Below are 461,373 nucleotides of genomic sequence, written 5' to 3' on the forward strand. Positions count from 1 at the left end.
CCTTGGCAATTTGCTCATTGGACACAAATTGGTTGTGCTTGTTTTGTCATTGATAATCGAGGTCAAGGGGGATTAACCAAAGATCGTGTGCCATATCAAACAATTTGGCATGAAGCACCAATGGGACGAGGATTTCTAGACAAAGAAGATTGGTACCAACGCCGCTTGTTTGCCGACCATTTACGTAGCGTAGAAGTGGTGCGGACCTTTACTGAAATTAATCAGGACCAAATCATTCTTCGTGGTGGTTCCCAAGGGGGTGGCGTAGTGTTAATGGTGAACAGTTTAGTCGACTTCCCGATTTTAGCTACTTTTGCAGATGTTCCAAGTCATTCTTGTTTAGAAAATAGAGTAGCAGAAGGAACGGGTTCGTATCAAATTATTCATCAGTACTTACAAGAGCATCCTCAAGCGCATGAAAAAATTGCCGCAGTTCTTCCTTATTTTGATAGTCGTCACTTTGTTTCGCAAATTAAAAATCCAGTCTTTGCTTCTGTTGGGAGTCACGATCCGATATGTCCGATGAAAGATTTTTTCCCTTCTTATCATCAGATAAAGGCAAGAAAAGCAGTCAGAGTATATTGGAAAAAAGGTCATGGTGGCGGTGAAACAACCCAGATCCGTCGTGAAATGCGTCAAATTCAACAACTATTGCAGGAGGTTAAAAATGAAAATAGCTACGTATAATGTCCGGGTAGATACAGAGTATGACCAAGATTGGCAATGGTCTTTTCGTAAAGAGGCTGTTTGTCAGTTAATCAATTTTCATGATTGGAGCCTTTGTTGTATTCAAGAAGTACGACCGAATCAAGTCAGGGATTTAAAGGCGTATACAACATTCACCTGTCTTTCTGCGGAAAGAGAAGGGGATGGTCAAGGAGAAGGACTAGCGATTCTCTATAACGAACAAAAAGTTCAGGCTATTGATACAGGGTATTTTTGGTTATCTGAAACACCTCAGCAGCCAAGTATCCATCCTGAAGCTGGCTGTCCAAGAATTGCTTTGTGGGGACTATTTAAGGAAACGACTCAAAATACGCCTTTTTTAGTCATCAATGTTCATTTGGATCATATTTCAGCTCATGCTCGTTTAGCAGGAATGACCGTTATCTTAGAGGAGTTACATGACAAAATTGCACAGTATCCAACTTTATTAATGGGCGATTTTAATGCAGAGTCGGGGGAAGCGGTGCATCAACTTGTTCAAAAAAAATTTCAAGATAGCAAAAATTTAGCTACTCATTATGGCCCAAGAGGAACATTTCAAAATTTTACTTACACAAAACCTTGGGCGGAATTAGAAGAAATTGATTATATTTATGTAAAAGGTTGGCAAGTACAGCAAACCGCAAGTTTAACAGATAGTATCGATGGACGTTTTCCCTCCGACCATTTTCCTTTAGAAGCAGAAGTATGTATTGAAGAAAGGTGAGAGTATGAAAGAAAATCAACTGATTCAATTAGTCGAAGAAATGACAATTGATGAGAAAATTAATCAATTATTACAATTAGCAGCAGCGTTTTATTCAGATAAAGCAGAAGAAAAGACCGGCCCTATGTCAGAGCTAGGACTAAGTCAAGAAACGATTGATACGGCGGGGACAACACTAGGTGTTTCCGGTGCAAACGAAGCAAAACGTGTTCAAAAAGAATATATGCAAAATCATCGATTAAATATTCCAACACTTTTAATGGCGGATATTATTCATGGTTTCAGAACCATCTTTCCGATTCCTTTGGCTTTAGGAAGCACTTGGGATGAAGCAGCGGTTGAAAAAATGGCGGAGATTTCAGCAAAAGAAGCTGCTGTTTCAGGATTACATGTAACCTTTTCACCAATGGTTGATTTAGTGCGCGATCCACGTTGGGGACGTGTCATGGAGTCAACAGGTGAAGATCCATTACTCAACAGCCGCTTAGCTGCTGCAATGGTTAGAGGTTACCAAGGAGAAAATTTAAAAGAGGACAATTGGCGAGTAGCCGCGTGCGTGAAGCACTTTGCGGCATATGGTGGTGCCTTAGCTGGTCGGGATTATAATACGGTAGATATGTCTGAACGGCAGCTAAGAGAAATGTATTTACCTGGCTATAAAGCTGGATTAGATGCGGGTGCAAAACTTGTCATGACGTCCTTTAATACAGTGGATGGGATTCCTGCTACAGGCAACCAATGGCTGTTTAGAGACGTATTACGAAATGAATTTGGCTTTGAAGGGGTTGTGATTTCAGACTGGGGAGCGATTAAAGAATTAATTCCTCATGGCGTTGCCAAAGATGAAAAACAAGCGGCAGAATTGGCTATCAAAGCTGGTGTAGATATTGAAATGATGACCACGTGTTATCCAGATTATTTAAAAGAATTACTTGAAGAAGGCCGGATTGCTGAAACACTTATTGATGAAGCAGTTATGCGAATTTTAAAACTAAAAAATGAGCTAGGCTTATTTGAAAATCCCTATCGTGGTGCGGATGAACAAGCGGAAGCAGAAGTGATTTTAAGCAAAGAACATCGAGAAATAGCTAAAAAGATTGCTCAAAAATCAATGGTTCTTTTAAAAAATGAAAATATTTTGCCTTTTACACCGCAAGAAAAAATCGCGCTTGTCGGCCCAGGGGCCCAATCACAAGATATTTTAGGGGCTTGGTCATGGCAAGGAAAGAAAGAAGAAGCCATTTCCCTCATGGCTGGGGCCAAAAAATTAACCACAAATCTTCTAGTTGCCCAAGAACCCTTTGATTACTTTGAACCGACCGCGGCGGCCATTGAAGAGGCTCTAACGTTAGCTAGTCAAGCAGATAAAGTAGTAGTGGCACTAGGCGAAACAGATTGGATGAGTGGGGAAGCTGCCAGTCGCAGTGATATTCGTCTACCCGAAAAACAATTAGCAGTAGTGGCACAAATTATTGAGAAAAATCCCAATGTTGTTGTCACGGTCTACAGTGGCCGGCCCTTAGATTTACAAGGGATAGATGTTGCAAAAGGAATTGTGCAAGCTTGGCAACCTGGAACAGAAGGGGGCAATGCGCTAGCAGAAATTTTGTGGGGACAGTACAATCCAAGTGGTCGTTTAAGTATGTCGTTTCCAGAAACGGTTGGTCAAGTGCCAATTTTTTACAATGTCGACAATACTGGGCGTCCTTATGAGTCAGCACCAGAAGAAAAATATGTTTCTAAATATTTAGATGTCTCTAATTACGCTAAATATCCCTTTGGATTTGGCTTAAGTTATAGTCATTTCTCTTATCAACCAATTCAACTAAGTGCATTAACATTTACCAAAGAACAACCAATCACGGTCTCTGTTTTAGTAAGAAATGACAGTCCAATCGCTGGAGAGGAAACCGTGCAATTTTATGTACGTGATTTGGTGGGACAAGTGGTTCGCCCAATTAAAGAGTTAAAAGATTTCCAAAAAGTTTGGCTGGAACCAAAGGAAGAAAAAGAAGTTCAGTTTCTTCTTTCAGAGGATATGGTGCGCTATGTTCATTCAGATAATCAGGTAACCAGTGATGCAGGTGAATTTATCGTAATGATTGGTGGAAATAGTCGCGATGTACAAACCGCAACAGTCACGTTAAATGAATAAGATGGGAAGGATAAGTTATGCAGATAAAGAAGCTTAAGCAAGCAGACACAGTTGCTACATTTCTAGAGACAGGTGATTTAAAAGAATTGAATAGCTGTGGCATGATGATTAATCAATTAGAAGGTAATCCTTTAGACGGCAGTATGAACCAACTCTATTTGCGGATAATTACAGGGGACACAATTAATTATCGACCAATGATTGGTTCCAACAGTCAAAGTGAGTTTTATCTTTCAGATAATCAATTGACATGGCGGGGTGAATTTGAAGCGGTTCGTTACCAAGTTGACTTTCGTTTGGGGCCAAGCAATCAATGGTTCTGGCGGGTTAATGTCACTGGAACTGGCTTAGTAGATATTGTTTATGGTCAAGATATTGGCTTAGCGACAAAAGGAGCCGTTCAGTCAAATGAAGCGTATGTGTCGCAGTATCTTGATCATCACATTTGGCAAGAGGGCGAAGAGCTTGTTGTTTTATCAAGACAAAATCAACCGCAAAATGAGAAGTTTCCAGCCCTTATTCAAGGGAGTTTTCAAAAATTAGTAGGCTACTCAACGGACGGCTATCAATTTTTCGGACGTTCATTTAAACAAACAAACACACCAGAAGCATTGGGGAAAAGATATTTAGCAAATGAAGTCTATCAATATGAATTTGCTTACACCGCTTTACAAACGGAAGCCGTCCAATTAACGAATGAAAGTAAGGAATTTGTTTTTTATGGTGCGGTAACAGAAACACATCCGCAAGCATTAGCTGAACCTTTTTTATCGAAAGAAGACTTACAAGCTATTTATGAAACTGTGACATTCGATTCATTAGAAGAAACACAGGACTTTCCTCCGAAACTTTTAGGAGAACCTATCACAGGAAATCCATTAACAGAAGAAGAGTTGTCTGCACTTTATCCCATTCAGACACAAATTGAAAAAGTAGCAGGTCAGACGTATTCCTTTTTCACGGAAAATTACCATCATGTTGTTCTTCAAGAAAAAGAAATTGCCATGGAAAGAGCGCATGGCCACATTTTATTAAGTGGTAAAGGCTTAACGGTTGATGAACCTTTGCTTAGTACGACAGTGTATATGTATGGCATTTTCAATTCACAAGTAGTTTTAGGAAATACGACCATGAACAAATTAATGAGTAATAGCCGAAACGCTTTAAACGTTATGAAACGCTCTGGTCAACGAATCTACATTTTAGAGAATGGCTTATGGCGCTTACTAACAATGCCTTCTGCTTTTGAAATGGGGTTGAACTCTGCTACTTGGTATTATAAGTTGCCAAAGGATACAATTCGTGTACGCACCTTCACTTCGCCTGATTCAAGAGTGATTCAATTGGAAGTGACCAGTCAAAAGGATGCATATATGTGGGCTGTTTCTAACCATTTGTTATTAGGACCGGAAGAAGTACCAACCTATCAATTAGAACAAACTGGCAAAACGCTTCGAGTGACGGGAAATCATTCTGCTACAGAAAATTATTACCCAGAACTAACCTATACATTGACAGTTGATAAATCATTTCAAGTAACCGATAGCACATTATTTGGTGGAGCTGAAGCGGACTTATTAGTCTTGGCAATCGAAAAGACCCAAAAATTTTCACTACTTATTACGGGCAGTATAGAGGACCAAGCATTAGTTAATACACCATTAGATTTTGAAAAAGCAGAAAGTCAATATTTAGCATTCATTAATGGCTTGTTGCATCATTTTGAGTTAACACACACAGACTCAAGTGTGCAGCAAATGAATCAATTAACTCGTTGGTATACTCATAATATGCTCGTTCATTATTTGTCGCCACATGGCTTAGAACAGTATGGTGGAGCAGCTTGGGGCACACGAGATGTGTCGCAAGGACCGACAGAATTTTTCTTTGCGACGCAACAGCCTAAGATCGTGGCCTCCATTATTCAGCATCTATTTGAAAATCAATTTGAGGACGATGGCAACTGGCCGCAATGGTTTATGTTTGACCGATACGAAGAACAAAAAGCCAGTGAAAGCCATGGCGATATTATCGTCTGGCCATTGAAAGTAGTGACTGATTATTTGGAACAAACCGCAGATTATTCAATCTTAGCTACGGAAATCCCTTATACAAGTCGCAAAGATAATCACAAAACAAAAGAAACAGCATCTTTATTTGAACATTTGAAAAAAGAAATAAATTATATTGAACAACATTTTTTACCAGAAACTTTTCTATCCTGTTACGGTGACGGCGATTGGGATGACACGTTACAACCTTATGATAATCGTCTTAAAGAGCAAATGGCTAGTAGTTGGACCGTTGCCTTAACGTATCAAGTGTTGAAAAAATTTGCGGCTTTAATTACGGAAATCGATGCTACTTATAGTCAGCACTTAACAATTTTAGTCGCAGGAATAAAGAACGATTTTCAAAAATATATGTTGGCGGATGAAACGATTCCAGGGTTTATTTATATGGAAACGCCAGAAACTTTTGAACAAATGATTCACCCAAATGACCAAAAAACAGGGATTCAATATCGATTATTGCCAATGACTCGTAGTATGTTAGCTGAATTATTAACACCGGAACAAGTAAGTCATCATTTAGAAATTATTGAAAAAGAATTAACGTTTCCTGATGGCGTGCGTTTAATGAACAAACCAGCGAACTATCGAGGCGGTGTGAGCACTAATTTTAAACGAGCAGAACAGGCGGCTAATTTTGGTCGCGAAATTGGTTTACAGTATGTTCATGCGCACATTCGCTATACAGAAGCGATGGCGAAAATTGGTCAGCGAGACAAAACCTGGCAAGCATTAATGCAAATCAATCCAGTTCAATTAAAAGAAGTGGTTCACAATGCAGAGTTACGCCAAGCCAATGCCTATTTTAGTAGTTCCGATGGCGATTTTAAAACAAGGTATGAATCACAAGAAAATTTTGGTAAACTAAAAGATGGAAGTATTGGGGTAAAAGGTGGCTGGCGAATTTATTCAAGCGGGCCGGGAATTTATTTAAATCAATTAATTACAGCTGTTTTAGGGATTCGGCAAAAGGCCCAAAGTGTAGTTTTTGATCCCATGTTACCAGAAAAATTGTCTGGTTTAACACTAACTTACCAATTGTTTGATAAACCTGTCACATATAAATTTTATCCAAATCAGTCAGCGAAAATAGTTATCGATGGTCAAGAGGTTCCGTTTAAGTTTGAAGAAAACCCTTATCGAGAAGGGGGAATGGAAGTTCAAAAAGACGAGGTGCTTTCATTATTAAATGAAGCAAGTGTTATTGAAATTTACCATTAGAAAGGAGAGTAGTCCATGGTAGGAATTAAAGATATTGCAAAAAAAGCAGGCGTATCAATCTCGACCGTTTCTTACGCATTGAATGGTAGTTCAAAGGTAACTGAAGAAACACGAACGCGCATCCAAGCAATTGCTGAAGAGCTAAACTATGTTCCTAACATGGCCGCTCGCACATTAAAACGTCGTCAAACCAATATTATTGGTGTCTATTTGGCCGATTATGGCGGTAGTTTTTATGGTGAATTGTTGGAGGGAATTAAGAAAGGCTTAGCACTGTTTGATTATGAGATGATTGTCTGCAGCGGTAAAAAGTCACATCTTTTCATTCCTGAAAAAATGGTGGATGGGGCAATTATTTTAGATTGGACATTTCCAACAAAAGAAATTGAAAAGTTTGCTGAACGAGGCCATTCAATCGTTGTCCTTGATCGAACCACTGAGCATAGGAATATTCGGCAAGTTCTCTTGGATAATCGTGGCGGTGCCACGCAGGCAATTGAGCAATTTGTCAATGTGGGTTCAAAAAAAGTTCTTCTGCTTTCTGGACCAGAAAAAGGTTATGATAGCCAAGAAAGATTGGCTGTTAGTACACGAGAATTAACTCGTTTTGGGATACCTTATGAAATTATCCAAGGCGATTTTACCGAACCTTCTGGCTATGCGGCTGCTAAAAAAATTTTGAGTCAACCACAGACAGAACCAGTCGATGTTTTTGCTTTTAATGATGAAATGGCGATCGGTGTCTATAAATATGTTGCAGAAACAAATTACCAAATGGGGAAAGACATTCGGATTATTGGTTTTGATAATTCTGAACTAGGTGCGTTTGTGCAACCGCGATTAGCAACAATTGCCTATTCTAAACATCGATGGGGCATGGTGGCTGCAGAGAAAATTATTCATTTAATGCGGGGAGAAGCTGCTGAGAGCGAACACATTTACACACGTTTTATAGAAGGAGAATCTTTTCCGTCTGAATAATAAATAAAAAGTTTGGTCCAATGCTAGCTAAGCTAGCGGACCAAACTTTTTTCTGTAATGGTAATTTCTTCTGATGCAATGGGTTCATCCAGACTGAGAAGGCGATCTCTAAATTTAAAATGGACCGGCTTGTTCTCATTAATAAATTCATACGGGTAAGCACCTTGGATTGTTTCACCAGGATTGATTTCATCTGCTAAACGATCTAATTTGTCTTGGAAAGGTGAATCTGTTAAGACTGCATATTGTAAATTTTGGGCTTTTCCGTGGACAGTTTGACTAACTTCCATAAAACTTTGAATCATTAGCTGAATATTTTGTGTTTTTTCGGTTGTATTGGTTAATTCAAACAGGACATAAAACATTGGTTTGCCTTGATAATCTTTTCCTTTATGCAAGGCAGTTAAGGCTAAACGACCATCTGGAACCAACAATGTTCGATTTTCATACGTCCCAATACTTGTCGCCAACACTTCATCAGGTGCGGGCGCACTTTGACTTGCTGGGCTGCCACTTACAGTTGAACAAGCACTTAATAAGGTACTTAGAACGAGTAAGCTCATTAAAATGTAGGGTTTCCTCATATAAAGTCCTCACTTTGGTTGATTGACTATGTAAAAAACAAATTGCTTGTATCTATATAAAAAAGAGTGCTACAAGCAATATTTTAATCGTAGTTCTAGTAAATAGCAATACTTTTATCAAAATTCATGTTTGGAAATATAATTTGAAAAATATTTTTAACTAACAGAAAAACATTTCTAACAAAAAGTATTGGCTCAAAGTAAAGAGATCGTTTTGTTAGAAATGAGAAATGGCAACATAAAAGTTTTCTATTTTTCTGCAATTAAGACAGTTTCAAAAGTGAATTCACTAGGAATATGATTCGCAATTGAGTATTCAAAAATATGTCCATTGCCTAGGTAAGCAATTTGTTCTGCACGCATCAGGAAATCATTATCGGTTAAGTTTAAATATTTTTTTTCCAACGCAGAAGGACGGATCCCAGAAATGCTGACCCGCGCACTTTGAATTTTTTGATGCAATTGTTCCGAAATATATTGATAAATGGAGACTTTCAATTCTTTCATTGTCAAGTTCGGAATTAAAGCAACGGGCATCCAAGTGTATTCAATAATTGAGGGCACATCTTCGATAATCCGTAAACGAATAATTTTGTAGACTAACTCTTCTTCTGTAATACTTAATTTTTCAGTCACCCAAGGCTCAGGTACTTCTGTTGCAAAGCCTAAAACCACGGATTCAACTTTTCCATCGTAGGTTGAGTAAGTGCCGGTTAACGGAGAAAATTTAGTAATGGTTCGATTTTGAAAGTCTTGAACAAAGCTGCCCGAGCCACGTCGTCTGACAACATAACCTTCTTGCACAAGCAAATGTAAGGCTTTTGTAATGGTTAGTTCGCTGACCTGATATTTTTCTGCAAGAAGACGACCTTGGGGTAACTTTTGATTAATGGGATAAACACCTGCTTCAATATCCTGTTTTATAGCTGCATAAATTTCTTTATAACGTGTATTTGTCCGCATCAGAGTCCTCCTTTATCACCAGTATTTCTCTCATTATACCATGAATTTAACATGTTAAAACTATATATTTATTTTTAACGTAACCACTTAATAATCAAGTACTTAAATAAAAGTAGTTGACTTATCCTTTTTAAAACTATATAGTTTTAAAAGTAAACAGAAGAACTTATTGATCTGATTGGTACTTTTTGTGAAAACCTTTTACAATAAAAGGGTAGCACAGAAAAGAGGGAGGTATGACAATGGAACATCACCAACTAAAAGCATTTCCGCAAGATTTTTTATGGGGCTCTGCTTCGGCAGCTTATCAAGTAGAAGGTGCTTGGAATGAAGACGGCAAAGGCGCCTCTGTTTGGGATGAATTTGTTCGGCTACCAGGAAAAACGTTCAAAGAGACAACTGGTGATTTAGCCGTCGATCATTATCATCGTTTCAAAGAAGATGTGGCTTTAATGAAACAACAAGGTTTAAAAGCATATCGTTTCTCGATTGCATGGACACGAATTTTACCTGAAGGACGTGGTCAAGTAAATCAAGCGGGACTGAAATTTTATTCAGATTTAATTGATGAGTTATTAGCGGCAGGAATTGAACCAATGGTAACTTTGTATCATTGGGATTTGCCAGCTGTTTTGCAAAAAGAATATGGTGGCTGGGAATCAAGAAAAATTATTGATGATTTTGTGGCCTATGCGAAGATTTTATTTGACGCTTTCCGTGGCAAAGTTCGCTATTGGATTAGTTTAAATGAACAAAATGTGTTTACTTCGTTAGGTTATCAATTAGCCGTGCATCCTCCCGGCGTAACAGATAATAAACGGATGTATGAGGCCAATCATATTGCTAATTTAGCCAATGCAGCAGTGATTAATGCGTTTCATGAATTAGAAATGCCTGGCAAAATTGGCCCTAGCTTTGCTTATACGCCTGTTTATGCCGTTGATGCGCATCCTGCCAATGTTTTGGCGGCAGAAAATGCAGAAGATTTGTTGTCGCATTTTTGGTTGGATGTCTATCTTTGGGGAGAATACCCAATTGCCGCATTAAATTACTTACAGGAGCAAGATGTGGCCCCAACGATAAAAGAGGGCGATTTAGCGTTACTACGTTCAGCCAAGCCTGATTTTCTAGGTATTAATTATTATCGGACGGATACGGTTGCTGCTAATCCATTAGATGGTGTTGGAATAGGGAAGATGAATACAACGGGTGAAAAGGGTTCTGAAACGGAATCTGGGGTACCGGGTCTATTTAAAAAAGTAAATAATCCATATGTTGAACGAACGAACTGGGATTGGGCCATTGACCCGCAAGGTTTGAGAATTGCCTTACGACGATTAGCTAGTCGCTATCAAGTGCCTATTTTAATTACTGAAAATGGGTTAGGCGAATATGATACCTTAACAGAAGATAAACAAATTCATGATACGTATCGCATTGATTATTTGCGAAGCCATATCCAAGCGATTCAAGAGGCGATTACGGATGGCGTTTCAGTTATTGGTTATTGTACATGGAGTTACACCGATTTACTGTCGTGGCTTAACGGCTATCAAAAGCGTTATGGTTTTGTCTATGTGGATCAAGATGAAACACAAAAAGGTTCCTTAGAAAGAATCCCGAAAGACAGTTATTATTGGTATCAAAAAGTCATTGAAACAAATGGACTTATCTAATTATAAGAAAAGAGTGTGGAAAATATGACAGTAAAAATGGGGTTTATTGGATTTGGTAAAAGTGCCAATCGTTACCATTTACCTTACGTAATGATTCGAGAAACACTAGAAGTGAAAACAATTTTCGATTTACATGTTAATGAAAAAGCAGCGGCGCCCTTTAAAGAAAAAGGCGTAAATTTTACCACTGACCTTAATGAATTATTGACGGATCTAGAAATTGAATTGATCACAATCTGTACGCCTGCGCATACACATTATGATTTAGCCAAACAAGCCATTTTAGCTGGTAAATCAGTGATTGTGGAAAAACCATTTTGTGATACGTTAGAACACGCAGAGGAATTATTTGCATTAGGGCAAGAAAAAGGGGTAGTAGTGATGCCTTATCAAAATCGACGTTTCGACGGCGATTACCTAGCGATGAAGCAAGTAGTAGAGCAAGGCTTTTTAGGAGAAATCAATGAAGTGGAAACGCATATTGATTATTATCGACCAGGAAGTATCACGGAACAAGGACCTAAAGAAAATGGTTCGTTTTACGGACTAGGCATTCATTTAATGGATCGCATGATTGCTCTTTTCGGGCGTCCAGATCAAGTCACTTATGATATTCGTAATAATGAAGTGAGCGAGGCAGTCGATAATTATTTTGACGTTGATTTACATTATGGTTCAAAATTAAAAGTAAAAGTTAAAACGAATCATTCTGTCGCTAGTCCGTATCCACGTTTTATTGTTCATGGCAGCAATGGCTCGTTCATCAAATATGGCGAAGATCAACAAGAAAATGATTTAAAAGCCGGAATCATGCCGGATGCACCAGGCTTTGGAGAAGATTCACCAATGTATTATGGAGAAGTGACCTACCGTAATGGCAATGGCGACTGGATTAAAAAACAAATTAAAACGCCTGTAGGTGATTACGGTCGTTATTATGATGCCGTCTATGAAACGTTGAAAAATGGTGCACCGCAACTAGTAACTAAAGAGCAAGCATTAACTAACATCGAAATTTTAGAAGCAGGTTTTCTTAACCCAAGTCCAAGTGTTTATCGTTTGAAAGAAAACTAAAGCGTGTTTAAATGACTTGAAAAGCGCCTGCCCCACAGTCCAGACAACTGTGGGACAGGCGCTTTTATTTATAAAGAGTTGTGAATTTTAATATAAGAAACGTATATTGTTAGTAAAAATAAAAAAAGGAAAGACATCTTAGTAGCACTACTTCCCCAAGAATTGCTACTAAAATGTCTTTTGTGATGCTCGCTCAATTGAAGAGCCTTAAATAGGATATCGAATATCCAGTATAAATGCAAGTAAACTACTTTATAGTTAATATTAGTATACTTCATAAAATAATTTTTCAAAGAGAAAAAGGCTTGTTATGAGAAAAAATTAATTTTTAACTCGTTTTTTCTAAGCAAGATTCGGGTGAAAAAGACAATAATTACTGAAGCTGAATGGTAATTAAAGAGGTTCTTTGCTAAAATAGGAAAGACAAGAAAGTTTGGTTAACGAAAGAACCAAATCAGAAAGGAGGACAACCAGTGGAAAGTTGGCTTTTTTTACTACTGATTGCCTTGATTGCGTTTGTTGCAAAAAATCAAAGTTTATTAATTGCGTCAGTTGTTGTGCTTGCTTTAAAAGCTTTACCAAATAGTGCGAAAATCATGTCGTGGTTGTCAGATAAAGGCATTAATTTAGGCGTCACAATTATTTCAATTACCATTTTAGTCCCGATTGCTACAGGACAAATTGGCTTAAAGGATTTAATTCAATCATTCAAAACACCGATGGGATGGCTGGGGATACTTTGTGGAATTCTGGTGGCTGTTTTATCCTCAAAAGGAGTAGGTTTAATTAATCAATCGCCTGAGATTACGGTGGCCTTAGTTTTTGGAACGATTCTTGGCGTCGTTTTTTTAAAAGGAATTGCAGCTGGTCCGATTATTGCATCGGGCATGATGTACGTAATCATTACTACCTTTCAAGCCTTTCAACACTAAAAAAGCAAACAAAACGCGTAAACGTTTTGTTTGCTTTTTTAGTGTTGATAAATGTCCACATTACTATCTAATATGCCACTTTCATTTTTTAAAGTAATGGTTCCCGCATTCGGATGAATCACTAGCTGTAAATGCCCTGTTAAAAACATTTGGTCATACGTTGAAGTATAGACGTGAAAAGAATCATTAGCAATTGTTTCGGTATAAGGCGCTTCTGCTTGATCAACAGGAACGATAATGAAACGATCGCCAATCATACAACAACCTTCTGCGGAAGAATAAGGATTAGAGCCGTCATTTGCTACCAACAAGAAGGTGTTCGTTTCAGTTAAGAAAGGGGCTAAACGTTGTTTTACTTCTTCAGAAATAGTCAGAGACATTTGCCTCACTCCTTTAAATAGTATGTAAAAGGAAGAGGGTAGCTTGTCGCTATGCCGCTCTTCAAAGGTTTTGTTATTTGCTTGTTTCTTTACTGCTTTTTTTGAAAAGAGCAATAGAAAAGGCGACAACTAAGACAACTGTTGCAGCTAAAACAAATGGATTTTTTGTTGCTGATGTGAACCCTAGGACTGTTGAACCAATCGCACCTACGTAAGATAAAATAATCGCTGCTTTCTTTGGTGTTGAAAGTTCTGTAAAGCTATCGCGGAAGGCGACACCTAAACCTAAAGCGCCAATAAAGGCAAACATCCCAAAAATAATGTGTAAAAAGACCATGAATTTCACCTCCAACAGTCAGTATAGAGAGAAATAGCTAGTTTGTAAACTAATTGAGCTTACTTGTGTTATTTATCACTTGATAAATGTTTTTGCCAATGCAAAAAAAACAACGCACGATCAATCAGCAGTACGTTGTTTTTTAGTTTAATATAATTAGGAAGCAGAAGCCTTATTTTGCTGGATTTTTTTGATTGATTCTTCTGTTGGCGTCACATATAACGTTCGTTGGTTTTCATAAATCACATAACCTGGTTTTGCTCCATTGGGTTTATGCACATGTTTTACTTGGACATAGTCAACAGGCACTTGTGAAGAAAGTCGATATTTTGAAAAATAAGCTGCTAGAAGTGCGGCTTCAGTAAGGGTTTCTTCGCTAGGATGTGCGTCACGAATAATTACATGAGATCCAGGAATATCTTTGGCATGGAGCCAATAATCAGTTTTTTTAGCGGTTCGTAAAGTTAATTGATCATTTTGCAAATTGTTTTTTCCAACGAGAATAGGTGTGCCATCTGTGGCATAAAAAAGATCGGGTTGGCTTTTTTTCGGCTGTTTTTGTTTTTTATTTTTTTTACGTTTTAAATAGCCTTGCTCAATCAGTTCTTCACGAATCACTTCAATGTCCATTGGTGTCGCAATTTCAAGTTGTGCCACAACTGACTCTAAATAAGAAATTTCTTGTTGCGTTTGCTGAATTTGTGTCTTAACAACTCGGACAGCATTTTTCAATTTTTGGTATTTTTGAAAATATTTTTGTGCATTTTGATTAGGTGAAAGTGCAGGATTTAGCGAGATACGCAACGGTGCATTTTCTTCATAATAATTTGGTAATTCCACCTCGGTGGCTCCTTTTGGGACTTGTGCCATGAAGGTTGTTAATAGTTCTCCGTCGCGACGGTAATTTTCAGCGTTTTCTGTATCGGCTAAGGTTTGTTGTAATTTTTTAAGTTTCTTTTGATTTCTTTTTAGTTCATTTTCAATTTTGCGAATTAGTTCGCCGCCTTGTTGTTTGACACGGTCTTTCTCTGCTTTACCAGAATAAAAGGCATCTAGTAATTCACTGAGTGTCGGATACGTTGTTTGTTCACCAACTAATGATTGATAAGGAATGGGCGTAAAATATTCTTTTTTTTCAGTGACGGTTAATGTCGGTACAACAGCTTCAGTGACTGAGGACCAAAATTCCGTCCAGATGGCCATTTTTTCATTTGGTTGTGCAAGTAAACGGGCACTTAATTCGTCTGCTGTATCTTTGCCTAGACCTTGGAAATGTTGTTGTAAATAGCGTCCGTTTAATTCAGGAGCTGTAGAAAGAAGCGCAAAGACTTCTTCTTTTGAGGCCGTGAGCGGATTAAGTCCCATTGGTTTTGGCGGTTCAATATAAGTTGCTCCAGGAAGCAACGAACGATAACTATTTTGGCTCATTCCAATGTGTTTTATCGCATCTAAGATTTTTCCAGAAGATTGGTTAACTAAAACGATTGTACTGTGACGTCCCATTAATTCAACAATCAAAACAATATTTTGTAAGTCACCTAGTTCATCTCTTTTTGAAAAGGTGAAGTGAATCACGCGATCATTTTCTATTTGTTGAATCGTTTCTAAAATGGCACCGTCCAGAAATTTTCGTAACATCATCACAAAATTAGGAGGTGTTTCTGGATTGCTATAGGTAATTGTAGATAGTTGTATGCGCGCATAACTAGGATGTGCTGATAATAATAATTTATGGTTTTTACCTTTCGCACGAATGACTAAAACGACTTCGTTTTCATAAGGTTGATGGATTTTTGAAATCCGGCCACTTACGAGTGTTTCTGTCAACTCATGAACCATGCTATGAGTAAATACGCCATCAAATGACATAATAAATCCCTCGTTTCTTTCCGACTAATAGCTTTATTATAGCGGAGTTTTTGAATTTAAGAAAGAAGCTTGTTAAAAAGGAGTTGGGTTTTCCTTAGAAAGCTGGGGAAGTTTGCTAGTTTTTTTAGTAATTAAAGCGCAAGGGTAGGCAAGAAAGAAAATGATTAGTATAATAGATAAGAACTAAAAGCGAGGAGCGATTAGAAGTTGAATAATTTTATGGAAGAACTAAAAGAGGCACTTTATGAATTAAGACAAAGAAAACTGTTAATGATTACCGCTATTGTAGCATTAGTATTAATAATTGGCTCAATCATTTTTATTCCAACGATGCAAAAAAATATTCGAGCTGCTCAAGTTGAATCGTTAGTCGCAGGACCCATCAAATCAGAGAAAGTCAGTGTCTTAGATTACAAAACAGCAGACAAGAAAATCCAAGAAACAGGAGCCATGTCAGTCATGTTTGCTAAACCATCTGGCAAGCAATACGATCAAATGGTGAAGCTGTTTAATTCAGATAAAATGAATGAATTTCATCGTTCGCTGTATATCTATCCGTTAATTTATAATGCTGGCAAAGCACAAGAGCAATACAATGTTAGCGGCGATGAGATCACGCTTGTTTTCTTTGAAAACGGCAAAGAAAAGACACGGACGGTTGTCGAAAAATCTATGGATTTAAAAACACAATTAATACCAGAATTAAATCGATTACCAATGGCTGGCGTTTTGAAAGACCAGCAAAAAGCGGCGCAAGAAGCTGAAAAAGAAGCAGCAAAGACCGCTGAAACACAGACGACGACCAGCACGACTGGCGTTGCTCAATCTACTGAAACGACGACAGAAAGCACTGATACAGTACCAGAAACTGGTGAATAATAGCTAGCTATGTTAAACTTAGATTGTAGAAAGTTTTAAGGAATTAGAAAGAGGGGATTTTCGATGGCATTAGTAATTTCAATGACGATTTTAGTAAGTTTATGGCTGATTCAATCGCAAAAACAAGCAGTTAAAGTTCCCGTGAAAATTGAAAGAAACCGAAACAATTAAGTGGTAAATATGCTGAAATAAAGAAAAACGAGCCTCTCATAAGAGTGGCTCGTTTTTTAGAAGTAAAAGAAATGCAAGAAAATAAAAACTTTTTCTTGACGAACAAAATCAATATAGTGTAGACTACCTTTAACAACATAACTAGGAGGGAAAATACATGACACAATTATCTAACGTAAAAGAAATGCACCAATCATGGCAAAACTGGCGTAGATAGTTGTATGTATGATTCTTTCATAGATACAACTTTAGAAGACTTATTCTAAAAAGTGTATCTATGCTGGTTATATTCAAGAAGAAAAAACGACCACATAGAGGACCCGTCTATGTGGTTTTTGTTTTGCATAAAAACAACGACCACTCCTAAACACTTAGGATAAGTCGTTGTTTTTTTGCTACGAATCACTACGATTGGTACGAAGTGACAGAGTAGATGCAGGCTGCGTATACTCGCCGCAGTTTGGCCTTTAAGAGTGATGAGTAGCACAAGGTGAACGAAGAGAACGTTGTCACAATCGTAGAAAAGTGCTCCTGCGATTCTCACCAAAGTTGCGATCCTCGTCGCAGTTAAATCCTGACAAGCACTACGATTGGCACGAAGTGACAGAGTAGATGCAGGCTGCGTATACTCGCCGCAGTTTGGCCTTTAAGAGTGATGAGTAGTACAAGGTGAACGAAGAGAACGTTGTCCCATTCGTAGAAAAAGTACTCCTGCGATTCTCACAAAGTTGCGATTCTCGTCGCAGTTAAATCCTGACATTTGTAAAAAAGTGTTCCTAGGATTTTGACTAAGTAGAGGATTACGAATCTCAGTTTCACTTTCAACGGAAGAAACGCCCTATAGATAATGGTTTTATTATTAAAAAGAAAAAGTTGCCAAACAAAAGGGCAGTTAGGAGAATGCAAAATGAAAAATAAACGTTTAACGTTTGTCGTGTCTTTATTAGCTATTTATTTAATTGGTGCTTTTTTTGTGAATCAAAAAGTGACGAATTCAAAGAAAGAAACAGTTACTGTAGGGGTTTTGCAGTTTGTCAGTCACCCCGCATTGGACGAAATTTATAAAGGTGTCGAAGAAGGATTAAAGGAAAATGGTTATGACAAAGGCAAAAACTTAGAAATTATTTTTCAAAATGGTCAAGCCGACCAGAGTAAGTTAGCAATCATGAGTCAACAATTAGTACAAAAAAAGGCAGACGTTTTAATTGGTATCGCCACGCCAGCTGCGCAAGCGTTAGCCAACACTACCCAAGAAATCCCGATCATTTTAGGCGCCATTACGGACCCTGTTAGTGCTGGATTGGTGAAAGACAATCAAAAGCCAGGCGGTAACATTACGGGTGTTAGTGATCAATCACCTTTGTCAGCCCAGATGGATTTACTAAAAGAATTGATACCAGCTGCCAAAAAAATAGGTATTCTCTATGCTTCCTCAGAAGAAAACTCTCGATACCAAGTAGCTGAAGCGCAGAAAGCAGCTGAAGCCAAAGGATTGACAGTGAAAACATATGCTGTGCCATCAAGTAATGAAATAGCACAAACGGTTCAAGTGATGACTAAGGAAACAGATGTGATTTATATACCAACTGATAATACGATTGCTAATGCTATGCAAACGGTAGTCGGAGAAGCAAATCGAACCAAGACGCCGATTATTCCTTCGGTGGATACAATGGTAGAACAAGGCGGTTTAGCAACTGTTGGGATTAATCAACATGCGTTGGGGGTACAAGCCGGCAAAATGGCAGCAGAGGTTCTGTCTGGGAAAAGTCAACCAGCAACTACACCCATTTATACCTTTAATACAGGCGACACAATTATCAATGAAAAACAAGCTCAAAAGTTAGGAATTACGATTCCCGCAGAGTTAGCAAAAAAATCGAAATTGATTAACTAATTATCAAAGAAAGTAGGAGAAGCGATGATTGTTTCAGCAATTGGACAAGGAATGTTATGGGCCTTGTTAGGACTAGGTATCTTTATGACTTATCGTATTTTAAATTTTCCAGATATGACCACAGAAGGTTCATTTCCGTTAGGAGGGGCGGTTTGTGTAACTGCCATTACAACAGGGGTTTCACCATTTGTAGCGACTCTTTTAGGGGTCGGAGCAGGAATGATTGCCGGTTTAGTGACTGGTTTACTATTTACAAAAGGAAAAATTCCAATTATTTTAGCAGGAATTTTAGTGATGTCTGGTTTAAATTCCGTGATTTTATTTGTGATGAAATCGCCAAATAAGTCTTTATTAAACCAACCGAAGATTCAAGATGTTTTTCAAAAAATGGCCTTACCAGATTATTATGATACTATTTTTTTAGGGATTAGTGTTTTGGCTGTGGTAATGATTTTACTGTTATTTTTCTTTAATACTAGTTTAGGACAAGCCTATATTGCGACAGGTGACAATGAAGAAATGGCTCGCTCGATTGGCATTCAAACGGATCGCATGAAAATTTTAGGATTGGTTTTATCGAATGGCTTGATTGGCTTATCTGGCGCTTTGATTGCCCAAAATGATGGATATGCGGATGTAAGTAAAGGAACAGGTGTCATTGTGATTGGCTTGGCTTCACTCATTATTGGTGAAGTACTGTTTGGAGAATTAACGTTTGGTGAACGGCTGATGGCGATTGTTGTAGGGAGTATTATTTATCAACTATTGATTTTATTAGTGATTAAATTAGGCTTTGATACGACGTATTTGAAAATCTTCTCAGCAGTGATTTTAGCAATCTGTTTAATGATCCCACAATTGAAAAAAGCATTACGACTACACGGCTTTTCTGATAAGGGGGGAACGAAATGAAACCAGTTGTTGAATTAAAAAATGCGACAAAAATCATTGATAATGGGATGAATGAAAAAAAAGTGATTTTGGATCATGTGAACTTAGCCATTTATCCTGGGGACTTCATTACTGTTTTAGGTGGAAATGGCGCAGGCAAGAGTACGCTGTTCAATAGTTTAGCAGGAACTTTGACACTAACAGAAGGACAATTTTTAATTGAAGGAGTCAATCGCACCAATCTTTCTGAAGTCAAACGGGCCAAATCTCTAGCGCGTGTTTTTCAAGATCCTAAAATGGGGACAGCACCAAGAATGACTGTGGCAGAAAATTTATTGCTTGCCATGAAACGCGGACAAAAACGTCCCTTAACATTACGGAAGATAAATGAGCAACGCGCCTTGTTTACAAAAATCTGTCAAGAAGTTGGCAATGGCTTGGAAAATCATCTGGATACACCGACAGGTAACCTTTCTGGCGGTCAACGCCAAGCCTTAAGTTTATTAATGGCCACTATCACAAAACCAGAATTATTACTTTTAGATGAACATACTGCTGCCTTAGATCCCAAAACATCCAAGCAGTTGATGCACTTAACGGAACAACGGATTGAAGAAGGGAACTTAACTTGTTTGATGATTACCCATCGAATGGAAGATGCTTTACGATATGGCAATCGTTTAATTGTTTTACAAAAAGGTAAAATTGTTCAAGATTTAAACGCTGCTGAAAAAGCACAATTAACGCTACAAGATTTGTTGCTGTTCTTTGAAGAAGTAGAATAAAAAAACAAGCTCAGAAAATGAGCTTGTTTTTTTATTTTTTGACCAATCGGAAGAGTCGCTTGGGGAAAAAACGTTTGACAATTCGTTCCAGTAACGAGGTCACCATAAAGCCCGCTGCGATAGCTGCAGCAGTAAAGACAACTTTTAAAATCAACTGCAACCCGTCATCAATATTTCCTAACAAAATGCTCCGAACTGCTTGATAGGCAGGGCCTCCTGGTACTAAAGGAACCAAACTTGGAATATAAAAAATAATCATCGGCATTTTTTTGTAACGGGAAAAAAAGATACTAGCGATCCCTAACCCGACCGTTCCTAAAAAGTTTGCAAAGGTTTGACTAGCATCAAAAGTTTGCGTTAAGACATAATAAATCATCCAGCCTGTCATGCCAGTAATGCCACAAGCCACCAGTGCTTTACGAGGAATGTTCGTGATAATACCAAACGTCACAGTCGCTAAAAAACTAAAGAGAAGATGAAAAATTAGTTCCATTTGAACACTCCTTACATAAATAATTTAAAAATCAAGGCAATTCCCAGGCCAACAGACCCAGCAATAAAAATAGCTTCTGTTCCTCGCGCCGTCCCGCTGATGAGGTGGCCCGCTAAAATGTCGCGAAAAGAGTTCGTAATCGCCACACCTGGAACTAACGGCATTACCGCACCAATAATAATATTATCGATGTTGACTGCTAAGCGAAAATGCACAGCCAAATAGGCCAACAAACCAATGACAAAAGCGGCTGCGAATGAATCGAGGTAAGGAACTTGGAATAACTTTTGGGTAAAAAGATAACTGGCATACCCAATCACGCCAACAAAAAAAGTTGCAATAAAATCTTGCCAAGTGCCACCAAAAATGTACATTAACGTACAACTAACAATTCCGGCTGCTAACAAGCGTAACGAAATTGAAAAAGTGGGGGTATCCGTTTCTAATAGAGTTAAGCGCTGATAAAGCTCTGGTAGAGTAATCTCTTTTTGCGCAAATTCTCTTGATAATTGATTGACAAGGCTAACTTTTTCCAAATTAATCGAGCGCTGGGGGATGTTTTCTAATTGCGTATAATTACTGGAACGAAAGCCCACGAAAATCCCTGTAGCCGTCGTGTAACAAACGCTCTCTGACTCGCCAGCATTTGCTGCAATCCGAGTAATTGTATCTTCGGTTCTATATACTTCAGATCCGCTTTCCAGCATAATTTTTCCAGCTAAAATGCATGTATCAATAATTAATTGTTTTCTTTTTTCGCTATTAACCAAAGGAATGGCTCCTTTCATTTCGAGTTCACTTTTAGTGTATCATTTTTTTTAAGAACTGTACGCAATTTAAAACAGAGATAGAAAAAAAGTGTGATTTTTTACAAAAATGAAACGAATCTTAAGAATAAATGAAAACAAATAAGGAATTAGTAAAAATTATGGGTTAGTTGTAAGAATCTAGGATCTTTCCTTGCATTTTAGTAGGAAACATCCTATCCTAAACATAGAAAAACAAAGGGGTCAATAAAAATGGACAACCAATGGTTACTCTACGGAATTAGCAGTGTCGTATTAATTATTTTAATCAGAAGAACAATCCTATCAGGAAACATCGTATTAAGTTGTTTGTTGGGAGCGATTTTGCTGATTCAAGTAGTGGGAGTAGCTCTCTGTGCTCAGCAGAAAAAGAAAAATGAACATACAAAAGAACTACCTTCTTCTAAAGTACATCAATAGAAGAAGGTAGTTTTCTCTTATAGTAAATCAAATTTTTTCAAGCCATTAACAATGCCATTCTCAGTATTTTTAGTTGAAATAAAGGTGGCTTTTTCTTTTAGTTCTTCTCGCGCATTACCCATGGCAATTCCATAATCACAGGCCTCAAACAGCGCCAAATCATTGATGCCATCACCAAAGGCATAAGTGGGAATGCCGTTTAATCCCAAGGTGTTAAAAAGATTTTTGACACCAGAGCCTTTAGAGACCCCTTTACGAACAATATCAATTGAAAAAGGACCATTGCGATAAAAGGTTAATTCAGGAAATCGCTCATAGTAATATTCATCATCATCGCCATGTTGACTTAAGACCAACATCATGTTGACGGCATCATTCTCATAACCTGTGGGATCAATTTCTGGAACAGCTGAATGAATATAGTCATAGGCTTGTTTCACTGTGCCAGTATGCCCTGTACAAAAAATACGGCGCTCATTGTAAAAAGCCAATTCATGACCACGCTGTTTGACATGCTCATGCAGTGAAACACATTCCTCTGTTGTAAATTCATCTGAATAAATCGTTTTTCCTTCATAATGAATAAATTGCCCGTTCATTACAATCGCTGAGTCAATGCCACTGGCTTTCATAATTGGCTGAATCTCACACAAGGTCCGTCCTGTCGCAATTAAAGGTAAAATTTGATTGTCTTTCAAGGCCGCCACTGCTGCGGTAATCTCAGGAGTAATTTGCGATGTTCCATCTAACAAAGTTCCATCTAAATCAAAAAAAGTAATAGCTTTCATTTTATCCATACCCTAACATCCTCTCTACGCTTGTTATTTTAACAAACTTTTCTGAAAAGACAATGGGTTCCCTTCGTTTTCTTTAAAAGAGCAGGAAAAAAAGTAATTTTTGATGGTTCTGTAAAGGATTTTTGAAGAAATATAGAATCGGTTGGTACAAATTCAATTTTAGAGTATACTACAATAGAGCAGTTTTATGAAAAGTGAATAAGGAGTGAATGAAATGAATATATTAATGATTGAAGACAATGAGTCCGTCTCAGAAATGATGCAAATGTTTTTCTTAAATGAGGGGTGGGAAGCTACCTTTAAAGATGATGGCAAAGAAGGATTGGCGACTTTTCTTGCTTCGCCAGAAAAATGGGACATGATTACGTTAGACTTAAACTTACCTAGTATGGATGGGATGGCTGTTTGTCGTGAAATTCGCAAAGTTTCAGCCAATGTTCCCATTATTATGTTGACCGCTCGTGATTCTGAAAGTGACCAAGTAATTGGCCTTGAAATGGGTGCGGATGATTATGTGACAAAACCATTTAGTCCATTAACTTTGATTGCACGGATGAAAGCTCTACATCGTCGTGCCGAGGTGGCAGAGGCTGCGCATGATACGTCTGAGAATACAGATGAAACGTTTGATGTGATTACGGATCATTTTAAAATGAATACGAAAACACGAGAAACATATTTAGATAATCAATTAATTGAAGGCTTAACACCTAAAGAATTTGATTTGCTATACACTTTAGCAAAAAAACCACGCCAAGTCTTTTCACGCGAACAACTACTAGAATTGGTTTGGGACTATCAATACTTTGGCGATGAACGGACAGTTGATGCCCATATCAAAAAATTACGACAAAAAATTGAAAAAGTGGGTCCTCAAGTCATCCAAACGGTTTGGGGCGTAGGGTATAAATTCGACGATTCAGGTGTTGCTTAATGAAGTATTTGTATCAACAATTACTTGCTTTTATAGGTGTGATTGCTCTGATTATTCTCATTGTTGGAACGTCTTTCACACAATTGACCAAGCGCACAATGCAAGAAAATAACTATGAACAGCTATATGGTTATGCAGAATCGGCTTTAGAAACACGTGACTTTTTTATTAATGTCGCAGGCGTTTCGGATCGAGATGTTTTATCCTATTCATTTCAGTTGACTGAACGTGTACTCCAGAAGCAAGATGTGCAATTTGTGTTTATTAACAAGGACCGCGAAGTGCAGTACCCACCAGTTGATAGCACAAAAAAATTAGACTTTTCCTTAATCGATAAAAATTGGGATCAAATCATGAAAGGCAATCGTGTTTATGCAACAGAAAACATTGATATTTACGGGGCCCGAAATACTTCGTCCTATGTAATGTTACCGGTGTATGCATCAAATCAGTCTTCTGATAAAAAAGTGATTATTGGTTCACTCGTTATTACACAACCTGCCAAAAACGTTGACCGAAGTGTTCAGTCCGTGACACAAAACTTGATTAAAGGCTTTATTTTTTCTGGTGTGATTGCCTTGTTACTAAGTTATCTATTTGCGACTTTCCAAGTGAAACGAATTAATCGGATGCGTAAAGCCACCAAAGAAATTACTAGTGGAAATTTTGATATTCAATTACCGGTCCATGACAAAGATGAATTTGATGACCTAGCAGAAGATTTTAATAAAATGGCCGCGTCTTTAAAAGAATCACAAGAAGAAATCAATCGGCAAGAAGAGCGCCGTCGTCAATTTATGGCGGATGCTTCTCATGAAATGCGGACGCCTTTAACAACTATTAATGGCTTGTTAGAGGGATTGCAGTATAATGCTATTCCTGAAAATCAAAAAGAGAATGCGATTAAACTGATGCAAAATGAGACCGCTCGCTTGATTCGCTTAGTCAATGAAAATCTTGATTATGAAAAAATTCGGACCAACCAGATTCAAATTGTTGTGAAGAAGTTCAACGGAACAGAAGCTTTAGAAAATATTGTGACTCAACTAACGGCCAAAGCTGAAGCCGCCGGTAATCAATTGTATTTAGACACCACTGAACCAATTGATGTGTATGCCGATTATGATCGTTTCGTTCAAGTAGTTGTCAATATTGTTCAAAATGCCATCCAATTTACTGAAAATGGCGAAATTCATATTGCTTTAGAAAAAGGCTATTTAGAAACCATTGTCCGTATTTCTGATACAGGAATCGGCATGACGGAAGAGCAAATTCTGAATATCTGGGATCGTTATTACAAAGTAGATCCATCCCGTAAAAATACGAAATATGGAGAATCAGGATTAGGCTTACCAATCGTTCAACAATTGGTCCGCTTGCATAAAGGAAAAATCAATGTTGAAAGTGAACCTGGTAAAGGCACCACATTTATTATTTCATTTCCTGATGTTGAAATCACTGAAAACTAAAGAAAACGTCTGGTCACAATCAGTGCCAGACGTTTTTTTAGTTTAATAACGCATGTAGAGACAGGGGGTGCACATAGGGACTATCAATAATTTGTGGATCTTTTGTCAGAAATAGCAAGCGCTTGTTTCTTTTTTGAACTGCTATTTTTAATTGAGGTAAAATTTCTTGACGTTGTCCAATCGTTAATGAAGAAAAGATGTCATCAATCACTAACGTACTTGTTTTTGAAAACAAAAGTTGTATTATGCGCATTTTAATTTTTTCAAAAGTCGTAAAAGAAGTAAAGGAACGACCAAGTAAGGCAGGTTCTAATTGGAACACCTGGAAAGCTTCGGCTAGAACTATTTTTCGATCCCGTTCTTTGATCGTACTAGCGATAAATAAATTTTCTTCTAATGGCAAGTAAGGCAGAAAGGTTTCACTAGAAGAAAGCCTAGTAATGGTTAATTGGTTTGTTTGGAAAAAATCGGCCAATGCGAGTTCTTGTTCTGGAGCAGAATAAATGATTCCATAAACTTCTCGCAAAGCTAACGCGTCGAATGAGGATTTTTTTTCGGTTGTTTTTTTGAATGATGGTGTGACATTCATAGAAAATCCCTCCCTTATTTCTGATGTGTACGTAAATAAATCAATGTGAAAGGAGTCCCGCAAACAAGAGGAATGCCAAGCAAGATTAAGCAGTTAACAAAGCAATTACGGATTGTATAAAGCGACTGCATACTTTTAAAATCAAAAGAAAACGCTTGGATCGTTTGAATCCCTAAATGCTGGATATTTGTAATCGTGACATCCTGGTCGGTACTTTTAGCTAAAAATGCTGGAGTTTCCAAATGAGACCACTGTAAAATAGCATCACGAGCAGCCCAAAGAACAGTATTATACGTTTCTTGAAACATTAAAGTGAAAAGTAAAAAACTGAAAATTCCTAATAGAGCCGGTAAACATAACTCTAGTAAGAGCTGTTTGGTGACATACATATTTGAAAAGTGCATGTGATACCATGTATGTATTTCTTCCTTTTTTATGCGTAATGTCACATACATCAACAGAAGAAAAGTAACACCAAAGAAAATGACACTACCTAGATAGAGGTGCCAATAGTATTGAATCAGTTGGTAATGGTAACTAGTTTGTTTTTCAATATCGACAAAGTCTGGCATCGTTCGTAAAAACTCTTTTTCAAAATCAATTAAGTTAAACAGCCCAGTCAATAAGAAAGCGAACAGGAAGAAGAAGAGTGCAGTGATTAACGTGATTTTTTTATGATAAAAACTACTAGCTGTAGCGTAACGGACACTTCTCATCAACTTTCACCTCTCTAAACTATCTTTAGTATAGTGAAATAATATGAATTAATTATGAAAAAGTAGCAAAAAAGCTTGAGCAAATTGCTCAAGCTTTTTGAAGATTTATTTACCCGTTTTTTGATAGCCTTGATAACTGTCAGTGTGATATTCATCAACGGTTGATTTATTATTGTTTTTACTGTAAACACTCGTTGATTTTTCACCTTTTTCTTTTTCAATTGCTTCCAGTTGTTGCAATTGGTTCTTGTAATCATAGTCTTCTGGGTTAACTGGTTTTAAGCCGCTATTGGTATAGAAACGAAGCAAGTCACCGTTAGTAATTTGGTCAGACGTTTCTAATTGTTTCGTCGCTTTGGCTTTTAAATCAGCGACTTCTTTCTTAACTTCTTCGGTTGGCTCTGTAATTAAAGTGCCTGTTTTAGTATCGTAAATGCTAGAACCTAAAATAGTATATTTAGGTGTTACAACATTGCCGTTGCGGAAAGCAACGATTTGATTGTGTTGTTTAGAGAATAAATCTTGGCCTAACTGAATGTAGTTTTTCGTATCGACACCAAGCAAGTGTAGAAGGGTTGGTAAGGCATCAACTTGGCCGCCATACGTATGGTTCACACCGCCATTTTCTTGACCAGGAACGTGAATCATATAAGGAACACGTTGCATATTGGCGTTGTCAAAATCGTTCCAATCTGCTTTGGTTTTACCTACTAACTCTGCTAAGTTTTGGTTTCTTGAATTAGAAACCCCATAGTGATCGCCATAAAGAACAATGACTGAGTTTTCATAGAGACCTGAAGATTTCAAGTAGTTAAAGAATTCTTCGACCGCTTTATCTAAATAATTCGCTGTTGCAAAGTAACCATTAATTGTTTCGTCAGAGGTTTTTGCAATTGGGAATCCTGCTTCATCGTTTGTAAATTGAGAATAAGGATAATGATTGGATACAGCAATAAATTTAGAATAGAACGGTTGTTGTAAATGTTCTAAATATTGAACGGATTGATTAAAGAATGGTTTATCGTGTAACCCATATTGGAATGAGTTATCTGAATTAACATCATAATAACTAGCATCAAAGAAATAGTCATAGCCTAAACGTTTATAGGTTTCATTCCGATTCCAGAAGTTACCGGCATTTCCGTGGAAAGCAGCGCTAGTGTAACCTTGCGTTTGTTTTAAAATATCGGGTGCTGCTTCAAACGTATTTTTCCCACCAACTTGTGTAAAGAGTGAACCTTGGTCTAAACCAAATAGTGAATTTTCAAGTAACGTTTCGGCATCACTTGTTTTTCCTTGACCAACTTGGTGGAAGAAGTTATCAAAGCTAAAGGTACTTTTACTATTGTAAAGACTATTGATAAATGGTGTGACTTCGTGTTCTACGCCATTTTCATCTTTTAATTTGTAATTAACTAAAAATTGTTGGAAACTTTCTAAATGGATATAAATTACATTTTTGCCTTTTGCAATACCAAACTTACTATCATCGGGTGCCGCATATTGTTGTTTCACGTAATCTTCAACTTGTTTCATATCGTTAGCACTAGCTTCGGCACGGACTTGGTTTGTTTGGTAAGTTGTAATGCCATCGTACACGGTAAAGGCATTTAAGCCTAAGAATTTCACGATATAGTCACGAGAGAATTGACGTCCTAATAATTGGGGACGTTCTGTTTCAGCCATAAATAGATTGAATAAGAAAAAGACAACAGAAAGGAGTGTGACAGAGACTGCTACACGTGCGCGGACTGGACGCGCATCTGTTTTAATTTTTTTCGTTAATAATAATACGCCAATAATAATGAAGTCTAAGAAATAAATGACGTCATAAGGTCTAAAGAGACGTAAGGCACTTTCGCCAAGACCGCTAGCTACTTTGCCAGCACCAAGCATCGTATTAACTGTGATGAAGTCAGTAAATTCTCGATAATACACGACATTTGAGAAGAGCAGTAAACTCATCAAGAAGTAAATAATCATCATTGTGATATAAGAAGCTTTTTTACGGCGAACATACAAAGCGATGGCTAATAAAAAGACCGTTGTGGCAATTGGATTAATTAAGAGTATGAAATACTCGTTAATATTTTCCAAACGTAAATGGAAATCAACGGCGTACGCAAAGAGGTTTTTTAGCCACAGTAAGATGGCGATTAGCGAGAATAACCCCAGTCGCGTGTTCAAAATATTTGTTTTAAATAATTTTTTCAAAATAAACGTCCTTTCTAAACGATGATTCTATAAAAGTAAAATTAGGTAAATTTCGTATTTTACAATATCGCTTTAATTTTACTCTTTCACAAATTTTATGTCAATTCTTACCGAAGTGAGGAATGGTGATGTTAAAGAAAACTTACTATTTCCTTAAACTTTTTAGTTCGTTAAATGACGTGAAGCTTGAATCCTTTAAAGACAGATGGGCCTTTTTTTGCTATACTAGATAGGACTTTGAAAAGTAGGTGTACAGAATGAAACTTCAAGTAACTAAAAAAGCAGAACATAAATTTAAAAAAGGATATCCTTTAATTCAGAAAGAAGATTTGCAACAAGTGCCAGCGCAGTTACCAACAGATTGGCTTACTTTGATTGATAGTAAAGGCCAGCGCTTAGCTGAAGGATATTTAGGCGAACAAAATAAAGGAATTGGTTGGTTGCTGTCATGGCATGGACCAATTAATCAATCTTTTTTTCAACAACTCTTTGAAATAAGTCGTGAGAAGCGGACGTCTTTTGAAAAGGATTCGCTGACAACCGCTTATCGATTATTTAATGGAGAAGGAGATGGCATTGGGGGTCTAATCATCGATCGCTATGCAGATTACGCCGTTTTTTCATGGTATAATGAAACCCTTTATCAGAAAAAAGCCGAACTTTTGACGGCGTTTCGCACAGTTTACCCTGATATTATTGGTGCCTACGAAAAGATTCGCTTTTCCACAAAAGATTTACCCGAATCACAGTTTTTGTATGGCGAACAAGCACCCGAGCCATTACTTGTCACTGAAAATGGCGTTCAATTTGCTACCTATTTAAACGAAGGATTAATGACAGGCATCTTTTTAGATCAAAAAGAAGTTCGTGGTCGATTAGTAGATGGTTTTGCAGTAGGTAAAACAGTCTTAAATATGTTTAGTTATACAGGTGCTTTTTCAGTAGCTGCCGCTATGGGGGGTGCCGTGGCCACCACTAGTGTGGATTTAGCTAAACGAAGCTTACCGAAAACGACTGAGCAATTTGAAGTCAATCATTTAAATCTTGCCGCGCAAAAGATTATTGTCATGGATGTTTTTGACTACTTTAAATATGCTTCACGTAAAGGCTTGAGCTATGACATGATCATTTTGGATCCGCCAAGTTTTGCTCGTAACAAAAAGAAAGTTTTTTCCGTTGCTAAAAATTATGGGGAGCTAGTGAAAGATTCTATTGATATTTTAACGGATAAGGGAACGCTTATTGCCTCAACCAATGCGGCAAATTTATCCTTAGCCAAATATCAAAAAATGGTAATTACTGCCTTGCAAGAGAAAAATGTCCGTTACAAGATTACAGACACGTATCAATTACCAGCAGACTTTCAAGTGAATCCTAATTTTCCAGAAGGTGATTACTTAAAAGTCCTGTTTATCGAAATTGAAAAATAATTTTTTACACCAAGCAAAAGTCCCAGCGCCGCTAATCGGTATTGGGACTTTTGCTTGGTTTTTATTTTATAGTAACTTTTGGGCTTTTTGGGTGTTTGCAAAATGCAGCTTCGCGTAGTTCGCTAATAAGTCTAGGCCGCCTTTTTTCAAAATACGGGCGGCTACTTGGTCTGATTTGCTGCCAGCACCAGAGGGCACAGAGAAACCCAATTCTGCAGATTCTTTGTCTAACTCTTCTAAAAAAGCAGCGCGGCTAATAATAGAGGCGGCAGCAACGGCAACATGATACTGCTCTCCTTTAGTGACGAAGAACAATTTTTCAGTGACTTGATTTTTTTCATTACGAACATATTTCCGATAATTATTTTCAGGGGTGAATTGGTCAATCAAAATCCCTTCTGGCTTTGTGGGAGCCAACTCTTGTAGCAACAGATAAATCGCTTGGTTATGCAAAGCGACTTTCATGTGTACAGCATTGTAGTTTGGTTGGATCTCATTGTATTTTTTTGGTTCAACGATTAATAACTTGTAAGGAATCAGTTCTTTAATGACATGTGACAATTGAATAATTTGTGGGTCGGTTAATTCTTTGGAGTCACGAACACCCAATGCTTTTAGTTTGCTAATCATGCTTTTGTCAACATAGGCAGCACAGACAGTTACTGGACCAAAATAGCTACCATTACCGACTTCATCGGAACCTATCACAGACCAGTTGCCAAAATCAGCAGGCAGTGTAGTAGTCTGGGGAGAAATTTTTTTCTTTGGTGTGGTACTCGTTCCTTCCCAACGAGCGGCCTCTTTTTCAGCTTGAGGTCCCTGAAACATGACTTTACCTGATTGATAAGCAGTGATAGTAGTGGTGCCAACCTTGGCCACAAAGACAGTATAAGGGACCGTTTTATTTAAACGATTGGGTTGATAAACAGTGGTCATCTCTGCTAATGTTTTTTTACTAACTTTAATTACGTGATTCTGTGCCATCAATTGTTCCTCATTTCTTGATATTTCTTCTTTACTATAGTAAAGGAAAAACAAGTAAATGAAAAGGTTTTGCGTTAGCTTATTCCTGAAAATGACAATGTTTAGGAAATGTATAATTTTTTTCTATAGTTGGGCGCTAGTTGTTATCTAAATTTTTATTCAGTGCTATACTGTGGGAGAGAAGGAGACGATGAAAGAGTCGACTAGAACAAGGGGTGATGTGTTTGAGAAGAAAAAAAGAAATGCAAGAAAATGAACCAATAGCAGTGACTGCTAACGCGGAACGCTATTATCCAGAAGATAAACAAGGCTTGACGGCCGCACAAGTTGAAGAAAGAAAGCGAAAAGGCTTAGTCAATGCCGCCGTCGATACAGAGTTTATCACAACGAAACAGATTGTTATTAATAACGTATTTACGTATTTCAACTTAATTTTTGTGGTACTAGGCGTGTTATTAATGATGGTACAATCTTATAAAAATATGACCTTTTTGCCAGTAGTAATCATTAATACGGTCATTGGAATTTACCAAGAAATTAAGTCGAAGAAAGTATTAGATAGCTTAAATATTCTAAACGCTACAAAAGTAACCGTTGTGAGGGATGGCCAAGAACAAGAAATTTCGCCAGATGAGCTGGTTTTGGATGATGTGGTGCTCTTTAAATCGGGTGAACAGATTTCTGGGGATGCAATTGTCTTATCTGGTGAAGTCCGTGTGAATGAATCCTTGTTAACTGGGGAATCTGATGAGATTACCAAAGTAGCAGATAGCCAACTTTTGTCAGGTAGCTTTATTGTGTCAGGTTCTTGTTATGCAAGAATTGATAAAATTGGCGCTGAGGCCTATGTTCATCAATTGACGCTTGAAGCGAAATCAATTAAAAAAGGGGAACAATCAGAGATGGTCGGTTCCATTAACCGTTTGGTGAAATGGGTAGGGATTATTATTATCCCGATCGGCTGTGTTCTATTTTTCCAAAGTTATTTCATCAACCATCAAGGGCTTCATGACAGCATTGTCTCCATGGAAGCTGCTTTGATTGGGATGATCCCGGAAGGGTTATACCTTTTAACAACCGTTGCATTAGCTGCCAGCACAATGCGCTTAGCGAAGCGCGGCGTTTTATTGCACAACATGAAAAGTATCGAATCTTTAGCGCGTGTTGATGTGTTATGTGTAGATAAAACAGGAACAATTACTGAAAACACGATGGAAGTCCAAGAGTTGGTTCCTGTGGTGAGCATCGAAAATGATGGTACAGACTTAACCAATGTCGAAAAATTAATTGGCGATTTTTGCCGAACAATGTCAGCAGACAATGATACGATGAAAGCGATGAAAGAATTTTTTGTTACTAATAATCAGAGGGAAGCCGTTAGCTATACCTCGTTTTCGTCTGTCGAAAAATTTAGTAGCGTGACTTTCCCAGAAGCGACGTATATTCTTGGGGCGCCAGAGATGATTTTGAGAGACAATTATGAAATGTATCAATCTGAAGTGGAACATTATACAAGTCAAGGCTATCGCTTATTGGTGTTCGGAAAGTATTTAGGAGAATTTCAGGAAACGTTGGCAGCAGAGGTTCAACCTCTAGGCTACATTCTTCTTTGGAATCCGATTCGTAAAGAAGCCAAAGCAACTTTTGAATATTTCGCTGAACAAAATGTGGCCATTAAGGTCATTTCTGGCGATAATCCTTTAACAGTATCCAATGTAGCACAAGCGGCAGGCATTATTGGTGCTGAAAATTATGTGGACGCGCGAACATTAACTACAATGGAAGCCCAGACAGAAGCTTTAGAAAAATACACCGTTTTTGGTCGTGTCACGCCAGAACAAAAGAAACAATTTGTACTATTGTTGAAAAAATTAGATCATACAGTGGCGATGACAGGGGATGGAGTCAATGATATTTTAGCCATGAAAGAAGCAGATTGTAGTATTGCCATGGCTTCAGGAAATCAAGCTACAGCACAAGCCTCGCAAGTTGTGTTGTTAGATTCTGATTTTTCAACAATGCCGGAGGTTGTCTTTGAAGGTCGCCAAGTAGTTAATAACATTGAACGTTCTTCAAGTTTATTCCTTGTAAAAAATATTTTCTCCTTGCTGATGTCTGTCTTTGCTATGATTTTTGCCGTGACATATCCTTTACAACCGACACAAGTCACATTGATTAGTTTATTTACAATTGGTATTCCTTCGACATTTCTAGCTTTGGAACCAAATCATCGTCGCATTGAAGGGAAATTTCTTTTCAATGTGTTATCAAAAGCAATTCCTGGTGGGTTAACGGATATGTTAGTAGTCGGTGCTTTACTAATTTGTGGTGATATTCTTGCACTTCAAAAAACGGACATTTCAACGACTGCAACATTGTTGCTAGTTTCAGTCGGCTTTATGGTTCTTTATAAAATTAGTTCACCAATGAATCGTTACCGCAAGCGCGTAATGATTGGCTGTTTAATCGGAATGGTTATTACAAGTATTTCCATGAAAAACTTGTTCTCGTTAACTTCGGTATCGCCAACAGCCTTGTTACTTTTAGCCATTCTTTTCTTTGCAGCAGACTCAACTTTCCAACATTTATCAACCATTTCTGAAAAAGTTCAATTATGGTTTTATAAGAAAAGACATTAGGAGCAAAACACCGAGCCAAAATTATTTTGGTTCGGTGTTTTTTGTTTTTTATTGTTGGGAAAAATAAAAACACTTGTACCTAGTTAATCCTTGATAGTATAAACCTAACCAATTATTTTAGATAGGAAGGATTGAATAAAAATGAAAAAAAGAAGTTTTGTCTATTGGGGAATGTTTTTCATTCTTTTGTCGACGCTGATAACGCCTTTTCTGAAACTTGAAACAGGATATGCGCAAACGGAACCAACTAGTACCAGTGAAACCAATCAAATTTCTGCTACGCCAAACGTAATACCGCGTAAACAAGTGGGCAACATTGTGACAGCGATTCAACTAACGGACAAAGAGGGGAACCCACTTGGGACCATTAATCAATATACAGACATCTACCTCCGAATTGAGTTCAACTTACCGGATAATACCGTTAATAGTGGGGATACGAGTGTGATCACTTTACCCGAAGAGCTACGTCTCGAGAAAAATATGACCTTTAATGTAGTAGATGATACAGGTGCTGTGGTTGCAATCGCACAGACCGATGTAGCAAATAAAACGGTCACGTTAACGTATACAGATTACGTAGAAAACCATGCCAATATTAGTGGGTCTTTATATTTTACAAGTTTGATTGATTTCGAAAATGTCGAAAATGAATCCAAGATTCCTATTTACGTCACGGTGGAAGGGGAAAAAATATTTGCTGGCGATCTTGATTACCAAGGTGAAGGCGATGATGTTAACGAAAAATTTAGCAAGTATTCGTGGTTTATCGAAGACGATCCAACCGAAATTTACAATGTACTACGGATTAATCCAACAGGGCAAACGTATACTGATTTAGAAGTGGAAGATGTGCTAAAAACAGCAAGTTTAAGTTATATCAAAGACACTATGAAAATTGAACGAGGACAATGGACACTGGATGGAAATGCTATTTGGCAGTTCACGTCAGAGGAAGATATAACTGGTCAGTTGTCTGTCCAGTATGGTCCTGGTGACCGCAATTTTTCGGTGCATTTTGGCAATATTGGGACTAATGAATATCGTATCACCTATAAAACCAAAATCGATCATCTTCCCGAAAAAGGTGAAACCTTCACAAATTATGCAAAATTAACAGAAAATCAAACGGTGGTGGAAGAAGTCGAAGTGAGTCGTGTCTCACAAACGGGTGGTGGAGAAGCTAATGGTGAGCAATATGTTGTTGAAATCCATAAAGAAGATGAAGCGGGCCAGCGTTTAGCAGGTGCAGAGTTTGAACTCATTCGTAACTCAACCAATCAAACAGTGGCCAAAATCACAACAGATCAAAACGGAACAGCGATTGTTAAAGGCTTGTTAAAAGATAACTATACTTTAGTAGAAACCAAAGCACCTACCGGTTACCAACTTTCGCAAAACAAGATTTCAATAACACCTGAAGACTTTGGTAAAAACTTAGTTGCACTGAAAACTGTTGTGAATCATAAGATTTCATATCAACCAGTCGCTGCTTCATTTTTAGCTGGAAAAGTTCTTTTAGGAAAACCACTGAAGGATGCTGAATTTCAATTTGAATTGTTAGATGAGAAAGGTACAGTACTAGAAACGGTTAGTAACGATACTTTAGGGAAAATTCAATTTTCACCATTAACCTTTGAAACTCCCGGAAACTATCAATACACCATTCGGGAAGTAAACACGCAACAGGCAGGTGTTTCCTACGATACGCACAACCTTCAAGTTCAAGTAACCGTCGAGGCGCTTTTAGGAAATCTTGTGGCGACTACTCAGTATGATGGAGGTCAAGTATTTACTAATCACTATACGCCAGAAGAACCTATAGAAAGTACCACACCACCAACGAGTGGGACAACAGATACTACCACGAATTCAACCACAGAAACTACTTCAATAACCATTGAAAAACAGGCGGTTCATAATAAGGAATTGCCAAAAACAGGAGAAACAAAAGAAAACGCGTTTCTTTTCTTAGGTAGCCTTCTTTTGATTCAAGGATTATTTATCTATTTTAAAACGAAAAAATAATCGCTTAGATAGTTTCAGTAATCGAGACAAAATGTGCAAATTTCGAGAGATTTAGCTTGTTCATTTGAGTTTGGAGTGGTTCTGTGCTATACTATCTTTAGCGTAATGATACTAGTTGGGAGTGAGCGGATTTCTGCTCACTCTTTTTGATGGAAAAGTCATCAGGACACGGTTCGTTACATCAATCTCGAAGGAGGCGAAAATTTTGAGTAGTGCTGTGGAAACTGTAACAAAGTTAGTCACACCAATCTTAGAAGAACAAAATTTTGAACTTGTGGAAGTAGAGTTTGTTAAGGAAGGAAAAAATTGGTTTTTACGAGTATTTATCGATAAAGAAGGTGGCATTGATATTGAGGAATGTGCCTTTGTCAGCGAAAAATTAAGTGAAAAACTAGATGCAATGGATCCAGATCCAATTCCGCAAGCGTACTTTCTGGAAGTTTCTTCTCCGGGAGCAGAACGTCCGTTAAAGAAAGAAAGCGATTATGAACAAGCGGTAGGCAAGTACATTCATATTTCTCTTTATCAAGCAGTTGATGGAGAAAAACAGATTGAAGGTACCTTAGTCCATCTTGATTCAGAACAATTAACATTAAGTGTAAAAATTAAAACCAGAGTGAAGGAAATGACTTTTGAACGTAAAAATATCGCAAAAGCTCGTTTAGCCATTCAATTTTAATCAACAGACTCGAATGTAAAAAAGGGTCCACTAAAAGTTTTACTTTTAGCTAGGCCTGTGACAAGTTTTAACGAGAAGTTTTTCCCTTGGAAGAAGAACCACTCGTTCAGCTTTAACGAATCCATAGGAGGAAAAGAAAAACAATGAGCAAAGAAATGTTAAATGCATTAGACGTATTAGAAGCTGAAAAAGGGATTCCTAAAGATACGGTGATTGAAGCGTTACAAGCAGCTTTAGTTTCTGCATATAAAAGACATTATGGACAAGCAAGCAACGTCGAAGTTGAATTTGAACCAAAAAAAGGCAATATTCACGTATATGCTGTCAAAGAAGTAACAGAAGAAGTATTTGATTCACAACTGGAAGTTTCATTAAAAGATGCCGTTGCATTAAATGGGGCATATGAAATCGGCGACAAAATTCGTTTTGAGGTTACGCCAAAAGACTTTGGCCGCATTGCTGCCCAAACAGCAAAGCAAGTAATTTTACAACGTGTCCGTGAAGCAGAAAGAACAATTATTTATAATGAATTTAGCGAATACGAAAATGACATCATGCAAGGAATTGTTGAACGTCAAGATCGTCGTTATATTTATGTAAACTTAGGCAAAATCGAAGCAGTCTTATCAAAACAAGATCAAATGCCAAATGAATTTTACCAACCGCATGATCGGATTAAAGTTTACGTATCACGTGTTGAAAACACATCAAAAGGCCCACAAGTTTTTGTAAGCCGTAGTCATCCAGATTTACTAAAACGTCTTTTTGAACAAGAAATTCCAGAAGTTTATGATGGAATTGTTGAAATCGTAAGCGTCGCTCGTGAAGCTGGCGATCGTTCAAAAGTAGCCGTTCGTTCAACAGATCCTAATATTGATCCAGTGGGTACCTGTGTCGGTCCAAAAGGCCAACGTGTCCAAGCGATTGTGAATGAATTAAAAGGCGAAAATATGGATATTGTGGAATGGAACGAAGATCCAGCTATTTATATTAGTAATGCCTTGAATCCAGCTCAAGTATTAGATGTTATTTTTGATCCAGAAAATAGCAAAGCATGTACAGTCGTTGTACCTGATTATCAATTGTCATTAGCAATTGGTAAACGTGGTCAAAATGCGCGCTTAGCTGCTAAATTAACGGGCCATAAAATTGATATCAAATCAGAATCTGATATGGCTGAATTTTATGAACAACAAGCCAATCAAGAAGTTGCCGAAGTTGCAGAAGAAATGGATGAAGCAATTATCCATTCAGATATGACGGCAGATGATTACGAAAACTTGGCTGCTGAAGAAGCAGTTGTTGAAGCAGAAATTACAGAAGAATTACCTGAACAAGAATAACGTTTTTGGAGGGTGAAAAAATGAAAAAGAGAAAAATTCCAATGCGTAAATCGGTTGTTTCAGGCGAAATGAAACCGAAAAAAGAATTAGTCAGAATTACTCGCTCCAAAGAAGGTGAAGTGGCCTTAGATCCAACTGGTAAATTACCTGGACGTGGCGCTTACGTTGATTTGGATCCTGCGGAAGTCCAAAAAGCTTGGGATAAAAAAATTCTTGATCGTGTCTTAGAAACAAAATTAAGTGATGAATTTTATCAAGAACTATTGGATTATGTAACGCACCAAAAAGCCCGCAAAGAGTTGTTTGGCGATGGAAAATAAAACCAAAATTTTGAACCTTTTAGGTTTAGCAATGCGCGCCGGTAAATTAGTCACAGGCGAGGAATTAACCCTTAAAGATATTCGTGCAAACAAAGCGAAATTTGTGTTTGTTGCGCAAGATGCCAGTGAGAATACTAGAAAGAAAATCAAGGACAAAAGTTCTTATTATAATGTTCCTGTTAGCGAACTGTTCAGTCAATTCGAGCTCAGCCAAGCGATTGGGCGACCACGAATGGTTATCGGAGTAACTGATGCAGGATTTGCCACCAAAATCAAGGAATTACTAAAAGGTTAGGAAGGTGATTGCATGGGAAAAAAAAGAATTTATGAACTAGCAAAAGAAATGAATAAAGCAAGCAAAGACGTTGTCGATAAAGCGCATCAATTAGGTATGGATGTTAAAAACCATATGGGCGCAATTAGTTCCGAGCAAGAAACAAAGCTTCGTCAAGCATTCGGAGGAGGAAGTACCGTAAATACTCAATCAAAAGCAACAAACAACCAAAAGCAACAAACAACACAAAATAAACCAGCCAATAAGAAACCAATGAACAATAAACCTGGTGAACAAAGAAATAACCAAAATCGTCCAAACAATCAATCAACGAATGGACAACAAAGAAATAACAACAACCAAAATCGTCACGGCCAAAGCAACACACAAAACCGTAGCAATCAAACAAATACAAACAATCAAAACCGCAATACCCAAAACAATAACGGTTCTACAACGAATCAAAACCGCAATACCCAAAACAATAACGGTTCTACAACGAATCAAAATCGGACCAGCCAAAATAACAATGGCGGGAACAACCAAAACCGTGGCGGCCAAAACCGTAACAACAATTTTGGTGGCGGTCAAAATCGTAATAACCGGAATAACTTTAATAACCAAAACCGCAATCGTTTCAATAAAAAAGGGAAAAAAGGCAAACATCAACAAGAATCAGCGAAGCCAGCAGTACCAGCACGTAAATTCCGTGAATTACCAGATGTTTTAGAATATACAGAAGGTATGAACGTGGCGGATATTGCGAAAAAAATCCACCGCGAACCAGCGGAAATCATCAAAAAATTATTTATGATGGGTGTCATGGTTAACCAAAACCAAGCCTTAGATAAAGATACAATTGAATTATTAGCTGTGGACTATGGCATGGAACCGCAAGAAAAAGTTCAAGTTGATATTGCGGACATTGATAAATTCTTCGAACCAGAAGCAGTTGTTGAAGAAAACTTAACCACACGTCCCCCTGTTGTCACAATCATGGGACACGTAGACCACGGGAAAACAACATTATTAGATACATTGCGCCATTCTCGTGTGACTTCAGGTGAAGCGGGCGGAATCACGCAGCATATTGGTGCCTATCAGTTAGATATTGATGGCAAACCAATTACGTTCTTAGATACACCAGGACATGCGGCCTTTACAAGTATGCGCGCGCGTGGTGCCAGCATCACTGATATTACCATCTTAGTTGTTGCAGCGGACGATGGAGTAATGCCACAAACAATCGAGGCGATTAACCATGCCAAAGCGGCAAAAGTACCGATTATTGTAGCAGTTAACAAAATTGATAAGCCTGGTGCGAACCCTGATCATGTGAAACAAGAATTAAGTGAACATGAATTAATTCCTGAAGAATGGGGCGGAGATACGATTTTCGTCAATATTTCAGCGAAATTCAATCAAAACATTGATGAGCTATTGGAAAATATTTTATTGATTGCTGAAGTAGAAGACTTAAAAGCTGATCCAACGCAAAAAGCAATTGGAACAGTGATTGAAGCACGCTTAGATAAAGGTAAAGGTCCGGTTGCGACATTACTCGTTCAACAAGGAACTTTACATGTTGGTGATCCAATCGTTGTTGGTAATACTTATGGACGTGTTCGTGTGATGACCAATGACATGGGCCGCCGTGATAAAGAAGCAGGACCAGCAACTCCTGTGGAAATTACCGGATTAAATGATGTTCCTCAAGCGGGTGATCGTTTTGTGGTCTTTGAAGATGAAAAAACAGCACGTCAAGCAGGGGAAGAACGGGCTAAACGTGCGTTGCTTGAACAACGTTCAGCAAGTAGCCGTGTGACATTGGATAACTTATTTGAAAGTCTAAAAGAAGGCGAATTAAAAGAAGTTAATATCATTGTCAAAGCAGACGTACAAGGATCTGCCGAAGCCGTTTCAGCAAGTTTACAAAAAATTGATGTAGAAGGCGTTCGTGTGAAAATTGTTCACGCGGCAGTTGGGGCCATCAATGAAAGCGACGTAACTTTAGCTGCAGCAAGTAATGCGATTATTATCGGCTTTAACGTTCGCCCAACACCACAAGCGAAACAACAAGCAGAACAAGAAGAAGTTGATATTCGTTTACACCGTATTATCTATAAAGCCCTAGAAGAAATCGAAACAGCGATGAAAGGGTTATTAGATCCAGAATTTGAAGAAAAAATTACGGGTCAAATGACGGTTCGTGAATTGTACAAAGTATCTAAAGTTGGCACAATCGCTGGCTGTTATGTTACAGAAGGCTTTATTCGCCGCGATAGTGGCGTGCGTGTCATTCGTGATGGTATTGTTATTTATGAAGGTAAATTAGCAAGCTTGAAACGTTTTAAAGATGACGTGAAAGAAGTCAAACTTGGTTTTGAATGTGGCGCTATGATTGAAAACTTCAATGATTTACGTGTAGATGATGCGATTGAAGGCTTCATTATGGAAGAAATCAAACAATAATTTTAGTAATTGGAGGAAGACACTATGGCAAATTATCGTGACCGTCGTGTAGGTCAAGAAATCATGCGTGAAGTGAATGATATCTTGAACAAACGCATCAGAGATCCACGCGTCCAAGGCATCACTATTACAGATGTTCGTGTGACCGGTGATTTACAACAAGCAACGATTTATTACAGCTTGTTATCTGATTTAGCTTCCGAACAACAAAAAGCTCAACAAGGCTTAGACAAAGCCAAAGGACTGATTCGTAAAGAATTAGGACAACGGTTAACCTTGTATAAAACACCAGAGTTGATTTTTGAAAGAGACGAATCTGTCCAATACGGAAATCACATTGATGAGTTGATTCGTAAGTTGAATCAAGGTGAATAATTAAAAAGAAAAAGCACACCAGACGAATGGTGTGCTTTTTCTTTTCATGATTTTCTTGATAAAATAGTCATGGAGGTGCAAAAATGAAAAGAATTGTTGGTTTCTATAAAAATGGAGATCGTTATTTAAAAGAAATGGGTTCAGGCAAGAGTTCCCTGTACTTTTTTCTTTTCTTCTTTGTACTACATAGTATGCGGAAACATATTATTCAGTTCATCGGATTTTGGCCGTCATTTATATTCGTCCTTATACTTGTCCCCAATCTTATGCTTGGCGTTGGACATATTAACCATTGGTACAAAAACCGCTCTTGAATTTTCCAGAATACTTTTAAGCATGGAACAAAATCCTTATTGATTTTGTTCCATGCTTTTTAAGTTAACCCAGTATTTAATACCATCACAGAATAATCCCTAAATTCAAAAATCCGTCCTTTATAAAGATAAGTGGCGCCATACTTTTGTCGATAGTACGTAATCACATTTTTTAATGTTTCAACATCGATTTCCAAAAATTCAGCACAAGAATAATGGTTGCTTAAGCCAGCTTCAGAGCAACGAATTAAATCGTCTAATGTAACTAATTGCTCTAAGGCCACATTACGGGCTTTCAACTCTTGCTTCCGATTTTCTGTACAATTTTGATTTAAAATAGTGCCAACGGATGTTTGATAATGCCCGTATTCCTCGGCTAAAATGTTCTTCTTTTGACGGGTACTCAATGTTTTTTCAATATAAATTTTGCCATTTCGATACAACCCATAACAACCTGTTTGATTGTATAAATCAATTTCTAAAACCGTCACATCCTTTTGAATGGAACTGACGAGTTTTTCATAATCATTCACTTTACCATTCACCTGCCATTACTTAATAAAAAGAGTAGATGGGAAGTTAATCCTCTTTTTTGTCAGAAGAAATCGATTGTTGATATTTGGCATCAATTTCATCCAAGTAATCGTGAATTTTCTCGATTTCTTCTTTTGAAAATATCTTTTCTGGATCCCCAGCGTGGGCAGCCAGTGTCATTTCGTCACGGCGAGGGAATGAGAGAATTTCTGCTTGCGTTTGTTGTTCGTGTAATTGTTGTTCGGCAAATTGATAAACGATGGCTTGTCGTTGGGGTTCTAATTTTTTATAAATGCGGTCGATAGTTGAGGCATTTTTTTCCATGGGAACCTCTTGTCCCATCAACCAGGCCTCATTAATATCTAATGCATCTGCAATGCGATAAACTTTGTCTTGTTTTGCTTCGTAACGACCAGCTAGCCAATCGCTGATCGAAGATTTACCGATGCCAGTTTTTTTCGCTAATTCACTAGGTTTGATGTTCTTGGCTGTTAAAGCCTCTTTTAAACGGATAGCAAAAATGTTCATATTTCCGAACCTCCTATTGCCTCAAAGTATACTATACCTGTTTAGAGAAGGCAAGTAACAATCGCAATTAAATTTAGCAGTTCATAAAACCGAACTTATGAGTTGACAGTGAAAATATTTGATGCTAAGATAGAGCCATTCAAATGTTCGGTTAACTGAACTATTTTTTTTGAACACTTTGTTCGGAAAACCGTATTTTGGTGGAAAGGGTGAAGAAATGAGTCGGAATTATAAAAAAACGTTGTCGGATATGTTACTTTTAGCAATTATTTTATTAATAAGCAGTGTCTCAATAAAAATTGGGGCCATCGTGATTGGTATGATTGGCCTCATGGAATTACTAACAGAGTAACAATAATTTAGTCAAAAGGAGAGAAGCGGATTGGCAGAACGACGCATGTTTGCAAAAACGATTATTGATAGTGATGCGTTTTTAGATATGCCCTTATCAAGTCAGGCCCTGTATTTTCATTTAGCGATGCGTGCCGATGATGATGGATTTATCAATAATCCCAAAAAATTGCAGCGAATGGTTGGTTGTGGGGAAGACGATCTAAAATTGCTAATGGTTAAAAAATTTATTCTAGTATTTGAAAGTGGTGTGATCGTTATCAAACATTGGAAAATTCATAATTATATTCGCAGTGATCGTTACAAACCAACCTTGTATCAAGAAGAGAAAAATCAGATTGTTGAAAAAAATAGCAAAGCTTATACGTTTAAAGCAGAATCGTCTGTCAGTGGTCAACCAGCTGACTACCAACGGTTACCACAGGAAAGCATAGTCCAGTCTAAGTTAGGTCAGAGTCAAGGTAGTAGTTCAGAAAACGATTGTTTAAAGACGATTTATCATTTTTATGAGGAAAACGGCTTTGGTACACTGGCCTCAAAAACAAGCCAAGATTTTAAGTATTGGTTGCAAGATTTTATACAAAAAGGGGCTAGCCAAGAGGAAGCATGCCAATTAATCTTGCATGCTTTAGGAATTGCCGTCGATCGAAATAAACGGAATTACGGCTATGTAAATGCTATTTTGAAAAGTTGGGAGCAACAAAATTATTTATCCGTACATGAAGTTCTGGTAAATGATAAAAAACAAGTGTCGGGGCATGCGCCGCAAATGACAGAAGAATATCAAGAGTTAGGTTTTTAAAGAAAGGAGGAAATCAGTATGCATGCGACAGATCAAACTTTTCAAATACTATTGAGTCAATTGTTAGAAAAAGTTGAAGACCGTTGTCCTGAATGTGGCAGTGAACAATATGTTTGGCAACAAAAAAATAAAGATGGCACAGAACGTTGTGCCCCAACTTGTTGGTCGTGTGGGTATAAAATGCTAAAAAAACATGAACAACAAGCCAATCAACAACGTTCTCAAGAGAGTTTTATGGCACGTACACAAAAATTTTTTCATCAAGGGTCCTTAATTGCTGATGATGCGCTACGGCAATGTCGTTTAACCAATTACCAAACCACTGAATTAGAAACAAGACAAGCAAAAGAACGGGCCTTAGCAGCAGTTTCAGCGATTATTGAAGGAAAGCCAATCCACGTTATTTTTTCAGGGAAACCTGGTGTCGGTAAAAGTCATTTGGCTATCAGTATTTTAGTTGAAGTCTTAGAACGCTCTGCATATCAAAAGTATTGTTTATTTGTCAGCTACTCTGAGTTATTAGAAAAACTAAAAATGTCCATGAATGAGTCGACCAAAAGCCAAGCAAAGGCTCAAGCGTATATTACTAGAATGAAAAAAGCAGACGTTTTGGTCTTAGATGATTTAGGTGCTGAATTAGGAATTAAAAATAAAGTTAGTACGGATTTTAATAATGACATCTTAAATCGAATTTTAGAAGCTAGACAGAATAAAGCAACTATTTTTACTACTAATTTTTCTGGAAAACAACTGGTGGAGGCCTATGGAACACGCATTATTTCTCGTCTAATGAAGCACGCCAGTGGCTATGTTTTCCAATATAAAGACACAACAGACAAACGAATGAGGAGTGTGAAATAAATATGTTAACAATTATTATTGGGTTTATCTTTTGGACAATGACACTAATGTTAGGTTATCTAATTGGTGAAAGAGAAGGCCGTAAACATGAGTAATTTAACAAAACGTAAAAAAGATTTATTTGAAATGAAAAGCGTTGTATTTAAAGATATTTCAAAGCAACAAAGCGAAAAAGCACAAAAAAGAAAACGACTCTTACAACTAATGAATCAATATCCCGATTGGGCAAGTCAAAAAAATAAACTTATTATGCAGGAAATTCAAGAATTAGGACAAGCAATCGGTAATTGGTCGATGGATCAATCAAGACCCATCCAATCCATTAAGGCCGCAACGTTTACAAAAAGCGAGTATCTCTATTTAATTTGGCTCGGTTATTCAGATGAAGCGATTCGTCACGGCTTAGAAATGTCGAAAGAGTGTTATTTTATTTATCGATTAACACTTTTAAATGAATAAAAGTAAAGGAGATTAACCAATGCGTACGTCAACATTTAATTATATCAAAGATATTTTAGCAGACTTTTATAAAACAGATGAGTATATCCGGCAACGGGAAGAAGAATTACGGCACCCTTATCAAGAAGCAGATTTAAATGCTGGTATTAGAGGACAAGGACTTCACTCTGTAGTGACCGAACGAATGGCGATTACGATAGCTATGGATCGTCGTCTGTGGAACTTAGAGAGAAATCGAGACATTATCAAAAATTGTTTAGCTGAAGCGGATGAACAAACGCGCGTGATTATTGAAGAACTATATATGAAAAAACGGCCCTCTTTAACATTAATTGGACTTGCCCAGCAATTATTTATTAGTAAAAGCCAAGCCTATAAATTAAGAAATCATTTCTTTGAAGCGGTGGCGGATGAACTAGGGATGTAAACATGGAAAAAACGTGGAATTTTTTCAGGTGTCAACATGGTAAATTAATAGTGTCGAAAGAGATAGATAAACGTGAGGCAACCAAAAAAATGAAGACACGGAATTCTATAATTTTGACTGCTTTCTTGTGTCAGCTATGAAGGAGCAGAAAATGCCGGCTACTTTCAAGATCCTTCATTTTGACTAGAAGAGAGCCAATTTGTTAACCAATCCTGAATTTTTTGAATGGAAAGGTGGCGCTAAAAATGAATGAAGCGGAACAAGAGTTATATGAAGCCCTTGTTGCAATCTGCCAGACGTCAGGATTTTTGTTGCTAGAGGAACTGCCGACAGATTTACCAGATCAGCCATTTGTTTACTTAGGTGATAGTAAAGAATTACCTAAGCCAACTAAATCAGCTATTTTGGGTGAAATTGAATTAATAATGCATGTTTATGGTGCGTTATCTGAACGACAACAAATTTCTACAATTAAAGGAACGATTTTACGGCAGGCAACCAGTAACTTAAAACGAACGGCTCATTTTAATTGGGGTATCAAACATCAAGAAGTCAAAGCACAAATGGTAAAAGATACCAAACAAATGAAAAAAACAATTTGGCATGCTGTACTACCATTACACATGCAATTTTACTAGGAGGAATTATCAATGGGAGAAGTTATGCAAGGAAAAGACCGTATTTTATTAGTTCGTCGCTTGGATGAAGCAGCGACAAAGAAAGCAATGAAACCCTTATTTCAAATTGAACATGAATGGGAATTCTCACGTGAATCGAGCGGTACGCAAACAAAAGATGGCGTTGCGAATGCTGTTTCTGGTTTAGAAGTTACGTTATCGTTAAGCGGTTTAGCCTCTCGAAATGATGAAAATTTATACATGAAAGACGCAGTTGAAGATGGCATCTTAATGGAATTTTGGGATGTTGATTTAAAAGGTGAAAAAAATGCGGAAGGTAAATATCCAGCAATTTATGCCCAAGGTTATGTAAATTCATGGAGTTTACCAGCCAATGTAGAAGAATTAGTAGAAATCGAAACAGAAGCCTCTATTAATGGCAAACCACAAGATGGTTTTGCAACAGTAGAAGCAGATATTATTGCAGAAGCACAATATGCGTTCCAAGATACCGTTCCAGATAAAGCACCACAACCTGGCGAATAATCAAAAAGTGTTGAATTTTAGGAGGATAAAAAATGAATTTAGAGATTAACGGAAAAACAATTGAAGTGAAATTTACGATTGGCGCGATTCGCGAATTAGATAAACGTTACCAAATTGAAAATGGCGCTGCCAAATTCGGCATGGGCATCAGTTCAGCAATGATTTATTTACGCCAATACAATCCAGTAATCTTAGTTGACATCATGGAAGCTTTACAAAGTGGGCAATTAAAAATAGGTAAGTCGGAAATTGAAGCATGGTTAATGACCCAAGATGTCAAAAAACTTTCAGATGATTTGCTTAAAGAAATGGGAAAGCAACCTCTTACAAAACCAATGATCGATCAGTTCAGCAAAGAAGCGAAGAAAGCAGAAGCGCAAGCGACCAACTAATTAAAACGAGCGATGACGTGTATCACGACATCGCTCTTTCTGCTTTTCGCTACTTGGGCTGTCGTTCATTTGAAGAAGTGGATCGGATGACCATGTCTGAATTTGAATTACGAATGATTGCTTTTAATTTAGCAGAAGTAGATGAAGAGCGGAAAAGGCACGAGCTTGCCTACTTAAATGTTAAAGCGCAAGCGACAAACAAAAAAGGAAAACCCGTTTTTGAAAACTTTAAAAGTTTTTATGATTATGAAAAACGAGTTGCTGAAGTTCTGGCAGCTAACCAGCCACAACGAACGAAATTAAATGAGCGGAAAAAAACGCAACTTGCCACTGTGGCAGAGCGTCTACGCCGCTATCGAGAAGGGAGGAGAGTAGATGGAGAATGACAAAGAAAAAACGCCGTTATCGGAGGCAAAGAAAAGCCTTGCAGGCGTCCAACAAGCATTAAAAAGTATGAGCGGTGAGTATGCCTTATTAAGTGGATATTTAGGGAAAATTAGTGCGGGTGTCAATCAGTCAGCCACGGTCATGAACACATTTAAAACCGTCATGCAACAATCTGGAGAAACAGTGAAAAAAACAGGAGACGAAACAGCAAAGGCAGCAGATCAAATGAACACAGCGTTAACAGATTCTGCTGAACAAGCCGGTGAAGCAGCTAAAAAAGCGGGGAAAGAAACCTCTGATGGCTTTACTAATGCACAAAATAATATGCTGAGCTTTGGGACGGCCATGACTAGTGCCGTTTCCTTACCTATGCTGAACGTTTTAAAAACAGCTATGGGCGTCGGTGCTGGGGTCAGTGGCGAATTTCAAGGAATGCAAGGACTGATTATGGCTAGTGCAGGAGGGATTTCTGATTCATTGCAAGGCGAGTTGCAAGGGGCATTGACTCAGATGAATCAATCATTTGAAGCGGCGGCACAAGTGATTCAAAGCGTGATGGCTCCAGGAATGGAAATTTTGGTTCAAGTGGTTATCACAGTCGTCAAAGGCATTACAGCTTTGGTGAATTTATTTATCAAATTACCAAAACCCGTCCAAGTTTTTATTGTTGCCATTATGGGCATTTTAGCCGCCATTGGGCCCATGCTGATTATGGTAACGATGGCTCAGCAAAAATTTCAACAGTTTAGTGATGGTTTGGTTCTTGTAAAAGGAAACATTGGGAAGTTAGGTGGTGGCTTATCAAAACTAAGTGCTAGTTTTAGTGCCTTAAGTGGAGGACCGTTAATTTTAATTGTAGCAGCCGTTTTAGCAGCGGTAGCAGCGTTTATTTATTTCTATAAAACCAATGAAACATTTAGAAATAGTATCAATAGCTTAGCTAGTGCCATTCAAGGAGCTGTTTCAGCGGCGTTTGGCAAATTGGTAGGATTGCTACAACAGATCCAGCCGGCCTTTCAGCAAGTAATGGCAGTTTTTAAACAATTTTTTGCAGTAGGCTTAGAGAAAATGGCGACTATTTTTTCAACAATTGGTCGTGTGCTAACAGGCGTTTTTGCCAGCGGTTTGCAATTAGGTAGTAACTTATTAGGGCAATTTGGTGGCACCTTTGACAAAGCTGGTTTAGCGGTTGGTCTTTTGGTAAAAGTTCTGACAAAAGTTGCACTGGCTGCATTAGGAATTTCTGGGCCGTTTGGTCTAATTATTTCCTTGATTGTTTCATTCGTGACGGCCTGGATGAAAACCGGTGATTTGAGTGCGGGTGGTATTACCCAAGTCTTTGATAATTTAGGTAACACGATTACATCTGTTACAACAATGTTGGCAGCTAATCTACCGAAAGTTATACAACTTTTTACAACCGTCTTAACCAGTATTCTCGGGAAAATAACAGAAGCTATTCCAAGCATCGTAACCGCGTTATCTAGTTTAATTACGTTAATTGTTGGTGCGATCGTTGCCAATTTGCCAGTCTTAATTGAAGCGGCAACGCAAATTATTACTACGTTGATTCAGGGGATTACAACAGTCTTACCAATGTTGATAGAAGTTGGTTTGAGCTTATTAATGACTTTAGTTAATGCGATTGTCACCGCCTTGCCAACAATTACAACTGCAGCGATTAATATCATCACTACATTAGTGACAGCTTTTGTCACAGCGTTACCAATGCTAGTTACAGCAGGTGTTTCAATTATCACAGCCTTAGTCAATGCATTTGTTACTATGTTACCGTTGATTTTGACTGCTGGTTTACAAATTTTGATGGCATTAATCACTGGGATTATGACGATTTTACCTCAGTTAATTCAATCAGCGCTGACGATTATTCTAGCGTTAGTGACTGCGTTGGTAGGTGCCTTGCCACAGATTATCAGCGCAGGTGTCAAATTGTTAATGGCGTTAATTCAAGGAATTATTTCGATTTTACCAACCTTAGTTGCGGCAGCTATTACCTTAATTTTGACATTGGTAAATGCCTTAATTGGTGCCTTGCCACAAATCATCAGCGCAGGCGTCAAATTGCTAATGGCTTTGATCCAAGGGATTATTTCAATTTTACCGCAACTGGTTACTGCAGCAATTACGCTAATTACCGCTTTAATGGGTGCGTTAATCAATGCGTTGCCACAGTTGTTAAGTGCTGGGATTCAACTGATTCAAGCCTTAATTAATGGTGTACTCAGTCTATTGGGTGCCTTGCTGTCCGCAGCAGGAACATTAATCTCACAAATGATCACGAAGATTGGTTCTTATTTTGGTCAACTGTTAGCTTCGGGCGGACAGTTAGTTGAAAATATCAAAAATGGGGTTACCAATGCAGCCGATCAGGTAAAAAATGCCATTGGTTCTGTAATTGAAGGTGCTTGGCAAGCAATCCAAGGTTGGTTTTCAAAATTCACCGATGCCGGTGCGAATATTGTCGGTATGATTGCTGATGGAATTACAGGCGCAATTGGAAAAGCCAAAGAAGCAATCGATGGGGTCGTCAGTAAAATTCGTAACTTTTTACCATTTTCACCAGCAAAAGAAGGTCCCTTATCTGATTTGCATAAATTGAATTTCGGCGGCACGATTGCCACGGGGATTTATGCAGGCGAAACAGCCGTTAGTAGAGCAATGGCTTCTATTTTAGACTTACCGCTGTTAAATGATTTTGCCTTGGACTTAGCTGGTCGAGGAAACTTCACAGCAACGATTGACCATCGTTTAGAAAATGATGCATACAATCGACCATTATTTGTGACAGTAGAGTCAACGTTAGATGGGAAAGTTGTCGCAGCAACTACGGCGCCTTATTTAGCAACAGAGTTACAACGACAACAAGTGAAACAAAATAACCGCTTAGGAAGGAGAGGATAACATGTATAAATTTGTTGATACCAATCAAGCAACTCATTCAACGCCTCTTCCTTCAGAAGCGTTGAATTTTAACGGTCAATTTTTAGAAAAAGTCATCCCTGGCTATCAAACATTATCAGTTTCAGGACGAGAATTAGTTCCAAGCGAAATTGAAAGCTATCAATTAGGGATTCGTGATGGCAAACGCCACGTTTATGCGCGGATTCCAGAACGAGAATTAACAGTCAAATATCGACTTTCAGCTGTGAATAATGAAGCGTTTCGAGATGCATTTAATCATTTAAATGTTGCTTTGTTTACGGAAAAAGACGTTTCTATTTGGTTTAACGATGAACCGGAAATGCTGTGGTTTGGTAGTAAGTCTTCAGTGAGTGATGTACCCGAAGGCGTTAACCAAGTAACAGGCACTTTTACTTTATTGCTTTCTGATCCGTATAAATACACACGGAGTGATGCGACTAGTGTGATGTGGGGTTCGCCAACCATTACATTTCAAGCGAATTACTTAATGGGGAATACAGGCTCAGGTGCAGTTGATTTTCCAATTTTAATTGAAGGTGGAGCCTATTGGGGATCAACCATGATTACCTTTCAAAATCGGGCTTACACGATGGGGGATTTAGGCAAAGAAGTTCGGCCAATTGAAATTTATCCTACGGTCGAAGGGTTAAAAGTCAAACCGACCATTATTTTAGCAGGAACCGGACGTGGTGTTTGGATTAAAACAAGGAACGATACAATTAACTTAGGTGACTTTGATCGTTCGGAAATTATCATTGATACTGAAAATTTTTATCTGACAAAAAATGGTGCACCGATGATTCGACCAATGAACGATTTTTATCTATATCCCAATGAACCGCTGTATATTCAAGCCAAAGATAGCGACTTCCGCTTGACGATTCGCTATCCTAACCGATTTGTGTAGGAGGGTGATTAAATGTTAATGGCGCTGGATTTGAAAAGAACATATACGGCAATTTTGGACAATGCCTATCAAGTCAGTTATGAAAAAATAGAGAACAAAATTGGCAGTTTAGATTTTACCATGCCACTAGATGATCCTAAAAATGAATTTATTGAAGAAATGCAATGGGTGGAACTGACCGACAATGAGAATGAATATATTGGTTTATATCGCGTGATGCCAACCACAATTAAGAAAGATGCGAACAATAATCAAATTCACTACTCTGCCACAGAAGCATTATGTACCTTAGGCGATACTGTCCTATTTGGTTGTCACGAAATTAAAAACAAAACAACGAAAGAGGCCATTCAATTTCTATTGAATAAACAAAAAACAAAGCATTGGGTCCTGAAAAAATGTGATTTTTCAAGGAAATTAACCTATAAATGGGAGAATGAAAACGGGCTAGTCGAGCCTTTATTTAGCATCCCAGCCGATTTCGAAGAGGAATATCTTTGGCAATGGAATACAGAGGTCTATCCTTTTGAACTTTCATTAGTCAAACCACCAACAGAACCAGTTGCGCGAATTCAAGAAGGTTACAATATGCAAGGATTCGAAATAGAACGTAATCCCAAGATGCTAATCAATCGGATTTATCCATTAGGTTCAGGCGAAGGTGTTAACAAAGTCAATATTCGCTCGGTCAATCAAGGGGTTCCGTATTTAGAGAACAAGGCCGCAATTGACCGCTATGGTTTATTGGAGTCAATTTGGGTGGAACAGCGTTTTTCTGATCCCAAGGCATTAAAGGAAAATGCTTTGCGAATGTTAGAAGAATGGACCAAACCACAAGTTTCTTGGGTAGTGACTGCAGCTGATTTAATTAAATTAACAGATCAACCTTTGGCAATCGATCGTTTGCGGTTGGGTACGGTTATCATGATTAATACGAATGAGTTTGGGAGTGTCAACCTTCGTATCAAAAAAGAAAGTAAAAAAGATGTCTTTGGTGCCCCCCAAGACATTCAGCTAGAGTTGGGAAATCTGCAAGAAACAATTCATAGTACCATGACAGCTTTCAGTCGGAAACAAGAGATTAGCGAAACTTACGCACAAGGGGCGACGACACTTTTAAATCGTTCAATACAAGGAGAACTTAGCAAGACACAGCCAGTGGAGCTGAATTTATACTTTGACGAGGACATTCTTTATATAAACACCGCAGAATTAACGTTCAAGGCAACTGCTAAAGGACCTTCGCATTCTGTAACGAACATTGATTTGGTAGTGGATGGCAAAAAATTACCCCAACTATCATTGCAACAACAACGGCTAAACATTTTGAGTTATTTACGAAAAACAACAGATGGAAAAATCGAACGCGGCAATCACACGCTTCAATTTTTCTCTCATCAGCCACTATGGTTGGATGCTTCGGTCATCTGTCGTGTGTATATTCAATCCCAATTGGGTGGCCAGTTTTAATAAAATAATGAAAACTAGAGGAGTGTGACGAAATGTCAGTAGAACATATTGAAGAATTAGATACCCTGAATCAAGGTCGCCTTAAAATCAATGCAATCTTGGATCAGTCGAATGCATCAGCTGAGAAAGTAGATGCTTACCAAGTCCAGTTAACGAATGGAATTTCTGAAGCGAAAAACATCGCAGATGAAGCTGGCAAAGAAGCCGTACAAATTGCCACCGATGCAGGCAATCAAGCAAATGAAACAGCCAACCAAGCGATGAACAATGCCAAAACAGCCATCACGATTGCAGGAAATGCAGTTTCAACGGCAAATAATAATAAACAAGAATTTGATACTTTGCGAAATGATTTCGATCAATTAGTAGCAGAAGCAGGTGATAGTAATCCAGAAATTGTCCAAGCACGCACAGATACACAAGGCATCAAACAAGCTACTCTAGCGAATCGTCTTCAAATTGATTTGAATGACCGCATGACAAAAGCAGATGGCATTTCTTTATTGGCTAAGCCAACTACTGTCAAAATGAAGTTAGACTTTAACGGTAAAACGGCCGGCAATACAGCCACCAATGCAAACAGTTATTCCACTGATTTTACGGCTAAAATTCTTAAAAAGCCAACAGACGTTTGGGAGGAAGTTTCCCAAGCGGACTACAATAAAATGGCCAGCCGTGATGATGAGGGTGTGAAAACAGGTTCCACCCAAAGTGGTGTAATTCCACAACAGTTAGCGGCCTTCAATCTCGTTGAAGCCGCAAAAAAATTAATTCCACAAATGTTTGAAACATTCACAACTGACGAGGCGGTGGCATTTGTTCGCCAGAACGTTCAATTTTTTACGATTAATCAACGTGTGAAAGCCGCTGCGCCCAATAATCAAACGATTAAAATCGCTGCGTATTTACCAACTACGGATAATTGGGTAACTCAAATCCAAGAATCAGCAAAAGAGTTCAGCGATTTTTCAATTCAAATCAATGATCAGAATTTTATCACAGATGAAGGGTTCATTTATTTAATGAGCTATACAGATTCATCGAATGGGGTGACGCCAGCCAGCGTAGAAGTTGATTACGTGGGACTTCATATTGGTCTGTCTGTTGATGCCCAAGCGGTTTTAGCGAAGAGTGGTTTTGTTCAGGCAGAGCAACTCAATACCCATGTGGAAAATCAGGATAATCCACACCAAGTAACCGCTGAACAAGTTGGGCTGGGCAATGTAGAAAATTATGGCTTCGCATCAGACAGCGAAGCAGTCGCGGGAACTTTAACGAGTAAATATATGCACCCGAAAAACGTTGCGGAAGCGATTAAAGGTCAAGCTGTGACACAAACAGGTGACCAAGAGATTGCTGGGATGAAGAATTTTGTAACTATGCCAACCGTCAATGGTGTGCCTTTGGAATCCTCTAAAATGGCCATTTATGAAGCTAGTGGAGTCGGTGAAGTCGAGGCAAAATATCAGGCGGCCTTTAATAAAGTGAATATGAAATTTGTATTAATCAGAGTTGGAAATCGTGTCGATGCATTTGTAAGATGTAATTTGAGTGATCCAACGAAATTGAACAGTCAGGTGATCAAAGTTTTTAATGTTCCCACAGGTTATAGTATAAATTCTGTTCTCAAAAGAAATATTTGGAATATTCCTTTAACGGCAGTTCAATACAACTTTCCTCAACCAATTTGTACAGCCTTGTACGAAATAGATAATAAGGGAATTATATTCTGTTCTAACCGTGCTGGAAATATTTACCTCCAAGGAAGTTGGTACACAGACGATCCGTTTCCAACAAAATAACAAGCTAGTTTAGGAGTCTTTTTATGGAACGTTATCTCAACACAATAACAATGCTTTTAAGCATTTTCGGTGGGATTGTCGTACGTTTATTAGGTGGATTAGATCAATTGTTGGATGTCTTCCTCTTTTTAATTATTGTCGATTTCATCACAGGTTGGATTAAGGCAATCGCCACAAAAGAATTGTCCAGTCGGATTGGTATGCTCGGAATTGCGAAAAAAGTTACGATGTTATTTGTGGTTGCCGTAGCGGTTCGTGTTGAAAAAGTTGTGGGGAACAATTTGCCAATTCGGGAAATGGTTCTGATTTTTTACATTGCGAACGAAGGACTTTCTTTTTTTGAAAATATTGCGACCTTTATTCCTATGCCGAAAAAGTTAAAAGAGTTATTTATTCAGTTAAAAAATAAAGATGATTAAGTAGAAGTGGTCGGGACAAACGTAGAACTTTCGGCTGATTGCCGAAGAAATTACTTCTGTCCCGCCATTTATCTGCAGGTTTAAGCCGTGGAAGGGAAGTTGTTTTGACTTTCCTTTCATGGCTTTTTTAAGAAAGGAGTATGCTATGTTTAAAAAATTAATGATTCAACTTGCTTTAGTGATTGGCTTAAGTTTAACGATTCCGATGACGGCTTGCGCTTACACCATCGAAGCGGATCCAATCAACTTTACTTATTTTCCAGGCTCTGCAAGCAATGAATTAATTGTTTTACATGAATCAGGAAACGAGCGGAACCTAGGACCACACAGTTTAGACAATGAAGTGGCCTATATGAAACGAAATTGGTCAAATGCTTATGTCTCATATTTTGTCGGATCTGGTGGACGAGTGAAACAATTAGCTCCTGCTGGTCAAATTCAATATGGCGCAGGTTCTTTAGCTAATCAAAAAGCCTATGCGCAAATCGAATTGGCTCGAACGAATAATGCGGCGACGTTTAAAAAAGATTATGCTGCCTATGTTAATTTGGCCCGTGATTTGGCTCAGAACATTGGTGCTGATTTTTCGCTGGACGATGGAACAGGTTATGGCATAGTCACTCATGATTGGATTACAAAAAATTGGTGGGGAGATCATACAGATCCTTATGGTTATTTAGCGCGTTGGGGGATTAGTAAAGCGCAGTTGGCACAAGATTTACAAACGGGCGTTTCTGAAACAGGTGAGACTGTCATTGTTCAGCCAGGTAAACCTAATGCACCAAAATATCAAGTAGGACAAGCAATTCGTTTCACTTCAATCTATACAACACCAGATGCTTTAATCAATGAACATCTATCAGCAGAGGCACTTTGTACACAGGTAGGAACAATTACAGCGAAATTACCCGACCGACAAAACCTTTACCGTATTGAAAATAGCGGACATTTGTTAGGTTATGTGAACGACGGCGACATTGCTGAACTTTGGCGCCCGCAAACGAAGAAATCATTTCTAATTGGTGTGGACGAAGGCATTGTTTTAAGAGCAGGACAACCTAGTTTGTCAGCACCTATTTATGGTATCTGGCCCAAAAATACTCGCTTTTATTACGATGCGTTTTATATTGCAGATGGGTATGTTTTTATTGGTGGAACAGATACGACAGGCGCGAGAATTTATTTGCCAATCGGACCAAACGATGGCAACGCACAGAATACATGGGGATCATTTACTAGCTAAAAAAAGCCACAAACTCTGCTTTTATCAGAGTTTGTGGCTTTTTTTGCATTTAGCAGAGATTTTGCCAAAGGGAATAAGCAATGGAGACTGCGAAGCTAGGTACTTTTATGCTATAATGACAAAGTTAGTATTATCGGAACTGGAGGAACTATAATGGACGGCATTTTACCGTTATGGAAGGAACGTGGCATGACAAGTCATGACTGCGTATTTAAATTGAGAAAAATTTTACATACCAAAAAAATTGGTCATGGTGGTACGCTAGATCCAGATGTCGAAGGGGTCTTACCCATCTGCGTTGGCAAAGGAACGAAAGTGATCGAATACATGGTAGATTCTGGCAAAACCTATGAAGGTGAAATTACACTTGGATTTGCTACGACAACCGAAGATGTTAGTGGCGAAATTGTTGAAAAAAAACCAGTTACAACACCTCTGTCAACTGAACAAATTGATCAAGCAATGGCCGAAATGACAGGTGAAATCACACAAATCCCACCGATGTTTTCTGCGGTGAAAGTCAATGGTAAACGTTTATATGAATATGCGCGGAACGGGGAAGAAGTTGAACGGCCCCAACGAAAAGCTATGATTTATTCATTTGAACGTACTAGTGAACCAATTTTTAATGAATCCGCTCAAACACAAAGTTGGCGGTTTAAAGTGGTCTGTGGCAAAGGAACCTATGTGCGGACACTATCCGTGGATACTGGCAAAAAATTAGGCTATCCTGCCCATATGTCGGATTTAACGAGAACGGCAAGTGGCGGTTTGCAAGCTGCGCAATGCTTAACGTTAGAAGAAGTAGCCAAACAAATGGCTGCTGAAACAATCGATCAATGCCTGTTGCCCATTGAGACAGCAGTAGAACAATTCCCACGAATTGATTTATCAGATGAATTGTATCAAAAAGTAAAAAATGGCATGCGTTTGCACAAAAAAGAACTAGGAATAAAGGCAATGCCAGAATCCTTAGTTGCCTTATTTTACCAAAATCAAGTGGTTAGTTTATACATGCCACACCCAACGCATGATAAATTATTGAAACCAAGTAAAGTTCTACGGAACAATTAAATAAAAAAGAAGGAAGTTTTTGCACATGCAAGTTATTCAACTACATCATCCCTATGAACCCACTCAAATTCCTAATGAAGAAGTCGTGATGGTCCTAGGCTTTTTTGACGGTGTTCACAAAGGCCACCAAAAAGTAATTGAAACAGGCAAAAAGATTGCTGAGGAAAAAGGCTTGAAGTTAGCTGTGATGACCTTCAACCAACACCCATCAATCGTTTTTCAAAAAGTTTTACCAGAAAATATGAAATATTTAACTAGCTTGGAACAAAAAGAACGCCTAATGGCCAACTTGGGCGTTGATATTTTATATATTGTCGAATTTACTTCAGCGTTTGCTCAATTAAAACCGCAAGATTTTGTCGATCAGTATATCGTTAATTTAAATAGTGCAGTGGCAGTCTCTGGGTTTGATTATACGTATGGTCCTAAAGAAATCGCTGGAGTCAAACAGTTACCAACTTATGCGCAAGGCCGTTTTGAAGTGGTGACAGTACCAAAAGAAGAAATGACTGGTGCCAAAATTAGCTCAACAAGAATTCGCGAAAAAATGGAAGCCGGCGAAATGGAGGAGGTCACGGAGTTGTTAGGATATATTTATGAAACAGAAGGAACAGTTGTCCATGGCGATGCTCGTGGCCGTTTATTGGGTTTCCCGACCGCTAATGTCAAAGTGAAAAGCACCGTGCGCTTACCAAGAATTGGTGTCTATGCTGTGCAAATCGAAGTAGGTGGCAAATGGTATGTCGGCATGGGCTCAATTGGTCATAATGACACCTTTGGAGAAGGACGCGATCTAACCGTGGAAGTCTATATTTTGGACTTCCATCAAGACATCTATGGTGAGCAAGTGGTGGTTCGTTGGAATCATTATTTACGTGACCAAGTGAAATTCAATGGGGCTGAAGCCTTGATCGACCAATTAAAACAAGATGAACGAGATACGGCTGACTATTTCCAACAATCTGAGGACAAATAATGAAGATTCGTCAAGAAAAACCTGCAGAGTATCAAGCTGTAGAGCGTTTAACGTATCAAGCGTTCAAGGAATTAAACTTGACCGAAAACTGGCGTCCCACAGAGCATTTTATCGTGCATTTATTAAGAGAAAGTGCCGACTTTATTCCGGAGTTGTCCTTAGTTTCAGAAACTGATCAAGGAAAATTAACGGGTCATATTATGTCTTCAAAAGCCAAACTACGATTACCTGATCATACAGAAAAGGCTGTTTTGACCGTTGGGCCGCTAAGTGTCCATCCAGAAGCACAGAACACGGGCGTAGGCTCAGCGTTAATTAAGCATTCTGTGCAGAAGGCCAAAGAATTAGGCATCGGCGGATTGATTATCCTGGGCCATCCAACTTACTATACGAAGTTCGGTTTTGTTCCAGCGACTACTTTTCAGATTACGTTACCGGAAAAAGAAACATCAGAAGCATTATTGGCTTTGGAATTACTGCCAGGTTATTTTGGTACAAGTGGTGGGGAGTGGCATTTTTCAACATGCTTTGCTTATCCAGAAACACACCTTGCAGAATTAGAAGCCTTTGAAGCAGACCTCGGAATAAATGAATAAAGAATAATAAGACACGACAACCACTAGTTAAGTACTGGTAGTTGTCGTGTCTTTACTACTTTTTACTACAAAGTAGTTGACAGAACCGGTACTCAGTATTATTATGTAGTGGTACATAGTAATAAAGAGTAGTTCAGGGAGGAAAAGCAGTGAAGCAGACAGAGTTGCTAAAAGGCATTTTAGAAGGTTTAGTTTTAGCCATCATCCAAAGGAAAGAAACATATGGTTATGAAATTACAAAAATTTTAAATGACCAAGGGTTTACTGAAATTGTTGAAGGAACCATTTATACGATTTTACTGCGTTTAGAAAAAAATCAATGGGTTATAGCTGAAAAAAAGCCTTCAGAAAAAGGGCCAATGCGGAAGTTCTATCGCTTAACCTCATCAGGAGAAGCAGAACTCGCTGATTTTTGGCAGCGGTGGACGTTGCTTTCAAAACAAGTAAACAAGATGAAAAAAATGGAGGGATAGAGCATGTCAAATTTTAAAGCGTTGATCAAAAAAGTTGTTGGGGATAAAAAAGAGTACAAAGAATATAAACGACGTATTGCAGCATTACCAGCAGAGTATCGACAAGTATTTCAAGAAATTGAAAAATATGCATGGCATTTTTCAGATCATAGCGGAGCCAATATGTTCAATGCGTTGACTGATTTACTTGATTTGTTTGAAGAAGGAGCTGCTAACGGAACACCTATCAAAAATATTACGGGAGAAAAAGTAGGCGATTTTGCTGAAACAATTGTCAATGAAGTCGCTGGCAAATGGACTGATAAACAGAAAGAAAAACTGAATCATCAATTTTCTAAACAATAGTCAAAACAAAAAAAGGAGAATAAACATGGTTGAAAATTTCTTTAAAGAAGGAAAGTTGCTGGTTATTCCCAAGAAAAATGCGAAAAAAGTCCAAGTGTTTCAACGTGTGGCCAACCAATTTGAATTTGGGAAAGAATATACGGAAAAAGAAGTCAATCAGCGACTTAGAGAAATCTATGAAGATTATGCACTTTTGAGACGGTATTTAGTAGATTATCAGTATTTAGAAAGAGATAAGTTTGGAAAAATTTATCAGAAATGTGAGCAACACACAAAAATTATATAAATGGCTTTTTTTAAAAGTAGCGAAACTAGGTGAAATGAACCAAGTCTAGCTACTTTTTGTTATGTAAGCTTAGTAATAGTTCTATAAAAAACTCTCTATTTGTTTTCTAACTCAGACTGGTAAGATTGATTTAATTAGAAAAAGATAGAGGTGAGAGAATGAATCTACGTACTTTAGGTCTAACAAAAATTCTTTTGACCTTTATTATATTAAGTATTATTGGCGCGTTAATGATTTATAGCGCCAGTAGCTATGACTTGTTGATGCAAGGCGTGAAGCCCACTGCTGTGTTTATTAAACAAGGCATTATTATGTGTCTCAGCTGGGTGCTAATGTTCGTGATCTACAAAGTTCGACTAGAAGTGTTATTTAATAAGAAAATTGCGATTGGACTGCTTTTAGTTTCGGTACTATTACTGCTAATGGTTCGACTACCTTTTTTTGGTGTAGCAGCGAATGGCGCACAACGTTGGATTTCTCTCTTTGGAATCCAATTTCAGCCATCAGAACTTTGTAATTTTGCGATTATTTATTACTTGAGCTGTTATTTAGGTGAAAAAGAAAATGGCTTGACAACGAAGCAGTTAAGGAAACAATGGCTGTTTGTTTTGGTCGTTGCATTTTTAGTTTTGATTCAACCCAAAGTTGGCGGGGCTATTCTTATTTTAGTTATTGGCAGTGTCTTGATTTTCTCAGCAAGTATTCATGCAAAATTTAGTGTAATTGCTGCGGGGATTGTCGTTGCTAGCGCGGCGCTTCTTTCTAAAATAATTATTTTTCTAGGCGATCACCGCTACTTACCACATTTTTTTGCGCATGTGTATGACCGCTTAGTTGTTTTGAAAAATCCGTTTTTATCCTTTCATGATCGCGGATTTCAGCCTTCAATGGCCTATTTAGCAATGTATAATGGTGGATTTTGGGGCACTGGATTAGCCAATGGTATGGTAAAAAAAGGTGGCTTGCCAGAAGGTCAAACCGATTTTATTTTTGCGGTGATTGTGGAAGAACTTGGTTTGATTGGCGGCTTACTATTACTATTTCTTTTGTTATTTTTAGCGGCCTCGATTTTGCGAAGTAGTTGTGTAATAAAGAATCATTGTTACGGCTTGTTTTTGTTAGGGGTCGGGACCTTGATTTTAGCTCAAACGGCGATTAACATTGGTGGCGTTTTGGGTTTGATTCCAATGACGGGAATTCCTTTACCGTTTGTTAGTTACGGTGGGACAAGTTATTTAATCTTTTCAGTGGCATTAGGAATCGTCATTAAAATTATTGCAAACGAAAGGCGGCAGTTAAATGGTCAATACAAAAAAATTCAACTTACATCTTAATTATGATTTATTATTGCCCATTTTTTTACTCACACTTTTATCTTCTGGTGTGCAATATTGGATTGCCGTTAATGAAGGAAAAGATGGAACTGTGCCAGCATTAAAACAACTTTTCTTTATTTTTGTTGGCTATGCAGGCATGTTTTTAGCTAGTCGGCTGTCACAGAAATTTATTTGGAAAGTAGCTCCTTTTTTCTATGGGTTTTCATTAATCTTAATGAGTGCTTTGTATTTTTCCTATGACAAAGGAATGTATTTATTGACGGGCACAAAGCGCTGGTTAGATTTAGGGTTTATTAAATTTCAGCCATCAGAAATTGCGAAAATTGCGTTTATTTTAATGTTGGCAAAAATTATTGTCCAACATGAGCAACAAGACTGGTCTGATAAATGGCGTTCAGACAAGCAACTTCTAAAAAAAATCGTTGCGGTTAGTGTCCCTGTTTTTTTCTTGATGGCGGTACAAAAAGATTTTGGGACATCCCTTGTTTTCGTAACGATTATCCTATCTCTTTTAGTTATTTCAGGAATTGATTGCAAAATTTTAATCATTATTTTCAGTGCTTTAGCAACGTTAGGCATGGTCTTGATTCTGTTAGTCTTTACAGAGTGGGGGCACAAAGTACTCTTCTTTTTACATTTTAAACAATATCAATTGGATCGAATTTTAGCATGGATTCATCCCTATGATTATGTCGATAAAATCTCCTATCAACAAGTACAAGGTTTATTGGCAATTGGTTCGGGTGGTTTATTTGGCAAGGGTGTGCATGGGATTGAAGTGTATGTCCCTGTTCGTGAGTCTGATATGGTTTTTACTTTTATCGGGGAAGCCTGGGGCTTTGTGGGCAGTGCCACCGTTGTTTTTCTCTATTTTTACTTGTTTTATCAAGTTTTAGTAGCTGGCTTGCGGAGCAATTCGCGTTTTTGTATGTACATCTGTGTCGCCCTCATTTTTTCGCTGGTTTTTCAAACGGTGGAGAATATCGGTGCGGTGATTGGACTGTTGCCGTTAAAAGGTATTCCGCTTCCGTTTTTAAGTCAAGGAGGCACTTCGTTAGTGATGGCTATCACTTCTTTAGGATTTGTCAAAGGAAGAGAAGCCGCTACCTGAAAACACAAATAAAAACCAAGACTGGAACTCGCTTGCCGACAAGCTCTAGTCTTGGTTTTTACTATTGAAATTGTTTTTGGCATTCAGCCAAAAGTTGTTGAAGTTGTCGACTCATGTAACGTTCTTTTAAATAATAAACTGCCATGTTTCGTTTAGGTAGTTCTTGGTAAGTCAGTGTATGGATCGAATTGTCTAAAAGTTGAATATTTGTGTATTCGGGGACAATAGCGAAACTATCGGAATGAGACACCAAGTGAGTAATAAGTGAAAGAGTATCCACTTGAATGACTTTCTCTGGAGAAAAATTAGAAAACGTAGTATCTAGCCAATTGGTTAATTTGTTTTGCTCGGAAAATTCGGTATTTAAACGGACGAAGGGGTACATTGTTAGTTCTTTTAAAATTTCTTCCGTCGTGGCTTTGGCCAAAGCTGGATGATCATTTCTTAAAATGAATTGATAATTTGCTGTAAATAAATCAATTTTACCAATATGTTCAGGTAATGGTAAGTCAGCAAAGGAAATACCAAAATCTGCATCCATTGTTTCCAAGGATTGAAGAATATTTTCTGTAATAATAGTGTGGACTTGTAAGTTGGATGAACGATCCGTTAATGTTGTCATTAGTAAGTCATTCAATTTATATTCTAAATCACAGAGATAAGTGGCTACATAAATATGATTGGAAGAATGATTAATTTCTTTTAGCTCTTCTTCAATTGAGACCAACTCATTGGTGATGCGCCAACAATATTTTTCTAAAATTAATCCAGCTGGTGTTAAGGTGGTAGTTTGACCTTGGCGATTAAAAAGTTCCGCGCCTAACGTTGCTTCAAGAATTTTTATTTGCTTACTTAGGGCAGCTTGAGAAATTGCTAAATTTTCGGCTGCTTTAGTAAATTGTTTCACTTTGCATAACTCTAAAAAATAATGTAAACGAAATAGTTCCATGGGAATTCCTCCTTTTTCTATTCCTAGAATAAATAACGTAATTGTTCGAATAAATAACGGTGTGCTTCACAATGTCCGTGATGATTATTCTGAACTAAATAGATGGCTCGTTCTGGACTATCTTCCAGAGGAATACCAACTAAGTTACGTCTGTTTAGTTCATCAGTGAGTGAATAGGGAAGGATGCTACAGGCTTTTTCTCGTTGGACCATGTCTAAGACTAAATGAAGAGAAGGAAGTTCGATGACGATTTGCCGATTTTCCCAATTGATTTTACGTTCCCAACGTTTAAACACTTTTTTTTCATATACTTGATCGGAATATGCAGCAAAAGGTAAAGAACGAATTTCGTCAATCGTTACGCTATCGGCATGGGCTAAAGGATGATTTTTATTGACACAAAGGAGATAGCTTTCTGTATAAATTAATTCTTTCTCTAATGGAATCGAGGTATCCAAAAATATCCCAATCCCAATGTCAATTAAATCTGTTTCCAAGGCTGTTTCAAGATCGTAATAATACTTAAAATCAATACTTACATACGGATAGGATTGATTAAATAACAACAAGACTTCTCCAAATGCTTTATCTATATCAATTAAGTTTGTTCCAATCCGAATGGTCGTTGTCGATCCTTGGGTCACTAATTCATTAATCTCTTCTTGCGCTTCCTTAATGAGTGCAAAAATCATCTCTGTTCGCTTGGCGACGACTTCGCCTGCTGGAGAAAGCCGACAATGTTTCTTGTCTCTTAAAATTAATGAAGCACCTAATTCACGTTCCAACTCCTTGAGCTGGGTACTTAAATAAGGTTGACTCGTATGGAGCTTTTGAGAAGCTAAAGTAAAACTCGCATACTTTGAAACTGCCATAAAATATTCTAGTTGTTGTAATTTCATTTTCCTCACCGCCGTTTCTTTAACTATACAAAAAATAGCAGAAGAAAAGCTTCTCGACAAGGCTATCTGACGGTCTTTAGATTAATTTAACCAGTTATGATTCTATGAATAAATACGAATCATACCAGAAAACCATAGTAAATAAGCGGATTATTTTTCTTTTTGTTACTGAATGGACAAAAAGTTATCTGCTAAAAACTTTTTCTATATCGTTATTTTTTCAAGGAAGAATTATACTTGCTGTTGTAATTAAATAAGATTTGTTAGGTGAGGCTCCTATACAAACATAGGCTACTGCCCAAAAATGTCGAGAGACGCCAATGGGTAGAACAGGAACTGTCGAATGAAGGCTTTTCTTAAGGTAGCTAAAAGCAATCGCTTTTTACGTTGTATAGTGCTAAAGCTCAACGATAAGAACGATTATTCTTTGACACGTTGAGTTTTCAGCGTGTCTTTTTTTGTGGAAAGGGTGAGGAAAATGGAAGATGAACCGATCGTCAATTCAAGTCAACAACAGATAAATGAGGTGAAAGAAAATGGAAAAGAAAATGCGTCACTTGGGCCATGACTATAGTTACAAAAAGTTTGCCCACTCAGAAGCAGAAAAAGTTTTACAACGTTTCGGCTCAACTTGGGATGGCATTAAACACCAAGATATTGAAGAATTACAAGAACGTTATGGCCGCAACAAAATTATGAATGAAAAAAAAGCTTCACGGCTGCGACTTTTTATAAAATCGTATATCACGCCGTTTACTTTGGTGTTACTAGCACTAGCCACGATTTCATTTTTTACAGAATATGTCTATGCTGCGCCAGAGGAAAAAGATGTGACTGGCGTGTTAATTATGTTAGCGATGGTCATCTTAAGCGGCACGATGAGTTTTGTACAATCAGTCAAATCAAGCAATGCAGTTGAAAAATTACAAAATATGATTAAAGTTACAGCGACAGTCATTCGTGACAAGAAGCAAATGGAAATTCCTATTGAGGAAGTTGTGTGTGGCGACTTAGTCCAACTATCCGCTGGCGATATGATTCCAGCCGATTTACGTTTAATCCAATCTAAGGACTTATTTGTTTCCCAATCATCCCTGACTGGAGAGAGTTTTCCCATTGAAAAACACGCGACTCATCAAAAAGATAGTGATCAAATTGATACAGAATACGACAATCTTTTGTTTTTAGGAACAAATGTAATTAGTGGCACTGGTTTGGGCATTGTCATTAAAGTTGGTAATCAAACTTTATTCGGACGGATGGCTTCTGATAACGGAGAAGAGCAGCAGCAGACGAGTTTTGAAACAGGAATTAATAAAACAACGTGGGTGCTGATTCGCTTTATGTTGGTCATTACGCCAACTGTTTTTCTAATTAATGGGTTAACAAAAGGCGATTGGGTGGAAGCGTTAATGTTTGCGATTGCCACAGCTGTTGGCTTGACACCAGAAATGTTACCCATGATTGTAACAACCAATTTAGTCAAAGGTTCTCGAGAAATGGCTAAAGAAGGCACGATTATGAAAAATGTCAATGCCATTCAAAATTTTGGCGGGATGGATGTACTTTGTACGGATAAAACAGGTACCTTAACACAAGATAAAGTAATTTTAGAATACCACTATAATATTGGGTGCCAAGAAGATCAAAAAGTCTTGGATTTAGCATTTCTAAACAGTTATTTTCAAACAGGTTTGCGTAATTTAATGGATAACGCCGTTATTCAAGCGGCGACACAAGAAAGTGATATACAATCAGATGATTTTTATAAAGTAGATGAAATTCCTTTCGATTTCAATCGACGTCGAATGAGCGTGATTATCAAAGAGTTTAAAACGCGAGAAACACGCTTAATTACCAAAGGTGCGGTTGAAGAAATGCTCTTGGTCTGCACACAGGTGCTTTTAGATGGCGAAATTGTGCCCTTAACAGAGACACTGCGTCAAAAAATTACCAAAGACGTTGAAGCTTTAAATCGAGATGGTTTGCGCGTTCTAGCAATTGCCGATAAAAAAGTCGAAGCGGCTGAATGGGAGTATACAACTAAAGATGAATCAGAGTTGATTTTACAAGGCTATCTTGCTTTCTTAGATCCACCAAAAGAAACAGCGGCGGCAGCTATTCACGCCTTGCATCAACATAATGTAGCTGTGAAAGTATTAACGGGGGACAATCAGTATGTGACGCATTCTGTTTGTAAAGAAGTTGGTCTGGCTGGCGAAAAAATTATTACAGGAAATGAACTTCAACAATTAAACCAAGAAGAATTAAGAAAAACCGTTCAAGCGTATAATATTTTCGCCAAAATTACGCCTGACCAAAAAGTTCGTATTGTAAATGCGTTAACTGAAAATGGTCAAACTGTTGGCTTTTTAGGTGATGGAATAAATGATGCTGGAGCAATGCGTGCTGCTGATGTAGGAATCTCTGTTGATACAGCTGTCGATGTAGCGAAAGAATCGGCGGATGTAATTTTATTGAGAAAAGATTTAATGGTTTTGGAAAAAGGAATTTTATCTGGACGGCGCGTGTTTACGAACACGATGAAGTACGTCAAATTAACAGCAAGTTCTAATTTTGGCAATGTGTTTTCCGTGATCCCAGCAAGTATCTTTTTACCATTTTTACCGATTGCTCCGATTCAATCGCTATTATTAAATCTAATTTACGATACTTCGTGTATGTCAGTTCCTTGGGACAAAGTAGATGAAGAATACGTAGAAAAACCAAAAAAATGGGAACCAAAATCAATTGGTAATTTTATGCGTTGGTTTGGCCCAACGAGTTCTATTTTTGATATTGTTACCTATTTATTTATGTATTTCATTGTGTGTCCGGCTATCCTAGGTGGCTCATTCTTTGAATTAAATGGAGCAGATCAATTGCTCTTTATCGGTATTTTCCATGCAGGGTGGTTCATTGAGTCCTTATGGTCCCAAATGCTCGTCTTGCATTTCCTACGAACAGAAAAAATGCCTTTCCTTCAAAGTAGTGCTTCTGGAATTATGACGTTAGTCACTACAGCAGGGATTGTTCTCGGAACTGTTTTACCCTTTACCGCTTTCGGTGCAGAACTAGGATTTGTCGGTTTATCACCAAGCTATTTCTTGTATTTAATCCCGACAATTGTTGCTTATTTAGCACTGGTTGCGTTCATTAAAGTTTTATACGTCAAACGTTACGGTCAATTACTGTAACTGATTTGTACTATTATATATAGAAAAATTTTTTTACTTTTCTTTCAAGGTTGAGGAGGTGTCGGTTTTTATGACAGCTCCTCGTTGTTGTTTTAAGTGACTGTGCGAATTTTTTTATGGATTTATTTGTCATTTACAGTTAGTATGGCTAGTAGAGACTTTCCAAAAAGAACGAGCTTTTTGGTAATAAGGAGATAAAACGAGCTAATGACCAAAACAAACCAACTTTCAACTTCAACGCCGATGTTCGATCGGTCGGCCTATATTCATATTCCATTTTGTGAGCATATTTGTTATTATTGCGATTTTAACAAGGTCTTTTTAGAAGGACAACCAGTTGATGAATATATTCAGAGTTTATTAAAAGAAATTCAACTTACGCAAGCATTGTATCCAGAACAAGAAATGAAAACCATCTATATTGGCGGAGGCACGCCAACTTCATTATCAGCGAAACAGTTAGATGTGCTACTAAAAGGGGTTCGCGAACAGCTAACGTTTGATGACCGAAATGAATTTACGGTGGAAGCAAACCCTGGGGATTTAACCCAAGAAAAATTACAAGTCATGAAAAACTATGGCGTCAATCGTCTTTCGATGGGCGTTCAGACATTTGATGATCGCTTGCTCAAAAAAATCGGTCGCAAGCACACCGCCGCAGATGTTTATGAAACAATGAAATTTTTAGAAAAAGAAAATTTTACCAATGTCAGTATTGACTTAATCTATGCTTTACCTGGACAAACATTGGAAAGTTTTCGCGATACTTTGACAAGAGCCTTAGCATTGGACTTGCCACACTATTCGCTTTATTCATTAATTCTTGAAAATAAAACAATGTTCATGAACTGGGTTCGTCAAGGACGGTTACAGCTGCCTGAAGAAGAAATCGAAGCACAAATGTTTGACGAAACGATTGAAGCAATGGAGAAAAAAGGACGTCACCAATATGAAGTCAGTAATTTTGCTTTAACAGGAAAAGAAAGCCAGCATAATCTGGCTTATTGGAATAATGACCACTACTATGGATTTGGCGCAGGTGCCAGCGGCTATCTTGGGCAAACTCGTTACAAAAATCACGGTCCAATCCAACATTATTTGAAACCCTTGCGAGAAAATCAATTGCCAATTGTGGAGACTGAAGAATTAACTCGTCTAAATCAAATAGAAGAGGAGCTATTTTTAGGCTTACGTAAAAAAGTAGGTATTTCTAAACAAAAATTCCAACAAAAATTTCAGGAACCAATTGAAGCGATTTATGGAGAGGTCATTCAACGCTTAATCAAAGAAGAATTATTAATTGAAGAAGCAGATATCTTACGTTTAACGAAAAAAGGACTATTTGTGGGGAATAATGTTTTTGAAGCATTTTTGTTAAGTGAAAAAGAGTAAAAAAATAAAAAAATCATCGAAGTGTGACAAAGCATTTCGATGATTTTTTTATTACAAAAGTTGGTATTGATGGTTTTTGAAGGTGGTTTGCAGTGATTAGCACTCTTGCGTGAAGAGTGCTAAAAAGTTGCGTATTTCCCTTGACAAAAAGGTAAGGACTTGTTATATTAGTATATGTAGTTAGCACTTAGATGTTAAGAGTGCTAATGAAGGGTGGTAATAACGATGATTACAGAAAGACAACAAAATATCTTGAGACTTATCATCCAAAATTACACGAACACGGGCTTACCTGTCGGTTCTAAGAAATTGATGGAGGATGGCATTGCCTCTAGTTCTGCCACAATTCGTAATGATATGAAAGCATTAGAAGAATACGGCTTATTAGCTAAGACCCATTCTTCTTCAGGGCGAATCCCCTCAATGGCTGGTTATCGTTACTACGTGGATCATCTTTTACAACCAACACAAGTAGAAGAGAACGAACTTAGAAGGATCCGTCAATCTTTTGGAAAAGAATTTCATGAGATTAATGATATTATTCGACAATCAGCTGAAATTCTATCAGAATTGACAAGTTATACTGCTTTTTCATTAGGACCTGAAGTGAAAGAACGGAAATTAACCGGCTTTCGAATGGTTCCTTTGAATGATCGGCAAGTCCTTGCTATTATAGTGACAGATAAAGGCAATGTTGAAAACCAAGTATTTGCCATTCCTGCCGCTGTTTCTAGCCAAGATCTTGAAAAAATGACACAAATCATCAATGATAAGTTGGTTGGACAACCTTTGTTGACCGTTTATCATCGTTTGCGGACGGAGATTCCGATGATTTTACATCGCTATTTCCAAACGCCAGAAGGAATGATGAACTTATTCGATGAGATGTTAGGACATGCCTTTGAAGAAAAAGTCTTTGTCGGTGGTCGCATGAATTTGTTAGATTTTGGCATCAAACAAGATATTGAACAATTGAAATCTGTCTATTCCTTTATGCAAAATTCTGATGAGCTGACGCATTTATTAAATGGTTCTGCAACAACAGAAAATCCAATTGTTTTTCGTATCGGCTCAGAAATTGGCAACAATCTCTTAGAAGATATGAGCATGATCACTGCTACGTATGAAGTATCAGGACATGGCAAAGGAACAATTGCCCTGCTAGGACCAACCAGTATGCCGTATTCAAAAATATTCGGTTTGGTAGACACGTTTCGACATGAGCTAGCTTCACAACTAGGTGACTATTACCGTTTTTTAGGTAATTAAGCAAACCTTGTTAGGATAAGAAGTAGATGCATAAAGAGAAAGGAAGTTGCTGAAGTGAGTAAAAAAGAAGAGAAGCAAGAAGAATTACAAGAAGAAATGGAAGCTGTTGATGCTGCTGGCGTTTCTGAAGTAGAAGTTGAAGCAACAGAGATTGAAAATCTTAAAGCAGAGCTTTCCGAAATGGAAGACAAGTTCTTGCGGGCAAGAGCCGAAATTGCTAATATGAGCAATCGAAATAAAAACGAACGAGAATTATTAGTTCGTTACCGCTCACAAGATTTAGGTAAAAAGATTTTACCATCTATTGATAATTTAGAACGAGCAATGGCTATTGAAGTATCAGATGAACAAGGCGAAAGCTTGAAAAAAGGTATTTCGATGGTGCTAGAAAGTATTACTGTGGCTTTAAAAGAAGAAGGAATTGAAGAAATCCCAGCAATGGGTGAAACCTTTGATCCAAATTTACATCAAGCCGTTCAAACAGTCCCTGCTTCTGAAGAAACCCCAGCAGATACCATTGTTGAAGTTCTACAAAAAGGGTACAAATTACAAGATCGTGTGTTACGACCATCCATGGTCATTGTTGCACAATAACAAACGTTAATTAAAAATATATTATTATAGAAAACTAATACAGATTGGAGATATTCACTATGAGTAAAATTATTGGTATTGACTTAGGAACAACAAACTCAGCTGTCGCAGTACTAGAAGGCGGCGAAGCAAAAATTATTGCAAACCCAGAAGGTAACCGCACAACTCCTTCGGTCGTTTCATTCAAAAACGGCGAAATTCAAGTGGGCGAAGTAGCAAAACGTCAAGCTGTTACAAATCCTAACACGATTTCATCTATTAAACGTCACATGGGTGAAGCTGGCTACAAAGTTGATGTTGAAGGAAAATCATATACACCACAAGAAGTTTCTGCAATGATCTTACAATATTTAAAAGGTTTTGCTGAAGACTATTTAGGTGAAAAAGTTGAAAAAGCAGTTATTACAGTTCCTGCATATTTCAACGATGCGCAACGTCAAGCAACAAAAGATGCTGGTAAAATTGCTGGTTTAGAAGTAGAACGGATCGTTAACGAACCAACAGCAGCAGCTTTAGCTTATGGTTTAGATAAAACAGACAAAGATGAAAAAATTCTTGTCTTTGACCTTGGTGGTGGTACATTCGACGTGTCAATCCTTGAATTAGGCGATGGCGTTTTCGATGTATTATCAACAGCCGGTGATAACAACCTAGGTGGGGATGACTTTGATAATAAGATCATTGACTACATGGTTGCAGAATTTAAAAAAGAAAATGGCATTGACTTAGCTAACGATAAAATGGCATTACAACGTTTGAAAGATGCTGCTGAAAAAGCGAAAAAAGACTTATCAGGTGTAACAAGCACACAAATCAGCTTGCCATTTATTACTGCTGGCGAAGCAGGACCATTGCACTTAGAAATGAACTTAACTCGTGCAAAATTTGATGAATTAACAAGTGATTTAGTTGAACGTACAAAAGTACCAGTACGTCAAGCCTTGAAAGATGCTGGATTAAATCCTTCTGAAATCGACGAAGTTATCCTAGTTGGTGGTTCAACACGTATTCCAGCTGTAGTTGAAGCTGTTCGCAAAGAAACAAACAAAGAACCAAACAAATCAGTTAACCCTGACGAAGTAGTAGCAATGGGTGCTGCAATCCAAGGTGGCGTAATCACTGGTGATGTTAAAGACGTTGTCTTATTAGACGTAACACCGTTGTCATTAGGGATTGAAACTATGGGTGGCGTATTTACAAAATTAATTGATCGTAACACTACGATTCCAACAAGTAAATCACAAGTCTTCTCAACTGCTGCTGACAATCAACCAGCTGTTGATATTCACGTTTTACAAGGTGAACGTCCAATGGCCGCTGATAATAAAACATTAGGTCGTTTCCAATTAACAGATATTCCTGCGGCTCCTCGTGGTGTGCCACAAATTGAAGTAAGCTTTGACATTGATAAAAACGGGATTGTAAATGTTCGTGCGAAAGACTTAGGCACTCAAAAAGAACAAACAATCACGATTAAATCTTCTTCAGGTTTATCTGATGATGAAATCGAACGTATGGTGAAAGATGCTGAAGCAAACGCTGAAGCAGATAAACAACGTAAAGAAGAAGTTGACTTACGTAACGATGCGGATGCTTTATTATTCACTGTTGATAAAACATTGAAAGAATTAGAAGGAAAAGTAGACGCTGAAGAAGTGAAAAAAGCAGAAGATGCGCGTGATGAATTAAAAGCAGCCATCGAAGCAAACGATATCGAACAAATGAAAGCAAAACGTGATTCATTGAATGAAATCGTCCAAAACTTAACAGTAAAACTTTACGAACAAGCTGCGCAACAACAAGCACAAGAAAATCCTGAAGCTGCCCAAGGTGGCGCTGATGATGTTGTTGATGCTGATTTTGAAGAAGTAAATGGTGATGACAAATAATCAATAACAATTGATTTTAGGGACTGGATCATTAGTACAATGACTAATGTCCCAGTCCCTTGTCTTTTGTGAGAAAATCAACCACAATCAAGTTAGCAAGAAACTATTTAGGTTTTGAAAGAACTGTGGTATGATTACAACGATGTTAAACAAGCTGAAAATACCTATTCACAGCTAGTAACACTGATTCAAGGTGTGACAGATAATCCAACCAGAGAGACCGAAAGCAATCGATGAATTTGGCTGGTTCTAAACACATTGTAAAGTTTGAAGAAAGTTGGAGGGAAGTCAATGGCGACGAAACGAGATTATTATGAAGTGCTAGGATTAGCAAAAGGTGCTTCAGATGATGAAATTAAAAAAGCATACCGCAAACTTTCCAAAAAGTACCATCCAGATATTAACAAAGAAGCCGATGCGGAAGAAAAATTTAAAGAAGTTTCTGAAGCGTATGAAGTATTAAGTGATCCACAGAAAAAAGCGGCCTATGACCAATATGGCCATGCAGGAACTGATCCTAATTACGGTGGCGGCGCTGGTGGCTTTGGCGGTTTCGGTGGCGGCGGATTTAGCAGTAGTGGTTTTGGTGGATTCGAAGATATTTTCGATTCATTCTTTGGCGGCGGCGGTGGCCGTTCTGTTGATCCAAATGCACCAAGACAAGGCGCCGATTTACAATATACAATTCAATTGAAATTTGAAGAAGCTATTTTCGGTGTCGAAAAAGAGATTAAGTACAATCGAGAAGATACTTGTGCAACCTGTGGCGGTAATGGCGCCAAACCAGGCACACACCCAGAAACTTGTCATAAATGTCATGGCTCTGGAACAATCAATGTTGAACGTCAAACGCCATTAGGTCGTATGATGAGTCGTCAAACTTGTGATGTGTGTCATGGCACAGGGAAAGAAATCAAAGAACCATGTCCAACTTGTCATGGCACAGGTCATGAGAAAAAAGCACATACTGTCAAAGTAAATGTGCCTGCTGGAGTAGAAGACGGCCAACAAATGCGCTTAGCTAACCAAGGAGAAGCGGGTACCAATGGTGGACCATATGGTGATTTATATGTAGTCTTTCGTGTTGAAGATAGTGATATTTTCGATCGAGATGGCGCAGAAATCTACTACGATTTACCAGTAAGTTTCGTCCAAGCGGCTCTAGGGGACGAAGTAACTGTCCCAACTGTTCATGGTGACGTGAAATTAAAAATTCCGGCTGGTACACAAACTGGCACAAACTTCCGCTTAAGAGGCAAAGGTGCGCCACGTTTACGTGGTGGGGGCAATGGTGATCAACACGTGAAAGTGAAATTAATAACACCAAAAAATCTTAATGAAGAACAAAAGGATGCCCTACGAGCTTTTGCAAAAGCTGGCGGACAAAATGTAACTGAACAACAAGAAGAAGGCTTCTTTGATAAAATGAAAGATGCGTTTGGCGGTAAGAAGAAAAAATAAAAGAGACAACCCAGTAAGTCATGAATATTTCGTGGCTTGCTGGGTTTATTTTTCCTTTACATTTGAATAAAGTTATATTACGATGAGAAAAAAGGGTGAATATTATGGTGCTAGATATTGGTAAAAATATCCAGATGTTGAGGTGTAAAAAAGGATTATCTAGAGAATCCCTCTGTGAAGATGAAAGTAAACTTTCTGTCAGGCAATTAACTAGAATAGAAAATGAAAACGCAAACACTACGATTAGTGTACTAAACTTTATAGCGAAGCAATTTTAGGATGTAGCATGTTTCAAAAAAAAATAATTTTATTCATGCATAGAAGCAGTAGGTTTAAAACAATTTCAACAAGTACATGTAAGAGAATATGGTGAATTCATGTTTGATTTTATCCGTTCGCAAGAGATTAATAAAAATGAATCTTTAGAGGACTGTATAGAATGTAAGTTTTTACCTGTTTGTGATGGGGGTTGCTATTATAAGAGATTCAGTAAAACGTTTAAATGCCCCAAAAATTCATTTGAGAGTAATTCTATCCCTCTAGTGCATGAATTTTCAGAAAGGATGTATCTTAATGGAAGAAGTGATTAAATGTCAGAACCTCACTAAAAAATTTGGACAAGAACTCATTTTTGAAGATTTATCTTTTGCAATTAATAAAGGAGAAATTTTTGTGATTCTTGGTAAGAATGGCGCAGGTAAATCAACCTTGATTAAAATTCTGTTGGGAATGATCTATGCGACCAAGGGAGAAGTAAAATATGCTGGAATTAAAAAAAATAATTCTGCTCAGCTATATAGCAAAATGGGAGCAGTTTTGGAATCAGTAGATAATATCTACCCTTTTTTATCCGGGATAGAAAATATTCGTTATTTTCTAAGTTTATCTGGAAAATCATACAAGAAGGAAAAACAAAAAGTTCATCAATGGGTCCAACGCTTTCAGTTGCAACAAGCTATTCACAAACCGGCAGGAGCTTATTCACGAGGTATGCAACAAAAATTAGCCATTATTTGTGCGTTAGTTAAAGAAACAGATATTTTATTTTTAGATGAACCAACCTTAGGTTTAGATTTTCAGTCAAATAAAGAAATTATGGCAATTATTGAAGAATTAGCGCACCAAGAGCAAAAAACAATTGTCTTAACCTCCCATCAAGCGGATGTTTTAGAAACCTTGTCAGATCGAGTCTTGTTGTTAAATAACGGTAAGCAATTATATTATGGTAGCTATTCGACCTTTATAAAACAATTTGAATCTGATATGTATGAAATAGTTTTTAATTTTTTAGGAGAACCCTCAAAAGAAATAATTCTTGAAGGAGAGGAAACAGCACAGCTAGAACTACAAAATTTAATCAAACAAGGGTACCAAATTAATAGATTTGAAAAACGTAAGAAAAACATTGAAGAAATTTTAAGGGAGGTTTATCATGAAAATTCTACAAGCATTCGTTGGTGAACTTCGTAAATATTTATTTGAAATTAAAATGTATTACCCTGACCAAATTGTGAGTACAGTGGTTACGATTTTTATTTTTATTGGTATGGGATTAATGAGCGGAAACACGTCGGAAAGCTCTTTTTATATTGGATTTGTCTATTGGTTTTTATTAAGTAGTTTAATTGGCGAAGCCTCAGTTTCAACTTCTAGTGAAAAACAAATGGGTGTTTTGGAACAATTAATGATTCAACCAATCGGTTTGAAAAAACTAATTTTAATTCGTTCGAGTATTTGGGGTGTCGTTAATTTAGTGAAAGTTCTTGTAGCACTTATTATTTTAAAAGTGATTTTAAATTTAACTTTAGGCTTCCATATGCTCTTGGTTCCTATTTTTTTTATTGCAAGTCTCGGAATTCTTGGGTTTACGATGCTTTTGTGTGGCCTAACGTTAAAGTTTACTAAAACAGCTTCTTTTGAGTCGATTATTTCATATGGAATAATGATTTTATCAGGTGCGATTTTTCCTCTGGGATTATTACCTAATTGGCTTCAAAAAATAGGTCAATTACTACCTATTACTAAAGGAATCAAAATTAGTCAAACCTTGATTCAAGGTGAAGCAATTTCTAGTGGAGAATATCTATTATTTATTATTATTTCTGTTAGTTATCTGACTTTAGGAATTTTAGCGTTTGATAGTATTTATGACAAGAGTAAATCTGCAGGTGTAGATCGTAGATATTAACAGAATAAGCTGACTCTCTTAAAAGTTTATTGAAAAGTAAACTTTTAAGAGCTTTTTTATTTCCAAACATTTTACGAGAATATTTTAAAATTTAGCGTATACTTAATATAAGCAAGTTAGGAGGGCATATTTATGAAACCATATGTTTATGTAATCAGTGATATTCATGGACAAGCAGATTTGTTTGATGCCTTACTCACAGACTATGACCCAGTCGAGCATCAGCTAGTTTTAATTGGTGATTTAAACGACCGTGGTTCGCATTCTAAAGCCTGTTTTCTCAAAGGAAAAGAACTTGTCGAGCAACACGGCGCTGTTTATTTACGAGGCAATCATGAAGAATATTTTTTGCAGTTTCTTCAAAATCCAGAGGACTGGTTTGCAGGATATGTTCGCAATGGTGGCAAGGAAACAATTGAAAGTCTCTTGCATCCAGGAGCTACTGCAGAATACTCACCAACAGAAATGGCCTTAATGATCCGTAGTCGCTATCCAGAGTTAATTGATTTTTTAACAAAACGACCGCTTTATTTTGAATGGCAGCATTACTTATTTGTGCATGCTGGGGTTGATTTAACGATGGAAGATTGGCGGCAAACAGCACCTAAGGATTTTTTGTGGATTCGCGAACCCTTTCATCAAGGGAAAAATAATACAGGCAAGACCATTGTTTTTGGTCATACCATTACTCCGATGTTACATGGTGATATGCAGACCACGGACCTTTGGCAAAGTGATGGAAAAATTGGGATAGATGGTGGTGCTATTTTTGGTGGCTCTGTGCATGGTGTGATTTTTAATGAAAAAGGCATTGTCCAAGATATCGAATATCAAAAACGCACCCCTGCATGGCAACCAGAATTTTGATTCCTTAATCGCACGAATCAGTTACCTCACTTCTATATTTAGAAGCAAAAATATGCTAAAATAGATAAGTATGCATAAGAAAAGAGGTATCTAGTTAATGGCAGAAGCTTATAACGAAGAAGTAGTAGCGCTACTTCAAAAAGAATTGACAACGTATCGTTCAAAACAAATAACAACGGTTTTAACTTTATTAAATGAAGGAAATACAGTTCCTTTTATTGCCCGTTACCGGAAAGAAATGACTGGAAGTTTAGATGAAGTCCAAATCCGTGAAATAGAAGAACGTTATCATTATTTACAAAACTTGAAAAAGCGGAAAGAAGAAGTTCTCCGTTTAATTGAAGAGCAAGGAAAACTAACAAAAGAACTCAAAACAGATATTCAAAAAGCAGTAAAAATGCAACAAGTGGAAGATTTATATCGACCATATAAACAAAAACGTCGGACTAAAGCGACTATCGCGAAAGAAAAAGGGTTGGAACCATTAGCAGATTGGTTGCTCTCTTTACCTGAAAACGCGGATATCTTAGCCAAAGCGGCTACTTTTATTAATGAAGAAAAAGAAGTTGCAACCGCCGAGATAGCCTTGCAAGGTGCTCATGAAATTTTAGCAGAACGTATTAGCGATGAACCAAAATACCGAACATGGTTACGTGATTATATGGTTAAACATGCGCAATACGTTAGCGTAGTTAAGGATGAAGAAAAAGACGAAAAGCGGACCTATGAAATGTATTACGATTTTGCAGAACCAGTTAGCAAAATGGTGCCGCACCGTGTCTTAGCAACGAATCGTGGTGAAAAAGAAGACATTTTAAAGGTTTCACTTGTCGCTGATGAAACAAAAATTAATGATTATTTCCAACGTCAACTAATCGGCAAACAAGCAACAAGTTTTGCTGCTCCATACATTGAGGCTGCTTATTTAGATAGCTATAAACGATTTATTGGACCAGCGATTGAACGGGAGATCCGCAATGAATTAACAGAAAAAGCTGATGAACAAGCGATTGCAATTTTCGGTGAAAATTTACGTAATTTATTATTACAGTCACCACTTAAAGGAAAAGTTGTTCTAGGATTTGACCCGGCTTATCGGACAGGTTGTAAATTAGCAGTTGTCGATGAAACTGGTAAAGTTTTAGCAATTCAAGTGATTTATCCACATAAACCAGCGACTGCTGCGAAACGTGAAGCCGCTGGTCCAGCCTTTAAAAAGATCATTGAAGACTATCAAGTGGACATGGTAGCTATTGGAAACGGAACGGCAAGTCGTGAATCTGAATTGTTTGTGGCAGAGCAATTAAAAGCGGTGAAACGGGACGTCTTTTACGTGATTGTTAATGAAGCAGGGGCTTCCGTTTACTCTGCGAGTGAAGTGGCTCGTAAAGAGTTTCCTGATTTACAAGTCGAAGAACGAAGTGCGGTCAGCATTGCACGTCGTTTACAAGATCCGTTGGCAGAATTAGTAAAAATTGATCCCAAAGCAGTCGGGGTCGGTCAATATCAGCATGACGTATCACAAAAACGTCTTGCCGAGCAATTGGATTTTGTTGTAGAAACTGCGGTAAACCAAGTTGGTGTTGATGTGAATACAGCGAGTGCTCAACTTTTACAACATATTTCTGGCTTAAATAAAACAACGGCGCAAAACTTAGTCACTTATCGTGATGAAAATGGTGTCTTTACAGCACGAAATCAAGTCAAAAAAGTACCTCGTTTAGGACCAAAAGCATTTGAACAAGCAATTGGCTTTTTACGAATTCCTAATGGCAAAAATGTGTTAGATAACACTGGCATTCACCCAGAAAGTTATCCAGTAGCACAAGCAATTTTAGAAAAAGCAGAGATTGCTTCTAAAGAATTAGGGACAGCAGAAGCTATCGAAAAATTGAAACAGTTACCAGTGAATCAATTAGCTACTGAGTTAGAAGTAGGTTCAGAAACACTCACAGATATTATTGCTAGTTTAATCCAACCAGGTCGTGATATGCGCGATGAGATGTCCGCGCCGCTTTTACGTAAAGACGTGTTGACGATGGAAGATTTGAAACCAGGAATGGAAATGCAAGGGACTGTTCGAAACGTAATTGACTTTGGTGCGTTTGTCGATATTGGTGTGAAGCAAGATGGCTTAGTCCACATTTCTAAGTTAAGTACTAAATTTGTTAAGCACCCAACGGATGTTGTTGCGGTGGGTGATGTAGTCACAGTTTGGGTAGAAGATGTTGACTTGAAAAAGGGGCGTATTAGTTTAACCATGTTGCCTCGGGCTGATAGAAAAGAGTAACAATGAAAGAGTCTCAACCAGTCTTGATGACAGATCAAGCGCTTCAAACGCTAGTGGAAAAAATTTCAATCGTATTTTTTCAGAAACCTTTTCTGCATCAAGCTACATTTAATCGGCGGTTAAAAACTACGGGCGGTCGCTATCATTTAGCTTCGCATCACCTGGATTTTAATCCAACTGTCTTTTTAAAGTATGGACAAGAGGAACTGGAAAAAGTCATTAAGCATGAGTTATGTCACTATCATTTACATTTAGCTGGCAAAGGCTATCAGCATAAAGATAAGGACTTTAAAGAGTTATTGGCTAAGACTGGCGGTGCCCGTTATGCACCGCCTTTAGTAGAACGGAAAAAAGCAGTTTTCCATCAGTACCAATGTCAGTCTTGTGGAGAAGTCATCCTCAGAAAACGACGAATTGATACGACACGATATGTCTGCGGAAAATGTCATGGGCGTTTGTCCTGGCAAGCGAAAAAAGAACAAATCTAACGATTCTGGTCTTTGTTATCTTGACAAAGACCAGTAATTATTTTAGGATAAATAAGTGCTCTTAAAATGCAGATGTGTTGGAATTGGCAGACAAGCATGATTGAGGGTCATGTGGACAGATGTCCGTGTGGGTTCGAGTCCCATCATCTGCATCAACTAGTATAACAAGAGGTCGGGACAGAAGTGTTTAACTCCGAGAAATAAGAAGGAGTTGCTTCTGTTCCCGCCGTTTATCAGTTTTTGAGCGTGGAGCAAAAATCCAAAGTGATTTTTGTCCCACGCTCTTGTTTATTACGGAAAAACCATCAATTTTTTATTAAATTCTGATATTTATTATTGCTTTTTCATTATAGTTGGCGTAACTTTAGAGTATAAATTTGTGAAGCGAGGGAGTCCGTGTGAGAAATTTTAAAAAATCCGATAAATTAAATAACGTAAGTTACGATGTCCGTGGTCCTGTTTTAGAAGAAGCAGAACGCATGCAAGAAGAGGGCATACGTATTTTGAAATTAAATACAGGGAATCCAGCGCCATTTGGTTTTGATGCCCCAAATGAAATTGTTCGCGACATGATTGTAAATGTTCGCGATTCAGAAGGTTATTCCGATTCAAAAGGTATTTTTTCTGCAAGAAAAGCGATTGAACAATATTGCCAATTAAAAAAATTTCCTAATGTAACGATTAATGATATTTACACTGGTAATGGCGTGAGTGAACTAATTACCATGTGTATGCAAGGCTTGTTAAATAACGGCGATGAAGTACTTGTGCCAATGCCAGACTATCCTTTATGGACTGCATCTGTTTCTTTGGCGGGCGGTACGCCCGTTCATTATATTTGTGATGAGCAAGCAGAATGGTATCCAGACATTGATGATATAAAATCAAAAATAACTTCGAATACAAAAGCAATCGTTATTATAAATCCAAATAATCCGACTGGTGCTTTATATCCGAAAGAGTTATTACTAGAAATTGTCGAAGTGGCACGTCAAAATGATTTAATTATTTACTCTGATGAAATTTATGATCGTTTGGTCATGGATGGTTTGGTTCATGTACCGATTGCTACATTAGCACCTGATTTATTTGTCGTAACATTGAATGGTTTGTCAAAATCACATCGAGTGGCAGGCTTCCGATGCGGTTGGATGGTGTTAAGTGGAGATAAATCACGAGTAAAAGGGTATATCGAAGGGCTAAATATGCTTGCTTCCATGCGGTTATGCTCGAATGTGTTGTCACAACAAATCATTCAAACCGCATTAGGCGGCTATCAAAGTGTCGATGATTTACTTTTACCAGGTGGCAGAATTTACGAACAACGAGAATTTATTTACAATGCGATAAATGATATTCCTGGTTTATCAGCCGTGAAGCCTAAAGCAGCTTTCTATATTTTCCCGAAAATTGATACGGCCAAATTTGACATTTATGATGATGAAAAATTTGTTTTAGATTTCTTACACAAACATCATATTTTATTAGTCCATGGTGGTGGGTTCAACTGGCAACAACCCGATCACTTCCGTATTGTTTATTTACCGAAGATGGAAGACTTAAAAACTACAGCAGATAAAATGCGTGAATTTTTAAGTACCTACAAACAAAAATAAAAGAACTACCAAAAAATAGCCTCTAACGAAGCTATTTTTTGGTAGTTCTTGTTTTATCAACAATACTATTCTGCGGTTTCACATGCTTTTTTACTAATAATCATTCGGTTGGTATATTTTTCTTCCATATCAGGACTAGGATTTGCTACTACGATGAGATAAGAATTTTCATACTCCTTCTCCACAAAGCCTGAATAATTTGTTTTTTCCCAAATGAAGTGAACCTTTTTCTCTTCGGCCATACAATAACACTCCTTTTTAATAAAAATGAACCTATTTATTTTCTAAGAAAACCTTAGATAATGTTCTTGCAGTATATTATGCAATAAAGTACAATAAAAGCATAATGCGAATTCGCATATTTTGACAAAATCCCCATTTTGCAAGGAAAATGGCCGATATAAATAGGAGCTATTGTGATGAATTCTTTAGGTGCAGTTATTAAAGAAATTAGAAAAAATAGAAAATTGACACAGAAAATGTTATCAGAAGACATCTGTTCGCAAAGTGTTTTAAGTCGCATTGAAAACAATGAAGAGTTGCCAAACGTTCTCGTAATGCAACAACTTTGTGATCGTTTAGGTGTGACTGTTGACCAGATTATGCGTTATAAATCTGGTGATGTGCATGTTGTTACGTATTCATTTGAAAAAATGGCTGAATATTTTCGCCATAAAAAATATCAATTATTATTAAATTATTTAAAGGAAAATCGTATTGAAGAACAATTGTATTTAGATACGGACTGGCAAAAATATTATTATTATTTAGGTAGTTGTGAATTGTTTGTTCTAAATGATTATGAAAAAGCTATTGCTAGCTTGCGTAAAGGGTTATCTTTCACCTATAAAGCCGATAAGTTAAATGTTTCTGATTTAGAGATTCAATTAATTAGTTGTCTAGGTGCCACTTATGGTTACATGGGCAATCGAGTAGAAGCAGAACGATTTTTAAGTTTGAGTATTCATTATTTTAATCAATTGCCAAATGAACGCAGTAATGCAGAGTTAACGAAAATATTTTTTAATTATGCTGATTTCTTATTTAAAAATTATACAGAAAAAGATGCCGAAATTTATGTGGATCAAGGAATTACTTGGGCCCGCAAAAAAAATAGTTATTATTATTTAAGTGAATTATTAAATCTAAAATATTTAGTTTTAATGAGAAAGAATAAACACGAAGAAGCAGAACGTTATCTGAACTTAGCGCAACAAATGAAAAATGTGGAAAGTGGCAATCTTTAAAAAATCCTCAGAATTGCTTAAAAGGTCTACACCATTTCTTGACTTTTGTACTGATTAAGAGTACTTTTGAAGTAAGTAAAATAAAGAAAGAAGGATGAAGATGAAAACATTTATCTTTGCAGACAAGTTCTTTTTAAAAAGCGATGTTAAAGGACCTGGTTATTTAGAAATCACGGATGGTATCTTTGGTAATTATACAAAAGATGAACCGCAAGGGGACGTAAAAATTATTCGTGAGGAAGGCAAATGGATTGCCCCAGGTTTAGTCGATACTCATATTCATGGTTACATGAATCATGACGTAATGGATAACGATGCAGAAGGCATTAAAGTGATGTCTGAAGGCTTGTTATCTTGTGGTGTAACTTCATTTTTACCAACAACATTAACTTCAAGTAAAGAACGTTTAACAGACGTTGCACGTACGATTGGTCAAGTCTACCAAGAAGTACCTGGTGCAAAAATTCAAGGGATTTACTTTGAAGGACCTTTCTTTACTGAAGAACATAAAGGCGCACAAAATCCAAGTTATTTTGGAGATCCAGACCTTGATACATTCCACGAATGGCAAGAAGCTTCAGGCGGAATTATTAAGAAAATTGCGTTGGCTCCAGAACGTAATGGTGTGAAAGAATTTGTTGAAACCGTTACAGATGAAGGTGTCGTTGTTGCTTTAGGCCATAGTAATGCGACCTTAGAAGAAGCTGATGTGGCAGTTGAAGCAGGCGCTAGCGTTTTTGTTCATGCATATAATGGGATGCGCGGCTTAAATCACCGTGAACCAGGGATGGTTGGTGCATTGTTAACGTTACAACACGTTTTCTCTGAATTAATTTGTGATGGACACCATGTACATCCGCAAGCGGCTGAAGTATTGATGGAAAAAGCGGGCCATGATCACGTTGCGTTAATTACAGACTGCATGATGGCTGGCGGTATGCCAGATGGCAACTACAATTTAGGTGAATTTCCTGTTGTGGTAGCAGAAGGAACGGCTCGTTTGGATACTGGGAACTTAGCAGGTAGTATTTTAAAACTAAAAGAAGCAATTAAAAATGTAGTTGATTGGGGTATTGCAACACCTGCACAAGCAATTATGATGGCTTCATTAGTTCCTGCGATTAGCTGTAAAATTGATGATCAATGTGGCATGATTGCAAATGGTCGCGATGCTGACTTTATCGTATTAGAACCAACCATGGAATTAGCAGCCACTTATTTAGATGGCGTTGAACGTTATCGAGCATAAGACACAAGAAAAAGCTTGCGGAAATTTATCCGCAAGCTTTTTTTATAATTCTTTTGGTAAAATCGCAGAAGTGATTTCTTTGTTCTCGTAGGCAATAAAAAAATCGATTAATTGCTTGTCAAATTGCTCAATATCCTCTTTGTAAAGGGAGCTAGGAATCACAAAGGTTTGCTCTAGGGTGCCTGCTAGATAATCGCCATCTAAACTTTGGGCGACAACTAAAAATTCTTGTTTGCGCCAATGTTCCACATCTGTTTCAGAAATGGTTTCTGGAGAGGCTAAAAATTTACAATTTTCGACAAACTGTTCATCAATTTCTTCACTGAAAGTTAATTCAGCATCCTCTTCTTGAGGTTGAGAGAGGATTGCTTGCAAAAATGTTTGTGGTTTTGCATCGGGTAATGTTTCTTTTAGCTGTTCAAAATCCAATGAAAGTTCCTCCTTATTGTTTGTTTAAAATAGTTACTGAAAAATCAATGGGTGAATTTGTTTTAAGGCTTTTGGCTTCTAAGATGATTTTTTCAGCCAACAAATCGTTTCCGTTATATACAGGTGTCACGCGATAACGAACGGTTTCGCCGCGATCAAGAGCTGCCCGAATCTGATTTTCATATTTCGTCATATAAGGAGTGTTGACAGGATTCTGATACAAGGTGGTTAAGTTACGTGGATCATCACCACTGCCTCCCATTTGACGGCCGATTAGGTGGCCACGCGAATGATTAGCTTTTCCTGAAATGAAACCAGCTGGTCGAATATCTTTATTAGCGGAAGTTCCTGTATTGACCATTGCGGGTTTTAATAGCGCATCAGCGCCTGTCGCTCGTTTTAGACGATCTAGAGAATGATAAGTAATCCAGCCGTTTGAGTTATCCTTTAATTCCTCTGCTGAAAATGTGGCTTTACCATTTTCAATTGGTCCGGGATTATCTCCTTTAGGTGCTGGTGTGCTTGAGGGGGTGGTTGTTTGTGGTTGAACATTAAATAAATCTTGTAAAGCATCAGGAACTTTAACGCCAACCGCGCCTAAAATTAAAATGATTAATGCGCCAATCAGCATGATGGTTGAATTAAATGGTGGTTTCTTCTTTCTGTTTGCCATAACGTGCTCCTCTAATTTTATACTTGCAATAGTCCAAATTTAAGTGGACCATCTTTTCTATTATACGTAAATTTGCTAAAAAATCAAAAAAGGCTTTTCTTTGAAAGACTTGTTTTCTCAGATATGTTACTATTTTAATGTAGAAGGGAAGGGATAGTGGATGGCCTATATTGAAGTCAAAAATGAATACAAGCGTTACCAAATGGGAGAGACAACTATTACTGCGAATGACGGCATTTCTTTTGAAGTGGAAAAAGGAGAAGTGGCGGTTATTTTAGGCCCCAGCGGTGCTGGAAAATCAACTGTTTTAAATATTCTTGGTGGAATGGACAGCTGTGATGAAGGGGAAATTATTATTGATGGCACAGATATCGCTCAGTTTTCAGAGAAACAATTAACCACTTATCGACGCAATGATGTCGGGTTTGTTTTCCAATTTTACAATTTAGTCCCAAATTTAACGGCAAAAGAAAATGTCGAATTGGCTTCGCAAATCGTTGCGGATGCATTGGATTCGACCAATGTTTTACAATCGGTGGGTTTAGGGGAACGTTTAGATAATTTTCCAGCGCAACTTTCTGGTGGTGAACAACAACGAGTAACCATCGCCCGTGCGATTGCTAAAAAGCCCAAGTTACTTTTATGTGATGAACCGACAGGAGCACTGGATTATGAAACAGGGAAACAAATTTTAACTATTTTGCAAAACACTGCTCGTGAAACTGGAACGACCGTCTTAATTATTACCCACAATTCAGCCATTGCAGAAATGGCCGATCGGGTAATTCGAATTAATGATGCAAAAGTTCGCGAAATGACTGTGAATGATCAGCCTAAATTGGTTGCTGAAATTGAATGGTAGGTGCCTAAAATGAAGAAAACAGCGCTAATTAAAACAAGCTTACGTGAAATTAGACAATCTACTACACGATTTTTATCGATTATGGGGATTATTTTCCTTGGTGTAATGGTTTTTGTTGGTTTGAAAGCTACTGGACCAGATATGATTAAAACCGCGAATAATTATTACCAGAAAGAGCAGCTTCCAGATGCGCGAATAATTTCTACAATGGGACTGGAAAAGAAAGATTTAACAACTCTACAGTCTTTAAAAGATGTCGAAACAGTTGTGCCGCGGTATACAATAGATGCCACGATTGGGCCGCAAAATAATGCAGTAAAATTGTTTGGCTATCGAAAAAATCAAGCAGGATCGGTTAACTATCAAGTAGTTGACGGTCGGTTACCTAAACAAACAAATGAAATTGCATTAGATACATTAGCGAAAACTAGATATGACTATAAAATGGGTGATAAAATCACTTTAAACGATGTAGCGATTAAAGAAAAAGGACTGACGCAAACTCATTTTACTGTTGTTGGATTTATCAATTCAGCAGAATATATTGATAATACATCCAGGGGAACCACAACGGTCGGTTCTGGAACGTTAAACTTTTTTGGCGTGGTTTCGGAAAAAGCCTTTGACAGTCAACGATATCCAGAATTGCTAATCTCATTTCGTTCATTAAAACATCAAAATACGTATTTCTCTGATTATGAAAAGAAAAGAGAGCAGGCCTTAAATCAGGTAAAAGAGGCACTGAAAAATCGGCCAGAAGAACAGATTGCGGCTCTGCGTGATTCGGCTCAGCCGGACATTAACCAAGGTCGGCAAGCGCTGGAAACGGGAAAACAAGCGCTTGCGCAGTTGGAGCAACAACCAGGAATTCCAGCTGAGATGCTTGAAAAGCAAAAAGACGAATTGGCTAAACAGGAACAACTGTTGGCTGAAAAAGAAACAGAGCTAGCCAATTTGAAAGCCCCAACGTATTATTATTTTACCAGGGAAGACAATCCAGGATTTTCTGAATATCAAGATAACGCTGATCGGATTTCTTCTTTAGCCACGCTATTCCCGTTGTTCTTTTTCCTAATTGCGGCATTAGTCAGCTTAACTACCATGACACGTATGGTGGAAGAAAAAAGAATGGAAATTGGTAGTTTGAAAGCTTTAGGTTATCGTAATCGTGAAATTGCTTCGATTTTTATTACCTATGCAACGGTTGCTAGCCTAACAGGTGCATTATTAGGATTGGCAGTTGGCTATTATCTATTCCCTAAAATAATTTTTGATGCCTACGGTCAAATGTACAATATTCCTGATTTAGTTACACCGTGGTACTTAAATTACAGTTTATGGGGCATCATTGTAGCCTTAGCTTGTACTGTGGGAGCGGCCTTAGTGACATTAAGAATCGATTTATTAAGTACCCCAGCTACCTTGCTAAGACCCAAAGCGCCGAAAGCAGGCCAACGGATTTTACTAGAACGAATCCGCCCTTTATGGCAACGCATGAGCTTTATTCAAAAAGTGACCGCTAGAAATCTGTTCCGCTATAAACGACGGATGCTGATGACCGTTATCGGAATAGCTGGTTGTATGGGGCTGTTAATTGTTGGTTTTGGTTTACGCGATTCAATTGTGGATGTCGCTGCAATTCAATTTAATAAAATCTGGCATTACCAAGCAGTCGTGACTTTTAAAGAGCAAACGACACCTGAAGAGACAAAAGAGTATCAAGAAACGTTGCGCAAACTGGATGGTTTGAATAAAACAATTCCGTTATATTCAGAAATCTTTAAAACGAAGGGCCAAGGTGCACCAACTCAAAATATTACTCTTTATGTGCCACAAGATCCTTCGAAAATGGCTGATTTTCAATTATTTAATGATCGAGTCACTGGAGAAAAATATTCCCTCAACGATGACGGTGTAATCATTAATGAAAAATTAGCTAAATTATTTGGCTATAAAGTCGGAGATCAATTAAATTTAGAAAATAGTGATAATCAAACCTATCACGTGAAAATTGCCGCGATTGCAGAAAACTACACGGGTCATTTTGTCTATATGACGCCGAAACTCTACCAGACGATGACGAAACAGAAGCCGGAGTATAATACAGAATTCCTACTTTTTGACAAAAAGTTATCCTCAAAACAAGAAACCTCAATCGGAGAGGCGTTGACAAAACAGCCGAAAGTGTTGAACATTACGTTTTTAACTGCGATGAAAGGTTCGTTTGATGATATGCTGAAAAGCCTTGATATTGTCATTTGGGTACTAATTGCTGTTTCTGGTTCTTTAGCGTTAATTGTGTTATATAATTTAACCAACATTAATGTTTCTGAACGGATTCGAGAACTTTCCACGATTAAGGTTTTAGGGTTTTACGATCGTGAAGTCACCACCTATGTTTACCGTGAAAACATTATTTTAACGTTCATTGGTATTATTGTTGGCTGCTTCTTTGGGAAAATTTTGCATCAGTATATTTTAGCAACCGTTGAAGTTGATTTAATTATGTTTTCGCCAATTATTCATTGGCCAAGTTATCTATATTCCGCAGTCATCACCATGTGTTTCACGTTGTTTGTGATGGTCATTATGCATCGGAAATTGAAGAAAATCAATATGATTGAAGCGTTAAAATCAAATGAATAGCACATTTTAAAAAACGAGGAGTCCGTAGAAGTTCGATAATTCTAGGACTGCTCGTTTATTGCTGCTTCTTTTATTAAGAAAAAATAGGTCTTAAGATGTATCTTTTGAGATTTATTTGGAAATTACTACTCTTTTTATTTAAAAATTGGTACACTATTACTAGGTTATAGCACAGAAAGGAGTGTGGGAAAAGTGTTAGAAGGTCTACCATTGGAAACGGTTTATTTTTATGCATTAGTGGGGAGCGCGGTCCTCGCTTTTTTACTAATTATTTTTGGGGATGTTTTTAATTTTGATGGACCGGTTGACCCAATGCTGATTATTCCATGGATTGCTTTTACCTCGCTGTTTGGGTACCTTGGGGAAGAATTAACAGCGGTGAATAGTTGGCTTATTTTAATTGTCAGTGGTATTCTTTCAACCATTATTGTTTTCTTCCTAAATTTTTATGTGTTGGTCCCTTTGAAAAATTCGGAGGCCACAATTTCTATTTCGGAAAAAGACATGGAGGGTCGTGTTGCTACTGTGATTACCCCAATTCCTGTCCAGGGAATGGGCGAGATTCAATTGAAGAGTGTCACAGGTTCGTTAAGTCGACCAGCAGCATTTTATGTGCCACAAGAAGTGGCTGCGCCAAGAGGTAGTGAGGTATTGATTATTGAATTGAAAGAACGGGTTTGTTATGTCATTCCTTACGAAGGCAGTCTAAAAATATAGAGTAGGAGAGAAGAAAATGGGGATTTTGTTACCGATTATTATTGCAGTTTTAGTATTATTAATGTTATTAATTGTGTTTGTTTCTAAATATCAGACAGCCAAACCTGATGAAGCGTTAATTATCAGCGGGAGCTATCTAGGGTCTAAAAATGTTCATGTAGACGAAGGTGGCAACAAAATTAAAATCGTTCGTGGCGGTGGTGCGTTTGTCTTACCAGTGTTCCAACGTTCAAATCGAATTAGTTTGCTTTCAAGTAAATTAGATGTTTCCACACCGGAAGTGTACACAGAACAAGGGGTTCCTGTGATGTGTGATGGGACATCAATCATTAAAATTGGTTCGTCAGTTGAAGAAATTGCGACAGCAGCGGAACAATTTTTAGGAAAAACAACGGAAGAATTAGAAAATGAAGCACGTGAAGTATTAGAAGGACATTTACGTTCGATTTTAGGTTCAATGACAGTGGAAGAAATTTACCAAAATCGTGATAAATTTAGCCAAAGTGTACAAGAAGTTGCCAGTGTTGACTTAGCTAAAATGGGCTTAGTTATTGTGTCGTTCACAATTAAAGAAGTTCGTGATAAAAATGGATACTTGGATTCATTAGGGAAACCAAGAATCGCTCAAGTTAAACGTGATGCAGATATTGCAGAAGCAGAAGCCTTGAAAGAAACTCGCATCAAAAAAGCGGAAGCAGAAAAAGAATCACAACAAGCGGAATTGCAACGTCAAACAGAAATTGCAGAAGCTTCAAAAGAAAAAGAATTGAAATTAGCGTTATACAAACAAGAACAAGACATTGCCAAAGCCAAAGCAGACCAAGCCTATAACTTGGAAAGCGCGCGTGCACAACAACACGTGGTGGAACAAGAAATGGAAGTCAAAGTCGTTGAACGTCAAAAACAAATTGAGTTAGAAGAAAAAGAAATTACGCGTCGTGAAAAACAATACGACTCAGAAGTGAAGAAAAAAGCCGATGCAGATCGTTACGCACGCGAACAAGAAGCTCTTGCTCAAAAGGCACGCGAAGTGGCAGAAGCCGAAGCAGAACGCTTCAAAGTTGAAGCATTAGCCGAAGCGGAAGCCAATAAAACGCGTTTAACAGGTCAAGCGCAAGCCGAAGCTATTTTAGCTCGTGGTGCAGCGGAAGCCGAAGCCAAACAAAAGATTGCTGATGCCTTCAAAGAATATGGTGAAGCAGCTGTGTTAAGTATGGTGATGGAAATGTTGCCACAATTAATGAAAGAAGCAGCACAACCATTGGGCAACATCGACAAGATTTCAGTGGTAGATACAGGCGCAGGTGGCGAAAATTCTGGCGCCAACCGTATTACCAATTATGCAACAAACTTGTTGGCTGGTACACAAGAAACACTAAAAGAAACAACGGGCCTCGACGTGAAAGAGCTAATTGAAAACTTTTCTAAAAAAGGTACCTCAAATAGCGTGAACTATCATGCAACAGAAGGTTCAGAAAAAGAATAGAAATCAGTCTTTGAGGAGTAGCGAATCGCATTTCGTTACTCCTTAATGCTGCATTGAAACGATAAACGAACAATCTGACAGAGAAATAGCGAGTGCTTGTTTTGTTTTAAAGATTCTGATAACATAGAGTTCTTGGAGGGATAGAGATGTCAAAAAAGAATAAAGATATTGAAGTACGTGTTGAAGAAGAAAAAGCCCAATACAATGGAGCAAATGTTTTAATGAACAAATTATTTATTGGTAAAAAAGAAATCGGTCGTGTCATTCCGCAAAATGATAAAAAATTCATCATTGAAATTGATGGCAAGCAAGAAGGTACAGCAAAAAATCTGGACGAAGCCTTTGAAACAATTATTCGTCAATGGAATTTAAGTGAATAAAAAATAAATAACAATTTTTTTAAAAAAAGGGTTGCTTTTTTCTGGAAAAGATTGTATTATAACTAAGTCAGGTCGTTACAGCGACAATGACTTTTTGGAGGAATAGCGAAGTGGCTAAACGCGACGGACTGTAAATCCGTTCCTTAGGGTTCAGTGGTTCGAATCCACTTTCCTCCATTTTATTTTTGGGGTATAGCCAAGCGGTAAGGCAACGGACTTTGACTCCGTCATGCGTTGGTTCGAATCCAGCTACCCCAGTTTTCAGAACATTTCTGGTAGAGAGATGTTCTTTTTTTGTATAATTATATAACAAAAATGAGGTAAGATTTTCCTCATGTACAGGCTAGAAAAGTTTTCATTTATATAAGAATATGCTAAAGTATTAAGAAAGAATAGTCTGGAGTTGATAAGAATGAACTTTAAAGAAAAAATTACAGAAATGGTTGAAAATGTTTACGATTTAGCACGCGATGGTAAGTATGATGTCAAAGTTGACTTAATTCCTCGTAAAAAAGGCAACATCAAAAGTGGTGTTAAAGTCACTTCTTCAAGAAATACAGCCCACAATATCAAATGGCGTTCAAAAAACTAACTCGTCTTTAACAGAAATACCGGAGCAGACAACATTATTGTCTACTCCGGTGTTTTTATTTTTCTAATTCGATGCCTAAGACAGTTAAATGCCCATTACCAACTAATTTGATAACTAATTGGGCTAAGTGGTTGGGTGTCATATCCGTCTCGCTAGTAATCCACCAATGAAGGGTACCGATGAAGATAGAGGTCATGTATTCAATAACAAAATCTATCGGTACATCAATATCATTTTCGGTAATACGCAACTGCGAAAAAATCGTCGCATATTTTTCTTCGATAATTTCAGCTAAGCGTTTTCGAAAGTGTTCGTTGAAATTATTGTCCATGATAGTTAAGAAGAAAGATTTGTTCTCTTGAATGTTGATGTAGAGTTGCGTCAGAAGTTCTTCAATGTGCTTCACGCGGACACGGTTGCCATTAACCAGTTGTTGCGAATCAAGAATAGCGGTAAAAGCACTAAGCGTAAAGGTGAAGATTGCATCATATAAATGCTGTTTGTCTTTAAAATGAGCATAAAAAGTCGCACGATTAATCATAGCTTCATCAGCAATATCCTGAATCGTCACCGCTTCGTAGCCTTTCGTTTCTACAAGTTTAAAAAAAGCTTCAATAATCATTTTTCTGGTTCGTTGTACTCTAAGGTCTGTTTTCTTTGCCATCATAAATTCCTTTCGAGATAGTCAACATTCGCGGAAACTTTGTTGTTTATCTCACAAAATAGGGTAAATTGCTTGTTGCAAATCATTTAGAACCTTTCTAAAATAGGTATATCTATTATAACAAACAGTTTGTATAATAATCAACAAACTGTTGGGAAATGAAGGGGTATTTTAATTGATGGTTATGAGAGCAGGGATTGATGTTGGGTCAACGACAGTAAAATTAGTATTTTTAAATAAACAAAATCAGCCTATTTTTACAAAATATGAACGCCATTTTTCAGATGTCAAAGCAGCAACGGAACGCATTTTAAAAGAAGGACTATCAAGGATCGGTGCAGACCAACCTTTGACAATGAGCATAACTGGCTCTGGTGGTATGGGGCTGGCTGAGGTATTAGGGATTCCCTTTGTTCAAGAGGTTATCGCGTGTACACGAACTGTTGAAACAATAATCCCAGAAACGGATGTTGCTATTGAACTTGGCGGAGAAGATGCAAAAATCACTTTTTTTGATGGTGCTTTAGAGCAACGAATGAATGGTAGTTGTGCAGGTGGGACAGGCGCCTTCATCGATCAAATGGCTGTTTTACTTAAAACGGATGCCAATGGAGTGAATGAATTGGCGAAGAATTATCAAACTATTTATCCGATTGCTTCCCGCTGTGGGGTTTTTGCCAAAACGGATGTTCAACCTTTAATCAATGAAGGAGCAGCGAAAGAAGATATCGCGGCGAGTATTTTTCAAGCGGTAGTTAATCAAACAATCGCCGGGTTAGCTGCTGGTCGCAAAATTAAAGGTAAAGTAGCATTTTTAGGGGGACCTTTATTTTTCATGTCAGAATTGAGAAAACGGTTTGTTGAAACCTTAGCAATTCAGCCAGAAGATGTTATTTTTCCAGAACAACCGCAACTGTTTGTAGCAATGGGAGCAGCACTTTATTCAGAAGATTCAGCCGAATGTACATTGGAAGAATTAATTCAGCGCTTAGTGAACAGCCAGGCTACTGATTTACAGCCGAGCGACACGTTACCACCGTTATTTAACAGCGCAGAAGATTTAGCAGATTTTCGAGAAAGACACGCGCAAGCCCAAGCAACGGAGAAACCTTTATCTCAACATACTGGCGTGGCCTTTTTAGGGATTGATGCAGGCTCAACAACGACAAAAGTCACATTGATTGATGAAGATGGTCATTTGTTGTTTTCTTTTTATGGTAATAACCAAGGGCAACCTTTAGAAACCACCATGACAGTACTGAAATCACTTTATCAACAACTGCCTGAAGAAGTTTTTATCGGAAAAGCGGCTGTTACAGGATATGGAGAACAGCTAATAAAAAATGCGTTAAAAGTCGATATTGGTGAAGTTGAAACGATGGCCCATTACAAAGCAGCCAACCATTTTCAGCCAGGTGTGGATTTTATTTTGGATATCGGAGGACAAGATATGAAAGCGATGACCATTAAAAATGGCGTGCTTTCCTCCATTCAATTAAATGAGGCTTGTTCTTCTGGGTGCGGTTCTTTTATTGAAACCTTTGCGCAATCCTTAAACTATAACGTGAAGGATTTTGCTTTGGCGGCTTTAGAATCGCAAGCGCCGGTTGATTTAGGTTCTCGGTGTACTGTTTTTATGAACTCAAAAGTGAAACAGGTTCAAAAAGAAGGGGCCTCTGTCGGCGATATTTCTGCTGGACTATCTTATTCAGTCATCAAAAATGCCATTTATAAAGTTATTAAGGTTCGCCGACCTGAAGAGTTGGGAGAAAAGATTGTCTGCCAGGGAGGAACATTTTACAATGAAGCGGTCTTGAGAGCTTTTGAAAAAATTAGCGGTCGTGAAGTGGTTCGTCCTTCTATTGCTGGTTTGATGGGGGCCTATGGGGCAGCGCTGATTGCTTTGGACGCTTATGAAATTGGGGAAGAAACCACGCTTCTTTCTTTAGAAGAGTTAGCGGCATTTACCTCTGAAAAGGAATTTACTCATTGCGGCTTGTGTGAAAACAATTGTCAATTAACGGTCACAGTGTTTTCAGATGGGCGCCAATTTATTACGGGAAATCGCTGTGAACGTGGTGCGCGAATTAAAATTAAACGAGAAGAACGCAAAGTGAATTTGGTTGATTATAAGTACCGCAAGTTATTTAAGTACCGACCTTTGCGGGAAAATAAAGCGTTTCGTGGGCGCTTGGGTATCCCTAGAGTCCTAAACATGTATGAAAATTATCCTTTGTGGCATACATTTTTTACTGACTTAGGCTTTCGGGTTGAATTATCGCCACGTTCTAATAAACAAATCTATGAACAAGGCCTTGAAACGATTCCCAGTGATACGGTTTGTTACCCAGCGAAAATGGCGCATGGACATATTCAAGCATTAATTGATGCGCAAGTGCCAATTATCTTTTATCCTGGTGTCGTTTTTGAACAGCAAGAAACAGTGGAAGCGGATAATCATTTTAATTGTCCAATTGTGCAAAGCTACCCAGATGTCATTCGAAATAATGTGGATGCCATCAGAGAGGGCCAAGTGGATTATCGAAATCCCTATCTTAATTTAGCGAATGAAGCAGCAGTTGCCAAAGTTTTAGCTGAAAATTTTGCTGATTTAGGGATTTCCTTAGAAGAAATTCAAACAGCGCTGCATCATGGTTATCAAGAATTAGCAGCCTTTAAAAAAGAAATTCAAGAAAAAGGCGAAGAAACGTTAGCCATGTTAACTGAAAAAGGCCAGAGAGGAATTGTCTTATCGGGACGACCGTATCACTTGGATCCAGAGATTAATCACGGCATTGCCGAAGTCATTACACAGGAAGGATTCCACGTCTTGACAGAAGACAGTATCTCGCATCTTGGAAACGTGCAGAATTTACGTGTGGTGAATCAATGGGTCTATCATTCTCGCTTATATGCCGCGGCTAAAGTAGTGGCTAAGACGAAAAATTTAGAACTTGTCCAACTGAATTCCTTTGGTTGCGGCTTAGATGCTGTGACAACCGATCAAGTAGAAGAAATCATGGATCGGTCTGGCAAAATTTATACAGTCCTCAAAATCGATGAAGGCGCGAATTTGGGTGCAATTCGTATTCGATTGCGCTCCTTGAAAGCAGCTGTCAATGAGCGGGAGAAGCAACAGTTTGTTCCGCATATGCAAATGGAAGAGCCAGAGAAAATTGTGTTTACAAAACAAATGAAAAAAACACATACTTTACTGTTACCAATGCTTAGCCCGATTCATCAATCTGGATTAGTCGATGTAGCATTACAAGCTTCTGGTTATCATGTCGTCTGTTTGCCTGCGCAAGACAAAGAAGCTGTGAATGTCGGGTTAAAATATGTCAATAATGATGCGTGTTACCCAGCAATTATTTCTATCGGACAACTAGTCGAAGCTTTGGAAAGTGGTCAATATGATTTGGATAATGTCAGTGTCTTAATGACGCAAACGGGGGGCGGTTGTCGCGCAACGAATTACATTCCATTATTACGAAAAGCCTTAAATGACGCTGGTTTTTCTCAAGTTCCTGTAGTTTCAGTTTCGATGGGCAATAAAGGAGTCGAATCTAATCCAGGATTTAAATTTACGTTGCCAATGATCAAACGCTTAGTAGTTGCCTTTTTATATGGTGACTTATTCGAACGAGTAGTTTATCGAACAAGACCTTATGAAACAGAAAAAGGAATGGTGGATCAACTACACCAAGATTGGCTAAAAAGAGTGGAAGCCAATGTCCGGAATGGTTCGCTGACACAATTTAATCACTTCATGAAAAAAATTATTCGGACGTTTGATGAAATTCCTTTACAGGAGATAAAAAAACCAAAAGTCGGTGTGGTCGGGGAAATTTTAGTGAAATATTCGCCGACAGCGAATAATGATATTGTGCGTTTGCTAGAAGAAGAAGGTGCTGAAGCAGTTGTGCCAGATATTGTTGGCTTTATGAACTATTCTTTGTACAATCAAATTTGGAAATACGAAAATATGGGCATGTCAAAACAAAGCAAACGTTTAGCAGAATTTGCGATAAAAATCATTGAATTGGTAGAAAAACCAATGGATAAGGCATTGAGAAAGTCGGTCCGTTTTGATGGCATTCATTCCATTTATGATATGGCAGCAGACGCAAGTAAAATTTTATCAATTGGCAATCATACGGGTGAAGGTTGGTTTTTAACAGCTGAAATGATTGAGCTCTTAAAACATGAGGTGAATAACATCGTTTGTATGCAGCCGTTTGGATGTTTACCAAACCATATTGTTGGAAAAGGGGTCGTGAAAGAGCTACGACGTCAATATCCGCAAGCAAACATTGCAGCGGTGGATTATGATCCAGGGGTATCTTTGGTTAATCAGTTGAACCGAATCCGTTTGATGATGGCCACAGCGAACAAGTTGTTGAAAGAAGAAAATGTAAAAAGATAATAACTAATAGCAATTCGTTTAAAAACATTTGGCTTGGTCACTTTTTACTGACTAAGCCAAATGTTTTTGTTATAAAAAGAAAGCATGCAACTAGACCAACTTTGATAAAAATTCCAATTCCTCTTTTATTTATCATTTTTTGGTTGTTTACACGGTCTATACCAGTTATAATAGAAGAGGAGATGAACGAAGAGGAGGAAGCGTAAATGGTTCAAAATATACCAATTTATATTCAAATTCACGATAAAATCAAAGAAGATATTGAAAAAGGTGTCTGGAGTATCGGGGATCGTTTGCCCTCTGAGCGAGAATTAGCCTTGAAATTTGATGTTAGTCGAATGACCTTACGCCAAGCCATTCAGACTTTAGCAGACGAAGGGATTTTAGAACGAAAAATTGGTTCAGGAACATATGTAGCACGTAAGAAAGTTCAAGAAACAATGACAGGTACCACTAGTTTTACAGAAATTACCTTGTCTCAAAATCGCGTTCCTTCTAGTCGGACGGTGTCTTATTTTGTAGCGAAACCTAGTTCTAGTGAGATGGAAAAATTACAACTAGGTCCAGAAGATTCAATTTTACGAATGGAAAGAATTCGTTTTGCGGATGACATTCCGATTTGTTTTGAGGTGGCGAGCATTCCTTATTCATTGGTCTCGCAATATGGCAAATCTGAAATCACGAACTCTTTTTATAAAACACTTGAAGCTAAATCTGGCCACAAAATTGGCCACTCTAACCAAACAATCTCTGCTGTTCAAGCATCGGAACAGATCGCAGAATATTTAGAGATTAAACGCGGCGATGCGATTCTGCGTGTGCGCCAAGTATCCTATTTTGAAAACGGACTACCTTTTGAATATGTTCGTACGCAGTATGCAGGAAGTCGATTTGAGTTTTATTTAGAGAAGTAGAGAAATGATAAGTATGGAAAAATGCCAAGAAATAGGCTGAGGTAAGATATTTTAACCCCCAAAAGTTGTATCTGAAAAATACAATTTTTGGAGGTTATTTTTATGAACTTATAAGGTAGAATTCAAATTAAAATTAGTGAAAGCATCTCAATTCAAATAAATATTGAATAGAGTAGCAAGTCTGAATACCAGAAAAGTGAGATGGTTTGTCCCGCTATAAATATTGTTAAAAATAAACTTATAATAGCTGCTAGTTTATTTGCTTCTGTTCTTTTTTTGGCTGTAGTTCGTTCTTGTCCATTTTTTACATTTCTTTTTTAAACTGTAACCTAATATAAGATATACCCGTTCAACGCTTTAATCAAATAGTTGCAAAATCAGCAGTTGTTTTGCAAATTGTTACATTGAAATTGTTAGTTATTACCAATCAATAATACTTATGATTGTCAAAGTTATTATATAGATATACTGAAAGAGAAATTTATTTTCTTTTTCAATAAAAAGTTTAGCGGAAGGAGTGATGCGGAATGAAAAAAATTAACGTACGTAAAGCCGATACAGTTGATGCAACAGCATGGTGGATTATTATCTAATTTGATAACCAAATAACGGTTAGACGAGATAGAAATATCTCGTCATTTTTTAATAAGGAGTGAAAAAAATGAAGTATAAATATCCCAGAATAAAACCAATCTAGCCATTATATCAATTAAATAAAGAGAGATTTAGAGTTGGGGCCCAATTAGGAATCACTATTGAATTTGATGATGATGAAGGTCAATTTTGGACATTATCTAATTTACTCGATGGAGTTAGATCGTTTGATGAAGTTGTCACAGAAATGAAGAGGAAATATCCGGAATTAACAGTAAAAGATATCGAAGAAGGGATAGATTTTTTAAATGATGAAGGTCTAATCGAGGAGACGTTTCCTGGTAGAATGATTGAAGATAGATACTTAGCTAATGTGAATTACTTTAGTAGGTACTGTAAAGCTGATGATGATAGATTTGAAATACAGGAAAAGATAAATAACTTGAAAATACTATTATTAGGTCTTGGTGGAGGAGGATCAAATATTCTAACGTTACTAGCGGGTCTTGGCCCCAAGATGATCAGAATGGTGGACTATGACCGAGTTGAAGCAAGTAATTTAGGTCGTCAATTACTATATAGAGAAGCAGATATTGGTGAGAAGAAAACTGTAGTTGCTAAAAGAGCCATTAATGAAATGAACTCAAATATTAACGTTGAAACTGTAGATAAAAAAATAATAGATGTGAATGATGTTGTTGAATTGACAGAAGGAATAGATATCATTGTTTGCGCTATTGATGAACCCCCTTTCCTTATACATAGAATTGTGAATGAAGCTATTGTAAAAGTTGGTTTGCCGTGCGTGTTTGGTGCCTCACAGGTTAGCCGAGGAAGAGTATACACTGTAATACCCCAGAAAACAGGATGCTTTGATTGCATGAAATTGAACTTCAGTAAAAATGACCCTAAATTTGTTGAACAATTTGTAGGTTTTAGAAATATTCAATTTGCTCCCCCATCCATAGCTTATGGTCCTGGTATCTTTCAATTAACAGCATCAATTGTAGATGAGTTAATAAGAGTGGTAACAAGATATGCTGAGCCAAAAAGTTTGGGAACGCAATATGAAATTAACTATGAGGACGGAAACTCGTTCACGCATAAAACTTGGCCAAGGTTTGAGAGTGAATGTCCAACTTGTGGTAAAGGAGATGTCTCCCAATGGGAAATATTTCAATATTATCAAGAGAAGAAATAGGCCGAGACTATACCGAAGCTCGTACGTTAAAACGTAAGCTAAACAATGGCGATTGGGTTTATGTATCAGAAGAAAATCAACTATTAGTGTTGAGTGATGAAGTGGCGAGACAAATTAATTCATCCGAACTAATCGAAGAAGAGGTACTTAATGAATTAGTTGAAAATAAAATTATGATAAAAAAAGCCGATCAGAGAGATGATTATAAGCCGCTATTTGTCGAGCCTAAGAATATCTTATTTAAAAGCTCCTCTTTCCTGATTGATGTTAACGGTATTGTTGCGTTTACGATTAGCATATTTTTATTCGTAATCAAGGGGTCTCCTTTTGGAAGTGCAGTAAATGTTTTGTTTACAAATCCTTTAAAATTTTTTCTAATTGCTATTCTTGTCTCAATCGTATCTACAACTTTTCATGAATTTATGCACATTATATTTTCAAGGAATTCAAGGAAAATCAATTTAAACATAGTTAAAGCCGTTGCTACGATACCTATGACTCATGTATGGACGTGGAGTAGGTTTGGTAGAATCACGGCGATCACTTCTGGAATGTCGTCGGATGCAATATTCTTGTTAGTTTTTTTGATTATGAATAATAAAAGTGTTGGAGTTAATTCTATTGCGGCATCAATACTTATAACAAGGATATTGTGGCAATTTATCATTATACAAAAAACAGATATTAACATTTTGATTTCTTTTGTGGTTGATAATCCTTTCTACTTTGAAGAGGTCGCAATTATGAAATTAATCATTATTAAAGTAATAAGCATAAGTGTGCTAGCAATGATAATTTGGTTATGGTTCCAACCTGTTATCAATCAATTTAATTAAGTCTAAATATAGGAGGTTTGCTTTGAATCAACAGTTAGAATTACATTCGCTAAGTAAAAAGTACAAGAAATCAGAGAGCTATGCAAATGATAATATAAATTTGCGCTTTAATAAAGGTGAAATAACTGCCATAGCTGGACATAACGGCGCTGGTAAAACAACAATGTTGAATCAGATTATAGGTATAACGAAATCAACAAAGGGCTCTATAACATTTAATGGTCTATCATTTGCGAGAGATAGTAAAATTGCAAGAGAATATGTCTCTATGATGCCTCAACTACATGCTCCCTTGGCAGGTATAACGATGGCTCAATCTGTCGAGTCAATAATAAGAATAAGAGGAGGCAGTCAGAAAATAGCTGAAGAAGAGTGTATTAAAATTTTAAAAGAATTAAAAATAGATGGATGGAAAGATATACCAGGACAGAAACTTTCAGGCGGACTTAGAAGGCTCACTTCATTTGCAATGGCCGTTGTATATCCTTCTCCAATAATAGTCCTTGACGAACCTACCAATGATGTGGATCCTATTAGACGGCAAAAAATATGGAGATATCTGAAAGAATTATCTAATAAGGGGCATATAATCATCGTGGTCACACACAATATTTTAGAAGTTGAAAAATATGCTGATAGATATATTTTAATGAATCATGGAAAGGTTCTTGAGGATAAGAACTTAAAAAAACAGTCTATAAAAATAAACGATCGAAATTATATGACTGTTAACTTTCTTAATCTAAGTGATTTGAAGAGTGTAATAGTACCGAGTGCAATTCAGACTAACATAAACGATGAGGAATTAATGATAGAAATGGAATTAGAGAACAGTCAAGTGTTAGAAGCAGTTGACTGGGTCATGAAATTAGTAATAGAAAGAAAAGTTCAAAATTATAAAGTTTCCCCAAAATCCTTAAATGAAACCTATGGAGAGTTAATAGATGAAAATGATAAAAAATTATAGAAGAAAATCAATGATTAAGGAATTATTTGCTTTAGTAGGGTGGAGTTTATTAAGACATAAATACTTATTGCCTGTTTTTACATTAACTCAAGTATTTCTATCATTAGCAATTGTCTACGGGTTAGCACTTCTAATACCAGATGTGAATAATCAGACAGCTATCTATCTGTCATCTGGAGCAACTACTCTTGGGATTATTGCGGTAGGGTGCGTTCTTGCTGCTCAAATAGTAAGTACAGCAAAACAGGAGGGCATTGTGGACTATCAAAGGACATTGCCAGTTTCTCGGTTGAACATATTAATTTCCGACTTTATAATTTGGGGAATGGCCTCACTACCTGGGGTGTTTATGTCATTTTTAGCGGCATATTTAAGATTCGATGTCCAAATTAGATTCTCAATGAAGGCCCTAGCTATTCTTAGTCTAATTCAATTATGTATGATCTCTATAGGTTTTGCTTTGGCATATTGGCTAACACCTAATGTAGTAGGAATAGCAACTCAGATAATTATGATAGGTGGACTTTTATTCTCGCCTATTACTTATCCAACAGATAGATTGCCTTCTGCTTTAGTGAACTTTTTTGAATTTTTACCATTTGTTCCATCGAGTAATTTGATAAGATCACTGTTTTATGAACAGAATACTGTTAATGTTTCTAATATTATTGTAGTTTGTTTTTGGTTCGTGTTAACTACATTACTTTCACTTATTTCATTGTCAAGAAGGGACTGAATTGCAAAATGCAAACAATAAATATAAATAATTTATATAAAAAAGTAAGTGATACATTCAATTTAAAGGTTGATCAATTAGATTTAGAAGTAGGGAAAATTTATGGATTAGTTGGTCCGAATGGTGCAGGTAAAACAACTTTGATGAAATGTCTATGTAGTTTGCTTAGACCTGATAGTGGAATACTTAAAATAGACAATCGGCAAGTAGAAATAGCAGACCCTAAAATATTATTGCAGGTGGGTACTAACTTTGTTAACTCAGATAGTTTAAATGGATTTATGCTTGAAGATATATACAATGACCATGCTTTTTATTACAAGTTAAAAAATTTGTTAATGATAGAGACTCTATTAATGGATGTTGGTCTAAATGTAAATAAAAAAAGAAAGTTTAATACAATGTCTTTAGGAATGAAACAAAGGTTTTTGCTAGGTCTTGCTACAGCTCACAACCCTTCATTAGTATTATTAGATGAGCCATTTAACGGTTTAGATCCTGATGGTGTAGAGTTATTTATTGAGAATGTTAAGACCTTGTCCGAAAATAGAGTGTTGATAATTAGTAGTCATATATTGAGAGATATGGAAACATTTCTTGATGACGTTATATTTATAGAGAAAGGCAATGTACAAGAACCAAAATCAATGGTTGAGATTCGAGAAGAGTATAGAGAGGGGTTGAAAGAGTATTATGATGAACAAAAGAGAAAACATGATTAGTGACTCAAAATTGAATGTTTATAGATATGAATTAGATAAAATTAAAAATGTTTGGTTTAAAGTTTTCTTAATTACACTGGTAATCCAAATGTTATTTTTTATGTTTTTCTCATTTGTGGGAATATTTGATGAAAGTGCTGATACGATCTCGTCATTTCAAGGAATTATAGCATTATCGAACACTGTTTCTATGTGCGGCATATCAATTTATGGAGCTGTATTACTAAGGAAAGAGCTTGTACGATTTTATGTTGGCAATCACCGGAATAGAACGTTTCTTTTTCCGATTGATCGAAAAGAGCTTCTCGTAAAAAAAACAAGTTCTTTTTACGTGATAATCTTATCTAGCTTTGGAAGTGCGCTTCTTATTTCATTTGTGACTGAGGTTTTGCTTAACTTAATTTTGAAGTTTCATAGTTCAAATTTATTTTTTGAAATTTACCTTGGTCTTATTACCATAGTTACAAGTTGTAGTCTACTATTCGTAATTTTGATATTGTCAGAAATAATTTCAATTTGGAAACAATCGGAAATTGCTTCAATAATAACGTCAGTGGTACTAATGCTAATATATTCGAATTTTTCTGCTATGGGCCTTATGAATTTTCCAACTATAACGTTCCTATTTTCAACGATTATGGGATTGATGCTTGTTTGGTTATTTTTGAAATTTTCTGATAAATTATGCGACATGGAAGTATACTAAAAAATGCGGTGATTTACTTGATTAGTTATCACCGCATTTGTTTCCTTTGTATACATTAAATATAACTATAGTTACAAAATATCTACGTTCTTTCGTCCAGTGACGTTGAATACCACCTAATTGTTGTAAGAGATCACCAATGTTTTTCATTCCTAAACCTTTATCTTTTCTATGTTTTCTTGTAAAAATTTCTTCAGAATTATAGTTATTCGATACTTCAATAAATAAATCATTATTGACTTGCTTGATAATTATATTGACATATCTGTCAATCGGCTTGATTCTCTTCGATGCTTGTATGGCGTTATCAATTATATTTCCAATTACAATAGTTAGAACGTCATTATTAATTTTTATATTTTTAGAGACAAATATCTGATGATCAACATTAATTTGATTCTTTCTTGCTTCAGCAAGCTTTTCATTCAATAGGTAGTTTAATACTCCATCGGCAGCATAAGTTTTTGTTGGTGGTTCTAAAATATCAAAACTACTCTTAATATAATCGATAGCTTCATTAACTTCTTCATTTTCGATAAGTCCGAGGATTGTTAAGTATTGATTCTTCAAATCATGTTTTAATTTTAAAACGTTAGTTCTGTTTCTCTTTATTTCATTTAAAATTCTATACTCCACTTCGATATTTTTTTTTCTCAAAGTAAGATCATATTGATTTTTTTGATATTCTATAGTAATTTTATAAAGAAAAATTACACAGATGTTTAAAAATATGACACTAATCGTAATAGTAATCTCAGAAATTTTGTCATTGTTGTTTCCTATTAAAAGCCCAAATAAAATGATTATTGATAGTATGGGAATAGGTAATAAAATCACAATAAATGATAAGTTTGTCGATAATTCAGACTTTGCTTCTTTAACTATTGAAAATTTAAGTATGACTATCCAGGCTACCCCAATCAAAGTTGTAATTGTTATTGAAGTTATGAAAAAAGTAGGGCTACCATAGGATGTTAATTCTGCATTTAAAATTATTTTCGTAAAGTGTAACGACAATACTTCACAGATTAAATTTATTGATATAAGTGTCATTGTCCATACGGCCGAGTCGAGATAAGGGACCGAGTGTAGCATAGCAATAGTGTAAGTTAAAATGAAACTTAGTAATAAGTTAAGATACGGTAAATAAATGTTCGGTATGTAAGCATTGGATAATATAATCGTAACCATGGCTGATATGATTATAACAATCCAGATGACATTATAAAATTCTCTATGATTTTTAATAGCTGTTGACCAATTAGAAAAAAAATAAGAGATAAGAAATAAATAAACTAACAAACTTAGGCTTCGTAATGTTATATCAAGCATTATATCTTTCCTCTCATGGACATAACTATACTTTTATGAGCGGCGGCTTTGAAGCGCCTACTTATTGGTATTTCAATACATTTTTCTTTAGAATCCATTAATAGGAAATTTTTTCCTAACTCTTTTATATAAGCGCAATTTATTATGAAAGAAGAGTGGACTTGCACAAAATTCGTATCAAGTTGTTCGTTTATCTGATTCGTTGACATATAGGGTTTGTAGATTTCTCCAACTGTATGAATCAATACTTGTCTTTTATCTTTTTCGAAATAAATGATATCTTTGGTTGGTATTTTATAAGTAACTTTGTTACTAGAAAATACAAAGTAATTTCTTTTTTTTTCTAGCTGTTGTTTCAGTTTTTCCAAAACTTGGTGCAACCGATCTTCCGTAGGCGGTTTCAATAAATAATCAAAAGTTTGTACTTGGAAGACTTCTTCCATGTATTCTTTGTAACTCGTCAAAAAAACGATAGGTGATAAAATATCACGTTCTCGGATTTTTTTTGCCAAGTCTATTCCGCTCATTTCACTCATTTCTATATCTAAAATAAAAAAGTCAAAATTTTCTTGGTCAAGTTGATTGACTAACTTGAGAGGATTGTAGTAGGTATAGGTTTCAAATATATTTGGGTTATAATTAAATAGCATCGTGTTTATTTTTTCGGTTAACGTTGGATTGTCATCACAAATAGCAACTTTCAACAATAAAACCTCCTTTTTTTTCATTCTATATATATTATGAATTAAATTATCTTTAAAAACAATCATTTTTTGTTAGCACAACTGATAAACCGACATAAGTAATCTGGATAAAAATATCAAAAATTCAGCTTACTGACAAACATTTAATTAGCATCTAAAAAATAATCATGTAAATTAAATGAACGGCGAAAACATCTGTTAGGGTGCTATCAATTTTTTTAAAATCTACATATGATTAAAACTTGATGCTATAATGTTACTAGTAAGGTTAATGTATACCATAGCGGTACTTGAGAAGAGTAGAAGTGTTTCTGATGAACAGATGGATTAGTGGAGATTGATACTGAACAGTCAATTGTTTAAAAAAGTGATTTTCAAACGGTAACAAAAGTATATTTAAAGGAACTCGAATTTTCAGAAAGTAGCTTCAAACTTAGTTTGAAAGAATAGCTTTCGGCTATAAAAAAGTTAAAAGGAGCCTGCCATGTTACAGAAATACATAGAAATTTTAACAAGAGACGAGGCCATCTTTCGTAAAAATCCAGATGGAACAGAAGTAAATTATTTTCTATTTCCAGAGTTTGAAATACATATAAATAGCTTGCCAGGAAAAACTGTGCAAGGTTGGCATAAGCATCACGAAATCGAAGAAGTTTTACTTGTGCAGTCGGGAAAAGTGAAAATAGAAGAGGTAGAAAATCAGCAAATTGTTTCAAGAATTTGTGCAGAAGGAGAACTTATTCGGATGCATAATAGTCTTCATCGGATTAGTAATCCTGATACGTTATCTGCATCATTTACAGTATTTCGTTTTGTTCCACAAGGGCAAAATCAACAAGAATGCATAAAAAATGATAAAGAAGAATTCTCTGATGCGGCAGTACAACGGCTTCTAAAAATCAATGATTCGTTGTGATCGTTATTTTTAAACTTTTCTTTTCCCCCTCCTAGAAAACACAAAACCGTGGTACAATAACTTACGTAATAGACACACCTACTCCGAATGTCAAAAAAGGGCAGAAAAGTAGACAAGAAATTGTTTAAGGAGTAAAGTAAACTTACTTAAAATTTTGGGGGAAATAAAATGTATGATGTAATTATCATTGGTGCCGGTCCTGCTGGGATGACGGCAGCACTTTATGCATCACGGTCTAATCTTTCTGTATTGATGATTGAACGCGGTGCGCCTGGTGGGCAAATGAACAACACTGCTGAGGTAGAGAATTACCCAGGCTTTGATTCTATTATGGGTCCAGAATTGGCCTATAAAATGTATGAAAATGTAGAAAAATTTGGTACGGAAAATGCGTATGGCATTGTGATGGGCATTGAAGACCACGGATCTTATAAAGAAGTGATTTGTGATGACAAATCTTATGAAGCTAAAGCGGTAATTATTGCAACAGGCTGTGAACACCGAAAATTGGGTGTAAAAGGCGAAGAAGAATTTGCTGGCCGTGGTGTTTCTTATTGTGCCGTTTGTGACGGTGCTTTCTTTAAAAATAAACGCTTAGTAGTCGTTGGCGGCGGCGATTCTGCAGTTGAAGAAGCAATCTATTTAACGCAATTTGCTTCTGAAGTAGTGATTGTTCACCGTCGTGATGAATTGCGTGCGCAAAAAATCATTCAAGATCGTGCCTTTGCAAATGAAAAGATTTCCTTTGTTTGGGATACAGTTGTCGAAGAAATTGTTGGCAATGAAATGGTCGTGACAGGTGTGAAAGCACGGAATGTCAAAACAGATGAAGTTTCTGAAATTGAAGCAAACGGCGTGTTCATTTACGTGGGGCTAGATCCATTAACAGAACCATTTAAAAAAGCTGGTATTACGAATGAGGCTGGTTGGATTGAAACAGACCAAGAAATGAGAACAAAAATTCCTGGTGTTTATGCCATTGGTGATGTCCGTGAAAAAACATTGCGTCAAATCACGACAGCGGTCGGTGAAGGCGGTATTGCTGGACAACAAGTATTTAACTATATTGAAGAATTAAAATAAAAAAATGCTTTTGCCTTTAAGAATAAGGGCAAAAGCATTTTTTTAATAGGTTCCTTTAATGACAAAATAAGAGCCGCGAATGGTTCCAGCTAATTTTGATTTTTGACGAGCAAATTTGAATTTTCCTTCAAATTCTGCAGGGATTGCCATACTATCTGAAAGTTTAAACCCAACGGCGCGTTTGCCTTCATCAGCTAATGTGTACATCACGTTAACTGCTAAGCCGTTTTCATAAAATACATAGGCCATTTTTATGCCATCTAAAGTGAAAGAAGAAATTTCAAGTGGCTTGTAAGGGAAATGTAACGCTCGTTCCAATAAAATTTTTTCAATCCAGGCCAATGTTTCTGGAGCTTCAGAGGCAGGGACGGTCGTAAAGCGATGTTTGTATTTATTCCAAAAATAGCGAGCTTCATTCGCTCTTAGTCCAGCAAGGGCAGGTGCCACTGGTGAACTTTCTAAACCAATAGTGGCTACTTCTTTAAAATCAACTGTATAAACCATGAATTGATACTCCCATCTTTTCTTTTAAACTAAGTATAACGGTAGCAGGGGTAACGAACAATTATTATTACTTAAAAGAATGAAATTGGGACAGAACGATCGGCTTCAGAAAATGTTAAGATTTCCGAATGCGTAGGTTCTGTCCCAAAGAGTATTTTAAGATTTGGTTATTTCGTGATAAGTTATACGCTTGTACTTATTTATTGGCATCTAAGGTAACTTTTTCATCTGCCGTAGTCGTTTTAACATCTACTGTATAAACAAGTTTATTGTTATTTTTGGTTAACTTCCAAGTCAAAATACGTGGAGAAAGTCCTCCAACTTCTTTTTTTGCTTTGGCTAAAACGTCGTTAACAGCGCCTAATTCTTTGACTTCAGCAGCTGAAAAGGCTGTCTCGTTTTCGCCAAGTTGATTTGCTTCAGTATTTTTGGTGACTTTTCCTGTTTCAGGATTCACGTAAAGTGTTTCTGTATCGTTGGTAAAGATATAGCTGTAGTCACTTTCTGGTTTTGTATCAAATTGGACATTTACTATTGGTTTGCTGTCGCCGGCTTCTTTTTCGTAGATTTCAGCAGCTTGCTGCAAACTAACTTTGTACTTTGTATCCGTGACGGCATCTTTTCCTACGCCGCAACTAGCTAAAATAAAAATAGCTCCTAAAAGTGAAAAAAATAGTAAAAATGGTTTTTTTAACATGAAATTACCTCGTTTCTTTTTATTAAGCATTCACAATCACTTAGTATACGGAGGTTTTATAAGAAATACAAATAAAAAACAATCCTTTAAGAGAAATTAAAGGATTGTTTTTTTGTTATTTATTCTGCACGTAAAGCAACTGCCGCATCTTTTTTCGCTGCCATTCGGGCAGGAATATGGCCACCAATCATGGTTAAGATTGTGCTAATTACAATCAAAATAATCCCGTGAATTGGATTTAAGGTGGCAACATTTTCTAAATCAGTCAGGTTATAGAGCACTGCATTGATCGGAAATGTTGCGAGAAAGGCAATCACAACACCAAGAATACCAGAGGCAACGCCTAAAATAGCAGTCTCGGCATCGAACACCCGGGTAATATCTTTTTTACGAGCTCCTAACGCTTTCAGAATACCGATTTCTTTGGTCCGCTCAATGACAGAAGTATAGGTGATAATCCCAATCATAATCATACTTGTAACAAGGGAAATCCCAGCAAATGCAATCAGCACATAGGTGATGGCATCCATTAAACCACCTGTTAAGCGGGTCATTGTTCCAGCTAAATCAGAATAGATGATTTGGTCTTTTTTATCTTTTCCTTTGTTATAAGCATCTAAATAATCAAGAATTTTATCTTTTGATTTGAAGTCGTTTGGATAAATCATAATACTTGAAGGGATTTCGTTCGCTCCTAAATAAGACAATAGGTTTTCTTTCGCGGAAGCATCTAATGTTTCGTTAGTCATAACGTTAGTGTTGCTGGCTTCTTGCGCTTTAACAATATCAGAGGTTTTGTTTTTGGCAATCATATTAGTTGAAAGTGCATCGCTATAAGCAATTCCAGGTGCTAATAGATTCATTGTTGAAGAATCTTTAATTCGCAAAATCCCTGAAATTGTTAATTCGGTATTTTCTGGGTTATCGTAAACAGCTTGCAAATCTTGGTTAGGAATGAAGTTGCCTGGCGGTAATTTGGTGTAAAATGCATTATTATTGGCTAATTTCATTTTTGTGCCAACAATGTCTGAAAAGGCAATCTTTTGATTATCTTTCACGTCAAAGCCAAGATTTTTTAAAGCATTAATATTGGTGGTATTGTTACTATCGACGATTAAAACGACATCGGTTTCTTTTTCTGGATAATTTCCTTCGAGTAACGAGTAATTGTCTTTTAAGAAATTGTTTTTTCCATTTTCTAGTTGTTTAGGAAAAGCAGAAACGCCGACGCCAGTTTGGGCAGCCATCATAGAAGCCATCGCGTTTGATTGGCCGTCGGGTGCATCGTTTGAAAATTTGACAGCTTGTGCTTTCCTGTTGATTTCTCTTAATAAGTTCATATTGACTAGACGAGTATAGCCGATATTATTACTTAATTCAGGATCAATGTGATTGACATAGTCAATAAACTTTTGATCAATTAAATTCGTGTGTTGCGCACGGTCCGCATCGCTAATTTTAGCAGTCACTTCTTTTTCTTTCGGGAAGGTGCCTTTTTTGTCCTGGTTATTGAAACTTTCTGGATCTTGATCGGTCGCTATTTTAGAAATGGTAATCGGAAATTGCGCTAACGTTTCCGACTGAGTTTTATCAATTTGTTTCTGGAATCCTGTTGAAAGAGAAAGGACAATCGCGATACTGATAATTCCGATACTTGAAGCAAAGGCGGTTAAAAAAGTTCGCCCTTTTTTAGTGCGGATATTATTAAAAGATAAACGCAACGCAGTCGTGAATTTCATTTTGGTGCGTTTCAATTCGAAAGGTTCTTTTTTTTCATGTTCAATATGAGGACGCGAGTCATGACGAATTTGGCCATCTGAAAATTCAATAATTCGATCAGCGTATTCATGAGCTAATTCAGGGTTGTGGGTCACCATAATAACTAATTTTTCTTTCGAAAGTTCTTGGATAAGTGCCATAATTTGCAGACTGGTTTCTGAATCCAATGCACCAGTTGGTTCATCACAAAGTAAAATATCGGGATCGTTAGCTAAAGCACGAGCAATGGCAACCCGTTGCATTTGACCGCCAGATAATTGGGAAGGTTTTTTATGGATATGGTCCTTCAAACCGACACGGATGAGTGCATCTTCGGCTTTTTGGCGTCTTTCTGCTTTTGAAATACCACTCAGTGTCATACCAAGCTCGACATTATCCAAAATCCCTTGATGACTAATTAAGTTGTAACTTTGAAAAATAAAACCAATTGAGTTATTCCGATAAGCATCCCAGTCGGCTTCTTTAAAATTTTTTGTTGATTTGCCGTTAATGATTAAGTCACCAGAATCGTAATTGTCCAATCCGCCAATCACATTCAACATCGTCGTTTTACCAGAGCCGCTGGGACCCAGAATGGCTACAAATTCTTGTTTTCGAAAAGCGACAGAGACGCCATCTAAAGCTTTAGTGGTCGTTCCGCCGACAGTATAATATTTTTTTATCTCTTTGAGTTCTAGCATATTTTTCGCATCCTTCTTCCAATTTATCAACAACACAACCTTAAGTTAGTGTATAACGTAACATAATAGTTAACAAAAATCAATCATTACCATTTGATAATCAAGTGAATTTAGTATACACTAGGTGGGAAACGAGGGAGAACATATGGATAAAGAGAAGCATTCATCAAATTTAGATATTAGTGTCTTTACTGAAATTTTTTCATATATGAGCCAATTGCTTTTTAAAGACCTAGACTTGGAGGATCTAAAATTAACAAAGTTAGACATGTTAATTTTATTAATTGTGGCAACGAATGAAGGAATCAGTATGACAGAGTTAGCCAACCAAGTAGGAACGTCGAAAGTTCAAGTGAGTCGCTCTATTGCGGGGTTAGAAGAACGAGCGATTGTTCAACGTCGCCATAATCAAGAAAATCGCCGCGTGGTTAATGTTTATACGACAAAAGAAGGCGAGAAGCTCTTTAAGCAAAAAGAAAATCAAGTAAAACAGCAACTATCTGAAACGCTTAGTGTTCTTTCCTTAGAGGATTATCAAGAGGTCAATCAACACTTTTTGGCGGTCATGAAAATTTTGTCCAATTATCAAGCGCTACGAAGAAAAACGTGTAAGGAAAACAACGCCAAAAAATAAAAAACATCGTTTGGCTATAAACCAAACGATGTTTTTTCTAGCCTTTGACAGAGCCAGAAGTCACGCCTTCTACATAGAAACGTTGCATTAATATAAATAAAATAGTAATTGGAATGGCAATTAGCACACATCCAGCTGTAAAAGCCATGAATAGTGAATTGGCTGTTGATTTGGTCATCATCGAAAAGAGACCAATCGCAACGGTGTAATTTTCAACTTTATCACCCATAATAACTTTTGCGAAAATAAAATCCATCCAAGGGCCCATGAAGGCGGTTAAAGAAGTATAGACAATAATTGGTTTCGACAATGGCAACGTAATTTTTGTGAAAATTTGCCACTTGTTGGCACCGTCAATCATAGCCGACTCGTCTAAAGCCATCGGAATGGTATCGAAGAACCCTTTGGCGATGTAAAAACCTAGCGCCGAGCCTGCAGAGTAAACCAGAATTAAAGCGAATAAACTTTCAGTTAAATTTAAGGCTTTTAAAATATAGTAAACGGCAATCATGCTCATAAAACCAGGGAACATATTTAAAACGAGCGCCACTTTTAAAAAGGGTTTTCTTAAGCGGAAACGCAACCGGGACAGCGCATAAGCCATTGCGATTGTAATGAAAGTTGATAACAGACAGCTTGCGATGGAAACGAACAAGGTGTTCAAAAACCAACGGACAAAGGGGAAGTTGCCAGTCTGATTTGTTAATAATACTTTATAATTTTCTAAAGTGAATGTTTTGGGAATGATATAGGGAACAAATGCACCGCCTTCGCCACGAAAACTTGTTAAGATAATCCACACAATGGGGAACATCCAAAAAACTGCTAAAATGGTTAGAATGATGTAAACGCTGGTAAGTGCAGTGCGTTGTTTTTTCTGGTAACTTTTTGCTTTAGCCATAAGTTACGCCTCCTTAAATGAATTCGTCCGTGTATAGGCAATTAAACTGAAGACTGCGGAAAGAATGAAGATTAAAATACCAATCACAGAGGCTAAATTGTAATCCATTGTATCGACAGTCAATTTGTATAACCAGGTAACTAAAAGGTCAGTTGAGCCTGCACCGTAGAAGTTAGAATTGGCTGGACCGCCGCCTGTTAATAGATAAATGACATTGAAGTTATTGATGTTGCCAATAAACTGTTGAATCAGCGCCGGGGTCATCACAAATAGAATTTGTGGAAACGTAATACTTTTAAAAATTTGCCATTTATTGGCACCGTCAATTCTAGCTGCTTCGATTTGATCTTCAGGAAGGTTTTGGATAATCCCTGTAGAGATTAACATCGTAGCAGGAATACCAATCCACATATTGACAACAATAATGGTTAATTTTGCCCAATTCGGATCTGTTAAGAAGGGGATAGAAGAATCGATTAAGCCCCAGTTTAACAACAGAGCATTGATAGGTCCGGAACCATTTAAGAGGTTTCGCATAATTAAAAGTGAAACAAACGGAGGTACGGCCATCGTGATGACAAAAATAGTCCGCCAAAACGCTTTATATTTTAAGCCTTTTGTATTGATAAGCAAGGCTAAAATGATTCCAAAAAAGAAACAAGTTGCGGTTGCGAAAACAGCCCAAATCAAGGTCCAGCCAAGTACTGGAAAGAACGTTGAAGCCATATCGCCTGTGATTACATTGCCTAGATTTGCCAATCCAACCCAAGTAAAAAGGTTTTTCGGTGGCAAATGGTTATGGTCGTAGTTGGTAAAGGCAATGGAAATCATATATAACAACGGCAAGATGGTAAAGAAAAGAACGCCTAGTAAGGGAATCGTCATTAAAGTTGCATGGAAACGTTCGTTTAACAAGCTACGTAAATCATCCATAGTTGTTGGAATTTTTTTGCCGGCTGTCTTTAATTCATATAGGTGACGGGCGCTTTTTAAATTGATTACATATAAAATGATTAGCGATAAACAGACTAAAATTGCTGCAATTCCGAATAATAATAAGAGCATTGAATTATCGCCTTCTTTTAGAACTTCAATCCCTAAAGAATCATCATATACTAATCCTTGCTGTTGGGTCCCTAGTGTTCCTAGCATCATTAATGCGTGGAAACCATTACGGATTAACCAATAGATAAAGCCAATTTCAGCTGTTAAAAAGATGATTCCCTTTAACCACTGCTTGTTGGCGAAGTTTGCAGCACCCATAACTAAAAAAGATAGTTTTGTAGCGAAGTCGCCTTTTTTAAAGACCTCTCGAAATGACGTCTGGGCTTTCTTTTTCTTGAACATCTTCGTTCACTCACTTTCTACTTAAATAAAAAAGATAGAGGAAATGGGACAGCAGATTGAAGCTCGTCCCATTTCTTTACTCTTTTTATTCTTTTGCTTCTTTTGATGTGTCTTGGACTAATTTATCTAATTTTGCTTGATAATCTGCAGGTTTGATATTGCCTTTGTACGTATCATTGATCACTGCATCCATCGCAGGCCAGAATGAAACGATTTCTGGGATTTTTGGCATTACCACAGAGTGGGTTGGTTGTGCCATTTCTAAGATAGCTTTTGCAACAGTATCTTGTGTAATTTCTTCGTTTGTTTGTAATTTTTTGTTTGAAGGGACAAAGCCGATTTCTTTAAAGTAAGTCATTTGTGCTTTTTCGCTGGTTAAATAGTTTGCTAATGTCATTGCGGCCAATGGTGCTTGTGTTTGTTGGTTGACAGCAAAACTACGAACGCCCAAGAAAGCTTTCATTTGTTTTTCTCCATTGCCAAAATCAATGGTTGGATAGGCAGCAGCCCCCATTTTGTCGCCAAGAGCTTTTTCTACATCGTTTTTAGACCAAGGGCCAGAAAGGAAGGCATCCGTTTTGCCAGAACCTAGATTAGACAATGCTTCTGTATTTGATTGGATCACACCAGGATTATTTTTTTGATCGGCAATCCATTGTAATACTTCTATACCTTGTTGGTTATTAAAGTTGGTACCTTTTGGATCTTCGCCATTTTCACCATATAAGTAATCGCCGTTACTCATAAATAGAGGACCGAAGATATAATTTGCGCCATCTTCGCCAAAATTGGTACCGATTTTGCCTTTTTCAGTTAAAGACTTCCAAGTTTTGATTTCCTCTGGAGAATACGTATCTTTGTTATAATAAAGAACTTGTGACTCTACGGCATAAGGGTAGGCATAGACTTTGTCTTTCCAAGTGACTCCTGCGACTGCCGAGTCGATATTGTTTTCTTTGACTTCTTTTTCATATTTTGTGTTAGGGTAAATCAGACCAGCTTCTGCCATTTGACCAATTTGATCATGTGGCATCATGAAAACATCTGCGGCAGCTTTAGGATCTTTTGCAATGTCTTTTTTAGCATCTGCCGAATTTCCAGCAGTTAAGTTAACTTTAATATCGGGGTTTTCTTTTTCAAAATCGGCGACAACTTTTTTAAAGACGCCCATATATTCAGTATCAACCCATAATTTTACGTCACCAGCTGCTTTATTTGCTGAACCGCTTTCATTTTCAGCTTTCGTTTTTTCTGCGCCACCACAGGCAGTAAGTAAAACCGCGGAAGCACTTAAAAGGATACCGCCCATTAAAATCTTTTTCCAATTCGCTTTCATTTTTGAACCCTCCAAAAATTATTTTTTACAAGTCTTATTATGCAACCGATTGCGGAAATAATCAAGTGTTTTTCATCGAGAAAGTTAAAAAAGTTTTTTTGTTATAAATAACATACTGTTTATTTAAAGTGGTGTATACCACTAATTAAGCATTTTAAATAAAAAAATAAAAAAGGGTATACAAATGCAATCGTTTGCGCTAAAATGTGTTCGAGTATTAGAAAATACACGAAAAGCGACAATTAAAGGAGAGAATTAAATGAACACTGCTGCAATCTACCATCGTCCAGAAAGTGAATTTGCTTATCTTTATACAGAAGAAACCATGCATATTCGTTTGCGTACGGCAAAAGGCGACATTGCCTCTGTCCAATTAGTGCAAGGAGATCCTTATCTTTTAGGAAAAGAAAAGTGGTACCAACAGTCGTTAACCATGGAGAAGTTAGTATCTACGGAGTTATATGATTACTGGTTTATTGCATTAAGTGCAAAATTTAAACGCCTTTCATATGCTTTTACTTTAGTAGGGACGGATGGTTTGACGGCGTTTTATGGCGAACACGGCATTTATCCTTTAGAAGAAAAGTATTTAGAGATGGCGAATAATTATTTTCGGATGCCGTATTTTCATGAAGTCGATCGTTTTAAAGCACCTGAATGGGTCAAAGAAACGGTTTGGTATCAAATATTTCCAGAGCGTTTTGCAAATGGTGATCCCGCCAATGATCCTGAAGGGACGTTACCGTGGGGATCTAAAAGACCAGATCGACAAGATTTTTTTGGTGGGGATTTACAAGGGGTGCTAGATCATCTTGATTACATTGAAGATTTAGGTGTTAACGGCTTATATTTTTGCCCAATTTTTGAAGCGTTTTCTAATCACAAATATGATACGATTGATTATTTAAAAATTGACCCAGCTTTTGGTGATGGTGCTACCTTTAAGCGTTTAGTCGAAGAGTGTCATCGACGGGGCATTAAGATTATGTTGGACGCCGTTTTTAATCATATGGGGGACACTTCGCCTCAATGGCAAGATGTGTTAAAAAATGGCCAGGACTCAATTTATGCCGATTGGTTCCACGTAAATGAGTTTCCAGCTAGCTATGAAGAAAGTGCTGATTTTGAAGAAGCAAGCAACATTACCTATGATACTTTTGCATTCACTCCGCATATGCCTAAATTAAATACAGCAAATCCAGAGGTGCAAGCCTATCTTTTAGAAATTGCTCGTTATTGGATTGAGGAATATGATATTGATGCCTGGCGTTTAGATGTGGCAAACGAAGTGGATCATGCGTTCTGGAAAAAATTCCGGCAAACATGTGATGACGCAAAAGAAGATTTTTATATTTTAGGAGAAATTTGGCACTCGTCGCAAAGCTGGCTCCAAGGAGACGAATTTCATGCAGTGATGAATTATGCATACACAGATGCGATTATGGGCTACTTTGTCAAGCAAGAACTGTCCTTGGAAAAGATGCTTTCTGAAATGAACAACCAGTTAATGCTCTATCGACAACAAACGAATCAAATGCAGTTTAATGTTTTAGATTCCCACGATACACCACGCTTATTGCATGAAACGAAAGAGGATAAAGAGTTGATGCGCCAAGTATTAGCGTTTACGTATATTCAACCAGGCGTCCCTTGTCTTTACTATGGTGATGAAATTGGTATGACAGGTGATATGGATCCTGATTGTCGTCGTTGTATGGTTTGGGAGGAAAATCAGCAAGATTTGGATTTGAAGGAATTTGTAAAATCATTGATTGCCCTTCGCAAAAAGTATGCGGCTGTTTTTTCTGGTGGAACAATCGATTGGACAGGAACTTCTTTTGAAACGGGGTTGATTAGATTCGCTTGTCGTTTGGAGGAACAAACGATCTATGGGATTTTTAATACTGGCCAAGAGACACAATTTGTTGATAGAACTGATCGAGAAGTTTTGCTAAGTTCTTCTATCGAAACTGCTTCAGAACAGATAATGGTTTTACCAAAAGGTTTTCTTTTATATCAAGCATAATAATTAAGCAAAGGAATGTGAAGAAGAATGGAAAAACATTGGTGGCAAGAAGTCGTGGTTTATCAGATTTATCCTCGCAGTTTTAAGGATAGCAATGGAGATGGCATTGGAGATTTACCAGGAATTATTGAAAAATTGGATTATTTGGAAACGTTAGGCATTGGGGCTATTTGGTTATCACCAGTTTATCAATCACCCAATGATGACAATGGTTATGACATTTCTGATTATGAAGCGATTATGACAGAGTTTGGGACGATGGCGGATATGGATCGTCTAATTGAGGAAGCGAAAAAGCGAAAGATTGAAATTATTATGGACTTAGTGGTTAACCATACGTCAGATGAACATCGTTGGTTTATTGAAGCGAAAAAAAGTAAGGAGAACCCCTACCGAGACTATTATGTATGGGCTGATCCTGCTTCAGATGGCGGTGTGCCTAACCGACTGAAATCTGCCTTTTCGGGTTCGGCGTGGACGTTTGATGAAGCGAGTGGGCAATACTATTTGCATTTGTTTAGTAAAAAACAACCAGATTTAAATTGGGAAAACCAACAAATGCGTCAGTCGGTTTACGAGATGATGAATTTTTGGATTGATAAAGGAATTGGCGGTTTCCGTTTAGATGTAATTGACTTAGTGGGTAAAATTCCAGGAGAAGAGATCACCGCGAATGGACCTCATTTACATCGTTATTTACAAGAAATGAACGCCGCAACATTTGGCGGCAAAGAGCTGTTAACTGTAGGTGAAACATGGGGGGCCACACCTGAAATTGCAAAAATGTACTCTAGTCCAGAGCGTCATGAATTATCTATGATTTTTCAGTTTGAACATATGAGCCTGGATCAACAACCAGGTAAAGAAAAATGGGACCTTCAGCCAATGGAAGTTGCCAAGTTGAAACAGGTTTTTGCAAAATGGCAAACAGAATTAGGAAATGATGGCTGGAATTCTTTATTTTGGAATAACCATGATTTACCGAGAATGATTTCACGTTGGGGAAATGATCAGGAACATTGGTTGGAAAGTAGTAAGTTATTCGCTATTTTACTGCACATGATGAAAGGCACACCTTATATTTATCAAGGGGAAGAAATTGGTATGACCAATACGCCGATTACAGATATTCGTGAAGCGCGGGACATCGAAACGATTAACATGTACCATGAGTATCTAGAAAAAGGATATTCTAAAGAAGAAATTTTGCTGAAAATTAATACTAAAGGTCGCGACAATGCACGCCGGCCTATGCAGTGGACCGCTGAAAAAAATGCGGGCTTTACGACGGGTACACCTTGGATTGATGTTAATCCCAATTATCAAACGATTAACGTCGCTGCTGCTTTGGCAGATAAAAATTCACTATTCTATACGTACCAAGAAATGATTCGTTTGAGAAAAGAACATCCTTTAATTGTTTGGGGCGACTTTGAATTGCTGGAAACAGTGGACGAAGTGATTAGTTTTTATCGTACCTATGGTGAGGAACGCTGGCTTGTTGTAACGAACTTTTCTGACAAAGTTCGGCCATTTTCTGCAGACGTTCATGTAGAACAAGTAATGATTGAAAATATGCCGACAGATGTCACTGCTTTAGCAGACTATTCGTTAGCGCCTTGGCAAGCATTTGTTGTGAAAGTGAGTCAATAAGATGGAACAATGGTGGAAAAATGCTGTCGGTTATCAAATTTATCCTCGGAGTTTTAAAGATAGCAACGGGGATGGCATTGGTGATTTGCAGGGAATTATTGAGAAATTACCGTATTTAAAAGAACTAGGGGTCGATTTTTTATGGTTAAATCCGATTTACACTTCGCCAAACGTTGACAATGGTTATGATATTGCGGATTATCAAGGGGTTCAGCCAGAATTTGGTACGATGGAAGATTTTCAAGAACTTTTGGATCAAGCGCATCAATTAGATTTGAAGATTATTCTTGATCTGGTAGTCAATCATACAAGTGATCAACATCCGTGGTTTGTTGAAGCGAAAAAAAGTTTAGATAATCCGTATCGTGAGTATTATTTATGGGCCGATGCGACACCAGATCGTATGCCGAATGAATGGAAAAGTTTTTTTGGTGGCTCGACTTGGACGTATGACGAGGGTACAAAGCAAGCATATTTTCATGTGTTTGCAAAAGAGCAACCTGATTTGAACTGGAAAAATCCTAAAGTTCGTGAAGAGATTTATGCGTTGATTCGCTGGTGGTTAGATTTGGGAATTGATGGTTTCCGATTGGATGCGATTAGTCATATCCAAAAAGAACCTTGGGATTTTAAAATTACCACGAATCCGTGGGCTCCATTTATGAATGTAAAAGGCATTGAAGACTATATGCTAGATTTGAAAGCTATTTTTGCTGAGTATGACATCATGACAGTGGGGGAAGCTAGTGGCGTTTCAAGTAAAAAAGCGGTGGAATGGACCAATGATGCGGGCTATCTGAATATGATTTTTGAATTGGAGCACAATGTTCGAGAAGGAAAGCCAGGAGAAGAACGGTTAAATATTTTAGGCTATAAAAAAGTAATGGCTCGCTGGCAAAAGCATTTAGGGACAGAAGGCTGGAATGCATTATATGTAGAAAATCATGATAATCCCAGAATCAATTCAATTTTAGGCAATGAAACCTCTCATTCTGCTAAGGCGATTGGAACAATCGCCTTGCTCTTGCGAGGAACGCCGTTTATTTATCAAGGACAGGAAATCGGCATGGTTAATTATCCGTTTCAACAGATTGACGAGTTAGATGCTAAAGATTCCCATAACCATTATCGTTTGCTTATAGAAAATGGCTACGATGCGAAACAAGCATTAAAAGAAGTGGCGCATTGGACGCGGGACCATTCGCGTACGCCTATGCAGTGGACGAATCAAGAGGCAAGTTCATTCACCTCGGGGCATCCGTGGTTAGCAATTCATCCCAATTTCAAAGAAATAAATGTGGCTGACCAAGAAACGGATGCGCAATCCGTGTTGAATTATTATAAAAAGTTAATTGCGCTGCGGAAAGAAAATCCAGTCTTTACAGATGGACAGTTTGAACTATTAGCGCCCAATCATCCGTCTGTTTTTGCTTTTTTAAGAAAAACAACTGAGGCAACAGCGTTAGTGATTGTCAATTTAAGTGGAGAAAAGTGCCAATTTGACTTGCCGAATAAATTACTGGGCAGAAAGTGGCAACAATTGTTAGGGAATCAAGATTTTACGGTGAAGAAACGGATGCAGTTAGCACCTTATCAAGCGGGGGTCTTCCAATAACTGATTTGTTCTATAACGAGTGCAAGAGGCTTACTTCTAAGTAGGGCTCTTGCACTCGTTTTTAGGAACTTCAACAACCGAGAGACTTCATAAATAATTGAATTTTTACAGAAATGCGTTATACTTACTTTGGGTAAGTTATTTAATTTTATGAAAGTAGGGGGAAATGATGCCGAAAACACGTGTAGAAGCATTTACAGATGCAGTCATTGCGATTATTTTAACGTTATTAATTTTAGAATTAAAAATTCCTGAAAAAGCAGATTGGTCTGCTCTGACTCAATCTGGACACAAAATCATTATTTATTTAATTAGTTTTGTTACTTTATTGATTTATTGGAACAATCATCATCATTTATTTCAAAGTGTCCGTAAAATTGATGGACGTGTCCTTTGGATGAATAATTTTTTAATTTTGACGTTGACGTTTTTCCCGTTTGTTACTGGTTGGGTAGGTGAACATCCATTTTCTTGGCCGCCACAAGCTTTGTATGGCTTAGTAGTATTAGGAGCTGATGTTGCTTATTATCTAGTGGTGCGGGCATTGATTCAGGCAAATGGGCCCAAATCCGAAGTACAACGTTTGTTTGGCCACTATCCAAAATTAACGCTTTCGATTGTGTTGAATATTATTGCGTTGATTGTGGGTAAACTGGTAGCGCCAATCGCTGTTCTGATTATTGATACGATTGTTTTAGTTATGTGGTTTATTCCTGAGCGAAAAGCAGAAATAAAGGAAATTTTAAAGTAGTCATTTTTTATTTATAACAAAAAAGTCATAAATCTTTTGACAAGAATGTCAAACTCCTCTATTATAAGAAGTGGATAAAAACTGAATAATTGTTAGGTGAGGCTCCTATTTGGACAAATGCTGCTGCCGCGAAAGGATCGAGAGACCCTTAGTTGGTTGAACAGGAATAATCGTGAAGGTTATTCATAATGTAGCTGATACATGTTATCTACGCCCTATAGTGCTAAAGCTCAACGATAGAGAATCTTATTTAAAGATGGTATTTTGGGACGTACTCTATTGTTGAGTAGGTCCTTTTTTGTGTGTTTGGCAAAAAAGCAATTATTCACTGGAAGTATAAATAAGAAAAAGAAAGGATGACTGTCATGGAAGACCCTGGAAGTGAACAGAGAAACAAAATACAGTCACCAACGAAAGGAGAAGATTTTAGCACTCTTTTCGGCAGGTGACCACAACCTTGGAGGAAAAGAAAATGATGAACAAAAAAACAATGGATATGAGAAAAGCAACCAAAGATCAAGAATTACGTAAATTGGCGTTGCTTTCTGAACGGGAATTAATGATGGAATTACGGACATCTGAAAAAGGACTCTCGAATGAAGATGCCGAAAAAAGATTAGAGGAATTTGGACCAAACGAAGTTTCTGCACAAAAGCCAACCCCAGCAATTATTTTATTTTTAAGTGCATTCAAAGATCCATTTGTCTATGTCTTAGCCTTATTGATGGTCGTTTCAACTTTAACGAAAGATTTCGAAGCCGCTATCGTGATGGGCGTGATGATTTTAGCCAGTGTCTTGATTGCTTTTATACAAGAATATCGTTCTCAAAAAGCGAGTTTGGATTTAAAAGAATTAATTGAAAACACCGCTGCAGTGACACGGGAAGGAATTACGAAAGAAATTCCAATGGACGAAATTGTTCCAGGAGACATTGTAACTTTAGCTACAGGAGACATGATTCCTGCAGATGCCGTGTTGATTTGGACCAAAGATTTATTCGTTAATCAATCGTCGCTAACAGGCGAATCCATGCCTGTCGAAAAATTTGTGGATGCAGGTGTGGATCGTCAACAAACAGAGGTTTCTGCATTAGATATGCAAGACCTAGTGTTTATGGGCACAGATGTCTTGAGTGGACAAGGAAAAGCGATTATTTTAAAAACTGGGCAACATACATTTTTTGGTGATATTGCTAAAAATGCTACAACACAACGAGGAAAAACTAGTTTTGACTTAGGCTTAGCAAAAGTCAGTAAGTTTTTATTACGAATGGTAATGATTTTGTTTCCAATCGTTTTCTTGATTAATGGTTTAACTAAAGGTGCTTGGGGCGAAGCGTTTTTCTTCGCGATTGCCGTTGCAGTTGGTTTGACACCAGAAATGTTGCCAATGATTGTTACGAGTAACTTAGCCAAGGGTGCATTATCCTTATCGAAACATAAAGTCATTGTTAAAGAATTAGCGGCTATCCAAAATTTGGGTGGTATGGATGTGCTCTGTACAGATAAGACTGGAACGATTACCGAAGATCGTGTAGTTTTGGTTCAACATTTGAATCCATTAGGTGATTTGAGTGACGAGGTTCTAAATTTAGCCTACTTAAATTCTTCTTATCAAACAGGTTGGAAAAATTTAATGGATATTGCCGTTATTAATTTTTATGAAGAGCATCAATGGAAAACGCCGTTTAAAAATGTCACTAAAATTGATGAAATTCCTTTTGATTTTTCCAGACGCCGCTTAACGGTTGTCGTAAATGCAGATGATCATCAATTGATGATTACGAAAGGCGCCGTGGAAGAAATGGAAGAAGTGTGCACGCATGCGCAAATTAATGGCGAAATTGTACCATTAAGCAGTGCTGTACGAGAAGAACTACGCCGAGTAAATGTTCAAATGAACAAACAAGGGATGCGTGTGTTAGCGGTAGCTGTAAAAAAAGATGTCCATAAAGAAGCAGTTTATTCAGTTGAAGATGAAAAAGAGATGACATTGATTGGGTTTATGGGGTTTCTTGATCCAGCAAAAGAGTCAGCCGTCAGCGCTATCCGCTCCTTACATGAACATGGTGTCAACGTGAAAGTGCTAACGGGCGATAATGACATTGTCGCCAAAAAAGTCTGTAAAGATGTAGGTATTGAAGTTTCCCATGTGTTATTAGGTTCTCAAATTGAAGCAATGACAGATGAAGAGTTGCGGGCGCAAGTGGAAGAAACTAATTTATTTGCCAAATTAAATCCGATGCAAAAATCTAAAATTATTGAATTGCTACAAGCAAAAGGTCATACGGTTGGTTTTATGGGGGATGGCATTAATGATGCACCGGCATTACGAAAAGCTGATGTGGGCATTTCAGTAGATACTGCAGCTGATATTACTAAAGATGCTAGCTCGATTATTTTACTGGAAAAAAGTTTAAATGTACTGGAATCTGGTGTGATTGAAGGACGAAAAGTATTTAGCAATATGATGAAATATATTAAAATTACCATCAGTTCTAATTTTGGGAATGTCTTTTCAATTTTAGTAGCCAGTGCCTTTTTACCATTTCTACCAATGCTTTCCTTACAACTCTTGATTCAAAATTTGATTTATGATGTGGCTCAGTTGACAATTCCTTGGGATAATGTCGATGAAGAAGAGTTATTAAGCCCTGTTCGGTGGGAAACGAACGGACTAGCGAAATTTACGGTATGTATTGGCCCGGTAAGTAGTATTTTCGATATTCTAACGTATCTTGTCATGTGGTTTGTGTTTAGCGCCAATAGTTTGGCCACTCAACATTTATTCCAAACAGGTTGGTTTATGGTGGGACTTGTTAGTCAAACGTTAGTTGTTCATATGGTCCGGACGCGGAAAATACCATTCATTCAAAGTCGTGCGTCAATGCCTGTGATGTTAAGTAGTTTAGGCGCGATTTTACTCGGTTTCTTGATTGTAGCAACGCCTATAAGAGAGGTTTTTGACTTTGTGAAACTTCCGGCTAACTACTGGCCATGGTTCTTTGGAATCATCATTGCTTACATGTTAACTGTTGAAGTAGCTAAACGTTTATATATTAAAATTACCAAGGAATGGATTTAGTAAAATCTACTGAAAGAGAAAAGAATTTGCTAAGCTGTATTACTCGTTTTGCGAAAATTTGGTGATTTTAAGCAATGAATGTTCGTGATAAAACCTAAGGTAAAGTATTTAGCAAAAAAACGAGCCAAAAAAAATAAAAATTAACGAAAAAAACTTTGTTCTCTAAAAAATAAAAAACCGCATGCTGAGTAGGTTACTCGGCTGACGGTTTTTATTTTTTGGTTTTTTCAAGATAATTTTCATGAAAACGCAAAGTTCGGAAATCAGATTACTAGCCAGTTCGGGGATAAGGGGGCTCAAATTAATAGAACTGTTATATAATATTTTCAAAATAGAATATAACAGTTGGGAGAAAAATAGTACAGAAGAAGTGTGGAACAGAAACCGTTTTCTTGTTTGTGAAAATTATCACTAAACCGCAAAAACATGCGGTTTTGCTCTTTTGTGAAAAAATGAAGAAATTAGAGTTTTTTTCTTGCGCTTTTTCGAATTTAGTGATAATTTGTTAAGTGTAGTCGATAAAAAGTAATACAGTTTCGCACTCTGTTTTACTTTTGTCGAAATTAAAGAAACGTAATAGAGAGGATTGTGTGACAAAATGGCAAAGGCTAAGAAACAAAAACCTATTGACTTTAAAGAGCTAATGGCTAAAGTCGACGCTGATTTCCCAACTTTCCAAATCTTGGATCAAGATGGAAAAATTGTGAATGAAGATTTAGTACCTGATTTATCGGATGAGGAATTAGTTGAATTAATGACACGCATGGTTTGGTCTCGTGTGTTAGACCAACGTTCTACTGCATTAAATCGTCAAGGACGCTTAGGATTCTTCGCGCCAACAGCTGGACAAGAAGCAAGCCAATTGGCAAGTCAATTTGCAATGGAAAAAGAAGACTACTTATTACCAGGTTACCGTGATGTACCTCAATTAGTACAACATGGTTTACCATTAAGAGAAGCTTTCTTATGGTCTCGTGGTCACGTAGCAGGGAACTACTACGCGGAAGATTTAAATGCATTACCACCACAAATTATCATTGGTGCTCAATACATCCAAGCAGCTGGTGTTGCTTTAGGATTGAAAAAACGTGGAAAAGAAAATGTTGTCTTCACTTATACTGGTGACGGCGGTTCTTCACAAGGAGACTTCTATGAAGCAATTAACTTTGCTGGTGCTTACCAAGCAAACGGTGTCTTCATTATCCAAAACAATGGTTTTGCGATTTCTACACCTCGTGAAAAACAAACAGCGGCTAAAACTTTAGCTCAAAAAGCTGTTGCAGCAGGAATTCCTGGTATTCAAGTTGATGGTATGGATCCATTAGCAGTTTACGCAATTGCAAAAGAAGCACGCGATTGGTCAGCTGCAGGAAACGGTCCAGTTTTAATTGAAACATTAACTTATCGTTATGGTCCACATACTTTATCTGGAGACGATCCAACACGTTACCGTTCAAAAGAAATGGATGACGAATGGGTACAAAAAGATCCATTGACTCGTTTCCGTAAATATCTAACAGATAAAGGCTTATGGTCTGAAGCAAAAGAAGAAGAAATTATTGAAAAAACAAAAGAAGAAATCAAAGTAGCGATTGCAGAAGCGGATAAAGCGCCAAAACAAAAAGTTTCTGATTTCTTGAAAAATATGTTTGAAGTTCAACCTCAAACAATTAAAGAACAAATTGCATTTTATGAAGCGAAGGAGTCGAAATAAAAATGGCACAAAAAACTATGATCCAAGCAATTACAGATGCCTTAGCTCTTGAATTAGAGAAAGACGAAAATGTCTTAATCTTCGGTGAAGACGTTGGTAACAACGGTGGGGTTTTCCGTGCAACTGAAGGTTTACAAGAAAAATTTGGTGAAGACCGCGTCTTCGATACACCTTTAGCTGAATCTGGTATCGGTGGATTGGCTTTCGGTCTTGCCTTGCAAGGTTACCGTCCAGTTCCTGAAATCCAATTCTTTGGTTTCGTTTTTGAAGTATTTGACGAAATCGTTGGTCAAATGGCTCGTACGCGTTACCGTATGGGTGGAACTCGTAATATGCCAATTACTGTTCGTGCCCCATTTGGTGGTGGTGTTCATACACCAGAACTTCACTCAGATAACTTAGAAGGATTAATCGCACAATCACCAGGTGTTCGTGTTGTTATTCCATCAAACCCTTACGATGCAAAAGGACTATTAATTTCATCTATTCGTAGCAACGATCCAGTTGTCTACTTAGAGCACATGAAATTATACCGTTCATTCCGTGAGGAAGTGCCAGACGAAGCTTATGAAGTGCCTTTAGATAAAGCGGCTGTAACTCGTGAAGGAACAGACGTATCAATCATCACTTACGGCGCTATGGTTCGTGAAGCGATTAAAGCAGCTGATAGCTTAGCGAAAGACAATATTTCAGCAGAAATCATTGACTTACGTACAGTGGCTCCTTTAGATGTGGAAACAATTATTAACTCTGTTGAAAAAACTGGCCGTGTGGTTGTCGTTCAAGAAGCACAAAAACAAGCTGGCGTTGGCGCTATGGTTGTTTCTGAAATTTCTGAACGTGCCGTATTATCATTAGAAGCACCAATCGGACGTGTATCTGCTCCAGATACAATCTTCCCATTCGGACAAGCAGAAAATATCTGGTTACCAAATGCGAAAGATATCGAAGCAAAAGCTAGAGAAATCGTCGAATTTTAATAGTTATTCGAAGTAGATAAACGAAGAATTAAACAGGTGGAATACGGCTATAGGCATGAAATGTTCAGCTACTATAGTCGTTTCCCCGCGTTTTGCTCCTAAGAAAATAGACAGATCCAACGAAGAAGGGAAGACTTAAAAAATGGCTTATCAGTTTAAATTACCGGATATCGGTGAAGGGATTGCCGAAGGCGAAATCGTTAAATGGTTTGTAAAACCTGGCGATACAATCAACGAAGACGATACGTTATTAGAAGTACAAAATGACAAATCAGTGGAAGAAATTCCATCACCAGTAACAGGTACTGTAAAAAATATCGTTGTACCAGAAGGAACAGTTGCAAACGTTGGTGACGTGTTAATCGAAATCGACGCACCTGGTCACGAAGATAACGATGCAGCACCAGCAGCTCCTGCACAAGAACAAACACCAGCACAACCTGCTGCTGTACCAACAACCGAAGCAGCTGGCGGATTTTTCCAATTCAAATTACCAGACATCGGTGAAGGAATTGCCGAAGGCGAAATCGTTAAATGGTTCGTTAAAGCTGGCGACACAATTAATGAAGATGATTCATTATTAGAAGTACAAAATGACAAATCAGTAGAAGAAATTCCATCACCAGTAACAGGTACTGTAAAAAATATCGTTGTACCAGAAGGAACAGTTGCCAATGTTGGTGACGTGTTAGTTGAAATTGACGCACCTGGTCATAATTCAGCAGCACCGGCAGCCGCAGCACCAGCTACTGACGCTCCTAAAGCGGAAGCATCAGCTCCAGCCGCTTCAACAGGCGTAGTTGCAGCCGCTGATCCAAACAAACGCGTTTTAGCAATGCCATCTGTTCGTCAGTATGCGCGTGAAAAAGACGTTGATATTACACAAGTAACTGCAACTGGTAAAGGTGGCCGTGTCATTAAAGCGGATATTGATGCCTTTGTCTCTGGTGGTTCTCAAGCAGCACCAGCTACTGAAGCTGCCGCAACAGAAGCAGCACCTAAAGCGGAAGCAGCTGCACCTAAAGCAGCGCCAAAAGCCTTTACTTCTGATTTAGGCGAAATGGAAACACGTGAAAAAATGACACCAACACGTAAAGCAATTGCTAAAGCAATGGTTAACAGCAAACACACTGCTCCTCACGTAACATTACATGATGAAGTAGAAGTTTCTAAATTATGGGATCACCGTAAGAAATTTAAAGATGTTGCTGCTGCAAATGGTACAAAATTAACATTCTTACCATACGTTGTAAAAGCATTGACTTCAACTGTTCAAAAATTCCCAATCTTGAATGCATCAATCGATGACGCAGAACAAGAAATTGTTTACAAAAATTACTTTAACATTGGTATCGCTACTGATACAGATCATGGCTTATATGTACCAAATGTTAAAAATGCTAATACGAAGAGCATGTTTGCTATCGCTGATGAAATCAACGAAAAAGCAGCATTGGCTATCGAAGGCAAATTAACTGCACAAGATATGCGTGATGGTACAATCACAATTAGTAACATTGGTTCAGTCGGTGGCGGCTGGTTTACACCAGTAATCAACTACCCTGAAGTTGCTATTTTAGGCGTTGGTACAATTGCACAAGAACCAGTTGTTAATGCAGACGGCGAAATCGTTGTGGGACGCATGATGAAATTATCATTAAGCTTTGACCACCGTATCGTTGACGGCGCAACTGCTCAAAAAGCAATGAACAACATTAAACGCTTATTAGCTGATCCAGAATTACTATTAATGGAAGGATGATTAACAAATGGTAGTAGGAGATTTCGCCATTGAACTAGATACAGTCGTAATCGGAGCTGGTCCTGGAGGATACGTTGCCGCAATTCGTGCCGCAGAAATGGGTCAAAAAGTTGCGATTATCGAACGTGAATACATCGGAGGCGTTTGTTTAAACGTTGGATGTATTCCTTCAAAAGCTTTAATTGCTGCTGGACATCATTACCAAGAAGCACAAGATTCTTCAACTTTTGGTGTAACAGCTAAAGGAGTCGAATTAGACTTTGCAAAAACACAAGACTGGAAAGATAACACAGTTGTTAAATCATTAACAGGCGGCGTTGGCATGTTATTGAAAAAACACAAAGTGGAAATTATTGAAGGCGAAGCATTCTTCGTTGACGAAAATACATTGCGTGTTATTCACCCAGACTCAGCACAAACTTACTCATTCAATAATGCTATTGTAGCAACAGGTTCTCGTCCAATTGAAATCCCAGGATTCAAATTTGGCGGACGCGTGTTAGATTCTACAGGCGGTTTAAACTTAAAAGAAGTTCCTAAAAAATTCGTTATTATCGGTGGCGGTGTCATCGGTGCTGAATTAGGTGGCGCTTATGCTAACTTAGGTTCAGAAGTAACAATTTTAGAAGGTAGCCCATCAATTTTACCAACTTATGAAAAAGATATGGTTAAAGTTGTCACAGACGACTTCAAGAAGAAAAACGTAACAATCGTGACTTCTGCAATGGCTAAAGAAGCTGTTGACAATGGCGATAGCGTCACTGTTAAATATGAAGTTAACGGAAAAGAAGAAAGTGTTGAAGCAGATTACGTAATGGTCACTGTTGGACGTCGTCCAAACACAGACGACTTAGGCTTAGAACAAGCGGGCGTTGAAATTGGCGAACGTGGTTTAATCCCAGTTGACAACCAAGGACGTACTAACGTGAAAAACATCTTCGCAATCGGCGACATCGTACCAGGTGCTGCGTTAGCGCATAAAGCAAGCTACGAAGCAAAAATTGCTGCTGAAGCAATTTCTGGTAAGAAAGTTGCAGTTGATTACAAAGCAATGCCAGCTGTTGCCTTTACTGATCCAGAATTGGCAAGCGTTGGTATGACTGTTGCAGAAGCAAAAGAAGCGGGAATCGAAGCAAAAGGCTACAAATTCCCATTTGCTGGTAACGGCCGTGCAATCTCTTTAGATAAAACTGAAGGATTCATGCGTTTAGTTACAACTGTAGAAGACAATGTCATCATCGGTGCACAAATTGCCGGTGTCGGTGCAAGTGACATGATTTCTGAATTAGCTTTAGCTATTGAATCTGGCATGAATGCAGAAGACATTGCTTTAACAATCCACCCACACCCATCATTGGGCGAAATCACTATGGATACAGCTGAATTGGCTTTAGGTTTACCAATTCATATTTAATAGTATCACTTTGTCGCACGACAGATATAATGCGCCTTTTGCACTTGTTGCATTAGCCACAGCAAGAGCAAAAGGTGTAAAAAAACAACGACTTCTAGGAGTCGTTGTTTTTTTATGCTCTGTTCTTTCTTTTACGGTATTTAAGGGGTGTTTCACCCGTTTCTTGTTTAAAGATCCGGACAAAATAGCTATCTTCAACAAACCCTAAATCTTCACTGATTTGGGCAATTGTTTTATCTGTCTCCAAAAGAAGCTGTTTAGCCCATGTGATTTTTAATTGTCGATAAAATTGACTAAAGGGAATACCAAACTCCTCTTTTAATAAACGACTTAAATACGTCGGTGTCAAATGAACAAGGTCTGCCAGTTCTTGTAAATTTAAACGCAGCGATTTGTTTTCCCAAAGGGCATCTAAAACCGGTTGTAATTGCTTATTTTTAGTTTGATAGGCACTTGAAGGAGTTAATTGAGCAGTTAATAAAGTTTGTTGAATATCTTTTTGGATCATATTCAATGGCTCCAGCTCTTCTTTTCGCGAACTAATCTGTAAGGATTGTTTGTACGTATTGATTAAATAATCTTTTTTGATGGCTTCAGAAATAATATATTGGCTTAGATCAGCGATTAATGTCGCGCTCTTTTCTAAGTCTGCTAGTTCTAAAACAGGGTATTGTTGATACAGCTCTTGGTGTGTTACTAAAAATTCTTGAATGAAGGCATCATTCATGGTTAAAACCTGTTCTAACTCTTCTTGGTGATCTTCGAGCAAAACTTCACCAGCCATAATGGCTCCTACATACTGGTCATCAACAATAATGGGGATGGCCATATCAACGATGTTAAAGTGACAACGGTAGATAAAAGGCTGACCAGTGCGAACAGCTTCCAAGCCACCACGAGCATCACATTTTTCACAAAGTTTCGAGAGCTCAGGGGAGTGACGTACCAGTTGGCAAAAGGGTTGAACTTGACTATGTTTCGTCACAGGTCGACCTTTATAATCGACTAAAATAATGGCTAAACGAGTGCTTAAGGCCAATGATTCTTGCAATTTTTCCCACTTTTCTAAATCTAAAATATTTTTTAATTCTACAGTCATAAGGCAATCCTTCAATCTAAAGTTTAAAAATCATAATATTTTATTATTTCACAAAATAATTCTATCATTTTTTGCAAGAAAACGATACCAAAAGTTCAATGCTTTTTTGATGAAAGCGTTTTATACTATGTATGTAAACAAAATATAGGAGGCTATCAACATGAGAAAAGCATTGATTTTACCAACGAAATATGTTCAAGGGGAAGATGAATTACTAAACTTAGGTTACTTCGTTTCAACTTTTGGAAAAAAAGCGTTACTAATTGCAAATCCTGCTGACGTTGATCGTGTACGTCCACAATTGGAAGAAACAGCGAAAAAGTTTGACATTACATTCGTAGAGGGTGGCTTTAGTGGAGAAGTAACGCGTGAAGAAACAAAGCGCTTGCAAAACGTTGGACAAAAAGAACAAGCAGACTGTATCATTGGTTTAGGTGGCGGTAAAGCAATCGATGCTTCAAAAGTCGTAGCAGAAGGTGAAAACTTAATTATTGTACCAACGATTGCGGCTCAAGATGCACCAACTTCGCATTCAGCTGTACTATATCATGAAGATGGCTCATTTGATGATTATGCTTACTTTAAACAAAGTCCAAGCGTCGTTATGGTTGATACAAAAGTGGTTGCCAAAGCGCCAACTAGATTTTTAGTTGCTGGAATGGGGGATGCCTTATCCACATATTTTGAAGCACGCGCAACACACAATTCATATTCTCGGGTTAATGCTAGTTTGCCAATGGGTTCAAGAGAAGGCTTAACGCCTGCTGCTAGCGGCACATATGCAGCTTTGGCCATGGCAAAACTTTGCTGGGAAAACCTCCAGGAAGATGGGTTAAAAGCGAAATTAGCTTGTGATGCAAATGTGGTTACTGAATCATTGAATAAGATTATCGAAACAAATATCTTACTTTCAGGCTTAGGTTTTGAAAGTGGCGGTTTAGCTGCAGCGCATGCGATTCATAACGGTATGACAGTCTTACCTGGTGCGCACAGTTATTTACATGGTGAAAAAGTAGCCTTTGCAACGATTGCACAACTTGTATTAGAAGATGCAGCAAAAGACGAATTAGAAGCTGTTTTAGACTTTAGCGCTTCTGTAGGTTTACCATTAACGCTTTCAGACATTGGTGTCGATGAAATCACTTATGAAGAAGCATTGGAAGTAGCCAAAATTGCTTGCATTCCAGAAGAATCAATTCATTCAATGCCATTCCCAATTGTCGTTGAAGAAGTAGCGAATGCAATCATTGTTGCAGATAAAGTCGGACAAGAATATAAAACAAGACATAAATTAGATTAAGGAAGTGTCCACATGAAAGCAGATATTTTACTCGTTTCACATAGCAAAATGATTACAGATGGTATTAAAGAGATGATTGAACAGATGAATGCCAGTGAAGAAATTACGATTCATTCACTTGGTGGCACATCAGATGGTTCATTAGGTTCAGATCCAATGAAAATCATTGACACGATTAACGAAGCGGACTCTGACCGAGAATTTTTAATTTTTGCCGATTTAGGCAGTGCCGTTTTAAGTTCAGAATTAGCTTTTGATATGCTAGAAGAAGACCAACAGAAACATTATCATTTAGTCGATGCACCATTGGTTGAAGGTGCCTTTGCGGCAGCAATTACTGCAGGTGTCTCAGATGATTTGACGCAAATTTTAGCAGAAGCTCAAAATGCTGGTAAGAAAGGGTGGAACTAAATGAAAAAAATTATTAATGAACCTGGTAAAATTGTCGAAGAAATGCTCCAAGGAATTGTGAAAAGCTATGGAAACCTTGTTCATCAAGTCGAAGATTCTCGCGTGATTGCTCGCAACGACTCAAACAAACAAGTTGGGTTAGTATCTGGTGGCGGAAGTGGTCATGAGCCTGCACATGCTGGGTTTGTTGGTGATGGAATGTTAAATGCCGCAGTTTTAGGTGATGTCTTTACTTCACCAACACCAGATCAAATTTTAACAGGAATCCAAGCGGCAGACCAAGGGGCCGGTGTTCTGTTAATCGTAAAAAATTATACAGGCGATATTTTGAACTTTGAAATGGCCAAAGATATGGCTGATATGGAAGACATTCATGTAGAAATGGTCGTTGTCGATGACGATATAGCTGTCGAAGATAGCACCTATACCGCTGGAAAACGAGGCGTTGCCGGGACTGTTCTTGTCCATAAAATTTTAGGACATCATGCCCGCCAAGGTGCTTCTTTAGAAGAGCTCGTTTCTTTAGGAGAAAAGATTGTATCAGCCACGAAAACAATTGGAGTGGCTTTAAAAGCAGCCACTGTGCCTGAAGTTGGCAAACCAGGTTTTACTTTACCAGAAGATGAAATTGAATTTGGCGTAGGGATTCACGGAGAACCAGGCTATCGTCGTGAAAAAATCCAACCATCGAAAGAGTTAGCGAAAGAATTAGTTGAAAAAACATTAAGTAGCTATGAACAACAACCACAAACAGTGGGGGTACTTGTCAATGGCATGGGCGGCACGCCATTAATGGAACAATTTGTATTTATGAACGACGTGCTAACATTATTAGAAGATAAAGGTGTTCAAGTGACCTTCCATAAAGTGGGTAACTATATGACGTCTATTGACATGCAAGGATTATCTTTAACGATGATTGACTTGGCGACAAAAGACTGGCAAACAGCGCTAGAAAGCAATGTAACAACAATTTCTTGGTAAGGGTGATAAAAGATGGAATTAACAGTACAAGACATTCAAACATGGTTAGACAATTATTCAAAAGTTATCGAAGAAAAAAAAGACTATCTAAGTGAATTAGACACGCCGATTGGTGATGGGGATCACGGTAACAACATGGCTCGTGGTATGGCTGAATACAAAATTGCGTTTGACAAAAAAGTACCAACAACAATCACGGAGACATTTAAAGTCCTATCCATGGCCTTGATTTCAAAAGTTGGCGGAGCTTCTGGTCCTTTATATGGTACTGCGTTTATGAATATGACTAAAGCGACAAAAGATTTGGAAACCATCAGTTCGCCAGAACAATTAAAAGAAATTGTTCAGCAAGGTCTAGCTGGGATTCAGATGCGCGGCAAAGCTGAACCAGGAGATAAAACGATGGTTGATGTCTGGGCACCTGTTGCTGAAGTAATTGGAACGGAACAATTTAATGAAGAAAAAATTGAACAATTTGCTGAAGCAACAAAAGATTGGGTGGCGAAAAAAGGACGTGCCTCTTATTTAGGGGAACGAGCAATTGGTCATATTGATCCAGGAGCAGCATCTAGTGCATTATTATTTGAAGAACTAGTCAAAGTAATCAATCAATAACAGTGAGAAAAAAGTTTAGCAAGTGCCTCTCTTGAAGCGCTTGTTAAACTTTTTTATAAATAATGGTTTCTTTTGTTTATCTATGGGATAATTTAAGTAACAAAAAATAACAAAAAATAACAAAAAATAACAAAGATAGACAAATGGGGGATTTAAAGATGAAAAAGCATGTGATTGTGGGATGTTTATTAATCGTTAGCTCAATGTTTGTAAGTGCTTGTGGAAATTCGTCAGACGTGACCACGGAAAAAACCAGTGTCACAAAACAAGTCGAAGCTACGGAACAAAGCACAACCTCTTCCGTAGACCAAACCAAGTATGATGCCATTATTACAGAAGCTAAAAAGTTAACAGCAGAGGGGCAATATAAAGAATCAGAAGAAAAATTAGCTACGATCCCTGTTAGCGATTTAGGGAAACCACACTATTCGATCGTTAAAGAAACGGTTGATAAACTAAATAATCAAAATAATGAAGGCTTAAAAAGACAAGAAGAAGTTGCGGTTGAAAAGCAAACGAAGTCGAGTCCGGCACCAACGGAATCACTTAAACCAATTCCAGATGAATTTGCTAAATGGGCAACCACGTATCTTTTTTATTATCCACGAGGAGATCAAAAGCAAGCGGGTTTAATCATTGAAGCGAATGGAGCAGTCACGCAGACGAATACGAATGGCGAAATTTACACAGGAAAAGCCGAAATAAGTGGAGCTTCGGGCACTATTTTAAGTTATGATACGACTAGTTATCGCCCGACGACCCAACCAGCTACAAAATCGATTACTCCAAATGTTAAAATCACTGTTACTTGGAACAATGGCGGCGGTGTTGATGTTTATTATGGCTACGTTTCTTATTCACAACGTTTAGCTTTGACAGATGGTATCGCCGTGACAGACGGGGTCAAAGAAGTTTGGCTTTCATAAAAAGAGCTAGACATTCAAGCAAAAACTTGAATGTCTAGCTCTTTTGTTGATTGAATAGGGGGATTTAAATACTTAGTTTCGATAAGAACGAACGGTATTATTAATAGCAGAAATACTATATTTTAATTCATCTTCTAACGTTTGATCAATGTCTGTGTCTAAAGTTTCTGCAAACATGGCTTCATATTCAGCGATAGAAAGTTCTGTCCGATTATCCAGCAGTGCTAAATGAGTTTCTTTTTGTAAATGATTTTGATAACCAGCTACTAATTCACCAGTGAAAAATTCAGCGACAGCACCAGAACCATAACTGAATAAACCAATTTGATTACCTGCGGTTAAAGTCGTTGCATTTTCTAAAAGGGAAATGAGTCCCAGATAAAGTGAACCCGTATACAAGTTTCCTACGCGACGACTATAGATGATACTTTCTTCATAACGAGCTAAAATTCGTTCCTGTTCTGCTTCAGTTTGGTCGGAGATTTTTGCTAATAAGGCTTTTTTGCCCATTTTTGTGTAAGGAATATGGAACGCTAAAGCATCATAATCTGCAAAATCAAGACCGGTCCGTTTTTTATGTTCATCCCAGACTTGGGCAAAAGATTGGATGTAGGTTTCGTTTGACAAAGGACCATCGACCATAGGATACGGATGGCCTGTTGGACGCCAAAAGTCATAGATATCTTGCGTCAGCATCACATTATCCTCTTTTAAAGCCAAGATGCGCGGTTCACTAGTAACTAACATCGCAACCGCCCCAGCTCCTTGTGTAGGCTCACCGCCAGAATTTAAGCCATATTTTGCAATATCTGCTGCTACAACCAAAACTTTTTTATCTGGATGTAAGGCGACGTGATTCTTAGCTAACTGTAAGCCTGCTGTTGCTCCGTAACAAGCTTCCTTGATTTCGAAAGAGCGAGCGAAAGGTTGAATCCCCATTAAACGATGTAAGACAACTGCGGCCGCTTTTGACTCATCGATACTGGACTCAGTCCCGACAATCACCATATCAATGGCCTCTTTATCTTCTTTGGTCAAAATCGCTTCTGCGGCATTGGCTGCAAATGTCACAATATCTTGGCTGATTGGGTTCACCGCCATTTGGTCTTGCCCAATACCAATATGAAATTTTCCAGGGTCTACATTTCTGGCTTCAGCCAGTGCCGTCATATCAATATAATAAGGGGGCACAAAAAAACTAATTTTATCAATCCCAATTGTCATTTCTTTAACTCCTTTACGATAAATAGATTCATTATATAAAATAGCACGAAATGAACCAAAATGGGGAATTTTTGTATTAACTTCATAGATTATTAAAAAATATCTTATAAGTCTGTTAACATTCAGTAATTGGCACTTGTGATTCTGGGATTTTATGATATATTTCAAGATGGAGGTGCATTTAGTTGAAAACAGTAGTTATTATTGATGCATTACGAACACCAATTGGAAAATATAAAGGCAGCTTAAGTCAAGTAAGTGCCGTAGACTTAGGAACACATGTTACAACACAACTTTTAAAAAGACATTCCACTATTTCTGAAGAAATTGATCAAGTAATCTTTGGAAATGTTTTACAAGCTGGAAATGGCCAAAATCCCGCACGACAAATAGCAATAAACAGCGGTTTGTCTCATGAAATTCCCGCAATGACGGTTAATGAGGTCTGCGGATCAGGAATGAAGGCCGTTATTTTGGCGAAACAATTGATTCAATTAGGAGAAGCGGAAGTTTTAATTGCTGGCGGGATTGAGAATATGTCCCAAGCACCTAAATTACAACGATTTAATTACGAAACAGAAAGCTACGATGCGCCTTTTTCTAGTATGATGTATGATGGGTTAACGGATGCCTTTAGTGGTCAGGCAATGGGCTTAACTGCTGAAAATGTGGCCGAAAAGTATCATGTAACTAGAGAAGAGCAAGATCAATTTTCTGTACATTCACAATTAAAAGCAGCTCAAGCACAAGCAGAAGGGATATTCGCTGACGAAATAGCCCCCTTAGAAGTATCAGGAACGCTTGTGGAGAAAGATGAAGGGATTCGCCCTAATTCGAGCGTTGAGAAGCTAGGAACGCTTAAAACAGTTTTTAAAGAAGACGGTACTGTAACAGCAGGGAATGCATCAACCATTAATGATGGGGCTTCTGCTTTGATTATTGCTTCACAAGAATATGCCGAAGCACACGGTCTTCCTTATTTAGCTATTATTCGAGACAGTGTGGAAGTCGGTATTGATCCAGCCTATATGGGAATTTCGCCGATTAAAGCCATTCAAAAACTGTTAGCGCGCAATCAACTTACTACGGAAGAAATTGATCTGTATGAAATCAACGAAGCATTTGCAGCAACTTCAATCGTGGTCCAAAGAGAACTGGCTTTACCAGAGGAAAAGGTCAACATTTATGGTGGCGGTATTTCATTAGGTCATGCGATTGGTGCCACAGGTGCTCGTTTATTAACGAGTTTAAGTTATCAATTAAATCAAAAAGAAAAGAAATATGGAGTGGCTTCTTTATGTATCGGCGGTGGCTTAGGACTCGCTATGCTACTAGAGAGACCTCAGCAAAAAAAAAACAGCCGATTTTATCAAATGAGTCCTGAGGAACGCCTGGCTTCTCTTCTTAATGAAGGCCAGATTTCTGCTGATACAAAAAAAGAATTTGAAAATACGGCTTTATCTTCGCAGATTGCTAATCATATGATTGAAAATCAAATCAGTGAAACAGAAGTGCCGATGGGCGTTGGCTTACATTTAACAGTGGACGAAACTGATTATTTGGTACCAATGGCGACAGAAGAGCCCTCAGTGATTGCGGCTTTGAGTAATGGTGCAAAAATAGCACAAGGATTTAAAACAGTGAGTCAACAACGCTTAATGCGTGGACAAATCGTTTTTTATGATATTGCAGACCCCGAGTCATTGATTGATAAACTACAAGTAAGAGAAGCGGAAATTTTTCAACAAGCAGAGTTAAGTTATCCATCTATCGTTAAACGGGGCGGCGGCTTAAGAGATTTGCAGTATCGTGCTTTTGATGAATCATTTATATCTGTCGACTTTTTAGTAGATGTTAAGGATGCAATGGGGGCAAATATCGTTAACGCTATGTTGGAAGGTGTGGCCGAGTTGTTCCGTGAATGGTTTGCGGAGCAAAAGATTCTATTCAGTATTTTAAGCAATTACGCAACGGAGTCGGTTGTTACGATGAAAACGGCTATTCCAGTTTCACGTTTAAGTAAGGGGAGCAATGGCCGGGAAATTGCTGAAAAAATTGTTTTAGCTTCACGCTATGCTTCATTAGATCCTTATCGGGCAGTCACGCATAACAAAGGGATCATGAATGGCATTGAAGCTGTCGTTTTAGCTACAGGAAATGATACACGCGCTGTTAGCGCTTCTTGTCATGCTTTTGCGGTGAAGGAAGGTCGCTACCAAGGTTTGACTAGTTGGACGCTGGATGGCGAACAACTAATTGGTGAAATTTCAGTTCCGCTTGCTTTAGCCACGGTTGGCGGTGCCACAAAAGTCTTACCTAAATCTCAAGCAGCCGCTGATTTGTTAGCAGTGACGGATGCAAAAGAACTAAGTCGAGTAGTAGCGGCTGTTGGTTTGGCACAAAATTTAGCGGCGTTACGGGCCTTAGTCTCTGAAGGAATTCAAAAAGGACACATGGCTCTACAAGCACGTTCTTTAGCGATGACGGTCGGAGCTACTGGTAAAGAAGTTGAGGCAGTCGCTCAACAATTAAAACGTCAAAAAACGATGAACCAAGACCGAGCCTTGGCTATTTTAAATGATTTAAGAAAACAATAAAAAAACAGTTCAGCAGAAATTATTCTGCTGAACTATTTTTTTTCACATTAGGTAGACGTTTCAGGCCACGAATTGGTTTTACTTTTAAGACATCTAAGAAGAAAGTGAACACAGGGATTCCTACAATAAGTCCCCATACACCAAAGAGACGCTCACTAACTAATAAAATGACAAACGTATAAAAGATTGGTAACTCTGTTTTACTAGACATGAATTTAGGATTTAGCACGTAAGATTCAAATAAATGGACGATTGTAATTAAAGCTAAGATATAAATCACATCGTTCAAGCCACCTTGGGAATAAGCGATGAAACTTAGCGGAATGCAGGAAATAATCACACCAGCAACTGGGACTAAGCTCAAAATGAAGATCATAATGGCTAAACTAGGTAACTGAGTAAAGCCGATTATCGCCAAGGCCAAGGTAGTAATGACTGTATTCACCACAGCAATGAAAAACTGAGCTTCCATTACGACACCAAATGTGTTAACGAACTTGTTGGCGAAATAATAGATATCCTGAAAAAACCAATCAAAATCACTTTTTAAAAATAACTTAGAAAAATCAGCCATTTGCTTCTTCTCAATCATAAAGAAGAAACTTAAAATAAAGGACATGACAAATGATAAACCGACAGCACCAATATCTTGAATGTAGCGTAAAATCATTGAAGCACCATTCTGGAGTTGAGAGAGTAAGTTAGATTTTTCCAAGTATTGATCAATAAATTGCAATACTTGATTTGTATCTGTATGTGGACTTTGATAAAAATCAACTACAGAATTAATCATTTGAGTCGTTTGGTTAACTAGAACGGGAACATATTTAGTAATCGCTAAATAGATTAGAAAAACAACCAATGCATAGGTTAAGAGAACGATGACAATCGTCGGGATTTTCATATAGCGTTGAACAAAATGGACCAAACGAACAGCTAAATAGGTAAAGATAAATGTTAAAAGAATTGTTGTAATCATGCTTCTGGATAAATAAAGCACAAAAATAATCAAAGCAAGGACGCAAAAACGTCGCAAACGTTCATTTTGAATAAATTTTTGATACAAACTCATAGGGGAAACTCCTTCTTTACTGAATAATCAATCCTGTTAAGAATAACATAACCATACCGATGGCAGCTAGGCCGCAAACAATAATATGGCGGCGTTTGTACATCACTACAATGGCGATGAACTCTCGAATAAACGCGTTAGGTAAAAAATAAAAAGCGGTTTTTGCACCAATGCCGTCAGCTTTTAAGCCAGCCATTCGAGCGAAAAGACCCGCTCGGAAAAGGTGATAATTGTTTGTAGTAAAAATGGCTTGGAAATTAGCATTTCCAAAATCCTCAATCATTGTTTCTTTGGAAAAACGCATATTTTCTAGTGTGTTTTTTGAATGAGCTTCTACTAAAATATCATCATCAGGAATACCTTGTGTCAAAGCATACATTTTCATCGCGACACTTTCAGGAAGTAATTCATCGGGACCTTGGCCACCAGACATGACGATTTTTGGTGGATTTAACGTTGCGCGATTTTGAGCCTTGTAAAATTGAATGGCTTTGTTGATGCGGGCTTGCAATAACGGCGGCACAATCTCACCATTGATTAACCCCGAACCTAACACAACAATATAATCCTGTGTATATTTTGGCTGATTAAATTGATACAACGTAGAAACAGTTAAAAAATTATAAAAAACAAACGCGAAATAAGTCAAAATAAATGGCGCAATAGTTAATGGTAAGGAGAGCCAAGTTGGTAACAACGATTGAAAAAAGAAATTATAAATTAATAGTAATGTTAAGCCAATTGCTAGCAACAACGTCAACAAGTTCCCTAGAGACCGACCTTCTTTTCTCATAACAACGACCGCATTCCAATAGAGGAAAATAATTAAGGCATAGAGTCCTAAAGCCAAAGCGATAAAAATCGCCAGCAGGGCAATAATTGCTAAGGTGATTAGAAAGTAGTTGTTTGTACGAATCGCAGTAATCCCTAAATAAGTCGCTAGAACCACAAGAAAAATATTAAATAATGTTCCATTCAGTAAACGCCTTTTTTCTTTGAAGTAGAAGAGCGCAAACAAGCCAAAAAAAGCAATGGGAATTAAAAAGAAGGCTGTGCCACGAATGATTTCTAAATATAAAACATATGAGAAGAACATAAAGACGGTCCAGCCAAACATCCACGGCAACCAATCGTGTTCTTTTTTCTTTTTCCGCCACGAGGGAATGAAAAAGAGACCCAATAAATAAACACCTAAAAAGGTTAAATCACCATAAAATTGCATAAATAAACTCCTTTAAAACATTTTTCCTCTTCAGTATAACGAAAACTCTTCAAAAAAAATAGAGGAAGCACTTAGTTTCAGAAAGTTTTCTTGTTCTTTTTTTTATAAAAAAAAACCTGACGATTAACGTCAGGTTTTTGAGTCAGTATTGTTTAATTAAGCTTTAGTAACGTTAGTTGCTTGAGGGCCACGTTGACCTTCTTCGATTTCGAAAGTTACTGCTTGACCTTCTTCTAAAGTTTTGAAGCCGTCACCTTGGATAGCTGAGAAATGTACGAATACATCGTTTCCGTTTTCTGCAGTGATGAAGCCAAAGCCTTTGTCTGAGTTAAACCATTTTACTGTACCTGTTTCCATAATAAATATCCTCCTAGATGTGTGTTATAACACATTCATATTTTGCAATTACTTGAAAGGTGAAAAATGTGGAAGATGTTTATTTGAAACAGCTACCCATATTACCGAACAAAAACTACATCTATTACTATAGCATACTAACTGGTTTTTGTATAGCGATAACCTTATTTTCTTTTTTATCGGATGTTTTTTAAAAACTAGAAAGTGAAGATAAGGCTGTTATAGTGCTGTTTCAATAAGACTCAGAAAAAAAGCCCATTGTAAGGCGCTTTCTTACAATGGGCTTTTTGCCTGTTTTTAATAACGGAGGATAGCCGCTAAAGATTTTTCATCTGGTGCAGCTTTTTGGTCTAAAACAAAAACTTGACCGCCATTTTGAATAACTTGGTAAGCAATGGTGTTTAAAAGTTTGCGGCGATCGTACTCTTCAGATGACATTTCATTGTTTTCAGTAACAAAGAGTGACGTTGCAATAAAAAGATGGGAAATTTTGCCGTCAGCTGCCGCTGGCGAAATATCTGTAAATTGATCTAAGAATTTACGATCTAGTAATTTGTTATAAGAAGCTGTTTCTTTTTCTGTTAACTCTGCAGCTATTTTTTCACTAGCGCTGCGGATATCTTGAATGGTTGCTTGTGCAGGTGAAGCAGCAACTGAAATTGAGCAATCATAATAAGGGTTTTTAGCAATCTTTTTAAAGAGTGTTTGGTTTTCTGGTAAAGCATAAAGATAAAGCGGTAATTTTTCAGGATTATCCAGTTGATCTTTTAAGAAAGTATCGACTGCTTGATAGTAGTTCACCCAATCAATTTCAACTTCTTTATCTTTAGTATTGATGCTATGATAAGCGACACCTTCTTTAGAACCGTTAGAACTACCTTGAGTTGAAAAGTTTAAATTACCACCCGTTAATTCATCACCTAAAGCTGTGACCACGTCTGTTGGCGCGTCTTTAGGCAATTCAACAGGAGTCACAGTCGTATGATCAACCTTGTAAAGTTTCATTGAATCACGATTTAGAGCAAGTAGGTAATAATGGTAGTTAAATTGTTTGTCTTTGACTAGTCCAAGTAAATAAGGAATCGTGTCCACGTAATATTGATCGTCAACGGGCACATCTAATCGTTGAACAAAGGTGTTCTCTGGAGATAAGATGATTGAAACACTTGCTGTGCCGTTGCGCCAGAAGAAAGCATCAGCTAGAAGTGCGTCAATTTTTTCTTGGAAAACAGCCCATTTTTCCTCAGGAAATTTTTTTTCAAAGCGTGTTTTTGCCGCTTTTGCAAAATTTTTCAAAACAAGCGAATCTTTTTCTACGTTTTGATGAGCGACATGGGTGTTAAACAAGAAAGTAACAAACGGTCCATGAACTTCTTCAGAAAATAATGTTGATAAGCTATCTTTTTTTTGATTTGCCATAATAAAATCCCCCTTCTAAAAGTAAGTGTAGCACAGGAAATCGAATGTTTAAAACAATATGTTCAATAAAAGAAAACGCTTTAAAGAATCTAAATAAAGGACTGTTAATGGTGTTCTAATAAAAGTTTTATAAAAAATATAGCTGAAACTCATGATAAAAAAGGCACAAACCACTATACTTACGTTATGCCAATTATCCCGAATTGGTTTTTTCATACTTACTCCTACCAAGAGTAAATAACAACCTTCATTTCCACCACAGACGACGGTCGTGGTGGTTTTTTTATTTAGGTTCTAGTTTTTGCTATTAATTGACTAGGAGAAGTGAACGCTCTTTAAGAATTTGTCATTTCAAATTTACGGAACCGCAAGAAACGATTTGCTTCTTCCTCTAACTGAGTAATTTCTTCTTCTGTTAACTCTTCCGTAGTAATGTGAATATGTAACTCTTTTTGTGTGCTTGTCATAGGTGCCTGATGATTGATCTCTGTTTGTTGGGTGCGGCCCATTAAATAGTCCAAGGAAACAGAAAAATAGTCTGCTATTTTTAAAAGATTCTCTACTTTAGGCGAAGAGGTATCCCAACGACGAATTTGTCCATTGGAAATGCCGACGTTTCTTTCTAATTGGGCGAGGGTTAATTGCTTTGACTGAGCTAGTTGTTTAATGCGAGAAATTAAGGTCATTTCAAGTCCTCCTTGTGTTTTCCGTTTGCTAATTTTAAATTAGCGTAAAAGCGAATGGTTGTCAATTGCGAGCGTGTAATAAGAAGGTGAACATCTCATGAGTGATTTTTTAGAAAATTTCCGATGAAAAAAAGAAGAAATAGAGTTATTATTAGTAAGTAAACTGTTTTGGAGCGAGAGGGGATGAATCAATGGAGAAAATTAAAAGTTACCAAGAGGATTCTGAAGTGCAGAAAAATCGTTGGTGGATCTTAGTTTCTGTGGCTATGTTTACCTTCATGTCTACATTAGATTCCAGCATTGTAAATATTGCTTTACCGACTATTTCAAAAGAAATGTCCGTACCCATGAATCAAGCGGAATGGGTCGTATCTATTTATTTAATGGTTGTCTGTGCTTGTTTATTATTATTTGGAAAAATTGGCGACAGTTTTGGAAAAATAAAAGTTTATCGAATTGGCACGGTTATTTTTACGATTGGTTCGTTACTTTGTGGCTTTAATCAATCGCTGAGCTTTCTATTATTTGCGCGAGTCGTTCAAAGTATTGGTGCTAGCATGACCATGGCGACCAATTCAGGAATTATTACGGAAGTATTCCCTTTAAATGAAAGAGGGCGGGCGCTTGGTGCAGTAGGTGCCTTTGTCTCTTTAGGCGCGATTGCTGGTCCTGGGATTGGTGGATTGATCTTATCAAACTTTTCTTGGTCGTATATTTTTTGGATTAATGTTCCTGTGGGGCTAGTTACAATTTTAATTGGCGAAAAGTTTCTACCAAAAGATATTACAAAAACAAAAGAAAAAATCGATTTTTCAGGATTTGCTTGTATTGCCATTGCGATTATGACGTTCTTCGGCGGGATTTTCCTCGGACAAGAGAGCGGGTTTGGCTCGTTACAATCCTATTTATTGTTCATTATTGCAGTAATCGCATTAGGATTATTTATAATGGTTGAACGAAAAAGAAAAAGCCCACTTATTAAGTTCGCAATTTTTAAAAACAAAATTTTTACATTAAGTTTATTGTCCGCCGTTTTAATTTTTGCCTCAAACTTTTTTGTAAATGTTGTCATTCCATTTTATTTGCAGGATGCACGCAAACTAAGTGCTAGTTATGCTGGTCTATTAATGATGGTATTTCCGTTATTAATGGTGGTTGGGGCTCCTCTGAGTGGCTATTTGACGGATAAAATTGGCCCAGCTATTTTAACGTTTGGCGGATTGTTGCTCTTGTGCTGTACGTCGTTAATGTATATGTTTTTAGATATGAACTCGCCCATCTGGTATTATGTGATTGCAACGGCCATTATGGGCTTGGGAAATGCACTTTTCCAGTCTCCAAACAATACAATGGTTATGAGCAGTGTTGAAAAGCAAGATTTAGGTGTAGCAGGAAGTATGAATTCTTTTGCTAGAAACTTAGGGATGGTCATTGGGATTGCATTGTCAACGACCATTTTATATCGTGGTATGAGCGAAGCCTATGGTGAACGAGTAACCACGTATCTGGCTAATCGCCCAGATATATTTATTGTGGGAATGCGTGAAACCTTTTTTGTCGCCTTTCTATTATGTGTGGCGGCCTTTATATTAACGATTTTACGTTTTCGGAAAACAACCAAATAAGTAAAAAGAAGCAGACGAGAAAGATTCATGATTTTTCTCGTCTGTTTCTTTACTAGCTAAGAAAATAAGCAAATGCGATTGTATATTTCTAATTCTCTGTTACAATAAAGAAAGTAAACTGTACTAAACTGTACTACTTTTAAGAATGAATTTGACGATTAATTATCATAAGAGTGTGTAGAAAATACCGTAGGAGGAATACAAATGGAACTGATAGGACATGGACATTCATGTATTGAAATTCGTCTAAACGACGGCACGAACCTTTTATTTGATCCTTTTATTAATGGCAACCCTTTAGCGGACGTTTCACTTGAAGATTTACACCCTGATTACATCTTAATCACTCACGGACACAGCGATCATATTGGCGATATGCTAGCAATTGCTCAAGCCAACAAGGCAACAATTATTGCGATAGCTGAAGTGGCTACGTATGCACAGTCGCAAGGGGTAAAAGCGCATGGAATGAATCTAGGTGGGCGTTATGTCTTTCCTTTTGGTTCGGTTAAATTTGTGCCAACTTTGCATAGTTCCGGTTATGAAATAGACGGCGTAATGACCTACATGGGCGAAGCAAGTGGGATTATTTTAGAAGCAGAAGATAAAAAAATTTATCACGCTGGTGATACGGCGTTGTTTTCAGATATGCGCCTTTTTGCAAAAGACAAATCCATTGATGTAGCGTTCTTACCAATTGGCGATAATTACACGATGGGACCAGAGGATGCGCTAGAAGCAGTCTCTTACTTAAATCCCGAAATAACCATTCCAATTCATTACAATACCTTTCCTGTTATCCAACAAAATCCAGCAATATTCGTAGAGCAAGTAGTTGGCGGGAAAGTATTAAACCCAGGAGAGACGATCCTAGTTTAGGAGGAAATTATGGCGACGAAACATGATCAAATTTTAAAACATATTGAAGAATTACCAATTGGCGATCGAATCTCTGTTCGAAGCATTGCCAAAAGTTTAAGTGTTAGTGAAGGAACAGCGTATCGGGCCATCAAAGATGCAGAAAATATTGGGCTTGTTTCCACCATTCAACGTGTTGGTACGATACGAATTGAGCGGAAGTTAAAAAAACATATTGAAAAATTAACATTTGGTGAAGTGGTCCGGATTATTGAAGGGGATGTGTTAGGCGGTAGCTCTGGTCTAGACAAAGTCCTTAATAAATTTGTAATTGGTGCGATGACAGAAACCGCGATGACGCGATATATTACTCCAGGCTCCTTAATGATTGTTGGTAACCGCCAAGGTGTGCAAAAGCTTGCTTTAGAAAATGGGGCAGCCGTTTTAATTACAGGTGGATTTGAAACATCTGAAGAGATTGCGCAGTTAGCAGATCGTCTGGGTATGCCTGTCTTGAGAACCACATATGATACATTTACTGTGGCTACTATGATTAACCGTGCTTTAAGTGATCAGCTGATTAAAAAAGACATTTTACTCGTCAGTGATATTTATACAGCGCTTGAAAAAACCAATTATTTATTGACAACTCAGACGATTGCAGATTATCAGGCATTATCTGAAAGTACCCATCATTCTCGTTTCCCAGTAGTAAATAAGAAATTACGTTTAGTGGGGATTGTCACAGCCAAAGATGTCATTGGTAAAAGTGAACATTTAACCGTGGATAAAGTCATGACAAAGGATCCCAATGTTGTGAAAAAGATGATGAGTGTAGCGAGTGTCAGTCATCAAATGATTTGGGATGGTCTAGAAGTCATGCCGGTGGTGGAAGATGATTTAGCGCTTGTTGGGATTGTTTCTCGCCAAGATGTGATGAAAGCTATGCAATTGGTGCAACGACAACCACAAATTGCAGATACAATTTCAGATCAAATTTCCGGGGAAGTGATGCCTGTTGAAGAAAATGGCAAAGAAACAACCCGTTTTCGTTTTTCGGTTGCGCCCCAAATGGTTAACAGTGTTGGTACCATCTCGTTCGGTGTCCTAAGTGAAATTATTTCTAACGTGACACAACGAACAATGTTGATGAATCAAAAAAGAAATGTACTAATTGAACAAGTGAATCTACATTATTTGCGGCTAATCCAGTTGGAAAGTGAATTGGACATTCGTCCACGGATTTTAGAAATTGGTCGTCGCTCTGCAAAATTAGATATTGAAGTTTATTTAGAAAATGTCATTGTGGCAAAAGCAATTGTTGTTTGCCAAGTGATGGAGAGAACGTAGGAGGCTACAAAGAATGGACGTAGTAAAAGAAATTATGGCAGCAATTAAACAATATGAAACAATTATTATTCATAGACATCAAAGGCCCGACCCAGATGCAATTGGCTCACAGGTTGGGTTAGCAGAACTCTTAAGAGCGAGCTTTCCTGAAAAAAATATTTATCAAGTAGGCGGACCAGTGGAAGGCTTAGAGTTTTTAGCTGAAATGGACGTTATTACTGACGATGTCTATCGAGGTGCATTAGTCATTGTAACAGATACTGCAAATGCTCCAAGAATTAGTGATGCGCGTTTTTCTTTAGGCGATCAATTAATTAAAATCGATCATCATCCGAATGATGAACCTTATGGAGATTTAGTTTGGGTGAATACAAATGCAAGTAGTTGTAGTGAAATTATTGTTGATTTTTGGCAACAGCATTTAGCAGAATTAACGATGACAGATAATGCAGCTCGTTTATTGTATGCTGGGATTGTGGGGGATACAGGACGTTTTCTTTATCCTTCCACTTCGGCGCATACACTCGCTGTCGCTGCGCAATTGCGTACGTTTAACTTTAATGCCGCAGACTTAAATCGTGAGTTAGACCAAATGCCTTTAAAGGTTGCTAAATTAGCGGGTTATATTTATCAAAATTTAGAAATCGACGCAAATGGCGCTGCTCGTGTCGTTTTACCACAAAGTATTTTAAACAGTTATGATATTGTCGATTCTGAAACGGCAGCCATTGTTTCAATGCCAGGAAAAATTGAAGATGTTCTCTCATGGGCAATCTTTGTTGAACAGCCGGAAGGTTATTATCGCGTTCGGTTACGTTCCAAAGGACCAATCATTAATACAATTGCTAAAAAACATCATGGCGGCGGCCATCCTTTGGCAAGTGGCGCTAATGCCCGTGATGCGGCTGAAATTGAAGTGATTTACCAAGAAATCCAAGCAGCTTGCCAAGAGTGGGCTCAAAAATAAATAAGTAATTAGAAAGTAGTTATCGGACGTTGATAAATCATTAGGACTACTTTTCATTCACTAGAAAATAAGGTAAAATGAAAAAGAATTATTTTTTACAAAGGAGAACGTTAATGACAGAGCAATTACCAAACTGCCCTGAATGTGGGTCGGCATATGCCTATGAAGATCGCGGATTATTTATTTGTCCAGAATGCGGTCATGAATGGTCACCAACAGAAGAAGTTGCAGAAGAAGGCTTAGTAGTCAAGGACTCAAATGGCAATCTTTTAGCGGATGGTGACAGTGTTACTGTAATCAAAGATTTGAAAGTTAAAGGTGCCAGTGGCGCAATTAAACAAGGCACAAAAGTGAAAAACATTCGTTTAGTGGAAGGTGATCATAACATCGACTGTAAGGTAGATGGCTTTGGTCCAATGAAGTTAAAATCAGAGTTTGTTAAGAAAAATTAAATTTCATTTGAATGATGAGACAGTAAGAGTCTAGGACACAACCATCGTCCTAGACTCTTACTAATGTTTATCGGTCTTGTATTTTATCATTGTACGAAGGCCGTGCCAAGCGTTGTAAAGTGTGAGGATTAACCCGATACCTAAAGGAATCCATAACCATTGCGGAGAATAAGCGGCATCTTTTAACGTTTCAGGGTTGATGGTCCATGATTCTTGCAATACTTGGAAACTAAAAACCATGAGAAATGTTGAAATAAGTAACAAAATAAACCGTAAATAATGAATCGTTGTTTGACGGTGAATCAGTGCAAAGAGTAAGTAGAGCACAAGTAAAAATAGCGGCACTCCAAACGCAAAATATGGCTGTAACATGAGAACGTCCTCCTTTTTCTTAATGATACTGCAAAGGAGAGGATTTGCAAAATAAAATTTATTGTTGGTACATTTTTTTAGAAACAAGTATAGTGTTATTGAGGCATTCATACTTGAAATTGTTTATCTTGGAGGAATTTTTATGGCAGTATATAGCGAACCAATTAAATGGGCAATCATTATTTTCCCGTTTCTAGCATTTTTTATTTCTGGGGCATTATTAATCTATGAATACCGCAAATATGGTTCCTTTGTTTGGACACGAGCAATGATTTTGTATTCATTTGTTTTTTATTTATTATGTGCCTATTTCTTGGTGATTTTACCTTTGCCATCTCGGGCAGAAGTGGCTCAATACACAGGACCAACAATGGAACTGCGGCCTTTTCATTTTATTTCAGGGATTTTAAACGAAACTGTTTTTTCGCTCAAAGATCCAAGTACGTATTTGCCAGCATTAAAACAGCATGCCGTTTTAGAACCACTGTTTAATGTTTTATTAGTTTTACCTTTTGGTGTGTATTTACGGTATTATTTCAAATGTTCATTTTTAAAAACAGTTCTTGCGAGTTTTTTATTGTCATTATTTTTTGAATTAACACAGTTATCTGGCCTTTATTTTATTTATCCACGTTCGTATCGCTTGGCGGATGTCAATGATTTAATTAATAATACCGTCGGAGGCATAGTTGGTTATTGGTTGACGCCACTCTTTACCTTTTTATTGCCAACAAGAGAAGAAATTGATGCCACCTCTTATGAAAAAGGGCAGACAGTTAGCCTGTTAAGACGTTTCTTTGCATGGGGAATTGATTGGTTGGTGATTGGCTTTGTGCAAGGCCTGCTCGTTTTTGGACTAAATTTCATTCCAGCTTATAAAAATTGGGCAACCAATTATCCGATTTTTTCAGATCGGATGTGGTTCTTTATCATGGTGTTTGCGGTCTTTATCGTCATGATGAAACTGACAAATGGTCAAACGTTAGGGAAAAAAGTTGTTCGCATTCGGGTGGTTGAAACAGGACATGAAAAAATTCGTTTAAAAGCCTTGTTTGTTCGCTATGGTTATTTGTATTTTGTGTATGGCTTAATTAGTATTTATCTAGCTAATGCCACTGATTTATTGAATTCTTCTAATCGGATGTTGCAAATGGTGTCACTGCTTCTGTATTTGTTCTGTTTAATTTTATATTTACTGTTTTTGATCAACGTTTTGTTAACCTTGATTCGTAAAAAACGGCGTTTGTTTTATGAAAAAGCCAGCCATACTTATACAGTCAGTACATTAGAAGTTGCGAAAACAAAGGAATCAGCAGGTGAGTAAAAGTTGTTTTTGTGTTATAATGCCAAAGTGCATAAAGAATTTAACGAGAAGAGGTGAGGCAAGTGCCTTCATTTAAACAATTTCAATTTCAACCTTTTATCAACGAAGCACTCGCAGAAAAAGGGTTTGAAGAACCAACAGAAGTCCAAGAAAAATTAATCCCAATCATTAAGAAAGGGAAAAGTGTCATTGGACAATCGCAAACAGGAAGTGGAAAGACGCATACTTTTTTACTTCCATTAATGGATAAAGTTAAGCCAACTATCGACGAAGTACAAATTGTGATTACTGCGCCTAGTCGTGAATTAGCCAATCAAATTTATCAAGAAGCGCAGCAACTGGCTCGTTTCAGTCAACCAGAAATTCGCGTGTCAAATTTTGTTGGCGGAACAGATAAACAACGTCAATTAAATAAATTAAAGCATCAGCAACCTCATGTGGTGATTGGTACACCAGGGCGTATTTTAGATATGATGAATGAACAAGCCTTGAAAGTGCATACGGCTTTTGCCTTTGTTGTCGATGAAGCAGACATGACATTAGATATGGGCTTTTTAGCAGAAGTCGATCAAATTGCTGGCCGTTTGCCAGAAAAATTACAAATGCTCGTTTTTTCTGCAACCATTCCAGAAAAATTACGACCATTCTTAAAAAAATATTTAGAAAATCCAGTGATTGAACATATCAAACCAAAAGCAGTTATTTCAGAAACAATTGACAATTGGTTGATTTCCACCAAAGGAAAAAACAGCAATCAAATAATTTATCAATTATTGACTATCGGGCATCCTTATTTAGCGATTGTTTTTGCAAATACTAAACAAAGAGTTGATGAAATCACCGATTACTTAAAAGATCAGGGCCTAAAAGTTGCCAAAATTCATGGAGACATTACACCACGCGAAAGAAAACGTGTGATGCGTCAAGTTCAAAATCTTGACTACCAATATGTGGTAGCTACTGATTTAGCCGCACGTGGGATTGATATTGAAGGGGTTTCACATGTCATCAATGCAGAAGTTCCACATGAATTGGACTTCTTTATCCATCGGGTTGGCCGCACAGGACGTAATGGATTGAATGGGACTGCCATAACATTATATTCACCAGCAGATGATGAAGCGATTACTCAGATTGAGCAATTAGGTGTTTCTTTCAAACCAAAAGAAATTAAAAATGGTGAGATTGTAGAGACGTATGATCGCAACCGTCGAACAAAACGAGAAAAATCTCGAGAAGAATTAGACCCAACGTTAATTGGTTTAGTGAAAAAGAAAAAGAAAAAAATTAAACCAGGATACAAGAAAAAAATTAATTGGGCAATTGAAGACAGCAATAAGAAAAAACGTAAAATTGAACGTCGTCAAAAAGATCGTTCTGCTAGAAAAGCAAAAAAGAATTCTTCTAACTAAAAACGTTGTGGATTATAGAAAGTAAGGGACGAGAATCGTAAAGATTCTCGTCCCTTACTTTTTTATATGATAAATATTTAAGTCACTTTTAAAATAACTCTTTTTTTAAAGTGACTATTGCTAAAAGTAGAGAAATTTACCAATTAATTGTAAAGATTTTTGTCGAAAACATCAAAATGTTAGTGTTAAAGATCAACATTTTGATGTTTTCTCAAGAAAAAAATAATAAAATTACAGAATTTTTGGCGTGTTTTAGCAAAAAGTAGGAAGTTTCGGCTCTTTTTTTGTTAAAAAATCGGCTTTATTAGCTGATATTAAAGGAAATTCATTTTTTTTTACGGAGGATAAAAAAATTTTACACACAAAAAAATTCATTTTCTAATATAATATAAATAACCACCAAAATAAAGAATAAAGGAGCTAAGAGAGATGAAGATAAAAAGGTGTTTATTAATCAATCGCTGGAGGAAACACGCAATTTGGTAACGTAGTTTGGTTGGTGCGTTTAGTTATTGGTAGCAGAGAGAATTTTTAGGAGGAAAGAAGAAATGAGAAGGATTTTGGTATTAACAAAGAACATTTTAGTTGAGCAAACATTTCAGCAGCAATTACAACATTTAAATTATGAAGTCTTTTGTACGAACTGCTTTGAAGAAACTATAGAACATGAGTTAACTTTTTTTAATTATTTTGATGCAATTGTATTAAGCGAAACACTTTCTCAGAACGATTGCTTGAGATTATTAGGAAGTCTTTCATCGTTAGAGAAGCCGATTTATCGACGTTCACAATCGATGTGTAATAAACGTGAAGCGGAGATTTGGCAGGAAAGAGGTATTATCCGGTGGTTAGGCCTCAAAGATTCATTGGAAGATATTCGTGAAAAAATTGACACTGTCGATCAAAGTTTTGCCGAAGTCACAGCCGAGCTACTTGATGACCAAGTAAAAAAGATTCGCTTTACAAAAAACGAGCAACGCTTTTTAAAAATCTTGTATCAGCATGCCCACGAAGGGTTGGATCGTGATCAAATTTGTCGCTTGCTTTGGCAGAAAGAACCAGATGCTTCTACAAAATCGCAGCTGTCTTTCGTATGTAAACGAGTGAAACAAAAATTTAGTGATGCAGGTATGAACGAAGAGATTATTACAACCTCTTGGGGAAAAGGGTATCAAATAAATGAACAAATTTTGCCTTATTTAGAGCAAACGTTATTTGAAACAGCTCAGTAAGGAAAGATTCCTACGAAAACAATTGACTTTTTAGCAGATCTTTCTTATACTTTTGACTATAAGCTAAAGGATATGAGGAATCTTATTTTGATCACAGAAAGCCGTTCATTGCTGAGAGAAGGGCATCAGATAAATTTACTTGCTCCCTTTAGATGGACTTGATAGAAATATCAACGCGACTCTGCGTTATAGAGCTTAAGAGGTAATGATCCAACATCATTGCAATCAAGGTGGTACCGCGAGCAATCGTCCTTGACTGCAATGGTGTTTTTTGTGTTCACAATCTTCCACTTAAGAGGGTACAAAATATAAATAGTTAATTATTAATAGAAAGTAGGAAAATCAATGAAAGAATTAACAAGTAGTCAAGTTCGCCAAATGTATTTAGACTTCTTTAAGTCTAAAGGACATTCAGTAGAACCAAGCGCTTCTTTAGTACCAGTAAACGATCCAACATTATTATGGATTAACTCTGGTGTTGCGACCTTGAAAAAATATTTTGATGGCTCTGTTGTGCCAGAAAATCCAAGAATTACGAATGCTCAAAAATCTATTCGTACAAATGATATTGAGAATGTTGGGAAAACGGCTCGTCATCATACAATGTTTGAAATGTTAGGGAACTTCTCAATTGGAGATTATTTTAAAAATGAAGCGATTCACTGGGCCTGGGAATTTTTAACTGGTGCTGAATGGCTTGCTTTTGACCCAGAAAAATTATATGTGACTGTTTATCCGAAAGATACAGAAGCAAAACGCATTTGGCGTGATGAAGTTGGTTTATCTGAAGATCATATTATTGATGTAGAAGATAACTTCTGGGATATCGGTGCTGGTCCAAGTGGTCCGGATACGGAAATCTTTTATGATCGCGGCGAAGAATTTTTAGATATTCCAGAAGATGATCCAGAAAATTATCCTGGTGGCGAAAATGAACGCTATTTAGAAATTTGGAACTTAGTGTTCTCTGAATTTAACCATACACCAGAAGATACGTATGAACCATTACCACATAAAAACATTGATACGGGCATGGGCTTGGAACGTGTTGTATCTATCATTCAAGATGCACCAACAAATTTTGAAACTGATTTATTTATGCCAATTATTCATGCGGTAGAAGCTTTAGGAACTAACGTGAAATATGGAGATGCACCACAAACGGATGTTTCCTTTAAAGTGATTGCTGACCATATTCGTGCTTTATCCTTTGCAATTGGTGATGGTGCGCTTCCTTCAAATGAAGGTCGTGGCTATGTGTTACGTCGTTTATTACGTCGTGCGGTAATGCACGGGAAAAAATTAGGCATTAATGAAGCCTTTTTATACAAATTAGTGCCTGTTGTTGGCGAAATCATGGTAAGCTACTATCCAGAAGTATTACAACAAAAAGACTTCATCGAAAAAGTGGTTCGGACAGAGGAAGAACGTTTCCATGAAACCATCAATGAAGGTTTAAGCATGTTAAATGAGGTTATTAAAGAAGTTAAAGATGCAAAAGGCGATACATTAGATGGAAAAATTATCTTCAAACTTTATGATACTTTTGGCTTCCCCGTAGAATTAACGGAAGAAGTTGCAGAAGATGAAGGCTTGAAAGTCGACCATGCTGGGTTTGAAACAGAAATGGAAGCACAGCGTGAACGTGCTCGTTCTGCCCGCAGTAAAGAAACTTCAATGGGTGTTCAATCTGCTTTATTAACAGATATTAAAGTAGAAAGTAAATTTGTTGGCTATACAGAATTAACACATGATAGTGAATTATTTGTTATTATTCAAGGTGACGCACTAGTAAATGAAGCATCTGCAGGAACAGCCGAATTAATTTTTGCTGAAACACCATTTTATGCTGAAATGGGTGGACAAATTGCTGACCGCGGCTATGTAAAAAATACCGCAGGGGAAGTCGTTGCCAACGTGGTGGATGTGAAAAAAGCACCAAACGGTCAATTTTTACACAAAGTAGAAGTTTTGGCGCCATTAGCAGAAGGTCAAATTTATCAATTGCAAGTGGACGAACGGATGCGGACACGTATTTTGAAAAACCATACGGCAACCCATTTATTGCATCGTGCTTTAAAAGATGTGTTAGGGGAGCATGCCAACCAAGCAGGCTCATTAGTTGCACCAGGACATCTACGTTTTGACTTTACTCATTTTGGGCAAGTTACATCAGAAGAACTAGCGCGGATGGAAGCCATCGTTAACGAAAAAATCTGGGAAGCTATTCCTGTTGTCACAATTGAAACAGATATTGATACAGCGAAAAACATGGGCGCAATGGCGTTATTTGGCGAAAAATATGGCAAAGAAGTCCGTGTAGTTAATATTGGGGATTACTCTATCGAATTATGTGGTGGAACACATGTTGCTAATACAGAAGATATCGGGATTTTCAAAATTGTTTCTGAATCTGGGATTGGTGCAGGAGTACGCCGTATTGAGGCAGTGACGAGTAAAGAAGCGTATCAACTTTTACAAGAAGAAGAACGTCAATTGAAAGAGATTGCTACACTAGTTAAATCACCTCAATTAAAAGAAGTGGTTACGAAAACAGAGCAATTGCAACAACAATTACGTGATCTACAAAAAGAAAACGAACAATTGGCAGGCAAATTAGCGAACCAACAAGCTGGTGACATTTTTAAAGATGTCAAAGACATCAATGGTGTTCGTTATATTGCCGCTCAAGTCAATGTTAAAGACATGAATCAATTACGCCAATTGGCTGACCAATGGAAACAAAAAGAATTGTCTGATGTACTAGTTCTGGCAACTGCACAAGATGAAAAAGTAAGCTTGTTAGCGGCTATGACAAAAGACATGAACGGAAAAGGCTTAAAAGCCGGTGACTTAATCAAAGCAATTGCGCCAAAAGTTGGCGGTGGCGGCGGTGGTCGTCCTGATATGGCTCAAGCTGGTGGGAAAAATCCAGCAGGGATTGCGGATGCCTTAGCAGAAGTTGAAAACTGGTTGGCAAATGCCTAATTAAAAATGTTTTCCCTATTATTAATATAAGGAGAATGCTCTTTATAGCAATAATGACAGCCCTCTTCAAAGTTATGAAATTGATTTTGAAGGGGGTTCTTTTTGATAAGTGATTACGGAGAGAAAACAGTAGATTGCACGAATGTGTAAGTTTTCATCTTCAATTGACAATGGTATAATAAGCAACGGAGGAATCAAAAATATGAATGAAAATCAATTATCAAAACGTCTCGCAACGGTTGGTGATTTAATCCCTAGAGGAAGTCGCTTAGCAGACATTGGTTCAGACCATGCTTATTTACCAGTTGCTTTAATGTTAGAAAATAAACTGTCTTTTGCTGTGGCTGGGGAAGTGGTGGAAGGCCCCTATCAATCTGCCAAAACCCAAGTCAGTAAATCCAATTTGACGGATAAAATTATCGTACGTTTAGCGAACGGGCTAGATGCAATTGAACCTGAAGATCAAATAGACGTCATTAGTATTTGTGGAATGGGCGGCACATTAATCCGAGATATTTTAGAAGCTGGACGCAAAAAAAATCGTTTAACAGGGAAGGAACGCCTTGTTTTACAACCGAATATTGGTGAACCAACTTTACGCCGCTGGTTAATGGTAAACGACTACAGTATTATTGATGAAACAATCGTGGAAGAAAACCGTAAATTGTATGAAATTATCGTAGCCGAAAAAACAGAGCAATCCGTTTCTTATACGGACCAAGAATTACTATTTGGGCCAGTTTTAATTAAAAAACAAGGACCGGTTTTTACTAAAAAATGGCAACGAGAATTAAAACAGCGCAAAACTGTTCTTGCACAACTAGCAAAAGCAAGTGGAGAACATATTGAAAAACAAGCGAAACTACAGCAAGACCAACAATTAATTGAGGAGGTACTGACCAATGGCTGTGAACGGTAAGACATTGATTCGACGCTTCAATGACTATTGTCCCGAGTGGCTAGCAGAAACGGGAGATCCTGTGGGCTTGCACATTGGTACGTTAGATAAACCAATTGAAAATGTGATGGTTACCTTAGATGTTCGTCCTGAGGTCGTTGCAGAAGCAATTGAGAAGCAGGTTGATTTGATTATTGCGAAACACCCACCTATTTTCCGCCCAGTTAAGCGATTAACCACAGATAATTTTCAAGAAAAAATGTACGCTGATTTATTAAAACACGATATTGCTGTTTACGCAGCGCATACTAACATGGATATTATTGACAATGGCTTAAACGATTGGTTTTGTGAATTATTGGGAATTAAACAGACCACCTTTTTAACTAAAACACATACTGTTCCTTATAAAAAATTAGCCGTTTTTGTGCCAATTGATGAAGCTCCGCAAATGAGAGAAGCTTTAGGTCTAGCTGGCGCCGGGTCTCAAGGTGATTATTCTAAAACAAGTTACTCTTTAATTGGAACAGGACGTTTTACACCAACACAAGGAGCAAATCCAACGATTGGCGAAATTGGTCAAGAAAGTGTCGTCCAAGAAGCAAAAATCGAAGTGATTTTCCCTGAAACTAAACAAGAACAAGTTCTTGCAGCTATGTTACAGGCGCATCCTTATGAAGAACCGGCGTATGATGTTTATACCATTGAAAATCAATCAAAAGAATTTGGTTTAGGTCGGGTTGGAGTATTAGACAAGCCTGTGAGATTCTCTGATTTTGTACAGCAAGTTAAGGAAGCTTTCCAATTGGATGGCTTGCGGGTCATTGCAAAAGATGATACTAAAATGATTCAACGGGTAGCCATTTGTGGTGGAAGTGGTGAAAAATTCTATCATGATGCATTACGTAAACAAGCCGATGTCTATATTACTGGTGATGTGTATTATCATACGGCACATGACATGATTGCTGAAGATTTACCAGTTATCGATCCTGGTCATTACATTGAAGCGCTTTGTAAGCCAAAACTTGTGGAATTAATGAATCAATGGAAACAAGAAAATGAGTGGGCTGTATCCATTTTTGAATCAGAAGCGAATACCAACCCATTTCGTTTTAAATAAAAAAATGAAGATTAAAGGAGTGTTCTTTTATGTATGAAAATCTATTACCTCGTTTTTTACGCTATGTGAAAACAGAAACACGCTCAGATGCAACTAGCACAACGACACCATCAACACAAACACAAGTAGCCTTTGCACAAACCTTAAAAAAAGAATTAGAAGAATTAGGGATGAGCGATGTTATTTATAACGAAACAAATGGTTTTGTGATTGCTACGTTACCTAGTAACGTGGAGAAAGACGTTCGTTCAATCGGCTTTATTGCCCATATGGATACGGCTGATTTTAATGCAGTGAATGTTTCTCCGCAAATTGTTGAGAACTATGACGGAGAATCAACGATTCCTTTAGATAAAGAAGGCAAATTCACTTTAAATACGAAAGACTTTCCTAACTTAAAAAATTATCGTGGTGAAACACTTATCACAACCGATGGTACCACTTTATTAGGGGCTGATGATAAATCAGGTATTGCGGAAATAATGACAGCCATGGAATATTTAATTAATCACCCAGAAATTAAGCATGGCACCATTCGTGTGGCTTTCGGTCCTGACGAAGAAATTGGTGTAGGTGCCGACAAATTTGATGTCGCTCAATTTAACGTGGATTTTGCTTATACAATGGATGGTGGGCCAGTAGGTGAATTACAATTTGAAACGTTTAATGCGGCGCAAGCAGAAATTACAATTCAAGGGAAAAACGTTCATCCAGGAACGGCGAAAAATACAATGATTAATGCGTTACAACTAGGAATTGATTTCCATAATGCCTTACCTGCTGACGAAGTTCCAGAAAAAACAGCAGGTGAAGAAGGCTTTTATCATTTAGCAGCGTTTGCTGGAACGCCAGAAGAAGCTACAATGACGTATATTATTCGCGATCACAATCGCGAGATTTTTGAAGCACGTAAAGCTAAAATTAAAGAAATTCAGCAAACATTGAATGCACCATTTGATGAAGAACGAATCAAAGTTGATTTATTTGATCAATACTATAATATGCGAGAAGTGATTGAAAAAGATATGTCCATTGTCGAAATTGCTAAACAAGCAATGGAAGAATTGTCAATTCAACCAATTATTGAACCTGTTCGCGGTGGAACGGATGGCTCAAAAATTTCTTATTTAGGGATTCCAACACCAAATATCTTTGCTGGTGGCGAAAATATGCATGGCCGTTTTGAATTTGTTTCATTACAAGCCATGGAAAAAGCGACCAATGTGATTATTAAAATTGCTGAATTAAATGCAAAATAAATGAGGTACTCAATAGGAAAGTAAGAAAACGGGCAACCGAGAGCTTACTTTCCTGTTGTAGTTTCATGAGTCATTGAAAATTTTTTTGCAATTAGAATCAGAACAAGGTATCCTAGTACAGTAACTAGTTAGGAGGCCAGAAAGAATGCTTCAGTGGATAGTAATCATTTATTTCCTCGTCATTAATTTAGTATTGTTTAGTATGATGGGTTATGATAAAAAACAAGCAAAACGTGGGGACTGGCGTATTCCAGAACGCCGCTTATTGACGATAGGACTTGTCGGTGGCGGTCTAGGTGGGCTAATGGGACAAAAGAAATTTCATCATAAAACCCAAAAACCAGTTTTTGCATTGTGTTATTCAATTGGCGTAATCGCGATGATTAGTTGCATCTATCTAACGTTTAAGTAAGAACAAAAAAGGAGAAGCGATGAAAGGAAAAGTAAAAATTGGCTTAAATATGTTGTTAATGATTATCGTTTTAGGCGTAATCTTTTATGTCATGGATAATTCATTAAGTGATATTTTTGCTCAACTGATGGAAACGAGTTGGCTGGTGCTGATTGCTGTTATTTTTTTTGGAGTAGTTTATCAATTTGCAGAAGGGCGCTCAATCAAGGAAATAGCTCGTTATTTTAACAAAGACTTTACAACAGTGGATGGTTTTTTTACTTCTTGTTATGTAGCATTTTATCGGATTATTTCATTTGGCACGGGAACCTTGCTTTCAGAAATTTATTTTTATAAGAAAAAGGGAATTCCTGTTTCTAAAAGTGTGGGGATAACGGCATTACATATGATTATGTACAAAGCAGCCGTGATTTTTTTAGCAATTATTGGTTTGATTATTCAATTTTCCCTGTTTTATGAAAATGCGCCTAAGATGATTCCATTCATTTTAGCAGGTGTTATTTTAACATTAGTAATAATTGCAGCATTACTTATTTTATCTAGTAGCTTAAAGTTGCAAGTTTTATTGGTTAAGTTTGCCAATCGTTGGTTTAAACGACCAAAACTAAGAGATTGGGTGGATAATTGTAATTTACAAATCTATTCCTTGCGGGCGGCTGTCCAAACAATTACACAAGATCGCTCAGCGTTGCTTCGAATCTTTTCATGGAATGTATTTAAATTATTATTTTGGTACATTATTCCTTACATTGTTTTAGTAGAAAATCACCCGAATATTGATTTATTATTAGTGATGTCCTTTACCAGTTTTGCTGTTATTCTTTCAGGAGTTATTCCAACACCTGCTGGCATTGGTCCATTTGAATTTGTTTACTTATTGTTGTTTAAACCATTGGTCGGCAATGTTGATGCTGTAGCATCTGTTTTACTGTATCGATTTGGTAGCTTTGTGTTACCCTTTTTGATTGGCTTGGTTTATGTCGCCATTGAGAAACGAAAATCATTACGCATTGAGATTGAAGAAATAAAACGTCAAACAGATGAATAAGGTAGAACGAGAAAAAGAGTCGCTCTTTTTCTCGTTCTTTTTTTTTAAAAGGAATTGACTTGTACGAGGGATGTCTTATAATAGACTTAATACATGACTAAAAAATATTTTTTTGAACTAATAAAAATTATGGTAAAGGGGTGGCGAAAATTATTGCTGATTGTACAGCAGTGCTGTTATGCGGCGGGAAAAGTTCACGGATGGGATTTGATAAAGCATTATTGAAAATTCAAGGCCAATACGTGATCTTGCAAACAGCTGAAAAGTTAATGGAACTGTTCGAAGAGGTTATTTTAGTAACGAATGATAGTCAAAAATTTCCTAAGGCGTTTAGAAAATGCACAATCATTCAAGATATGTATCTTGGAAAGGGGCCATTAGGTGGGATTGTGACAGCAATGAACTATACTCAGAAAGCTGAAGTGTTTGTAATTGCCTGTGATATACCAACTTTTTCTCCTAAACTTGTGTATCAGTTAGCCTCTAAGCGTGGACAAAATCAAGTAACAATCTTTGACTTTGAAGGTCGTCAAGAACCATTATTTGGCTTTTATCGATGTTCTTGTTTACCAACATTTCAAAAACAGCTTGCGCAAAATAACTATCAGATTCGGCAAGAATTTGAGCATCTATCTGTAAAAACGGTGCAACTATCAAAAGAGAATCAACTTAAAAATGTCAATCGAAAAGAAGAATTGTCTCAGTGGTATCGATAAAAAGGAGGAATCGTAATGGATTTTTTCAGTAGTGAAGAAATAGTTGCAAGCTTAGGTGATAAGGCAAAAATGAAAGGGAAATTATCGTTTGTTCGACTCTGTATTTTAGGCATCATGGCTGGTTTTTGTATTGCACTGGGTTACTTGGCGTTTATTCGTATCACTGGAACCGCCCCCACAGAATGGGGAAGTTTTAACAACTTTCTGGGTGGAGCTTTATTTCCAGTTGGATTGATAGCGCTTACTTTTGTTGGTGGTGAGTTAGCAACAGGCAATATGATGGTAATGACATTAGGCGTATTACAGAAAAAGGTTCGAGTGGGCACTCTTTGTTATAACTGGCTAGTTGTTTTATTGACCAATTGTCTAGGCGGATTTCTTGTGGCGTATTTATTTGGCCATATTGTTGGGTTAACTGAAGGTGCGTTTCTGGATAAAACAGTCGCAGTTGCTCAGGCGAAAATTGCTGATCCACCGCTAGTTGCTTTTGTTTCAGGGATTGGCTGTAATATTTTTGTTTGTTTAGCGGTTTATCTCGGAGCGTTGGCAAAATCATATTTAGGTAAAATGTTTGGCTTGTGGTTTCCTGTCATGGTTTTCGTTGTTTGTGGGTTTCAACACGTGGTCGCCAATGCGTTTATTATTCCAGCGGCAATTTTTTCACAAAGCACCACAATCAGTTGGTGGGATTATTTGCAAAATACACTATGGGTATTTTTAGGCAATGCAGTAGGTGGCAGTCTTTTTATGGCCGTACCATTGATCTTTATGACAAAACCAGCAACTGTCAAACCAAGAGTTGAGAAAACGATTCAGACGGAGGAGCTCTATGGCAATTGAGATACCAAACATGATTCAAATTGGTTCTACTGGTCGGAATAGTGGCAAAACGACATTAGCCGAAGCCCTTATTAAACAGTACCAAGAAGTCTATCCAATTTATGGCTTGAAGATTATTACGATTAGTGGTCAACGAGGGGTGTGTCAACGAGGCACAAAAGGATGCGGAATTTGTACCAGTATTACAGCTGGTTATGAATTAGTAGAAGAGCAAGAGACGATTGGCAATAAAGATACCATGAAATTATTAGCTGCAGGTTGTCAAAAAGTTTTTCTATTGAAAGTTTTTCAAGAAAATTTGGCGGAAGCCATTCAGCAATTTCTGAAAGCTGTGCCGGCCCAAGCATTAATCATTTGTGAATCAAATTCATTACGTAATGTTGTACAGCCAGGACTATTTCTTATGATGAATAACCAGAATCGCCAAAAAGAATCAGCAAAAAATGTTATAGATAAAGCCGATTTTTGTTTACTATCTGCTGAAATACCAAAAGAATTGCGTATCTATTATCAAGGAGAACAACTTCAAGTTTCACTAAAAAGGGGGAATAAAAAGGAATGTGTGCATTAAGCTTAATTGAAAAAGAAGCGATTATTCTAGCAAACGATGCTGATCCACAACGAATTTTAAATATTTTAATTGAATTACAATTTGCTTCAGAGGAAGGGTATATCGATCAGGAAACAGCTCAATTAGTTGCAGAGCATCTACATTTAACGGAAGCGCGAGTCTATGAAATCGTCAGTTTTTATGCCATTTTAAAGACGGAACCGCAAGCGAAGTATGTCTTGAAGATTTGTAACAGCACACCGTGTCATTATACTGGTGGGGCGATGGTTGCAGAGGTATTAGAAACCATTTTAGAAGTGCCAGAGAATCAGCCGACCCCAGATGGCTTATTTATGTATCACAGTATTCCTTGTATCGGGGCTTGTGATTTAGGTCCAGTAATTAAAATTAAGGACACCGTTTTTAGTCAACTAACAGAAGAGAAAATTTATCAATTAATTCAACATTTACAAAATGATTGCTATGAAGGACTGTAGGAGGTGAGTCAATGCTTAAGAGAAACCAACCAATGTTATTAGAGAGAATGGGGAAAATGCAATCTGCGACCGATGTTTCTGAATATTGTAAATACGATGGATTTGATGGTTTAAAAAGAGCAATTTCACTATCGGATGAAGAAATTTTAAACGAACTGGATATTGCGCACTTAAGAGGTCGCGGTGGAGCAGCCTATCCTTTAGGAAAAAAATGGCGCCATCTTTATCATGCAAAAGGAACCACAAAGTACATTGTTTGTAATGCTGATGAAGGCGAACCAGGGACCTTTAAGGATAAAGTACTTTTATCTGAAGATCCATTGAGTGTGATTGAAGGAATGATCATTGCTGGCTATTTATTTTCAGCAAAAGCAGGTTATATTTATATGCGAGGAGAATATCGCAGAATCCAAAAAACATTTCAAGAAGCACTGGATAATGCACGACAAGCTGGCTTTTTAGGGGAAAACATTTTAGGAATTGAAGGATTTAATTATGATATTACGATTATTTCTGGTGCTGGCGCCTATATTTGTGGGGAAAATTCAGCACTTTTAAATTCAATTGAAGGAAAAACGGGGCGGCCGCGTGTCAAACCACCACACTTAGCAGATGTTGGTTTATATTTGCAACCAACATTAGTAAATAATGTTGAATCATTTGCAAGTGTTCCTGTAATTTTACGAGAAGGTGGACAAGCCTTTTTAGAGATGGGTACTGCCGATGGTGGCGGAACAAAGCTAATTTGTTTGTCTGGACATATTAAAAATCGGGGCTTATACGAGGTCAACCTTGGAACACCATTAGAAGAAATAATTTATGGCGAGCAATACGGCGGAGGCTCTGCAACTGGTCGAGCATTAAAATTTATTCATTTCGGTGGACAATCCGGTCCAATTGGTGCTGTCTCAACGTTAACGGATTGTTTGTATTCTTACGAAGATTTATGGGCCCATGACTTATCTGTCGGCTCTGGTGCAATTGTAGTAATGGATGATTCAGTCAATGTTGTGGACTATTTAGTACACGTAGCGGCCTTTTTTGCTCATGAGTCCTGTGGTAAATGCACCCCTTGTCGATTGGGAACAACTAGGATTTTGGAATTATTGAGTAAATTCAATCGGAAAGAGGCAACAGCTAGTGATTTGCCACGATTGGAAAAGATGCTCACGCATGTCACGCGATTATCAGCTTGTGGTTTGGGCCAATCCGTCGCAACTTCAATGAAGAGTGCATTGGCTTTGTTTCCAGAAGAATTTGAAACGACTGCTGAAACAGAAATCTATGCCACCAGCAAAGGAGGTTGGTAAAAATGAAAACAAAGTTGCATACGCAAACAGTTACGTTGTCTATTGATAACCAAGAAGTAACTGTGCCTAAAGGGACTACTATTCTCGAAGCAGCGAAAACGCTAGGTGTTGAAATTCCAACGCTCTGTCATTTAAAGGAATTAGCACCTGATGGTTCTTGTCGGATGTGCGTGGTTGAGGTGGAAGGCGGCCGACGTGGTGGCTTAACAACTGCTTGTACGGCACATTGTCAAGAGGACATGGTTGTGTCAACACATTCTGAAAAAGTTGTTGATTCCAGACGTTTTATTCTTGATTTATTATTGAGTAATCATAAATTAGAATGTTTTTCTTGTGGAAAAAACGGGGATTGTCAATTACAACAGTATGCGCTAGATTATGGGATTGATGCCACTAGCTTTACCGAGGGAAAAAGAATGCCTTGCCATCAAGAAGATACCAGTAATCCATTTTTCTCTTATGATCCAGAAAAGTGTATCATGTGTCGTCGTTGTGCTCGTGTCTGTCAATTGCGGCAGGGAAGAGATGTACTTAGTATTGCTAATCGTGGCTTTGAAACAAAAATGATGCCAAGTTATGGGCAGGCGTTTGATCAATCTATCTGTGAATCATGTGGCAATTGTGTCTCTTCCTGTCCTACAGGAGCGTTAACAGCAAAAGATACGAAAGAGTACCGCAAATGGGAAACCCAGAAAATTCCTACAACTTGTCCACATTGTGGGACAGGCTGTCAGATGAATTTACTCGTTAAAAATAATCGTTTGGTGGGTGTTGAACCCCTGGATGGACCAGCTAATAAAAATTTACTTTGTGTGAAAGGAAAATTTGCTTCATATAAATTTGTTGGGTCAGGAGATCGCTTAACGGAGCCATTAATTAAACGGAATGGGATTTTTGAACCTGCTTCTTGGGAAGAAGCCTTAACGCTTGTTTCGTCAAAATTTAACGAAATTAAAGCAGAAAACGGTCCGGATGCTCTTGCTGGTTTTTCGTGCTCTAGAGCGACAAATGAAGATAATTATGTCTTTCAAAAAATGGTGCGTGCTGCTTTTGGGACCAATAATGTTGATAACTGTGCCCGTGTTTGTCATTCGGCTTCGGTCCATGGTTTAGCCCAAACCTTAGTCTCTGGTGCGATGACTAATCCTATTGCTGATATCACTGAAGATGTCGACATGATTTTATTAGTAGGTTCCAATCCAGAAGAAGCTCATCCAGTTATTGGTGCGCAAATTCGCCAAGCCATCCAAAGAGGAACGCAAGTTGTTGTTGTTGATCCGCGGAAAATTAACTTAGTGAAGGATAGTGCGCTGCATTTACAAGTTCAGGCGGGAACGAATGTCGCATTTGCTAATGGCATGATGCATGTGATTTTGAAAGAAGGTTTAGCAGATCACCATTTTATTGAAGAACGGACAGAAGGATTTTTAGATTTAGAAAAAATGGTGGCTGATTATACGCCGGAAAAAGTCGCAGAAATTTGTCATATTCATCCAGAAGATTTAATTCAAGCAGCACGCATGTATGCAAAAGCAGAGAAAGCACCAATCATTTATTGTTTAGGCGTAACGGAACATTCGACAGGAACTGAGGGTGTTATGAGTATGTCTAATTTGGCAATGTTGGTTGGTAAAGTTGGAAAACCAGGCTGTGGTGTCAATCCTTTGCGAGGTCAAAATAATGTTCAAGGTGCTTGCGATATGGGCTGTATGCCTTATGATTTCCCAGGCTATCAAAAAGTCAATAATCCAGAAGTAATCGACAAATTTGAAAAAGCTTGGCATGTGCCGTTAAATCGAAACACAGGTTTAACTTCTACTAAAGTCTTGCCAGCAGCAACGGCAGGAAACGTCAAAGGCCTTTATATTTTTGGAGAAGATCCAATTGTTACGGATCCAGACACAGGACATGTTCGTCAAGCTTTAGAAAGTTTAGACTTTTTAGTTGTTCAAGAATTATTTATGACCGAAACGGCTGCTTATGCAGATGTCGTTTTACCAGGCATCAGTTATGCAGAAAAAGACGGGACATTTACAAATACAGAACGGCGCGTGCAAAGAGTCCGTAAAGCTGTTGAACCAAGAGGACAAGCGCGAGAAGACTATGAAATTTTTTGTGAAGTCATGACACGAATGGGCTATCCTTGTGCGTATGAATCTGCAAAAGAAATTATGAAAGAAATTTCAGCTGTGACGCCTTCGTTTGGTGGAATTAATTATGAACGATTAGAGAAGGAGAGCTTACAATGGCCTTGTCGTAGCTTGACAGATCCAGGTACGCCGATTATGCATGTGGGCAGTTTTGCTCGTGGGAAAGGTTTATTTAAAGCAATTCCGTATAAGCAAGCACAAGAATTACCAGATGAAGAGTACCCGTATTTAATGTCGACAGGCCGAATGCTTTACCATTACAATACCCGAGCAATGACAGGACGAACGGAAGGGATTAACCAAATAGCGAATCACTCTTATATTGAGATAAATGCAGTCGATGCACAAGCTCTGGGAATCCAAGAAGGTGACAAAGTTGAAGTTCATTCTCGACGTGGCAAAATTGAAACCTATGCGGCTGTCGGAAATCGAGTATTTCCGCAAGAAGTCTTTATGACATTCCATTTTCCAGATGGAAATGTTAACGAAATCACCAATGCTGTATTTGATGATATCGCCACAATTCCTGAATATAAAGTTTGTGCCGTTGCGATTAAACCAGTGAATAAATAAAAAAGGATGGTTAAAACATGATCGAGTTGGAAGAAGCACGAGAGAAAATGACCCAACATATGAAGAGTCAATGTGAAACAGAAGAAGTGGCGCTGCTTGATTCCTTGGGGCGGATTAGCGGAGAAACCATTTTTGCAGAGACAGCGATTCCTCATTTTCCTCGTGCCGGGATGGATGGGTATGCCGTTCGTGCAGTAGAAACACGAGGTGCGACTGCTGAAAGCCCAAGTTGTTTAAAAGTCGTTGGTTCTTTAGTGGCAGGGGATTCCATGTTTTATTGTAATCAGACGAATAACTGTGCGATTAAAATAACGACAGGTGCTTTTATTCCAACCGATTTTGATGCTGTAGTGCCACAAGAATGGACGGATTTTGGGCAGGACCATGTTAAAATTTTTCGCTCTGTCACTGCGGGCCAAAACTATGCGGAAATTGGAGAAGATATTGCTTTTCAGCAAAAAATTTTAGCAAAACATCAACAGATTAATAGTCGCATGATTGGTTTGTTGGCAATGCAAGGGATTGATAAAGTTGTTGTTTTGAAGCGCATGAAGGTGGGGATTTTAGCGACCGGTAGTGAGTTAGTTTCTTTGGAAGAACCACTGTCAGTTGGGAAAATTTATAATAGTAATCTCTACATGTTAGCAGCTTTTGTCAAAGCGAGTGGCAATGAAGTAATCCACCTAGACCATTGTTCAGATGACCCTGAAGAATTAGCGAAGAGGCTGATTGAGATTTCACCGAAACTTGATGTATTAATTACTTGTGGTGGTGTTTCGGTAGGTGAAAAGGACAATTTACCTTTAGCGATTAAACGTATCGGAGGAACAGAGTTGTTTCATTTTGTAAATATGAAACCTGGAACCCCAGTTATGGGAAGTAAATTTCAAGAAACACTCATTTTAAGCGTTTCAGGCAATCCGTTTGCGGCAATGGTTAATTTACATCTTTTTTACTGGACATTATTAGCTACTTTTTTTAATTGTGTCGAGTTAAATCTCAAGGAACGAACAGTAATTTTAGCGCATGAATTAGCCCCCAGTAGACTACGTCGATTTTACCGAGCGAAAGAAATAGATGGCAAAGTAAATTTAGTGACAAAAAGTCATCTTTCATCCAATTTATCAAATACTTTAGAAACAAATTGCCTACTAGAACAACCAGCTGGTGTACTACTCAAAAAAGGCGCGCTTGTAAAAGTCTATTATTGGCAAACTTGATGACAACCTGACCTAAGATTAGTATGAAAGTAAAAGCCTGGAACAAAAATCACTTTGGATTTTTGTTCCAGGCTTAAAAATTGATAAACGGCGGGAACAGAAGCAACACTACGCGTTGCTCCGATCTCAACAACTTCTAAGGTGTTTTCTCGACATGCGTCTCGTCACAGTACAGCCTTCAAAAGAGCTACAGCTCTAAGAGTTGCGATGTTTCACTGTGAAGCATGAACAGATGAAATCATCGTACCTACTTGGTGAAGGTCCTTCGGAAATAAGCACTTCTGTCCCGACCTCTTATTGCTTATCAAGTTTTAAGACTTAGACAAAAGTCTGGTCAGGCTAAGCGAAGCACGTAATTTTTGTCGCTTAACTTTTTTAACTTCGATTTCTCGCTAAAAAAAATTGTGGATGCCAGATTGTTTTTTTGATGCAAGAGTGATACACTTGAAAAAGAAGTATTGTGTAAACGTTAACAAATGTCAAATGTGAGGTGGAGAGATGGTTCAAAGTAAGGAATTTACGCACTTGAATACACAAGGAGAAGTGCATATGGTTGATATTTCGGAAAAAAATGACACTCAAAGAACAGCCCTCGCTTATGGAGAAATTCACATGTTGGAAGCGACAGCAGAAGCGATCCAGACCCAAATGATTAAAAAAGGTGAAGTATTACAGGTAGCAAGAGTAGCTGGGATTACCGCCGCAAAACGAACGTTTGAATGGATTCCTTTGTGTCATTTGGTTGCTTTGACAAAGTGTGAAATTCAGTTTAATTGGCGCAATCAAACTTGTTTAGAAGTACGTTGCTTTACAAAAACAGTGGGTTCAACTGGCGTTGAAATGGAAGCGCTAACAGGTGTGCAGACAGCACTCTTAACAATTTATGACATGTGTAAAGCAATTGATCGCGGAATGACAATGACAAACATTGGTTTATTAGAGAAAAATGGTGGACGCAGTGGTCATTTCATTCGTTCTTCAATTAAATCAAAGGAAAGTGATGAGTGAACAGCATGAAAGATGCATTTAACCGTGAAATTGATTATGTTCGTTTGTCTTTAACAGATCGTTGTGACTTACGTTGCACGTATTGCATGCCAGCAACAGGTCTTTGCTTTTTAAAAAAAGAGCAGCTTCTAACAGATGATGAGATTATTTTTTTACTGAGGATATTAGCGAAAGAAGGCATCAAAAAAGTTAAATTAACAGGTGGTGAACCGCTTGTTAGACCAAATTTACTCTCTTTAATTAAAAGGATAAAGCAAATCTCAGGAATCGAAAAAGTAACCCTAACGACTAATGGCATGAAGTTAGCTCGTGAGGCTCAAGGGTTAAAAGAGGTGGGCTTGGACGGCATTAATATTAGCTTAGACACTTTGGATCCAGAAGAATTTCGAGAAATAACAAGAGTTGGTCAGTTAAGGAATGTTCTGGCGGGCTTAGAACAAGCGATTGATGTGGGATTACCTAATATCAAAATTAATACTGTAGCTAGGAAAGAGCTAAGTGAAGCAACAATTGTAGAACTGGCTGAAATCGCTAAGAAAGAGACTGTGCATCTTCGTTTCATTGAAATGATGCCAATTGGATTAGGGAAGGAGCATCCAGGTAAGCAACAAGAAGAAGTAGAAGACATTTTAACCAAACATTATGGAACGTTACAACCATACCAAAAACCATTGGGCAATGGCCCTGCTAGTTATTACGCCTTAAAAGATTTTAAAGGAAAAATAGGTTTTATTAGTGCATTAGGGCATTGTTTTTGCGAGACGTGCAATCGAATTCGAATTACTGCAGACGGCCATTTAAAAACGTGCCTGCATTCTGCAGACGGCTACTCGTTAAAGGAAGCTTTAGCTAAGGAACAAACAGCAGAATTGTTAGGGATTATCAAGAGTGGCATTGCCTGTAAGCCTGAAAAACATCTTTTCTTGGAACAACAAGGAGAACAACGATTTATGTCACAAATAGGAGGGTAAGTATGAAAACAGGAGAAATTATTGCAATAAATATTAGCCCACGAAGAGGCACACAGAAAAAGGAAATTCCTGAAGTCAACTTAATTAAAGGTTTCGGATTAGAAAATGATGCGCACGGCGGGAATTGGCATCGACAAGTCAGTTTGTTATCTTTTGAAGAAATAACGGCTTTCAATGAAAAAGGAGCTCGGGTTGGCAATGGTGCTTTCGGGGAAAACATAATCGTCTCAGGGATTGATTTACGTCAATTACCTGTTGGAACGAAAATGAAAATAGGCGATTCCGAATTGGTGGTTACTCAAATTGGGAAAGAGTGCCATAAACACTGTCAGATTTATGCGCGAGTGGGCGATTGCATCATGCCTAGAGAAGGAATCTTTGCAGTTGTTGTGACAGAAGGTCATATTAAAAAAGGAGACCAGTTAGACGTTGTTTAAAGTGGGCATTGTAACATTAAGTGATCGTTGCTTTCAAGGACTTGCTGTCGACCAATCGGGTTCCTTGATTCGTGAACAGTTACCTGCGCTCTACCAGGTAACCAAACAAACCATTTTACCAGATGAAGAAAATCAATTAGTAGAGCTATTGCAAGAGTGGTCTAAGACCTGTGATTTGATTTTAACGACAGGCGGCACAGGGTTGAGTGAACGGGATCGGACCCCAGAAGCTACCTTACGTGTAGCAGAGCGAATCATTCCTGGGATCAGTGAGGGCTTGCGTCAACTTAGCTTGGAAAAAACACCATTTGCTATGTTAAGTCGAGGCGTTTCTGTTCAAAGAGGACGCACGCTCATTGTTAATTTGCCTGGTAGTCCAAAAAGTGTAACAGAACATTTGCATTTTTTGTTGCCTGTTTTGCCCCACGCTTTGGATTTAATCACAAATAAAAAAATCATACATGATGAGGAATAAACCATGAAAACAATTCGAACAGAAGAGGCAGTTGGCCTTCCGTTGAGTCATGATATTACGCGAATTGACTATGGAAAGACCAAGGAAGTGTGTTTTAAAAAAGGACATATAGTTGTTCAAGAAGATATTCCAATTCTTTTATCATTAGGGAAAAAACATCTGTTTGTTTCCTTGGATCCAGCAGAAATACATGAAGAAGAGGCAGCGACATTTTTGTATAACCTGTTAACAGATGACTCATGTCAGCCGAGTGAAGTCCATGAAGGAAAAATTGTTGCTAAAGCTAGCACGAGAGGTCTTTTAAAAGTCAATCGAGAAAAATTAATTGCTTTAAATGAAATTGAAGGTCTTGCCTTGTCAACTAAAATTACCAATATAGAAGTTCAGAAAGATGAAAAAGTTGCAGCCTTTCGAGTGATTCCACTAACAATTTCTAAAAGCCAATTAGAAAAGGCATGCCAGTTCAGCACGTCTGAGCCACTAATCTCTGTGAAACCTTTCAAAAAAATACGGGTCGGGATTGTAACTACTGGCAGTGAAGTTTACACAGGATTGGTTGAGGATGCTTTTTACCCTGTGTTAAAAGCCAAGTTCTCCGCGTATCCTTTAGTTACGATTGTCAAGCAAGAAATTGTCGATGATCAGCCGCAAAAAATTACTGTTGCGATCAAAAAGATGTTAGCACAAGGGCTTGATCTGATTGTTTGTACAGGTGGTATGAGTGTAGATCCTGATGATTTGACACCGTTAGCAATTAAGCAGACAGGTGCTGAAATCGTAACCCATGGGACACCAGTCTTACCAGGCTCAATGTTTTTGCTGGCTTATAAAGGAGAGCAAACGATCATTGGCTTACCAGGTGGTGTTTTATTTTCAGAAAAAACGGTTTTTGATTTGTTGTTACCAAGATTAATGGCCAAAGAAGTGATTAAAAAATCTGAAATTATTGACTTGAGTTATGGCGGGTATTTATAAAAGAAAAGAGGCGTTCAAATGTCTAAACAAAAAAAGACTGTGTTCTTGCTTAGTTTATTCAGTTTAGTTGCCCTAATTGCTGCATGTACAAATCAGCCGCAAAAAGAAACAGTTTCAACAAAAAAAGAAGAAATAACCCTTGCGGCAGCAGCTAGCTTAGAATCAGTCATGGAGAAGAAAATTATTCCAGCCTTTGAAAAAGAGCATCCAGATATTCAGGTAACTGGAACCTATGATAGTTCTGGAAAATTACAGATGCAAATTGAAAAAGGCCTAAAAGCCGATGTATTTTTCTCGGCTTCGACAAAACAAATGAATGCATTGGTTGCAGAAAAACTAATTAATAAGAAAAGTGTCGTTCCTTTATTGGAAAACCAGCTTGTTCTTATTGTGCCTAACCAAGATCAAGCAAAGTGGCATGATTTTTCTGATTTAAAAAAAGCCCAAATGATAGCAATTGGTGATCCTGCAAGTGTTCCAGCTGGTCAATATGCCGAAGAAGGCTTAAAAGCTTTAGGCGCTTGGTCTTATGTAGAAAAACACGCAAGCTTTGGCACGAATGTAACAGAAGTCCTTGAATGGGTAGCTAATGCAAGTGCAGAAGCTGGCTTAGTTTATGCGACAGATGCAGCAACCAATTCAAAAGTAGCGATTGTTGTGGCCATGCCTGAAGCTGCTTTGAAGAAGCCAATCATCTATCCAGTTGGTAAAGTTGCCGCCTCTAAGAAACAAAAATCAGCGGATGCTTTTTTAAATTTTTTACAGAGTCAACAATGCAGAAAATATTTTGAAAATATTGGCTTTAAGTTAACAAAGTAGGTGGGAAAATGGATGTTCGACCAATTCTTTTATCTTTTCAGACAGCAATAATCGCCATTTTATTTACTTTTATTTTAGGAACAGGCGTTGCATATATTGTTTTTCGTTTGAAAAATCGTAAATTAAAAATTCTTTTGAATAGTTTATTTACGTTGCCATTAGTTTTACCGCCGACTGTTTTTGGTTTTTTTCTCTTAACTATTTTTGGTGTTCAGCAACCAGTCGGCCAGTTTTTACTTGATTTTTTTGCCATTCAAGTTGTTTTTTCATGGCCAGCTACGGTTATTGCTGCCGTTGCTGTTTCATTTCCTTTAATGTATCGTTCAGCCTTAACGGCGTTTGAACAAATGGATAGTGAGTTGTTGGCGGTGGCCCAGACACTCGGGTTTTCGGAAAGTCGATATTTTAGAAAAATTGCGTTACCTTTGTCGATGAACGGTCTCTTGGCCGGTGGCGTGTTAGCCTTTGCCCGCGGGTTAGGCGAATTTGGAGCGACGACAATGTTAGCAGGGAATATTGCTGGCAAAACAAGAACGCTTCCTTTAGCTATCTACTCTGCTGTAGCAAGTGGGGATTGGCGTTTAGCCAATCAATATGTTGTGATTATGTTATTACTTTGCCTGATTATTTTATTTTTTACGGAATTTTTTAGTCAGCGCGCTTGGAGAAGATCGGAATGAGATTAATTGTTGATATTCAAAAAGAATTGAAAAGTCATACTTTGCAAATTCAGTTTGAAACAAAGACTCAAACAACAGGAATTTTAGGTGCTTCTGGTTGTGGCAAGAGTATGTTATTAAAATGTATTGCGGGTGTTGAGACTGCGGATAAAGGTCAGATTGTTTTAAATGATCAAGTCTTATTCGATGCTGAACAAAAGATCAATTTGTCGCCGCAACAACGAAAAATTGGTCTTTTGTTTCAACAGTATGCGTTGTTTCCTCATTTATCGGTAGTAGAAAATCTGACGTGCGTGACAAAAGATTTACAATTGGTCACTCAATTGCTTGCGTCTTTTCACTTAACTAAAGTCCAACAACAATATCCTAGTCAACTTTCTGGAGGACAAAGACAACGAGTGGCTTTTGCGCGAATGCTAGCGGCTCAGCCGGCTTACCTATTATTAGATGAGCCATTTTCCGCATTAGATGCACCCTTAAAGGAAGAGCTGCAAATTGAACTTCAACAGCGATTAAGTAATTTAAATCAACATGCCTTAATTGTGAGTCATAGTTTAGATGAACTGTATAAGTTATGTCAGAGTTTAGTGATAATCACAAAAAACCAAACACTTTTTGGTGCAACAAATCAATTATTTAACCAACCTCAAACGATTGAAGCAGCTAAACTCACTGGTTGTAAAAATATTTGGCCTGTCAAACGCATAGATGCGCACAGAGTCCAAGTGATTGGCTGGCAACAAACACTAACGGTTACACAAGAAGTTCCTATTTCTTGTCATTCTATTGGTATTCGGGCCCATGATTTCACAACAGAACCGCAGGCAACCAATCAAATCGAAGTGCATCACTTACAAACATTGTCAGCACCTTTTGAACAAAGTGCTTGGTTTCAACACCAACAAACCAAAATTTGGTGGAAAGGCAGCAATAGACTCAATCCGAAAGTTATTACTCAGTTATCCATTCCACCTACAGCAATTATGCCATTATGTCTATAAAATAGAAAAAGATTACGTGAAGCAGTTGACATATGATCGCATCTTCATTTATAATAGATTCATGAAAGGTTATTCATGTAAACGGAATAATCGCTATTATATAGGGAGTGAAGGTGTTTAAATGCAAAAGAGTTATAAACTAGAAGGACTTGATTGTGCAAGTTGTGCAGACAAAATTGAAAAATCTGTCCAAAAAATTCACGGAGTAGAAAAAGCGCGTGTAGACTTCATGGCTGAAAAAATGACACTGGAAGTTGAATCAGGACATGATTTAGAAGTCGAAAATGAAGCGCGTGCAGTGATTGGTAAGTTAGAACCAGATGTCAAAGTTATTTCTTTAAAAGATGTCAAAGAAGAAGAGGGACGTAATCCAAATAAGAATCGCTTAATTCGTATCATTATTGCATTTGTTTTATTTTTAGCACTTATTATCATTAAGCCAAGTAATAATTGGGTTGCTTTGGCATCTTATTTAGTCGTTTATGTCTTAATTGGTGGCGACATTGTCAAACGAGCGGTAACGAATATTTTTCGTGGGGAAGTGTTTGATGAAAATTTCTTAATGTCTGTGGCAACGATTGGGGCATTCTTTATTGGGGAATATCCCGAAGCTGTGGCAGTAATGTTGTTCTACCAAGTCGGCGAATGGTTCCAAAGTGCTGCGGTTGATCAATCCAGAAAATCAATTGCCAAATTAATGGATATTCGTCCAGATTCAGCAAATCTTTTAGTAAATGGACAAATAAAAGCGGTCGCTCCAGATACAATTGAAATTGGGCAACAAATATTAGTGAAACCAGGTGAAAAAGTTCCATTAGATGGTCAAATTATTGATGGATCAAGTATGGTAGATACCTCTGCGTTGACTGGTGAATCCGTTCCAAGAACGGTCAAAGTCGGCGATGAAATCTTAGGTGGTTTTATCAATAAAAATGGGGCCTTGACCATTAATGTTACGAAAAAATTTGGGGATTCAACAGTTAGCAAAATTTTAGATTTAGTTGAAAATGCTAGCAGTAAAAAAGCCCCTGCAGAAAACTTTATTTCTAAATTTGCTCGTTACTATACACCAGTTGTCGTTGTTTTAGCTGTCTTATTGGCAGTGATTCCACCATTTATTTTCCCTGATACTTCTATTAATGAATGGGTTTATCGGGCATTAACGTTCTTGGTTATTTCTTGTCCATGTGCCTTAGTCATTTCTGTTCCTTTAAGTTTCTTCGGTGGAATTGGCGGAGCCAGCAAACTAGGTGTTTTAATTAAAGGAAGCAACTATTTAGAAATTTTAGCGAATACGGAAACGATTGTTTTTGATAAAACTGGTACGCTAACAAAAGGAAATTTTGTGGTTCAAAACATAACTAGTGTTGTTTTACCTGAAGAAGAGTTGTTGCGTTTAACAGCAACAGCAGAACAGTTATCCACTCATCCAATTGCTATTTCTATTAAAGAAAGCTATGGCAAAGAAACTGTTCCAGCAACAGCAATTGAAGAGGTTGCCGGACACGGTATCAAAGCCACAATTGAAGGTAAAACAGTTTTAGTCGGTAATGCGAAGTTAATGAAACAATTTGGTATCGAAGCACCAGAAGTGAAGGAAGCGGGAACTTTAATTTTTGTCGCTATTGATAATCAATTTGCAGGCTACTTAGTGATTGCGGATCAATTGAAACCAGATGCCATTTCAGCCATAAAAGAATTAAAAGCTGAAGGGGTCAAACAAACTGTTATGCTGACTGGAGACAATCAACAAGTTGCAGAAGCTATTGCAAAAGAAGTTGGTGTTGACAAAGTTTATGCAGAACTTTTACCAGATGGCAAAGTGGATCGTTTAGAAGAGTTGTTAAAAGCATCTTCACCTAAAAACAAAGTTGCCTTTGTTGGTGATGGTATGAATGATGCACCTGTTTTAGCCCGGGCTGATGTTGGGATTGCCATGGGTGGTTTAGGAAGTGACGCGGCAATTGAAGCTGCTGATGTGGTGATTATGAATGATGAACCAAGTCGTATCGCCTCTGCGATTAAATTATCAAGAAAAACATTGAGAATTGTTAAACAAAACATTATCTTTGCGATTGCTGTTAAAATCATTGTTTTGGTACTAGGTGCATTAGGCTTGGCTTCAATGCAAGCAGCAGTCTTTGCTGATGTTGGTGTAACTATTATCGCTGTTTTAAATGCTATGCGTTGTTTACGTGTAGAAAAGATGAAAGATAATAACTAAGCCTTAAAAAGTACAGCTGAAACAAACATTTTTAGCTGATTATCAGAGTTTGAGCGTGGGACAAAAATCACTTTGACTTTTTGTTCCACGCTTTTTCTCCTACACAATTTCTATTCGTTCTTAAATTGCCAGAGTTCTTGTAAAGAAATCTTTAAATTTTTCGCTTTGTGGCATATAATAAGAGAGAATTTGTACGAAAATTGCGCTTCGCTTTTTTTTCATGGTACAATAAGCAAGAATGGATTGATTTACAGGAGGGAACCTCAACATGGCATCAAATGAAAAAACACGATATAAAGCAATCATTGCAGACCATACGTATACAATTATTGGCCAAGAGTCAAAACAACATATGGATTTAGTCACAAAAATTGTCAACGAACAACTGGCGGAAATTAAACATCTTTCTCCGCAAACTGATACGGAACAAGCTTCTGTTTTATTAGCAATTAATGCAATTTCAGATCAACTAAAAAAACAAGAATATGCTTTAAAATTGGAAAAACAAGTAGCAGATTTAAAACAGAAAACCATTCGTTTGGCTGAATTAGAGAATCGTGTGCGCCGAATGGAAATTATCGAAGAAGAAGCACGGGATGTTTTGAAAAAGAATGGACAAGAAGATGTAGAAATTCATAATCATGTGGAAGCCCAACAAATTTTGAATGAAAATCGAAAACAGCAGATTCAAAATAAAGGTGTTTCGGAGTAGTTCCTGAAAGGATGACAAGATGTTAACAATACTTATTTTATTACTTTTAGCCTTTGGATTTTATACAGGAGCTAAACGAGGCTTGATTTTACAAGTGCTCTATTCGGTAGGTTACTTAATTTCATATTTTGTTGCTCGAACCTATTACAAAGAGGTCGCCTCTCATTTAGAATTGTATATTCCATATCCATCGGTTACGCCAACGTCAAAGCTTGTCTTTTTTAATCAAGAGATTTCTTTAGACTTGGACAAAGCCTTTTATTCAGCGGTTGCGTTTTTATTATTGCTGTTTGCAGGCTGGTTGGTCGTTCGTTTTTTAGCTATCTTTTTACATGGATTAACATTTATTCCAGTTTTGAAACAGGTAAATGGACTATTAGGTGGCGTATTAAGTGTTCTTGTGTTATACGTGGGTCTTTTTCTAGTGTTAGCTACGGCGTCAATGATTCCGTCAGATATTGTCCAAAATCAGTTTCGGTCAAGTGGCTTGGCACGAGGCATTGTAAAAAATACCCCAATTCTAACAAAACAAGCATATGAATTATGGGTTGAACCAATTACGAAATAAAGCTGAATGGGACTGAGATAGAGATAAGAAGTAAGTGAGCAAAGCGAAACTTCTTATGTTATGTCTCAGTCTTTTCAACAAATGAAAAAGTTAGAAAAGTAGGTGGAAAAATGAATCAGCGTATTCTATCAACATTAGGGTTTGATAAAGTAAAACAACAGTTGTTGCAATTTATTGTGACAGCTCAGGGGACAAACGAAGTTTCGGAATTATTACCGATTGCTGATGAAAATAAAATTCAATCATGGCTAAATGAAACACAGGATGGTTTAAAAGTTCAACGATTACGTGGTGGAATCCCCATTCCTAAATTAGAAAATATCCAACCACACATGAAACGGATTGAAATTGGTGCGGATTTAAATGGTGTAGAATTAGCACAAGTAGGTCGTGTCTTATCGACTACTTCAGAACTGACTCGTTTTTTTGATGAGTTAAATGAAAATGAAGTGGATTTTGAACGTTTATATATGTGGCGAGAGCAACTAGAAGTTTTGCCTGAATTAAATCGCCAACTCAAACAAGCCATTGATGATGATGGCTACGTCACAGATGAAGCTTCGCCAGCCTTAAAGGCAATTCGGCAAAATATTCGACGTAGTGAGCAGACCATTCGAGAAGAACTAGATAGTATTATTCGTGGGAAAAACGCACGTTATCTGAGTGATGCCCTTGTTACTATGCGAAATGAACGCTACGTGATTCCAGTCAAACAAGAATATAAAAATATTTTTGGTGGCGTGGTTCACGATCAAAGTGCTTCAGGACAAACCTTATTTATTGAACCTAAACAAATTTTAGAAATGAATAATCGTTTGCGACAACAACAAATTGCCGAAAGAAATGAGATTACTCGCATCTTGGCAGAACTGTCGGCTGAGTTGGTTCCTTATCGCCGAGAAATTACGCATAATGCTTATGTCATCGGTAAACTTGATTTTATTAATGCTAAGGCGCGACTAGGAAAAGAACTAAAAGCAGTTGTTCCAGAAGTTAGTCAAGCAAATCATGTAGTTTTTAAACAAGCCCGGCACCCACTATTAAATCCAGAAAAAGCTGTAGCCAATGACATTGTGATTGGAGAAGAATATCAAGCAATTGTGATTACAGGGCCTAATACCGGCGGGAAAACCATTACTCTGAAAACGTTAGGTCTTTTACAATTAATGGGTCAAGCTGGATTACCTATTCCAGTTGAAGAAGAGAGTAAAATGGGTATTTTTACAGAAGTATTTGCGGATATCGGGGATGAACAATCGATTGAACAAAGTTTAAGTACTTTCTCTTCACATATGACGAATATCGTGTCTGTCTTAAAGAAAGTCGATCATCAAAGTTTAGTACTATTTGATGAATTAGGTGCTGGGACAGATCCGCAAGAAGGGGCCGCTTTAGCGATTGCCATTTTAGATTCATTGGGCGCTAAAGGAGCCTATGTGATGGCAACAACCCATTATCCTGAATTAAAAGTGTATGGCTATAATCGAGCTGGAACAATCAATGCCAGTATGGAATTTGATGTAGATACTTTGAGTCCAACCTATCGTTTATTAATTGGCGTGCCTGGCCGAAGTAATGCTTTTGAAATTTCGAAACGTCTTGGATTAGACAACAGTATTATTGAAGCTGCAAAACAAATAATGGACGGTGAAAGTCAAGATTTAAACGAAATGATTGAAGACCTGGAAAACCGTCGCAAAATGGCCGAAACTGAATATTTAGAAGCTCGCCACTATGTCGATGAATCGGCCGCTTTGCATAAAGAACTGAAAGAAGCCTATCAAGTATTTTTTGAAGAACGAGAAAAAGAATTACAAAAAGCGCGGAAAGAAGCGAATAAAATTATTGCAGAAGCGGAAGAAAACGCAGAAACCATTATTTCTGATATTCGCAAAATGCAATTGGAAAGTGGCCAACAAGGTGGTGTCAAAGAACATCAGTTAATTGATGCGAAAACACAGCTTTCTCAATTACACCATGAAGAAACCAAGCTTGCTAAAAACAAAGTGCTGAAGAAGGCGAAAGAACAGAAAAAATTAAAAGCTGGCGATGAAGTAATTGTCAATACTTACGGCCAACGAGGGACCTTATTAAAAGACAACGGCAAAGGACAATGGCAAGTCCAATTGGGCATTTTAAAAATGAACGTATCTGAAGAGGATATGACGCCTGTCGCTCCACAAAAAGAAGCAAAACCAAGAGTTACAACGGTTCGTTCTGCAGAAAGCAGTCATGTTGGCACACAACTAGACTTACGTGGCAAACGCTACGAAGAAGCATTGGCAGAAGTTGACCAATACATTGATGCTGCGATTCTAGCGGGCTATCCACAAGTAACCATTGTTCACGGCAAAGGAACAGGTGCATTAAGAACCGGAATAACGGAATTTTTAAAAAATCACCGCAGTGTGAAAAGCTATGAATTTGCGCCACAAAACCAAGGTGGTAATGGTGCGACTGTCGTAAAATTCCAATAAATAAGGACTTACAATAAGTAAGCAGAACACTCGCTATCTTAGAGATGACGTGTTATACTAAGCATGTAATAAGAGTAAAGAGTAGGAGGTTTGTGAAATGACACAAGCAATTACCGATAAAGATTTTGCAACAGAAACAGATGAAGGATTAGTCTTAATCGACTTTTGGGCAACTTGGTGTGGCCCTTGTCGTATGCAAGCACCCATCTTAGAACAATTATCTGAAGAATATGATGAAGACGAAGTAAAAATCGTCAAAATGGATGTGGATGAAAATCCTGCAACACCAGCAAGTTTTGGAATCATGAGCATCCCAACATTGCTATTGAAAAAAGATGGCGAAGTTGTTGAAAAAGCAGTCGGTGTTCATACAAAAGACCAATTGCAAGCAATGATTGCCAAACACTTATAAACGTTGATTAGTCATTACGAATAGTCTGATTCAGTCTGAAGAGAAATCATTAGCGATTGTCTTTTCAGGCTGTTTCTTTCGTACATAAAGTAGCGGCTTTTTTTGTTTAATTACAAAAAGAGGTGTATAATAGATGAAGCATTTTGTTAGAAAGGAAGTATCGTATGAACGAACGAATAAAAAATAAATTAGCACTGCTTCCTGATCAACCTGGTTGTTATTTAATGAAAGATAAAAACGGCACGATTATCTATGTTGGGAAAGCCAAAATTTTGAAAAACCGTGTCCGGTCTTATTTTCGTGGTAGCCATGATACTAAGACAGAACGATTAGTCAGTGAAATCGATGATTTTGAATATATTGTGACAGAATCGAATATTGAAGCACTTTTATTAGAAATTAATTTAATCCATAAAAATAATCCCAAATATAACATCATGTTAAAAGACGATAAAACCTATCCTTTTATCAAAATCACAAACGAAAAATATCCTCGTTTAATGATTACTCGAAAGGTTTTAAAAGATAAAGCGTTATATTTCGGGCCATATCCAGATGTAAATGCAGCGAATGAAACAAAGAAACTGTTAGATCGGCTTTTTCCTTTGCGAAAATGTAATCCATCGCAAAAAACACCTTGTTTGTATTATCATTTAGGACAATGTCTGTGTCCCTATGCTTTTGATGTGGATCCGCAAGTCTACAAAGATATGGTGGAAGAGATTAAAGGGTTTCTCTCTGGTGGACATACAGAAATTCAGGACCGCTTACAAGAAAAAATGGCTTATGCAGCTGCACATATGGAATTTGAAAAAGCTGCAGAATTTCGCGATCAAATTAAAGCGATTGAAACAGTTATGACCCGCCAAAAAATGACGAATGTGGATTTAATTGATCGTGATGTGTTTGGTTATGCTGTTGATAAAGGCTGGATGTGTGTCCAAGTATTCTTTGTCAGACAAGGAAAATTAATCGAACGTGATGTATCGATTTTTCCATTTTATGATGATGCCAGTGAAGCATTTTTAACTTTTATTGGACAATTTTATCAAGAGAATGAGCATTTTGTGCCAAAAGAAGTCTTGATTCCTGATGACATTGATAAAGAAAGCGTCGAAGCTTTATTAGTTACGAAAGTCTTGCAGCCGCAACGGGGAGAAAAGAAAAAACTGGTTAAATTAGCCAGTAAAAATGCTGCAGTTGCTTTAAATGAAAAATTTGATTTGATTGTACGGAAACAAGAACGAACAATTGGCGCAGTTGAAAAATTAGGCAATGCGATGAACATACCTGCGCCCATTCGAATTGAAGCATTTGATAATTCAAATATTATGGGAACAAACCCTGTTTCTGCGATGGTTGTGTTTATTGACGGACGGCCAGCTAAAAATGAGTATCGAAAATATAAAATAAAAACCGTCCAAGGTCCTGATGATTACGCTTCTATGAGAGAAGTCATTTATCGCAGATATTCACGAGTTTTAAAAGAAGGCTTGCCTTTTCCTGATTTAATTTTAATCGATGGTGGTAAAGGCCAAGTCGATGTTGCTAAAGATGTGTTAGCCAATCAACTAGGAGTCGATATTCCTGTAGCTGGATTAGCCAAGAACGACAAGCACAAAACGAGTGAACTTTTATTTGGTCCAAACTTAGAAGTTGTACCATTGGAAAGAAACTCACAAGAATTTTTCTTGTTGCAACGAATCCAAGATGAAGTCCATCGTTTCGCCATCACATTCCATCGTCAATTACGTAGTAAAAATAGTTTTGCTTCCAAATTAGATAACATTGAAGGCTTGGGACCGAAACGCAAAAAAAATCTTTTAAAAGAATTTAAATCGCTTAAAAATATTACGTCAGCCAGTGTTGAAGAATTAAGAAAAGCTGGGTTACCTGAAACTGTCGCAAAGAATGTGTATCGTCATTTGCGTCAAGAAACAACCTCTGAGATAGAAAAATAAATGAAAATGAACCAGACAAATTAGGTGCTTTTCCTAATTTGTCTGTTTTTTTTTATTCAATTTTTTCATGAAAAGTTGAACTTTCAAGAAAATATGATAACGATTTCTTTCGTGATATACTAAAACTAACTTAAAAGAGAGGACGTCTGATCATGAAAATACTAACACCCGTTTATCAAATAAAATTTAAAAAAGTACCAAATCAATTACTGATTGATGAGCGTTTAATAAATGAATTGGGTACGTGGCTGAATCGTACAGGTCGAATTTGGGCCTGCCAATCATCAAAATCGGCAAAGGAATTTAAAAATACATTTTATGAAAGTACAGGCTTGTCCGCAAATGAAGTGCATATTTCTGCCGAGACGGATGGTCTTTTTCGTTTAGCAGAAAATAAAGCGTCTGATTAAAGTGCAGCATCTTTCCATAACAATTGTCATTGACAAGCCAACACAGTAAAGATACGATATGAGTAACTAAACAGCGGTTTAGAAAAAGTGAAGGGGGCGTTTATGTGTTAGAGGTAAAAGAGTTAGTCAAAACCTTTGGGGATTTTAAAGCAGTTGATCATGTATCCTTTACGATACCGGACGGGAAAATTTTAGGATTAATTGGCCAAAATGGTGCCGGGAAAACAACTACATTTCGCTTGATTTTAAATTTTTTAACACAAGATAGCGGGTCGGTTTTATGGAATGGTCAACCATTAAACGAAAAAGAATACAATATTATTGGTTATTTACCAGAAGAACGGGGGTTATATCCTAAAATTACGATTGAAGACCAACTAATTTATTTCGCTTCATTGCGGGGAAAAACTAAAAAAGAAATTGAACCTAAAATTGACTTTTGGATGGAAAAATTTCAAGTTAAAGGCAAAAAAACGGATAAAGTTAAATCTTTATCAAAAGGCAATCAACAAAAAGTTCAATTGATTGCGACACTTATTCATGAACCGAAGTTAATTATTTTAGACGAACCATTCAGTGGCTTGGATCCAGTTAATGCAGAATTATTAAAAGACGGCATTATTGAATTGAAAAATCAAGGTTCTTGTGTCATTTTTTCCAGTCATAATATGGACAATGTGGAGAAAATCTGTGACCATTTAGTCATGTTAAAAAATGGACGCATGGTTTTAGATGGTCAGGTTCATGAAATTCGACAACAATTTGGTCGAACAAAATTATTTTTAGAATCACCGTTATCTGTTGAGGAAGTTGCTGCTACAGCAGGTGTGAAAGAAGCACACTTGCGACAAGATGGCGTCTTAGAAGCGACATTAGAAAACGCTGAAGTGGGCAAAGTGTTGTTTGATAAAGCGACAGCCAACGGCTACATTCCAATGTTTAATCAACAACCACCAACATTGGAAGAAATTTTCAAAATGAAAGTAGGTGGGCAAGATGAGTAAATTTTGGATTATTGCGACTGATGTCTATAAGAAAAATGTGAAGTCGCTGTCTTTCTTAATCATGATTTTAGCGCCATTTCTTCTTGTAGGAATTGTTTACTTAGCGGGCTCTCTAGCTAGCGGTTTTTCAGGAGATACTACCATTGGTCTGGTTTCGGAAAATCAAGCGCTCGTTAAAGAGTTGACAAAGAATAAAACAGAGGACTTTTCTTTCAAAGCTGTTTCTTCTGAGAAAAAGGCCCAAGAACAATTAAAAGACGAGAAAATTGATGCCTATTTACTTTTGGACACTACAGATAATCAGATTTCTGGTCAGCTTTACTCTGAACGCTCTTTAGGAAATGCAACCGAGATGCTAATTCCTCAAATGTTAAACCAATTACAAACAATGGCGAATGCCAATCGTTTAAACCTAACAGCTGAGCAAGTTGCCATGTTGAATCAACAAGCAACATTTAAAAAAGCCAAAATTAGTTTTGATGAAAATGGCAAAATAAAAACAGGAGAAGATAACACAGGGATTCAAATGGCGTTAGCAATGGGGATAACAATTTTGTTATTTGTCTTCATCAGCAGTTATTCTTCAATTATTGCCCAAGAGATTGCTTCTGAAAAAGGCACTAGAATCATGGAAGTTATTCTCTCTAGTACAAAAGCGCAAACCCATTTTTATGGCAAACTAACTGGGGTTATTCTAGTAGCTTTAACACAAATTTTTATTTACGGAGTGGCGTTTGTTCTCGGCTATTCTCAATTGAAAAATCTTGATTTTATGAAAAGTCTATTAAGTGGTATTTCACCACAAAGTATTTTTTCATCAACCTTTATTTTTACATTAGGCTTTTTCATTATTGGTATTCTCGTTTTTGCTGTTTTGGCAGCACTTTGTGGTTCTCTTGTTTCCAAACCAGAGGATACAGCAAAAGCAGTTCAGCCCATCATGTATATTGGTTTAATCGGTTATATGATTGGCATTACGTTTGGGACGAATGATCCACAAAATATCGTGGTGAAAGTGACTTCCTTTATTCCGCTGATTTCGTCATACATTATGCCAGTACGCTTGGCGACCGAAACGGCATCAACAATGGAAGCAATTGTCTCATTAGTGATTTTGGCAGTTTTTGGAATTATTTTAACAATCTTCTCTGCTCGTTTATACAAATCAAACGTTCTTGTATACAGCGAAGGCGGCATGATTCAATCCTTAAAACAGTCAATTTCTATTTTAAAAAATGAACAAAAGCATAAATAATTTTTGTTTAACTCTAAAAGGACCCGGTAAATCAGTCAAAGTGACTGATCTGCCGGGTCTTTTTTAGGCACCGTTCGTCGTTCAACTAGACGAACGGTTAATTTTTTTTCAGGAATGTTCGTCTGATTTAATTGGTTGTATAGGTAAATAAATGAGTTTTCGGCTTGATACTGAATGGCATAATCAACAGTCGTAATATGCATCAATTCACTGACATAACTATTATCAAAGCCAATGACAGCGACATCGCGAGGAACGGCATAATTTAGATTTTCAAGTTCTGAAATAAACTCAGCTGCTACGTGATCATTATAAAAGGCCAAAGCTTCTGGCTTTTCGGTTAATTGTTGCCAGTAATGGGCAATTTTGCGACCAGAATGGTTAGTATACTGATCATTAATCAGCCACTCAGCTTGCCAAGGTGCCTGAGTGTTTTCATAAAAATCTTTCATTGCACGTTTTCGTGCGTGCGTGTTTAAATTTTCGGGATTACCGAGGACATGACCAATTTTTTGGTATCCTTGTTGTTGTAAATATTCTAAGGAACGATAATAACCAGAGTAATGATCAATGTAGGAAGAGTATATATTAGGTGAATCGATACGATGCCAGGTTGCTAAAGGACCATACGCGCTGTATGGCTCAATCACCGACCATTCATTTGTTCGTGTCAATAAAAACAAGCCATCTAATTGTTTGTATTTTAATTGGTTCAAGGCATCAATTTCTTTCTGCTGATCGCCATCTGTAAAAAATAAGGTTACGGAATAATTGTATTTTTTTGCAATTGAAATAAAGCGATTCAAGAAAATACCTAAGGAACCTAAATAGCTAGGGGCTAAAAAGCCAATGGTTTTTGTGGCACCTGCTCGTAAATTCCGCGCCACATAATTCGGGGTATAATTTAATTCTTTCATTGCTTTGAGAATTTTTTCTTGACTATCGGCACTTACATATCCTTTTCCAGAAATTAAGCGAGAAACAGTCGATTTCGAGACACCGGCAACTTTTGCTACATCAATGATAGACGTCATTTTTTACCTCCAAAGTGGAATGTATTCTTATAAGAAGTATAGCATACATTTTTTTGAAAATAGTGCTTGACATGGGAACATTCCCATAATTTATCCTAAATATGTAAACGATAACAATTTAATCAAGGAGGAAGAAGACGGATGACAAGAGGAGCATTAAAAATTGCAACAATTGGTGGCGGTTCTAGTTATACACCTGAATTAATTGAAGGATACATTAAAAGAAAAGATGAACTGCCAATTAAGGAAATTTGGTTAGTCGATATTGAAGCTGGTAAAGAAAAATTGGAAATCGTAGGTGCAATGGCGAAGCGCATGATTAAAGCTGCTGGTTTAGATTGGGAAGTTCATTTAACATTGGACCGTGAAGCAGCCTTAAAAGGGGCGGATTTTGTTTCAACACAGTTCCGTGTAGGATTATTAGATGCTCGCATTAAAGATGAACGGATTCCTTTGTCCCATGGAGTATTAGGCCAAGAAACAAATGGCGCGGGAGGAATGTTTAAAGCATTTCGAACAATTCCTGTCATTTTAGCTATTATTGACGATATGAAACGCCTTTGCCCAGATGCTTGGTTAGTGAATTTTACTAATCCAGCTGGAATGGTTACGGAAGCTGCAATTAAACATGGCGGTTGGAAAAAAACAGTTGGCTTATGTAATGTGCCGATTGGTCATAGAAAACAAGCGGCCGAAATGCTGGGAATTCCAGAAGAAGACTTATTCTTTAAATTTGCTGGAATTAATCATTTCCATTGGCACCGCGTTTGGGACAAAGAAGGACAAGAGCGAACACAAGAACTCATTGATTTAATTTACGGACCTAAGCAAGAGCAAGAAAGTCATTTGAAAAATATTTTTGATGCGCCGTTCCATTATGAACAGTTAAAAGATTTAGGAATGTTACCATGTGGTTATCATCGCTATTATTATATTGAAGATGAGATGTTGAAGCATTCCATCGAAGAGTATGAACGGGGCGAAACAAGAGCACAAGTGGTTAAAGAAACGGAAAGTCGTCTGTTTGAATTGTATAAAGATACCAAACTAGATTACAAACCAAAAGAATTAGAAGAACGGGGCGGCACACACTATAGCGATGCAGCTTGTGAAATGATTGCATCAATTTATAATGATAAACGAACGGATATGGTTGTTTCTACTGAAAATAATGGGACAATTACTGATTTACCGTATGATTGTGTTGTAGAAGTATCTGGACCTGTGACAGCACATGGCCATGAACCTTACAACTGGGGGGCCTTTCCGCCAGCAGCACGAGGAATTATTCAAAATATGAAAGCTATGGAAGAAACGGTTATTCGAGCAGCCATCAATGGTGATTACGGCGCAGCATTGCATGCTTTCACTATTAATCCATTAGTTCCTGGCGGCGTCATGGCGAAGACCTTGTTGGACGAATTATTAATTGCCCACAAAGCGCATTTACCGAATTTTGCAGATGCGATTAATAAAATTGAAGAAACACAACCAGAAACAGTCACATATGTGGCCGAATTAATGAAAAGTAATTAAAAAATATCGCACGCTAAAGATTCGTTTAGTGTGCGATACTTTTTTTAGAATAGGAAGCAAAGGATTCCGTTTTTTTCTTGACAGTAAAATGATAGGTTTGTTGCCGGAACAGCCACTGAATACCAGAGTAAATTAAAATTTCAGCAATAATAAACGTCGAAAGTTTCTGTGCGGAAAGGAATAATAGCGTTAAAATTAAAAATAAGACGACACAGGTATAAAAAACATGTTGCAATTTTTTAGAATTGATAATCGTGATTTCTTTGGTATCTTCAGTAACTTCAATGCGCCGATAAAATTGGAACCAGCCTTCATAGAACGTTAAAACATCCCCAGGATCAGCCTCAATTTCAATAGGTACATTAGTAAAAAGTTTCCCTTGATGCACACCATTTTTATAAAATGTAAAATAGCGTAACGCGCCCCAAGCTGATGTTTTTCGTGTCAATGTAATCTTCATGGTTTTCACCTCCGTCTTTATTTTGCCATAGTTTCGGTAAAATTGTATCCTACTAAAGTCCGATTCTCTGATTTTAGGGTCAGAATTGACAAAAGGAAGCAGAGGTGTTAATGTGGGAGTAATTAAACGAGGAGGTATAATTGTATGTTGGCATCTATCAGAATTTGGATTGACTTTTTGACAAAATAAATTGAATAAATCTTATCAAAAAGTCTGAAATTAAAATTCATGGGTGACGTGTGTACTTTTATACGAAACTACAAGGATAGCGATTAGGCTGTCCTTTTTTGCGTACCCAAGATTCTTTCGTTTCAGAAATGAAAGAAGAAGGCAAAATGAAAAAATTAAGTATTCATCTGAAAGAAGTAAGTATTCACTTTTCGGGAAAACCAATTCTAGAAATTGATGAATTATTTGTATATGAAAATGAAAAAATTGGGATTATTGGTAAAAACGGTGCAGGAAAATCAACACTGCTCAATTTAATTATGGGTAAGATTCAATCAGACAAAGGAAAAGTTCAAAGATTGAACGACTTTCATTACTTGGCACAAGTAGCTGAAGAAATAACGAATGAATCAGAGAAAGCTGACAAAAACTGTTTGCTAAATCAGAAAAATCAAAAACTAAGTGGTGGCGAAAAAGTCCAAAAACGCTTAGCAACATTATTTTCAGAGTATCCAACCGGGGTTATTTTAGATGAACCAACCACACATTTAGATAAAGAACATCGTCATTTGTTAGTGGCAGATTTAACGTATTATTATGGGACCGTTTTGTTTGTTAGTCATGATCGCTTTTTCTTGAATCAATTAGCAGAGAAAATTTGGGAAGTTTCGGATGGACATGTCAAAGAATATTTAGGAAACTACGATGCCTATTGTCGTCAAAAAGAATTGGAACAGCAAACACGATATAATGTCTATCATCAGTATCAAAAGGAAAAGAAAAAATTACAGGAATCTTACACAAAGAAACAAGCACAAGCGCAAAAATCTAGTCATGTTTCAAAAAAACAAAAACAAAAGCAAATTAAACCTAGTCGTTTAGCTGGTTCTAAACAAAAAGATACCGTACAAAAAGCACTCCAAAAACAAGCGAAAGCGATTAATGCCAGAATTGACAGATTACCCGATGTTGCGCAAGCAAAACAAAAGCGAAAAATTATTTTTCCTACTAATAATCAGTTCTCTTTATACAATCCATATCCAATTAGAATTGAAAATTTAACTTTCGCTTATGAGAATCGAACAATTCTTAACCAAGTGAACGTTCAAATTCCTTTAAACGAAAAAATAGCACTTTGTGGAAAAAATGGTGCTGGGAAGAGTACCTTCCTTCAACAAATTAAAGCTCGTCACCCGGCCATTTACTTTTCTCCCAAAGTCCGGTTAGGAACGTATCATCAATTAGATTATCGATTAAAAAATGATGAACCACTGTTGACTTATTTATTGAAGCGGACAAATTATTCTGAAAAGATTGTGCGTTCACTTTTATATCGTCTAGGTTTTCAACAAGAAAATTTACAGACAAAGATATCTTCTCTAAGTGGTGGCGAAGCCATAAAAATTACTTTGGCGCAATTATTTATAGAACCAAATAATATCATCTTATTGGATGAACCCACCAATTTTCTTGATTTAGAGACAATCCAAGCACTTGAAGAATTTATAAGTGCCTATCAAGGAACAGTAATTTTCACCTCGCATGATGAAACGTTTGTGGAAAAAGTAGCCACCCGCACTATTTATTTAGAAAACGGGAAAATTATTGATAAATAAAAAAAGTAGACAAAAAGTCGCTATTTTAGCGACTTTTTGTTTAGACTTCTTCAATTGGTAAATAGGTGTATTCTGCAATTTCTGCGGCATGGGAGCCAGCAACATATCCAGTGACAAATGCAGCTGTAACATTGTAGCCTCCAGTATAGCCATTAATATCTAAAAGTTCACCAGCAAAAAATAAACCATTGACTAATTTGCTCTCCATTGTTTTAGGGGTCACTTCTTTGAGGGAAATCCCACCGCCTGTGACAAAAGATTTTTCCAAGGGCAATGTTTTCGTAACAGTGAACTGAAAGTCTTTCAGTAGTTCCACAAAGGAAAGACGTTGCTTTTCTGTCAGTTGTTTGGCAGGCACTTCTTCAATTGCTAGTTTCTCTAGATAAAAAGTAAGCAGACGTTCTGGTATTAAAGAATGAAAGGCATTTTTTGCCACTTTATTTGGCTGTTCCTCAATCATGTAATCAACATTTTTCAGCACTTCTTCAAAAGATTTTGTCGGAAACACATCCAAGGCTACCGTGACAGGTTGATTGCCGTTGCGAGTTAATTCTTGGTTAATAAAACTAGAACAGCGGAGCGCGGCAGGTCCTGAAATGCCAAAATGTGTAAACAGCATATCCATTTGATGATTAACTAAAGGTTTTCCTTTTTGGTTCAAAACAGTTAAATTAATATCTTGTAAAGAGAGACCTTGCAACGTTTTATCAAGGATAAAAGGTTCTTCAGAAATAATAGGCGATTCGGTAGGGTAGAGAGGGCTGATGGTATGCCCCATTTTTTTGGCTAGTTTATAGCCATCACCAGTTGCTCCTGTGGAAGGATAAGTGCGGCCGCCAGTTGTTAATACAACACATGGTGCATAAATTTTTTCCAGTTCGGTTTCAACGCCAATTATTTGATCGTCTTTTCGTAGTAATTTTGTGACCTGTGTTTTTGTAAAAACAGTGACTCCTAATTCGTTAATGCGGTTAAATAGCGCATCAACAATTGACTTCGATTTATCTGTAACAGGGAACATGCGTCCGTGATCTTCTTCTTTTAAGTGAATACCATTGGATTCAAAAAAGTTCATGATATCATAGTTATCAAATTGTGAAAATGCGCTGTACAAAAATTTTCCATTCCCAGGAATAAATGAAATGATTTCTTCTGCGGGCCGATTATTGGTTACATTACAGCGACCGCCACCAGTCATTAATAATTTTTTCCCAACACGGCGATTTTTTTCAATCAATAATACTTGAGCACCAGCTTCTGCGGCCGCAATCGTGGCCATCATACCACTCGTCCCAGCACCGACAATAATTACATCAAATTTCTTCATAGTTCTCCTCCAATTCAATAGGTAGTGTACCATAATTACAGGATTTTTTCTGGATTTAAGGAAAAAATAAACGTTTGACTATGGTAATTTTTGAATTTTCAGTTAAAATAAACCTATAACAATGAGAGGATGATTAAATGGACGCAGAACAATATGTTAAAAATATTCAAGAAAAGATTCACCAATTAGACCAAGGTCAAACAGAATATTTACAAGCAGTCGATGAGTTTTTACCAACCGTAGAAGGTTTTTTAGAAAAAAATCCTCAATACATTGAAGCAAATGTTTTAGGTGTCTTGATTGAACCTGAACGTATTTTTCAATTTCGTGTGCCGTGGCAAGATGACCAGGGCAATTGGCATGTGAACAGAGGCTATCGTGTCCAATATAATTCAGCGATTGGACCATACAAAGGTGGTTTGCGGTTTCATCCAAGTGTGAATTTAAGTGTGATGAAGTTTTTGGCCTTTGAACAAATTTTTAAAAATAGTTTAACTGGTTTGCCAATCGGTGGCGGCAAAGGCGGTAGTGATTTTGATCCAAAAGGTAAGTCAGATGCTGAAGTGATGCGCTTTTGTCAAAGTTTCATGACCGAACTTCAAAAACATATTGGTCCAAGTACAGATGTTCCAGCAGGCGATATTGGCGTAGGCGCTCGTGAAATTGGTTATTTGTTTGGCATGTATAAACGCTTGCGCAACTATGATGCAGGAGTGTTGACTGGAAAACCTTTAGGATACTGGGGAAGCCAAGCAAGAACAGAAGCGACGGGTTATGGAACGGTTTATTTTGTTAAACATTTATTAGCAGATAAAAACGATACGTTTGAAGGCAAAAAAGTCGCTGTTTCTGGTAGCGGGAATGTCGCAATTTATGCCATGGAAAAAGCAATTGAGCTAGGCGCTACAGTAATCACATGTTCCGATTCGTCTGGTTTTGTTTATGATCCAGAAGGAATTGATGTGGCGTTAGTAAAAGAACTAAAAGAAAAAAATCGTGAACGCATTTCAAAATATGTTGAAACACGTAAAGGCGCAACTTATTATGACAAAGAATCTGTTTGGGATTTCGAAACAGCGTATGATATTGCGTTACCATGTGCAACACAAAATGAAATCAACAAAAAGCAAGCCGCTATTTTAGTGAAAAATGGAGTGAAAGTCGTGGCAGAAGGCGCAAATATGCCTTGTACACTAGAAGCAGTCGCCGTTTTTGCTAAATCAGCTGTAATTTATTGTCCAGGTAAAGCCGCTAATGCAGGTGGTGTTGCGGTTTCTGCATTAGAGATGAGCCAAAATGCTGAACGTTTAGCTTGGTCCTTTGAAAAAGTTGACGGTATGCTAGATCAAATTATGCAAAACATTTATGAGACTTGTCGTGATACAGCTAACGAATATCAGGCACGAGATAACTTTGTTTTAGGTGCGAATATTGCTGGCTTTGAAAAAGTAGCGGCAGCGATGCTGAGTCAAGGACTTGTTTAATAACAAAAAATGCTAGGATTTCCTAGCATTTTTTATTGGTTTGTTTGATTAAGAGAATAAATATCTCTAATTAAATAGTTAAAATTAAACAATTGGTCTATCCAAAAGAATTTGCTTGAAAAAATGTCTAAAAACACGTAAAGTATACATGTAGTAAGTTTACTTTCGAGGAGGAAAAGGAATGTCACACATTCAATTAGATTATTCCAAATTAGCACCATTTGTTGCTGACCATGAATTGGAATACATGCAAACACAAGTCACTGCAGTGGACAAAGCATTACGTGAAGGTACAGGAGCTGGTAATGATTTTACTGGCTGGATTGATTTACCAGAAAACTATGACAAAGAAGAATTCGCGCGCATTAAAAAAGCAGCAGCAAAAATTCAATCTGACTCTGAGGTATTAGTAGTCATTGGTATCGGTGGTTCATATTTAGGTGCCCGTGCAGCAATTGAATTTTTGACACATTCATTTAATAATCTATTATCAAAAGAAGAACGGAAAGCGCCACAAATCTTCTTTGCTGGAAATAGCATCAGCTCAACTTATTTAGCTGATTTAATCAATGTGATTGGTGATCGTGATTTTTCTGTCAACGTTATTTCAAAATCTGGAACGACGACAGAACCAGCGATTGCTTTCCGCGTCTTTAAAGAGTTACTAATTAATAAATATGGCAAAGAAGAAGCCAATAAACGTATTTATGCGACAACTGACCGTGCTAAAGGAGCAGTAAAAGTTGAAGCTGATGCGGAAGGTTGGGAAACATTTGTGATTCCTGATGATGTGGGCGGCCGTTTCACTGTTTTAACGCCAGTAGGTCTTTTACCAATCGCTGTTAGCGGTGCTGATATTGATCGTTTAATGGAAGGTGCAAATGATGCACGTAAAGAATACGGCGCAACGAGCGACTTAAAAGAAAACCAAGCCTATCAATATGCTGCGTTACGTAACATTTTATATCGTAAAGGTAAAACAACTGAAATGTTAATTAACTATGAGCCTGGCATGCACTATTTCTCTGAATGGTGGAAACAATTATACGGTGAATCAGAAGGAAAAGATGGCAAAGGTATTTTCCCAGCAGCCGCAGACTTTTCAACTGACTTACATTCCATGGGTCAATATGTTCAAGAAGGTATGCGTAACTTATTTGAAACAGTAGTTAAAATTGAAAATCCACGCCATAGCATTTCAATTCCAGAACAAAATGAAGACTTAGATGGCCTAGGCTATTTACAAGGAAAAGAAATTGACTTCGTCAATACAAAAGCGTTCGAAGGTACGTTGCTTGCTCACACAGATGGTGGTGTGCCAAACATGATCGTTAAAGTGCCAACAATGGATGCTTATTCATTAGGTTATGTTATGTACTTCTTCGAAATTGCAGTGGGCATCTCAGGTTACTTAAATGGGGTTAATCCATTTGACCAACCAGGTGTTGAAGCTTACAAACGCAACATGTTCGCTTTATTAGGTAAACCAGGTTTTGAAGAATTAGCAAAAGATTTAAATGCACGTCTATAATTTGTAAATAACAGAAGAAAAGAGCCAGAAACACTTACGTTTCTGGCTCTTTTCTTCTGTTTAAATTATTTTTCCAAAGGTTCGTTCCATTTTTTAGGACTCCAAATAGTTCCTTCCAATGCAACTTGAAGACTTTCATTATCATCTTCTAATTGTTCAATATATTTGATGGTTTCCTCGATAATAAAAGAATTGGGTTCTTCACTGATTGACTGAAGTTGTTCTGCTAACCATGTATTTCTCATTTTTCTTCACCTCAAAATGTAGTCTATCATAGGTGAGCTTTTTAGTAATGAAACTTGCTTATTGGTTTTCCTTTAAAATAGCATAAATTCGTTCAATATCCGCTTGGGTGCCTCTTAATTCATAGTCAGCTAAGAAGGGAAAGTTAAATTGTTCCGCATACTGTTTAGCTGTCAGGCAGTATTGGTGATTAAAGTTTTTATTGCCGCTGCCCACCACGCCAGAGCAATAACGATAATTATTTTCAAAAGCAAGATATTCTCGCATGACTTCTGTTAAAATTTCGGTATTGCCGTTGTTGATGCCATCGCCACCATCTAAATAGGTAGGCACAAAGGTAAAAAATGGTTCTGTTTCTACTTCTAACGGAGAATTTTCCGAAATTTCTTTGAAAGTAATCGTAGGATTTTTTTCGTTTTGCTGATGTTGCTCTTCAGCATAAGTTGTTAAACGTTGAACAAATGAGCGCGTATTACCAGAGATTGAAATATATCGTATATTCATCAGAGATCCCTCCAAATAAATTTAATTGTTTACGTAAGTATAGCACATCTATGTGAAAAAAATTCAAGATCAATAATTATAAAGCGAAAAAAATAATGCCTTTTTATTACCTATTATAAAAGTGAAAATTTGTTATTTTAATTCATTTGGGTAAGTATTGAATTTTGCGAAAAACTTTGCTAAGATGGTAGAGTATTGAATAAAGAATGGTTGGGCGAAAGCTTCAAGGATTCAGTTCTTCAAGGGGTGAGAAGAACAATTTTTGAGTTTGCGCCTTTTTGCATACCTAAAACAAAAGGGCTGAGCGTATCTCTATTTCGCTAGTCCTTTTTCTTATATGCTAAAGGTGTAAAAACTAAGGAGGTGGAGACAATGGTACAAGAAGTACTAGAGCAAATCAAAGCAGCGGAAGATGCGGTGGAAGAGCATCGGCAACAAGCTAAGATGAATTGTCGTTTATATGAAGAACAGAAGCAAGAACGTTTAGCTGAACTACGTCAAGAGAGTGAAGAAGCTGTTGAAAAAGTGCTGACGGATTCACTAGCAACGCAAGAAAAGATGTTACAACTTGAAAAAGAACAACTTTTAGATGAAACAAAGCGCACTGAACAAGCGCTTCACGAACGTTACGAAGCGAACAAAGAACAAGTCATTGATTCAATTATTGAGAGGGTGAAAGACGTTTATGGCAGTTAGTAAAATGGAAAAAATGACAATAATTGCCGCTGCCGAAAAAGAAGCAGCAATTCTACAAGCCATTCAAGGCTTGCAAATTGTCGAAGTAAAACGGATTTTTCATTCGCCTGAAGAAGAACAAGCCTTAAAGAGTCAATATTCTTTTTTACAAGCAGAACAGTCAACTGAACAGCTACGTAAATATGAAACGATGCTACAACAATTGCAAGAGCTTCTTTTATTTTTGACACGCTCTTCAGGAAAAGGGTTAAAGATAAAAAGAAAAGTCTATACCTTAGAAGAGTTGGAACAAACCTTTGATGAAAAAACATTACAAAGCTATTTGACGGAATTAAAGAATATTCAAGAATCTTTGAAACAAATTCAAACGGATCGTCAAGGATTAGAAGCCGAAGAAGAATTATTAGGCCGCTGGCAATATCTGGATGTTCTACCGCACAAACAACAGTTAAAAAGTAGTTATGTCGTTCATGGTTCGATAAATCTAGCCAATAAAGCCAGTTTCTTGAGCGCTTTGTCTCAATGGCCAACGGTTTATTTTGAAGAAATTTATCAAAGTATGCATCATAGTTACTTTACACTCGTTTACCTGAAGGAACATCAGCAGAGTGTAACCGAGTTATTAAACCAATATAGCTTTGAACCACTCCAATACCGTTATGATGTTCCGCCTAAAGAGGCATATCAACAAGTCAAAGAACGATATGAAATTTTACAAAAAGAAGAAAAAGCCTTAAAGCAACAACTGGCTTCTTATCATGATTTTTATGAAACGTTTTGCTTGGCTGAAGAAGTCTTGTTGGCGGTTATCCAAAGAGAACAAGCACGTCAACATTTGTTAAATGCTTCATCATTTTTCATCTTGCAAACGTGGATTCCAGTCGAAGAAAAAGCCGAGATTTTGACAGCGATTGAAGAAAAAGTTCCTAAGGACGAAATAGCTCTTACTTTTGAAAATCCTACGAAGGCGGAAATTGAGACGGATATACCAGTTAAACTAGCGAATAATAAATTGGTGCAGCCGTTTGAAATGTTAACAGAGATGTATAGCTTACCAAAATATGAAGAAGTTGATCCGACACCTGCGATGATGCCGTTTTATCTAGTCTTTTTTGGCATGATGGTAGCGGATATTGGCTATGGCTTACTGATGCTACTCTTGTCTATTATTGCTTTGAAAGCATTTGTTTTACCGAGAGGCATGAAACGTTTTGCCGACTTTTTCTTGATTTTATCATTTCCAACAATTATTTGGGGCTTCATTTACGGTTCGTTTTTCGGTGCAGCATTACCGCCAATAATGTTTGGAATCAAATCACCATTTCCGATTTTATCAACGACCGAAGATGTAAATACGATTCTTATTTTATCGGTTATTTTTGGGTTTATCCAATTGGTTGTCGGTTTAATGATTAATGGGATTCAGTTATCAAAACAAAAGCGCTATTTAGATAGTATTAACGAAAGTTACGCTTGGTTAGGGATTTTGTTTGGTTTAGCATTGTTAGTCGTTGGTAAATTAGTGGTTAAAAATGAAGGCTTATTTACAGCAGGTGCGATTTTAGCTAGTCTTTCTGCCATTGCAATTATTGTGATTCCAATGATTCAATCGAAGGCCAAATTAAAAGGTTTAGCCAAAGGACTGTATGGACTATACGGCGTGACAGGTTATGTCGGTGACTTAGTTAGTTATACACGTTTGATGGCGTTAGGAATTGCTGGGGGAAGTATTGCTTCAGCGTTTAATATGCTCGTAGAGTTCATGCCGCCAGTTGCCCGTTTTAGTGTGGGCATCTTGCTGTTAATTGTTTTACATGCGTTAAACATATTCTTATCGTTATTAGGTGCTTATGTTCATGGCGCACGTTTGCAATATGTTGAGTTCTTTGGAAAATTTTACACAGGCGGTGGCCGGGCGTTTAATCCGCTAAAAACAAAAGAAAAGTATGTCAATGTTGAGAAAAAATAGAAAATTATTTATTGGAGGAAAATAGAGATGATGGATTACTTAATTAATAATAATGGTGGAATTGTTTTTGCAGTATTAGGAATGGCGATGGCGACAATTTTTGCTGGGATTGGATCAGCCAAAGGGGTTGGCTTTACTGGGGAAGCAGCAGCAGCTTTAACGACGGAGCAGCCAGAAAAATTTGGTCAAGCGTTAATTTTACAGTTATTACCAGGTACACAAGGACTATACGGTTTCGTTATTGCTTTCTTAATTTATATTAACTTAGGAAACGATATGAGTATGGTTCAAGGGTTGAACTATTTTGTAGCAGCTTTACCAATTGCTTTTGCAGGATTGTTCTCTGGGATTGCCCAAGGTCGTGTGGCCGCTGCGGGGATTCAAATTTTAGCGAAGAAACCAGAACATGCAACAAAAGGAATTATCTATGCTGCCATGGTTGAAACTTATGCCATCTTAGGGTTCGTAATTTCCTTCTTACTTGTATTGAACGTCAAATAATTGAGGAGGCAGATGGATGGATGCCATTGAAAAAATCATCAGTGAAATTAAGCAGCAAGGAAAGCAAGAAGTCGAAGCCTATGTCACCAGTGAACAAACGCGCATCGATCAAGAATTCCAAGCAGCACAACAAGAAATTTTGCTGAAGCAAGAACATGAAATAGAAAAACGACAACAACAATTATTAAAAGAATTTAAACAACGCCAACAACGGCAAACACTAGAAATTCGTCAGGATGCATTAAATAAAAAACAAGCATATCTTAACCAATTATTTGATGAAGTGGTCTTAAAGATGAGTGAATGGTCAGCGGAAGAATTTCAACAATTTATGAAAGCACAATTAGGTTCACTTGAATTAACAGGAAAAGCGACCATTCTTTTAGGAGAGTATTCTCAAACGAAAGTGACGCAAGAATGGCTGACCGCCCTTTCTGATGCTACTGTTCAATGGGAGCTTTCAGAGGAAGTTGTTCCAAAAGAAAGTGGCTTTATCGTTGCAAAAGACGGTTTGGATTATAATTTTCTCTTTTCAGCATTAGTTGAAGAGATTCAAAAAACAGAAGGCTTTAAAGTAGCAGAAAAACTTTTCAGTTAAGAAGGGAGGACGTAGCATGAGAAAACCAACGTATCATCAAATTAATCCGCTGATTCGTTTAAAAGAAACGGAGCTGCTTTCTGAGCAACAGTTTCAACAACTTTTAGAAGCGGAAACAGTTGAAGACGTTAAAAATATGTTAAAAAGTACGGTTTATCAACCTTATTTAACCGAAACTTTTGAAGAAAAATTTGACTACCATTCTTCTGAAGCGCTGGGAAATCTTTATCGCTGGTTATATGAAATGGCTCCAGAACCAGCTGTAGTAACGTTGTATACGATGCGTTTTACCTTCCATAACTTGAAAATTTTGACGAAAGCTGAGCAAACAGGTAAAGATTTTGATTATCTTTATTTAGAGGATGGTCGTTATTCTCTAAACACAGTCAAAAGTGCCATTCATACAAAAAACTCTTCCGAACTTGAGCCAGCATTATTAGAAGTGATCCGTGATGTTTTTGCCTATCTGGAAGAAGGCGGTTTGCCACAAGCAATTGATATCCTTTATGATCGAGCATTTTTACAGCAACAACGAAAATTGGCGGATGAATTGGGCTATGAAGAGTTAACGAAGGAAGTCATCGCTTTTATTGATTTAACCAATCTATCAACGATGGCTAGAGGGATTGTTCAACATCAAAACAGTAACTTTTTATCAACCGTGCTTTCTAGTGCTGGCAGTATCTCAAAGAAAGAGCTGTTGACCTATGCGGAAAAGTCACTTGTAGAATTTACAGCATTTGTCAGAACAACGAATTACGGACAACTATTAGAAAAGATTATCAATAAAGAAACCAATGAATTAAATTTATTGGCTTTTGAAAAACTCAAAGATGATTACCTGACCTCAATGTATGAAAACGGTCGAACGGTCGCTTTTGGGCCGCTCCCATTACTAGCCTTTTTGAATGCGAAAGAAGTTGAATGGAAAAATTTGCGTTTAATTTTGGTCGGAAAACATAGTGGGTTTTCAAATGAAAAAATTCGAGAAAGGATGCGAAAAGTCAATGGGGTATAAAATTGGTGTCATTGGAGACAAAAATTCAATCTTACCATTTAAACTGTTTGGCTTTGAGGTCCATCATGCCATTTCAGAAATGCAAGTTAGAGAAGCCATTGAAACTATGGCAAAAAATAAGTTTGGGGTCATTTTCATAACGGAAGAAGCCTCTACTTTAGCAGAAGAAACGATTGAACGATACAAAGAACAAGTGACACCAGCGATTATTTTAATCCCAAGTCATAATGGTACAATCGGAATCGGTTTAAGTGAGATTGAAAAAAATGTTGAAAAAGCAATTGGACAAAATATTTTATAATGCAAAGGAGAATGAGCGTGCAAATTGGAAAAATTGTCAAAGTTTCAGGTCCTTTGATTTTAGCTGAAAACATGTCAGATGCTAGTATCCAAGACATTTGTCATGTAGGAGATTTAGGCGTTATCGGAGAGATTATTGAAATGCGAGGCGACGTCGCTTCGATTCAAGTATATGAAGAAACAACAGGCATTGGACCAGGAGAACCAGTTATTTCAACAGGAGAACCATTATCTGTTGAATTAGCCCCAGGTTTAATTGCCGAAATGTTTGATGGTATTCAACGACCATTGGATACATTTCAAGAAGTAACCCACAGTAACTTTTTAGGCCGTGGCGTTAAAATTGATGCGTTAGATCGTGAGAAAAAATGGACGTTTGAACCGACTGTGGCAGTTGGTGAAGAAGTGTCGGCAGGTGACATCGTCGGTGTGGTTCAAGAAACACCGATTATTCAACATAAAATTATGGTGCCTTTCGGCGTTTCAGGAACGATTGCCGAAATTAAAGCAGGGGACTTTGCCATTGATGAAACAGTTTATTCAGTGGAAACGGCTAAAGGAACAAAAAGTTTTAGCATGATGCAAAAATGGCCCGTTCGGCGGGGACGTCCCATTTTAGAAAAACTAAGTCCCAAAGTACCGATGGTGACCGGACAACGCGTAATTGATACCTTTTTCCCAATTACGAAAGGCGGAGCGGCAGCAGTTCCAGGACCATTTGGCGCTGGAAAAACAGTCGTTCAGCACCAAATTGCTAAGTGGGCCGATGTCGACTTAGTCGTTTACGTTGGTTGTGGAGAACGCGGGAATGAAATGACAGATGTTTTAAATGAATTTCCAGAATTAATTGATCCAACAACTGGTGAGTCTTTGATGAATCGGACGATTTTAATTGCGAATACGTCAAATATGCCGGTAGCGGCACGGGAAGCCTCGATTTATACAGGGATTACCATTGCAGAATATTTCCGTGATATGGGTTACTCAGTCGCAATTATGGCGGATTCTACTTCTCGTTGGGCAGAAGCGTTACGAGAAATGAGTGGCCGGTTAGAAGAAATGCCTGGTGATGAAGGCTATCCAGCCTATTTAGGTAGCCGTTTAGCTGAATATTATGAACGAGCAGGACAAGTCATCGCGTTAGGAAAAGATCATCGTGAAGGAAGCATTACAGCGATTAGTGCGGTTTCGCCATCTGGTGGGGACATATCAGAACCTGTCACCCAAAATACGTTACGCGTGGTTAAAGTATTCTGGGGCTTAGATTCTCAATTAGCACAAAAGCGTCATTTTCCTTCTATTAACTGGTTGCAAAGTTATTCTCTTTACTCCACAGAAGTAGGGCAATATTTAGACTTGGAATTGCAAGGAAACTGGGCCGCTATGGTAGCTGAAGGGATGCGGATTTTACAAGAGGAATCTCAACTGGAAGAAATTGTTCGCTTGGTTGGGATTGATTCCTTGTCGGATAAAGACCGTTTAACGTTGGAAACAGCCAAATCATTACGGGAAGACTATTTGCAACAAAATGCTTTTGATGACGTGGATACGTTCACTTCTCGAACCAAACAAGCGAAAATGTTGCAATTGATTCTAACTTTTGGTGAAGAAGGTCAAAAAGCCTTAAGTTTAGGCACTTATTTCTCTGAGTTAATGGCGGGAACAGTTGAAATCCGCGATCGCATTGCTCGTAGCAAGTATTTACCAGAAGAAGAATTAGAAAAATTGGATCGTTTACAAGCAGAAATTAAAACAACGATAAAAGAAATCATTGCTGAAGGAGGAATGACGAATGATTAAAGAATATCGTACAATCAATGAAGTCGTTGGTCCTCTGATGATTGTTGAAAAAGTGGCAGGCGTAAAGTACGAAGAATTAATTGAAGTACGCATGCAAAATGGCGAAATTCGCCAAGGGCAAGTTTTAGAAATCAATGGAGATAAAGCGATGGTCCAAATTTTTGAAGGAACGAGTAACATCAATATTCGTGATTCAAAAGTTCGCTTTCTGGGACATCCTTTAGAATTAGGGGTTTCGCCAGATATGATGGGGCGCGTTTTTGACGGCTTAGGTCGCTTAAAAGATAATGGACCAGAATTATTACCTGAGAAAAAATTAGATATTAACGGCGAAGTTATCAATCCAGTTGCTCGTGATTATCCCGATGAGTTCATCCAAACAGGAATTTCAGCGATTGACCATTTAAACACCTTAGTTCGTGGTCAAAAATTACCTGTTTTTTCAGCATCTGGCTTACCTCATAAAGAATTAGCGGCACAAATTGCCAGACAAGCCAACGTGTTAAATAGTGAAGAAGAATTTGCCGTAGTTTTTGCGGCCATTGGGATTACCTTTGAAGAAGCGGAATATTTTATGGAAGATTTCCGTCAAACAGGCGCAATTGATCGTTCAGTCTTGTTTATGAACTTAGCGAATGATCCAGCCATTGAACGGATTGCAACACCTAGAATGGCTTTGACAGCCGCTGAATATTTAGCTTATGAAAAGGGCATGCATGTCTTAGTTATCATGACGGATATGACCAATTATTGCGAAGCGTTGCGAGAAATTTCAGCAGCACGCCGTGAAGTTCCAGGACGTCGTGGTTACCCAGGTTATCTTTACACGAACTTAGCAACGTTGTATGAACGGGCAGGCCGAATTCGTGGCTCAAAAGGTTCCGTAACACAGATTCCTATTTTAACAATGCCAGAGGAGGATAAAACACATCCAATTCCCGATTTAACTGGCTATATTACAGAAGGGCAAATTATCTTGTCCCGGGAACTATATAAGAGCGGTATCCAACCACCAATTGATGTCTTGCCATCACTTTCCCGTCTTAAAGACAAAGGAACTGGCGAAGGCAAAACGCGCGGGGATCATGCAGCGACGATGAATCAATTGTTCTCAGCCTATGCACAAGGGAAACAAGCCAAAGAATTAGCTGTCATTTTAGGAGAATCAGCTCTTTCCGATGTCGATAAAATTTACGCAGCTTTTGCCCAACGTTTTGAAGAAGAATATGTCAATCAAGGATTCGATACAAACCGTTCGATTGAAGAAACGTTAGATCTTGGGTGGGAACTATTAAGTATGCTACCGAGAACAGAACTAAAACGAATTAAAGAGGATATGCTCGATCAATATTTAACTGAAGGGAAGTAGAAAAATGGCTCGATTAAATGTTAATCCAACCCGTATGGAACTTTCCCGATTGAAAAAACAGTTAACTACGGCCACGAGAGGTCATAAGTTGCTGAAAGACAAACAAGATGAATTGATGCGACGGTTTATTGCGCTAGTCAAAGAAAACAATGAGTTACGTATTCAGGTTGAACAAGAAGTGACGGATGCGTTATCAAATTTTGTATTGGCAAACGCAACGTTGAACGAAGCCTTTATTGAAGAGTTAGTGGCAATTCCAGCCGAAAAAGTTGAATTAGAAATTATTGAACAGAACATCTTAAGTGTGCCAGTTCCTAAAATGATTTTTGATTACGATGAATCTGTTCAAGAAGCACCCTTAGATTATGGCTATGTGAATTCAAACAGCGAGCTTGATCAAGCTTTTGCTAAAATTTCAAGCATTTTACCGAAATTATTAGCACTTGCAAATGTTGAAAAGACGTGCCAATTATTATCAAAAGAAATTGAAAAAACGCGTCGTCGTGTCAACGCCTTAGAGTATATGACGATTCCACAATTAGAAGAAACAATTTACTACATTCAAATGAAATTAGAAGAAAATGAACGTGGCGAAATTACACGTCTAATTAAAATTAAAAGCATGAACAAAGAAAATTAATGGTTAGAAAGAACGAGTGCGAAGCCAGTTGGTAGCTTTCGTGCTCGTTTTTAATAAAAAAGGGAGTGGAAAAAATGAAAAATGAAGAACGCCGCAAAGCGATTGCACTGAATTGTCAAAAGTACGAAAGTGACTATGCTCACTTGGTGGAACCAATCAATGAGCTACTGTTAAACTTGGGAGCGGCTATTTCAGAAGAAGCCGCGAAGCAAATTATTCTGAATGTAAAACGATATCATCACGGCGTGAAATATCTTCCTGAGTGTCATTTAGATGAAAGTAACCAATTTATCGAAGATGGGCTTGAAGCTCTTAAAAAGGGAGATTTAGGCAACGGTGCGTTACAACTATTTGGGGCCGGCTTAAACTTTGCTAGTTTTGCAGCAAAAGCACAAGGAACCAAAAAAATTGATGCCCACCAAATGTTGGCAGAACGTTTTACGAAGTTGTTGTCTGTACAAACGGATAATGATAACAAACAATAAAAAAATACCCTTGGTTTATTAAGTCGTCTTAATAAACCAAGGGTATTTTCTTAACTGTTATCATTAGGATATTCAGACACCTGTAATTGCCATAACTTATCTGTCACTGAAGCAATAAACGCAGCACTCTTAGCATTATCAGGTCCTTTAGTAAAAATTGCTAAAGCAAAGGGGTGAGGTGTTTCTAAAATCCCCATATCATGAATAAATTCATCATAGGAACCAATTTTATGAGCAACTTTTCCTTGGGTTGTGGGAGTTTCCATTCTTTCATGGAAAACACTTTGTTTCATAGAATCATAAATCGCTTGGTAATCTGGTTTCGTTGCTTTTTCAGTATATAATTTTTGTAGAATAACAAGCGCATCTTCAGAAGAAAATTCTGGCTCTTCAATCGAAGGTGTCTTGTGCAAATAACGCTGATACATTTCTCGTTTTGCTTTTGCATCACCACCCAATGTGTCATAGAGCATATTTTTAGCGATATTATCAGAATAGGTGATGGCATATTCTTGTAAAGTTTTTAATGGATATTCTGGTTGGATATTATAGGCAATGATCCCAGTTCCTTCTTCATAATCTTCTTCGGCGTTATAGGGAATCAGGTCTGTCCATTTTTTTTGACCAGAAGCAACCGTGTCGGCGACTAGCATCGTCAGTGGCACTTTAATAGTACTAGCTGTATAAAATTCATGTTGGCCATTCACGGAACGTTGTTCGCCAGTTTCTAAATCCAAATAACTAATCCCGACCGTTCCTTCAAATTCTTTGACAGAAGCGACGAGCAGGTCATTTATTTTATCAAAAAATACTGTATTTGCTGAATTGTTTTCTTCCTTGTCTTTCGTATGTTTCTCATGTTTGGCGGAATCAATTGTAACTTTTTGTTCAGATTCTTTGGCATAATCTTCGCCACGACTTGAGAAGAAGAAGCCCACAATTAGGAAAAAGCAAAGAAAGAAAATGGTGCTGTAAAGTGAGAGTTGCTGTTTGTTCAATGTAAAACCCTTTCCGTTTCTCTAATAGATATTTTTCTCAACTCCTCCATTTAATCATTTTTCGGATAAGAGTGCAAGCGTCTTTTTAACGGCACTACTGGTTTTGTTTCATTTGTTTTTGGAGTGCTTGCGATTGCTTTAATAGCTCTTTACCGATAGTGGTATCTTTCACCAATAGCCGCTGTAAGGGGCGATCGATGACTTGTTTGATGGAATGAATGTCTTGATTATTTAAAATGGCTGTTTCTTTACTAGAAAAAGATTTATGCGCGGTCAGTTGTAACCCGAACGAGTTGTACAACAATGTATAACCAGCAATTCCAGTAATTGTCTGATAAGATTTTGAAAAGCCGCCGTCAATTACGAGAAGCGTGCCATTTGCTTTGATTGGCGATTCGCCTTTTGTTCGTTTAACTGGTGTATGGCCATTAATGATATGTCGATTTTCACCAGTCACTTCAAATTCATCTAGGATTCTTTCACAAACTTCAACCGTATCACGCAAAGAGTAGTAAGGATTCTTTTCTTCGTAATGTGTTTCTTTTTCAGCGAGAAAATAACGCTCAAAGGTTTTCATAGCTCGTTTGCCAAATAATGAGGAACCTTCGCCACACCAAAGATACCATAAACAATCTGTCGCATAGTCATCTGTAATAGCAGGCTGAGCGTAAGCTTCTTCTAACATATCCTGAAAGAAGTCAACTAAAGCTTTTCCTGAATAGGAGTGGCCTTTAAATGTATAAGCTTGAAAAGTACCGTCCGCATTCAGAGGCAGACAGCCATGAATCAATAAATTTTGATTATACACAAGGTAAAGAGAAGCTTTTTCCATTAGAAAGCGCATGTGTTTTGTTAACCGCGGCGAAGACTGAAATTGCGTTAATAAATCATCAATTATCTGTTTTTCCTCACGTGTTAATTGGTAAGGCTGCTCTTCAGAAACGGTTTGGAAACAGCTGTTAATTAATGTATAACGACATTCGTCAAAAGTAATAGTTTCCCCTTGAATCTTATCTAAGCGTAGCCGATGTGCCAAGTTAAAATCAGGGCGTCGACCAATAATTTGCCCTTCTAGTTTTTCTTGAATAATGGCAATGGCTTGTTGCACACGCATCGCTACTTGTTTTTCAGCTTCAGTTAACGCACGATAGGGATTTTTCTTGGGTGCAAAAGCAGGATTATCTTTATATGTTTCTAAACTAAATTTTTTTAAGGCGGTTAAATCGATAGCATAACGTTCTTCTAACAAATCTAAATTTCCATAGCGAGCACAAATACGTACTACATTGGCTAAACAAGCCAGTGAACCACTATAAGCAGCCAGCCAAATCATATCGTGATTGCCTAGTTGAATATCCAAGGAGTGATAGGACATTAATCGGTCCATAATTTTATCTGGTGCTGGCCCCCGGTCATAGATATCCCCAATAACATGTAGGTGATCGATAATCAGACGTTGGATTAGATAAGCTAATTCTGTCACGAAACGTTTGGCTTCACCTAGTAAAATAATTTTTTCAATAATTTGTTGATAGTAACCGTTTTTGGTTGTTGTTTCATCATATTGATAAATCAATTCTTCGAGAATATACCCATAGGTTTCAGGAAGGGCTTTGCGAACTTTAGAACGTGTGTACTTCATCGAAGAAGAACGGACGATTTCAACCAGACGGCGAATCGTTAATAGCCACCATTCATAAGAGAGGGCGCTTTCATTTTCTAAAAGTGTTAATTTTTCTTCTGGATAGTAGATAATAAAACAAAGCTCGTCCATCTGATGGGCATTTAATTCTTGTTTAAATAAAAATTGAACTTTTTCTCGGATTCGCCCAGAACCATTTCTTAAAATATGGTCAAAAGCTTCAAATTCACCATGTAAATCACTGACAAAATGTTCTGTTCCTTTCGGTAAATTCAAAATTGCTTCCAAATTAATAATTTCTTCAATTTGTTGATCGCGGTTCAGTGTAGCCAAGTCATCTGCCTTCTTTCTTTTTCGTATATACCAATTTTGATTTAAAAGATTAAAGTCTTGATAATAAAGGTTTTTTATTCGTATGCCAATTATTGTAGGCTATTTGGCGAAAAAAAGCAACAGGAGAAAGTCAGAGAAAAATGTGGAAAATTATAGGAAGCTACTGGGTTTTATGCTATGATTTTTAATAAAACAAAATGAAGGGGCGGGAAAACATGTTATTTGGTACAGCAAAAATGAATCGGGAAAATCATTTAGAAATCGGTGGTTGTGACACCGTAAAGTTGGCGCAAAAATTCGGGACGCCGTTATTTGTCTATGATGTCGCTCATATTCGCGCGCAGGCACGTGGTTTTAAACAAACGTTAAATCAATTAGGTATCAAAAATAAAGTGGTTTATGCAAGTAAAGCATTTAGTTGTTTAGCTATTTATCAAGTGTTAAAGGAAGAAGATATTGCTTGCGATGTTGTCTCTGGTGGAGAACTATTCACAGCTTTAAAAGGGGGCATGGAGCCAGCGGAAATTGAGTTCCATGGAAATAACAAAACCCCTGAAGAATTACGTTACGCCTTGGATAACAAAATAGGTACAATTGTCATTGATAATTTTTACGAAATTGACTTGTTGGAAGAATTATTAGCTACACGAAACCAAACACAAAAAGTTCTTTTTCGGGTGAGTCCTGGCGTGGATGCAGAAACACATGATTACATTTTGACAGGCCAAGAAGATTCAAAATTTGGTTTTGATGTTGCAAGTGGCCAGGCAACAGAAGCGCTCGTTCGCCTTTTATCAAATCCCTCTTTTGATGTGCAAGGGGTCCATTGCCATATTGGCTCGCAAATTTTTGCTGTGGAAGGCTTTTTAGCTGCTGTTGAAAAAATGTTCACTATTTTAGAAGACTGGCGGCAAGTCCATCAATTTACAGCACGTGTTTTAAATATGGGTGGTGGTTTTGGTGTGCAGTACACGCAGCAAGATGAGCCATTAGCACCAGCAACATTTGTTGAAAAAATTGTTTATTCCTTGAAAGGTCATTGTGAACAATTAGGGTATCCACTGCCTGAGCTTTGGATTGAACCAGGCCGCAGTTTAATTGCCGAAGCGGGCACAACGATATATACAGTTGGCGCGCAAAAAGAGGTTCCTGGTGTTCGTCATTTTGTTTCCGTAGATGGTGGCATGGGTGATAATATACGGCCTGCTTTGTATCAAGCAGTTTATGATGGTTTTCTAGCGAATCGTGATGGGCATGATTCAATCAAGAAAGTCACAGTGGTTGGTAAATATTGCGAATCAGGAGATGTCTTACTTCGAGATATTTTATTGCCAGAAGTTAAAGCAGGGGATTTATTGGCCATTAGTAGTACGGGGGCTTACGGTTATTCAATGGCAAGTAATTACAACCGAAATCCTCGACCAGCGGTGGTTTTTGTCGAAGATGGACAAGCAAAATTAGTTGCTCGCCGTGAGACATATGAAGATATGACAACGTTGGATTGTTGATAGATTAAAAGTAGCCGCCTCTTTTTGAGACGGCTGCTTTTTTTTTCAAAAAATAACAAAATGTAAGGGTGATTTCTTTCAGAAATGAAAAATCCATAGTATATTAAATGAAGAAGGAAATACTTTAGAAGAGGGTGTGATTTGCAGATGAAATGGCTCCTCGGGTTACTGATCATTTTTGCAATAATTGGCGTTGTTTTTTCTTTTTACATTGCCAATTATTTTTTGAAAATTGCGTTGCTTAAAGACAACCCTTGGTATCATAAAAAAGGGCATCGGTTATTAAATCCTGATAATTTTCAAGAACGTGAAACAAGATATACAAAAATAGAAGAACAACAAAAACAAGAAGGCGAAGCTTTTTGGACAGAGTCTTTTGCTGAAGATCGTTGGTTGAAAATTAAAGATGAAACATTGTATGCACGGTGCTTTATTCCTTATCCAGATAACCATCGTTGGGCGATTTGTGTGCATGGTTATCGTTCAAACGGAAAACGCGATATGGCATATACTGCATTACGTTTTGCAGAAGAAGGCTACAATGTTTTAGTTCCCGATTTGCGTGCGCACGGGAAAAGTTCAGGGAATAAAATTGGGATGGGATGGCTGGATCGGTTAGATTTATTAAGTTGGCTTAGTGAAGTTCTTGCCATTGATATGGAAGCAGAAATTATTTTAGTGGGCGGTTCCATGGGAGCGGCTACTGTCATGATGGCAAGTGGTGAAAAGTTACCAACGAATGTCCGCGGATTAATAGTGGATTGTGGCTATACTTCTGTTTATGATGAATTTAAATATGTCCTACATGAATCTTTTCATTTACCCGCTTTTCCTATTTTAACGATTGCTAATCAATTAGCATTAAATAACTATGGCTTTCAATTGAAAACCGCTTCTTCCGTGAGACAATTACACAAAAATACGTTGCCGACATTTTTTATTCACGGTACAGGTGATCGCTTTGTTCCAATGACAATGTTTGAAGAAAATTTAGCGGCAACTCAGGGGATAAAAAAAGGTCTCATTGTTGCTAAAGCACCACATTTATCTTCAAGTGTCTACGAACCTGAAAATTATTACAGTAGTATTTTTGAATTTTTGGAAGAAAACTGTCCTGCAGTAAAAACAACATCCGACTAAAAAAGACATGGATTTTCATGATTCCATGTCTTTTTTTTGTCTGACTCGTTTAGCTAAATTTAAAGTGCTTAAAAAGAAAAATAACGGCGCCAAACTACCAAGGCAAAGAAACCATTTCATTGAATAAGTTAACTCTTGCTGTAAAAGAGATTCTCGTATATAGCTGAAACCTTCGCCATGGACCCGCAAATAAATATAAATGTAAGCAAAAAGAATCACTAAAGGCAAAATACAGACTTCTAATATTTCCAAAAGATAAGGAAAGGTTTTATTTAATAATTTGAGGCGTGTCTTATTCAATAGATAAGCAAAAATGAAAATTGACCATAAAAAACCAAAAAAACTAATCAAATAAAAAATCAGATTCGCACTTCCTGCGTTCATAAAAGCTTTCGGGAAAAGTAGTCTGCCGATGAATGTATTTTTAATTGTAAAAGGAACATCAAAAATGGAAATATAAAGACAAAAAAGTACTAATGTTAACAAGGCATGCCAAATCTTTTTCTCCATTTCATTTAAAAAATATCTAATTACTTGGTACATTTCCATAAACTGTCGCTCCGTGTTTGAAATAATCGTAGTTTTGACTATACCATAGCTGTTCTCAATTTTCTTGAAAAAAATACACGCAACCAGCCTCGACTATACGAAACACACAGAGTGTCTAAAAAATAAGTTGCCGATCGCATTTTTTCGCATGCTAGTGTTGCACTTCTGTTTCGTTGGTGTTTTCTAATTGATGATTTGTTGATTAAAAAAGGGCAGGAGGGAGCGTTTTTCTAGTATAATAATATAAAAGAATATAGAGAAAATCGTAGGATGGGAGTTATTCAAAGTGGCGGAGATTACAGTTAAGACAATTTCAGCGAAAGATGATTTAAAGAAGTTGCTTTTGGGTCAAGAGTATGACCAACAGCAGCCAGTTAAAAATATTTTAAAAGCTAGAACATCGAATGTCCATATTGAAAAGTACGAGGTTGTGGAGGATGTTTTTTTAAAGTTAACTGGGAAGGCGACCGTGCACAAAGATATTATGAACTCATTTTGGACAACGTATAAAATTATGTTACAACTTGTTTATCCCGATTTCTTTAGACCAGCGGAAGTAATTGGGGAAAATCAAGAAAGCTATTTAGAAAAACCTTCTGAACAGAATTTGCTTGCAGTAAATAGCAAGTATCCGCCTCATGATTCCGGGGCATCGGCTGTGATTTCGGACCGATATTTAACTTATTTTGACCAAGCTTTTCCTGACTATTTACCAAATCATGTACCCAAAAAATATACATGGAATGAATTCCTTCTCGACAATTTTACTAAATTTGATCGAGTCCATCAGGACCCACAATTAAAGCGTTTTGCCGAACTTACCCATTCAATTGGAAACATTACAGTAGTTCCACTAGGATTTAACAGTGGAAGAAGCTTATCGTTTAAAGATTATTGGGATTATTCTTTAGAACAACTTTCGATATTTTTAGCTTCGTTTCATTCATGGGAAAGCTACGTTCATACGTATGAGATGCAACCATTTTTAAATGAACAGTATCAACCAATAGCGCTATGGAAAAATCATTTGAAAAAAGACTCGTTTATCTTACCTCAGAATATAGAGGAGATAAATGAATATTTAGTTCAAGTAAATCAACGAATAGAAAAAAGAGGGCAGCGAATAGTGAATCGGTTGTAATGAAATAAGAATCGACTTTTCACTAAACGTTGAAAGTCTCGAATCGTGTGCTCTTTTATTGACTCAGGAACAGAGAACGATTAAACTACTAGATTAGTATCAAAAAATAATTGCGTATAGGGCTAACCAGTCGCATGTTTAAATAATTTTTAGGTCTTATGTACGTAACAAAAGTTATTAGTACGAAGCAATCATTTTAGAAAGGAGCTTTTATGCAATTCACATTATTAAATCAAGGAAATCAAGCCTATTGGGAAGCAACCTACATAGAAGCTTTTCCAGAAGAAGAGAGACTGCCGTTTGATCAATTATTGACGTCTTCTCAAGCAGGAAAATTTCATTTGTTTGTTATTCAAGAGGCGGATGAGAACGTGGGGATTTTGTTAAATAGTCCAATTGCACCTGAATCAACTTATGTCTTTTTCTTTGCAATTGATCAGCACCACCGAAACCAACGATTAGGTTCAACCGTGTTAGCGTTATTGAAGACACGTTATCCTAAGGGGGTTCTTTTGGAGAGTGAAGAAATTGGCAAAAATGCAGCGAATGAAGCCCAAAGAGAAAAACGTTATCAGTTTTATGAAAGAAATGGCGTGCTGGATACAGGGTATCTGATTATGGATAGAGGGCTCACTTTTCATATCATGTTTGCTGGAGCGTCAGGCTTCGGTGGAACGCAGCTACAGTTTTTATTAGACTTCCATCCAGTAGCAAAAATTTGGAAAAGGCCAAGTATTGATGGTATCAGGTAGTTTTTTTCAAATAAGTAAATTAAACAAACAAAAAAACATATGAAAGAACGGACCAATCGGTTCTTTCATATGTTTTTTATCATTAGTCTCGAAATAACTAGCGAATACCCAAAGCAATTCGTGCGTAACGGCTCATTTTATCCGTTGTCCAAGCAGGGTACCAGACTAATTTTACTTCGATATTATTCACTTCAGGAATATCTTTTAAAACACCATGGATTTGTTCTGTTAAAACATCTGCTAACGGACAACCCATTGTGGTTAAGGTCATTTTGATGACAGTATCACCAGTTTCTTCTGCAAATTCAACTTCATAAATTAGTCCTAAATTAACAATATCGATGCCTAATTCAGGGTCAATCACTGTTTCTAATGCAGTTAAAATATCTTCTTTAATTGCTTCAACTTCTTCGGTTGAACGTTGTTGAGGTTGTTCACTCATTCGTCTTCTACTCCTTTGCAAGTTGCCTCTTTACTATCATACCTTTTTTAAGAATGTTTGTAAATGAGAAGTATCTCACATGTCATGTAATTTACTGATTTATTAAAAAAGCTCATAAAATTCGAAATTCATTTTATTTTAATTGAAATCTCATTATTTTATTGACATTAGAAAACAATGAGTTTAGAATGATCGATAACAATCTAAATTTAATTTTTGGATATTTTTAAAAAACTGAATTTTCAGTCAATTGGAAATATCAAAGGGAGGATTTTATGAAAATTAAGCAGGTACATGTTAGGGCATCGAAAATTAAACTGAAAGAAACTTTTACGATCGCTTTGGGGACGATAGAATCAGCGGATAGTGCAATTGTGGAAATTGAAACAGAAGAGGGATTAGTTGGATATGGAGAAGGAGGGCCAGGCATTTTTATTACCGGTGAAACGTTGGCTGGCACGCTTGAAACGATCGAATTATTTGGCCAAGCAATCATTGGCTTAAACCCCTTTAATATTGAGAAAATTCATGAAGTGATGGATAAAATATCTGCTTTCGCTCCAGCGGCAAAAGCAGCAATCGATATTGCTTGTTATGATTTGATGGGTCAGAAAGCTCAACTGCCTCTTTATCAATTGTTAGGCGGCTATGATAACCAAGTAATAACGGATATTACACTAGGTATTGATGAACCAAATGTGATGGCACAAAAAGCCGTCGAAAAAGTCAAACTAGGTTTTGATACATTAAAAATTAAAGTCGGAACAGGAATTGAAGCTGATATCGCAAGAGTAAAAGCGATTCGTGAAGCAGTTGGCTTTGATATCAAGCTCCGCTTAGATGCGAATCAGGCTTGGACGCCCAAAGATGCAGTTAAAGCGATTCAAGAATTAGCAGATTATCAAATTGAATTAGTGGAACAGCCAGTTAAAAGACGCGATTTAGAAGGTCTAAAATACGTTACTTCACAAGTTAATACGACAATTATGGCTGATGAAAGCTGTTTTGATGCTCAAGATGCGTTGGAATTAGTTAAAAAAGGCACAGTCGATGTTATCAATATAAAATTAATGAAGTGTGGCGGCATTCATGAAGCGCTGAAAATTAATCAGATTTGTGAAACAGCAGGCATCGAATGCATGATTGGTTGCATGGCGGAAGAAACAACCATTGGCATCACGGCTGCTGCCCATTTAGCTGCTGCTCAAAAGAATATCACACGAGCAGATTTAGATGCGACATTCGGTTTAGAAACTGCGCCCGTAACTGGGGGCGTATCCTTAGAAGCAAAACCATTATTGGAATTAGGAGAAGCAGCTGGATTAGGCATTTCTCATTAAAAAAGGAGTAAAGCAAATGAAGTATGATTTAAAGTATCTTAGTGTTCCTTTGCCTGAGGAAATTCAAAGGGTGAAAGAATTTGGCGATTTTGCAAGTGCGGATATTGCCATTGATTTTTGGTTGACAAAAGAACTTCCGCAGGCATTAAAAGAACGTTTGATAATTGAAAAAGATGTCATTAAAATGATGCGTATGAATGAGTATCCTCATAGCTTTGCAAAAGCTGATCAAATGATGAGAGACACTTTTCAGGATTATCAAACAGAGGAATTAATTCGTTTAAAAGAAACGGGATTAGTGGACTGGGTTTATATTGACGGTGAACCGTATTTCCAACTTCGATTTTTGGCCAATTTAATTAAAACAAATGCGGCATATGTTGCACGTTTGCGGGAAGCAGAAAGCAATCAATTAGAAATTCTCCGCAAAAAAGAACTAAAAGAGAACATCGAACAAATGCAAAAAAACGGTGGTAGAAAAGTGAGAACAACAATTAAAGCCACCATTCAGGTGAAAAAAGAATTTGAGCGTCCAGGTGAGCGTGTTCGTGTCCATTTGCCGCTGCCCAAAGCGTGTCAACAACAATCAGAAATTGAAATCCTAGCTACGTCACCTGAAGCAACCTATATTGCGGCAGAAGATGCGCCTCAACGAACACTGTGTTTTGAAACAATCTTAAAAGAAAATCAAACGTTTACAGTTGAATATTGTTATGTTAATCGGATGGTTTACCAACAGTTAGAAGAAAATAACGTAGACAAAATGCAACCAAGCTTTGATTTAGAGGAACAGTTACCGCATATTCGATTCACGCCTTATTTAAGAAATTTAGCAGATGAGATTGTGGGCGATGAAAGTAATCCCTTAAAAAAGGCACGCTTGATTTATGACTTTGTGACGACAAAGATTCATTATTCTTTCATGCGTGAATATTTTACAATTTCCAATATTTCAGAGTATGCTGCAACTAATTTAAAAGGTGACTGCGGCGTGCAAGCGATTTTGTTTATCACGCTTTGTCGGATTGCAGGGATACCAGCCAAATGGCAATCGGGATTATATGTTTCTACACATTATACAGGCTGTCATGATTGGGCACAATTTTATATAGAACCGTACGGCTGGCTCTTTGCGGATTTATCTTTTGGCGGAGGTGCTTACCGAGACGGGGATAGACAGCGGTGGAATCATTATTTCGGCAATTTAGATGTTTTTAGAATGGTCGCAAATAGTGAGATCCAGGCAGATTTTCAGCCGGCAAAAATGCAATTGCGTGCAGACCCAATTGACAACCAGCGGGGAGAATTTGAGTACGAAAATGAGGGCTTGCCCTACGCATGCTTGATAGTTTCGCAAGAACGGCTTTCCATGGAAGAGTTGCCGTTTGATTGACACATAGGGGGAATAGTATGAAAAAGTTAAAAATGATGGGGATTATGTTATTTGTTAGTACGGTCTTGGTAGGTTGTGGCACAACAGCAGAAACAAAAATAGACGAGAAAGCAACTGAGAAAACCAGTGTCTCGAAAAAAGTTTTAAATTTAATGGAGAACTCGGAAATCGGTTCAATGGATTCTATTTTTACACAAGATGAAGCCAGTATTAACGCACAGTCCAATGTCTTTGAAGGGTTATATCAATTGGATGAAAAAGATCAACTAATACCAGCTGCTGCTAAAGAGATGCCAGAAATTTCTGAGGATGGCAAACGATATACCATTAAACTAAGAGAAGATGGCAAGTGGTCCAATGGTGATGCTGTAACAGCCAATGATTTCGTTTTTGCTTGGCGTAAATTAGCGAATCCCAAAAACCAAGCCAATTACTTTTTCTTGTTAGAAGGAACGATTCTGAACGGAACAGCTATTACAAAAGAGGAAAAAGCACCAGAGGAATTGGGTGTCAAAGCGCTTGATGATTATACTTTGGAGGTTACTTTAGAAAAGCCTGTACCATATTTTACGTCGTTATTGGCATTTTCTCCATTTTTCCCACAAAACGAAGCATTCGTGAAAGAAAAAGGACAAGCCTATGGCACTTCTAGTGAAATGATTGTATCTAATGGTCCGTTTTTAATGAAAAATTGGGATCAGTCAGCGATGTCGTGGGATTTTGTGCGTAATCCCGACTATTACGATAAAGAAAAAGTAAAATCAGAAACGATTCATTTTGAAGTTCTTAAAGAAACCAATACCGTTTATAATTTGTACGAATCAGGTGAATTAGATGTGGCTGTCTTAACAGGAGATTTTGCTAAACAAAATCGAGACAACCCAGACTATGAAGCAATCGAACGGTCAAAAGTCTATTCCTTACGTTTAAACCAAAAAAGAAACGAAAAACCATCCATTTTTGCAAATGAGAATGTCCGCAAAGCTTTAGCTTATGCTTTGGATAAAAAAAGTTTAGTCGATAATATTTTAGCAGATGGTTCAAAAGAAATTTATGGGTACATTCCAGAAAAATTTGTATATAACCCAGAAACGAATGAAGATTTTCGTCAAGAAGCAGGCTCCCTTGTCAAAACAGACGCCAAAAAAGCCAAAGAGTATTTAGATAAAGCAAAAGCAGAGCTAAACGGAGATGTAGCCATTGAACTTCTTTCAAGAGATGGTGATAGTGACCGAAAAGTTGCTGAATTTATTCAAGGCCAGTTACAAGAAACGTTGCCAGGTCTCACTATTAATGTCAAAACAGTTCCTTTAAATAATGCGATTGAATTAATGAGAAAAGGGGATTATGAATTGTCTGTTGGCATGTGGGGACCCGATTATCAGGATCCAATGACTTTCTTAGAAAGCTCAGTTAGTGGTAACCGTATGAACTATTCTAGCCCAACGTTTGATCAACTAATTGAAGAAGCAACAACTAAATACGCAAATGATCCTGAAACTCGTTGGCAAACATTAATTAAAGCTGAAAAAGTATTGGTGGAAGAAGATGCCGCTTTAATTCCTTTATACCAAGAGGCTCGTAGTCAGCTTATACGACCAGGTGTCAAAGGTATTCAGTATCATAACTTCGGTGCAACGAGCACATATAAGTATGCCTATAAAGAATAAATTAGTGAACAAAAGTACCTTTAGCTGAAGGTACTTTTTTTCCGATAAGAGCTTCTTTTTTGTTAATAGTCAACAATTAATAAAAAAATAATTGAAAAAGGTTGACAAAAATAATGATACTCGTTAGAATAAGCACTGTTAACAAATGAATAGCGTTTTCATGTGACTAGATAATACTAGGCATGGAAGAATTTCGTAATACAATGTGGTGTACAATGGTTACGCAACATGTTTAACGGGATTGTTCTATGCTTTTTTTGTTGTTTTCACTGAAAATGTTAGAATTACTTCTGCAGAAGAGGGTCATTTATGAAAATTAAAAAGGTGCTAAATCAAAATGCTGTACTTGTTCTTGACGAAGGACAGGAGAAAGTAGCTGTCGGTAAAGGCGTCGGGTTTAATAAGACTAAAAATGATGTCTTATCTCGACAATTGGTGGAGCGGATGTTTGTGATGGAGCCAGAAGGACTGAAAAAACTTCAAGTATTGCTATCACAAATCGAAGACAAATACTTTTTAGCGAGTGAAGAAATTATCCAACATGCTGAAACGGTATTGGGTGAAAAGTTGAATGAACATATTAATATTGGGTTGAGTGATCACATTGCTTTTGCAGCTGAAAATATTCAAAATAATATTATTGTTCGGAACAAGCTTTTAAGTGAAATTGAGATTTTATATAGTGAAGAATTTGCTATTGCTCAATGGGCTGTAGAATATTTAACACAAACCTTAGAGATTCCATTTAGTTATGATGAAGCGGGGTATATTGCAATTCATATCCATAGTGCTCGCAGCGGGCGTACTGATAATAGTAAAAGTATCCGTGAAGTTACAATCGTTTCTGAAATTATTCATTTAATCGAGCAGGAATTGGCTATTGATATTCATGATGATAAAAATAGTCTCAGTTATTCACGTTTGGTGAATCATTTACGTTTGTTTATTCATCGCTTCCAACAAAATCAATACGCTGTTTTAGATGAAGAAATTTTGGAAGTCGTAAAGAAAAAGTATGCTGAAAGCTATGAAATCTCAAAAAAAGTACAAGTCTTATTAATGAGAAATTTTCATTATCAAGTACCAAATGAAGAACTTGGTTATTTATCGATTCACATTGAACGATTAAGAATGACCAAATAATAAAAATTAAATAGTTTATGTGAGGAGTTACGTATAATGAAAGCGTATATGCAAAGAATGGGACGTTCGTTAATGTTACCAGTTGCTGTATTACCGGCGGCTTCTTTATTAGTCGGTATTGCCAACTGGATCGTGGGAACAATCGGCGCTAGTCCAGCCACAACTTTTCTAATGAATGGTGGTTTGGCTATCTTAAACAACTTAGCATTATTATTTGCAGTTGGTTTAGCGTTAGGAATGTCAAAAGATAAAGATGGATCAGCAGCATTAGCTGGTTTAGTTGCTTATTTAGTGCCAAAAACTGTTTTAGCGCCTGCTTCTATCCAAGCCATTAAAGGCTTCAAGGATATTGCTGAAGTAAACCCAGCCTTCAACAGCATGGACAACAATGTCTTTGTCGGGATTGTCGCTGGTTTAGTTGCTGCGGCAATGTATAATCGTTTCTCTGGTGTGAAATTGCCAATGGCTTTATCATTCTTTAGTGGAAAACGTTTAGTTCCTATTATGTCAGCTATTTCGATGTTAGCAATCTCAGCTGTCTTATTCTTCTTCTGGCCAGTTGTTTATAACGGATTAGTTGCTTTTGGTAAAGGAATCTCTAGCTTAGGTTTCGTAGGAGCTGGCTTGTATGGTTTCTTTAACCGACTATTAATTCCAACAGGGTTACACCATGCCTTGAATTCTGTTTTCTGGTTTGATGTTGCTGGTATCAATGATATTGGGAACTTTTTAGCTGGTCAACAAGCGTTAGATACTGGTAAAGCAATTGTAGGACAAACAGGGATGTACCAAGCTGGTTTCTTCCCAGTAATGATGTTTGGTTTACCAGCAGGCGCGTTTGCAATTTATCAATGTGCACGTCCTGAGAAGAAAAAAGTTACAGCTTCATTAATGTTAGCTGCTGGTTTTGCGGCTTTCTTTACAGGCGTAACTGAACCTTTAGAATTCTCATTTATGTTCGTTGCTTGGCCTTTATATGTTTTACATGCGGTCTTTACAGGTATTTCTTTAGCATTCGCTGCGTTTATGCATTGGACAGCTGGCTTTGCCTTTAGTGCAGGTTTTGTAGACTTCTTCTTAAGTTTGAAAAACCCAGTCGCGAATCATCCAATGATGTTGGTGGTTCAAGGACTTGTCTTTGCAGCAATTTACTACTTCGGTTTCCGTTTTGCAATCACTAAGTTTAACTTAATGACACCAGGACGTGAAGAAGGCGATGGCGAAGAAACGCCAGATGTTGCAGAAGGCGACAACAAATTTGCTTCTCTAGCTCGTCGTATTTATGATGGTTTAGGCGCTGATGCTAATGTAACTTCTATTGATAACTGTACAACTCGTTTACGCTTAACAGTGAAAGATACAGGCAAAGTGGATCAAGCAAAAATTAAAGCAACTGGAGTTCCTGGTGTGAAAGTCATTGATGACACCAATATCCAAGTGATCGTTGGTACAGAAGTACAATTTGTTGCTGACGAAATGCAACGATTATATAACCACCAAGCGCCAGCAACACCAGTCAAAGAAACACCTGTTTCTAAACCAGTTGTTGAAGAAAAAGCACCAGTTTCAACAAAAGAAACTGAATTATATTCTGTAGCGAATGGGAAAGTTATTCCTATTTCTGAAGTACCAGATGATGTTTTCTCAGCAAAAATGATGGGTGACGGTTTTGCTGTCGTTCCAACAGACGGCGAAGTTTCAACACCCGTTGCTGGTAAAATTACTAGCATTTTCCCAACAAAACATGCGTTAGGTATCCAAACAGATTCAGGCATTGAAGTATTATTACACATGGGTCTAGATACTGTTGAGTTACAAGGTGGACCATTTACATTACATGTTGAAGAAGGCCAAGTTGTAAAACAAGGCGATAAAATTGCAACTATTGATTTAGCCGCATTAGAACAAGCTGGCAAAAAATCAGATTTAATTGTTGTTTTCACAAATCAAGATATCGTTGCTCAATACGATTTACAAAAAGCAGGTCAAACGACTTCAATGAATGATGTAATCGGGAATGTTACCGTAAAATAAAAGTAAAAAAGGGCTAGCCGTAAGGCAGCCCTTTTTTTGATGAAATTCGATAAAATTACTTGTTATTCTATTCTAGGTGAAAACGTTCAATCTTGCGAAGTTACGGTTTGTTCACAAAAAAGTTACTTTTATTAAATAAAACTAAAGAAGTAACAAAAACTTCGCTTTTTTCAGTTATTTCAAGTAACATAGAACGTATCTTAAAAGAAAAAGTTTGGATGATTCGATGCGTAGAGTAAGAAAAATAATTTATAAAATCATGCTACTTTTGTTTGTTGGTTTAGTTGCTGGTCTTGGCTATCTTGGCTATAAAATACATCAAAATGTTGAAACGGTAATGACCTTTGAAAAACAAGTAGAAGCAGAAGTCAAAAAAAATAAAATACCTGAATACAAAACATTAGCTTTAGCGATTATCTATACAGAATCTAAAGGAAAATCTGGCGATATTATGCAGAGCAGTGAAAGTGTTTATGGACAACAAGAAGTGATTGAAACACCAGAAGAAAGTATCGCACATGGCGTCAAATTTCTCGCGGAAGCGTTAGCGAAAGCAAAAGAAGCTGGCTGTGATGAATGGACAGGCGTACAAGCATATAATTATGGACTGGATTATATTCAGTTTGTTAAAGAACGTGGCGGGAAACACACGACAGAGTTAGCAGAAGAATATTCAAGAGAAGTCCTTTCACCGTTGCTAGGGAATGACCAAAATACGAAATATCGTTATTATCGTTGGCAAGCGTTAGTTTACAATGGTGGTTACCTTTATCAAAATGGTGGCAATATGTTCTATGCGGAAATTGTCAAAATGAATCGTTGGTTTATTGAAAAGTTAAATTAAAACGAGAAAAGTCTAAAGAATTCTTTCAACTTACAGGAATTTTTTAGGCTTTTCTTGCAGTTTCATGAAAATGCAAGTAAACTAGAAGGGATGTAACTGATTAATTGAAAAGGTAGGGAAAGAGCTGGATGTTGAATAAAGTCGACCTGAAAAAAGGGTTAAGTACAGAAGAAGTTGCCAAGCAGAAAGAGTTAGGCCTTCAAAATAATTATGAGGAAAATGTAGCGAAATCTACAAAAGATATTATTTTTGATAACGTCATGACGTTATTCAACTTTTTAAACTTTGCAATCGCTGTTTGTTTACTATTTGTCGGAGCGTATTCCAATCTGGCTTTCTTAGCGATTATTATTGTGAACATGTCAATCGGGATTTTCCAAGAAATTCATGCCCGTAATTTAGTTCAAAAATTATCTATTGTGGCAAAAGAAAATGTTCATGTTGTTCGAAATGGCGTACAACAAGAAATTGATACAAAAGAACTAGTTATGGAAGATATTGTTATTATCTCTGCAGGGGAACAAGTTCCTTCTGATATGGAAGTTATTGACGGTAAAGTCGAAGCGAATGAAGCGTTGTTAACAGGTGAATCAGATTTAATTGAAAAGGAAATCGGCGATACCTTGCTTTCTGGAAGTTTCATTGTTAGCGGACAAGCCTATGCCCGTGTTATCCACGTTGGTGCCGAAAACTATGCTGTGAAAATCACCCAAGAAGCCAAAGTGCATAAACCAATTCAATCAGAGTTAGTCAATTCGATTCGTAAAGTCTCTAAATTTACAAGTTGGGTGATTATTCCTCTAGGGATTATTTTATTTGTTGAAGCTTTTTGGTTAAGAGATGCTGGCATTAAAACATCTGTTGTTGCTTCTGCAGCTGCTTTGTTAGGGATGTTACCAAAAGGATTAGTACTATTAATTAGTATTGCGCTGACAACAGGTGTCATTAAGTTAGCCAAAAAACGTATTCTAGTACAAGATATGTACTCAATTGAAACATTGGCCCATGTGGACACTTTGTGTTTAGATAAAACTGGAACGATTACAGAAGGTAAAATGAAAGTGCAAAAGGCGATTATCTTGCATGACAAATATGAAGAACTCTTCCCACAGATTATCGGAAGCTACCTATCTGAAAGTACGGATAATAATATTACAATGCAAGCAATTCGTGATCATTATGAAGTATCCAATCGATTTGGCGCAAAAGAAGTCTTGGCTTTTTCTTCTGAACGAAAATGGGGAGCTATTGAATTTCCAGAAATTGGGACAGTTTATTTAGGGGCTCCTGAGCGTTTGGTAGACGATAGTCGGTTGCCAGAAGCTGTTTTTACAGCACAAGAGAATGGTTATCGCGTCTTGATGTTAGCTATTGCGGAGCAACAACCGTTAAACGAAACCAAAATGCCTTATTTAGAGCCATTAGCAATTCTAGAAATTGATGATCCAATTCGCCAAAATGCCAAAGAAACACTGGCTTATCTAAAAAAAGAAGGAATCGACTTAAAAGTAATTTCTGGTGATAATCCGGTGACTGTTTCAAATATTGCTCGTCGTGCTGGGCTACCCGGTTATGAGTCTTATATTGATTTGTCGACCAAAACGACAGAAGCAGAAGTGCGTGAAGCGGTTCAGCAATACACAGTGTTCGGACGTGTATCGCCTCAGCAAAAACGAACCATTGTACGTGAGTTGAAAGACACAGAGCATGTGGTGGCGATGACCGGCGATGGGGTCAACGATGTTTTAGCGTTACGAGAAGCGGATTGTAGTATCGCTATGGCAGAAGGAGATGGCGCTACTCGGCAAATTTCTAATCTAGTTTTGCTAGATTCTGATTTTACAACGTTACCAGATGTCTTGTTTGAAGGACGGCGTGTGGTAAATAATGTAACCCGAGTTTCCAGCGTTTTCTTCATTAAAACGATTTATTCGTTTATTCTCTCAATCATTTGTGCTTTAACGGCCATTGCGTTCCCGTTCATTCCGATTCAAGTGACCTTGATTGATTTAGCAATTGAAGGATATCCAGCCTTCTTCTTATCTTTCGAAGGGGACAAACGAAAAGTTGTCGGGAAGTTTTTACCAACGGCTTTGAAAAATGCGTCTGTTAATGCGCTTTTAGTTGTAGCGAATATTATTGCTGTTTATCTGATTGGACAAAATCAAGGATTTTCTTCTTTAGACACCACGACGTTAATGTATTATTTATTAGTTGGAATTAGTTGTATGGCTGTTGTTCGAGCATGTCTGCCTTTAAATCCATTACGCATTTTCTTGGTTTTCAGTACCATTATTGGTATTTATGTAGCAGCTATGTTATTCCACAACATTTTAGAAATTGGTTTCTTAACTTCGCAAACAATGGGTCTCTTCTTTATTATGATGGCCATTAATATTGTGGTGCGTGTAGCAATTGGTTTCGTACAAATGAAACGTGCTGGAAAAACAATTAAAGATTTATAAAAAACAGAGGTTGAGCTAAAAGTATTCGTCTCCAGAAATGCAGTTCTTCTTTAAATCTTGAAGGAAGTCGGAGCAAGCTTGATGTTTAACTGATTATTTTAAGAGTTAGTGTCTGGGGCAGGAGTCAGGATGACTTTTGTCCTAGATACTTTCTTTTTTTGTTGAGTTGAAACAAGATACTTGAAAAACAGCGATTATGTGATACAATAAATCATGTGTAAATGTGTCCATTGGAATTCGCACTGAAATGACAGTGCGTTTTTTAAACGGTCAATCACATGAGTTAGCACAATGCTATTCTTAGGAGGTGAGGACAATGGCACAACGCATTCCTCAGGAAGTCATTGAGGAAGTTCGTCACCGAACGAATATAGTAGATATTATTGGGCAGTATGTCCAGTTAAAAAAATCCGGTAAAAATTATATGGGTTTATGTCCGTTTCACGAAGAACGTTCCCCTTCATTTTCAGTAGCAGAAGACAAACAAATTTTTCACTGTTTTGGCTGCGGGAAAGGTGGAACTGTTTTTAATTTCTTGCAAGAAATTGAAGGCATTAGTTTTCCAGAATCCGTGAAACGTGTTGCAGATTTGGAACATTTATCTGTGGACTTTGATTGGTCAGAGCCGCGTGAAGTAGCGGATACCCCAGAAAACCAACAAAGACGGAGTTTGTTACAACTGCATAGTAAAGCCGCAGAACTTTACCATCATATTTTAGTGAATACTAAAATTGGCGAACCCGCATTAAACTATTTATTAGAGCGGGGGTTAACACAAGAACTAATTGAGACCTTTCAAATTGGATTTGCGCCGCAAAAACGTGATTTCTTAAGTCAAGTTTTTAAAAACGAACAACTGGATGAAACGCTTTTTGAGCCTTCTGGGCTGTTTGTCCAAAGAGATAACGGTACGTTTTTGGATCGTTTCTATCAACGAATCATGTTTCCAATTAATGATCCCCAAGGCAATGTCATCGCCTTTTCTGGTCGCTTGTTAAAAACAGCTGATTTTCCAGGGGATGAGATGCCTAAATACTTGAATAGTCCTGAAACAACACTTTTTAATAAGCGAGAAACGCTGTTTAACTTTGATAAAGCCAGAAAAGAAATTCGTAAAGAAAATACGGTCTTGCTTTTTGAAGGATTCATGGATGTTATCGCTGCTTGGCAATCAGGCGTAAAAAGTGGCGTGGCTTCAATGGGGACTAGTTTGACCAATGAACAAATTCGGCGTTTGGAACGGGTCGCTAAGGAAGTAGTTATTTGTTACGATGGCGATAATGCCGGTGTTCAAGCCACAAACCGTGCGATTCAATTATTGCAAGAAAACAGTCATTTTGACTTGAGTATTGTCAGCATCCCTGAAAAGCTGGATCCTGATGAATATGTGCGGAAATATGGCGCAGAAGCTTTTCAAAATTTGGCCAATCATGGCCGAGAAACAGTTTTTAGTTTTAAAATGAATTATCATCGGTTAACTAGAAACATGAATAACGAAAAAGAACAATTGGATTATGTGAACGAATTGTTACGGGAGTTAACCAATGTTCAATCTCCCTTGGAACGTGATCGTTATTTAAACCAAATTGCTCAGGAATTTCAACTTTCTGTTCATAGTTTAGAAGAACAATTCAATCAATTGAAGCAAGAGCAACGTTCAGTCCAACGGCAAGAAAGGCAACAATTTTATCAAGATGAAATGATGCCACCACCAATGGAAGAACCTGTTTTTGAAGAGAATCACGTCCAGAACAAGTTACCGTTAACCCAAGTTCAAAAAGCAGAACGTTCTTTATTATTTCGTTTAATGAATGAACAAGGAGTACGGCAAACCATTCAACAATTGCCAGATTTTTCGTTCGCTCATGATGAATACCAAGAATTATATTTCTTGCTAGAAAGTTATGCGACACTGCATCAAAGTTTCGACATTGCCGATTTTATTAATTTCTTGCAAGATAATCAAACCAAACAATTAGCAATTGAAATTGCGTATCAGAATTTATCGGAAGAAAGCTCTGAGCGAGAAGTTGCCGATTTATTACATGTAATTGCCTTATCAAGTATTGCAGAGGCAATTGAGCAGAAAAAGATTCAACAGCAAGAAGCAAAACGAGTGGGCAACCAACAGCTTGAAGCCGAATTAACAATGGAGATTATCCAATTGGCTCGACAGCTTAAAGCTCAACGAACATTTACTTAAGCAATATAATGAATAGAACTAAGCGTTTTGTTCATTTTATTTTGATAAGTCCCAGTGATTTATCAGTTATTTCAAGCGTGAACCGAAAAATGAAGGGGGCCTTCTTTCATGGAAAAAGAAACAAGTAAAAAATATGAAGCTGCAGTGGCAGCATTTATCAAAGAAAACAAGCCTAAAGGAACAGTGGTTTATGATGATTTAGCGAATCAATTAGCCACACCGTATACTTTGGATGCAGAAGCTATGGAAAAATTGATCCAAAAAGTTGAAGATGCTGGTATCAGCGTGGTCGATGAAAATGGAGACCCAAGTGAACATAGCTTGAAAAAAGATGAAAAAGAAGCGGAAAAGGCCCAAGCAGAAGACTTATCTGCGCCAACAGGTGTTAAAATTAATGATCCCGTGCGTATGTACCTAAAAGAAATTGGGCGCGTTCAATTGTTAACTGCCGCAGAAGAAGTTGAATTGGCACTTAAAATTGAAGAAGGCGATCAAGAAGCAAAACAACGTTTAGCAGAAGCCAACTTACGTTTGGTTGTTTCAATTGCCAAACGATATGTAGGTCGTGGTATGCAATTCTTGGATTTAATTCAAGAAGGTAATATGGGCTTAATGAAAGCTGTTGAAAAATTTGACTACCGTAAAGGGTTCAAATTCTCTACGTATGCTACTTGGTGGATTCGTCAAGCGATTACGCGGGCAATTGCGGACCAAGCTAGAACGATTCGAATTCCTGTTCACATGGTTGAAACAATCAATAAATTGATTCGGATTCAACGCCAACTATTGCAAGATTTAGGTAGAGAACCAACGCCAGAAGAAATTGGTGCGGAAATGGATTTACCAACAGAAAAAGTTCGTGAAATCCTAAAAATCGCACAAGAGCCAGTCTCTTTAGAAACACCAATTGGTGAAGAAGATGATTCACATTTAGGTGATTTCATTGAAGACCAAGATGCTACAAGTCCTGCTGAACATGCAGCTTACGAATTGTTAAAAGAACAACTAGAAGATGTTCTGGATACTTTAACAGACCGTGAAGAAAATGTTTTACGTTTACGTTTTGGTTTAGATGATGGTCGGACACGTACGCTAGAAGAAGTCGGAAAAGTTTTCGGTGTCACTCGCGAACGTATTCGTCAAATTGAAGCAAAAGCGTTAAGAAAACTAAGACATCCTTCTCGTTCAAAACAATTAAAAGACTTTTTAGAATAAACATACCGTTTAGCGGCTCTTTTCGTGCATGCGAGAAGAGCCGCTTTTGATTTTTAAAAAGTCTCTAAATGTCATTGCTAGTTATTGGAAGAAGGCGCAAGTTGTGGTAAATTAGAAGTAATGGAATATTAGCAGAATGTGAGGCGGAAGAATGACAAAGAAATGTCCGAAGTGCGGGAACGAATTCGATGCAGAATTAACGACCTGCCCAACATGTGGCTATTCACTAACTGACACAACAGTTGATAAAAAAGAAGCGGAAACGACTTCAACAAATATAGATTTTAAAACACAGGAAAATGAACAACATGAAGATCAATTAAATGAGAATATTGAATGGTCTGAGTTAAAAGATATGAGCTTAGGCCATGTGATGGAACTGTTTGGCGAATCACCTGAAGAAGAAAGTAATGATGACAAAAAAGAAGAGTCGATAGAAGATAACTTAATAGTCTCTGATTCAGAGGATGTTTCTGATTCAGAAGCAGTGCTTCAAGAAGGGGCTAGTGAGGAGACTCATGATTCGGTGGAGGAAACGATACCAGCGACAGAAGCGATGCCTACTCATTCAACAGAAGAAAAATTAGCAACGGACGAAGCAGTTAATTTAGAAGAAACAACAGAAGAAACAACGGAAGAAACAACTACTGTTGAAGCAGAAACAGCTGAGGTATCTGAGACGGTGAAGTCAGAAGAGGAAGCTTTAACAGAGATTTCAGGAACTGAAGTTATCTCTACCACTTCTGAAGAAGAAATTTTTTCACAACCACCGATAGAAGATCAAGATGTCACACCAAACGAAACTTTGCAAGCTTATATTCAAGCGCATCGAGCAGATACAGAAATGTCTGAAAATCCATCAGAAGAAACAGCAGAGACTCAAGAGTTAGAAAACAGCGGTGAGGCAGTATTAACCCAAGCCGAAACACCAACTGAATCCATTTCAGATTCTGAAGAAGGGTTAACAAGTGCAGCGTCGCTAGAAGCACCGAGTGAAGCTGACGCAACCGAGGAAAAAGTTTCAAATTCAGGTGTGATACCACCGATGAATGAAACCGGGAATGCTCAACCAGCGCCTGCTCCGAAGAAACCATCAAAAAAAGTGGCTTTCGTTGCGCTTGCGGTTGTTTTATTAGCTGGAGGTAGTGCTTGGGCGTATCATGATCAAACGCAAAAAGCTGCCGCGCAAGAGGCGGCGGCACTAACCAAGAAAACAGATACGCTGAAAGATGAACTAGCAGCCTTTTATACCACGAAGGAGCAAGTTTTTATTAAACCCGATATGGTGACTGTTAGTCCAGAAAAACTCTCAAAACAAGTCGCGGAAATTAAAGATTCAGAAGAGTATTCTCAATTAAATAAACAAATTCAAACATTGAAAGAGAAGCAACAAACCATTCAACAAATCAACCAATTATTTGAGGCGCCGATTGTCAATGGCAATGAGTTGAAACCGGCGATTTTAGCGGCTGATCAACCAATTTCCGTAAAGAAATTAACAGGAAATGATCCATTTGACCAATTGATGAACCAAGCAATCGATCAAGCGAACCAACAATACAACCAATTACAAAAAGCTAAAAAAGCGGTTGAGGTCATTTATAAAGATGGAAAAACTACCAATCAGCTGAATCGAGACACGTATCAAGCTGCTAAGGCAGAAGTAGATAAAGTAACAAGTGATAAGCTGAAAAAAGAACTGGTCAAACAAGTCACGACAGCTGACCAAGCGTTAACCAAGGTTGAAGAAGAACAGAAAAGAATTGCAGAAGAACAAGCTGCCGCAGAGCAAGCAAAACAAGCAGAAGAACAAGCGAAACAAGCTGCTGCCGCGAAAAAAGAGAACGCTAAGAAGGAAGAAACAGCAAAAACAGAAGCGAATGGCTACACGGCGCCGGACAGTGACGGGGTTTACACTAGTCCGCTTTATGCGCCAGATGCTGCCGATATCGCTGATAGTAGCAATCCAGCGTGGACATGGGCACCAGGTGTGAAAGAAAAAGTCTTAGACACAGTGATTGCTCGTGGCTATGTGGTTCCTGGTGGATATTCTTTAGAACCTGCCAAAATTGTGAATGGCGAAGGTTACTACAATCTTTATGCAACAAACAATCAATCAAAATTATTAGAAGGCACTACAGAGAAAAATGTTCACATGTATTTAGTTACAATCAATGCTAAAACAGGTTGGTTCAAAGGGAACGCTTCTCGTAATGCAGGGCAATAAAAGAAAATAGAAACAATCGAACAAAAGCGGAAATCTTTTGTTCGATTGATTTTCCTTGAGGAGTTAATGATAAATGAGAGAATTACTAGCAACAACATTTACCGGCATTGTGGTCGATGAAAATGAACAATTTTATTTTGTTCAAAAAAATGGCATCACATTCCGTTTAAAAAAAGAAGAAGGTACGCATGCTATAGGGGAGGCTGTAGAAGGGTTTGGTTATTTAAATCAAAAACAAGAACCAGCACTGACAACTACAATTCCTACTGTGCGCATTGGTAGCTATGGCTTTGGTACTGTCACAGGAACGAGACGTGATTTAGGTGTCTTTGTGGATGTTGGCTTACCAGATAAAGATGTCGTTATTTCGTTGGATGAATTACCAACCATGCGGGAACTTTGGCCTAAAAAAGAAGACCGAGTAATGGTTACTTTAAAAGTGGACAGTAAAGACCGCATTTGGGGCGAATTAGCAGATGAAAAAGTCTTTAAAGCCATGGCAAAACGCGGGAATGCTGAAATGCAAAACCAAAACTTAACTGGGCATGTGTATCGTCTGAAACTTGCAGGAACGTATATTTTAACTGATGATTTATACATTGGATTTATCCATCCTTCTGAACGATTCCAGGAACCACGTTTAGGTGAAAAAGTAGTGGGACGTGTGATTGGCGTGCGGCCGGACGGCGTATTGAATCTTTCATTAAAACCAAGAAGTCATGAAGTAATCAGCGATGATGCGTTAATGATTCTAACTTTCTTAGAAAGAGCAAACGATCATCAAATTCCTTTCACTGATAAATCAAGTCCTGATGAAATTAAACAAACCTTTGGCATTAGTAAAGCTCAATTTAAACGCGCCTTAGGCCATTTAATGAAACAAAAATTAATTAAACAAGAAGATGGTAAAACAATTCTAATTGGCTCGTTGGAACAATCAAAAGAAAAAAATTAAGGTAGCTAATTGAGAATATCTTGCAAATTACAGTTGTTTCTTTTATAATTATTTTAATTTGATTGATAAATTAAGTTTCTTAATTTGTAATCATTCTAAACAAGGAGCTGTAATAATGGATTCGACTGCTGCTTTAAAAAAGACAAAAAAACAATTACATGAATCAGGCTTTAAATTAACACCACAACGGGAAGCAACCGTACTTGTATTATTGGAAAATGAAAAAGATCATTTATCAGCAGAAGAAATTTACTTCTTGGTAAAACAAAAAAGTCCGGAAATTGGTCTAGCAACAGTCTATCGAACGCTAGAAATTTTAACAGACTTAAAAGTCGTTGATAAAGTGAGCTTTAACGATGGTTTAGCTCGCTATGATTTAAGAAAAGAAGGCGCCAAACACTTTCACCACCATTTGTTATGCTTAGAATGTGGCACAATTGAGGAAGTGGAAGAAGACTTGCTTGGTGAAGTAGAGCAAATTGTTGAAAGTCGGTATCATTTTTTAGTCAAAGATCATCGCTTAACTTTTCATGGTATTTGTCAAAGTTGTCAAAGTAAACATTAAAAAAACTGCCTTGCATTAATTTATGCAAGGCAGTTTTTTATTCATTGGAATTATAAATTAGCGAATTTTTCCAATAAGCGAATCATTTGGCAAGTAAAACCATATTCATTGTCATACCAAGCCACAGTTTTCACTAATTGGAAATCGCCAGCTGTCGTTACTTCTGTTTGCGTTGGGTCAAAAATCGAACCTTCTGTCGTGCCGATTATGTCTCCAGAAACAATTTCACGATCATCATAACCGAAAGAAGGGTTATCAATGGTGTGTTTTTTCATTGCTTCATTTACTTGATCAGCTGTTACTTTTGTTTTTAAAATGCTAACTAATTCTGTTAAGGATCCATCCACAACGGGAACACGTTGGGCATGGCCTTGTAATTTTCCATTAAGTTCTGGAATAACTAAGCCAATTGCTTTAGCAGCACCAGTTGAATGGGGAATAGTATTGTCTGCAGCAGAGCGTGCCGCACGAAGATTTCCGCCACGAACAGGGCCATCTAATAGCATTTGTGTTGATGTGTAGGCATGAACAGTTGTCATGGTACCAACTTCAATACCAAATTCATTATTTAAAAAGTAAGCCATCGGTGCTAGACAGTTTGTCGTACATGAGCCGGCAGAAATGATTTTATCGTTGGCATCAAGTGTATCATCATTGACGTTATAAACGATTGTTTTCATTGCGCCTGCAGGAGCAGAGATAACCACACGTTTCACACCTGCATCTAAATGAGCTTGTGCTTTTTCTTCAGAGGTATAAAAACCTGTACATTCAAGGACAATGTCTACTCCGTTTTCTTTAACCCAAGGGATTTTACTTGCATCTGGTTCTGCGTAGACACGGGTTTCTTCGCCGTCAACCACAATGCCATTTTCAGTGGCTGTCACGGTGCCAGGATAGGTGCCATGCGTAGAGTCAAATTGTAATAAGTGAGCCAACATTGTTGGGCTAGTCAAATCATTGATAGCCACAACTTCAATATCATCAGAAACTTCTTTTATTCGGCGAAAGGCTAAACGACCAATTCTTCCAAAACCGTTAATTCCTACTTTGACTGTCATAACAAAAATTCCTCCTTTAGATGTTTGTGTTTCTTTGGACCCTTGCTGAAAAAGTGATTTTCTTCAACTATCTATAGTATGAACCTCTAAAATTTTTTTGTCAAAAGACTGATAGCGAAGCGACAAAAAGAAAGCGAAAGATTCATGAGAAATTTTGCTTTTTCCAACGATAACTAACTAGAATTGCTAGACAAACGGTTGTTTTCCCGATACAATAATAAAGACTTTCGAATCACGCTTTTTGAGGTGATTAAAGATAGTAGAAGTAGAATAGGAGGACAAATTATATGTCCATGTTTTTAGATCAAGTGACGATTGATGTCAAAGCTGGTAAAGGCGGCGACGGAATGGTTGCTTTCCGTAGAGAAAAATATGTACCAGACGGGGGTCCCGCTGGTGGTGATGGCGGTCGCGGTGGCGACGTTGTTTTAGTTGTTGAAGAAGGATTACGCACATTAATGGATTTCCGGTTTAATCGTCATTTTAAGGCGACACCTGGAGAAAATGGTATGAGTAAAGGAATGCACGGTCGTGGTTCAGAAGATTTACTTGTCAAAGTTCCACCAGGTACAACAGTTCGTGATGCAGAAACTGGAGCCTTAATTGGGGATTTAATTGAGAATGGTCAGACCTTAGTAGTAGCAAAAGGCGGACGCGGTGGTCGCGGGAATATTCGCTTTGCTTCCCCAAGAAATCCTGCACCAGAAATTGCCGAAAACGGCGAACCGGGTCAAGAACGTAAAATCGAATTAGAATTAAAAGTTTTAGCAGATGTTGGCTTAGTTGGGTTTCCTTCTGTAGGGAAATCAACGTTACTCTCTGTTATCTCGTCCGCTCGTCCGAAAATTGGTGCCTATCATTTTACGACGTTAGTTCCAAACTTAGGGATGGTGACTACTAGTGATGGTCGAAGCTTTGCTGCAGCAGATTTGCCAGGCTTAATTGAAGGAGCTTCTCAAGGTGTCGGCTTAGGAACACAGTTCTTACGCCACATTGAACGGACGCGTGTTATTTTACATGTCATTGATATGAGTGGCATGGAAGGACGCGATCCTTACGAAGATTATTTGGCAATCAATAAAGAATTGGCTTCACACAATTTACGCTTGATGGAACGACCTCAAATTATTGTTGCCAATAAAATGGACATGCCTGAAGCAGAAGAGAATTTAGCGAAATTTAAAGAGCAACTTGCGAAGGAACGCACCGATGAGTATGCCGATGAGCTACCTATTTTCCCAATCTCTGGGGTTACTCGTAAAGGTATTGAACCTTTATTAAATGCAACAGCTGACTTGTTGGAAGTAACGCCTGAATTCCCATTATATGAAGATGAAGTGGTAGAGGAAGAAACCGTTCGTTATGGCTTCCAACCAGAAGGTCCAGAATTTACGATTGATCGTGAACCAGATGCTTCATGGGTTTTATCTGGTGAAAAATTAGAAAAATTATTTGAAATGACGAATTTCGATCATGATGAAACAGTAATGCGTTTTGCACGTCAATTACGTGGTATGGGTGTCGATGAGGCATTACGAGCACGTGGCGCGAAAGATGGCGACATTGTTCGGATTGGTAATTTTGAATTTGAATTTGTCGAATAAGCATAAAACCAGTTCACTCAGTGAACTGGTTTTTTATTTTAAAATTAGTATTAAATCACTGAATAGATTGAAATAATATTTTTAATAGCTTATAATTTTAAATGTAACAAAATAACAAACGAAAGGAGCGAAATTGAAATGGAAAACAATCAAGCAATGGTTCCTAAGTTTTCAGTTAAAAGTGCCGGTTTTCTTTTTAGTATGGGGCTCTTATGTGGTGTCCTGTTGCCGAGTGTTTTATTATGGACTTTCAATCTGCCGTTTAATATTGGTGCCATGATTTTTTTGCCTGTTGGGATTGCTTTTGCGTTAGCGTATAGTCATTATTTTATTGAAACGAAAACAGGTTTTTGTAAGCGTTTTATTTGGTTGTTTTTAATTTCTCTTATTTTATTAGAGCTTATCTCTTATTTATGGCTGATTAAAGGAGTTATTTTTTAAGAGAAAAACAGAGGAGAGTGTTATTTATGTTAGATAAACTGACTGTTTGGATTGAAAATCATCTAGCTGGACCAATGGCTAAAATTGCCAATCAGCGCCATTTACGTGCGGTGCGGGATGGGATTATTGCGACATTACCTTTAATTATTGTCGGTTCTTTTTTTCTAATTATTGCGTTTCCGCCGTTACCAGAATCTTGGGGCATTACTCAATTTTTAACAAGTAATGCTGCTACAATCTTATTGCCTTACCGAATGACAATGTACATTATGGCGTTATATGCGACTTTTGGCATTGGCGCTAGTTTAGCGAAATCATATAATCTTGATCAAGTCTCTGGAGGGATTTTGGCTACGATTGCTTTTTTATTAACATTAGTACCTGTAGCGATTCCTGAAGAAGCCAGTAAAGCAGCTGGCGTTTCGGGGTTTGTTTTACCAATGGCTAATTTGGGTGGTGCAGGGATGTTTGTCGGGATTGTGACGTCAATTATTGCTGTCGAAATCTATCGAGTGACAGATAAGTCTAAGTTCAAAATTACAATGCCTGATAACGTTCCACCTGCTGTTGCTCGTTCATTTGAATCATTGACTCCGACGTTAATTGTCATGTTATTGATTGGTTCAATTACTTATTATTTAGGCTTTGATTGGCACACATTTGTAGGGAACTTAGTAGGACCACTAGTTCAAGCAGCAGACTCTTTATTGAGTGTCTTGCTGTTAGTCTTTTTAACAACATTTTTCTGGTTCTTTGGGATTCACGGCGCTTCAATCGTAGGATCGTTGGCGCGTCCTCTATGGCTACAACTATTAGAGGAAAACACGACTGCTAAAGCAGCTGGCGAAGCATTACCTCGGATTGCGGCAGAACCTTTTTACCAATGGTTCATTTGGATTGGTGGTGCCGGAGCCACAATTGGTTTAGCCATATTATTAGCCTTTCGGGCAAAATCAGAATATGGTTCAAAACTAGGAAAAGCTATTTTAGCACCGTCTATTTTTAATATTAATGAGCCAGTTATTTTCGGTGTACCGATTGTCTTAAATCCTATTTTAATGATTCCTTTTATCTTTGCACCAATGGTTTTAGCAACGATTGCTTGGTTTGCCACAAAATTAGGTTTAGTAAGTGAAGTTGTCTTTACCGCTCCTTGGACCTTACCAGGACCAATTGGCGCCTTTATGGCGACAGGCGGCGATTGGCGTGCTGCTGTTTTGAATATTGTTTTAATTCTAGTGGCCATCTTGATTTACTATCCGTTCTTTGTAGCTTATGATAAAAATGAGCTTGCCAAAGAACAAGGCAAACAAATAGAAGAATAAAGAGTGTAGCCGTTTAGTGTCCAGAACAAAAGGTGATGACCTTTTGTTCTGGACCTATTTGTTTATAGGCGATGAAAATTCTCAATTTTTTTGAAATGTATAGAAAATTTTGAGAAAAGAAACGCATAAAAAAGTGTAAAATATTATATATATAATGAAAATGGTTTTCTTTTGTGTGAACATAATAAAGTTATTGTTAACTAAAAGAGAAAAGGGGTATGAAAATGGTTAGAACGAAGGTATATACAAAGGAAAAAATCTTAAACGTAGCTGAAAAAATTTTAGTAGATAAAGGTTTTTCTAATTTAACTGCTAGAAATATTGCAGATACTATGGGGATTTCTACGCAGCCAATTTATTTAGAATTTGTCAACATGGACGATTTAAAACGAACCTTAATTAAATCGTTATTTCATCGTATGCAATTATTTTATAAAGCAGATGTCGGTGCCTCAGACCCAGTGATTGCATTGGGTCTGAACTTTATATTATTTGCCCAAAAACATCAAAAAATCTATACGGCGTTATTTATGAAAGCACATGGTTATGAAGAAGAATTGCAGCAAATGCTTCAAACTTTTTTTGAAGAGCGTTTATTATTGGATAAAAAATATGTACAAATGGACAAAGGAAAATTTGTCGAATTATTTCCTAAAATGGTGGTAATCTATTTAGGTTTAGCCACAGCGGTTACAATGAAAACAATTGACTTAACTAAGAATCAAGAAATTCAATTATTAAGTCAATTATTGATAGAAGAGTAGTGTTTTGTTATTTATTCAAAATAACAAAAATACGACATAAGTCTGAGAAAAAACTGGTCGTTGCGCCCGAGGAAGGATTGTTTAAAACTTGCTATACTTTGGAAGAAGTAACAGAGAATAATTACTCGGGAGGATTTATGTGATGAAATTTATTAAATTTTTAGTGGTGACAGCAATTGTTATTGGTGGTGGTTTATTCGGGGCCAAGTTTTACGCAGAGAAGAACTCTGGCGAATTAGCTGGTGTGTTAGATCAATTAAATCCATTGGTTAAAGAAGGAAATGTGTATGTTAAAACAAAGAAAGCCGATAGCGTTAATGGCTATGGAATTGCTAGTTATACGCAAGTAGCCGCAGATGAGGAAGGCAAAACGCGAGAAATAACTTTCACAGCGGACCATGAATTAAAAACAGATCATTATCTAAAAGTCTCAAATAAAGGGGCCCACATCAATACGTATGAAGAGGTCAATCAAGACCAAGTACCAGAAAAGGCATTACAAGCGATTCAAAAATAACAAAAAGTCAGAACGTATCTTCAGCGTACGTTCTGACTTTTTGTTATTTTTTTGCTTCTTGAAGAATATTGATTTTTTCAATTTTAACATCAGTTTTTGGTTTATCGTTGGCACCAACTTCGACTTTGGCAATTTTATCGACAATATCCATTCCTTTGGTTACTTGACCGAAAACAGTATGTTTTTTATCAAGAGAAGGATAGCCGCCTTTTTTGTAAGCATCAATGATTGCTTTTGGATAATCATCATATAAAAGACCATCAGATTGATCATCTGTATTTTGGACAATAAAGAACTGACTGCCGTTAGTATTAGGTCCTGCATTCGCCATTGATAACGCGCCACGAATGTTATATAACTGGTTTGAAAATTCATCTTCAAATGGTTTATTCCAGATGCTGTTTCCGCCAGTTCCGTCACCGCTAGGATCGCCACCTTGGATCATAAAGTTATTGATGACACGGTGGAAAGTCAAGCCATCATAATAGCCATCTTTAGCATGTTTCATAAAGTTCTCGACAGTTTTTGGAGCCTGTTTAGGAAATAGTTTGATTTCAATATTTCCCATTGAAGTAACCATTTGGACTAAGTCTTGATCTTCGGCAACTTTGTCATCTAGTTGTGGTAAATCTAGTGAATTTAAGTCGACCGAATCCTTTGTTTTACTTTCACTGGATTTAGCGACAGAATCACTCGTTGCGGTCGTGCCTTTATTATTGGTTGTGTTACAGCCTGCTAAAAGCAAGGTGAATGCTGCAACTGAAGCAACAGCAAGCATTTTCTTATGTTTCATCTGTTTTCCTCTTCCTTTCACACTGACAATTAGGTTCTTTTTTATCATAACAAAAGAGAAGATAACAAACCAGTGGAATTTTTATAAGATTTCCTATAGGAAAGGTGTAGACCACTTTTGTTTTTTTTGTTACAATGTAAGCAGATACATTATTATGTTTTACAATTTAGGAGGCAATCACATGGGAAAATTAGGTATTTCAATTTATCCAGAACGTTCAACATTTGAAAAGGACAAAGCATATTTGGATTTGGCTCATAAATACGGCTTTAAGCGTGTCTTTACTAGTTTATTGCAAATCAATGATGATCGGGAAAAGGTATTAGCAGAGTTTAAAAAAGTCGTAGATTACGCCAACCAATTAGGTATGGAAGTGATGGTCGATATTAATCCTGCATTGTTCGAACAATTAGGCATCTCTTATGATGATTTATCATTTTTCCATGATATGGGCGCTTACGGTATTCGTTTAGATCTTGGCTTTACTGGGCAAGAAGAGGCGAATATGACAAGAAACCCTTATGGCATTAAAATTGAAATTAATATGAGTTCAGGGACAAGTTATGTAGATAATATTATGGCCTACTCACCAAACACAGAAAATTTACTAGGCTCACATAATTTCTATCCACATCGTTATACAGGCTTAGGCTATGAGCATTTTGTTTATTGTTCAGAAAAATTTAGAAAATATAATTTAAATACGATGGCGTTTGTGAACTCACACGATGCTACATTTGGACCATGGCCGACACAAGATGGATTATGTTCTTTGGAAGACCACCGCGATTTAGAAATTGCAACGCAAGTTAAGCATTTAGTTTTAACAGGATTAATCGATGATATTTCTGTCGGAAATGCTTATGCCTCAGAAGCAGAATTAGCAGCAATGGCAGAAGCCTTTCATGCACCGTATCCTTCGATCAAAGTGGATACAGAACCAGAAATCACAGAAGATGAAAGAATTGCATTGTTCGATAACTTACACAGTTATCGTGGAGATCGTTCTGATTACGTTTTGCGTTCAACAATGACACGTGTTTACTATAAAAATCGTCCTTTCCCAGCTCATACAACGAGAGATATTGTTCGAGGCGATGTCTTGATTGACAACGTTGGCTATGGACAATACAAAGGGGAAACACAAATTGCTTTAAAAGAAATGAAAAATGATGGCCGTGTAAATGTGGTTGGTCGTATTTCTGATGACGAACGTTTCTTATTAGAATTTTTGAAACCATGGTCAAGTTTTAAACTTATTGAAAATAAATAATTTTTAGTTTCCTATAAATAGATAAGTGGAGCATAGCGTAAAAGGTAATATTTTTGTGCTATGCTTTTTTGTCGCAACAAAATTGTCCCATTGTAGTGGTAAAGAAAGATGGTTGAATCTTTGAATGGTGGTTGTCAAAAAAAGGGCGACAACTTATAATGAATCATACAATTTAAATAAAAGGAGTACGTAGATGAATCGATGGTTAAAAATTTTGATTGCGCTTATTGTAGTAATTGCAATTGGTTTAATTGCGGCAGGCTTATATTTTTATAATTATGCAGTAGTTCCAGGAAAGAAAGACTTTATAAATGAGAATACCCCAGGGTCAAAAGTGGTCCAGACACCTGAAGGCGCGTGGTTTAAAGATGACAAAAATCGACAAGAATGGTCAATTACTTCGGAAGATGGGCTACGTCTAAAGGCTATTTATTTACCAGCCGACAAAAAAAGTAATCGTACCGTTATTATGGCGCATGGTTATATGGGTTCGGCAGAAACGATGTCTGTCTTTGCGAAAATGTATCATGATTGGGGCTACAATGTGTTAGCGCCAGATGCGCGTGGTCACGGGAAAAGTCAAGGAGATTATATTGGGTTCGGCTGGCCCGATCGTAAAGATTATGTCCAATGGATTGAGAAAGTTTTAACCGAAAATGGTCAGCAAGAACAAATCACTTTATACGGTGTCAGTATGGGTGCTGCTACAGTCATGATGACGAGCGGGGAAAAATTACCAGATAACGTGAAAGCCATTGTGGAAGATTGTGGCTATTCTACAGTCAATCAGGAGTTGCAATATCAATTGAAAGAGCTTTTCAATTTACCAAGTTTCCCATTAGTTAATGTTACTAGCGGGATTACGAAACTTAGAGCTGGCTATTTCTTTGGGGAAGCAAGCGCTGTTAAGCAATTGCAAAAGAATCATTTACCAATGCTCTTTATTCATGGTGAAAATGATACGTTTGTGCCGTTTAGTATGTTAGACGAAGTTTATAATGCAACCCAAGGACCTAAAGAGAAATATGTCGTGCCTGGAGCAGAGCATGCGAAAGCTTATAATAAAAACCCAGAAAAATATAAGGAAACAGTAGCTGCTTTTCTAGATAAATATATAAAATAACAAATTTATTCTTTACTAATAGTAGCAAAAACAAAAGACTTGTTCTTAAGTTAACGACTTAGTGAACAAGTCTTTTGCTGTCAGTTGATTTTTTTTAATAAGTTGGAATTTACCCATGCAATCTAGGGCATAATCTGATAGGATAGTACTAGAAATGAGGGAAGGATAATGGAAGAACAATTAGTCGATTATTTACACTATTTACAAATAGAGCGGGGCTTATCAAATAACACACGACGGAGTTACGAACGAGATTTAAAAAAATACGTAGCCTTTTTACAAGAACAAGGCCTGCATTCTTGGGACGAAGTTGACCGTTACATGATTACAGAATTTTTGCAATCCCTTCACGAAGAACAGCAAGCTTCAGCAAGTGTGATTCGGATGATTTCTAGTTTGAGAGGATTTCATCAATTTTTACGTCAAGAACGCTTAAGCGAACATAATCCGATGCAACATATTGACTCCCCCAAGAAAGTTCAAAAATTGCCAAGTACATTATCTGTTGACGAAGTGACTCGATTAATTGAAACGCCTGATACAAGTAAACCACTAGGTATGCGGAATCGTGCTATTTTAGAAGTGATGTATGCAACGGGCCTGCGAGTTAGTGAGCTAATTGAAATAAAATTAGGGGATCTGCATTTATCCATTGGTTTATTGCAAACAATCGGAAAAGGGGACAAAGAACGAATTATTCCTTTAGGCGATTATGCGATTCAATGGATTGAGCGCTATATGAACGAAGCCAGACCTCAATTGATTAAAAACCATCCGAATGAAACACACCTGTTCGTTAACCATCATGGCGAACCGTTATCTAGACAGGGCATTTGGAAAAATTTAAAACAGATTGTTCGAGAAGCCCAGATAGAGAAAAATATTACCCCGCATACATTACGGCATAGCTTTGCGACACATTTGTTGGAAAATGGCGCAGACCTTAGAATCGTGCAAGAATTATTAGGACATGCAGATATCTCCACGACACAAATTTATACACATATTACCAAACAACGAATGGCAGATGTTTATAAGGAACATTTTCCTCGGGCTTAATTTGCGAGAATGCCCACAAACGAATAAATTTATGGTAAACTAGGAAGTCGAGAAAAGAAAGTAGGTGTCGTTTTTGCAAGAAATTAATTTAAAACTAGATGTCTTTGAAGGACCACTGGATCTTCTACTACATTTAATTCAAAAATTAGAAATCGATATCTATGACATTCCCATTACAGCAGTAACTGAACAATACATGTCTTATATTCATGCGATGCAAACCTTAGAGTTAGAAGTCGCTGGAGAATATCTAGTCATGGCTGCCACCTTAATGGCTATTAAAAGTCAGATGTTGCTTCCAAAACAAGAGCTTGAAATCATTGATGATGAAGATTTTTTTGAAGAGGAAGACCCACGGGAAGCTTTAGTAGCTCAGTTATTGGAGTATCGGAAATTTAAATATGCAGCGACTGTTTTACATGAAAAAGAAGAAGAACGTAAACTCTATTATACAAAAGAACCAATGGATATGGATGATTATAAAGAGGAAGATACAACACTACCGCCTAATCAAATTAATACAATTGATTTATTTCTAGCCTTTCATGCCATGTTAGAAAAGAAAAAAAATCGCCAGCCTGTTGAAACAACTGTTGCCAGTGACGATGTTTCCATCGAAGAAAAAATCACCGTTATTTCAGAGCGTATGCGTCAAGTACAGAAAGGGAAGGCAGTGTCGTTTGATTCTTTCTTCGATTCTTATTCCAAACAAGAAATTGTGACAACGTTCATGGCTCTTTTAGAATTAATGAAAACGGGCGCGATTTATGCTGAACAAGAAAATAATTATAGTGAAATTTTGTTATTTAATACAGAAACCCAGCAGGAAGATACAACAGAGGTGGAGGAAACACAGTGACATTAGTTAGTCAAATTGAAGCAATTTTATTTGTGGTTGGCGAAGAAGGAATTGGCTTGGAAGAGCTTGCGTACTTATTAGAGAAGTCAACAGCAAAAACCTATGAAGAATTAACGAAATTGAAAGAACATTATGCTTCTGACAATAAATCGGCATTGAATATTTTAGAAGTCGGCAATCATTTTGTCTTAACAACGAAGAAAAAATATGCCTCATTACTAAAAAAATATGCGCAATCGCCTATGTCGAACGCTTTATCACAAGCGGCGCTAGAAACATTATCCATTATTGCTTATAAGCAACCAATTTCGCGTATTGAAATTGATGAAATTCGTGGCGTACAGACTTCTGGCTCTATCCAAAAGTTAGTTGCCCGTCAGTTGATAGAAGAAAAAGGCCGCGTCGATGGTCCTGGTAGAGCAATTTTGTATGGCACAACGAAGTATTTTATGGATTACTTTGGGTTGAAAAGTTTAGATGAATTACCAGATATCCAACAAATGGAAGATGAATTAGAAGAAGAACTACCAATGGATCTATTTTTTGATCGTTATCAAGAAACGAACCCAATGTCTGAAACAACAGAAGGCGAGGAAGCTTAAACAATGGAAAGATTACAAAAAGCAATTGCTCATGCTGGGGTGACTTCGCGTCGCAAAGCAGAAGAATTAATTGTCAAAGGTCGCGTAAAAGTCAATGGCCAAGTGGTCAAAGAATTAGGAACACAAGTAAGTAAACAAGATACCGTTGAAGTTGATGGTGTACCAATTTATCAAGAAGAATATGGTTATTATTTATTCTATAAACCAAGAGGGGTTATTTCTGCGGTGTCTGACGATAAAGGCCGTAAAGTAGTAACGGATTATTTTACAGATGTTACTGAGCGAATTTATCCAGTCGGCCGTCTGGATTATGATACTTCTGGGTTGTTACTTTTAACGAATGATGGAAGTTTTTCACAAAAATTAACCCATCCTAAACATGAAGTAGATAAAGTCTACGTAGCAAAAATTAAAGGTGTACCAACTAAACGGGATCTATTGCCATTAGCCAAAGGCATTCGCATTGATGGCAAACGCACAGCACCAGCCAATTTTCAAATTCTTTCAGCGGACATTAAAACAGGTAGCAGTGTCGTGGAATTAACGATTCATGAAGGACGTAATCATCAAGTGAAGAAAATGTTTCAAGCTGTTGGTTTCCCAGTTCAAAAATTAAAACGTGAACGTTACGGTGAGTTGACCTTACAAGGATTGCGACCAGGGCAATATCGTGATTTAACTAAAAAAGAAATCAGTCAATTATTAAATCAAGCCAAATAAGATAAAATGACTCGATCTCTTCGCGCTTATGGCGGAGGGATTGTTTTTTTTTGAGAAACGAAACAATCAATGAAATTTAATAAAAAGCTTAGTTAGTTGCATTCATTGTTCAAATCGGTTACACTAAGTAAGTAAAAAAATATAATACAAGGTTCGTCTTCAGGGGCAGGGTGTAATTCCCGACCGGTGGTTATAGTCCACGACTCGTTTTTAACGATTGAATTGGTGTAATTCCAATACCGACAGTATAGTCTGGATAAAGAAGATAGGGCTTATTTGAGACGCTTTTTCATCAGATAATCCTACTCTATTTTTCCCTGCAGAAAAATAGGGTTTTTTTGTATGACAAAGAAGCGAATCAAAAAGTTCGTTGAAGATGGGTCCTTAATTGGAGGATTTCAGATGAACAACAAGGTACAAAAAATGGTCAGCATTGCAATGTTGGCTGCAATCGGTACAGTATTACAATTTGTGGCATTTCCGATTATGCCAGCGTTTAGTTTTTTGAAAATCGATTTTAGTGATATTCCGATTCTACTCGGAATGTTCTTGTACGGACCGTTAGCAGGAGTAATTACTGCTTTTGTTCGTTCGTTGCTACACCTGTTCTTAACCGGACTAGCACCGCAAAATATGGTGGGAGATTTCGCTAGCTTTTTAGCAAGTAGTATCTTCACCTTGCCAATTTTTTATTTCTTTGGTAAAAAGAAAAATATCCGTACAAATCGTATAGTGGGCTTAGTAAGTGGGATTTTAGCCTTGACAATTTTCATGAGTATTGCGAATTATTTTGTCATTACACCCATTTACTTACAATTATATGGTGTGACCACACAACAATTTTTAGGAACATCTTTAGCAAGCTACGTGGCGATTGGTATTGTGCCATTCAACCTTATTAAAGGCCTCTTAGTCAGTGGTGTTTTTCTAGTACTACATGCGAAGTTATTGCCATGGCTATCAAAAAAACAACATACTATTCAGAAAAAAACACCGTTAACAAAATAAATGATAAAAAACCTGCTGTTGAACAATGTTTGACAGTGGGTTTTTAAAATTTACGCCTAAAAGAAAAGAGGTTGTCATAATCTGTCATCATTCTGTTAAAAAATACTAAACCATCTGCATTGTAATTTTAACTTTCCCTTGGTATGATAGAAATCATCAAAGAAAGAGGAGTTTTCCTGAGTGAAAAAGTGTAAAAATTGTCGTCATGTGAATCGTGATACGGAGTCCTTTTGTGAAGAATGCGGCGCTCCGCTAATGAATGAATCAATGCATCAAGAGGAAAACCAAGCACAACCATCAATGAATAAAGGGAACGAATCTACTCCTCTCAGATCAAAAAGAAGCTGGATCTGGGTGTTTCTTTTTGTGTTCATCGTTCTTGGAGCGGGTAGCTATTTTCTCGGGACGCATTATTTTTCTAAGGAACAACAAATTTCTCATTTTATTGAAGCGATTGAGAATGGTGATGCCCAAGAATTAAGTAAAAAAATGAGGACGAACGAGTCTGAATTTCAAGTGAATCCGCAAAGCATTAAGCCTTTAATCACTTATTATCAAAAAAATCCAACTGAGCTAAAAAAATTAGAAAAAGCGCTATTAAAGGATAAAAAGCTACATGGTTTAACTATTCGTGAAACAAGTCAAACAGCATTTTTCTTTCACCGTTATCAATTCATTTTAACGCCTGTTTCTGTTCAGTTAACGACGAATCAGCGCGGTGTGACGCTGGCAATGAACGGGCGGGAAGTGGGCACTTCCGACTCAACCACTTATCAAAAGGAATTGGGACCCTTAGCGCCAGGACAATATACTTTTACAGCCACAGTGAAAGATAGCACCGGCGAACCTGTTATCACAGAAGAGTATCGTTTATTAGAAGAGGAAAATTATATTTCTAGTATACCTTTAGATTTTAAACGAATGAATTTTGTTGTGGAGAGCAATCTGCCAGACGCAGATATTTATATTAATGATCGGAAAGTTGGTACGCTAACGAATGGAAGCAAAACGATTGGCCCTTTGTTCTGGTCCAAAGGGATGACGATTCAACTTAAAAAGACGATTAATGGAGAAGAAATTCAAACATCAAAAGAAACGATTGGTGAAAATGATTTTGTCGAAGCGCTCTCCGATAATCCAACGCTACAATTGAATTTTCCGTTAGCTAGCGACTATGATGCCCGCAAAGCGCTAGAAACCTTTTATCAAGCATTTGCCAAACAAGTGAAAAGTCATACGGATAGTACAGAATTTGCTAAAAAATATCTCGTTGGTGGGGAAAATAATCCTCAATTTCCTTCTTTTATAGAAGCACTTGAACGATTACGTGAAAAGAAATCGACCGATGTTTCACCAGATTTTGAAGTGACCATTAATACGCTACAATTGGATGGTAAAGAAAATTACCATGTCAATTATTATTTAGAAGCCAAAAATTCTAAAGCAAAAGAAAATGGTCTTCGTTATGAATGGATCAATGGCCTAAATGATCAAATTCATTTAGTCAAAGAACCGCTAAAAGAAGGACAATTACAGTTTGTTTCGATAGATGAGCAAACACTTGCTTGGCTCGAAAAAATACTCTAAGCAAAAATGAGTGCTAAATTATTTAGCACTCATTTTTGCTTATTTCTATTGCACGCGTGGGACATTTGCGGTACGCTTTTAACACATTCTCGCGTTCGTTTTCTGGAATAAATTGTTGTCGAGCATGCGGCTCGTCTTTAAAAAGGACAATCCCATGATCATCATAATCAAATATATTGGGCGCATAAACTTGACAAAGTCCACAAGCAATACATTTTTCAGGAACTAAACGTGATTGCATAAACAGTGACACATCCTATCTAAAAGAGGTTTACTATGGAAGCAACTTTTATTTTAGCGTTATTATCTCATGGATACAAGGTACGTGCATCAACTTTGTATCATCTTTTAAAAGGCAAACGGACTAGCTCTGTTTTGATTTATGGTTTTTTATATGATTGTTTACGGTTCATTGGCTGGTGGCCAACGATTTCCGAACAAGCCTATTTTCAATTTCTTGAAAAACTTTCAAAGGCGAAACAAATTCAGTATCACAAAGAGACAAATGAGATTCAACTAACAAAAGAAGGGCAACTATTTTTAAAGGAGCACCATTTTTCGTTGCTGGATTATCCTGCAATTGATCTTTATCGTTTTGGCAGAAGTGATCGAGAAAGTTGGCAACTCATTCAATTTGCCGTGCAAGTGACTTCGTATTTATCATTTGAGGAAAAACAGTATATTCCACTTTTATCAACACCGATTCCGCAACTATATTTGAAACGATGGTTACAACAAGACAAGAAAGAGCAGCGCATTCAATCAATCAAAGAAGAACTGTTGCGAGGGTTTGAGTTACTACCTGAAGCAGAAAGCGACTATTTGGTTGCGCAACTTTCTGGTTATCAGCAAACTGGCAAAGTTCCTCAGCAATTAACAAGCCATAAGACAGCTCTTGAACAGCGTTTATGGCATACGCAAGCGGTTCATCATTTACTGCAGTTGATAATGTACGGAGGAAACTATCCTGCTTTACGAACGCTTGTATGGCCGTATCTAGAAAAAAATCTAAACCAAAGTATGCAAGAAACCCAACGATTGTTAACGGAAGGCAAGACGCTTCAAGAAATTGCTGAGCAGCGAAAAATAAAACCGAGTACCATTCATGACCATCTATTAGAGTTGGCTATTCAAGGGCAGCTGCAGGCGTCTGTTTATCTTGAAAAGGAGGCAATACTCCAAAACTTGGCTCAAACAGAACAAGATCCGCGGTTGTGGGTGTATCGGGATTGGCGAGCGCAAGAAGATACGCTTTCTTATTTAGATTTCCGGTTATATCAAATCCAACAAATTTGGCAAGAAAAGGAGTGAGTATTGTTGACATTAGAACAAGAATTATTCACTCGATTTGGTTATGCAGCGTTTAAGCCTGGTCAAAAAGAAGTGATTACAAACTTACTTGACGGTATGAATACATTGGCTGTTTTGCCAACAGGCACTGGCAAATCATTGTGTTATCAATTTGTGGGCCAGAAGTTAGAGGGACTAACGGTAATTGTTTCTCCTTTACTTTCGTTAATGGAAGATCAGGTGCATCAATTACAAAGACAAGGAATTAAAGGTGCGGTTGCCTTAAACAGTACGTTACAATATTCAGAAAAGCGTTATATTTTAGCGAAAATGTTCCAATACGATTATCTGTTTTTAAGCCCAGAAATGCTTTTGCAGCAAGAAGTACTTAGTGTGTTACAACGCCAAAAAATTGCATTATTTGTGGTGGATGAAGCCCATTGTGTTTATCAGTGGGGCGTCGATTTTCGCCCTGAATATAGTAAATTAGATCTAGTCCAAAAACAGCTAGACTTTCCTTTGACCTTGGCGTTAACTGCCACAGCGACACCCGTTGTACAGCACGCAATTATAAAACAATTATTTTCTCATGGCAGCTATCAAGAAGTTCTTTCTTCAGTGAATCGAAAAAATATTGGCTTGTTCGTGAAGGAAACGTCAGAAAAAGAAGAAGTGTTACTAGATTACTTATCTAAAACGGCTGGTAAAATCATTATCTATTGCGCCACGCGCAACAAAACAGAACAAATTAGTCAACTTATTCAGGCGAAAACCAGTTTTAAGGTAGCCTATTATCATGGGGGCTTGGAGGCTAGTGAACGTAGTCGCTTGCAAGAACAATTTATTGATAATCAAATCGATATTCTTTGTGCAACGAATGCTTTTGGGATGGGAATCGACAAACCTGATGTTCGTGGAGTGATTCATTTTGATTTGCCTGATAGCTTAGAAAATTACCTGCAGGAAATCGGGCGAGCTGGACGTGATGGTCAAAAAAGTTGGGCGCTATTATTGTATAAAAAAGGGGATGAATTTATTCATCGGTTTTTCTTAGAAGAGACAAGAGCGAATCGAGCGACCTTAAAATCGCTGATTGAAGGAGAAGAACAAGCAGGTTTGTTAGAAAATGCCACCGAGTTACAACAAAAATGGGTCCAAGGCTATTTAGCCAAGGATTATTCTTTTGAAGAGCTAGAGCATCGTTTAGAGGAGAAAGAAAAAGATCGTCAAGCGCAATTAAGAGGGATGCTGACGTATATTGAAACCACAACCTGTCGAAGAACGTTGATTCAAACTTATTTTCAAGAATCGATTGTCAAACAATCACCGGAAACTTGTTGTGATAATTGTGCGTTATTCTTTGACATTTACCAAGATTCAATAGTAAAATCGAACAAGACCAGCAATCAAAATGAAGAAGATTGGCGTTCTAAATTTCTAAAATTATTTAAAGAACGTGATTAATTCATTTTTTTAGTCGGCAGTTGGCAAAAGCTATGATATAATAACAAGCGAGAGAAGTTTAGGAGGAAATTAGCAGTGAGTAAAAAGGACAAAAAGAAAAACCAAGCTCGTGAGCCATGGGAACAATCAATTTATGAACCTGATCAAAATGGTGGTGGTTCTCGTTTAGCAAAACGCCAACAGCAACGAGGAAATTCATTATTTCTAACTGTTTTAGTTATTTTGCTATTATTAATTATTGCCATTCCAATTGGGACTTTCTTATGGATGATGCAAGACAAGAAACCGAACGAAAGTGCTAGCAAAAATAGCCAGCCATCTTCTTCATTAGTCCAATCATCATCAAAAGAGAAGAAAAAAGAAAGTACGTCAAAATCAGTGGAAAGCTCAGAACCAGCAAGCAGCCAACCAGCTGAAAATACAACACCTTCAAGTTCAGATGCTGCTGCACAGCAACAACAGCAACAACAGGACCAACAAGCACAACAACAACAGCAACAACAAGAGCAGCAACAACAAGAAGCTCAAAATCAACAACAGCAACAAGCGCAGAACCAACAACCTGTTTATGATACCGTTCAAAGTGGCGAAGGGGCACGTCAAGTTGCCGAACGTAACGGAATGACATTAGAACAAATTTTAGCGTTAAATCCTGGGATTGATACATCTGTGTTTTATCCAGGACAACCATTACGTATTAAATAATCCAGAAAAAGAGGTTTGGACAGCACTTTCAAGGGCTAAATCGCGACGAATGATTACATGAGAATGCCAATAAGCAGAAATTTCCGAAAGATGGTTTGCGTCTTTCGAGGGATTTCGGCTTATTGCTTTTTCGTTAGAGACTCGTCATCAGTTTAAATCCAAGTTCTTTTCTTCTGATTTTAATATAAAAGAAGAAGCGCATTTTAAAGGATGCATATCAGTTAAGGAGTTTTTTCATGGGGAAAATCAGTATTGCTATTGACGGACCAGCTTCGTCAGGCAAAAGTACAGTTGCAAAAATTTTAGCAAAACAATTGAATTATGTGTATTGTGACACGGGGGCCATGTACCGAGCGATTACGTATCTGGCCTTGCAAAATCAAATCGACATTCAAGCGGAAGAGCCATTAGTAGCGCTTTGTGTCAACCACACTATTTCTTTTCAGCAAGCAAAGAATGGCCAACGTGTTTTTATCGACGGTCATGAAGTGACCGAAGCGATTCGCCAGCCAGATGTAACGAATGCTGTTTCAGCTGTTTCAAAACATGCAAAAGTTAGAGAAGAAATGGTGGCGTTACAACAGAAAATTGGTCAAGCCGGCGGAGTTGTCATGGATGGTCGAGATATTGGTACTGCAGTTTTACCAAAGGCCGAAGTAAAGATATTCTTGGTGGCTAGCGTTGAAGAACGTGCAGAACGTCGTTTTAAAGAAAATCAAGAAAAAGGGATTGAGACGGATTTTGAAACCTTGAAGGCGGAGATTGAACGTCGGGATTATTTAGATTCAACGAGAGAAGTATCACCCCTTGTCCAAGCAAGTGATGCTGTGAAAATCGATACAACAGGGTTGACGATTGAAGAAGTCGTCGCCGCCATACAAAATGTGATTAAACAAAAAGGTTTTGAACTTTTTTAAAGAATTTTAAGAAAAATAGAAGAAATCGCTTTATTTTTTTACAAAAATCTCGTACTATGTAAGTATATATAGCTAAGTTTTGGAATTTTTGTTGGCATAGGAGGATAAGAGGCATGACAGATTTTGAAGACAAACAAGTAGCAAACAACGAAACAATGGAAGATGCAATGAACAGCGTTCAAGAAGTCAGTGTTGGCGATATTGTTAAAGGCGAAGTTTTAGCCATTGAAGACAAACAAGTTGTTGTCGGCATTGAAGGAGCGGGCGTTGAAGGCGTTGTTCCTGCAAAGGAATTATCGACTTTACCAGTTGAAGATGTACACGAACTTGTGAAAGTCGGTGATGTGTTAGATTTAGTTGTTATCACATCAATTGGCAAAGATAAAGAAAACGGCAGTTATTTACTGTCAAAACGCCGTTTAGATGCTAAAAAAGTTTGGGAAGAAATTGAACAAGATTTCCAAGCGGGCAAAGTAATCGAAGCACCTGTTACAAATGTTGTTAAAGGTGGTTTGGTTGTTGATGTCGGTGTTCGCGGATTTGTTCCTGCCTCAATGGTTGAAGATCATTTTGTTGCAGATTTTTCTGAATATAAAGGTCAAACACTAGCATTTAAAATTATTGAAATCGAACCTTCAGAAAACCGCTTAATTCTTTCACATAAAGCAGTTGTTGAAGCTGAAAAAGAATCGAAAAAAGAAGAATTACTTTCTTCTTTACATGACGGAGACGTTGTTGAAGGGAAAGTAGCTCGTTTAACAGATTTCGGTGCATTCATTGATTTAGGTGGCGTGGATGGTTTAGTTCATGTTTCTGAAATTGCTCATCAGCATGTGGGCAAACCAAGTGATGCGTTAACTGTTGGCGAAGACGTTCAAGTAAAAATTCTTTCAATTAATCCAGAAGAAGGACGTATTTCTTTATCTATCAAAGAAACATTGCCTGGACCATGGACAGATATCGAAACAAAAGCAGCCGCTGGGACTGTTTTAGATGGCACAGTAAAACGCCTAACAAGCTTCGGTGCCTTTGTGGAAGTTTTCCCTGGCGTGGAAGGATTAGTGCATATTTCTCAAATTTCTCACAAGCATATTGCAACGCCTCATGAAGTTCTTCATGAAGGGGATCAAGTACAAGTGAAAGTTTTAGAAGTTAATCCAGAGGAACATCGTATTGCTTTAAGTATCAAAGCGTTAGAACCAAAACCTGAGTCTCAAGAAGAACCAAAAGAAGAACAGGAATATGAATTGCCTGAAGAAAATACTGGTTTTACCATGGGCGATATTTTAGGTGACGCTTTATCTGATGCGAAAGAAGAGGAATAACACGTTACTTTCTTGAAATTTATGAGTTTGACATAGCCGTAAACAGATCGGCTATGTCAAACTCATTTTTTCTTGAATTAGTTAGAAAATCAGCAGAAACTAAAACTTTTCTTGCACTTTAAGGTTTGATTAGGTAAACTAGTAAGGATTGAAATTCTCAAGGAGGGAATCAAATGGCAAATCCAACTATTGCGATTGTCGGTAGACCGAATGTCGGTAAATCGACTATTTTTAACCGCATTGCCGGTGAGCGTATCTCGATTGTAGAAGATACTCCCGGCGTAACACGCGACCGTATTTATACAACTGGAGAATGGTTAGGGCGTGAATTTAGTATTATTGATACAGGTGGGATTGATTTAGGTGACGAACCATTTATGGATCAAATCAAACACCAAGCAGAAATTGCGATTGATGAAGCAGATGTGATTATCTTTGTTGCTAGTGGCCGTGAAGGAATTACTGATGCAGATGAGTTAGTAGCAAAAATTTTATATCGTAGTAATAAACCAGTGATCTTAGCTGTTAATAAAGTTGACAATCCTGAAATGCGTAATGATATTTATGAATTTTATGCTTTAGGACTAGGGGATCCTTTCCCAGTTTCTGGTAGTCATGGTTTAGGCATTGGCGATGTGTTAGACGAAGCAGTTAAACATTTTCCTAACACTTCAGAAGAAGAGGACGAAGATACAATTAAATTTAGTTTAATCGGGCGTCCAAATGTCGGTAAATCATCATTGATTAATGCTATTCTTGGTGAAGATCGTGTGATTGTTTCAGATATTGAAGGAACAACGCGAGATGCAATCGATACGTATTTTGAATCTGAAGAAGGTCAAAAGTTCTTAATGATTGATACGGCTGGTATGCGTAAACGTGGGAAAGTATACGAATCAACTGAAAAATATAGCGTCATGCGCGCAATGCGGGCGATTGAACGCTCAGACATTGTTTTAATGGTCTTGAATGCAGAAGAAGGTATTCGTGAGCAAGACAAGCGTGTGGCGGGCTATGCCCATGAAGCAGGTCGCGGTATTATTATCGTGGTCAACAAATGGGATACAGTCAAAAAAGATACAAATACAATGCGTGATTTTGAAGCGGAAATTCGTGATGAATTCCAATATTTAGATTATGCACCCATTATTTTTGTGTCTGCATTAACCAAACAACGTTTAAACAAACTGCCTGAACTAATTGAAACAGTAAGTATGAATCAAAACTTACGGATTCCTTCAGCGTTGTTAAATGACGTTGTAATGGATGCTGTAGCAATTAATCCGACACCAACCGATAAAGGAAAACGTTTGAAGATTTTTTATGCAACACAAGTGGCAGTCAAACCACCTACATTTGTTATTTTTGTCAACGAAGAAGAACTAATGCACTTTTCTTATGCCCGGTTTTTAGAAAATCAAATCAGAAAAGCATTTACGTTTGAGGGCACGCCGATTAAAATCATTCCGCGACGCCGAAAATAGTGCATTCTACCATACTTTTTTTAGATATTCAAATAAATTTATCAACTTTGAGAAAAAATGATTATTTTTTGAAAAAACTGGTTAAAATACACTAAAAACCTTGCTATTACAACTTTCTTATGCTATCTTGTTAACAGAATATTGAACCAGATCAATATTTGCTGTCTGTTTTTGGACCACTCAAAAATAGACGGAACTTTAGGTGTGTAAAAACATCGTATCTCTTATAGAGGAGGTGAAATGATCCATGGCAAATAAAGCAGAATTAATCGAAAACGTTGCATCTTCAACTGGTTTAACTAAAAAAGATGCTACTGCAGCAGTAGACGCTGTCTTTTCAACAATTCAAGAAACTCTTGCTAAAGGTGAAAAAGTTCAATTAATCGGTTTTGGTAACTTTGAAGTTCGCGAACGCGCAGCTCGTAAAGGACGTAACCCACAAACTGGACAAGAAATTCAAATCGCTGCAAGCAAAGTACCTGCATTCAAACCAGGTAAAGCATTGAAAGATGCAGTGAAATAAGACAGACAATTAGAACCCTTGGTTTCCAAGGGTTCTTTTTTGAATCATACATAAAAAATGTTATTTTAAGAGGTGGTCGAAACAGTACGCTAAAAGGCTAAATTGTAACGAACCTTGGGTGAGAAAAACGTGCTTCGCTCCGAGAATCAAGCGGGAACGGTTCGACACTCGCTCCTTGCTTTTTTGATAAAAAGAGAAAGATTTATGAATGAAGGACAAAAATAAGTTGTTGCCAGTAGCTGTTTTTTAGTGGTTATGCTAGACTTGGGGTGAAGGAAGAGGAAACAGTCTTAAGGTGGTGAATCAATGAAATACAACTATTCTAGAGGGGAAAACAAGGTCACTATTATTTATGGAGAAACATTTGCTTCCGTCCTAAAAAAACGACCAGTAACGACGGAGTCAATCGTTGTTTTGGCGAATCAGCGTTACTATGATCTTTTTTCTGAGAAGATTAATTATGCCTTTGGGGAACAGTTGGGATTAAACTGGTATATTTGTCGCAATGATGTTCATTGCAATGACTTATCAGAATTAGAAAGTGTGTTACGTTTCTTAGCTGATTGGCCAGAAAATCAGGATGTTTTATTGATTGGTTTGGGTAATGAAGGGGTACTACAATTAACCGCATTTCTGCACCAAGTAAGTAAGTGTTCCTCCAAATGTTGGCTGATGCCTGTGTCTGTTCAAGCGTTACGGCAAGGACTTTTACCAAGTGTCACAATTCAGCAAGCACAGCATGCAACTATGCATATAGAAAATCATTCAGAAGAAATTTTGTTTGATAGTACCTTGACCAATAAAAAAGGTGCTGCCCCTTTAATTGATTTGCTCGTTTTTATTCGAGCGGGTCTTGTCTGTGATTATACTTATTTACAAATGCTATACCAAACGTATCCAGATAAAAAACGGTTGAATCAAACGTCATTTAATGGTATTTTAGACGAGTTGTTATCTTTGTATGAACAAGCAGGGGAAAAAGTGGATCAATTTGGCCGAGTTTTTGAAGCGGCCTTTGCTACAACCGAAAATGGCCATTTGTTATCAGGTCCCATGAAACGATTATTGGGATTGTTGTTACAAGTTTTATGGAGCCAGCAAGTCAATCACTTTGACTTTCAATTTAAAAATTTTATCGTTTGGTTTATTCGCTTAGGTTTTCCGGTGGCGTTTCCAAAAGAAATTTTAAGTGCTGATTACGCAGAACAAGTCTTGGCTCACACAGAAACACTAGGTCCTCCTATGGTGTTGGAAAAAATCGGTCAACTAGGAGTAGCTTTAAAGCCAACGCCCGATCAACTGTTAACAACGATTGAAAGATACCAAGAAATTTTAAAAGAGATTTGAGGGGAAATTATGTCATATAGTGAAAAAATGGTTCAAGCATTACAAGCTGAAAATTTAGCAGAAGCACAGTTAATGTTTGAAGAAGCATTAAAGAAAGATGATGAAAATACCTTAGCTGATTTAGGGGAAACGTTATTATCTTTAGGTTTTCTAGAAGAAGCCAAACAAATTTTCCAACAATTGTTGGAACAATTTCCCGATGCAGATGGCTTAAACATTCCATTAGCAGAAATCGCCATTGAAAATAATGAAATAGATGACGCATTCATCTATTTAGAAAAAATTCCAGAAACTAGTGACAGTTATGTCCAAAGTCTCTTAGTCACTGCGGATTTGTACCAAGTTTTAGGGATTCCAGAAGTCAGTGAAGCGAAATTAAAAGAAGCAGCCAATCTTATGCCAGAAGAGCCGTTAATTCAATTTGCTTTGGGAGAACTATATTTTACAAATGGTCAATTTGTCGAGGCTATCACTCGTTATCAAAGCATTGTAGAAAGTGGGACAGCGCAAATCTCTGCTATTTCCTTGAATGAACGCTTAGGGAGTAGTTACAGCATGTTAGGTGATTTTGAAGAAGCAGTTCCTTATTTGGAAGCCGCAGTCAAAGAAGAACAAACAGACGATCGTTTATTCCAGTTAGCTTTCACTTATTTACAGTTACATGAGAATCAAAAAGCCATTGCATTGTTCCAGCAATTAAAAACACTAAACCCACATTATCAATCACTTTATCTATATTTAGCGGAAGCGCTCCAAGAAGAAGAGCAATTAGAGGAAGCAAAAGCGGTGATCGAAGAAGGAATTGCGGAAAACCCCTTCCAAGTAGAGTTATACCAATTTGCCTCTGAAAATGCCTATCGCTTACACGATATTGCTGGTGCTGAAAACTGGTTGTTAAAAGCTTTGGAATTAGGTGAGAAAACAGATGAAAGTCGTTTGACCTTAAGTAATCTCTACCTCACGGAAGAGCGTTTTGAGGAAGTAATTACTATTTTAAATGATTTAGAGGAAACGGATCATCCTTATGCTGAATGGAACTTAGCAAAAGCGTACAACGAATTAGAAGACTTTGCCGTCGCTAAAGTTCATTACGAACAAGCAGCGCAAGAATTGTCTCACGAACCAGAATTTCTAAAAGAATACGCATTGTTCTTACGAGAAGAAGGCGAACTTGAAAAAGCAAAACACTTGTTACACCATTATTTGGAACATGAACCTGGTGATGTCGACATGCAATCTGTGCTAGCAGATATGGAAGAAAGATAGGAAACGACGATGTTTGTTAGTTTATCAGAAAAGAAAAAATTTTTAACTTGGTTAGTGAATACCGTGCCTTTTGGAAGAAGAGAAGTACTGTGGATTTTAAATTACTTATTAACGCACGATGCGATTTTAAATAATGTTCATTTTGTTGAGAACGTAGAGAAGACTGATCGAGGGATCCGCGTGGTAGCAGATGGTTTAGGTAAGGAGCCGTTATTGCTTTTTATCCAAGCACAAGAATTTACAGATCCGGAACAAATTTTTCATGAGATTCGGATGAATTGGCGGAAAGCTCTTTATTTAGAATGTGTATTTCCAGAGGCTTGGCAAACGAGCCAGTATTTATCTGTTTTAGAAGATAATCCGTTTGCGCCATGGAATGAACAAGTGGATCAGGAAGTTGCCAGAGCGATTGATCAATATTTTAAGCAAGAAGAACAAACGCAGCGAATGGCATTAATTAAAGCTCAAATTGATGATGCTTTAGAAACAGGCAACAAAGAAGCGTTTTTAGAATTATCCGATGAATTAAATCGTTTGAAACAACAATAAATAAAATCCAGCATTTTCAATAAATGCTGGGTTTTATTTATTGTTTTAATTTAAAGCGCCGTTGTTTGCTAGGTTTTGCATAAGTAAAGCCTTCGCCAATTGCTTCATGTACGTTAATGATGGACACAAAGGCTTTTTCATCTATTTCATTAGCAATCCGTTTGACTTCCATTATTTCTCGAGGACTGACTACCGTGTAGAGAACCCGTTTTTCCACTTGTGAATAAGCACCTTCACCATTTAAATATGTTACCCCACGTTCTAAAGAAGCCATTAAACTTTGACCGATTTCTTCGGAATGATTGGAAACAATTAAAATTCCTTTCGCAGCATAGGCTCCATCGAGTACAGAATCGACAACACGACTGAAAACAAAGGACACAATTAAAGTATACATCATTCGTTTGACATCAATATAGGTCAACGAGAGGAGTAAGACTGCAACATCAAAAAGTAACAACGAGCGGCCCATGCTAATCCCAAAGTATTTTTCGAAAATGCGGGCAATGACGTCGGTCCCACCAGTGGTTCCGCCTACGCGGTAAACAAGGCCACTCCCAAATCCTGCGGCCAAACCAGCTAAGAGAGCAGCAATCAATAAATCATGATCTAAATTAATTTCAACAGGAAATTTTTGCCAAAACCACAAAAATACTGATAACGACACGGTGCCAATTAGCGTATAATAGAGGGAGCGTTTGCCTAAAATTTTCCCACCAATTAATAAGAGCGGAATATTGATTAATAATGTCGTATATGCTGGGTTAAAATGAAATAAGGCTCTTAAAATCAAAGTAATCCCCGTGACACCACCTTCGGCCAGGTCATTGGCAATATTGAAAGTAACCAAACCAAAGGCATAGATACAGCTTCCTAATACAATAAATAACACATCTTTAAAATAAAATCTTTGTTCTTCCATTTAATCACGTCCTTTTACAGTATAAACTGTATCATTCTCTATATAAAACAACAAGTAGAACCTTTCCAGATAGCCGAGTTTTTGATAAGATGTAGGAGGTAGAGTAAGAAAGGTTGGGGTAAAATGTCAGAATCAGAACAACGTAGTTTGCAATCGATGCAAACAGAAGTTGATGATTATATTCAACAGTTTAAAACAGGCTATTTTTCACCATTAGGACAAATGGCTCGTTTGACGGAAGAGGTCGGAGAATTAGCCCGTGAAGTCAATCATTATTATGGTGAAAAACAGAAAAAAGCAGACGAAAAACCAAAGACAGTATCAGAGGAACTTGGAGATGTCTTTTTTGTATTGATTAGCATGGCAAATTCTTTAGAGATTGATTTAACCGAAGTTTTTGAAGAAAATATGGCCAAATTTAACAAGCGGGATCGCTATCGCTTTGAAAGAAAGGATGGGAAAACACATGATTAAAATAATTGTCGCTGGGTTTAAAGGACGGATGGGCAGTACTGCTACACAAATGGTCATAGAAACCGCAGACTTTGAATTAGTAGGTGTGTATGATCCTCATGAAGCACAAGAAACTGTTTCTTTCAATGATGAAACAGCAATTCCCGTTTTTCAGCGCTTAGAAGAAGTCCTAGCTGTCAAACCAGATGTTTGGATTGATTTTACGGTTCCTGAAGCCGCCTATCCAAATACACGTTTTGCGTTGGAACATGGTATGGCGCCAGTTGTTGGGACGACAGGCTTTACGGAGGAACAAATCAACGAATTGACAAACCTATCTCGAGAAAAAGCCATCGGCGGCTTAATTGCGCCAAATTTTGCAATTGGGGCAGTTTTAATGATGCAATTTGCCCAAAAAGCGGCACAGTATTTTCCGGATGTGGAAATCATTGAATTACATCATGATAACAAATTAGATGCACCAAGTGGAACGGCTATAAAAACTGCAGAAATGATTCAAGAAGTTCGGCCAGCAAAAAAACAAGGGAATCCGCAAGAGGTAGAATCAATACCAGGGGCACGCGGGGCTGATTTCGAAGGTCTGCGAATCCATAGTGTCCGCTTACCTGGTTTAGTGGCACACCAACAAGTCCAATTTGGCAGTGTAGGTGAAGGGCTCACTATTCGGCATGATTCTTATGATCGGCGTTCATTCATGACAGGAGTAGCGTTAGCTTGTCGGCAAGTGGTACAGAGAACAGAACTACTTTACGGATTGGAACAGATGCTATGAAATTGACAACTATTCCAAACGAATTTAAAGAAGCCGCTCCCGTTATTCGTGAAATCAATGCACAGGGCTTTGAAGCGTATTTTGTCGGGGGCAGTGTGCGTGATGCTTTATTAAATAAACCAATCCATGATGTCGATATTGCGACAAGTGCCTATCCAGAAGAAATTAAGCAAATTTTTAAACGAACCGTTGATGTGGGCATCGAACATGGCACAGTCCTTGTATTGATGGAAGACCAACAGTATGAAGTAACAACCTTTCGTACCGAGTCAACTTATCAAGACTTTCGCCGACCAGATGAAGTCACCTTTGTTCGCTCCTTGAAAGAAGACTTAAAACGGCGAGATTTTACGATTAATGCCTTGGCGCTTGACAGCACAGGCGAAATCATTGATTTATTTGATGGTATCGAAGATTTAACTAATCAAACCATTCGTGCAGTCGGCAATCCCCATGAGCGGTTTCATGAAGATGCTCTGCGGATGATGCGGGGCTTACGCTTTGCTAGCCAATTAGATTTTAAAATTGAAGAAAAAACCTTAGCTGCTATCGCTGAATTTCATCCTTTATTGGAAAAAATTTCAGTAGAACGCATTACAATTGAATTTGTAAAAATGCTTTTAGGGGTTAATCGACAAGGTGGCTTAGCTCCGTTTATTGAAACAGAATGCTATCAATATTGTCCCAAATTACGAGAACAAGGGGCTGGACTTTTTCGTTTAATGGACTTGCCTGCTCGTCAAATTGAAACAGAAGCAGAAGCGTGGACGTTACTTATCCAATCGTTGAATTTACCAGAAGCAGAAATTCGCTCCTTCTTAAAGGCTTGGAAACTTTCAAATCAATTAATCCAAAACGTTTCACAATTAGTACGCGGTTTGCGTTTTCGCTTGAGTAACGACTGGCAGCCAATGATGCTTTATGAATTAGGCGAAGAATCAGCAGTACTTGTTGAAAGGCTTTTATATTATTACCAACAAGAGAGTCAAGTACAAGTAACAAAAGAGTTAGTTAAGGCATTACCCATCCATCAAAGACATGAATTGGCCATCACAGGAAAAGACCTTTTAGCCGTCTTAGAAGAAACACCAGGCAAATGGTTAGGGGAACTGATTGCTGAAATCGAGCAACACGTTGTTGAAGGTAGCTTAGAGAATAAACAAGAAGTTCTGCTTTCGTTTGCCAAAAAACAACGTTCAAAAGGAGAGAAAGCATAATGCCAACAGAAATGTTTACAAAAGAATTCTTGGTGAAAGAATCACAAACGGCTAAAATGCTCGGTTCTGGTGACTTAGAAGTTTTAGGAACCCCTGCTTTAGCTGCCATGATTGAACAAACAGCCAAAGAAGCTGTGAAGGACCAATTATCAGTTGGGGAAACAACTGTCGGAACGGTGTTAGAATTGCGCCACTTATTTCCATCCGCGGTAGGGGCGACAATCGTTGTTACGATGACCAGCATTGAACAGACTGCACACAAAATACGCTATGAATTTGTTGCTTATGAAGGAGAACGACAAATTGCCAAAGGTTCTCACCAACGTGCAGTAGTTGAGATTGATTCTTTTTTAAAAAGAATAACAAAAGATTAAGAATCTACAGCGAAAGTTTGTGACCGTTTATCAAAAGTATGGTAAACTAATAATGTAAGAAATTATTTTTAAGTAAGGAGATTTGTGCTATGGCTAGAGAAATGACAGGACTTAAATTTTATTTCAGAAATGGTGAAACTTGGACGATTGATCGTCGTTTTATTGGTGATTTATGGATCAAACATATTACAACAAGTTTTGGCCGTATCCATGGTAGTGAATTTGTTGAAATTCATCCATGTGAAGGGTTCAAAATTGAAATTTTCCAAGAAGGAGATCATGTTCAAACCCACGATATTAACTTAGGTGGCTTAGAATTAGGGATGTTCTCTCGTGCTTTAAAATATGAAGATATCGAACGTATGGAAATTCTTTACAAAAATGGCACACCAGATTTAGTTTATTTCCCTTACAAAGATAAAACAGATGAGGGCTTGGATAACATCTATCAATCTACAAAAGTCAGCGAAAAAACTAAAAACTTATACATTGTTATCGACCCAACACAAACAGTTGACGATGTATACGCTGAAGAATTAAAATAATTTTTGCTCCACAGGAATCAGTGAAATGACTGGTTCCTGTGGCTTTTTTCAGTCTTTTGACGAATAAAATAACATTGGTTTTAATAGAATAGTCGAAAAAATAAGCGAATAAGTGTTGACACATGTTTTTTCTAGCGGTATACTGTTAACAATTCTTAATTAAATCAGTTTTGGAGTGATTCTTATGACAACAACGAAGAAAAACCATACACAACTGAATAACTTTTACTTTAGCTATTTTAGATAGGTTTGTATTCATAACATTATGGGTACAGACAACAAACGTTTGTATCTATAATGGCTAGGGAAATTTAAGATGACTTTCAGCCATGTAGATTTAAGAAAATCTATAGTGGCTTTTATATTGCTTTTTTGTAGGGTATTCACTGTAGATTTTTCTTAAAATTTACTGTGAATATCCTTTTTGTTTGGCCAAAAATTAGGATTTCAGAAACTTACTAAAAAAATTTCGTAAAGGAGCACACAGGATGAAAGAAATAACTGGAGCCACTCGTTTAGCTGGGCTATTCGCGAAACCCAGCCAACACAGTATTTCACCGTTGATTCATAATACAGCATTTCAAAATTTAGGAGTTGATGCTCGGTATCTGGCGTTTGACGTTGGACAAGAGACATTGCCACAAGCAATTGAAGCGATTCGAACGTTTCACATGTTAGGGGCCAACTTATCAATGCCCAATAAAGTGGCGGCTGTAAGTTATATGGATGAACTAAGTCCTACCGCTCAACTGGTTGGCGCAATTAATACGATTGTCAACAAAGATGGAAAACTTTACGGAGACAGCACGGATGGTACTGGTTTTATGTGGAGTTTGAAAGAGAAAAAGGTTGACGTTTTTCAGAATAAAATGACCATCTTAGGAACAGGTGGTGCAGCCTTATCAATCATTGCCCAAGCTGCTTTAGATGGCGTGAAAGAAATCGCCGTTTACAACAGGAAAAGCGCGGGGTTTAACGACAGTCAAAAAAAACTGGCAAATTTCACTGAACGAACCAACTGTGTAATCCATTTAAACGATTTAGCGGATACTGAAAAACTAGCAAAAGATGTTGCTGAAAGCGTCTTGTTAGTTAATGCAACGAGTGTGGGTATGCATCCACATGCGCATAGTAGTCCTATAGAAAATTATGCAATGATTCAACCGAAGTTATTCGTGTATGATGCTATTTATAATCCCAGAGAAACACAGTTATTAAAAGAAGCCCGTTTACGTGGCGCAGAAACAAGCAACGGCTTGGACATGCTACTTTATCAAGGAGCTGCTGCTTTTGAACAATGGACAGGACAAAAAATGCCTGTATCAGTCGTAAAACGTAAAATTGAAAATAGATAAAAAGAGCGCCGTTTAAAGGCATGAGGAGAGAATATAATGATCGTAATTATGAAAGAAAATGCAACCGAAAAGCAAATGAAACAAGTCATTGATTTAGTAACAGGTGCAGGCTTAACTACTCAAACAAGTCAAGATAATGGAAAAACAGTGATAGGCTTGATTGGTGATACAGAAAAATTAGTTGAAGCAGAGTTAACAGCATTAGAAGGCGTGGAGAAAAGTGTCCGCATTTCGTTGTCATACAAACTAACGAGTCGTTTATTTCATCCAGAGAATACAGTGGTTGATGTGAACGGTGTTAAAATCGGTGACGGCAGTATGACCATGATGGCGGGCCCTTGTTCAATCGAAAGCTTAGATCAGATTCGTGAATGTGCGCGAATTGCTAAAGCTGGCGGTGCAACAATTTTACGAGGTGGTGCATTCAAACCTAGAACGTCGCCATACGCTTTCCAAGGACTAGAAGAAGAAGGACTAAAATACATTCGCCAAGCGGCTGATGAATTAGATATGCAAGTCATTACAGAAGTAATGGATGAAGCGAATTTAGAACTTGTCGCAAAATACAGTGACATTTTACAAATCGGTGCGCGCAACATGCAAAATTTCAAGTTATTACAAGCGGTTGGTAAAACTGGAAAACCTATTGGCTTAAAACGCGGGATTGCTGGTACGATTGATGAATGGCTAAACGCAGCTGAATACATTGCTGCGCAAGGGAATTTCAATGTGATCTTCATTGAACGTGGGATTCGTACGTACGAAACCGCTACGCGCAATACACTTGATTTAAGTGCGGTGCCTTTAATTAAAAAATTAAGTCATTTTCCAATTATTGTTGATCCGAGTCATGGTGTTGGTATCTGGGATTTAGTACCGCCAATGGCCCGAGCAGGTGTTGCTTCAGGTGCGGACGGCTTGATTGTAGAAATTCACCCAGATCCAGCGAATGCGTGGTCAGATGGGCCACAATCCTTGAATGAAAAAACTTACCTACGTATGATGAAAGAAGTTCATATCATCGAAAAAGCAATGAAAGAAATTAATGCTTTAGAAGATTAGTAAAGACAGAGGAGTAGAGGACATGAAATTAACCGTAACGTTACCTACACATTCATATGATTTAACCATCGAAACAGGTGCCTTAGATAAAATTGGCACCTGGGTACGTAGCCTGTGGCAGCCACAACGGGTAGCGATTATTACCGATGAAACGGTGAATAAATTATATGGCGCAGCCGTTGAGAAAGAATTGCAAGCTGCTGGTTTTGAAACATCATTGATTGCTGTAGCGGCAGGTGAACAAAGTAAGAGCCTCGAAACAGCTCAGCTGCTTTATGATTTTTTAGCGGAACAGCAATTGACTCGAAGTGATGGTCTAATTGCTCTAGGTGGAGGTGTTGTGGGAGATCTAGCTGGATTTGTCGCTTCAACCTATATGCGCGGTATTCACTTTTTGCAAGTACCAACAACCTTACTGGCACAAGTAGATAGTAGCATTGGAGGTAAAACAGCGGTTAACACTAAAAAAGCCAAAAATCTTGTCGGTACTTTTGCCCAACCAGATGGGGTTTTAATTGATCCTAATACACTTAAAACATTAGAACCTAGACGTGTGCGTGAAGGAATTGCAGAAATTGTAAAATCAGCAGCTATCGCTGATGTTGAATTGTGGCACCGTTTATCCTCTTTGGAAAATGAACAAGATTTAGTGGCACATGCAGAAGAAATTATCACGGCCTGTTGCAAGATTAAACGTGATGTCGTCGAAGAAGATGAATTAGATTTGGGCTTACGTTTGATTCTGAATTTTGGGCATACGATTGGCCACGCATTAGAAAATACAGCTGGTTACGGGGTGATTGCTCACGGTGAAGGCGTTTCTTTAGGAATGATTCAAATAACTCAAGTCGCAGAACAACGAGGGCTTTCCCCACTTGGGACTACCCAAGAGTTGGTCACCATGCTAGAAAAGTTCGATTTACCAGTAACGACAGATCGTTGGCCAGAAGAACGTCTCTATCAAGCAATTACACATGATAAAAAAACACGTGGGGGACAGATTAAAATCATTGTCTTAGAAAAAATTGGTCAAGCGAAAATTGTCTCTTTACCAACGGAAGAAATTCGAGCATTTTTAAATAGAGAAGGAGGAATTTAAGATGCGCTTTATTACAGCAGGCGAATCACATGGACCTGAATTAACTGCTATTATTGAAGGCTTACCAGCCGGCTTGCCTTTAAGTAGCGAAGAGATTAACCGAGAATTAGCAAGACGTCAAGGCGGTTACGGTCGTGGGGGACGGATGAAAATTGAAAAAGACCAAGTACGTATTACTTCGGGTATTCGGCATGGTAAAACACTTGGCTCACCAGTAACGTTGATTGTCGAAAACAAAGACTGGAAAAATTGGACCTCCGTGATGTCAGTAGAGCCAGTTCCTGAAAAACAAAAGAAAATCCGCCGCGTCAGCAAACCACGTCCAGGACATGCTGATTTAGTCGGTGGAATGAAATATCAACATGATGATTTACGGAATGTTTTAGAACGGTCTTCGGCACGAGAAACAACGATGCGTGTGGCGATTGGTGCGGTTGCTAAAAAACTCTTAGCTGAATTGGATATCCAAGTTGCTGGGCATGTCGCGGTATTAGGTGGGATTGAAGCTACGATTCCTGAAAATTTAACGATTCGTGAAATTCAAGAACGATCTGAACAATCTGCCGTTCGCGTATTAGATCCTTCCGTAGAAGAAAAAATGAAAGAACTAATTGACCAAACCAAGAAAAATGGCGATACAATTGGTGGGGTAGTAGAAGTACTTGTGGGTGGCGTTCCAGCTGGCTTAGGTAGCTATGTTCAATGGGATCGTAAACTAGATGCCAAAATTGCGCAAGCTGTTGTAAGCATCAATGCTTTTAAAGGTGCTGAGTTTGGCATTGGATTTGAAATGGCGCAACGCCCTGGTAGTCAAGTGATGGACGAGATTGTTTGGGACGAAAGTACTGGTTATACCAGAACTTCCAACAATTTAGGCGGTTTTGAAGGAGGAATGACCAACGGAATGCCAATCATCGTTCGTGGTGTCATGAAACCTATTCCAACCCTTTATAAACCATTACAAAGCGTGAATATTGATACAAAAGAGCCTTATAAGGCCAGTGTTGAGCGCTCTGATAGCACGGCGGTACCGGCCGCTAGCGTTGTTTGTGAAGCCGTTGTTGCAACGGAAGTAGCGAAGGCTATGCTCGAAAAATTTGATAGTGACTCATTTGAACAAATGAAAGAAGCAGTGAAACGTTATCGTCTATATACTCAAAACTTTTAATGGAAGAAAGTCGCAAGTATATGGAGGGAAAAAATGAAGAAACGTATTTTAATCGTAGGATTAGGGCTAATCGGGAGTTCACTGGCTTTGTGTATCAAAAAAGGACATCCCAACAGTGAGATTATCGGTTTCGATAATCAAGCGGAGTCAACTGAATTTGCTAAGAAAACGGGTCTAATTGATGAGATAGCTGAATCTTTAACAAGTGGGGCAAGACGAGCAGAGATTATTTTTCTTTGTTCCCCAGTTAAAGCAACTTTAGTACAACTAGAAGAATTAAACCAATTGTCACTAGAAACTGCTCTGATCACAGATGTGGGTAGTACCAAGGTGGAAATTAATCAGTTAGCAACAAAGCTTAACATGAAAAATTTTATTGGTGGTCATCCAATGGCTGGTTCACATAAATCCGGCGTAACAGCCGCTGATGAACGTTTGTTTGAAAATGCCTACTATATTTTTACCGATGACCATGGCGAAAAAAACAAACAGATTCAGGAGTTACAAACGTTACTAAAAGGAACGCATGCGAAGTTTATTACGATGCCTGCACAGGAACATGATGAAATTACTGGTGCTCTAAGTCACTTGCCACATATTGTTGCCGCAGCGTTAGTGAACGAAAGTCAGCAACTGAATACCACTTACCCTAGAGCGCAGCAGCTAGCGGCTGGAGGATTCAGAGATATTACTCGAATTGCTTCCTCTGATGCAACGATGTGGACGGATATTTTATTAAGCAATCGCTTAGTATTATTGGACTTACTAGAAAATTGGCAAAAAGAGATGACTACTGTTTGCCAATGGTTAACAGAAAAAAATGCCCCAGCTATTCGTAATTTTTTTGATAAGGCCAAAGAAACACGTGCTCAGTTGCCCATTCATAAAGAAGGCGCAATCCCAGCTTTCTATGATCTGTTTGTTGATGTACCAGATCAACCAGGAATCATTGCTGAAATTACGCAAATTTTAGGCGAAGCGGACCTTTCTCTTACAAATATTAAAATTTTAGAAACGAGAGAAGAAATCTATGGGATTCTTCAATTGTCTTTTAAAAATCAACCAGACTGCCAAGCTGCAAAACAAATTTTATCTAAAAAAACGAACTATACGTGTTACGAAAAATAAGAGGTGATGAGGGTGCAACTACGTACAAATGTGAAACATTTACAAGGGACTCTGATGGTTCCTAGCGACAAATCGATTTCCCATAGAAGTATTATGTTTGGAGCGATTTCTTCTGGAAAAACGACGATTACAAATTTTCTAAGAGGCGAAGATTGTTTAAGTACCTTAGCGGCGTTTCGTTCTTTAGGTGTGAACATTGAAGATGACGGGACGACAATCACCGTTGAGGGGCAAGGATTTGCAGGTTTAAAAAAGGCGAAGAATACAATTGATGTTGGAAATTCAGGGACAACAATTCGTCTGATGCTGGGCATTTTAGCTGGCTGTCCCTTTGAAACGCGCCTAGCTGGTGATGCGTCTATTGCTAAACGACCGATGAATCGTGTGATGCTTCCTTTAAACCAAATGGGAGCGGAATGTCAAGGGGTTCAGCAAACGGAGTTTCCGCCAATTTCTATTCGCGGGACTCAAAATTTGCAACCGATTGACTACACAATGCCTGTTGCAAGTGCTCAAGTTAAATCGGCTATTTTATTCGCCGCTTTGCAAGCCAAGGGCACTTCTGTAGTGGTTGAGAAAGAAAAGACACGTGATCATACAGAAGAGATGATTCGACAATTTGGTGGGACGCTTGAAGTAGACGGTAAAAAAATTATGTTAACTGGACCGCAACAATTAACAGGTCAAAATGTGGTAGTTCCTGGTGATATCTCTTCTGCAGCTTTCTTTTTAGTTGCGGGTTTAGTAGTCCCAGATAGCGAGATACTTCTGAAAAATGTTGGCTTAAATCAAACGCGGACAGGTATTTTAGATGTGATTAAAAACATGGGTGGTTCCGTCACTATTTTAAATGAAGATGAGGCCAATCACTCTGGCGATTTACTTGTAAAAACGAGTCAATTAACAGCTACAGAGATTGGTGGCGCTATTATCCCACGTTTAATTGATGAGTTACCGATTATTGCTTTGTTAGCTACTCAGGCTACTGGCACGACAATCATTCGAGATGCAGAAGAATTGAAAGTCAAAGAAACCAATCGGATTGATGCAGTAGCGAAAGAATTAACAATTTTAGGCGCCGACATCACGCCTACTGATGATGGCTTAATTATACATGGACCAACTTCTTTACATGGTGGAAGAGTTACCAGTTATGGGGATCATCGTATCGGGATGATGTTACAAATTGCTGCATTACTTGTAAAAGAAGGCACTGTTGAATTAGATAAGGCTGAAGCAGTTTCAGTTTCTTATCCAGCATTTTTTGACGACTTAGAACGTTTAAGTTGTTAACGAAGGAGGATAACGAACCATGGAAAGCATTGTTTTAATTGGTTTCATGGGTGCGGGTAAAACAACTATCGGCCAAAGTTTGGCCAATAAACTAAAGATGCCTCATCTTGATTTAGATACAGCGTTAATTGAAAAAATAGGACGCTCAATTCCTGACTATTTCGAAAAATATGGTGAAGCAGCTTTCCGAGAACAGGAAACCCAACTTTTAAAGGAGCTGTCAAAAAATACAGCCGTCCTTTCAACTGGGGGCGGGATTGTTGTCGGACCAGAAAATCGTAGCTTATTAAAATCTTTTCAGCAAGTGATTTATTTACATGCGACACCAGAAGAGCTGTTAAAAAGAATCGCAGAAGATACTGAAAACCAACGCCCCTTAGCTATAGAACGTTCTTCAAAAGAAATCATTACTTTGTTTGAGTCTCGTAAAAATTTTTATGAAGAATGTGCGAAGATGACAATTGATACGACCAATCGCTTGCCAGAAGAAATTATCAATGAAATTCTGCAACAATTAAAGGAGTAGAGAAACGATGAAAGTTGGTTATTTAGGTCCGATTGGTTCCTTTACGTACAGTGCAACGTTGGCTGCTTTTCCTGATGCTACATTGATACCGTACGCATCGATTCCAGCTTGCTTGAAAGCAATTGAACAGCAAGAAGTGGCATGTAGCATTATTCCAATAGAAAACACGATTGAAGGAACTGTTAACGCATCGATAGATTATTTGTATCATCAAGCGCAGTTACCTGTCCAAGCAGAGTTAGTTTTACCGATTCAACAACAATTAATGGTGGCAAAAGAGAATCAAGCGATTTGGCAACAAAGTCAGAAAATTTTATCACATCCGCAAGCATTAGCTCAATCGCAGATGTTTCTAGAGAAAAACTTTCCAGAAGCGATTTTAGAAGCAACGCCTTCAACAGCTTACGCCGCCAAATACATTGCAGAACATCCAGAATTACCTTTTGCAGCTATTGCACCAAAACTTTCTGCGGAAATGTATGATTTGACCATTGTTGAAAAAAATATACAAGATTTATCGGTAAATCAAACCCGATTTTGGGTTCTTGGTTCTGAAAATTTAGCGATTTCTTTCCCGCTATCTGAGAAAAAAATAACGTTGGCGATTACGATGCCAAGTAATGTTCCTGGCTCTTTACACAAAGCATTAAGCGTGTTTAGTTGGCGAGGGATTAATCTTAGCAAAATAGAATCGCGGCCGTTGAAAACAAAGCTCGGAGAGTACTTCTTTTTAATGGACTTAGTGAATGATCAACCAGAAAAACTAATTGAAGCAGCTTTAACAGAACTGGAACTGATTGGCGCAGAAATAAAAATTTTAGGGGATTACCCGATCTATGTTTTGTCCACACTTTAAAGAGTTAAAAATGAAAATGAAGCTTACTTATTAGATAAAGTGAGTTTCATTTTTTATTAAATTACATATTTGTAATAGGAATTTCCTGCGAAATGAGGTATCCTAAGAAAGGTGATAAAACACAGAGGTAAAGGAGTGACACGATGAGTCGTGTAGATCGTTATAAACATATTCATGAAAAATCGAGACCAGCAGAGCATAAAAAGACCTTTAATCCCCGAAAATCAATGGGTGAACATAGAGAAGAAGAACCAGAAGAACTAGCTGAAAGCCTTCAAGAGCCAGTTTACGAAGACAGCTATACTGAGGACAGTCGCAGAAGTGAGAGGCGACATCAAACAGATTCAGGTGGTGGCAACGGTTCTGACCAACCACCCCGCGGAAAAAAAGACAAGAAACCAAAAAAGAAACGTAAAAAATCAAAAACAAAACGCTTTTTCAAATGGCTAGTGATCCTATTGATTCTGTTATTTGCCTATAGTACAGTCATGTTTTTAAAAGGAAAATCTGCAGCAGAACATGATGACTCGTTGCCTCAAGAAAAAGTAGAAACATTTAATGGTGTCAAAAGTAGCAATGGGGCTAAGAATATTTTAATTCTTGGCAGCGATACACGTGGGGAAGATGCTGGACGAGCCGACACAATAATGGTTCTCCAACTAAATGGACCATCAAAAAAACCGAAATTAATTTCATTTATGCGTGATACATTCGTGGACATTCCTGGTGTCGGGCCGAATAAAATTAATGCCGCATACGCTTATGGCGGTGCTGAATTGGTTCGTGAAACGTTAAAACAAAACTTTAATTTAGATACGAAATATTATGCTAAGGTAGATTTCCAATCATTTGAAAAAATTGTTGACTCTATGTTTCCAAAAGGTGTCAAAATCGATGCAGAAAAATCACTGAATTTAGATGGTGTTGATATTGAAAAAGGGCAACAGGTCATGGATGGACATGTCTTACTTCAATACGCTCGCTTTAGGATGGATGAAGAAGGCGACTTTGGTCGGGTTCGTCGCCAACAACAAGTTATGTCAGCTGTAATGAGCCAAATGAAAAACCCAATGACTTTATTAAGAACCCCAGAATCACTTGGGAAATTAGTCGGCTATATGTCGACAGATGTGCCTGTTAGTTTCATGTTAACGAACGGACCATCATTGCTGATTAAAGGAAAAGCAGGGGTTGAGTCATTATCGGTTCCGGTACCAGATTCTTGGAATTTTGGTGAATCCTCTTATGCAGGCAGTATTTTAGAAGTAGATGAACAAAAAAATGCTGACGCCATCGAAAAATTCCTGAACGAATAAGGAAAGCATTTTAAAATATCCTTTTTTATGCTATATTAGAAACAACGTGGAAAATTAGTGAAACGAGGTTACAAAATGAAAATTGCTATTGTGACAGATAGTACAGCTTATTTACCCGAGCGCATTAAAGATCATCCGAATCTTTTTGTAATTCCCATCCCAGTCATTTTAGATGGAAAAATATACAACGAAGGCATTGACATTGAAGCAGATGAATATTATGCATTGCTAAATAATAGTAAAGAATTTCCGACGACTTCACAACCTGCTTTAGGAGAAGTGTTAGAGCTTTACAAATCAATCGCTGAACAAGGGTACGACACCATCATCAGCATTCATCTTTCTTCAGGAATCTCTGGTTTTGTTCATACATTGCACGGACTTACTGATGAAATCCCAGGCGTTGCTTTGTATCCATATGACTCAAAAATTACAAGTATGCCAATGGGACACATGGTAGAAGCTGCTTTAGATTTAACAGAAGAAAAAGCCAGCTTAGAAGAAATTTTTGCCAAATTAGATTTAATTCGTGATAATACGTATGCATATCTAATTGTAGAAGATCTGAACAACTTAGTTCGTGGCGGTCGCTTAACGAATGGCGCAGCCTTGATCGCTGGGCTATTGAAGATTAAACCTATCTTGACTTTTGAAGATGGAAAAATTGTATTATTTGAAAAAATCCGTTCAACAAAGAAAGCTTTTGCTCGTGCAGAAAAGATTATTGGTGAACGAAACGCAGGGATTGAAGCACCAGTTAAACTGTATGTGATTCATGCTAATAACCGCATCGTTGCTGAAAAAGAACAAGCAAAATTACAAAAGCTATACCCAAATGCAGAAATTGAAATCGGTCATTTTGGTCCAGTTATTGGGACCCATCTAGGGGAAAAAGCAATTGGTTTAGCGATTTCAGCTCAATAATAAAAGATGAGACAAAAGTAAACTACTTCTGTCTCATCTTTTATTCTATTATTTTGTCGTTTGCTGCTGTTACTCAGCCGAATACTTTTTGTTTATAAGAAAATGTAAAATTACTCCTTTTTATTAGAAAATATCTTGCAAATTAAGCAATTCCTTACAAAGTAATGTATACTAAGGAAGAGGAGGCGGTTAAATGAAAAGAAATATAGCCTTGTTGCAAAGCGAAAAAATGAAAAAAGTTCAAGCTTTAGCAAACTACTACCAAGAATCAATTGACTTACCGCCTGGAAAAAACCGTGAGGCGGTTATCAAAAAGATTAACGAATCAAAAAAAGAAATTAAAGAAATAAATGATATATTAACAGATATTCAAAAGAAAAAGAAATAAAGGAGTCGTTTGTGATTATCGATGGATTTACGTTATTGCTATTTTTATTTGTCGTCGTTATGTATGGTTACTTTTACTTCGTACGTAAAAGTATTGTAATTCCGGCTACAAAACATCCTACAACAAAATATCTAGTTGCTTTTTTTAGTTTAATGATTCTGGCCAATGCATTTTCGGCAGGAGATAAAATTGAAATGATTCGAAGTGTGTTATATATTTTGATTATTTTCAGTTTTCTTTACGATGCAAGAGGTTTTGCGGAGGACTGTATTATTACGCATCCTTTTGACAATCGGGGCACGGCCTTTAAAGATATCGAAAAGATTGTCCTTGTTCAAAAGTCGAACGGTATTCGTTTAGGGTATTTAAAAAAAGGCAGAAGAGGGGTGGTTTTACGCTTTTCTGCGCCACTAGAAGAAATGGTTCTTTTTCTTTCAACACGGATGAATGAAGAGGCAGAAATTGATATTATTGTTAATGAAGATTAACCATGTTCAGCTCCTAGAAATCAGCTTTTCCCGCGTTAAGTTTTGTCTGAATTTCTTTTAAAAAAAAGAAAGCAATTTTGCTTGTACTTTTGGTAAAATTTGTTATAATTAGTCAGATTAAATTTTGGAAGGAAGTTGTTTCGGTGAGTGAAGAATTTGAAAAGTGTGTCGCTGACTTGAAAAAGAAATATCAAGCAATCCCTGAAGAAAAACGACAACACTTTGCAGAACGTATGCAAAAGAAAAATTTCTTACGCTACAAAAAAATTGAATTAATTAAAGGAGAACTTCTTCGTTTAGAAGCACGACGCGCTCAATTGGAACTTTGCGAACGCAGTTCTGAGTTAGAAGAAGTTGAAAAGAAAATTATTCTTAAAAAGAAAAAATTACTTAAATGTTTTGATCGGTAAGTCAATAAAAATTTAATATAGAAGGGAATGATAGGATGGAATTTACCTTTCTAATCATTGTTTTTGCACTGTCTATTACCTTCTCAAACATATTCAACCGGATTGTTCCCGTCATTCCGCTGCCAATTGTGCAAATTATTGTAGGCGTTCTAATTGGTTTAACTAAAATGGGGCAGGAAATTGAATTTGAGCCTGAAGTGTTTTTAGTAATGATTATTGCACCGCTTTTATTTAGAGAAGGGGAGCTAATCAATCTGAAAGCAATGATGAAAAATTTCGGGATGATTCTTTTCTTGGCCTTTTTTGGTGTGTTAATTACCTTAGTCGGAGTCGGCTGGACCCTGCATATGATTTTGCCTACTTTACCATTAGCCGCTTGCTTCGCTTTTGGGGCGGCTTTAGGGCCAACGGATGCGGTGGCGGTAGGTTCGTTATCAGGTCGAATTGACATTCCTGAACGTTCGATGAACATTTTATCTGGTGAAGGACTCATTAATGATGCATCAGGCGTTACAGCCTTTCAATTTGCATTAGCGGCTTTATTAACGGGGTCATTTTCGCCGGTGGAAGCGGCAGGGACCTTGGTTATTTCCAGTATTGGTGGAGCGGTAGTCGGAATCGTGTTAGTTCTATTAAAACAGCAAATTGTTCATTTACTTGAAACTGCGGTGGCAAAAGATGTTACAGGCTACTTGTTGATTGAATTACTCTTGCCATTTATTGCTTATTTAATTTCAGAGTTGATTGGCGTTTCTGGAATTATTGCCGCTGTGATTGCTGGAATTATGCAAGCGTCTAGTTTGAAAAAAGTTTCGCTTTTTGAAGCAGAACTGTCAAATGTTGGCGAAAGTATTTGGAGTATGATTGAGTTCACCTTAAATGCCTTAGTTTTCTTATTCTTAGGAATTGAACTTTCTCAAGTGTTTTCGCCAATTTGGATTGACCAACAATATTCAAACTGGTTCCTACTAATGGTTGTTCTAATTATTAGCGCCGTTGTCTTTTTGATTCGTTTCTTAGCCATTTTCAGTGTTTACACGCTTCAACATGGCCTTAAGAAAGTTAAAAACGCAATGAATGAAATGCTGATTTTAACTTTTGGCGGTGTTAAAGGAACAGTGAGTTTAGCTACCATCTTTATTTTGCCAACAGCGATTAACGGCGAGCATTTTAAAGAACGACCGTTATTACTATTCATTACGGCTTGTGTTATTTTGGTGACTCTGATTGGTGGGATTCTAGTTTTACCATTTTTAACTGATTCAGAGACGGAAGTGGAAAATGAAGAGTCAGTCGAAATTGATTTATTACGTGATGTCATTGATGTCTTAAAACAGCAAAATGAAGAGAATCCTCGTGGTGAAATGAATGCGGTCATTGAAAATTATCAAGATCGTTTAAAAGAATTGTATACCGAGCAGCTAAGTGCAGAACGAAAACAAGAAGTGCAAGAGTTGCGGACGTTAATTGTGTCCATTGAACGAGACGGCCTAGAAGAAAGTCTGAAACAAGGAGAAATTAGTGTCAGAAGTTATCGTATGTATCAACGCTTGATTACACGGATGCAACGGTCGATTGCCAAACAATTATTATCGATTGTAGGCTTTTGGTTATTATTTGCTCGACAAATCATTTCGATTCTTTTACATCCTAAGTTATTTTTCAATCGTGGTGAAGCTTCTGAAGAAGAAAAAGAATTACGAAATGAAGAACTAGAAAATATTCGCCAAGTTTTTCTAAGAAATTCTCAAGTTATTCTGAAGAGTTTAGATAATTTGCGCGGTGTCTATGATGATGATTTAATTGATTTCTTCATTGACGGACGCTTGGATTTAGCCCATAAGTTTGAAAAAGGCGAATTTATTGATTCGTATATTGTTCATACGGAGACAGACTATGTCAAAGACCTATTATTAGGCTTCCAAGAAGAACGACGGATGATTGATCATTACGAACAATCTGAACGCATTTCAATTATCGAAGCGAACGAGTTACGAAAAAATGTCAATTTATTAGAGAGTTATTCGATTAGCGGCGAAGTGAATAATGTTCCGCTGAAACGATTTGTTAAAAATTTTAATAAAGAATAAGTAATAGTGTATGAGATGAAACCAAGACGATTTTTATCTCATGCACTTTTTTTATAATCCAATTTTTGATACAATAAGCAAGACCAAAATAGAAGGAGTTGGTAGTGTCGGTGAAAGAATTAAAAGTAACAGATTTAACCAAAACATATGGGGAAAAAACACTATTTGATCATCTTTCTTTTTTGATTCATGAAAAAGATCGCATTGGTTTAATTGGGATTAACGGCACAGGGAAAACCAGTTTATTAAATATTATTGCTGGCGTAGATAGCGGTGATGGTGATCTTGCTGCGATTCAGCAGCCAAGTGATTATCAAATTGGGTACCTTTCCCAGAATCAAACATTTGACGAGAATATTACGATTGCAGAAGCCGTGTTTCAGGGAGACAGCCCAATCATAAAAGCGGTCAAAAATTATGAATTAGCGTTAGCTGCTTTAAGTGAGAATGGTTTAGACGAAGGGGTTCAAAGACGTTACACGCAAGCAGAAGAAGCCATGAATAAACAAGATGCTTGGACAGCAGATACCAATGCAAAAATTATTTTACAAAAATTAGGCATTCCCACATTGGAAAAGAAAATAGGTGAGCTTTCTGGTGGGCAGTTAAAACGAGTAAGCTTGGCGCAAGTCTTAATTGAAGCGCCTGATTTACTGTTATTGGATGAACCAACGAACCATCTGGATTATGAAACGATTGAATGGCTGGAAAACTTTTTAAATAACTATCGTGGTGCGGTTTTAATGGTGACCCATGACCGTTACTTTTTAGATCGAGTAACCAATCGGATTTTCGAACTTTCTTTTGGAAAACTGTATGAATACAAAGGAAACTATGAAACGTATGTGATGGAAAAAGCCGAACGTGAACGTGTCGCTGTAGAACAAGAAGAAAAAAGAAAACGCCTCTTCAAACAAGAACTAGCGTGGATGCGAGCAGGCGTTCAAGCACGAGGAACGAAACAGCAAGCAAGAATTGATCGGTTTCAGGATTTAAAAGAAAACTTGCATCAGGTACAAACCAATGGCACCTTAGAAGCAGACTTTGCCACGCAGCGTTTAGGGAAAAAAGTTCTGGAAATCAAGGAAGGAAATTATGCCATTGATCATAAACAGCTTTTGAAAGACTTTAATTTACTCATTCAAGCAAACGATCGAATTGGCATTACTGGTAAAAACGGTGCAGGCAAATCCACATTATTAAATATTTTAGCTGGCCGCATTCCTTTAGAGAGTGGTCTATATAGTATCGGTGAAACCGTCCGAATTGGCTATTATACCCAGCAAAACGAAGAAATGGATCCTAATCAACGGATGATTGCTTATTTGCAAGAAGCAGCAGAAGAAGTGAAACGCAGTGATGGAAGCAGCGTTGGGGTCGCTGAAATGTTAGAGCGCTTTTTATTTCCTCGTTTTATGCATGGTACACTGATTGGCAAACTGTCTGGTGGAGAAAAACGCCGGTTATATCTCTTAAAATTATTAATTAGTCAGCCTAACGTGTTATTATTGGATGAGCCAACCAACGATTTAGACATTGATACGTTGACCATTTTAGAAGATTATATTCAAACGTTCAAAGGAGCGGTAATTGCGGTTTCTCATGACCGTTATTTCTTGGATAAAACAATGGACAAATTGTTAGTTTTTCAAGGAAATGGTCAGATCCTATCATTTTATGGCACGATGAGTGAATATTTGGCGAACCAAAAAGAACAAGAAAAGGTCAAAGAAAAACCACTCAATAAACCAGTAAAAGAAGCATCGACAGAAAAGAAAGAAAAAACAAAGCTGACTTATATGGAACAAAAAGAGTGGGCAACAATTGAAGAAGATATCACACAATTAGAAACGAAATTAGAAACATTAACTGAAGAAATGAATCATCAGGGTGATGATTTTGTTCGTTTACAAGAATTGCAAGAAGCAGTAACAGCAACGGAACAATTGTTAGAAGAAAAAATGAATCGTTGGGAATACTTGAGTGAATACGCGGATTAAGAGACGGAGGGAATAAGATGGAAGAAGCATACTTAGCGCTAGGAAAAAAGATTTTAGAAGAAGGTCATTTTAAAGAAGACCGTACAGGAACTGGGACGTATAGTTTATTTGGCTATCAAATGCGTTTTGATTTGGCCAAAGGATTTCCCTTACTAACAACCAAACGAGTACCGTTTGGCTTGATTAAAAGTGAGTTATTGTGGTTTTTAAAAGGCGACACGAATATTCGCTATTTGTTAGAGCGAAATAATCATATTTGGGATGAATGGGCGTTCGAACGTTACGTAAAAAGCGCAGATTATCAAGGACCAGACATGACGGATTTTGGGCATCGTGTCTTACAAGATCCAGCGTTTGCAGAACAATACAAAGAAGAACATCAAAAATTCTGTGATGCCATTTTAAATGATGCAGAGTTTGCAGAAAAATATGGTGAATTAGGGAATATTTATGGTGCGCAATGGCGTCACTGGGAAACCAAAGATGGTAGCTTTATCGATCAATTAGCTAATGTGATTGAAATGATTAAAACCAATCCTGATTCTCGCCGTTTAATTGTTTCCGCTTGGAATCCAGAAGATGTGCCTTCAATGGCGTTGCCGCCTTGTCACACTATGTTTCAATTTTATGTAAATGAAGGAAAATTAAGCTGTCAACTTTATCAGCGCAGTGCCGATGTTTTTTTAGGTGTTCCTTTTAACATTGCAAGCTATGCTTTATTGACACATCTGATTGCACATGAAACAGGTTTAGAAGTGGGGGAGTTTGTACACACGCTAGGAGATGCCCACTTATATCAAAATCATGTGGAGCAAATGCAAGAACAATTATCACGAGAAGTTCGTTCTTTTCCAACGCTCGTTTTGAATCCAGACAAGGCTTCTGTTTTTGATTTTGATATGGAAGATATTAAAGTAGAAGGCTATGACCCACATCCAACGATTAAAGCGCCGATTGCCGTATAAAAAAGGAGAGAGAAGCTATGTTAGCAGCTATTTGGGCCCAAGATGAACAAGGAGTGATTGGTAAAGAAGGCAAATTGCCTTGGCATTTACCCAACGACTTGAAATTTTTCAAGGAAAAAACAATTCATAATACATTGGTCTTAGGACGTGCAACTTTCGAAGGCATGGGATGTCGTCCGTTACCAAATCGAACAACGATTGTTCTTACCAGTAATCCGGATTACCAAGCTGAAGGCGTTTTGGTTATGCATTCCGTAGAGGAAATTCTTGCGTATGCTGACAAGTATGAAGGCGTGACCGTTATTGGTGGAGGTTCTGTCGTTTTTAAAGAACTGATTCCCGCATGCGATGTCTTATATCGGACGATGATTCATGAAACATTTGAAGGCGATACCTTCTTTCCAGAAATTGACTGGTCTGTTTGGGAAAAAGTTGCCACTGTTCCCGGCGTCGTGGACGAGAAAAATCTTTATGCACATGACTATGAAACGTATCATCGAAACGATAAATAATAAAATGAAGGGAGGCATGAGCAATGCCGACATTGAAAGAAAAAATTATTCAAGAGAGTCAACGTTTAGGCATCGATAAAATCGGCTTTACTCATGCTGAACCATTTATTGAATTAGAAGATTCTCTGCATGAACAACGAGAGCGAGGATATAACTCGGGGTTTGAACATCAAAATGTGGAAGAACGAATTTACCCAGAAAAAACGTTTGAGCATCCTAAAAGTATTATCTCCATTGCTTTAGCTTATCCCACCAAAGCTCAGGAAAAAATGCCTAGAGATGAAAAGCGTGGACAATTTGCGCGAGCCTCTTGGGGAATTGATTATCATCACATTTTGCAGGATCGGTTGCAAAAATTAATTGCTTTTATTGAAGAGCAAGCTGCCACTGAAGCAGAAAAAGAACACTGGCGCTTTCGGCCACAAGTAGATACTGGCGAATATGTTGACACCGCTGTTGCTCAGCGGGCGGGTTTAGGATTCATTGGTAAAAATGGTCTACTGATTACCGAAGAATTTGGTTCCTTTGTATATTTAGGTGAGGTGACCACCAACATTCAATTTGAACCAGATGAACCTGTTCCAAATGGTTGCGGTGATTGTACTCGTTGTATCACAGGGTGTCCTACAGGGGCTTTGTTAGGGGACGGTCGAATGAATGCTCAAAAATGTTTGTCTTATCAAACGCAAACAAAAGGCATGATGCCTGAAGAGTATCGAAAAAAAATGCGTAACGTCATTTATGGTTGCGACATTTGTCAGCTGGTTTGCCCTTATAATAAAGGAAAAGATTTTCATTTTCATGAAGAGATGGAACCAAAGATTGAAGAAGTTTATCCCAAATTAGCACCGTTATTAACTATTTCCAATAAAGAGTTTAAACAGCAATTCGGACACTTAGCAGGCTCTTGGCGTGGTAAAAAACCATTGCAACGGAATGCTTTAATTGCGTTAGCGAATTTGGGCGGCCGTGAAGCTATCCCACAAATTATTCTCTGTTTAAATGATCAGCGTCCTGTCATTCGCGGAACAGCTGCTTGGTCGTTAGGTCAGCTCGCAAAAAGAGAACCCGAGCAAAGTTTAGAAGCTTTAAATTATCTACTTTCTGTAGAAACTGAAGAAGAGGTTATCGAGGAAGCCCAAAAGGCTATTCACTTGTTAACAAGCAAAAAAGGAAGCCGCTCAACGGAGTGACTTCCTTTTTTTATTAAATATGATTGCGATATAAACCAACAACTTTACCTAAAATTGTAACGTTATCTAAAAGAATAGGCGCTAATGCATCATTTTCAGGCTGCAAGCGGATATGATCTACTTCTCGGAAGAATCGTTTACAGGTTGCTTCATCTTCATCGGTCATTGCGATTACGATGTCGCCATTATTGGCATTCGATTGCTTACGAACAATCACTTGGTCGCCATCTAGAATACCTGCGTTAATCATACTTTCTCCTCGAATCGTCAACATAAATAAAGCATTTTCTTCTGTACGTAAATCAGGAGGTAACGGGAAGAAATCTGATGCTTCTTCCACCGCTAAAATTGGTTCACCAGCAGTTACGACACCTAACATCGGAATAGTTGTCGGTTGAATCCCAATCTTTTCCAAGCCTTCTGGTGTTAATTCGATTGCTCGCGGTTTTGTTGGGTCACGTAAGATTAGACCCTTTTTTTCAAGACGAGCTAAATGTCCGTGAACGGTAGAAGTTGAGGATAAATCAACAGCCTTCCCAATTTCGCGAACGGTTGGCGGATAGCCCTTTAATTCGACTTGTTCGTATATATATTTAAGTACTTCTAATTGTCTTGTTTCTGTACGTTTCGCCAAAACCCGCACCTTCTTTCAATTGATAAAATTAGTGTACCATAAAATGCGAACGAAATCAAACAAGCGTTCGTGTTTTATAAATATCAGAATATAGTTGTTTTTTTAAGGCAGTTCTTATAATATAGACAGTGAGAGTAAGGAGGGATTTTGATGTTATCGAAAGAAAAAATTGCCCGTATAAATGAATTAGCGAATAAAGCAAAAGTGGAAGAACTTAGTGCGAAAGAAAAAGTCGAACAACAAGAATTACGTAAAGAGTATTTAGAAGCATTTCGTGGAGGGATGCGTCACCATATCGAAGGAATGAAGGTCGTGGATCAAGAAGGGACCGATGTGACTCCTGAAAAACTAAAACAAATTCAACGTGAAAAAGGACTTCACAACAGAAAGTAATTGCTTTCATTGTCGAAATAAGCTACACTATGAATAAAGGTAAAAAAAACCTAAATTAGGAGATGATTTTTTTGTTTGACAAGACAGATCAATTGGGCGTTAATACAATCCGGACATTAAGTATTGAAGCCGTACAAAAAGCGAACTCAGGACATCCTGGTTTACCAATGGGTGCTGCCCCAATGGCGTATGCACTTTGGACAAAACATTTAAAGGTGAACCCAACAACTTCTAGAAACTGGGTTGATCGTGATCGTTTTGTACTTTCAGCAGGCCACGGCTCTGCAATGTTGTACAGCTTATTACATCTATCAGGATACAACGTAACAATTGACGATTTGAAAAATTTCCGTCAATGGGATAGTAAAACACCAGGGCATCCAGAAGTGCACCACACAGATGGTGTTGAAGCAACAACAGGACCTCTAGGACAAGGGATTGCTATGGCTGTTGGTATGGCAATGGCTGAAGCGCATTTAGCTGCAACTTATAATCGTGATAGTTTCCCTATTATGGATCATTACACGTACGCAATTTGTGGTGACGGCGATTTAATGGAAGGTGTTTCTCAAGAAGCAAGTTCAATGGCTGGTCATATGAAATTAGGTAAATTAATTGTCTTGTACGATTCAAATGACATCTCATTAGATGGACCAACTTCTAAAGCCTTTACTGAAAATGTTGGGGCTCGTTATGAAGCATACGGATGGCAACATATTTTAGTTAAAGACGGCAATGATTTAGATGAAATAGAGGCTGCGATTGAAGCGGCTAAAGCTGAAACAGATAAACCAACACTGATTGAAGTTAAAACAGTCATTGGTTACGGAGCACCAAAAGAAGGAACATCTTCCGTTCACGGCGCGCCAATTGGTGAAGAGGGCATTACAGCGGCTAAAGCTGTTTATGGTTGGGAATACCCTGACTTTACTGTGCCAGAGGAAGTCGCTGCTCGTTTTAAAGAAACGATGATTGACGAAGGCCAAAAAGCAGAAGCGGCTTGGAATGAGATGTTTAAGAACTATGAACATGCGCATCCAGAATTAGCCAAACAATTTAAAGAAGCTTTTGCCAACCAATTACCTGAAGGTTGGGAACAAGAATTACCTAAATATGAACTAGGAACAAGTGCCGCAAGTCGTGTAACAAGTAAAGAAACGATTCAAGCTATTTCAAAAGTTGTTCCAAGTTTCTGGGGCGGTTCAGCTGATTTATCTGCCTCAAATAATACAATGGTTGCTGCAGAAAAAGATTTCGAACCTGGTCAATACGAAGGCCGTAATATTTGGTTTGGTGTTCGCGAATTTGCAATGGCTGCAGCAATGAACGGGATTCAATTACACGGTGGTAGCCATGTTTATGGCGGGACATTCTTCGTCTTTACTGACTACTTGCGTCCAGCAATCCGTTTAGCCGCTTTACAAAAAGTTCCTGTAACTTACGTCTTAACGCATGACTCTGTTGCGGTGGGTGAAGATGGGCCAACACACGAACCAATTGAGCAATTAGCAAGTGTTCGTTGCATTCCAAATGTTCATGTGATTCGTCCAGCAGACGGCAATGAAACTGTTGCTGCTTGGAAAATTGCTATGAATTCTACGGAAACACCAACTATTTTAGTTCTAAGTCGTCAAAACTTACCTGTTTTAGAAGGAACGTTAGAACACGCTTCTGATTCTGTTCAAAAAGGTGCTTATGTATTGTCACCACAAAAAGGTGAACAACCAGCAGGGATTTTAATTGCGACTGGTTCTGAAGTAAATCTAGCGGTGGAAGCACAAGCGAAATTAGCGGAAGAAGGCATCGATGTATCTGTCGTGTCAATGCCAAGTTTTGATTTATTTGAAAAACAATCTGCTGAATATAAAGAAAGTGTGTTACCTAAAGCTGTGACAAAACGTGTGGCGATTGAAGCTGCAGCAAGCTTTGGTTGGGAACGCTATGTAGGAACAGAAGGCAAAACAATCACAATTGATCACTTCGGCGCTTCTGCACCTGGCGGTCTAGTTCTTGAAAAATTCGGCTTTACTCCTGAAAATGTGGTTAATACCTATAAATCACTATAAATAAACATTAAAAAACCTGAATGCTTGTGATAGCATTCAGGTTTTTTGCTTCATTTCTTTTTGGGAGCAAAGAGCATAAAGTGAAAAAATAATGCGAACAATTGGAACCCAATACCAGTTAAAGTAACACCAGACCAACCATAGTTTTGCCACATTAATGTACCAATCAATGAACCCAGTGAACCGCCGATGAAATAGAAAAACATAAAGACGGTATTGTTACGATTGCTGGCTTCTTCTCCCAAATTTTGGACGCGTGTTTGATTGGCTACTTGCCCAAATTGAGTACCGATATCTAAAACAATAATTGCTAAGATTAGTAAGACCACATGTGTTCCACCTAGAAAAAGTAAGATAAAACTACCGAACTGCATCAGCAGGCCAATCAAAACAATCTTCCGCTCTGGATAATAATCGGATAGACGACCAATGATGGGTGCTACGAAAGCCCCTGATAACCCAAAAATTGCTAAAATACCGACTTCTTTCGGTCCCCAATAATAAGCTGGACTACTAACAAAGAAAATTAATGTAGACCAAAAGATTGAAAAGGTTGCAAACATAAAAAAGCCATTGACAGTTGCTTCTCTTAACAAAGGTTGCGATTTGATTAGCTTAGGAAGACTTTTCAAAGAACCTAAATAAGTTAATCGATTTGAAGTTTGAGTATGTATCACTGTTTTGGGCAATTTTAATTGAAGTAGAACGACCAATGCTAACACGAATATTACGGCGATTAAGTAGACTGTTCGCCAAGAAGCTGCACTAGCAATGAAACCCGAGATCGTTCGAGACAATAAAATTCCTGTCAATAGTCCGCCCAGCATTCGACCTGTTACTTTACCACGGTTCGCTGGCCCCGCCATGACCGCTGCATAAGGAATAATAATTTGGGCGACAATAGAGAGCAACCCAATAAAAAAAGAAGAGAGTGCAAACAGGAGAAAACTTGGGGCAAAAAATGCAGCACTTAGAGACAGTGAGGAGAGCGCGGCTACTCGAATGATTAATTTGCGACGATCAACGACATCGCCTAATGGAACAAGAAAAAGTAAGCCTAGCGCATAGCCTAATTGGGTCAGCATAGTAACAAAACCAATAGAACCAATACTGACTTGAAAGGCCTGAGCAATTTGGGTGCCAATTGGTTGAATATAATACATATTGGCGACCACGACCCCGCAAGTTAACGCTAATAAAAACGTCACTTGATTTGTTAAACCCGATTGTTGTTTCTTCATCTAACCACCTACATTTCTATGTAATTCATTTTGTAATACAACAACTACTCGGCAATAGTTGTTTTGATTACAAAAACAGACTTCTCTTATAAAGTTTGTTCAAAAAGTGACAAGTCCATTAAAAAGTTTATCACAATAAATAAAGAAAAGTAAGAGGATAAATAACAAAAATCTCATCAAATTGAAAAGAAGAAGTGGTTGTTTTCACAAGTGTGAAGAGGGTTAATTAAATACAAACAAGATTTCAATTACATTACAGAAATTTTAAAACTCAAAATTTAATACGTTTATTTCTTGTTTCAATAGGAAATTAACGGTAAAATAGAAAAGTGAGACAGTGAGGAGGAAAAATGAATGAGCGAACAGTTAACAAGAAGTAGTAAACATATTCAAAAATCTCTTAAAAAGCAAAAAGCTTATAAACGTGCTACCGCCGTTGCGGGGACTTCAATGATTTTAGCACCTGTGGTTGGTGCTGCGGTACCTGCCCAAGCAGAATCAAGCCAGCAAGCATTTATTAATGAAATCGGAAATTCAGCAGCAGCCGTTGCCAATAGCAATGATATGTATGCTTCCGTCATGATTGCTCAAGCGTTGCTAGAAAGTAGTTATGGTAGTTCTGGGTTAGCATCTGCACCGAACTATAACTTGTTTGGTGTAAAAGGAAGTTATAATGGACAATCTGTTTATATGCCAACAAAAGAATATTTAGACGGACAATGGGTGACCGTCACAGCAGCATTTAGAAGTTATAATTCTTATGCGGAATCGTTCCAAGATCATGCCAATGTTATTCGTTCCACTGCTTTTGGGGATACATACCATTATTCAGGCGTTTGGAAGAGTAATACTAGCAGTTATCGCGATGCAACAGCCGCTTTAGCTGGAAGTTATGCAACTGATCCAGGCTATGCCGAAAAATTGAATTGGTTAATTGAAGCATATAATTTAACTCAATATGATTGGGGAGCACCAGTCGCTCAAACCACTAGTTATTCAGATACAACGGGAACCGTTGATACAACAATCGATACAGCGGCTTCTGCAACAGCAACAGCAGAAACTGTAGCTAGTCAAAGTTACACTGTCGCAAACGGCGACACATTGTGGGACATTGCTGCACGTTTTGGAACGACAGTTGATAATTTAATGTCACTAAATGGATTAACATTGGATTCTGTTTTATCGGTGGGACAAACCATCCAAATCGGTTAATTTTGCAATTATTTAGTTGAAGAAGGACCTTACAAAAGCGGCAGTTTTTGTAAGGTCTTTTATCGTGAAAATAGGTAGGGCCAGCAGCAATTATTTGATGAGCATAATCCGTTTTTTTATTTAATTTTTCACAAACTAAAATTCGTTTTTCTGGTAGAAATCGTTTTTTTGAGCTATGCTTAGAGAAAGAATTATTATATTGTTTGTAAAATTGGAGGATGTAGGATTATGACTAAAGGTTATGTAAAATCAGTAACAGAGTTAATTGGTCAAAGCCCAGTTGTGAAATTAAAACGGATGGTACCAGAAGGAGCTGCAGATGTTTTTGTTAAACTAGAATTCTTTAATCCTGGTGGCAGTGTGAAAGATCGAATTGCTTTAAGCATGATCCAACAAGCCGAAGCAGATGGTCGCCTAAAACATGGACAAACGATTATTGAGCCGACTAGTGGTAATACAGGCATTGGGTTAGCAATGGTAGGTGCTGCGTTGGGATATCCAGTTAAGATTGTGATGCCAGATACTATGAGTATTGAACGCCGCAAATTAATGCAAGCATATGGGGCTGATCTATTATTAACCCCTGGTGCCGAAGGAATGAAAGGGGCAATTGCAAAAGCCACAGCATTAGCAGAAGAACACGGATACTTCATGCCTTTGCAATTTAATAATCCAGCTAATCCAATGGTACATGAACAAAAAACAGGAAAAGAAATTGTTGATGTCTTTGGTAAACGTGGCTTAGATGCGTTTGTTTCTGGTGTTGGCACTGGAGGAACCGTTACAGGAGTTGGCCATGAATTGAAACGGATTTTTCCAGACATTGAAATTGTTGCAGTAGAACCAACGGAGTCGCCTGTTTTAGAAGGTGGCGAACCAGGTCCACATAAAATCCAAGGAATAGGCGCTGGTTTTGTCCCAGAAGTTTTAGACACCACCGTTTATCAAAAAGTTGCCGCTGTTTCTAGTGAAGACGCATTAGAAACTGCTCGTTTAATGGGGCCAAAAGAAGGCATCCTTGTGGGGATTTCAGCAGGGGCAGCAATTAAAGCTGCCATTGATTTGGCAGTTGAATTAGGCGCAGGCAAACGTGTCTTAGCGCTGGTTCCAGATAACGGTGAACGTTATCTTTCGACAGCTCTTTACGAATTTCCAGAATAAAAAACACGCAAAAAAACGAGCATTTCTCTTAGTTTAGTAAAATGCTCGTTTTTTCCACGAGAATCCTACAATAATTCTTGTCAATCGTAATAAGAAATAGTATTATTTAAGAAAGATAGACAGGGGAGGGATACAAAGATGGACAACGTATTGGTTAAAAATGCACTCGCTGAATTAAAAGAAGCCAATATCCGAATTACTCCGCAACGTTATGCTATCTTGGAATATTTAATCGAAAATCATACACACCCAACAGCTGATGAAATTTATCGCGCACTAGAAGATCATTTTCCAAATATGAGTGTAGCAACGGTTTACAACAATCTACGTTTATTTACTGAAATCGGTTTCGTTCAAGAAATGAGTTATGGCGATGCATCTAGTCGTTTTGATTTTAGTTCGAAGAAACATTATCACGTGATTTGTCAAAAATGTGGTAAAATCGTTGATTTTCATTATCCAGGGTTAGAGGACGTTGAAATGGCCGCTAGTAAATTAACAGGCTTCGAAATTAATGAACATCGTTTAGAATTATATGGATTATGTCCAGATTGCCAACAAGCACAACAGGAGAATGTGTAAAAAATTACATACTGTTAAAAATTTATCAAAAGATAAGTCACTTGTCTAGGCAAATTTCACAAGCGTAAGAGTTTTCACTCTTATGCTTGTTTTTTTGTGTGGTTATTGACTTTTAAATTCTTAAAAACAAAAAATTAACTAGCTATTATTAAGAATTAGCAACAGTTTGTGAATTTTTTTATATGCGATTCACAAGCATAGAACTCGAATAAGCTTGATTCCTCTGATATATTTTAAACAGACAGAGGGAGACGTCACCTCTGCAAAACAAAGATTGTGAAAGAAGGGATTTACAACATGAAAGTCGTAGTCGTAGGATGTACCCATGCTGGAACTTCAGCAGTTAAAAGTATTTTAGCAAATCACCCGGAGGCGGAAGTCACTGTATATGAAAGAAATGACAATATTTCCTTCCTATCTTGCGGAATTGCCTTGTACGTTGGAGGCGTAGTTAAAAATGCTGCTGATTTATTTTATTCAAATCCAGAAGAACTGGCTTCTTTAGGAGCAACAGTGAAGATGGAACACAATGTTGAAGAAATCAACGTGGACGACAAAACTGTTACAGCGAAAAACTTACAAACGGGCGCAACTGAGACCGTTTCTTATGATAAATTAGTGATGACAACTGGTTCTTGGCCAATTATTCCACCAATTCCAGGAATTGATGCTGAAAATATTTTATTATGTAAAAACTATTCACAAGCCAACGTGATCATCGAAAAAGCGAAAGATGCCAAACGTGTCGTTGTCGTTGGTGGCGGTTATATTGGTATTGAATTAGTAGAAGCTTTTGTAGAATCAGGTAAACAAGTTACTTTAGTTGACGGGTTAGACCGCATTTTAAATAAATATTTAGATAAGCCATTCACAGATGTTCTAGAAAAAGAATTAGTTGATCGTGGCGTTAATTTAGCTTTAGGTGAAAATGTCCAACAATTCGTAGCAGATGAGCAAGGAAAAGTAGCAAAAGTCATTACACCAAGTCAAGAATTCGAAGCAGATATGGTGATTATGTGTGTTGGTTTCCGTCCAAATACAGAATTATTAAAAGATAAAGTTGACATGTTACCAAATGGTGCAATTGAAGTCAATGAGTATATGCAAACAAGCAATCCTGATATTTTTGCTGCGGGTGATAGTGCAGTTGTTCACTACAACCCAAGTCAAACAAAAAATTATATCCCATTAGCAACGAATGCTGTTCGTCAAGGTATGCTAGTAGGTCGTAATTTGACTGAACAAAAATTGGCTTATCGTGGCACACAGGGAACTTCTGGTTTATATTTATTCGGTTGGAAAATTGGTTCAACAGGTGTGACAAAAGAAAGTGCCAAATTAAACGGACTAGATGTCGAAGCAACTGTTTTCGAAGATAACTATCGTCCAGAGTTTATGCCAACAACTGAAAAAGTTCTGATGGAATTAGTCTATGAAAAAGGAACACAACGCATTGTTGGTGGTCAATTGATGTCTAAATATGATATCACACAATCTGCCAATACTTTATCGTTAGCGGTCCAAAATAAAATGACTGTCGAAGATTTAGCGATTTCTGATTTCTTCTTCCAACCACATTTTGATCGCCCTTGGAACTACTTAAACTTATTAGCCCAAGCCGCTTTAGAAAATATGTAATTAATAATAATAGAAAAAGGATGAAGAACAGAAGTTCTTCATCTTTTTTGTTAGTCACTAAGCGCTCCAGTTGTTTGGTTCATTAATGCCATTAATTGCTCTTTCGTTGTTCGTTTGATAGAAAGAGGGGGGAGATTATCTAAAGAAAAATAAGCACAATTCGAGGTTTCAATGTTTTTTTCAAAGGGATGATTTTCTAAAATCTCACAAGAAAAGATCATTTTATAGTACTGAAATAGTTGAGGAATGTCTTTTCGTTTATCTGTATCATAAACAGCAAGCAATTCTTTTGCTGTAACAACTAAGCCAGTTTCTTCCAATACTTCTTTTTCAATATTTTCTTTAGGGGAGCAGCCAATTTCGGCATAGCCACCAGGTAATGACCATTCTTTGGTCCGTAAATCTTCAACTAATAAAAAACGATTCTCTTTTTTTATCAAACCGCGAACATCTACTTTCGGTGTTGGATAACCTTCCTCTTTAGTTAAGATTTTTTCTAAGTCGGGCAAGACAGTCGCTTCGTGTCCGGTTGCGCTAATAAGTTGTAACGTAAGTTCCCGTAGTTCTTGGTAACGTTCTTGATCAAAAGCATCTTTCCCGTAAAAAAGACCTGCATCTGCCAATGCTAGCAACCGCTTGTAGGTGTTCAGATAATCCATATACGCACGCTCCTCATAGACTTAATACGTTTAGTTTAACAGAAAAAAACACAGGAAGGGCAGATTTAGCGAGAAAAGGCGTCGTTTTAAGGAAATAATAAAGAATAAATGACTAACTTACATTTTTAAACTACCTATGCTATTATTTAATAAAAAGGATTGGGTATACAATAATTTTGTTATGTAAACAAAGCAAAAAGATTGACGTTATTTGCTAGACAGGTTAATATCATACTATTCGTTTTTACGAATCATTGGGTTTTAAGCGCCTTGAGGTTTTTCCGACATTATGGGACGCTTGGAATCCTTGTTTAATTTTAATTAAACAGTTGATTTAATCTACAAAGGAGTTTTAGTATGTCAGTATTTATTAGAGAGTGTACCGTCGCAGACGTACCAGAATTAGAGGCCATTTGCCAAGAGACTTTTGCAGATACTTATGGAGATGGCGAAAACGAAGAGGATTTACAGGCACATTATGAGAGGAAATTTAGTCCAGCAGTTTTAGAAAGCGAAATCTTACATAAAGATTCGCAATATTTCTTTGCTTTTTATAATAATGAACTTGCAGGTTATGTGAAATTAAATCACGGTGATGCTCAGATTACCTATCAACATCCACAAGCGTTACAAGTTGAGCGCATTTATATTCGTAAATCTTTTAAGCGTTTAGGCTTAGGCAAACATTTGATTACGAAAGCAATTGAATTAGCGGAAGAAGCAGAAAAAGAGACGGTTTGGTTAGGTGTTTGGGAACATAATCATCCAGCGCAAAAATTTTATCAATCATTGGGCTTCGTAAAAACAGATGAACATGATTTTTATATGGGAAATGAACGCCATACCGATTATACAATGACGAAACAGTTAAAAGAGTCAACGTAAAGCAAAAACAAGGAAACGGACGCAATGAAGCCGACGATTCCTTGTTTTTTTTATCTTAAAATTGTGAAGGGGATTTTCCATAATATTTTTTGAATAATTTACTAAAATGATAGGCATCTTCGTAACCAACCGTTTTTGCTACTTCTTTGACACTTAAGGAATCATTTTTCAGCAATTCTTTCGCATGGTTTAAGCGGATTTGAATTAAATAATTGATTGGCCCAACGCCTGTGGCCGCTTTAAAGGTTTTCGACAAATAAGTCGGGGTCACATATAGCATTTCAGCTAACTGTTCCAAAGTAATTTCTTCGTCATGGTGCGTTTCCAGATAATAAATCGTATGATTGACTAAATTTCGTTTTCTTTTTTCCGTTTTCGATAGCCGAGTTTCAATTTTATTTTCTTGATCAACTGCTAAACTTCTTAAAATATAGACCAATAGTTCAATAACTAAAGCTTTAATTTGTAACGCTGATTCAACTTCTTGATGGTTTAATTCATGAACAATTTGCCAAGCTTTTTCTAAAAAAGCACCATGTAAATGACTTAAATCTAATAAAGCTGATTTATTTGGAAATACGTTTCGCGCTAAGCCTTCTAAATAGAGATTTGAAATGCCAATGTGTAGTTGATGTGAGTAAGTTCCTGCTTTTTGTTGCTCACCATGTTCCGTTCGCGGATTAAAAAGAAACACCGTACCGGCAGTGGCATGGTACTGTTGCCCTTGAACAATATATTCAGATTCACCTTCTAAAAGAATAGATATTTCCAGAAATTCATGATGATGACAATTATAAGGGTGGGTCTCTTCGTTCCAAGGATCAAAGGCATATAAAATTTCAGGATTAAACGTTCGACTATTTGTGTAGTTCATAAAAAATCACTCCTACTTGTATCCGCTTTCTATACTATATTGTACATCAAAATATACAAGAATGCCCATTTCTTTTCCTATAAAAAAACAGTAATCTTATACACGTCCATAAAAACAAGAGAGAGTAGGGGAGAAAATGAATAGTTTTGAATGGATTTGGCAATATGCTAAAAAAAATAAGAATAAGTTACTGCTAGCTGTTATTTTTGTCGTTATTAACGCTATTTTAATTGTTATTATTCCATTGTTATCTGGCAGAATTGTAGACCAAGTAATCAATCAGGGGAAGATTGAAGAGCTTGTCCCAATTCTTGGGATTATGATTGGGGTGACCGTTATTCGGACAGTTGTTCGTTATAGTTATCAAGTCTTGTTTGAATCGGTCGGACAATCTGCGTTATTTGACTTAAGAAAAGATATGTATATCAAACTTCAAGAATTAGATTTTGATTTCTTTAATCATACACGTGTTGGCGACATTATGGCGCGAATGACAGGGGATACAGACGCTATCCGCCATTTCGTTTCTTGGGTCACTTATAACCTTTTAGAATGTATTTTATGGTTCATCGCAGCCGTGATTGTGATGGGGACGATCAATTGGCAATTGATGCTGGCATTAATTTTAATTACGCCTTTGATTTTTCTGTTAACACAAAAAATGTCGAAGGAATCGCATCCGGTATTTTTTGAGATTCGGGAAAGTTTTTCTCGGTTAAATTCAATGGTCGAAGAAAATATTGGTGGAAATCGGGTGGTTAAAGCTTTTTCTCAAGAACCTTATGAAATTGAAAAGTTTAACAAGCACAATGAAGACTATAAAAAATGGAATATGGCTTCCGCAGATGTCTCTAAAAAATATTTACCGTGGTTAGACGGTTTTGCAGGTAGTTTAAATGTTATTGCCTTAGTTCTTGGTGGCCTCTTTGTAATTCAAGGTCGGATGACAATTGGTGATTTAGTGGCCTTTAACGGTTTTCTCTGGATGTTGAACATGCCGATGCGAATGAGTGGCTGGTTGATCAATGATGTGCAACGCTTTACGGCATCGTCCATTAAAATTCGTCAGTTATTAGCAACGAAACCGAAGATTCCCATTGCTCGGGAAAAAGAAGCAGAACCAATCCAAGGCTATGTGACGTTTGATCACGTGTCCTTTCATTTTTCAGATGATCCAGAAACCCCCATTTTATCGGATGTTTCATTTTCAGCAAAACCTGGTGAAACAATTGGTATTTTAGGGGAAACTGGTTCAGGCAAAACCACTTTAGTTAACTTAATCGCTCGGTTCTATGATCCAACCAAAGGCACTGTTTATATTGATGGAAAAGATGCTAAAAGCTATTCTGTTCGTAAATTGCGAGAAAATATCTCCATGGTTATGCAAGATGTCTTTCTTTTTTCCAATACGATAGAAGATAACATTGCTTTTGGTAACACATTGGCTAACTTGGAACAAGTGCAAATGATGGCTGAAATTGCTGATGCCCATAGCTTTATTTCCAGAATGCCTGAAGGTTATGCAACAATTGTTGGTGAACGCGGCGTTGGCCTATCTGGTGGCCAAAAACAGCGGATTTCACTGGCCCGTGCCTTAACCAAAGATCCAGCTATTTTAATTTTAGATGACACAACTTCCGCTGTTGATATGGAAACAGAATCAAAAATTCAAAAAGAACTAGGTCGTTTGACGGAAAAGAAAACGACATTTATTATTGCCCACCGAATTTCTTCTGTGAGAGAGGCCAATTTAATTTTGATGATGGAAAAAGGCCGTGTGGTGGAAAGCGGTACGCATAGCGAATTAGTCGAACAAAAAGGCAAATATTTTGACGTATATCAAAAACAATTAGGTCTGACAAAGGAAGGTGAGTCGCGTGGCTAGAAATACGTTTGATGTGGATGAGACTTTAGAAAAAGAATTTAATTGGTCTCATTATAAACGATTAGGCGCCTATATTAAGCCTTACAAAAAAGCTGTTTTTAAAACATTATTTGTCATCATATTAGCTAATCTGGCAAGTATGTTAGGCCCTTACTTTACTAAAATTGCGATTGACCAAGTAATTCCACAAAAGAATCTCTCGTTACTCTTGATACTAGGGGCTATTTTCCTATTTTCCTTGGTGATTATTGGTTGGTGTATGCGTTATCGAATATATGCCATCACAGAAATTGGACAAGATATTTTAAAAGATATGCGTTTTTCAATTTTTGAGCATCTACAAAAATTACCATTTTCTTACTTTGACAGTCGGCCGCATGGAAAAATCTTAATTCGGGTGGTCAATTACATCAATACGTTAAGTGATTTATTAAGTAACGGATTGATCAATTTAATTTCTGATTTATTTAATGTGATTATCACCTTAATTTTCATGTTATTTATTGATGTGAAATTAACCTTATACAGTTTACTGCTATTGCCTGTGTTGTTCGTGATGGTTCTGTTTATTCAAGGGAAACAACGGAAAGCTTACCAAGAGCTTAGCAATAAACAATCAAACTTAAATGCCTATATTCATGAAAGTATTTCAGGAATTAAAATTACACAATCTTTTGCACGAGAAGATGAAAATTTCCAAATTTTTAACGAGGTAAGCGAAGAATATCGTCAATCCTTTATGAAAGCTGTGCGTGTCCAGTATTTATTATGGCCAGCAGTGCAAAATATATCCGTCATTACGACTTGTTTTATCTATTTCGTAGGAATCCGTCAATTAGGTGTGTCCGTTACTACTGGGACGCTAATTGCTTTTATCGGTTATATCAATAACTTTTGGAATCCGGTCATCAATATTGGTAACTTCTACAATTCTCTGATTACTGCAACTGCTTATTTGGAAAGGATTTTTGAAACGATGGATGTTGTTCCAGAAATTCAAGATGCGCCGCATGCTATTGCGTTGCCGCCAATTAAAGGAACCGTCGACTTTCAGCATGTTTATTTCCGTTATGAAGAAGGAAAAAATATTTTGACCGATGTTAGTTTTCATATTGAGCCAGGACAAACAATCGCCTTGGTTGGGCCAACAGGTGCGGGTAAAACAACAATCATCAATTTGTTAAGTCGTTTTTATGATGTGAATGAAGGGGCCGTTAAAATTGATGGTTATGATGTTCGCGATGTGACACTCCGTTCGTTAAGGAAACAAATGGGGGTAATGCTTCAAGATACGTTTATTTTTTCAGGAACAATTATTGAAAACATTCGGTACGGAAATTTAGCAGCCACAGAGGAAGAAGTTATCCAAGCCGCAAAAATTGTTCGTGCGCACGACTTTATCAAGGATTTAAAAGATGGCTATGAAACAGTTGTGGAAGAGCGGGGTAGTACACTCTCGGCAGGACAACGCCAATTAATTTCATTTGCTCGTGCTTTACTGGCAGATCCCAAAATTTTAATTTTAGACGAAGCAACCTCCAGTATTGATACAAAAACAGAAGAATTGTTACAAGAAGGACTACAACAACTTCTGAAAGGACGGACATCGTTTATTATTGCTCATCGACTTTCTACCATCAAAAATAGCGATAAAATTTTCTATATTGATGGTGGTCGTATTGTGGAAGAAGGATCTCATGATCAACTAATGGCAAAACATGCGTTATATCATCATTTATATCAATCGCAATACGACTTATTAAAGAGCTAGATGATAAAACAGAGAAAATTCTTAGTTGAATCTTTCTCTGTTTTTCTGTATCGTAACCTTAACAAAGGAAAAAATGATGAGGTGCCAAATGAATCGGAATTTTGAAGTAGAATTAACAACATTATGTATGATTAGAAATCAGAAAAATGAAATCCTTGTGCAAGAACGACAAAAAAAGGATTGGCCTGGTTGGACGTTCCCTGGCGGACATGTTGAAAAAAACGAGGGCATGGAAACAGCCATGGTTCGCGAACTCCTTGAAGAAACAGGATTAGTGCTGAAACCACAATTAGTAGGTGTTGCAGAATGGCTGAATGATTGTTCGGGTGCGCGGGAATTAGCCACATTATTCATTGCAGAAACAGCGGATGAACTACCAGAAGAAACGGAACAACCCTTGTTTTGGGTCACTGAAAAAGAATTGCGAGAAGGTCCTTTAGCTGGCAGTTTAGCAGAACTTTTCCCAGTATTTTTTGGCGAAAAGCAATTTTATTTTAAAAATAATACAGCTTAATGATTCAAACCTAAAAGATTAAATCAATCCCACTTATTAAAAGAGAGGAAATCTAAAATTAAACATTGCTATTTATAAGCAATGTTTGCTATTCTTAATAAAAGGGAATTAATTTTTTATATAATGAGGGGGAAAAAGTGTGTTAAAAAGAAAAGTGGGGATTATTGCAGGCGTTTTCTGTTCAGCTTTGTTATTGACAGGCTGTGGCAAAAGCGCGAAAGATGAGTTCATTCAAGGGATTGGCAATCAAAACGCACAAGAATCTGGGGTTTGGGATTTCTCTATGTCAATTAGTGACATGAAATTTTCACAAGAAGATGGTGCACAAACGAATCCTATGATCGGGATGCTCATCACGCAAATCAAAGACGCATCGCTTTCTGGGAAGATTCAAGTAGATGCCAAAAAAGAAAAAGCATTCAACTTAGAGATGAAATTAAAAGCGATGGGCATGGATGTACCGATTTCATTGGTTGGATCATTAGATAACGAGGGCAAAGAGCCAAAACTCTATTTAGCAACAGATATGATGGAATATATTGTCGCTGTCGCAGACTCAATGACTGACGGTGCTATTGATAGTTCTCAGTTAGATACAGAAAAACTAAAAGGAAAATACATTGATCTTTTAGCCATGAACGAGGAAAGTACGAAAGAATGGCAAGATACAATCAAAGAGTATCAAGAATCGGAAAAAGAACGAAAACAGTCTGCTAAGGAATACAAAGAGTTTTTAGAAGGATTAGACAAGGATACGTTCGAGAAAAAAGGGGATACCATTACCCATACGTTTACAAAAAAAGAATTACAAAAGTTAATCAAAATTACGACAGAAACATCTGAAAAAGGTAAAGAACAAGATCCTTTCGAAAAAATCAAAGATGTTTCTGCCAAAGTTTCTGTTAATACAAAAGAAAATAAAACAAATATGTTGATTAATGTGAAACCGCAGCAAGACAAGAACGTTGACATGGGACTTGAATCATTATCTAGTAAAATTAGCATTACACAAAAAGCCAAAAAAGCGACGATTTCAATGCCTAAGAAAGAAAATATTTTATCAGAACAAGAAGTTGAAAAAATTTTTTCCGATAGCACCTCTATGACAGGTCTATCGACTGAAGACACGACTGTTGCGATCAATCAATAACGCTGAATGACCAATAAAAACGACCGCTCAAAAAAAGTAACGAAAGACCTAGCATGATTGGGATGCTAGGTCTTTTTTGAATAAAAAAACAGCATTTTAGTTTTCTTTGAATTATTGGTTGTTATTTTAGATGGTGTAAACAGTTTAAAATTAATACATTTGTTTTTGATTTAAATTCTACTGCTATTTTTAATCATTCTATTAAATAACAAATGTTTTTGAGTGTTTTTAAGCATTATTTTTGTTATGCAGAGTGGTTTTTTTATACAATGAGTATAATTTTAGATGAAGGAGTGTTTTAGGTGAAAAATCAACATTTAACTACGTCACAAGGAAGTCCAGTTGGCGATAATCAAAATTCGCTAACTGCAGGAGAATTTGGACCTGTCCTAATCCAAGACGTTCATTTATTAGAAAAATTAGCTCATTTCAATCGTGAGCGCGTACCAGAACGGGTTGTTCATGCCAAAGGTGCTGGTGCTCATGGGATTTTCAAGGTGAGCCAATCAATGGCACAATATACTAAAGCCGATTTTTTATCTGAAGTTGGCAAAGAAACACCTTTATTCGCTCGTTTTTCAACTGTAGCTGGAGAATTAGGTTCATCAGATACATTGCGTGATCCTCGCGGTTTTGCGCTTAAATTCTATACAGACGAAGGAAATTACGACTTAGTTGGCAATAATACGCCCATTTTTTTCATTCGTGATGCAATTAAATTTCCAGATTTTATTCATAGCCAAAAAAGAAATCCACGGACGCATTTGAAAAGTCCAGAAGCTGTTTGGGATTTTTGGTCTCATTCACCTGAAAGCCTTCATCAAGTAACAATTTTAATGAGTGATCGTGGCATTCCGTTGTCGTTCCGTCATATGCATGGTTTTGGTAGCCATACATTCAAATGGGTCAATGCTGCTGGAGAAGTATTTTTTGTTAAATATCACTTCAAGACGAATCAAGGAATCAAAAATCTAGAGAGTCAATTAGCAGAAGAAATTGCTGGGAAAAATCCAGATTTCCATATTGAAGATTTGCATAATGCAATTGAAAATCAAGAATTTCCTTCTTGGACATTATCTGTACAAATTATCCCGTATGCAGATGCGTTAACAATGAAAGAAACTCTTTTTGATGTAACAAAAACGGTTTCTCAAAAAGAGTATCCGCTGATTGAAGTTGGCACGATGACTTTAAATAGAAATCCAGAGAATTATTTTGCAGAGGTTGAACAAGTAACCTTTTCACCAGGAAATTTCGTTCCTGGTATTGAAGCTTCTCCGGATAAATTATTGCAAGGACGTTTGTTCGCTTATGGGGACGCACATCGTCATCGCGTGGGCGCTAATAGTCACCAATTGCCGATCAACCAAGCAAAAGCGCCTGTAAATAACTACCAAAAAGACGGCAATATGCGTTTTAACAATGGCAATAGCGAAATTAATTACGAACCAAATAGTTATACTGAAACACCAAAAGAAGATCCTAAGGCGAAAATTAGTTCCTTTGAAGTTGAAGGAAATGTTGGTAATTATAGCTATAATCAAGATCACTTTACACAAGCAAACGCTTTGTATAATTTGCTGCCAAGCGAAGAAAAAGAAAACTTAATTAACAATATAGCGGCATCTTTAGGTCAAGTGAAAAATCAAGAAATCATCGCGCGTCAAATTGATTTGTTCACTAGAGTAAATCCAGAATATGGAGCACGTGTCGCACAAGCCATCAAGCAACAAGCATAATTTATATAACGTACGTGACAAAACCAGTCTAGATAAACTAAAGACTGGTTTTGTTTGCTTTTCAATGCTTTTTACTCTACTTTGTATAATGTATATTATGTAAACTAGAATAAAATAAAAAACTTTAGCCGATAAATTGCACCTCTCTTTCGACTAATTAATTTACCCAACTAACCTTACAAGTTGTTTGCTAAGCTAGTTGGGTTTACTGTTTATTTAAACCTTGGATTGTTCATTTCTTGATGAATTTCTTTGCTCGCTTCATATAGAAACAATGTTTGTTTTTTACTTGATGCATAATCGACAATGGGTTTTGGATAATTTTCTCCTAAATGTACATGATATTGCGTTTGTAAAGCTTCGTTCATTAGATTTGGTTGATGAATATACTTTTGTGGCACTTGCTTAAGTTCTGGAACATATTTTTTGATGAACTGGCCGTCATTATCAAATTTTTTTGACTGGATAATTGGATTAAAAATCCGAAAATACGGGACAGCGTCCGTTCCTGTCGAAGCAGCCCATTGCCAGCCACCGATATTATTGGCGGCATCATAATCAATCAACATTTTTTGAAAGTATTTTTCACCCCAACGCCAATCGATGTGTAAATTTTTAACTAAAAAAGAGGCAGTAATCATTCTTAAGCGGTTGTGCATCCAACCAGTTTGATTCAGTTGTCGCATGGCGGCATCAATTATAGGGTACCCCGTCTCCCCTTTTTGCCACTTGACAAACATTTCTGGGTCATTTGCCCATTGAATATAACGAAATTTTTCTTGAATAGCTTCCTCTTTTTGTTGTGGAAACGTACTATAGATCATATTGTAAAAGTCGCGCCAAGCTAATTCTTTTTTGAAGGTTTCTTTACTTAAGCTAGAAGGCGCAGATGCAAGCTCTTGCCAAATGGAGCGAATCGAAAGTTCTCCCGTTCTTAAAAAAGTAGACAGATGACTCGTTTGATCCTGATAAGGAAAATCACGCTTATTTTCATAGGATTGAAGTTTTTGATCAATAAAAGTATTTAAGCACCTTCTGGCTGTTTTTTCGCCGACACTATAGTGTTTTAAAGGAATCCTTGCAATCTGTTCACGATAAGCTGCTTCCTCTTCTGGAAAAAGACACGCACTAAAAATTTTTTCAGCTGTATAGGAAACAGGAATCGGTGTTTCTTTAGGCGCCTCTTTCCATTTATTGTAATAGGGCGTAAACACTTGGTACTTGCTGCCATCGTTCTTCTTAATTTCTTCAGAGCCATGCAAATAGGCATCTTGAAAAGAGAAAGACTGAATATTATTTTCTTCAAAAAAGCGCATAGCTTGCTGGTCCCGCTTTGCCCCAAAGCCACAAGTATCTTCATTAAAATAAATGGCCTGCCAATCGGGTAATTTGCGTTTCAAACGTGAAAATAAATCTAACGGTTCGCCGACCATGATTTGTAAATGTGCCTCTTGATCGATTCGTTCTTTAAACGAGGCTAAACTTGCAAAAAAAGCGTTATGATTAGCACTTTCTTGAATAAATTGTTGAGGATTCATTTGGAATAATAAAATCAATTCATCAGCTGCAGAATTTTGTAACGCGTGTGCTAATGCTTTATTATCCTGTAATCGTAAATCACGTCTAAACCACATTACTGTTTTCATTTTTAAATCCTCCTAAATACTTCGTCTTGCTTATCGTAACCGTGACTGCTGATTTTTAAAAGCAACTTGCCTAGACTTTTCAAAAAGCCGATAAAAACTGGGTTTTCAGCTTTTATCGGCTTTTTGATTAAATTAATAGGAAATATTAAAAGCTTTCATATCTTTCTCAATATATTGTAGGACTTCTGTATTGCCAAAAAATTGTGTAAAATAATAGGCTTGACGATAGTCATCGGCTGTGTCTTCCCCGAGCATTTGTTTGTTAAAGGCTTTTTCATATAAAAGATAATCTAGCAAATAAATGGAGTGTTTGTCACGACAAATCTGAATCCCTTTTTCGCTTAAAATGACACTTTTTTGGTAATCTTTTATTTCCGAGTAGAATTTAGCAGAATTATAATAAATTCTACAGCGCTCCAAGGAACATTCTAATTTAAATTGTTCCAATTCTTGTAATGATTTTTCGTAATACACTTGCGCTTTTCTCATATCTTTTTCCAGTTCATATAGCGTACCTAGCGCATTCAGGCTTAAAATGTTGTAAATATTGACTTTACGGTCAATTTCCGCGCCCCGGTATAGGTAAAACAAGGCCTCTGCTTTATCTTTTTTTCCTAATAAACAAGTAATTCCCTTATAATATAACAATTTAGTCGTTAGTTCATTATTAGATAAGATAAGACCTTCAGGCACTTCTTGTAATAAATTGTAGGCCTCTAAGTGAAATAACCGTAAAGATAAATCCTCGACTTTGTTTAGTAGATTTTCAATTTTCTTTTCTTCAGAAATCATCATACATTCTTCTACTTCTAAATCTAATCGGAGGCAAATAGATGAGAAAATATCTAAACTGTCACATAGATTACGGTTTTCAATATTACTAATTGTTGCTTGCGTACAGATGCCGTTAGCCAGCTCTGATTGTGTGATTTTTTTAAGTTTTCTCGCTTGTTTTATTTTGTCTCCTGCTACCTTCACGAACAGACCTCCACTTGTATTATTATGTAAATTCATTAAAAAATGTTATACTTTGATTATCAATTAAAGGAGGTACATGCTATGTTTGATTTACTTGCATTATTGACTGGAACATCAACTTATGGCAACGTTCCCCATGTTTAATTAGTCAATGCGTGTCAAGTATGGTCTTCCATACTTGGCATGTTTCCTTTAAAACTGACTCAATCATACTACAAACGGATAGACAAATACAACCGAAAATCATTGGTTTTTTATTAAGAAAAAGAACAGCAAGAAGTGATAACTACTTCTTGCTGTTCTTTTGTTAGTTAGGTGTATTTAGATTTAAAATGATTTGTTCCGGCGTAATTTCATTATGATCTGACATCATTGGCTCTACGCTTAAATAACTTGAAGTGTTTGTAATGATAACCATGACAGTTGAGTCAAGCCCAGCTTCTTTAATGGCTTTTCGATCGAACGTTCCTAAAAGATCTCCTTTTTTAACGCGGTGACCTTGGGTTACTTGTGTCTGAAAGACCTCCTGCCCCAATGTGACGGTATCAATTCCTATATGAATTAATACTTCAGCTCCTGCGTCCGTTTGGATACCATAAGCGTGCCCAGTTTCTGCAACCAAGTTTAATAAACCATCTGCAGGCGCGTAAACCTTGTTCGCTGTTGGCATGATTGCTAAACCTTTGCCCATCATCTCGCTTGAAAATACCGGGTCATTAACAGCAGTAAGATTCATGGCGTAACCAGTTACCGGAGAAAAAAGTTGTTCATCTAAGGTATTGTGTTGCATTTCAAAGACTTCGCGTTCTTCCTCTTCGATTACTTTATCTGAAATCAAAACTTCTTGCGGAATTGCAAATAGACTGGTTAATGCATAACATACACCGACAGATAAAAGTGCGACTAATAAATAGATCACTAATTGATGTGCACTATAGATATACATTAAGAAAGAAGGAATAACGGCTAATCCATAAGAATTTGATTGAATATGAAAAATAGCTAAAATTGCTCCGCCTAAACCTGATGTAAACAAGACACATAGCAGCGGTTTTAAGTTCCAACGAATAAGTAATCCAAATAACACAGGCTCACTAACTCCAAATAATTGAGACAACATAGAACCAATGGCTGTCGACTTCACTTTGCTATCTTGCGCTTTTTTCGCAAAGGCTAAACAACTGCCAACGTTAGCAAACCCATACATGGCACATATTGTAATCAATGCATTAAATCCTGTATTTGCTAATAATGATGTTTCTACCATAGTTAGTGTATGATGAATACCAATCAAAACCATTAAAGGATATGAGGCACCAATCACGAAACCACCTAATCCTAAGGGCAACCCAATCAACCATTGGACAACATCTACCATGCCTAACTCAACGGTATGCAAAATTGGGCCAATTCCGAGAATCATGATTAAAAAAGTAATTAACATAGTCATAAAAGGTGTAAAAATTTGATCGAGAATATTCGGCATCTTTTTTCGGAAAAAAAGTTCAATCTTTGCGCCAATTATACCAGCAGCAATTGCACTTAAAACGGAACCTTGTGCACCGACAACTGGGATAAAACCAAAAGCCATAATAGCTTTCACGCCAGAATCTGGTGTTGCAACTGCATAAGCGTTTGGTAAAATGGGTGATACCATCATTAAACCAATAACAATCCCGATTACAGGCGTCGCATTAAATGCTTTAAAGGTAGACCAAACAATCAAAGCTGGCAAAAAAGCAAAGACGGTATCTGTAATGACAGAGACAATTTGTTGAAAGCTTTCAGGAATATTGGCTACACTTGCTCCGAATAATTGTAAAAAAGTGTCGTTAAAAATAACACCTTTTAACCCTAGGAACAATCCTGTTGCTGCAATTACTGGAACAATTGGAATGAATATTTCACTTAAAATGCGCATTGTTTTGCGCATGCCCGTTTCATTATTTTTTAAAATTGCTGTTTGCTCTGCTTTTGACACAACATTGATTCCAAGTTTTTCTATTTCATCATACACTTTAGTCACAATACCAGTTCCTAAAATCACTTGGTATTGACCACCATTATAAAAAACACCCTTGACTAAATCGATTTTTTCTAGTTGTTTACCATCTACTTGTTCGTGGTCCTTCAAAATAAAACGTAACCGCGTTTGACAATGGGTGACCGATATAATGTTATCCATACCGATTAATTGAATAATGTCTTTGGCTGCCTGCTGATAATTTTCTGCCATGTTATACTCCTCCTAGCTACTCATTTATAGTAATCAATAGTCCTTGATAGCTTTTTAATAATGTTCCCTGCTGAACTAATTGCTCTCGTTCTTCAGACTGTGTATCAAAAATAACTGTGCCATTAACTAAATAATGAGGGATTGGAACCGCCTCACCAAAATTAAAAAAGGCGTAAATCGTTTTTTCATTTAATTTGCGTTTATAAGCAATAACATTATCTGGAAGATTTGATAGTCCCTCAAATCTTCCATAAAGTAAGGTGTCTGTATAGGGACTCTTTTGACGAAATGCAATCATCCGCTTATAGAAATGAAAAATACTTTGACTATTTTTTATTTCTGCTTCGGCATTGATTTCTTTATAATTATCCACCATTCCTAACCAAGGTTTGACGCTTGAAAAACCGCCATACATAGAATCATTCCATGGAAAAGGCGTGCGGGCATTGTCTCGACTACGCAAATTGACAAGTGACAAGGCTTCTTTGGGCGTAAATCCTTCTTTTATTGCTCGATAGTATTGATCAATGCTAGAAATATCATCGAATTCATCAATCGAACCCCTTTCAAAATTGGTCATTCCTAATTCTTGTCCTTGGTAAATAAAAGGCGTGCCCCTTAAAAAGAAATACATGGCGCCGAATGTTTTAACCGCATTTGGCTGTTGAGCCTGTTCTTTTAAATATTTCGTTGTCGCTCGAGGTTGATCATGATTTTCAATAAAATTTGCACTCCAACCAGCCTCTTGCATGGCTTCTTGCTGTTTGAAAATTAATGTGCGTAAATCATTCCAAGACCAATCGATTCTATAAAACCATTCGCTTCCTGATTTCACATCCAAATCAGCCCATTTGAAGTCAAAAATCATGTCGAAATACCCTGTTTCTCCAATAAATTCTGATAAATTTGGATAATTGACGCCGGCCGCTTCGGCAACTGTGACAATATCAAAGCCAGCAAAAGCTTTTTCTTTTAATTCGTTCAGAAAGTCACTCATTCCTGGCATGTTTCTACTCGCTTTTGTTACTTTGGCTAATTGATCTGCCCCATCAGCAGGTAAGTTTGTCCAAGTCAAATCTTTCTTAATAAAATTAATCGCATCTACACGAAAACCAGCAATTCCTTTGTTTAACCAAAAACGGATCATTTGGTAGATTTCTTTGCGTAGTTCAGGATTTTCCCAATTTAAATCCGGCTGTTTTTTATGAAAGGCATGAAAGTAGTAGGCATCTTCCCCAGGTAATTTTTCCCAAACACTACCACCGAAGTTAGAACGCCAATTTGTAGGTGCTTCTCGTCCTTCTTTTATAATATAAAAGTCTCGAAAACGACTTTGAGGATTTTTTAAAACATCTTGAAACCAAGCATGTTCATCAGATGTATGGTTTACCACCAAATCTAAAATAACTTTTATGTTTCGTTTTTTTGCTTCTTCAATGAGTTCATCGAAGTCTGCCATTGTACCAAAATCGCTAGAAATACCATAATAGTCTGAAATATCATATCCATTGTCAGCCATTGGCGACGGGTACATTGGACTCAGCCAAATCAGCGTAATTCCTAAATTTTCTAAGTAATCCAGTTTTTGAATAATGCCTTGTAAATCACCAATTCCGTCATTATTACTATCCGAAAAGCTACGTGGATAAATTTGATAGGCCACTTCTTTTTGCCACCAATTTCTGTTCATTCTGGTTCTCCTCACTCTTAAACTAGTCCTGTTAATTTTTTCTGTAACCGTTTTTACATTTTGTATGATACTCGTTTTTGTGTAATATGTCAAACGTTTATCATAAATAAATTTAAATTATGATATTATTTTGATTTAATTAGATTTATATATGTTATACGTTTGACTTTTTTATGATTTGTTTATACTATTAGACTAACTACTATTTTCTAATAAAGGAGACATTACTTATGTCAAGCATCATGAACCAATGGACGGATGAATTACGTTATGCGCCTTATTCTTCTTGGACATCTGCTCACCTCGAAAATCTAACTTCTATTATCGCGCAATCTAGTTGGCGTTTTAAGTATCATATTCAACCACAGACAGGACTACTAAATGATCCCAACGGTTTTTCGTATTTCAATAACCAGTGGCATTTATTTTATCAAGCGTTTCCTTTCGGGAGTGTTCACGGACTAAAAAGTTGGGCCCACTTAACTTCCTCCGACTTAATTCACTGGGATTATGAAGGAATTGCCCTTTATCCCGACTCTGAATATGATTCTCATGGCGTCTATTCAGGCTCAGCTTTACCAATAGATAACCAACTATGTTTATTTTATACAGGAAATGTTCGTGATCAAACTTGGCAACGATTTGCATATCAAAATATTGCATGGCTGAATTCTTTAGGTGCGATCACAAAGGAATCAACACCATTCCTACCAATTGACCCCAATTATTCTTCCCATTTTCGTGATCCGATGGTATTTCCTTATCAAGAAGGACTTGTTTTATTAATTGGTGCTAGTGATTTAAATGGACAAGGAAAAATTGTGGTCTATTTTTCTAAAGATCGAAACGTACACAATTTTCATCAACTTGGCGAATTGACGTTCACCGACCAAGAATTAGGCTACATGGTTGAATGCCCCAATTTGGTATTTATTGATGGCCAGCCTGTCTTATTATTTTGCCCACAAGGTCTATCTCCATCTGTAAAAAGTTATCAGAATATCTATCCGAATATGTACACATTGGCCGAAACGTTTGATTTGGAGAATCTTTCTTTAGTTCAGGCTGGACCTTTTGAAAATTTAGATGAAGGGTTTGATGTCTACGCCACTCAAGCCTTTAATGCGCCAGATGGTCGTGCACTTGCGGTCAGTTGGATTGGGTTGCCAGAAATCACTTACCCAAGTGATGTGGAGGGCTGGGCAAATGGCTTAAGTCTGGTTAAAGAACTCACAATTCACAACGGGAAACTATTTCAATATCCAGTTTCTGAAACAGAAATGCTTCGTCAATCCGCCACTACTTTATCAAATGGCTGCCATTTTTTATCTACTGCTTCTTTTGAATTAGAAGTGGATATTCCCAAAAATGAGATTGCTTTTATTCGGCTTTTAGCGAACGAAACGGGTTCAAAAGGACTTTTAATTACAATTGATACGATTCATGGTAAAATAACCCTTGATCGAACATTTGCTGGCCAACCTTTTGCTGAAAAGTATGGCACAATTCGTGAAACTAAAATTAGGAAAAATAAGTCAGTTCAGTTAACTATTTTTGTTGATTGCTCTGTTGCAGAAATCTATGTAAATAAAGGTGAAAAAACGATGACTGGTCGCTTCTTTCCAGATAAAGCGCAACAGTATCTTCATCTATCCAAGACGGCAAAAGCTTGTTTTTATGAGCTGGAAAATACGAATAATTAGGAATGATGGTGAATTTTGATGGTGGTTAAATTAACGGATGTAGCAAAGCTTGCTGGGGTGAGCCCGACAACGGTAAGCCGCGTGATTAATAATTATGGTTATCTTAGTCAAAAAACAATTGATAAAGTTCATCAAGCGATGGAAGAATTAAATTATCAACCTAATGGATTAGCCAGAAGCCTCCAAGGAAAAAGTACGCAGCTGATTGGTTTAGTCTTCCCTTCTGTTAGTCATCCATTTTTTGGTGAACTAATTGAAACACTGGAAAGAAAGCTTTTTGTTCAAGGATATAAAGTGATTTTATGTGATAGTGAAAAAGATCCAGAAAAAGAGCGCGCCTATTTACGAATGCTCGCTGCAAATAAAGTGGACGGTGTAATCACTGGTAGCCATAACTTAGCTATTAACGAATATGAAAATGTTTCACTACCTATTGTTTCCTTTGACCGTTTCTTGGCACCTGGCATTCCAATTGTCTCTTCGCAAAACTTTCAAGGTGGCCAAAAAGCCACTGAAGCCTTATTTGCAAGTGGAGCACAAAAGATTGCAATTATTACTGGTGCTAATAACACTGGCGCACCTAGCGATTATCGATTGGCTGGTTATAAACAAACGATGGAAAAATATGGCGCAGAAAAAACGATTCTACAAATTGATAATGGAACCTCAACAACATTAAAAAATCTAGAAATCGAACGTTTGCTTCAAAATAAAACTGTAGACGGCATCTTTTGTACCGATGATTTGACAGCAATTACAGTTATGAATATTGCTCAAAAATTGAAGATAGCCATTCCTGAAGAATTAAAAGTAATTGGTTATGATGGGACAAAATTAATCAAAAGAATTGCCCCACAACTATCAACCATTGTGCAGCCGATCGACGAGATGTGTGACGTTATGATTGACTTACTGCTTCGTAGAATGAAGGATCCTGATGTTGCACTCGAGGAAAATTATCCTATTCCGATTCAGCTATCATTGTCTGAATCCTGTTAAAAAAGACACCTGAAAAGGTGTCTTTTTTTATTCTTAAGTCCTCATTTGCCCATTTTCCCTTAATTCCAAAGCACAGAGATTAAATAATACAACAACATGATCCCTACAAATACACCGAGCATTAGTAAAACATACCACCAATTTTTGGCGCTATAGGTTTCATTTTTATCTTTTTCGGTTCGTTTCCCGGCAGCCCATTTCCATAAATCGTAATTATTCATCTCTCTCACCACCTTTAATGGGTTTGTTAACTTAAGTCTAACACGGAATGAGAGAACTTGAAAACAAAAGGATCACCCACTTATGCAATGGATGATCCTTTTGGGGCACTATTCTTCTGGTAACCCATTATTTTTAATCACTGATTGGTACCAATAAAAACTATCTTTTTTAATACGTCGTAAATCTTTTAACTCATGGTCTTCACGATTAACGTAAATAAAACCGTAGCGTTTTTTGAATCCTTGATGAGAACTTAAAATATCCATGACCGACCAAGGGCAATAGCCAAACAACTCAACACCGTCAGAAATAGCCGCATGACAAGCAGCAATATGGTCATGCAAATACGCAATTCGATAGTCATCATGAACTTTTCCGTCCTCTGTTAGGTGATCTGGTGTGCCTAAGCCGTTTTCTGTAATGATTAACGGTAAACGGTATTGACGATAATAATCATTTAAAACTAAACGTAGACCAGTTGGATCAATTTGGGCACCATACTTAGAGGTTTTTAAATGTTGATTTTTTTCGATTTTAAAATAACCGTATAGATCAAAATCAATGTCCTTTTCTTTCGTACCCAATGGGTGTTGCTCATCTGTCGGTAAATAGCTAGCAACTAACGTCCGATAATAATTAAGGGCGATAAAATCTGGTTTAGCGGCTTTCAGAATTGCTTGATCTTCTGGCTGTGTTTCGGGATAAATGCCGCATTTGGTTAAATACTCTTGATAGTAACCAGGGTATTCGCCAAAACAATACATTTCTAGAGCATAATTTGTTTTAAAGTTATCATTCATACGAGCTGCCCAAACATCCTCAGGTTTATTGGAACTAGGATAAGTCATCGTTGAGGAAACAGAGGGACCGACTTTTCCCCCAGCGACCAATTGGTGACAATCATTCGTCGCTAGCGCATGGGCAACAAACATATGGTAATCCATTTGTGCACGAATTTTTTCAGTATTTTCTGGTGCAACATCGTACATATTCATTCGTTCATCGACACGAATCATTAAGTTTTGTTCGTTCGTAACTTGCCAATTTTTGACTCGATCACCAAACGCTTGATAACAGACTTGCGCATAGCGTTGAAATGCGGAAACGCAACGACGATCCGCCCAACCATTGTATTTTTCCACCAACGCAAAAGGTAAATCAAAATGATAAAGTGTGACAAACGGCAAAATATCGTTTTCTAAAAGTGTATCAATGACGGCATTATAAAAATCGATGCCGGCTTGATTGATTTCGCCATCACCTGTTGGAATGATTCGTGCCCATGAAAGAGAAAAACGATAGGTTTTTAAGCCTAATTCTTTCATTAACGCAATGTCCTCTTTGAAATGATGGTAAAAATCGCTGGCGACTTTCGTATCTGCTTGAACAGCTGACTTTTTAAAAGAATTATAATCAGCAACTGTTAGGCCTTTGCCGTCCTCATTCCAAGCGCCCTCAATTTGAAAAGCGGAGGAAGAAGCGCCCCATAAAAAATCGTTCTTAAATTGTTTAACCATTAGTTTTGCTCCTTTACTTGCATGAAAAATAAATTTGTTTGTGGTGTAATCTCTGTTTGTTTGGTTGTCTCAATTATAGCCATTTCCGCAGTATTTGTTACGATGACTAAGACGGTTGGATCATAACCAGCAGCTTGGATGATTTGTTTATCAAAAGAGAGCAGTTTCTGTCCTAGTCTGACCCTTTCTCCTACTTTTACGAACGTTTCAAATCCCCGTCCTTTTAATTCGACGGTATTGATTCCAATGTGAAGGAGGATTTCAGCACCATTGTCTAACTTTAAGCCGATTGCATGATGAGTTGGATATAAAGCCGTCACTTGCCCATTTTCTGGTGAAACAATTTGTTCCTCTATCGGATAAATAGCTAGTGTTTTTCCCATTTGTTGAGAAGCAAAGACTTCATCGTTGATTTGGTCTAAAGATACGAGTTGTCCTTGAACAGGTGCTTGAATCCGTTGCTTTTCTTTGACTGTCCCTGTCTCTGTCTCTGTCTTTAAGCTGGATTCTTGACGTGAATCGTCAAGCGGTAAATCATTAAAGCCTAGAAAAATCGTTAATAGAAATGCACCAAAAAAAGCAATGCCACAACCTAATAAATAACAAATAAAGGCTTTGGTTCCTGCTTCTGCGTAAACTGGGATGGTCAAGAGTCCTTGGTTAGCGAAGGCTGTCCCGTAGGAACCGCCCCAGCCCATTAAGGCCCCGCCTGCTGCTCCGCTAGCCACCGCATAAATCATCGGTTTTTTTAGCCGCAAGTTTGCCCCATAAATGGCTGGTTCTGTGATACCAAATAATGCAGTCACTGTTGCAGAGGCAGCAACAGCTTTCAAGTCTTTATTTTTTGTGCGGACAAACACGCCAAATGCGGCGCCCGCTTGAGAAAAGTTCGCTGCACCAGCAAACGCTAGCAAATTTTGCCGTCCTGTTCGAGCGACATCATTAATCCCAATTGGCACAAGCCCACGGTGAGCCCCAAAAATGACTAAGACACACCAAATTCCGCCGATAAAACCGCCTAACAAGATGGGACTCAAATTCATTATATAATAATACAACCAATTCACGCCGTCACCTAAATAAATCCCTATCGGTCCAAATAATAATAAAGTGGCTGGAATCATTAAAAGTAATGATAGCGTAGGAACCATAATAATTTTTAGAACTTCTGGAATAACTTTTTCCAAAAAGCGTTGCACATAAGCTAACATAAAAATTGCAAGAATAATAGGAATTACCGTGGAAACATAATTGGCTTTGGTCACATGTAATCCAAACAAGGTAACCGCTGATTCTTCAGTCATTAATGAAACGATGGTCGGATAACATAAGGTGGCACCAATTACCATAGCGATATATTCGTTTGTTTTGAAAACCTTAGCAGCTGAATAACCTAAAATAACTGGCATAAAATAAAAAAGTGCATCGGAAGCGGCGCTTAAAATAATATACGTATTCAAAGGTTTTAAATCGACCTGGTAAAAATTGTTTGCGACCATCACAGCAATAGCTAGAATTCCTTTTAACATGCCAGAAGCGGCAATTGCTGGTACGACAGGCGTGAAAATCGCGGCAACAGTATTTAAAATTCGATTACCTAATGAATTTTTTTCTTTTGTAGATGTTTTGGTCGTAAGTTGCTGAGCCAACAAAGGTTCTAGAGCATTATAGACATGCGCGACTTTATTGCCTAAAACCACTTGATACTGCCCGCCGCTTTCAACAACAGAAATGACACCTTCTGTTTGTAGTAAGGCTTCTTTGTTCGCTTGTTTCGTATCTTTCAATACGAAACGCAATCGTGTATAACAATGTGTGACATCCACGATATTGTCTTTGCCACCTACGTCTTTCAAAATTTCTTTTGCTATTGCTTGGTAGTCCATGGTGACCACTCCTTATCTATAAAATAACAGCTCAATAAAAAAGACCAAATCACACATGCACGTTTCAGCAAACACACTCAATATTTGCTCGTCGTGAATGTCCCTTTGATCTGATCTACGTAATAACTATGTTTCTCACGATAGAATAGCTGATTGAATTTATTTTTAATTTACCATTATTTAGAGGGATTATCAATGAATTAGGTAGACCAACTCAGTGTTTTGTTGCTAAAATCAGCAGTGAAAATAGTAGTTTACTACATTCACTGCTGATTTATTTGATTACAAGACTGGGGACAACAAGCGTGAAAAGTTTTGCTTGAAGCGTAGCCAGTACCCTTGTTTTTTAATTATCTCGTCGGTTAGTAAGACACTTTTTTCTATATCTTCTTCAAAGACTTGCGCTAACATCCACGCAATGTCAGGATTGTAAATAAACGTACTTACCTCAAAATTCAATGAATAACTGCGAATATCTTGGTTTGTTGTGCCAACCATAGCTAATTCATCATCAATCACCATTGTTTTTGCATGAATAAACCCACTATCATAAATATAAATTTTAATGCCGCGTTTGTGTAAGTAATTCGCGTAATATTGTGTTGCGCGGTAAATAAAGGGATGGTCAGGCATACAAGGAATCATAATTCGCACGTCGACACCTGAACGAACCGCCACTAACAACGCATTAATCATACTATCGTCAGGGATTAAATACGGTGTTTGAATCCAGACACTCTTTTCTGCAGAAAAAATCATCCGAACAAACCCGCTTTTCAAAATTTCTTCTTCTGAATCAGGACCATCTGAAACAACTTGTAAGGACAAATGCTCCACTTCATGATCTTCTGGTAATTTAAAATATTTTTCATGATACGTCATACGTTCTTCAGGATATTTGACTGAAGCATTCCAATCCATGATAAATATCTCTTGCAATGAAAATACGGCCGTCCCGACCAAACGAATATGGGTATCTCGCCAGTAACCAAATTTTTCGGTGACATTCAAATATTGATCCCCAACATTGAACCCGCCGGTCCAGCCAATTTTCCCATCGATGACAACAATTTTCCGATGCAAGTGATAATTTAGACGTGTTTTACGGATCATATCGCGAGAAGTAATAAAGGGAGCTACTTTTCCTCCAGCGTCAACGTAACGAGCAAAAAACTTTTTATTTGCGCCGGGTGAACCCCAAGGATCGTAAATTAAGTAAACTTCCACGCCTTCATGCAACTTTTCGATTAATACATCTAAAAATTGATTGCCAATCGTGTCATTAAAAAACGCATAATATTCCACATGAACGGTTTCTTTCGCTGCACGAATATCTTCAAATAATGCTTGGAATTTTTCTTGGCCATCTGTGAATAATTGTAAACTATTTCTTTTGGCCAACGGTGATGCGTCCATATTCCGGAAATAACGATTTAAAACTTTCGCATCATAAAGTAAATCATAACGTTTATCGCGCCCTGCTTTTTTGTTATCGATGTCCACTTTTTCTTTAATTCGTTGAACCATTTGTTTTTCATCATCAGACAATTTAAAAACTTCTTGTCCATCGATACCCCGCCCACAGAATAAGTAAATAATAAATCCGATACCAGGCAAGAAAATCAACGTCATCATCCATGCTAAAACGCTGGAAATACTACGAGGTTTTCTAAAAACAGTAATTAAGGCAGCAATAACGTTAATTACTAATAAAAATAACAAAATCCAAACAAAAATTTTCATCGCTTACCTCCTTCTTACTTCATACTAAGATTATATCAAATAACAGTTAAATTAGGCGAATAATATGAGCGAGTATTCAAAAAAGAATTCATTTCTATAAGTGTTTCGCCTTTGATTCTCAGTTTTTCTGTACTATAATGAGGGCTGGATGTAAAGATTTTGAAAAGAGGTACTTATTTATGGTCGTTGATTTGAAAATGTTAGCTATGATTTTTATCATTAATTTTGCGTATATTACCTTAAATACTATTCGTTTTATGTTAACGATGAAAGGTTATCGGGTTATTGCACCGCTGGTTAGTATGGCTGAAATAACAATTTATGTCTTAGGGCTAAGTATGGTTCTGAATCGGTTAGACAATCCTTTAAATTTACTTGTTTATGCGCTTGGTTACGCTGTTGGCATTAGTGTAGGAATTAAAATCGAAGACTATTTGGCCTTGGGTTATATTATGGTATCAGTTATCCTCCCTTCTACTACTGAACAATTTCATTTACCAGAAACACTTCGTGAACACGGCTATGGTGTTACGCAAAGTGTCGCCTACGGACGCGAAGGAGAACGAATGGTTTTAGAAATTCTTTCCCCAAGAAAAAACGAACGTACATTGTACAAATTAATCAATCAATTAGAGCCGAGAGCATTTATCATTTCCTATGAGCCTAAGTTCATTTCCGGTGGTTTTTGGACGAAAAAAGTTCGCAAAAGAAATGACGCCATTTCTCACTAAGAAGCGGCGTCATTTCTTGTTATTGATTTTTAGTTTACATAATAAAATTATCGTAACTTTAATTTATTCTAAGATAACTTAGAGAGTTCGTACCTAGTTGCTCAATCAATTGTTGCATAAAAACTAAGCGTTCGATGGCCGATCGGTTAGCAATTTTTTCATAATAAAATGCTAGAATATCCGACTGTGCTTCTAAAGGCTCGGCTTGTTCTGTTGCTACTGGTAAAAGGAGTTTTAAGTGGTCCTGGTCAATCACAATCACTTGGGTCAAGTGCAAACTTTCTTGAAAAATATTAGGCACAGTACTGACTTTTCGGCCTCGCAGAGCTTGTTTAATGACTCTTCTCGCTTGCGAAAGATAGTATTCAGGATTTACGTCCCCTAGCAAGTCATATAAAGCGCTGAAGGCTTCTGGCAAGGATTGCTCTTTGCCCAAGTAATCAAAATAACGAGGCATTGTTGGAACCTCTGTCTTTTCTTTTTCAAGCGTAATTATAGATAGTTGTGCCGAGGCCAATCTTTGTTTTTGATAAAATGAGGGGCCACCGCTCACGCCAAAAAAATAGTCTTCCTCTTCTGGAAACACTTGTGGCCAAAAAGATTCAGCTAGCCAAAATAATTGCTCTGTTACAGTTCCTTTAAACTTAGGAAGTTCGTCTTCAGCCAAGGTCAAACTCGCAACTTCAGCTGCCGTATAAATAGGAAAATTCAAACGATATTGACGATTTTCCCGAATGATTAACTGACAATCAATCATTTCTGATAAAAATTGTTCTAACTTGCCTTCTGTTGCAAAGGCCGCTTTTAATTGTCTTAAAATGATTCTTTCTTCCCGATGTTCATACATAAAAGTAACAAGAGGGAAAAAAAGTGATTGGTTGAGCAAATGATTGTATTGTTTCGTTTGTTGCGGAGAATGATAGTAAATTGCTAAATCATTCATGTTAACGCCCCTTTACTATTGAAGCGCCTAAGCAACAAGGAATTTATCGCGTTGCTTAGGCGCTTACGGTTTTAGTTAAAGACTTCTGTTAATTGTGGTACTACTTGTTTTTTACGAGAAACAACGCCTGGTAAGAACGCACGATTGTTAACTAATGTTACATTGAATGCTGCTTCAATTTTGGCTTGTTCCGCACCAATCGCTAATAATTCAGAATCACTGTCTAGGATATTCGTAATAATTAAGACAAACAAGTCATAATTATTGGCTGCATTTTCTGCGGCCATAGCTGCTTCTAATTCAGCTTGACGATCTAAAACTTCTGCTAAGTCGACGGTATTTACTTGGGCAACGCGAACTGTTTTGCCGTTCATTGGGAAGCTCTTAGCATCTAAATCTAAAAGAACTTCAGCTGATTTATCGCTTAAATTTGTTCCTGCTTTTAATAAGTCAAGACCATAGCCTTCTAAATTGATTTCAGCAATATCAGCTAGGGCGTGCGCTGCATCGATGTCTTCTTGTGTGCAAGTTGGTGATTTAAATAATAATGTATCAGAAATAATCGCTGAGACCATCATACCAGCAATTTGAGCTGGAATTGTCACGTTATTTTCTTTAAACATTTTATAGATGATTGTACTGGTACACCCTACTGGTTCTGCACGATAATACAATGGATCTGCTGTTTCGAAGTTGGCAATCCGGTGATGATCCACTACTGCTAAAATGTTTACTTCAGCGATATCTGAAATGCTTTGTTGGAATTCGTTATGATCCACTAACATGACTTGGTTTGTTTCGCTAGCTGCTTCAGTGACAACACGTGGTGCTTCAATATTGAAGTAATCTAAGGCATATTGAGTTTCTTCACTTGGTGTTCCTAAAGCGACAGCTTCTGTCTCTTTTCCTAATTCTTTTTGTAAGTAAGCAAAACTAATTGCTGCTCCGATAGCATCTGTATCAGGATTTTGGTGTCCAAAAACTAAAATTTTTGACATAATACACACTCCTTGGTTTTGATTCACTCTTAATGATAACAAAAAATAGAAAAGAAACAACAAAAAATTGTCTTCTTTTCTATTTTTTCGTTTGTTAACGTGCTAGATAACCTTGATAGTCCTCGACATGTAGTAGTTTTTTCGCATTTTCAACACGATCATTTTTAGGAGGCTCAATTCCTTCTAATGGATAAGGAATACCTAGTTCTTCCCATTTGTACTTGCCCATCGTATGGTAAGGAAGCACTTCAACTTTATCTACATTGTTTAATGTTTTTATGAAGGCATCCAGACGGATTAAATATTCGTCGTAATCACTACGTTGAGGCACCAATACGTGGCGAATCCAAACAGGTTTGTCAATTTCAGATAAATAGGTAGCCATCTCTAAAATATTATCATTTGATTGCGTTGTTAACAGTTTATGCTGCTCGTTATCAATATGTTTGATGTCAAATAAGAGTAAATCTGTATACTTCATCAATTCATCAAATTGACTAATGAAGGGTTCTTCCCGAGTAAAAGGTTTGCCACACGTATCTAAGGTGGTATGAATGCCTTGTGCTTTGGCTTTTTTAAATAAATCGATTAAAAAGTCCATTTGCAATAGCGGCTCACCACCACTGACAGTGATACCACCCTTTTCGCCCCAATAAGAGCGAAAACGTAATGCTTCCTCTAATACTTCGTCAGTCGTCACCACACGACCACCGGAACCAATTTTCCAAGTATCTGGATTATGACAGAATTGACATCTCATGCGACACCCTTGTGTAAATACGATAAAACGGACACCTGGGCCATCAACGGTACCAAAATTTTCTGTTGAATGAATTCTACCTGTAACTGGTGTTGTCATAATGATCCCTCTTCTTTCAAACGAAAAGGATGACACGTTGAATGTCACCCTTTCAGTTAAATAATGTAAATGTTTTTTATAGTCTGTCGTGTGAAGTTCTTGAAATAACGTCTGCTTGTTGTTCAGGAGTTAAGTCACGGAATTTCACGGCATATCCAGATACACGGATAGTTAAGTTTGGATATTTTTCTGGATGTGCTTGTGCATCTAATAATAATTCGTTTGTAAATACGTTTACGTTTAAGTGGTAACCACCTTTATCGAAGTAGCCATCTAATACGTTACGTAAGTTGTTAATTCTTGTATCGTCGTCTTTACCTAAACCATTAGGGTTGATGGTTTGTGTATTAGAAATACCATCTAAAGCGATTGTATATTCTAAACGAGCTGTTGAGTTTAATGAAGCTAACAAGCCATTTTTCTCACCTAAGAATTTACCGTCTTGATAACTTGGGTTCGCACCTGGTGCAAGAGGTTTGCCGGCACGACGTCCGTCAGGCGTGTTCCCTGTTGCTTTACCATAAACAACGTTTGAAGTGATTGTTAATAATGAAGTCGTTGGTTTAGAGTTACGGTATGTGTGTTGACGTTTAATTTGTGTCATAAAGTAATCTAAAATCCAGTTAGCCATTGCATCGGCTTCTTCGTTATCGTTTCCGTATGTTGGGAATTCTTTTGTTGGTACATAATCAATTGCCATACCATCTTCGTCACGGATTACTTCTACTTCACCGTGTTTAATTGCCATGATACTATCAGTCGCATGAGAGATTCCGGCAATACCAGTTGCGAATGTCCGTTGTAAATCAGTATCCATTAAAGCTAATTGTGGTGCTTCATATGCATATTTATCATGCATGTAATGAATAATGTTTAATGTGTTAACGTACAATTCAGCTAACCAGTCTAAGATGTCTTTATAGCGTTCCATGAATTCGTGGTAATCTAATTTGTCACCAGTCATTGGACGATATTTTGGTGCTACTTGCATTTTAGTTTTTTCATCGACCCCGCCGTTAATTGCATAAAGAACAGCTTTCGCTAAGTTCGCACGAGCGCCGAAGAATTGCATATCTTTACCCATAACTGTTGCAGAAACACAACATGCGATTGCGCAGTCGTCAGAGCCCCAGTTTTCACGTAATAAGTCATCGTTTTCAAATTGGATAGATGAGCTTTCCTTCGCGATTTTAGCTGCATATGTTCTGAAGCCTTCTGGTAAGTGAGAAGAATACAATACAGTTAAGTTCGGTTCTGGAGATGGTCCCATGTTTGTTAAGGTGTGTAAGATACGGAAGTCATTTTTAGTAACTAATGAACGACCGTCAATACCCATACCAGCAATAGATAATGTTGCCCAAATTGGATAACCAGAGAATAATTGGTTGTATTCTGGTGTCCGTGCAAATTTAACCATACGTAATTTCATGATTAAATGGTCAATCATTTCTTGTGCTTCAAATTCAGTGATTAAACCAGCTTCTAAGTCACGTTGGATATAGATATCTAAGAATGCTGAGATACGACCAATTGACATTGCCGCACCATTTTGAGATTTAATGGCACCTAGGTAACCAAAGTATAACCATTGGATTGCTTCTTGCGCATTTGCAGCAGGACGAGAAATATCGAAACCATAAGAAGCAGCCATTTGTTTTAAGTCATTTAACGCACGGTATTGTTCAGAAATTTCTTCACGTAAGCGAATAACATCGTCTGTCATTTCTTTGTTACCAGTGTTATCATGATCTTTTTTCTTTTGTTCCATTAAGTAGTCGATACCGTATAATGCGATACGACGATAGTCACCGATAATACGGCCACGGCCATAAGCATCTGGAAGACCAGTAATGATTTTGTTTTTACGTGCTAAACGCATTTCAGCTGTGTAGGCATCAAAAACACCTTGGTTATGTGTTTTTCTGTATTCTGTGAAGATTTTTGTCATTTCTTCGTCAGTTTCATAACCATTTGAAACTAAGGCATTGTTCGCCATTTTAATACCACCGAATGGCATAAATGCTTGTTTTAATGGTACATCTGTTTGTAAACCGACAATTTTTTCTTCTTCTTTGATTAAGTAACCAGGTTCATGTGACGTAATAGTTGCTGGGATATCGCTATCCATGTCATAAACGCCATTTTTTTCATGTTGGATTTCAAATAATTCTTGTAGTTTTGTCCATAATTTGTCAGTGCTCGGAGCGATTGGTTCTAAGAAACTGTCGTCGCCTTTGTACTCTGTGTAGTTGTTTTGAATAAAATCACGAGTGTCAACGCTTGTTCTCCATTTGTCGCCTTTAAAGCCTTCCCATTGTTTCATGAAGTGTTTGCCTCCTTAGTTAACTGCTACTTGATTGTATGTAACAGCTTTATGTGATTAGTATAACACATAACCTTTTAGATGCAAGCGTTTTTTTATTATTTATTGCACTTTCTTAATAAATAAATGGGGAGCAAAGATTATAAACGCTGATATATAAACATTTATACTTGTGAAAATAAGAACGATTTATAGTTGTTATCACTTGTGAAAAATGTACTTCTGTATTAAAAACAGCAGCCATCTGTATTAATACAGATGGCTGCTGTGGAGATATTTATAACACAGTTTAGTTTGTTTGTTCTTCTTCAATCACTGCAGAATGCATCTCGTGGACTTCCATTACTTGGCCATCTTTTTGTTCATCGATGACAAAGGAACCGTTGGATGTTCGTTCACTGATTGGATAGTTTTTCGACTGAATAACTTCTTGTGTGCCTTTTTGCGTAGTAACTAATAAATCTAAATCGGTACTTTCAGACATAAAGACAACACGATGTGGATTTTTCTTCAATTCCCGTAAGACCATTAATCCACGTTTTGCTCGTCCTAATTGTGTTAATTCTTGGGCTAACATGCGTTTAACACCGCCACGTTGGGTAACGATGACAATCGGTGTATCCCCTTCAGAATGAACCAGCAAACCATTAACGACATAATCGTCTTCTTTGAGGTTCATTGATTTAACTCCAGCCGCTTTACTACCCACGACTGGTACTTCATATAATGGATAACGTAAGCCAAAACCGCGATTGCTAACGAGGAAAACATCCAATAAGTCTTGATCATTTGTTAAATAAACATTGGTAATTTCATCTTGGTCTGATTTTAATTTCATACAAGATGTCGGGCGGCTCTTATAAGTGCGCCAAGGCTCAAAATCAGCCATTTTGGTTTGTTTAATCATGCCAGCTTTTGTAATGAAAACAAAGGTTTTTGTCGGACTTAACTCTTTATAAGGATATACAGCAATAATCGATTCATCGATAGCAAGATTTAAAATGGTTTGAGAAATATGTTCGCCAATTTCTTTCCAGCGTAAATCTGGCAACTCATGGACGGGGCGATAGATCATATTCCCTTTATTTGTTACTAGTAAAAGATGATCTAATGTATTGACTTCGCCAGCATATAGTAAAAAGTCGCCTTCTTTCATGCCGATTTCTTCTGGTTTTGATGCTGTATAAGAACGAATACTACTCCGCTTGATATAGCCTTCGTGCGTCACGGTTACGACCACGTCTTCCTGCGCAACTAACACGGCTGTTTCAATCTTGATTTCTTGGATTTCCTCTTCAATTTGAGTTAAGCGTGGATTACCATATTGCTTTTTAACTTCGCGAAGTTCTTTTTTCATGACTGAGAATAGTTCTTTTTCATTGTTTAAAATGTTCAATAACTCAGCAATTTGTTGTTCTAAAGTTTTCGCTTCTTCTTGTAAATCAGTAATATCCGTATTGGTTAAACGGTATAGCTGTAAAGTAACGATTGCTTCAGCTTGTTCTTCAGTAAACGCATAGTCGGATACTAAGTTCTTCTTCGCATCTTTTTTATCTTTACTGCCACGGATTGTTGCAATCACTTTATCTAAGATAGACAATGCTTTAATTAAACCAGCAACAATATGCTCACGTTTGCGAGCTTTGTCCAACTCAAATTGACAACGGTTAATGATAACTGATTTGCGATGCGTAATGTAACTTTCTAAAATCCGTTTTAGTCCCACTTGTTGCGGGGTCATGTTGTCGATGGCTACCATGTTAAAGTTGTAATTGATTTGCAATTCAGTGTTTTTAAATAGATAATTTAAAATACCTTCTGCATTGACATCTTTTTTTAGTTCAACAACAATTTGCAAGCCAGTTCTGTCACTTTCGTCACGAACTTCGGCAATGCCGTCTACTTTTTTATTTAAACGGATTTCATCCATCTTCTTCACTAGCGTTGCTTTGTTGACTTCATAAGGAATTTCAGAAATGACAATTTGTTGTTTGCCGCCTTTTAAGGGCTCAATCTTTGTCTTCGCACGTAAAATTACTTTACCACGGCCGGTTTCGTAGGCTTTTTTAATTTCTGCTTTTCCTTGTAGGATCCCACCTGTTGGGAAATCTGGTCCTGGAATGTATTCCATTAATTTCTCTAAACTTGCATTAGGATGATCAATTAAATACACAGTTCCATCAATGATTTCCGCTAAATTATGCGTAGGAATTTCTGTTGCATAGCCTGCTGAAATCCCCGTTGAGCCATTTACCAATAAATTAGGATATTTGGCTGGTAAAACAGTGGGTTCTTTTTCTGTATCGTCAAAATTCCAGACGAAATCGACGGTATTTTTGTCGATATCTTTTAACAACTCACCACTTAACTGTGATAAACGAGCTTCTGTATAACGCATCGCCGCTGGTGGATCGCCATCCATACTTCCGTTGTTTCCGTGCATTTCAATTAGTACTTCCCGTAATTTCCAGTCTTGACTTAGACGGACCATCGCTTCATAAATACTACTGTCGCCATGGGGATGATAATTCCCCATAATGTTTCCGACAGATTTTGCTGATTTACGAAAGCCTTTATCAAAGGTATTGCCGTCTTTATTCATTGAAAAGAGAATGCGGCGTTGTACTGGTTTTAGCCCATCTCGAATATCTGGTAGGGCCCGTTCTTGAATGATGTATTTGGAATATCTTCCAAAACGATCGCCCATTACTTCTTCAAGGGTTAATTCTTGAACTTCTTGGCGTTTTTCCAAAATTGTCACTCCCTACTCTATGTCAAACAAACTGATTTCAGTGTCATCGGTTTGTTCTGCTTCTTTTGTTTTTTCCGCATCTAAAAGACTTTCTCCTGTTGGTGCAGAAGTGTCTTCTTCTGAACGATCTAAAATACTGCCATCTTCTTCCAACGTAAATTGAACATGTTGCTCAATCCATTTTCGACGAGGTTCGACTTTGTCGCCCATTAATGTGGTCACACGGCGTTCTGCTTGAGCTGCATCATCAATCCGAACACGAATTAAGGTTCTAGTTTCAGGATCCATCGTTGTTTCCCAAAGTTGTTCTGCATTCATTTCCCCCAGACCTTTATAGCGTTGGAGCATATAGCCTTTACCAACTTTATCAATCACTTCTGCCAATTCACCATCGGTCCAAGCATACTCAATGACTGATTTTTTTCCAGTTCCTTTAGAAACTTTATAAAGAGGTGGTAAGGCAATATAGACTTTGCCGGCTTCAATTAATGGTTTCATATAACGATAGAAGAACGTTAATAGCAACACTTGAATATGGGCACCATCGGTATCCGCATCGGTCATGATGATGATTTTATCATAATTACAATCTTCAATTGAAAATTCAGGACCAACTCCTGCGCCAATCGTATAGATCATAGTATTGATTTCTTCGTTTTTCAAGATGTCTTGCATTTTCGCTTTTTCCGTATTAATGACTTTTCCTCGTAGCGGTAAAATGGCTTGAAATTTCCGGTCGCGTCCTTGTTTTGCTGAGCCACCAGCCGAGTCTCCTTCGACAAGATATAGTTCATTTTTCTTAGGATTTCTAGATTGAGCCGGTGTTAATTTTCCAGAAAGTAACGATTCACCTTTTTTCCGTTTTTTACCGTTCCGGCTTTCTTCACGAGCTTTGCGAGCCGCTTCACGGGCTTCACGGGCTTTAATCGCTTTCCGAATTAATGATTGACTCATTTCACTGTTTTCTTGTAAATAGAAGCCCATTTGTTCGCCTACGACGTTGTCGACAACGGTTCTTGCTAAAGGTGTACCTAATTTCCCTTTGGTTTGGCCCTCGAACTGTAGTAAGTTTTCTGGTACTCGAATAGAAAGGACGGCTGCTAAGCCTTCGCGGAAGTCGCTACCTTCTAAATTTTTATCTTTTTCTTTTAATAGTCCCACTTTCCGTGCATATTCATTGTACGCCTTTGTCATTGACGTTTTCATACCGACTTCGTGGGTACCGCCATCTTTTGTGCGGACATTGTTAACGAAAGATAAAACATTTTCAGAATAGCCATCGTTGTATTGATAGGCTAATTCAACTTCAATACCTTCTTTGGCTCCTGAAAAATAAACAACGGGTGTTAATGTATCTTTTTCTTCATTTAGATAGGCAACAAATTCTTTAATGCCTTCTTCGTAGTGGAAGACTTCTTCTTTGGGTTCTTCCCCACGTTCATCCGTTAAAGTAATTTTGACGCCTTTTAATAAGAAAGCTGATTCTCTCAAACGTTCTGCTAAAATTTCGTAAGAAAAATTTGTCGTAGAGAAAATGGTGTCGTCAGGTAAAAAAGTAACGGAGGTGCCGTTGCGTTTTTTTGTTTTGCCGATTTTTTTTAAGGTACCAACTGGTTTACCGCCGTCCTCAAATCGTTCCATGTATTCTACGCCATCACGAACAATATGAACTTCTAACCACTTAGATAAGGCATTAACAACACTGGCACCCACCCCATGGAGTCCGCCTGAAGTTTTATAGCCACCTTGGCCAAACTTACCACCCGCATGTAAGACAGTAAAAATAACTTCTACTGTTGGGATACCAGAAGCATGCATCCCTGTTGGCATTCCGCGGCCAGAGTCTGCAACACAAATACTATTATCTTTTTGGATAGTTACGTTGATTTCATTCCCGTAGCCAGATAACGCTTCATCGACTGCGTTATCGACAATTTCATAGACTAAGTGATGGAGTCCACGGCTATCGGTTGAACCGATATACATACCAGGTCTTTTCCTCACTGCTTCCAATCCTTCTAGGACTTGGATAGAGGCATCATTGTACTCATTGTTAATTTTTTTAGCCAAAGAAAAAACTCCTTATACTTAGATTCTCGTTTAGTTAATAAGCGTACATTAACTATTTCTTAAAGAATTAGAAGAAGAGTGAGCCGGTTTCTTGGGTTTTCCGTTCGCTCCTTCTAAAACCATCATTACAATAATACTCTATCTGGGTCAAAAAAAAAAGAGCTTTCCGTTCAGGACGCTCTTTCTTTATAAAATTACACGTGTTTATTCAGCATCTGCCATTTTTGCCAATTCAATTTTAATACAACGGTCCATAATAACTTGACGACCTTCATTTAATAACAAGTTCGCTGCCTCTTCATTTTCCAAACCTAGTTGGGCCCAAAAGACAGGCGCTTCTGTTTTCAATGTTTCTGCGGCCACTTCTGGCAAAAATTCACTCCGCCGAAAGACGTCAACAATATCAATCTTTTCAGGAATCTCTGTTAATGTCCCATAAACCGTTTCGCCAAGCACCGTTTCGCCTTTTAAAACTGGATTGACAGGTAACACACGATAGCCATGTTGCTGTAAAATTTCCGCAATTTTGTAACTCGTGCGGTCGGGCTTGTTACTCAAACCAACCACCGCAATATTTTTTGCTTGTTTTAAAATATCAAAAATTTGATTTTGACTTGGATTCTCAAATGTCATTCACTCAACCCCTTTTTTCGTTCTTATTTATTATAACGCTGAGTAAAGGGTTTTGGCAAAATTATTCTCTGAATACCGACAAAATAATTATTGGCTTTGCCAATCTGCTGGATAAGTCACGTAGACAAAGCGGGCATCACCCGTCACTGAAAATTGAATTTTGCTACTTTTCGGGATTAAAATAATTTCGCCGGCTGTTGCAGAAATTTTACGTCCGTCAATCAGTATATCCAGTTGTCCTGAAATAATATAATCAATTTCATCGTATTCTAGTGTCCAGTCGAAGGTGGTATCTTTCATCACCATTAAACCGCAACCAAGGCGCGGGCTTTCTTCTAAAGAAAACAGATCTTTTGTGTAAACAATGTCTGCTGGGTTGCCTGTATCTAAGCGGTCGTCTTCTGTTACGTCGATTTCGGGTAATTTGATGGACATAATTCCACTTGGATCCACTTGTTTAGTCGGCATTAATTTTTCTGTGACAATTTGTCGAACAAGCGTTTCAATCATTTCACGATTTAATTCTGTCATATTTACACCTCATTATTTCACTTCTGTTTCGGGTTTCCCTAGCATTCGATTTGCCATAAAGATAGCCACAAAAATGGCGGTAATCCCTCCAACTAATTTGCCAACAATCATTGGAAAAATCATTTCTTTTGCTACGCCTGCAGTAAAACCAAGGTGGTCACCTAAAACGAAAGAAGCCGAAACAGCAAAAGCGATATTAATAATTTTTCCTCGATTATCCATGTCTTTTAACATTTGGAACATGGGAATATTGTTAGCTAATGTAGCAACCATTCCTGCAGCCGCTACTTCATTCATTCCTAAAACTTTTCCTAGTTTCATCAATGGTTTATTAAAGACTTTCGTAATCACAGCGACTAAACAGAAAGCGCCAGCTAAAGTTAAAGCAATCCCGCCAACGACTTCAATTCCTTCAGTAACTGGTGCAATACCAGGAATCACTGTAATTCCTAATAATAGTTGAATCGCCCCCACAACTAAACCAAAGATAGCGACAATCACTACGCCTTGACCAAAAATTTGGAAGCCTTTAATCATGCCTTTTGGCGCTAACCATAAACCTAAAATAATTAAAGCGGCAACAATAATAATTGGAATTAAGTTAGGAATAATCAATGACAATGGCATGCCAGCTGTTAAACCGCCTGCTAATAAACCAAAAGGAATTGTAATAATCCCGCTCAAAACACCTGTTGCTAAGAATTGTTGGTCATCTTTTTGGATAATGCCAAGCGCTACTGGAATTGTAAAGACTAACGTTGGCCCCATCATTGCACCTAAGATTGCCCCCGCAAATAAACCAGCTTGTGGATCATTGGCTAATTGTTGCGCTAACGCAAAGCCGCCCATATCATTAGCCAATAAGGTTGTGGCAAACATTGCTGGATCAGCCCCTAGTAATTCATAGACAGGAACGACAATCGGGCTTAAAAGATTGGCTAAGACAGGCGCTAAAGTGATAATCCCTACCATAGAAAGCGCTAGAGAACCCATAGCCATAATCCCTTCCTCAAATTGCTCCCCTAAACCTAGTTTGTTGCCAATACATTTATCGATTCCTCCAATAATCATGAAAAGAACCATAATATACATAATAATTTCATTAATGCTCATGTCTCGTCCTCCCTATTCTTCCTCTGTAGAATCAATGACACCAACAATCATTGCATCAATTGGGACATTCGGATCTTCTGCCGAAATACGGGCAGCATTGCCTTGACTAATTAACACTTTGTCCCCGACACCAGCTCCAGCGTTGTCAGCAGCAATTAAAAATCCTTGCTTTTCGTCCTCTTGATTCAAAATATCAACCATCATAAATTTCCAGCCATTTAATTTTTCATCTTTTCTTGTTGACCAAAGGCTACCAGTCACTTTTCCTAAAAGCATCGTTTTTCCTCCTTACGTCAGCAATTGATGTTTACTAGCATAATCTTTCGCTAACGGGGTTAAATAGGCGTTTTTACTTAAAGAAACACCTGATTCTGTCATTCTTATCAATTGTTTTTCAGTAATGTAGGTTCGTTTGGTCTCAGCCAAAGAACGAAGTTGTTTTTGACAGGCCGCCTGAAACACAGCGTAATTTTCTGAATCATGATAAAAAATCAGCCCAAACTGTTGGCACATGTCCACGTTTTCCTGAATCGTTTGTTTCAAACGATACTTCAATCGTGAATTTTTAGTCACTGAAGGTATTGGGGTTAAAACCAATACCGGCTTACCTTCAAATAAGAATGCTAAGATGTTTTTGACTAATTCATCCGTTTCCTGTAAATGCGCAATCGCGTTTACTTGGGAAATCGTTAGCCTCTTTACAACCAAACCTCGTGCTAGCTTCTGCTCCTTGGTTACCCAATTTACATCAGGAAAACGAACAAACATTTCTTCAGGAAATGCTTCTTTTGCTTCTGCTAAAGCCACTGAATAAGACGACGACAGCAATTGTTGGCAAATTCGATCAGTAATCTGTTGAATCAAATTTTCCATTTCAGAAACGTTCATTGTCCTTCCTCCTTTTACTTAAGAATATAGCCACGAGCTCCTTTGGTTAAGCCGCAAGCGTTGGCTTCATCGTAGTCAATATGCATGTACGTTGCAAATCGCGGACTGATTCGCACAACTACATCATCAAAGATTAACGGACGTGTGCCTTCCACTTTGACTTGCACAATTTGACTATTGCTTACTTTATTTTTCAAGGCGTCTTCGGGTGTCATGTGAATATGACGTTTGGCAACAATTAAACCGTGACTTAATGTCACAACTGCTGATCCGTTCATCAGCGTGACGCCTGGTGTCCCTTCTGTCTTGCCACTCTCTCTAACTGGGGCATTAATTCCTAAAATACGTGTATCCGTCATAGAAACTTCGACTTGTGATTCGCTACGTTCAGGGCCTAAAATAACCACATTTTGAAAAAGTCCTTTAGGTCCAGCAACCGTAATTCGTTCTTTACAAACAAACTGTCCAGGTTGTGATAAATCTTTCACTTTTGTTAGTTGATATCCCGGTCCAAATAATGCATCAATTTCTTGACGAGACAAATGAACATGTCGGCCAGAAGCTTCAACTTCAAAAGTATTTTGTTGTTGTTGCTGAATTCGTTTAACAACTTCTTCAACAATTTCATTCATTGAATCCAATTTGTTCATCTCCTAGTTTCGTGATATTTCAGCCATGGTGCTAATTAATTCTGTAGCCCAAGATTGAAAAAGGCCGAACAGTTGTGATTCTCCTTTTAACTGGAGAATAATTTTATCTAGTTGTAATTGAATTTCTTTTGAGGAATAGCGCCATTGTCTCTGTTGGTTAGTTAGAATAGTTACCTTTGATTCCAAAATGACTGGTTCCATTACAAGCGACTGTTCTAAAATAAATTTCTCTAACCACAGTTGTTGTTGTTCGAAATATAACCAACCTTCTGTTGATAACGCTTCATTCGTTAAGAAAGGCAAATACAATAGATGGCTTAAGTGCCGAATCTCATAAATTGTTTCTTTTGATAAATGTTCTTGTTTTTGTGAGGAGGCCTTCACTGAATGAACCTCAGAAAGCAATGGGTTTGTTGAAGAGAAGCTGCTATTAATCCGATGCTCGCGTAGATAGCTTTTGGCGGCTGGCGTCAGAAAACTGCCTACAGGAAACACAAAATCCGTGCCATCTTCTAGTTCTTTTTTAAGCCTTTTGTTGCGAAGCATATCTTCTGTAATAACTGTCATAACACCCCTCCTCAATGAAAGTTTAGGACAGAAGTAATGAACCTACCTCTGCCCCAAAAAATCAAAATTATAATTCAGTTGTTGCGTGTGGTAAAATAGCGTCTACTTCTGTATGTGGACGTGGAATTACATGGACAGATAATAATTCGCCAACACGTTCTGCTGCGGCAGCACCAGCATCTGTTGCTGCTTTCACGGCACCAACGTCACCGCGAACCATTACTGTAACTAAACCGCCACCGACTTGTTCTTTTCCAATTAAAGTAACGTTTGCCGCTTTCACCATTGCATCGGCTGCTTCAACAGCACCTACTAAACCACGAGTTTCGATCATTCCTAAAGCATTTGTACTTGACATTATAATTTCCTCCTAAGATGTATGTTTTATTTTTAAAAATTTGGGACAATTATCAATTTGACTTAGGTCCCAAACCCTAAATCCAATAATTTATTTGTTTTACTCTTACTCGCTCGTTTCTTGTTAGTTTAAGCGAGCTAAAACTTGAGCTACCACGGCATTTACTAGTTCTTCTTGATTGGTTGTTTCGCAAGAAGTAGCCACAGATGTGGTTGATGTTTGACCAAATTCTTGACGAATCTCTTCTAAATCACGCACGCCATATGCAACACGACGTAAATTGAACAGATTTTCAACCCCAATATTATCAGAAGTTGAGCTGCCACCAACTGCGCCACAACCAAGTGTTAATGCTGGCACTAAGTTAGTTGAAGCACCAATTCCGCCAAGTGTACCAGAGGTGTTAACAAGCAAACGAGAGACGGGTTTTCTTAAGCCAAATTCACGAATGACTTCTTTGTTTTCTGTGTGAATACCCATCGTATGACCCGCACCTTCACCTTTCAAAATTTCAATTGATAACGCGCAAGCTGCTTCCCAGTTTTCAACTGTATAGAAAGCAATAATCGGTGCCAATTTTTCTCTTGAAAATGGATATTTCAAGCCTACATGTGTTTCCTCGGCAACAATTAAGCGGCGATCTTTTGGAATAGATAAACCAACTAATGAAGCAATATGTTGAACGGAACGACCCACGATTTGCGGGTTCATTGTACCGTTTGGTCGTAAAATAAACTTAGCTAATTTGTCGGCTTCGGCTGGACTTAAGAAATACGCGCCCTGCTTAATTAACTCTTCTTTGACCGCTTCACGGTTGACAGTTTCAACAATAATTGATTGTTCCGATGCACAAATTGTACCGTTATCGAAAGTTTTTGAATCCATTATTTGTTTCACTGCATGAGGAACATTTGCGCTTCGTTCGATGTAGGCTGGTCCATTACCAGGCCCAACACCGATTGCTGGTGTTCCAGAAGAGTACGCTGCTTTAACCATTGCGTTTCCACCAGTAGCTAAAATTAAATTTGTTTCTTTATTTTTCATTAATTCGCTGGTCGCTTGCATGGTTGGCGTTTTGATGACCGAGACACAACCTTCTGGTGCCCCTGCAGCAATAGCCGCTTTTTGGATAATTTCTACTGTTTCAATAATCGATTTCAACGCATTGGGATGTGGTGAAAAAACAATGCTGTTGGCAGCTTTTAATGAAATTAATGCTTTGTAAATGACTGTTGATGTCGGGTTGGTAGAAGGAATTAATCCTGCAATTACACCAACTGGGACAGCAATTTCAGTGACTTTTTTGGCAGCATCATCATGGATCACACCAACTGTAGCTTTGTCCTTCATTTCGTCATATACTACTTTTGAAGCGAAAGCATTTTTGATGATTTTATCTTCATAGATACCAAATCCTGTTTCTTCATTGGCCATTTTCGCTAACTTTTCTCGTTGGTTAAACGTAGCCTCTGAAACTGCTTGGACAATCGCATCGATTTGTTTTTGCGAAAATGTTGCTAATACTTGCTGTGCCTCTTTGGCTTTTCTGATTAAATTTCTTGTTTCTTGGATGGAACGTAAGTCTTTATCTACTAATTCCACTCGTCTTCACTTCTTTCTATTTCCGCCATGATTGCTTGAATTAAAGCTTCTTTATTGGCAAATTTAATCTCACTTTTCTTTAAACTACTTAGGTTCATTTTGTAGGCTTGTTTGCGTAAATCAACCACGCGTTGTGTTTCTAATTTTTGGCGTATGCCAGTGTGTTCTTCCGAATCTGGTGTTTCAATCTCTTCTTCAATTACTTCTACTTGTTCCATCGGTTCAGGTGCTGACTTGGGTTCTGGATCTGATAAAATCACTTCCGTTTGAGCATCAACCCGTGAGATCACATGATGAGCAATTAAACAATTTAATTCTTTAGCTACTTCCGTTCCTACTTCAACGGCAGCTTGAACCGCGGCAACGTCACCAATCAGTTCCACAGTTGTTAAACCGCCATTAATAATTTCAGCTTTTAACAAAGTAACGTCGGCGGCTTTCAATGCCGCATCGGCCACACTAATGGCACCTAAAAATCCTTTGACTTCGACCATTCCTAATGCTTTCATTCAGGTCACATCCTTAATAACTCAACGGATTGTCAGCGATATTTTGAATGACTTGTTCAAACGCACTGCAAGCAGCTTTACATGCAGATTGACTACCTGTCAATAAGGCACCGCCAAAGTTCGTTTCAGAAGGTGGGCCATAAAAGACACCCATTTGAACATCGGCAGCTTTCATTGCTGCATCTAAGCCAACCATTGCTTCTAGCGGTGGTGCAATCAGATAAGCAATCGCTTCACCTTCAGGAATATTCGCTTGTTCAGATAAAAAGCTACCCGTTCTTGATACTACATGTGCAAAATAAACAATACTGTCATCTTCGTTAGCACTATAGAAGCTGGCTTCTTCTTCAATGACTTGCGTAATGACACTCAAGCCACTATTGACTTCAGCAGGACTCGGACCAGCAATAATGCCAATCACTTCACCGGCTAATTTGGTTGAAGCATTTGCTGCGCCAGCATACATACTTTTACCGTAAACTACAGTAACATCGGCGGCTTTGGTTGCTTCATCTAATGCAACATAAGTGACATCATCACAATCGGAAGTAACAATTCCTAATGAGCGATGTTCTGGTTTCAATGATAATTCTTTTGCTAATGCCGGATCGACATTGGGAATGACTTTCATACTTAGGACATTTGCGCCTAGACGATCATTTTTCATGAGAAATCCTCCTTTATTCAGCTTCTTTTAAATCAATACCAGATTTTTTCTTGTCTAACATTTTTTTGATAATTTCGGCAATGTAGGCCCCTGCTTCAACAGCCGGTGTCCCACCTTTGTGAATATTTGAAATAACTGTCCGCCGTGCTTCTGGCATACCGACAGTTGGTTTGTAAGCAATGTAGGCACTCATAGATTCAGCTGTTACTAAACCAGGACGTTCGCCAACTAGCAAGCAAACAACATCAGCGTCAGTGATTTCACCAATTTTATCCATTGCTGGCACGCGACAATATTTAACAAAAACTACATTGTCGAAATCTAAGTTGTACATGTTTAATCCTTGTTTAATTGCTGGCAGGACTTCTTTAATATTCGCTTCGATAGCAGCTGAACTAAGGCCATCCCCTACGACCATTTGGATTTTGGCTTTTGGTGTCGTATTTTTCCGAATGATTTCACTATTTTCTTCATCAAATTGACGACCATAATCTGGACGTGTTAAATATTCATCTTTACTGTTACAGATTGTTTTTGTAGAAATAAAATTCATTTCTTTTACCAAGTCTTCGCTTACGTCTGAAAAGACCGCATCTTGTGCTGCCGCATGGTCCGCTCGGAAACGTAATGTTGAACTAGTCATATAACGCGTCCCTGCACGACCAACGCCTAAACGAGCTGGCGAGAAAGCTTTCATTTTTAATAGTGCTTCAGGATCTACGGCATTTTTCAATAGTAATTGTTTACGTAAATCTACTTCAGTAATGTCAGGAATTAGGCCTTCTTCAATTTCTGTCGTTTCAGTGACATGTGTTGTGACTGGTTTTTCTTCAGCAGTCACAGTGGCAGTCGAAACCGCTTGATTGTCAGCGACCATTTCTGTTAAAATTCCGGCAATCATTTCTTTTAATTCTTTTTCGTTCATTTGTATTCTCACCTCGTTTATTTAATAAATACAGATGCATCGCCAGCGCGACTTGTTAATTTTCCGTTTTCCATTAAGCCCATTTTTTCCATCCATTCTTCAAATTCTTTAATTGGACGTAAGCCTAATGTTTCACGAATCGTCGCAGTTTCATGGAACCCAGTTGTTTGATAATTTAACATGACATCATCGCCATGAGGAATCCCCATGATATACGTACAACCAGCTGTTGCTAATAACATTGCTAAGTTTTCCATATCATTTTGATCAGCTTTCATATGGTTGGTGTAGCAGACATCACAACCCATTGAAATTCCAGTTAATTTGCCCATGAAATGATCTTCTAAACCAGCGCGGATGACTTGTTTTGAATCGTAAAGATATTCTGGTCCAATAAAGCCGACAACGGTATTTACAATATACGGATCAAATTTTTTGGCTAAGCCATAACAACGCGCTTCCATTGTCACTTGGTCTGCGCCAAAGTTCGCTTCAGAAGAAAGTTCTGAGCCTTGACCTGTTTCAAAATACATCACATTAGGACCAGCTGCTTGACCACTGTGAAGCGCTAAATCTTGTGCTTCAGCTAAAATTTCTGCATTTAAACCAAATGCTGTGTTCCCTTTTTCTGAACCAGCGATGGATTGAAAGACTAAGCCAGTTGGCGCGCCTTGACGCATGGCTTCCATTTGTGTCGTTACGTGAGCAAGCACGCAAGTTTGTGTTGGAATTTCCCATTCGCTACGGAACTCTTCAAATTTGTTTAAGATCCGTTTAACACTTTCTGTAGAATCATCAACAGGATTCAAACCAATTAAGGCATCACCGGCGCCATAAGAAAGACCTTCCATAACTGATGCCATAATGCCATCGACATTATCGGTTGGATGGTTCGGCTGTAAACGATTTGAAAAAGTTCCGGGACGGCCAATTGTTGTGTTGGCGGTTTTTTCAATATTGATTTTTTTTGCGCCAACAATTAGATCCATGTTGGACATTAATTTACAGACAGCAGCAATCATTTCAGAAGTGAGTCCACGGGAAATTCGTTTGATATCAAAATCGGTTGTTTCCGAAGATAAGATAAATTCGCGTAATTCTGCAACTGTCCAATGTTTAATACTTTCAAAAATTCGCATATTGACTTGGTCAATAATAATGCGTGTCACTTCGTCTTCGTCATAATCAACAACGGGATTGTTAAACAAGTCATTTAAAGACAATTCCGATAAAACGACTTTCGCTGCCACGCGTTCTTCGGCTGAATTAGCAGCTACGCCAGCTAACTTGTCGCCAGACTTTTCTTCATTGGCTTTGGCTAAGACTTCTTTAACGGATGTAAATTGATAGACTTTGCCAAATAGTTTGGTTTTTAAAATCATCTTTGTGTCGCTCCTTTTTAATTAAATACTAAGGTCTTAACAATGACTGGAAGGACGGCCCCTTCTGCCACTGGTAAGCCGATATCTACATAATCACCGTTTTCTACTTTGACCGAGTCAAGACAGATAAACGGATAGTCTTTTGGCAGATGGGCACTTAAGGCATGCCCTAAAGCTTTCGCCATGTCTTCATCCACCATAACAATAATGGGAATTTGTTCAGCAACTAAACTAGCTAATCCTTCCACAATCCCTTGACCATAGCGTTGAATATCAGCAAATGTTGGATTGCTCATGCCTCTAATTGCTAGGGCAATCTGGGGTGTTTCTTCAATACGATGCCAATTGAGTTTTTCTTGGATTCGCTGGCCTAATTCTGTCACAGTAAGGGTTTCATCCTCTTGCGCTAATTTTAGAATTGGGATATTTTTTACCGGCAAAATTTGCTCACGATAAGCGATCGTGCTTCCGCTAATTTCAGCAGTATGTGAACCTGCTCCGACGACCGTCGCTCGAATTGTTTCTGCGCTTTCTAAGACTTCTTTTTCCGAAAAAATCAGTGACTTTCTCAAGTATTTCCCTAAAAGTAAGCCGATGTCCCCATATTTAAAGAGATTCGTACTTGTCGTATTTAAGCAATCAGCCACACCACCAGAAAATGTTACAATTGGTAATTCCTCAGCTTTTCGTAGTGGATGGTTGGTTACTAATAACTGGTAGAACGGACTTTGTGTCCCCAAGCCAATGCTATTTTCTAACACGGCAACTAATTCCGAAATAATTGGCAGTAAGTTTTGTTCGGTGGCTTGGTCACCAAGGTGCAAGGTTAGCCCTTTTTTATTTATAATTTCTTGAATTTTCGGAGCTATATAGGTGATTTTTTGTTGTTGATCTAATTTAATTAAGCGTCCGCCAATGTCAAAACAAGCCGTGTCAATCACTTCACCATCTTTAAAGACAGCTAAATTTGTCGTTCCACCACCAATATCTAAATTAACCACCGGTCGGCGTTTCGTCTCAGAATAGGTTTGAGCGCCAGCGCCTTTTCCGGCAATGATACTTTCTAAATCGGGACCAGCCGTAGCAACGACAAAATCACCTGCATAGCCACTAAGTGCTCGTAGCACATTGTTGGCATTGCTTTTTCGAGCAGTTTCACCTGTGATAATTACCGCACCCATTTGAATATCTTGTTTATGAATGCCTGCTTGGCGATATTGCTCCGCTACAAACGCTTTGATAGGTTCTGCATCAATTTCTGATTGGTTAAGTAAGGGTGTAAAGATAATGTCACTTCGGTAAATGACTTTTTTATCAGAAATGCTGATACGTGGTACTGTAAACGCAGAGGCAAAATTTTCAACAGTTAATTCTGACAAGACTAATTGGGTTGTAGACGTCCCTAAATCAATCCCTACGGTTAAAAGTGTTTCCTTCGACATCGCCTGACTCGCCTCCTTTTGCATACAAAAAGGCACTTAAAGAATCGTTAGAAAATTTCTTTCTACTTTTCTTTAAGCGCCTTTGCTTAATCAATGAACAACATCACTGGTGTTCTGTTCGAAATAGAAACAGGTTTTAGTTCCCTGTTTATTGGATTCAATTGTAATTTTTCCTTTTAATTTATCTTTTACGTAGCTTTTGACAATCATCAAGCCTAAACTGGTCTCGTTACTTTGATGAACGTCATAGCCTTTACCATTATCTGTAACAGTAATGGTAATCATTTTATTATCTAATGTTCCACTGAGTTTAACAACGCCACTTGTTTGTGGCTCAAATGCATGATCAAAAATGTTTTGTAATAGTTCGTTGACAACAAGGGAAATGGTGACCATTTGTTCGCTAGAAACCATAATGGCTGGATCAACATCCATCATCATCTCAATGGGTTGTGCGCCTTGAAAAAGATGTCTAAAATTATACATCACTGCTTCCAATGTTTGCCGTAAAGCAACGTCATCTTTGACTTGTTTTGACAGCAATTCATGGGTGGCTGCAATCGCCATAATTCGATTGACACTTTCATGAAGGACTTTCTTTGCTTCGGGGCTTTGCGTTCGCCGTTCTTGAATACGCAATAAGGAAACCACCGATTGCAAGTTATTTTTAACACGATGATGAATTTCACGAATCGCAACAGATTTGGAAATAATTTCCGCTTCTTTTTCTTTAAATTCTGTATTGTCTTGAATAATCATAATCAGTTGTTCCTCTGATGCCAACCACACTTTCCGAACCTTAAAATAATAATTAAGGTAGGTCGTTTTGCTTTCAATTGGTTGATTACTCATTTTATATTTCATTTGATACAACACATATTCAAAAGTTGTATAATCGATGGACAAATTGTCATAACTCATTCCAATGATATTATCCCGATAACCAAGTTTGCGATAAAGCTCTTGTGCATTGTGATTGGTAATTAATAAGTGACCCGCCGCATCAAAAATCAAAACGGCTTCTGCCAATTGATCAATAAATAATGCGTCGACTTGACTAGTTGATTTCGCTACTTTTGCTAACTGGCAGTTATTTAGCTCCTCTTTTTGTAAGTCCGCTTGAATCTCTTCATCTGCCGCAATCTCGACAATAATGACACCAATCGTTCGATGTTCATTGCGAATGGGATAGATATTTTGCTTAATCAAACGATTTTCCTGAGTCACTGCTAACAAACCAATGCTATTTAAGCTAGTCTGCATGGTACGCAGAACACCAGGTTCATTTTTTAATAAAGCTTCCATCCCGACGACATCTCCGCTATATAAAGAAGTTGTCTTCGCAGGCGGCTTATGATAAACGACTAGTGCTTGCTGTGACATTTCCTTATACACATCAATAAAAACATCTGCACTTTGATAGAGTGTCGTCGAAGAAAGATAACGTGCTGTACGTTGTAATTCTTTAATGTCTGATTCTGAAAGATTGGTATATTGCTGACATAATTGCTCTAATCGTTTCATTTATTCATCATCCATTACAATCAATTCTGCAATTTCACTCATACGTGCGCGTTTGTTCATACTTAACGTACGCAACATTTGGTAGGCTTCTTCTTCCGATATATGATTTTCTTTTACAAGAATACCTTTGGCTTTTTCGATAATTTTACGTTCTTCTAATTTTAAACTTAATTTATCGATTTGATTTAGTAACAGCTGCGTTTGTTTGCCTCGTTCAATGCTCATTTCAATTGTAGGTATTAATGATTTTTCGTCTAGAGGTTTAACTAAATAACCCAGTGCACCTAATTTTTTAGCCTTGTCCGTATTTTGTACGTCACTGTATGCAGATAAAAAGACAATACTACTGGCTAGTTGGTCTTGAACAATTTTTTTACCTGCTTTTAGACCATCTAAAATTGGCATTTGAATGTCCATTAATACTAGGTCAGGTTGTGTTTTTTTACATACTTCAATTGCTTCAAAACCATCGGCCGCTTCACCGACTACTTCGTACCCTGCTTCTATCACAATATCACGAATATCGAGTCTCGTAATAGGTTCATCATCGACTATTACAATTCGTCCATCCATTTTCTTCACGCCCTTGTCCTTTCAACGCTATGTTCTGGTAATTTTACAAGTTACAGAAAAGTTTAAAATCTGTTGTAAACCTTCAATCACCGCTTGTAAGGCTGCTTCCACTGAGCTTACGTCACCAGAAATGACTACCGATCCAGAAAAACGATCAATAAAACCGATTTGGATATCTCCGCTTTTAGTCGCAATATCAACAGCGATAATTGCCGCTTCGCTCGGAGTGATTGTCAAAATACCTAGTGCATTGCTGGTGCCTTCTGGCAACCCTAATTTTGTATAAATTTCTTTATTAGGACTAGCAATGATGTGCGCTAACGTTACTTGTTTCCCAGGAACATATTCTTGAATCATTCGTTGTTTTTCTTCCAACCAGACTCGCTCCTTTAATTTAGCAAATAAAAAATCCTCAATAAAAAACGTAAAGGTTCCACTTTCGCTTTCTACTAAGGAGCTTCTTTGCTCTTAAATTTTGAAGCACGCCGTTGTGCTACCCACATTATATGTTATCGATTTCATCCTGTCAATCGCTTATAAGATAGAATTTAAAATTTTTGTCACTTCTGCTGCTGTTGGTTGGACAGGATTTGTTTTGGTGCAGCCATCCATCAATGCGCCTTCAGCTATTTTTGGGATCGCAGCTTGGACTTCTTCTTTTGGTAAACCATAGTCACTAAAAGTGGCAGGCATGTTTAATTTTTGACGGAGTTGCTTGATTTGTCGAATAAATTGTTGAACACCAATCCGTGCATTAGTTGTCTGTGTATCATTTAGACAATTTGCTAACTGCGCATAACGTTTAGCTGTTGGTTCGTTGTTGACTTTGCCATTCGCTAAGCCACTGTTATATGCAATGACTTCAGGTAAGAGCATTGCATTCATTCGTCCATGTGGCACATGTAAACGCGCACCGGCCGCATGAGCAATACCGTGATTCAAGCCTAACGAAGTAACATTAAACGCCATCCCTGCCATACATGAAGCTAAATGCATATTTTCACGAGCTTGTTGGTTGCTACCCTCATTAAAGGCTATTTCTAAATTGTCGAATACCAGGCGAACGACTTTTTCGCACAACGCATCTGAAATCGGATTTGCTTCTGTTGAAACATACGCTTCAATAACATGCGTTAAGACGTCCATTCCTGTATCCGCTGTGATTTTTGGTGGCACACTCATCACTAAATTTGTATCTAAAATCGCAATTTCTGGTTGAATTTCATCCGTTACAAGCGGGATTTTGGTGCCAGTTTCAGCAACCGTAATCACTGAAAAATTCGTAACTTCTGAACCAGTTCCACTAGTTGTAGGAACCGCAATAAACTCAGCAATCTGAGTTTGCAAAGTACGTTTGCCAAAAAATTTCATTGCTTTGGCCGCATCAATAGCGGATCCCCCACCTAAAGCTAATATCGTATCTCCTTGAAATGTCGCTAACTGCTTAATTCCCACAGCAATCTTATCAATTGGTGGATCGGGGATGATGTCACTAAAAATTTGCCATTCACTTTTTGTTAAATGCTTTGTCACTTCATTCACAAATCCAGAGTCAACCATGAATGGATCTGTGACAATGAAAACACGTCTATCATGAAGTGTTTCCAAATTGGCTAATGCGCCTTCTCCTACCCATAGTTCGGTAGGGAAATGAATTGTTTTCATCTCAATTCCTCCTTAATAAAATACAAAAAGACACTTCAAACAAACGAAAAATCATCTGTCTGAAGCGTCTTTGCTTCCTTATGTATACGCCATTGTACACGAAACCTTATCCATAGAGTACAACGCCTTTAATTAATTGTCAATAAAAAAAGGGAATATAGCAGTACGTCATTGTACCTGAAATCTCCTTCAACATTGAAAGACCAGCCCAAAATTCCCAAAAGCACTTCCTCGTGCCATTAATTGGATTAATACAAATATCTTGGGCTAGATTTTCAACACAAGCGTTGTTAAGAAACATCCTGTTTTGCCTCGAAACAGCATGCCCAATAATGAAAAAATGAAAAGACCTGACTTAAAAGCAACCTTGCTTCTTCACAGTGGCGGGACCGTGCCAGATTCTCACTGGCTTCCATTCATATTTTTCATAAAATATTCGTTTAATCTATCTGAAATTTACCATAAGTTTTTTAGAAAAGCAACTGTTTACAATCCATCTTCTTTAATTTTGTGGAAAACTTTTTCGCTTCGTTCATAAAAAACATCAGGTCGTTGTGCTTGAACATTTAAATAGCGAGCCAACGCATAAAAATAATCTGATAAACGATTGGTAAAAATTAATACCTCTTCGTTAATTTTGGCTGTCCAATTTAAACGAACAATGATGCGTTCTGCGCGCCGTGCAATCGTCCGAGCCACATGAACCATACTGGCTGCTGGGGTTCCGCCAGGTAAAATAAAACGATCAATATCTGGTGATTGTGCAGTGTAGAAATCAATCCGCTGTTCTAGCCAATGCACACTTTCCTTTTGTAATTTAAATGGTCGTTGTGCTTCAATCGGTGTTGACAAATCTGTTCCCGCATCAAAAAGTAAATGTTGTAAAGCTTCTAGTTCTTCTTTAATTTCTTGATTTTCTTGTGGAAGTTGGCTGATAATATAGCCCACCCAAGAATTCAATTCATCAATCGTTCCATAACTTTCAACTCGATCAGAATCCTTAGCGACGGTTGAGCTGCCGACTAATTTCGTCATTCCCTTATCGCCAGTTTTTGTATAAATTTTCATTCTGCTTCATCCTCCTCTAAATAATCTACTAATTCTTGCAAGCCAATTTTTTCAACAGAAGAAATTTCAAAAATTCTTGTTGCACCCGCACTTTTTAATTGTTGCCGAACAATCTCTAACTGCTGAGAATCTTGTGCTAAATCAATCTTGGTTAAAATACCAATGATTTCTTTCGGGAAAATACTACCAAATCCTGGTGAAAAAACTTGTTGTGTTTCTACAGCACTTTGAACCAAACCAATCACATCTGCTTCTGCCGCTGTGACGTTTAACGCATTATAATATTGTCGATGCAAAATAAACTCGCCCGGTGTATCAATCATTTCTGTATGAAATTCCACCGCCTGTGTTTTATCATAAATTAATTCTTTGCCTTGCAGAGCTTGACATAACGTGGTTTTGCCACAACCGATAGCTCCCATTAAAATGATTCGTTTCATCGCTACCTCCATAAAAAAGGAGCCCAAAGCAAGTACCATCACGTACTTAGTCTTGGGCTCCTTTGCCGATTTGTTAAAACACGCCATTGTGTTTCTGATTCTTTGCCTTTATCTTACCTGTTTCCAAAAAACTTGTCAAAATTATTGAATAGTTTCCCAAACTTTATGTTGTTTCTGAAAATAGGAGACAATATCTGTTTCAAAAATTGTTTGTAAAAATTCTTTGGAAGCCAACGTTTGAAAATCACCTTGCGCGGCCACTTTCCCTTGCTTCATAAACACAATTTTTTCACTTAGCGTTAACGCTAAACGGATATCATGAAACACCCCGATTAACGTTTTCCCTTCTTGCGCACTCCACTCATTTAACTGCTGAATCAATTCTTGTTGATACCGAATATCCAAATGATTATTGGGTTCATCCAATAAAATAATTTCTGGATCTTGTACAAATAATTTAGCCAAAAATACTCGTTGTTGTTGTCCTCCTGAAAGCTGATTGACAACTTTATCTTTTAAAGGCAATAAACCCGTGCGTTCTAAATAATAAAGGACTCGTTCTTTTTCTTGTTTAGAAACAATAGGTAAAAAACGTTGTGCTTGTTGTCGATACGCCCCCATCAAAACTGTTTCGTAAACCGTATAATCAAAAGCAACTGTCGTGAATTGACTCATCATCGCTACTTTCGTTGCCAATTCCTTCCGCTTTTGTCCATGAACTTCTTGACCATCAATTAAAACAGAACCACTATAAGGGACAAGTCCGGCAATCGTTTTTAAAAGTGTCGTTTTACCGCAACCATTTGGACCTAAAATACAAGTTTTACTACCTGTCGGAAAAACGAGGGAAATATCTTTTAAAATGGGGGTTTGTTGGAGCGTTACAGCTGTTTCTTTTAATTCAATCATGCAGCAACGCCCCTTTTTTTAAAGTAAATATACAAGAAGAATGGCGCTCCGATCAAGGCTGTTACGGCCCCGATGGGAATTTCTCTTGGTGATAAAATCGTGCGGGCAATTGTGTCCCCTAGTACCATGATGGTCCCACCTAAGATTGCTGAACCGGGAATCAGCCAGCGATGAGTCGCCCCTAGATAGCGACGGACAATATGTGGCGCTATTAAATCAACAAAACCAATCACACCGACAAATGAAACCGCACTTCCTGCTAGTAAACTAGCCAAAAGAATAATGCGTAGTTTTGCTGTTTTGACTTCTACTCCCGCTAACATCGCATGTTCTTCTCCTAAACCGAGAACATCCAATGCGTTGGCATCAAACCAAAGAAACAGACTACTGACAAGCAAGATTGGACAATAAATAGCAATTTTTTGCCAATTACTGCCAGAAAAACTACCCATTTGCCAAAAGACTAATTGTTTCAAATAATCTTGGAAAAGTGCTGTAATCAACGTCAAAATAGCACCGACAAACAAGGTCATAATCATCCCCACTAAAACAACTGTTTGATTAGACATTTGACTATCCATTGTTTGCGTAAATAACAAAACTAAAAAGACCGTTGCTAAGCCAAAGATAAAACCAGTTAAAGGCAATAAAAATGCCCCTAAAATCGAAGCAGTTACTCCAGTTACCATGATTAACGCAGCGCCTAAGGATGCTCCCGCTGATACGCCCAAAGTATATGAAGAAGCTAAAGGATTACCTAAGAGTGATTGCATCACCGTGCCACTTACTGCTAAGCCTGCGCCCACGAGATAGGCCATCACGACACGCGGTAACCGTACATTCCAGATGATTCCCTCTAAAATCCCGTCTTCTGAAACCGTCTTTTTCACTAAAATTTGAAGCAAATCCGTTAACGAAATCTGAACACTTCCAATTTTAATACCCAAAAAGAGCATGCTCATACTGATCAAGAGCATCAGTATGAGACACGTTTTTTTACTCATCTTTTAAATCCTTGTATTCCTCTGGATAAACAGCTTTTGCCATTTGTTTTAATGCTTTGGTAATGTGGTTATTTGGTAAAGAGCTAGACATGTTATCGATTTCGAAAACTTCTTTGTTTTGAACTGCAGGAACGTTTTCCCAGTTTTTACGAGCTAAAATTTCTTTGGCGGGATCTTTCATATAGTTAACATTGGTTAAAATGACTTCTGGTTTTGCAGCAATGGCCGCTTCTTCTGTCACTGGTAACCAGCCTTTTTCATTTGCCAAAACATTTTTTGCCCCAATTGTTTCAATCATTTCATTTAAAAACGTCCCATTACCAAAGCTGTAAATGTCTGGTAAGGCAGCTACTTCAAACAAAACAGTTTTTGGTTTTTTAATGGTTTTACCAATTTTGGCCACTTCGTCGATTTCTTGATCCATTGTTTTGATTAACTTTTGTCCTTTTTCATGTTCGGATAAGCTATCCGCGATGAATTGGACGTCTTCTTTGATTGCTTTGATACTTGTACTAGTGGGGATGTTAACGACTGTAATTCCAGCATCTTCCACTTGTTTCCAAACACTTTCTGAGCTAGCTAAATTGATGTCATTCACATAAACAATTTGTGGTTTCAAGGCAATCAATTTTTCGGCATCGACAGCCATCATATCCATTTGTGGTAATTTTTTTAAATCAGTCATCATTGTGCTACTTTGAGTATCAACTGCGATTAATTGATCGGTTTTACCTAAGTCTTCAATCACTTCTGTTGTTGATGGCACTAGGGAAATAATTTTGGTTGCCTCTTTGGGTAAAGTAATTTCTTTGCCGCTACGGTCTTTGGTTGGTAACGTTACTTCTGTTTTTTCAGAAGAGGTAGTTGCTTTCTTTTCCTGTTTACCACACCCTGCTAAGCCAAGTGTTGCTACTAAACCTAAAGTCATCATTGTTAAAGTAAATTTTTTCATTTTTTCATCCTCGCATTCGTCTATTTTATTTTGGGGAAAATTTTCTGAAATGAACCTCCTTTGTCTCAACGTCAAAACAATACAAAAAAACCACTTTTTTCTCCAATAGAAAAAAAGCAGTCACTTAACTATGCTAATGATATACTCAGCCAGTTATCTTCAAAGCCCCTTCTTTTTCCTACAAAAGAATGATTAGACTTATCAAGCCGGTATCCTGACTTAGCTTCTTCTTACTCCCAATCCTTCCAGAATAATCTGTGGTCTTATTGGTTTCATCCACCATACAGTAGGTAGGTCTGTAGAGGATTCGCACCTCTTTCCCTGACACTTCATAAGTACATATATATTGTATCTTCGTTGATAACTAATTTTCAAACCAGTGATTAGACGTCTTTGTCTAATGACACACATTTATTATAACGGTTATCAACCATTTGTCAACGCTTCCTCAAGCAAAAGAAAAACTTTTCTTGTTTTAGTTATTAGACGTTGTTCCGTTTTTCTATTCATGATAAAATAAATCCTAGTTTGAATAAGAAAGAGGTTAACTTGATGAAAATCGTCATTTTGTTACTTGTTGCCTATTTATTAGGTTCGATTCCCTCAGGTGTTTGGATTGGCAAACTTTTCTTTAAAAAAGATATACGCCAATTTGGGAGTGGGAATACAGGAACAACCAATACATTTCGTGTCTTAGGGAAACCTGCCGGAATCACGGTATTATTAATGGATATCTTGAAAGGAACGTTAGCCACTTCATTACCCTATTTGTTTGGTTTACAAGGCGTGAACCCACTCTTCTTTGGGGTAGCAGCTGTTTTAGGGCATACCTTCCCTATTTTTGCCAATTTCAAAGGTGGTAAAGCCGTAGCCACTAGCGCTGGCATGTTATTAGCATACAGCCCCACATTTTTTATTTATTCTGCTCTTATTTTTGTGATTTGTCTGTATCTAACCAGTATGGTGAGTTTAACAAGTATGATTAGCGCTGTACTAATTACACTTTCTACTATTATTTTGCCTTTCACTGTCCCAGCTATTTTACCAACATTTAACTGGTTATTAACCGTGATTGCGATTGCTTTGACTACTTTTATCTTTGTCCGTCATCGTGAAAACATTCAGCGAATTAAAAATGGAACAGAAAGTCGCCTCTCTTTTGGCTTACGTGCAAAAAAATAAAGAAAAAGGCTGTGAACAAATAATGTTCACAGCCTTTTTCTTTATTTTACACTAATCATATACTGTGTTTTAAATAGTTCGTTAGCTGGTAACTTATTGATGCCAAATTTTTCAGCAAGTTGGCCAGTTGCATCGACAGCATCAGCAATCCCGCACCAAGGTTCGATACAGACAAAAGGTGCTTCTTTCGGTGTCGGTGACCAAATCCCCACAAAAGGCATTTCTGGATAACTCAAAGTGACTTGATGCTCACTTTCGTCTGTGGCAATTGTAATCGCTGTTTGACCTTTTGTTTCAAAAATCATTGCATCATTTTCAAATAATTGATGCGTTAAGTCAAAGCTGGTATTCGTTTGGGCTAGCGTTTTATTCGCTAAATCAATAAACGGGCCTGCTAAGGGAATTTGTGTCCGTGATTTTTTAGGTGAAAAACTTAGATAATAATCTTCAAACGTTAGTGAAGATTCTAAAGGTACATTAAAGGCTGGATGACCACCAATCCCAAAATACATCTCTTCTTTCCCTGTATTTTCTACTTGGTAGTTTACAGTCAATTCTTGGTGTTCTAATGTATAAGTAATCACTAGTTCAAAATCAAAAGGATACTTCTTCTTGGTTTCTTTTGTTGATTTTAGTGAAAAAGAAACTTCTTCTCCACCTTTTTCAATCACATCAAATACTTGATCACGAGCAAAACCATGTTGAGTTAAATGATACGCTTGATTTTGGTACATATACGTATCTTCTTTTAGACGACCGACAATCGGAAAAAGTACGGGCGCATGGCGGGCCCAAAATTCAGGATTTCCTTGCCAAATATATTCAATGCCGGTTTCTTTTGATTGTAAACTTACTAATTCTGCTCCTTCTTCAGCAAATGTTGCGATTAGAAATTCATTTTCAATTTGTACAGTCATTGCGTTGTCCTCCTAGTTGATACGAGCAATTGCTTATTTTTCCAACTCTTTAATAAATTGTTGATTTAACACTTTTAAATAAGTCCCTTTCATACCAAGAGAACGTGATTCAATAATTCCAGCTGATTCTAATTTTCTTAAGGCATTCACAATTACGGAACGAGTAATGCCTATTTCATCTGCAATACTTGAAGCAGTTAAACGACCTTCTTCGCCATCTAAGGCTTCAAAAATGGCATGGACGGCTTTTAATTCACTATAGGAAAGAGTGTTGATGGCCATTTGCACGGCAGTCGCACTGCGAACTTCTGCTTCAATTGTTCTGGATTGATGATACAAAATTTGCATGCCGACAACGGTCGCACTATATTCAGCTAACACTAAATCATCCTCGTTAAAGGATTTTTCAACACGCGCTAAAATAATCGTACCCAAGCGTTTGCCAGCACCGTACAAAGGCACAATAGTGGTTAACCCAAACGGATACAGCTCTCGTGATTCAAAAGGAAATGCAGTTAAATCACTATCTATTGGAATATTGGCTTCGGTTACTTTGAGCATATCCACGGCCTCGGTGTATCCTTGAGGAAATTTTTTCTCTTTAAACATATTTTTGATACGGGCATTATTAACATCTAATTTTTCAGTATACCCCAACAAATCCCCTGAACTGCTAATAATATACGCATTACTTTCTAAAATATCCCCTAAAATCATTGCCATTTTGTTGTACGGAAGTTCTGCTTGTACGTCAAACAAATTATTTTTTTGCAAAAGCTCGTTCACTTGACGTGTTTTTTCTAATAATGTAGCCATCTTTTCTCCTCCAGCCTTTTTTATAAGATGTAACGACTTAAATCTTCATTTTGAACAATGTCATTCAATTTTTCATTGACATATGCTTCGGTAATCGTAATTTCACCCATTTGCATATCTGGTGCTTCATATAATAAATCTTCTAATAAACGTTCTAAAATTGTGTGTAAACGACGCGCCCCAATATTATCTGTATCACGGTTTACATCATAAGCGATGTGTGCTAACCGTTCAATTGCTTCTTTTGTAAAGATGACTGAAACATTTTCTGTGCCAATTAATGCTACATATTGTTTAATTAAAGCATTGTTTGGCTCAGTTAAGATACTTACGAAGTCATCCGCCGTTAAATCATCTAATTCAACTCGAATTGGGAAGCGGCCTTGTAATTCTGGAATCAAGTCACTTGGTTTTGACAAGTGGAAAGCACCTGAAGCGATAAATAAAATGTGATCCGTTTGTAAAGGACCATACTTCGTGTTAACTTGGGAGCCTTCAACAATCGGCAAAATGTCTCTTTGTACTCCTTCACGAGAGACTTCGCCCGAATTTTGTTGGCTTTTAGAGGTGATTTTATCAATCTCATCGATAAAAATAATTCCGCTTGATTCAGCTAAACGAATCGCTTCACTATGAATATCAGCGTCATTGACAATTTTTGCTGATTCTTCTTTCACTAATAAGTCTTGTGCTTCTTTCACCGTTACAGTACGTTCGATTTTTTTCTTTGGTGACAGAGCGCCTAACGTTTCATTTAAGTCGATGCCCATTTGTTCTAGGCCATTGTTCATAGCTGGCATCGTTTTCTTCGGTTCTTCAATTTCAATTGTTACTTCACGATTATCTAATAGACCTTTTTCCAGCTGTTCCAAAATTGTTCGGCGGTTCGCTCGAATATCTTCCGTTACTTCTTCTTGTGCTTCTTGCTGTTGCTGAGCCATGTTAAACATGTTCATCATTTGTTCAAATTGGTTACCGCCAGCCTGTTTTTGTTCTTTTTTAATTCCAGGCACTAATACTTTGACTAAACGTTGATTGGCCTTTTTCAACGCTTGCGCGTACACGCGACTGTATTGTTGTTTTTCAACAATTTGGATCGCATTTTCTACTAAATCCCGAACCATTGATTCGACATCCCGACCGACATACCCTACTTCTGTAAATTTGGTTGCTTCAACTTTTACAAAAGGCGCATTGACAATTTTTGCGAGACGACGAGCAATCTCAGTTTTACCAACACCTGTTGGTCCAATCATTAGTAAGTTTTTAGGCGTAATATCTTGTTGCATATTTTCTTCTAATTGCAAGCGACGATAGCGGTTACGTAAAGCTACCGCCACTGATTTTTTGGCAGCTTGCTGTCCAACAATATATTGATCTAGTTCTTTGACTATTTCTTTTGGTGTTTTGTTTAATTCATTCATGGATTTTCCCTCGCTTATAATTCTTCTACAATGATATTATGATTCGTAAATACACAGATATCTGCAGCAATATTTAAGGCATTTTTAGCAATCTCTTTCGCTGGCATTTCTTTATCGCCAAAGTTTTTCATGGCTCTTGCAGCGGACAAAGCAAAATTACCGCCTGAACCAATTGCTAAAATACCATCGTCTGGTGTGATGACTTCCCCAGTTCCTGAAACTAAGAGCATTTCTTCCTTATTCATCACAATCAGCATAGCTTCTAATTTTTGCATAGACTGTTGTGTACGCCACTCTTGGGCTAACTCAACCGCAGCTCTCGTTAAGTTTCCGTTGTATTCATTTAATTTTCCTTCAAACTTTTCTTCTAATGTAAAGGCATCTGCCACACTTCCTGCAAAACCGACAACGACTTCATCATTGTAAATACGGCGCACTTTTTTGGCTGTACCTTTCATAACGACAGATTCGCCCATTGTTACTTGGCCGTCACCAGCCATTGCAAATTTTCCATCTTTTTCGACTGCACAAATTGTTGTAGAGTGAAATTGTGATTCAACCATTATTGTTCCTCCTAGACGTTTACCTCCATTATGCACGAGGATGAAACGTTCGATAATTTTTTTGTAAACTTTCTTTTGTCACATGCGCATATATCTGAGTTGTTGATAAATTAGCATGTCCTAATAATTCTTGAACTGTCCGCATATCGGCGCCATTATTTAATAAGTGTGTCGCAAATGTATGGCGTAACATGTGGGGATGAATTTCCGCATTTAATGAACTTTTTTTAATTAGTTGGTTTAAGACATATTCAATCCCTGTTGGCGTGATTTGTTCACCATGATGATTAACAAAGACATACGGATGTTTTTTTTGATATTTTGTCATTAATAGCGCGCGGCCATTCTCTAAGTAATCCTTTAAGGCGTCTTGTGCAAATGAACCAAAAGGCACATAGCGATCTTTATTTCCTTTTCCGTGAACCAATAAAACAGAAGCTTGAAAGTCAACTGCGTCCACCGTTAAGTTCGCACATTCACTGACCCGAATACCAGTCCCATACAGAACTTCTAGCAACGCTTGATTTCTCAAATCAAGCGGTTGCTCGCCTTGTGCGCTCTCAAATAATGCATCCATTTCTTTTTCATAAAAAAAACGGGGCAACCGTAACTGTTTCTTTTTCATATGAACATAGGAAAAAGGATTCTCTTGGATTGCTTCATTTTTTAATAAGAATTGATAAAAAGAACGCAAACTGGCAATTTTTCGACTAATCGAATTGCGGCTATATTCCTGATCGTATAATTCGCTCAAATAAGCCCGAACATCCAAATGTTCCACAGTCAAATAATTGTCATTACCTGAAGTCTTTAAAAACGAAAAAAAATGTTGTATATCTTCTTGATATACTTTTTTTGTTTTTTCTGAATAGCCTCTTTCGACAATAAGATAACGAGCAAATAACTCAGGCCAATTCTTTTCTTCCATGTGATAGCCCTCCTCATTCGATTACAAAGTAACTTTAGCATAACCTTTTTCAAAAGACAATTAAGTTGTCAGAATTTAATCAATATTTCTAAATATGTTCACAATTTTAACTATTCTTTAGCTTTTGTTATTTTTTTCTAAAAATTAAAAGACTGAGTATCATCGCATTTCTTAGCAATGATGCTCAGTCTTTTCTCATATTTTTTCTAATTTAGTCTAAAGATTGGATAACTTGAGCTTGAACATCTAAGGCCCGATTAGCAATCGCTTCATAGCGTTCTTTTTTGTCACGAATTCGTTCAGGTAACTCTGGGAAAAGCCCAAAGTTTGCATTCATTGGTTGGAAATGTTTGCCTTCTGCATGTGTAATATAATAAGCCATACTTCCTAAAGTCGTTTCGCGAGGGAATTCAATCGGCTCTTCTCCTTTGGCAAGACGAGCTGCGTTAATACCTGCGAGTAAACCACTTGCCGCGCTTTCAACATATCCTTCAACACCAGTCATTTGTCCAGCAAAAAACAGATCGTCACGTTTTTTTGATTGGTAGGTTGGTTTTAGCAACTCTGGAGAATTCATAAAACTATTACGGTGCATGACGCCATAGCGAACAAATTCAGCATTTTCTAATCCCGGAATCATACGGAATACTCGTTTTTGTTCACCCCATTTTAAATGCGTTTGGAAACCAACAATATTGTATAAAGAAGCTGCAGCATTGTCTTGACGTAATTGAATTACAGCATAAGGGCGTTTACCTGTTTTAGGGTCTTCTAGTCCGACAGGTTTCATTGGGCCAAACAACATGGTTTTAATACCACGTTGCGCCATTACTTCGATGGGCATACAGCCTTCGAAAAACTTCTCTTTTTCAAACGTGCGTAAAGGAACCACTTCTGCATTGACTAGCGCTTCATGAAAAGCATTGAACTCTTCTTCAGTCATCGGACAATTTAAGTAAGCCGCTTCCCCCTTGTTATAACGAGATTTTAAATAAACTTTATCCATGTCAATTGTTGATTTATCAATAATTGGTGCTGCTGCATCGTAAAAATAAAAGCCTTCAGAACCATTAAATTCTTGAATTTTTTGAGATAAGCTTTCAGAGGTTAAGGGCCCCGTTGCAATAATTACAATCCCTTCCGGAATATCAGTGATCTCTTCATTTTTGATTGTAATTAATGGATGACTTTTAATTTTTTCAGTGATTGTTTCAGAAAAAGAATCACGGTCAACTGCTAAGGCGCCGCCAGCTGGTACAGCGGTTTGATCTGCACTACCAATAATGATTGAATTTAAACGGCGCATTTCTTCTTTCAAAACACCTACCGCATTGGTTAAACTATTTCCACGTAATGAATTAGAACAAACTAACTCTGCAAAATTTTCTGTTTGATGCGCTGGTGTCTTTTTGACAGGGCGCATTTCATATAAATCAACTGGTACACCAGCATTGGCCACTTGCCATGCCGCTTCACTTCCGGCTAAACCGGCACCAATAATTGTGACTTTTTTTGTCATGTATAAAAATTCCTTTCTATGTCAAGAAGTTAAGAGCTGTCTCTTACAAACTCAATTCATTTTACTAAAAGAGAAGACCGAAGTAAATTCTTCGGTCTCAATTTTTCTTATTTTTGGACGTTTTCTTCATAATCGCCATTGATACAAACGACTTGTTTGCCGCCTTTAACTTTTTTCTCTACTAAATATTGCCCACATTTTGGACATGGTCGGCCTACTGGTTTGTCCCAAGAAGTGAAGTCACACTCTGGGTACCGACTACAGCCATAGAAAATCCGATTTTTCTTTGATTTCCGTTCGATAACTTGTCCTTCGTGACACACAGGACACGTCACGCCAATTTCTTTGACAATCGCTTTTGTATTCCGACAATCTGGGAAATTACTACATGCATAAAATTTCCCGTAGCGACCCAGCTTAATCACCATTGGATGTCCACATAGTTCGCAGTCAAAACCTGCTGGTTCATCTTTAATTTGGATTTTTTCAATCTTTTCTTCGGCATTTGTTAATTCTTTTTCGAAGGGCTTGTAGAAACGATCGACAACTTCAACCCATTTTTCTTGACCTTCACCGACTTTATCTAAGTCCGTTTCCATTGTCGCTGTAAAATGTGTATCGACAATTTGTGGGAAAAACTCTGAAACTAGGGAATTCACAATTTCACCTAATTCCGTTGGTTCAAACCGTTTATTGGTTAGCTTCACGTAATAACGCCGTTGAATGGTTTCTAATGTTGGCGCATACGTTGATGGTCGGCCCACACCATTTTCTTCTAAAGTCCGGATTAACGTGGCTTCACTAAAACGAGCCGGTGGTTGAGTAAAGTGTTGTTTCGGTTCGATATCGACCGATTTAACAACGTCACCTTCCGCTAATTCAGGTAAAATATTTTCCTTGTCCTCTTTACCATCATCGCGTCCTTCAACATATACTTGCATAAACCCTTTAAATTTCACTTTGGAACCATTGGCAATAAACGTTACGCCGTTTTGTTGAAGCGTGACCTTCATGGTATCTAAAATCGCTGGTGTCATTTGACTAGCAACAAAGCGCGACCAAATAAGAGTATATAATTTTAATTGATCTTTATCTAAATACTTCTTCATTTCATCGGGTGTTCTTAAAACGCTTGACGGACGAACCGCTTCATGGGCATCTTGTGCACCTTGCGTATTTTTTGCTTTGCGGCCGCCATGTGCTGAGAACTCATCTCCGTAGGTCTTTTCAATGAATTCAGCAGCTTCTGCTTTGGCGGAATCGGCAATTCTGGTTGAGTCTGTACGCATGTAGGTAATCAGCCCCACAGTGCCTTGTTTCCCTAAAGCAATTCCCTCATACAATTGTTGCGCAACCATCATGGTTTTACGGGTACGGAAATTTAATTTACGTGCCGCTTCTTGTTGTAAACTACTGGTTGTAAAAGGTAACGCAGGATTACGTTTCCGTTCTTTTTTCTCAACTTTTGTAACATCGTAATCTTTACCGTCAATTCGAGAAGTGATTTCTTTCACCGCTTCTGCATTTGGTAATTTTTTCTTTTTACCATCTACGCCCCAGAAATTTGCTTTGAATTTCTTGCGACCTTTTTGGAAATTCCCATCAATGCTCCAATATTCTTCAGGTTTAAATTCTCGAATTTCATTTTCTCGATCAATAATCATTTTTAAAGCAACAGATTGTACACGACCAGCACTCAAACCTTTTTTGACTTTACGCCATAAAATAGGACTAATCGAGTATCCAACTAAACGGTCTAAAATGCGCCGTGCTTGTTGTGCATCAACTAAATCAACGTTGATGGTTCTAGGTTCTTTAAATGCCGCTTTTACTGCTTCTTTAGTGATCTCATTGAATACCACACGGTTTTTATCTTTTAAATCAAGGCCAAGAAGATAAGCTAAATGCCAAGCAATTGCTTCACCTTCTCGGTCCGGATCGGCTGCGAGATAGACTTTTTCAGCTTTTTTTGCAGCCGCTTTTAAACTTTTGATGACATCGCCTTTTCCGCGAATCGAAATATAATGAGGTTCATAATTATTTTCAATATCAATCCCCATTTTACTTTTTGGTAAATCGCGAATGTGACCAACACTGGCAACCACCTTGTAGTTTCTTCCTAGATATTTTTCAATTGTTTTGGCTTTGGCAGGTGATTCTACAATCACGAGATACTTATAGGCCATTCAATTAGCTCCTTTCGCGTTCGCTTTCCTACTATATAATATATGTAAAAAACGCACAAATCGTAATACATCATATGCTATATAGAATAGGTTTGTCAAGACTAGGCTTTCTAACATTTCTGTCATTTCTGTTTGACTGTCCGAATTTATAAATAAAAAATGCCTATGATTTATAGATTTTATCCTAAAGCATTAAAATACCCAAAACATTCCAAATAAAATGAGTCAAGAGAGCAGCTTCAAAGCGACCCGTGCGTAGATAGACCCAACTTAACGCTAAACCCATGCCCCAATAAATAACAAAACTACCTATATCTGTGGGCGTGTGCACAAGTGCAAATAAAATAGAAGAAACGAGTATGCCTATTTTTGAAGCTGGCTTGAAAAACGCTTGAATCCCGACACGAAAAATTCCCTCTTCGAAAATTGGCCCAATCACACCTGCAAAAATAAGTATAAGCCCTTTAGGAATGGCTTGGACAATTTCTTCAACACTTTGTTGGTTAGAGGTCGTCTCTAATCCTTCCAGACGTAATAAGAAATCACCAAATATTCCCACACAAAAGATTATCACCAAACCTAACAAGACCACTGGCAAGGTTTCTTTGATTCCTAAAAAAGTCCAAGTTATGAGCTTTTTCTTTTTCAAAAAAGCAACAAATAGATAGACGAAATAGGCACCAAGTCCAACAGCCACTAATCCACTAACAAAGCGAAACCAAAAATTTTCTGTAGAAACTTGAACAACTGAGACCATCATCAAAGGAATTTGATCCAAAATCAAAAAGCCCAGTAGCTGCATACCAAACAACCATCTTTTTCTAACAACCGTTTCCATTTAGACACTCCTAACTACCAACCAAAAGATTAAAATCTGATTAAATAGTACCGAAGTGAACGTAGGTTGTCAATTCACAATTAGTAAAAGTCACAATTCTTCACAAATATCATCAATTGTCTGAACACATTTAGCGCCGTCCTGAATTAATTCATGGCAGCCTGTTGAAAAAGACTGGAAAATACTTCCCGGTACGGCAAATACCTCGCGCCCGTAATCCATCGCCGCTTGTGCAGTAATTAAAGAGCCACTATTCTTACGAGCTTCCATCACGCAGACCCCTAAAGATAATCCAGCAATAATGCGATTACGTGCAGGAAAATGATATTTTTTCGGCCCACTCCCATTCACATATTCTGTTAAAACAAGCTGATTCTGCTTCATAGTTTGCTGTAATTCTTTCTTTTCATACGGATAATATACATCTAACCCAGTGCCTAAAATTCCAATTGTCTGACCCCCGCTCTGGATGGCCATCTCATGGCTACGACTATCGATACCTTTGGCAAGACCGCTGACGATTGTGAATCCTTCTTTGACTATTTTAGGAACCAGAGCTTCAGTCACTCTTAACCCATATGAAGTGGCATAGCGAGCGCCGACGATGCCAATTTTCCTTCTGCTTAACAATTGTAAATTTCCTCTATAAAAAAGAATTGCTGGTGGATTATAAATTTCTCGTAATAATTTAGGATAGACGGCATCTAAAATTGTCATAAATTGGTGTTGGCATTGTCGTATATATAACGCTTCACTATGAATCGTATGGTGTAACCAAGATTGTTCAAATAATTCACGATATTTCTTGATTTCAGCAATTCTAATAATTTCTGTACTGGAAAAATCAACACGCTTTTGTACGATAGCTTCTTGTAACACTTTTAAGATACCTAAATTGCCAATTCCTTGGCATACCGCTAATTTAAATAATAATTGTCGTTGTAAAATTTCCAACAAAAAACACCTCTTTCACATCTTCTTAAAATAAGAATACGTAAAAAAAGTGTTTTATTTTTAAATCATATCTTTTATTGGCGCAAACGTACGTCGATGAATGGGTGTTACACCGTATTTTTCTAACCCGAGAAGATGTTCTTTTGTTCCATAGCCTGCATTGTTTTTAAATCCATATCCAGGATATAATTCATCATATTCTTCCATTAATCGATCTCTTGTTACTTTTGCAATAATACTGGCTGCTGCAATTGAAATGGAGCGTGCATCCCCTTTAATCAAACTTTCTTGTGGTTGGGGAACGTCTAACTGCATTGCATCAATTAATAAATAATCTGGTGTAAAAGCTAAATCGTCAATTGCCATTTTCATCGCTTGTTTAGTTGCTTGATAAATATTAATTTGATCAATGACTCCTTGATCAGCGATACCTAACCCGATAGCGACAGCCTGTTCTTGAATCTGGTTATATAACGTTTCCCGTTTTTTAGCAGATAGTTTTTTTGAATCATTTAAGCCTAATAATTGACAATCTTTCGGCAAAATAACTGCAGCTGTCACAACAGGACCAGCTAATGGTCCGCGGCCTACTTCATCAATTCCTGCAATTAAACGATGGCCTTTTTTATAGGCCGCTTCCTCAAATTGACTCATTTCTTTAAAAAGTTGCCATTCTTTTTCTTTGGCTAACTGGCGACGTTCCCATTGTTTGATCGCTTGTTGCACTCCTGAACGTTCATCTTCTCGCCAGCTTGCTAATCGTTCATCGGTTGCATCAGTGACAGTTAACAGCGCTTCTTTGATTGCCTGAATCGACTCTTTTGCCATGTTATTCGTCTCCTAGTTCTTCCCAGCGGTCCAAAGTATACGTACCTAATTTTCCACTGCGAATTTCTAAAATAATCATTTCGCTGGCTCGATTATAATCATCTCTAAAACCACGTTTTTGGCTAATTAACATCAACTGTTCTGGGGCAGGTAAAAATAGCTCTTCCTCTGTTAAACCATATCGTTCCGTCAAACGTTGCGGATAAAAACGTGCAAAAAATTCTAATCCATAAATCGCCAAATCATCTAAATGCAATAATTGATCTTTTATAGCGCCAGTTAAAGCTAATTTTTTCCCAATTTCTTCATCTTCAAATTTTGGCCAGAGAATTCCTGGTGTATCCAGTAATTCCAATTGGGAACCAGAGCGTAACCATTGTTGGCCTTTTGTCACGCCTGGCTTGTTCCCAGTTTGCGCAATTTTTTTTCCGACTAAACGATTCATTAAAGTTGACTTACCAACGTTGGGAATCCCAATACACATTGCGCGAATCGCACGCGGTTTCAAGCCTTTCGCCTGTTCACGAGCCAATTTTTCTTTTAACGCTTCCTTGGCTGCTGGCACAATTTTATTGATTCCTTTATTTTGTTGGGCATTGATGACTAGGGTTTGGTATCCTTTCTTTTGAAAGTAATGTTGCCATTTTTTATTTTGGTCGTTATCTGCTAAGTCCCCTTTATTTAAAAGGACTAATCTTGGTTTTTGTTGGACAATTTGGTCCATCATTGGGTTACGGGAAGAAAGCGGTAACCGCGCATCAACTAGTTCAAATACAATATCGACATATTTGATTTTTTCAGAAACTTCTCTTCTTGCTTTGGCCATATGGCCGGGAAACCATTGAATGGTCATAATCTGTTCAAATCCCTTCTTTAACACATTGTTTCTTTGATTCAATTCTTCAACGAGTCCTGTGTTCCGCGTAGATTCTTGCGAAAAAACACCTCCTCTAGTTTAACATATTTTTCACGGATTTGATTTATTTTCTGCAGTGTTCTTTAAAAAACAAAAAGGCTGAGACAAACTCACTTTGGATTTTGTCTCAGACTTATACACTGGCAAAGTATAGAAAGAAGTAGGTCAAGCTCTTCTCAAGCCTGACTCAAGAATATTTCTGTTTTTACTCGTTATTTCGCATGAAGTAAATTTTCTTTACAATGAATTAACTCTGTTAAAAACTGACAGTACGGTGTAGCAATCCCATAAGCTTTCCCTTTGCGAACAATTGCTCCATTGATATAATCAATTTCGGTTAAACGATGATTGGTTATTAAGTCCTGATACATCGATGGATGGTGCAAACCAATTGTTTCTCGATTATAACACGAGCGGATTTGTTGAAGAACTGCTTGTTTATCTAACGTAACTTGTTCCGCTTCAGCGACTGCTAAAAATTCATTAACTATTTGTTGAACAATTTGATCTGCTTGCTCTGTTTCGCCAAAGTCTGCCATATTACAATCCAACAAAGTACATAAACCATTCATTGTTCCATTTACACAGGCCTTCTTATAAATGGATGATAAAATATTCTCAGAATAACGTGCATTTAAGCCAGCGTTATTTAATACCTTAATGACTGCTTCTACTGCTTGTTCACTTTGCGCTCCTAAATTTTGTAAATCAATCGAACCATTGCCAAATAATTTTACTTTGCCAGGTCCTTCTAACCCAGCGGTCCACATTGTGTTTCCTAATAAAATATTTTCGTAAGGCACGTATTTTTTGATAATATCTTCGTGACCAATTCCATTTAACAAGCATAAAACTTTCGTATTTTTATTAAGGAAATGTTCTAATGCTTCAAGCATTCCTTCCAGTTGCATTGCTTTTGTAAATAGGATAACTAAGTCTGCTGTAAAATCGATGCTTGCTACTTCTGTCTGAGGATAAATAGGAATTTTAGCGGTCACCACTTCGCCATTAAAATCAGCAACTAACCCGTTTTTTCTTATTGCTACAATATGTTCTGGCCAACCATCGACAAAAATAACGTCATTTCCTGCTTGATGTAACATTAGTCCAAAGCGACTGCCCATAGCGCCAGCACCTGCGATAATAATCTTCATTTCTTTTCCTCCGTTCAATTTTTTATTTTTAGGTAAAAATCTGCTAAGAAAATCTCTATCTCTTACTTTTATAGCAATAAAAAGGCAAAACATATGTTATATTATAAGTGATCTATTTGTTATTTTTTATCCAAGCGCATTTATGTAAGCGCTTTTAAAAAGAAGGGGAGTTTCTGATGAATATTCAGCTTTTAAAGTACTTCATTGAAATTGTTAATACCCGCAGTTTATCGGCGGCCGCTCGCAATTTATTTGTCACCCAACCAACACTTTCTTTAGCATTGAAAAAAATGGAATCTGAGTTAGGCACAGCGTTGTTTGATCATTCTGATCAACCGTTTCAATTAACCGATACAGGTCTTTATTTATATGAACATGGCCAAGAAGTTGTTTTTCAATTCGATCAATTGGTAACAGATATTCGTGAAATGAACCAGAAACCAGTTAAAAAGCAATTGCGTTTAGGCTTAACTACTTTATTTGCTGTACAATTTATGAAAGAAATTTCACGATTTTTAACAACCCATCCACATGTGAATTTAATATTACAGCAAGATGGCTCGCCAAAATTACAAACGATGTTAGCAAATAAAGAAATTGATATGGGACTAATTTCTTTCCCAAATACCTTACCTGAAATTATTCATATTGAACCTTTAGAAACGACTACCAAAGGCTACCATGTTTATGTCGTGGTACCAGAATCAAATCCTCTCTCTCAACATGAAAAATTAACTTTTAAAGATTTGAAAGATCAACGATTTTCATCGTTAAGTGATAATTTTATGATTGGTCGCCTACTACTAGATCGGACTCGGAGCTTCGGTTATGAGCCGAATATCATTTTGCATAACGATGATTTACAAGTACTTCTTTATAGTTTACAAAAAAATAATTCGATTTGTTTGCTGCCGATTGAATATTATGAAGTGGGAAAAAGTCAGGGACTGAAATGGATTCCTTTAAAAGATAAGTTTGACTATTTCCCCATCGGCATTGCTTTGCGCCGCGATTTTAGTATGACAGAAGATGTTAGAGATTTTATCCAAATCATTAAAGAAAATTAATGGATAGCCTAGCCTTGATAAGCAAAGACGACTTTACTATCATAAAGTTTCAACACTTTTTCAAATAAGAATTTTGAGAATAAACCCGCGACAATTGGAACAACAAACCAAGAAAAGAGTAAAGGTAAGATCCCTAAGCCCGCATCCAATGAAGCAAGTGGCCCCACGAGTCCAACCAAGCCAAATCCAGCCGATTGTGGGGTTCCTGAAATGTTGAATAGAACCACAGGAATTGCTGAAATAGTCGCTGTAAATAAACAAGGAATTAAAATAATTGGGTATTTAAATAAGTTAGGCATCATCATTTTCATACCGCCCAAAGAGACAGCCAGTGTCACTCCCGATTGGTTGACATTCCAAGAATTAATCACAAGAACAACAGTTGTGGCTGCAATTCCCATTGCGGCAGCACCTGCAGACAAGCCATTCAACTGAATCGCCAAACCGATTGCCACAGTAGTGATTGGTGAAATAATCAGTGCAGCAAATGAACAAGCAATTAAAATACTCATGATAATTGGCTGGAAATCAGTAAAATTGTTAATCACTTTACCAATGGCGACCGTGATCTGTGTCACATATGGGTAAATCAACATGCCAAACAAGCCTGCACCTACTCCAACAACGATCGGTAAAGCAATGATTTCCACTGAACCGAATTTTTTATCGATGACTAATAAAAGTAAGACTGCAACAGAAGCGGTAATCATAATATTAATGATGTCACCAGTGCCTGCACCAATAAAGCCTTTCACTTCTGAATTAAATTTAATCACGCCAGAGCCAGCAAATGCTGCACCGCCAGCAATCATCATTTTCTGTGGCGTTAAGCCAAATTGAAAAGCAATCAGTCCACCAATAATTAAAGGGGTGGCTAGTTGGAAAATTTGCGCCGCATGAATAATCATTTCGATAATCTTGTATTCTGCAAAATATTTTAAAATGGCTCCTAATACAGCATTGGGAATTAAGGCGATAATGGTGCCGGAAGCTGTTCCAGCTAACACTTTGTTAAAAAATATTCTTGGGGTTAATTGAGCATCCAGTTTATCAGTGGGCATTTTCAACACTCCTATTGATTATTTTTGTTTTTTTTAAACAAGTTTGAGAATGATTGAACTTTCTATTAGATAAAGAGCGGCCTCAAAGAAGAGCGCTTATTTCTTTGAGGCGCTTTTTATTTAACTAAAGCAAGGAACGATTTTTAATATACATCCGTGTCCGCATTATATTTCGCTAAATTATCTTTAACATCTCGCAAGAACTTACCTGCTTGTTGTCCATCTAAAATTCGATGATCAATAGAAAGACATAAATTAACCATATCTGCCACTTTAAAGCCTCCATCTGCGGTTGGCACAAGGCGTTTATTAATTGACTCTACTTGTAATATCGCAGCTTGTGGATGGTTAATAATTCCCATCGATTGGACGGAACCTAGTGTTCCAGTATTATTAAGAGTAAAGGTCCCTCCTTGCATTTCCTTGCTTGCTAGCGTTCCTTGTCGGACTTCTTGTGCCAAGCGATTGATTTCTTTAGCTAGCCCTGCAATCGAATAGTTATCCGCTTGTTGAATCACTGGCACATAAAGATGCTCGTCTGTCGTTACAGCTATGGATAAATTAACATCTTTATGATAAATAATTGAGCCATCATCCCAAGATGTATTGATTTTTGGATTTTTCTTTAACGCTTGAATGACTGCTTTGGCAAAAAATGGGAAGAAGCTTAGAGATAGGCCCTCTTGTTGTTTAAATTCATCTTTTAATGAATTTCTAAGTTGGACTAAGTTGGTCACATCCGCTTCCACCATTAACCAAGCGTGAGGGATTTCGTTGACGCTTTGGACCATTTTTTTAGCAATTGCTTTACGTACAGGATCTGCAGAGACAATTTTATCTGTGGTTGTTTCAGTTGGACTAGCTGTTGCGGCGCTTTCATTTTGCGAAGCAACTGGCTCCTCTGAAATTGAAGGGCTAGTTCCTGGACTCACTGTTTTCTCAGGCGTTCTTGCCTGTGTTGGTGTAAAGTTTGTAACATCTTTTCTAGTAATCCGACCATCACGACCTGTCCCTGTAACTTGTGTTAAATCAATCTTTTTTTCTTGGGCAATTTTAAGGACTGCTGGGGAATAACGACCATTATTTTTTTGATGGGACGTCGCAGTGCTTGTTGTTTCAACCGTTTCATGTTCTTGTGCTTGTTCCGCACTTGCTTCTTTCACTGGTGCTAAAGTAGCTTCTTCTGTTTTTTCGGTTGTTTCTTCTGTCTCTAACGTCATCACCGCTGTTCCGATGGGCACATCTGTATCTAGAGAAATCAGAAATTCTTTTACTACACCATCAAAATCTGATGGGACTTCCGTGGTGACTTTATCAGAAACGACTTCCATTAAGGGATCATAGCGTTTCACTGAATCTCCTGGTTTAACTAACCATTGGACAATGGCTGCCTCTGTGACACTTTCGCCTAGATGAGGCATTTTGATTTCTTTTGTGGCCATTTATTTTTTCCTCCTTGCTTCAATTAAAATTCTGCTAATTCTTTCATTGCTGCTAATACTTGCTCTTCATTGATTAAAAATTCTCTTTCTAAAGGTAATGCATAAGGCATGCTTGGACAATCAGGTCCTGCAAGTCTTTGGATCGGTGCATCTAAATCAAAGAGAGCATCTTCTGAAATCATTGCCGCAATTTCACTCATCACGCTGCCTTCTTTATTGTCTTCTGTTACGAGTAAGACCTTCCCTGTTTTCTTAGCTGCAGCTACTAATGTTTCGCGATCTAAAGGATATAATGAGCGAACATCGACGATTTCGGCATCAATTCCTTCAGCGGCTAGTTTTTCCGCCGCAGCTAAAGCTAATTGCAAGGTCATGCCGTAACTAATCACGGTTAAATCACTACCCGTTCTAACGACATTGGCTTTGTCAATTGGTACGATATAATCATCTGCAGGCACTTCATCTTTTAGTAAACGATATAAACGCTTATGTTCGTAAAAAATGACTGGATCATCGGAACGAATCGCTGCTTTAATCATCCCTTTTGCATCATAAGGATTAGAGGGGGTCACAACTCTTAATCCTGGTTGTCCACAAAAAACTTTTTCTGTAGACTGAGAATGATACAGCCCACCACGAACACCGCCGCCATAAGGGGTCCGATAAACGATTGGCGCAGTCCAATCGCCTTTTGTTCTGTAGCGCATTGTCCGAGCCTCTGATAACAATTGATTGGTTGCAGGCAAAATGTAATCCGCAAATTGAAATTCACCAATTGCGCGATAGCCCATTAAACCTAAGCCGACAGCTAAACCACCAATTAAGCCTTCTGTTAACGGTGTATTAAAACAACGCTCGTCACCGTATTTAGCAGCCAAGCCCTTTGTTACACCGAACACGCCGCCTTTGTCGCCGCCGACATCTTCCCCAAAAATAACTACTTTTTCATCACGAGCCATTTCTTCAGAAATTCCTAAGTTAATTGCTTCTAAATAAGTCATCTCAGCCATTATATTTCTTCTCCTCTTCTCTTATTTTGCATACACTTCTTCTAAAATTGATGTCGGTACAGGATCTGGCATTGATTCTGCTTCATCCGTTGCTTGATTGATTTCTGCACGAATTTCTTCATCAATTTTGGCAATGTCTTCGTCTGTTAAATAGCCCTCTTCTAATAATTGTTTTTCAAAAAGCTTCACTGCATCGTTCTTTTTCATTTCTTCAATTTCTTCTTTTGAACGATAAACAGATTGATCATCGTCAGCGGAATGAGAAGTCAAGCGAGAAACCATTAATTCAATCAATTTTGGTCCTTTTTTCCCGCGAGCCGCTTTTACTGCTTCTTTAAATGCTAGATAGACTTCAGTAAAATCACTACCATCAACGGTCACACCTTCAAAGCCATAAGCTTTCGCGCGATCGGCCATTCGTTTATTGGCATACTGTTCTTCAATTGGGACAGAAATCGCATATTCATTATTTTCAACAACAAAAATGACTGGTAATTTTTTTACGCCTGCAAAGTTCATAGCTTCTTGGACTTCTCCTTGATTGGCAGAGCCTTCCCCAGTGGTAGTCAATGCAACAAAATCAGCTTTTTGAAGTTGCGCTGCATAACCAACACCTGTCGCTAATGGCATTTGTGTACTTACTGTTGAAGAGAAGGAAACAATATTATGCTCTTTTGAACCATAATGATTCGGCATTTGACGACCATGGGAAGAAGGATCCGCTTCTTTTCCAAAAGAACCCATTAAAATATCTTTGGAGGTCATGCCCCAAACCAAGCACGCGGTCATATCACGATAATACGGTAAAAAATAATCTTTTTGAGGATCAAAAGCCATCGCCATCGCTACTTGTGCAACTTCTGCCCCTTGACCAGAAATATTGAAAGAGGTCTTACCAATCCTTGTTAATTGCCACAACCGTTCGTCTAAACGACGTCCTCGTAGTACTTGACGATATGCCTGAATCAATTCTTCTTTTGATAAACCCGATTTTTTAAGCGTTTTCATTTTCATCAACCTTTCTCTATTTGTGAATCGCTAAGCCATAAGTATCTAAGGCTGCTTCTTGCAATACTTCTGTCATTGTTGGATGCGCATGGATTGCTTCACCAATTTCAATGGGCGAGGCATCTAAATACATGGCAGTACTTGCTTCGGCAATTAAATCCGTGACATGTGGCCCAATCATAGAAACCCCTAATAAATCATCGGTCTTCTTGTCACGAATTACTTCTATAAAGCCATCTGTTTCTCCATAAACAAGTGATTTACCATTACCATTAAAATTAAAGGTGCCAATCACTACTTCTTTATCTTCTGGTAAAGTTTCTCTAGTATAGCCGACACTTGCTATTTCAGGATTTGTATAAACACCTCGAGGCACGTTTGTATAATTTAAAGGTTCCACTGTCTCGCCTAAAAGATGCTGAACAGCTAACTCTCCTTCTTTCATAGCCACATGGGCTAGTTGAAGTGTATCGATACAATCACCAATCGCATAAATATGTCCTTCTGTGGTTTGATAAAATTCATTTACTTCAATGCCTTTGTCAGTATATTTCACTGAGGTATTCTGTAACCCTAACTTATTGATATTGGGTTGACGACCAATTGCTACCATGACTTTGTCAACAGTGAGGCTTTCTTGTCCTGCAACTTCTACTTGAACCTTTTGTCCAGTAACTTTCGCTTCTTGGACTTTGCTACCTAATAAAATGTTAATTCCTCGTTGCTCTAAACGTTTCTTTAATTCTTTAGAAATTGTTGCACTTTCATTTATAAGTAACCGATCCAAAAATTCAATGATAGTTACGTTGACACCTAAACTATTTAATAAAGAAGCCCACTCGACACCAATAACGCCACCACCAATAATTGCAATTGATTCTGGTAGCTCTTCTAATTCAAGCATCCCATCAGAAGATAAGATAAATTCTTCATCCAGTGGCAAATTAGGTAACGTTTTAGGACTAGAGCCTGTCGCAATAATGACATTTTTAGGAACGATAATTTCTTCTTCTCGTGTTGGATCATTAAACGTAACCGCCACTGCGCCAGAGACTGGTGAAAAAATAGAGGGACCTAAAATCGCACCTTCGCCTGCTAAAATTTTGATTTTATTTTTTTTGCATAAGCCTTCAACACCTTTGTGTAACTGCTCAATAATTCCTTCTTTCCGTTGTTGTATTTTAGAAAAATCAATGGACGCTGCCTCTGTTTCAATCCCAAAAGAAGCCGCTTGTTTTAAGGTATCAAAAACCTCTGCGCTTCTTAATAAAGCTTTTGTAGGGATACAGCCTTTGTGCAAACAAGTGCCACCTAATTTGTATTTTTCAACAATTGTGACGTTTAGCCCTTTTTGTGCGGCTCGAATTGCTGCTACATAGCCTCCTGTTCCGCCACCTAAAATCAGTAAATCTGTTTGTTCCGCCATTTTGATCACTCCTGCTCAATTTTTGCTTCACTATAATTTAAAGCTTGTTCTTCCCCTGTTAATACTCGATTGACGCCTTCATATAAAGCAGCCATCTCCATTTCACCTGGGTAAACCTTAATTGGTGCAATCCAAGTGACTTTTTGACTAATTTCTTGAACAACGGTTTGCGAATAGGCTGCGCCCCCTGTTAAAATAATTGCATCAATTGTGCCTTCAAGAACCACGGCCATCTCGCCAATACTTTTTGCGATTTGGTAACACATTCCTTTTAAATAGTAATTTGCTGTTTGATCACCTGCAGCTATTTGTGCTTGGATATGCCGTAAATCTGTTTCACCTAGGTATGATTTAAGGCCGCTATTACCCGCAATTAGCTTTTTCACTTGGCTAATCGTTAACTCCTGTTCAAGTATCCATTGCGCAAATTCAACGAGCGGTAAGGCACCACTGCGTTCTGGCGTATAAGGACCTTCACCATCAAGCCCATTTACCACATCCACCATGCGGCCTTTTTGATGCGCCCCCAAGCTAATGCCCCCACCTAAATGAACAACGATAAAATTGCTTTGCTCATATGTTTTCCCTAAATCCTCAGCGATTTTTCGAGCGACCGCTTTTTGATTTAAGGCGTGACCAACGCTACGCCGCTGAATGCCTTTTAATCCAGAAATCCTGGCTAATGGCTGTAGCTCATCTACAACAACAGGATCGACAATAAAGGCTGGCACGTGATATTTTTCTGCAAACTCATTAGCTAAAATCGCCCCTAAATTTGAAGCATGGGTATTAAAGCGTTCTGTCCGCAAGTCTTCTAGCATTTGTTGATCGACAAGATACGTACCGCCAGGAATAGGCTTAAGCAAACCACCACGCCCCACGACAGCGGCTAATTGTGTGATGTTATGTGTTTCTAAAAATTCCGCGATCATTTGTTTTCGAAATGGTGTTTGACTGACAACATTTTCAAAAGGTGCCAATTCTTGGACGCTATGTCTAAGCGTTTCTTCCGCCAAGCAATCATGATTAGCAAAAAGCGCTAACTTAGTGGAGGTCGAGCCAGGATTAATAACCAATACTGTTTCCATTGTTTTCTGCTCCTTTTTTTAAACTTGTCTCATGGCAAATCTTAATGAATGGAATTTGCTTTCTGTCGAATCGCTTCTAGATGTTAAAACGACTGGGACTTTTGTGCCAACAATCGTTCCTCCCACCTTGGCGTGCCCAAACAAGGTTAATGATTTGTATAAACAATTTCCAACATCAATAGTTGGGACCACTAAAATATCTGCATCCCCCATGATAGGACCGCTGTAACGTTTATGCGCAACCGCTTCTTCAGAGGTCGCTAAATCAAGCGAAAGTGGCCCAAAAACCGTAGCCTCTTGTTGATCATTAAAATGTGCCGTGACTTCTTTTGCTAAAACAGACGAAGGCATTTTAGGATTGAAATTTTCCGCTGCGCTTAACAAAGCAATTTTCGGGTGATGCAGTCCCAATTTTTGGACGACTTCTTTAGCATTTTCAACAATTTCAATGAGGGTCGCTTGAGTGGGAGCGATATTCATCGCACAATCGGTTAACAAGAAGGTTTTTCCTGCAGGCAGCTCCACCATTGCTACATGGGAAAGAATCGGTTTATTTTTTAATTGATGCTCACTTTTCAACATTTCTTTTAGTAATGTGTGGGTCTGAATAATTCCTTTCAATAAAATTTGTGCTTGACCAGTTGCAACTAGACTGACAGCTTCCCGTGCTACCGCGGCCTCATCTGAGCAATGAACATATTTCCAGAGATTTTCAGTATCAAGATTTTCGTTTGTATCAAATACAATAAACTGCAACGGTTGCTCGGCTTCTTTTAGTGCTTTTTTAACTAGCTGTAAAATCTCTGGTTGTGAACCTCCTGCAATTGAAACAGTGATCATTTTCTCACCTCATTTTTTCTTCTTTACACTTTAAATCTACCTCAGTATGTAAGCGCATACAAATTGTTAATTTTTATGTCCTTATTAATATTTTTTATAGAGAAGGAAAAGCTTAGTAAATCAAGCTTTTCTTTCTCTAAACAATTGTTATCTAATTTACTTTTCATGAAAAAACTTCTTTTCTAAGAATGAAAGGAAAACTTATGCTTCGGCACAGCTGTTTATTTATGTCAGATCCTAAAGCATGTTATACTTTAGATACTTATTTTTAGGAGGAATTAAATGGCACTACTACTATTCTTTTTGTTTATCGCCCTACTAGGATTTGGTATATTAAAAATTAATAACCGCAGTATCCTCGGCGGTATCACTCTGGCTTCTGGCACCTTATTGTCATTAGTCACCTTACTATTTATCGGACTAGACAAAATTTATTTACATTTTAAGAATGGCGACCTAATTACTTTGGCCATTGCTTATCTATTAATTCCCGCTGTGTTTATCGGCATTTGCCTTTACTTTATTTTTAACTCACGTACGATGCAAACGAAAGAAGGCAAAAGTGTCACGGCTAAATTGTCTGCTGGCCTAGGGCTGAACTTATTAATTGCTTTACCCGCCTTTCTATATTTATTATCAGTTGGCACAGCGCAAATACCTTATGTGCTTTTTCTGTTCTTACTTTTTCTATTGTTAATGGATCTTTTGCTGACCTTACTATTTGCTGCTTACGTCTTGTATTCATGGATGTACCAAATGATTCCTTTAAAAAAAGCGGTTGATTATATCATTGTTTTAGGTTCGGGAATTCGTAGCGAGGAAGTACCTCCACTTTTGAAGAGTCGGTTAGATAAAGGGATTGAATATTATGAAAAAAATCCCACCGCTAAATTTGTAGTCAGCGGTGGTCAAGGTCCTGACGAACCTGTGGCCGAAGCTTTCGCAATGAAAAAATATTTGCTTTCACAAAATATTCCTGCAGAAGCAATTTTGATGGAGGACCAATCCACAACCACTTATGAAAATATGTTGTTTTCTAAAGCAATAATTCAGGCAGATTGGCAAAAGATGCCGTCTGATTCTAAACAACCCTCTGTTATTTTTTCAACAAATAACTATCATGTCTTACGAGGAGCTATGTATGCCCATCGTGTCGGCTTAAAAGCTGAAGGTGTCGGGGCGCCAACTGCCTTATATTTTTTACCAACTGCTCTAATCCGAGAATACATTGCCTTACTGGTTCATGATAAGCGAATTGTGCTTTTTGTTTTTCTACTTGTCACTCTTCTTTTAGGAATCAGTATCTTACCCATCTAAAAAAACAGCGACTCACATTTTTGTGAGTCGCTGTTTTTATTCTTTTAATATAAAAAGGTTTAATGAACGTAATTGGCTATCAATGCAATCAGCCATAAATGAAGCGGATAGAATCCGTAAAATAAATATTTGAAAAATGGTGCTTTGCTTCCTCTCTCACCATTGTAAAGCGATATAAATGGTAACACAGTGATAAACATAAAATCAGAATTATAAGCTAACATTTCAATTGTCGTTGGCCAATCTCCCAACCATTGAAAACTTGTAACTAAGAAAAAGAGCGCTAATGCACCATATAAACAGTTCCGTAAGACAAGTCTCTTTCTGGCTAAATACGTAATCAACATAAAAGGTAACATCACAATGCCACCTTCAGCAAACATTGCTCCTATTCCTAAAATTGCTAATATACTAATCAATAAAACAATTTTTAAACTGATTTTTGGCATCTCTAGCATCGCTTTTGTCACAATTAACATACTGACACCAAGGGCTAAGGTGAAGAAAATATTGTTGTGAACAGCAACAGCTGGATTATTCACTAAATGATTTAGAAGCGTATTTCCAACAAACATGATTGCTGCCCAAATATACAAACGACCATTGTAACGATAAACATTCCGTGTATAGTTGAACCCTTCTACAGCCATGTAACCAAAAAATACACCGACACAACGAGTAATTACATGAAAAATCAGTGCCCATTCTGGCGGAACAAAATAACTAATATGGTCAAGAACCATTAACCCCATCATCAATAACTTTAAGCGATTTGCGTTCATGAATCGTCTCCTTTATTTTTTCTACAGAAACTATCATATCTTTTTATATAACAGAAAACAACGAACATTCTTGTTAGATTCAACCATTCTTTTTGTCACTTCCGTTAAACTTGGTACCGCAAAGATAAATCTTCAAATAAATAATGTTGGTATTTAAATTGTTCAAAATGAATTTTTCGAATTTCTTGCTTAATGGCTGTTAAGCATTCATCGACCGTCATCAATGATTCTTCTTTCAGAAGCGCCTCTTCTATTAATAATTTGCATTGGCAATCAATCAATAAAAGTTGACTATAGAATGTGTAAAATGTTTCTTTATTTAATTTTTCAATCAAATTTTTAGCTTGATTCTGCAGCTTTTGATAACATTTGGTCAATTTTTGATAATCCATTAAATCAACTAACTGACCTTGTTTTAACATGTTACTAAAGTCTAAATCCCAAAGCATTTCTTTAGTCGGCTGTTGCAATAAATAATACATAGAATGACTACTAATAATTTCAGTGGTCGGTTCTTCAATTGTTTCATAAAAAGTCACAAAATATTCTCGCTCAATCACAGTAATAATTTCTTCTTCTGAAAGCTCACAATCTTCTAAATTTTGATAGAATATCAATAATTTAATCCGCTCATCTATTTTATTCAGCGAAGCGACTAATTCAGGAAAAAGAACCGACTGACAATTCTCTACTAATTCTCTTGCCTTATTTTGTTCATTTTTATAAAAGCTGTATAACTTTTTCCGCTGTTTTAACGAGTTTAGTAAGTTATCGGGTATATTCCAGTAATATTGTTTCTTCATAGCATTCCCACTCTTCTTTTTTATGTACAATTTTACAAAATTGGTCTTAGCCAATTTCGTCTCTAGTTATTCTATCAAAAAAGTGACGCTTTTTTACTGACAATAATTACTCGTTTTACGCCCAAAAAGTGAAAATTCAGCTGTTAAGTAGTTATTGGGGCTTGTTTCCCGCGGGCCGAAAAAACTTTTTCCTTTTAAAAGTCCAGAAAAAGACCTACACTAGATATAGACATATAGACAAACGTTGGAGGGATTTAAATGGATTTACACTTAACGAATAAATTAGCATTAATTACTGGTTCAACCAAAGGAATTGGCAAAGCAATTGCGATTGAAATGGCTCGTGAAGGGACCGATGTCATTATCAATGGGCGCAATGAAGCCGAAGTAATCAAAGTTGTTGAAGAAATACAAACAATGTTTCCAGACACTCATCCTCAAGCAGGAACTGCCGATATTTCCATTGAAAGTCAACGAACTACTTTACTTGAAAAATTCCCTAAAGTCGACATTTTAGTGAACAATATGGGGATTTTTGAGCCAATGGAATACTGGGACATCGATGACGCCACTTGGGAAAAATTTTTTACTGTGAACGTGTTGTCAGGCAATGCATTAGCAAAAGCTTATCTACCTAAAATGCTTGCACAAGATTTTGGTCGCATTATTTTCATTGCTAGCGAAGAAGCGGTGATGCCTTCTGGCGAAATGCCCCAATATAGCATGACAAAAACGATGAATCTTTCCTTAGCTAAAAGTTTATCTAACTTAACTGTTGGCACACATGTCACCGTTAACACGGTTATGCCTGGCTCAACCCTTACCGAAGGTGTAGAAAAAATGTTGGAAGATATGTACGCTGATTCAGACATTCCCAAAGAGGATTGGGAAAAAGATTTCATGAAAAATCATCGTTCTCGTTCACAAATCCAACGGCTCATTCGACCAGAAGAAATTGGTCGTTTTGTTACCTTTGTGGCCAGCCCAGATTCTTCTTCTTTCTCAGGAGAAGCCTTAAGAATCGATGGTGGCTTAGTTCCAACAATCTTCTAAAATAAACAAAAAAGACAGCCAGCAAAAATTCACATTTTTTGCTGGCTGTCTTTTTAAGCATATTAATTGATTACTTACCAAAAGTAAGTTATATTTATCTCGAATTCGAAATAAAAAGAGGTGAAACAATGACCCAACAGCAAGAAGCTTTAAAAGCCTATATCGGTTTATTAAGAACCAGCCATCAACTAGAGCAACTTGCCAAGCAAGATGTCACTTGTTATGACTTAAACATTACAGAATTTTCAGTGTTAGAGCTGTTACTCCATAAAGGTCCTCAGACCATCCAAAAAATTAAGGAGAAAATTTTAATTGCTAGCAGTAGCACCACTTATGTTATTGACCAATTACATAAAAAAGGCTATGTAACGCGCACCCCCAGTGAAAAAGACCGACGCATTACTTACGTCGAATTAACAGAAGCTGGAAAAACATTAATTGAAGAAATTTTTCCGATGCATGCAAAGCGAATTGCAGAAGCATTTGAACAACTCTCTTCCGAAGAATTAACACTTCTTCAAAAAACTTTACGAAAAATAACAAATGAAACGAAATGAGGAAATAATGATGAAAAAAGAAGATCAATTATTAGGAATCCACCACGTTACAGCTATGACAAGTGATGCAGAAAAAAACTATCACTTCTTTACAGACGTTTTAGGGATGCGTTTAGTCAAAAAAACAGTGAATCAAGATGATATCTATACTTACCACACCTATTTTGCCGATGATTTGGGTACACCAGGTACAACCATGACCTTTTTCGATTTTCCCAATAACCCTAAAGGATTAAAAGGAACCAATACAATTTCAAGAACAGGGTTCCGGGTTCCTTCAGATGCAGCTTTGACTTATTATGAAAATCGCTTCAATGAATTTGCTGTCAAACACACAGGTATTTCTGAAGAATTTGGCAAAAAAGTCCTTCGCTTCTGGGATTTTGATGATCAAGCGTATCAATTAATCTCTGATGAATTAAATCAGGGCGTTGCAGCGGGCACCCCTTGGAAAAAAGGACCTGTCCCTACAGAATTTGCGATTTATGGCTTAGGACCTGTCGAAATAGCTATTTCCTATTTTCATGAATTCAAAGAAGTCTTTGAAGAAATTCTAGGCTTTCACGTAGTGGCACAAGAAGGCAATCGCTATTTACTAGAAGTTGGCCAAGGTGGCAATGGTGCCCAAGTCATTTTGGTAGACGATGATACTAGCTCACAAGCGCAACAAGGATATGGTGAAGTACATCACGTTGCATTCCGCCTAGCGGATCGTAAATCACTTGGGACTTGGCAAGCGCTCTTTGATCATTTAGGCTTACAAAACTCTGGCTATGTCGATCGTTATTACTTTGAATCATTGTATGTTCGTATTGGGCATATTTTAGTCGAATTAGCCACCGATGAACCAGGATTTATGGGGGATGAACCTTACGAAACATTAGGAGAAAAGTTATCTCTTGCGCCATTTTTAGAAAACCGTCGTGAGTATATTGAGAGTGTGATCAAGCCTTTCAATACAAAACGAGCCTAAGGAGGAAAAAACATGCATTCAATTTTTAAAAAAGGACATCCTGAAGCACCTGTCTTTGTGCTACTTCACGGTACAGGTGGTGATGAAACATCTCTCCTACCAATTGCCCAAGAACTAAATAAACAAGCTACTGTGCTAAGTATTCGTGGTGATGTTTCAGAAAATGGAATGAATCGTTATTTTAAGCGCCTAGCGGAAGGTCATTATGACTTAGAAGATCTAGAAAAACGCGGCGAGGCGCTTCATAAGTTTATTCAACAAGCCGCTAACGAGCATCAATTTTCATTGGATAAAATTATTTTTATTGGCTATTCAAATGGGGCCAATATCGCTATTCAATTATTGCTTACTCATCCCGATAGTTACCATCAAGCTGTCCTCTATCATCCCATGTTTCCTGTTGAATTGACCAATCAACCAGACTTGACCGACACTTCTGTTTTATTATCTCTAGGAGAGCATGACCCGATTGTTCCACTTCCTGAGAGTATGCGTGTGATTCAACTATTTCAGAATCATGGAGCAACCGTACAAGAGGTTTGGACACAAAGTCATCAATTAACTTATCAAGAAATTAAGGAAACACAAACTTGGTTGGCACATCTGTCCTCTTAACAAAAAAGTGGGTGCTAAGTCGAAATGACTTAGGACCCACTTTTTCTATTTTGAGATAATTCACTGTCTGAGCTTCTTTTTATTCTGCCATTTGAACAACTATTTTACCAACTGCATGGTGCGTTTCACTGAGTGCATGTGCATCATAAATCCCTTGTCTAGAAAAAGGGAAAACTTCACCAATAATTGATTTCACTTTTCCAGCTGCCATCAAATCAGCAATTTTTTGTAATTGTTCTCCATTTGGTTGAAGCCAAATACTTTCAGCAGAAATATTTTTTTCGGCTGCCAATTGTTTATCTTCAATGCCCACAATTGAAACAAGACGACCGGTGTTTGGTTTTAAGACGTCAAAACTATTTTTTTGAACCTCACCCCCCATTGTATCAAAGACCAAATCAACATCAGTTAATACCTCTGCAAAATTCGTTGTATGATAATCAATCACTTCATCTGCACCAATTTTTTTCAGTAAGGCATGATTTTTTGCGCTAGCGGTCGTGATGACATGTGCGCCCGCTTCTTTTGCTAGTTGAATCGCATAAGTACCGACCCCACCTGCACCAGCATGAATTAAAACAGTTTCTCCTTCTTTAAGGTGCCCATGATCAAACAATGCTTGCCAAGCGGTTAAACCAGCCAACGGAACGGCAGCCGCTTCTTCAAAGCTAATTGTTTCAGGGATTTTTGCTAATAAATGATCATCCACAATCGTTACTTCTGCATAGGTCCCAAAACGAGTAGTTTCAGGACGAGCAAAAACTTTATCGCCAACTTGCCAATCCGTTACTTGACTCCCCACCTCTGTAATCACACCAGCGACATCCCAACCAAGAATAATCGGAAAGGACCAATCAAACATCTGTTTTAAATATCCTTCACGCAATTTCCAATCAATCGGATTAATTGATGTCGCGTATTCTTTTACCAACACTTGATGTTCCGATAATTCTGGCAGTGTTACTTCTGCTTCTTCAAGTACCTCTTTACTTCCGTACTGATTAATCACAACAGCTTTCATAAACCAACTTCCTCTCATTTGTTTCATTTTTCACACTTTTAGTATACGCCTATTGCCTTCTTTTTATATAAGAATATGCTTTAGTTAAATTGAGAGAAAGTAGCTGTTTTTAGTCTATTATTCATAACGTAAAGATTCAATTGGATCTAATTTGGCTGCTCTTCGAGCTGGTAAAGTTCCTGCTAAAAAAGCAATAAACATAATAACTAAGATAATCATTAGTGAAGATGGCAATGAAAATTGAATTAATTTAAATCCTGTTAAAGCCTTTAAAAAAGAATCCGTTGCCAAACGATTAACTAAATTTCCAACCCCAACAGCTCCTAAAATGCCTAACATTGAGCCAAAAAAGCCAATTAAAGCCGCCTCAACACTAAAAATTGTAAAGACTTTCCCATTGCTAAGACCCATGGCTTTCATTAAACCAATTTCTCGCGTTCTTTCTTGGACAGACATATATAGCGTGTTAATAATGCCAAAGCTTGCAGCTAACAAGGCAATTGCACCAAACATGGTTAAAACACCAGTGATTGCATTGATTATATTACGAATCATACCAATTTCATCTTCGACAGTAGTCGCTAAATAGCCAGCTTTATCTAAGTCTTTTTTGATGTCCTTAATCTGCTCTGGCGTGCTGTCTTTTTTAACTTCAGCAATAATCATCGCGTATTGATTTTTTAAATGTTCTGGAAGATCTGCTTGATTGATTGAGACAACTTTATCAATCAATGCTTTATTCATCAGCGAGAGCCCATTTTGAATGACACTGGTATTTCTAACGCCAACAATTTTTGCTTCAATAACTTGCTCTTGTCCTTTCAAGGAACTTGAGATACCTAATTGAACTGTTTCTCCCACGGCAGCTTTACTAGATGTATAGCCGAGTGCCTTTACATATTCTGGTGACAAATTAATTTCGAAGTCCTGGCTCGTTTGCGAAACTTTACGGCCAGCCGCTAAATCAATGGTCATCTCATCTAGCGCAGAAGTTGCTGAAAATACATATTTATGCTTATCTGCTCCTTTTATATAATCGATAGCAACGGATTTCATTGGTTCCACTGATGTAATATCCGAGATTTTTTTAATCTTCTCAATATCTTTTTCAGCAAGCATACTTTGTTGTTGAATCGTACTGGTTTTTTTCTCTGGATTATATTTACTTGGTTCTGTTCCGTTACCAACATTCATCTCCATTTTTGGCTGAATAAATAGCTGATTTGCACCACCGACACTGCCGACTTGTTTGTCAATATAATCATTTACACCAATATTGACTCCTGTAGTTAAAGCTATGGTAAATGCTCCAATAAAGATTGCAATAATGGTCAATACGGTTCGGCCTTTATTACGCATTAAATTGGTACTAGCTGATTTTAAAATATCTCTAAATTTCATTTACTCATCTCCTCCTACAATCAAGCCGTCTCGAACATGAACTTGCCGATCACAACGTGCTGCTAAATCTGGATCATGTGTCACAATAATTAAGGTAATTCCTTTATTTTTATTTAAATCAAATAATAATTCTTCAATTTTCTTCCCAGTGGCAGAATCTAAATTTCCTGTAGGTTCGTCCGCAAAAATAATTTGCGGATTATTAACTAAAGCACGCGCTATGCATACCCGTTGTTTTTGACCACCAGATAAATTATTCGCTTTGTTTTGAACTTTATCTTCCAAACCGACTGCTTTTAACGCATCTAAAGCCATCTTTTTCCTCTTGCTACCGGAAATTCCACCAATTTTTAATGGTAAAAGAACATTATTTAAAACTGTATCCTTGGCATTCATAAAGAATTGTTGAAAAACAAAACCAAATTCTTCATTTCTCGTTTTATTCAGCACTTTCTTTCTAATACTAGTAACATTTTTACCATTTAAATAAATATCTCCTGAAGTTGGTTGATCTAACAATGCCAAAATGTGCATAAATGTTGATTTCCCAGAGCCACTTTTACCAATTATGGCCACAGATTCACCTTTTTCAACTTTTAAATCAACACCTTTTAACGCATCAAATTTTGTTTCGTTCTTTCCATAACTTTTTTTAATATTTTTTGCTTCAATTACCGCCATGTTACCCCTCCATTTTTCATTCTTTGTCGTTTACTTATTTACAAAGTTTTTTACTCTTTTCATACTCCTTTCTTCTCTTTCTATTTTGACGGAAGCCCTTTCCTTTGTCATGGTACTTCCGATGTATCTCTCAATTAAAACAATAAGAACATGTTCCAAATTCACCTCATTGAACATGTTCTTATTAATTAGTTATGCATTTACGCGTTTAATTTCACGATGTTTATTCAATAAATAGGCCAAACCAAGATTAATGCCAACAAAGCAACTGATTGTCAGAAGAAGTGGTAGGACCGTAAAACCAGTGGATTGATAACCAACCATTGCTTGCAAGACATGGAGCATTCTCAGGCGCATTGGTGCCCCCCTAATTGTGCAATCGTGCCCAGTAAAATAGGAATCATTAATAACAGCAATAAAACAATGAGTTTTTTTACGCCATCTATCCGATCATTAAAGACACCTGCTAACAAGCCAAGTGAGCCGCTAAGCATTAGTAAGATAAAAAAGAGCAACCACGACATGAAAAAGTTTCCTTGCGCATAGACATCAATTAATTTCATTGATAATTGAAAATGAGAAATGAAATTGCCGCTAAATACTTTAATCAGTACAAGTACAGCCAAGGATCCAACCAAAGATAAAATAGCATTACTTACAAAATTAACCAAAAAAATCGTCCAGCGGGAAAGCCCGTTTTGAATAAACAGTTTAAAATCTGTGTTTACCCCTAAAAATGATAGTATCCCCATAAAAACCAGACAAGGAATTACTGCATCAGAGCTGACAGTGTTCACGTCGTTAGAAAAGAGCAACCCAATAAGAGGAAAAAGAATGCCGAACAAAGCATAAAAGCCAAAATAAATTGCTAAGGAACGGACTTGATAAATAACACGATACCGCAAAGCTGTTTTAAATTTCATTTTACTTTTCCTTCTTTCTATTGGTTAATTGTACAAAATATGTTTGTAAATTTAGCGGCGCAATTTGAACCTCTGCTTTTTCAGTCGGCAAGTCGCCGTACACGTAAGCCGTAACTGCTCCACCTAAAGTGTCCATGCCTAAGATTTCCAATGACTGAGTATAGCGCTCTACTTGTTCTTTCGGCCCAGAAACAATGCGACCGTTTTTCAAAATTGTTTCAATAGATTCTGCGCGAATCAATTTTCCTTGATCAATGATGATAATATCTTCTAATAAATTCGCAATTTCTTCAATCAAATGGGTGGAAATCACAAACGTACGGGAACGTTCTTGGTATGTCTCAATTAAATAAGTATAAAATAATTCCCGATGATTGGCGTCTAAACCTAAGACTGGCTCATCTAAAAAAATATACTCACAGGGGACGGATAGCGCCACTATTAGTTTAGCAATACTCCGATAACCAGTTGATAATTTTTTGAATGTCTTTTTACTATCTAAACCAAAATCGCTTAACATTTGTTCGGCCAAAGACCAGTCAAAGGATCCATAAAAACCTTCAGTCGTTTTAAAAATATCTTTAATTTTTAACTGAGGAGGAAACAAATTATCTTCACTCATTAAGTAAATATGAGTCAAAGCAGCCTCATTATCGGTCACTGTTTCTCCCGCCAATTGAACGGAACCTGAAGTGGCAAAACTTCGATTATTTATGATATTTAATAACGTACTTTTACCAGCCCCGTTTCTGCCTAAGAGCCCATAAATCGTTTCTTTTTCAAAAGTAATTGAAATATTATCTAGTGCTTTTTTTTGATGATATTTTTTACTTACTGATTCCACCCGCAAACTCATGCTTCATACCCTCTTTCAATTAGTTGTTTTAATTGTTCAGCTGTAATCCCTAATTTTTTAGCTTCTGCGACAACTTCTAAGACTTCTTTATTTAAAAATTCTTCTTTCCGTGCACTTCTTACTCTCTCTTGAGCGCCTGGTAAAACAAACATGCCAATCCCCCGTTTCTTTTCAATCAGCTGTCGTTCTACTAATAAATTCATTCCTTTTAAAACGGTGGCTGGATTGATTTGGTAACTTTTTGATATTTCTGTGGTTGAGGGAATTTGTTCGCCTTCTAAGTAAGCGCCATTAAAAATTCCTTCGGCAATCTGATCGGCTACTTGCTGAAATAAAGGCTTTTCCCCCGAAAAATTAAATTCCATTTTTACACCTCGCTTAAACGGTTAACTACTTATGTAACTAACTATATATCTTAGAAATTCTTTTGTCAACAAAAAAACCATTGTTTCCAAAGAAATTTTTCTTTGAAAACAATGGCGATACTTTTGAGTTTATTGAATGGTTTCGTTCTTATAGGGTTCCATTGTATAACAATTCATCGGTTGTTTCGTTGACAATTTTTAAGCGATTTTGTTTTTTTATCAAAATACTTTTATAGGTCGTTCCTGTAGCCTTTTCTTCCATCACAAGAATGCGTTTATACTCATTATCAGTGACTTTCTTAATCGTTGTTTGATTCAAGGACGGAATTTTTTCTTTTAGCGTTTTTTCTTCCGCCAGACCTTTTAAGATTTCTGATTCTGTAGTGGAACTTGTGGATTTACTAGAATCGCTTGATACACCTTCGTTATTAGACGCACTTTCAGATGACTTGCGACTTGATTCGGTTACTTTAGGCTGTGATGATTCACTGGTATTGGTTGAATTCATTTGGGTTTGGGTTTGATTCCCACATGCACCAATTAGCAACCCAACGCCTAAGATAGAGCTTGCTAAAATAGTTTTTCTAATCATTTGCATGACCTCCTACATCTATCATTACTTTAACCTTAACATTTTTCAGCTAAGAGAACAATTTTTCAGATTAGAAAAGACCACTAGTCGTTATTTAAATAAACGAACTAGTGGTCTTACTTATTTAGGAATGATCTTCATATGAGTGAGTGGGTAATAAACAAATTGTGCTTTCCCTAAGATTTGATCTGCATGTATTGCACCAAAAGAACGGCTGTCTTTGGACATACGGCGATTATCACCAAGTACAAAATAGCTATCTTTAGGTAATTTTTCTTGCATTAACAATTCTTTTGAATCAAAATTCGTAGTGTAAGGCATCGTTTCATGATCTTTTTTTCTGTTTTTAGTTAAATAGGGTTCAGCGATTGGCTGATTATTGACATATAATTGATCGTTTTCGTAACGCACAGCTTCTCCTGGTAAACCAATCACACGTTTAATCAGAATCGATCCTGTGTCTGTTTTAAAGACCACCACATCAAACCGTTTAATGGCGGAGAATTTTTCCATCACAATCATATCTCCTTGATTCAAGGTTTTTTGCATGGAATGGCCATCCACCCGAACAGGAATCAGGAAAAATCCTCTTAAAATAAAAACGGCTACGATTGCTGGTACTAAGATTTTCAGAAAGTACATTAAATACCCAACATAATCACGTTTCTTCTTCAACTTCGTGCCACCTTTTTTCTAGTTTTTTTGAATTTCCTTGACTGCTGTATCGTAAGCAGCGTCATTTTCAAGAATTAATTTACCTAAAGTGGCTTCAATTTTTGTGGCTGTTTCATTGTCGATTTCTCCAGTTATAGGCAAGCCATTTTTCTGTTGAAGATCGCTAACCGCTGCTTTTGTTTCTGCGGTGTAGTTTGCATTGTTTTCATCAACAGGATACGCTAATACAGCTAAAATAGCATTTAAGTTCTGAATATCTTCAGATTGATCTCCTTCTTTTAGCGTTTTATCGCGAGGAATCAATTTTAAATAGGCATACTCGGGGTAATCAGCTTTGATGGTTGGTTCAATTCCTTTTTCGTTGATCCATTCGCCTTTTGGTGTTAACCATTTTAAAACAGTCAATTTTATTTCGGTTTGGTCATTTAAATCCTTCACCGTTTGGACCGTTCCTTTGCCAAATGTTTTCGTTCCAATTAATGGGACATTCGCAGATTCATGCAGTGCTGCAGCAAAAATTTCGGATGCACTGGCACTATTGCCATCAATGATAACTGCAACAGGTTCTTTTACTTTAAAGCCGTCGTCTAATTCTTTGGAAGCAACTTCTTTCATCGTACGTCCTTTTTTGTCTTCAAATTGAACAATTATTTCGCCATTTTTTAAAAACATACTGGCCATTCGCTCTGCTTGATCTAGCAGTCCACCAGGATTTTGGCGTACATCAATTACAAAGGATTTAGCTCCTTTGTCTCGTAAATTCGTGATTGTTTCTTTCAATTCCTGATATGTTTTTTTACCAAAGGACGTAATTTTAATCGAGCCAATTTGTGCATCTTTTTTGTCTAACTCACCTGTCACTGTTTTAACGGGAATTTTCCCACGTTTGATTGAGATATTTTTAGTTTCTCCCTCTCTTTGGATAGTCAATTCAACGGAAGTTCCTTTTTTACCTCGGACTTTTGAGACGACTTCTGCTAGTTTCATCCCTTTTGTAGCTGTACCATCAACTTTTTCAATAATATCGCCTTCTTTGATTCCCGCTTTTTCAGCTGGGGAATCTGCTACAGGGGCCTCTGCTACAACTGGTTCGCCATCTTTCATTGTCATAGTGGCACCAATTCCTTCAAAATCGCCAGATAAGCTTTCGTTTAAATCATTGGCAGCAGATTCATTTAGATAAGTTGAGTATGGATCTCCAATGGCTTCAGACATGCCTTTTAAGGCGCCTTCAACTAATTCATTTTTATCTACTTCACCTACATAATTGGTACTAATTTCATTATATAAATCCTGCACTTTGCTTAAATCAGCATTGGTAATTGCCCCTTCTTGACTCATCTTTTTAACACGATGATCAAAATAAATATAACTACTTCCTCCAGCTAAAAATGCGACACAGAGGAGCGAAATAATATATTGATAAAAAGGAACAGTTCGTTTGTTCTTCATAGATTTCATCTCATTTCTAACAAATTCGTCACTACTTTTGTTTACTATAACATGAATGAAAAAAGAGGAAAAGCTTTGTTTGCTTTTCCTCTGGATTTATTTATTGTTTTCAAGGTACTTTTCCCATAACTCATCAAAGATGTCCATGTTGCTTAAATAGTCAGCATTCATTTCTAAATAAGAAGAAAGTTCATGATAATCCTCGGTTTGTTTTGGAAACTGAATATCTTTGGCCGCTTCATTGGCAAAATCAGTTTCAGAATCTTTAGCCGGACCTTTTAATGTCATTAAGTAATGGTAAAAGCTTCGTCTCATGTAAATTAGTCACTCCATTTTTCTTCAATAAATTCACTTCTACGTTGATGGGACAATCCATAACGCAAAGCGTCTTTTTTATAAAAGTCTTGATGGTATTCTTCAGCAGGATAAAATGGTGCTGCTGGCTCGATGGTGGTAACAATTGGTTCTGTAAAACGGCCACTATTAGCTAGACGTTCTTTACTTTTCTCAGCAATTTCTTTTTGTTCTTGGGAACGATAAAAAATAACTGGCCGATAATTATCGCCGCGGTCTTGAAACTGACCGAAAGCATCAGTAGGATCTGTTTGTTGCCAATAAATATCCACTAATTGTTCGTAAGAAATAATCGCTGGATCAAAAGTGATTTCTACTGCTTCCGTATGGCCTGTTGTGTGTGTTAGAACCTGTTCATATGTTGGATTAGGCACGTGCCCACCTGTATAACCCGAAACAACTGAGATAATTCCTGGTTGTGTATCAAAAGGCTGCACCATACACCAGAAACAGCCGCCTGCAAAAATTGCTTTTTCTTCCATCTCTAACACTCCTTTTTTATTTCTCTTTTGGCAAGTATATATTCATCCGAATGTCATCGTCAACTAAATTAATCTTTTCTGCTCGAACAAATAGACCATTTTGCATTCTAAACTGATCTAAACGTAATAAAACAGTTTGATCATCTGGATTGATTTCAACCCATTTAGGTAGTTTGTAAGAACGTTTAGCAAATTTCAATACTTCTTTAATTGGCAAGCCTAACGTTCCTATAGATAAACTTTTTGCTTTTAATTGTACATTACCATTCGCCATCACGTAAGGATCAAAATATAAGTAAAAAGGAATGTCATGCCCTAACACCTGAAATGTTCCATTTAATAAAGCATCATTTTCTAAATAAAATTTATATTTGATCTCCGAACCTTTTTGAAAGTCGGCTAAATAAAAGTCAATCAGTTTGTTCACTTGTTGTTTTTTTGACTGAATGGTGACGACTGGCTCGCCTTCTTTTTCAACAATTGCTGGTATTTTCTTTAAATCTGGTTCGCGAACTTGTGTTGCTCGAAATGTCACGAAAGCTACACTACCAATGACTAAACCCACTAGAACAAGAAAAGCGATTTTCCAGGGATTTCGTTTAAGATTGGTTGGTTGTGTCTTTTTAATTGATTTACTTGTTTTTGGCTTTTCTTCATTCATTTTATTCACTACCTTCTGATTTGGTTATCCATTCTTTCTCTGTCTTGACCATTTCATCCCGGACAGCTCCGGCCATAATTTGGTAGCCAAGATTATTCGGATGGAAGCGATCTTCTTCATATAACAAATTGTTTAAATCCTCTTTGCTAGCACTACTTCCTGTAGTTTCTGAGTCGCCACCGGTTACGCCAACTTCATCGCCACGACCTTTATAGAGTAAATCATTGATAGGAATGAAATAGGCTCGTTTTTGCTCTTGAACCATTTCTTCGGTTGCTTGATTCCAGTTATCAACGATTTCTTGCATTTCTGTAATTTCGGAAAAGTTTAAGTAGAAGGGATTGTAAATTCCTAAGACATAAATAGGGGCCTTCTCGTTGTACTCTCGGATTTCTTCAAGTAGTCGTCTTACTCGGCGTTGATAGGCTTTTTGTGGACGATTGAACGAGCTGACTTTCAAGTCGAAAATATTACTACTAATTACTTTCATTAAGTCATTTCCACCAACCGTTAGCGTAATCACGTCCGCAGAGGCAAGGCCCTTTTGAATTTCAGGTTTCTCTTTGATTCGTTTTAAAATTTGATCACTACGATCCCCATTTTTCCCAAAATTGTCTGTTTGAACACCGTTCAAGTTGTAGTGTTCTTTTAAATCATCTGCCACAATAGGAACAAAACCTCCACTATTCGTCAAATCGCCAATTCCTTCAGTTAAAGAATCACCGATAGCTGTATAATGAATGACTTCTTTTTGATTTTTTTGAGCAGTTGTGGCCACTTTCTCTTGCTTTAATAGTGGCTTTGCTTTGGGGATGGCCACACTTAACAATGTAAAAACACCTAGCGCAATGAGGATAGGTGTTAAGACGGTCAGCAAAATATGCTGTGTTTGTTTTTTCATCTTCGTCACTTCCTTTTAAATAAACCAACAAGAAATTTTCCTTTTCTTGTTAGAAAGAGGTTGCGTCTACTCGTTTAAGAGTGAGACCCAACCTCGTTATTTCTTAGTCTGTATAGTACATAATAGCAAAGGCATTTTTTCCTGTATGTGTTGCAATGACTGGATTCGTATGTAATACGGGAATATCCATGTCTTTAAAGATTGCTTGTAATCCTTCTTTGAATCCATTTGCTAGTTCTAGCCCATCCGCATGAGAAATGCCAATTTGTCGAACATTTGGAATCTTACTTAATTCTGATTTCAATTCGTCAAACCATTTATTAAACGTTTTAACGCCTCGGCCTTTCGCTACAGGAATCAATTCCGTATTTTCAAAGTCCATGACAACTTTCATATTAAAAATGTTTGATAATAATCCTGTTGTACGGCTGATTCGTCCACCTTTAACCAAATTATCCAATGTTGAAATGCCAATGTATAATTTGGTATTTTGTTTGACGCGTTCAATTTCAGCTAAAATTTCTGGAACACCCGCTCCCGCTTGTGCCAATTTTGCTGCTTGAATGACTTGGAAAGACAAACCTTGGTCTGTAAAATCGCTATCAATCACCGTTACTTTACTTGATGATAAGTTGCTAGCTTGACGGGCCGCTTCAACCGTTCCACTTAAGCCTTTTGTCATGTGAATCGAAATTACTTCACTGCCATCTTCACCTAAGCGATCATATAATTCTACAAATTCACCAATTGGTGGTTGACTGGTTTTGGGTAAGGCCTTCGCATTAGCCATCATGTCCATAAATTTTTCGCCTGGCAAATGATCATCATCTGGATAAACAACGCCATCAACCATAATTGATAAAGGCATCATATGGATATTTAATTCATCTCTAAGACTTTTTTCCATCGTACATGAAGAATCCGTTACGATTTTAACGTTTGTCATAAATTTATCACTCTTTCTTTAAAAGGAACCTGTTTTCATGGTAGAATACCATTAAACGGTTAATTATCTAGTTATAGTATAACAGACACTGCCGAATTTTTCATCAAATTAAAATAAAGGAAGTGAATTTATTGGAAAAAACGCATTTCTCAAAAAAATACCTAATCGTGAACGAAGTCTTAAATGCAGTTACACATGGCATAGGCGCAGGTTTAAGTATTGCTGGTTTAGTCATTTTACTTGTTAAAGGGGCTCGTTTAGGCTCACCAATTCACGTGGTATCTTATGCTATTTATGGCTCCATGTTGATTCTACTTTTTTTATCTTCAACGTTATTTCATAGTTTAATTTTTACAAGAGCCAAAAAGGTCTTTCAGGTCTTCGATCATAGTTCTATTTTCTTATTGATTGCTGGCAGCTATACGCCCTTTTGCTTAATTAGTATTGGCGGTTGGTTAGGTTGGACCTTGTTCAGTTTAGTCTGGTTAATCGCCATTGTCGGTATTGTCTATAAATCCCTCACGTTGCATAAACAAGAAACAGTGAAAAACATTTCAACGATTATTTATATTGTTTTAGGTTGGCTCTGTATCATCGCTGCTCGTCCGTTATATGAATCTCTTGGATTTACAGGAACAGCGTTATTGGTCGCAGGGGGTGTGTCTTACACATTAGGTGCCGCCTTCTATTCATTGAAAAATGTGCGGTTTATGCATGTGGTTTGGCACTTGTTCGTCATGCTTGCAGCGATTCTCATGTATTTTTCTGTTCTCTTTTATACGTAATCACAGCACAATAAGAACACGATGCTCAAAGCATCGTGTTCTTTTATTGCCCTAAATCTCTTTATTATAAAGGATTATTCTTCTTTTCGAATTATTTTAACATAAATTAGTAGAAAAGACTTTACAAAACGAACATACATTCGTATAATAACAATACGAACACTCGTTCGAATCAAATGAAGAGGTGATACACATGGAAGCAATTCGTCGTGTTGGATTTTTATTTTTTGTATTGGTTATAGGTATTTTTTTGGGAACATTAGGATTACGTCTTGCTTTTATGATCGTGACGCCGTTATTTATTCTTTGGTTTATGTCATGGGATGAGAAGCGTTATACACGTACACGTAAACAACAGCAAGCAAGATACGTTTATCGTAAGTTCCCTTAATAAATAATAAAACGGTGTGTTCCCCCCAAGCTATGCTCCGTTTTTATAAATATGTCAAAGAAAGAGCGAAGGATTAAATTCCTTCGCTCTTTCTAATTAAATTAGATTAGTATTCCATTAAGGTAACAATATCGTAGCCATCAATTTTATCGCGGCCATGTAAATCCATTAATTCAATTAGGAACGCACAACCAACCACAATACCACCTAATTGTTCGACTAATTCGATGGTTGCTTTAATTGTACCACCAGTTGCTAGCAAGTCATCACAAATCAAAACACGTTGACCTGGTGTGATGGCATCTTTGTGCAACGTTAATGTATCTGAACCATATTCTAAGTCATAAGTCACTTCGATGGTTTCACGAGGAAGTTTTCCTTTTTTGCGAACCGGAGCAAAGCCAACCCCTAATTCATAAGCCACTGGACAGCCGACAATAAAGCCACGAGCTTCCGGTCCTACAACCATATCAATTCTTTTTTCTTTCGCGTAATCCACGATTTGTTTCGTTGCTTCACGATAGGCATCCCCATTAGCCATTAATGGAGAAATGTCACGGAACACGATCCCTTTCTCAGGATAATCTGGAATGCTTGCAATGTAATCTCTTAAATCCATTTTTATTTGTCCTCCTCATTCCACAGCCATTGTTGTATTGTTTGACAATCACTGTAAAGTAGAAATTCTTCTGTTTTTATTTTTTTCAATCGTTGTTGGTACACTTGACTTTCAGTCAATGGTCGATTGTCGGGTTTCTCAATACTGTTTAAAACACCGCTTTCTATTGTAACAAATCCTAAGTCAAAAAACACCTGTATCATGAAAATTAATAATTTTTCTTGGATATTTAAGTAATTTGCCACCTTCGATAGCTGAGAACGTAGATTTACTTCTTTTTGCTGCAAAATAAATTTATACAATGTTGCAAATTGTTCACGTGAAGCCATACCGTTTAAATAAGCTTCTTCTGGTGAAATAAACATCATGTATATACGTTGTATCTCAGTTGCTTCAACAATTTCTTTAACCGTGATTGATTCCACAGGACAGTCGACAAAAACCAGTTGTTCGATTTGATTTTGAGAAACAGCTTCCACCAATTCTTCTTGGTTTGACCAAACAATAATATTAGCGGTTGGATCTGAAATGAATTTTTGATTTTTTTCATCAAACAAAAGATAAGCTGTTGCTTCTGAAGGAATTGGTTTCGTTTGATTATTTTTGCCACGAAAATCAAATAATTGTCTTCCAGATACAGCAAAATCAGTCACCATTAATTGTGGTTTCTTACGACCATTCCATTCATTGATGGAAAGTTGGCCTGCCACATCGGCGGTTCCTTGTGCTAGTTCATCCGCTTGAGGCCCCATTTGAAAAGCAATTGCATCCAATTGTGCCCCTTCTTGATTCATTTGAAATTTCAGATGTGTATTATCTGCACCAATTTGCCGAATTTGCGTAGGCGTGATTTCCTTAAATACAAAAGTTGGCACAGTATTATCGGTCCCAAAAGGCGCCAAAATACGCAATTGATCAATAAAAGCAGTCGTTGCCTGCGAAACCGCTAAGCTCTCACTAATAAGTAACTCTTGTCCATTAGCCATATCAATTTGATTTTTTTCAATAAAGTGTGCCAAATGTTCTTGAACAAAAGGAATATTTTCAACAGGTAAAGTCATTCCCGCTGCCATATGATGCCCACCAAAATGAGTGAATTGCTCACGCACTTCGTTCAACGCCTCATAGAGATTCAATGCGCTAATGCTACGTCCAGAGCCTTTAGCGGTCGTACCAGATTCATCTATTGCTAAAATAATGGTTGGTTTCCCCGTTTCTTGCATAATGCGGCCCGCGACAATCCCTAAGACGCCTTCATGCCAGCCTTGTTTCGCTAAAATATGGACCGGCGCATTCGGGTCGATTAAATCCAGCGCTTCTTTGGCAATCGTCGTTACAATGTCTTTTCGTTCATTGTTTTGTTGATCGATATATTTAGCGATTTCCAGCGCTTGTTCTTCATCAAATGTAGTCATCAATTCAACACCTGGTGCGGCTTCCCCTAATCGACCTAATGCGTTTAAACGAGGTCCAATGGTAAAGCCAATTGATTCTTCTGAAACAGCTTCCTTTTTCACACCCGCTTCTTGTAATAAAACGTCTAAACCAATTCGATCACCAGTTTGAATCATTTGAAGGCCCATTTTGACAAACGTTCTATTTTCATCGGTTAATGAAACCAAGTCAGCAATTGTCCCAATTGCTACCAAATCTAATAACTCAATTGGCAATTCACCAAGTAACGCAGTAGCGACTTTGAAAGCCACACCAACACCAGCTAAATCTCCAAAAGGATAGTCACCTTGCGGATGTCTAGGGTGGACAATCGCAAAGGCTTCTGGTAATTGTTCAGGCAATTCATGATGGTCAGTAACGATTACATCTACCCCTTGAGCCATAGCGTAGCTAATTGCTTCATGTCCGGCTACACCATTATCAACGGTTACAATTAATTGGACTCCTTGTTCAATTTGTTCAGCAAATACGTCTTTATTAGGTCCATATCCATGAACAAAACGATTCGGTAGAAAGTACTGAACCATGCCACCGACTAATTCGATTGCTTCTTTCATAACCGTGGTACTAGTGATGCCATCTGCATCATAATCCCCATAGACAAGGATTTGTTCACCCGCTTCGACGGCTTGCTGGATACGGGCTACCGCTTTCTCCATATCATGCATTAAGAACGGATCATAAATATCTTCGATAGTCGGATGTAGAAACTTACGTAATGCTTCTTCTGTCCGGATATTGCGGTGCCATAAAAGTTGGCCAATTAATGGATTAATTTCTTCTTTTTTTAATTGTTCTATAAATTCTACAGGTAATTCTGTCTTTGTCTGTAACTGCCATTGATAGTTTGATTTTTTCACGACGTCACTCCTAACCAAGTAATTATAGCAAAATTTTTCCAAAAACTAAAGAAAGCATTTTTTTAAATCTGAGAAAAAAACTGTGATATCTGTTAGATAAATAGCAGATATCACAGTTTTATTTTAAAAGAAACTTAGCGATAAAGTCTCTTCCTTATTTTTGTTCCTCTTCATTCACACGAGGTTTCACATAACGATCAATACGACTACCTGACACAGGCGTTGCGTCTACTTCTGTGTTTGATGTTTGTTCGTTGACCACTGGTTCTGAGACTTGTGGTGCTGCCGCTTGTTTGGCTTGCAAATCAGCCAATTGATTATCAAAAGAACGTTGAACTTTTTCCGTTTCTTCTTTGACTAATTTATCCATATCATTTTTATAAATATCCAACTCTTTTTGTACAGCTTTTAATTCTTTACGTTGGTTCCAAATAGTGGTTGTGGAGGTTAGTAACCCAACTAGTGCGCCAATAATTGCAGAACCTAAAATAATTAAGATTAACGGTCCACTAATTTTAGTAAAACCAAAGTTTACTGGAACAGCTTGATTATTTAAAACAGCAAAAATAACAACAATTAAGACCAACACAAGGCCCAAAATAACACGCCATTGATTTTTCATGACTTGATCGACTCCTTTATTTTTTATTTAAAATATTTCCCGCTATGAAATCTCCTAAATTTGGAAACAATGTATAAAAGCGGGCAGCCGCTTCCATGACAAACGGACGATTAATCTCACGTCGAGAAGTCCCCATACTCCCAACCACTTCTTTCGCTAATTTCGTAGGGTCTAAAACAATTTTATCCACCGCAGCTAGATAAGTGCCTGTCGGGTCCGCCTTATCAAAGAATTCTGTTTGGATTGGTCCTGGATTAACAGTCGTTACTGCTACACCCAACGGTTTCAATTCTAAACGTAAAGCATTTGAAAAACCTAACACAGCAAATTTCGTTGCAGAATAAACGGTTGATTTAGCTGTAGCCATCTTCCCAGCCATTGAAGCAACGTTGATAATATGTCCTTGCCCAGCTTCAATCATTTTAATAGCTACTTTTTGAGTAAACGTCATCATTCCTAGAACGTTGACATCAAACATTTGGCGTGCAACAGCCAAGTCAATTTCAACAAAATTTTCAAACAAGCCAAAACCAGCATTGTTGACTAAAACATCTATAGGACCAACTTCTGCTGAAATAGCTTCAACCACACGTTCAACACTTTCTGGATCGGCAATATCTAATTGATAAGAAAATGCTTCTCGTCCGCTTAAAGTGGCACACTGCTCGCGAACTTTACCAATCAAATTAATTCTGCGGGCGCAGACAACGACGACTGCCCCTTGTTTAGCTGCTTCATAACAAATTTGTTCACCTAAACCAGCTGAACCTCCAGTTACGACAACGACTTTATTTGTTAAATCCATCTAAGCTCCTCCTTCATTGGCAAATGGAATCTCAATGATATCCATATCTTTTACGATTTTTGTATTGGGGAAAATTTCTTGGGCTTCTTCTTGAAGCTGATAGGCCTCTTTGGTTAAATAACGGGCACTAATATGCGTTAAGATAAGTTGTTTTACTTGCGCTTCTTTTGCAACTTCAGCTGCTTGTTGACTGGTTGAGTGGAAGTAGGCTTTTGCCATTTTTGCTTCGTGTTTATTAAACGTACTTTCATGGACTAAAACATCCGCTCGTCGTGCTAAGGTTACGCTATTTTTAGTTTTGCGAGTGTCTCCTAAAATCGTCACGATTCGTCCAGGTTTACGCTCTCCCACAAACGCTTGTCCATTAATTTCCTGTCCATCAAAAACAATCGTTTCACCACGTTTGAGTTTGCCATACAACGGCCCAGAAGGAATCCCTAAAGCTTGAAGTTTCTCTACTTGTAATTCTCCTTCATGCGCTGCTTCCTCAATTCGATAGCCAAAGCTCGTGATGCCATGGTCCAAGATATTACAGCGAACAGTGAATTGTTTATCTTTAAAAATAACGTCATTTTCTTTCGTTAATTCAATAAATTTCAGTGGATAGGACAACCGCGATTGCGAGACCCGTAAAGAAGTTTTAACAAAATCAGCAATCCCAACTGGTCCATAGATTTCTAAAGGTTCTGTCCCGCCCTGAAAAGAACGACTACTTAACAAACCAGGTAAACCAAAAATATGATCCCCATGTAAATGTGTAATAAAAATCTTTTCAATTTTTCTTGGGCGAATACTACTTTTTAAAATTTGCAATTGAGTCCCTTCCCCACAATCGAAGAGCCAAACTGCATTTCGTTCATCTAATAATTTCAACGCAATCCCTGTGACATTGCGATGTTTTGCTGGCACACCAGCGCCTGTTCCTAAAAATTGTATTTCCATCTGCTACCATACTTTCTTTTAAACTTCCTTTTTATTTTAGAAGAAGTTTGCTCCTTTAGCAAATAATAATTTATCTATTTTCTCAAAGTTTTCTTCTTAGTTTACCGCATTTTACGATAAAATAACAAAAAATTAGCAAACTACCATAAAAAACCGTGATTTCTTAGTATTTTAAAAGACTGTTTCCCTTTATTCAGAAAACAGTCTTTGATCCTTATTCTTCTTTCGATGTCGCTTCTTTATGTTGTTCTTTTTTTGCTTGCCACGATTGTTTCGCTTCATTTGCAACTTCGTTCGCATCGTTAATTTCTTGTTGGACTTCCTCTAAATCAAGCCGCGTGATTTCGCCACCTAAGTCAAACATAACCAACTGGTTGAGTGGACGGTTGTCTTCTTCTTCTGCAATTAATAACAATCCCGTTTGTCCTTCATCAATCTTTTGAATCACATGTTCAAAAACCGTTTGTGCTTCTTGAATTTCTTTGGCATCTTTGCTTGCACCATACATACTTCCAGCAAACCAGCCAAAAAGAATGCCCAGAGGACCACCTAATATGCCTACTAGCATCCCAATCATGCTATCTTTTGATGTATGATTGTTGCCTGTAAAATCGATAAAATCATTGATTTTAAATTGATGCTGGCCATCATTAACATGCGTAACAACCGCCATTTGCTCACCTTTAAGCTGTCTTTCTGCCTGCATCTTTTTTATTTCGGAAAATGCTTGGTACGATTTACTTTCAATATCAAAGTTCATAATGATAATTCGTTTTGCCATACAAATCGCTCCTTTATTCTGGATACATCTATTTTAGCAAGAAAGGCCTGTCTCTAGCAATGAAAACTTTTTGGTTATGTATAAAAAAAGAAGATAGCTAGGCTACCTCCTTGTTAATGCTTATTTACCATCAAGAATATTTAAACGGACCTTTTTCGGACCATCGATACGTACACTATAAACAATTGTCCGAATTGCTTTTGCAACACGCCCTTGTTTACCAATGATACGTCCAATATCTTCTTTGGCCACAGTCAAATTATACTCGAGGAAATCAGTTGATTCCTCAATTTCTAATGAGACTGCTTCAGGTTGACTGACTAACGGACGGACAATAGTTAAAATTAACTCTTTCACATCTGCCATACTCAATCACCTTATTTCTTAACGTTTTTAGCTTCATGATGTTTTTTCATAACGCCTTCTTTTGAAAGGATGTTACGAACTGTATCAGAAGGTTGCGCACCTTTAGATAACCAATCTAAAACTAAATCTTCTTTTAAAACTACTTCTGCAGGGTCTTTCAAAGGGTTGTAAGTACCTACAGTTTCGATGAAACGTCCATCACGAGGAGAACGAGAATCAGCTACTACAATACGGTAAAAAGGACTCTTTTTAGAACCCATACGTTTTAAACGAATTTTAACTGCCATTATTAAATACACCTCCATTAACTTAATCACAAGAGTTAGTTTAACAGATTAACAACAACCTGTAAAGAGTTTTTTCTTGACACCTTTACTTTTTTTCAATTTTTTTAGCCAATTTGCAGGAAAACAAACGAAATAATGAAGAATTTTTACAAAATTTGATAATAGTTGTACTGGTTTCTCACTTGAAAGCCTTCTGTTTGATAGAGATGAAGCGCTGCTTGATTTTCTGTTTCAACTTCTAAAAAAATAGTCGCTGAGGCTGACTTTTCTAAAATCATTCGGAGCGCAGACTGTAACACTTGACGGCCAAGACCGCGACCTCGTTGCGTTTTTGTCACAACAAAGCCATAAATCCCCCATTCGTTTTCAAAATGATCCAAACGTAGCGTGGCTAAAAGTTGATTGTTTTCTTTATAAATAAGTGTTCGTTGAAGGTCCTCCGGCAAAGGCGTACCTTCGAGTAACCTAGCCAAGGAATCCAAATCAGCCGCTTGTGGTCGGAGAAGTGTCAGCTTCGCCAACTCCTGTGAGTAAGTTTCTCTTTGAAAAACCAGATACTGTTCTGAAAAAGCTGGCACAATTCCTTGTCTATTAAAATAATTCAGGCCAACAGATTGCTCGTCGTCCATCACGAGAAAGACTTCTTTCATTCCCCACAAAGCTGCTTGCTTTTCGAGTTCTTGAACAAGTTCTTCAAAAAATGGTCCTACATTTGGCGCAACAATCGTCGCTTCCAAGGTTTCCCCATCAAAACAATACCCTACGATATACGCTTGAATGGTTTGTCCCTTCCTGTATAAACCATAATAAGTATAAGCTGATTCCTCAGGAAATGTTTGTTCCAATTTATAAAAAGTTTCTTGTTTAATCATTTCCTTGTTTCTTAATTCAGTCAATGTTTGTTTCTCCAACTGTGTTAACTGTCGGCGCCAATTTATTTTTTTATTCAAGCAGTTGCTCCTTTACTCATCCTTTTACTAGCTATTATACGTGAAGTTACGAAGTTCAACAATGTACAAGGATAAAACGTTTGCGCTTTTTTTGAAAAAGTACTATCATAAAGTAAGTAAAAGAAAAATGGAGGGATTTACATGACAAAAAAAATTGGTATTTTTGTAGGGAGTTTAAGAAAAGATTCATTTAACAAATTGGTAGCAAAAACAATGGCGGACTTATTTCCAGCTGATTTCGAACCTGTTTTTATTAACATTGGTGATTTAGAATTATACAATCAAGATTTGGATGATGAAGGAACCCCCACCGAAGCTTGGACAACATTCCGTGAAGAAGTTAAACAAGTAGATGGCGTAATGTTTGTAACACCAGAATATAACCGTTCAGTACCAGCTGTTTTAAAAAATGCATTGGATGTCGGTTCACGTCCGTATGGCGAAAGCGTTTGGGATAAAAAACCAGGACTTGTGGTGAGTGTTTCCCCAGGTGCAATTAGCGGATTTGGTGCGAACCATCATTTAAGACAATCATTAGTCTTCTTAAATGTTCCAACTTTACAACAACCTGAAGCCTATATTGGCGGTATTACGAACTTAATTGGTGAAGATGGTAAAATTATTGATGGCACTGTTGGTTTCTTACAATCAATTGTAGATGCTTACGTGGATTTCTTTAATCGCTTAACTGCCTAATTGAATCAATCGAGAAAAAGTGAGGCAACTTTTTACAGGTTGTCTCACTTTTTTTATTTTTTTGCTTGACCCTCTCGTTACGTAAAGGTTTATGATAGATTTTGTCAGGAGGAATGAATGATGGAATATACAATTAAAAAAATGGCTTCACTATCTGGCGTCAGTGCACGGACGTTACGATATTATGATGAAATTGGTCTTCTTCAACCAGCCAGAATTAATTCTTCTGGTTATCGAATTTACGGGCAAGCCGAGGTGAATCGTTTGCAACAAATTCTTTTTTACCGTGAATTGGATCTGAAACTAGATGAAATTAAAGAAATTTTGGAGCAACCTGACTTTAATGTTGAACAGGCTTTATACGAGCATCAACAAAAGCTATTGGAAAAGCGCAATGAAATTGATCGTCTTTTAGCCTCTGTTCAACAAACCTTACACCATTACAAAGGAGAGATAAACATGTCAGATCAGCAAAAATTCGAAGCATTCAAACAACAACGAGTTCAAGAAAACGAAGAAAAATATGGTAAAGAGATTCGGGAAAAATATGGCAACGAAACGATTGAACAAGCCAACAAAAAATATTTAAACTTGACGGAAAAAGACATGCAAGCAATGCAGAACGTGGAAAAAGATTTATTTTCTAAGTTAGCCATGTATCAAAAATCACCCAAGTTGACTAGTCAACTTGCGCAAGAAATTTTCCAATTACACAAAGATTGGTTAATGTACTCTTGGTCAAGCTATTCGCCAGAAGCACACAAAGGGTTAGGCCTTATGTATGTTGGCGATGAACGATTTACGTCATATTATGAACAACACGGCGCTGGTTTTGCCGAAGCGTTAAACGCAATTATCCAAAACTACGCTTAAACAGAAAGTGCGCCATTAGTCTCTTCGACTGATGGCGCACTTTCTGTTTCTTCCAATAATTAACTAAAGCCTGTTTATCTTTTTTTCTTTTTCTTCTTTTTGTTTTTCTTCATCATACGATTCATGGCCATTTTACCTAGCTTGCCTTTAACGCCGCCACCTAGCATTTGATCCATACCAGGAATGTTCATATCCCCTTTGGACATTTGTTGCATCATTTTTTTGGATTCTTTAAATTGTTTAATCATACGATTGACTTCAACCACACTATTTCCTGAACCAGCTGCAATTCTGCGGCGGCGACTAGGATTTAATAGATCAGGATTTTCACGTTCTGCAGGGGTCATTGATAAGACCATCGCCCGTTTCCGTGCCACATCTTTTGGATCGACTTTGACATTTTCAATACCAGGCATGTTACTCATCCCAGGGATCATTTTTAATAAGTCTTCAATCGGTCCCATGCCCATAACTTGATCCAATTGCTCAATGAAATCGTTAAAGTCAAAACTGTTTTCTTTCATTTTTTGAGCAAGTTCTTCTGCTTTTTTCTCATCGTAATCTTGTTGCGCTTTTTCAATTAGCGTCAACATGTCCCCCATACCTAGGATACGACTCGACATACGATCGGGATGGAAAATTTCTAAATCGGTTAATTTTTCACCAGAACCGACAAATTTAATCGGAGCCCCCGTTACTGCCCGAATTGACAGCGCAGCCCCCCCACGAGTATCGCCGTCCATTTTGGTAATAACAACCCCAGTAATTCCAAGCTGTTCATTAAAACTATCTGCAACGTTGACAGCATCTTGCCCCGTCATCGCATCAACAACTAACAGAATTTCATTGGGATTAGCCAACTCTTTAATTTGTTTCAATTCGTCCATTAAAGCTTCGTCAATGTGTAAACGGCCGGCCGTATCAATTAAGACATAATCATTTTTCTTTTCTTTTGCTAACGCTAACCCTTGACGAACAATTTCCACTGGATTAGCATCTGTTCCCATATCAAAAACGGGAACTTCTAATTGTTGACCTAAAACCTTCAACTGATCAATCGCTGCTGGACGATAAACGTCACCAGCGATTAAAAGCGGACGAGCGTTTTCAGTTTTCATTAAGTGTTTTGCTAATTTACCAGTAAAAGTTGTTTTACCAGCCCCTTGTAACCCTGTCATCATAATCACTGTCGGGATTTTTGGAGATTTATTCAGTTCAACCGTTTCTGAACCTAAAGTTTTCGTTAATTCTTCATCAACAATTTTCACAATTTGTTGGGCTGGTGATAAGCTTTCTAATACTTCAACTCCTACTGCCCGTTCTCTGACGCGTTTTGTGAAATCTTTGACCACTTGTAAATTAACGTCGGCTTCTAATAAAGCCAAACGGATTTCTCGCATCATTTCTTTTACGTCGGCTTCGGAAACTTTTCCCTTACGACGGATTTTACTCATTGCCTGTTGTAGGCGGTTTGTTAAACTCTCAAAAGCCATAGTTTCATTCCTCTATTTCTTGAATTTGTTCAATATATTTTTTGATTTCACTATCTTTGGGATAAGTTTCTTGAACATACTGCTGTAGTTGTTCAAGATATTCTTTCCGTACAACATAGTTTGAATAAAGATGTAACTTTTTTTCATATTCTTCTAAAATTTTTTCGGTTCGTTTAATGTTATCATAAACCGCTTGGCGACTAACCTCATATTCTTCCGCAATTTCTCCTAAAGAAAAGTCATCAGCATAGTAAAGCTCCATATAATTCATCTGCTTTTCCGTTAATAATGTCGAATAAAATTCAAATAACGCATTCATGCGGTTTGTTTTTTCCATTTCCATGAGCCGTGCTCCCATCTTCAATCCCTTATAGGTTACCGATTTCATAGGGAATAGTCAATCTTTTTTTACTAAGTTTTTACCTTTTAAAAAGAAATGTCCGCAAGTTGCCATGTTTCTTCAGAATAAACGGTCATTCCTTGTTGAATAAAATAAGCAGTTGCGACTCCAACTCCAGCTTTTTTAATGCCAGAAAATTGTCCATCATAAATCAGCTGGCTGCCACAGCTGGGACTTTTTTCTTTCAAGATCAAGGTTGTAATTTGTTGAGTTTTTAATTTTTGATACGCGCGCTGTGCCCCTGCTTTAAACGCCTCAGTGACATCTTCCCCATTATCCGTATATACATAAGCAGTATTCGCCCAAACATCAAAGCCGTCCCCGCCAATGATTTCTGCTGGCGGACGTGGAATGGGCAACTCTCCTAAAACTTCGGGACAAATCATTATTGCTTTTCCATTAGTTACAAGTTGTTTTAACGCTTCTTGTTCTTGAGATTTTCCATCGTAACGGCAACAAATCCCACCTAAGCAACTACTAATACCAATCATTCGCTTCTCCTCATTTCATTTCTCTATTATACCATGAGTTGACTTTTCTCAAAAGTAGCATTCTCGCTTACTTTAAAGTACGTTCTTCCTCTAAAAATATGTTAAACTAACAATAGTGAAATATACACTTATTTTCAGAAATTTCTTGAAGGAGTTATGTAAATGAAAAAAGTTCTTGTCGTCGATGATGAACCATCGATTTTAACTTTGTTAACCTTTAATTTGGAAAAAGAAGGCTATCAGGTGACTACTTCCGAAGATGGTAAAAACGGCTTCGAATTAGCTTTGTCTAATCAATATGATTTTATAATTTTAGATGTAATGCTTCCTGGTATGGATGGCTTAGAAATTACCAAAGCACTTCGTCGAGAAAAAATTGACACGCCTATTTTGATTTTAACTGCCAAAGATGAACAAGTAGATAAAATCATTGGCTTGGAAATTGGGGCAGATGATTATTTAACAAAACCTTTTAGTCCCAGAGAAGTCCTAGCACGCATGAAAGCTATTTTTCGTCGTTTAAAACCTACCACGACCGAACCGCTTCAAGAGGACACACCTAAAGCTCCGCTTGTGATTGGCGAGATTCGTGTGGATGAACAAAATTATGAAGTTTTTGTGCGCAATCAGCCCATTGAACTAACACCGAAAGAATTTGAATTACTCGTTTACTTTATGAAACGCAAAGATCGGGTCATTAATCGGGAAACCTTGTTGGAACGAATTTGGCAATATGACTTCGCTGGACAAAGTCGCATCGTCGATGTCCACATTAGTCATTTACGTGATAAAATCGAGCCCGATCCTAAACGGCCCGTTTACTTAGTAACTGTCCGTGGCTTTGGCTACCGTTTTCAGGAGCCAAAACGATGAAAAAGAGACTGCGGATTGAATATTTTTTAGTTGCGGCAGTCATGCTTTTATTATTTGTCGGGAGTATTGCAGCGACCAATTTTTTCTTTCAAAAAGAAATGGTTGCTCAGCAAGAAACCTATTTAAGAAGAAAAAATACCCTTTTAACAGACCAGTTGCCCCCTTCCGTTTTCGAAAAAGGGCAACTGACAAACCAACAACAACTCCTTGTCACCCATGCGTTAGATGATGCAGAAGAACGGGTAACTTTGTTGCAAAAAAATGGTACCGTCTTTTTTGACAGCAGCCAAAATGAACCGCTAGAGTCGCACAAAAAACGACCTGAAATCGCTGCGGTTCTATCAGGAGCTACCTATGGTTCAGCTTTACGAAAGAGTAAAACGTTAAATAAAGAACTTCTGTACGTTGCCACGCCTGTTTTAAAATCAGGAGAAATCGTTGGTATTATTCGGATTTCGGAACAAACTGCGCTATTTTCTAAAAATATCCAATCTTTTCGTCGCTATATTATCTTTACATTTGGCATCTTGTTCCTACTAATTACCTTGTTTATCTTTTTATTGTTACGGCAAAAAAATCAACCGCTAGTGACCGTCTTACCGATTCTGAAACGAATGCTTAAACATCCAGATGAAAATCGATCCATTATCCAGCAATCTTCTGAATGGAATGAACTTTACGAAACTATTAACTTACTGAGTCAACAAGTAAGTCAAACGTATAAAGCGTATACGTCTGCGGATGAGCAATTTCACGAACTTTTAGATGAGTTGATGATTGGTGTCTTTATCATTGATACGCAAGGACGGCTTCGTCTGTTGAACCCTAAAATGCAGGAAATGTTAGGACTCTCTGCTAAAAATATGCAAAGCAATTATCTTGAAGTGATTCAAGACGCCGATTTGATTCATTTAATCCATCAAGTCGTTGCTGAAAAAAACAGTTTACATCAAGAAATCACTGTGACACAAGGACCCACACCTTTACGCTTAGATCTTTCTCTTCGTTACTTGGATGATCAAAGCGCCAATGATTATCAAGTGTTAGGAATTGCCTATGATTTAACGCGCGTTCGCCAACTAGAAAAAATGCAAAAAGATTTTGTATCAAACGTGTCTCATGAATTAAAAACGCCTGTCACTTCTCTTTTGGGCTTTACCGAGACACTCATAGACGGTGCCAAAGAAGATCCGGAAGTCCTTGATCAATTTTTGCACATCATGCAAAAAGATGCCCAGCGTCTGCAACAATTAATTCAAGAAATTTTAGAACTTTCTCGGGGCAGCGCAACAATTCCTTATGCAGAACAAGAAATTACTTTAGAAAAATTTATTACAGAAATTCTCGGCTCTTATCAGCAACAATTGGTAGCAAAACAGCTGAAAACAGTCGTTCATGGTCTGCCAGAGAGCCAGTTTTTCACCAAATACGAATTGTTTTATCCAATCGTGAAGAATCTAATTGAAAATGCCATTCAGTATTCCCAAGAAAATGGTCAGATTACTATTTCTTATGCTATAGAAAATCAGCAATTACGTTTATCTGTTCAAGATACTGGCATTGGCATTAGTCAAAAAGACCAAGAACGGATCTTTGAACGGTTCTATCGTGTCGATAAAGCACGTAGCCGTCATTCTGGTGGCACCGGTCTAGGTCTAGCTATTGTCCAAAATTACACAGAATTATTAGGCGGTAAAATCGCCATTGATAGTCACTTAGGCTTAGGGACCACTTTTACAATCACCTTGCCTTTAACAAAAAAAGAAGCCTAAAAAAACTCAGCCAATCCTGTTTATTGGCTGAGTTTTTTTGTTTATTTTTCAGTTACTTTTCCATTTACATCACGTTCTACTTGCATGTCTGTGATGGCTAAATAACCTAAGTCTTTGACAATTGTTTTTTGAACATCATCGGTGACCATATAGTCTAAGAAGGCTTTTACTTCTTTATTAGGCTCCCCTTTTGTATACATATGTTCATAAGACCAGATTTTCCATGAATTGTCTTTCACGTGTTCTTCTTTTGGTTCAACACCATCAATGCTTAAGGCAACGGTGGAATCATCCATATAAGAAAAAGCTAAATAGCTGATTGCTCCTGGTGTTTGTTCAACAATTTTACGAACTGTTCCCGAAGAATCTTGTTCTTGTGATTGAACTGGTTTAGCTCCATCTAAGCCCCATTTTTCAAATGTTGCTCGGGTGCCACTTCCGTTTGCGCGGTTTATTACGACGATTTCTTGATCTTTGCCGCCCACTTCTTTCCAGTTTTTGACTTTGCCAGTAAAGACATCAATCAATTGTTGCTTCGTTAAATTCTTCACGCCGACTTCTTTGTTGACCACTGGTCCCATACCAACCACGGCCACCCGATGATCGACTAATTTAGAGGCATCCACGCCATCTTTCTCTTCGGCAAACACATCGGAATTTCCAATGGTCACTGCGCCATCTGCAACTTGCGAAAGTCCTGTTCCGCTGCCGCCACCTTGGACAGAAACTGTATAATTAGGATGTTCTTGTGTAAATTGATCTTTCGCAGCATCTACTAACGGTTGTAAAGCGGTGGAACCAACAGCGACAATTTTAACTGGTTTGTTACTATCCGCTTCGCTGGATTTTTCAGTTGTGCCTCCTTGAGCTCCGCACCCAGTTAATAATAACCCTAGACTCAGCATAGTTGCTGCAATTACACGTTTTTTCATCTTTGCACTTCCTTTTCAATTAGTTACAAGTTTAGTCTACCAAGACTCTGTTAATTCTGTTTCAATTAAATGTAAATAAAAGGTAAAGGTGTGTAAAGAATCTATAAAGGCTAGTGCGTTACGCGTTGTGTCGCCATGTAATGTGCAATTCGTTCCATGGCCGTTGTTAATTTATCCATATCGGACGCATAACTAATTCGGACGTATCCTTCTGCTTCTGGACCAAAAGAAATACCTGGAATCAACGCTACTGCTTCTTTTTGCGCTAAATCAATACAAAATTTCATAGAATCTTGTTCATAACCAGTAGGAATCTTAGCAAAAATATAAAAGGCGCCATTTGGACGCGCAACCTCAAACCCCAATTGAGTCATCTGTTCATAAACAAAATCGCGCCGTTTCCGATACTCTTCTTTCATAATTTCAGCATCATGCATTCCTTCGATTAAGGCACGAACAGCCGCTTTTTGAGACACTGTTGCAGCCGCAGTAACTAAATACTGATGAACTTTAATGATCTCCGCTGTTAAAATCGCTGGTGCAAAAATAAAGCCAATCCGCCAGCCTGTCATGGCATGTGATTTCGACAAACCGTTAATTAAAATCGTTTGGTCACGTAACATTTCAGCAATCGAAACATGACTCTCATCATAAGTTAACTCACTATAAATTTCATCGCTAATCACAAAAATGTCGTATTTTTTTAGAACATCAGCAATTGCTTGCAACTCTTGGCGGTTATAGGTGACACCAGTTGGGTTACTAGGATAATTTAAAATAATTGCTTTGACTTGTTCCCCATGCTCGGCCATTGCCGCTTCAATCATTTCAGGGGTCAAGACAAAATCGTTGTCTCGTGTGTCCAAATATACCGGCTCCGCCCCCGCCAATGTAATAATTGGTTCATACCCTGGGTAAATAGGTGCTGGCAATAGCACTTTGTCACCTTGTTCTAAAATTGCTAATAACGAAGCTGAAATCGCTTCTGTTGCTCCAACTGTTACTAAAATTTCTGTCGCAGGCTTGTAAGTCAAATGGTACTTTTCTTTCATAAAATAAGCGGCTGCTTCACGGACATCTAACAAACCAGACATCCCTGTATAATGAGAAAAATTCGCATCAATTGCTTCTTTGGCTGCTTTTTTGACATGCTCAGGTGTGTTAAAATCCGGCTCTCCTAGCGTTAATTTTAAAATACCTTCAATTCCTGAGACTTGTTCGTCAAATTGACGAATTAAAGAAACAGCAATTTTATTTACTTGACGATTAAAACGATTGGTTAAATCCATTTAGCTTCACTCCTTCAGTTGACGTTATAGTAGCACAAATTGACCGTAAAATGAATGATTTTCTCATTGTTTCGCTAGATTTTTATTATAAATATCTCAAAAAAACGACAGAGAAGAAAATAGGAGAACTTTGCCCTTTTCAACAAAGTTCTCCTATTTATTTATTTTTCGAAACGCCATGTCCGAATTTCAAACGGACGTAATGGTGCATCAACTTCTATCGCCGGTGTCAACGGTTCTTCTAATACATTTGTTAAACAAGTCGCTGGTTGTGTCTCTTTGTGAAGTTCACAAGGAATATTTTGCGCTGTTAGATTAAAGCCACGAACGACTAAATGATTCGTTTGCTCTTGACGTTTAACGGCTGTCCAACCAATTGGTCCTTCTACCGTTGTCAAATAGACATGGTTCGGTGCTAGTTTACCTTCATGACGCGCAGTAGTAGCTGCAGTAAAAGGAATTTGTGCACTATAGGCTTGTTGATACGTAGCAAAGCGTTCTTCTGGTTTTCCATGCAATGACAAACCATATTTAAAGGTATATTCTCCTTGGCATTGTGCTTCTGGTGTCGCAAAATAGCCCCAATCACCTAGTTCGCCAACACAACGAATTAATGTGACCGCAATGGTTCCATCTGCTAAGACTTCATACTCATTTAAGCCTTCATTAAAGATAGTCACGCCTTTGTTTTGGTCATGAACATTCACAAACGCTTGTTGGTGCTGCGGGTTTGTTGGATTTTCCCATGTGTCGCTTACTTGATTTGGTCGTGTCACGACTTCATAAATACTATCCGCTTCATGTGTTTCTGTGACCATGCCAGTTGGGAAAAGCACGCGTAAACGATGATCTTTGATTTGATTATTAATGGTTGTTTCAAAGAACAATTGGTTACTTTCTTTGATCATTGTAACCACTGTCGTTATTTCGAACGGGCGAAGCGTCGTTGAACGTTGTGCATGGCGTTCTCTAAACTCACGAACAGCCTTTTGTTCTTCTTCTAATCGTTCATCTGCTGCAACTGGTAACATGACGGTTTGTTTAATTTGATAACTTGCTTTTACAGGGGAATTTTCTTTATTCGTGATTTCAGCCGTTACATTTTCGGTTGTAATTCCTTGGTCTTCGGTCGGTTTGAAAAAGATATATTCATTCCCAATGTCGCCAGTATCTTCAAATGTTAACAATTTTGAAAATGTTTCTCCTGTTTTTTTGTCAGCAATGGTTAAGCTACCATTGTTTTCAATTTTCACTTGAATAAATTCGTTTTCCATTTCATTTGTTGCTGGTTGAGCCAAAAGACTTCCTTCAAAAGCTTTCGTTTCTCCTTGAATCAATGCAAAGCTATCCCAAGAGAATGGCGCCATTTCTTTGACAGATAATTCGACCGTTAAGTATTTGGCCATGTACGGTTGACGGAAGGCATCTTTAGGTAAATCGTAACCAAAACGAACATCTTCTTTGACAATACGGCTTGCAACGGCTTTTCCAGTTGGATCAATCACTTGATAATCTGGGGTGGCTTTTTGTTTTAATTCATGATAAAGATCTTCAGGTTTTCCTGTATAAAATGGCAATCGTTCAATCTCCACTTCCACAGTGACAACCTCCGTTTTCTGATAGCCACTAGTATTAAATAAAACAAACGGGTGCGCTTTTTCTGGGAAAACACTTGTATCAATTGCTTCTGTTAATTGTCGTGTTGCTTCATCTGCTAAGAAATGCCCGACATCATTGGCATTTTCAAAGCGAGTCATCATGCCTCGGTGAACCTCGTCGACAGAACAGCCACAAATACTATCGTGCGGATGGTTTTGAAGCAATGTTTTCCAAGCATAATCAAATTGGTCATGTGGGTAGTCGCCAGTTACTTCGTAAGCCATTGCTGCTAAAGGTTCTGCGATATTTTCTAATTGGCGTTGGACTTTTGTGTTCCACTGTTTTAAATAGACGCGAGCAGAAGAAGTATTGGCTAATGTGTACCAGCCATCCGTTTCTTGACTCGTTAATTCACCTGTTACTGTTCCTAAATCTTCTGGTAACTCCTCTTGAACAGCTTTCAAATAGTCATCGAAATTGGAATGAATAAATTCATATTCTGGGAATAGTTCATTGGCTAAAGCGATGGCCTTAGTAATATCTCTTTGTACCGGTTGGTGGTCGACCCCATTCATCATCAATAAATGGTTCGTGGAAGCGTAACGTTCCACATCAGCCAATTTTTGTTTCCAAAAAGCGATTGCTGCTTCTTTTTCAGAAGGAATTTCGTTCCCGTTACTATACCAGTTCGCAAAAAGCAAGCCGAAAATTTTCGTTTGGTCAGGACCTTCCCACCACATTTCAGAATATTGTGAGCTATAGTCGCTTTCTAAGACTTGATTATCAAAGCCAATCGGTTTCACCCCGCGTCCAAAGGCAGCCGCAGGCAGATTTGCTAATTGCATCATTTGAGGTGTTTGACCCATATTCCCAAATGTATCCGGGAAGTAACCTAATTGAACTGGTGCTCCCCATTTTTGACTTTCTAAATGCCCAATCAGCATGTTTCGAACATTGGATTCAGAGCTAATTAAAAAGTCATCTTGTAAAATATAAAATGGTCCGATTTTTAGTTTGCCTGCTTGGACAGCTTTTTTTACGGCTTCTTTTTTCTCTGGGCGAACTTGTAAATAGTCGTCTAAGATAATCGTTTGTCCATCTAAATGGAAACTGTTAAACTCTGGATCATTTTCAATTAAATCTAATACATTATCCACTAATTCAATTAAGCGCATATGATGTTCTTCATAAGGCAGATACCATTCACGATCCCAATGACTATGGGAAACAATATAGACTTTTTTCTTTGTCATCACTTTTCCTCCTATTTTTCCACTCGGATGTCAAAATAATCCATAACTAATTCACAAAACATCATATTAGCCCATGAAAACCATTCTCTTGTATAATTTTCAGGGTTATCTACGTCAAAACCTTCATGCATCAAATGAGTCCCCGCATCTGTGGCAACTAATAAATCTAAAATTCGTTCTTTTTCTGCTTTATCTTTGGTTGTCATTCCTTCCATTGCTAAAGCAATCGGCCACACGTAATTTTCTGGTGTATGCGAGCTACCAATCCCTTTTGCGTATTTGCCTTCATAGAAGTAAGGATTTTCTTTACTTAATAAGGTTTGACGCGTTGTTAAATATTGTTCATCCTCTGTTGAACAATAACCCAGATAAGGGGCTGCTACTAAATTGGGAACATTACTGTCATCCATCACGCTTGCATTGCCTAAGCCATCCACTTCATACGCATAAATCGTTTCGTTATTTTGATTTTTTGTTCGTCCAAATGTTTGGATGCCTTCTTCAATCTCTTCTTGTAATTTTTTAGCAATCGCCACAATCGTAGCATCTTCTAAAACATAAACATCAGAGAAAATTTCTTGAATATAGCCTAAAATTACGACTGCAAACATATTAGAAGGAACTAAGTAACCATATTGGCAGGCATCATCACTAGGACGGAAGCCTGACCATGTCATCCCTGTTTTGCCAACTGGTGTTCCTTTCCCTGCTTCAACCAACGTATCTTCTTGACGCCACGTATCTCGTTCAAATAAATAAGGTGACTGTGCGTGATCTTGTTCTGTTGTGAAAACGTTGAGAATTTTTTTGACGCCTTCCACAAAATCTGAATTAAATTGTTCGGTCATCCCAGTATTTTTATAAAGTAAATAGGCTAATTGGACCGGGTAACATAATGAATCAATTTCATATTTCCGTTCCCAAATCCAGCCATTCATTTCGGTCTTATCAGTTTGATGGCCTGCATGATTATCTGTTTCATTAAACGCATTGGCATAAGGATCAATGCAAATATAACGAAACTGGCGCTTAACCAACCCAGCAATCATTTGAGCAAGGTCTTCGTCTTCTTTCGCAATCACTAAATAGGGACGAACTTGTGCTGTTGAGTCTCTCAACCACATTGCTGGAATATCGCCTGTTAATAAAAAGGTAGTACCATCTTCTTGACGTTTCACTGTTGTTAGTAAAGTATTGGCAAAGGCCGCCTGAAAGTTTTTTGCCCAATCTTGATGTGCTTCACCGCATTTTTCTGTAATTGTCTCCATAAATGTTGCTACGGATTTTGGAACTTCTGTATAAACCATTCTCGTCACCTCTTAAATTTGATATATCATTTAACAATTGAATTATAGCGTTTACATTTCACTTTGTCTAGTGATTTCGATCATTTTTTTCATTTTAAAACCAATTAATTTATGGTAAACTATAAATAAGATATATCTTATTGTGAGGTGAAATGAATGAAGCAACCATTATATCAACAAATTATTGATTATTTACAAAATGAAATTGATTCAGGGCGATTGCCTGTTGGAGCGCAAGTGCCTACCGAAAAAGAATTATCGGCTCAGTTTAACGTCAGTAGAATTACGTCCAAACGAGCGCTAACTGAGTTGGAAACCCAAGGCGTAATCCAACGTCACCAAGGAAAAGGAAGTTTTGTTCAAGCACCAAAGCATCCTCTTCATACCTCTTTAAATAAAGTTCTTTTTTTATTGCCATTTGCAGACGATTTATCAGTAGGAAATTTCTATAGCGGTTTGGCCCCTACTATTCAAGCAGCTGGTTTAGAAGTCTTTATGACCTCGCCTAATTTTTTGAGAGAGAAAAATGCTGCGGACATTGTGAATGAGTTTGCCGGGCTTGTCTATTATGCTGCTACTAGTAATGACTACCTCGACTTATTGTTTGAGTTGGCTTTGATGAATTTTCCAGTCGTTGTCTTGGATAAAAAGATCCATGATTTGCCTTTTGCAACCATTCAATCAGACAACTTTGCTGGTGGTAAAACAGCAACCGAACGCTTAATTGGCTTAGGACATACAAAAATTGGATATATCCTTTCAGGAAGTCCGGCGCTACAATCCGTTCGGCAACGTTATTTAGGTTATCTCCAAGCTTTAAAAGAAGCCAATCTGGCGTTCCATACAGCAATCACAGAAACCAATCTCTTAGATGAACACAACTTTAAACAGTATTTTGAGGCGCACCAACTCACAGCCGTGGTCTGCGATAATGACTTCAGCGCGTTACATTGTTTACGAAACTGTAAAAACCTAGATATTCATGTGCCAAAAGAATTATCGATTATTGGTTTTGACGATATTCAAGCAGCAGCATTTGTCGAACCGCCATTAACAACCATGGCGCAAGACTTTAAAGAAATGGGAAAACTAGCTGGCGAAGTGTTATTACAAACGATGCAACAAGATCTTCAAATCATAGAAGACATTCAAGTGCCTGTCACATTAATTGAAAGAGAAACCATTTCTACTGTTTCAAAATGAGCCAAAAAAGAAGAGCGTGGGACAAAAATCACTTTGGATTTTTGCTCCACGCTCAAAAACTAATAAACGGCGGGTACAGAAGCAACTCCTTCGGAAATAAGCCGAAATTCTCCAAAAATTAAAGAACAATTTTCGGAAATTCCTTCTTATTTCTCGGAGTTAAACACTTCTGTCCCGACCTCTTCTTTTTATTCCTTAGTGCTAAATGTTTTGGTATCTACCTCTTTTTTAAACAACGCTTTTAGTTCTTTGATAAAGTAGCGACCAATCGGACTGATTTCCCGATTTTTGGGAAAGAGTAAACAAATACGATTTTCCAAGGCTGGCGCCAATGGCACTAACCGAATTTCTTTCTTCGTAAAACCCGTTACGACTCCTGAACCAGAAGCATAAGCATTGGTTTCTACCAACAAATTCATCAAGGTTCCACGATCTGTAGTATGAATGACCGATTCCTGTTCAGGAATTTCAACTAAATCTTCAGAAAAATAGGAAAAATTGCTTCCTTCTTGATTAAAGCGGACTTGTGGATAGGGAACTAATTCCTCTAAATGAATTTCTTTTTGCTTGGCTAAAGGATGATGATTTCCTAAAAAAATGTGTGTATTAAAAGTACTAATTACCTCGTAGGCTAGATTAGCTTGTTCTAAATACCGTTCAATACTGACACTATTTTGTTCATTTAAATAAATAATCCCCAACTCACTGTGAAATCCTTTGACATCTTCAATTACTTTTAAGGTCGTGGTTTCAAAGACACGAAAATCTTTATATTGATCCCCATACTTTTTAAGAACTTTGGCAATTACCTCACCTAAAAAATCGTAATGTTGTGAAGAGATGGAGAATCGTTCGCTGGTCACTGTCTCGCGATAGCGATTTTCCAATAACTCCATTTGAACTAAGACTTTCTCTGCTTGTTCTAAAAAAACCATTCCTTCTTCTGTTAAAAAAGCGCCCTTATTGGTACGTAAAAAGAGGGAAATTCCTAGTTCTTCTTCTAATTCCCGAATACTATTTGACAAGCTAGGTTGTGTAATAAATAGTTTTTTGGCTGCTTCCCGAAAACTCCCATTGTTAGCTATGGCAGCAACATACTTCATTTGTTGAATATTCAACACTTTTTCCTCCACACACTAATCATTTGAAAAATAAATCTTACGCCCATTCAACGGCTGAAGGGGCCGATTGTTAAAGGCCAACATACCTTCCTTAATCTTATTTAAAAAGGCTTGATCCATTTTTTGAATGGTGTCAAATACAAACCATTTCACTGGACCCTTAGTTGGCGGTGTTGTTAACGAGCCTACATAATGGTAGTGTAGACGCTCCTCTGGTAAAAAGATTGACGGATTAAACCATTGTTGGTGCGTGCCGTTTTCCCAGTCCATCGGATGATTCGCTTCTGAAAAACGATTTTCTTCCTCTGTGATGGTAAACAGGCAACCGACAACTAAATTTTCGCCAGCATCATTCATATGAACCAAATGGAATTCTAGCGGATACTGCTTTCCCGACAGCAAATGTTCGCTAGGCATATGAAAATGGATATCGGTTAAATGATACGCAACATTTTCAAACATTACGTAACTTTCCGTATTTGGTGGTACAAAATGAAACGTATTTTTGAATTCCTTTTCAGTGAATTCTTCTTTTTTATAATGAAACGTAATCTGAGAATTTATTGTCTCAGCACTTTCTTTTTCTAAAGCAATTGGCGATTGATAAGCAAACTTAGCACCTTCTGCAAACCAGTCACATAGCGTATGCCAATGTTCTGGTCCATCGTTGCCTGTATAGCTCCATTCAACGTCCATATTTTTTATTTTTTTCATACACTCTTCCTTCATTTCCACATAGTAATCAGGTAAAACTCATGTTAAAACTCTATCCTAACATCTTTTCTACGTCAAACAAAAGAACTTAGATCATTACGCGCCTCGGCAAATGACCTAAGTTCTCCTACCGTTAAATCTGGTTACTGAAAATGACACTAAAAATCAGACGACAAGAACCTTCTTTAGTTCAACGGTTATTTGCCCCAGTTTTCAGGATCTTTTTTCCATTCTTGTAATAAGGTAACATCTTTTTCTTCGATATAATTTGCTTCTAATGCAGCATCAATTAAAGTTGAATAATTGGTTAACGTTAGTAACGTCATCTGTTTATCTGCAAAATTTGCCGTTCCTTTGGGTAACTCATAAGTGAAGATTGCCGCAACGCCTAAAACCGTTGCTCCTTCACGTTCCGCCGCTTCTGCCGCTTCTAACACGCTACCGCCTGTTGAAATTAAATCCTCGATAACTACCATTTTTTGTCCTTCAGAAATTCGGCCTTCAATTTGATTCCCTTTGCCGTGATCTTTGGCTTTACTGCGGATATAAACCATTGGTAATCCTAAAATATCGGCTACCCATGCCGCATGTGGAATCCCTGCGGTAGCTGTCCCAGCAATCACTTCGACTTCTGGGAAAGTCTCTTTAATTTTTGCCGCTAAGCCTTCTGCAATTTCTTTACGCACAGCAGGATAACTCATCGTGATACGGTTATCACAATAAATCGGGCTTTTTATGCCACTTGCCCAGGTAAACGGCTCATTAGGGTTTAAAAATACCGCTTCAATATCTAATAAATCTTTGGCAATCTTTTTTGCTACTTTTGTCATGTTACTTTTCGCTCCAGTCTTTTTTGATTTCTTGATAGGCTTCATAAGGATTTTCTGCTTGGGTAATAGGTCGGCCAACAACGATATATGTGGACCCAATTTCGCGAGCATGTTGCGGCGTAACGACCCGTTGTTGGTCACCTACTGCACTTCCTGCTGGACGAATACCAGGTGTTAAGCAAATAAACGTCTGCTTGGTTGCTTCTTGAATACCACGTGCTTCTAATGCTGAACAAACCACGCCATCCAGACCCGCTTTTTCCGCACATTTAGCATAATGAATGACACTTGTCTCTAAAGGAACGTTGATTAATTGATCATGGTGCATCTCTTCTTCACTAGTAGAAGTCAACTGGGTTACAGCAATTAACTCAGGAACCTTAGCGCCTGGCTGAGTCCCTTTGATTAGACCTTCCTTAGCTGCTTGCATCATTCGAACGCCCCCTGCTGCATGGACATTAGTAATGGCAACGCCTAATTTTGCTAAATTTGTCATCGCTTTTTCCACAGTATTCGGAATATCATGTAATTTTAAATCCAAGAAAACATCGTGCCCTTGTTCTTTAAGCCAGCGAACAATCGCTGGTCCTTCTGCGTAAAAAAGTTCCATCCCCACTTTAACAAACAAGGCTTCTTCCTTAGGGAATTTTTCTAAAAAAACAGCCACTTCTTTTTGCGTGGGAAAATCTAACGCAATAATTGGTCTATCGTGCATTTTGCTGCCCCTCTCTCACTTCTTTAATTAATTGTTCCAACGATTCAATACCTAACTCTTCCATTCGCTTAGGTAATCCGTCAATCAACTTCGGACAAATGTATGGATCTGTAAAGTTGGCCGTACCAACCCCGACAGCGCTAGCACCTGCCATGAATATTTCCAAGACATCATCCACTGTTTGAACACCACCCATTCCAATAATTGGCAACTGAGAAACACTGGCGACTTGTCGGATTAAGCGAATAGCAACAGGTTTAATGGCTGGGCCAGATAGTCCACCAGTTTGATTGGCTAAAATAGGTTTTCTCGTTCTTAAATCAATGCGCATCCCTAGCAATGTATTAATCATAGAAAAACCGTCTGCGCCCCCTGCTTCAATTGCTTGGGCGATCGGCACAATGTCCGTTACGTTTGGTGATAGTTTAACATAAATCGGAACAGAGGCGACTTTTTTGACTGCTTGTGTTAATTGAAAAGCAATGTCTGGATCTGTACCAAAAGCTATGCCGCCATGTTTCACATTAGGACAGGAAATATTCAGTTCAATTGCTTTGACGTTAGGCGCTTGCCCAATTTTTGTGCAAACAGCCACATAGTCCTCTTCGCAAGCACCTGCAACATTTGCGATAATCGGTAAGTTAGGGTATTTTTCTAATTTCGGTAATTTTTCTTGCATAACCACTTCTAAACCTGGATTCTGCAATCCAATGGCATTTAGCATACCACTAGGTGTTTCAGCTACACGTGGCGTGGGATTTCCATATCGTGCTTGGGGCGTTGTTGCCTTAATCATAATTGAACCTAATTGATCAAGGTCATAATAGTTAGCATATTCTTCCCCGAACCCAAAGCAACCACTGGCGGGAATAATTGGATTTTTTAATGTTAAACCTGGAATTGAAACGGCTAAAGGATTTTTCATTATAAGATAACCTCACTTGCTTTAAAAATCGGACCTTCATCACAGACCTTGACACTTTTTGCTCCAGTAGTGTCTCCTTTTTTATGGCAAACGCAGGCATAGCAAGCCCCAATTCCACAGGCCATCCGTTCTTCTAAAGAAAGGTAAACGTGTGGATGTGTTGGAAATAAAGAATCAATTGCTTTTAACATACCATTCGCACCACAAGCATAAACTGCATCAGGGATCCGTCCTTTTGCTAACGCTTCTGACAATAAACGGCCCACGTTGCCATGAGCGCCAAACGAGCCGTCATCTGTGGCAAAATGTGTTTCTCCTAATGCCATAAATTCTTGTTGGTAATAAGCAACCTCTTTTGATGCATAACCAAGAAAATGAATCACTTTCACGCCTTTTTCATTAAGTTGCTTTGATAATTCATACAATGGGGGAATCCCGATTCCTCCGCCAACGATAAAAGCAGTCTGACCAGCTGCTACGGTAGTTATATCAAAGCCGTTTCCTAAAGGACCTAAAATATCTAATTGTTCACCAGCCTTCATGGTGGCAAACACTTCCGTTCCAGCGCCTTCGACTCGATAAATCAAACGACAGGTTTCGTTCGAATGATCAATTTGGTTGATGCTAATCGGTCGCCGCAAAAGTAAATCTGCACGCGGAACCTTGATATGCACAAACTGTCCAGGTCGTGTCATCTCTTTCACTAACTCGCCTTGTAAGTCTAACTGATAAATCCGTGGCGCTAACTGTTTTTGAGCTACAATGGTCATCATTTCTTGCTTTCTCTGCATCAGTATCCTTCACTCCTTTATTCTCTGATTCCCCTATAAATGATTTTCTATTTCTTCGTAAAAGAATCTGGAACAGTCCTCCTCAGACGATTGTTCCAGATTTTTGCTTAAATGGCTTCTGTCGTAAAGGCTCTTGATTCTAAAACTTTTAAAATCGCATTTGCTGTGTCAAGTGAGGTAAACAATGGAATCCCATGTTCGACTGCTTCCCGACGGATTGAAAACCCATCTTGGTTGGCACTGGAACGATTTTTATCCATGGTATTGATTACCACTTGTGCATTCCCATTACGAATGACATCCAGCACGGTTTCCCCTTCAGGATTAGAAATTTTCGTCACTTTCTTAACAGGCAACTGATGCTTCGCTAAAAAGTCAGCGGTTCCTTCCGTTGCGACTAAACTATAGCCAATTGCTGAAAAACGCTTAGCAATTTCTAACGCCTCTTCTTTTGTTTCATCAGCAATGGTGAAAAGTACAGCTCCATAACTTGGCAAATGCAAACCAGATGCTTCAAAGGCTTTATACAAGGCTTTTTCTAAATAATAATCACTACCCATAACTTCCCCAGTTGATTTCATTTCAGGCCCTAAGTACGTGTCTACTTTTTGTAGTTTCGTAAAGGAGAATACAGGGGCTTTCACATGAACTTGTTTACTTTCAGGATATAATCCATCTTGATATCCTAGGTCAGTCAATTTCTCACCAAGAATCGCTTTTGTAGCAACTTGGGCCATCGGAATCCCTGTGATTTTACTTAAGAAAGGAACTGTTCGACTCGCACGAGGATTCACTTCAATCACATAAACACGATTTTCATGAATAACAAATTGAATATTCATCATACCTACACAGTTTAAACCAAGTGCCAGTTTTTTTGTATAATCGGCAATCGTTGCTTGAATTTCTTGAGAAAGATACTGCGGTGGATAAACCGCCATTGAATCACCAGAATGCACGCCAGCTCGTTCAATATGTTCCATAATCCCTGGAATTAGTACTGTTTCACCATCACAAATGGCATCAACTTCACATTCTTGTCCCAATAAATAGCTATCAACTAAGACAGGATGTTCTGGAGAAGCTTTGACTGCATGTCGCATATAATCTTCCAAATCCTTTTGATTTTCGACAATTTCCATTGCACGACCACCTAAAACATAACTTGGACGCACTAAAACGGGATAGCCGATACGATCAGCAATCACGACTGCTTCTTCTGCACTTGTGGCCGTATCTCCTGGTGGTTGAGGAATCGCTAACTCTTGCAAAGCTTGTTCAAATAAATCACGATTTTCCGCACGATCTAAATCTTCAATCGTTGTTCCAAGAATTTTAACGCCTTGTTTTGTGAGCGGCTCAGCTAAATTAATCGCTGTTTGTCCACCAAATTGGACGATCACGCCAATCGGATTTTCTAAATCAATCACATTCATGACGTCTTCTAAAGTTAATGGCTCAAAGTATAATTTATCAGAAACAGAGAAATCTGTTGAAACTGTTTCAGGATTACTATTCATAATAATTGCTTCATAACCAGCCGCTTGGATTGCTTTGACAGAATGAACCGTTGCATAATCAAACTCGACCCCTTGACCAATGCGAATGGGACCAGAACCTAATACTAGTACAGAAGGCTTTTTCGAAACATTGCTTTCGTTTTCCACTTCATACGTGCTATAAAAATAAGGCGTGTGTGATTCAAACTCTGCAGCACACGTATCCACCATTTTATAGACGGGCACAATTTGATTGGCTCTGCGGAAGTCAGCGATGGCTTGTTCTGTTTGTCCCCAAAGTGCTGCGATTTTCCGATCAGAAAAACCATTTTGTTTGGCTTCTTTCAAAACAGCTACGTTGTCCACGTGACTTTCAAGGGCTGTTTCAATTTCGATAATGTGTAAAAGTTTATCCAAGAAGAATAAATCAATTTTCGTTAAACTTTGTAATTCTTCGATGCTATATCCTCTGCGAATGGCTTCTGATAAGTAGAACAATCGATCATCTTGCGCATGGACCATTTTCTTCGTTAATTCTAAATCACTGACATGACTTAGTTCTTTTAACTCGTTGTGATAAGCACCAATTTCTAAAGAACGAACTGCTTTTAATAAGGATTCTTCAATATTGCGGCCAATTGCCATGACTTCCCCGGTTGCTTTCATTTGCGTTCCTAGTTCTCGAGCACCTTTTTCAAATTTGTCAAAAGGCCAACGAGGAATTTTGGAAACAACATAGTCCAAAGCCGGTTCAAATTCGGCATAAGTGGTTCCAGTAACTGGATTTTTCATTTCATCTAATGTTAAACCAACAGCAATTTTTGCGGCTAACTTCGCAATGGGATACCCTGTGGCTTTACTAGCAAGTGCAGATGAGCGAGAAACACGAGGATTCACTTCAATCACATAATAATTAAAGCTATGCGGGTCCAAAGCTAATTGAACATTACAGCCACCTTCAATTTTTAATGCACGAATAATTTTCAAGGACGCATCTCGTAACATTTGGTATTCATAATCTGATAAAGTTTGACTCGGAGCAAAAACAATCGAATCCCCAGTGTGAATGCCGACAGGATCAAAGTTTTCCATGTTACAAACCACAATCGCATTATCAGCCGAATCACGCATTACTTCATATTCAATTTCTTTAAAACCAGCAATACTTTTTTCAATTAAACATTGTGTAACTGGTGATAATTTCAGACCGTTTTCGGCAATCTGACGGAGTTCTTCTTCCGTATCGCACATGCCGCCGCCTGTTCCACCTAAGGTAAATGCGGGACGAACGATAATTGGATAGCCAATTTGTTTGGCAAAAGCCACGGCTTGTTCCACCGTATTGACAATTTCACTTTCTGGAATCGGTTGTTCTAATTCTTCCATCAATTGTTTAAATAAATCACGGTCTTCCGCTTGGTCAATCGCACTGAGCTTTGTTCCTAGCAATTCTACATTTAGCTCATCTAAAATTCCTGATTCCGATAATTCCATCGCCATATTTAATCCAGTTTGACCACCTAATGTTGGTAGAAGAGCATCAGGACGTTCTTTTCGCAAAATTCTTGAAACAAATTCTAAAGTAATCGGTTCAATATAAACATGATCCGCGATTTCTTTATCGGTCATGATGGTCGCTGGATTTGAGTTTACTAAAACAACTTCATACCCTTCTTCTTTTAGCGCTAAACAGGCTTGTGTGCCTGCATAGTCAAATTCTGCTGCTTGTCCAATAATGATTGGTCCTGAACCAATCACCATGATTTTCTTAATGTCCGTTCGTTTTGGCATTAGTTTTGCTCCTTCCATGCATCCATTAATTCCATAAATTCGTCAAATAAATGAAGACCATCGTGCGGTCCTGGAGCCGCATCTGGGTGATATTGCACAGTAAAAGCAGGATAATCTCGATGACGTACGCCTTCAACCGTTCCATCATTGACTTCCACGTGGGTCACAAGTAATTTTTCTGGATCAATTGTTGCTTCATCCACGGCATATCCGTGATTTTGTGAAGTGAAATCAATGCGTCCTGTTGCAATTTCTCGTACAGGATGATTCAAACCACGATGTCCAAACTTCATCTTATACGTATCCGCACCATTCGCTAATGAAAATAACTGATGACCTAAGCAGATGCCGAAAATTGGAACTTTTCCTTGGATTGTTTGAATCATTTCAATAGCTTCAGGTACATCTTTGGGATCTCCAGGCCCATTTGTCAACATGACACCATCGGGACTTAATTCTAAAATCTCTTCGGCCGTTGTATTATAAGGCAACACGGTTAAGTTGCATTGCCGTTTTGATAATTCTCGCAAAATACTATGTTTCAACCCAAAATCAACGACGACCACATTACGCCCAATACCTGGACTCGGATAAGGCTTAGTGGTGGAGACTTGTGCCACTTGATTTTTCGGCATGACTGTCGCTTTTAATTGATCAAACGCATGCGGCAAATCATCCACGGCATCAATGATGCTCCCTTTCATTGTTCCAGCTGATCGTAACTTACGAGTCAGCGCACGCGTATCAATTCCTGAAATTCCCGGAATCCCTTTGCGCTTTAAAAATTCATCCAAGGTCATTTGTTGACGCCAATTTGAAGCAACCCGCGCATGCTCTTTAACAATGACACCTTTACAGGTTGGTGCAATGGATTCATAATCATCTCGGTTGACCCCGTAATTTCCAACTAATGGATACGTAAAAGTAATCATTTGTCCATTAAAACTTTGGTCAGTAATTGCTTCTTGGTAACCTGTCATGCCAGTAGTAAAAACAACTTCTCCTACTACATTGCCTTCTGCACCAAACGCTTTTCCTTCAAATACTGTTCCGTCTTCTAAAATCAATAACCTTTTCAAACCTACTGCGCCTCCTCCGACCAAGCTAATGCTCCGTCAACAAATGTCATAAGTGTCTTTCCTTTGACTGTCCACCCTGTAAATGGTGTATTGACAGCCATTGATTCAAATGCTTCTGCATCAATTGGTGCAGCTGTTGCTAAGTCAAAAACTGCAATATCTGCTGGTGCACCAATTGTTAGTGTTCCTGCGTTTAATCCAAAAATTTCTGCCGGTTTCACTGCCATCCAATCAATCACTTGTTCTAATGTGAAAATGCCTGTTTCGACAAAGTTCGTATAAATCAATTGGAAGGCCGTTTCACTACCGACAATGCCAAAAGGTGCGTTTAAAAATGATTGTTGTTTTTCTTCTAAACCATGGGGCGCATGGTCGGTAGCAATACAATCAATCGTGCCATCTAACAAACCGTCAATCAATGCTTGTCGATCTGCTAAACCACGTAATGGCGGGTTCATTTTCCAAAACCCTTCGTCACCAGGAATATCCTCATCGACTAAAATTAAATGGTGTGGCGAAACTTCGGCTGTTACGTGAATCCCTGCTTTTTTAGCATCCCGAATAACGCGCACGCTTTCTTCTGTTGAAACATGACAAACATGATAATGAACGCCTGTTTCTTTTGCTAAAGTAATATCCCGAGCAATTTGTGAAGCTTCCGTTGCACTTAAAATCCCTGGTAGGCCTAATTTCTTAGAAACTTCTCCTTCATGCATCACACCACCAAATAATAAAGATTCATCTTCCGTGTGCGCAACAAGTGTCATATCTAATGCAGCCGCTTCTTTCATGGCTAAGTACATCGTTCCTGCCGTTTGTACACCAACACCATCATTCGTAAATGCAAAGGCGCCCGCTTCTTTTAAGGCCTTCTGATTGGTTAAAACTTCACTCCGTAGCTCTTCTGTAATGGGGGCATATTGTAAAACTTTCACGACTGCATCTTTTTGAATTAAGTCGTAAACCTCACTTAATTTTTCAGCCGTATCTGGTACTGGATTCAAATTGGGCATTGCGCAAACCGTAGTAAAACCACCGCGAGCAGCAGCTTTACTACCCGTTTTAATCGTTTCTTTATACGTAAAGCCTGGTTCTCTAAAGTGAACATGCACATCCACCAAGCCTGGCGTGATTAGTTGCCCGTTCGCATCAAACACTTGCTCAAAATCTGCTTCGTCAAACGATTCCCCGATTGCGTGAATCACACCATTTTCTAGCCAAAGTGCTGCCTCAATCAATTGATTCTCTTTTTTGATGATTTTTCCATTCTTAATTAACGTCTTCATTTCTCCACCTAGGCCTTTCCATGTAAAATTGCTTCCAAAATTGCCATGCGCATAAAGACTCCGTTACTCATTTGCGCGACGATTCTTGATTGCAGACTTTCCACTAATTCATCTGCCAGTTCAACATCCCGATTGACTGGCGCTGGATGCATAATAATTGCGTGTTTCTGTAAACGAGTTGCCCGTTCGTTGGTTAAACCATATTCCAAATGATAGCCTTCTTTTGAAAAACTTTCCTTACCATCATGACGTTCGTGCTGCACGCGAAGCAACATCATCACATCGACTTTTTCAACAATTTCATCTAATGGCACATATTGTCCATAGACATCAAACTGATGATCGTACCACTCTTCTGGACCTGAAAAATAAATTTCAGCGCCTAAACGGTTTAATAACTGCATATTTGATTTAGCAACGCGAGAATGTGTAATATCTCCCACAATCGCCACTTTCAAGCCTTCAAATCCACCAAATTCTTCATAAATGGTCATCAGATCCAATAAACATTGTGTAGGGTGTTGTCCACTCCCGTCCCCACCGTTAATAATAGAACATTGAATCGTTTTACTTTGAATCAATTCATCGTAATAATTTTCTTTACCATGACGAATGACTGCTACATCTACACCAATTGCCGACATCGTTAGTACTGTGTCGTATAACGTTTCTCCTTTTTGAACAGAACTTCTACTTGCTTCAAACTCAATCACTTCTAAGCCTAATTTTTTCTCAGCTACCTCAAAACTTTTATGTGTTCGAGTACTATTTTCAAAAAACAAGTTTGTTGCAAAATATTGACGTTCTTCTGGGTGCCATTTTGCCCCCTGTTTAAATTCTCCTGCGCGACGGATTAACCCCATGACTTCACGGTCGGTTAAAGCCTCAGCAGTTAAAAGATGTTTTAAACTAATTCGTTCAGATGTAATAATCATTCGTCCAGTCCTCCTACTGTTCTTCGCTACGTGCGTTTTCCGGTAAAATTAAATTCAAAACAATTCCTAAGACGGTTGCTAATGCCATTGAAGACAATTCAAAGGTTCCTACTTTGAAGACTAAGCCACCAATGCCGATGACTAAAATTACTGAAGCAATCAATAAATTCTTTTTCTTATCAAAATTAATCTTATTATCGATTAAGATTTTCAAACCACTTGCGGCAATCACACCGAACAAGACGAAACTAATTCCTGAAATAACTGGTCCTGGGATACTTAGAATCAAGGCACTTAATTTTCCAACAAATCCTAAAGCTACAGCGAACACCGCGGCTCCACCAATCACGAAGACACTGTGTACTCTTGTAATTGCCAGCACGCCGATATTTTCACCATAACTTGTAACTGGCGGTCCACCAACAAAACCTGCTACAATTTGCGCTAAGCCATCTCCCATTAAAGTTTTAGATAAGCCTGGGTCTTGGAAAAAGTTGCGCTTGGTTAACTTATTCAAGACCATTAAATGACCAATATGTTCTGTCATTGTTACAAAAGCAATTGGTGCCATTGTTGTAATGGCATTTAAATACAATTTCGGTTCATATTGAACAAAAGGTACTTCAAAATTCGGTAAAGCAAACCACGCAGCTTCTTTAATAGGGGTTAAATCAATAATTCCGAAAGCTAAAGCGACTAGGTACCCACTGACAATTCCCAAAAGAATTGGAATTAATCCTAGGAAGCCTTTGAAAAACATGTTGTAAAAAATGGTTAAGCCTAAAGTAATCAAGGCTACGGCAATATATTTAAAATCATAAACGTTGTTGTTATACATTGCGTTATTTGCGGCATTAGCTGCCAAGCCTAAACCGATAACCATCACGACAGGTCCTACAACGATAGGCGGTAAAATTTTATCCAACCAGTCGGAACCAATTTTTTTAATGATTAATGAAACGATTAGGTATACCAAGCCGGTTGTCATAGCACCTTGGGCAATGGCTGGATAACCATCACTCTTCATTAACATCTGCATCGCTGCAATAAAAGCAAAGCTACTGCCAAGATAAGCGGGGATTTTTCCTTTTGTAGTAATCAGATAGACCATTGTTCCTAATCCTGAACTGACTAACGCAATCCCTGGGTCAATTCCCACTAAGATTGGTACTAAAACCGTTGCGCCAAACATCGTAAATAAATGTTGTAAACTTAGGCCAACCCAGTGAAAAGCTTGCGGTCTGTCTTTAATATCTAAGACTGCATCTTCATTTCGAAATTCTTTTTCTGACAACGTTGTTCACTCCTTTTTATTCGTTTCCTTTACTAATCATAATACGATCTGCGCCGTCACGCTCTTCCATTTCCACAATAATTTCCTCAGTTTTTGATGTTGGAATATTTTTTCCTACATAATCGGCACGAATCGGTAATTCCCGATGCCCACGATCTACTAAGACTGCTAAAGAGATTTTTCTCGGACGACCTAAATCCATAACAGCGTCCATCGCAGCACGAATGGTCCGGCCCGTGTACAAGACATCATCTACTAAAATAACTTCTTTACCTTCAATTGAGACTGGTACGTCAGAAGAATGTAATTCAGGTTCCTCCATATCTTTCACATCATCACGATACAAAGTAATATCTAATTCACCAACTGGCACGTCAATATCTTCTAATTGTTTTAAGCGTTCGGCTAGACGTTGTGCAATGTATATCCCACGCGTTTTAATTCCTACTAAAACAATGTCTTGAATTCCTTTGTTTCTTTCAATAATTTCATACGAGATTCGAGTAAGCGCTCGTTTCATTGTGACTGCGTCAACAACTTCTTTCTTTGGCATAATAATTTCCTCCTCATTTCTTTTTTATCTACGTCCTCGCTGTCTTGGGGTCAGCGATTCTTCCTTCAATTGAGCAGCTGAAAAATAAGTGGATTTTTATTGAAATTGTCCTGTTATTTTTTCCAACAAAAAATCCTCCTACCCGTATGAGGATAGGAGGATGTTGGTTACAGTTTAAAAAGGTACAAGGGTACCATGTAGCCCACACAACTTACTAACTAAGCGCACCTAGTGTTCTTTTGCATGATTCCTTCTTAGCCTCACGGGACTAAACTTAAAGGTTACAGTTATTTAGTTATTTTTCTTCTTAAAAAAGAGTTTACCTCTTCTTCAGAAAAAAATCAATGATTATTTCTTAATTGGTGTAAAGTTTTTTCAAAAACTTCTGGTAAAGGTGCTTCAAAGACTAATTGTTCACCTGTAGTAGGATGTGTAAAGCCTAATAACTTCGCATGTAAAAATTGTCCATTGCCAGGCAATGTTTTTTTCGGTCCATATAATGGATCTCCAGCTAATGGATAACCGATATATTTCATGTGAACACGGATTTGATGTGTCCGGCCTGTTTCTAGTTGTAATTCAACTAAGGTAAATGCATCAAAACGCTCTAAAACAGTAAAATGCGTGACTGCTTCTTTACCGCCTTCAATGACCGCTTGCATTTTGCGGTCAACCTTGGAACGACCAATAGGCGCATTTATCTCTCCCTTATCGTGAGGAATAACACCGTGGACCAAGGCGACGTATTTGCGTAACGATGTTTTTTCTTTTAGCTGTTTCGCTAATGATTCATGGGCTTGATCATTTTTAGCCACCATCAATAGCCCCGAAGTATCTTTATCAATTCGATGAACAATTCCCGGTCGCACCACATCATTAATCGCCGATAAGTGATCCGCATGATGAAGTAACGCGTTCACTAATGTACCATTGGGATGCCCTGCCGAAGGATGAACAACCATGCCTTGAGGTTTGTTGACGACAATCACATCATTGTCTTCATAAACAATGGTCAAAGGAATATCCTCTGCTACCATATCTAGAACTTCTGGTTCAGGAATTGTTACCACAATTTCATCGCCTGCTGTAACTTTGTAATTTGCGCGGACCGTTTCACCGTTAACTGTTACGTGTTTTTCTTTTAACCATTGTTGAATTTGCGAGCGAGAATGATTGGGTAAATGTTCACTTAATACTTTGTCAATCCGGCCTTTTTCTGTTTGAATCGTTACGTTAATTTGTTCCATTTTTGCCTTCCTTTGCTGCTTTTTCATCTAAAATCAAATAAATAAATATACAAATAACGCCGACCACTAACGTACTATCTGCAACATTAAAAATAGGAAAATTCATAAAATCCGTTTGGAGCATGTCCACCACGTAGCCTAAACGTACACGATCAATAAAATTCCCAATGGCACCTGCTAAGACAAAAGATAAACCTACAGAATACCAGATACTTTTTTTATAATTCTTAATTAATAAATAAATAATCACGACACTAACAATTACTGTGATGACATAAAAGAATATCATCTTTCCTTCTAATAAGCTCCAAGCAGCTCCGGTATTTCTTAAATGGGTCAGCGACAAAAATCCAGGAATGAATTCTTTTGTTTCACCCAAAGAAATGTTTTGGACCGTCAAATATTTGCTCCATTGGTCAAGCCCTACTAATAAAGCACTGATTAAAAAATATACTACTAACAATCGCGTCATTCCTTTTCTCTATGAATACTTGCTAAATCTCTTGGTCGAACAATGCCTACTAACTCACCATTAGGATGGCCACTTTTACTAATAAGCACAGCTTCTAAGCGTGGCTGCTCCCGAAACATTTGTTCAACTTCAAAAACGGTTGCTTCAATTGAAACAAATTGATAGTTGCTGCGTTTATAATTTGATGCCAACAATTCTCGCACCGTTCGGTTGGCAATGTGAACTTCGCCTTTGGTGCTCTCAATGGCAAACCATACACCAATCCCTCGAACCGTGATTAATCCTTTAAATACACCTTTTTCATAAATCGGAAATTGAGAATATTGTTTTTTTGCAATAATCGTTAATAACGTTTCTAAAGAAGTGGTGATTTCAAAAGCTGTAACACGTTTCGCAAATTTAGGCACTACTTTTTCTGGTTTTGTTAAAGCTTGTTCAATCGTTTCAATTCGTTGAACTGCCCATTCGTTTGGCTCTGCAATTACAAAATCATCAGCAATTCGCTCATGAACGATGGCATTTCTTAACTGAGCCATTTGAAGCAAATCCTCTTCAAATTGAGCAATCTGTCCTTTTTCTTTTCGGGAAAGACGTCTTGTCATTTCACTGAATCCCATATTGACAGGATTGTTCAGTCTCTCTCTCATCCACTTTTCAATGCGATTAAAGTGTGCTAAAAATGTATCTGCTCGTTCCCCCATAGTCGTTGCTCCTTATAATAAACTACGCAATAAATTTCCGTCATTATTTTTTATTGAGCTACTTTCAAGTATATACTAAAAATAGGTCTCAGGAAAGAGTGGCTTTAAAAGAGACCGCTCGCTTGACCCGTTTCGTCCACATCCATATTTAACGCAGCAGGAACTTTCGGCAAGCCAGGCATCGTTAAAATGTCACCCGTTAACGCCACGATAAACCCTGCACCGATTTTTGGAACTAGCTCACGAATCGTAATCGTAAATCCTTCTGGCCGTCCTAATTTTTGAGGATCGTCAGAAAGTGAATACTGTGTCTTCGCCATGCAGATTGGTAATTGATCCCAACCATTTTTTGTAAAGTCTGCAATTTGCTTTTGTGCTTTCGGAGAAAAAATCGCCTGTTCCCCGCCGTAAATCGTTTGTACAATGGCTTGAATTTTTTCTTCAATTGTTTGGCGAGGGTTATATAAAGGTTGAAACTGTTTTGTATTGGCTTCAATCTCTGCTACTACTGTTTTCGCTAGATTCGTGCCACCTGCGCCACCTTGCGCCCAAACACTTGTTAACTCGACGGGCACGCCTAACGTTTGGCAGGCTTCTTTCAACAGTTGAATTTCCTTCTCTGTATCCTGTGTAAACTCATTAATTGCAACAACTACTGGTACATCATAACGTTGCATGTTTTGAATATGTTTTTCTAAGTTGGCAAAGCCTTTTTGTAACGCTGGTAAATTTTCTTCTGCTAACTGATCTTTCGCCAAACCGCCATGCATTTTCAACGCGCGAATCGTTGCCACAATCACAACGGCATCGGGTGCTTTCCCTAAAGAAGGTACTTTAATATCTAAAAATTTTTCGCCACCCAAGTCGCCACCAAAACCTGCTTCTGTTACGACATAATCCCCTAGATGCAAAGCCGTTTTTGTCGCTAAAATACTGTTACATCCATGAGCGATATTGGCAAAAGGACCACCGTGAACAAAAGCTGGAGTTCCTTCAATCGTTTGAACTAAATTAGGTTTTAAGGCGTCTTTTAATAATAAAGTCAGCGCACCTGCCACGTTTAAATCTTTAACCGTCACCGGCTCTCTTTGGTCATTATAGGCGACAATAATCCGACTTAAGCGTTCTTTTAAGTCCGTTAAATTTTGCGCTAAACAAAGAATCGCCATAATTTCGCTTGCCACAGTAATATCGAAACCGTCTTCTCTTGGTACACCTTGGAAAGGACCGCCTAAACCAACAACGACCTGTCTGAGCGCACGATCATTTAGATCCACTGCCCGTTTCCAAATCACCCGTCGAGAATCAATCTTTAATTCATTTCCTTGCTGTAAATGATTATCTAGTAACGCAGCTAAGGCATTATTGGCTGTCGTAATCGCATGCATATCACCAGTAAAATGCAAATTGATTTCTTCCATTGGTAATACTTGTGCGTAACCGCCACCTGTTGCGCCACCTTTAATCCCCATCACAGGACCTAATGATGGTTCTCTTAGGGCAATAACTGTTTTTTTATTGATTTGATTTAATGCATCTCCTAAACCAATGGTCACGGTTGACTTTCCTTCTCCTGCTGGCGTTGGATTAATCGACGTAACGAGGATTAATTTACCTTCTGGTTGCGCTTCTAAGGATTGAAGCGTTGGAAAATCTATTTTCGCTTTGTATTTTCCATAAAGTTCGAGCGAATCTTCTGAAAGACCGATTGTTTCGGCAATCTCTTGAATAGGTTTTAATGTTGCTGCTTGTGCAATGTTAATATCTGTCTTCATAACGGACCCCTTTTCAATTCTTTATCGTCTTTGTGACACATTGTTTCTTTTAAATTATAGCTTGTATTGAATAGAATGGCTAGAATAACCTTTTTTAAACAACCCAACCATTGACGTTTGGTAGCCTTTTCTCGTATAATGAAAGTGTCTTTACAAATCTAAAAGGAGCGTGAATTGGATGCAAAAAGGAATTGTCAAATGGTTCGATAACAGAAAAGGTTATGGTTTTATCGTTTACAACGAAGAAGATGAGATTTTTGTCCACTTCACTGCTATAGAAGGTGACGGATTCAAATCACTTGATGAGAATCAATCTGTAGAATTCGAGATAATGGAAGGCAATCGTGGGCTACAAGCAGCACATGTCAAAAAAATAGATAACTAAAAAAGCTGAACCAACAGCGCTTAGCTCCAAAAAGTAAGTAAACGTAGCGTTTGTTTCAGCTGATTATTTTAAGATTTTGAGAGTGGGTCACCAGTCGTTTCGACTTATGACTCACTCTTGTTTTTTTCTTCTTTTTTATGAAGGCCCAAAGAATGATCTTCTGCTACCTTCAATTCAGGCTTTTTTACCTTAAGTGCCTCAAGAAATAACGGAATCGTTTTCTTTTTCATTAAAAAGACTTTTGAGCCTTCCTTAAATTCTGAGGAAAAAATTTCGATGCTTTTTTCATTGTAGGTTACTTTTTCTATCTGAGAAAGCGGAAGTGCTTTTTTGCGAAACCACAAAACATCTCTGACAATTAAAGATGTTTCTGTCATATTAAAAGACCGCGCAATTCCTAGATAAGCAAACACAAAAAATGGAACCATCACCAGATTACTAATCAAGTAAGGACCATTATTTTCCAATGCTAAAATTAAACTAATAAATAATATACAAAATGTGCAAGACCAGTAAATAATTGTTGATGCTAATTCTGGCTGCCAATAAAATTTCTGTTTTTTCATAAAGTGCCCTCACTACTTCTGGATCAACGCCGCTAAATTTAAATATGTTATAATAGTAACATACTTTTTTTAAGAACAAAAAGAAATTAGGAGTAATTTTATGTTAAGAATTTATGTAGATGCGGCAACAAAAGGCAATCCAGGTGAATCTGGCGGCGGTATCGTTTACCTCACCGACCAATCGCGGCAACAATTGCATGTGCCTTTAGGCATTGTTAGTAATCACGAAGCCGAATTTAAAGTGCTGATTGAAGCTTTAAAACAAGCGATTGCCAATGAAGACAATCAACAAACCGTTCTTCTCCACTCAGATAGTAAAATTGTTGTCCAAACAATTGAAAAAAACTATGCTAAAAATGAAAAGTACCAGCCTTATTTAGCAGAATATCAACAACTAGAAAAGAATTTCCCTTTGCTCTTAATCAAATGGCTACCTGAAAGTCAAAACAAAGCGGCCGATATGCTCGCACGGCAAGCATTACAAAAATTTTATCCCAATAAAAAGTAGCACTGTTTACTTAATGCTTTTCCTTTATTAATTTGATAATTAAACACGTGGAGCAAAAATCCCTAGTGATTTTTGCTCCACGTTTAAAAACAGATAAACGGTTCTGTCTCAACCTCTTCTTATAACCACTTATTCTTCTGTCGTTATTCCCGCAAATTGTCCATTGGTTAGCGAAAGGATTGCTTCAGGAGCTAATTCAATTTGCATGCCACGTTTGCCTGCAGAAACAATAATTGCAGAATATTGTTGAGCTTCTTCGGCCAAATAGGTGGGAAATTGTTTTTTCATCCCAATTGGTGAACAGCCCCCACGAATATAGCCTGTGGTTGCTTCTAAATCTTTTAAGTGAAGCATTTCTACCTTTTTGTTGCCACTAGCTTTCGCTAATTTTTTCAAATCTAATTCTTGATTACCAGGAATGACAGCCACGACTGGACCTGTTTTATTACCTACTGTAACCAAGGTTTTAAAAATTCGTCCTTTTTCAATACCTAAACTTTCAGCGACACTTTCTGCACTTAAATGATCTTCACTCCAAGCGAATTCATATTCTTTATATGGTACTTTATGTTGTTCTACCATGCGCATCGCATTCGTTTTTTGTTGTGTTTTTTTCTTTGCCACTTTTTTCACCTTCTGAATCACTTGTTTTGTTCGAATGTCTTTAAATAATTTCTTAATACTTGTACGGATAGTTGGCCTGGTGCAGACGCTTGCTGGGCGGAGCCAAAAGTTAGTGCCGATCCGAACAGTTGACCTGTTACGCGACTAATCATCCCTAACTGTCCCATTGACATAGTAACGATTGGGACGGATGCATAATGGGTGTACATTTCATTGGTTGCTGAAAGTAACGTAAGTACATCTGTCGCATCTCGTGGCATCACAGCTATTTTACAAATATCCGCCTGACGCATTTGCATTTGGCGTAACCGCGCGACAATCTCCTCTTGCGACGGTGTTTTCTGAAAGTCGTGATTACAGAGAACAATTTTAATCCCCGCCTTTTTAGCTTCGTGAATTAACGTATCTGCCGCCAGCGGATTCGCAAATAATTCAATATCTAATAAATCCAACGCACCCTTTTTCACTAATTCATGATACAAAGCAAAATAATTTTCCTCAGAAAAAGCCATTTCGCCGCCTTCTTTTTGTGTACGAAAAGTTAACAATAACGGTTTTTGCCCCAACCGTTCCATTACTTGTTGTGAAAGATTACATACATCGGAAAAATCAGCGACATTTTCATAATAGTCTAAACGCCATTCCACCAAATCACAATCTAGTGTTTGGCTCGCCGTTGCTTCGGCCAAAATATCCTCGGCTGTTGGAGCAACAATGGGCACCACAATTTTGGGATTCCCTTCACCTATTCGCACATTTTTGACTATAACTGGCTTCACAGTTCCACCTAACTTCCTCGTTTGTTTTTCTCTCTTCATATCATACCATTTCTATTCTTTTTTGCAATTTAAAGAGCTACAAAGACACCTAGAATTAGGAATTTCCTAACACTAAATGCCTTTGTTTGGGTTATTTAACTCTTTCAGTTGTTACGTTAAACTTCCGTACTTTGTAACTGATACATATCCGCATAAAGGCCACCTTCTGCCAGTAACGTTTCGTGCGTTCCTCGTTCTACAATCTGCCCTTTGTCTAAAACTAAAATCAAGTTTGCATCACGAATCGTCGAAAGGCGATGCGCAATCGCAATTGTCGTTCTCCCTTGACGCATTTTGGCTAATCCTTCTTGAATCAATCCTTCTGTTTCTGTATCAATATTAGCGGTTGCTTCATCTAAAACTAAAATTTTGGGATCAGTCACAATCGTTCGTGCAAACGAAATTAATTGACGTTGTCCGCTAGAATAACTCGCTCCTCGTTCAATGACTTTCGCATGATAGGTATTGGGTAACGTGTGAATAAATTTATCCGCCTGAACAAATTCCGCAGCCTGTTTAATTTGTTCATCTGTAATATCGGGATTCAGTAAACGGATATTTCCAGCAATATCTCCATAAAACATGAAAGCATCCTGTAATACCAAGCCCATCTTTTCCCGTAATTCTGTCATGGGAAAATCACGAATATCACGATCATCAATTAAAATCTGCCCTTCATAAAATTCATAGAAACGCATGAGTACATTAATAATTGAACTTTTACCACTTCCTGTATGACCGACTAAAGCGACGGTTTCCCCGGGATTTGCAACAAAGCTAATATTTTTCAATACTTCGTTTTTGCCGTCATAAGAAAAAGTAACATTGCGAAATTCAATTTTCCCGCGAATAATTTCCCCATTCGCACCTACTGATTGTTGCGGCGTTAATTCTTCCGTATCCATAATTTTTAAAATACGGCTACCTGCGACAATCCCATCTGTAAAGATACTTAGGAAGTCCATCATTTGTGTCATCGGATTAAAAAAAGCTTGGACATACGTTACAAAAGCATAAATCATCCCCGCTTCTACAGGAGAATGTAAAGCATCGATGCCAAACATAGTTAAGGCCAATGCAATCGCCAATGTATACAACAAATTAATGATGGGACTTAATAATAATGAATTCATACGAATCATTGCTACTCGTGTTTTTAAATAATCATCATTGGTTTCCTCGAATTCTTTTTCCAAACGCTTTTCTTGGCGAAATTGTTGAATGATTTGCATACCAGAGATGTATTCATTTAGTTTGGTGTTTAATTGACTTAATTTTTCCCGCATACTGCGATATAATTTTGAACTAAATTTTTGGTAATACCAAATCACAACTAATAAAATCGGCAAGAAAATTAGACAATAAAATGAGATTTCTGGACTGAGTTGAAACATTGCAAAAAATGACGAGATTACGGCAAAAATTCCTGTAATCACCATTAGGAATACATACCAGAATTCAAACAATGTTTCTGTGTCATTTGTAACACGAGACACCGTCGAACCCGCTGGTGTTTGATCAAAATAACGCATACCTAAAGTGTGTAATTTTTCAAATAATTTCACTCGTATATATTGATACGTTTTTAAAGAAGCCATCGAATACAAATACCATTGGAAAAACCAAACAATACTTTTGACAATGACACCAAAAAAATAAATAGCAGCAAAAGTTAGAATCACTTGCATTGTAGCAGTTTTAGGCGTTAAATAATTATCCATAAAAACTTGAATGACTCTAGGCAAAAGAATATTGATAATTGATAAGCCAAACGCAAAGAGAATAGCTGTGTAAAACATGCGTCGAAATGGCTTGGCAAAACGAAACAAACGCTGAACAATCGTTAATTGTTCTTTCATCGGTAATTCTCTGGACCATTCGGATTGATACTTTTCTTCCATTAACTCTCACTCCCTTCAATTTTCGCTTCTAATTGCTGTTTTTCCCACATCCGCTGATACCAACCCTTCTGAGCTAGTAACTCTGGATGCGTCCCCCGTTCAATAATTTTCCCTTCATCCAACACTAAGATTTCTTTTGCATGCATGACACTACTTAAACGATGCGCTGTAATAATAGTGGTTTTTTCTTGGCGCGTTTCTTTTAGATTTGATAAAATCGCCTCTTCAGTCTTCGCATCGACTGCAGATAAGGCATCATCTAAAATTAACAATTCTGGTTCAACAATCAAGGCCCGTGCAATAGAAATCCGTTGTTTTTGTCCTCCAGAAAGCGAAACGCCACGTTCCCCAACCATTGTGTCATAGCCTTCAGGGAATGCTTTAATTTCTTGGTTAATAAATGCTAATGCTGCCGCTTGTTCAACTGCTGCTTGTTCCAAGTCTGGTTTAGCAAAACGAATGTTATCTCGTACCGTCATGGAAAAGAGAAAATGGTCCTGTGGCACGTACCCCATTGCACCCATCAATGCATCTAATGTGTAATTTTTAATGTTATGTTTTCCAAAGGAAATCGTTCCTTGGTATTGATCATATTCACGCATCAACAATTTCAAAATAGTGGTTTTACCAGCGCCTGTTTTGCCAACAATCCCCAAGGTTTCTCCTTCTTGCAACGAAAATTGGATATTTTCCAACGCCACCGTCTCTTCTTTTGGATAAGAAAAAGAATCAATCTTCATTGAAATTGTCCCTTGCGCCATTGTTTTGATGGCATCTTTTCGTTCGATAATATGCGTTTTTTCATGTAATAATTCGTTCACACGATCGTAACTAGCATTCCCACGTTCTAACACATTAAATAAGCGCCCAATCGCAAACATTGGCCAAACTAGCATCCCAATATAGGCAATGAAAGAGACCAACTGACCTAAACTAATCGTTCCTTCCATGATGAAACGACCACCAATAATAATTGTCAAAACATAAGAAACACCAATAATCAGCGTAATAAACGGATCAAATAGTGCATCTAAAAAGTTCGTTCGTTTATTTTTGACGATAGCATCATCAATTTTCTCTGTAAAATCAGCAAGATCTTCTTTTTCTTGCCCAAATGTTTTAATGACTTTAATTCCAGTGATACTTTCTTGTGTTTTATCATTAATCGCTGAAAAAGCAGCTTGTGAATCTCGAAAGGCATCATGCAACTTAGAACCTAGAACTCGTGAGGTGACCGCTAATAAAGGCAGCGGTAATAAAGCAATTAATGTTAAGCGCCAATCGACAAATAGAACCATTGCGATAATCGTTGTTCCTCCCGTAATCACAGAGTCAGCAAATGTTAAAATCCCAGCTCCAGCCACATTTTGGATGGCATTTAAATCATTGGTTGCATGCGCCATCAAGTCACCTGTCCGATATTTCTGATAAAAGATGCTATCCATTTTTGTGAAATGATGAAATAATTGAGTCCGTAGCTCTTTTTCCAAACGAGCGGCACTCCCCCAAATATGCATCCGCCAAATATAGCGAAAAAGATATTGGGCAAGCCCAGCACCAATCAAAAGTGCAACCCACACGATAATTTTCGTTAAGCGAATTTCTTTGTTAACGATTTCATCTACAACGACGCCAATAACTTTTGGCGGGACTAATTGAACAAGAGCGACCATCATTAATGAGAAAACCCCAATAATATAACTTTTTTTCTCTTGCTTAAAAAACCAGCCTAATTTTTTGAATATGGACATTCAGTTGTCCCTCCTTTTACTTTGTTGTTCTACGAAGACTACTTTCGAGCTAGAAGGTTTCTTCGTTATTGTTGTTTTTGATTAAACGTCTCGCTCTTTTCCTCCTAGATTATCCTATTCTCCCGCAAAACAACAAAAAAACGGACTGAAAATCAGCCCGTTTTTACACTTATTCATGATTACCTGAATAACCTTTACTATTTTCCTTGGTTTTTCATTTGTTGCATCATTTGTCTAACCTTTTTCTCTGACGGTTTTTGACCCATTGATGCCATCATCATGCGTAACATATCCTCATTAACGGGAGGATTTTTTTTGAAATAATCTTGCATATATTTGCGTGCAAGGAAAAAGCCCCCTGCAGCGCCTACTAATAAAGCGATTACTGCGATTAATACTACCCAACCTGTTGCCATTGAAACTCTCTCCTCTCCGTATAGTTTTGCTCTCAATGAATTATTTTACTAGAAATAGCAAAAAAAGAAAAGTTCTTTTTGCGGGATTTCTCTTAAATAATGAAAAAAGTCTGATTTTTTTGCAAAATAGTGATTAAAAGTCAAAAATATACGCTCTTAAAGGTCAATAGGACCTTTAAGAGCGATTGTTGCTTTAGTTTTGTCCTTGAATTTTTTCTAATAATTCTGGATCAAATGTTTGATTTTTTAACATCGCAATTTCAAAGCCGTAAGGGGCCTTTTTATTTTTTTTGTCTTCTCCGACATAAGGTGTTTCTAAAATTTTTGGTAAAGCAGTTAATTTTTCATGGTGAACCACACCGTTTAAAGCTTCAAAACCAATAGTGCCAAAACCAATATTGGCATGACGATCTTTATGTGAGCCCATAGGATTTTTAGAATCATTCACATGAATAACTTTTAAACGATCCAATCCGATAATTTTATCAAATTCAACTAATACGCCATCAAAATCATCTTTTACATTATAACCTGCATCATTAATGTGGCAAGTATCCAGAGTGACAGAAAGCTTATCATTTAGCGTAACTCCGTCAATAATCGCAGCTAGTTCGTCAAACGTACGGCCGATTTCGGTCCCTTTACCAGCCATTGTTTCTAAAGCGATTTGAGGGATTTGCTCTTTCCACAAGACTTCGTTTAGACCTTTAACAATTTGTTTGATGCCGGCTTCTGGACCTGCGCCAACATGCGCACCTGGGTGTAACGTGATTTGCGTTGCTCCCAACGCTTGTGCTCGCTCAATTTCTTGTCGCAAAAAGTCAACGGCAAAACCGAAATTTTCCGTTTTGATTGTATTGCCTAAATTAATAATATACGGGGCATGAACGACGATATTACTTAAATTGTGTTCCTTCATAAACGCTTGCCCAGCTTCAATATTCATTTCTTCAATCGGTTTCCGGCGCGTGTTTTGTGGCGCACCTGTATAAATCATAAAGGTTGTTGAGCCATAACTAGCCGCTTCCTCGGCAGAGCCTAATAGCATTTTCTTGCCACTCATACTAACGTGTGATCCTAATAACATGTGGTTCCTCCTAATAATTCTTCTTTTTCTTTTGGTAGTGTTGATACTGTTGCAGCCATTCTTCAAGCGTGATTTTTGTTACTAATTCGCCAATTAGTTCATAGGGTATTCGCTTAGGATTAGTGAAGCGAAGACAACTTTTCCCCATGTTTAGCTTTGTTGACACTTGTTCCTGATAGGCTTCTTGAAACCAACTTCGGACGGCTTCATTTCCCATTAATCCCATGTGATATAAAGCTACTTGCCTTTTAGTAGCGCCTAAGCTGATAAATGGTAACGGTTCATCACCACAGTTGAGATAGCCTTCTGGAAATACTGAAAGCGGCACAACAAAGGTTGGCATGCCATATTGCATCGTTAATTCAAATCCTGCTGGCAAATTTTGCGAAACGGCGTCTAATACTTGCTGATAAGCAATTCGCCATTTTGGTTCGACTGTTTCGATGTATGCTGTAACTGTTTCAATTAACTGCGCCATTATTTCTTCCTTTGCTGATAAAGAGCTTTGGTTTTATAGCCTTCTTTTAAAATGGCTAACATTTCAGTTTGCCGCTTTTTCCGTGTCTCCGCTCGCTTTGCACTAAATACATACCGCGCCCACTCTTTTTGATAACCAGGCGTTAATGCAGCGAATGTCGCTGCAGCAGCTGGTTCTGTTTGTAACAACGCTTCAATTTCTGGTAAATATTGAACATAATCCCCAACAGCAGAACTGGTCTGATTCTTCGCTGGCTTTTTAAGAACATTCTTCATGCCGACAACCGTAAAAGTCTCATCTAAACTAACCATGCGATTAAATTTTAAGGTTGAGCCTTTAATATACCCATCTGCCTCGTTTACTTGTAATGTTGGAAAAATTTCATCTCGGTGGACAAAGGTTGGATACATTTTATTGCCTTTTTTCGGATAAGCCACATATAACAACCCATTTTCTACTAAATGTTGACCTTCAATCACCATTGAAACAATCTCTTGAAATTCCGCCATCGTTTTCACAAATGCAAAAATCAGCTCAACTGGTTCTGAGGGTAATTGCTGCGCGGCTGAAGCAAATTCAGATAGATACTCTCCCTGTGGTCTATTTAAAGTAACTAGTTGCTGATACTTCGTTAAGTTTAACTTTTCGACAATTGATTTCATAACCTACTCCTTATAGCGACTGCACTTTTTATTCTAGCATAGCACAAGTTATCTGTAATTGAATATGCCCAATAGTAAAAAAGAGTTTTTTGTAACATTTGTCCTTTTGATTTTCAGCTTTTTATTTCAATACTATCTTGACAAAGGACTTTTCTTACAGTCCTCCTTATTGTTGATACAACAATACCCACCCATTACTTTTCTAATATAGTCTATAACAAATTTGAATTTTTATTGTAGACTTTTGTGAACATTGATATACTATCTTTATCGTCTATATGCTTTAACCAATACTTTTCCTTAATGAATCACCATAGAGAGGAATAATAGTCTAACTTTATTAGTGATTAACACTTTGGACATTCACAAAAAGCTTGAAGCAATAAATATATTAGCAATAATAATTTTACTGGAAAGGTGGTGAAATAGAGTGGGAATGTTTACAAAAGGACAAAAAAGTGCTGCAGAATCTATTTATCAAAAAGAAATAAAAAAATTTTTAAAACCTAAAGATGGTTTAACTCATCTAGTTATGGTAAATAGTTTTAGTAAATGGATTAATCAAAATTTTGGCTGTGAGGACAAATACACTACGCAAATTGATGAAATAATATCTTCTATGCAGTTAGATGGTTATGAAATTGTTGATATAAAAATTGATTCACTACAAAATCAAGGTCTGTCAGGATCTATGGAAGGTTTCCATACAGTAATATTATACAAGTAAGGATTGGCTATCTGTAGTGAGACTTAAAAATTAGACAGAATACCGACCAGAGAAACTTGGTCGGTATTTTTATATAATAAACCGTTCAAGATAATGTTGGTGACTATTGATTCTAGTACTATAAGCAAAACTTTATAAAAAGACTTGCTTACATTAAGGTAAACAAGTCTTCCTAAAGCAAAATATTAAGCTAGTATTAACTGTTAACTATTATTTTTAATTTATAAACCGTATAAGATTGAAGTTCACAGTGTTTTAGTATTTTAACAAGAAATATTTTTTCTTCCCGCGACGAATCACAGTAAATTGTCCTTCAATTTTATCAGTTTCTGTCAATTCAGCTGCTAAATCTTGTCTACGTTCTCCATTGACGTAAATCGCTCCATTTTGAACATCTTCACGGGCTTGACGTTTGGATGGTTCTATTTTTGAGGTAACTAATAAGTCGACTAAACTTAATTGATCCTCTGGTTGCACCTCGTACGTTGGTACATCTTTAAAGCCTTGTTTAATTTCTTCTGCTGTTAAGCTTTGGATATCCCCGCTGAATAAAGCTTCTGAAATTTTAACCGCTTGATGATAGGCTGCTTCACCGTGGACTAAAGTAGTCACTTCTTTGGCTAACGCTTTTTGCGCAGCACGTTGACCTGGGTTCGCTGTAAATTCTTCTTCAATTGTTGCAATTTCATCCAATGTTAAGAAAGTAAAGTATTTCAAGAATTTCACGACATCACGATCATCTGTGTTAATCCAGAATTGATAAAATTCATATGGCGAAGTTTTTTCCGCATCTAACCAAACTGCGTTTCCTTCTGTTTTACCAAATTTGGTACCATCTGCTTTTGTAATTAAAGGCATAGTTAAGCCAAATCCTTGAACTTCTTGTTCTCGGCGTAATAATTCAATCCCTGAAGTAATGTTCCCCCATTGATCACTGCCGCCTAATTGCAATAAACAACCTTCTGTTTCGTACAATTTCAAGAAATCATACGCTTGTAATAATTGATACGCAAATTCAGTATAAGAAATTCCTGTTTCGATTCGGCGTTTCACGCTTTCTTTACTCATCATATAGTTAATTGTAAAGTTTTTTCCCACATCACGTAAGAAATCAATTAACGAAAGCTCTCCAAGCCAATCATAGTTATTTGCTAGAATCGCTGGATTTTTTTCATCTTCAAAATCGATAAAACGTGACAACTGGCCTTTAATACTTTCAGACCAAGCTTTCACTGTATCAAGTGTGTTTAAACTACGTTCTGCATCTTTGAATGATGGATCACCAATCATGCCAGTTCCGCCACCAACTAAAGCAATGGGCACATGGCCATTTTGTTGGAAACGACGTAACATAAGAATTGGCAGTAGATGCCCGATGTGTAAACTGTCTGCCGTTGGATCAAAGCCGATATATAATTTAACAGATTCTTCATTTAATTGTTTTTGTAAGGCTTCTTCATCTGTGACTTGGTAGACCAACCCACGGGCTTTTAATTCTTCAAAAAAAGCTGAATTCATGATTTTCCTCCTATAGTAAAACATAATAATAGATCAAATTCCCCTATTCATAGTAACCGATTCTGTCACACTTGAAAAGTCAAAAAATGAGATTTCCCTATTTTCTCTTAAGTTTTTTCAACAAAAAATGGCAATTGGTGTAGAAACTATTCATAGAAGCTTTTTTTTGCTATAATAACACAGAATGTATCATTTTATTGAGGTGAAGCTTTTGAAAAATAATTCAAGTAACAATAAGCAAAAACCAACGACCTCTTCTGGCGGCAATGTCTTTTTACTTATTTTAAATGTCATTATTCGCGTTTTTCAGTCATTAGTGGTTTTTGGGGTTATTCTGATTGTCTTAGGTGGCTCTCTTGGCTTAGGTATCGGAATGGGATATTTTGCTTTTCTAGTTGAAGATACACAGCCCCCAACGAAGGAAGAATTGCAAAAAGAAATCAGTGATATTACCGAAGTGTCAAAAATGACTTACGCAGACGGTACCCCGATTGCTAACATCAAATCAGATTTAATTCGGACACGAATTAATGGCGATCAAATGTCTCCATTGCTAAAAAAAGCCATTATTTCAACAGAAGATGAATATTTTGAAGAACATCATGGGGTGGTACCAAAAGCGCTAGTTCGAGCGCTGATTTCTGATGCGACAGGTATCGGCGGTTCTTCTGGTGGTTCAACATTGACTCAGCAATTGGTCAAGCAACAGATTTTAACTGACGAAACGACTTTTAAACGGAAAGCCAACGAAATTTTATTAGCTTTACGTATTGAAAAATACTTTTCTAAGGACGAAATCGTGACAACTTATCTAAATGTCTCCCCTTTTGGTCGTAATAACAAAGGTGAAAATATTGCAGGCGTGGAAGAAGCAGCCAAAGGACTCTTTGGTAAAAGTGCCAAGGACTTGAATCTTCCTCAAGCGGCCTTTATCGCAGGACTTCCCCAAAGTCCCATTGTTTACACGCCCTATACTAACACCGGTGCCTTGAAAGACGATTTGTCTTTAGGCATGAAGAGAAAAGATTTTGTTCTTTTCAGTATGTACCGAGAAAAAGCTATTTCGCAAAAGGAATATGAAGAAGCCAAAGCTTACGACTTGAAAAAAGACTTTTTACCAACTGAGCAGGCCAATGTCAATACAGAAGGCTATCTATACTATACGGTGTTAGATAAAGCAGTTGAGATTGTCATGGATTTAGATATGAAAAAAGCTAAAGTTAATCGTGATGATTTAGATCAAGTTGGTTTAGATCAATATGAAGAACAAGCACGTCGCGAAATCCAGTCGCAAGGCTATACAATCCAATCGACCATTGATCAGAATATTTACAACACGATGCAAACCGCTGTCGCAAATTATGGTTATTTGCTTGATGATGGCACTGCAGATGTCAATGGGAATACAATGATTGAAACTGGCAATATTTTAATGGATAACGCTACTGGTCGTATCCTCGGTTTTATCGGCGGCAGAAACTTCGATATTAATCAAAACAACCATGCCTTTAATGCCGATCGTCAAGTTGGTTCTACGATTAAACCAATTTCTGTCTATGGCCCTGCGATTGATCAAGGACTCATTGGTTCTGAAAGTCGTCTGGCCAACTACCCAACGACTTATGCTGATGGTACAGAATTTGTTAATTCCACAAATGTGGATTTAAATCAATTCGTGACTGTTCGAAATGCCTTGAATTGGTCTTTCAATATCCCTGTCGTTCATGTTAATAATGAGCTAAGGAAAAAAATGGGTGATGATAATTTCTCTTACAATCACTACTTAAGTAAAATGAACTATCCAGCTTCAGATGCTTGGGCTTACGAATCTGCGCCATTGGGTTCAGTAGAAACAAATGTTGTAACACAAACAAACGGCTTCCAAGCGCTTGCTAACAAAGGTAAATATCAAAAAGCCTACATGATTGAAAAAATCACAGACAATAGCGGACATGTGGTCTACGAACACAAAGATGAAGGAACGCAAGTTTATTCACCGGCGACCGCTTCTATTATGAATGACTTGTTGCGCTCAGTGGTGGATTCTGCGAATACGACAAAATTCAAACCAACATTAGCTGGCTTGAATCCTCATTTAGCCAGTGCTGATTGGGTCGGAAAAACTGGGACAACTAATGACTATAAAGATTCATGGCTGATTGTCTCTACCCCGACTGTGACACTAAGTTCTTGGTCAGGACATGATCTACCAGCGCCAATGACGACGACCAGCGGCGACAATAACGGGAATTATATGGCGAACTTAGCTAACGCGCTGTACTATGCGAATCCAGAATTGTTTGGCATTGGTCAAAAATTTGAATTAGACCCAAGTGTCATTAAATCAAAAGTTTCTGAATTTACTGGTGAAAAACCTGGCTCAATTACCTATAATGGTGCCAAGTTCAACACACCTGGCAAAACAACGACTTCATACTATGCCAAAGATGGTGCACCACAAAGTACCTATAAATTTGGGATCGGTGGAACAGACAGCAATTACGCTTCTTACTGGGGAAATCTTGCTCCACGTGCCACTACAAATAATAACAACAATAAAAACAACGATAATAAAAAGAATGATAATTAACTCGCTAAAATGAGCCAGAAAAATACGTTTTCTGGCTCATTTTTAGGTATCAAAAAACGGCTAAACTAAGAGTTAACGCTCTTAGTTTAGCCGTTTAATTCAATTTATTTTGTTGAACCTTTTTGATCAATTCCATAAGGTAAAACAACTGTTTTTTCTTCAATTTCTTCTTTGTTCATTAGTTTTGTTAATAAGCGCATTGACACGGCACCGATATCATATAAAGGTTGTGTAATACTTGATAGACGTGGACGAGAGACTTCTGTAAGCAATGAGTTATTGCTTGTAATGATTTCAAATTCTTCTGGAACTTTCACACCAGCATCTAGCATCCCATCTAATAAACCAATCGCTAGCTCATCATCTGTAACAAAGGCAGCTGTTGCTCCACTGTTACGGACACGCTCAGCCAAATTAATACCTGCTTTAAATTTATATTCAGATTCAAAAACTAAGCCTTCATTATAAGACAAGCCATTTTCCGCTAAGGCTTCTTTGTAGCCTTTCATTCGGTTTTGACCATTAATTGGATCGATTAATGCACCACTAACAAAAGCAATTTTTTTGTTCCCATTTTTCGCTAAAGTCGCTGTTGCATCTTTCGTTGCTTCTGTGTAATCAATATTAACGCTACCAACTTGTTCGTCTGGATCAATTGAACCTGCTAAGACAACAGGTGTTTTTGAACGTGAAAATTCACCACGAATATCATCTGTAATGCGATGACCCATAAAGATAATCCCATCTACTTGCTTGGCAAGTAAATTGTTTAATACAGTAACTTCTTTTTGATCGTCTCCATCTGAATTAGCTAAAATGATATTATATTTATACATTGTAGCCACGTCGTCAATGCCACGTGCTAATGAAGCAAAAAATGCATTACTAACATCTGGAATAATGACACCCACTGTTGTCGTTTTTTTACTTGCTAAACCACGTGCGACTGCGTTAGGACGGTAATCTAAGCGATCAATCACTTCTAAGACTTTTTTACGCGTTGCTGGTTTTACATTGGGATTACCATTGACAACACGAGAAACAGTAGCCATAGATACATTTGCCTCTCTAGCAACATCATAAATTGTAATTGTTTGTTTTTCCATGTTTCTTCTCCTATAAATATGAATTTGTTCTCATTTTCTGAAAACACTGTTTACATTTCTTTCCTAGCCTAGAATATCAAAATTCTTCTATTTTTGCAACCGTTTTATCGTTTTTTCATGAAAATTTACTTTCCATTTCAAAAGGAACTTTTTGTCATTTCATGTTATGATAGTACTGTGATTCACTTCAGAATAAAAGAAAGAAGGATGTTTTATGAATCAAGAAAAAATTGCCGATTTAAAAAATTGGATGCACCAAGAAAAGATTGACTTCACTTATATTAGTGATCCTGGTCATATCGCTTACTTTTCCGGTTACGAAAGCGAACCTCATGAGCGCGTGTTAGCTTTGTTTATCGCTGCGGACGACCAATCATTTTTATTTACACCTGCATTAGAAGTCGAAGATGCCGAAAAGAGTAGTTGGACTTATCCCGTTTATGGTTATTTAGATAGCGAAAATCCTTGGGAAAAAATTGCGGCTTTATTAAATAAACGGACACAAGGCACACCACGCTTTGCTTTAGAAAAACAAGCTCTTTCTTTAGCTCGTTTCGATCAATTGAAAACCTATTTCCCAGCTAGCGATTTTTCGCATGATGTTACGCCTTTAATTGAAAAACTTCAATTAATTAAAACAGAACCTGAAATTCAACGTTTACTAGAAGCTGGTAGTTGGGCTGATGTCGCTTTTGAGATTGGCTTCAAAGCAATTCAAGCAGGCGTTGCGGAACAAGAAATTGTTGCAGAAATCGAGTATCAATTAAAACGTCAAGGTATTCGCTCAATGAGTTTTGATACGTTAGTCTTAACAGGAAAAAACGGAGCTAGTCCTCACGGGGTACCTGGCGAAACAAAAATTGAGCCCCATGACTTAGTGCTATTTGATTTAGGTGTCGTTCATAATGGCTATTGTAGCGATGCCACACGAACAGTCAGCTACTTGGAACCTTCTGATTTCCAAAAAGAAATTTATGGAATTGTTTTAGAAGCACAATTAGCAGCAACTGAAGCGGTGAAACCTGGTGTTACAGCAGGCGAATTAGATGATATTGCTCGAGGTGTAATCACAAAAGCTGGTTATGGTGAATATTTTAACCATCGCTTAGGCCATGGCATTGGAACCACTGTCCATGAATACCCATCGCTGGTTCATGGCAATGATTTAGTCATTGAAGAAGGTATGTGTTTCTCTATTGAGCCCGGTATTTACATTCCTGGAAAAGTAGGCGTTCGTATTGAAGATTGTTTACACGTAACGAAAACAGGCTCCGAACCATTCACTAAGACAACCAAAGAATTGCAAATTATTCAATAGCATAAAAATAAAATGAGGCCATCAGTCAACCGGACTGATGGCCTCATTTCTAAATTTTAAGGTAAGCCGCTGAACAAAAGCAACACGATCCGTTGCTAACTTTCATAAGCTAAACGCTTGTTACCCTTTAAATTCTTTTTTTACGTCTTTCGCTGCATCTTTAACATCTTCTTTTGCTTCTGCAGCTTTTTCAGGAACATCTTTGGTGGTTTCTTTTGCTTCATCGACACCAGCAGAAACAGTTTCTTTGGCTGCTGCCGCAGAATCTTTAACGTCAATATAGATATCTTCTGCTGCATCTTCGGCAATTTCACCTAAATCTTCTGCGTGATCTTGAGCATCGTCAGCTGCTTTTTTAAATTGATCAGATAAATCACCTGTTTGTTTTTTAAAGTTATCAAGCATGTCGCCAGAAACACCTTGTGCTTTATCCAATGAATCTTTTGTTTTTTCTTTGACAGAACCTGCCAAATCAGAGGCTTGATCTGATAAAACGCCGGCTTTTTGTTTTGCGATTTCTGTTAATTCTGTTCCTTTTTGAACAGCATAATCTGTGTAATCTTGCGCTTTGTTTTTTAAATCATCTGTTTGATTTGATAAATCATCACGTAATTCTTTACCTGATTTTGGTGCAAGTAATAATGCGGCAACGGCTGCTGCTGTTCCACCAATTACTGCTCCTAAGAAAAATCCGCCTTTTTTAGCCATAAAAATCTCCTCCAATTAGTTATTTGTTTTTTTATTTTTTGAACGCATTGCTCTAAAAGCAGAACCGCCTACTTTACTCACTAAACCAGCTTTCGCTGTGCCTTTCCCTACGGTTCCTACCTTTGTAATCAAATGTTTACTTGAGGTGTTCAATTCAGAGACACTTTCGCTTAAATCAGCAACGGCCGTAAACAACGGATCAATCGTTGCCACTTTTTGATTCACATCTGTCAATAGTTCATTGCTTTTAACAAGCAAGCCTTCCACTTGGCGACTCAATACATTCACATCGCTAGTCACGACTTTGATTGTTGTATTTGTTTCATCAATTGTATCTTCAATTTTTGAAACAACTTGAGAAACTTTATATAACACAAGTACTAAAAAGATGACTAAAACAACAAATGCTACCGCTGCAATTAAGGCAGCAATTTCCCCACCTGACATATCATTACTCCCCTCTGAAATTTTATTTATAATCTTAGGATAACACCAACTTATATTTTTCACAACTCATAAAGCTAAGAATGACAATTTATTTTATAAAATTCTCATGCCCTTTTCTTTAAGAAAATAAGCGTAAAATTTCCTTCTAACGAATTGAAATTTTACGCTTATTTTTATTTATTTTTCTTTTGGTTGCTCTTTTTTCGCTAATTGAGCACCTAAATTAATAATGTATTCTCGTAAATTATCTTTTACTTCTGGATGAGTCAAACCATATTCAATGCTTGTTTTCATAAACCCAAATTTATCGCCAACGTCGTAACGTTCTCCTTTAAACTCACGAGCAAAAACGCGTTGTGTTTTATTTAAAGTGTCAATCGCATCTGTTAACTGAATTTCGTTACCAGCGCCTGGCTTTTGATTTTCAAGTACATCAAAAATTTCAGGGGTTAATAAATAACGGCCGATAATCGCTAAATCACTTGGTGCTTCCTCAGGTTTTGGTTTTTCAACAAAGTTCTCGACATTGTATAGTCCTTTTTCGATTTCTTTTTCTGGATTGATAATACCATATTTTGAAGTATCTTCATGGGGTACTTTCATTACCGCAATTGTCGAAGCATGTGTTTGTTCGTAATCATCCATTAATTGTTTCGTTAATGGCACTTTATCTTCCATTAAATCGTCGCCTAACATCACGACAAAAGGTTCATTGCCAACAAATGCTTTCGCTTGTAAAACAGCGTGTCCTAAGCCTTTCGGATGGGATTGACGAATAAAATGTAAATTAACATCCGTTGTTTCTTCGACTAATTTCAATAAATCGGTTTTATTTTTTTCTTTTAAATTATTTTCTAATTCAACATTTGAATCGAAATGATCTTCAATCGGACGTTTGGCTTTGCCTGTCACAATTAAAATATCTTCGATTCCTGAAGCTAGTGCTTCTTCTACAATAAATTGAATCGTTGGTTTATCAACAATCGGTAACATTTCTTTTGCCATCGCTTTGGTAGCCGGCAAGAAACGTGTTCCTAACCCAGCTGCTGGAATAACTGCCTTTTTAACTTTCATCTTTTTTCCTCCTAAAAATCAAGTGTAAATTCGTTTTCGGTTTTGCCATCGCGCAACATGATTTCTTTTGCTGCTTGTTGTACATCTTCGTCATTGTACAAGACATTGTAGATTGTTTCTGTGATTGGCATTTCGACTTCTAGTTGTTGTGCCAATTCATAGGCTGCTTTAGTTGTTGAAACACCTTCCACAATCATGCCCATGTTTTCTAAGACTTCATCTAACTTATGGCCTTTTCCTAATAAATTACCCGCACGCCAATTTCGAGAATGGACACTTGTACAAGTAACAATTAAATCCCCAACACCACTTAAACCAATAAATGTTAATGGGTTTGCTCCCATCGCAACCCCTAAACGACTAATTTCTGCTAAACCACGAGTCATAATTGCCGCTTTGGCATTATCACCAAAGCCTAAGCCATGAATCGCTCCGGCGCCCAAAGCAATAATATTTTTTAAGGCCGCCCCTGTTTCTACACCAATCACATCATCATTCGTATAAATTCTAAAGTAATCATTCATAAACAACTCTTGCACATACACAGCGTCTGCTAAATTTTCGCTTGCTGCTGTAATGGTTGTAATGTCATGAACAGCGACTTCTTCTGCATGGCTTGGACCAGATAAAACCACAATCCCTTGCCGTTTTTCTGCTGGAATCTCTTCCGCTATCACTTCTGAAATCCGCTTATGTGTACCTTGTTCGAGCCCTTTACTTGCATGAATAATAATTGGTTTTGTTTTTAAATATTGGGCCACTTCTTGTGCTACTGAACGAATGGCTTTAGTTGGTACCACAAACAGTACCGCATCCACATCTACTAAAGCAGTGGCTAAATCAGTGGTTGCCTGAATTGAAGTAGGTAAGATTAATTCTGGTAAATAATGTTTGTTGGTATGTTTTGTATTTATTTCATCGATTTGCTCTGGTTTATTTCCCCAAATACAGACCTCGTGTCCATTTTCGGCTAATACTTGAGCTAAAGCTGTCCCCCAGGAACCTGGTCCTAAAACAGCGACTTTTTGTTTCATCGGTGAAACTCTCCTTTCGCTAAACAACGTTGCTTCTCTAGTTTACCATATTCTTCGATCAAGTTGGATTAAGAAGTTGTTATTTTTTTCTTTTGTTTCTCCCGATTGTAAAATTTCAAATTGGGATTTCTTCTACGAACGATCACAATAACAATTGCTGCCACGAACATCACTAAAGACAACAATTGTGAGACACGAATATTACTAAACGCATACAAACTGTCCATCCGTAACCCTTCGATGAAGAAGCGGCCGAAAGAATACCATATTATATAACCTAAAAAGACTTCGCCTTCTTTTAAAAAGTGTGGCTTTTTGCGTAATAACACTAAAACGATAAAGCCTAAAACATTCCAGACAGATTCATATAAAAATGTTGGTTGATGATACGTTCCGTTGATATTCATGTTATCAATGATAAACGATGGTAAATGAAGATTTTCTAAAAATTGTCTGGTGGTCGCTGGCCCATAGGCTTCATGATTCATAAAGTTGCCCCAGCGACCAATTGCTTGCGCTAAAATCACACTTGGTGCGGCAATATCTAAAAAAGTCCATGTAGAAATGAAACGATGACGCGTAAAGAAAAACAGCGCCAGTCCCCCACCAATAAGACCACCATAAATCGCTAAGCCACCATTTCGAGTAAAGAAAATTTCAATCGGATTGTCTACATAATCTTGCCATTGAAAAGCGACGTAATACAAGCGCGCGCCAACAATTGCTGCAGGTAATCCCCAGAGCATAAAGTCAAAGACATCATCTTCTTTTAAACCAACACGAACGGCTTCACGACTACTTAGCCAAACAGCTAAAGCAATCCCTGAAACAATAATAATTGCATACCAATAGACGGGAATACCGAAAAGGCGAAATGCAATTGAATTTACTTGAGCTAACATCATCACATCTTCTCCTTCTATTCTCCTGAATTTTCTTCAATCAAACGGGTTAAGCGCTCTTCGAACGTTTTTGTTGCATCATAGCCCATTGTTTTCGCGCGGAAGTTCATTGCTGCCACTTCAATAATAATGGCCACATTTCGGCCGGTCTTAACAGGAATACGAATCTGAGGGACATCAACGTTAGCTATTTCAACCATTGCATCATCACTACCAAGACGATCATATTTCTTGTCTTTTTCCCATGCCTCTAAATAAACGACCAATTGAACTTGCATAAAGCCGCGGACCGCACTAGCTCCAAACAGGTTCATGACGTCAATAATTCCGATACCACGAATTTCAATTAAATGCTGCAAAATTTTTGGTGGCTCTCCAACCACGGTTAATTCATCTTGCTGATAAACATCGACACGATCGTCTGCGATTAGCCGATGTCCACGTTTAATAAGCTCTAAAGCTGTTTCACTTTTACCAATACCGCTATCTCCTTGGATCAAAACACCAAGTCCATAAACATCAACTAAAACCCCATGGACACTTGTCCGAACAGCTAAACGGCCATCTAAATAACTGGATAGTTCCCCTAGTAAACGGGAAGTTGAAATCGGTGAACGTAATACAGAAACCCCATTTTCTTTTGCTGCTGTAATTAATTCTTCGGGGATTTCTAGTCCTCTGGATACTATAAAGGCTGGAGTATCTTTCGCACATAAACGGCGCATCACTAATAAACGCTCTTCAGGCATCATTCGTTCCGCAAAGGTAATTTCTTTGCTCCCAAATAATTGTAAACGGTCATGGGAATAATAATTAAAATACCCAGTTAATTCTAAACCTGGCCGGGAAATTTCACCAGTTTTAATTGTTCTATTTAAGCTTTCTTCATCTCCGTATACTACTTCTAAAGAAAGATTTTCTACCAGTTGATAAATCTTTACCACTTCTGTCATATCGAATGTCAGTCCTTTCTGCTACTTGTTATATTTTATCATTTAAAAATACAAGTTTCTAGCTATTCACTAGATAATTCCTAGAATTATCATATTTCAAAAAAATGAAACTATTTTTCAGTGAAATTACCTATGCTATTTCTGTTACTTGACTATTTCAGAAAACTTTGTATACTTGAAGCCGATCCTTTTAAGAAAAGAGGAAACTTATGAAAGAATATTTAAAGGAAAAAGCCCATCAATTACCGTTAACACCGGGTGTTTATTTAATGAAAGACGCAACCGACACAATTATTTATGTGGGTAAAGCCAAAAAATTAAAAAATCGCGTGTCGAGCTATTTTATTAATAGTCATCAACATTCTCGAAAGACGATGCGTTTAGTCAAACAAATTATAGACTTCGATGTTCTCCATACTGACACAGAATTGGATGCACTCCTCCTAGAATGTCAACTGATTCAACAGTATCGGCCGCGCTACAATCGCCAAATGAATGCTTATGAACAATATTCTTATGTATCGGTAGCCGTTAATGAGCGGCAATTAGAGATTAAACTCTTAAATATTCCCACTAAAGAGAACTGTTTTGGTCCTTATTCGATTCGCCGAAAATTAAACCGTTTAAAAATAATTTTGGATAGTATCTACGATCTCGTCCCAACCAACTATTGGCATCAAACCTTTCAAAAAGAGAGTGCCATTCCGACCGAACTATTTCAACAAGAATTGTTCGACTTTTTCCATAATCAAGGACGAGAACCAATCAAACGAATTGCTCAACAAATGCAAGAAGCTGCTGAAAAACAAGCCTTCGAAAAAGCGGCAAAACTCAAAGAAGATTGGCTCTTTCTGACGCGCTTTGCAAACCAAAATCAACGAATTAGTCAAGCTAACCAACGAGATTGGCAACTGATGTGGTTACCTTGTCAGAAAAAAATCAAATACTATTTAATTTACCAAGGCTTGGTGGTAGCAACACGTGTTGTAACTAAACAAACGTTTCAAAAATATTCATCGCTTGAACTAGCAAAAAAAATCATGCCCAAAAAACCACCGAAAACAATCGAACATTATTCGAAGCAACAAGTTGATTTTTTAAACATTTTATATGGCTATATCAGCCGCCATCCAGAATGTCACCTAGAAAATTTAACCATCGAAAAAGCCTGAAGAACGCATTTTATGCTACGTTCTTCAGGCTTTTTTATTCATATTTAGATAAATTGTGATCCGTAACGATCGTATTGACAATTGACATAATTACAGCCATTAGCACCGCTGCCCAAAAACTTGAGAAGCCAAAGTTCATTTCCCCCACAAAAAACGAGGTCATTTGTAAAATCGCTGCATTGACAACAAAGCTAAATAGACCAAACGTTAATAAAGTAAATGGGAGCGACAAGATTGTTAAGACTGGTTTCACCAACATATTTAGGATTGAGAGAACAAAGGCGGCAATAATTGCAGGCATTATGCCTCTCACATGAATCATGCCAGGAAAAACAACTGATAAAGAAATGAATGTCAGTGTATTAACAACCAATCGCTGAAAATATGTCATTAAAAGTCACTCCATTCGTCATCATCAATTTTTTCCGCTTCTTTACGTTGCTTTTTATTGGCAGCATAAGGATTTTCATTGCGAACATTTCTATTATAAGGATTTTGATGGCCGTAGCCGCGATCGCTTCCTGTTCTTCCAGAAGGGATCAAGACTGCTAAGGCAATGTATAAGAGAATGCCTGGAAATCCTGCTGAGAAAAAGCTGAGCAAGACATAAACGACACGAATAATTGTTGGGTCAATTCCTAGCCAATCAGCAATCCCAGCTAAGCTTCCTGTTAAAACCACGTTATTCGGAGATTTTGTTAGTTTTCTTTTCATATGTTTTCACCTCGTCTACTAAATTTTACACTAGAAAGGCTGATTCGTCAGCCCATCTAGCTTAAAATTGTTAATTATTTATCCGTATCTTTTAGGAAAATACTTCCCGTTGTTGTAGAAGCATTAATTTGAGCCATTGATTCTTCCAGTACACGTCTAAAATGTAATTGTTGATTGCCGCGATCTTTCTTTTCACGAACAACTTCAATATCTGTTAAACGGCTGTTAATACTACCTAAATTCGTTTTCACTTGCCCTTCAACACCTAAGTCATTTGGCAAGGCCAATTTGATATTCCCATTTGCAGAGCTTGCTTCAACACGGCGAAGCGTTTTTTCTTTAGCTGTAATGCGGATATCTCCATTAATCAGAGAAACACTTAGACTTTCTGGTGCCGCGGAAATAGACACATCACCATTGACTGTTTCAATAATGTTATCTAAAATCGTTCCTTCTAGGACTTTAATTTCACCATTCACGCCTTCAATTTCTAACATAGTTGCATCAATTTTTTTAAACGTAATCGTCCCATTCGTTGATTTTGTGTAAACATCTTTCGCTGTTAACTCTTCTACTAAGACATTTCCGTTTAATAATTTAACAGATACATGATCGTAAGTGCGTTTTGGTAAATAGAACGTTAAATCTGCTTTCACCCGTTTGTTTGGCACTTGGAAAGAAATCGTTTCATCATCCACATCAATGTCACTTCGTTCTAAGAAAGCTTCCATTGGTGAATCTCCTGCCATTTTACCATATAATTTGATTTTTGCTTCGACTTTCACATCTTCTTGATCCCAAGTTTTGAAAACCACGGTACCATTTGCTACCTTGACATCAATTAAACTTGCTTGTGGATTTGGATAGTTAAACTCATGTTCAAACTTAGTTGTTGCCACACCAGGAACTTTCATTTTAATGTCTTTCCATTCCACATTATCATTCATGGTATCACTGAAAGAATTAAATGTTTTTTTCAAGAATTCTCCCACTTGGCCGCCAACTTCGGCAACTTTGCCGCCGACTTGGTTAAAGGTGTCTGTGGCTTGATCTTTCCACTCTTCAGAGAATTGAGAAGAAACTTTTTCTTTTGTATCATTCCATTGACCTTTCCATTGTTCTTTACGAATGTTTTTTAGTTCTTCTTCCAGTGCTGTTTTTTCAGTACTTTGAGTCGCTAATTTTTCTTCTAATTGTGCAAGTAAAACGTGCAAGTCTTTTCGTTGAACTTGTTCATCTTCTGTTAATGCATCTAATTCTTCTTTTGTATCTAATGTTCCAATTTCTTCTGCGACTTCTTTAATTTCTTCTTTGATGCCGGCGATTTCTGCGTTGACTTCGTCCAATTCAGCCGAAGCACGATTGGCTTTTGTTGCTAACTCATCAAGAATTCTTTCTAAGTTTTCACGATCTTTTTCTGCACTGTCCTGTGTATTTTCTTCAAACGAATCAACAGTAGGTCCTTCTGATTCGCCTTTTTCTAATGCATCCATTAAATCTGCGACTTGATCTTCTTTATTTGTTGTTCCAATATTTTGTGTATCAACTTTTTCAGCAGCTTTTTCGATTTGTTTTTCATCTTTTTCAGTTGCCATATTTTCTAATAAAATTAACGCTTCTTCTGACGTTAGAATACCTTTTTTCACTAATTCTAATACGCGTTCTCTTTCTTTCATGGATATTGCCTCCTTAGCAAATTTTTCACTCAATAGTGTTTTCCTTACATGCATTATTATGCCTTGTTTTTGATCATTTGTCATAGGACTTAAGAACGATTTCTTCTCATTAGTAAGGACTAGTTTTATGAAATCAGTTCATTTTACGCTAAAAAAACTAGGAATTGGTCTAAAAAAGGCCGTCTCCTAGTTTTTTTATTTGTTTTTCTTAAAATTGTTCGTCACGATTACTATTCAATTCGGTAATTTTACCAGTTGCCAAGTAAACAATCCACTCACAAATATTTGTGACATAGTCGCCAATTCTTTCCAAGTATTGTGCCACATGTAGATAATCAGTTCCGCTAATGACCGTTTCTGGATTAGCTTTCATTGCTTCTACGGCATGTTTGTAAATACTATCGAAATATTCATTAGTACGATCATCCATTTGTGCAATCATTCGTGCATCTTTTTGATCCGTTTTAACATAGGCGATTAAAACATTATCCACCATTTTTTTCACATAATCAGACATATCTGAAATTTCTTTTTCGATTTCAGGAATACGTGTTTCTCCTTTTAAGCGAATCGTTGATTTAGCAATTGAAACGGCATGGTCCGCCATTCTTTCTAAATCCGAACTAGCTTTCATAACAGTGATAATCATACGTAAGTCTGTTGTCACTGGTTGTTGTAACGCAATCATTTCAAAACTCTTTTTCTCAAGTTTGACTTCCATATCATTAATTTCAATATCGCGATCAATCACTTCTTGAGCCAATTTTTTATCATGATTAATATATGCCTTCACGGATTTATGGACGGCACTACTAACCATCATACCCATTTCATAAAATTGATTGTGCAGATTTAATAGTTCTTCTTCAAATTGTGTCCGTAACATTCTTTTTCCCCCTTTTAACCAAATTTACCAGAAATGTAATCTTCTGTTTGTTTTTCTTTTGGATTTAAAAATACTTTTTTCGTGTCATTAAATTCAATTAAATCACCTTGTAAAAAGAAGGCCGTTTTATCAGAGATCCGTGATGCTTGTGACATATTATGTGTCACCATAATCATGGTATATTTCTCTTTTAATGTTAACAGCATGTTTTCAATTTTACCACTAGAAACTGGGTCCAAGGCGCTAGTTGGTTCATCTAATAAAATAATATCCGGTTCCACAGCTAAAACACGAGCGATACAAACCCGCTGTTGTTGTCCACCAGAAAGTGAAAGTGCACTTTTGTGAAGTTTATCTTTGACATCCTCCCAAACGGCAGCAGCTTTCAAACTGGTTTCAACTGCTTCATCTAAGACTTGCTTGTCTTTGACTCCTTTTAGGCGCAAGCCATAAATCACATTTTCATAAACTGAAAATGGAAATGGATTAGGTTGTTGGAAAACCATGCCAATTTCTTTACGTAATTCAACGTTATCTGTTTTCGGTCCATAAATATCTTTTCCTTTATAGACAACACTTCCAGTAATAGTTACGTCTGGGATTAAATCATTCATACGATTCAAGCAACGTAAATACGTTGACTTCCCGCAACCAGAAGGACCAATCATGGCAGTTAATTCTCCTTGATTAAAAGTTAAATCAATGCCTTTCAATGCTTCTTTTTTCCCGTAATATAAATGTAAATCTTTTGATGAAATAATTTCTTTGCCCATCTTGCTCCTCCTAACCAAAATGTCCTGAAACGTAGTCTTCCGTTGCTTGAATTTTTGGTCGTGTAAAGATTTTTCTTGTATGGTCGTATTCAATGACTTTACCCATATAGAAGAAAGCTGTATAGTCACTAATCCGCGCCGCTTGTTGCATGTTATGTGTCACAATGATGATCGTGTAATCATCTTTTAAATTCACTAACGTTTCTTCAACCGTTCCTGTTGAAATCGGATCTAACGCGCTTGCCGGTTCATCTAACAATAAAATATCTGGTTTCATCGCAATTGCCCGAGCGATACACAAACGTTGTTGTTGCCCACCAGACAGAGCTAAGGCGCTTTTGTTTAAGTTATCTTTCACTTGATCCCAAAGTGCGGCTTGCTTCAAACTTGTTTCAACGATTTCATCTAATTTTTTCTTATCCTTTTCACCATGCTGTTTCAATGCGAATGTGATATTTTCATAGATAGATTTACTAAATGGATTGGGCCGCTGAAAAACCATGCCAATGCGTTTTCTCATTTCGTAGACGTCAACTTCTTTCGTATTGACATCGACATCTTTATACATGATTTTTCCAGTAACACGTGAATTGGCAATGCCATCGTTCATACGATTTAGCGAACGTAAATACGTGGATTTACCGCAACCAGAAGGTCCAATTAAGGCGGTTATTTTGTTCTTTTCAAATTGCAAATCAACACCTTTGATAGCCTCATTGTCCCCGTAAAAGACATGTAAGTCTTCCGTGTGTAACGCAATCGGGTCTTTTTGGCTATCTAGTTGAAGTAAATGGGTATCATTTAAATTGTATTCTTTCATGCTAATTCCCCTAACATTAAGCTGATGTCATTCTCTTATAAAGACGGTTGCCGATAAAGCGAGCGCCGAAATTGAAAAGTAAAACTACTAAAATTAACACAGCGGAGGCACCTGCTGAGACCGCAGCGCCATCTGGCATCGTTCCTTCGGTATTAATTTTCCAAATATGCACAGCCAACGTTTCCGCTTGACGGAAAATACTAATTGGACTTGAAACGCTCAATGGATTCCAATTACTGAAATCTAAGGCAGGTGCGCTTTGTCCTGCTGTATAAATTAGCGCAGCGGCTTCACCGAAAATCCGACCAGAACTCAAAATAACACCTGTCAAAATTCCTGGTAACGCTTCTGGCAAAATAACTTTTTTAACTGTTTCCCAACGTGAAAGACCTAAGGCTAACCCCGCTTCACGCTGTGTATAATGAATGGCTTTCAAAGATTCCTCAACATTTCTAGTCAATAATGGTAAGTTAAAAAATGTTAATGCTAACGCACCTGATAAGATTGAAAAGCCATATCCGATTTGTACAACGAAAATCAAGAAGCCGAACAGCCCGACAACAACGGAAGGCAATGAACTTAAAATTTCAATCGAGGTACGAATTAAATCAGTTAACCAATTCTTTTTCGCATATTCCGATAAGTAAATTCCAGCACCCAATGAAATTGGAATACTAATAATCATTGTAATCAATAGTAAATATAGTGAGTTAAAAAGCTGAATACCAATCCCGCCACCAACTTGATAGGCTCTGGATGGTTGTGTTAAAAATTCCCACGAAATATGAGGAATTCCTCTAGCTAAAATGTAAATCAGTAAGGCCGCCAAAATTAAAACAATGACGCCAGATACGGCATATAAGATACCTGTTGCGATTTTATCTGCTTTTTTTGCATTCATTATTTTAAGGCTCCTCTCTTACCGATAATTCGGATAACAATGTTGAATAGTAAAGACATCAACAATAGAATCAAAGCTAAAGACCAAAGAACGTTGTTTTCAACTGTTCCCATAATTGTATTCCCAATCCCCATTGTCAAAATACTTGTTAGTGTCGAAGCTGGTGTTGTCAAACTAGTTGGCATCACAGCTGCATTTCCGATTACCATTTGGATTGCTAAGGCTTCACCAAACGCACGAGCCATACCAAAGACAACCGCAGTTAAAATACCAGGCACAGCTGCCCGCAAGACAACTTTATAAATCGTTTGCCAACGCGTAGCACCAAGCGCCAACGACGCTTCACGATAATGTCGAGGCACAGCTTTTAATGCATCTACGGTCATCGTAGTAACCGTTGGTAAAATCATAACAAATAGCACAAACGTACCAGCTAAAATACCGAAGCCAGTTCCGCCAAAGATTGAACGGACAAAAGGAACAATGACAGATAAACCAATAAATCCATAAACAACAGAGGGAATCCCTACAAGTAATTCAATAACTGGTTGTAAAAATTTCGCTCCTTTTTTAGGTGAAATTTCTGTCATAAAAACAGCCGCTCCAATCGCAAATGGCGTCGCAACAATCGCTGACAAAAACGTTACAATAAAGGAACCCGCAATCATTGGTAAAGCCCCAACCATGGGTTTACCGTCTGCGCCGATATCACTTGGGTTCCAGTTTGTTCCAAATAAGAAATCAAACACATTAATCTTATCTTTAAAGAATGTAGCAAGTCCTTTACTTGCAACAAAATAGAAAATTGAAACAACCACTGCTACAATTAAGGCAATACATAGGAAACTAATAAATTTCCCTCGTTGCTCCATCTTGGCTCTTTTCGATTTTGTTAATAATTTTTTCTGTACATCTTCCAAGAATATTTCCTCCTCAAACAATCCAACTTTTACAGATAAAAATAGTGTACCTTTTTTACATCAATTTGTTTTTAATAACATGTAAATTTTATGTTAATTTTGTAAATTTTGTGTTAAGAGAATTATTTAATGACATTTCCTTGCCAATCCCGTTCAATTTCCATTTTCGAAACAGGAATATACCCTAATTGACCAATCACACGTTCTTGGATATCATCTGACAACATAAAGTCTAAAAACTCTTTGGTTAAATCACTTGGATTTTTACGAGTGTACATGTGTTCATAAGACCAAATAATCCATTTATTGTTCATTACATTTTCATCTGTTGGCTGAACACCATCAATACTTAACGTAGCTACTTCATCAGTAACATATGAAAATGCAGTATAACTAATCGCTCCTGGTGTATCAGAAACAATGGAACGAACCATGCCGCTGGAATCTTGTTCTTGCGCACGAATGGCTGTTTTATCTCCCAAGACCCACTTTTCAAAAGTAGCGCGCGTACCACTACCGGCCGCTCTGTTCAAAATAACAATTTTTTGGTCTTTCCCGCCAAGTTCTTTCCAGTTTGTTACTTCACCTAAAAAGATTTTCTTTAAATTTTCCATTGAGATATCTTTGACACCGACATTTTTGTTAACGATTGGTGTAATCCCAACAACAGCAACTTTATGATCAATTAAATCTTCCGCTTTGATGCCCTTTTTCTCTTCTGCAAATAAATCAGAATTACCAATGTCTACCGCGCCAGATTGGACTTGACTCAGACCTGTTCCGCTTCCGCCACCTTGGACATTAATAAATCTTCCCGGATTTTGGCTTTGATATTCCTCACTCGCTGTCTCTACTAATGGTTGTAAAGCTGATGAGCCTACCGCTGTGATGGATTCACCACGATCAATCCATTTTGCACATCCTGTTAAAGTAAGTATACTTGCCAAACCAATAAATAATAGCAATCTTTTTTTCATCGATTCATTATTCCTCCAATTAATTTCAATCTATTCTATTTTACCATTATATGTAGGACTTGAAAATTATAAGTTATCAATTTGTTGGTACAACTGAGAAAACTCTTAAATTAAATAACAAGTATTTTAAAACTAAAACAAAAAAAACTCTCCAAAATGGAGAGCTTTTTTTCGTTTAAATTTTCAAGAAACGACGCATTGAAATAACTGAACCTAGTGATCCAATAATCATTCCTGTTGCAATCATTAATAGATTGACTTTCCAGATAAAATCTTCTGGACGAATTAATGAATAATTCGAACGCAATAACTGCGGGTTAAACATGTTATAAACTTGATGGTAGCCTAACGTCATAATGATGACTGGCACGATTGCGCCAATCAACCCAATCCAAGCACCTTCTAAGAAGAACGGCCAACGAATGAAACTGTTTTTCGCTCCTACAAGACGCATAATTTGGATTTCTTTTTGACGAGATAAAATCGTAATCCGAATGGTGTTGGAAATTAAGAACACTGCAACGAATAAAAGTAATGCAGCAGCTGCTAAGCCCCAAGTTCGAACGGTTTGAGCGATTTTAAAGATTTTGTCTGAGTTTACACCACCGTAATCGGCTTTAAAAACACTTGGGAATTTAGCTGCTTGTTTCGCAATATCTTTCGTGTCTTCTGGTGTTTTCGCACGGACATAATACACATCGTATAATGGGTTACTATCGCCTTCGAAAAGATTCCAGGCATCCCCCATTTGTTCTTGGATTTTTTTCAATTGTTGATCTTTGTTTGAATAAGAAATATCTTCAACATTGTCTAATCCTTTAAGTTGTTTTTCTAATGTTTTCATTTCATTTTGTTTTGTACCAATATCGACAAAAACAGACACTGTCACGTTTTTTTCGACATCATCAGCAAGTTTCGTTGCATTAAAAATAACGCCCATAAAAATACCAACTAAAACTAATGTAATTGTAACCGCACTTGCTGAGGCAACAGTCATCCAACCGTTCCGTTTTAAACTTTTGATACTTTCAAATAAATGAGAAAAGAATGTTCTAATCATCGTAACCGTATTCTCCTTCCACTTGGTCACGGATAATGCGACCATTTTCAATGGCAATAACACGGTGACGAATCGTATTTACAATTGTACTATTATGCGTTGCCATCACGACTGTTGTTCCTTGTGCGTTAATCCGGTCCAACAATTTCATGATTTCCCATGAATTCTCTGGATCTAAGTTCCCAGTTGGTTCATCGGCAATTAAAACTTTCGGTGTATTTACGATTGCTCGTGCAATGGATACCCGTTGCTGTTCCCCACCAGAAAGTTCGCTTGGAAAAACACGTACCTTATGTTTTAGACCGACTAAATCTAAAACTTCCATCACGCGTTTTTTGATTTCGCGAGGACGTCGTCCGATAACTTGCATCGCATAGGCCACGTTCTCATACACAGTTTTCTTTGGTAATAGTTTATAGTCTTGGAAAACGATGCCGATTTCACGACGTAAATAAGGAACTTCTTTATTTTTTATTTTCATTAAATCATGACCTGCAACTGTCAAATTACCTTTTGTTGCTTTTTCTTCACGATACATTAATCTAATAAAGGTTGATTTCCCTGCACCTGAGGGACCAACCACATAGACGAACTCGCCTTGGTCAATCTCTACTGAAATATTTCGAATCGCTGTTGTACCATTCGAATATTTCTTCATTACATCTTTCATTTCAATCATGGCGTTCTCTCCATCTCTTTTTTCTTCAATCCTACTCATTATAACATGTCAATATTGCAAACTTCTTGCATTAAGTTACATTTTTATTTCAATTTAATGAAGAGCTTAACTTAAGCGCTGTTTTAAGTAGGCATCAATGAAACCATCAAGGTCCCCATCCATCACAGCTTGTACATTGCCGGTTTCGTAATTTGTCCGATGGTCTTTGACCATTGAATACGGATGGAACACGTAAGAACGGATTTGTGAGCCCCAGCCAATTTCCATTTGTTCACCACGTAAACTTGCTGCTTCTTGGGCTTTCTTTTCCATTTCCAATTGATATAATTTGGCTTTTAACATACTCATTGCTTGCTCACGGTTTTTTAATTGAGAACGTTGTGCTTGGCTTGCGACAACGGTACCTGTTGGAATATGTGTGATTCGAACAGCCGATTCTGTTTTATTAATATGCTGACCACCGGCACCACTTGCTCGATAGGTATCAATTTTTAAGTCATCTGGATTGATTGCAATCTCTATTGTATCGTCTAATTCAGGCATTACATCAACTGAACAAAACGAAGTATGACGGCGTTTAGCGGAATCAAAGGGCGAAATCCGCACAAGACGATGGACACCTTTTTCAGATTTTAGGTAACCATAAGCATTGTAACCTTTGATTAATAAGGTGACACTTTTAATCCCTGCTTCATCTCCAGCTTGGTAATCCAACGTTTCAACTTGGAAACCGTGACTTTCTGCCCAACGTGTATACATTCGTAAAAGCATACTTCCCCAGTCTTGTGACTCAGTACCACCGGCACCAGGGTGTAATTCAATTAGGGCATTATTATGATCATATGGCTCATTTAGTAGTAAGGATAGCTCATACGTTGTTAAACGTTCTTGCAAGAGATGAATTCTTTCTTCCAATTCTTCTTGAATCTCTGTATCATATTCTTCTTGTTGTAATTCAAACATCACCGTTAATTCGTCAAGTTCCTCAGAGAGCTGATGAAATTGTTGATATTTTTCTTTCAAACTATTGGTTTCGTTAATTAGCTTTTGAGCCGTTTCTGTGTTGTCCCAAAAACCAGGTTCTCCCATCCGATTTTCCGCCTCGGCAATGTCTTCTTCTAACTGGTCTAAGTCAAAGAGACCTCCTGAAGCTAGTAATTTTTTGTGTCATTTCGTCTAATAATGTACGAATTTCTGGGTTTTCCAAAATGATTCCTTCTTTCTCTTTATTGTAAAAAGAGCAAAGGCGGGACAAATTGCCCCACCCTGCGTTTTTTCTTTAATTAAGCGTTTCTTCCATGACAATTTTTGAATTTTTTGCCACTTCCGCATGGGCATAAATCATTACGGCCCACTTTTTTATCTACACGCACAGGTTGACGCTTCGCACTTGTGTTGCTTTGTGCAGCTGCATCTTGTTCTGTTTCTGGATGTTCCGCTTGTCCTTGAGCTACTTGCTCACGTTGGACATTTTGGCGAATTTCCGATTTCATGAATAAACGTGTTACTTCATATTCGATTGAACCCACCATATTGTTATACATAGAATAACCTTCTGTTTGATATTCTACTAATGGGTTGTTTTGACCGTACGCACGTAAGCCGACAGATTGGCGTAATTGATCCATTGCATCAATGTGATCTGTCCATTTAGTATCGACGACACGCAAGATGACAACTTTTTCAAATTCTAGCAGTTGTTCTTGACCATTCAATTGTTGAGATTTTTCTTCAAATACTTCTTGCGCACGTGCCACTAAGTAGTCTTTGATTTCTTCAGCTGATTTATTTTCTAAATCTTTTTTAGAAATCGTATCTTCATGGACAAGTGTTGAGGCTGCAAAATCGACAATCCCATCTAAATTCCATTCTTCTTTTTCTAATTGTGTATGGCTATCCACCACTCGGCCAATCGTCCGTTTTACCATGCCCATCAATACATCAGACAAGTCATTTTCTTCCATAATTACTTCTTGTCGTTGCGCATAAATAACTTCACGTTGCTCGCGCATCACGTCATCGTATTGTAAGACATTTTTACGTGTGTCATAGTTATTTCCTTCCACACGTTTTTGAGCAGATTCTACTTGGCGAGTAAACATTTTACTTTGAATAACTGCATCTTCTTCTTGCACATTCATTCGTTCTAAGAATGTTTTAATTCGTTCTGAACCAAAGCGTTTCATTAAGTCATCTTCTAAAGATAAATAAAATTGTGAAACCCCTGGATCCCCTTGACGTCCTGCACGTCCACGCAACTGATTATCAATACGACGTGACTCATGACGTTCTGTCCCGATAACTGCTAGACCACCTAGTTCAAGTACACCTAAACCAAGTTTAATATCCGTTCCACGACCAGCCATATTTGTTGCAATCGTAACTGCGCCTTTTTGACCGGCGTTCATAATGATTTCGGCTTCTTTAAAGTGATTTTTCGCATTTAATACTTCATGAGGAATTTTAGCTGCGTTTAATTTATCAGAAAGTAATTCTGACGTTTCTACCGCAACAGTCCCCACCAACACTGGTTGTCCTTTGTGGTAACGTTCTTTAATATCTTCCACCACTGCATTAAATTTACTTTCTAAGGTTGGATAAAGTAAATCTGGACGATCGTCACGGATAATTGGACGATTGGTTGGAATTTGAATGACTTGAATATTGTAAATTTCACGGAATTCTTCTTCTTCTGTTTTAGCAGTACCAGTCATCCCGGCTAGTTTTTTGTACATCCGGAAGTAGTTTTGGAACGTAATCGTCGCCATTGTTTTTGTTTCATCTTCAATTTCGACGCCTTCTTTTGCTTCAATCGCTTGATGCAAGCCATCAGAATAACGACGACCATCCATGATACGACCAGTAAATTGGTCAACAATTAAGACTTTATTGTCTTGAACCACGTAATCAATGTCTAGTAACATGATATAGTTTGCCCGTAACGCTTGATCTAAATGGTGCGTTAATGCTGTATTTTCAATATCGTACAGGTTATCCAATCCGAAAGTTTGTTCAGCTTTTTCAATCCCTGCTTCTGTTAAACCAATTGTTTTAGACTGAATATCAATTTTGTAATCTTCGTCTTCTTTTAAGCGTTTGACAAAATTATCGGCACGCGTATAGAGTGCTGTCGATTTTTCAGCTTGTCCAGAAATAATTAATGGGGTTCTTGCTTCATCAATTAAGATTGAATCCACTTCATCGACAATTGCATAGTTTAATGGACGTTG

The 461,373-nt window shown here is 37.6% G+C and carries 428 protein-coding genes, 3 tRNA genes, 5 pseudogenes, 5 riboswitches and 1 other annotated feature (2 of these 442 only partly in view); of the genes and pseudogenes, 248 read left to right on the forward strand and 188 right to left on the reverse strand.

Annotation, left to right across the window (positions count from 1 at the left end; translation table 11 throughout):
• The 5 genes in view from IGL93_RS04935 to IGL93_RS04955 are tightly spaced (at most 17 nt apart) and all read left to right on the forward strand, a layout consistent with a single transcriptional unit that may run on beyond the window.
• On the forward strand, positions 1-687 hold the 3' portion of the coding sequence (locus IGL93_RS04935; protein ID WP_002382200.1) for an acetylxylan esterase. The gene continues 231 nt to the left of window position 1, outside the view; the window shows 687 of its 918 coding nt (coding positions 232-918); the start codon falls outside the window, past its left edge; its stop codon occupies positions 685-687.
• Positions 668-1,432, forward strand: coding sequence for an endonuclease/exonuclease/phosphatase family protein (locus tag IGL93_RS04940; RefSeq protein ID WP_002377753.1), 765 nt, complete (start codon positions 668-670; stop codon positions 1,430-1,432). Before IGL93_RS04935 ends, IGL93_RS04940 begins: the two co-directional genes overlap by 20 nt.
• A gap of 4 nt (positions 1,433-1,436) precedes the next feature.
• Entirely contained in the window at positions 1,437-3,587 is a 2,151-nt protein-coding gene (locus tag IGL93_RS04945) for a glycoside hydrolase family 3 N-terminal domain-containing protein (RefSeq protein ID WP_010715114.1), read from the forward strand.
• A gap of 17 nt (positions 3,588-3,604) precedes the next feature.
• The gene (locus tag IGL93_RS04950; RefSeq protein ID WP_010775766.1) at positions 3,605-6,880 is read left to right on the forward strand and encodes a GH36-type glycosyl hydrolase domain-containing protein; all 3,276 of its coding nucleotides are present in this window, start codon (positions 3,605-3,607) and stop codon (positions 6,878-6,880) included.
• A 15-nt stretch (positions 6,881-6,895) separates the two neighbouring features.
• Positions 6,896-7,861, forward strand: a complete 966-nt coding sequence (locus IGL93_RS04955) for a LacI family DNA-binding transcriptional regulator (protein ID WP_002363772.1) — start codon at positions 6,896-6,898, stop codon at positions 7,859-7,861.
• Positions 7,862-7,893: 32 nt separating this feature from the next.
• Here IGL93_RS04955 and IGL93_RS04960 read toward each other — a convergent pair whose 3' ends face one another.
• Both IGL93_RS04960 and IGL93_RS04965 read right to left on the reverse strand, forming a co-directional pair.
• Positions 7,894-8,424, reverse strand: a complete 531-nt coding sequence (locus IGL93_RS04960; RefSeq protein ID WP_002384665.1) for a DUF5067 domain-containing protein — start codon at positions 8,422-8,424, stop codon at positions 7,894-7,896.
• A gap of 270 nt (positions 8,425-8,694) precedes the next feature.
• The gene (locus tag IGL93_RS04965; RefSeq protein WP_002366529.1) at positions 8,695-9,408 is read right to left on the reverse strand and encodes a GntR family transcriptional regulator; all 714 of its coding nucleotides are present in this window, start codon (positions 9,406-9,408) and stop codon (positions 8,695-8,697) included.
• 242 nt (positions 9,409-9,650) lie between these two features.
• Between IGL93_RS04965 and IGL93_RS04970 the strand changes: the two genes are divergently transcribed.
• The 3 genes from IGL93_RS04970 (at position 9,651) to IGL93_RS04980 (ending at position 13,090) form a co-directional block, all read left to right on the forward strand.
• Positions 9,651-11,084: a glycoside hydrolase family 1 protein gene (locus IGL93_RS04970; protein WP_010707659.1), complete on the forward strand. Its 1,434-nt coding sequence runs from the start codon at positions 9,651-9,653 to the stop codon at positions 11,082-11,084.
• Between the two features lie 24 nt (positions 11,085-11,108).
• Positions 11,109-12,158: an oxidoreductase gene (locus IGL93_RS04975; protein ID WP_010775767.1), complete on the forward strand. Its 1,050-nt coding sequence runs from the start codon at positions 11,109-11,111 to the stop codon at positions 12,156-12,158.
• Positions 12,159-12,631: 473 nt separating this feature from the next.
• A complete protein-coding gene (locus tag IGL93_RS04980) occupies positions 12,632-13,090 on the forward strand; it encodes a DUF441 domain-containing protein (protein WP_002357887.1) in 459 nt (152 codons plus the stop codon).
• Positions 13,091-13,128: 38 nt separating this feature from the next.
• On the opposite strand, the gene IGL93_RS04985 is transcribed toward IGL93_RS04980, so the two are convergent.
• The 3 genes from IGL93_RS04985 to efbA form a co-directional block, all read right to left on the reverse strand.
• Positions 13,129-13,470 carry an iron-sulfur cluster biosynthesis family protein gene (locus tag IGL93_RS04985; protein WP_002391631.1) on the reverse strand — a complete coding sequence of 114 codons (342 nt, stop codon included), beginning with the start codon at positions 13,468-13,470 and terminating at the stop codon, positions 13,129-13,131.
• Positions 13,471-13,543: 73 nt separating this feature from the next.
• A complete protein-coding gene (locus IGL93_RS04990) occupies positions 13,544-13,807 on the reverse strand; it encodes a hypothetical protein (protein ID WP_002381957.1) in 264 nt (87 codons plus the stop codon).
• Between the two features lie 156 nt (positions 13,808-13,963).
• A complete protein-coding gene (gene efbA / locus IGL93_RS04995; RefSeq protein WP_002407011.1) occupies positions 13,964-15,676 on the reverse strand; it encodes a fibronectin-binding protein EfbA in 1,713 nt (570 codons plus the stop codon).
• A 219-nt stretch (positions 15,677-15,895) separates the two neighbouring features.
• On the opposite strand from efbA, the gene IGL93_RS05000 reads away from it, so the two are divergent.
• The 4 genes from IGL93_RS05000 to IGL93_RS05015 all read left to right on the forward strand — a co-directional run bounded on the left by IGL93_RS05000 (position 15,896) and on the right by IGL93_RS05015 (position 20,299).
• A complete protein-coding gene (locus IGL93_RS05000; RefSeq protein ID WP_002386659.1) occupies positions 15,896-16,555 on the forward strand; it encodes a hypothetical protein in 660 nt (219 codons plus the stop codon).
• Between the two features lie 1,078 nt (positions 16,556-17,633).
• On the forward strand, positions 17,634-18,623 hold the full coding sequence (gene trpX, locus IGL93_RS05005; RefSeq protein WP_002391629.1) for a tryptophan ABC transporter substrate-binding protein: 990 nt from the start codon (positions 17,634-17,636) through the stop codon (positions 18,621-18,623).
• A 24-nt stretch (positions 18,624-18,647) separates the two neighbouring features.
• Entirely contained in the window at positions 18,648-19,535 is an 888-nt protein-coding gene (locus IGL93_RS05010; protein WP_010713483.1) for an ABC transporter permease, read from the forward strand.
• Positions 19,532-20,299: an ABC transporter ATP-binding protein gene (locus IGL93_RS05015; protein ID WP_002357878.1), complete on the forward strand. Its 768-nt coding sequence runs from the start codon at positions 19,532-19,534 to the stop codon at positions 20,297-20,299. Before IGL93_RS05010 ends, IGL93_RS05015 begins: the two co-directional genes overlap by 4 nt.
• Positions 20,300-20,330: 31 nt before the next feature.
• Here the strand turns inward: IGL93_RS05015 and IGL93_RS05020 are convergent, their stop codons facing one another.
• Together IGL93_RS05020 and IGL93_RS05025 are read right to left on the reverse strand one after the other, a co-directional pair.
• The gene (locus IGL93_RS05020; protein WP_002357877.1) at positions 20,331-20,792 is read right to left on the reverse strand and encodes a threonine/serine exporter family protein; all 462 of its coding nucleotides are present in this window, start codon (positions 20,790-20,792) and stop codon (positions 20,331-20,333) included.
• A gap of 11 nt (positions 20,793-20,803) precedes the next feature.
• Entirely contained in the window at positions 20,804-21,580 is a 777-nt protein-coding gene (locus tag IGL93_RS05025; RefSeq protein ID WP_024041726.1) for a threonine/serine exporter family protein, read from the reverse strand.
• Between the two features lie 231 nt (positions 21,581-21,811).
• Here IGL93_RS05025 and IGL93_RS05030 point away from each other — a divergent pair, with 231 nt between their 5' ends.
• A complete protein-coding gene (locus IGL93_RS05030; RefSeq protein ID WP_002357875.1) occupies positions 21,812-22,018 on the forward strand; it encodes a hypothetical protein in 207 nt (68 codons plus the stop codon).
• 17 nt (positions 22,019-22,035) lie between these two features.
• On the opposite strand, the gene IGL93_RS05035 is transcribed toward IGL93_RS05030, so the two are convergent.
• On the reverse strand, positions 22,036-22,815 hold the full coding sequence (locus tag IGL93_RS05035; RefSeq protein WP_002363786.1) for a Cof-type HAD-IIB family hydrolase: 780 nt from the start codon (positions 22,813-22,815) through the stop codon (positions 22,036-22,038).
• A 214-nt stretch (positions 22,816-23,029) separates the two neighbouring features.
• On the opposite strand from IGL93_RS05035, the gene IGL93_RS05040 reads away from it, so the two are divergent.
• On the forward strand, positions 23,030-23,749 hold the full coding sequence (locus IGL93_RS05040; protein WP_002381953.1) for a response regulator transcription factor: 720 nt from the start codon (positions 23,030-23,032) through the stop codon (positions 23,747-23,749).
• A complete protein-coding gene (locus tag IGL93_RS05045) occupies positions 23,749-25,218 on the forward strand; it encodes a sensor histidine kinase (RefSeq protein ID WP_002366540.1) in 1,470 nt (489 codons plus the stop codon). Before IGL93_RS05040 ends, IGL93_RS05045 begins: the two co-directional genes overlap by 1 nt.
• 37 nt (positions 25,219-25,255) lie before the next feature.
• On the opposite strand, the gene IGL93_RS05050 is transcribed toward IGL93_RS05045, so the two are convergent.
• The 3 genes from IGL93_RS05050 to IGL93_RS05060 all read right to left on the reverse strand — a co-directional run bounded on the left by IGL93_RS05050 (position 25,256) and on the right by IGL93_RS05060 (position 28,737).
• The gene (locus tag IGL93_RS05050) at positions 25,256-25,807 is read right to left on the reverse strand and encodes a hypothetical protein (RefSeq protein ID WP_010828727.1); all 552 of its coding nucleotides are present in this window, start codon (positions 25,805-25,807) and stop codon (positions 25,256-25,258) included.
• Between the two features lie 14 nt (positions 25,808-25,821).
• Positions 25,822-26,523, reverse strand: a complete 702-nt coding sequence (locus IGL93_RS05055) for a hypothetical protein (protein ID WP_010775770.1) — start codon at positions 26,521-26,523, stop codon at positions 25,822-25,824.
• 105 nt (positions 26,524-26,628) lie between these two features.
• A complete protein-coding gene (locus IGL93_RS05060; RefSeq protein ID WP_002357869.1) occupies positions 26,629-28,737 on the reverse strand; it encodes an LTA synthase family protein in 2,109 nt (702 codons plus the stop codon).
• 257 nt (positions 28,738-28,994) lie between these two features.
• On the opposite strand from IGL93_RS05060, the gene IGL93_RS05065 reads away from it, so the two are divergent.
• Complete coding sequence (locus tag IGL93_RS05065) at positions 28,995-30,167, forward strand: class I SAM-dependent rRNA methyltransferase (RefSeq protein WP_010775771.1); 1,173 nt, start codon at positions 28,995-28,997, stop codon at positions 30,165-30,167.
• A gap of 66 nt (positions 30,168-30,233) precedes the next feature.
• On the opposite strand, the gene rnhC is transcribed toward IGL93_RS05065, so the two are convergent.
• Positions 30,234-31,151 carry a ribonuclease HIII gene (rnhC, locus tag IGL93_RS05070; protein ID WP_002393198.1) on the reverse strand — a complete coding sequence of 306 codons (918 nt, stop codon included), beginning with the start codon at positions 31,149-31,151 and terminating at the stop codon, positions 30,234-30,236.
• 218 nt (positions 31,152-31,369) lie between these two features.
• On the opposite strand from rnhC, the gene IGL93_RS05075 reads away from it, so the two are divergent.
• The 8 genes from IGL93_RS05075 (at position 31,370) to rbfA (ending at position 41,281) form a co-directional block, all read left to right on the forward strand.
• Positions 31,370-33,790 carry a cation-translocating P-type ATPase gene (locus tag IGL93_RS05075; protein ID WP_024041727.1) on the forward strand — a complete coding sequence of 807 codons (2,421 nt, stop codon included), beginning with the start codon at positions 31,370-31,372 and terminating at the stop codon, positions 33,788-33,790.
• Between the two features lie 141 nt (positions 33,791-33,931).
• Positions 33,932-35,818 carry an Ig-like domain-containing protein gene (locus IGL93_RS05080; RefSeq protein ID WP_033789254.1) on the forward strand — a complete coding sequence of 629 codons (1,887 nt, stop codon included), beginning with the start codon at positions 33,932-33,934 and terminating at the stop codon, positions 35,816-35,818.
• A gap of 205 nt (positions 35,819-36,023) precedes the next feature.
• Entirely contained in the window at positions 36,024-36,497 is a 474-nt protein-coding gene (gene rimP, locus IGL93_RS05085; protein WP_002357863.1) for a ribosome maturation factor RimP, read from the forward strand.
• A gap of 143 nt (positions 36,498-36,640) precedes the next feature.
• Entirely contained in the window at positions 36,641-37,840 is a 1,200-nt protein-coding gene (gene nusA / locus IGL93_RS05090; RefSeq protein ID WP_002357862.1) for a transcription termination factor NusA, read from the forward strand.
• 20 nt (positions 37,841-37,860) lie between these two features.
• Entirely contained in the window at positions 37,861-38,160 is a 300-nt protein-coding gene (rnpM, locus tag IGL93_RS05095) for an RNase P modulator RnpM (RefSeq protein WP_002363794.1), read from the forward strand.
• Positions 38,150-38,455 carry a YlxQ-related RNA-binding protein gene (locus IGL93_RS05100; RefSeq protein ID WP_002357860.1) on the forward strand — a complete coding sequence of 102 codons (306 nt, stop codon included), beginning with the start codon at positions 38,150-38,152 and terminating at the stop codon, positions 38,453-38,455. The genes rnpM and IGL93_RS05100 overlap by 11 nt, the downstream gene beginning before the upstream one ends.
• A 12-nt stretch (positions 38,456-38,467) precedes the next feature.
• A complete protein-coding gene (gene infB, locus IGL93_RS05105) occupies positions 38,468-40,906 on the forward strand; it encodes a translation initiation factor IF-2 (RefSeq protein ID WP_430600025.1) in 2,439 nt (812 codons plus the stop codon).
• A 24-nt stretch (positions 40,907-40,930) separates the two neighbouring features.
• Positions 40,931-41,281: a 30S ribosome-binding factor RbfA gene (gene rbfA, locus IGL93_RS05110; protein WP_002360497.1), complete on the forward strand. Its 351-nt coding sequence runs from the start codon at positions 40,931-40,933 to the stop codon at positions 41,279-41,281.
• Between the two features lie 373 nt (positions 41,282-41,654).
• Here rbfA and IGL93_RS05115 read toward each other — a convergent pair whose 3' ends face one another.
• Both IGL93_RS05115 and IGL93_RS05120 read right to left on the reverse strand, forming a co-directional pair.
• Positions 41,655-42,140: a toxin gene (locus IGL93_RS05115; protein WP_002382232.1), complete on the reverse strand. Its 486-nt coding sequence runs from the start codon at positions 42,138-42,140 to the stop codon at positions 41,655-41,657.
• A gap of 34 nt (positions 42,141-42,174) precedes the next feature.
• Positions 42,175-42,657 (reverse strand): helix-turn-helix domain-containing protein, encoded by a 483-nt coding sequence (locus IGL93_RS05120; protein WP_002357856.1) that lies wholly within the window; start codon positions 42,655-42,657, stop codon positions 42,175-42,177.
• 169 nt (positions 42,658-42,826) lie between these two features.
• Here IGL93_RS05120 and IGL93_RS05125 point away from each other — a divergent pair, with 169 nt between their 5' ends.
• The 23 genes from IGL93_RS05125 (at position 42,827) to IGL93_RS05235 (ending at position 62,481) form a co-directional block, all read left to right on the forward strand.
• Positions 42,827-43,009 (forward strand): hypothetical protein, encoded by a 183-nt coding sequence (locus tag IGL93_RS05125; protein WP_002379367.1) that lies wholly within the window; start codon positions 42,827-42,829, stop codon positions 43,007-43,009.
• Positions 43,010-43,054: 45 nt separating this feature from the next.
• A complete protein-coding gene (locus tag IGL93_RS05130) occupies positions 43,055-43,810 on the forward strand; it encodes a DnaD domain protein (RefSeq protein WP_024041729.1) in 756 nt (251 codons plus the stop codon).
• Between the two features lie 18 nt (positions 43,811-43,828).
• Entirely contained in the window at positions 43,829-44,671 is an 843-nt protein-coding gene (locus tag IGL93_RS05135; protein ID WP_010775777.1) for an ATP-binding protein, read from the forward strand.
• Between the two features lie 66 nt (positions 44,672-44,737).
• The gene (locus tag IGL93_RS05140; protein WP_016617237.1) at positions 44,738-45,130 is read left to right on the forward strand and encodes a hypothetical protein; all 393 of its coding nucleotides are present in this window, start codon (positions 44,738-44,740) and stop codon (positions 45,128-45,130) included.
• A gap of 19 nt (positions 45,131-45,149) precedes the next feature.
• A complete protein-coding gene (locus IGL93_RS05145) occupies positions 45,150-45,557 on the forward strand; it encodes a RinA family phage transcriptional activator (protein WP_002360491.1) in 408 nt (135 codons plus the stop codon).
• Positions 45,558-45,778: 221 nt separating this feature from the next.
• On the forward strand, positions 45,779-46,195 hold the full coding sequence (locus IGL93_RS05150) for a hypothetical protein (protein WP_002382237.1): 417 nt from the start codon (positions 45,779-45,781) through the stop codon (positions 46,193-46,195).
• A 12-nt stretch (positions 46,196-46,207) separates the two neighbouring features.
• The gene (locus tag IGL93_RS05155) at positions 46,208-46,720 is read left to right on the forward strand and encodes a phage major tail protein, TP901-1 family (RefSeq protein ID WP_010775779.1); all 513 of its coding nucleotides are present in this window, start codon (positions 46,208-46,210) and stop codon (positions 46,718-46,720) included.
• Between the two features lie 32 nt (positions 46,721-46,752).
• Entirely contained in the window at positions 46,753-47,112 is a 360-nt protein-coding gene (locus IGL93_RS05160; protein ID WP_002357848.1) for a tail assembly chaperone, read from the forward strand.
• A 17-nt stretch (positions 47,113-47,129) separates the two neighbouring features.
• Positions 47,130-47,498: a hypothetical protein gene (locus IGL93_RS05165; protein ID WP_010775780.1), complete on the forward strand. Its 369-nt coding sequence runs from the start codon at positions 47,130-47,132 to the stop codon at positions 47,496-47,498.
• On the forward strand, positions 47,488-50,421 hold the full coding sequence (locus tag IGL93_RS05170) for a phage tail protein (RefSeq protein ID WP_010775781.1): 2,934 nt from the start codon (positions 47,488-47,490) through the stop codon (positions 50,419-50,421). The genes IGL93_RS05165 and IGL93_RS05170 overlap by 11 nt, the downstream gene beginning before the upstream one ends.
• A gap of 1 nt (position 50,422) precedes the next feature.
• Positions 50,423-51,349: a distal tail protein Dit gene (locus tag IGL93_RS05175; RefSeq protein WP_010775782.1), complete on the forward strand. Its 927-nt coding sequence runs from the start codon at positions 50,423-50,425 to the stop codon at positions 51,347-51,349.
• Between the two features lie 12 nt (positions 51,350-51,361).
• Positions 51,362-52,819 carry a phage tail protein gene (locus IGL93_RS05180; protein ID WP_010775783.1) on the forward strand — a complete coding sequence of 486 codons (1,458 nt, stop codon included), beginning with the start codon at positions 51,362-51,364 and terminating at the stop codon, positions 52,817-52,819.
• A 32-nt stretch (positions 52,820-52,851) separates the two neighbouring features.
• A complete protein-coding gene (locus tag IGL93_RS05185; protein ID WP_010775784.1) occupies positions 52,852-54,621 on the forward strand; it encodes a hypothetical protein in 1,770 nt (589 codons plus the stop codon).
• Positions 54,622-54,644: 23 nt separating this feature from the next.
• Complete coding sequence (locus IGL93_RS05190; RefSeq protein ID WP_002357842.1) at positions 54,645-55,040, forward strand: phage holin family protein; 396 nt, start codon at positions 54,645-54,647, stop codon at positions 55,038-55,040.
• 118 nt (positions 55,041-55,158) lie between these two features.
• The gene (locus tag IGL93_RS05195; protein ID WP_025192675.1) at positions 55,159-56,283 is read left to right on the forward strand and encodes an SH3 domain-containing protein; all 1,125 of its coding nucleotides are present in this window, start codon (positions 55,159-55,161) and stop codon (positions 56,281-56,283) included.
• Between the two features lie 153 nt (positions 56,284-56,436).
• Positions 56,437-57,357, forward strand: a complete 921-nt coding sequence (gene truB / locus IGL93_RS05200; RefSeq protein ID WP_002357840.1) for a tRNA pseudouridine(55) synthase TruB — start codon at positions 56,437-56,439, stop codon at positions 57,355-57,357.
• Between the two features lie 25 nt (positions 57,358-57,382).
• The gene (gene ribF, locus IGL93_RS05205; RefSeq protein ID WP_010775786.1) at positions 57,383-58,333 is read left to right on the forward strand and encodes a riboflavin biosynthesis protein RibF; all 951 of its coding nucleotides are present in this window, start codon (positions 57,383-57,385) and stop codon (positions 58,331-58,333) included.
• A complete protein-coding gene (locus IGL93_RS05210; protein ID WP_010775787.1) occupies positions 58,333-58,929 on the forward strand; it encodes a GNAT family N-acetyltransferase in 597 nt (198 codons plus the stop codon). Before ribF ends, IGL93_RS05210 begins: the two co-directional genes overlap by 1 nt.
• A gap of 149 nt (positions 58,930-59,078) precedes the next feature.
• The gene (locus IGL93_RS05215; protein WP_010775788.1) at positions 59,079-59,402 is read left to right on the forward strand and encodes a PadR family transcriptional regulator; all 324 of its coding nucleotides are present in this window, start codon (positions 59,079-59,081) and stop codon (positions 59,400-59,402) included.
• A gap of 3 nt (positions 59,403-59,405) precedes the next feature.
• A complete protein-coding gene (locus IGL93_RS05220; RefSeq protein WP_002357836.1) occupies positions 59,406-59,747 on the forward strand; it encodes a DUF1048 domain-containing protein in 342 nt (113 codons plus the stop codon).
• Positions 59,748-59,772: 25 nt separating this feature from the next.
• The gene (locus IGL93_RS05225) at positions 59,773-60,033 is read left to right on the forward strand and encodes a DUF2087 domain-containing protein (RefSeq protein WP_002360471.1); all 261 of its coding nucleotides are present in this window, start codon (positions 59,773-59,775) and stop codon (positions 60,031-60,033) included.
• A gap of 158 nt (positions 60,034-60,191) precedes the next feature.
• Positions 60,192-61,367, forward strand: coding sequence for an FtsW/RodA/SpoVE family cell cycle protein (locus IGL93_RS05230; protein ID WP_002357834.1), 1,176 nt, complete (start codon positions 60,192-60,194; stop codon positions 61,365-61,367).
• Complete coding sequence (locus tag IGL93_RS05235) at positions 61,333-62,481, forward strand: FtsW/RodA/SpoVE family cell cycle protein (protein ID WP_010775789.1); 1,149 nt, start codon at positions 61,333-61,335, stop codon at positions 62,479-62,481. Before IGL93_RS05230 ends, IGL93_RS05235 begins: the two co-directional genes overlap by 35 nt.
• 61 nt (positions 62,482-62,542) lie before the next feature.
• On the opposite strand, the gene IGL93_RS05240 is transcribed toward IGL93_RS05235, so the two are convergent.
• Both IGL93_RS05240 and IGL93_RS05245 read right to left on the reverse strand, forming a co-directional pair.
• Positions 62,543-63,430, reverse strand: coding sequence for a LysR family transcriptional regulator (locus IGL93_RS05240; RefSeq protein WP_002357832.1), 888 nt, complete (start codon positions 63,428-63,430; stop codon positions 62,543-62,545).
• Positions 63,431-63,453: 23 nt separating this feature from the next.
• The gene (locus tag IGL93_RS05245; protein ID WP_002382245.1) at positions 63,454-64,329 is read right to left on the reverse strand and encodes a LysR family transcriptional regulator; all 876 of its coding nucleotides are present in this window, start codon (positions 64,327-64,329) and stop codon (positions 63,454-63,456) included.
• Between the two features lie 252 nt (positions 64,330-64,581).
• A riboswitch (M-box (ykoK) riboswitch) is annotated at positions 64,582-64,752 on the forward strand.
• Between the two features lie 113 nt (positions 64,753-64,865).
• On the opposite strand from IGL93_RS05245, the gene mgtA (IGL93_RS05250) reads away from it, so the two are divergent.
• The 15 genes from mgtA (IGL93_RS05250) (at position 64,866) to IGL93_RS05320 (ending at position 81,580) form a co-directional block, all read left to right on the forward strand.
• Positions 64,866-67,526 (forward strand): magnesium-translocating P-type ATPase, encoded by a 2,661-nt coding sequence (mgtA, locus tag IGL93_RS05250; protein WP_002384633.1) that lies wholly within the window; start codon positions 64,866-64,868, stop codon positions 67,524-67,526.
• Between the two features lie 243 nt (positions 67,527-67,769).
• Complete coding sequence (hemW, locus tag IGL93_RS05255; protein WP_002360468.1) at positions 67,770-68,918, forward strand: radical SAM family heme chaperone HemW; 1,149 nt, start codon at positions 67,770-67,772, stop codon at positions 68,916-68,918.
• Between the two features lie 225 nt (positions 68,919-69,143).
• Positions 69,144-70,187 carry a heat-inducible transcriptional repressor HrcA gene (hrcA, locus tag IGL93_RS05260; RefSeq protein ID WP_002357828.1) on the forward strand — a complete coding sequence of 348 codons (1,044 nt, stop codon included), beginning with the start codon at positions 69,144-69,146 and terminating at the stop codon, positions 70,185-70,187.
• A 54-nt stretch (positions 70,188-70,241) separates the two neighbouring features.
• Positions 70,242-70,781 carry a nucleotide exchange factor GrpE gene (gene grpE / locus IGL93_RS05265; RefSeq protein WP_002357827.1) on the forward strand — a complete coding sequence of 180 codons (540 nt, stop codon included), beginning with the start codon at positions 70,242-70,244 and terminating at the stop codon, positions 70,779-70,781.
• Between the two features lie 59 nt (positions 70,782-70,840).
• Complete coding sequence (dnaK, locus tag IGL93_RS05270; protein WP_002357825.1) at positions 70,841-72,670, forward strand: molecular chaperone DnaK; 1,830 nt, start codon at positions 70,841-70,843, stop codon at positions 72,668-72,670.
• 114 nt (positions 72,671-72,784) lie between these two features.
• A complete protein-coding gene (locus IGL93_RS05275) occupies positions 72,785-72,907 on the forward strand; it encodes a hypothetical protein (protein WP_002357824.1) in 123 nt (40 codons plus the stop codon).
• A 54-nt stretch (positions 72,908-72,961) separates the two neighbouring features.
• Positions 72,962-74,131 (forward strand): molecular chaperone DnaJ, encoded by a 1,170-nt coding sequence (dnaJ, locus tag IGL93_RS05280; protein ID WP_002357822.1) that lies wholly within the window; start codon positions 72,962-72,964, stop codon positions 74,129-74,131.
• A 317-nt stretch (positions 74,132-74,448) separates the two neighbouring features.
• Positions 74,449-74,721: an SPASM domain-containing protein gene (locus IGL93_RS05285; RefSeq protein WP_224800373.1), complete on the forward strand. Its 273-nt coding sequence runs from the start codon at positions 74,449-74,451 to the stop codon at positions 74,719-74,721.
• Positions 74,705-75,592, forward strand: coding sequence for an ABC transporter ATP-binding protein (locus tag IGL93_RS05290; RefSeq protein WP_010775790.1), 888 nt, complete (start codon positions 74,705-74,707; stop codon positions 75,590-75,592). Before IGL93_RS05285 ends, IGL93_RS05290 begins: the two co-directional genes overlap by 17 nt.
• A complete protein-coding gene (locus IGL93_RS05295; protein WP_002366576.1) occupies positions 75,564-76,319 on the forward strand; it encodes an ABC transporter permease in 756 nt (251 codons plus the stop codon). The genes IGL93_RS05290 and IGL93_RS05295 overlap by 29 nt, the downstream gene beginning before the upstream one ends.
• A gap of 132 nt (positions 76,320-76,451) precedes the next feature.
• Positions 76,452-77,186, forward strand: coding sequence for a metallophosphoesterase family protein (locus IGL93_RS05300; protein WP_010775791.1), 735 nt, complete (start codon positions 76,452-76,454; stop codon positions 77,184-77,186).
• Between the two features lie 97 nt (positions 77,187-77,283).
• On the forward strand, positions 77,284-79,476 hold the full coding sequence (locus IGL93_RS05305; protein WP_002360465.1) for a Tex family protein: 2,193 nt from the start codon (positions 77,284-77,286) through the stop codon (positions 79,474-79,476).
• A gap of 26 nt (positions 79,477-79,502) precedes the next feature.
• On the forward strand, positions 79,503-79,964 hold the full coding sequence (locus IGL93_RS05310) for a SprT family protein (RefSeq protein ID WP_002365561.1): 462 nt from the start codon (positions 79,503-79,505) through the stop codon (positions 79,962-79,964).
• Positions 79,965-80,032: 68 nt separating this feature from the next.
• Positions 80,033-80,116 (forward strand) — tRNA-Leu (locus tag IGL93_RS05315).
• Positions 80,117-80,362: 246 nt separating this feature from the next.
• Positions 80,363-81,580, forward strand: coding sequence for a pyridoxal phosphate-dependent aminotransferase (locus tag IGL93_RS05320; protein ID WP_002357817.1), 1,218 nt, complete (start codon positions 80,363-80,365; stop codon positions 81,578-81,580).
• Positions 81,581-81,645: 65 nt separating this feature from the next.
• Here IGL93_RS05320 and IGL93_RS05325 read toward each other — a convergent pair whose 3' ends face one another.
• A complete protein-coding gene (locus IGL93_RS05325; protein ID WP_002357816.1) occupies positions 81,646-81,822 on the reverse strand; it encodes a hypothetical protein in 177 nt (58 codons plus the stop codon).
• Positions 81,823-81,999: 177 nt separating this feature from the next.
• On the opposite strand from IGL93_RS05325, the gene IGL93_RS05330 reads away from it, so the two are divergent.
• Together IGL93_RS05330 and nagA are read left to right on the forward strand one after the other, a co-directional pair.
• The gene (locus IGL93_RS05330) at positions 82,000-82,827 is read left to right on the forward strand and encodes a helix-turn-helix domain-containing protein (protein WP_002381942.1); all 828 of its coding nucleotides are present in this window, start codon (positions 82,000-82,002) and stop codon (positions 82,825-82,827) included.
• A gap of 100 nt (positions 82,828-82,927) precedes the next feature.
• Positions 82,928-84,076: an N-acetylglucosamine-6-phosphate deacetylase gene (gene nagA, locus IGL93_RS05335; protein WP_002357814.1), complete on the forward strand. Its 1,149-nt coding sequence runs from the start codon at positions 82,928-82,930 to the stop codon at positions 84,074-84,076.
• 42 nt (positions 84,077-84,118) lie between these two features.
• On the opposite strand, the gene IGL93_RS05340 is transcribed toward nagA, so the two are convergent.
• Both IGL93_RS05340 and IGL93_RS05345 read right to left on the reverse strand, forming a co-directional pair.
• Positions 84,119-84,505: a hypothetical protein gene (locus IGL93_RS05340; RefSeq protein ID WP_002360464.1), complete on the reverse strand. Its 387-nt coding sequence runs from the start codon at positions 84,503-84,505 to the stop codon at positions 84,119-84,121.
• Between the two features lie 13 nt (positions 84,506-84,518).
• Positions 84,519-85,178 carry a DNA/RNA non-specific endonuclease gene (locus tag IGL93_RS05345; protein WP_002357812.1) on the reverse strand — a complete coding sequence of 220 codons (660 nt, stop codon included), beginning with the start codon at positions 85,176-85,178 and terminating at the stop codon, positions 84,519-84,521.
• Between the two features lie 160 nt (positions 85,179-85,338).
• Here IGL93_RS05345 and IGL93_RS05350 point away from each other — a divergent pair, with 160 nt between their 5' ends.
• The 8 genes from IGL93_RS05350 to IGL93_RS05385 all read left to right on the forward strand — a co-directional run bounded on the left by IGL93_RS05350 (position 85,339) and on the right by IGL93_RS05385 (position 91,861).
• The gene (locus IGL93_RS05350) at positions 85,339-86,040 is read left to right on the forward strand and encodes an ABC transporter ATP-binding protein (RefSeq protein WP_002363831.1); all 702 of its coding nucleotides are present in this window, start codon (positions 85,339-85,341) and stop codon (positions 86,038-86,040) included.
• A gap of 9 nt (positions 86,041-86,049) precedes the next feature.
• Entirely contained in the window at positions 86,050-88,686 is a 2,637-nt protein-coding gene (locus IGL93_RS05355; protein WP_033789260.1) for an FtsX-like permease family protein, read from the forward strand.
• Between the two features lie 183 nt (positions 88,687-88,869).
• Positions 88,870-89,403: a hypothetical protein gene (locus IGL93_RS05360; RefSeq protein WP_002369505.1), complete on the forward strand. Its 534-nt coding sequence runs from the start codon at positions 88,870-88,872 to the stop codon at positions 89,401-89,403.
• Between the two features lie 16 nt (positions 89,404-89,419).
• A complete protein-coding gene (locus IGL93_RS05365; protein ID WP_002357808.1) occupies positions 89,420-90,889 on the forward strand; it encodes a flotillin family protein in 1,470 nt (489 codons plus the stop codon).
• A 146-nt stretch (positions 90,890-91,035) separates the two neighbouring features.
• On the forward strand, positions 91,036-91,269 hold the full coding sequence (locus tag IGL93_RS05370; RefSeq protein WP_002357806.1) for a DUF2969 domain-containing protein: 234 nt from the start codon (positions 91,036-91,038) through the stop codon (positions 91,267-91,269).
• A 96-nt stretch (positions 91,270-91,365) separates the two neighbouring features.
• Positions 91,366-91,446 (forward strand) — tRNA-Tyr (locus IGL93_RS05375).
• Positions 91,447-91,455: 9 nt separating this feature from the next.
• A tRNA-Gln gene (locus IGL93_RS05380) sits at positions 91,456-91,527 on the forward strand.
• A gap of 154 nt (positions 91,528-91,681) precedes the next feature.
• Positions 91,682-91,861, forward strand: a complete 180-nt coding sequence (locus tag IGL93_RS05385; protein WP_002357804.1) for a hypothetical protein — start codon at positions 91,682-91,684, stop codon at positions 91,859-91,861.
• Between the two features lie 55 nt (positions 91,862-91,916).
• Here IGL93_RS05385 and IGL93_RS05390 read toward each other — a convergent pair whose 3' ends face one another.
• A complete protein-coding gene (locus IGL93_RS05390; protein WP_002357803.1) occupies positions 91,917-92,528 on the reverse strand; it encodes a TetR/AcrR family transcriptional regulator in 612 nt (203 codons plus the stop codon).
• A gap of 175 nt (positions 92,529-92,703) precedes the next feature.
• Here IGL93_RS05390 and IGL93_RS05395 point away from each other — a divergent pair, with 175 nt between their 5' ends.
• From IGL93_RS05395 to IGL93_RS05430, 8 genes and pseudogenes are all read left to right on the forward strand, one after another.
• A complete protein-coding gene (locus IGL93_RS05395) occupies positions 92,704-96,951 on the forward strand; it encodes a 2-hydroxyacyl-CoA dehydratase (protein WP_010775793.1) in 4,248 nt (1,415 codons plus the stop codon).
• 206 nt (positions 96,952-97,157) lie between these two features.
• The gene (locus IGL93_RS05400) at positions 97,158-97,865 is read left to right on the forward strand and encodes a GntR family transcriptional regulator (protein WP_002357800.1); all 708 of its coding nucleotides are present in this window, start codon (positions 97,158-97,160) and stop codon (positions 97,863-97,865) included.
• Between the two features lie 661 nt (positions 97,866-98,526).
• A pseudogene (locus IGL93_RS05405) lies at positions 98,527-99,660 on the forward strand (ThiF family adenylyltransferase).
• The gene (locus IGL93_RS05410; RefSeq protein ID WP_010713459.1) at positions 99,624-100,496 is read left to right on the forward strand and encodes a hypothetical protein; all 873 of its coding nucleotides are present in this window, start codon (positions 99,624-99,626) and stop codon (positions 100,494-100,496) included. Before IGL93_RS05405 ends, IGL93_RS05410 begins: the two are co-directional and overlap by 37 nt.
• Before the next feature lie 22 nt (positions 100,497-100,518).
• Positions 100,519-101,463 carry an ABC transporter ATP-binding protein gene (locus tag IGL93_RS05415; protein WP_002419797.1) on the forward strand — a complete coding sequence of 315 codons (945 nt, stop codon included), beginning with the start codon at positions 100,519-100,521 and terminating at the stop codon, positions 101,461-101,463.
• On the forward strand, positions 101,441-102,199 hold the full coding sequence (locus tag IGL93_RS05420; protein ID WP_010775795.1) for an ABC transporter permease: 759 nt from the start codon (positions 101,441-101,443) through the stop codon (positions 102,197-102,199). Before IGL93_RS05415 ends, IGL93_RS05420 begins: the two co-directional genes overlap by 23 nt.
• Positions 102,200-102,207: 8 nt before the next feature.
• Entirely contained in the window at positions 102,208-102,921 is a 714-nt protein-coding gene (locus tag IGL93_RS05425) for an ATP-binding cassette domain-containing protein (RefSeq protein ID WP_002378341.1), read from the forward strand.
• Positions 102,893-103,627: a hypothetical protein gene (locus tag IGL93_RS05430; RefSeq protein ID WP_002382255.1), complete on the forward strand. Its 735-nt coding sequence runs from the start codon at positions 102,893-102,895 to the stop codon at positions 103,625-103,627. Before IGL93_RS05425 ends, IGL93_RS05430 begins: the two co-directional genes overlap by 29 nt.
• A gap of 21 nt (positions 103,628-103,648) precedes the next feature.
• Here the strand turns inward: IGL93_RS05430 and IGL93_RS05435 are convergent, their stop codons facing one another.
• Together IGL93_RS05435 and IGL93_RS05440 are read right to left on the reverse strand one after the other, a co-directional pair.
• Complete coding sequence (locus IGL93_RS05435) at positions 103,649-104,680, reverse strand: sensor histidine kinase (RefSeq protein WP_224785632.1); 1,032 nt, start codon at positions 104,678-104,680, stop codon at positions 103,649-103,651.
• A gap of 278 nt (positions 104,681-104,958) precedes the next feature.
• Positions 104,959-105,663, reverse strand: a complete 705-nt coding sequence (locus tag IGL93_RS05440; protein ID WP_010713457.1) for a LytR/AlgR family response regulator transcription factor — start codon at positions 105,661-105,663, stop codon at positions 104,959-104,961.
• A gap of 484 nt (positions 105,664-106,147) precedes the next feature.
• Here IGL93_RS05440 and IGL93_RS05445 point away from each other — a divergent pair, with 484 nt between their 5' ends.
• Together IGL93_RS05445 and trxB are read left to right on the forward strand one after the other, a co-directional pair.
• Complete coding sequence (locus IGL93_RS05445) at positions 106,148-106,579, forward strand: cupin domain-containing protein (RefSeq protein ID WP_010775799.1); 432 nt, start codon at positions 106,148-106,150, stop codon at positions 106,577-106,579.
• A 168-nt stretch (positions 106,580-106,747) separates the two neighbouring features.
• The gene (gene trxB, locus IGL93_RS05450; protein WP_002357780.1) at positions 106,748-107,662 is read left to right on the forward strand and encodes a thioredoxin-disulfide reductase; all 915 of its coding nucleotides are present in this window, start codon (positions 106,748-106,750) and stop codon (positions 107,660-107,662) included.
• Positions 107,663-107,704: 42 nt separating this feature from the next.
• Here trxB and IGL93_RS05455 read toward each other — a convergent pair whose 3' ends face one another.
• From IGL93_RS05455 to IGL93_RS05465, 3 genes are all read right to left on the reverse strand, one after another.
• Entirely contained in the window at positions 107,705-108,166 is a 462-nt protein-coding gene (locus IGL93_RS05455) for a hypothetical protein (protein WP_010775800.1), read from the reverse strand.
• Between the two features lie 196 nt (positions 108,167-108,362).
• Positions 108,363-108,863, reverse strand: a complete 501-nt coding sequence (camE, locus tag IGL93_RS05460) for a plasmid sex pheromone cAM373 precursor (RefSeq protein ID WP_010775801.1) — start codon at positions 108,861-108,863, stop codon at positions 108,363-108,365.
• Positions 108,864-108,982: 119 nt separating this feature from the next.
• Positions 108,983-111,322 (reverse strand): ATP-binding cassette domain-containing protein, encoded by a 2,340-nt coding sequence (locus IGL93_RS05465; protein ID WP_010775802.1) that lies wholly within the window; start codon positions 111,320-111,322, stop codon positions 108,983-108,985.
• Between the two features lie 124 nt (positions 111,323-111,446).
• Between IGL93_RS05465 and IGL93_RS05470 the strand changes: the two genes are divergently transcribed.
• Positions 111,447-111,956, forward strand: a complete 510-nt coding sequence (locus IGL93_RS05470; RefSeq protein ID WP_002365578.1) for a MarR family winged helix-turn-helix transcriptional regulator — start codon at positions 111,447-111,449, stop codon at positions 111,954-111,956.
• Positions 111,957-111,993: 37 nt separating this feature from the next.
• On the opposite strand, the gene IGL93_RS05475 is transcribed toward IGL93_RS05470, so the two are convergent.
• From IGL93_RS05475 to IGL93_RS05485, 3 genes are all read right to left on the reverse strand, one after another.
• Positions 111,994-112,857 (reverse strand): sugar ABC transporter permease, encoded by an 864-nt coding sequence (locus IGL93_RS05475; protein WP_002360454.1) that lies wholly within the window; start codon positions 112,855-112,857, stop codon positions 111,994-111,996.
• A 3-nt stretch (positions 112,858-112,860) separates the two neighbouring features.
• A complete protein-coding gene (locus IGL93_RS05480; RefSeq protein ID WP_002357775.1) occupies positions 112,861-114,204 on the reverse strand; it encodes a carbohydrate ABC transporter permease in 1,344 nt (447 codons plus the stop codon).
• Between the two features lie 85 nt (positions 114,205-114,289).
• Entirely contained in the window at positions 114,290-115,540 is a 1,251-nt protein-coding gene (locus tag IGL93_RS05485; protein ID WP_002382263.1) for an extracellular solute-binding protein, read from the reverse strand.
• Positions 115,541-115,799: 259 nt separating this feature from the next.
• Here IGL93_RS05485 and IGL93_RS05490 point away from each other — a divergent pair, with 259 nt between their 5' ends.
• From IGL93_RS05490 to lpdA (IGL93_RS05530), 9 genes are all read left to right on the forward strand, one after another.
• Positions 115,800-117,566 (forward strand): glycoside hydrolase family 13 protein, encoded by a 1,767-nt coding sequence (locus IGL93_RS05490; protein WP_010713452.1) that lies wholly within the window; start codon positions 115,800-115,802, stop codon positions 117,564-117,566.
• Between the two features lie 27 nt (positions 117,567-117,593).
• A complete protein-coding gene (locus IGL93_RS05495) occupies positions 117,594-119,219 on the forward strand; it encodes a glycoside hydrolase family 13 protein (RefSeq protein ID WP_010713451.1) in 1,626 nt (541 codons plus the stop codon).
• A 1-nt stretch (position 119,220) separates the two neighbouring features.
• Positions 119,221-120,834 carry a glycoside hydrolase family 13 protein gene (locus tag IGL93_RS05500; RefSeq protein ID WP_010775803.1) on the forward strand — a complete coding sequence of 538 codons (1,614 nt, stop codon included), beginning with the start codon at positions 119,221-119,223 and terminating at the stop codon, positions 120,832-120,834.
• A 169-nt stretch (positions 120,835-121,003) separates the two neighbouring features.
• Positions 121,004-121,585: a TMEM175 family protein gene (locus tag IGL93_RS05505; protein WP_002407466.1), complete on the forward strand. Its 582-nt coding sequence runs from the start codon at positions 121,004-121,006 to the stop codon at positions 121,583-121,585.
• Between the two features lie 81 nt (positions 121,586-121,666).
• Positions 121,667-121,834, forward strand: a riboswitch (M-box (ykoK) riboswitch).
• A gap of 223 nt (positions 121,835-122,057) precedes the next feature.
• Positions 122,058-124,670 carry a magnesium-translocating P-type ATPase gene (gene mgtA / locus IGL93_RS05510; RefSeq protein ID WP_002413922.1) on the forward strand — a complete coding sequence of 871 codons (2,613 nt, stop codon included), beginning with the start codon at positions 122,058-122,060 and terminating at the stop codon, positions 124,668-124,670.
• 598 nt (positions 124,671-125,268) lie between these two features.
• Entirely contained in the window at positions 125,269-126,384 is a 1,116-nt protein-coding gene (pdhA, locus tag IGL93_RS05515) for a pyruvate dehydrogenase (acetyl-transferring) E1 component subunit alpha (RefSeq protein WP_002357768.1), read from the forward strand.
• A gap of 2 nt (positions 126,385-126,386) precedes the next feature.
• Positions 126,387-127,364, forward strand: coding sequence for an alpha-ketoacid dehydrogenase subunit beta (locus IGL93_RS05520; RefSeq protein WP_002357767.1), 978 nt, complete (start codon positions 126,387-126,389; stop codon positions 127,362-127,364).
• 142 nt (positions 127,365-127,506) lie between these two features.
• A complete protein-coding gene (locus tag IGL93_RS05525) occupies positions 127,507-129,126 on the forward strand; it encodes a dihydrolipoyllysine-residue acetyltransferase (RefSeq protein WP_010775804.1) in 1,620 nt (539 codons plus the stop codon).
• A 7-nt stretch (positions 129,127-129,133) separates the two neighbouring features.
• Positions 129,134-130,540: a dihydrolipoyl dehydrogenase gene (gene lpdA, locus IGL93_RS05530; RefSeq protein WP_002357765.1), complete on the forward strand. Its 1,407-nt coding sequence runs from the start codon at positions 129,134-129,136 to the stop codon at positions 130,538-130,540.
• 112 nt (positions 130,541-130,652) lie between these two features.
• Here the strand turns inward: lpdA (IGL93_RS05530) and IGL93_RS05535 are convergent, their stop codons facing one another.
• A complete protein-coding gene (locus IGL93_RS05535) occupies positions 130,653-131,639 on the reverse strand; it encodes a PocR ligand-binding domain-containing protein (protein WP_002382271.1) in 987 nt (328 codons plus the stop codon).
• A gap of 160 nt (positions 131,640-131,799) precedes the next feature.
• Here IGL93_RS05535 and IGL93_RS05540 point away from each other — a divergent pair, with 160 nt between their 5' ends.
• The 5 genes from IGL93_RS05540 to IGL93_RS05560 all read left to right on the forward strand — a co-directional run bounded on the left by IGL93_RS05540 (position 131,800) and on the right by IGL93_RS05560 (position 135,875).
• Positions 131,800-132,939, forward strand: a complete 1,140-nt coding sequence (locus tag IGL93_RS05540) for a glycerol dehydrogenase (RefSeq protein ID WP_002363858.1) — start codon at positions 131,800-131,802, stop codon at positions 132,937-132,939.
• Between the two features lie 12 nt (positions 132,940-132,951).
• Positions 132,952-133,350, forward strand: coding sequence for a dihydroxyacetone kinase phosphoryl donor subunit DhaM (dhaM, locus tag IGL93_RS05545; protein ID WP_002357762.1), 399 nt, complete (start codon positions 132,952-132,954; stop codon positions 133,348-133,350).
• The gene (gene dhaK, locus IGL93_RS05550; RefSeq protein WP_002363860.1) at positions 133,351-134,334 is read left to right on the forward strand and encodes a dihydroxyacetone kinase subunit DhaK; all 984 of its coding nucleotides are present in this window, start codon (positions 133,351-133,353) and stop codon (positions 134,332-134,334) included.
• A 12-nt stretch (positions 134,335-134,346) separates the two neighbouring features.
• The gene (gene dhaL / locus IGL93_RS05555; protein WP_002357759.1) at positions 134,347-134,949 is read left to right on the forward strand and encodes a dihydroxyacetone kinase subunit DhaL; all 603 of its coding nucleotides are present in this window, start codon (positions 134,347-134,349) and stop codon (positions 134,947-134,949) included.
• 143 nt (positions 134,950-135,092) lie between these two features.
• Positions 135,093-135,875, forward strand: coding sequence for a hypothetical protein (locus IGL93_RS05560; RefSeq protein WP_025192049.1), 783 nt, complete (start codon positions 135,093-135,095; stop codon positions 135,873-135,875).
• Between the two features lie 72 nt (positions 135,876-135,947).
• On the opposite strand, the gene IGL93_RS05565 is transcribed toward IGL93_RS05560, so the two are convergent.
• On the reverse strand, positions 135,948-137,099 hold the full coding sequence (locus tag IGL93_RS05565) for a hydroxymethylglutaryl-CoA synthase (protein ID WP_010775805.1): 1,152 nt from the start codon (positions 137,097-137,099) through the stop codon (positions 135,948-135,950).
• Positions 137,100-137,284: 185 nt separating this feature from the next.
• Between IGL93_RS05565 and IGL93_RS05570 the strand changes: the two genes are divergently transcribed.
• Positions 137,285-139,696, forward strand: coding sequence for a hydroxymethylglutaryl-CoA reductase, degradative (locus IGL93_RS05570; protein WP_010775806.1), 2,412 nt, complete (start codon positions 137,285-137,287; stop codon positions 139,694-139,696).
• Between the two features lie 19 nt (positions 139,697-139,715).
• Here IGL93_RS05570 and IGL93_RS05575 read toward each other — a convergent pair whose 3' ends face one another.
• From IGL93_RS05575 to IGL93_RS05595, 5 genes are all read right to left on the reverse strand, one after another.
• The gene (locus IGL93_RS05575) at positions 139,716-140,768 is read right to left on the reverse strand and encodes an AI-2E family transporter (protein ID WP_002357754.1); all 1,053 of its coding nucleotides are present in this window, start codon (positions 140,766-140,768) and stop codon (positions 139,716-139,718) included.
• Positions 140,769-140,784: 16 nt separating this feature from the next.
• The gene (locus IGL93_RS05580) at positions 140,785-141,990 is read right to left on the reverse strand and encodes a YdcF family protein (RefSeq protein ID WP_002382277.1); all 1,206 of its coding nucleotides are present in this window, start codon (positions 141,988-141,990) and stop codon (positions 140,785-140,787) included.
• 156 nt (positions 141,991-142,146) lie between these two features.
• On the reverse strand, positions 142,147-142,347 hold the full coding sequence (locus IGL93_RS05585) for a cold-shock protein (RefSeq protein ID WP_002357750.1): 201 nt from the start codon (positions 142,345-142,347) through the stop codon (positions 142,147-142,149).
• Positions 142,348-142,644: 297 nt separating this feature from the next.
• Positions 142,645-143,766, reverse strand: a complete 1,122-nt coding sequence (locus tag IGL93_RS05590; protein WP_010775807.1) for a hypothetical protein — start codon at positions 143,764-143,766, stop codon at positions 142,645-142,647.
• 335 nt (positions 143,767-144,101) lie between these two features.
• Positions 144,102-144,452: a helix-turn-helix domain-containing protein gene (locus IGL93_RS05595; RefSeq protein ID WP_002357747.1), complete on the reverse strand. Its 351-nt coding sequence runs from the start codon at positions 144,450-144,452 to the stop codon at positions 144,102-144,104.
• 191 nt (positions 144,453-144,643) lie between these two features.
• Between IGL93_RS05595 and IGL93_RS05600 the strand changes: the two genes are divergently transcribed.
• The 5 genes from IGL93_RS05600 to IGL93_RS05620 all read left to right on the forward strand — a co-directional run bounded on the left by IGL93_RS05600 (position 144,644) and on the right by IGL93_RS05620 (position 149,704).
• Positions 144,644-146,077, forward strand: coding sequence for an MFS transporter (locus IGL93_RS05600; protein WP_002366610.1), 1,434 nt, complete (start codon positions 144,644-144,646; stop codon positions 146,075-146,077).
• 204 nt (positions 146,078-146,281) lie between these two features.
• Complete coding sequence (locus IGL93_RS05605; RefSeq protein ID WP_284954775.1) at positions 146,282-146,956, forward strand: metal-dependent hydrolase; 675 nt, start codon at positions 146,282-146,284, stop codon at positions 146,954-146,956.
• A 9-nt stretch (positions 146,957-146,965) separates the two neighbouring features.
• Positions 146,966-148,285 (forward strand): DRTGG domain-containing protein, encoded by a 1,320-nt coding sequence (locus tag IGL93_RS05610; protein ID WP_002357743.1) that lies wholly within the window; start codon positions 146,966-146,968, stop codon positions 148,283-148,285.
• Between the two features lie 13 nt (positions 148,286-148,298).
• Positions 148,299-149,252, forward strand: coding sequence for a DHH family phosphoesterase (locus tag IGL93_RS05615; RefSeq protein ID WP_002357742.1), 954 nt, complete (start codon positions 148,299-148,301; stop codon positions 149,250-149,252).
• A gap of 113 nt (positions 149,253-149,365) precedes the next feature.
• Positions 149,366-149,704, forward strand: a complete 339-nt coding sequence (locus tag IGL93_RS05620; protein ID WP_002357741.1) for a zinc ribbon domain-containing protein YjdM — start codon at positions 149,366-149,368, stop codon at positions 149,702-149,704.
• A 60-nt stretch (positions 149,705-149,764) separates the two neighbouring features.
• Here the strand turns inward: IGL93_RS05620 and IGL93_RS05625 are convergent, their stop codons facing one another.
• Entirely contained in the window at positions 149,765-150,163 is a 399-nt protein-coding gene (locus IGL93_RS05625; protein ID WP_002382283.1) for a hypothetical protein, read from the reverse strand.
• Positions 150,164-150,218: 55 nt separating this feature from the next.
• Between IGL93_RS05625 and IGL93_RS05630 the strand changes: the two genes are divergently transcribed.
• The 33 genes from IGL93_RS05630 to IGL93_RS05790 all read left to right on the forward strand — a co-directional run bounded on the left by IGL93_RS05630 (position 150,219) and on the right by IGL93_RS05790 (position 187,017).
• Positions 150,219-151,400 (forward strand): VanZ family protein, encoded by a 1,182-nt coding sequence (locus IGL93_RS05630; RefSeq protein ID WP_002357739.1) that lies wholly within the window; start codon positions 150,219-150,221, stop codon positions 151,398-151,400.
• 53 nt (positions 151,401-151,453) lie between these two features.
• Complete coding sequence (locus IGL93_RS05635) at positions 151,454-152,812, forward strand: DEAD/DEAH box helicase (protein WP_002385937.1); 1,359 nt, start codon at positions 151,454-151,456, stop codon at positions 152,810-152,812.
• Between the two features lie 548 nt (positions 152,813-153,360).
• Positions 153,361-154,044, forward strand: coding sequence for a helix-turn-helix domain-containing protein (locus IGL93_RS05640; protein WP_002374960.1), 684 nt, complete (start codon positions 153,361-153,363; stop codon positions 154,042-154,044).
• Between the two features lie 345 nt (positions 154,045-154,389).
• Positions 154,390-157,032: an alanine--tRNA ligase gene (gene alaS / locus IGL93_RS05645; protein ID WP_002357736.1), complete on the forward strand. Its 2,643-nt coding sequence runs from the start codon at positions 154,390-154,392 to the stop codon at positions 157,030-157,032.
• A gap of 202 nt (positions 157,033-157,234) precedes the next feature.
• Positions 157,235-157,951: a tRNA (adenine(22)-N(1))-methyltransferase gene (locus IGL93_RS05650; protein WP_010775808.1), complete on the forward strand. Its 717-nt coding sequence runs from the start codon at positions 157,235-157,237 to the stop codon at positions 157,949-157,951.
• Entirely contained in the window at positions 157,935-159,053 is a 1,119-nt protein-coding gene (locus tag IGL93_RS05655; RefSeq protein ID WP_002369477.1) for a Nif3-like dinuclear metal center hexameric protein, read from the forward strand. Before IGL93_RS05650 ends, IGL93_RS05655 begins: the two co-directional genes overlap by 17 nt.
• 29 nt (positions 159,054-159,082) lie before the next feature.
• Positions 159,083-160,312 (forward strand): peptidase T, encoded by a 1,230-nt coding sequence (gene pepT / locus IGL93_RS05660; RefSeq protein WP_002360428.1) that lies wholly within the window; start codon positions 159,083-159,085, stop codon positions 160,310-160,312.
• A gap of 145 nt (positions 160,313-160,457) precedes the next feature.
• Positions 160,458-160,724 carry a DUF1294 domain-containing protein gene (locus tag IGL93_RS05665; protein ID WP_002357729.1) on the forward strand — a complete coding sequence of 89 codons (267 nt, stop codon included), beginning with the start codon at positions 160,458-160,460 and terminating at the stop codon, positions 160,722-160,724.
• A gap of 19 nt (positions 160,725-160,743) precedes the next feature.
• Positions 160,744-161,772, forward strand: a complete 1,029-nt coding sequence (locus IGL93_RS05670) for a lysylphosphatidylglycerol synthase transmembrane domain-containing protein (RefSeq protein ID WP_002360426.1) — start codon at positions 160,744-160,746, stop codon at positions 161,770-161,772.
• Positions 161,773-161,912: 140 nt separating this feature from the next.
• Positions 161,913-162,488 (forward strand): molybdenum cofactor guanylyltransferase, encoded by a 576-nt coding sequence (gene mobA, locus IGL93_RS05675; RefSeq protein WP_002361748.1) that lies wholly within the window; start codon positions 161,913-161,915, stop codon positions 162,486-162,488.
• A gap of 15 nt (positions 162,489-162,503) precedes the next feature.
• Positions 162,504-163,328 carry a formate/nitrite transporter family protein gene (locus IGL93_RS05680; protein WP_010775809.1) on the forward strand — a complete coding sequence of 275 codons (825 nt, stop codon included), beginning with the start codon at positions 162,504-162,506 and terminating at the stop codon, positions 163,326-163,328.
• On the forward strand, positions 163,318-163,899 hold the full coding sequence (locus IGL93_RS05685) for a hypothetical protein (protein WP_010775810.1): 582 nt from the start codon (positions 163,318-163,320) through the stop codon (positions 163,897-163,899). Before IGL93_RS05680 ends, IGL93_RS05685 begins: the two co-directional genes overlap by 11 nt.
• Complete coding sequence (locus tag IGL93_RS05690; RefSeq protein ID WP_016617932.1) at positions 163,887-164,375, forward strand: NAD(P)H-dependent oxidoreductase subunit E; 489 nt, start codon at positions 163,887-163,889, stop codon at positions 164,373-164,375. The genes IGL93_RS05685 and IGL93_RS05690 overlap by 13 nt, the downstream gene beginning before the upstream one ends.
• A gap of 11 nt (positions 164,376-164,386) precedes the next feature.
• The gene (locus tag IGL93_RS05695) at positions 164,387-165,685 is read left to right on the forward strand and encodes a complex I 51 kDa subunit family protein (protein WP_010775812.1); all 1,299 of its coding nucleotides are present in this window, start codon (positions 164,387-164,389) and stop codon (positions 165,683-165,685) included.
• A 2-nt stretch (positions 165,686-165,687) separates the two neighbouring features.
• The gene (fdhF, locus tag IGL93_RS05700; RefSeq protein ID WP_284954773.1) at positions 165,688-168,408 is read left to right on the forward strand and encodes a formate dehydrogenase subunit alpha; all 2,721 of its coding nucleotides are present in this window, start codon (positions 165,688-165,690) and stop codon (positions 168,406-168,408) included.
• Positions 168,409-168,425: 17 nt separating this feature from the next.
• On the forward strand, positions 168,426-169,628 hold the full coding sequence (locus IGL93_RS05705; protein ID WP_002366622.1) for a molybdopterin molybdotransferase MoeA: 1,203 nt from the start codon (positions 168,426-168,428) through the stop codon (positions 169,626-169,628).
• A 498-nt stretch (positions 169,629-170,126) separates the two neighbouring features.
• A complete protein-coding gene (moaC, locus tag IGL93_RS05710; RefSeq protein ID WP_010713439.1) occupies positions 170,127-170,636 on the forward strand; it encodes a cyclic pyranopterin monophosphate synthase MoaC in 510 nt (169 codons plus the stop codon).
• The gene (moaA, locus tag IGL93_RS05715) at positions 170,633-171,607 is read left to right on the forward strand and encodes a GTP 3',8-cyclase MoaA (RefSeq protein WP_080114602.1); all 975 of its coding nucleotides are present in this window, start codon (positions 170,633-170,635) and stop codon (positions 171,605-171,607) included. The genes moaC and moaA overlap by 4 nt, the downstream gene beginning before the upstream one ends.
• A 2-nt stretch (positions 171,608-171,609) precedes the next feature.
• Entirely contained in the window at positions 171,610-172,044 is a 435-nt protein-coding gene (locus IGL93_RS05720; protein WP_002357714.1) for an MOSC domain-containing protein, read from the forward strand.
• On the forward strand, positions 172,037-172,519 hold the full coding sequence (locus IGL93_RS05725; RefSeq protein WP_016617934.1) for a MogA/MoaB family molybdenum cofactor biosynthesis protein: 483 nt from the start codon (positions 172,037-172,039) through the stop codon (positions 172,517-172,519). The genes IGL93_RS05720 and IGL93_RS05725 overlap by 8 nt, the downstream gene beginning before the upstream one ends.
• A gap of 3 nt (positions 172,520-172,522) precedes the next feature.
• Complete coding sequence (locus IGL93_RS05730) at positions 172,523-173,494, forward strand: molybdopterin-binding protein (protein WP_010713437.1); 972 nt, start codon at positions 172,523-172,525, stop codon at positions 173,492-173,494.
• 18 nt (positions 173,495-173,512) lie between these two features.
• Positions 173,513-174,313 carry a molybdate ABC transporter substrate-binding protein gene (gene modA / locus IGL93_RS05735; protein WP_010775816.1) on the forward strand — a complete coding sequence of 267 codons (801 nt, stop codon included), beginning with the start codon at positions 173,513-173,515 and terminating at the stop codon, positions 174,311-174,313.
• Positions 174,314-174,321: 8 nt separating this feature from the next.
• Positions 174,322-174,993: a molybdate ABC transporter permease subunit gene (modB, locus tag IGL93_RS05740; protein WP_002360415.1), complete on the forward strand. Its 672-nt coding sequence runs from the start codon at positions 174,322-174,324 to the stop codon at positions 174,991-174,993.
• Entirely contained in the window at positions 174,990-175,994 is a 1,005-nt protein-coding gene (locus IGL93_RS05745; protein WP_010709397.1) for an ATP-binding cassette domain-containing protein, read from the forward strand. Before modB ends, IGL93_RS05745 begins: the two co-directional genes overlap by 4 nt.
• Positions 175,995-176,115: 121 nt before the next feature.
• The gene (locus IGL93_RS05750) at positions 176,116-178,218 is read left to right on the forward strand and encodes a heavy metal translocating P-type ATPase (RefSeq protein ID WP_002357707.1); all 2,103 of its coding nucleotides are present in this window, start codon (positions 176,116-176,118) and stop codon (positions 178,216-178,218) included.
• Positions 178,219-178,486: 268 nt separating this feature from the next.
• The gene (gene zapA / locus IGL93_RS05755) at positions 178,487-178,930 is read left to right on the forward strand and encodes a cell division protein ZapA (RefSeq protein WP_002357706.1); all 444 of its coding nucleotides are present in this window, start codon (positions 178,487-178,489) and stop codon (positions 178,928-178,930) included.
• Between the two features lie 19 nt (positions 178,931-178,949).
• Positions 178,950-179,498, forward strand: a complete 549-nt coding sequence (locus tag IGL93_RS05760) for a CvpA family protein (protein ID WP_002357705.1) — start codon at positions 178,950-178,952, stop codon at positions 179,496-179,498.
• A gap of 110 nt (positions 179,499-179,608) precedes the next feature.
• On the forward strand, positions 179,609-181,975 hold the full coding sequence (locus IGL93_RS05765; RefSeq protein ID WP_010775817.1) for an endonuclease MutS2: 2,367 nt from the start codon (positions 179,609-179,611) through the stop codon (positions 181,973-181,975).
• A 97-nt stretch (positions 181,976-182,072) separates the two neighbouring features.
• Positions 182,073-182,387 (forward strand): thioredoxin, encoded by a 315-nt coding sequence (trxA, locus tag IGL93_RS05770; RefSeq protein ID WP_002357703.1) that lies wholly within the window; start codon positions 182,073-182,075, stop codon positions 182,385-182,387.
• Between the two features lie 164 nt (positions 182,388-182,551).
• Complete coding sequence (gene uvrC / locus IGL93_RS05775; protein ID WP_010775818.1) at positions 182,552-184,348, forward strand: excinuclease ABC subunit UvrC; 1,797 nt, start codon at positions 182,552-182,554, stop codon at positions 184,346-184,348.
• 152 nt (positions 184,349-184,500) lie between these two features.
• Positions 184,501-184,758 (forward strand): DUF3884 family protein, encoded by a 258-nt coding sequence (locus IGL93_RS05780; protein WP_010713433.1) that lies wholly within the window; start codon positions 184,501-184,503, stop codon positions 184,756-184,758.
• Positions 184,759-184,862: 104 nt separating this feature from the next.
• Positions 184,863-185,762: an ABC transporter ATP-binding protein gene (locus tag IGL93_RS05785; RefSeq protein ID WP_002357699.1), complete on the forward strand. Its 900-nt coding sequence runs from the start codon at positions 184,863-184,865 to the stop codon at positions 185,760-185,762.
• A complete protein-coding gene (locus tag IGL93_RS05790) occupies positions 185,755-187,017 on the forward strand; it encodes an ABC transporter permease (protein WP_002357698.1) in 1,263 nt (420 codons plus the stop codon). Before IGL93_RS05785 ends, IGL93_RS05790 begins: the two co-directional genes overlap by 8 nt.
• A 35-nt stretch (positions 187,018-187,052) precedes the next feature.
• Here IGL93_RS05790 and IGL93_RS05795 read toward each other — a convergent pair whose 3' ends face one another.
• Positions 187,053-188,051, reverse strand: a complete 999-nt coding sequence (locus IGL93_RS05795; protein WP_002360405.1) for a LacI family DNA-binding transcriptional regulator — start codon at positions 188,049-188,051, stop codon at positions 187,053-187,055.
• 141 nt (positions 188,052-188,192) lie between these two features.
• Between IGL93_RS05795 and IGL93_RS05800 the strand changes: the two genes are divergently transcribed.
• Positions 188,193-189,587, forward strand: a complete 1,395-nt coding sequence (locus tag IGL93_RS05800) for a 6-phospho-beta-glucosidase (RefSeq protein WP_010775819.1) — start codon at positions 188,193-188,195, stop codon at positions 189,585-189,587.
• A 25-nt stretch (positions 189,588-189,612) separates the two neighbouring features.
• Here IGL93_RS05800 and IGL93_RS05805 read toward each other — a convergent pair whose 3' ends face one another.
• Positions 189,613-190,119 (reverse strand): hypothetical protein, encoded by a 507-nt coding sequence (locus IGL93_RS05805; protein ID WP_002357693.1) that lies wholly within the window; start codon positions 190,117-190,119, stop codon positions 189,613-189,615.
• Between the two features lie 245 nt (positions 190,120-190,364).
• Here IGL93_RS05805 and abc-f point away from each other — a divergent pair, with 245 nt between their 5' ends.
• Complete coding sequence (gene abc-f / locus IGL93_RS05810; RefSeq protein WP_025192681.1) at positions 190,365-191,831, forward strand: ribosomal protection-like ABC-F family protein; 1,467 nt, start codon at positions 190,365-190,367, stop codon at positions 191,829-191,831.
• Between the two features lie 40 nt (positions 191,832-191,871).
• Here the strand turns inward: abc-f and IGL93_RS05815 are convergent, their stop codons facing one another.
• Positions 191,872-193,158, reverse strand: coding sequence for an NAD(P)/FAD-dependent oxidoreductase (locus tag IGL93_RS05815; RefSeq protein ID WP_010775821.1), 1,287 nt, complete (start codon positions 193,156-193,158; stop codon positions 191,872-191,874).
• Positions 193,159-193,295: 137 nt separating this feature from the next.
• Here IGL93_RS05815 and gdhA point away from each other — a divergent pair, with 137 nt between their 5' ends.
• On the forward strand, positions 193,296-194,642 hold the full coding sequence (gene gdhA / locus IGL93_RS05820) for an NADP-specific glutamate dehydrogenase (protein WP_002384561.1): 1,347 nt from the start codon (positions 193,296-193,298) through the stop codon (positions 194,640-194,642).
• A gap of 181 nt (positions 194,643-194,823) precedes the next feature.
• A complete protein-coding gene (locus IGL93_RS05825) occupies positions 194,824-196,173 on the forward strand; it encodes a glucose-6-phosphate isomerase (protein ID WP_002357685.1) in 1,350 nt (449 codons plus the stop codon).
• A 65-nt stretch (positions 196,174-196,238) separates the two neighbouring features.
• On the opposite strand, the gene IGL93_RS05830 is transcribed toward IGL93_RS05825, so the two are convergent.
• Together IGL93_RS05830 and nrdI are read right to left on the reverse strand one after the other, a co-directional pair.
• Positions 196,239-196,418, reverse strand: coding sequence for a hypothetical protein (locus IGL93_RS05830; protein WP_002357684.1), 180 nt, complete (start codon positions 196,416-196,418; stop codon positions 196,239-196,241).
• Positions 196,419-196,476: 58 nt separating this feature from the next.
• Positions 196,477-196,920, reverse strand: a complete 444-nt coding sequence (gene nrdI / locus IGL93_RS05835; RefSeq protein ID WP_002389303.1) for a class Ib ribonucleoside-diphosphate reductase assembly flavoprotein NrdI — start codon at positions 196,918-196,920, stop codon at positions 196,477-196,479.
• Between the two features lie 208 nt (positions 196,921-197,128).
• Positions 197,129-197,176, forward strand: a sequence feature (sodium ion sensor (DUF1646 type); this cis-regulatory element may regulate processes involved in with the transportation of sodium ions).
• A gap of 116 nt (positions 197,177-197,292) precedes the next feature.
• Here nrdI and IGL93_RS05840 point away from each other — a divergent pair.
• The 10 genes from IGL93_RS05840 to IGL93_RS05885 all read left to right on the forward strand — a co-directional run bounded on the left by IGL93_RS05840 (position 197,293) and on the right by IGL93_RS05885 (position 206,296).
• A complete protein-coding gene (locus tag IGL93_RS05840) occupies positions 197,293-197,616 on the forward strand; it encodes a V-type ATPase subunit F (protein ID WP_002381927.1) in 324 nt (107 codons plus the stop codon).
• Complete coding sequence (locus tag IGL93_RS05845; protein ID WP_033789277.1) at positions 197,606-199,585, forward strand: V-type ATP synthase subunit I; 1,980 nt, start codon at positions 197,606-197,608, stop codon at positions 199,583-199,585. The genes IGL93_RS05840 and IGL93_RS05845 overlap by 11 nt, the downstream gene beginning before the upstream one ends.
• Before the next feature lie 27 nt (positions 199,586-199,612).
• Positions 199,613-200,086: a V-type ATP synthase subunit K gene (locus IGL93_RS05850; RefSeq protein WP_002363905.1), complete on the forward strand. Its 474-nt coding sequence runs from the start codon at positions 199,613-199,615 to the stop codon at positions 200,084-200,086.
• Positions 200,087-200,102: 16 nt separating this feature from the next.
• The gene (locus IGL93_RS05855; protein WP_002365627.1) at positions 200,103-200,684 is read left to right on the forward strand and encodes a V-type ATP synthase subunit E; all 582 of its coding nucleotides are present in this window, start codon (positions 200,103-200,105) and stop codon (positions 200,682-200,684) included.
• A 16-nt stretch (positions 200,685-200,700) separates the two neighbouring features.
• The gene (locus tag IGL93_RS05860; protein ID WP_002366645.1) at positions 200,701-201,702 is read left to right on the forward strand and encodes a V-type ATPase subunit; all 1,002 of its coding nucleotides are present in this window, start codon (positions 200,701-200,703) and stop codon (positions 201,700-201,702) included.
• A complete protein-coding gene (locus IGL93_RS05865) occupies positions 201,692-202,003 on the forward strand; it encodes a V-type ATP synthase subunit F (RefSeq protein ID WP_002357676.1) in 312 nt (103 codons plus the stop codon). Before IGL93_RS05860 ends, IGL93_RS05865 begins: the two co-directional genes overlap by 11 nt.
• Before the next feature lie 17 nt (positions 202,004-202,020).
• A complete protein-coding gene (locus IGL93_RS05870; RefSeq protein WP_010775823.1) occupies positions 202,021-203,802 on the forward strand; it encodes a V-type ATP synthase subunit A in 1,782 nt (593 codons plus the stop codon).
• Positions 203,795-205,171: a V-type ATP synthase subunit B gene (locus tag IGL93_RS05875; RefSeq protein ID WP_002357674.1), complete on the forward strand. Its 1,377-nt coding sequence runs from the start codon at positions 203,795-203,797 to the stop codon at positions 205,169-205,171. The genes IGL93_RS05870 and IGL93_RS05875 overlap by 8 nt, the downstream gene beginning before the upstream one ends.
• Before the next feature lie 4 nt (positions 205,172-205,175).
• Positions 205,176-205,811 (forward strand): V-type ATP synthase subunit D, encoded by a 636-nt coding sequence (locus IGL93_RS05880; protein WP_002357673.1) that lies wholly within the window; start codon positions 205,176-205,178, stop codon positions 205,809-205,811.
• Between the two features lie 74 nt (positions 205,812-205,885).
• Positions 205,886-206,296: a hypothetical protein gene (locus IGL93_RS05885; RefSeq protein WP_033921470.1), complete on the forward strand. Its 411-nt coding sequence runs from the start codon at positions 205,886-205,888 to the stop codon at positions 206,294-206,296.
• Positions 206,297-206,346: 50 nt separating this feature from the next.
• Here IGL93_RS05885 and IGL93_RS05890 read toward each other — a convergent pair whose 3' ends face one another.
• Together IGL93_RS05890 and IGL93_RS05895 are read right to left on the reverse strand one after the other, a co-directional pair.
• Positions 206,347-207,234: a serine hydrolase gene (locus IGL93_RS05890; protein ID WP_024041745.1), complete on the reverse strand. Its 888-nt coding sequence runs from the start codon at positions 207,232-207,234 to the stop codon at positions 206,347-206,349.
• Positions 207,235-207,388: 154 nt separating this feature from the next.
• Positions 207,389-209,269, reverse strand: a complete 1,881-nt coding sequence (locus tag IGL93_RS05895; RefSeq protein ID WP_010775826.1) for a fructose-bisphosphatase class III — start codon at positions 209,267-209,269, stop codon at positions 207,389-207,391.
• Positions 209,270-209,466: 197 nt separating this feature from the next.
• Between IGL93_RS05895 and lysA the strand changes: the two genes are divergently transcribed.
• Positions 209,467-210,777, forward strand: coding sequence for a diaminopimelate decarboxylase (lysA, locus tag IGL93_RS05900; RefSeq protein ID WP_025192682.1), 1,311 nt, complete (start codon positions 209,467-209,469; stop codon positions 210,775-210,777).
• A gap of 147 nt (positions 210,778-210,924) precedes the next feature.
• Positions 210,925-211,917 (forward strand): alpha/beta hydrolase, encoded by a 993-nt coding sequence (locus IGL93_RS05905; protein ID WP_025187413.1) that lies wholly within the window; start codon positions 210,925-210,927, stop codon positions 211,915-211,917.
• Positions 211,918-211,932: 15 nt separating this feature from the next.
• On the opposite strand, the gene IGL93_RS05910 is transcribed toward IGL93_RS05905, so the two are convergent.
• Complete coding sequence (locus tag IGL93_RS05910) at positions 211,933-212,466, reverse strand: hypothetical protein (RefSeq protein WP_002365632.1); 534 nt, start codon at positions 212,464-212,466, stop codon at positions 211,933-211,935.
• 286 nt (positions 212,467-212,752) lie between these two features.
• Between IGL93_RS05910 and IGL93_RS05915 the strand changes: the two genes are divergently transcribed.
• Both IGL93_RS05915 and IGL93_RS05920 read left to right on the forward strand, forming a co-directional pair.
• A complete protein-coding gene (locus IGL93_RS05915; RefSeq protein ID WP_010775829.1) occupies positions 212,753-213,607 on the forward strand; it encodes a hypothetical protein in 855 nt (284 codons plus the stop codon).
• A gap of 212 nt (positions 213,608-213,819) precedes the next feature.
• Positions 213,820-214,359 (forward strand): GNAT family N-acetyltransferase, encoded by a 540-nt coding sequence (locus IGL93_RS05920; protein WP_010775830.1) that lies wholly within the window; start codon positions 213,820-213,822, stop codon positions 214,357-214,359.
• 97 nt (positions 214,360-214,456) lie between these two features.
• Here IGL93_RS05920 and IGL93_RS05925 read toward each other — a convergent pair whose 3' ends face one another.
• Positions 214,457-214,801, reverse strand: coding sequence for a metal-sulfur cluster assembly factor (locus tag IGL93_RS05925; protein WP_002357660.1), 345 nt, complete (start codon positions 214,799-214,801; stop codon positions 214,457-214,459).
• A gap of 275 nt (positions 214,802-215,076) precedes the next feature.
• On the opposite strand from IGL93_RS05925, the gene IGL93_RS05930 reads away from it, so the two are divergent.
• The 12 genes from IGL93_RS05930 to IGL93_RS05985 all read left to right on the forward strand — a co-directional run bounded on the left by IGL93_RS05930 (position 215,077) and on the right by IGL93_RS05985 (position 232,855).
• The gene (locus IGL93_RS05930) at positions 215,077-216,141 is read left to right on the forward strand and encodes a dipeptide epimerase (protein ID WP_002377472.1); all 1,065 of its coding nucleotides are present in this window, start codon (positions 215,077-215,079) and stop codon (positions 216,139-216,141) included.
• A gap of 16 nt (positions 216,142-216,157) precedes the next feature.
• Positions 216,158-217,534, forward strand: coding sequence for a transglutaminase-like domain-containing protein (locus IGL93_RS05935; protein ID WP_002357657.1), 1,377 nt, complete (start codon positions 216,158-216,160; stop codon positions 217,532-217,534).
• Between the two features lie 17 nt (positions 217,535-217,551).
• Positions 217,552-219,204, forward strand: coding sequence for a peptide ABC transporter substrate-binding protein (locus IGL93_RS05940; protein ID WP_010713418.1), 1,653 nt, complete (start codon positions 217,552-217,554; stop codon positions 219,202-219,204).
• A gap of 309 nt (positions 219,205-219,513) precedes the next feature.
• The gene (locus IGL93_RS05945) at positions 219,514-220,347 is read left to right on the forward strand and encodes a PRD domain-containing protein (protein WP_002357655.1); all 834 of its coding nucleotides are present in this window, start codon (positions 219,514-219,516) and stop codon (positions 220,345-220,347) included.
• Between the two features lie 36 nt (positions 220,348-220,383).
• Positions 220,384-222,381 carry an N-acetylglucosamine-specific PTS transporter subunit IIBC gene (nagE, locus tag IGL93_RS05950; protein ID WP_002408521.1) on the forward strand — a complete coding sequence of 666 codons (1,998 nt, stop codon included), beginning with the start codon at positions 220,384-220,386 and terminating at the stop codon, positions 222,379-222,381.
• Between the two features lie 226 nt (positions 222,382-222,607).
• Positions 222,608-223,225 carry a lysozyme family protein gene (locus IGL93_RS05955; RefSeq protein ID WP_002357646.1) on the forward strand — a complete coding sequence of 206 codons (618 nt, stop codon included), beginning with the start codon at positions 222,608-222,610 and terminating at the stop codon, positions 223,223-223,225.
• Positions 223,226-223,353: 128 nt separating this feature from the next.
• Complete coding sequence (locus tag IGL93_RS05960; RefSeq protein ID WP_024041747.1) at positions 223,354-225,690, forward strand: cation-translocating P-type ATPase; 2,337 nt, start codon at positions 223,354-223,356, stop codon at positions 225,688-225,690.
• A gap of 316 nt (positions 225,691-226,006) precedes the next feature.
• Complete coding sequence (gene dnaG / locus IGL93_RS05965; protein ID WP_002363929.1) at positions 226,007-227,893, forward strand: DNA primase; 1,887 nt, start codon at positions 226,007-226,009, stop codon at positions 227,891-227,893.
• A 108-nt stretch (positions 227,894-228,001) separates the two neighbouring features.
• Complete coding sequence (gene rpoD, locus IGL93_RS05970; RefSeq protein ID WP_002360364.1) at positions 228,002-229,108, forward strand: RNA polymerase sigma factor RpoD; 1,107 nt, start codon at positions 228,002-228,004, stop codon at positions 229,106-229,108.
• Positions 229,109-229,259: 151 nt separating this feature from the next.
• Positions 229,260-231,335, forward strand: a complete 2,076-nt coding sequence (locus IGL93_RS05975; protein WP_024041748.1) for a cell division site-positioning protein MapZ family protein — start codon at positions 229,260-229,262, stop codon at positions 231,333-231,335.
• Between the two features lie 73 nt (positions 231,336-231,408).
• Positions 231,409-232,290 carry a CvfB family protein gene (locus IGL93_RS05980; RefSeq protein ID WP_002361792.1) on the forward strand — a complete coding sequence of 294 codons (882 nt, stop codon included), beginning with the start codon at positions 231,409-231,411 and terminating at the stop codon, positions 232,288-232,290.
• 115 nt (positions 232,291-232,405) lie between these two features.
• Complete coding sequence (locus IGL93_RS05985; protein ID WP_002357640.1) at positions 232,406-232,855, forward strand: Fur family transcriptional regulator; 450 nt, start codon at positions 232,406-232,408, stop codon at positions 232,853-232,855.
• A 50-nt stretch (positions 232,856-232,905) separates the two neighbouring features.
• On the opposite strand, the gene gap is transcribed toward IGL93_RS05985, so the two are convergent.
• A complete protein-coding gene (gene gap, locus IGL93_RS05990; RefSeq protein ID WP_002357638.1) occupies positions 232,906-233,916 on the reverse strand; it encodes a type I glyceraldehyde-3-phosphate dehydrogenase in 1,011 nt (336 codons plus the stop codon).
• A 287-nt stretch (positions 233,917-234,203) separates the two neighbouring features.
• Between gap and obgE the strand changes: the two genes are divergently transcribed.
• The 5 genes from obgE to IGL93_RS06015 all read left to right on the forward strand — a co-directional run bounded on the left by obgE (position 234,204) and on the right by IGL93_RS06015 (position 238,567).
• On the forward strand, positions 234,204-235,520 hold the full coding sequence (gene obgE / locus IGL93_RS05995) for a GTPase ObgE (RefSeq protein WP_002384537.1): 1,317 nt from the start codon (positions 234,204-234,206) through the stop codon (positions 235,518-235,520).
• Positions 235,521-235,658: 138 nt separating this feature from the next.
• Positions 235,659-235,961 carry a hypothetical protein gene (locus tag IGL93_RS06000; protein WP_002357636.1) on the forward strand — a complete coding sequence of 101 codons (303 nt, stop codon included), beginning with the start codon at positions 235,659-235,661 and terminating at the stop codon, positions 235,959-235,961.
• A 26-nt stretch (positions 235,962-235,987) separates the two neighbouring features.
• On the forward strand, positions 235,988-237,286 hold the full coding sequence (locus IGL93_RS06005; protein ID WP_002363934.1) for a PTS sugar transporter subunit IIC: 1,299 nt from the start codon (positions 235,988-235,990) through the stop codon (positions 237,284-237,286).
• 218 nt (positions 237,287-237,504) lie between these two features.
• Positions 237,505-238,050, forward strand: coding sequence for a TetR/AcrR family transcriptional regulator (locus tag IGL93_RS06010; protein ID WP_002360361.1), 546 nt, complete (start codon positions 237,505-237,507; stop codon positions 238,048-238,050).
• A 142-nt stretch (positions 238,051-238,192) separates the two neighbouring features.
• Positions 238,193-238,567: a YxeA family protein gene (locus tag IGL93_RS06015; RefSeq protein WP_002357632.1), complete on the forward strand. Its 375-nt coding sequence runs from the start codon at positions 238,193-238,195 to the stop codon at positions 238,565-238,567.
• A 43-nt stretch (positions 238,568-238,610) separates the two neighbouring features.
• Here the strand turns inward: IGL93_RS06015 and IGL93_RS06020 are convergent, their stop codons facing one another.
• Positions 238,611-239,360, reverse strand: coding sequence for a peptidylprolyl isomerase (locus IGL93_RS06020; RefSeq protein ID WP_002374887.1), 750 nt, complete (start codon positions 239,358-239,360; stop codon positions 238,611-238,613).
• A gap of 181 nt (positions 239,361-239,541) precedes the next feature.
• Here IGL93_RS06020 and IGL93_RS06025 point away from each other — a divergent pair, with 181 nt between their 5' ends.
• The 8 genes from IGL93_RS06025 (at position 239,542) to IGL93_RS06060 (ending at position 247,591) form a co-directional block, all read left to right on the forward strand.
• Complete coding sequence (locus tag IGL93_RS06025; protein ID WP_010775834.1) at positions 239,542-240,633, forward strand: DUF871 domain-containing protein; 1,092 nt, start codon at positions 239,542-239,544, stop codon at positions 240,631-240,633.
• A gap of 193 nt (positions 240,634-240,826) precedes the next feature.
• Positions 240,827-241,756: an alpha/beta hydrolase gene (locus IGL93_RS06030; RefSeq protein ID WP_002357629.1), complete on the forward strand. Its 930-nt coding sequence runs from the start codon at positions 240,827-240,829 to the stop codon at positions 241,754-241,756.
• Between the two features lie 168 nt (positions 241,757-241,924).
• Entirely contained in the window at positions 241,925-242,815 is an 891-nt protein-coding gene (gene xerD, locus IGL93_RS06035; protein WP_002360354.1) for a site-specific tyrosine recombinase XerD, read from the forward strand.
• 64 nt (positions 242,816-242,879) lie between these two features.
• A complete protein-coding gene (locus tag IGL93_RS06040) occupies positions 242,880-243,674 on the forward strand; it encodes a segregation/condensation protein A (RefSeq protein WP_024041750.1) in 795 nt (264 codons plus the stop codon).
• Entirely contained in the window at positions 243,671-244,276 is a 606-nt protein-coding gene (scpB, locus tag IGL93_RS06045; protein ID WP_002357625.1) for an SMC-Scp complex subunit ScpB, read from the forward strand. Before IGL93_RS06040 ends, scpB begins: the two co-directional genes overlap by 4 nt.
• A 3-nt stretch (positions 244,277-244,279) precedes the next feature.
• Complete coding sequence (locus tag IGL93_RS06050; protein ID WP_002357624.1) at positions 244,280-244,996, forward strand: pseudouridine synthase; 717 nt, start codon at positions 244,280-244,282, stop codon at positions 244,994-244,996.
• Positions 244,997-245,147: 151 nt separating this feature from the next.
• Positions 245,148-245,267, forward strand: a riboswitch (FMN riboswitch).
• A 71-nt stretch (positions 245,268-245,338) separates the two neighbouring features.
• On the forward strand, positions 245,339-246,004 hold the full coding sequence (locus tag IGL93_RS06055; protein WP_002382314.1) for an ECF transporter S component: 666 nt from the start codon (positions 245,339-245,341) through the stop codon (positions 246,002-246,004).
• 255 nt (positions 246,005-246,259) lie between these two features.
• Complete coding sequence (locus tag IGL93_RS06060) at positions 246,260-247,591, forward strand: zinc ribbon domain-containing protein (protein ID WP_002398998.1); 1,332 nt, start codon at positions 246,260-246,262, stop codon at positions 247,589-247,591.
• A gap of 22 nt (positions 247,592-247,613) precedes the next feature.
• On the opposite strand, the gene IGL93_RS06065 is transcribed toward IGL93_RS06060, so the two are convergent.
• A complete protein-coding gene (locus IGL93_RS06065) occupies positions 247,614-247,832 on the reverse strand; it encodes a ferredoxin (protein ID WP_002357617.1) in 219 nt (72 codons plus the stop codon).
• A gap of 35 nt (positions 247,833-247,867) precedes the next feature.
• On the opposite strand from IGL93_RS06065, the gene IGL93_RS06070 reads away from it, so the two are divergent.
• From IGL93_RS06070 to IGL93_RS06115, 10 genes are all read left to right on the forward strand, one after another.
• Entirely contained in the window at positions 247,868-248,902 is a 1,035-nt protein-coding gene (locus IGL93_RS06070; RefSeq protein ID WP_010713410.1) for a helix-turn-helix domain-containing protein, read from the forward strand.
• Positions 248,903-248,908: 6 nt separating this feature from the next.
• Positions 248,909-250,345: a RecQ family ATP-dependent DNA helicase gene (locus IGL93_RS06075; protein WP_025192683.1), complete on the forward strand. Its 1,437-nt coding sequence runs from the start codon at positions 248,909-248,911 to the stop codon at positions 250,343-250,345.
• Between the two features lie 75 nt (positions 250,346-250,420).
• Positions 250,421-251,050 (forward strand): LysM peptidoglycan-binding domain-containing protein, encoded by a 630-nt coding sequence (locus IGL93_RS06080; protein ID WP_010775837.1) that lies wholly within the window; start codon positions 250,421-250,423, stop codon positions 251,048-251,050.
• A 236-nt stretch (positions 251,051-251,286) separates the two neighbouring features.
• Positions 251,287-251,967: a (d)CMP kinase gene (gene cmk, locus IGL93_RS06085; RefSeq protein ID WP_010713408.1), complete on the forward strand. Its 681-nt coding sequence runs from the start codon at positions 251,287-251,289 to the stop codon at positions 251,965-251,967.
• A 113-nt stretch (positions 251,968-252,080) separates the two neighbouring features.
• A complete protein-coding gene (gene rpsA, locus IGL93_RS06090; protein ID WP_002360341.1) occupies positions 252,081-253,292 on the forward strand; it encodes a 30S ribosomal protein S1 in 1,212 nt (403 codons plus the stop codon).
• 173 nt (positions 253,293-253,465) lie between these two features.
• Entirely contained in the window at positions 253,466-254,776 is a 1,311-nt protein-coding gene (gene der, locus IGL93_RS06095) for a ribosome biogenesis GTPase Der (protein WP_002357608.1), read from the forward strand.
• Between the two features lie 247 nt (positions 254,777-255,023).
• A complete protein-coding gene (locus IGL93_RS06100) occupies positions 255,024-255,299 on the forward strand; it encodes an HU family DNA-binding protein (protein ID WP_002357604.1) in 276 nt (91 codons plus the stop codon).
• Positions 255,300-255,605: 306 nt separating this feature from the next.
• Positions 255,606-256,646, forward strand: coding sequence for a hypothetical protein (locus IGL93_RS06105; protein ID WP_010775838.1), 1,041 nt, complete (start codon positions 255,606-255,608; stop codon positions 256,644-256,646).
• Between the two features lie 9 nt (positions 256,647-256,655).
• Positions 256,656-257,912, forward strand: coding sequence for a tetratricopeptide repeat protein (locus tag IGL93_RS06110; RefSeq protein ID WP_024041751.1), 1,257 nt, complete (start codon positions 256,656-256,658; stop codon positions 257,910-257,912).
• Between the two features lie 9 nt (positions 257,913-257,921).
• Complete coding sequence (locus tag IGL93_RS06115; RefSeq protein ID WP_002361802.1) at positions 257,922-258,461, forward strand: ReoY family proteolytic degradation factor; 540 nt, start codon at positions 257,922-257,924, stop codon at positions 258,459-258,461.
• A gap of 37 nt (positions 258,462-258,498) precedes the next feature.
• Here IGL93_RS06115 and IGL93_RS06120 read toward each other — a convergent pair whose 3' ends face one another.
• On the reverse strand, positions 258,499-259,383 hold the full coding sequence (locus IGL93_RS06120; RefSeq protein ID WP_002357595.1) for a YitT family protein: 885 nt from the start codon (positions 259,381-259,383) through the stop codon (positions 258,499-258,501).
• Between the two features lie 123 nt (positions 259,384-259,506).
• Here IGL93_RS06120 and IGL93_RS06125 point away from each other — a divergent pair, with 123 nt between their 5' ends.
• The 23 genes from IGL93_RS06125 to queG all read left to right on the forward strand — a co-directional run bounded on the left by IGL93_RS06125 (position 259,507) and on the right by queG (position 281,538).
• Entirely contained in the window at positions 259,507-259,857 is a 351-nt protein-coding gene (locus IGL93_RS06125; RefSeq protein ID WP_002363944.1) for a nucleotide pyrophosphohydrolase, read from the forward strand.
• Positions 259,850-260,629: a 4-hydroxy-tetrahydrodipicolinate reductase gene (gene dapB, locus IGL93_RS06130; protein WP_010775840.1), complete on the forward strand. Its 780-nt coding sequence runs from the start codon at positions 259,850-259,852 to the stop codon at positions 260,627-260,629. Before IGL93_RS06125 ends, dapB begins: the two co-directional genes overlap by 8 nt.
• The gene (locus tag IGL93_RS06135) at positions 260,626-261,846 is read left to right on the forward strand and encodes a CCA tRNA nucleotidyltransferase (protein ID WP_002365655.1); all 1,221 of its coding nucleotides are present in this window, start codon (positions 260,626-260,628) and stop codon (positions 261,844-261,846) included. Before dapB ends, IGL93_RS06135 begins: the two co-directional genes overlap by 4 nt.
• On the forward strand, positions 261,846-262,220 hold the full coding sequence (locus tag IGL93_RS06140) for a thioesterase family protein (RefSeq protein ID WP_002357588.1): 375 nt from the start codon (positions 261,846-261,848) through the stop codon (positions 262,218-262,220). The genes IGL93_RS06135 and IGL93_RS06140 overlap by 1 nt, the downstream gene beginning before the upstream one ends.
• A gap of 89 nt (positions 262,221-262,309) precedes the next feature.
• Complete coding sequence (locus IGL93_RS06145) at positions 262,310-262,765, forward strand: hypothetical protein (protein WP_002357586.1); 456 nt, start codon at positions 262,310-262,312, stop codon at positions 262,763-262,765.
• Between the two features lie 488 nt (positions 262,766-263,253).
• Positions 263,254-264,120: a shikimate dehydrogenase gene (gene aroE, locus IGL93_RS06150; RefSeq protein WP_002369402.1), complete on the forward strand. Its 867-nt coding sequence runs from the start codon at positions 263,254-263,256 to the stop codon at positions 264,118-264,120.
• 36 nt (positions 264,121-264,156) lie between these two features.
• Positions 264,157-265,182, forward strand: coding sequence for a 3-deoxy-7-phosphoheptulonate synthase (aroF, locus tag IGL93_RS06155; protein ID WP_002363948.1), 1,026 nt, complete (start codon positions 264,157-264,159; stop codon positions 265,180-265,182).
• A gap of 22 nt (positions 265,183-265,204) precedes the next feature.
• On the forward strand, positions 265,205-266,281 hold the full coding sequence (gene aroB, locus IGL93_RS06160) for a 3-dehydroquinate synthase (RefSeq protein ID WP_002369401.1): 1,077 nt from the start codon (positions 265,205-265,207) through the stop codon (positions 266,279-266,281).
• Position 266,282: 1 nt separating this feature from the next.
• On the forward strand, positions 266,283-267,449 hold the full coding sequence (gene aroC / locus IGL93_RS06165) for a chorismate synthase (protein ID WP_002357582.1): 1,167 nt from the start codon (positions 266,283-266,285) through the stop codon (positions 267,447-267,449).
• Between the two features lie 33 nt (positions 267,450-267,482).
• Positions 267,483-268,577: a prephenate dehydrogenase gene (locus tag IGL93_RS06170; protein ID WP_002379446.1), complete on the forward strand. Its 1,095-nt coding sequence runs from the start codon at positions 267,483-267,485 to the stop codon at positions 268,575-268,577.
• A 6-nt stretch (positions 268,578-268,583) separates the two neighbouring features.
• Complete coding sequence (aroA, locus tag IGL93_RS06175) at positions 268,584-269,870, forward strand: 3-phosphoshikimate 1-carboxyvinyltransferase (RefSeq protein ID WP_002374853.1); 1,287 nt, start codon at positions 268,584-268,586, stop codon at positions 269,868-269,870.
• Positions 269,871-269,889: 19 nt separating this feature from the next.
• Positions 269,890-270,396: a shikimate kinase gene (locus IGL93_RS06180; RefSeq protein ID WP_010775841.1), complete on the forward strand. Its 507-nt coding sequence runs from the start codon at positions 269,890-269,892 to the stop codon at positions 270,394-270,396.
• 7 nt (positions 270,397-270,403) lie between these two features.
• Entirely contained in the window at positions 270,404-271,252 is an 849-nt protein-coding gene (gene pheA, locus IGL93_RS06185) for a prephenate dehydratase (protein ID WP_002374851.1), read from the forward strand.
• A 143-nt stretch (positions 271,253-271,395) separates the two neighbouring features.
• A complete protein-coding gene (locus IGL93_RS06190) occupies positions 271,396-272,568 on the forward strand; it encodes an LCP family protein (protein ID WP_002365661.1) in 1,173 nt (390 codons plus the stop codon).
• A gap of 75 nt (positions 272,569-272,643) precedes the next feature.
• Positions 272,644-273,492 (forward strand): DegV family protein, encoded by an 849-nt coding sequence (locus tag IGL93_RS06195; RefSeq protein ID WP_002382324.1) that lies wholly within the window; start codon positions 272,644-272,646, stop codon positions 273,490-273,492.
• Between the two features lie 193 nt (positions 273,493-273,685).
• Positions 273,686-273,880 (forward strand): hypothetical protein, encoded by a 195-nt coding sequence (locus IGL93_RS06200; protein WP_002357574.1) that lies wholly within the window; start codon positions 273,686-273,688, stop codon positions 273,878-273,880.
• 11 nt (positions 273,881-273,891) lie between these two features.
• Entirely contained in the window at positions 273,892-274,368 is a 477-nt protein-coding gene (locus IGL93_RS06205) for a hypothetical protein (protein WP_010775842.1), read from the forward strand.
• Positions 274,369-274,445: 77 nt separating this feature from the next.
• Positions 274,446-274,778, forward strand: a complete 333-nt coding sequence (locus tag IGL93_RS06210) for an ACP phosphodiesterase (protein ID WP_002357572.1) — start codon at positions 274,446-274,448, stop codon at positions 274,776-274,778.
• A gap of 35 nt (positions 274,779-274,813) precedes the next feature.
• On the forward strand, positions 274,814-276,868 hold the full coding sequence (locus tag IGL93_RS06215) for a cation:proton antiporter (protein WP_002360309.1): 2,055 nt from the start codon (positions 274,814-274,816) through the stop codon (positions 276,866-276,868).
• A gap of 110 nt (positions 276,869-276,978) precedes the next feature.
• Positions 276,979-278,868, forward strand: coding sequence for an ABC-F family ATP-binding cassette domain-containing protein (locus IGL93_RS06220; RefSeq protein ID WP_002365663.1), 1,890 nt, complete (start codon positions 276,979-276,981; stop codon positions 278,866-278,868).
• Between the two features lie 17 nt (positions 278,869-278,885).
• A complete protein-coding gene (locus tag IGL93_RS06225; protein WP_002357569.1) occupies positions 278,886-279,833 on the forward strand; it encodes a thymidylate synthase in 948 nt (315 codons plus the stop codon).
• 17 nt (positions 279,834-279,850) lie between these two features.
• Positions 279,851-280,345, forward strand: coding sequence for a trimethoprim-sensitive dihydrofolate reductase (gene dfr, locus IGL93_RS06230; protein WP_002360302.1), 495 nt, complete (start codon positions 279,851-279,853; stop codon positions 280,343-280,345).
• Between the two features lie 23 nt (positions 280,346-280,368).
• Positions 280,369-281,538 carry a tRNA epoxyqueuosine(34) reductase QueG gene (queG, locus tag IGL93_RS06235; protein WP_002366694.1) on the forward strand — a complete coding sequence of 390 codons (1,170 nt, stop codon included), beginning with the start codon at positions 280,369-280,371 and terminating at the stop codon, positions 281,536-281,538.
• A 13-nt stretch (positions 281,539-281,551) separates the two neighbouring features.
• Here queG and lexA read toward each other — a convergent pair whose 3' ends face one another.
• On the reverse strand, positions 281,552-282,172 hold the full coding sequence (gene lexA, locus IGL93_RS06240) for a transcriptional repressor LexA (RefSeq protein WP_002357566.1): 621 nt from the start codon (positions 282,170-282,172) through the stop codon (positions 281,552-281,554).
• A 150-nt stretch (positions 282,173-282,322) separates the two neighbouring features.
• On the opposite strand from lexA, the gene IGL93_RS06245 reads away from it, so the two are divergent.
• On the forward strand, positions 282,323-282,565 hold the full coding sequence (locus IGL93_RS06245; protein ID WP_002384502.1) for a DUF896 family protein: 243 nt from the start codon (positions 282,323-282,325) through the stop codon (positions 282,563-282,565).
• A 71-nt stretch (positions 282,566-282,636) separates the two neighbouring features.
• Complete coding sequence (gene tkt, locus IGL93_RS06250) at positions 282,637-284,631, forward strand: transketolase (protein ID WP_010775843.1); 1,995 nt, start codon at positions 282,637-282,639, stop codon at positions 284,629-284,631.
• 50 nt (positions 284,632-284,681) lie between these two features.
• Here tkt and IGL93_RS06255 read toward each other — a convergent pair whose 3' ends face one another.
• Positions 284,682-285,872 (reverse strand): MFS transporter, encoded by a 1,191-nt coding sequence (locus IGL93_RS06255; RefSeq protein ID WP_002357563.1) that lies wholly within the window; start codon positions 285,870-285,872, stop codon positions 284,682-284,684.
• Between the two features lie 354 nt (positions 285,873-286,226).
• Here IGL93_RS06255 and IGL93_RS06260 point away from each other — a divergent pair, with 354 nt between their 5' ends.
• The 4 genes from IGL93_RS06260 to IGL93_RS06275 all read left to right on the forward strand — a co-directional run bounded on the left by IGL93_RS06260 (position 286,227) and on the right by IGL93_RS06275 (position 290,468).
• Entirely contained in the window at positions 286,227-287,087 is an 861-nt protein-coding gene (locus IGL93_RS06260) for a glucosaminidase domain-containing protein (protein WP_430600026.1), read from the forward strand.
• 228 nt (positions 287,088-287,315) lie between these two features.
• Positions 287,316-288,248, forward strand: coding sequence for a cysteine synthase A (gene cysK, locus IGL93_RS06265; RefSeq protein WP_010775844.1), 933 nt, complete (start codon positions 287,316-287,318; stop codon positions 288,246-288,248).
• A 138-nt stretch (positions 288,249-288,386) separates the two neighbouring features.
• Positions 288,387-288,830, forward strand: coding sequence for a Fur family transcriptional regulator (locus IGL93_RS06270; RefSeq protein WP_002357560.1), 444 nt, complete (start codon positions 288,387-288,389; stop codon positions 288,828-288,830).
• A gap of 297 nt (positions 288,831-289,127) precedes the next feature.
• Positions 289,128-290,468 carry an NADH oxidase gene (locus IGL93_RS06275; RefSeq protein WP_002361833.1) on the forward strand — a complete coding sequence of 447 codons (1,341 nt, stop codon included), beginning with the start codon at positions 289,128-289,130 and terminating at the stop codon, positions 290,466-290,468.
• 50 nt (positions 290,469-290,518) lie between these two features.
• On the opposite strand, the gene IGL93_RS06280 is transcribed toward IGL93_RS06275, so the two are convergent.
• Positions 290,519-291,127: an NUDIX hydrolase N-terminal domain-containing protein gene (locus IGL93_RS06280; RefSeq protein ID WP_002360295.1), complete on the reverse strand. Its 609-nt coding sequence runs from the start codon at positions 291,125-291,127 to the stop codon at positions 290,519-290,521.
• Between the two features lie 233 nt (positions 291,128-291,360).
• Between IGL93_RS06280 and IGL93_RS06285 the strand changes: the two are divergent.
• Both IGL93_RS06285 and IGL93_RS06290 read left to right on the forward strand, forming a co-directional pair.
• Positions 291,361-291,465 (forward strand): annotated as a pseudogene (locus IGL93_RS06285) (GNAT family N-acetyltransferase); the annotation flags it as partial.
• 19 nt (positions 291,466-291,484) lie between these two features.
• The gene (locus IGL93_RS06290; protein ID WP_002357555.1) at positions 291,485-292,012 is read left to right on the forward strand and encodes a GNAT family N-acetyltransferase; all 528 of its coding nucleotides are present in this window, start codon (positions 291,485-291,487) and stop codon (positions 292,010-292,012) included.
• A gap of 55 nt (positions 292,013-292,067) precedes the next feature.
• Here the strand turns inward: IGL93_RS06290 and IGL93_RS06295 are convergent, their stop codons facing one another.
• A complete protein-coding gene (locus tag IGL93_RS06295) occupies positions 292,068-292,886 on the reverse strand; it encodes a helix-turn-helix transcriptional regulator (protein ID WP_002357554.1) in 819 nt (272 codons plus the stop codon).
• A 136-nt stretch (positions 292,887-293,022) separates the two neighbouring features.
• Between IGL93_RS06295 and IGL93_RS06300 the strand changes: the two genes are divergently transcribed.
• The 5 genes from IGL93_RS06300 to IGL93_RS06320 all read left to right on the forward strand — a co-directional run bounded on the left by IGL93_RS06300 (position 293,023) and on the right by IGL93_RS06320 (position 299,945).
• Positions 293,023-294,771, forward strand: a complete 1,749-nt coding sequence (locus IGL93_RS06300) for an ABC transporter ATP-binding protein (protein ID WP_002371139.1) — start codon at positions 293,023-293,025, stop codon at positions 294,769-294,771.
• Positions 294,764-296,542 carry an ABC transporter ATP-binding protein gene (locus IGL93_RS06305; RefSeq protein WP_002378276.1) on the forward strand — a complete coding sequence of 593 codons (1,779 nt, stop codon included), beginning with the start codon at positions 294,764-294,766 and terminating at the stop codon, positions 296,540-296,542. Before IGL93_RS06300 ends, IGL93_RS06305 begins: the two co-directional genes overlap by 8 nt.
• Before the next feature lie 88 nt (positions 296,543-296,630).
• On the forward strand, positions 296,631-297,056 hold the full coding sequence (locus IGL93_RS06310) for an 8-oxo-dGTP diphosphatase (protein ID WP_002385906.1): 426 nt from the start codon (positions 296,631-296,633) through the stop codon (positions 297,054-297,056).
• Between the two features lie 139 nt (positions 297,057-297,195).
• On the forward strand, positions 297,196-298,206 hold the full coding sequence (locus IGL93_RS06315; protein ID WP_010775845.1) for a lipoprotein: 1,011 nt from the start codon (positions 297,196-297,198) through the stop codon (positions 298,204-298,206).
• A 302-nt stretch (positions 298,207-298,508) separates the two neighbouring features.
• Positions 298,509-299,945 carry a catalase gene (locus IGL93_RS06320; protein ID WP_002408489.1) on the forward strand — a complete coding sequence of 479 codons (1,437 nt, stop codon included), beginning with the start codon at positions 298,509-298,511 and terminating at the stop codon, positions 299,943-299,945.
• A 212-nt stretch (positions 299,946-300,157) separates the two neighbouring features.
• On the opposite strand, the gene IGL93_RS06325 is transcribed toward IGL93_RS06320, so the two are convergent.
• From IGL93_RS06325 to IGL93_RS06340, 4 genes are all read right to left on the reverse strand, one after another.
• Entirely contained in the window at positions 300,158-301,591 is a 1,434-nt protein-coding gene (locus IGL93_RS06325; RefSeq protein ID WP_010775846.1) for a cryptochrome/photolyase family protein, read from the reverse strand.
• A gap of 132 nt (positions 301,592-301,723) precedes the next feature.
• Positions 301,724-302,605 carry a helix-turn-helix domain-containing protein gene (locus IGL93_RS06330; protein ID WP_002394463.1) on the reverse strand — a complete coding sequence of 294 codons (882 nt, stop codon included), beginning with the start codon at positions 302,603-302,605 and terminating at the stop codon, positions 301,724-301,726.
• 271 nt (positions 302,606-302,876) lie between these two features.
• Complete coding sequence (locus IGL93_RS06335) at positions 302,877-304,805, reverse strand: sucrose-specific PTS transporter subunit IIBC (RefSeq protein WP_002360285.1); 1,929 nt, start codon at positions 304,803-304,805, stop codon at positions 302,877-302,879.
• 16 nt (positions 304,806-304,821) lie between these two features.
• Entirely contained in the window at positions 304,822-306,495 is a 1,674-nt protein-coding gene (locus IGL93_RS06340; protein WP_010775847.1) for an alpha-glucosidase, read from the reverse strand.
• Between the two features lie 242 nt (positions 306,496-306,737).
• On the opposite strand from IGL93_RS06340, the gene IGL93_RS06345 reads away from it, so the two are divergent.
• On the forward strand, positions 306,738-308,198 hold the full coding sequence (locus IGL93_RS06345; protein ID WP_002392409.1) for a sucrose-6-phosphate hydrolase: 1,461 nt from the start codon (positions 306,738-306,740) through the stop codon (positions 308,196-308,198).
• Between the two features lie 18 nt (positions 308,199-308,216).
• Positions 308,217-309,197, forward strand: coding sequence for a LacI family DNA-binding transcriptional regulator (locus IGL93_RS06350; protein ID WP_002366709.1), 981 nt, complete (start codon positions 308,217-308,219; stop codon positions 309,195-309,197).
• A 59-nt stretch (positions 309,198-309,256) separates the two neighbouring features.
• Here the strand turns inward: IGL93_RS06350 and IGL93_RS06355 are convergent, their stop codons facing one another.
• The 4 genes from IGL93_RS06355 to cls all read right to left on the reverse strand — a co-directional run bounded on the left by IGL93_RS06355 (position 309,257) and on the right by cls (position 314,565).
• On the reverse strand, positions 309,257-309,418 hold the full coding sequence (locus IGL93_RS06355; RefSeq protein WP_002361843.1) for a hypothetical protein: 162 nt from the start codon (positions 309,416-309,418) through the stop codon (positions 309,257-309,259).
• 108 nt (positions 309,419-309,526) lie between these two features.
• Complete coding sequence (locus tag IGL93_RS06360; RefSeq protein ID WP_010775848.1) at positions 309,527-310,936, reverse strand: glycoside hydrolase family 1 protein; 1,410 nt, start codon at positions 310,934-310,936, stop codon at positions 309,527-309,529.
• Positions 310,936-312,822: a beta-glucoside-specific PTS transporter subunit IIABC gene (locus tag IGL93_RS06365; protein ID WP_010775849.1), complete on the reverse strand. Its 1,887-nt coding sequence runs from the start codon at positions 312,820-312,822 to the stop codon at positions 310,936-310,938. Before IGL93_RS06365 ends, IGL93_RS06360 begins: the two co-directional genes overlap by 1 nt.
• A 282-nt stretch (positions 312,823-313,104) precedes the next feature.
• Positions 313,105-314,565: a cardiolipin synthase gene (gene cls / locus IGL93_RS06370; protein WP_002381891.1), complete on the reverse strand. Its 1,461-nt coding sequence runs from the start codon at positions 314,563-314,565 to the stop codon at positions 313,105-313,107.
• Between the two features lie 179 nt (positions 314,566-314,744).
• Here cls and IGL93_RS06375 point away from each other — a divergent pair, with 179 nt between their 5' ends.
• Complete coding sequence (locus IGL93_RS06375; protein WP_002361848.1) at positions 314,745-315,296, forward strand: DUF2179 domain-containing protein; 552 nt, start codon at positions 314,745-314,747, stop codon at positions 315,294-315,296.
• A 58-nt stretch (positions 315,297-315,354) separates the two neighbouring features.
• Here IGL93_RS06375 and IGL93_RS06380 read toward each other — a convergent pair whose 3' ends face one another.
• The 29 genes from IGL93_RS06380 to IGL93_RS06520 all read right to left on the reverse strand — a co-directional run bounded on the left by IGL93_RS06380 (position 315,355) and on the right by IGL93_RS06520 (position 344,712).
• The gene (locus tag IGL93_RS06380) at positions 315,355-316,239 is read right to left on the reverse strand and encodes a DUF1803 domain-containing protein (protein WP_010775850.1); all 885 of its coding nucleotides are present in this window, start codon (positions 316,237-316,239) and stop codon (positions 315,355-315,357) included.
• 71 nt (positions 316,240-316,310) lie between these two features.
• Positions 316,311-317,237 (reverse strand): manganese-dependent inorganic pyrophosphatase, encoded by a 927-nt coding sequence (locus IGL93_RS06385; protein WP_002360265.1) that lies wholly within the window; start codon positions 317,235-317,237, stop codon positions 316,311-316,313.
• 94 nt (positions 317,238-317,331) lie between these two features.
• A complete protein-coding gene (pflA, locus tag IGL93_RS06390) occupies positions 317,332-318,096 on the reverse strand; it encodes a pyruvate formate-lyase-activating protein (protein WP_002357530.1) in 765 nt (254 codons plus the stop codon).
• A 76-nt stretch (positions 318,097-318,172) separates the two neighbouring features.
• Entirely contained in the window at positions 318,173-320,419 is a 2,247-nt protein-coding gene (pflB, locus tag IGL93_RS06395) for a formate C-acetyltransferase (protein ID WP_002357529.1), read from the reverse strand.
• Between the two features lie 289 nt (positions 320,420-320,708).
• On the reverse strand, positions 320,709-323,171 hold the full coding sequence (gene parC / locus IGL93_RS06400; RefSeq protein ID WP_002357527.1) for a DNA topoisomerase IV subunit A: 2,463 nt from the start codon (positions 323,169-323,171) through the stop codon (positions 320,709-320,711).
• Between the two features lie 12 nt (positions 323,172-323,183).
• A complete protein-coding gene (parE, locus tag IGL93_RS06405; protein WP_002381887.1) occupies positions 323,184-325,241 on the reverse strand; it encodes a DNA topoisomerase IV subunit B in 2,058 nt (685 codons plus the stop codon).
• Positions 325,242-325,445: 204 nt separating this feature from the next.
• On the reverse strand, positions 325,446-325,874 hold the full coding sequence (locus IGL93_RS06410) for a CoA-binding protein (RefSeq protein WP_002365680.1): 429 nt from the start codon (positions 325,872-325,874) through the stop codon (positions 325,446-325,448).
• 87 nt (positions 325,875-325,961) lie between these two features.
• A complete protein-coding gene (locus tag IGL93_RS06415; RefSeq protein WP_002357522.1) occupies positions 325,962-326,405 on the reverse strand; it encodes an ethanolamine utilization protein EutQ in 444 nt (147 codons plus the stop codon).
• Between the two features lie 12 nt (positions 326,406-326,417).
• Positions 326,418-327,518, reverse strand: coding sequence for an ethanolamine utilization protein EutH (gene eutH / locus IGL93_RS06420; RefSeq protein ID WP_002357520.1), 1,101 nt, complete (start codon positions 327,516-327,518; stop codon positions 326,418-326,420).
• Positions 327,519-327,530: 12 nt separating this feature from the next.
• Positions 327,531-327,794, reverse strand: coding sequence for a EutN/CcmL family microcompartment protein (locus IGL93_RS06425; protein ID WP_002357519.1), 264 nt, complete (start codon positions 327,792-327,794; stop codon positions 327,531-327,533).
• 12 nt (positions 327,795-327,806) lie between these two features.
• A complete protein-coding gene (locus IGL93_RS06430) occupies positions 327,807-328,406 on the reverse strand; it encodes a TIGR02536 family ethanolamine utilization protein (protein WP_284954767.1) in 600 nt (199 codons plus the stop codon).
• Positions 328,407-328,420: 14 nt separating this feature from the next.
• Positions 328,421-329,056 carry an ethanolamine utilization phosphate acetyltransferase EutD gene (eutD, locus tag IGL93_RS06435; protein WP_002357516.1) on the reverse strand — a complete coding sequence of 212 codons (636 nt, stop codon included), beginning with the start codon at positions 329,054-329,056 and terminating at the stop codon, positions 328,421-328,423.
• Positions 329,057-329,059: 3 nt separating this feature from the next.
• Positions 329,060-329,623, reverse strand: coding sequence for a hypothetical protein (locus IGL93_RS06440; protein ID WP_010775854.1), 564 nt, complete (start codon positions 329,621-329,623; stop codon positions 329,060-329,062).
• Between the two features lie 67 nt (positions 329,624-329,690).
• Positions 329,691-329,981 carry a BMC domain-containing protein gene (locus IGL93_RS06445; protein ID WP_002357513.1) on the reverse strand — a complete coding sequence of 97 codons (291 nt, stop codon included), beginning with the start codon at positions 329,979-329,981 and terminating at the stop codon, positions 329,691-329,693.
• Positions 329,982-330,104: 123 nt separating this feature from the next.
• Positions 330,105-331,583 carry an acetaldehyde dehydrogenase (acetylating) gene (locus IGL93_RS06450; protein WP_002357511.1) on the reverse strand — a complete coding sequence of 493 codons (1,479 nt, stop codon included), beginning with the start codon at positions 331,581-331,583 and terminating at the stop codon, positions 330,105-330,107.
• Entirely contained in the window at positions 331,574-332,092 is a 519-nt protein-coding gene (locus tag IGL93_RS06455) for a BMC domain-containing protein (RefSeq protein ID WP_002366723.1), read from the reverse strand. The genes IGL93_RS06450 and IGL93_RS06455 overlap by 10 nt, the downstream gene beginning before the upstream one ends.
• A gap of 13 nt (positions 332,093-332,105) precedes the next feature.
• Positions 332,106-332,759: an ethanolamine utilization microcompartment protein EutL gene (gene eutL / locus IGL93_RS06460; protein WP_002357509.1), complete on the reverse strand. Its 654-nt coding sequence runs from the start codon at positions 332,757-332,759 to the stop codon at positions 332,106-332,108.
• Between the two features lie 13 nt (positions 332,760-332,772).
• Complete coding sequence (gene eutC, locus IGL93_RS06465) at positions 332,773-333,684, reverse strand: ethanolamine ammonia-lyase subunit EutC (RefSeq protein WP_002363986.1); 912 nt, start codon at positions 333,682-333,684, stop codon at positions 332,773-332,775.
• Between the two features lie 17 nt (positions 333,685-333,701).
• Positions 333,702-335,066, reverse strand: coding sequence for an ethanolamine ammonia-lyase subunit EutB (locus IGL93_RS06470; protein WP_002357506.1), 1,365 nt, complete (start codon positions 335,064-335,066; stop codon positions 333,702-333,704).
• Positions 335,067-335,083: 17 nt separating this feature from the next.
• On the reverse strand, positions 335,084-336,532 hold the full coding sequence (eutA, locus tag IGL93_RS06475; protein ID WP_025192684.1) for an ethanolamine ammonia-lyase reactivating factor EutA: 1,449 nt from the start codon (positions 336,530-336,532) through the stop codon (positions 335,084-335,086).
• Positions 336,533-336,598: 66 nt separating this feature from the next.
• A complete protein-coding gene (locus IGL93_RS06480) occupies positions 336,599-338,032 on the reverse strand; it encodes a sensor histidine kinase (RefSeq protein ID WP_010775857.1) in 1,434 nt (477 codons plus the stop codon).
• Positions 338,033-338,605: an ANTAR domain-containing response regulator gene (locus IGL93_RS06485; protein WP_002357503.1), complete on the reverse strand. Its 573-nt coding sequence runs from the start codon at positions 338,603-338,605 to the stop codon at positions 338,033-338,035.
• A gap of 27 nt (positions 338,606-338,632) precedes the next feature.
• Positions 338,633-338,980, reverse strand: coding sequence for an ethanolamine utilization microcompartment protein EutS (gene eutS, locus IGL93_RS06490; protein WP_002345864.1), 348 nt, complete (start codon positions 338,978-338,980; stop codon positions 338,633-338,635).
• Positions 338,981-339,139: 159 nt separating this feature from the next.
• Positions 339,140-340,270: a 1-propanol dehydrogenase PduQ gene (locus IGL93_RS06495; protein ID WP_284954766.1), complete on the reverse strand. Its 1,131-nt coding sequence runs from the start codon at positions 340,268-340,270 to the stop codon at positions 339,140-339,142.
• Positions 340,271-340,562: 292 nt separating this feature from the next.
• Positions 340,563-340,712, reverse strand: a riboswitch (adenosylcobalamin (AdoCbl) riboswitch).
• A gap of 44 nt (positions 340,713-340,756) precedes the next feature.
• On the reverse strand, positions 340,757-341,338 hold the full coding sequence (locus IGL93_RS06500) for a cob(I)yrinic acid a,c-diamide adenosyltransferase (protein WP_002360247.1): 582 nt from the start codon (positions 341,336-341,338) through the stop codon (positions 340,757-340,759).
• Positions 341,335-341,778, reverse strand: coding sequence for a EutP/PduV family microcompartment system protein (locus tag IGL93_RS06505; protein ID WP_002363995.1), 444 nt, complete (start codon positions 341,776-341,778; stop codon positions 341,335-341,337). The genes IGL93_RS06500 and IGL93_RS06505 overlap by 4 nt, the downstream gene beginning before the upstream one ends.
• Before the next feature lie 141 nt (positions 341,779-341,919).
• On the reverse strand, positions 341,920-342,687 hold the full coding sequence (locus IGL93_RS06510; RefSeq protein ID WP_002365688.1) for an ABC transporter ATP-binding protein: 768 nt from the start codon (positions 342,685-342,687) through the stop codon (positions 341,920-341,922).
• Positions 342,684-343,691 carry a FecCD family ABC transporter permease gene (locus tag IGL93_RS06515; protein WP_002360246.1) on the reverse strand — a complete coding sequence of 336 codons (1,008 nt, stop codon included), beginning with the start codon at positions 343,689-343,691 and terminating at the stop codon, positions 342,684-342,686. Before IGL93_RS06515 ends, IGL93_RS06510 begins: the two co-directional genes overlap by 4 nt.
• Positions 343,684-344,712 carry an ABC transporter substrate-binding protein gene (locus IGL93_RS06520; protein WP_002384486.1) on the reverse strand — a complete coding sequence of 343 codons (1,029 nt, stop codon included), beginning with the start codon at positions 344,710-344,712 and terminating at the stop codon, positions 343,684-343,686. The genes IGL93_RS06515 and IGL93_RS06520 overlap by 8 nt, the downstream gene beginning before the upstream one ends.
• Positions 344,713-344,830: 118 nt before the next feature.
• Positions 344,831-344,990, reverse strand: a riboswitch (cobalamin riboswitch).
• 205 nt (positions 344,991-345,195) lie between these two features.
• Between IGL93_RS06520 and plsY the strand changes: the two genes are divergently transcribed.
• Positions 345,196-345,825 (forward strand): glycerol-3-phosphate 1-O-acyltransferase PlsY, encoded by a 630-nt coding sequence (gene plsY, locus IGL93_RS06525; RefSeq protein ID WP_002360243.1) that lies wholly within the window; start codon positions 345,196-345,198, stop codon positions 345,823-345,825.
• Positions 345,826-345,866: 41 nt separating this feature from the next.
• On the opposite strand, the gene IGL93_RS06530 is transcribed toward plsY, so the two are convergent.
• The 12 genes from IGL93_RS06530 to IGL93_RS06585 form a co-directional block, all read right to left on the reverse strand.
• Positions 345,867-346,742, reverse strand: coding sequence for an aldose 1-epimerase family protein (locus tag IGL93_RS06530; protein ID WP_002366730.1), 876 nt, complete (start codon positions 346,740-346,742; stop codon positions 345,867-345,869).
• Between the two features lie 33 nt (positions 346,743-346,775).
• Entirely contained in the window at positions 346,776-347,558 is a 783-nt protein-coding gene (codY, locus tag IGL93_RS06535) for a GTP-sensing pleiotropic transcriptional regulator CodY (protein ID WP_002357492.1), read from the reverse strand.
• Positions 347,559-347,578: 20 nt separating this feature from the next.
• Positions 347,579-348,982: an ATP-dependent protease ATPase subunit HslU gene (gene hslU / locus IGL93_RS06540; RefSeq protein ID WP_002408464.1), complete on the reverse strand. Its 1,404-nt coding sequence runs from the start codon at positions 348,980-348,982 to the stop codon at positions 347,579-347,581.
• A 14-nt stretch (positions 348,983-348,996) separates the two neighbouring features.
• Entirely contained in the window at positions 348,997-349,545 is a 549-nt protein-coding gene (gene hslV, locus IGL93_RS06545; protein ID WP_002357489.1) for an HslVU peptidase proteolytic subunit, read from the reverse strand.
• Between the two features lie 28 nt (positions 349,546-349,573).
• Positions 349,574-350,473: a tyrosine recombinase XerC gene (xerC, locus tag IGL93_RS06550; protein ID WP_010775859.1), complete on the reverse strand. Its 900-nt coding sequence runs from the start codon at positions 350,471-350,473 to the stop codon at positions 349,574-349,576.
• A 211-nt stretch (positions 350,474-350,684) separates the two neighbouring features.
• Positions 350,685-351,992, reverse strand: a complete 1,308-nt coding sequence (gene trmFO, locus IGL93_RS06555; protein WP_002357486.1) for an FADH(2)-oxidizing methylenetetrahydrofolate--tRNA-(uracil(54)-C(5))-methyltransferase TrmFO — start codon at positions 351,990-351,992, stop codon at positions 350,685-350,687.
• A 107-nt stretch (positions 351,993-352,099) separates the two neighbouring features.
• The gene (gene topA, locus IGL93_RS06560; protein ID WP_010713378.1) at positions 352,100-354,178 is read right to left on the reverse strand and encodes a type I DNA topoisomerase; all 2,079 of its coding nucleotides are present in this window, start codon (positions 354,176-354,178) and stop codon (positions 352,100-352,102) included.
• A gap of 184 nt (positions 354,179-354,362) precedes the next feature.
• Complete coding sequence (locus IGL93_RS06565) at positions 354,363-355,016, reverse strand: CPBP family intramembrane glutamic endopeptidase (RefSeq protein WP_010713377.1); 654 nt, start codon at positions 355,014-355,016, stop codon at positions 354,363-354,365.
• Between the two features lie 90 nt (positions 355,017-355,106).
• The gene (gene dprA, locus IGL93_RS06570) at positions 355,107-355,970 is read right to left on the reverse strand and encodes a DNA-processing protein DprA (protein WP_010713376.1); all 864 of its coding nucleotides are present in this window, start codon (positions 355,968-355,970) and stop codon (positions 355,107-355,109) included.
• A 60-nt stretch (positions 355,971-356,030) separates the two neighbouring features.
• Positions 356,031-356,798 (reverse strand): ribonuclease HII, encoded by a 768-nt coding sequence (locus tag IGL93_RS06575; protein ID WP_002369352.1) that lies wholly within the window; start codon positions 356,796-356,798, stop codon positions 356,031-356,033.
• Position 356,799: 1 nt separating this feature from the next.
• Positions 356,800-357,651, reverse strand: a complete 852-nt coding sequence (gene ylqF, locus IGL93_RS06580; RefSeq protein WP_002357480.1) for a ribosome biogenesis GTPase YlqF — start codon at positions 357,649-357,651, stop codon at positions 356,800-356,802.
• Between the two features lie 275 nt (positions 357,652-357,926).
• A complete protein-coding gene (locus IGL93_RS06585) occupies positions 357,927-358,868 on the reverse strand; it encodes a 2-dehydropantoate 2-reductase (protein ID WP_010775860.1) in 942 nt (313 codons plus the stop codon).
• A gap of 176 nt (positions 358,869-359,044) precedes the next feature.
• Between IGL93_RS06585 and IGL93_RS06590 the strand changes: the two genes are divergently transcribed.
• Complete coding sequence (locus IGL93_RS06590) at positions 359,045-359,935, forward strand: LysR family transcriptional regulator (RefSeq protein WP_010775861.1); 891 nt, start codon at positions 359,045-359,047, stop codon at positions 359,933-359,935.
• An 8-nt stretch (positions 359,936-359,943) separates the two neighbouring features.
• On the opposite strand, the gene IGL93_RS06595 is transcribed toward IGL93_RS06590, so the two are convergent.
• The 8 genes and pseudogenes from IGL93_RS06595 to ptb all read right to left on the reverse strand — a co-directional run bounded on the left by IGL93_RS06595 (position 359,944) and on the right by ptb (position 367,810).
• Positions 359,944-360,996, reverse strand: coding sequence for a PTS sugar transporter subunit IIC (locus tag IGL93_RS06595; RefSeq protein WP_002384478.1), 1,053 nt, complete (start codon positions 360,994-360,996; stop codon positions 359,944-359,946).
• Between the two features lie 143 nt (positions 360,997-361,139).
• Positions 361,140-362,075, reverse strand: a pseudogene (locus IGL93_RS06600) (dihydrolipoamide acetyltransferase family protein); the annotation flags it as partial.
• 192 nt (positions 362,076-362,267) lie between these two features.
• Positions 362,268-362,438, reverse strand: a pseudogene (locus tag IGL93_RS06605) (biotin/lipoyl-containing protein); the annotation flags it as partial.
• Positions 362,439-362,461: 23 nt separating this feature from the next.
• Positions 362,462-363,448 (reverse strand): alpha-ketoacid dehydrogenase subunit beta, encoded by a 987-nt coding sequence (locus tag IGL93_RS06610; RefSeq protein WP_002357475.1) that lies wholly within the window; start codon positions 363,446-363,448, stop codon positions 362,462-362,464.
• A gap of 21 nt (positions 363,449-363,469) precedes the next feature.
• On the reverse strand, positions 363,470-364,462 hold the full coding sequence (locus IGL93_RS06615; protein ID WP_025192685.1) for a thiamine pyrophosphate-dependent dehydrogenase E1 component subunit alpha: 993 nt from the start codon (positions 364,460-364,462) through the stop codon (positions 363,470-363,472).
• 10 nt (positions 364,463-364,472) lie between these two features.
• Positions 364,473-365,882, reverse strand: a complete 1,410-nt coding sequence (gene lpdA, locus IGL93_RS06620) for a dihydrolipoyl dehydrogenase (protein ID WP_010775863.1) — start codon at positions 365,880-365,882, stop codon at positions 364,473-364,475.
• A 5-nt stretch (positions 365,883-365,887) separates the two neighbouring features.
• The gene (gene buk, locus IGL93_RS06625) at positions 365,888-366,970 is read right to left on the reverse strand and encodes a butyrate kinase (protein ID WP_002397335.1); all 1,083 of its coding nucleotides are present in this window, start codon (positions 366,968-366,970) and stop codon (positions 365,888-365,890) included.
• An 18-nt stretch (positions 366,971-366,988) separates the two neighbouring features.
• Entirely contained in the window at positions 366,989-367,810 is an 822-nt protein-coding gene (ptb, locus tag IGL93_RS06630) for a branched-chain phosphotransacylase (protein WP_010775864.1), read from the reverse strand.
• 282 nt (positions 367,811-368,092) lie between these two features.
• Here ptb and IGL93_RS06635 point away from each other — a divergent pair, with 282 nt between their 5' ends.
• Positions 368,093-369,127 (forward strand): YdcF family protein, encoded by a 1,035-nt coding sequence (locus tag IGL93_RS06635; RefSeq protein ID WP_010775865.1) that lies wholly within the window; start codon positions 368,093-368,095, stop codon positions 369,125-369,127.
• 59 nt (positions 369,128-369,186) lie between these two features.
• Here the strand turns inward: IGL93_RS06635 and IGL93_RS06640 are convergent, their stop codons facing one another.
• Positions 369,187-369,909 carry a TraX family protein gene (locus IGL93_RS06640; protein WP_002357468.1) on the reverse strand — a complete coding sequence of 241 codons (723 nt, stop codon included), beginning with the start codon at positions 369,907-369,909 and terminating at the stop codon, positions 369,187-369,189.
• Between the two features lie 104 nt (positions 369,910-370,013).
• Positions 370,014-370,766, reverse strand: a complete 753-nt coding sequence (locus IGL93_RS06645) for a DUF7006 family protein (RefSeq protein WP_002384475.1) — start codon at positions 370,764-370,766, stop codon at positions 370,014-370,016.
• A 204-nt stretch (positions 370,767-370,970) separates the two neighbouring features.
• Between IGL93_RS06645 and IGL93_RS06650 the strand changes: the two genes are divergently transcribed.
• The 4 genes from IGL93_RS06650 (at position 370,971) to IGL93_RS06665 (ending at position 373,910) form a co-directional block, all read left to right on the forward strand.
• The gene (locus tag IGL93_RS06650; RefSeq protein WP_002360217.1) at positions 370,971-371,765 is read left to right on the forward strand and encodes an SDR family NAD(P)-dependent oxidoreductase; all 795 of its coding nucleotides are present in this window, start codon (positions 370,971-370,973) and stop codon (positions 371,763-371,765) included.
• A 128-nt stretch (positions 371,766-371,893) separates the two neighbouring features.
• Positions 371,894-372,322, forward strand: a complete 429-nt coding sequence (locus tag IGL93_RS06655) for a MarR family winged helix-turn-helix transcriptional regulator (RefSeq protein WP_002379481.1) — start codon at positions 371,894-371,896, stop codon at positions 372,320-372,322.
• 10 nt (positions 372,323-372,332) lie between these two features.
• Complete coding sequence (locus IGL93_RS06660) at positions 372,333-373,295, forward strand: ring-cleaving dioxygenase (protein ID WP_033596522.1); 963 nt, start codon at positions 372,333-372,335, stop codon at positions 373,293-373,295.
• A gap of 12 nt (positions 373,296-373,307) precedes the next feature.
• Positions 373,308-373,910 (forward strand): alpha/beta hydrolase, encoded by a 603-nt coding sequence (locus IGL93_RS06665; RefSeq protein ID WP_002361880.1) that lies wholly within the window; start codon positions 373,308-373,310, stop codon positions 373,908-373,910.
• Positions 373,911-373,989: 79 nt separating this feature from the next.
• Here the strand turns inward: IGL93_RS06665 and IGL93_RS06670 are convergent, their stop codons facing one another.
• From IGL93_RS06670 to IGL93_RS06735, 14 genes and pseudogenes are all read right to left on the reverse strand, one after another.
• Positions 373,990-374,958, reverse strand: coding sequence for an NADP-dependent oxidoreductase (locus tag IGL93_RS06670; RefSeq protein ID WP_002398751.1), 969 nt, complete (start codon positions 374,956-374,958; stop codon positions 373,990-373,992).
• Between the two features lie 90 nt (positions 374,959-375,048).
• Positions 375,049-376,332, reverse strand: coding sequence for an ABC transporter permease (locus tag IGL93_RS06675; RefSeq protein WP_010775867.1), 1,284 nt, complete (start codon positions 376,330-376,332; stop codon positions 375,049-375,051).
• The gene (locus IGL93_RS06680; RefSeq protein WP_002357457.1) at positions 376,333-377,013 is read right to left on the reverse strand and encodes an ABC transporter ATP-binding protein; all 681 of its coding nucleotides are present in this window, start codon (positions 377,011-377,013) and stop codon (positions 376,333-376,335) included.
• A gap of 192 nt (positions 377,014-377,205) precedes the next feature.
• Positions 377,206-377,936 (reverse strand): annotated as a pseudogene (locus tag IGL93_RS06685) (hypothetical protein).
• 1 nt (position 377,937) lies between these two features.
• Complete coding sequence (locus tag IGL93_RS06690; RefSeq protein WP_010775868.1) at positions 377,938-378,792, reverse strand: ATP-binding cassette domain-containing protein; 855 nt, start codon at positions 378,790-378,792, stop codon at positions 377,938-377,940.
• Complete coding sequence (locus tag IGL93_RS06695; RefSeq protein WP_002365712.1) at positions 378,789-379,157, reverse strand: GntR family transcriptional regulator; 369 nt, start codon at positions 379,155-379,157, stop codon at positions 378,789-378,791. Before IGL93_RS06695 ends, IGL93_RS06690 begins: the two co-directional genes overlap by 4 nt.
• Positions 379,158-379,305: 148 nt before the next feature.
• The gene (locus IGL93_RS06700; RefSeq protein WP_002357452.1) at positions 379,306-379,755 is read right to left on the reverse strand and encodes a hypothetical protein; all 450 of its coding nucleotides are present in this window, start codon (positions 379,753-379,755) and stop codon (positions 379,306-379,308) included.
• A gap of 114 nt (positions 379,756-379,869) precedes the next feature.
• Positions 379,870-380,424 carry a signal peptidase I gene (lepB, locus tag IGL93_RS06705; protein ID WP_002382369.1) on the reverse strand — a complete coding sequence of 185 codons (555 nt, stop codon included), beginning with the start codon at positions 380,422-380,424 and terminating at the stop codon, positions 379,870-379,872.
• A gap of 18 nt (positions 380,425-380,442) precedes the next feature.
• On the reverse strand, positions 380,443-381,885 hold the full coding sequence (locus IGL93_RS06710) for a S41 family peptidase (RefSeq protein WP_016618352.1): 1,443 nt from the start codon (positions 381,883-381,885) through the stop codon (positions 380,443-380,445).
• A gap of 87 nt (positions 381,886-381,972) precedes the next feature.
• Positions 381,973-382,191, reverse strand: coding sequence for a YozE family protein (locus IGL93_RS06715; RefSeq protein WP_002364020.1), 219 nt, complete (start codon positions 382,189-382,191; stop codon positions 381,973-381,975).
• 5 nt (positions 382,192-382,196) lie between these two features.
• Entirely contained in the window at positions 382,197-382,712 is a 516-nt protein-coding gene (gene msrA / locus IGL93_RS06720) for a peptide-methionine (S)-S-oxide reductase MsrA (protein WP_002357448.1), read from the reverse strand.
• 16 nt (positions 382,713-382,728) lie between these two features.
• Positions 382,729-383,382 carry a YpmS family protein gene (locus IGL93_RS06725; protein WP_002357446.1) on the reverse strand — a complete coding sequence of 218 codons (654 nt, stop codon included), beginning with the start codon at positions 383,380-383,382 and terminating at the stop codon, positions 382,729-382,731.
• A complete protein-coding gene (locus IGL93_RS06730) occupies positions 383,375-384,274 on the reverse strand; it encodes an SGNH/GDSL hydrolase family protein (RefSeq protein ID WP_002365717.1) in 900 nt (299 codons plus the stop codon). Before IGL93_RS06730 ends, IGL93_RS06725 begins: the two co-directional genes overlap by 8 nt.
• A 103-nt stretch (positions 384,275-384,377) precedes the next feature.
• Positions 384,378-385,220 carry a DegV family protein gene (locus IGL93_RS06735; RefSeq protein ID WP_002357444.1) on the reverse strand — a complete coding sequence of 281 codons (843 nt, stop codon included), beginning with the start codon at positions 385,218-385,220 and terminating at the stop codon, positions 384,378-384,380.
• Positions 385,221-385,351: 131 nt separating this feature from the next.
• Between IGL93_RS06735 and trhA the strand changes: the two genes are divergently transcribed.
• A complete protein-coding gene (gene trhA, locus IGL93_RS06740; protein ID WP_002357443.1) occupies positions 385,352-386,005 on the forward strand; it encodes a PAQR family membrane homeostasis protein TrhA in 654 nt (217 codons plus the stop codon).
• Between the two features lie 193 nt (positions 386,006-386,198).
• The gene (locus IGL93_RS06745; protein WP_002360203.1) at positions 386,199-386,396 is read left to right on the forward strand and encodes a hypothetical protein; all 198 of its coding nucleotides are present in this window, start codon (positions 386,199-386,201) and stop codon (positions 386,394-386,396) included.
• Positions 386,397-386,502: 106 nt separating this feature from the next.
• On the opposite strand, the gene IGL93_RS06750 is transcribed toward IGL93_RS06745, so the two are convergent.
• From IGL93_RS06750 to IGL93_RS06790, 9 genes are all read right to left on the reverse strand, one after another.
• Positions 386,503-387,015, reverse strand: a complete 513-nt coding sequence (locus tag IGL93_RS06750; RefSeq protein WP_002357441.1) for an adenine phosphoribosyltransferase — start codon at positions 387,013-387,015, stop codon at positions 386,503-386,505.
• Between the two features lie 2 nt (positions 387,016-387,017).
• Positions 387,018-389,330: a single-stranded-DNA-specific exonuclease RecJ gene (recJ, locus tag IGL93_RS06755; RefSeq protein ID WP_010707541.1), complete on the reverse strand. Its 2,313-nt coding sequence runs from the start codon at positions 389,328-389,330 to the stop codon at positions 387,018-387,020.
• Positions 389,331-389,484: 154 nt separating this feature from the next.
• On the reverse strand, positions 389,485-389,952 hold the full coding sequence (locus tag IGL93_RS06760) for a LapA family protein (protein WP_010707540.1): 468 nt from the start codon (positions 389,950-389,952) through the stop codon (positions 389,485-389,487).
• Positions 389,953-389,968: 16 nt separating this feature from the next.
• Positions 389,969-390,757, reverse strand: a complete 789-nt coding sequence (locus IGL93_RS06765) for an SDR family NAD(P)-dependent oxidoreductase (RefSeq protein WP_010707539.1) — start codon at positions 390,755-390,757, stop codon at positions 389,969-389,971.
• On the reverse strand, positions 390,758-391,699 hold the full coding sequence (gene rnz, locus IGL93_RS06770; protein WP_002360200.1) for a ribonuclease Z: 942 nt from the start codon (positions 391,697-391,699) through the stop codon (positions 390,758-390,760).
• Positions 391,700-391,913: 214 nt separating this feature from the next.
• Entirely contained in the window at positions 391,914-392,480 is a 567-nt protein-coding gene (locus IGL93_RS06775; RefSeq protein ID WP_002357436.1) for a hypothetical protein, read from the reverse strand.
• Positions 392,481-392,600: 120 nt separating this feature from the next.
• Positions 392,601-392,846: a KH domain-containing protein gene (locus tag IGL93_RS06780; RefSeq protein ID WP_002357435.1), complete on the reverse strand. Its 246-nt coding sequence runs from the start codon at positions 392,844-392,846 to the stop codon at positions 392,601-392,603.
• An 11-nt stretch (positions 392,847-392,857) separates the two neighbouring features.
• Positions 392,858-393,133 carry a 30S ribosomal protein S16 gene (gene rpsP / locus IGL93_RS06785; protein WP_002357434.1) on the reverse strand — a complete coding sequence of 92 codons (276 nt, stop codon included), beginning with the start codon at positions 393,131-393,133 and terminating at the stop codon, positions 392,858-392,860.
• Between the two features lie 146 nt (positions 393,134-393,279).
• Positions 393,280-394,083, reverse strand: a complete 804-nt coding sequence (locus tag IGL93_RS06790; protein ID WP_010775871.1) for a GNAT family N-acetyltransferase — start codon at positions 394,081-394,083, stop codon at positions 393,280-393,282.
• A 141-nt stretch (positions 394,084-394,224) separates the two neighbouring features.
• Here IGL93_RS06790 and IGL93_RS06795 point away from each other — a divergent pair, with 141 nt between their 5' ends.
• A complete protein-coding gene (locus IGL93_RS06795; RefSeq protein WP_002357432.1) occupies positions 394,225-394,779 on the forward strand; it encodes an NADPH-dependent FMN reductase in 555 nt (184 codons plus the stop codon).
• Between the two features lie 117 nt (positions 394,780-394,896).
• A complete protein-coding gene (locus tag IGL93_RS06800) occupies positions 394,897-395,652 on the forward strand; it encodes a MerR family transcriptional regulator (protein WP_002377293.1) in 756 nt (251 codons plus the stop codon).
• Between the two features lie 74 nt (positions 395,653-395,726).
• On the opposite strand, the gene ffh is transcribed toward IGL93_RS06800, so the two are convergent.
• From ffh to IGL93_RS06815, 3 genes are all read right to left on the reverse strand, one after another.
• The gene (ffh, locus tag IGL93_RS06805; protein ID WP_002360194.1) at positions 395,727-397,145 is read right to left on the reverse strand and encodes a signal recognition particle protein; all 1,419 of its coding nucleotides are present in this window, start codon (positions 397,143-397,145) and stop codon (positions 395,727-395,729) included.
• Positions 397,146-397,149: 4 nt separating this feature from the next.
• Positions 397,150-397,488: a putative DNA-binding protein gene (locus tag IGL93_RS06810; protein WP_002357429.1), complete on the reverse strand. Its 339-nt coding sequence runs from the start codon at positions 397,486-397,488 to the stop codon at positions 397,150-397,152.
• Between the two features lie 83 nt (positions 397,489-397,571).
• Positions 397,572-398,036 carry a DUF523 domain-containing protein gene (locus tag IGL93_RS06815; protein WP_002357428.1) on the reverse strand — a complete coding sequence of 155 codons (465 nt, stop codon included), beginning with the start codon at positions 398,034-398,036 and terminating at the stop codon, positions 397,572-397,574.
• Between the two features lie 162 nt (positions 398,037-398,198).
• Between IGL93_RS06815 and IGL93_RS06820 the strand changes: the two genes are divergently transcribed.
• Together IGL93_RS06820 and pnpS are read left to right on the forward strand one after the other, a co-directional pair.
• A complete protein-coding gene (locus IGL93_RS06820) occupies positions 398,199-398,909 on the forward strand; it encodes a response regulator transcription factor (protein WP_002360193.1) in 711 nt (236 codons plus the stop codon).
• Positions 398,906-400,681: a two-component system histidine kinase PnpS gene (gene pnpS, locus IGL93_RS06825; RefSeq protein ID WP_010707533.1), complete on the forward strand. Its 1,776-nt coding sequence runs from the start codon at positions 398,906-398,908 to the stop codon at positions 400,679-400,681. The genes IGL93_RS06820 and pnpS overlap by 4 nt, the downstream gene beginning before the upstream one ends.
• 41 nt (positions 400,682-400,722) lie before the next feature.
• Here the strand turns inward: pnpS and IGL93_RS06830 are convergent, their stop codons facing one another.
• The 4 genes from IGL93_RS06830 to IGL93_RS06845 all read right to left on the reverse strand — a co-directional run bounded on the left by IGL93_RS06830 (position 400,723) and on the right by IGL93_RS06845 (position 407,061).
• On the reverse strand, positions 400,723-401,613 hold the full coding sequence (locus IGL93_RS06830) for a phosphate ABC transporter substrate-binding protein PstS family protein (protein WP_002357425.1): 891 nt from the start codon (positions 401,611-401,613) through the stop codon (positions 400,723-400,725).
• Between the two features lie 110 nt (positions 401,614-401,723).
• Complete coding sequence (locus tag IGL93_RS06835; protein WP_010708710.1) at positions 401,724-402,902, reverse strand: pyridoxal phosphate-dependent aminotransferase; 1,179 nt, start codon at positions 402,900-402,902, stop codon at positions 401,724-401,726.
• A 161-nt stretch (positions 402,903-403,063) separates the two neighbouring features.
• Positions 403,064-405,754: an alpha-mannosidase gene (locus IGL93_RS06840; protein WP_010775872.1), complete on the reverse strand. Its 2,691-nt coding sequence runs from the start codon at positions 405,752-405,754 to the stop codon at positions 403,064-403,066.
• 11 nt (positions 405,755-405,765) lie between these two features.
• Positions 405,766-407,061 (reverse strand): glycoside hydrolase family 125 protein, encoded by a 1,296-nt coding sequence (locus tag IGL93_RS06845; protein WP_284954760.1) that lies wholly within the window; start codon positions 407,059-407,061, stop codon positions 405,766-405,768.
• A 156-nt stretch (positions 407,062-407,217) separates the two neighbouring features.
• Here IGL93_RS06845 and IGL93_RS06850 point away from each other — a divergent pair, with 156 nt between their 5' ends.
• Positions 407,218-408,264 carry a GntR family transcriptional regulator gene (locus IGL93_RS06850; protein WP_010713359.1) on the forward strand — a complete coding sequence of 349 codons (1,047 nt, stop codon included), beginning with the start codon at positions 407,218-407,220 and terminating at the stop codon, positions 408,262-408,264.
• 188 nt (positions 408,265-408,452) lie between these two features.
• On the opposite strand, the gene IGL93_RS06855 is transcribed toward IGL93_RS06850, so the two are convergent.
• The 16 genes from IGL93_RS06855 to IGL93_RS06930 form a co-directional block, all read right to left on the reverse strand.
• Positions 408,453-409,382 (reverse strand): LysR family transcriptional regulator, encoded by a 930-nt coding sequence (locus tag IGL93_RS06855; RefSeq protein ID WP_002361904.1) that lies wholly within the window; start codon positions 409,380-409,382, stop codon positions 408,453-408,455.
• 18 nt (positions 409,383-409,400) lie between these two features.
• The gene (locus IGL93_RS06860) at positions 409,401-410,114 is read right to left on the reverse strand and encodes a carbonic anhydrase (protein WP_002394492.1); all 714 of its coding nucleotides are present in this window, start codon (positions 410,112-410,114) and stop codon (positions 409,401-409,403) included.
• 182 nt (positions 410,115-410,296) lie between these two features.
• A complete protein-coding gene (pyrE, locus tag IGL93_RS06865; RefSeq protein WP_002357418.1) occupies positions 410,297-410,929 on the reverse strand; it encodes an orotate phosphoribosyltransferase in 633 nt (210 codons plus the stop codon).
• 1 nt (position 410,930) lies between these two features.
• On the reverse strand, positions 410,931-411,644 hold the full coding sequence (gene pyrF, locus IGL93_RS06870) for an orotidine-5'-phosphate decarboxylase (protein WP_002369313.1): 714 nt from the start codon (positions 411,642-411,644) through the stop codon (positions 410,931-410,933).
• Entirely contained in the window at positions 411,634-412,572 is a 939-nt protein-coding gene (locus tag IGL93_RS06875; protein ID WP_284954795.1) for a dihydroorotate dehydrogenase, read from the reverse strand. Before IGL93_RS06875 ends, pyrF begins: the two co-directional genes overlap by 11 nt.
• The gene (locus IGL93_RS06880) at positions 412,569-413,360 is read right to left on the reverse strand and encodes a dihydroorotate dehydrogenase electron transfer subunit (RefSeq protein ID WP_002365731.1); all 792 of its coding nucleotides are present in this window, start codon (positions 413,358-413,360) and stop codon (positions 412,569-412,571) included. The genes IGL93_RS06875 and IGL93_RS06880 overlap by 4 nt, the downstream gene beginning before the upstream one ends.
• A 107-nt stretch (positions 413,361-413,467) precedes the next feature.
• On the reverse strand, positions 413,468-416,650 hold the full coding sequence (gene carB, locus IGL93_RS06885) for a carbamoyl-phosphate synthase large subunit (RefSeq protein WP_010775874.1): 3,183 nt from the start codon (positions 416,648-416,650) through the stop codon (positions 413,468-413,470).
• Positions 416,650-417,729 carry a carbamoyl phosphate synthase small subunit gene (locus IGL93_RS06890; RefSeq protein WP_025190545.1) on the reverse strand — a complete coding sequence of 360 codons (1,080 nt, stop codon included), beginning with the start codon at positions 417,727-417,729 and terminating at the stop codon, positions 416,650-416,652. The genes carB and IGL93_RS06890 overlap by 1 nt, the downstream gene beginning before the upstream one ends.
• Before the next feature lie 2 nt (positions 417,730-417,731).
• Complete coding sequence (locus IGL93_RS06895) at positions 417,732-419,015, reverse strand: dihydroorotase (protein WP_010713358.1); 1,284 nt, start codon at positions 419,013-419,015, stop codon at positions 417,732-417,734.
• Positions 419,016-419,023: 8 nt separating this feature from the next.
• Entirely contained in the window at positions 419,024-419,950 is a 927-nt protein-coding gene (locus IGL93_RS06900; protein WP_002357411.1) for an aspartate carbamoyltransferase catalytic subunit, read from the reverse strand.
• A gap of 13 nt (positions 419,951-419,963) precedes the next feature.
• On the reverse strand, positions 419,964-421,244 hold the full coding sequence (locus tag IGL93_RS06905; RefSeq protein ID WP_002357410.1) for a solute carrier family 23 protein: 1,281 nt from the start codon (positions 421,242-421,244) through the stop codon (positions 419,964-419,966).
• Between the two features lie 16 nt (positions 421,245-421,260).
• On the reverse strand, positions 421,261-421,800 hold the full coding sequence (pyrR, locus tag IGL93_RS06910) for a bifunctional pyr operon transcriptional regulator/uracil phosphoribosyltransferase PyrR (RefSeq protein ID WP_301280621.1): 540 nt from the start codon (positions 421,798-421,800) through the stop codon (positions 421,261-421,263).
• Positions 421,801-422,138: 338 nt separating this feature from the next.
• On the reverse strand, positions 422,139-423,044 hold the full coding sequence (locus IGL93_RS06915) for an RluA family pseudouridine synthase (protein WP_002371061.1): 906 nt from the start codon (positions 423,042-423,044) through the stop codon (positions 422,139-422,141).
• Positions 423,031-423,507 (reverse strand): signal peptidase II, encoded by a 477-nt coding sequence (lspA, locus tag IGL93_RS06920; RefSeq protein ID WP_002360174.1) that lies wholly within the window; start codon positions 423,505-423,507, stop codon positions 423,031-423,033. Before lspA ends, IGL93_RS06915 begins: the two co-directional genes overlap by 14 nt.
• 5 nt (positions 423,508-423,512) lie before the next feature.
• On the reverse strand, positions 423,513-424,217 hold the full coding sequence (locus IGL93_RS06925; RefSeq protein WP_002360173.1) for a CBS domain-containing protein: 705 nt from the start codon (positions 424,215-424,217) through the stop codon (positions 423,513-423,515).
• Positions 424,218-424,321: 104 nt separating this feature from the next.
• Entirely contained in the window at positions 424,322-425,992 is a 1,671-nt protein-coding gene (locus tag IGL93_RS06930) for a formate--tetrahydrofolate ligase (protein WP_010775877.1), read from the reverse strand.
• Positions 425,993-426,170: 178 nt separating this feature from the next.
• Here IGL93_RS06930 and IGL93_RS06935 point away from each other — a divergent pair, with 178 nt between their 5' ends.
• Positions 426,171-426,377 carry a cold-shock protein gene (locus IGL93_RS06935; protein ID WP_002357404.1) on the forward strand — a complete coding sequence of 69 codons (207 nt, stop codon included), beginning with the start codon at positions 426,171-426,173 and terminating at the stop codon, positions 426,375-426,377.
• A 104-nt stretch (positions 426,378-426,481) separates the two neighbouring features.
• Here the strand turns inward: IGL93_RS06935 and IGL93_RS06940 are convergent, their stop codons facing one another.
• Positions 426,482-426,943: an EbsA family protein gene (locus IGL93_RS06940; RefSeq protein WP_002357403.1), complete on the reverse strand. Its 462-nt coding sequence runs from the start codon at positions 426,941-426,943 to the stop codon at positions 426,482-426,484.
• 100 nt (positions 426,944-427,043) lie between these two features.
• Here IGL93_RS06940 and IGL93_RS06945 point away from each other — a divergent pair, with 100 nt between their 5' ends.
• The gene (locus IGL93_RS06945; RefSeq protein ID WP_002357402.1) at positions 427,044-427,451 is read left to right on the forward strand and encodes a ribonuclease HI family protein; all 408 of its coding nucleotides are present in this window, start codon (positions 427,044-427,046) and stop codon (positions 427,449-427,451) included.
• Between the two features lie 129 nt (positions 427,452-427,580).
• On the opposite strand, the gene ybaK is transcribed toward IGL93_RS06945, so the two are convergent.
• The 8 genes from ybaK to IGL93_RS06985 all read right to left on the reverse strand — a co-directional run bounded on the left by ybaK (position 427,581) and on the right by IGL93_RS06985 (position 435,188).
• Positions 427,581-428,096 carry a Cys-tRNA(Pro) deacylase gene (gene ybaK, locus IGL93_RS06950; RefSeq protein ID WP_002393364.1) on the reverse strand — a complete coding sequence of 172 codons (516 nt, stop codon included), beginning with the start codon at positions 428,094-428,096 and terminating at the stop codon, positions 427,581-427,583.
• Entirely contained in the window at positions 428,093-428,854 is a 762-nt protein-coding gene (gene aroD, locus IGL93_RS06955) for a type I 3-dehydroquinate dehydratase (protein WP_010820865.1), read from the reverse strand. The genes ybaK and aroD overlap by 4 nt, the downstream gene beginning before the upstream one ends.
• 155 nt (positions 428,855-429,009) lie before the next feature.
• Entirely contained in the window at positions 429,010-430,794 is a 1,785-nt protein-coding gene (locus IGL93_RS06960; RefSeq protein WP_033789311.1) for an ABC transporter ATP-binding protein, read from the reverse strand.
• Entirely contained in the window at positions 430,794-432,545 is a 1,752-nt protein-coding gene (locus tag IGL93_RS06965; protein ID WP_010775880.1) for an ABC transporter ATP-binding protein, read from the reverse strand. Before IGL93_RS06965 ends, IGL93_RS06960 begins: the two co-directional genes overlap by 1 nt.
• A 197-nt stretch (positions 432,546-432,742) precedes the next feature.
• On the reverse strand, positions 432,743-432,961 hold the full coding sequence (locus IGL93_RS06970) for a YneF family protein (RefSeq protein WP_002357397.1): 219 nt from the start codon (positions 432,959-432,961) through the stop codon (positions 432,743-432,745).
• A gap of 193 nt (positions 432,962-433,154) precedes the next feature.
• Positions 433,155-434,048 (reverse strand): deoxyribonuclease IV, encoded by an 894-nt coding sequence (locus IGL93_RS06975; RefSeq protein WP_002357396.1) that lies wholly within the window; start codon positions 434,046-434,048, stop codon positions 433,155-433,157.
• 10 nt (positions 434,049-434,058) lie between these two features.
• Positions 434,059-434,526, reverse strand: a complete 468-nt coding sequence (locus IGL93_RS06980; RefSeq protein ID WP_010775881.1) for a DUF1801 domain-containing protein — start codon at positions 434,524-434,526, stop codon at positions 434,059-434,061.
• Positions 434,526-435,188 carry a YdeI/OmpD-associated family protein gene (locus tag IGL93_RS06985; protein ID WP_010775882.1) on the reverse strand — a complete coding sequence of 221 codons (663 nt, stop codon included), beginning with the start codon at positions 435,186-435,188 and terminating at the stop codon, positions 434,526-434,528. Before IGL93_RS06985 ends, IGL93_RS06980 begins: the two co-directional genes overlap by 1 nt.
• 436 nt (positions 435,189-435,624) lie before the next feature.
• On the opposite strand from IGL93_RS06985, the gene IGL93_RS06990 reads away from it, so the two are divergent.
• Complete coding sequence (locus IGL93_RS06990; protein WP_002393362.1) at positions 435,625-435,915, forward strand: hypothetical protein; 291 nt, start codon at positions 435,625-435,627, stop codon at positions 435,913-435,915.
• A 255-nt stretch (positions 435,916-436,170) separates the two neighbouring features.
• Here IGL93_RS06990 and tyrS read toward each other — a convergent pair whose 3' ends face one another.
• Positions 436,171-437,433 (reverse strand): tyrosine--tRNA ligase, encoded by a 1,263-nt coding sequence (gene tyrS, locus IGL93_RS06995; protein ID WP_002357324.1) that lies wholly within the window; start codon positions 437,431-437,433, stop codon positions 436,171-436,173.
• Between the two features lie 184 nt (positions 437,434-437,617).
• Between tyrS and IGL93_RS07000 the strand changes: the two genes are divergently transcribed.
• Entirely contained in the window at positions 437,618-440,023 is a 2,406-nt protein-coding gene (locus IGL93_RS07000; protein WP_025192690.1) for a transglycosylase domain-containing protein, read from the forward strand.
• 104 nt (positions 440,024-440,127) lie between these two features.
• Here the strand turns inward: IGL93_RS07000 and ccpA are convergent, their stop codons facing one another.
• Positions 440,128-441,129: a catabolite control protein A gene (gene ccpA, locus IGL93_RS07005; protein ID WP_002357319.1), complete on the reverse strand. Its 1,002-nt coding sequence runs from the start codon at positions 441,127-441,129 to the stop codon at positions 440,128-440,130.
• A 214-nt stretch (positions 441,130-441,343) separates the two neighbouring features.
• Here ccpA and IGL93_RS07010 point away from each other — a divergent pair, with 214 nt between their 5' ends.
• Complete coding sequence (locus IGL93_RS07010; RefSeq protein ID WP_002361926.1) at positions 441,344-442,447, forward strand: aminopeptidase P family protein; 1,104 nt, start codon at positions 441,344-441,346, stop codon at positions 442,445-442,447.
• Positions 442,448-442,567: 120 nt separating this feature from the next.
• Here the strand turns inward: IGL93_RS07010 and IGL93_RS07015 are convergent, their stop codons facing one another.
• The 6 genes from IGL93_RS07015 to hprK all read right to left on the reverse strand — a co-directional run bounded on the left by IGL93_RS07015 (position 442,568) and on the right by hprK (position 447,565).
• Positions 442,568-443,155 carry a YtxH domain-containing protein gene (locus tag IGL93_RS07015; protein ID WP_002381831.1) on the reverse strand — a complete coding sequence of 196 codons (588 nt, stop codon included), beginning with the start codon at positions 443,153-443,155 and terminating at the stop codon, positions 442,568-442,570.
• Positions 443,156-443,170: 15 nt separating this feature from the next.
• Positions 443,171-443,602, reverse strand: coding sequence for a DUF948 domain-containing protein (locus tag IGL93_RS07020; RefSeq protein WP_002357316.1), 432 nt, complete (start codon positions 443,600-443,602; stop codon positions 443,171-443,173).
• Between the two features lie 177 nt (positions 443,603-443,779).
• Positions 443,780-444,676 carry a UTP--glucose-1-phosphate uridylyltransferase GalU gene (gene galU / locus IGL93_RS07025; protein ID WP_002357314.1) on the reverse strand — a complete coding sequence of 299 codons (897 nt, stop codon included), beginning with the start codon at positions 444,674-444,676 and terminating at the stop codon, positions 443,780-443,782.
• Positions 444,677-444,687: 11 nt separating this feature from the next.
• Positions 444,688-445,710, reverse strand: a complete 1,023-nt coding sequence (locus IGL93_RS07030) for an NAD(P)H-dependent glycerol-3-phosphate dehydrogenase (RefSeq protein WP_010713347.1) — start codon at positions 445,708-445,710, stop codon at positions 444,688-444,690.
• Between the two features lie 68 nt (positions 445,711-445,778).
• Positions 445,779-446,612, reverse strand: a complete 834-nt coding sequence (lgt, locus tag IGL93_RS07035) for a prolipoprotein diacylglyceryl transferase (RefSeq protein ID WP_016618333.1) — start codon at positions 446,610-446,612, stop codon at positions 445,779-445,781.
• Between the two features lie 17 nt (positions 446,613-446,629).
• Complete coding sequence (hprK, locus tag IGL93_RS07040) at positions 446,630-447,565, reverse strand: HPr(Ser) kinase/phosphatase (RefSeq protein ID WP_002357309.1); 936 nt, start codon at positions 447,563-447,565, stop codon at positions 446,630-446,632.
• Between the two features lie 209 nt (positions 447,566-447,774).
• Between hprK and IGL93_RS07045 the strand changes: the two genes are divergently transcribed.
• Positions 447,775-448,737, forward strand: coding sequence for a GIY-YIG nuclease family protein (locus tag IGL93_RS07045; RefSeq protein WP_002374708.1), 963 nt, complete (start codon positions 447,775-447,777; stop codon positions 448,735-448,737).
• Positions 448,738-448,771: 34 nt separating this feature from the next.
• Here IGL93_RS07045 and IGL93_RS07050 read toward each other — a convergent pair whose 3' ends face one another.
• The 13 genes from IGL93_RS07050 to secA form a co-directional block, all read right to left on the reverse strand.
• The gene (locus tag IGL93_RS07050) at positions 448,772-449,128 is read right to left on the reverse strand and encodes a phage holin family protein (RefSeq protein WP_002357307.1); all 357 of its coding nucleotides are present in this window, start codon (positions 449,126-449,128) and stop codon (positions 448,772-448,774) included.
• Positions 449,128-449,451 carry a PspC domain-containing protein gene (locus tag IGL93_RS07055; protein WP_002357306.1) on the reverse strand — a complete coding sequence of 108 codons (324 nt, stop codon included), beginning with the start codon at positions 449,449-449,451 and terminating at the stop codon, positions 449,128-449,130. The genes IGL93_RS07050 and IGL93_RS07055 overlap by 1 nt, the downstream gene beginning before the upstream one ends.
• 74 nt (positions 449,452-449,525) lie before the next feature.
• On the reverse strand, positions 449,526-451,127 hold the full coding sequence (gene liaX / locus IGL93_RS07060; protein ID WP_002360155.1) for a daptomycin-sensing surface protein LiaX: 1,602 nt from the start codon (positions 451,125-451,127) through the stop codon (positions 449,526-449,528).
• Between the two features lie 208 nt (positions 451,128-451,335).
• Positions 451,336-452,013 (reverse strand): phosphate signaling complex protein PhoU, encoded by a 678-nt coding sequence (gene phoU, locus IGL93_RS07065; RefSeq protein WP_002357304.1) that lies wholly within the window; start codon positions 452,011-452,013, stop codon positions 451,336-451,338.
• A 14-nt stretch (positions 452,014-452,027) separates the two neighbouring features.
• The gene (gene pstB / locus IGL93_RS07070; protein ID WP_002357303.1) at positions 452,028-452,786 is read right to left on the reverse strand and encodes a phosphate ABC transporter ATP-binding protein PstB; all 759 of its coding nucleotides are present in this window, start codon (positions 452,784-452,786) and stop codon (positions 452,028-452,030) included.
• 10 nt (positions 452,787-452,796) lie between these two features.
• The gene (gene pstB / locus IGL93_RS07075; RefSeq protein ID WP_002357302.1) at positions 452,797-453,606 is read right to left on the reverse strand and encodes a phosphate ABC transporter ATP-binding protein PstB; all 810 of its coding nucleotides are present in this window, start codon (positions 453,604-453,606) and stop codon (positions 452,797-452,799) included.
• 16 nt (positions 453,607-453,622) lie between these two features.
• Entirely contained in the window at positions 453,623-454,507 is an 885-nt protein-coding gene (pstA, locus tag IGL93_RS07080; RefSeq protein ID WP_002357300.1) for a phosphate ABC transporter permease PstA, read from the reverse strand.
• Positions 454,507-455,427, reverse strand: coding sequence for a phosphate ABC transporter permease subunit PstC (gene pstC, locus IGL93_RS07085; protein ID WP_002357299.1), 921 nt, complete (start codon positions 455,425-455,427; stop codon positions 454,507-454,509). The genes pstA and pstC overlap by 1 nt, the downstream gene beginning before the upstream one ends.
• Before the next feature lie 122 nt (positions 455,428-455,549).
• Positions 455,550-456,404, reverse strand: a complete 855-nt coding sequence (locus tag IGL93_RS07090; RefSeq protein WP_002357298.1) for a phosphate ABC transporter substrate-binding protein PstS — start codon at positions 456,402-456,404, stop codon at positions 455,550-455,552.
• Positions 456,405-456,579: 175 nt separating this feature from the next.
• The gene (gene ftsX / locus IGL93_RS07095) at positions 456,580-457,464 is read right to left on the reverse strand and encodes a permease-like cell division protein FtsX (protein ID WP_002360154.1); all 885 of its coding nucleotides are present in this window, start codon (positions 457,462-457,464) and stop codon (positions 456,580-456,582) included.
• Entirely contained in the window at positions 457,457-458,143 is a 687-nt protein-coding gene (gene ftsE / locus IGL93_RS07100) for a cell division ATP-binding protein FtsE (protein ID WP_002361935.1), read from the reverse strand. Before ftsE ends, ftsX begins: the two co-directional genes overlap by 8 nt.
• Before the next feature lie 105 nt (positions 458,144-458,248).
• Positions 458,249-459,350 (reverse strand): peptide chain release factor 2 gene (gene prfB, locus IGL93_RS07105; RefSeq protein WP_100068981.1). Its coding sequence is split into 2 segments (ribosomal slippage): positions 458,249-459,277 and positions 459,279-459,350, totalling 1,101 coding nucleotides; the frame shifts between segments, so codons are not numbered across the junction.
• Between the two features lie 76 nt (positions 459,351-459,426).
• Positions 459,427-461,373, reverse strand: the 3' portion of a protein-coding gene (gene secA / locus IGL93_RS07110; protein ID WP_002381826.1) for a preprotein translocase subunit SecA. 591 nt of this gene lie beyond the right edge of the window; only the last 1,947 of its 2,538 coding nucleotides appear in the window; its start codon lies beyond the right edge, outside the window; its stop codon occupies positions 459,427-459,429.

This window comes from Enterococcus sp. DIV1328a, assembly GCF_050536905.1.
GTDB classification, from domain to species: Bacteria; Bacillota; Bacilli; order Lactobacillales; family Enterococcaceae; genus Enterococcus; species Enterococcus faecalis.

Bases quoted from the DNA above. Each gene is read 5' to 3' on its own strand.
- IGL93_RS06170 (WP_002379446.1), top strand. From the start codon at position 267,483: ATGAAGAAACGTATTTTAATCGTAGGATTAGGGCTAATCGGGAGTTCA.
- IGL93_RS06575 (WP_002369352.1), bottom strand. From the start codon at position 356,798: ATGGCAAAAGAGTCGATTCAGGCAATCAAAGAAGCGCTGTTAACTGTC.
- IGL93_RS06930 (WP_010775877.1), bottom strand. From the start codon at position 425,992: ATGAAGACAGATATTAACATTGCACAAGCAGCAACATTAAAACCTATT.
- IGL93_RS06050 (WP_002357624.1), top strand. From the start codon at position 244,280: ATGGAAAGATTACAAAAAGCAATTGCTCATGCTGGGGTGACTTCGCGT.
- IGL93_RS06980 (WP_010775881.1), bottom strand. From the start codon at position 434,526: ATGGCGCAGTTAATTGAAACAGTTACAGCATACATCGAAACAGTCGAA.
- IGL93_RS05330 (WP_002381942.1), top strand. From the start codon at position 82,000: ATGAATTCTTTAGGTGCAGTTATTAAAGAAATTAGAAAAAATAGAAAA.
- aroC (WP_002357582.1), top strand. From the start codon at position 266,283: ATGCGCTTTATTACAGCAGGCGAATCACATGGACCTGAATTAACTGCT.
- IGL93_RS05175 (WP_010775782.1), top strand. From the start codon at position 50,423: ATGTATAAATTTGTTGATACCAATCAAGCAACTCATTCAACGCCTCTT.
- IGL93_RS05840 (WP_002381927.1), top strand. From the start codon at position 197,293: ATGGTACAAGAAGTACTAGAGCAAATCAAAGCAGCGGAAGATGCGGTG.
- lpdA (WP_002357765.1), top strand. From the start codon at position 129,134: ATGGTAGTAGGAGATTTCGCCATTGAACTAGATACAGTCGTAATCGGA.
- IGL93_RS06280 (WP_002360295.1), bottom strand. From the start codon at position 291,127: ATGGATTATCTGAACACCTACAAGCGGTTGCTAGCATTGGCAGATGCA.
- IGL93_RS06750 (WP_002357441.1), bottom strand. From the start codon at position 387,015: ATGGATTTAAGAGATTACATTGCAAGCATTCCAGATTATCCTGAGAAA.
- IGL93_RS06005 (WP_002363934.1), top strand. From the start codon at position 235,988: ATGTTAGATAAACTGACTGTTTGGATTGAAAATCATCTAGCTGGACCA.
- IGL93_RS05425 (WP_002378341.1), top strand. From the start codon at position 102,208: ATGCAAACAATAAATATAAATAATTTATATAAAAAAGTAAGTGATACA.
- IGL93_RS06135 (WP_002365655.1), top strand. From the start codon at position 260,626: ATGAAATTGACAACTATTCCAAACGAATTTAAAGAAGCCGCTCCCGTT.
- IGL93_RS06840 (WP_010775872.1), bottom strand. From the start codon at position 405,754: ATGACAAAGAAAAAAGTCTATATTGTTTCCCATAGTCATTGGGATCGT.
- IGL93_RS05985 (WP_002357640.1), top strand. From the start codon at position 232,406: ATGGATTCGACTGCTGCTTTAAAAAAGACAAAAAAACAATTACATGAA.
- ftsX (WP_002360154.1), bottom strand. From the start codon at position 457,464: ATGATTAGAACATTCTTTTCTCATTTATTTGAAAGTATCAAAAGTTTA.
- IGL93_RS06350 (WP_002366709.1), top strand. From the start codon at position 308,217: ATGGTGGTTAAATTAACGGATGTAGCAAAGCTTGCTGGGGTGAGCCCG.
- IGL93_RS06810 (WP_002357429.1), bottom strand. From the start codon at position 397,488: ATGGAAATGGAAAAAACAAACCGCATGAATGCGTTATTTGAATTTTAT.
- IGL93_RS07015 (WP_002381831.1), bottom strand. From the start codon at position 443,155: ATGGCTAAAAAAGGCGGATTTTTCTTAGGAGCAGTAATTGGTGGAACA.
- alaS (WP_002357736.1), top strand. From the start codon at position 154,390: ATGAAAGAATTAACAAGTAGTCAAGTTCGCCAAATGTATTTAGACTTC.
- liaX (WP_002360155.1), bottom strand. From the start codon at position 451,127: ATGAAAGAAAGAGAACGCGTATTAGAATTAGTGAAAAAAGGTATTCTA.
- queG (WP_002366694.1), top strand. From the start codon at position 280,369: ATGCCGACATTGAAAGAAAAAATTATTCAAGAGAGTCAACGTTTAGGC.
- IGL93_RS06010 (WP_002360361.1), top strand. From the start codon at position 237,505: ATGAAAATGGTTAGAACGAAGGTATATACAAAGGAAAAAATCTTAAAC.
- IGL93_RS04955 (WP_002363772.1), top strand. From the start codon at position 6,896: ATGGTAGGAATTAAAGATATTGCAAAAAAAGCAGGCGTATCAATCTCG.
- cysK (WP_010775844.1), top strand. From the start codon at position 287,316: ATGACTAAAGGTTATGTAAAATCAGTAACAGAGTTAATTGGTCAAAGC.
- IGL93_RS05910 (WP_002365632.1), bottom strand. From the start codon at position 212,466: ATGGAAATGTACCAAGTAATTAGATATTTTTTAAATGAAATGGAGAAA.
- IGL93_RS05825 (WP_002357685.1), top strand. From the start codon at position 194,824: ATGTCACACATTCAATTAGATTATTCCAAATTAGCACCATTTGTTGCT.
- IGL93_RS06070 (WP_010713410.1), top strand. From the start codon at position 247,868: ATGGAAGCAACTTTTATTTTAGCGTTATTATCTCATGGATACAAGGTA.
- IGL93_RS05600 (WP_002366610.1), top strand. From the start codon at position 144,644: ATGGAGAAAATTAAAAGTTACCAAGAGGATTCTGAAGTGCAGAAAAAT.
- nagE (WP_002408521.1), top strand. From the start codon at position 220,384: ATGAAAGCGTATATGCAAAGAATGGGACGTTCGTTAATGTTACCAGTT.
- IGL93_RS06365 (WP_010775849.1), bottom strand. From the start codon at position 312,822: ATGGACTACCAAGCAATAGCAAAAGAAATTTTGAAAGACGTAGGTGGC.
- IGL93_RS05210 (WP_010775787.1), top strand. From the start codon at position 58,333: ATGAAGATTCGTCAAGAAAAACCTGCAGAGTATCAAGCTGTAGAGCGT.
- moaC (WP_010713439.1), top strand. From the start codon at position 170,127: ATGGTTCAAAGTAAGGAATTTACGCACTTGAATACACAAGGAGAAGTG.
- pheA (WP_002374851.1), top strand. From the start codon at position 270,404: ATGAAAGTTGGTTATTTAGGTCCGATTGGTTCCTTTACGTACAGTGCA.
- IGL93_RS05780 (WP_010713433.1), top strand. From the start codon at position 184,501: ATGAAAATACTAACACCCGTTTATCAAATAAAATTTAAAAAAGTACCA.
- IGL93_RS05930 (WP_002377472.1), top strand. From the start codon at position 215,077: ATGAAAATTAAGCAGGTACATGTTAGGGCATCGAAAATTAAACTGAAA.
- IGL93_RS06290 (WP_002357555.1), top strand. From the start codon at position 291,485: ATGTCAGTATTTATTAGAGAGTGTACCGTCGCAGACGTACCAGAATTA.
- cls (WP_002381891.1), bottom strand. From the start codon at position 314,565: ATGAAAATTTTTGTTTGGATTTTGTTATTTTTATTAGTAATTAACGTT.
- IGL93_RS05240 (WP_002357832.1), bottom strand. From the start codon at position 63,430: ATGGAACTATTTCGTTTACATTATTTTTTAGAGTTATGCAAAGTGAAA.
- IGL93_RS05605 (WP_284954775.1), top strand. From the start codon at position 146,282: ATGGAACTGATAGGACATGGACATTCATGTATTGAAATTCGTCTAAAC.
- rpsP (WP_002357434.1), bottom strand. From the start codon at position 393,133: ATGGCAGTTAAAATTCGTTTAAAACGTATGGGTTCTAAAAAGAGTCCT.
- camE (WP_010775801.1), bottom strand. From the start codon at position 108,863: ATGTTAAAAAAACCATTTTTACTATTTTTTTCACTTTTAGGAGCTATT.
- rpoD (WP_002360364.1), top strand. From the start codon at position 228,002: ATGGAAAAAGAAACAAGTAAAAAATATGAAGCTGCAGTGGCAGCATTT.
- IGL93_RS06410 (WP_002365680.1), bottom strand. From the start codon at position 325,874: ATGACATTTGAGAATCCAAGTCAAAATCAAATTTTTGATATTTTAAAA.
- IGL93_RS06610 (WP_002357475.1), bottom strand. From the start codon at position 363,448: ATGGCTGAGATGACTTATTTAGAAGCAATTAACTTAGGAATTTCTGAA.
- IGL93_RS06125 (WP_002363944.1), top strand. From the start codon at position 259,507: ATGTCAGAATCAGAACAACGTAGTTTGCAATCGATGCAAACAGAAGTT.
- IGL93_RS06110 (WP_024041751.1), top strand. From the start codon at position 256,656: ATGTCATATAGTGAAAAAATGGTTCAAGCATTACAAGCTGAAAATTTA.
- IGL93_RS06385 (WP_002360265.1), bottom strand. From the start codon at position 317,237: ATGTCAAAAATTTTAGTTTTTGGACACCAAAATCCTGATACAGATGCT.
- IGL93_RS06985 (WP_010775882.1), bottom strand. From the start codon at position 435,188: ATGAAATCAATTGTCGAAAAGTTAAACTTAACGAAGTATCAGCAACTA.
- pyrE (WP_002357418.1), bottom strand. From the start codon at position 410,929: ATGACAAAAGTAGCAAAAAAGATTGCCAAAGATTTATTAGATATTGAA.
- IGL93_RS06565 (WP_010713377.1), bottom strand. From the start codon at position 355,016: ATGGAAACGGTTGTTAGAAAAAGATGGTTGTTTGGTATGCAGCTACTG.
- eutA (WP_025192684.1), bottom strand. From the start codon at position 336,532: ATGCAAAAGGAGGCGAGTCAGGCGATGTCGAAGGAAACACTTTTAACC.
- IGL93_RS05665 (WP_002357729.1), top strand. From the start codon at position 160,458: ATGCTTCAGTGGATAGTAATCATTTATTTCCTCGTCATTAATTTAGTA.
- dhaL (WP_002357759.1), top strand. From the start codon at position 134,347: ATGGAATTAACAGTACAAGACATTCAAACATGGTTAGACAATTATTCA.
- IGL93_RS06775 (WP_002357436.1), bottom strand. From the start codon at position 392,480: ATGGCAAAACGAATTATCATTATGAACTTTGATATTGAAAGTAAATCG.
- truB (WP_002357840.1), top strand. From the start codon at position 56,437: ATGGACGGCATTTTACCGTTATGGAAGGAACGTGGCATGACAAGTCAT.
- IGL93_RS05855 (WP_002365627.1), top strand. From the start codon at position 200,103: ATGGATGCCATTGAAAAAATCATCAGTGAAATTAAGCAGCAAGGAAAG.
- IGL93_RS06485 (WP_002357503.1), bottom strand. From the start codon at position 338,605: ATGGATGGACGAATTGTAATAGTCGATGATGAACCTATTACGAGACTC.
- IGL93_RS06245 (WP_002384502.1), top strand. From the start codon at position 282,323: ATGTTATCGAAAGAAAAAATTGCCCGTATAAATGAATTAGCGAATAAA.
- IGL93_RS05130 (WP_024041729.1), top strand. From the start codon at position 43,055: ATGTTTGCAAAAACGATTATTGATAGTGATGCGTTTTTAGATATGCCC.
- lysA (WP_025192682.1), top strand. From the start codon at position 209,467: ATGAAGGGGCGGGAAAACATGTTATTTGGTACAGCAAAAATGAATCGG.
- IGL93_RS05045 (WP_002366540.1), top strand. From the start codon at position 23,749: ATGAAGTATTTGTATCAACAATTACTTGCTTTTATAGGTGTGATTGCT.
- IGL93_RS05015 (WP_002357878.1), top strand. From the start codon at position 19,532: ATGAAACCAGTTGTTGAATTAAAAAATGCGACAAAAATCATTGATAAT.
- topA (WP_010713378.1), bottom strand. From the start codon at position 354,178: ATGGCCTATAAGTATCTCGTGATTGTAGAATCACCTGCCAAAGCCAAA.
- IGL93_RS06660 (WP_033596522.1), top strand. From the start codon at position 372,333: ATGAAAAAAGAAGATCAATTATTAGGAATCCACCACGTTACAGCTATG.
- IGL93_RS05190 (WP_002357842.1), top strand. From the start codon at position 54,645: ATGGAACGTTATCTCAACACAATAACAATGCTTTTAAGCATTTTCGGT.
- IGL93_RS05560 (WP_025192049.1), top strand. From the start codon at position 135,093: ATGGGGGATTTAAAGATGAAAAAGCATGTGATTGTGGGATGTTTATTA.
- IGL93_RS05100 (WP_002357860.1), top strand. From the start codon at position 38,150: ATGGAAAATAAAACCAAAATTTTGAACCTTTTAGGTTTAGCAATGCGC.
- pyrF (WP_002369313.1), bottom strand. From the start codon at position 411,644: ATGCACGATAGACCAATTATTGCGTTAGATTTTCCCACGCAAAAAGAA.
- IGL93_RS05245 (WP_002382245.1), bottom strand. From the start codon at position 64,329: ATGAAATTACAACAACTAGAATATTTTATGGCAGTTTCAAAGTATGCG.
- IGL93_RS06510 (WP_002365688.1), bottom strand. From the start codon at position 342,687: ATGATTGAATTAAAAGAAACAGCTGTAACGCTCCAACAAACCCCCATT.
- ftsE (WP_002361935.1), bottom strand. From the start codon at position 458,143: ATGATTGAAATGAAAGATGTAATGAAGAAATATTCGAATGGTACAACA.
- IGL93_RS05300 (WP_010775791.1), top strand. From the start codon at position 76,452: ATGAAACCATATGTTTATGTAATCAGTGATATTCATGGACAAGCAGAT.
- IGL93_RS05365 (WP_002357808.1), top strand. From the start codon at position 89,420: ATGGGGATTTTGTTACCGATTATTATTGCAGTTTTAGTATTATTAATG.
- IGL93_RS05160 (WP_002357848.1), top strand. From the start codon at position 46,753: ATGAATTTAGAGATTAACGGAAAAACAATTGAAGTGAAATTTACGATT.
- IGL93_RS05535 (WP_002382271.1), bottom strand. From the start codon at position 131,639: ATGACTGTAGAATTAAAAAATATTTTAGATTTAGAAAAGTGGGAAAAA.
- IGL93_RS05540 (WP_002363858.1), top strand. From the start codon at position 131,800: ATGAGAAAAGCATTGATTTTACCAACGAAATATGTTCAAGGGGAAGAT.
- IGL93_RS06025 (WP_010775834.1), top strand. From the start codon at position 239,542: ATGGGAAAATTAGGTATTTCAATTTATCCAGAACGTTCAACATTTGAA.
- IGL93_RS05430 (WP_002382255.1), top strand. From the start codon at position 102,893: ATGATGAACAAAAGAGAAAACATGATTAGTGACTCAAAATTGAATGTT.
- IGL93_RS06105 (WP_010775838.1), top strand. From the start codon at position 255,606: ATGAAATACAACTATTCTAGAGGGGAAAACAAGGTCACTATTATTTAT.
- IGL93_RS04965 (WP_002366529.1), bottom strand. From the start codon at position 9,408: ATGCGGACAAATACACGTTATAAAGAAATTTATGCAGCTATAAAACAG.
- IGL93_RS05055 (WP_010775770.1), bottom strand. From the start codon at position 26,523: ATGAGAAGTGTCCGTTACGCTACAGCTAGTAGTTTTTATCATAAAAAA.
- IGL93_RS06360 (WP_010775848.1), bottom strand. From the start codon at position 310,936: ATGGTTAAACAATTTAAGAACGATTTTTTATGGGGCGCTTCTTCCTCC.
- IGL93_RS05655 (WP_002369477.1), top strand. From the start codon at position 157,935: ATGGCTGTGAACGGTAAGACATTGATTCGACGCTTCAATGACTATTGT.
- uvrC (WP_010775818.1), top strand. From the start codon at position 182,552: ATGAACGAACGAATAAAAAATAAATTAGCACTGCTTCCTGATCAACCT.
- IGL93_RS06335 (WP_002360285.1), bottom strand. From the start codon at position 304,805: ATGGCAGAAAATTATCAGCAGGCAGCCAAAGACATTATTCAATTAATC.
- trmFO (WP_002357486.1), bottom strand. From the start codon at position 351,992: ATGACAAAAAAAGTCACAATTATTGGTGCCGGTTTAGCCGGAAGTGAA.
- IGL93_RS05925 (WP_002357660.1), bottom strand. From the start codon at position 214,801: ATGAGTGAACAACCTCAACAACGTTCAACCGAAGAAGTTGAAGCAATT.
- IGL93_RS05465 (WP_010775802.1), bottom strand. From the start codon at position 111,322: ATGCTAGAACTCAAAGAGATAAAAAAATATTATACTGTCGGCGGAACG.
- IGL93_RS05505 (WP_002407466.1), top strand. From the start codon at position 121,004: ATGCCGAAAACACGTGTAGAAGCATTTACAGATGCAGTCATTGCGATT.
- IGL93_RS06065 (WP_002357617.1), bottom strand. From the start codon at position 247,832: ATGCAATCACGTTTAGTTCCTGAAAAATGTATTGCTTGTGGACTTTGT.
- IGL93_RS06635 (WP_010775865.1), top strand. From the start codon at position 368,093: ATGGCACTACTACTATTCTTTTTGTTTATCGCCCTACTAGGATTTGGT.
- IGL93_RS05575 (WP_002357754.1), bottom strand. From the start codon at position 140,768: ATGAGTTTGTATCAAAAATTTATTCAAAATGAACGTTTGCGACGTTTT.
- IGL93_RS05940 (WP_010713418.1), top strand. From the start codon at position 217,552: ATGAAAAAGTTAAAAATGATGGGGATTATGTTATTTGTTAGTACGGTC.
- IGL93_RS05120 (WP_002357856.1), bottom strand. From the start codon at position 42,657: ATGAACATTTTTGCTATCCGTTTAAAAGAGGCTTTAACAGCCAAGAAC.
- IGL93_RS07010 (WP_002361926.1), top strand. From the start codon at position 441,344: ATGAATCAAGAAAAAATTGCCGATTTAAAAAATTGGATGCACCAAGAA.
- IGL93_RS06940 (WP_002357403.1), bottom strand. From the start codon at position 426,943: ATGAAAAAACAGAAATTTTATTGGCAGCCAGAATTAGCATCAACAATT.
- modB (WP_002360415.1), top strand. From the start codon at position 174,322: ATGGATGTTCGACCAATTCTTTTATCTTTTCAGACAGCAATAATCGCC.
- IGL93_RS05170 (WP_010775781.1), top strand. From the start codon at position 47,488: ATGGAGAATGACAAAGAAAAAACGCCGTTATCGGAGGCAAAGAAAAGC.
- IGL93_RS05685 (WP_010775810.1), top strand. From the start codon at position 163,318: ATGGCAATTGAGATACCAAACATGATTCAAATTGGTTCTACTGGTCGG.
- gdhA (WP_002384561.1), top strand. From the start codon at position 193,296: ATGGACGCAGAACAATATGTTAAAAATATTCAAGAAAAGATTCACCAA.
- galU (WP_002357314.1), bottom strand. From the start codon at position 444,676: ATGAAAGTTAAAAAGGCAGTTATTCCAGCAGCTGGGTTAGGAACACGT.
- IGL93_RS05920 (WP_010775830.1), top strand. From the start codon at position 213,820: ATGCAATTCACATTATTAAATCAAGGAAATCAAGCCTATTGGGAAGCA.
- IGL93_RS05905 (WP_025187413.1), top strand. From the start codon at position 210,925: ATGAAATGGCTCCTCGGGTTACTGATCATTTTTGCAATAATTGGCGTT.
- IGL93_RS05650 (WP_010775808.1), top strand. From the start codon at position 157,235: ATGAATGAAAATCAATTATCAAAACGTCTCGCAACGGTTGGTGATTTA.
- IGL93_RS06260 (WP_430600026.1), top strand. From the start codon at position 286,227: ATGAGCGAACAGTTAACAAGAAGTAGTAAACATATTCAAAAATCTCTT.
- IGL93_RS06615 (WP_025192685.1), bottom strand. From the start codon at position 364,462: ATGAAAATGAAAACGCTTAAAAAATCGGGTTTATCAAAAGAAGAATTG.
- dnaJ (WP_002357822.1), top strand. From the start codon at position 72,962: ATGGCGACGAAACGAGATTATTATGAAGTGCTAGGATTAGCAAAAGGT.
- IGL93_RS06215 (WP_002360309.1), top strand. From the start codon at position 274,814: ATGGAATTTACCTTTCTAATCATTGTTTTTGCACTGTCTATTACCTTC.
- IGL93_RS05790 (WP_002357698.1), top strand. From the start codon at position 185,755: ATGAGTAAATTTTGGATTATTGCGACTGATGTCTATAAGAAAAATGTG.
- IGL93_RS05705 (WP_002366622.1), top strand. From the start codon at position 168,426: ATGATCGAGTTGGAAGAAGCACGAGAGAAAATGACCCAACATATGAAG.
- IGL93_RS06530 (WP_002366730.1), bottom strand. From the start codon at position 346,742: ATGACTGTACAAATTGAAAATGAATTTCTAATCGCAACATTTGCTGAA.
- carB (WP_010775874.1), bottom strand. From the start codon at position 416,650: ATGCCAAAACGAACGGACATTAAGAAAATCATGGTGATTGGTTCAGGA.
- modA (WP_010775816.1), top strand. From the start codon at position 173,513: ATGTCTAAACAAAAAAAGACTGTGTTCTTGCTTAGTTTATTCAGTTTA.
- IGL93_RS06325 (WP_010775846.1), bottom strand. From the start codon at position 301,591: ATGAAAACAGTAATGTGGTTTAGACGTGATTTACGATTACAGGATAAT.
- IGL93_RS06345 (WP_002392409.1), top strand. From the start codon at position 306,738: ATGAACCAATGGACGGATGAATTACGTTATGCGCCTTATTCTTCTTGG.
- IGL93_RS05395 (WP_010775793.1), top strand. From the start codon at position 92,704: ATGGTTATGAGAGCAGGGATTGATGTTGGGTCAACGACAGTAAAATTA.
- dhaK (WP_002363860.1), top strand. From the start codon at position 133,351: ATGAAAAAAATTATTAATGAACCTGGTAAAATTGTCGAAGAAATGCTC.
- IGL93_RS05520 (WP_002357767.1), top strand. From the start codon at position 126,387: ATGGCACAAAAAACTATGATCCAAGCAATTACAGATGCCTTAGCTCTT.
- IGL93_RS05435 (WP_224785632.1), bottom strand. From the start codon at position 104,680: ATGACACTTATATCAATAAATTTAATCTGTGAAGTATTGTCGTTACAC.
- IGL93_RS06270 (WP_002357560.1), top strand. From the start codon at position 288,387: ATGGACAACGTATTGGTTAAAAATGCACTCGCTGAATTAAAAGAAGCC.
- eutC (WP_002363986.1), bottom strand. From the start codon at position 333,684: ATGAACGAAAAAGAATTAAAAGAAATGATTGCCGGAATTTTAACAGAA.
- IGL93_RS05585 (WP_002357750.1), bottom strand. From the start codon at position 142,347: ATGGAAACAGGTACAGTAAAATGGTTTAACTCAGACAAAGGCTTTGGC.
- IGL93_RS06820 (WP_002360193.1), top strand. From the start codon at position 398,199: ATGAAAAAAGTTCTTGTCGTCGATGATGAACCATCGATTTTAACTTTG.
- IGL93_RS07045 (WP_002374708.1), top strand. From the start codon at position 447,775: ATGAAAGAATATTTAAAGGAAAAAGCCCATCAATTACCGTTAACACCG.
- IGL93_RS06745 (WP_002360203.1), top strand. From the start codon at position 386,199: ATGGAAGCAATTCGTCGTGTTGGATTTTTATTTTTTGTATTGGTTATA.
- IGL93_RS06815 (WP_002357428.1), bottom strand. From the start codon at position 398,036: ATGATTGGTATTAGTAGTTGCTTAGGTGGGATTTGTTGCCGTTACGAT.
- IGL93_RS05980 (WP_002361792.1), top strand. From the start codon at position 231,409: ATGAGAGAATTACTAGCAACAACATTTACCGGCATTGTGGTCGATGAA.
- IGL93_RS06590 (WP_010775861.1), top strand. From the start codon at position 359,045: ATGAATATTCAGCTTTTAAAGTACTTCATTGAAATTGTTAATACCCGC.
- fdhF (WP_284954773.1), top strand. From the start codon at position 165,688: ATGAAAACAAAGTTGCATACGCAAACAGTTACGTTGTCTATTGATAAC.
- IGL93_RS06515 (WP_002360246.1), bottom strand. From the start codon at position 343,691: ATGAGTAAAAAAACGTGTCTCATACTGATGCTCTTGATCAGTATGAGC.
- hslU (WP_002408464.1), bottom strand. From the start codon at position 348,982: ATGAATGAATTAAACAAAACACCAAAAGAAATAGTCAAAGAACTAGAT.
- IGL93_RS04960 (WP_002384665.1), bottom strand. From the start codon at position 8,424: ATGAGCTTACTCGTTCTAAGTACCTTATTAAGTGCTTGTTCAACTGTA.
- pstA (WP_002357300.1), bottom strand. From the start codon at position 454,507: ATGAATGCAAAAAAAGCAGATAAAATCGCAACAGGTATCTTATATGCC.
- IGL93_RS06300 (WP_002371139.1), top strand. From the start codon at position 293,023: ATGAATAGTTTTGAATGGATTTGGCAATATGCTAAAAAAAATAAGAAT.
- IGL93_RS05670 (WP_002360426.1), top strand. From the start codon at position 160,744: ATGAAAGGAAAAGTAAAAATTGGCTTAAATATGTTGTTAATGATTATC.
- IGL93_RS05690 (WP_016617932.1), top strand. From the start codon at position 163,887: ATGTGTGCATTAAGCTTAATTGAAAAAGAAGCGATTATTCTAGCAAAC.
- hemW (WP_002360468.1), top strand. From the start codon at position 67,770: ATGTTCGATCGGTCGGCCTATATTCATATTCCATTTTGTGAGCATATT.
- IGL93_RS05050 (WP_010828727.1), bottom strand. From the start codon at position 25,807: ATGAATGTCACACCATCATTCAAAAAAACAACCGAAAAAAAATCCTCA.
- IGL93_RS05620 (WP_002357741.1), top strand. From the start codon at position 149,366: ATGACAGAGCAATTACCAAACTGCCCTGAATGTGGGTCGGCATATGCC.
- IGL93_RS06375 (WP_002361848.1), top strand. From the start codon at position 314,745: ATGGTCGTTGATTTGAAAATGTTAGCTATGATTTTTATCATTAATTTT.
- IGL93_RS05370 (WP_002357806.1), top strand. From the start codon at position 91,036: ATGTCAAAAAAGAATAAAGATATTGAAGTACGTGTTGAAGAAGAAAAA.
- IGL93_RS04990 (WP_002381957.1), bottom strand. From the start codon at position 13,807: ATGGTCTTTTTACACATTATTTTTGGGATGTTTGCCTTTATTGGCGCT.
- IGL93_RS06415 (WP_002357522.1), bottom strand. From the start codon at position 326,405: ATGACAGAATTAAATCGTGAAATGATTGAAACGCTTGTTCGACAAATT.
- efbA (WP_002407011.1), bottom strand. From the start codon at position 15,676: ATGTCATTTGATGGCGTATTTACTCATAGCATGGTTCATGAGTTGACA.
- IGL93_RS07030 (WP_010713347.1), bottom strand. From the start codon at position 445,710: ATGAAACAAAAAGTCGCTGTTTTAGGACCAGGTTCCTGGGGGACAGCT.
- IGL93_RS06120 (WP_002357595.1), bottom strand. From the start codon at position 259,383: ATGGAAGAACAAAGATTTTATTTTAAAGATGTGTTATTTATTGTATTA.
- IGL93_RS06655 (WP_002379481.1), top strand. From the start codon at position 371,894: ATGACCCAACAGCAAGAAGCTTTAAAAGCCTATATCGGTTTATTAAGA.
- IGL93_RS05025 (WP_024041726.1), bottom strand. From the start codon at position 21,580: ATGAAAGGAGCCATTCCTTTGGTTAATAGCGAAAAAAGAAAACAATTA.
- IGL93_RS06060 (WP_002398998.1), top strand. From the start codon at position 246,260: ATGAATGAATCAATGCATCAAGAGGAAAACCAAGCACAACCATCAATG.
- IGL93_RS07090 (WP_002357298.1), bottom strand. From the start codon at position 456,404: ATGAAAAAAAGATTGCTATTATTTATTGGTTTGGCAAGTATACTTACT.
- dhaM (WP_002357762.1), top strand. From the start codon at position 132,952: ATGAAAGCAGATATTTTACTCGTTTCACATAGCAAAATGATTACAGAT.
- IGL93_RS04985 (WP_002391631.1), bottom strand. From the start codon at position 13,470: ATGTCTCTGACTATTTCTGAAGAAGTAAAACAACGTTTAGCCCCTTTC.
- rnhC (WP_002393198.1), bottom strand. From the start codon at position 31,151: ATGGCACAGAATCACGTAATTAAAGTTAGTAAAAAAACATTAGCAGAG.
- nrdI (WP_002389303.1), bottom strand. From the start codon at position 196,920: ATGAATATACGATATATTTCAATCTCTGGTAATACGCGCTCATTTGTT.
- IGL93_RS06665 (WP_002361880.1), top strand. From the start codon at position 373,308: ATGCATTCAATTTTTAAAAAAGGACATCCTGAAGCACCTGTCTTTGTG.
- IGL93_RS05385 (WP_002357804.1), top strand. From the start codon at position 91,682: ATGAACTTTAAAGAAAAAATTACAGAAATGGTTGAAAATGTTTACGAT.
- tyrS (WP_002357324.1), bottom strand. From the start codon at position 437,433: ATGAATTCAGCTTTTTTTGAAGAATTAAAAGCCCGTGGGTTGGTCTAC.
- IGL93_RS06275 (WP_002361833.1), top strand. From the start codon at position 289,128: ATGAAAGTCGTAGTCGTAGGATGTACCCATGCTGGAACTTCAGCAGTT.
- rpsA (WP_002360341.1), top strand. From the start codon at position 252,081: ATGACAGATTTTGAAGACAAACAAGTAGCAAACAACGAAACAATGGAA.
- IGL93_RS06650 (WP_002360217.1), top strand. From the start codon at position 370,971: ATGGATTTACACTTAACGAATAAATTAGCATTAATTACTGGTTCAACC.
- IGL93_RS05180 (WP_010775783.1), top strand. From the start codon at position 51,362: ATGTTAATGGCGCTGGATTTGAAAAGAACATATACGGCAATTTTGGAC.
- IGL93_RS05720 (WP_002357714.1), top strand. From the start codon at position 171,610: ATGAAAACAGGAGAAATTATTGCAATAAATATTAGCCCACGAAGAGGC.
- ffh (WP_002360194.1), bottom strand. From the start codon at position 397,145: ATGGCTTTTGAGAGTTTAACAAACCGCCTACAACAGGCAATGAGTAAA.
- IGL93_RS06710 (WP_016618352.1), bottom strand. From the start codon at position 381,885: ATGAAATCTATGAAGAACAAACGAACTGTTCCTTTTTATCAATATATT.
- xerC (WP_010775859.1), bottom strand. From the start codon at position 350,473: ATGGAAGAAAAGAATTGGCCTGAGTTATTTGCTCGTTATCTTATTGTC.
- IGL93_RS06495 (WP_284954766.1), bottom strand. From the start codon at position 340,270: ATGAAAACAATTCATTTCCCTACCGAACTATGGGTAGGAGAAGGCGCA.
- trxB (WP_002357780.1), top strand. From the start codon at position 106,748: ATGTATGATGTAATTATCATTGGTGCCGGTCCTGCTGGGATGACGGCA.
- IGL93_RS05480 (WP_002357775.1), bottom strand. From the start codon at position 114,204: ATGTTCAAGAAAAAGAAAGCCCAGACGTCATTTCGAGAGGTCTTTAAA.
- aroA (WP_002374853.1), top strand. From the start codon at position 268,584: ATGAGGGTGCAACTACGTACAAATGTGAAACATTTACAAGGGACTCTG.
- codY (WP_002357492.1), bottom strand. From the start codon at position 347,558: ATGGCTACATTATTAGAAAAAACACGTCAAGTGAACGAGCTTTTGCAA.
- hslV (WP_002357489.1), bottom strand. From the start codon at position 349,545: ATGGTTGAATCACAATTTCACTCTACAACAATTTGTGCAGTCGAAAAA.
- IGL93_RS05760 (WP_002357705.1), top strand. From the start codon at position 178,950: ATGTTAACAATACTTATTTTATTACTTTTAGCCTTTGGATTTTATACA.
- IGL93_RS05875 (WP_002357674.1), top strand. From the start codon at position 203,795: ATGATTAAAGAATATCGTACAATCAATGAAGTCGTTGGTCCTCTGATG.
- IGL93_RS06505 (WP_002363995.1), bottom strand. From the start codon at position 341,778: ATGAAACGAATCATTTTAATGGGAGCTATCGGTTGTGGCAAAACCACG.
- IGL93_RS06380 (WP_010775850.1), bottom strand. From the start codon at position 316,239: ATGAATGATTTAGCAATTTACTATCATTCTCCGCAACAAACGAAACAA.
- IGL93_RS05845 (WP_033789277.1), top strand. From the start codon at position 197,606: ATGGCAGTTAGTAAAATGGAAAAAATGACAATAATTGCCGCTGCCGAA.
- IGL93_RS05960 (WP_024041747.1), top strand. From the start codon at position 223,354: ATGTTGAATAAAGTCGACCTGAAAAAAGGGTTAAGTACAGAAGAAGTT.
- IGL93_RS05630 (WP_002357739.1), top strand. From the start codon at position 150,219: ATGGCAGTATATAGCGAACCAATTAAATGGGCAATCATTATTTTCCCG.
- lgt (WP_016618333.1), bottom strand. From the start codon at position 446,612: ATGTTAGCTCAAGTAAATTCAATTGCATTTCGCCTTTTCGGTATTCCC.
- IGL93_RS06800 (WP_002377293.1), top strand. From the start codon at position 394,897: ATGATGGAATATACAATTAAAAAAATGGCTTCACTATCTGGCGTCAGT.
- IGL93_RS06965 (WP_010775880.1), bottom strand. From the start codon at position 432,545: ATGTCCATATTCAAAAAATTAGGCTGGTTTTTTAAGCAAGAGAAAAAA.
- IGL93_RS05485 (WP_002382263.1), bottom strand. From the start codon at position 115,540: ATGAAAGCGAATTGGAAAAAGATTTTAATGGGCGGTATCCTTTTAAGT.
- IGL93_RS05135 (WP_010775777.1), top strand. From the start codon at position 43,829: ATGCATGCGACAGATCAAACTTTTCAAATACTATTGAGTCAATTGTTA.
- IGL93_RS05475 (WP_002360454.1), bottom strand. From the start codon at position 112,857: ATGGCTAAAGCAAAAAGTTACCAGAAAAAACAACGCACTGCACTTACC.
- IGL93_RS06670 (WP_002398751.1), bottom strand. From the start codon at position 374,958: ATGAAACAAATGAGAGGAAGTTGGTTTATGAAAGCTGTTGTGATTAAT.
- IGL93_RS07050 (WP_002357307.1), bottom strand. From the start codon at position 449,128: ATGACATATTTTCAGCGATTGGTTGTTAATACACTGACATTCATTTCT.
- IGL93_RS05680 (WP_010775809.1), top strand. From the start codon at position 162,504: ATGGATTTTTTCAGTAGTGAAGAAATAGTTGCAAGCTTAGGTGATAAG.
- IGL93_RS06850 (WP_010713359.1), top strand. From the start codon at position 407,218: ATGAAGCAACCATTATATCAACAAATTATTGATTATTTACAAAATGAA.
- IGL93_RS06830 (WP_002357425.1), bottom strand. From the start codon at position 401,613: ATGAAAAAACGTGTAATTGCAGCAACTATGCTGAGTCTAGGGTTATTA.
- IGL93_RS06055 (WP_002382314.1), top strand. From the start codon at position 245,339: ATGACAAAGAAGCGAATCAAAAAGTTCGTTGAAGATGGGTCCTTAATT.
- IGL93_RS05410 (WP_010713459.1), top strand. From the start codon at position 99,624: ATGGGAAATATTTCAATATTATCAAGAGAAGAAATAGGCCGAGACTAT.
- IGL93_RS06015 (WP_002357632.1), top strand. From the start codon at position 238,193: ATGAAATTTATTAAATTTTTAGTGGTGACAGCAATTGTTATTGGTGGT.
- IGL93_RS05500 (WP_010775803.1), top strand. From the start codon at position 119,221: ATGGAACAATGGTGGAAAAATGCTGTCGGTTATCAAATTTATCCTCGG.
- IGL93_RS05640 (WP_002374960.1), top strand. From the start codon at position 153,361: ATGAGAAGGATTTTGGTATTAACAAAGAACATTTTAGTTGAGCAAACA.
- IGL93_RS06975 (WP_002357396.1), bottom strand. From the start codon at position 434,048: ATGTTATTAGGATCACACGTTAGTATGAGTGGCAAGAAAATGCTATTA.
- IGL93_RS05885 (WP_033921470.1), top strand. From the start codon at position 205,886: ATGAAAAATGAAGAACGCCGCAAAGCGATTGCACTGAATTGTCAAAAG.
- IGL93_RS06140 (WP_002357588.1), top strand. From the start codon at position 261,846: ATGCCAACAGAAATGTTTACAAAAGAATTCTTGGTGAAAGAATCACAA.
- ribF (WP_010775786.1), top strand. From the start codon at position 57,383: ATGCAAGTTATTCAACTACATCATCCCTATGAACCCACTCAAATTCCT.
- rbfA (WP_002360497.1), top strand. From the start codon at position 40,931: ATGGCAAATTATCGTGACCGTCGTGTAGGTCAAGAAATCATGCGTGAA.
- IGL93_RS05445 (WP_010775799.1), top strand. From the start codon at position 106,148: ATGTTACAGAAATACATAGAAATTTTAACAAGAGACGAGGCCATCTTT.
- IGL93_RS07055 (WP_002357306.1), bottom strand. From the start codon at position 449,451: ATGAAAAGAAAACTAACAAAATCTCCGAATAACGTGGTTTTAACAGGA.
- obgE (WP_002384537.1), top strand. From the start codon at position 234,204: ATGTCCATGTTTTTAGATCAAGTGACGATTGATGTCAAAGCTGGTAAA.
- IGL93_RS06310 (WP_002385906.1), top strand. From the start codon at position 296,631: ATGAATCGGAATTTTGAAGTAGAATTAACAACATTATGTATGATTAGA.
- aroE (WP_002369402.1), top strand. From the start codon at position 263,254: ATGAAAGAAATAACTGGAGCCACTCGTTTAGCTGGGCTATTCGCGAAA.
- IGL93_RS06915 (WP_002371061.1), bottom strand. From the start codon at position 423,044: ATGGAACAAATTAACGTAACGATTCAAACAGAAAAAGGCCGGATTGAC.
- phoU (WP_002357304.1), bottom strand. From the start codon at position 452,013: ATGTTACGGACACAATTTGAAGAAGAACTATTAAATCTGCACAATCAA.
- IGL93_RS05615 (WP_002357742.1), top strand. From the start codon at position 148,299: ATGGACGTAGTAAAAGAAATTATGGCAGCAATTAAACAATATGAAACA.
- IGL93_RS05225 (WP_002360471.1), top strand. From the start codon at position 59,773: ATGGTTGAAAATTTCTTTAAAGAAGGAAAGTTGCTGGTTATTCCCAAG.
- infB (WP_430600025.1), top strand. From the start codon at position 38,468: ATGGGAAAAAAAAGAATTTATGAACTAGCAAAAGAAATGAATAAAGCA.
- IGL93_RS06295 (WP_002357554.1), bottom strand. From the start codon at position 292,886: ATGAACTACACAAATAGTCGAACGTTTAATCCTGAAATTTTATATGCC.
- IGL93_RS06795 (WP_002357432.1), top strand. From the start codon at position 394,225: ATGACAAAAAAAATTGGTATTTTTGTAGGGAGTTTAAGAAAAGATTCA.
- dfr (WP_002360302.1), top strand. From the start codon at position 279,851: ATGTTAGCAGCTATTTGGGCCCAAGATGAACAAGGAGTGATTGGTAAA.
- IGL93_RS06000 (WP_002357636.1), top strand. From the start codon at position 235,659: ATGGAAAACAATCAAGCAATGGTTCCTAAGTTTTCAGTTAAAAGTGCC.
- trpX (WP_002391629.1), top strand. From the start codon at position 17,634: ATGAAAAATAAACGTTTAACGTTTGTCGTGTCTTTATTAGCTATTTAT.
- IGL93_RS05040 (WP_002381953.1), top strand. From the start codon at position 23,030: ATGAATATATTAATGATTGAAGACAATGAGTCCGTCTCAGAAATGATG.
- plsY (WP_002360243.1), top strand. From the start codon at position 345,196: ATGAAAATCGTCATTTTGTTACTTGTTGCCTATTTATTAGGTTCGATT.
- xerD (WP_002360354.1), top strand. From the start codon at position 241,925: ATGGAAGAACAATTAGTCGATTATTTACACTATTTACAAATAGAGCGG.
- dnaK (WP_002357825.1), top strand. From the start codon at position 70,841: ATGAGTAAAATTATTGGTATTGACTTAGGAACAACAAACTCAGCTGTC.
- IGL93_RS05880 (WP_002357673.1), top strand. From the start codon at position 205,176: ATGGCTCGATTAAATGTTAATCCAACCCGTATGGAACTTTCCCGATTG.
- IGL93_RS06895 (WP_010713358.1), bottom strand. From the start codon at position 419,015: ATGAAGACGTTAATTAAGAATGGAAAAATCATCAAAAAAGAGAATCAA.
- IGL93_RS05495 (WP_010713451.1), top strand. From the start codon at position 117,594: ATGGAAAAACATTGGTGGCAAGAAGTCGTGGTTTATCAGATTTATCCT.
- IGL93_RS05010 (WP_010713483.1), top strand. From the start codon at position 18,648: ATGATTGTTTCAGCAATTGGACAAGGAATGTTATGGGCCTTGTTAGGA.
- IGL93_RS06835 (WP_010708710.1), bottom strand. From the start codon at position 402,902: ATGGATTTAACCAATCGTTTTAATCGTCAAGTAAATAAAATTGCTGTT.
- ylqF (WP_002357480.1), bottom strand. From the start codon at position 357,651: ATGACCATTCAATGGTTTCCCGGCCATATGGCCAAAGCAAGAAGAGAA.
- pnpS (WP_010707533.1), top strand. From the start codon at position 398,906: ATGAAAAAGAGACTGCGGATTGAATATTTTTTAGTTGCGGCAGTCATG.
- IGL93_RS06330 (WP_002394463.1), bottom strand. From the start codon at position 302,605: ATGAATTTACATAATAATACAAGTGGAGGTCTGTTCGTGAAGGTAGCA.
- IGL93_RS06440 (WP_010775854.1), bottom strand. From the start codon at position 329,623: ATGACAGTTATTACAGAAGATATGCTTCGCAACAAAAGGCTTAAAAAA.
- IGL93_RS05350 (WP_002363831.1), top strand. From the start codon at position 85,339: ATGGCCTATATTGAAGTCAAAAATGAATACAAGCGTTACCAAATGGGA.
- IGL93_RS05945 (WP_002357655.1), top strand. From the start codon at position 219,514: ATGAAAATTAAAAAGGTGCTAAATCAAAATGCTGTACTTGTTCTTGAC.
- IGL93_RS05850 (WP_002363905.1), top strand. From the start codon at position 199,613: ATGATGGATTACTTAATTAATAATAATGGTGGAATTGTTTTTGCAGTA.
- IGL93_RS06145 (WP_002357586.1), top strand. From the start codon at position 262,310: ATGGCTAGAGAAATGACAGGACTTAAATTTTATTTCAGAAATGGTGAA.
- IGL93_RS05390 (WP_002357803.1), bottom strand. From the start codon at position 92,528: ATGATGGCAAAGAAAACAGACCTTAGAGTACAACGAACCAGAAAAATG.
- IGL93_RS06225 (WP_002357569.1), top strand. From the start codon at position 278,886: ATGGAAGAAGCATACTTAGCGCTAGGAAAAAAGATTTTAGAAGAAGGT.
- nagA (WP_002357814.1), top strand. From the start codon at position 82,928: ATGAAAACATTTATCTTTGCAGACAAGTTCTTTTTAAAAAGCGATGTT.
- IGL93_RS06500 (WP_002360247.1), bottom strand. From the start codon at position 341,338: ATGAAAATTTATACAAAAACTGGCGATAAGGGAATGACGAAATTAGTC.
- IGL93_RS05235 (WP_010775789.1), top strand. From the start codon at position 61,333: ATGGTCAATACAAAAAAATTCAACTTACATCTTAATTATGATTTATTA.
- IGL93_RS05305 (WP_002360465.1), top strand. From the start codon at position 77,284: ATGGCAGAAGCTTATAACGAAGAAGTAGTAGCGCTACTTCAAAAAGAA.
- IGL93_RS06730 (WP_002365717.1), bottom strand. From the start codon at position 384,274: ATGAAAAAACAAACACAGCATATTTTGCTGACCGTCTTAACACCTATC.
- IGL93_RS05195 (WP_025192675.1), top strand. From the start codon at position 55,159: ATGGCTTTTTTAAGAAAGGAGTATGCTATGTTTAAAAAATTAATGATT.
- IGL93_RS05000 (WP_002386659.1), top strand. From the start codon at position 15,896: ATGGAAGAACTAAAAGAGGCACTTTATGAATTAAGACAAAGAAAACTG.
- hrcA (WP_002357828.1), top strand. From the start codon at position 69,144: ATGATTACAGAAAGACAACAAAATATCTTGAGACTTATCATCCAAAAT.
- IGL93_RS06970 (WP_002357397.1), bottom strand. From the start codon at position 432,961: ATGGCAACAGGTTGGGTAGTATTAATCGCAGTAATCGCTTTATTAGTA.
- mgtA (WP_002384633.1), top strand. From the start codon at position 64,866: ATGGAAAAGAAAATGCGTCACTTGGGCCATGACTATAGTTACAAAAAG.
- IGL93_RS05695 (WP_010775812.1), top strand. From the start codon at position 164,387: ATGCTTAAGAGAAACCAACCAATGTTATTAGAGAGAATGGGGAAAATG.
- IGL93_RS05080 (WP_033789254.1), top strand. From the start codon at position 33,932: ATGAAAAAAAGAAGTTTTGTCTATTGGGGAATGTTTTTCATTCTTTTG.
- IGL93_RS05155 (WP_010775779.1), top strand. From the start codon at position 46,208: ATGGGAGAAGTTATGCAAGGAAAAGACCGTATTTTATTAGTTCGTCGC.
- IGL93_RS04940 (WP_002377753.1), top strand. From the start codon at position 668: ATGAAAATAGCTACGTATAATGTCCGGGTAGATACAGAGTATGACCAA.
- lpdA (WP_010775863.1), bottom strand. From the start codon at position 365,882: ATGGCGGAACAAACAGATTTACTGATTTTAGGTGGCGGAACAGGAGGC.
- pepT (WP_002360428.1), top strand. From the start codon at position 159,083: ATGTATGAAAATCTATTACCTCGTTTTTTACGCTATGTGAAAACAGAA.
- rnz (WP_002360200.1), bottom strand. From the start codon at position 391,699: ATGGAAATACAATTTTTAGGAACAGGCGCTGGTGTGCCAGCAAAACAT.
- IGL93_RS05975 (WP_024041748.1), top strand. From the start codon at position 229,260: ATGACAAAGAAATGTCCGAAGTGCGGGAACGAATTCGATGCAGAATTA.
- IGL93_RS06595 (WP_002384478.1), bottom strand. From the start codon at position 360,996: ATGCCCACTGATAAACTGGATGCTCAATTAACCCCAAGAATATTTTTT.
- IGL93_RS05400 (WP_002357800.1), top strand. From the start codon at position 97,158: ATGGTTCAAAATATACCAATTTATATTCAAATTCACGATAAAATCAAA.
- IGL93_RS05020 (WP_002357877.1), bottom strand. From the start codon at position 20,792: ATGGAACTAATTTTTCATCTTCTCTTTAGTTTTTTAGCGACTGTGACG.
- IGL93_RS05290 (WP_010775790.1), top strand. From the start codon at position 74,705: ATGGAAGAAGTGATTAAATGTCAGAACCTCACTAAAAAATTTGGACAA.
- IGL93_RS05065 (WP_010775771.1), top strand. From the start codon at position 28,995: ATGAAACTTCAAGTAACTAAAAAAGCAGAACATAAATTTAAAAAAGGA.
- IGL93_RS04975 (WP_010775767.1), top strand. From the start codon at position 11,109: ATGACAGTAAAAATGGGGTTTATTGGATTTGGTAAAAGTGCCAATCGT.
- IGL93_RS05750 (WP_002357707.1), top strand. From the start codon at position 176,116: ATGCAAAAGAGTTATAAACTAGAAGGACTTGATTGTGCAAGTTGTGCA.
- IGL93_RS06340 (WP_010775847.1), bottom strand. From the start codon at position 306,495: ATGAACAGAAATTGGTGGCAAAAAGAAGTGGCCTATCAAATTTATCCA.
- IGL93_RS06760 (WP_010707540.1), bottom strand. From the start codon at position 389,952: ATGAAAAATCAATGGCGTGTTATTTTGGGCCTTGTGTTGGTCTTAATT.
- IGL93_RS05345 (WP_002357812.1), bottom strand. From the start codon at position 85,178: ATGGCAAACAGAAAGAAGAAACCACCATTTAATTCAACCATCATGCTG.
- abc-f (WP_025192681.1), top strand. From the start codon at position 190,365: ATGAAAGAAGAAGGCAAAATGAAAAAATTAAGTATTCATCTGAAAGAA.
- ccpA (WP_002357319.1), bottom strand. From the start codon at position 441,129: ATGGAAAAACAAACAATTACAATTTATGATGTTGCTAGAGAGGCAAAT.
- IGL93_RS06715 (WP_002364020.1), bottom strand. From the start codon at position 382,191: ATGAGACGAAGCTTTTACCATTACTTAATGACATTAAAAGGTCCGGCT.
- IGL93_RS05220 (WP_002357836.1), top strand. From the start codon at position 59,406: ATGTCAAATTTTAAAGCGTTGATCAAAAAAGTTGTTGGGGATAAAAAA.
- rnpM (WP_002363794.1), top strand. From the start codon at position 37,861: ATGAAAAAGAGAAAAATTCCAATGCGTAAATCGGTTGTTTCAGGCGAA.
- IGL93_RS05955 (WP_002357646.1), top strand. From the start codon at position 222,608: ATGCGTAGAGTAAGAAAAATAATTTATAAAATCATGCTACTTTTGTTT.
- IGL93_RS04945 (WP_010715114.1), top strand. From the start codon at position 1,437: ATGAAAGAAAATCAACTGATTCAATTAGTCGAAGAAATGACAATTGAT.
- IGL93_RS06480 (WP_010775857.1), bottom strand. From the start codon at position 338,032: ATGAAACGATTAGAGCAATTATGTCAGCAATATACCAATCTTTCAGAA.
- IGL93_RS06860 (WP_002394492.1), bottom strand. From the start codon at position 410,114: ATGAAGGAAGAGTGTATGAAAAAAATAAAAAATATGGACGTTGAATGG.
- IGL93_RS06640 (WP_002357468.1), bottom strand. From the start codon at position 369,909: ATGAACGCAAATCGCTTAAAGTTATTGATGATGGGGTTAATGGTTCTT.
- eutL (WP_002357509.1), bottom strand. From the start codon at position 332,759: ATGAAAAATGATCGTCTAGGCGCAAATGTCCTAAGTATGAAAGTCATT.
- IGL93_RS06115 (WP_002361802.1), top strand. From the start codon at position 257,922: ATGTTTGTTAGTTTATCAGAAAAGAAAAAATTTTTAACTTGGTTAGTG.
- IGL93_RS05765 (WP_010775817.1), top strand. From the start codon at position 179,609: ATGAATCAGCGTATTCTATCAACATTAGGGTTTGATAAAGTAAAACAA.
- IGL93_RS06200 (WP_002357574.1), top strand. From the start codon at position 273,686: ATGAAAAGAAATATAGCCTTGTTGCAAAGCGAAAAAATGAAAAAAGTT.
- IGL93_RS05185 (WP_010775784.1), top strand. From the start codon at position 52,852: ATGTCAGTAGAACATATTGAAGAATTAGATACCCTGAATCAAGGTCGC.
- IGL93_RS06445 (WP_002357513.1), bottom strand. From the start codon at position 329,981: ATGTCAAGTACAAATGCTTTAGGAATGATCGAAACTCGTGGTTTAGTA.
- trxA (WP_002357703.1), top strand. From the start codon at position 182,073: ATGACACAAGCAATTACCGATAAAGATTTTGCAACAGAAACAGATGAA.
- IGL93_RS06255 (WP_002357563.1), bottom strand. From the start codon at position 285,872: ATGAAGAAACAACAATCGGGTTTAACAAATCAAGTGACGTTTTTATTA.
- IGL93_RS06735 (WP_002357444.1), bottom strand. From the start codon at position 385,220: ATGACAAACGTTAAAATCGTAACGGATTCTTCATGTACGATGGAAAAA.
- IGL93_RS06935 (WP_002357404.1), top strand. From the start codon at position 426,171: ATGCAAAAAGGAATTGTCAAATGGTTCGATAACAGAAAAGGTTATGGT.
- pflA (WP_002357530.1), bottom strand. From the start codon at position 318,096: ATGACAACACCAGTTACAGGTAGAATTCATTCAACAGAAAATTTTGGT.
- IGL93_RS06430 (WP_284954767.1), bottom strand. From the start codon at position 328,406: ATGAACGTTTCTGAAATGGAAAATTTGATTCAACAGATTACTGATCGA.
- IGL93_RS06695 (WP_002365712.1), bottom strand. From the start codon at position 379,157: ATGGAATTTAATTTTTCGGGGGAAAAGCCTTTATTTCAGCAAGTAGCC.
- IGL93_RS05145 (WP_002360491.1), top strand. From the start codon at position 45,150: ATGCGTACGTCAACATTTAATTATATCAAAGATATTTTAGCAGACTTT.
- der (WP_002357608.1), top strand. From the start codon at position 253,466: ATGGCAAATCCAACTATTGCGATTGTCGGTAGACCGAATGTCGGTAAA.
- gap (WP_002357638.1), bottom strand. From the start codon at position 233,916: ATGACAGTCAAAGTAGGAATTAACGGTTTTGGAAGAATTGGTCGTTTA.
- mgtA (WP_002413922.1), top strand. From the start codon at position 122,058: ATGATGAACAAAAAAACAATGGATATGAGAAAAGCAACCAAAGATCAA.
- dapB (WP_010775840.1), top strand. From the start codon at position 259,850: ATGATTAAAATAATTGTCGCTGGGTTTAAAGGACGGATGGGCAGTACT.
- IGL93_RS06030 (WP_002357629.1), top strand. From the start codon at position 240,827: ATGAATCGATGGTTAAAAATTTTGATTGCGCTTATTGTAGTAATTGCA.
- IGL93_RS06455 (WP_002366723.1), bottom strand. From the start codon at position 332,092: ATGAAAGCATTAGGAATGGTCGAAGTCAAAGGATTTTTAGGTGCCATT.
- IGL93_RS05075 (WP_024041727.1), top strand. From the start codon at position 31,370: ATGTGTTTGAGAAGAAAAAAAGAAATGCAAGAAAATGAACCAATAGCA.
- IGL93_RS06880 (WP_002365731.1), bottom strand. From the start codon at position 413,360: ATGCAGAGAAAGCAAGAAATGATGACCATTGTAGCTCAAAAACAGTTA.
- IGL93_RS05935 (WP_002357657.1), top strand. From the start codon at position 216,158: ATGAAGTATGATTTAAAGTATCTTAGTGTTCCTTTGCCTGAGGAAATT.
- dnaG (WP_002363929.1), top strand. From the start codon at position 226,007: ATGGCACAACGCATTCCTCAGGAAGTCATTGAGGAAGTTCGTCACCGA.
- msrA (WP_002357448.1), bottom strand. From the start codon at position 382,712: ATGGAAGAAAAAGCAATTTTTGCAGGCGGCTGTTTCTGGTGTATGGTG.
- IGL93_RS05730 (WP_010713437.1), top strand. From the start codon at position 172,523: ATGAAAACAATTCGAACAGAAGAGGCAGTTGGCCTTCCGTTGAGTCAT.
- IGL93_RS06780 (WP_002357435.1), bottom strand. From the start codon at position 392,846: ATGGCAGATGTGAAAGAGTTAATTTTAACTATTGTCCGTCCGTTAGTC.
- IGL93_RS05830 (WP_002357684.1), bottom strand. From the start codon at position 196,418: ATGAGAAATACATGGTTAGCAGAACAACTTCAGTCAATCAGTGAAGAA.
- pstB (WP_002357303.1), bottom strand. From the start codon at position 452,786: ATGGGCAAAGAAATTATTTCATCAAAAGATTTACATTTATATTACGGG.
- pdhA (WP_002357768.1), top strand. From the start codon at position 125,269: ATGGCAAAGGCTAAGAAACAAAAACCTATTGACTTTAAAGAGCTAATG.
- IGL93_RS06180 (WP_010775841.1), top strand. From the start codon at position 269,890: ATGGAAAGCATTGTTTTAATTGGTTTCATGGGTGCGGGTAAAACAACT.
- IGL93_RS05035 (WP_002363786.1), bottom strand. From the start codon at position 22,815: ATGGATAAAATGAAAGCTATTACTTTTTTTGATTTAGATGGAACTTTG.
- IGL93_RS06700 (WP_002357452.1), bottom strand. From the start codon at position 379,755: ATGCAAATGATTAGAAAAACTATTTTAGCAAGCTCTATCTTAGGCGTT.
- IGL93_RS06925 (WP_002360173.1), bottom strand. From the start codon at position 424,217: ATGGGGGAACGAGCAGATACATTTTTAGCACACTTTAATCGCATTGAA.
- IGL93_RS06765 (WP_010707539.1), bottom strand. From the start codon at position 390,757: ATGGATTTAACAAATAAAGTCGTTGTCGTAACTGGAGGTTCAGCTGGT.
- IGL93_RS05355 (WP_033789260.1), top strand. From the start codon at position 86,050: ATGAAGAAAACAGCGCTAATTAAAACAAGCTTACGTGAAATTAGACAA.
- IGL93_RS06470 (WP_002357506.1), bottom strand. From the start codon at position 335,066: ATGATTTTAAAAACCAAACTATTTGGCAAAGTCTATCAATTTACATCC.
- IGL93_RS05800 (WP_010775819.1), top strand. From the start codon at position 188,193: ATGACAAGAGGAGCATTAAAAATTGCAACAATTGGTGGCGGTTCTAGT.
- IGL93_RS06845 (WP_284954760.1), bottom strand. From the start codon at position 407,061: ATGGTTTATACAGAAGTTCCAAAATCCGTAGCAACATTTATGGAGACA.
- hprK (WP_002357309.1), bottom strand. From the start codon at position 447,565: ATGACAGAAGTGGTAAAGATTTATCAACTGGTAGAAAATCTTTCTTTA.
- IGL93_RS06195 (WP_002382324.1), top strand. From the start codon at position 272,644: ATGAAAATTGCTATTGTGACAGATAGTACAGCTTATTTACCCGAGCGC.
- IGL93_RS05295 (WP_002366576.1), top strand. From the start codon at position 75,564: ATGAAAATTCTACAAGCATTCGTTGGTGAACTTCGTAAATATTTATTT.
- IGL93_RS04970 (WP_010707659.1), top strand. From the start codon at position 9,651: ATGGAACATCACCAACTAAAAGCATTTCCGCAAGATTTTTTATGGGGC.
- IGL93_RS05795 (WP_002360405.1), bottom strand. From the start codon at position 188,051: ATGACGTCTATCATTGATGTAGCAAAAGTTGCCGGTGTCTCGAAATCG.
- IGL93_RS06020 (WP_002374887.1), bottom strand. From the start codon at position 239,360: ATGAAACATAAGAAAATGCTTGCTGTTGCTTCAGTTGCAGCATTCACC.
- eutH (WP_002357520.1), bottom strand. From the start codon at position 327,518: ATGAGCATTAATGAAATTATTATGTATATTATGGTTCTTTTCATGATT.
- IGL93_RS05230 (WP_002357834.1), top strand. From the start codon at position 60,192: ATGAATCTACGTACTTTAGGTCTAACAAAAATTCTTTTGACCTTTATT.
- IGL93_RS05310 (WP_002365561.1), top strand. From the start codon at position 79,503: ATGACAGATCAAGCGCTTCAAACGCTAGTGGAAAAAATTTCAATCGTA.
- IGL93_RS05590 (WP_010775807.1), bottom strand. From the start codon at position 143,766: ATGGCAAATCAAAAAAAAGATAGCTTATCAACATTATTTTCTGAAGAA.
- IGL93_RS07020 (WP_002357316.1), bottom strand. From the start codon at position 443,602: ATGTCAGGTGGGGAAATTGCTGCCTTAATTGCAGCGGTAGCATTTGTT.
- IGL93_RS06960 (WP_033789311.1), bottom strand. From the start codon at position 430,794: ATGGAAGAAAAGTATCAATCCGAATGGTCCAGAGAATTACCGATGAAA.
- eutD (WP_002357516.1), bottom strand. From the start codon at position 329,056: ATGAACAAATTGGATTCAATGAATGAAATTGTTGAAGAAGTTGTTAAA.
- IGL93_RS06675 (WP_010775867.1), bottom strand. From the start codon at position 376,332: ATGAAATTTAGAGATATTTTAAAATCAGCTAGTACCAATTTAATGCGT.
- IGL93_RS05595 (WP_002357747.1), bottom strand. From the start codon at position 144,452: ATGACCTTAATTTCTCGCATTAAACAACTAGCTCAGTCAAAGCAATTA.
- IGL93_RS07000 (WP_025192690.1), top strand. From the start codon at position 437,618: ATGTATCATTTTATTGAGGTGAAGCTTTTGAAAAATAATTCAAGTAAC.
- IGL93_RS06680 (WP_002357457.1), bottom strand. From the start codon at position 377,013: ATGGCGGTAATTGAAGCAAAAAATATTAAAAAAAGTTATGGAAAGAAC.
- buk (WP_002397335.1), bottom strand. From the start codon at position 366,970: ATGGAAACAGTATTGGTTATTAATCCTGGCTCGACCTCCACTAAGTTA.
- IGL93_RS05325 (WP_002357816.1), bottom strand. From the start codon at position 81,822: ATGGCCGAAGAGAAAAAGGTTCACTTCATTTGGGAAAAAACAAATTAT.
- IGL93_RS05815 (WP_010775821.1), bottom strand. From the start codon at position 193,158: ATGAAGAAATTTGATGTAATTATTGTCGGTGCTGGGACGAGTGGTATG.
- cmk (WP_010713408.1), top strand. From the start codon at position 251,287: ATGGGGAAAATCAGTATTGCTATTGACGGACCAGCTTCGTCAGGCAAA.
- IGL93_RS05420 (WP_010775795.1), top strand. From the start codon at position 101,441: ATGAAAATGATAAAAAATTATAGAAGAAAATCAATGATTAAGGAATTA.
- IGL93_RS06585 (WP_010775860.1), bottom strand. From the start codon at position 358,868: ATGAAGATTATTATCGCAGGTGCTGGCGCTATGGGCAGTCGCTTTGGA.
- aroF (WP_002363948.1), top strand. From the start codon at position 264,157: ATGATCGTAATTATGAAAGAAAATGCAACCGAAAAGCAAATGAAACAA.
- IGL93_RS05030 (WP_002357875.1), top strand. From the start codon at position 21,812: ATGGACAACCAATGGTTACTCTACGGAATTAGCAGTGTCGTATTAATT.
- IGL93_RS05860 (WP_002366645.1), top strand. From the start codon at position 200,701: ATGAGAAAACCAACGTATCATCAAATTAATCCGCTGATTCGTTTAAAA.
- IGL93_RS05745 (WP_010709397.1), top strand. From the start codon at position 174,990: ATGAGATTAATTGTTGATATTCAAAAAGAATTGAAAAGTCATACTTTG.
- pstB (WP_002357302.1), bottom strand. From the start codon at position 453,606: ATGAAAGAATACAATTTAAATGATACCCATTTACTTCAACTAGATAGC.
- IGL93_RS05455 (WP_010775800.1), bottom strand. From the start codon at position 108,166: ATGGTTTATACAGTTGATTTTAAAGAAGTAGCCACTATTGGTTTAGAA.
- pflB (WP_002357529.1), bottom strand. From the start codon at position 320,419: ATGAAACAATGGGAAGGCTTTAAAGGCGACAAATGGAGAACAAGCGTT.
- aroB (WP_002369401.1), top strand. From the start codon at position 265,205: ATGAAATTAACCGTAACGTTACCTACACATTCATATGATTTAACCATC.
- IGL93_RS06190 (WP_002365661.1), top strand. From the start codon at position 271,396: ATGAGTCGTGTAGATCGTTATAAACATATTCATGAAAAATCGAGACCA.
- IGL93_RS05565 (WP_010775805.1), bottom strand. From the start codon at position 137,099: ATGACAATTGGGATTGATAAAATTAGTTTTTTTGTGCCCCCTTATTAT.
- IGL93_RS05865 (WP_002357676.1), top strand. From the start codon at position 201,692: ATGGGGTATAAAATTGGTGTCATTGGAGACAAAAATTCAATCTTACCA.
- zapA (WP_002357706.1), top strand. From the start codon at position 178,487: ATGGCATCAAATGAAAAAACACGATATAAAGCAATCATTGCAGACCAT.
- IGL93_RS06100 (WP_002357604.1), top strand. From the start codon at position 255,024: ATGGCAAATAAAGCAGAATTAATCGAAAACGTTGCATCTTCAACTGGT.
- IGL93_RS06690 (WP_010775868.1), bottom strand. From the start codon at position 378,792: ATGAGTTTGCGGGTGGAATCAGTAAGTAAAAAATATCATCAAAAAAAA.
- nusA (WP_002357862.1), top strand. From the start codon at position 36,641: ATGAGCAAAGAAATGTTAAATGCATTAGACGTATTAGAAGCTGAAAAA.
- IGL93_RS06425 (WP_002357519.1), bottom strand. From the start codon at position 327,794: ATGCTTTTAGGAAAAGTGACTGGTAGCCTTTGGTCAACAAGAAAAGAT.
- IGL93_RS05580 (WP_002382277.1), bottom strand. From the start codon at position 141,990: ATGCAATTTTATGGTGATTTAACCTTTTTAGGTGTTTATTTATTGGGT.
- IGL93_RS06355 (WP_002361843.1), bottom strand. From the start codon at position 309,418: ATGAATAATTACGATTTATGGAAATGGGCTGCCGGGAAACGAACCGAA.
- IGL93_RS04950 (WP_010775766.1), top strand. From the start codon at position 3,605: ATGCAGATAAAGAAGCTTAAGCAAGCAGACACAGTTGCTACATTTCTA.
- IGL93_RS05525 (WP_010775804.1), top strand. From the start codon at position 127,507: ATGGCTTATCAGTTTAAATTACCGGATATCGGTGAAGGGATTGCCGAA.
- IGL93_RS06945 (WP_002357402.1), top strand. From the start codon at position 427,044: ATGTTAAGAATTTATGTAGATGCGGCAACAAAAGGCAATCCAGGTGAA.
- IGL93_RS05610 (WP_002357743.1), top strand. From the start codon at position 146,966: ATGGCGACGAAACATGATCAAATTTTAAAACATATTGAAGAATTACCA.
- IGL93_RS05490 (WP_010713452.1), top strand. From the start codon at position 115,800: ATGAACACTGCTGCAATCTACCATCGTCCAGAAAGTGAATTTGCTTAT.
- ptb (WP_010775864.1), bottom strand. From the start codon at position 367,810: ATGATCACTGTTTCAATTGCAGGAGGTTCACAACCAGAGATTTTACAG.
- IGL93_RS06900 (WP_002357411.1), bottom strand. From the start codon at position 419,950: ATGATTATTACATCTGAACGAATTAGTTTAAAACATCTTTTAACTGCT.
- IGL93_RS06990 (WP_002393362.1), top strand. From the start codon at position 435,625: ATGTTTACAAAAGGACAAAAAAGTGCTGCAGAATCTATTTATCAAAAA.